This is a genomic window from Streptomyces sp. NPDC020917, assembly GCF_044333795.1.
Taxonomy (GTDB): Bacteria; Actinomycetota; Actinomycetes; order Streptomycetales; family Streptomycetaceae; genus Actinacidiphila.
On sequence record NZ_JBIRRR010000001.1, the window covers coordinates 1 to 461,373 of the forward strand.

Annotated in this window: 379 protein-coding genes, 10 tRNA genes, 1 other RNA gene and 5 pseudogenes (1 of these 395 only partly in view); 218 read left to right on the forward strand and 177 right to left on the reverse strand. The window is 73.2% G+C overall.

What is annotated here, in order from left to right:
* The 4 genes and pseudogenes from ACH4TG_RS00005 to rhaI all read right to left on the reverse strand — a co-directional run.
* A pseudogene (locus ACH4TG_RS00005) lies at positions 1-92 on the reverse strand ((Fe-S)-binding protein); the annotation flags it as partial.
* 126 nt (positions 93-218) lie between these two features.
* Positions 219-1,712 carry a rhamnulokinase family protein gene (locus tag ACH4TG_RS00010; protein WP_398239155.1) on the reverse strand — a complete coding sequence of 498 codons (1,494 nt, stop codon included), beginning with the start codon at positions 1,710-1,712 and terminating at the stop codon, positions 219-221.
* Positions 1,713-1,857: 145 nt separating this feature from the next.
* Positions 1,858-3,903: a bifunctional aldolase/short-chain dehydrogenase gene (locus ACH4TG_RS00015; protein WP_398239157.1), complete on the reverse strand. Its 2,046-nt coding sequence runs from the start codon at positions 3,901-3,903 to the stop codon at positions 1,858-1,860.
* Positions 3,904-4,109: 206 nt separating this feature from the next.
* Positions 4,110-5,276, reverse strand: coding sequence for an L-rhamnose isomerase (rhaI, locus tag ACH4TG_RS00020; protein ID WP_398239159.1), 1,167 nt, complete (start codon positions 5,274-5,276; stop codon positions 4,110-4,112).
* A 311-nt stretch (positions 5,277-5,587) separates the two neighbouring features.
* On the opposite strand from rhaI, the gene ACH4TG_RS00025 reads away from it, so the two are divergent.
* From ACH4TG_RS00025 to ACH4TG_RS00050, 6 genes are all read left to right on the forward strand, one after another.
* Complete coding sequence (locus ACH4TG_RS00025) at positions 5,588-7,108, forward strand: sugar ABC transporter ATP-binding protein (protein ID WP_398239161.1); 1,521 nt, start codon at positions 5,588-5,590, stop codon at positions 7,106-7,108.
* A 55-nt stretch (positions 7,109-7,163) separates the two neighbouring features.
* Entirely contained in the window at positions 7,164-8,216 is a 1,053-nt protein-coding gene (locus ACH4TG_RS00030; RefSeq protein ID WP_398239163.1) for an ABC transporter permease, read from the forward strand.
* Positions 8,209-9,360 carry an ABC transporter permease gene (locus ACH4TG_RS00035; protein ID WP_398239165.1) on the forward strand — a complete coding sequence of 384 codons (1,152 nt, stop codon included), beginning with the start codon at positions 8,209-8,211 and terminating at the stop codon, positions 9,358-9,360. Before ACH4TG_RS00030 ends, ACH4TG_RS00035 begins: the two co-directional genes overlap by 8 nt.
* Positions 9,361-9,451: 91 nt before the next feature.
* Positions 9,452-10,546, forward strand: coding sequence for a rhamnose ABC transporter substrate-binding protein (gene rhaS / locus ACH4TG_RS00040; RefSeq protein WP_398239167.1), 1,095 nt, complete (start codon positions 9,452-9,454; stop codon positions 10,544-10,546).
* A gap of 108 nt (positions 10,547-10,654) precedes the next feature.
* Positions 10,655-10,975, forward strand: a complete 321-nt coding sequence (locus ACH4TG_RS00045) for an L-rhamnose mutarotase (protein WP_398240425.1) — start codon at positions 10,655-10,657, stop codon at positions 10,973-10,975.
* A gap of 99 nt (positions 10,976-11,074) precedes the next feature.
* A complete protein-coding gene (locus ACH4TG_RS00050; protein WP_398239169.1) occupies positions 11,075-12,094 on the forward strand; it encodes a LacI family DNA-binding transcriptional regulator in 1,020 nt (339 codons plus the stop codon).
* A gap of 22 nt (positions 12,095-12,116) precedes the next feature.
* Here ACH4TG_RS00050 and ACH4TG_RS00055 read toward each other — a convergent pair whose 3' ends face one another.
* Positions 12,117-12,527: a hypothetical protein gene (locus ACH4TG_RS00055; RefSeq protein ID WP_398239171.1), complete on the reverse strand. Its 411-nt coding sequence runs from the start codon at positions 12,525-12,527 to the stop codon at positions 12,117-12,119.
* Positions 12,528-12,952: 425 nt separating this feature from the next.
* Positions 12,953-13,025, reverse strand: a tRNA-Arg gene (locus ACH4TG_RS00060).
* 337 nt (positions 13,026-13,362) lie between these two features.
* On the opposite strand from ACH4TG_RS00060, the gene ACH4TG_RS00065 reads away from it, so the two are divergent.
* The 7 genes from ACH4TG_RS00065 (at position 13,363) to ACH4TG_RS00095 (ending at position 22,068) form a co-directional block, all read left to right on the forward strand.
* Positions 13,363-15,006 (forward strand): dynamin family protein, encoded by a 1,644-nt coding sequence (locus ACH4TG_RS00065; protein WP_398239172.1) that lies wholly within the window; start codon positions 13,363-13,365, stop codon positions 15,004-15,006.
* On the forward strand, positions 15,003-16,868 hold the full coding sequence (locus ACH4TG_RS00070) for a dynamin family protein (RefSeq protein ID WP_398239174.1): 1,866 nt from the start codon (positions 15,003-15,005) through the stop codon (positions 16,866-16,868). The genes ACH4TG_RS00065 and ACH4TG_RS00070 overlap by 4 nt, the downstream gene beginning before the upstream one ends.
* A gap of 125 nt (positions 16,869-16,993) precedes the next feature.
* On the forward strand, positions 16,994-17,419 hold the full coding sequence (locus ACH4TG_RS00075; protein ID WP_398239175.1) for a single-stranded DNA-binding protein: 426 nt from the start codon (positions 16,994-16,996) through the stop codon (positions 17,417-17,419).
* Between the two features lie 244 nt (positions 17,420-17,663).
* On the forward strand, positions 17,664-19,061 hold the full coding sequence (locus ACH4TG_RS00080; RefSeq protein WP_398239177.1) for an LAETG motif-containing sortase-dependent surface protein: 1,398 nt from the start codon (positions 17,664-17,666) through the stop codon (positions 19,059-19,061).
* Positions 19,062-19,253: 192 nt separating this feature from the next.
* A complete protein-coding gene (gene ettA, locus ACH4TG_RS00085; protein ID WP_398239179.1) occupies positions 19,254-20,918 on the forward strand; it encodes an energy-dependent translational throttle protein EttA in 1,665 nt (554 codons plus the stop codon).
* Positions 20,918-21,343: an acyl-CoA thioesterase gene (locus ACH4TG_RS00090; protein WP_398239181.1), complete on the forward strand. Its 426-nt coding sequence runs from the start codon at positions 20,918-20,920 to the stop codon at positions 21,341-21,343. The genes ettA and ACH4TG_RS00090 overlap by 1 nt, the downstream gene beginning before the upstream one ends.
* The gene (locus ACH4TG_RS00095) at positions 21,340-22,068 is read left to right on the forward strand and encodes a hypothetical protein (RefSeq protein WP_398239182.1); all 729 of its coding nucleotides are present in this window, start codon (positions 21,340-21,342) and stop codon (positions 22,066-22,068) included. Before ACH4TG_RS00090 ends, ACH4TG_RS00095 begins: the two co-directional genes overlap by 4 nt.
* Positions 22,069-22,089: 21 nt before the next feature.
* On the opposite strand, the gene ACH4TG_RS00100 is transcribed toward ACH4TG_RS00095, so the two are convergent.
* The 4 genes from ACH4TG_RS00100 to ACH4TG_RS00115 all read right to left on the reverse strand — a co-directional run bounded on the left by ACH4TG_RS00100 (position 22,090) and on the right by ACH4TG_RS00115 (position 30,038).
* Entirely contained in the window at positions 22,090-23,202 is a 1,113-nt protein-coding gene (locus tag ACH4TG_RS00100) for an ABC transporter ATP-binding protein (RefSeq protein WP_398239184.1), read from the reverse strand.
* Complete coding sequence (locus ACH4TG_RS00105) at positions 23,199-26,090, reverse strand: FtsX-like permease family protein (protein ID WP_398239186.1); 2,892 nt, start codon at positions 26,088-26,090, stop codon at positions 23,199-23,201. Before ACH4TG_RS00105 ends, ACH4TG_RS00100 begins: the two co-directional genes overlap by 4 nt.
* 1 nt (position 26,091) lies before the next feature.
* Entirely contained in the window at positions 26,092-29,475 is a 3,384-nt protein-coding gene (locus ACH4TG_RS00110; RefSeq protein ID WP_398239188.1) for an FtsX-like permease family protein, read from the reverse strand.
* 158 nt (positions 29,476-29,633) lie between these two features.
* Complete coding sequence (locus tag ACH4TG_RS00115; protein ID WP_398239190.1) at positions 29,634-30,038, reverse strand: globin; 405 nt, start codon at positions 30,036-30,038, stop codon at positions 29,634-29,636.
* Positions 30,039-30,111: 73 nt separating this feature from the next.
* On the opposite strand from ACH4TG_RS00115, the gene ACH4TG_RS00120 reads away from it, so the two are divergent.
* Positions 30,112-31,008: a methyltransferase domain-containing protein gene (locus ACH4TG_RS00120; RefSeq protein ID WP_398239192.1), complete on the forward strand. Its 897-nt coding sequence runs from the start codon at positions 30,112-30,114 to the stop codon at positions 31,006-31,008.
* 24 nt (positions 31,009-31,032) lie between these two features.
* Here ACH4TG_RS00120 and ACH4TG_RS00125 read toward each other — a convergent pair whose 3' ends face one another.
* Both ACH4TG_RS00125 and ACH4TG_RS00130 read right to left on the reverse strand, forming a co-directional pair.
* A complete protein-coding gene (locus tag ACH4TG_RS00125) occupies positions 31,033-31,734 on the reverse strand; it encodes an N-acyl homoserine lactonase family protein (protein WP_398239194.1) in 702 nt (233 codons plus the stop codon).
* Between the two features lie 43 nt (positions 31,735-31,777).
* Positions 31,778-32,452: an FHA domain-containing protein gene (locus ACH4TG_RS00130; protein WP_398239196.1), complete on the reverse strand. Its 675-nt coding sequence runs from the start codon at positions 32,450-32,452 to the stop codon at positions 31,778-31,780.
* 181 nt (positions 32,453-32,633) lie between these two features.
* Here ACH4TG_RS00130 and ACH4TG_RS00135 point away from each other — a divergent pair, with 181 nt between their 5' ends.
* Positions 32,634-32,768 carry a hypothetical protein gene (locus ACH4TG_RS00135; RefSeq protein ID WP_398239198.1) on the forward strand — a complete coding sequence of 45 codons (135 nt, stop codon included), beginning with the start codon at positions 32,634-32,636 and terminating at the stop codon, positions 32,766-32,768.
* Between the two features lie 168 nt (positions 32,769-32,936).
* On the opposite strand, the gene ACH4TG_RS00140 is transcribed toward ACH4TG_RS00135, so the two are convergent.
* From ACH4TG_RS00140 to ACH4TG_RS00200, 13 genes are all read right to left on the reverse strand, one after another.
* Positions 32,937-34,265: a VWA domain-containing protein gene (locus tag ACH4TG_RS00140; RefSeq protein ID WP_398239200.1), complete on the reverse strand. Its 1,329-nt coding sequence runs from the start codon at positions 34,263-34,265 to the stop codon at positions 32,937-32,939.
* A gap of 159 nt (positions 34,266-34,424) precedes the next feature.
* Positions 34,425-35,831 (reverse strand): PP2C family serine/threonine-protein phosphatase, encoded by a 1,407-nt coding sequence (locus tag ACH4TG_RS00145; protein WP_398239202.1) that lies wholly within the window; start codon positions 35,829-35,831, stop codon positions 34,425-34,427.
* 3 nt (positions 35,832-35,834) lie between these two features.
* Positions 35,835-38,474, reverse strand: a complete 2,640-nt coding sequence (locus ACH4TG_RS00150) for a tetratricopeptide repeat protein (protein ID WP_398239204.1) — start codon at positions 38,472-38,474, stop codon at positions 35,835-35,837.
* Between the two features lie 111 nt (positions 38,475-38,585).
* Positions 38,586-39,875 (reverse strand): hypothetical protein, encoded by a 1,290-nt coding sequence (locus ACH4TG_RS00155; RefSeq protein WP_398239206.1) that lies wholly within the window; start codon positions 39,873-39,875, stop codon positions 38,586-38,588.
* A 66-nt stretch (positions 39,876-39,941) separates the two neighbouring features.
* On the reverse strand, positions 39,942-40,961 hold the full coding sequence (locus ACH4TG_RS00160) for a glutamate ABC transporter substrate-binding protein (protein ID WP_398239207.1): 1,020 nt from the start codon (positions 40,959-40,961) through the stop codon (positions 39,942-39,944).
* 35 nt (positions 40,962-40,996) lie between these two features.
* Positions 40,997-42,304 (reverse strand): hypothetical protein, encoded by a 1,308-nt coding sequence (locus ACH4TG_RS00165; RefSeq protein ID WP_398239209.1) that lies wholly within the window; start codon positions 42,302-42,304, stop codon positions 40,997-40,999.
* 542 nt (positions 42,305-42,846) lie between these two features.
* Complete coding sequence (locus tag ACH4TG_RS00170; RefSeq protein ID WP_398239211.1) at positions 42,847-43,881, reverse strand: N-acetylglucosamine kinase; 1,035 nt, start codon at positions 43,879-43,881, stop codon at positions 42,847-42,849.
* Entirely contained in the window at positions 43,878-45,161 is a 1,284-nt protein-coding gene (locus ACH4TG_RS00175; protein ID WP_398239213.1) for a 6-phospho-beta-glucosidase, read from the reverse strand. Before ACH4TG_RS00175 ends, ACH4TG_RS00170 begins: the two co-directional genes overlap by 4 nt.
* Positions 45,158-46,066, reverse strand: coding sequence for a carbohydrate ABC transporter permease (locus tag ACH4TG_RS00180; protein WP_398239215.1), 909 nt, complete (start codon positions 46,064-46,066; stop codon positions 45,158-45,160). The genes ACH4TG_RS00175 and ACH4TG_RS00180 overlap by 4 nt, the downstream gene beginning before the upstream one ends.
* 96 nt (positions 46,067-46,162) lie before the next feature.
* Positions 46,163-47,113, reverse strand: a complete 951-nt coding sequence (locus tag ACH4TG_RS00185; RefSeq protein ID WP_398239217.1) for a carbohydrate ABC transporter permease — start codon at positions 47,111-47,113, stop codon at positions 46,163-46,165.
* Positions 47,113-48,444 carry an ABC transporter substrate-binding protein gene (locus tag ACH4TG_RS00190; protein WP_398239219.1) on the reverse strand — a complete coding sequence of 444 codons (1,332 nt, stop codon included), beginning with the start codon at positions 48,442-48,444 and terminating at the stop codon, positions 47,113-47,115. Before ACH4TG_RS00190 ends, ACH4TG_RS00185 begins: the two co-directional genes overlap by 1 nt.
* Positions 48,445-48,564: 120 nt before the next feature.
* Positions 48,565-49,815, reverse strand: coding sequence for an ROK family protein (locus tag ACH4TG_RS00195; protein ID WP_398239221.1), 1,251 nt, complete (start codon positions 49,813-49,815; stop codon positions 48,565-48,567).
* Positions 49,816-50,030: 215 nt separating this feature from the next.
* Complete coding sequence (locus tag ACH4TG_RS00200) at positions 50,031-51,104, reverse strand: mechanosensitive ion channel family protein (RefSeq protein WP_398239222.1); 1,074 nt, start codon at positions 51,102-51,104, stop codon at positions 50,031-50,033.
* Between the two features lie 300 nt (positions 51,105-51,404).
* On the opposite strand from ACH4TG_RS00200, the gene ACH4TG_RS00205 reads away from it, so the two are divergent.
* Entirely contained in the window at positions 51,405-51,941 is a 537-nt protein-coding gene (locus ACH4TG_RS00205) for an HNH endonuclease (protein ID WP_398239224.1), read from the forward strand.
* Between the two features lie 278 nt (positions 51,942-52,219).
* Here the strand turns inward: ACH4TG_RS00205 and ACH4TG_RS00210 are convergent, their stop codons facing one another.
* Together ACH4TG_RS00210 and ACH4TG_RS00215 are read right to left on the reverse strand one after the other, a co-directional pair.
* Positions 52,220-52,927 (reverse strand): hypothetical protein, encoded by a 708-nt coding sequence (locus tag ACH4TG_RS00210; RefSeq protein ID WP_398239226.1) that lies wholly within the window; start codon positions 52,925-52,927, stop codon positions 52,220-52,222.
* A 341-nt stretch (positions 52,928-53,268) separates the two neighbouring features.
* A complete protein-coding gene (locus ACH4TG_RS00215; RefSeq protein ID WP_398239228.1) occupies positions 53,269-53,922 on the reverse strand; it encodes a hypothetical protein in 654 nt (217 codons plus the stop codon).
* Between the two features lie 426 nt (positions 53,923-54,348).
* Between ACH4TG_RS00215 and ACH4TG_RS00220 the strand changes: the two genes are divergently transcribed.
* From ACH4TG_RS00220 to ACH4TG_RS00230, 3 genes are all read left to right on the forward strand, one after another.
* The gene (locus tag ACH4TG_RS00220) at positions 54,349-54,642 is read left to right on the forward strand and encodes a hypothetical protein (RefSeq protein WP_398239230.1); all 294 of its coding nucleotides are present in this window, start codon (positions 54,349-54,351) and stop codon (positions 54,640-54,642) included.
* A 21-nt stretch (positions 54,643-54,663) separates the two neighbouring features.
* Entirely contained in the window at positions 54,664-56,580 is a 1,917-nt protein-coding gene (locus tag ACH4TG_RS00225; RefSeq protein WP_398239232.1) for an alpha/beta hydrolase, read from the forward strand.
* 96 nt (positions 56,581-56,676) lie between these two features.
* Positions 56,677-57,099 (forward strand): hypothetical protein, encoded by a 423-nt coding sequence (locus ACH4TG_RS00230; protein WP_398239233.1) that lies wholly within the window; start codon positions 56,677-56,679, stop codon positions 57,097-57,099.
* Between the two features lie 104 nt (positions 57,100-57,203).
* On the opposite strand, the gene ACH4TG_RS00235 is transcribed toward ACH4TG_RS00230, so the two are convergent.
* Positions 57,204-60,815 (reverse strand): beta-N-acetylglucosaminidase domain-containing protein, encoded by a 3,612-nt coding sequence (locus ACH4TG_RS00235; RefSeq protein WP_398239235.1) that lies wholly within the window; start codon positions 60,813-60,815, stop codon positions 57,204-57,206.
* A gap of 222 nt (positions 60,816-61,037) precedes the next feature.
* On the opposite strand from ACH4TG_RS00235, the gene pepN (ACH4TG_RS00240) reads away from it, so the two are divergent.
* Positions 61,038-63,602 carry an aminopeptidase N gene (pepN, locus tag ACH4TG_RS00240; RefSeq protein ID WP_398239236.1) on the forward strand — a complete coding sequence of 855 codons (2,565 nt, stop codon included), beginning with the start codon at positions 61,038-61,040 and terminating at the stop codon, positions 63,600-63,602.
* A gap of 60 nt (positions 63,603-63,662) precedes the next feature.
* Here pepN (ACH4TG_RS00240) and ACH4TG_RS00245 read toward each other — a convergent pair whose 3' ends face one another.
* The gene (locus ACH4TG_RS00245; protein WP_398239238.1) at positions 63,663-64,490 is read right to left on the reverse strand and encodes a TIGR03619 family F420-dependent LLM class oxidoreductase; all 828 of its coding nucleotides are present in this window, start codon (positions 64,488-64,490) and stop codon (positions 63,663-63,665) included.
* 188 nt (positions 64,491-64,678) lie between these two features.
* On the opposite strand from ACH4TG_RS00245, the gene ACH4TG_RS00250 reads away from it, so the two are divergent.
* The 3 genes from ACH4TG_RS00250 (at position 64,679) to ACH4TG_RS00260 (ending at position 69,141) form a co-directional block, all read left to right on the forward strand.
* On the forward strand, positions 64,679-65,242 hold the full coding sequence (locus ACH4TG_RS00250; protein WP_398239240.1) for a GNAT family N-acetyltransferase: 564 nt from the start codon (positions 64,679-64,681) through the stop codon (positions 65,240-65,242).
* Between the two features lie 728 nt (positions 65,243-65,970).
* A complete protein-coding gene (locus ACH4TG_RS00255; RefSeq protein WP_398239242.1) occupies positions 65,971-67,398 on the forward strand; it encodes an alkaline phosphatase family protein in 1,428 nt (475 codons plus the stop codon).
* Positions 67,399-67,539: 141 nt separating this feature from the next.
* A complete protein-coding gene (locus ACH4TG_RS00260) occupies positions 67,540-69,141 on the forward strand; it encodes an MFS transporter (RefSeq protein ID WP_398239244.1) in 1,602 nt (533 codons plus the stop codon).
* On the opposite strand, the gene ACH4TG_RS00265 is transcribed toward ACH4TG_RS00260, so the two are convergent.
* Both ACH4TG_RS00265 and ACH4TG_RS00270 read right to left on the reverse strand, forming a co-directional pair.
* Positions 69,050-70,024, reverse strand: coding sequence for an EamA family transporter (locus ACH4TG_RS00265; protein WP_398239245.1), 975 nt, complete (start codon positions 70,022-70,024; stop codon positions 69,050-69,052). The genes ACH4TG_RS00260 and ACH4TG_RS00265 overlap by 92 nt on opposite strands.
* A 93-nt stretch (positions 70,025-70,117) precedes the next feature.
* Positions 70,118-71,479, reverse strand: coding sequence for an MFS transporter (locus ACH4TG_RS00270; RefSeq protein ID WP_398239247.1), 1,362 nt, complete (start codon positions 71,477-71,479; stop codon positions 70,118-70,120).
* 110 nt (positions 71,480-71,589) lie between these two features.
* Between ACH4TG_RS00270 and ACH4TG_RS00275 the strand changes: the two genes are divergently transcribed.
* Positions 71,590-72,138, forward strand: coding sequence for a MarR family winged helix-turn-helix transcriptional regulator (locus ACH4TG_RS00275; RefSeq protein ID WP_398239249.1), 549 nt, complete (start codon positions 71,590-71,592; stop codon positions 72,136-72,138).
* A gap of 41 nt (positions 72,139-72,179) precedes the next feature.
* Here ACH4TG_RS00275 and ACH4TG_RS00280 read toward each other — a convergent pair whose 3' ends face one another.
* Both ACH4TG_RS00280 and malQ read right to left on the reverse strand, forming a co-directional pair.
* A complete protein-coding gene (locus ACH4TG_RS00280) occupies positions 72,180-72,422 on the reverse strand; it encodes a hypothetical protein (RefSeq protein WP_398239251.1) in 243 nt (80 codons plus the stop codon).
* Positions 72,423-72,568: 146 nt separating this feature from the next.
* On the reverse strand, positions 72,569-74,650 hold the full coding sequence (gene malQ / locus ACH4TG_RS00285) for a 4-alpha-glucanotransferase (protein WP_398239253.1): 2,082 nt from the start codon (positions 74,648-74,650) through the stop codon (positions 72,569-72,571).
* Between the two features lie 201 nt (positions 74,651-74,851).
* Here malQ and ACH4TG_RS00290 point away from each other — a divergent pair, with 201 nt between their 5' ends.
* Together ACH4TG_RS00290 and ACH4TG_RS00295 are read left to right on the forward strand one after the other, a co-directional pair.
* Positions 74,852-75,667 (forward strand): ABC transporter ATP-binding protein, encoded by an 816-nt coding sequence (locus ACH4TG_RS00290; protein ID WP_398239255.1) that lies wholly within the window; start codon positions 74,852-74,854, stop codon positions 75,665-75,667.
* Entirely contained in the window at positions 75,664-78,156 is a 2,493-nt protein-coding gene (locus tag ACH4TG_RS00295; RefSeq protein WP_398239257.1) for an FtsX-like permease family protein, read from the forward strand. The genes ACH4TG_RS00290 and ACH4TG_RS00295 overlap by 4 nt, the downstream gene beginning before the upstream one ends.
* A gap of 128 nt (positions 78,157-78,284) precedes the next feature.
* On the opposite strand, the gene ACH4TG_RS00300 is transcribed toward ACH4TG_RS00295, so the two are convergent.
* The 3 genes from ACH4TG_RS00300 to pepN (ACH4TG_RS00310) all read right to left on the reverse strand — a co-directional run bounded on the left by ACH4TG_RS00300 (position 78,285) and on the right by pepN (ACH4TG_RS00310) (position 85,726).
* A complete protein-coding gene (locus tag ACH4TG_RS00300) occupies positions 78,285-81,632 on the reverse strand; it encodes a S8 family serine peptidase (protein WP_398239259.1) in 3,348 nt (1,115 codons plus the stop codon).
* Between the two features lie 207 nt (positions 81,633-81,839).
* Positions 81,840-82,922 (reverse strand): hypothetical protein, encoded by a 1,083-nt coding sequence (locus ACH4TG_RS00305; protein WP_398239261.1) that lies wholly within the window; start codon positions 82,920-82,922, stop codon positions 81,840-81,842.
* A gap of 209 nt (positions 82,923-83,131) precedes the next feature.
* Positions 83,132-85,726, reverse strand: coding sequence for an aminopeptidase N (gene pepN / locus ACH4TG_RS00310; protein ID WP_398239262.1), 2,595 nt, complete (start codon positions 85,724-85,726; stop codon positions 83,132-83,134).
* A gap of 151 nt (positions 85,727-85,877) precedes the next feature.
* On the opposite strand from pepN (ACH4TG_RS00310), the gene ACH4TG_RS00315 reads away from it, so the two are divergent.
* The 5 genes from ACH4TG_RS00315 to ACH4TG_RS00335 all read left to right on the forward strand — a co-directional run bounded on the left by ACH4TG_RS00315 (position 85,878) and on the right by ACH4TG_RS00335 (position 89,308).
* Positions 85,878-86,519 (forward strand): DsbA family protein, encoded by a 642-nt coding sequence (locus ACH4TG_RS00315; protein WP_398239264.1) that lies wholly within the window; start codon positions 85,878-85,880, stop codon positions 86,517-86,519.
* 81 nt (positions 86,520-86,600) lie between these two features.
* Entirely contained in the window at positions 86,601-86,987 is a 387-nt protein-coding gene (locus tag ACH4TG_RS00320; RefSeq protein WP_398239266.1) for a VOC family protein, read from the forward strand.
* Between the two features lie 279 nt (positions 86,988-87,266).
* Positions 87,267-87,857 carry a biotin transporter BioY gene (locus tag ACH4TG_RS00325; RefSeq protein ID WP_398239268.1) on the forward strand — a complete coding sequence of 197 codons (591 nt, stop codon included), beginning with the start codon at positions 87,267-87,269 and terminating at the stop codon, positions 87,855-87,857.
* 143 nt (positions 87,858-88,000) lie between these two features.
* Positions 88,001-88,489 carry a ribose-5-phosphate isomerase gene (locus ACH4TG_RS00330; protein WP_398239270.1) on the forward strand — a complete coding sequence of 163 codons (489 nt, stop codon included), beginning with the start codon at positions 88,001-88,003 and terminating at the stop codon, positions 88,487-88,489.
* A 6-nt stretch (positions 88,490-88,495) separates the two neighbouring features.
* Positions 88,496-89,308 (forward strand): Fpg/Nei family DNA glycosylase, encoded by an 813-nt coding sequence (locus tag ACH4TG_RS00335; protein ID WP_398239272.1) that lies wholly within the window; start codon positions 88,496-88,498, stop codon positions 89,306-89,308.
* A 67-nt stretch (positions 89,309-89,375) separates the two neighbouring features.
* Here the strand turns inward: ACH4TG_RS00335 and ACH4TG_RS00340 are convergent, their stop codons facing one another.
* Both ACH4TG_RS00340 and ACH4TG_RS00345 read right to left on the reverse strand, forming a co-directional pair.
* Entirely contained in the window at positions 89,376-90,860 is a 1,485-nt protein-coding gene (locus ACH4TG_RS00340; RefSeq protein WP_398239274.1) for an MFS transporter, read from the reverse strand.
* A gap of 104 nt (positions 90,861-90,964) precedes the next feature.
* Entirely contained in the window at positions 90,965-92,197 is a 1,233-nt protein-coding gene (locus tag ACH4TG_RS00345; RefSeq protein WP_398239275.1) for a GNAT family N-acetyltransferase, read from the reverse strand.
* A 164-nt stretch (positions 92,198-92,361) separates the two neighbouring features.
* Here ACH4TG_RS00345 and ACH4TG_RS00350 point away from each other — a divergent pair, with 164 nt between their 5' ends.
* Both ACH4TG_RS00350 and ACH4TG_RS00355 read left to right on the forward strand, forming a co-directional pair.
* Complete coding sequence (locus ACH4TG_RS00350; protein WP_398239277.1) at positions 92,362-93,504, forward strand: PP2C family protein-serine/threonine phosphatase; 1,143 nt, start codon at positions 92,362-92,364, stop codon at positions 93,502-93,504.
* A gap of 149 nt (positions 93,505-93,653) precedes the next feature.
* Entirely contained in the window at positions 93,654-93,848 is a 195-nt protein-coding gene (locus tag ACH4TG_RS00355) for a hypothetical protein (RefSeq protein WP_326449269.1), read from the forward strand.
* Here ACH4TG_RS00355 and ACH4TG_RS00360 read toward each other — a convergent pair.
* Complete coding sequence (locus ACH4TG_RS00360) at positions 93,813-94,844, reverse strand: asparaginase domain-containing protein (RefSeq protein ID WP_398239279.1); 1,032 nt, start codon at positions 94,842-94,844, stop codon at positions 93,813-93,815. The two genes, ACH4TG_RS00355 and ACH4TG_RS00360, sit on opposite strands and share 36 nt — an antisense overlap.
* Positions 94,845-95,013: 169 nt before the next feature.
* On the opposite strand from ACH4TG_RS00360, the gene ACH4TG_RS00365 reads away from it, so the two are divergent.
* Positions 95,014-95,466 (forward strand): Lrp/AsnC family transcriptional regulator, encoded by a 453-nt coding sequence (locus ACH4TG_RS00365; RefSeq protein ID WP_398239281.1) that lies wholly within the window; start codon positions 95,014-95,016, stop codon positions 95,464-95,466.
* Positions 95,467-95,560: 94 nt separating this feature from the next.
* Here ACH4TG_RS00365 and ACH4TG_RS00370 read toward each other — a convergent pair.
* Positions 95,561-95,634, reverse strand: a tRNA-Gly gene (locus ACH4TG_RS00370).
* 111 nt (positions 95,635-95,745) lie between these two features.
* Between ACH4TG_RS00370 and ACH4TG_RS00375 the strand changes: the two genes are divergently transcribed.
* The 5 genes from ACH4TG_RS00375 to clpX all read left to right on the forward strand — a co-directional run bounded on the left by ACH4TG_RS00375 (position 95,746) and on the right by clpX (position 100,603).
* A tRNA-Pro gene (locus ACH4TG_RS00375) sits at positions 95,746-95,822 on the forward strand.
* A gap of 174 nt (positions 95,823-95,996) precedes the next feature.
* On the forward strand, positions 95,997-97,415 hold the full coding sequence (gene tig / locus ACH4TG_RS00380; RefSeq protein WP_398239283.1) for a trigger factor: 1,419 nt from the start codon (positions 95,997-95,999) through the stop codon (positions 97,413-97,415).
* 303 nt (positions 97,416-97,718) lie between these two features.
* Positions 97,719-98,339: an ATP-dependent Clp protease proteolytic subunit gene (locus ACH4TG_RS00385; RefSeq protein WP_398240427.1), complete on the forward strand. Its 621-nt coding sequence runs from the start codon at positions 97,719-97,721 to the stop codon at positions 98,337-98,339.
* Between the two features lie 69 nt (positions 98,340-98,408).
* Positions 98,409-99,101 carry an ATP-dependent Clp protease proteolytic subunit gene (locus ACH4TG_RS00390; RefSeq protein WP_398239285.1) on the forward strand — a complete coding sequence of 231 codons (693 nt, stop codon included), beginning with the start codon at positions 98,409-98,411 and terminating at the stop codon, positions 99,099-99,101.
* A gap of 218 nt (positions 99,102-99,319) precedes the next feature.
* Positions 99,320-100,603 (forward strand): ATP-dependent Clp protease ATP-binding subunit ClpX, encoded by a 1,284-nt coding sequence (clpX, locus tag ACH4TG_RS00395; RefSeq protein ID WP_398239286.1) that lies wholly within the window; start codon positions 99,320-99,322, stop codon positions 100,601-100,603.
* 75 nt (positions 100,604-100,678) lie between these two features.
* Here the strand turns inward: clpX and ACH4TG_RS00400 are convergent, their stop codons facing one another.
* Entirely contained in the window at positions 100,679-101,650 is a 972-nt protein-coding gene (locus ACH4TG_RS00400; RefSeq protein ID WP_398239287.1) for a hypothetical protein, read from the reverse strand.
* Positions 101,651-101,767: 117 nt separating this feature from the next.
* Here ACH4TG_RS00400 and ACH4TG_RS00405 point away from each other — a divergent pair, with 117 nt between their 5' ends.
* From ACH4TG_RS00405 to obgE, 21 genes and pseudogenes are all read left to right on the forward strand, one after another.
* Entirely contained in the window at positions 101,768-104,401 is a 2,634-nt protein-coding gene (locus ACH4TG_RS00405) for a valine--tRNA ligase (RefSeq protein WP_398239289.1), read from the forward strand.
* Positions 104,402-104,500: 99 nt separating this feature from the next.
* Positions 104,501-106,033: a bifunctional folylpolyglutamate synthase/dihydrofolate synthase gene (locus ACH4TG_RS00410; protein ID WP_398239291.1), complete on the forward strand. Its 1,533-nt coding sequence runs from the start codon at positions 104,501-104,503 to the stop codon at positions 106,031-106,033.
* A 25-nt stretch (positions 106,034-106,058) separates the two neighbouring features.
* Positions 106,059-106,394, forward strand: a complete 336-nt coding sequence (locus tag ACH4TG_RS00415) for a DUF4233 domain-containing protein (protein WP_398239293.1) — start codon at positions 106,059-106,061, stop codon at positions 106,392-106,394.
* 52 nt (positions 106,395-106,446) lie between these two features.
* A complete protein-coding gene (ndk, locus tag ACH4TG_RS00420) occupies positions 106,447-106,860 on the forward strand; it encodes a nucleoside-diphosphate kinase (RefSeq protein WP_398239295.1) in 414 nt (137 codons plus the stop codon).
* 234 nt (positions 106,861-107,094) lie between these two features.
* Positions 107,095-108,117: a rod shape-determining protein gene (locus ACH4TG_RS00425; RefSeq protein ID WP_398240429.1), complete on the forward strand. Its 1,023-nt coding sequence runs from the start codon at positions 107,095-107,097 to the stop codon at positions 108,115-108,117.
* Between the two features lie 110 nt (positions 108,118-108,227).
* Positions 108,228-109,247: a rod shape-determining protein MreC gene (mreC, locus tag ACH4TG_RS00430; protein ID WP_398239297.1), complete on the forward strand. Its 1,020-nt coding sequence runs from the start codon at positions 108,228-108,230 to the stop codon at positions 109,245-109,247.
* Positions 109,248-109,250: 3 nt separating this feature from the next.
* The gene (gene mreD / locus ACH4TG_RS00435; RefSeq protein ID WP_398239299.1) at positions 109,251-109,904 is read left to right on the forward strand and encodes a rod shape-determining protein MreD; all 654 of its coding nucleotides are present in this window, start codon (positions 109,251-109,253) and stop codon (positions 109,902-109,904) included.
* Positions 109,905-109,968: 64 nt separating this feature from the next.
* Positions 109,969-112,209: a penicillin-binding protein 2 gene (gene mrdA, locus ACH4TG_RS00440; protein WP_398239301.1), complete on the forward strand. Its 2,241-nt coding sequence runs from the start codon at positions 109,969-109,971 to the stop codon at positions 112,207-112,209.
* Positions 112,206-113,402, forward strand: coding sequence for a rod shape-determining protein RodA (gene rodA, locus ACH4TG_RS00445; protein ID WP_398239303.1), 1,197 nt, complete (start codon positions 112,206-112,208; stop codon positions 113,400-113,402). The genes mrdA and rodA overlap by 4 nt, the downstream gene beginning before the upstream one ends.
* Positions 113,403-113,460: 58 nt before the next feature.
* On the forward strand, positions 113,461-114,957 hold the full coding sequence (locus ACH4TG_RS00450) for a CHAD domain-containing protein (RefSeq protein ID WP_398239304.1): 1,497 nt from the start codon (positions 113,461-113,463) through the stop codon (positions 114,955-114,957).
* Between the two features lie 121 nt (positions 114,958-115,078).
* On the forward strand, positions 115,079-117,001 hold the full coding sequence (locus ACH4TG_RS00455) for a TIGR03960 family B12-binding radical SAM protein (protein ID WP_398239305.1): 1,923 nt from the start codon (positions 115,079-115,081) through the stop codon (positions 116,999-117,001).
* A gap of 35 nt (positions 117,002-117,036) precedes the next feature.
* Positions 117,037-117,591, forward strand: a pseudogene (locus ACH4TG_RS00460) (GNAT family N-acetyltransferase).
* Positions 117,592-117,681: 90 nt separating this feature from the next.
* Entirely contained in the window at positions 117,682-118,392 is a 711-nt protein-coding gene (locus ACH4TG_RS00465; RefSeq protein WP_398239307.1) for a carboxypeptidase-like regulatory domain-containing protein, read from the forward strand.
* Between the two features lie 111 nt (positions 118,393-118,503).
* Positions 118,504-118,923, forward strand: a complete 420-nt coding sequence (locus tag ACH4TG_RS00470; protein WP_398239309.1) for a hypothetical protein — start codon at positions 118,504-118,506, stop codon at positions 118,921-118,923.
* Positions 118,924-119,035: 112 nt separating this feature from the next.
* On the forward strand, positions 119,036-119,581 hold the full coding sequence (locus tag ACH4TG_RS00475; protein ID WP_398239310.1) for a GNAT family N-acetyltransferase: 546 nt from the start codon (positions 119,036-119,038) through the stop codon (positions 119,579-119,581).
* 10 nt (positions 119,582-119,591) lie between these two features.
* Complete coding sequence (locus ACH4TG_RS00480) at positions 119,592-120,752, forward strand: hypothetical protein (protein WP_398239312.1); 1,161 nt, start codon at positions 119,592-119,594, stop codon at positions 120,750-120,752.
* A gap of 207 nt (positions 120,753-120,959) precedes the next feature.
* On the forward strand, positions 120,960-121,748 hold the full coding sequence (locus tag ACH4TG_RS00485) for a TIGR03936 family radical SAM-associated protein (RefSeq protein WP_398239314.1): 789 nt from the start codon (positions 120,960-120,962) through the stop codon (positions 121,746-121,748).
* A gap of 217 nt (positions 121,749-121,965) precedes the next feature.
* Entirely contained in the window at positions 121,966-126,249 is a 4,284-nt protein-coding gene (locus tag ACH4TG_RS00490; protein ID WP_398239316.1) for a ribonuclease E/G, read from the forward strand.
* Positions 126,250-126,505: 256 nt separating this feature from the next.
* Positions 126,506-126,826 (forward strand): 50S ribosomal protein L21, encoded by a 321-nt coding sequence (gene rplU, locus ACH4TG_RS00495; RefSeq protein WP_328913539.1) that lies wholly within the window; start codon positions 126,506-126,508, stop codon positions 126,824-126,826.
* Between the two features lie 14 nt (positions 126,827-126,840).
* On the forward strand, positions 126,841-127,095 hold the full coding sequence (gene rpmA / locus ACH4TG_RS00500) for a 50S ribosomal protein L27 (protein ID WP_398239318.1): 255 nt from the start codon (positions 126,841-126,843) through the stop codon (positions 127,093-127,095).
* A gap of 137 nt (positions 127,096-127,232) precedes the next feature.
* Positions 127,233-128,675 carry a GTPase ObgE gene (gene obgE / locus ACH4TG_RS00505; RefSeq protein WP_398239320.1) on the forward strand — a complete coding sequence of 481 codons (1,443 nt, stop codon included), beginning with the start codon at positions 127,233-127,235 and terminating at the stop codon, positions 128,673-128,675.
* A gap of 70 nt (positions 128,676-128,745) precedes the next feature.
* Here the strand turns inward: obgE and ACH4TG_RS00510 are convergent, their stop codons facing one another.
* Complete coding sequence (locus ACH4TG_RS00510; protein WP_398239321.1) at positions 128,746-129,216, reverse strand: GtrA family protein; 471 nt, start codon at positions 129,214-129,216, stop codon at positions 128,746-128,748.
* Positions 129,213-130,199, reverse strand: a complete 987-nt coding sequence (locus ACH4TG_RS00515; RefSeq protein ID WP_398239323.1) for a glycosyltransferase family 2 protein — start codon at positions 130,197-130,199, stop codon at positions 129,213-129,215. The genes ACH4TG_RS00510 and ACH4TG_RS00515 overlap by 4 nt, the downstream gene beginning before the upstream one ends.
* A gap of 287 nt (positions 130,200-130,486) precedes the next feature.
* On the opposite strand from ACH4TG_RS00515, the gene ACH4TG_RS00520 reads away from it, so the two are divergent.
* From ACH4TG_RS00520 to ACH4TG_RS00530, 3 genes are all read left to right on the forward strand, one after another.
* Positions 130,487-132,100 (forward strand): glycosyltransferase, encoded by a 1,614-nt coding sequence (locus ACH4TG_RS00520; RefSeq protein WP_398239325.1) that lies wholly within the window; start codon positions 130,487-130,489, stop codon positions 132,098-132,100.
* Between the two features lie 118 nt (positions 132,101-132,218).
* Complete coding sequence (locus ACH4TG_RS00525; protein ID WP_398239327.1) at positions 132,219-135,092, forward strand: CDP-glycerol glycerophosphotransferase family protein; 2,874 nt, start codon at positions 132,219-132,221, stop codon at positions 135,090-135,092.
* Positions 135,089-136,231 carry a glycosyltransferase gene (locus tag ACH4TG_RS00530; protein WP_398239329.1) on the forward strand — a complete coding sequence of 381 codons (1,143 nt, stop codon included), beginning with the start codon at positions 135,089-135,091 and terminating at the stop codon, positions 136,229-136,231. Before ACH4TG_RS00525 ends, ACH4TG_RS00530 begins: the two co-directional genes overlap by 4 nt.
* Here ACH4TG_RS00530 and ACH4TG_RS00535 read toward each other — a convergent pair.
* Together ACH4TG_RS00535 and ACH4TG_RS00540 are read right to left on the reverse strand one after the other, a co-directional pair.
* The gene (locus ACH4TG_RS00535) at positions 136,165-138,771 is read right to left on the reverse strand and encodes a YfhO family protein (RefSeq protein ID WP_398239331.1); all 2,607 of its coding nucleotides are present in this window, start codon (positions 138,769-138,771) and stop codon (positions 136,165-136,167) included. The genes ACH4TG_RS00530 and ACH4TG_RS00535 overlap by 67 nt on opposite strands.
* A gap of 2 nt (positions 138,772-138,773) precedes the next feature.
* Positions 138,774-140,957 carry a PIG-L family deacetylase gene (locus ACH4TG_RS00540; RefSeq protein ID WP_398239333.1) on the reverse strand — a complete coding sequence of 728 codons (2,184 nt, stop codon included), beginning with the start codon at positions 140,955-140,957 and terminating at the stop codon, positions 138,774-138,776.
* Between the two features lie 323 nt (positions 140,958-141,280).
* On the opposite strand from ACH4TG_RS00540, the gene galE reads away from it, so the two are divergent.
* From galE to ACH4TG_RS00570, 6 genes are all read left to right on the forward strand, one after another.
* Positions 141,281-142,261, forward strand: a complete 981-nt coding sequence (gene galE, locus ACH4TG_RS00545) for a UDP-glucose 4-epimerase GalE (protein ID WP_398239335.1) — start codon at positions 141,281-141,283, stop codon at positions 142,259-142,261.
* Positions 142,262-142,513: 252 nt separating this feature from the next.
* Positions 142,514-143,623, forward strand: a complete 1,110-nt coding sequence (gene proB, locus ACH4TG_RS00550) for a glutamate 5-kinase (protein WP_398240430.1) — start codon at positions 142,514-142,516, stop codon at positions 143,621-143,623.
* A 266-nt stretch (positions 143,624-143,889) separates the two neighbouring features.
* Positions 143,890-144,339: a hypothetical protein gene (locus ACH4TG_RS00555; protein WP_398239337.1), complete on the forward strand. Its 450-nt coding sequence runs from the start codon at positions 143,890-143,892 to the stop codon at positions 144,337-144,339.
* A gap of 43 nt (positions 144,340-144,382) precedes the next feature.
* Positions 144,383-145,669, forward strand: coding sequence for a glutamate-5-semialdehyde dehydrogenase (locus ACH4TG_RS00560; RefSeq protein ID WP_398239339.1), 1,287 nt, complete (start codon positions 144,383-144,385; stop codon positions 145,667-145,669).
* Positions 145,670-145,733: 64 nt separating this feature from the next.
* Positions 145,734-146,156, forward strand: a complete 423-nt coding sequence (locus tag ACH4TG_RS00565; protein ID WP_398239341.1) for a hypothetical protein — start codon at positions 145,734-145,736, stop codon at positions 146,154-146,156.
* 64 nt (positions 146,157-146,220) lie between these two features.
* Positions 146,221-147,462 (forward strand): hypothetical protein, encoded by a 1,242-nt coding sequence (locus ACH4TG_RS00570; RefSeq protein ID WP_398239343.1) that lies wholly within the window; start codon positions 146,221-146,223, stop codon positions 147,460-147,462.
* Here the strand turns inward: ACH4TG_RS00570 and ACH4TG_RS00575 are convergent.
* Positions 147,386-148,495, reverse strand: coding sequence for a M48 family metallopeptidase (locus tag ACH4TG_RS00575; protein WP_398239345.1), 1,110 nt, complete (start codon positions 148,493-148,495; stop codon positions 147,386-147,388). The genes ACH4TG_RS00570 and ACH4TG_RS00575 overlap by 77 nt on opposite strands.
* Before the next feature lie 138 nt (positions 148,496-148,633).
* Between ACH4TG_RS00575 and ACH4TG_RS00580 the strand changes: the two genes are divergently transcribed.
* The 6 genes from ACH4TG_RS00580 (at position 148,634) to ACH4TG_RS00605 (ending at position 152,597) form a co-directional block, all read left to right on the forward strand.
* Entirely contained in the window at positions 148,634-148,786 is a 153-nt protein-coding gene (locus ACH4TG_RS00580; protein ID WP_398239346.1) for a hypothetical protein, read from the forward strand.
* A 1-nt stretch (position 148,787) separates the two neighbouring features.
* On the forward strand, positions 148,788-149,390 hold the full coding sequence (gene nadD / locus ACH4TG_RS00585) for a nicotinate-nucleotide adenylyltransferase (RefSeq protein WP_398239348.1): 603 nt from the start codon (positions 148,788-148,790) through the stop codon (positions 149,388-149,390).
* A 30-nt stretch (positions 149,391-149,420) separates the two neighbouring features.
* Entirely contained in the window at positions 149,421-151,208 is a 1,788-nt protein-coding gene (locus ACH4TG_RS00590; RefSeq protein ID WP_398239350.1) for a LytR C-terminal domain-containing protein, read from the forward strand.
* 117 nt (positions 151,209-151,325) lie between these two features.
* Positions 151,326-151,769 carry a ribosome silencing factor gene (rsfS, locus tag ACH4TG_RS00595; protein ID WP_398239352.1) on the forward strand — a complete coding sequence of 148 codons (444 nt, stop codon included), beginning with the start codon at positions 151,326-151,328 and terminating at the stop codon, positions 151,767-151,769.
* Positions 151,766-152,419, forward strand: a complete 654-nt coding sequence (locus tag ACH4TG_RS00600) for a histidine phosphatase family protein (RefSeq protein ID WP_398240432.1) — start codon at positions 151,766-151,768, stop codon at positions 152,417-152,419. The genes rsfS and ACH4TG_RS00600 overlap by 4 nt, the downstream gene beginning before the upstream one ends.
* A gap of 105 nt (positions 152,420-152,524) precedes the next feature.
* Positions 152,525-152,597 (forward strand) — tRNA-Ala (locus tag ACH4TG_RS00605).
* A 96-nt stretch (positions 152,598-152,693) separates the two neighbouring features.
* Here the strand turns inward: ACH4TG_RS00605 and ACH4TG_RS00610 are convergent.
* A complete protein-coding gene (locus ACH4TG_RS00610; protein WP_398239354.1) occupies positions 152,694-153,659 on the reverse strand; it encodes a helix-turn-helix transcriptional regulator in 966 nt (321 codons plus the stop codon).
* A 102-nt stretch (positions 153,660-153,761) separates the two neighbouring features.
* Here ACH4TG_RS00610 and ACH4TG_RS00615 point away from each other — a divergent pair, with 102 nt between their 5' ends.
* Positions 153,762-155,231, forward strand: a complete 1,470-nt coding sequence (locus ACH4TG_RS00615; RefSeq protein ID WP_398239356.1) for an MFS transporter — start codon at positions 153,762-153,764, stop codon at positions 155,229-155,231.
* Positions 155,232-155,277: 46 nt separating this feature from the next.
* On the opposite strand, the gene ACH4TG_RS00620 is transcribed toward ACH4TG_RS00615, so the two are convergent.
* Both ACH4TG_RS00620 and ACH4TG_RS00625 read right to left on the reverse strand, forming a co-directional pair.
* Positions 155,278-156,348: an alkene reductase gene (locus ACH4TG_RS00620; RefSeq protein ID WP_398239358.1), complete on the reverse strand. Its 1,071-nt coding sequence runs from the start codon at positions 156,346-156,348 to the stop codon at positions 155,278-155,280.
* 108 nt (positions 156,349-156,456) lie between these two features.
* Positions 156,457-157,716, reverse strand: a complete 1,260-nt coding sequence (locus tag ACH4TG_RS00625) for a glycosyltransferase 87 family protein (RefSeq protein WP_398239359.1) — start codon at positions 157,714-157,716, stop codon at positions 156,457-156,459.
* Between the two features lie 129 nt (positions 157,717-157,845).
* On the opposite strand from ACH4TG_RS00625, the gene ACH4TG_RS00630 reads away from it, so the two are divergent.
* From ACH4TG_RS00630 to ACH4TG_RS00695, 14 genes and pseudogenes are all read left to right on the forward strand, one after another.
* Positions 157,846-157,918 (forward strand) — tRNA-Ala (locus ACH4TG_RS00630).
* Between the two features lie 455 nt (positions 157,919-158,373).
* Positions 158,374-160,314 (forward strand): protease pro-enzyme activation domain-containing protein, encoded by a 1,941-nt coding sequence (locus ACH4TG_RS00635; RefSeq protein WP_398239361.1) that lies wholly within the window; start codon positions 158,374-158,376, stop codon positions 160,312-160,314.
* A 244-nt stretch (positions 160,315-160,558) separates the two neighbouring features.
* Positions 160,559-163,441 (forward strand): leucine--tRNA ligase, encoded by a 2,883-nt coding sequence (leuS, locus tag ACH4TG_RS00640; RefSeq protein ID WP_398239363.1) that lies wholly within the window; start codon positions 160,559-160,561, stop codon positions 163,439-163,441.
* 188 nt (positions 163,442-163,629) lie between these two features.
* Positions 163,630-164,238 carry a hypothetical protein gene (locus ACH4TG_RS00645; RefSeq protein WP_398239365.1) on the forward strand — a complete coding sequence of 203 codons (609 nt, stop codon included), beginning with the start codon at positions 163,630-163,632 and terminating at the stop codon, positions 164,236-164,238.
* Positions 164,239-164,494: 256 nt separating this feature from the next.
* Positions 164,495-165,340, forward strand: a complete 846-nt coding sequence (locus ACH4TG_RS00650; protein ID WP_398239366.1) for a DegV family protein — start codon at positions 164,495-164,497, stop codon at positions 165,338-165,340.
* Positions 165,341-165,490: 150 nt separating this feature from the next.
* Complete coding sequence (locus ACH4TG_RS00655; protein WP_398239368.1) at positions 165,491-166,372, forward strand: helix-hairpin-helix domain-containing protein; 882 nt, start codon at positions 165,491-165,493, stop codon at positions 166,370-166,372.
* A gap of 1,256 nt (positions 166,373-167,628) precedes the next feature.
* A pseudogene (locus ACH4TG_RS00660) lies at positions 167,629-168,084 on the forward strand (ComEC/Rec2 family competence protein); the annotation flags it as partial.
* A gap of 65 nt (positions 168,085-168,149) precedes the next feature.
* On the forward strand, positions 168,150-169,667 hold the full coding sequence (locus ACH4TG_RS00665; protein ID WP_398239369.1) for a recombinase family protein: 1,518 nt from the start codon (positions 168,150-168,152) through the stop codon (positions 169,665-169,667).
* The gene (locus ACH4TG_RS00670; RefSeq protein ID WP_398239371.1) at positions 169,664-170,365 is read left to right on the forward strand and encodes a hypothetical protein; all 702 of its coding nucleotides are present in this window, start codon (positions 169,664-169,666) and stop codon (positions 170,363-170,365) included. Before ACH4TG_RS00665 ends, ACH4TG_RS00670 begins: the two co-directional genes overlap by 4 nt.
* A gap of 1,236 nt (positions 170,366-171,601) precedes the next feature.
* A complete protein-coding gene (locus tag ACH4TG_RS00675; protein ID WP_398239373.1) occupies positions 171,602-172,144 on the forward strand; it encodes a hypothetical protein in 543 nt (180 codons plus the stop codon).
* Positions 172,145-172,455: 311 nt separating this feature from the next.
* Positions 172,456-172,713 carry a hypothetical protein gene (locus ACH4TG_RS00680; protein WP_398239375.1) on the forward strand — a complete coding sequence of 86 codons (258 nt, stop codon included), beginning with the start codon at positions 172,456-172,458 and terminating at the stop codon, positions 172,711-172,713.
* 407 nt (positions 172,714-173,120) lie between these two features.
* Complete coding sequence (locus ACH4TG_RS00685; protein ID WP_398239376.1) at positions 173,121-174,470, forward strand: phage major capsid protein; 1,350 nt, start codon at positions 173,121-173,123, stop codon at positions 174,468-174,470.
* An 85-nt stretch (positions 174,471-174,555) separates the two neighbouring features.
* Positions 174,556-174,906: an HNH endonuclease gene (locus ACH4TG_RS00690; RefSeq protein ID WP_398240433.1), complete on the forward strand. Its 351-nt coding sequence runs from the start codon at positions 174,556-174,558 to the stop codon at positions 174,904-174,906.
* 162 nt (positions 174,907-175,068) lie between these two features.
* Positions 175,069-175,425, forward strand: a complete 357-nt coding sequence (locus ACH4TG_RS00695; RefSeq protein ID WP_398239377.1) for a hypothetical protein — start codon at positions 175,069-175,071, stop codon at positions 175,423-175,425.
* Between the two features lie 1,273 nt (positions 175,426-176,698).
* On the opposite strand, the gene ACH4TG_RS00700 is transcribed toward ACH4TG_RS00695, so the two are convergent.
* The gene (locus ACH4TG_RS00700) at positions 176,699-176,980 is read right to left on the reverse strand and encodes a hypothetical protein (protein ID WP_398239378.1); all 282 of its coding nucleotides are present in this window, start codon (positions 176,978-176,980) and stop codon (positions 176,699-176,701) included.
* Positions 176,981-177,128: 148 nt separating this feature from the next.
* Between ACH4TG_RS00700 and ACH4TG_RS00705 the strand changes: the two genes are divergently transcribed.
* From ACH4TG_RS00705 to ACH4TG_RS00720, 4 genes and pseudogenes are all read left to right on the forward strand, one after another.
* Positions 177,129-177,350, forward strand: a complete 222-nt coding sequence (locus ACH4TG_RS00705) for a GntR family transcriptional regulator (protein ID WP_398239379.1) — start codon at positions 177,129-177,131, stop codon at positions 177,348-177,350.
* 40 nt (positions 177,351-177,390) lie between these two features.
* Positions 177,391-178,728 (forward strand): annotated as a pseudogene (locus ACH4TG_RS00710) (ComEC/Rec2 family competence protein); the annotation flags it as partial.
* A gap of 58 nt (positions 178,729-178,786) precedes the next feature.
* Positions 178,787-179,404: a helix-turn-helix domain-containing protein gene (locus tag ACH4TG_RS00715; protein ID WP_398239380.1), complete on the forward strand. Its 618-nt coding sequence runs from the start codon at positions 178,787-178,789 to the stop codon at positions 179,402-179,404.
* Positions 179,401-180,759 carry an MFS transporter gene (locus tag ACH4TG_RS00720; RefSeq protein WP_398239381.1) on the forward strand — a complete coding sequence of 453 codons (1,359 nt, stop codon included), beginning with the start codon at positions 179,401-179,403 and terminating at the stop codon, positions 180,757-180,759. The genes ACH4TG_RS00715 and ACH4TG_RS00720 overlap by 4 nt, the downstream gene beginning before the upstream one ends.
* Positions 180,760-180,793: 34 nt before the next feature.
* On the opposite strand, the gene ACH4TG_RS00725 is transcribed toward ACH4TG_RS00720, so the two are convergent.
* Entirely contained in the window at positions 180,794-181,033 is a 240-nt protein-coding gene (locus ACH4TG_RS00725) for a hypothetical protein (RefSeq protein ID WP_398239383.1), read from the reverse strand.
* A gap of 54 nt (positions 181,034-181,087) precedes the next feature.
* On the opposite strand from ACH4TG_RS00725, the gene holA reads away from it, so the two are divergent.
* The gene (gene holA / locus ACH4TG_RS00730) at positions 181,088-182,074 is read left to right on the forward strand and encodes a DNA polymerase III subunit delta (RefSeq protein WP_398239385.1); all 987 of its coding nucleotides are present in this window, start codon (positions 181,088-181,090) and stop codon (positions 182,072-182,074) included.
* A 253-nt stretch (positions 182,075-182,327) separates the two neighbouring features.
* On the opposite strand, the gene rpsT is transcribed toward holA, so the two are convergent.
* Positions 182,328-182,594, reverse strand: coding sequence for a 30S ribosomal protein S20 (gene rpsT, locus ACH4TG_RS00735; RefSeq protein WP_398239387.1), 267 nt, complete (start codon positions 182,592-182,594; stop codon positions 182,328-182,330).
* 207 nt (positions 182,595-182,801) lie between these two features.
* On the opposite strand from rpsT, the gene lepA reads away from it, so the two are divergent.
* From lepA to hemW, 4 genes are all read left to right on the forward strand, one after another.
* Positions 182,802-184,685, forward strand: a complete 1,884-nt coding sequence (gene lepA, locus ACH4TG_RS00740; RefSeq protein ID WP_398239389.1) for a translation elongation factor 4 — start codon at positions 182,802-182,804, stop codon at positions 184,683-184,685.
* Positions 184,686-184,811: 126 nt separating this feature from the next.
* Positions 184,812-186,695 carry an AMP-dependent synthetase/ligase gene (locus tag ACH4TG_RS00745; protein ID WP_398239391.1) on the forward strand — a complete coding sequence of 628 codons (1,884 nt, stop codon included), beginning with the start codon at positions 184,812-184,814 and terminating at the stop codon, positions 186,693-186,695.
* Positions 186,696-186,889: 194 nt separating this feature from the next.
* Positions 186,890-188,671 (forward strand): SpoIIE family protein phosphatase, encoded by a 1,782-nt coding sequence (locus ACH4TG_RS00750; protein ID WP_398239393.1) that lies wholly within the window; start codon positions 186,890-186,892, stop codon positions 188,669-188,671.
* 486 nt (positions 188,672-189,157) lie between these two features.
* Positions 189,158-190,390 (forward strand): radical SAM family heme chaperone HemW, encoded by a 1,233-nt coding sequence (gene hemW, locus ACH4TG_RS00755; protein WP_398239394.1) that lies wholly within the window; start codon positions 189,158-189,160, stop codon positions 190,388-190,390.
* An 88-nt stretch (positions 190,391-190,478) separates the two neighbouring features.
* Here the strand turns inward: hemW and ACH4TG_RS00760 are convergent, their stop codons facing one another.
* Both ACH4TG_RS00760 and ACH4TG_RS00765 read right to left on the reverse strand, forming a co-directional pair.
* On the reverse strand, positions 190,479-191,306 hold the full coding sequence (locus ACH4TG_RS00760; protein ID WP_398239396.1) for a DUF3097 domain-containing protein: 828 nt from the start codon (positions 191,304-191,306) through the stop codon (positions 190,479-190,481).
* Positions 191,307-191,327: 21 nt separating this feature from the next.
* Positions 191,328-192,083, reverse strand: a complete 756-nt coding sequence (locus ACH4TG_RS00765; RefSeq protein ID WP_398239398.1) for an MBL fold metallo-hydrolase — start codon at positions 192,081-192,083, stop codon at positions 191,328-191,330.
* Between the two features lie 184 nt (positions 192,084-192,267).
* Here ACH4TG_RS00765 and hrcA point away from each other — a divergent pair, with 184 nt between their 5' ends.
* From hrcA to ACH4TG_RS00790, 5 genes are all read left to right on the forward strand, one after another.
* Entirely contained in the window at positions 192,268-193,284 is a 1,017-nt protein-coding gene (gene hrcA / locus ACH4TG_RS00770; RefSeq protein ID WP_398239400.1) for a heat-inducible transcriptional repressor HrcA, read from the forward strand.
* Positions 193,285-194,415, forward strand: coding sequence for a molecular chaperone DnaJ (gene dnaJ, locus ACH4TG_RS00775; RefSeq protein WP_398239401.1), 1,131 nt, complete (start codon positions 193,285-193,287; stop codon positions 194,413-194,415). It begins immediately after the preceding gene.
* Between the two features lie 392 nt (positions 194,416-194,807).
* On the forward strand, positions 194,808-195,869 hold the full coding sequence (locus tag ACH4TG_RS00780; protein ID WP_398239402.1) for a nitronate monooxygenase: 1,062 nt from the start codon (positions 194,808-194,810) through the stop codon (positions 195,867-195,869).
* On the forward strand, positions 195,866-196,609 hold the full coding sequence (locus ACH4TG_RS00785) for a 16S rRNA (uracil(1498)-N(3))-methyltransferase (RefSeq protein WP_398239404.1): 744 nt from the start codon (positions 195,866-195,868) through the stop codon (positions 196,607-196,609). The genes ACH4TG_RS00780 and ACH4TG_RS00785 overlap by 4 nt, the downstream gene beginning before the upstream one ends.
* The gene (locus ACH4TG_RS00790; protein WP_398239406.1) at positions 196,606-197,127 is read left to right on the forward strand and encodes an NUDIX domain-containing protein; all 522 of its coding nucleotides are present in this window, start codon (positions 196,606-196,608) and stop codon (positions 197,125-197,127) included. The genes ACH4TG_RS00785 and ACH4TG_RS00790 overlap by 4 nt, the downstream gene beginning before the upstream one ends.
* A 115-nt stretch (positions 197,128-197,242) precedes the next feature.
* On the opposite strand, the gene ACH4TG_RS00795 is transcribed toward ACH4TG_RS00790, so the two are convergent.
* Positions 197,243-197,467, reverse strand: coding sequence for a hypothetical protein (locus ACH4TG_RS00795; RefSeq protein ID WP_398239408.1), 225 nt, complete (start codon positions 197,465-197,467; stop codon positions 197,243-197,245).
* Between the two features lie 95 nt (positions 197,468-197,562).
* Here ACH4TG_RS00795 and ACH4TG_RS00800 point away from each other — a divergent pair, with 95 nt between their 5' ends.
* From ACH4TG_RS00800 to ACH4TG_RS00815, 4 genes are all read left to right on the forward strand, one after another.
* The gene (locus ACH4TG_RS00800) at positions 197,563-197,952 is read left to right on the forward strand and encodes a hypothetical protein (RefSeq protein WP_398239410.1); all 390 of its coding nucleotides are present in this window, start codon (positions 197,563-197,565) and stop codon (positions 197,950-197,952) included.
* 19 nt (positions 197,953-197,971) lie between these two features.
* Positions 197,972-201,274: a S41 family peptidase gene (locus tag ACH4TG_RS00805; RefSeq protein ID WP_398239412.1), complete on the forward strand. Its 3,303-nt coding sequence runs from the start codon at positions 197,972-197,974 to the stop codon at positions 201,272-201,274.
* 119 nt (positions 201,275-201,393) lie between these two features.
* A complete protein-coding gene (locus tag ACH4TG_RS00810; protein WP_398239414.1) occupies positions 201,394-201,750 on the forward strand; it encodes a histidine triad nucleotide-binding protein in 357 nt (118 codons plus the stop codon).
* 19 nt (positions 201,751-201,769) lie between these two features.
* Entirely contained in the window at positions 201,770-202,675 is a 906-nt protein-coding gene (locus tag ACH4TG_RS00815) for a ribonuclease Z (protein ID WP_398239415.1), read from the forward strand.
* A gap of 66 nt (positions 202,676-202,741) precedes the next feature.
* Here ACH4TG_RS00815 and ACH4TG_RS00820 read toward each other — a convergent pair whose 3' ends face one another.
* Positions 202,742-203,521 carry an HAD family acid phosphatase gene (locus ACH4TG_RS00820; protein WP_398239417.1) on the reverse strand — a complete coding sequence of 260 codons (780 nt, stop codon included), beginning with the start codon at positions 203,519-203,521 and terminating at the stop codon, positions 202,742-202,744.
* A 155-nt stretch (positions 203,522-203,676) separates the two neighbouring features.
* Positions 203,677-204,993 carry a 6-phospho-beta-glucosidase gene (locus tag ACH4TG_RS00825; protein ID WP_398239419.1) on the reverse strand — a complete coding sequence of 439 codons (1,317 nt, stop codon included), beginning with the start codon at positions 204,991-204,993 and terminating at the stop codon, positions 203,677-203,679.
* Positions 204,994-205,226: 233 nt separating this feature from the next.
* Here ACH4TG_RS00825 and ACH4TG_RS00830 point away from each other — a divergent pair, with 233 nt between their 5' ends.
* From ACH4TG_RS00830 to ACH4TG_RS00845, 4 genes are all read left to right on the forward strand, one after another.
* On the forward strand, positions 205,227-206,345 hold the full coding sequence (locus ACH4TG_RS00830) for a carbohydrate kinase family protein (RefSeq protein ID WP_398239420.1): 1,119 nt from the start codon (positions 205,227-205,229) through the stop codon (positions 206,343-206,345).
* A 104-nt stretch (positions 206,346-206,449) separates the two neighbouring features.
* Positions 206,450-207,493 (forward strand): PhoH family protein, encoded by a 1,044-nt coding sequence (locus ACH4TG_RS00835; protein ID WP_398239422.1) that lies wholly within the window; start codon positions 206,450-206,452, stop codon positions 207,491-207,493.
* Between the two features lie 13 nt (positions 207,494-207,506).
* Entirely contained in the window at positions 207,507-208,001 is a 495-nt protein-coding gene (gene ybeY, locus ACH4TG_RS00840) for an rRNA maturation RNase YbeY (RefSeq protein ID WP_398239424.1), read from the forward strand.
* A 46-nt stretch (positions 208,002-208,047) separates the two neighbouring features.
* Positions 208,048-209,340 (forward strand): hemolysin family protein, encoded by a 1,293-nt coding sequence (locus ACH4TG_RS00845; protein ID WP_398239426.1) that lies wholly within the window; start codon positions 208,048-208,050, stop codon positions 209,338-209,340.
* A 215-nt stretch (positions 209,341-209,555) separates the two neighbouring features.
* Here the strand turns inward: ACH4TG_RS00845 and ACH4TG_RS00850 are convergent, their stop codons facing one another.
* Positions 209,556-210,473, reverse strand: coding sequence for a LysR substrate-binding domain-containing protein (locus ACH4TG_RS00850; RefSeq protein WP_398239428.1), 918 nt, complete (start codon positions 210,471-210,473; stop codon positions 209,556-209,558).
* 134 nt (positions 210,474-210,607) lie between these two features.
* On the opposite strand from ACH4TG_RS00850, the gene ACH4TG_RS00855 reads away from it, so the two are divergent.
* Entirely contained in the window at positions 210,608-210,961 is a 354-nt protein-coding gene (locus ACH4TG_RS00855; RefSeq protein WP_398239430.1) for a YybH family protein, read from the forward strand.
* 2 nt (positions 210,962-210,963) lie between these two features.
* On the opposite strand, the gene ACH4TG_RS00860 is transcribed toward ACH4TG_RS00855, so the two are convergent.
* Complete coding sequence (locus tag ACH4TG_RS00860; RefSeq protein WP_398239432.1) at positions 210,964-211,158, reverse strand: hypothetical protein; 195 nt, start codon at positions 211,156-211,158, stop codon at positions 210,964-210,966.
* Positions 211,159-211,287: 129 nt separating this feature from the next.
* Here ACH4TG_RS00860 and ACH4TG_RS00865 point away from each other — a divergent pair, with 129 nt between their 5' ends.
* Entirely contained in the window at positions 211,288-211,632 is a 345-nt protein-coding gene (locus ACH4TG_RS00865; protein WP_398239434.1) for a cytidine deaminase, read from the forward strand.
* Between the two features lie 67 nt (positions 211,633-211,699).
* Here ACH4TG_RS00865 and ACH4TG_RS00870 read toward each other — a convergent pair whose 3' ends face one another.
* Both ACH4TG_RS00870 and ACH4TG_RS00875 read right to left on the reverse strand, forming a co-directional pair.
* The gene (locus tag ACH4TG_RS00870) at positions 211,700-212,038 is read right to left on the reverse strand and encodes a P-II family nitrogen regulator (RefSeq protein ID WP_222961863.1); all 339 of its coding nucleotides are present in this window, start codon (positions 212,036-212,038) and stop codon (positions 211,700-211,702) included.
* Positions 212,035-213,375, reverse strand: a complete 1,341-nt coding sequence (locus ACH4TG_RS00875; protein ID WP_398240435.1) for an ammonium transporter — start codon at positions 213,373-213,375, stop codon at positions 212,035-212,037. Before ACH4TG_RS00875 ends, ACH4TG_RS00870 begins: the two co-directional genes overlap by 4 nt.
* A gap of 253 nt (positions 213,376-213,628) precedes the next feature.
* Here ACH4TG_RS00875 and era point away from each other — a divergent pair, with 253 nt between their 5' ends.
* Positions 213,629-214,585 carry a GTPase Era gene (gene era, locus ACH4TG_RS00880; protein ID WP_398239436.1) on the forward strand — a complete coding sequence of 319 codons (957 nt, stop codon included), beginning with the start codon at positions 213,629-213,631 and terminating at the stop codon, positions 214,583-214,585.
* A gap of 84 nt (positions 214,586-214,669) precedes the next feature.
* Here the strand turns inward: era and ACH4TG_RS00885 are convergent, their stop codons facing one another.
* A complete protein-coding gene (locus tag ACH4TG_RS00885) occupies positions 214,670-215,812 on the reverse strand; it encodes an Lrp/AsnC family transcriptional regulator (RefSeq protein ID WP_398239438.1) in 1,143 nt (380 codons plus the stop codon).
* Positions 215,813-215,942: 130 nt separating this feature from the next.
* Here ACH4TG_RS00885 and ACH4TG_RS00890 point away from each other — a divergent pair, with 130 nt between their 5' ends.
* Positions 215,943-217,361, forward strand: coding sequence for an MFS transporter (locus ACH4TG_RS00890; RefSeq protein ID WP_398239440.1), 1,419 nt, complete (start codon positions 215,943-215,945; stop codon positions 217,359-217,361).
* Positions 217,362-217,550: 189 nt separating this feature from the next.
* Here the strand turns inward: ACH4TG_RS00890 and ACH4TG_RS00895 are convergent, their stop codons facing one another.
* The 4 genes from ACH4TG_RS00895 to ACH4TG_RS00910 form a co-directional block, all read right to left on the reverse strand.
* Positions 217,551-218,066, reverse strand: a complete 516-nt coding sequence (locus ACH4TG_RS00895) for a peptidase inhibitor family I36 protein (RefSeq protein ID WP_398239442.1) — start codon at positions 218,064-218,066, stop codon at positions 217,551-217,553.
* Between the two features lie 436 nt (positions 218,067-218,502).
* Complete coding sequence (locus tag ACH4TG_RS00900; RefSeq protein WP_398239444.1) at positions 218,503-219,117, reverse strand: hypothetical protein; 615 nt, start codon at positions 219,115-219,117, stop codon at positions 218,503-218,505.
* A 469-nt stretch (positions 219,118-219,586) separates the two neighbouring features.
* Entirely contained in the window at positions 219,587-220,204 is a 618-nt protein-coding gene (locus ACH4TG_RS00905; protein ID WP_398239446.1) for a DUF6879 family protein, read from the reverse strand.
* A gap of 42 nt (positions 220,205-220,246) precedes the next feature.
* Positions 220,247-220,426, reverse strand: coding sequence for a hypothetical protein (locus ACH4TG_RS00910; protein WP_398239448.1), 180 nt, complete (start codon positions 220,424-220,426; stop codon positions 220,247-220,249).
* A gap of 201 nt (positions 220,427-220,627) precedes the next feature.
* Here ACH4TG_RS00910 and ACH4TG_RS00915 point away from each other — a divergent pair, with 201 nt between their 5' ends.
* Entirely contained in the window at positions 220,628-221,023 is a 396-nt protein-coding gene (locus ACH4TG_RS00915) for a hypothetical protein (RefSeq protein WP_398239450.1), read from the forward strand.
* Between the two features lie 9 nt (positions 221,024-221,032).
* Here the strand turns inward: ACH4TG_RS00915 and ACH4TG_RS00920 are convergent, their stop codons facing one another.
* A complete protein-coding gene (locus ACH4TG_RS00920; protein WP_398239452.1) occupies positions 221,033-221,239 on the reverse strand; it encodes a DUF397 domain-containing protein in 207 nt (68 codons plus the stop codon).
* Positions 221,236-222,090 carry a helix-turn-helix domain-containing protein gene (locus tag ACH4TG_RS00925; RefSeq protein WP_398239453.1) on the reverse strand — a complete coding sequence of 285 codons (855 nt, stop codon included), beginning with the start codon at positions 222,088-222,090 and terminating at the stop codon, positions 221,236-221,238. Before ACH4TG_RS00925 ends, ACH4TG_RS00920 begins: the two co-directional genes overlap by 4 nt.
* A gap of 136 nt (positions 222,091-222,226) precedes the next feature.
* Here ACH4TG_RS00925 and ACH4TG_RS00930 point away from each other — a divergent pair, with 136 nt between their 5' ends.
* On the forward strand, positions 222,227-222,661 hold the full coding sequence (locus ACH4TG_RS00930; RefSeq protein WP_398239454.1) for an ATP-binding protein: 435 nt from the start codon (positions 222,227-222,229) through the stop codon (positions 222,659-222,661).
* Positions 222,662-222,721: 60 nt separating this feature from the next.
* Here the strand turns inward: ACH4TG_RS00930 and ACH4TG_RS00935 are convergent, their stop codons facing one another.
* Complete coding sequence (locus tag ACH4TG_RS00935; protein WP_398239456.1) at positions 222,722-224,983, reverse strand: serine/threonine-protein kinase; 2,262 nt, start codon at positions 224,981-224,983, stop codon at positions 222,722-222,724.
* A 989-nt stretch (positions 224,984-225,972) separates the two neighbouring features.
* Here ACH4TG_RS00935 and ACH4TG_RS00940 point away from each other — a divergent pair.
* A complete protein-coding gene (locus tag ACH4TG_RS00940; protein ID WP_398239458.1) occupies positions 225,973-226,836 on the forward strand; it encodes a DUF2797 domain-containing protein in 864 nt (287 codons plus the stop codon).
* Positions 226,837-226,965: 129 nt separating this feature from the next.
* On the opposite strand, the gene ACH4TG_RS00945 is transcribed toward ACH4TG_RS00940, so the two are convergent.
* Positions 226,966-228,531 (reverse strand): alpha/beta hydrolase family protein, encoded by a 1,566-nt coding sequence (locus ACH4TG_RS00945; protein WP_398239460.1) that lies wholly within the window; start codon positions 228,529-228,531, stop codon positions 226,966-226,968.
* 136 nt (positions 228,532-228,667) lie between these two features.
* On the opposite strand from ACH4TG_RS00945, the gene ACH4TG_RS00950 reads away from it, so the two are divergent.
* Positions 228,668-229,666, forward strand: coding sequence for a MerR family transcriptional regulator (locus ACH4TG_RS00950; RefSeq protein ID WP_398240437.1), 999 nt, complete (start codon positions 228,668-228,670; stop codon positions 229,664-229,666).
* 490 nt (positions 229,667-230,156) lie between these two features.
* Positions 230,157-231,254 (forward strand): hypothetical protein, encoded by a 1,098-nt coding sequence (locus tag ACH4TG_RS00955; protein ID WP_398239461.1) that lies wholly within the window; start codon positions 230,157-230,159, stop codon positions 231,252-231,254.
* A gap of 15 nt (positions 231,255-231,269) precedes the next feature.
* On the opposite strand, the gene ACH4TG_RS00960 is transcribed toward ACH4TG_RS00955, so the two are convergent.
* Entirely contained in the window at positions 231,270-231,530 is a 261-nt protein-coding gene (locus ACH4TG_RS00960) for a protealysin inhibitor emfourin (RefSeq protein WP_398239463.1), read from the reverse strand.
* A gap of 7 nt (positions 231,531-231,537) precedes the next feature.
* Complete coding sequence (locus tag ACH4TG_RS00965) at positions 231,538-232,659, reverse strand: M4 family metallopeptidase (protein ID WP_398239465.1); 1,122 nt, start codon at positions 232,657-232,659, stop codon at positions 231,538-231,540.
* Between the two features lie 311 nt (positions 232,660-232,970).
* Here ACH4TG_RS00965 and leuA point away from each other — a divergent pair, with 311 nt between their 5' ends.
* The 7 genes from leuA to ACH4TG_RS01000 all read left to right on the forward strand — a co-directional run bounded on the left by leuA (position 232,971) and on the right by ACH4TG_RS01000 (position 242,213).
* Positions 232,971-234,734, forward strand: a complete 1,764-nt coding sequence (gene leuA, locus ACH4TG_RS00970; protein WP_398239466.1) for a 2-isopropylmalate synthase — start codon at positions 232,971-232,973, stop codon at positions 234,732-234,734.
* Between the two features lie 262 nt (positions 234,735-234,996).
* Positions 234,997-235,704, forward strand: coding sequence for a TerB family tellurite resistance protein (locus ACH4TG_RS00975; RefSeq protein ID WP_398239468.1), 708 nt, complete (start codon positions 234,997-234,999; stop codon positions 235,702-235,704).
* A gap of 158 nt (positions 235,705-235,862) precedes the next feature.
* Entirely contained in the window at positions 235,863-238,013 is a 2,151-nt protein-coding gene (locus tag ACH4TG_RS00980) for an MMPL family transporter (RefSeq protein ID WP_398239470.1), read from the forward strand.
* Positions 238,014-238,320: 307 nt separating this feature from the next.
* The gene (locus tag ACH4TG_RS00985; RefSeq protein WP_398239472.1) at positions 238,321-239,817 is read left to right on the forward strand and encodes a sensor histidine kinase; all 1,497 of its coding nucleotides are present in this window, start codon (positions 238,321-238,323) and stop codon (positions 239,815-239,817) included.
* On the forward strand, positions 239,814-240,518 hold the full coding sequence (locus ACH4TG_RS00990) for a response regulator (protein ID WP_398239474.1): 705 nt from the start codon (positions 239,814-239,816) through the stop codon (positions 240,516-240,518). The genes ACH4TG_RS00985 and ACH4TG_RS00990 overlap by 4 nt, the downstream gene beginning before the upstream one ends.
* A 72-nt stretch (positions 240,519-240,590) precedes the next feature.
* The gene (gene recO / locus ACH4TG_RS00995; protein ID WP_398239476.1) at positions 240,591-241,337 is read left to right on the forward strand and encodes a DNA repair protein RecO; all 747 of its coding nucleotides are present in this window, start codon (positions 240,591-240,593) and stop codon (positions 241,335-241,337) included.
* 27 nt (positions 241,338-241,364) lie between these two features.
* Positions 241,365-242,213, forward strand: coding sequence for an isoprenyl transferase (locus ACH4TG_RS01000; RefSeq protein ID WP_398239477.1), 849 nt, complete (start codon positions 241,365-241,367; stop codon positions 242,211-242,213).
* Positions 242,214-242,215: 2 nt separating this feature from the next.
* On the opposite strand, the gene ACH4TG_RS01005 is transcribed toward ACH4TG_RS01000, so the two are convergent.
* Positions 242,216-242,635 (reverse strand): Fur family transcriptional regulator, encoded by a 420-nt coding sequence (locus tag ACH4TG_RS01005; RefSeq protein ID WP_398239479.1) that lies wholly within the window; start codon positions 242,633-242,635, stop codon positions 242,216-242,218.
* A gap of 228 nt (positions 242,636-242,863) precedes the next feature.
* On the opposite strand from ACH4TG_RS01005, the gene ACH4TG_RS01010 reads away from it, so the two are divergent.
* On the forward strand, positions 242,864-244,246 hold the full coding sequence (locus ACH4TG_RS01010; protein WP_398239481.1) for a glycine--tRNA ligase: 1,383 nt from the start codon (positions 242,864-242,866) through the stop codon (positions 244,244-244,246).
* A 335-nt stretch (positions 244,247-244,581) separates the two neighbouring features.
* On the opposite strand, the gene ACH4TG_RS01015 is transcribed toward ACH4TG_RS01010, so the two are convergent.
* The 3 genes from ACH4TG_RS01015 to ACH4TG_RS01025 all read right to left on the reverse strand — a co-directional run bounded on the left by ACH4TG_RS01015 (position 244,582) and on the right by ACH4TG_RS01025 (position 248,098).
* Complete coding sequence (locus ACH4TG_RS01015; RefSeq protein ID WP_398239483.1) at positions 244,582-245,055, reverse strand: hypothetical protein; 474 nt, start codon at positions 245,053-245,055, stop codon at positions 244,582-244,584.
* A gap of 433 nt (positions 245,056-245,488) precedes the next feature.
* Positions 245,489-246,490: an aldo/keto reductase gene (locus tag ACH4TG_RS01020; protein ID WP_398239485.1), complete on the reverse strand. Its 1,002-nt coding sequence runs from the start codon at positions 246,488-246,490 to the stop codon at positions 245,489-245,491.
* Between the two features lie 150 nt (positions 246,491-246,640).
* Positions 246,641-248,098 carry an MFS transporter gene (locus tag ACH4TG_RS01025; RefSeq protein ID WP_398239487.1) on the reverse strand — a complete coding sequence of 486 codons (1,458 nt, stop codon included), beginning with the start codon at positions 248,096-248,098 and terminating at the stop codon, positions 246,641-246,643.
* 125 nt (positions 248,099-248,223) lie between these two features.
* On the opposite strand from ACH4TG_RS01025, the gene ACH4TG_RS01030 reads away from it, so the two are divergent.
* Positions 248,224-249,165, forward strand: a complete 942-nt coding sequence (locus ACH4TG_RS01030) for a helix-turn-helix transcriptional regulator (protein ID WP_398239488.1) — start codon at positions 248,224-248,226, stop codon at positions 249,163-249,165.
* 47 nt (positions 249,166-249,212) lie between these two features.
* Here ACH4TG_RS01030 and ACH4TG_RS01035 read toward each other — a convergent pair whose 3' ends face one another.
* Positions 249,213-249,740 carry a MarR family winged helix-turn-helix transcriptional regulator gene (locus ACH4TG_RS01035; RefSeq protein ID WP_398239490.1) on the reverse strand — a complete coding sequence of 176 codons (528 nt, stop codon included), beginning with the start codon at positions 249,738-249,740 and terminating at the stop codon, positions 249,213-249,215.
* Positions 249,737-251,167, reverse strand: a complete 1,431-nt coding sequence (locus ACH4TG_RS01040; RefSeq protein ID WP_398239492.1) for an MFS transporter — start codon at positions 251,165-251,167, stop codon at positions 249,737-249,739. Before ACH4TG_RS01040 ends, ACH4TG_RS01035 begins: the two co-directional genes overlap by 4 nt.
* Positions 251,168-251,283: 116 nt before the next feature.
* On the opposite strand from ACH4TG_RS01040, the gene dusB reads away from it, so the two are divergent.
* From dusB to ACH4TG_RS01055, 3 genes are all read left to right on the forward strand, one after another.
* A complete protein-coding gene (gene dusB / locus ACH4TG_RS01045) occupies positions 251,284-252,465 on the forward strand; it encodes a tRNA dihydrouridine synthase DusB (protein ID WP_398239494.1) in 1,182 nt (393 codons plus the stop codon).
* 490 nt (positions 252,466-252,955) lie between these two features.
* The gene (gene ppdK, locus ACH4TG_RS01050; protein WP_398239496.1) at positions 252,956-255,694 is read left to right on the forward strand and encodes a pyruvate, phosphate dikinase; all 2,739 of its coding nucleotides are present in this window, start codon (positions 252,956-252,958) and stop codon (positions 255,692-255,694) included.
* A gap of 284 nt (positions 255,695-255,978) precedes the next feature.
* Entirely contained in the window at positions 255,979-256,167 is a 189-nt protein-coding gene (locus ACH4TG_RS01055; protein ID WP_398239497.1) for a hypothetical protein, read from the forward strand.
* A gap of 210 nt (positions 256,168-256,377) precedes the next feature.
* Here ACH4TG_RS01055 and ACH4TG_RS01060 read toward each other — a convergent pair whose 3' ends face one another.
* The 3 genes from ACH4TG_RS01060 to ACH4TG_RS01070 form a co-directional block, all read right to left on the reverse strand.
* On the reverse strand, positions 256,378-256,650 hold the full coding sequence (locus ACH4TG_RS01060) for a hypothetical protein (protein ID WP_398239499.1): 273 nt from the start codon (positions 256,648-256,650) through the stop codon (positions 256,378-256,380).
* A gap of 99 nt (positions 256,651-256,749) precedes the next feature.
* Complete coding sequence (locus ACH4TG_RS01065; RefSeq protein ID WP_398239501.1) at positions 256,750-257,937, reverse strand: helix-turn-helix domain-containing protein; 1,188 nt, start codon at positions 257,935-257,937, stop codon at positions 256,750-256,752.
* Between the two features lie 135 nt (positions 257,938-258,072).
* Positions 258,073-258,717: a PhzF family phenazine biosynthesis protein gene (locus ACH4TG_RS01070; protein WP_398239502.1), complete on the reverse strand. Its 645-nt coding sequence runs from the start codon at positions 258,715-258,717 to the stop codon at positions 258,073-258,075.
* A gap of 146 nt (positions 258,718-258,863) precedes the next feature.
* On the opposite strand from ACH4TG_RS01070, the gene ACH4TG_RS01075 reads away from it, so the two are divergent.
* Positions 258,864-259,925, forward strand: a complete 1,062-nt coding sequence (locus ACH4TG_RS01075) for a LacI family DNA-binding transcriptional regulator (protein WP_398239504.1) — start codon at positions 258,864-258,866, stop codon at positions 259,923-259,925.
* A 287-nt stretch (positions 259,926-260,212) separates the two neighbouring features.
* Positions 260,213-261,646 carry an endo-1,4-beta-xylanase gene (locus tag ACH4TG_RS01080; RefSeq protein ID WP_398239506.1) on the forward strand — a complete coding sequence of 478 codons (1,434 nt, stop codon included), beginning with the start codon at positions 260,213-260,215 and terminating at the stop codon, positions 261,644-261,646.
* A 67-nt stretch (positions 261,647-261,713) separates the two neighbouring features.
* Here the strand turns inward: ACH4TG_RS01080 and nirD are convergent, their stop codons facing one another.
* The 3 genes from nirD to ACH4TG_RS01095 all read right to left on the reverse strand — a co-directional run bounded on the left by nirD (position 261,714) and on the right by ACH4TG_RS01095 (position 266,151).
* Positions 261,714-262,091: a nitrite reductase small subunit NirD gene (nirD, locus tag ACH4TG_RS01085; protein WP_398239508.1), complete on the reverse strand. Its 378-nt coding sequence runs from the start codon at positions 262,089-262,091 to the stop codon at positions 261,714-261,716.
* Positions 262,088-264,625 (reverse strand): nitrite reductase large subunit NirB, encoded by a 2,538-nt coding sequence (gene nirB / locus ACH4TG_RS01090; RefSeq protein WP_398240439.1) that lies wholly within the window; start codon positions 264,623-264,625, stop codon positions 262,088-262,090. The genes nirD and nirB overlap by 4 nt, the downstream gene beginning before the upstream one ends.
* 125 nt (positions 264,626-264,750) lie before the next feature.
* On the reverse strand, positions 264,751-266,151 hold the full coding sequence (locus ACH4TG_RS01095) for an NAD(P)/FAD-dependent oxidoreductase (protein ID WP_398239510.1): 1,401 nt from the start codon (positions 266,149-266,151) through the stop codon (positions 264,751-264,753).
* A gap of 191 nt (positions 266,152-266,342) precedes the next feature.
* Here ACH4TG_RS01095 and ACH4TG_RS01100 point away from each other — a divergent pair, with 191 nt between their 5' ends.
* The 4 genes from ACH4TG_RS01100 to ACH4TG_RS01115 all read left to right on the forward strand — a co-directional run bounded on the left by ACH4TG_RS01100 (position 266,343) and on the right by ACH4TG_RS01115 (position 269,872).
* Positions 266,343-267,011 (forward strand): cysteine hydrolase family protein, encoded by a 669-nt coding sequence (locus ACH4TG_RS01100; RefSeq protein WP_398239512.1) that lies wholly within the window; start codon positions 266,343-266,345, stop codon positions 267,009-267,011.
* A complete protein-coding gene (locus ACH4TG_RS01105; protein ID WP_398239514.1) occupies positions 267,008-267,919 on the forward strand; it encodes a GlxA family transcriptional regulator in 912 nt (303 codons plus the stop codon). The genes ACH4TG_RS01100 and ACH4TG_RS01105 overlap by 4 nt, the downstream gene beginning before the upstream one ends.
* 836 nt (positions 267,920-268,755) lie before the next feature.
* Positions 268,756-269,388, forward strand: coding sequence for a GntR family transcriptional regulator (locus tag ACH4TG_RS01110; protein ID WP_398239516.1), 633 nt, complete (start codon positions 268,756-268,758; stop codon positions 269,386-269,388).
* Position 269,389: 1 nt separating this feature from the next.
* Complete coding sequence (locus ACH4TG_RS01115) at positions 269,390-269,872, forward strand: OsmC family protein (protein ID WP_398239517.1); 483 nt, start codon at positions 269,390-269,392, stop codon at positions 269,870-269,872.
* Between the two features lie 3 nt (positions 269,873-269,875).
* On the opposite strand, the gene ACH4TG_RS01120 is transcribed toward ACH4TG_RS01115, so the two are convergent.
* From ACH4TG_RS01120 to ACH4TG_RS01130, 3 genes are all read right to left on the reverse strand, one after another.
* A complete protein-coding gene (locus tag ACH4TG_RS01120) occupies positions 269,876-270,511 on the reverse strand; it encodes a hypothetical protein (RefSeq protein ID WP_398239519.1) in 636 nt (211 codons plus the stop codon).
* Between the two features lie 671 nt (positions 270,512-271,182).
* Positions 271,183-273,372: a molybdopterin oxidoreductase family protein gene (locus tag ACH4TG_RS01125; RefSeq protein ID WP_398239520.1), complete on the reverse strand. Its 2,190-nt coding sequence runs from the start codon at positions 273,370-273,372 to the stop codon at positions 271,183-271,185.
* 67 nt (positions 273,373-273,439) lie between these two features.
* On the reverse strand, positions 273,440-274,165 hold the full coding sequence (locus tag ACH4TG_RS01130; protein ID WP_398239522.1) for a vancomycin high temperature exclusion protein: 726 nt from the start codon (positions 274,163-274,165) through the stop codon (positions 273,440-273,442).
* Between the two features lie 406 nt (positions 274,166-274,571).
* On the opposite strand from ACH4TG_RS01130, the gene ACH4TG_RS01135 reads away from it, so the two are divergent.
* The 5 genes from ACH4TG_RS01135 to ACH4TG_RS01155 all read left to right on the forward strand — a co-directional run bounded on the left by ACH4TG_RS01135 (position 274,572) and on the right by ACH4TG_RS01155 (position 279,632).
* Complete coding sequence (locus ACH4TG_RS01135) at positions 274,572-275,015, forward strand: gamma-glutamylcyclotransferase (protein WP_398239524.1); 444 nt, start codon at positions 274,572-274,574, stop codon at positions 275,013-275,015.
* Positions 275,016-275,170: 155 nt separating this feature from the next.
* The gene (locus ACH4TG_RS01140; protein ID WP_398239526.1) at positions 275,171-276,163 is read left to right on the forward strand and encodes a sirohydrochlorin chelatase; all 993 of its coding nucleotides are present in this window, start codon (positions 275,171-275,173) and stop codon (positions 276,161-276,163) included.
* A gap of 181 nt (positions 276,164-276,344) precedes the next feature.
* The gene (locus ACH4TG_RS01145; RefSeq protein ID WP_398239527.1) at positions 276,345-277,685 is read left to right on the forward strand and encodes a deoxyguanosinetriphosphate triphosphohydrolase; all 1,341 of its coding nucleotides are present in this window, start codon (positions 276,345-276,347) and stop codon (positions 277,683-277,685) included.
* A 223-nt stretch (positions 277,686-277,908) separates the two neighbouring features.
* Entirely contained in the window at positions 277,909-279,171 is a 1,263-nt protein-coding gene (locus ACH4TG_RS01150; RefSeq protein ID WP_398239529.1) for an NAD(P)/FAD-dependent oxidoreductase, read from the forward strand.
* A 17-nt stretch (positions 279,172-279,188) separates the two neighbouring features.
* On the forward strand, positions 279,189-279,632 hold the full coding sequence (locus ACH4TG_RS01155; protein ID WP_398239531.1) for a GNAT family N-acetyltransferase: 444 nt from the start codon (positions 279,189-279,191) through the stop codon (positions 279,630-279,632).
* A 118-nt stretch (positions 279,633-279,750) separates the two neighbouring features.
* Here ACH4TG_RS01155 and ACH4TG_RS01160 read toward each other — a convergent pair whose 3' ends face one another.
* Positions 279,751-281,685, reverse strand: coding sequence for a glycoside hydrolase family 9 protein (locus ACH4TG_RS01160; protein WP_398239532.1), 1,935 nt, complete (start codon positions 281,683-281,685; stop codon positions 279,751-279,753).
* Positions 281,686-281,807: 122 nt separating this feature from the next.
* Between ACH4TG_RS01160 and dnaG the strand changes: the two genes are divergently transcribed.
* Positions 281,808-283,721, forward strand: coding sequence for a DNA primase (dnaG, locus tag ACH4TG_RS01165; protein ID WP_398239534.1), 1,914 nt, complete (start codon positions 281,808-281,810; stop codon positions 283,719-283,721).
* A gap of 498 nt (positions 283,722-284,219) precedes the next feature.
* A complete protein-coding gene (locus ACH4TG_RS01170) occupies positions 284,220-285,374 on the forward strand; it encodes an RNA polymerase sigma factor (protein ID WP_398239535.1) in 1,155 nt (384 codons plus the stop codon).
* Between the two features lie 75 nt (positions 285,375-285,449).
* Here ACH4TG_RS01170 and ACH4TG_RS01175 read toward each other — a convergent pair whose 3' ends face one another.
* Positions 285,450-286,130: a response regulator gene (locus ACH4TG_RS01175; protein WP_398239537.1), complete on the reverse strand. Its 681-nt coding sequence runs from the start codon at positions 286,128-286,130 to the stop codon at positions 285,450-285,452.
* The gene (locus ACH4TG_RS01180) at positions 286,127-287,764 is read right to left on the reverse strand and encodes an ATP-binding protein (protein WP_398239539.1); all 1,638 of its coding nucleotides are present in this window, start codon (positions 287,762-287,764) and stop codon (positions 286,127-286,129) included. The genes ACH4TG_RS01175 and ACH4TG_RS01180 overlap by 4 nt, the downstream gene beginning before the upstream one ends.
* Before the next feature lie 235 nt (positions 287,765-287,999).
* Between ACH4TG_RS01180 and ACH4TG_RS01185 the strand changes: the two genes are divergently transcribed.
* Entirely contained in the window at positions 288,000-289,442 is a 1,443-nt protein-coding gene (locus tag ACH4TG_RS01185) for a cation:dicarboxylate symporter family transporter (protein WP_398239541.1), read from the forward strand.
* Between the two features lie 122 nt (positions 289,443-289,564).
* Here ACH4TG_RS01185 and ACH4TG_RS01190 read toward each other — a convergent pair whose 3' ends face one another.
* From ACH4TG_RS01190 to ACH4TG_RS01210, 5 genes are all read right to left on the reverse strand, one after another.
* On the reverse strand, positions 289,565-291,382 hold the full coding sequence (locus tag ACH4TG_RS01190) for a phosphatidylglycerol lysyltransferase domain-containing protein (RefSeq protein WP_398239543.1): 1,818 nt from the start codon (positions 291,380-291,382) through the stop codon (positions 289,565-289,567).
* 136 nt (positions 291,383-291,518) lie between these two features.
* Positions 291,519-293,435, reverse strand: a complete 1,917-nt coding sequence (locus tag ACH4TG_RS01195) for an ABC transporter ATP-binding protein (RefSeq protein WP_398240441.1) — start codon at positions 293,433-293,435, stop codon at positions 291,519-291,521.
* A gap of 47 nt (positions 293,436-293,482) precedes the next feature.
* The gene (locus ACH4TG_RS01200; protein ID WP_398239545.1) at positions 293,483-295,219 is read right to left on the reverse strand and encodes an ABC transporter ATP-binding protein; all 1,737 of its coding nucleotides are present in this window, start codon (positions 295,217-295,219) and stop codon (positions 293,483-293,485) included.
* 324 nt (positions 295,220-295,543) lie between these two features.
* Positions 295,544-296,995: an FGGY family carbohydrate kinase gene (locus ACH4TG_RS01205; RefSeq protein ID WP_398239547.1), complete on the reverse strand. Its 1,452-nt coding sequence runs from the start codon at positions 296,993-296,995 to the stop codon at positions 295,544-295,546.
* 20 nt (positions 296,996-297,015) lie between these two features.
* On the reverse strand, positions 297,016-297,312 hold the full coding sequence (locus tag ACH4TG_RS01210; protein ID WP_398239549.1) for a YtxH domain-containing protein: 297 nt from the start codon (positions 297,310-297,312) through the stop codon (positions 297,016-297,018).
* A gap of 176 nt (positions 297,313-297,488) precedes the next feature.
* Here ACH4TG_RS01210 and ACH4TG_RS01215 point away from each other — a divergent pair.
* The 3 genes from ACH4TG_RS01215 (at position 297,489) to ACH4TG_RS01225 (ending at position 297,923) form a co-directional block, all read left to right on the forward strand.
* A tRNA-Asn gene (locus ACH4TG_RS01215) sits at positions 297,489-297,561 on the forward strand.
* 5 nt (positions 297,562-297,566) lie between these two features.
* Positions 297,567-297,639: transfer RNA gene (locus ACH4TG_RS01220), tRNA-Asn, on the forward strand.
* A 210-nt stretch (positions 297,640-297,849) separates the two neighbouring features.
* Positions 297,850-297,923, forward strand: a tRNA-Ile gene (locus ACH4TG_RS01225).
* A 208-nt stretch (positions 297,924-298,131) separates the two neighbouring features.
* Here the strand turns inward: ACH4TG_RS01225 and ACH4TG_RS01230 are convergent.
* Positions 298,132-299,082, reverse strand: a complete 951-nt coding sequence (locus ACH4TG_RS01230) for an esterase/lipase family protein (RefSeq protein ID WP_398239550.1) — start codon at positions 299,080-299,082, stop codon at positions 298,132-298,134.
* A 400-nt stretch (positions 299,083-299,482) separates the two neighbouring features.
* Here ACH4TG_RS01230 and ACH4TG_RS01235 point away from each other — a divergent pair, with 400 nt between their 5' ends.
* Both ACH4TG_RS01235 and ACH4TG_RS01240 read left to right on the forward strand, forming a co-directional pair.
* The gene (locus ACH4TG_RS01235; protein ID WP_398239552.1) at positions 299,483-300,652 is read left to right on the forward strand and encodes a helix-turn-helix domain-containing protein; all 1,170 of its coding nucleotides are present in this window, start codon (positions 299,483-299,485) and stop codon (positions 300,650-300,652) included.
* A 265-nt stretch (positions 300,653-300,917) separates the two neighbouring features.
* A complete protein-coding gene (locus ACH4TG_RS01240) occupies positions 300,918-301,574 on the forward strand; it encodes a hypothetical protein (RefSeq protein WP_398239554.1) in 657 nt (218 codons plus the stop codon).
* A 111-nt stretch (positions 301,575-301,685) separates the two neighbouring features.
* On the opposite strand, the gene ACH4TG_RS01245 is transcribed toward ACH4TG_RS01240, so the two are convergent.
* A complete protein-coding gene (locus tag ACH4TG_RS01245; RefSeq protein ID WP_398239556.1) occupies positions 301,686-302,150 on the reverse strand; it encodes a MarR family winged helix-turn-helix transcriptional regulator in 465 nt (154 codons plus the stop codon).
* A gap of 151 nt (positions 302,151-302,301) precedes the next feature.
* Here ACH4TG_RS01245 and ACH4TG_RS01250 point away from each other — a divergent pair, with 151 nt between their 5' ends.
* Positions 302,302-303,309: an NADP-dependent oxidoreductase gene (locus tag ACH4TG_RS01250; protein ID WP_398239557.1), complete on the forward strand. Its 1,008-nt coding sequence runs from the start codon at positions 302,302-302,304 to the stop codon at positions 303,307-303,309.
* An 89-nt stretch (positions 303,310-303,398) separates the two neighbouring features.
* Positions 303,399-303,827: an organic hydroperoxide resistance protein gene (locus tag ACH4TG_RS01255; protein WP_398239559.1), complete on the forward strand. Its 429-nt coding sequence runs from the start codon at positions 303,399-303,401 to the stop codon at positions 303,825-303,827.
* Positions 303,828-303,929: 102 nt separating this feature from the next.
* On the opposite strand, the gene ACH4TG_RS01260 is transcribed toward ACH4TG_RS01255, so the two are convergent.
* Positions 303,930-304,574, reverse strand: a complete 645-nt coding sequence (locus tag ACH4TG_RS01260) for a TetR family transcriptional regulator (protein ID WP_398239561.1) — start codon at positions 304,572-304,574, stop codon at positions 303,930-303,932.
* Between the two features lie 101 nt (positions 304,575-304,675).
* On the opposite strand from ACH4TG_RS01260, the gene ACH4TG_RS01265 reads away from it, so the two are divergent.
* Positions 304,676-307,402 (forward strand): glycoside hydrolase family 3 C-terminal domain-containing protein, encoded by a 2,727-nt coding sequence (locus tag ACH4TG_RS01265; protein ID WP_398239563.1) that lies wholly within the window; start codon positions 304,676-304,678, stop codon positions 307,400-307,402.
* A 19-nt stretch (positions 307,403-307,421) separates the two neighbouring features.
* Here ACH4TG_RS01265 and ACH4TG_RS01270 read toward each other — a convergent pair whose 3' ends face one another.
* The gene (locus ACH4TG_RS01270; RefSeq protein ID WP_398239564.1) at positions 307,422-308,351 is read right to left on the reverse strand and encodes an SGNH/GDSL hydrolase family protein; all 930 of its coding nucleotides are present in this window, start codon (positions 308,349-308,351) and stop codon (positions 307,422-307,424) included.
* Between the two features lie 269 nt (positions 308,352-308,620).
* On the opposite strand from ACH4TG_RS01270, the gene ACH4TG_RS01275 reads away from it, so the two are divergent.
* Positions 308,621-309,115, forward strand: coding sequence for a DUF3145 domain-containing protein (locus tag ACH4TG_RS01275; protein WP_398239566.1), 495 nt, complete (start codon positions 308,621-308,623; stop codon positions 309,113-309,115).
* A 19-nt stretch (positions 309,116-309,134) separates the two neighbouring features.
* Positions 309,135-310,064 carry an NAD(P)-dependent oxidoreductase gene (locus ACH4TG_RS01280; protein ID WP_398239568.1) on the forward strand — a complete coding sequence of 310 codons (930 nt, stop codon included), beginning with the start codon at positions 309,135-309,137 and terminating at the stop codon, positions 310,062-310,064.
* Positions 310,065-310,097: 33 nt separating this feature from the next.
* Here ACH4TG_RS01280 and ACH4TG_RS01285 read toward each other — a convergent pair whose 3' ends face one another.
* A complete protein-coding gene (locus ACH4TG_RS01285; protein ID WP_398239570.1) occupies positions 310,098-310,706 on the reverse strand; it encodes a TetR/AcrR family transcriptional regulator in 609 nt (202 codons plus the stop codon).
* Positions 310,707-310,794: 88 nt separating this feature from the next.
* Between ACH4TG_RS01285 and ACH4TG_RS01290 the strand changes: the two genes are divergently transcribed.
* On the forward strand, positions 310,795-311,736 hold the full coding sequence (locus ACH4TG_RS01290; protein ID WP_398239572.1) for a beta-ketoacyl-ACP synthase III: 942 nt from the start codon (positions 310,795-310,797) through the stop codon (positions 311,734-311,736).
* A gap of 88 nt (positions 311,737-311,824) precedes the next feature.
* On the opposite strand, the gene fabF is transcribed toward ACH4TG_RS01290, so the two are convergent.
* The 5 genes from fabF to ACH4TG_RS01315 form a co-directional block, all read right to left on the reverse strand.
* Positions 311,825-313,093: a beta-ketoacyl-ACP synthase II gene (gene fabF, locus ACH4TG_RS01295; RefSeq protein ID WP_398239573.1), complete on the reverse strand. Its 1,269-nt coding sequence runs from the start codon at positions 313,091-313,093 to the stop codon at positions 311,825-311,827.
* A gap of 93 nt (positions 313,094-313,186) precedes the next feature.
* Positions 313,187-313,432, reverse strand: a complete 246-nt coding sequence (locus ACH4TG_RS01300; protein ID WP_069464013.1) for an acyl carrier protein — start codon at positions 313,430-313,432, stop codon at positions 313,187-313,189.
* Between the two features lie 65 nt (positions 313,433-313,497).
* Complete coding sequence (locus ACH4TG_RS01305) at positions 313,498-314,532, reverse strand: ketoacyl-ACP synthase III (RefSeq protein ID WP_398239576.1); 1,035 nt, start codon at positions 314,530-314,532, stop codon at positions 313,498-313,500.
* Between the two features lie 14 nt (positions 314,533-314,546).
* A complete protein-coding gene (locus ACH4TG_RS01310; RefSeq protein ID WP_398239578.1) occupies positions 314,547-315,476 on the reverse strand; it encodes an ACP S-malonyltransferase in 930 nt (309 codons plus the stop codon).
* A gap of 89 nt (positions 315,477-315,565) precedes the next feature.
* Positions 315,566-316,777, reverse strand: coding sequence for a PucR family transcriptional regulator (locus ACH4TG_RS01315; RefSeq protein ID WP_398239579.1), 1,212 nt, complete (start codon positions 316,775-316,777; stop codon positions 315,566-315,568).
* Between the two features lie 382 nt (positions 316,778-317,159).
* On the opposite strand from ACH4TG_RS01315, the gene ACH4TG_RS01320 reads away from it, so the two are divergent.
* Positions 317,160-317,879, forward strand: a complete 720-nt coding sequence (locus tag ACH4TG_RS01320; protein WP_398239581.1) for a pirin family protein — start codon at positions 317,160-317,162, stop codon at positions 317,877-317,879.
* Positions 317,880-317,910: 31 nt separating this feature from the next.
* On the opposite strand, the gene ACH4TG_RS01325 is transcribed toward ACH4TG_RS01320, so the two are convergent.
* Positions 317,911-318,726: a serine hydrolase domain-containing protein gene (locus tag ACH4TG_RS01325; RefSeq protein WP_398239583.1), complete on the reverse strand. Its 816-nt coding sequence runs from the start codon at positions 318,724-318,726 to the stop codon at positions 317,911-317,913.
* Between the two features lie 105 nt (positions 318,727-318,831).
* Between ACH4TG_RS01325 and ACH4TG_RS01330 the strand changes: the two genes are divergently transcribed.
* The gene (locus ACH4TG_RS01330) at positions 318,832-319,320 is read left to right on the forward strand and encodes a MerR family transcriptional regulator (protein ID WP_398239585.1); all 489 of its coding nucleotides are present in this window, start codon (positions 318,832-318,834) and stop codon (positions 319,318-319,320) included.
* Positions 319,320-320,333 (forward strand): aldo/keto reductase, encoded by a 1,014-nt coding sequence (locus ACH4TG_RS01335; RefSeq protein ID WP_398239587.1) that lies wholly within the window; start codon positions 319,320-319,322, stop codon positions 320,331-320,333. Before ACH4TG_RS01330 ends, ACH4TG_RS01335 begins: the two co-directional genes overlap by 1 nt.
* A gap of 109 nt (positions 320,334-320,442) precedes the next feature.
* Here the strand turns inward: ACH4TG_RS01335 and ACH4TG_RS01340 are convergent, their stop codons facing one another.
* The 4 genes from ACH4TG_RS01340 to aceE form a co-directional block, all read right to left on the reverse strand.
* Positions 320,443-321,186: a DUF4429 domain-containing protein gene (locus tag ACH4TG_RS01340; RefSeq protein ID WP_398239588.1), complete on the reverse strand. Its 744-nt coding sequence runs from the start codon at positions 321,184-321,186 to the stop codon at positions 320,443-320,445.
* 45 nt (positions 321,187-321,231) lie between these two features.
* Positions 321,232-321,618: an MmcQ/YjbR family DNA-binding protein gene (locus ACH4TG_RS01345; protein ID WP_398239590.1), complete on the reverse strand. Its 387-nt coding sequence runs from the start codon at positions 321,616-321,618 to the stop codon at positions 321,232-321,234.
* Positions 321,619-321,691: 73 nt separating this feature from the next.
* Positions 321,692-322,810 carry an alpha/beta hydrolase gene (locus ACH4TG_RS01350; protein ID WP_398240443.1) on the reverse strand — a complete coding sequence of 373 codons (1,119 nt, stop codon included), beginning with the start codon at positions 322,808-322,810 and terminating at the stop codon, positions 321,692-321,694.
* 326 nt (positions 322,811-323,136) lie between these two features.
* The gene (gene aceE / locus ACH4TG_RS01355) at positions 323,137-325,884 is read right to left on the reverse strand and encodes a pyruvate dehydrogenase (acetyl-transferring), homodimeric type (protein WP_398239592.1); all 2,748 of its coding nucleotides are present in this window, start codon (positions 325,882-325,884) and stop codon (positions 323,137-323,139) included.
* 409 nt (positions 325,885-326,293) lie between these two features.
* On the opposite strand from aceE, the gene ACH4TG_RS01360 reads away from it, so the two are divergent.
* From ACH4TG_RS01360 to ACH4TG_RS01385, 6 genes are all read left to right on the forward strand, one after another.
* Complete coding sequence (locus ACH4TG_RS01360) at positions 326,294-326,737, forward strand: DUF3052 domain-containing protein (protein ID WP_398239593.1); 444 nt, start codon at positions 326,294-326,296, stop codon at positions 326,735-326,737.
* Positions 326,738-326,899: 162 nt separating this feature from the next.
* Positions 326,900-327,358, forward strand: coding sequence for a peroxiredoxin (locus ACH4TG_RS01365; protein WP_398239594.1), 459 nt, complete (start codon positions 326,900-326,902; stop codon positions 327,356-327,358).
* A 108-nt stretch (positions 327,359-327,466) separates the two neighbouring features.
* Positions 327,467-328,042 (forward strand): TerD family protein, encoded by a 576-nt coding sequence (locus tag ACH4TG_RS01370; protein ID WP_398239595.1) that lies wholly within the window; start codon positions 327,467-327,469, stop codon positions 328,040-328,042.
* 47 nt (positions 328,043-328,089) lie between these two features.
* Complete coding sequence (locus tag ACH4TG_RS01375) at positions 328,090-328,665, forward strand: TerD family protein (protein WP_398239596.1); 576 nt, start codon at positions 328,090-328,092, stop codon at positions 328,663-328,665.
* A 61-nt stretch (positions 328,666-328,726) separates the two neighbouring features.
* Positions 328,727-329,893, forward strand: a complete 1,167-nt coding sequence (locus ACH4TG_RS01380; RefSeq protein ID WP_398239597.1) for a DUF475 domain-containing protein — start codon at positions 328,727-328,729, stop codon at positions 329,891-329,893.
* A gap of 75 nt (positions 329,894-329,968) precedes the next feature.
* Positions 329,969-330,700 (forward strand): Tellurium resistance, encoded by a 732-nt coding sequence (locus tag ACH4TG_RS01385; protein ID WP_398239598.1) that lies wholly within the window; start codon positions 329,969-329,971, stop codon positions 330,698-330,700.
* Between the two features lie 220 nt (positions 330,701-330,920).
* Here ACH4TG_RS01385 and ACH4TG_RS01390 read toward each other — a convergent pair whose 3' ends face one another.
* Positions 330,921-331,895, reverse strand: coding sequence for a TerD family protein (locus ACH4TG_RS01390; protein ID WP_398239599.1), 975 nt, complete (start codon positions 331,893-331,895; stop codon positions 330,921-330,923).
* Positions 331,896-332,077: 182 nt separating this feature from the next.
* On the opposite strand from ACH4TG_RS01390, the gene ACH4TG_RS01395 reads away from it, so the two are divergent.
* From ACH4TG_RS01395 to ACH4TG_RS01405, 3 genes are read left to right on the forward strand one after another with little or no spacing between them, the layout of a single operon-like run.
* Entirely contained in the window at positions 332,078-333,250 is a 1,173-nt protein-coding gene (locus ACH4TG_RS01395) for an HpcH/HpaI aldolase/citrate lyase family protein (RefSeq protein WP_398239600.1), read from the forward strand.
* Between the two features lie 44 nt (positions 333,251-333,294).
* A complete protein-coding gene (locus ACH4TG_RS01400) occupies positions 333,295-335,784 on the forward strand; it encodes a phosphoribosyltransferase (protein WP_398239601.1) in 2,490 nt (829 codons plus the stop codon).
* Positions 335,781-336,629, forward strand: coding sequence for an HAD family hydrolase (locus ACH4TG_RS01405; RefSeq protein WP_398239602.1), 849 nt, complete (start codon positions 335,781-335,783; stop codon positions 336,627-336,629). Before ACH4TG_RS01400 ends, ACH4TG_RS01405 begins: the two co-directional genes overlap by 4 nt.
* Positions 336,630-336,743: 114 nt before the next feature.
* Here the strand turns inward: ACH4TG_RS01405 and ACH4TG_RS01410 are convergent, their stop codons facing one another.
* Complete coding sequence (locus tag ACH4TG_RS01410) at positions 336,744-337,379, reverse strand: nucleoside/nucleotide kinase family protein (RefSeq protein WP_398239604.1); 636 nt, start codon at positions 337,377-337,379, stop codon at positions 336,744-336,746.
* Positions 337,380-337,488: 109 nt separating this feature from the next.
* On the opposite strand from ACH4TG_RS01410, the gene ACH4TG_RS01415 reads away from it, so the two are divergent.
* On the forward strand, positions 337,489-338,148 hold the full coding sequence (locus tag ACH4TG_RS01415; RefSeq protein WP_398239605.1) for an O-methyltransferase: 660 nt from the start codon (positions 337,489-337,491) through the stop codon (positions 338,146-338,148).
* Between the two features lie 135 nt (positions 338,149-338,283).
* Positions 338,284-338,505 carry a zinc ribbon domain-containing protein gene (locus tag ACH4TG_RS01420; protein ID WP_398239607.1) on the forward strand — a complete coding sequence of 74 codons (222 nt, stop codon included), beginning with the start codon at positions 338,284-338,286 and terminating at the stop codon, positions 338,503-338,505.
* A gap of 93 nt (positions 338,506-338,598) precedes the next feature.
* Here the strand turns inward: ACH4TG_RS01420 and ACH4TG_RS01425 are convergent, their stop codons facing one another.
* Positions 338,599-339,840 carry a hypothetical protein gene (locus ACH4TG_RS01425; protein WP_398239609.1) on the reverse strand — a complete coding sequence of 414 codons (1,242 nt, stop codon included), beginning with the start codon at positions 339,838-339,840 and terminating at the stop codon, positions 338,599-338,601.
* Positions 339,841-339,959: 119 nt separating this feature from the next.
* On the opposite strand from ACH4TG_RS01425, the gene ACH4TG_RS01430 reads away from it, so the two are divergent.
* Together ACH4TG_RS01430 and ACH4TG_RS01435 are read left to right on the forward strand one after the other, a co-directional pair.
* Positions 339,960-340,031 (forward strand) — tRNA-Val (locus tag ACH4TG_RS01430).
* Positions 340,032-340,189: 158 nt separating this feature from the next.
* On the forward strand, positions 340,190-340,510 hold the full coding sequence (locus tag ACH4TG_RS01435; RefSeq protein ID WP_398239611.1) for a hypothetical protein: 321 nt from the start codon (positions 340,190-340,192) through the stop codon (positions 340,508-340,510).
* Positions 340,511-340,602: 92 nt separating this feature from the next.
* On the opposite strand, the gene ACH4TG_RS01440 is transcribed toward ACH4TG_RS01435, so the two are convergent.
* Entirely contained in the window at positions 340,603-342,255 is a 1,653-nt protein-coding gene (locus ACH4TG_RS01440) for a TROVE domain-containing protein (RefSeq protein WP_398239613.1), read from the reverse strand.
* Between the two features lie 101 nt (positions 342,256-342,356).
* Positions 342,357-342,437: transfer RNA gene (locus ACH4TG_RS01445), tRNA-OTHER, on the reverse strand.
* A 376-nt stretch (positions 342,438-342,813) separates the two neighbouring features.
* Between ACH4TG_RS01445 and ACH4TG_RS01450 the strand changes: the two genes are divergently transcribed.
* Entirely contained in the window at positions 342,814-343,434 is a 621-nt protein-coding gene (locus tag ACH4TG_RS01450; protein WP_398239615.1) for a hypothetical protein, read from the forward strand.
* Positions 343,435-344,076: 642 nt separating this feature from the next.
* Here the strand turns inward: ACH4TG_RS01450 and ACH4TG_RS01455 are convergent.
* Positions 344,077-344,475, reverse strand: coding sequence for a hypothetical protein (locus ACH4TG_RS01455; RefSeq protein WP_398239617.1), 399 nt, complete (start codon positions 344,473-344,475; stop codon positions 344,077-344,079).
* A gap of 102 nt (positions 344,476-344,577) precedes the next feature.
* Between ACH4TG_RS01455 and ACH4TG_RS01460 the strand changes: the two genes are divergently transcribed.
* Complete coding sequence (locus ACH4TG_RS01460; RefSeq protein WP_398239619.1) at positions 344,578-345,327, forward strand: hypothetical protein; 750 nt, start codon at positions 344,578-344,580, stop codon at positions 345,325-345,327.
* Positions 345,328-345,577: 250 nt separating this feature from the next.
* Here ACH4TG_RS01460 and ACH4TG_RS01465 read toward each other — a convergent pair whose 3' ends face one another.
* A complete protein-coding gene (locus ACH4TG_RS01465) occupies positions 345,578-346,999 on the reverse strand; it encodes a family 2B encapsulin nanocompartment shell protein (protein WP_398239621.1) in 1,422 nt (473 codons plus the stop codon).
* A gap of 179 nt (positions 347,000-347,178) precedes the next feature.
* The gene (locus tag ACH4TG_RS01470; RefSeq protein WP_398239622.1) at positions 347,179-347,859 is read right to left on the reverse strand and encodes a DedA family protein; all 681 of its coding nucleotides are present in this window, start codon (positions 347,857-347,859) and stop codon (positions 347,179-347,181) included.
* A 292-nt stretch (positions 347,860-348,151) separates the two neighbouring features.
* On the opposite strand from ACH4TG_RS01470, the gene ACH4TG_RS01475 reads away from it, so the two are divergent.
* On the forward strand, positions 348,152-348,979 hold the full coding sequence (locus ACH4TG_RS01475; protein WP_398239624.1) for an ABC transporter permease: 828 nt from the start codon (positions 348,152-348,154) through the stop codon (positions 348,977-348,979).
* A 194-nt stretch (positions 348,980-349,173) separates the two neighbouring features.
* Positions 349,174-349,755 carry a TMEM165/GDT1 family protein gene (locus ACH4TG_RS01480; RefSeq protein WP_398239625.1) on the forward strand — a complete coding sequence of 194 codons (582 nt, stop codon included), beginning with the start codon at positions 349,174-349,176 and terminating at the stop codon, positions 349,753-349,755.
* Between the two features lie 288 nt (positions 349,756-350,043).
* On the opposite strand, the gene ACH4TG_RS01485 is transcribed toward ACH4TG_RS01480, so the two are convergent.
* The 3 genes from ACH4TG_RS01485 to ACH4TG_RS01495 all read right to left on the reverse strand — a co-directional run bounded on the left by ACH4TG_RS01485 (position 350,044) and on the right by ACH4TG_RS01495 (position 352,533).
* Positions 350,044-350,697, reverse strand: coding sequence for an HAD-IA family hydrolase (locus tag ACH4TG_RS01485; protein WP_398239626.1), 654 nt, complete (start codon positions 350,695-350,697; stop codon positions 350,044-350,046).
* 187 nt (positions 350,698-350,884) lie between these two features.
* Entirely contained in the window at positions 350,885-351,400 is a 516-nt protein-coding gene (locus ACH4TG_RS01490) for a hypothetical protein (protein WP_398239628.1), read from the reverse strand.
* 53 nt (positions 351,401-351,453) lie between these two features.
* Complete coding sequence (locus ACH4TG_RS01495; protein WP_398239629.1) at positions 351,454-352,533, reverse strand: peptidoglycan-binding protein; 1,080 nt, start codon at positions 352,531-352,533, stop codon at positions 351,454-351,456.
* 197 nt (positions 352,534-352,730) lie between these two features.
* On the opposite strand from ACH4TG_RS01495, the gene ACH4TG_RS01500 reads away from it, so the two are divergent.
* Entirely contained in the window at positions 352,731-354,806 is a 2,076-nt protein-coding gene (locus ACH4TG_RS01500; RefSeq protein ID WP_398239631.1) for a DHA2 family efflux MFS transporter permease subunit, read from the forward strand.
* Between the two features lie 70 nt (positions 354,807-354,876).
* Here the strand turns inward: ACH4TG_RS01500 and ACH4TG_RS01505 are convergent, their stop codons facing one another.
* The 8 genes from ACH4TG_RS01505 to ACH4TG_RS01540 form a co-directional block, all read right to left on the reverse strand.
* Positions 354,877-355,773, reverse strand: coding sequence for an ECF transporter S component (locus tag ACH4TG_RS01505; protein WP_398239633.1), 897 nt, complete (start codon positions 355,771-355,773; stop codon positions 354,877-354,879).
* Positions 355,770-357,416, reverse strand: coding sequence for an ABC transporter ATP-binding protein (locus tag ACH4TG_RS01510; RefSeq protein WP_398239635.1), 1,647 nt, complete (start codon positions 357,414-357,416; stop codon positions 355,770-355,772). The genes ACH4TG_RS01505 and ACH4TG_RS01510 overlap by 4 nt, the downstream gene beginning before the upstream one ends.
* Positions 357,413-358,552 carry a CbiQ family ECF transporter T component gene (locus ACH4TG_RS01515; RefSeq protein ID WP_398240444.1) on the reverse strand — a complete coding sequence of 380 codons (1,140 nt, stop codon included), beginning with the start codon at positions 358,550-358,552 and terminating at the stop codon, positions 357,413-357,415. Before ACH4TG_RS01515 ends, ACH4TG_RS01510 begins: the two co-directional genes overlap by 4 nt.
* 248 nt (positions 358,553-358,800) lie before the next feature.
* The gene (locus tag ACH4TG_RS01520; RefSeq protein ID WP_398239637.1) at positions 358,801-359,511 is read right to left on the reverse strand and encodes an SCO2322 family protein; all 711 of its coding nucleotides are present in this window, start codon (positions 359,509-359,511) and stop codon (positions 358,801-358,803) included.
* Positions 359,511-360,758 carry a prenyltransferase/squalene oxidase repeat-containing protein gene (locus ACH4TG_RS01525; RefSeq protein ID WP_398239639.1) on the reverse strand — a complete coding sequence of 416 codons (1,248 nt, stop codon included), beginning with the start codon at positions 360,756-360,758 and terminating at the stop codon, positions 359,511-359,513. Before ACH4TG_RS01525 ends, ACH4TG_RS01520 begins: the two co-directional genes overlap by 1 nt.
* A 63-nt stretch (positions 360,759-360,821) precedes the next feature.
* Positions 360,822-361,025 carry a DUF397 domain-containing protein gene (locus ACH4TG_RS01530; RefSeq protein WP_398239641.1) on the reverse strand — a complete coding sequence of 68 codons (204 nt, stop codon included), beginning with the start codon at positions 361,023-361,025 and terminating at the stop codon, positions 360,822-360,824.
* Between the two features lie 12 nt (positions 361,026-361,037).
* On the reverse strand, positions 361,038-361,892 hold the full coding sequence (locus tag ACH4TG_RS01535) for a helix-turn-helix domain-containing protein (protein WP_398239643.1): 855 nt from the start codon (positions 361,890-361,892) through the stop codon (positions 361,038-361,040).
* A 382-nt stretch (positions 361,893-362,274) separates the two neighbouring features.
* On the reverse strand, positions 362,275-362,874 hold the full coding sequence (locus tag ACH4TG_RS01540) for a TetR family transcriptional regulator (RefSeq protein WP_398239645.1): 600 nt from the start codon (positions 362,872-362,874) through the stop codon (positions 362,275-362,277).
* A 279-nt stretch (positions 362,875-363,153) separates the two neighbouring features.
* On the opposite strand from ACH4TG_RS01540, the gene ACH4TG_RS01545 reads away from it, so the two are divergent.
* From ACH4TG_RS01545 to ACH4TG_RS01555, 3 genes are read left to right on the forward strand one after another with little or no spacing between them, the layout of a single operon-like run.
* Positions 363,154-364,722, forward strand: a complete 1,569-nt coding sequence (locus ACH4TG_RS01545; protein ID WP_398239647.1) for a glycosyltransferase family 4 protein — start codon at positions 363,154-363,156, stop codon at positions 364,720-364,722.
* A complete protein-coding gene (locus ACH4TG_RS01550) occupies positions 364,722-365,483 on the forward strand; it encodes a class I SAM-dependent methyltransferase (RefSeq protein ID WP_398239649.1) in 762 nt (253 codons plus the stop codon). The genes ACH4TG_RS01545 and ACH4TG_RS01550 overlap by 1 nt, the downstream gene beginning before the upstream one ends.
* Entirely contained in the window at positions 365,480-366,577 is a 1,098-nt protein-coding gene (locus ACH4TG_RS01555) for a prenyltransferase (protein ID WP_398239650.1), read from the forward strand. Before ACH4TG_RS01550 ends, ACH4TG_RS01555 begins: the two co-directional genes overlap by 4 nt.
* Positions 366,578-366,611: 34 nt before the next feature.
* Here ACH4TG_RS01555 and ACH4TG_RS01560 read toward each other — a convergent pair whose 3' ends face one another.
* Positions 366,612-366,896, reverse strand: a complete 285-nt coding sequence (locus ACH4TG_RS01560; RefSeq protein WP_398239652.1) for a hypothetical protein — start codon at positions 366,894-366,896, stop codon at positions 366,612-366,614.
* 102 nt (positions 366,897-366,998) lie between these two features.
* Between ACH4TG_RS01560 and ACH4TG_RS01565 the strand changes: the two genes are divergently transcribed.
* Both ACH4TG_RS01565 and ACH4TG_RS01570 read left to right on the forward strand, forming a co-directional pair.
* Positions 366,999-367,820, forward strand: coding sequence for a maleylpyruvate isomerase N-terminal domain-containing protein (locus ACH4TG_RS01565; protein ID WP_398239654.1), 822 nt, complete (start codon positions 366,999-367,001; stop codon positions 367,818-367,820).
* 183 nt (positions 367,821-368,003) lie between these two features.
* Positions 368,004-368,573 carry a hypothetical protein gene (locus tag ACH4TG_RS01570; RefSeq protein ID WP_398239656.1) on the forward strand — a complete coding sequence of 190 codons (570 nt, stop codon included), beginning with the start codon at positions 368,004-368,006 and terminating at the stop codon, positions 368,571-368,573.
* Between the two features lie 104 nt (positions 368,574-368,677).
* Here the strand turns inward: ACH4TG_RS01570 and ACH4TG_RS01575 are convergent, their stop codons facing one another.
* The 3 genes from ACH4TG_RS01575 to ACH4TG_RS01585 all read right to left on the reverse strand — a co-directional run bounded on the left by ACH4TG_RS01575 (position 368,678) and on the right by ACH4TG_RS01585 (position 371,320).
* On the reverse strand, positions 368,678-369,523 hold the full coding sequence (locus tag ACH4TG_RS01575) for a hypothetical protein (RefSeq protein ID WP_398239658.1): 846 nt from the start codon (positions 369,521-369,523) through the stop codon (positions 368,678-368,680).
* Positions 369,524-369,613: 90 nt separating this feature from the next.
* The gene (locus tag ACH4TG_RS01580) at positions 369,614-370,597 is read right to left on the reverse strand and encodes an N-acetylmuramoyl-L-alanine amidase (protein ID WP_398239659.1); all 984 of its coding nucleotides are present in this window, start codon (positions 370,595-370,597) and stop codon (positions 369,614-369,616) included.
* A 75-nt stretch (positions 370,598-370,672) separates the two neighbouring features.
* A complete protein-coding gene (locus ACH4TG_RS01585) occupies positions 370,673-371,320 on the reverse strand; it encodes a class I SAM-dependent methyltransferase (RefSeq protein ID WP_398239661.1) in 648 nt (215 codons plus the stop codon).
* Positions 371,321-371,416: 96 nt separating this feature from the next.
* On the opposite strand from ACH4TG_RS01585, the gene ACH4TG_RS01590 reads away from it, so the two are divergent.
* Positions 371,417-372,874, forward strand: coding sequence for an MFS transporter (locus ACH4TG_RS01590; RefSeq protein ID WP_398239663.1), 1,458 nt, complete (start codon positions 371,417-371,419; stop codon positions 372,872-372,874).
* 123 nt (positions 372,875-372,997) lie between these two features.
* Here ACH4TG_RS01590 and ACH4TG_RS01595 read toward each other — a convergent pair whose 3' ends face one another.
* The 6 genes from ACH4TG_RS01595 to ACH4TG_RS01620 all read right to left on the reverse strand — a co-directional run bounded on the left by ACH4TG_RS01595 (position 372,998) and on the right by ACH4TG_RS01620 (position 379,572).
* Positions 372,998-373,723 (reverse strand): response regulator, encoded by a 726-nt coding sequence (locus ACH4TG_RS01595; RefSeq protein ID WP_398239665.1) that lies wholly within the window; start codon positions 373,721-373,723, stop codon positions 372,998-373,000.
* 49 nt (positions 373,724-373,772) lie between these two features.
* On the reverse strand, positions 373,773-374,984 hold the full coding sequence (locus ACH4TG_RS01600) for a sensor histidine kinase (protein WP_398239667.1): 1,212 nt from the start codon (positions 374,982-374,984) through the stop codon (positions 373,773-373,775).
* A 92-nt stretch (positions 374,985-375,076) separates the two neighbouring features.
* Positions 375,077-375,898, reverse strand: coding sequence for an ABC transporter permease (locus ACH4TG_RS01605; RefSeq protein WP_398239671.1), 822 nt, complete (start codon positions 375,896-375,898; stop codon positions 375,077-375,079).
* Complete coding sequence (locus tag ACH4TG_RS01610) at positions 375,895-376,851, reverse strand: ATP-binding cassette domain-containing protein (protein ID WP_398239673.1); 957 nt, start codon at positions 376,849-376,851, stop codon at positions 375,895-375,897. The genes ACH4TG_RS01605 and ACH4TG_RS01610 overlap by 4 nt, the downstream gene beginning before the upstream one ends.
* 625 nt (positions 376,852-377,476) lie before the next feature.
* Positions 377,477-377,617 (reverse strand): hypothetical protein, encoded by a 141-nt coding sequence (locus ACH4TG_RS01615; RefSeq protein ID WP_398239675.1) that lies wholly within the window; start codon positions 377,615-377,617, stop codon positions 377,477-377,479.
* Between the two features lie 317 nt (positions 377,618-377,934).
* Positions 377,935-379,572 carry a hypothetical protein gene (locus ACH4TG_RS01620; protein ID WP_398239677.1) on the reverse strand — a complete coding sequence of 546 codons (1,638 nt, stop codon included), beginning with the start codon at positions 379,570-379,572 and terminating at the stop codon, positions 377,935-377,937.
* 271 nt (positions 379,573-379,843) lie between these two features.
* Between ACH4TG_RS01620 and ACH4TG_RS01625 the strand changes: the two genes are divergently transcribed.
* The 3 genes and pseudogenes from ACH4TG_RS01625 to ACH4TG_RS01635 form a co-directional block, all read left to right on the forward strand.
* Positions 379,844-380,767 carry a Nif3-like dinuclear metal center hexameric protein gene (locus tag ACH4TG_RS01625; protein ID WP_398239679.1) on the forward strand — a complete coding sequence of 308 codons (924 nt, stop codon included), beginning with the start codon at positions 379,844-379,846 and terminating at the stop codon, positions 380,765-380,767.
* Positions 380,764-381,507 (forward strand): zinc ribbon domain-containing protein, encoded by a 744-nt coding sequence (locus ACH4TG_RS01630; protein WP_398240446.1) that lies wholly within the window; start codon positions 380,764-380,766, stop codon positions 381,505-381,507. Before ACH4TG_RS01625 ends, ACH4TG_RS01630 begins: the two co-directional genes overlap by 4 nt.
* Positions 381,508-381,595: 88 nt before the next feature.
* Positions 381,596-382,204: pseudogene (locus ACH4TG_RS01635) on the forward strand (histidine phosphatase family protein); the annotation flags it as partial.
* Here ACH4TG_RS01635 and eda read toward each other — a convergent pair.
* The gene (gene eda / locus ACH4TG_RS01640; protein ID WP_398239681.1) at positions 382,194-382,814 is read right to left on the reverse strand and encodes a bifunctional 4-hydroxy-2-oxoglutarate aldolase/2-dehydro-3-deoxy-phosphogluconate aldolase; all 621 of its coding nucleotides are present in this window, start codon (positions 382,812-382,814) and stop codon (positions 382,194-382,196) included. The pseudogene ACH4TG_RS01635 and the gene eda overlap by 11 nt on opposite strands.
* A 417-nt stretch (positions 382,815-383,231) precedes the next feature.
* The gene (yaaA, locus tag ACH4TG_RS01645) at positions 383,232-384,017 is read right to left on the reverse strand and encodes a peroxide stress protein YaaA (protein ID WP_398239683.1); all 786 of its coding nucleotides are present in this window, start codon (positions 384,015-384,017) and stop codon (positions 383,232-383,234) included.
* A 212-nt stretch (positions 384,018-384,229) separates the two neighbouring features.
* On the opposite strand from yaaA, the gene rnpB reads away from it, so the two are divergent.
* Together rnpB and ACH4TG_RS01655 are read left to right on the forward strand one after the other, a co-directional pair.
* An RNA gene (gene rnpB / locus ACH4TG_RS01650) (RNase P RNA component class A) lies at positions 384,230-384,631 on the forward strand.
* A 342-nt stretch (positions 384,632-384,973) separates the two neighbouring features.
* Entirely contained in the window at positions 384,974-385,609 is a 636-nt protein-coding gene (locus tag ACH4TG_RS01655; protein WP_398239685.1) for a class I SAM-dependent methyltransferase, read from the forward strand.
* A gap of 118 nt (positions 385,610-385,727) precedes the next feature.
* Here the strand turns inward: ACH4TG_RS01655 and ACH4TG_RS01660 are convergent, their stop codons facing one another.
* On the reverse strand, positions 385,728-386,999 hold the full coding sequence (locus ACH4TG_RS01660) for a PP2C family protein-serine/threonine phosphatase (protein ID WP_398239686.1): 1,272 nt from the start codon (positions 386,997-386,999) through the stop codon (positions 385,728-385,730).
* A gap of 178 nt (positions 387,000-387,177) precedes the next feature.
* Here ACH4TG_RS01660 and ACH4TG_RS01665 point away from each other — a divergent pair, with 178 nt between their 5' ends.
* The 3 genes from ACH4TG_RS01665 to ACH4TG_RS01675 all read left to right on the forward strand — a co-directional run bounded on the left by ACH4TG_RS01665 (position 387,178) and on the right by ACH4TG_RS01675 (position 392,048).
* A complete protein-coding gene (locus ACH4TG_RS01665) occupies positions 387,178-388,827 on the forward strand; it encodes a glycoside hydrolase family 43 protein (protein WP_398239688.1) in 1,650 nt (549 codons plus the stop codon).
* A gap of 438 nt (positions 388,828-389,265) precedes the next feature.
* A complete protein-coding gene (locus ACH4TG_RS01670) occupies positions 389,266-391,344 on the forward strand; it encodes a glycosyl hydrolase family 18 protein (RefSeq protein ID WP_398239689.1) in 2,079 nt (692 codons plus the stop codon).
* Between the two features lie 185 nt (positions 391,345-391,529).
* Positions 391,530-392,048, forward strand: a complete 519-nt coding sequence (locus tag ACH4TG_RS01675; RefSeq protein ID WP_398239691.1) for a sigma factor-like helix-turn-helix DNA-binding protein — start codon at positions 391,530-391,532, stop codon at positions 392,046-392,048.
* Between the two features lie 58 nt (positions 392,049-392,106).
* Here ACH4TG_RS01675 and ACH4TG_RS01680 read toward each other — a convergent pair whose 3' ends face one another.
* Positions 392,107-393,312 (reverse strand): cysteine desulfurase-like protein, encoded by a 1,206-nt coding sequence (locus ACH4TG_RS01680; protein ID WP_398239693.1) that lies wholly within the window; start codon positions 393,310-393,312, stop codon positions 392,107-392,109.
* Positions 393,313-393,455: 143 nt separating this feature from the next.
* On the opposite strand from ACH4TG_RS01680, the gene ACH4TG_RS01685 reads away from it, so the two are divergent.
* Positions 393,456-394,586, forward strand: coding sequence for an endo-1,4-beta-xylanase (locus ACH4TG_RS01685; protein WP_398239694.1), 1,131 nt, complete (start codon positions 393,456-393,458; stop codon positions 394,584-394,586).
* 387 nt (positions 394,587-394,973) lie between these two features.
* Positions 394,974-395,936, forward strand: coding sequence for a threo-3-hydroxy-L-aspartate ammonia-lyase (locus ACH4TG_RS01690; protein WP_398239696.1), 963 nt, complete (start codon positions 394,974-394,976; stop codon positions 395,934-395,936).
* A gap of 48 nt (positions 395,937-395,984) precedes the next feature.
* Here the strand turns inward: ACH4TG_RS01690 and ACH4TG_RS01695 are convergent, their stop codons facing one another.
* The 5 genes from ACH4TG_RS01695 to ACH4TG_RS01715 all read right to left on the reverse strand — a co-directional run bounded on the left by ACH4TG_RS01695 (position 395,985) and on the right by ACH4TG_RS01715 (position 403,849).
* The gene (locus ACH4TG_RS01695) at positions 395,985-398,963 is read right to left on the reverse strand and encodes an NHLP bacteriocin export ABC transporter permease/ATPase subunit (RefSeq protein WP_398239698.1); all 2,979 of its coding nucleotides are present in this window, start codon (positions 398,961-398,963) and stop codon (positions 395,985-395,987) included.
* A 1-nt stretch (position 398,964) separates the two neighbouring features.
* The gene (locus ACH4TG_RS01700) at positions 398,965-401,226 is read right to left on the reverse strand and encodes an NHLP family bacteriocin export ABC transporter peptidase/permease/ATPase subunit (protein ID WP_398239700.1); all 2,262 of its coding nucleotides are present in this window, start codon (positions 401,224-401,226) and stop codon (positions 398,965-398,967) included.
* Positions 401,223-402,020 (reverse strand): hypothetical protein, encoded by a 798-nt coding sequence (locus ACH4TG_RS01705; RefSeq protein ID WP_398239702.1) that lies wholly within the window; start codon positions 402,018-402,020, stop codon positions 401,223-401,225. The genes ACH4TG_RS01700 and ACH4TG_RS01705 overlap by 4 nt, the downstream gene beginning before the upstream one ends.
* Positions 402,021-402,156: 136 nt before the next feature.
* Entirely contained in the window at positions 402,157-402,381 is a 225-nt protein-coding gene (locus tag ACH4TG_RS01710; protein WP_398239704.1) for a type A2 lantipeptide, read from the reverse strand.
* A gap of 619 nt (positions 402,382-403,000) precedes the next feature.
* A complete protein-coding gene (locus ACH4TG_RS01715; protein ID WP_398239706.1) occupies positions 403,001-403,849 on the reverse strand; it encodes a PhzF family phenazine biosynthesis protein in 849 nt (282 codons plus the stop codon).
* Positions 403,850-404,050: 201 nt separating this feature from the next.
* On the opposite strand from ACH4TG_RS01715, the gene ACH4TG_RS01720 reads away from it, so the two are divergent.
* Complete coding sequence (locus ACH4TG_RS01720) at positions 404,051-404,362, forward strand: 4a-hydroxytetrahydrobiopterin dehydratase (RefSeq protein WP_398239708.1); 312 nt, start codon at positions 404,051-404,053, stop codon at positions 404,360-404,362.
* 96 nt (positions 404,363-404,458) lie between these two features.
* Here ACH4TG_RS01720 and ACH4TG_RS01725 read toward each other — a convergent pair whose 3' ends face one another.
* On the reverse strand, positions 404,459-405,469 hold the full coding sequence (locus tag ACH4TG_RS01725) for a Gfo/Idh/MocA family protein (RefSeq protein WP_398239710.1): 1,011 nt from the start codon (positions 405,467-405,469) through the stop codon (positions 404,459-404,461).
* 72 nt (positions 405,470-405,541) lie between these two features.
* Between ACH4TG_RS01725 and ACH4TG_RS01730 the strand changes: the two genes are divergently transcribed.
* Genes ACH4TG_RS01730 through ACH4TG_RS01740 form a run of 3 tightly spaced genes read left to right on the forward strand, consistent with a single transcriptional unit; the run spans position 405,542 to position 408,192 of the window.
* On the forward strand, positions 405,542-406,897 hold the full coding sequence (locus ACH4TG_RS01730; protein WP_398239712.1) for a multidrug effflux MFS transporter: 1,356 nt from the start codon (positions 405,542-405,544) through the stop codon (positions 406,895-406,897).
* Between the two features lie 43 nt (positions 406,898-406,940).
* A complete protein-coding gene (locus ACH4TG_RS01735; protein WP_398239714.1) occupies positions 406,941-407,138 on the forward strand; it encodes a hypothetical protein in 198 nt (65 codons plus the stop codon).
* Complete coding sequence (locus tag ACH4TG_RS01740) at positions 407,104-408,192, forward strand: serine hydrolase domain-containing protein (RefSeq protein ID WP_398239715.1); 1,089 nt, start codon at positions 407,104-407,106, stop codon at positions 408,190-408,192. Before ACH4TG_RS01735 ends, ACH4TG_RS01740 begins: the two co-directional genes overlap by 35 nt.
* Here the strand turns inward: ACH4TG_RS01740 and ACH4TG_RS01745 are convergent.
* The 3 genes from ACH4TG_RS01745 to ACH4TG_RS01755 form a co-directional block, all read right to left on the reverse strand.
* Complete coding sequence (locus ACH4TG_RS01745) at positions 408,189-408,785, reverse strand: DUF2269 domain-containing protein (protein ID WP_398239716.1); 597 nt, start codon at positions 408,783-408,785, stop codon at positions 408,189-408,191. The genes ACH4TG_RS01740 and ACH4TG_RS01745 overlap by 4 nt on opposite strands.
* Before the next feature lie 158 nt (positions 408,786-408,943).
* On the reverse strand, positions 408,944-410,155 hold the full coding sequence (locus ACH4TG_RS01750; RefSeq protein WP_398239718.1) for a hypothetical protein: 1,212 nt from the start codon (positions 410,153-410,155) through the stop codon (positions 408,944-408,946).
* Complete coding sequence (locus ACH4TG_RS01755; protein ID WP_398239720.1) at positions 410,155-410,925, reverse strand: polysaccharide deacetylase family protein; 771 nt, start codon at positions 410,923-410,925, stop codon at positions 410,155-410,157. The genes ACH4TG_RS01750 and ACH4TG_RS01755 overlap by 1 nt, the downstream gene beginning before the upstream one ends.
* Positions 410,926-411,057: 132 nt before the next feature.
* Between ACH4TG_RS01755 and ACH4TG_RS01760 the strand changes: the two genes are divergently transcribed.
* Positions 411,058-412,839: a glycosyltransferase gene (locus ACH4TG_RS01760; protein ID WP_398239722.1), complete on the forward strand. Its 1,782-nt coding sequence runs from the start codon at positions 411,058-411,060 to the stop codon at positions 412,837-412,839.
* Positions 412,840-413,135: 296 nt separating this feature from the next.
* On the opposite strand, the gene ACH4TG_RS01765 is transcribed toward ACH4TG_RS01760, so the two are convergent.
* Together ACH4TG_RS01765 and ACH4TG_RS01770 are read right to left on the reverse strand one after the other, a co-directional pair.
* On the reverse strand, positions 413,136-413,615 hold the full coding sequence (locus tag ACH4TG_RS01765; RefSeq protein ID WP_398239724.1) for a VOC family protein: 480 nt from the start codon (positions 413,613-413,615) through the stop codon (positions 413,136-413,138).
* A gap of 113 nt (positions 413,616-413,728) precedes the next feature.
* The gene (locus ACH4TG_RS01770) at positions 413,729-415,090 is read right to left on the reverse strand and encodes a sugar transferase (RefSeq protein ID WP_398240448.1); all 1,362 of its coding nucleotides are present in this window, start codon (positions 415,088-415,090) and stop codon (positions 413,729-413,731) included.
* Between the two features lie 450 nt (positions 415,091-415,540).
* On the opposite strand from ACH4TG_RS01770, the gene ACH4TG_RS01775 reads away from it, so the two are divergent.
* A complete protein-coding gene (locus ACH4TG_RS01775; RefSeq protein ID WP_398239726.1) occupies positions 415,541-416,551 on the forward strand; it encodes a small ribosomal subunit Rsm22 family protein in 1,011 nt (336 codons plus the stop codon).
* A gap of 39 nt (positions 416,552-416,590) precedes the next feature.
* On the opposite strand, the gene corA is transcribed toward ACH4TG_RS01775, so the two are convergent.
* From corA to ddaH, 3 genes are read right to left on the reverse strand one after another with little or no spacing between them, the layout of a single operon-like run.
* Positions 416,591-417,787 (reverse strand): magnesium/cobalt transporter CorA, encoded by a 1,197-nt coding sequence (gene corA / locus ACH4TG_RS01780; protein WP_398239728.1) that lies wholly within the window; start codon positions 417,785-417,787, stop codon positions 416,591-416,593.
* Entirely contained in the window at positions 417,784-419,331 is a 1,548-nt protein-coding gene (locus ACH4TG_RS01785; protein ID WP_398239730.1) for a phytoene desaturase family protein, read from the reverse strand. The genes corA and ACH4TG_RS01785 overlap by 4 nt, the downstream gene beginning before the upstream one ends.
* A gap of 9 nt (positions 419,332-419,340) precedes the next feature.
* Positions 419,341-420,162 (reverse strand): dimethylargininase, encoded by an 822-nt coding sequence (gene ddaH, locus ACH4TG_RS01790; protein ID WP_398239732.1) that lies wholly within the window; start codon positions 420,160-420,162, stop codon positions 419,341-419,343.
* Positions 420,163-420,581: 419 nt separating this feature from the next.
* On the opposite strand from ddaH, the gene ACH4TG_RS01795 reads away from it, so the two are divergent.
* Entirely contained in the window at positions 420,582-421,346 is a 765-nt protein-coding gene (locus tag ACH4TG_RS01795) for a bifunctional DNA primase/polymerase (protein WP_398239733.1), read from the forward strand.
* Between the two features lie 9 nt (positions 421,347-421,355).
* Here the strand turns inward: ACH4TG_RS01795 and ACH4TG_RS01800 are convergent, their stop codons facing one another.
* Complete coding sequence (locus ACH4TG_RS01800; RefSeq protein WP_398239735.1) at positions 421,356-422,342, reverse strand: hypothetical protein; 987 nt, start codon at positions 422,340-422,342, stop codon at positions 421,356-421,358.
* Positions 422,343-422,426: 84 nt separating this feature from the next.
* Positions 422,427-423,284 carry a type I methionyl aminopeptidase gene (map, locus tag ACH4TG_RS01805; protein WP_398239736.1) on the reverse strand — a complete coding sequence of 286 codons (858 nt, stop codon included), beginning with the start codon at positions 423,282-423,284 and terminating at the stop codon, positions 422,427-422,429.
* Between the two features lie 70 nt (positions 423,285-423,354).
* On the opposite strand from map, the gene ACH4TG_RS01810 reads away from it, so the two are divergent.
* Entirely contained in the window at positions 423,355-423,549 is a 195-nt protein-coding gene (locus tag ACH4TG_RS01810) for a hypothetical protein (protein ID WP_398239738.1), read from the forward strand.
* A 331-nt stretch (positions 423,550-423,880) separates the two neighbouring features.
* Here ACH4TG_RS01810 and ACH4TG_RS01815 read toward each other — a convergent pair whose 3' ends face one another.
* Complete coding sequence (locus ACH4TG_RS01815; RefSeq protein ID WP_398239740.1) at positions 423,881-425,179, reverse strand: MFS transporter; 1,299 nt, start codon at positions 425,177-425,179, stop codon at positions 423,881-423,883.
* A gap of 214 nt (positions 425,180-425,393) precedes the next feature.
* Entirely contained in the window at positions 425,394-425,963 is a 570-nt protein-coding gene (locus tag ACH4TG_RS01820; RefSeq protein ID WP_398239741.1) for a hypothetical protein, read from the reverse strand.
* An 80-nt stretch (positions 425,964-426,043) separates the two neighbouring features.
* On the opposite strand from ACH4TG_RS01820, the gene npdG reads away from it, so the two are divergent.
* Together npdG and ACH4TG_RS01830 are read left to right on the forward strand one after the other, a co-directional pair.
* Positions 426,044-426,769: an NADPH-dependent F420 reductase gene (gene npdG, locus ACH4TG_RS01825; protein ID WP_398239743.1), complete on the forward strand. Its 726-nt coding sequence runs from the start codon at positions 426,044-426,046 to the stop codon at positions 426,767-426,769.
* 110 nt (positions 426,770-426,879) lie between these two features.
* Entirely contained in the window at positions 426,880-427,059 is a 180-nt protein-coding gene (locus tag ACH4TG_RS01830; RefSeq protein WP_398239744.1) for a hypothetical protein, read from the forward strand.
* Positions 427,060-427,112: 53 nt separating this feature from the next.
* On the opposite strand, the gene ACH4TG_RS01835 is transcribed toward ACH4TG_RS01830, so the two are convergent.
* Positions 427,113-427,895: a site-2 protease family protein gene (locus tag ACH4TG_RS01835; RefSeq protein ID WP_398239746.1), complete on the reverse strand. Its 783-nt coding sequence runs from the start codon at positions 427,893-427,895 to the stop codon at positions 427,113-427,115.
* Between the two features lie 359 nt (positions 427,896-428,254).
* On the opposite strand from ACH4TG_RS01835, the gene ACH4TG_RS01840 reads away from it, so the two are divergent.
* Positions 428,255-431,758, forward strand: a complete 3,504-nt coding sequence (locus ACH4TG_RS01840) for a BTAD domain-containing putative transcriptional regulator (protein ID WP_398239748.1) — start codon at positions 428,255-428,257, stop codon at positions 431,756-431,758.
* 18 nt (positions 431,759-431,776) lie between these two features.
* On the opposite strand, the gene ACH4TG_RS01845 is transcribed toward ACH4TG_RS01840, so the two are convergent.
* The 5 genes from ACH4TG_RS01845 to panB all read right to left on the reverse strand — a co-directional run bounded on the left by ACH4TG_RS01845 (position 431,777) and on the right by panB (position 436,441).
* Entirely contained in the window at positions 431,777-432,607 is an 831-nt protein-coding gene (locus ACH4TG_RS01845) for an ABC transporter permease (protein WP_398239750.1), read from the reverse strand.
* On the reverse strand, positions 432,604-433,680 hold the full coding sequence (locus tag ACH4TG_RS01850; protein ID WP_398239752.1) for an ATP-binding cassette domain-containing protein: 1,077 nt from the start codon (positions 433,678-433,680) through the stop codon (positions 432,604-432,606). Before ACH4TG_RS01850 ends, ACH4TG_RS01845 begins: the two co-directional genes overlap by 4 nt.
* Before the next feature lie 165 nt (positions 433,681-433,845).
* On the reverse strand, positions 433,846-434,535 hold the full coding sequence (locus ACH4TG_RS01855) for an anti-sigma factor family protein (RefSeq protein WP_398239754.1): 690 nt from the start codon (positions 434,533-434,535) through the stop codon (positions 433,846-433,848).
* Positions 434,532-435,104, reverse strand: coding sequence for a sigma-70 family RNA polymerase sigma factor (locus ACH4TG_RS01860; RefSeq protein WP_398240450.1), 573 nt, complete (start codon positions 435,102-435,104; stop codon positions 434,532-434,534). The genes ACH4TG_RS01855 and ACH4TG_RS01860 overlap by 4 nt, the downstream gene beginning before the upstream one ends.
* Before the next feature lie 458 nt (positions 435,105-435,562).
* Positions 435,563-436,441 carry a 3-methyl-2-oxobutanoate hydroxymethyltransferase gene (gene panB / locus ACH4TG_RS01865; protein WP_398239756.1) on the reverse strand — a complete coding sequence of 293 codons (879 nt, stop codon included), beginning with the start codon at positions 436,439-436,441 and terminating at the stop codon, positions 435,563-435,565.
* 261 nt (positions 436,442-436,702) lie between these two features.
* Between panB and ACH4TG_RS01870 the strand changes: the two genes are divergently transcribed.
* From ACH4TG_RS01870 to ACH4TG_RS01880, 3 genes are all read left to right on the forward strand, one after another.
* Positions 436,703-438,304, forward strand: a complete 1,602-nt coding sequence (locus ACH4TG_RS01870; RefSeq protein WP_398239758.1) for an MFS transporter — start codon at positions 436,703-436,705, stop codon at positions 438,302-438,304.
* A 19-nt stretch (positions 438,305-438,323) separates the two neighbouring features.
* Positions 438,324-438,971, forward strand: a complete 648-nt coding sequence (locus ACH4TG_RS01875; RefSeq protein WP_398239760.1) for a TetR/AcrR family transcriptional regulator — start codon at positions 438,324-438,326, stop codon at positions 438,969-438,971.
* Between the two features lie 282 nt (positions 438,972-439,253).
* Positions 439,254-440,174, forward strand: coding sequence for an endonuclease/exonuclease/phosphatase family protein (locus ACH4TG_RS01880; protein WP_398240452.1), 921 nt, complete (start codon positions 439,254-439,256; stop codon positions 440,172-440,174).
* Between the two features lie 91 nt (positions 440,175-440,265).
* On the opposite strand, the gene ACH4TG_RS01885 is transcribed toward ACH4TG_RS01880, so the two are convergent.
* From ACH4TG_RS01885 to ACH4TG_RS01895, 3 genes are all read right to left on the reverse strand, one after another.
* Complete coding sequence (locus ACH4TG_RS01885; protein WP_398239762.1) at positions 440,266-442,029, reverse strand: NAD+ synthase; 1,764 nt, start codon at positions 442,027-442,029, stop codon at positions 440,266-440,268.
* A gap of 82 nt (positions 442,030-442,111) precedes the next feature.
* Positions 442,112-442,501: a hypothetical protein gene (locus tag ACH4TG_RS01890; RefSeq protein WP_398239764.1), complete on the reverse strand. Its 390-nt coding sequence runs from the start codon at positions 442,499-442,501 to the stop codon at positions 442,112-442,114.
* Positions 442,498-443,313, reverse strand: coding sequence for a class I SAM-dependent methyltransferase (locus ACH4TG_RS01895; RefSeq protein ID WP_398239766.1), 816 nt, complete (start codon positions 443,311-443,313; stop codon positions 442,498-442,500). The genes ACH4TG_RS01890 and ACH4TG_RS01895 overlap by 4 nt, the downstream gene beginning before the upstream one ends.
* Before the next feature lie 56 nt (positions 443,314-443,369).
* Here ACH4TG_RS01895 and ACH4TG_RS01900 point away from each other — a divergent pair, with 56 nt between their 5' ends.
* The 3 genes from ACH4TG_RS01900 (at position 443,370) to ACH4TG_RS01910 (ending at position 445,690) form a co-directional block, all read left to right on the forward strand.
* Positions 443,370-444,098, forward strand: coding sequence for a GntR family transcriptional regulator (locus ACH4TG_RS01900; protein ID WP_398239768.1), 729 nt, complete (start codon positions 443,370-443,372; stop codon positions 444,096-444,098).
* Positions 444,099-444,257: 159 nt separating this feature from the next.
* Positions 444,258-444,698: an ATP-binding protein gene (locus tag ACH4TG_RS01905; protein ID WP_398239770.1), complete on the forward strand. Its 441-nt coding sequence runs from the start codon at positions 444,258-444,260 to the stop codon at positions 444,696-444,698.
* A gap of 35 nt (positions 444,699-444,733) precedes the next feature.
* Complete coding sequence (locus ACH4TG_RS01910; RefSeq protein WP_398239772.1) at positions 444,734-445,690, forward strand: SDR family oxidoreductase; 957 nt, start codon at positions 444,734-444,736, stop codon at positions 445,688-445,690.
* Here the strand turns inward: ACH4TG_RS01910 and ACH4TG_RS01915 are convergent.
* The 7 genes from ACH4TG_RS01915 to ACH4TG_RS01945 all read right to left on the reverse strand — a co-directional run bounded on the left by ACH4TG_RS01915 (position 445,681) and on the right by ACH4TG_RS01945 (position 455,214).
* On the reverse strand, positions 445,681-446,826 hold the full coding sequence (locus ACH4TG_RS01915) for a helix-turn-helix transcriptional regulator (RefSeq protein ID WP_398239774.1): 1,146 nt from the start codon (positions 446,824-446,826) through the stop codon (positions 445,681-445,683). The genes ACH4TG_RS01910 and ACH4TG_RS01915 overlap by 10 nt on opposite strands.
* A 216-nt stretch (positions 446,827-447,042) precedes the next feature.
* A complete protein-coding gene (locus ACH4TG_RS01920; RefSeq protein WP_398239776.1) occupies positions 447,043-448,683 on the reverse strand; it encodes a glycoside hydrolase family 13 protein in 1,641 nt (546 codons plus the stop codon).
* A gap of 140 nt (positions 448,684-448,823) precedes the next feature.
* Positions 448,824-449,717, reverse strand: a complete 894-nt coding sequence (locus tag ACH4TG_RS01925) for a carbohydrate ABC transporter permease (protein WP_398239777.1) — start codon at positions 449,715-449,717, stop codon at positions 448,824-448,826.
* A 20-nt stretch (positions 449,718-449,737) separates the two neighbouring features.
* Positions 449,738-450,688 (reverse strand): carbohydrate ABC transporter permease, encoded by a 951-nt coding sequence (locus tag ACH4TG_RS01930; protein ID WP_398239779.1) that lies wholly within the window; start codon positions 450,686-450,688, stop codon positions 449,738-449,740.
* A 93-nt stretch (positions 450,689-450,781) separates the two neighbouring features.
* On the reverse strand, positions 450,782-452,182 hold the full coding sequence (locus ACH4TG_RS01935) for an ABC transporter substrate-binding protein (RefSeq protein WP_398239780.1): 1,401 nt from the start codon (positions 452,180-452,182) through the stop codon (positions 450,782-450,784).
* Between the two features lie 312 nt (positions 452,183-452,494).
* Positions 452,495-453,520 carry a LacI family DNA-binding transcriptional regulator gene (locus ACH4TG_RS01940; RefSeq protein WP_398239782.1) on the reverse strand — a complete coding sequence of 342 codons (1,026 nt, stop codon included), beginning with the start codon at positions 453,518-453,520 and terminating at the stop codon, positions 452,495-452,497.
* 458 nt (positions 453,521-453,978) lie between these two features.
* Positions 453,979-455,214: a helix-turn-helix domain-containing protein gene (locus tag ACH4TG_RS01945; protein WP_398240454.1), complete on the reverse strand. Its 1,236-nt coding sequence runs from the start codon at positions 455,212-455,214 to the stop codon at positions 453,979-453,981.
* 520 nt (positions 455,215-455,734) lie between these two features.
* On the opposite strand from ACH4TG_RS01945, the gene ACH4TG_RS01950 reads away from it, so the two are divergent.
* The 6 genes from ACH4TG_RS01950 to ACH4TG_RS01975 form a co-directional block, all read left to right on the forward strand.
* Positions 455,735-456,370 (forward strand): hypothetical protein, encoded by a 636-nt coding sequence (locus tag ACH4TG_RS01950; RefSeq protein WP_398239784.1) that lies wholly within the window; start codon positions 455,735-455,737, stop codon positions 456,368-456,370.
* A 369-nt stretch (positions 456,371-456,739) separates the two neighbouring features.
* A complete protein-coding gene (locus ACH4TG_RS01955; protein WP_398239786.1) occupies positions 456,740-458,392 on the forward strand; it encodes a DUF6801 domain-containing protein in 1,653 nt (550 codons plus the stop codon).
* A gap of 70 nt (positions 458,393-458,462) precedes the next feature.
* Entirely contained in the window at positions 458,463-459,443 is a 981-nt protein-coding gene (locus tag ACH4TG_RS01960) for an ABC transporter ATP-binding protein (RefSeq protein ID WP_398239787.1), read from the forward strand.
* Entirely contained in the window at positions 459,440-460,258 is an 819-nt protein-coding gene (locus ACH4TG_RS01965) for an MlaE family ABC transporter permease (protein WP_398239789.1), read from the forward strand. Before ACH4TG_RS01960 ends, ACH4TG_RS01965 begins: the two co-directional genes overlap by 4 nt.
* A 3-nt stretch (positions 460,259-460,261) precedes the next feature.
* A complete protein-coding gene (locus ACH4TG_RS01970; protein WP_398239791.1) occupies positions 460,262-461,137 on the forward strand; it encodes an MlaE family ABC transporter permease in 876 nt (291 codons plus the stop codon).
* Positions 461,134-461,373 carry the start of an MCE family protein gene (locus ACH4TG_RS01975; protein WP_398239793.1) on the forward strand. The gene runs 1,023 nt beyond the window's last position, so the window shows 240 of its 1,263 coding nt (coding positions 1-240); it begins with the start codon at positions 461,134-461,136; its stop codon lies off the right edge, out of view. Before ACH4TG_RS01970 ends, ACH4TG_RS01975 begins: the two co-directional genes overlap by 4 nt.

Below are 461,373 nucleotides of genomic sequence, written 5' to 3' on the forward strand. Positions count from 1 at the left end.
ACGCCCAGGCGTTCCAGCAGCCGCACGACCGCCTGCCCGGTCCGCGCGAACGCCACATCATTCACACACGTCAGAAACAGGGCTACCCGCATCGCGGCTCCAGAGGCGGTCTCGGCGGTCGGTGTGTCGGTGTCGGTGTGTTGTTTCGGTGGGAGGAGAGGCCTACGAGGGGGGCGTCCGGCGGGGGAGCGGGTTGCGGCCTTCCCGCGTGCGGGCGTTCACTCGGCGCCGAGGCGGGCGGCCGCGGCGTCCCAGGCCGGTGCGTCGCCGAGGTTCGGTGCGTAGCGGCGCAGTTGCTGGGTGCGGGCGACCAGGGCCCGCATGTCGGTGAGGTCGCCCGCGACGCCGTGCGCGCGTGCCTGGACCAGGACGTTCCCGAGGGCGGTGGCCTCGGTGGGGCCGGCGATCACCGGAAGTCCGGTGGCGTCGGCGGTGAGCTGGCACAGCAGCGCGTTGCGGCTGCCGCCGCCCACCAGGTGGACGTGGGTGATCTCGCGGTCCGCGAGCGCCGCGGCGCGGCGCAGCGTCCGGCGGTGGGCCAGCGCGAGGCTCTCCAGGATGCAGCGCACCATCGCGCCCGGGCTTTCGGGGGCGGGCTGCCCGGTGCGTGCGCAGTGGGCGGCGAGGGTGGCGGGCATGTCCTGGGGGGCCAGGAACTCCGGGGCGTCCGGATCGACCAGCGCGGCGAACGGCCGGGATCGCGCCGCCTCGTCGAGCAGCGTGCCCAGCTCCGTCGCCAGCCCGCGGTCCGCCCAGATCCGGCGGCACTCCTCCAGCAGCCACATGCCCATGATGTTGCGCAGGTAGCGGAAGGTGCCGTCGACGCCCCGCTCGTTGGTGAAGTTGGCGGTGCGCGAGGCGTCGCTGAGCACCGGCGCGTCCAGTTCCAGGCCGGCCAGCGACCAGGTGCCGCAGGAGATGTACGCGGAGCCGGGCTCGGTCGCGGGCACGGCGACCACGGCGGAGGCGGTGTCGTGGGAGGCGACGGCGGTGACGGGGGTGGCCTCGGGCAGGCCCGTCCATCCGGCGGCGTACGGCAGCAGTGTGCCGGCGGCCGTGCCCGGCGCGCGCAGGGCGGGCAGCAGCGCCGGCTCGAGGCCGATGCGCGCGGCCAGTTCGGGTGACCACATGCCGGTGTGCGCGTCGAGCAGCCCGGTGGTGGACGCGTTGGTGATCTCGGCGCCGACGTCGCCGGTCAGCCAGTACGTGATCAGGTCGGGGACCAGCAGCAGGGTGCGGGCCGCCGCCAGTTGGGCCGAGCCCTGCGCGGCGGCCAGCTGGAAGACGGTGTTGAAGGGAAGGTGCTGCAGGCCGTTGGCCCGGTAGAGCTGCTGGGCGCCGACGGCGTCCCGCACCTTCTCCGCGACGCCGGCGGTCCGGCTGTCGCGGTAGTGGTGGGGGAGTCCGAGCAGCGTGCCGTCCGCGTCGAGCAGGCCGTAGTCGACCGCCCAGGTGTCGACGCCGACCGAGGCGATCGGGACGCCGGATCCCGCCGCCGCCCGCAGGCCCGTCAGCACGCCCTGGAACAGGCCCGGCAGGTTCCAGTGGAGCCCGGTCGGCAGGCGGACGGGCGTGTTGGGGAAGCGGTGCAGCTCGCTCAGCTCCAACCGGTCCCGGCCGACCCGGCCGAGGATCACGCGGCCGCTGGTCGCGCCCAGGTCCGCCGCGGCGAAGGCGGACACGGCGGCGGAGGAGGGGGCGGTGGTCGTCACGGTGGCTTCCTCGGCGGTACGGCGCAGGAACGTTCGCGCGGGGCGTGGGGGGCGTTGAGGTGGGAGGGGGACTCGTGCGGAGGGGCGTCCGGGCGCCGCCGGCCGGCGTGGTGCGCGGCGGCGGCGCCCGGAGCGGCCCGGGTGGTCAGCGCAGGAAGGCGGCGGCGACGCCCGCGTCGACCGGGATGTGCAGCCCGGTGGTGTGGGTGAGGTCGCCGCCGGCCAGTGCGAACACGGCGTTGGCGACGTGCTCGGGCAGCACCTCGCGCTTGAGGAGGGTGCGCTGGGCGTAGAACTCGCCGAGCTTCTCCTCGGGCACGCCGTAGACGGCGGCGCGCTTGGCGCCCCAGCCGCCGGCGAAGATCCCGGAGCCGCGGACGACGCCGTCAGGGTTGACGCCGTTGACGCGGATGCCGTGCTCGCCGAGTTCCGCGGCCAGCAGCCGCACCTGGTGGGCCTGGTCGGCCTTGGTGGCGGAGTACGCGATGTTGTTGGGGCCGGCGAACACCGCGTTCTTCGAGGCGATGTAGACGATGTCGCCGCCCAGGCCCTGCTCGGTCATCACCCGGGCGGCCTCCCGCGCCACGAGGAACGAGCCGCGGGCCATGATGGCGTGCTGCAGGTCCCAGTCCTTGGCGGTGGTCTCCAGCAGCGGCTTGGAGATGGAGATGCCGGCGTTGTTCACCACGAGGTCGACCCCGCCGAACGCCAGCACGGCCGCCGCGAACGCCGCGGTGATCTGCTCCTCGTCGGTGACGTCGACGGTCACGGCCACGGCCTTGTCCGGGCCGCCGAGTTCGTCCGCGACGGCCGCGGCGTTCTCCGCGTCCAGGTCCGCGACGACCACGCAGGCGCCTTCCGCGGCCAGGCGGTGCGCGATGGCCTTGCCGATGCCCGAGCCGGCGCCGGTCACCAGCGCGATGCGGGTGGCCAGCGGCTTGGGCTTGGGCATGCGCCGCAGCTTGGCCTCCTCCAGCTCCCAGTACTCGATGCGGAACTTCTCCGACTCCTCGATCGGCCGGTAGGAGGAGACGGCCTCGGCGCCGCGCATCACGTTGATCGCGTTGACGTAGAACTCGCCCGCCACGCGCGCGGTCTGCTTGTCCTTGCCGTAGGAGAACATGCCCACGCCGGGGATCAGGATGATGGCGGGGTCCGCACCGCGCATCGCGGGCGAGTCGGGCGCGGCGTGCCGCTCGTAGTAGGCGGCGTACTCGGTGCGGTACTGCGCGTGCAGTTCCTTCAGCCGGTCGGCGACCTCCTGGATCGGGGCGGCCGGCGGCAGGTCCAGGACCAGCGGCCGCACCTTGGTGCGCAGGAAGTGGTCGGGACAGGACGTGCCGAGCGCGGCCAGCCGCGGGTGCTCGGCGCGCGACAGGAAGTCCAGGACCACGTCGGAGTCGGTGAAGTGGCCGACCTGCGGGCGGTCGGCGGACGCCAGGGAGCGCAGCAGCGGGGCCAGTTCGGCGGCGCGTACCAGGCGCTCGCCCGCGGGCAGCGCCTGGAAGCCGTCCAGGACCGGGCCGAAGGGCTCGGCCTTGCCGCGGCGGGCCAGGAACTCCTCGGCGGTGCGGATGATGTGCAGCGAGTTGCGCTCGCACTCCTCGGAGGTGGCACCCCAGGCGGTGATGCCGTGCCCGCCCAGGACGCAGCCGATCGCCTTGGGGTTGGCCTCCTTGACCGCGGCGATGTCCAGGCCGAGCTGGAAGCCGGGGCGGCGCCAGGGCACCCAGACCACCGTGTCGCTGAAGCACTCCTTGGTCAGCGCCTCGCCGTCGGCGGCGCAGGCCAGCGCGATGCCCGAGTCGGGGTGCAGATGGTCGACATGGGCGGCGTCGACCAGCCCGTGCATGGCGGTGTCGATCGACGGGGCCGCGCCGCCCTTGCCGTGCAGGCAGTAGTCGAACGCGGCGACCATCTCGTCCTCCCGCTCCACGCCCGGGTAGACATCCACCAGGGCGCGCAGCCGGTCCAGGCGCAGCACCGCCAGGCCCGGCTCGGTCAGGGTGCCCAGGTCACCGCCCGAGCCCTTGACCCACATCAGCTCGGTGCCGGCGCCGGTGACCGGGTCGGGCGCGGTGCCCTTGGCGGAGGTGTTGCCGCCGGCGTAGTTGGTGTTGCGCGGGTCGGATCCCAGCCGGTTCGAACGCGCCAGCAGCGCGGCGACCTCGGGGGTGGTGGCGGAAGCCATGGAGACTGATCCTTCGCTGTACGGGGGCGGGTGCGGGTGCGGTGCGGGTGTGCCTGTCACACGCGGAACGGGCGGTGCCGTGCGGATGCGGTGTTCGCGCGGGTGCTGCGGTGTGCGGGAGACGCGGGCCGCGCAGGCGGTGCGGACGCCACCGACTGCGCGGATGCCACCGACTGCGCGGGCGACGCGCGCGCGGTGGCGCAGCCTCAGGCGCCCCAGCCGGCCTGCTCGCCGCCGACCCGGTCGGCGACTATGCGCTCGGCCCAGCCGTTGGTGCGGTAGGCGCGGATCGGGTCGGGGGCCAGCCCCTGCTCCTCACGCACCTCGGCGAGCAGCGGCCGGACATCGGTGTTGTAGGCGTCCATCAGCACCGCGTTGGCCTCCAGCACGTCACCGGCCTGCTGCGCGGCGCGCAGCGCGGCGGTGTCGACCAGCAGCGCCTTGGCGGTGGCCTCCTGGACGTTCATCACCGAGCGGATGATCGCGGGGATCTTCGCCTCGATGTTGTGGCACTGGTCGAGCATGAACGCCACGCCCGTCTCCGGCGCCAGGCCGCGGTTCTTGGCCACCTCGTGCATGATCCGGAACAGCTGGAACGGGTCCGCCGCGCCGACCATCAGGTCGTCGTCGGCGTAGAAGCGGGAGTTGAAGTCGAACCCGCCGAGCTTCCCCTCGCGCAGCAGCAGCGCCACGATGAACTCGATGTTGGTGCCCGGCGCGTGGTGCCCGGTGTCCACGACGACCTGCGCCTTCGGACCCAGCTTGAGGCAGTGCGCGTACGCCGTTCCCCAGTCCGGCACGTCCGTGGTGTAGAAGGACGGCTCGAACAGCTTGTACTCCAGCAGCATCCGCTGGCCCTCGCCGAGGCGCTCGTAGACCGCGGTCAGCGCCTCCGCGAGCCGGTCCTGGCGGGTGGTGACGTCGTCCTGGCCCGGGTAGTTGGTGCCGTCGGCGAACCACAGCTTCAGGTCCCGCGAGCCGGTCGCGTCCATGATGTCGACGCACTCCAGCAGGTGCGCCAGGGCCTTGGCCCGTACCGCGGGGTCCGGGTGGCAGACCGACCCCAGCTTGTAGTCGTCGTCCTGGAACACGTTGGTGTTGATCGCACCGAGCTCCAGCCCGCGGTCCCCGGCGTGCGCGGCGAGCGCCGCGTAGTCGTCGACGCGGTCCCAGGGGATGTGCAGTGCGACCACGGGTGCCACTCCCGTCGCCGCCTGGACCTGAGCGGCGTCGTCCAGCTTCTCGTACGGATTCCTCGGCACACCCGGTTGCGCGAACACCTTGAAGCGCGTTCCCGAGTTGCCGTACGCCCACGAAGGGGTCTCGATCCGCTGGGACTTCAGCGCCGCCTTCACGGCCGACAGATCAGTCATGGCAACCTCTGTGAATCGTTTCATTTGGCCGCAACCCTAGGGGCCGCGTTTCGCCCTGTCAATGCGTCGGGGAGGTCTCCCCGGGGTGCAGCGTACGCCGTTATTGAATCGTGTCATAGAGGTTGAACGGCTTGCTCGTTGGCACTTCTGCTGGCGGGCACAAAGGCTTCACCATGGCTGAGTCGGCAGCGAGAGCGACTGCAACTCTTGACGCCCCGATCGTGCGGGGCTAACGTCCCGGCAACTCCATTGAAACATTTCACCTCGTGGGCCCAGCCAATGGTCCAGAACCGGGAGACCCAGGAGACACCATGACCGACCCCGAACCGGAACGGACTCCGGTCCTCGCCCTGGAAGGGGTGAGCAAGTCCTTCGGTGCGGTAAGGGCGTTGCGCGATGTGTCGCTGCGCCTGTACGCCGGTGAGGCGCACGCCCTGGCGGGGGAGAACGGCGCCGGCAAGTCGACCTTGATCAAGGCGCTGGCCGGAGTGCACCGGCCGGACTCCGGCACGGTGCTGCTCGACGGCGCCCCCGTGGTCTTCCACGGTCCGGCCGACGCCCGGGACGCCGGCGTGGCCGTCATCTACCAGGAACCGACGCTGTTCCCCGACCTTTCCGTGGCCGAGAACATCTTCGTCGGCCGCCAGCCCCGCCGGTCCTTCGGCCGGGTCGACCACCGGGCCGTGAAGGAGGCGACCGCCGCGCTGTTCACCCGGCTCGGCGTGGACCTCGACCCCGACCAGCCCGCGCGCGGCCTGTCGATCGCCGACCAGCAGCTGGTCGAGATCGCCAAGGCGCTGTCCTTCGACGCCCGTGTGCTGATCATGGACGAGCCGACCGCCGCCCTGACCGGCAGCGAGGTGGCGCGGCTGTTCGGCGTCGTGCGCGCGCTGCGCGAGGGCGGCGCGGCCGTGCTCTTCATCTCGCACCGGCTGGAGGAGGTCTTCGCCCTCTGCCAGCAGGTCACCACCCTGCGGGACGGGGCACTCATCGCCTCCGAGCCCGTCGACGGGCTCACCGAGGACGATCTGGTGCGCCGCATGGTCGGCCGCGACCTCGACGAGCTGTACCCCAAGCAGGACGCCGAAGTGGGCGAGGTCGCGCTCAGCGTGCGGCGGCTCACCCGCGAGGGCGTGTTCACCGATGTGTCCTTCGAGGTCCGGCGCGGCGAGATCGTGGGCCTGGCCGGGCTGGTCGGAGCCGGCCGCAGCGAGGTCGCCCGGGCGGTGTTCGGCGTGGACCGCTGGGACGCCGGCGAGGTCGAGATCGAGGGCAAGCCGCTGAAGGCCGGTGCGCCGAGCCTGGCGATGGCCGCGGGCCTGGCCCTGGTCCCCGAGGACCGGCGCGCCCAGGGCCTGGTGATGGACATGTCCATCGAACGCAACATCAACCTCACGGGCCTGCGCACCAGCACCCGCGCCGGGCTGATGGACCGCGGCGCCGAGCGCAGCCGGGCCGTGGACTGGGCGGTGCGCCTGCAGGTGAAGTACGCCCGGCTGGCCGACCTGGTCGGCACCCTGTCCGGCGGCAACCAGCAGAAGGTCGTCCTGGCCAAGTGGCTCGCCACCGGACCCAGGGTGCTGATCGTCGACGAGCCCACCCGCGGCATCGACGTCGGCACCAAGGCCGAGGTGCACCGGCTGCTGTCCCAACTGGCCGCCGACGGCCTCGCCGTCCTGATGATCTCCTCCGACCTGCCGGAGATCCTCGGCATGGCCGACCGCGTCCTGGTGATGCACGAGGGCCGGCTCACCGCGGAGATCGCCCGGGCGGACGCCACCGAGGAGTCGGTGATGGCGGCGGCCACCGGACGCGGAAGGAACGCGGCATGACCACCACGATCACCGGGCCCCCGGCCGCGGCCGCGCGGTGCGCGAGGAGGAGCGCATGACCATGACCGCAGAACCCACGCCCGCGACCGCACCGAAGGCGCCGTCCACCACCGGTGTGCTGGACCGGGTGCTGAAGGTCCGCGAACTGGCCATCGCCGCCGTGCTGGTGGTGATGCTGACGGCCACCCAGCTGGACAACAGCGCCTTCCTGTCGCAGCAGGGCATCAAGGACCTGCTGCTCAACGCCACCATCCTGGTGCTCGTCGCGGTCGGCCAGGCCGTCGTGGTCATCACCCGCAACGTCGACCTGTCCGTCGGCTCGATCCTCGGCATCACCGCGTTCGCGGCCGGCGACGTGCTCAACGGCGGCGGCAACCCGGTGCTCGCCGTACTGCTCGCCATCGCCCTCGGCGCCGGCTTCGGCGTCGTCAACGGCCTGCTGGTGAGCCTCGGCCAGGTGCCGGCGCTGGTCGTCACCCTCGGCACCCTCTACATCATCCGCGGCCTGGACTCGATCTGGATCGGCTCCCGGCAGATCACCGCGGCCGACCTGCCCTCGGGCTTCACGTCCTTCGGCCACGACGGTCTCGGCGTCGTCCCCTATCTGGCGCTGCTGACCGCGGTGGTGCTCGTCATCGCCGCCTACTACCTGCGCAGTTACCGCAGCGGGCGCGACCTGTACGCGCTGGGCTCCAGCCCGGAGGCCGCCCGGCTGGCCGGTGTGCAGGTCCGCAAGCGGATCCTCGCCGCGTACGTCACCTGCGGCGCGCTGGCGGGACTCGCCGGGGCCCTGTACCTCGCCCGGTTCGGCAACGTCGACTCCGGAACCGGCAGCGGCTACGAACTCACCGTCGTCAGCGCCGTCGTGGTCGGCGGTGTCGCCTTCACCGGCGGCTCGGGAAGCGTGTACGGCGCGGCCCTCGGTGCGCTGCTCCTGACCTCCATCAACAGCGTCCTGCCCTCGATCGGCGTCAGCTCGGTGTGGGTGCAGGCCATCGACGGCATCCTGCTGCTGCTCGCCATCGCCGTCGACCGCGTGGTGGCCCTGCGAGTGGCCTCACTGCTCCGCAAGCGGGCCGCACAGACAAGGAGTGCCCACCATGCCTGAATCCCCCCGCGAGACGGTCACGTCGCAGTCCGGGACGGGCAAGTCCGGGGCGGCCGAGCCCGGGACGGGCACGTCCGGGACCGGTGGGCCGCGGTCCGGGACGGGGAAGCCGGCAGCCGGCGCTCCGGCCCCCGCCCGCGCCTGGGCCAGGGACGCGCTCCGCTGGGACACCGTGGTGGGCGCCCTGCTGGTCGTCCTCCTGCTGTGCTCCTTCTCCTTCGTGGACAACTTCGGCAACGCGCTGAACCTGTCCTTCCTGATCGGCAACACCCTGCCGATCGCGATGATCGCGCTCCCGATGACGATGCTCGTCGTCTCCGGAGAGATCGACCTGTCGGTGGGATCCACCGCGGGCCTGGCCGGCGCGGTCATGGGCAGGCTCTGGAACCAGGGCATGTCCATCGAGATGATCATCCCGCTGTGCATCCTGCTCGGGGTGGCGTGCGGTCTGGTCAACGGCCTGCTGGTCACCCGGCTGGGACTGCCCTCGCTGGCCGTCACCATCGGAACCCTGGCCGCCTACCGCGGGATCGCGCAGATCGTGCTTGGCTCCAACTCGGTCACCGACTTCCCGCAGCAGTACCTGACCTTCGCCTCCGACCGCATCGGCGGGACGTTCATCCCGCAGGCCGCGATCCCCTGGGCGGTCCTGCTGATCATCGCCGTGGTGGTGCTCCACGCCACCCCCGTCGGACGGTCGCTGTTCGCGGTCGGCGCCTCCCAGGAGGCGGCCCGCTTCGCCGGCATCCGCGTCAAGCGGGTCAAGCTGTCGATGTTCGTCGCCACAGGCACGGTCTCCGCGCTCACCGGCGTCTTCTGGGCCCTGCACTACGCCAGTGCCCGCTACGACAACGCCACCGGACTCGAACTGTCCGTCATCGCGGCCGTGCTCCTCGGCGGCATCGACTTCGACGGCGGCAAGGGCACCCTCGGCGGCGCGATCGCCGGCGTCTTCCTGCTCGGCGCCCTGCAGAACGTGATGAGCCTGGTCAACGTCTCCGCCCAGTCCCAGACCCTGATCACCGGAATCCTGCTGGTGATCTCGGTACTGGCTCCGCGGGTCGCCCGCCAGGTCGGCCGGGCCCGCGCCCGCCGCAAGGCGGCCACCGCCCCGCCACCCGCGGCCCTGGCCGCCACCGGCTGAACCCCTCCAACCCGCCCACACCCTCATGGCAATTCTCCGCACCCCTGTCACCAGGTCACCTGCCGCGGTGCGGCAGCGAAAGGAAACCGGCATGTCCTTCAGAACCGCCCCCGCCCGTCGTGCCGCGGCCGCGGTCGTCGCCGCCACCGCCCTCGCCCTGACCGTCGCCGCGTGCGGCGGGACCACCAAGAAGTCGACCGACAACGCGGCCAGCTCCAGCGGCCCCAAGTCCTCGGCGTCCGCGAACCCCAGCGCGGCCACCAAGAAGGGCCTGACGATCGCCTACCTGCCCAAGCAGGTCAACAACCCGTACTTCACCATCTCCGACAACGGCGGCAAGAAGGCCGTCGAGGCGCTCGGCGAGAAGTACAAGGAGGTCGGCACCAGCAGCGGCACCGACACCGCCGGCCAGGTCTCCTACGTCAACACCCTGACGCAGCAGCAGGTCAACGCGATCGCGGTGTCCGCGCAGGACCCGGGCGCGCTGTGCACGGCCCTCAACCAGGCCCGCAAGAACGGCGTCAAGGTCGTCACGTACGACTCCGACACCAACGCCACCTGCCGCGACCTGTTCATCTCCCAGGCCAGCGCCGAGGACCTCGGCCGCACCGAGGTGCAGCTGATGGCCAAGCAGATCGGCGGCAAGGGCCAGATAGCGATCCTCTCGGCGGCCCAGACGGCCACCAACCAGAACACCTGGATCGGCTTCATGAAGGACGAGCTGAAGAAGCCGGAGTACAAGGACGTCCAGCTCGTCAAGGTCGCCTACGGCAACGACGACGCCCAGACGTCGTTCCAGCAGACCCAGGGCCTGCTGCAGCAGTACCCGAACCTGAAGGGGATCATCTCCCCGACCACGGTCGGCATCAAGGCCGCCGCCCAGTACCTGAGCGGCTCCAAGTACAAGGGCAAGGTCCAGCTCACCGGCCTCGGCACGCCCAACGACATGCGCGCCTACGTCAACAACGGCACGGTGCAGGCGTTCGAGCTGTGGGACCCGGCCAAGCTCGGCGCCCTCGCCGGCTACGCCGCCGTCGCCCTGGCCTCCGGCCAGATCACCGGCGCCTCCGGCGAGACCTTCACCGCCGGCGACCTCGGCTCGTTCACCGTCGGCCAGGACAGCACCGTGGTCCTGGGCAAGCCGACCGTGTTCGACAAGAACAACATCGGCCAGTTCAACTTCTGAGCCGCACCCGCCCGAGCCGGCCGGACCACCCGCCCGAGGTGGTCCGGCCGGCCCGGCACCCGCGGCCCAGGCGGCGGGAAGAGCACCATGAAAGGGAGTGAGCCCGCCGTGCAGCGCGTCTGCTTCGTACTGAAGGTCCGTCAGGACCGCCTCGAGGAGTACCGGGAGCGGCATCGCGAGGTGTGGCCGTCGATGCGTGCGGCCCTTACCGAGACCGGCTGGCACAACTACTCCCTGTTCCTGCGGGAGGACGGCCTCCTGATCGGCTACCTGGAGACCGACGACTTCGAGCAGGCCCGTGCCGCCATGGACGCCACCGAGGTCAACGCGCGCTGGCAGGCGGAGATGGGCGACCTCTTCGAGGAACTGGACGGGACGGCCCCGGACGCGGCCATGGCGCCGCTCCCCGAGGTGTTCCACCTGCCCTGACGTGCATGAATCGATTCATGGTGGGTGCGGGATCGGCCTGTGCCCTGTGATTGAATAAGGGTTTCAATGGAGCCGGCCGGCAGCGGCCGGAACGGAGCGGTGGAGTCCATGGTTGGGATCAAGGACGTCGCACGGCAGGCCGGTGTGTCGGTCGGAACCGTGTCCAACGTGATCAACCGGCCCGACCTGGTGTCCGAGGAGACCAGGACCCGTGTGCAGTCGGTGATCACCAAGCTGGGCTACATCCGCAGCGAGTCCGCTCGGCAGCTGCGGGCGGGCGCCAGCAGGATCGTCGCCCTGCTCGTCCTGGACATGGGCAACCCCTTCTTCGTCGACGTTGCCAAGGGCGCCGAACGCGCCGCCCGCCAGGCCGGCCTCGGCGTCATGGTCTGCAACAGCGCGCAGAGCACCAGCGAGGAGGTCGAGTACCTCTCGCTCTTCGCCGAGCAGCGGGTGCGGGGCGTGCTGGTCACCCCTGCCGACCCCACCGGCCACAGCCTGGACGGCCTGCGGCGGCAGCGCATCCCGTACGTCCTGGTCGACCGGGTCTCCGCGGACGCCGCCGCCTGCTCGGTCTCCGTCGACGACGTCGCCGGCGGCCGGCTCGCCGCCCACCATCTGATCGCCGCCGGCCACACCTCGCTGGTCTACGTCGGCGGCCCGCGCGACCTCCCCCAGGTCCGGGACCGGCGGGCCGGCGCCCTGGCCGCGCTGGAGGAGGCGGGGCTGCCCGCCGAGGCGCTGACCGAGATCTCCGCCGAGCGGCTGGACGTGTCCGCCGGCCGGGACGCCGGCGCGCGGCTGCTGGGCCTGGCGCCCCGCCCCACCGCCGTCTTCTGCGCCAACGACCTGCTCGCCCTCGGCGTCCTTCAGGCGGTGTTCGCCGCCCGCATCAGCGTCCCCGAGCAGATGGCCATCGTCGGGTACGACGACATCGAGTTCGCCGCGGCCGCCGCCGTCCCCCTCACCTCGGTGCGGCAGCCCGCCGTCGCGATGGGCCGGCTCGCCGCGGAGATGCTCATGGAGGAGACCTCGGGCGACGCCGAGGGCCACGAGCACCGCCAGGTGGTGCTGCAGCCCGAACTCGTGGTCCGCGGCTCCAGCCTCACCCCGCACTGACCGGCCGGCCACCGGCCCGGGCTCACGACGTGCTGTGCGACTCCGCGTGGCGGCGGACGGAGTGCAGCATGCGGCGCACCGCGACGGGGTGGGCGCCGGAGCTGATGACCATCTGCCGGTAGAGGAACCCCAGGACGCCGGGGAACTCCCCGTACGAGCGGGCGGCCAGGACCGTGCCCTCCGGCTCTGCGGACATCGCGAACACCAGCACGTAGCGCGCGAAGTGGTGGTGGCCGGCGAGCCGCACGTGCTCCTCGGACACCGACTCGGCGACCGCGAAACCGGGCACTGTCGCCCCCTGCTGGAGCGGCTCTCCCGTGGCCCGCTGCGGCTGCGCGCCCAGCAGTCGGGCCAGGGCCGAGGAGCCGGTGATGTTCTGCTGCGCGATCTGCCGGGTGAGCGAGCGCCATACGACGTCGACCGGAGCGGCCACGACGATCCGGTGCTCGTCGATGAACGGCGGTGCGCCGTCGGGGGATTGAGCGTCCGAGGGCGATCCGGGACCCGCGGGACGCGAGGACCGGTGCGATGACGGGGTGCTTGTCGGGTGGAGCGCTCTGCGGGGCAATGGACTCTCTCCCTCCAGCCGTTGGCGGTGTCGTCCTTGCCTGACGAAAAGCCTACGCCGGTGCCCGGAGGGGGTGTACGGCGGTGCCGGTGTCCCCTCGCGGGGTTGGATGCCGGGGATGTCCTGGACCCGCCGGGGAACGGCTGGATTCAGCCATTGACGAACGCGGGCGATGCTGCGTGGCCGGATCCGCCGCGTACTCACGCGGTTCCTACGCGGTACTCGCTAGGGTGCTGCTGACCTGCAGCTGCGGAGGGGGGACCGACGCCACGGGGCGGAACCGGTGTGGGTGCCCCCGGCAGGACTCGAACCTGCGGCCAAGCGCTTAGAAGGCGCCTGCTCTATCCGCTGAGCTACGGGGGCCGGACAGTGGCCGCGGCTGTCTCCGCCCCTCGGTGGTTCCGTGACCTCGTATCGGGGTCAAGGATAGGGCGTCGTATGCCTGCTGCCGGGCGCTTCACCCGCGTGACACCTTGTGGAGGTTCGGTGAAGCGGTCCGATAATCGCAGCCAGGGCCAAAAGGTGCACCGCTTTTGACGGCTCGAAATCCTGCTGTTGTGCACTCGTTATGCCGGTGGCTCATTCTGTCTCCTGCCTCCCGTACGTCACATGGGGAAGTCCAGCGGGCCGAATAGGGCAAATTGCCACGAATACGCTTCAAATGTTCCGCGTGGTGCGGCATTCTGCCATTGTGGTGATCTTGGACGTTCGGCCTGAACTGATCGACGCGCTGTCCGCTCTGCGTGATCGAGTCGACGCCGCACGCTTCCCCTTCCCACTGCCCGGTGCGGCCAGAGCCCGGCGGACCCGCCTGGAGCTGCTGACCCAGCTCGACGACTACCTCGTACCCCGGCTCAAAGCCCCGGAAGCGCCGCTGCTGGCGGTCGTGGGGGGATCCACCGGAGCCGGGAAGTCCACGCTCGTGAACTCGATCGTGGGGCGCCGCGTCAGTGCCTCGGGGGTGCTGCGGCCCACCACCCGCACGCCTGTCCTGGTGTGCCATCCCGAGGACCGCGCCTGGTTCGCGGACCCCCGGGTGCTGCCCCGGCTCACCCGCACCTGGTCCGTGCGCCAGCGCTCCCGAGCCGACGAGGACGGGCCCGAGCGCGCCGAGGCGGAGCGCGCCGCCGGCCGGGGCGAGGGGCGTCAGTCGGAGCTGCGGCTGGAGACCGACGACTCGCTGCCCCGGGGCCTCGCCCTCCTCGACGCACCCGACATCGACTCCCTCGTCACCCGCAACCGGGAACTGGCCGCCGAACTCATCTGCGCCGCCGACATCTGGATCCTGGTCACCACCTCCGCGCGCTACGCCGACGCCGTGCCCTGGCACCTGCTGCGCACCGCCCGGGACAACGACGTCACCCTCGCCACCGTCCTCGACCGCGTCCCGCACCAGATCGCCGACGACATCGGCGGCCACTACGCGGCGCTCCTGGCCAAGGCCGGCCTCGGAGACGTGCCCCGGTTCACCGTCCCCGAACTCCCCGAATCGGCCGGCGGTGGCGGGCTCCTGCCGCAGACCACCGTCGCCCCGCTGCGCGCCTGGTTGGCGCACTGCGCCGACGACCCCGCCGCCCGGCAGCAGGCCGCTCGCCGGACCGCCGTCGGAACCCTGGACTCGATGCGCAGCCGCATCCCGTCGCTCGCGGCCGCCTCCGCGGCCCAGCACGCCGCCGCGGTGCGCCTGGCCAGGACCGCCGAGGAGGCCTACCGGCAGGCCGAGGTCCGGATCGAGACCGCGATCTCCGCGGGCTCGCCCCTGGCCGGCGAAGCTCTGGCCAACTGGCGGGGCTACCCGACCTGCGGGCCCGAGGCGCTGCAGCGCGCCCTCACCGAGGAACTCGCCGCCCTGCTGCGGACCGAGACCGATGCGGCCGACGAGCAGATCGCCGACACATGGCGGCGCGATCCTGCCGGCGCCGCCCTGCTCGACGGGGCCGGAACCCGCCCCGACCGTGACCGGGTGGCCGTCGCCGCCCGCATCGACAAGGGCGTACGGCGCTGGCGGAAGTCCCTCACCGAACTCGCCTACGGGGCGGTCCGCGTGCTGCGGGCCGCCGACCGGCCGCCCGCCGACCCCGAGGACGTCACCGCCCTGCTGGCCTGCACGCTGCTCGGCGGCCGGGCCGGAGGAGCGGCGGGCGAGCAGCTCGCCGAGACGGTGGGCGCGCAGTCCGCCCTGGCGCTGCGCGACGCCGGACGGGACCGCCTCGAGGCGGCCCTGGCCGCGTTGCTGCGCGGCGAGCGCGAGCGGCGGCTGGCGCCGGTGGACCGCAACGACGTCACCGCCGCCCAGCAGTCCGCGCTGATCGCGACCCTGTCCGTACTGCAGAAGGAGAGGTGACCGGGTTGGCCACCACCCGACCGTCCCAGACCGCACCCACCGCGCCGCCCTCCACCGCGCGCCCGGGTGTGCCCGCCAGCCGCTCCGCCGACCCGCTGGCCGCGCGGGTCGACGCACTCGGGGAACTGCTCGGCCTGTCCAGGACCCGGATCAGCCCAGACGCGCTCGCCGAGTCGAGCGAGCTGCTGGCCCGCATGGGGGAGCGGCGCAGGCTCTCCCCCCACCACACCGTGGTGGCGCTGGCCGGGGCCACCGGCAGCGGCAAGTCCAGCCTCTTCAACGCGCTGGCCGGGCAGGACCTGTCCCGCACCGGGGCACGGCGTCCGACCACCGCGCGACCGGTCGCCTGCGCCTGGGGACCCGAGCAGGCGACGGGCCTCATGGAGCGGCTGGGCGTCGCCCCGCAGGACCGGCACACCGGCCGGGACCTTCCGGAGGCCGCGGCTCCCGGCGGGGCGGTGGGCGCCTCTTCCGGCGCTGCACACTGTTCAGTTGGCGACGGCACCGAGGCCGGTGAGGGCCACGGCGACGCCAAGGAGCGAAGCCTCGAAGGGCTGGTGCTCGTCGACCTCCCGGATCACGACTCCGCCGCCACCGAGCACCGCGAGCAGGTGGACCGCCTGCTGCGGCTGGTGGACGTCGTCGTCTGGGTGCTCGACCCCGAGAAGTACGCCGACGCCGCACTGCACGAGCGCTACCTGCGGCCCCTGGCGGGGCACGCCGATGTCACCGTGCTGGTGCTCAACCAGGTCGACCGGTTGCCCGGCGACTCGGCCGATCTGGTCCTCGACGACCTGCGGCGGCTGCTCGACGAGGACGGTCTCGCGGTCGGCGAGCACGGAGAGGCCGGAGCCGTCGTGCTCGCCGCCTCCGCCCTCACCGGGCAGGGCCTGCCGGACCTGCGCGCAGCGCTCGCCCAGATCACTGCCGAGCGCGCCGCGTCGGGGCGGCGGCTGGCAGCGGACATGGACCGCGCGGCGAGCAGCCTCCAGCCGCTCTACGTCGGCGAGGGCGGCGCCGGGCTCACCGATCCGGCACGCGAGGAGTTCATCGACCGGCTCGGCGATGCGGTGGGCGCCTCGGGAGCCGGTCAGTCGGCGGAAAAGGACTGGGGACGTGCCGCTCGGGACGCGTGCGGCACACCGTGGGGTCGGTTGGTCGGTGAACGGACCGGTCCCGGCGGCCGTTCCCGAATCGGCCGGAAAACGACTGGTTCACACGTTCGAGTGATCGCACGGCAGTCCGCAGGGCCGTCCGCCCCCCGCGCCGCCGGCGGACCGCAGCCGCGGCGGCCCCGAGCGGCCGCCGGTCCCCGATCGTCCAGGTCGGCGGTGGACGAAGCCGTGCGCGGACTGGTCGCCGACGCGGCCCGCGGGCTGCCCGCGCCGTGGGCTCAGGCGGTGCGGGATGCGGCGCGGCGCGGCGGCGAGGAGCTGCCGGAGGTACTCGACGCGGCCGTCGAGCGGGCCCGGCCGAGCAGGCTCGAGCGGCCGGGCTGGTGGTCGGCGGCCGCCGGCGTGCAGTGGCTGCTGATGGCGCTCGCGCTGACCGGCGCGGTCTGCCTGACCGCGGTGCTCACCGGCTCGCTCGGCTGGGTGTGGTGGCTGCCGCTGGTGATGATCGCCGCCGGCGCCCTCGGCGGTCCGCTGGTCTCGGCGGTCTGCCGGTTCGCGGCGCGCGGTCCCGCCCGGCGGTACGGGCAGGCCGCCGAACGCCGGTTGCGGGACGCGGCGGCGGACTGCGGCCGGGCGCGGGTGCTCGAACCGGTGGCGGCCGAATTGATGCGGTACCGCGAGGTCCGCGAGCAGTACGCCGTCGTCGCCGGCGCGGCGCCGGCTCCACGGCGTCACTCACACGGGTGACGAAGTTATCCACAGAGCGCCGGTTATCCACAGATTCATTCTGGTTTCGCAGCGGCGGCCGGAATTCGAGCACGATGTCCTCAACGCGATCCGCACAGGAGCGCGATTGATGAAGGAGGACAGCGATGAACGAAACCCTGGTCACCGTCGTGGGAAATGTCGCGACCGAGCCGGAGACGCAGGTGACGGCGACCGGTGTGAGTGTCACGCGGTTCCGCCTTGCGACCACCACGCGCCGCTACGACGCGGAGCGCGGTGCCTGGACCGACGGCCCCACGAGCTTCTACACCGTGCGCGCGTGGCGCGCGCTCGCGGGCAACATCAAGGAGTCGGTCTGCCTGGGTGAACCGCTGGTCGTCCAGGGCAGGTTGAGGGTCCGCGACGAGGAGGTGGACGGGCGGCGCTTCGTGTGCGCGGAGATCGACGCCCAGTCCCTCGGCCACGATCTGTCGCGCGGCGTCGCCCGGTTCACCCGGGCGAACTCCAATCTCCCGGCGCCACGGCCCCAGTCGAACGCCCCGGCCCCTCCCGAGCCCGCCGCCGTCCCCTGATTCCTCGTGCGCTCGCCGCAGGCGCGAATTCCGGCCGGAGCTGATTCGCGGACTTATCGACAATTCCCGGAATCATGCACGCCCGGGATAACGATTGGGATTCGAAAACGTGCTCAGTCGTCACTCGAAGGTGTCAGTGTGACGGGTGATTCCTAGGATTTCGACGTTCGCAGGCGCGGGGGACCACAACTGCAGGCGAGACCACCCTCGAATCGACCACGAGTCTCGCTCGGAGGGGAAACACATGTTCAAGACCACCAGGCGGAGCGCTGCCCGCCTCGCGGCAGCCGGCGTCACCGCCGGTCTGCTCGCGGCGGGCGCGCTCGCCACGGCCGGCGCGGCGTTCGCCGACGATGTCACCCCGTCCTCCAGCGGGGCTACCGCGGTGCTCAAGGGCCTCGAGCCCGGCAAGTACGACCGCGCCGTCGTCGACGGGAACACCTCGCACTCGGTGTACGCGGGGCTCTTCCAGATGACCGTGCCCGGCGGCGGGACCATCGAGACCTACTGCATCGACTTCAACCACCACACCGAGGACCACGCCACCTACAACGAGGTGGCCTGGGGCGACTCGACGCTCCGGGGCAACCCGAACGCGGGCAAGATCGCCTGGATCCTCAACAACTCGTACCCCAAGGTGGACACGGCCGCGCTGGCCGCCACGCTCAAGGCGGGCGGTATCAACCTCGACCACCCGCTCACCGGCGCCCTCGCCGCGGCCGGCACCCAGGTGGCGATCTGGCACCTGTCCGACCCCGGCGTCAAGGTTCAGGCGGCGGACAGCGACGCCAAGGCGCTGTCGGACTACCTCGATGCGCACGCCCAGACGCTGGACGAGCCCAAGCCGTCCCTGAGCCTGGAGCCGGCCGCGGTGTCGGGCAAGTCCGGGGACCGCATCGGCCCGATCACCGTGCACACCACCGCCGACTCGGTGGACCTGTCCCTCGGGCAGGGCGTGCCGGAGGGCGTGAAGATCGTCGACGAGTCCGGGAAGGCCGTCACCACGGCGAAGAACGGCTCGAAGCTGTATTTCCAGATCCCCGCGGGGACCGATGACGGCACGACCACCGTCACCGTCGCGGCGACCACCGAGATCGCCGTCGGCCGCGCCTTCTCCGCCACGGACAAGTCCAGCCAGTCGCAGATCCTCGCCGGCTCGGACAAGACCACGGTGACCGCCGCGGCGAGCCTGTCCTGGGCGAAGAAGGGCCCGATACCGGCCCTGTCGGCCAAGGTCGTGTGCGCGGACCACGGCGTGGACGTCACCGCCTCCAACCAGGGTGACGAGGACTTCACCTTCCAGCTGGCGGGCCAGAACTACACCGTCGCCCCGGGGAAGTCGAAGACGATCACGGTTCCGGTAGCCGAGGACCAGAAGTACAAGATCGACATCAAGCTGCCGAACGGCACGGTGAAGACGTTCGAGGGCGTGCTGGACTGCACGACCGCGACCACCACCTCGCCGAGCACGCCGACCGCGGCGCCCAGCCAGGCGCCCCAGGGCGGCACCGGCACCAACCTCGCCGAGACCGGCAGCAGCAGCGCCACGCCGGTGATCGCGGGTGTGGCCGTGGCTCTGGTGGTCCTGGGCGGCGGCGCGGTGTTCTTCGTCCGCCGCAAGAAGGGCTCCGCGTCCCACTGAGTGAGGGCTGAACAGTCCCCGCCGCCCCCGGGCCGGGTGCGTGTGCCCGGCCCGGGGCGGCGGGCGCGGCGGCCTCGCGGGCCGGCCGGTACCCATTCGCCCCCATGGGTGGACGGCTGGCAAGATGGGGTGTATCTGCCCTCACGCGGCGGAGCCGCACATTGGCCCTTCTCGATTGCCGGACGGTTTCTCTTGGCTGAGTACATCTACACGATGCGCAAGACGCGCAAGGCGCACGGCGACAAGGTCATCCTGGATGACGTGACGCTGAGCTTCCTGCCCGGCGCGAAGATCGGTGTGGTCGGCCCCAACGGCGCCGGTAAGTCCACCGTCCTCAAGATCATGGCGGGCCTGGAGCAGCCGTCGAACGGCGACGCGTTCCTGTCGCCGGGGTACAGCGTCGGGATGCTTCTGCAGGAGCCGCCGCTGGACGAGTCCAAGACCGTGCTCGAGAACGTGCAGGACGGCGTCGCGGACACCAAGGCCAAGCTGGACCGGTTCAACGAGATCGCCGAGCTGATGGCGACCGACTACTCCGACGAGCTGCTGGACGAGATGGGCAAGCTCCAGGAGCAGCTGGACCACGCCAACGCGTGGGACCTGGACGCGCAGCTGGAGCAGGCCATGGACGCGCTGGGCTGCCCGCCCGGCGACTGGCCGGTCACCAACCTGTCCGGTGGAGAGAAGCGCCGGGTCGCGCTGTGCAAGCTGCTGCTGGAGGCGCCGGACCTGCTGCTGCTCGACGAGCCGACCAACCACCTGGACGCCGAGTCCGTGCAGTGGCTGGAGCAGCACCTGGCGAAGTACCCCGGCACCGTCGTCGCGGTGACCCACGACCGGTACTTCCTGGACAACGTGGCGCAGTGGATCCTCGAGCTGGACCGCGGCCGGGCGATCCCCTACGAGGGCAACTACTCCACCTACCTGGAGAACAAGGCGTCCCGCCTGAAGGTCGAGGGCCAGAAGGACGCCAAGCGGCAGAAGCGCCTCAAGGAGGAGCTGGAGTGGGTCCGCTCCAACGCCAAGGGGCGGCAGGCCAAGTCGAAGGCGCGACTGGCCCGCTATGAGGAGATGGCCGCCGAGGCCGACAAGATGCGGAAGCTGGACTTCGAGGAGATCCAGATCCCGCCGGGCCCGCGCCTGGGCTCGGTCGTCATCGAGGTCGACCACCTGACGAAGGCGTTCGGCGAGAAGGTGCTGATCGACGACCTGTCGTTCACGCTGCCGCGCAACGGCATCGTGGGTGTCATCGGCCCCAACGGCGCCGGCAAGACCACGCTGTTCAAGATGCTGCAGGGCCTGGAGCAGCCTGACTCCGGCTCGATCAAGGTCGGCGAGACGGTCAAGATCTCCTACGTGGACCAGAGCCGCTCCAACATCGACCCGAAGAAGACGCTGTGGGCCGTGGTCTCGGACGAGCTGGACTACATCAACGTGGGCCAGGTCGAGATGCCGTCGCGGGCTTACGTGTCGGCGTTCGGCTTCAAGGGGCCGGACCAGCAGAAGCCGGCCGGGGTGCTCTCCGGCGGTGAGCGCAACCGGCTCAACCTGGCGCTGACCCTCAAGCAGGGCGGCAACCTGCTGCTGCTCGACGAGCCGACCAACGACCTAGACGTCGAGACGCTGTCCTCGCTGGAGAACGCGCTGCTGGAGTTCCCGGGTGCGGCCGTGGTCGTCTCCCACGACCGGTGGTTCCTGGACCGGGTGGCCACGCACATCCTCGCGTACGAGGGCGAGTCCAAGTGGTTCTGGTTCGAGGGCAACTTCGAGTCGTACGAGAAGAACAAGGTCGAGCGGCTCGGCCCGGACGCCGCCCGGCCGCACCGCGCGACCTACCGGAAGCTGACCCGCGGCTGATGGCACGCCACATCTTCCGGTGCCCGCTGCGCTGGGCGGACATGGACGCCTTCGGGCACGTCAACAACGTGGCCTTCCTCCGCTATCTGGAGGAGGCGCGGATCGACTTCATGTTCCGCCTGGCGCCGGGGGAGGGGAGCGCGTCGTTCACCGGCGGCTCGGTGGTGGCCCGGCACGAGATCGACTACCTGCGGCCGCTGGTCCACCGGCACGAGCCGGTGGTCGTCGAGACGTGGGTGACCGACATCAGCGCGGCGTCCATGACCGTGCGGTACGAGGTCAAGGACGAGGACGTGCTGTACGCGCGGGCGTCCACGGTCGTGGTGCCGTACAACCTGGCCAAGAAGCAGCCGCGGCGCATCACGCAGGAAGAGCGGGCGTTCCTGGAGAAGTACCGGGACGACGAGGGGACCGTGGCCGCATGACCGTGCGGCTCGGTCTGTCGGGCGACGCCGGCGCGATCCGGGCGGGGGAGGCGGAACTCGCCGCCTTCCTCGGCCGGCTCGTGCGGTGGGACAAGACCGCGGCGGTACGGCTGCGGTCGGACGCGGGAGAGCCGGCCCTGGGAGTGTTCGGGCAGCCGCCGTTCGGCGGCGTGCTCGCGGTCAAGAGCGTCGCACTCGGCGGTCCCGCGGTGGCGGCGCCGGTCGACGCGACGGTGTCGGCCGGGGAGTTGCTGGAGGCGCTGGCCGGGGCCGCGCAGAGCGGGGAGTTCACCGTCCCCGCGTCGGTCACCGGCCCCGCCTGGGCAGGGCTGCTGCCGCCGCGCGGCGGCTGGCACCGGGAAGCCGTGCTGGAGCCCGACCTGGTGCGGGAGGCGGCGGCACGTACCGTCGCGGAGTTCCGGACCCGCACCGAGGCGCTCGTGCCCGAGCAGCGCACGCGCGCCGAGATGGACGCGCTGGCCGAGGAGTTGTGGACCAGGCCGCTGGCCGGGCCCGTACGCGGGGTGACGCTCCGCCTGGTGCACGCCGCCCACGCCCTCGGCTTCCTGCAGCCGGGCGCCGGGGCAGGAGCGGGCGACGAGCAGCTCGCGGTACTGACCGCGGGGCCCTGGATGCGGCTGCGCACCGGCTACGGCTCGGTGGCGATGCGCAGCGCGTCGGCGGCGTCCGGGCTGACCGTCTCCCCAAGGCCCGCTTCCGTCTGAGCGGGCCCGGCCCGGCCGCGGTCAGTCCTGCGGCTCCCGCGGCTCCGGCGGCTCCGGCGCCTTGGCCTCGCTGGGACGGTCGGGCCACACCCCGATGTGGTCGGTCTCCAGCTCCAGCAGCACGCGGGAGCGGATGTCGAGGGCGTCGGTGTAGTCGCGCGGCAGCTGCAGCCGCCCCGCGCGGTCGACGGTGGCGTACTCCCGGGCCACCACGGACTCCTGGCCGTGCTCGTCGACCTCGGTGTGCCGGACGACCTCGGATGCGGTCCGGCCGTCGCGGATGGCGACCGTGCGGCGCACCGCGTCGGCGACGGCGTGGTCGTGGGTGACGACCACGACCGTGGTGCCGAGTTCCTCGTTGGCCGTGCGGAACGAGGCGAAGACCTGCTCGGCGGTCACCGAGTCCAGCTCGCCGGTGGGCTCGTCGGCGAGGATCACCGAGGGGTTGTTCGCCAGGGCCACGGCGATCGCCGCGCGCTGCTGCTCACCGCCGGACATCTGCCCGGGGTGCCGGTCGTGGCAGTAGCCGACACCGAGCATGTCCAGCAGCTCGGTGGCGCGAGCGGCCCGCTGCCGCTTGGCGCGGAACCCCCCGCGGCTGCCGGCGAGCTGCATGGGCAGGACGACGTTCTGCGCCGCGGTGAGGTAGGGGAGCAGGTTGCGGGCCGTCTGCTGCCACACGAAGCCGACGACCTCGCGCCGGTAGCGCAGCCGGGAGCCCGCGTCCATGGACAGCAGGTCGTAGCCGCCGACCGAGGCCGCGCCCGCGGTGGGGACGTCCAGCCCGGCGAGGATGTTGAGCAGCGTGGACTTCCCGCTGCCCGACGCCCCGACCAGGGCCATCAGTTCGCCCTTGCCGACGAGCAGGTCGAGGCCCTGAAGGGCCTGCACCTCGACGCCGTCCGCGGTGAAGATGCGCACCAGCCGGTCGCAGGTGATCAGCGCGTCCTCGCCGTACGCGGGCCGCTCCCGGCGCGCGGCGACCTCCCGTTCCAGCTCCGCCAGGCTCCGCACACCGCCGTTGCGCTCGCTGTTCGCGGCGCCGGCACCGTCCGTGCCCCCGGTCCCGCCGCCCGCGGCGGCCGCCTCGTCCGTATCCTGCCGCACCGTGTCCTCGCCAACCTCGCCGCTCATGCCCGGTCCCCCGCTCTCAGTTCCTGACTCTCTCTGCGCCGCCCGCTCACCCATGCCTGCGCCAGCAGCACCACGCAGGCCAGCACCACCAGCCCGACCGAGGGCAGGGCCAGGGACCACAGGTCGGCGTGCAGGCCGAGCCCGAAGTCGACCGGGGCCAGGGCCTTCGACCCGGTCCCGAAGGTCAGCGCCCGCAGGTCGACGCCCGGGCCCAGCAGCGGTATCACCGCGAGCCCGACCAGGACACCGCCGATCGCGGCCAGCAGCGCCTGCGGCAGCATCTCCAGCAGCACCAGCCGCCGCGACTGGCGCTTCGTCATGCCCATCGTGCGCAGCCGGGCCAGCAGCATCGCCCGCTGCGGCGCCGCCTGCAGCAGGGACAGCAGCAGCGCCAGCGCGCTGTACAGCGCTCCGGCCGCCACCGCCCACAGGTAGATGGTGCGGGCGCCGTGCTGGAGCGCGCTGTCGGTCATGGCGGCCCGCTGCTCGCTGCGGGTCAGCACCGTCACATAGGAGGTGCTTCGCTTGGCCGTCCTGTGCAGCGCCGCGGCGTCGATCTGCTTGCCGGGCGCGGCCATCGCGAGCAGCGTGGTCGGGCCCAGGTACTGCCGGTAGGCGGCCATCTCCGGGTGGGTGGTGGCCAGTTGGTCGGACGACACGATGACGAAGTTGTCGCCGGGCGCGGCCGGGGTCGTGGACAGCGAGGCGGCGCCGCGCACCTCGATCTCGCCGACACCGGCGCTGATGGACGCGGTGTCGTGGCCCAGGGCCTTGGCCACGTCCGTCGACAGCACCGCGGGCAGCGGCTGCCCCTTGCGCCAGTGGCCGAACACCGAGGCCGGGAACGCGGGCAGCCCGATCTCCCGGGTCAGCGCCGCGTAGTCGGCCGGGGTGACGATCACCAGCGAGTACGGCATGGGGAATTCCGTGGACGGCCCGTTGGGCTCGACCCGCGCCGTCACGACATGCCCGACGCCCGGCACCTTCCGCACCTCGCCCGGGAGTTGCTGGGCCAGCGAGGTGTCGGCGTCGATCCGGGCGTCGGCGCCGACCGTGGCGGTCGCCGCGCGGTCCCGCCCGTGGTCGATGCCGGCGAGCACCGAACCGCCGAACGACGCGACGGTCAGGGACACCAGCAGGGCCAGCAGCGGCAGTTGGTTGGTCGCCGGGGTGCGCCCCGCCCGCGCCAGGCCGAGGTGGGTGACCGCGCCGGTCAGCCGTGAGGCCGGGCGGGCCAGCAGCCGCAGCGGCAGCGGGTAGACCCGCAGCAGCACGAGCGCCGCGGCCACCGCGACCAGCACCGGCGCGGCGGCCAGGAACGGGTCGGTGCCGTTGCCGGTGCCGCGCTGCCGCAGGGCCGCCACCGCACCCAGCACCAGGACGGCGACGGTCAGTTCGAGGACCAGCCGGCGACGCGAGGGACGGGCCGCGGCCACGTCCTCCCGGGCCGCGGGGCGTGGCCGGCGTACCGCCCAGGCGCCCCGCAGCGGCAGCGCCACCATGGCGATGACCGTGACCAGCGCGCCCAGGTACACCGACGAGGTCCAGCGCTCGGTCGGCAGCACCAGCAGCGCCAGCACGGTCCCGACGATCCCGCCGGGCACCGCGGCGGCCACGGTCTCACCGCCCAGCCGCCGCACGATGCCGCGCAGCGACCCGCCGCGCGAGCGCAGCAGGGAGATCTCGGCCCGCCGCCGCTCGGCGGCCAGGCCGCCGGCCATCAGCAGCACCGCGAACGCCGTCGTGCCGACGCCGACGGCGGCGATCAGCACCAGCGGCGAGGCGGCCTTGCGTTCGGCGGCGAAGTCGTCGAGCAGCGTGCCGATGTTGCCCTCGATGTGGGCGGCACTCGCGGTCTCCGTCTGCAGCGCGACCGCGACCGGCCCGCTGTCGAAGGACGCCAGCTCGCGCTGCAGCGCCGGGACCTGGTGGGCGGTCAGCGCCCCGACGTCCAGCGGGTGGTGCCAGTACAGGTCGACGTTCAGGCCGAGCGCCGGGATGGCCGGCACCGCGGAGATGTCCACCAGCATGGTGAAGTGCCAGTAGGTCTTGGGCTCGTCGCCGGGCGGGGTGGGCGGCAGCGAGACCTGGGGGGCCTGAAGATCGCCGTCCTCGTTCCAGTAGGCGGCGGTCGGGTCGCGCGGCGTGACGATGCCGACGACGGTCACCGCGACCGGGGTCGGCGCGTTGCCGTTCAGGTGCACGACCTGGCCGACCTTGATGTGCAGCACCTGCGCGGTCTTCTGGGTGACCACGCCCTCGATCGACTGCCCCTTGGGCGACCGCTCCTCCTGCGGCAGCCGTCCGGAGACGATCCGCACGTGGTCCTCCAGGCTGTGCTGCCAGACCAGGGAAGCGGCCGGCAGATGCTCGGAGGTGCGCGGGATCTGAGGGTCGGGGACGTCGGCCTCCTTGGTCTGCCGCATGCCGACCACGGCCTGGCCCTTCTGGAGCCGCAGCGGTGGCTTGGCGAGCTTCTGGAAGACGTCCTCGACCAGTTCCATGCGGGTGAGCGTCGGGTCGTTGCCCCCGGGGCCCGGGGTGGGGGACCAGGAGTCCATCACGCTCACGCCGCGCTGGTGCACCGGCGCGCTCTGCACGTCCCGGCGCAGCGCGGTGTCCTCGTAGCGGTCGACGGCCCTCGGCAGGGCCGCCGCCAGGAACGCGGTCACCAGCACCAGCAGGCAGGTGGCGACCGCCGCGGACGGGCCCGACCGCAGCCTGACCCGCACCCAGTCCAGCCCGTCCCGCTCGCCGCGCTCCGGTCCGGCCGCCAGCTCCTCCTGGGCCGCCCGCTCCGGCGAGGCGCCCGCCTCGGGGCCCGTGCCCGCCTCCGGGCCCGTGCCCTTCTCCGGGCCGCCCCGCTCGGCCTTCTGCTCGTCCGCCATCTCAGTCCTCCCCCTGGCGCCGCAGCGCCGACGCCGGATCACCGCGCCGCAGCGCCGTGGCCAGCACGACCAGCAGCGGCACCACCAGCACCACCGCGAGCAACTCGGCCAGCGGCCCGACCGGCATCGACACCCGCAGGTCCGGCACCGGCCGGGTGGCCTGCGTGGTCAGCACGATCAGCGGCGTCACCAGCCGCGTCAGCAACGCCCCCAGCACTACGCCGACGACCAGCGAGATGAGCACCAGGAGTCCCTGCTCCGCGGCGATCATCCGGGCCAGCTTCCGGCGCGGCGCACCCAGCGCCCGCAGCACCGCGAACTCGCCGTTGCGCTCGCGGATCGCGCCCACCGACGCGACGGCGAAGCCGACCGCGGCGAGCACGGCCGCCGCGACCACCGCCGCCGGCAGCGCCGACTGCGGGCCCGCGCCCAGCGGGTCGGCCCGCAGCTCATCCGCGGATTCGTCCCGCACCAGCACGGTGTCGACGTCGGTGCGCTTGCGCAGCGCCGCGGCGACGTTCGCGGTCTGCCCCGGCTTGGTGGCCACCCACCACTCGGAGGGCGTCAGCGGGCGGGCGTTCTTCGCCAGCAGCACCTGGTCGAGGGCCCGCAGGTCCAGCAGCAGCGCACCCGCGTCCTTGGCCTGCGCGACGGTGTCGGCGGTAGTGCCGGCCGTCGGGGACTCGGAGTACGTGGGGTCGTCCCCCGTACTGGGCATGCCCTTGACCGAGGCGCTGATCTTCACGGGCATCTCGATGCCGTTGAGCAGCACGTTCACCCGGTCTCCGACCTTCGCGCCGACCGCCTTGAGATAGGAGTCGGTGGCGATGCCGGCCAGCACCGGCGCGGGGCCGGGGCGGGCCCGCATCCGCAGGGTGATGCCCGGGCCCTGCCCGTAGCCCTCCGGCGTGAAGGTCATCGAGCCCGTGGTGTAGGTCACCGAGGCCAGCGCCGGGCCACCGAGCCTCGGGTCGGTGGCCGTGGGGTTCGTCACGCCCGGCAGGCTGTTGTTGCTGTCGTCGTCGTAGGTCGTGTTCGACGTCCAGACCGAGCCCGCCGGTACCCGGAGCGGCTTGGTGCTGCCGCTCCGGTCGGTGACCTGGGCGTCGGAGATGATCAGCACGCCGTCGTCGACCTGCTGGGGGACGGTGTAGGTCACGTCGAAGCCGGTGATCCGCAGCGGCCCGGCCGGGGCGCCGTTGCTGCCTGCCTGGGCGGCCAGGGACATGACCAGCTTGTGCGGCATCCCGTCGGCCGGCACGTCGCCGGCCGAGACCGGGTAGACGACGCCCCAGGGGTCGGTCAGGTTGGCCACGACGTGGTCGGGCTCCGCGGTCGGGTCGGGTCGGCCGTCGGCCGTCCCCGTGACCTTCAGCGTCGCGGTGAAGGTGATGTCCCGCGTGGTGCCCGGCACGGTCAGGCCGCCGGTGTCCTTGTCGGTGCCGGCCCACAGCGGCTTCATCAGGTCCGCGGTCCGGCGGCCGCCGGTCAGGTCGGAGCGGAACCGCATCGCCTCGCCCGCCGCCCGGGTGTCGATGGCCAGGGCGGTGGCGTGCCGCTGCTCGGTGAGCAGCAGGTCCTGCCGGGTCGCGGGGGCGGCCGCGGTGATGCCGGGTGTGGAGGCGTAGATGCCGGCCTGCCCGAACGGCGGGGTCGTCATGCCGGTGACCCGGATGTCGGAGCCGACCGCGAAGTCGGCCTGGTCGTGCTGCGAGCGGTCCCAGCTGGCGCCCTGCCCGATCGCGAACATGCCCATCGCGACGGCCAGCACCAGCAGCAGCGCGGCGCCCGCGCCGCGGCGGGGCCGCCGGGCGAGCTGCCAGCCGGCCAGGGCCAGCGCGAGGCCGCGGCCGCGGGCGGCCCGCCGCTCGCCGAGCTTGGCGGCCACCGGCAGCAGCCGCAGCACCAGCACGGTGCCGGCCAGCAGGCACAGCGCGGGCGCGGCGACCAGCACCGGGTCGATGCCGAGGCCGCCGGCGTTGGTCGCGCTGAGCGTGCCGCTGCCCGAGGCCCTGCGCTGGAGCTGCCAGAACGCGATGCCCGCGATCAGCAGCAGGGCAAGATCGCCGCCGGCCTGCACGGCCCCCGGGACGGCGCCGCGGCGGAAGCGCGCCGCGCGCTGCACAGCGAACGAGCCGCCGGACCGCAGCGCCGGCACCACCACGGCGAAGGCGCAGGCCAGGGCGGCGATCACGGCGACCAGCCAGGCCGAGGCGCCGCCGGTGCTGCCCAGGCTCACACCGGTGCGGGCCATCGCCCCGGTCCCGGCCAGCAGGTGGGTGACCGGGCCGGCGAGCAGCGGGGCGATGACGGCCGCGGGCACCGCCAGCAGCAGCGCCTCGATCGTCGCGAGCCGCCCCACCCGGGAGCGGGAGCCGCCGCGGGCCCGCAGCAGTGACGTTTCCCCCGTGCGCTCCTCGGCGAGGAGCTGGGCGACCAGCAGCAGCGCGAAGCCGGCCAGGATGACCAGCTGAAGCGCGCCGATCAGGAGTGTGGAGCGGGTCACCAGCATGCTGCGGCGCAGCGCGTCGAGCAGGTCGGGCAGCGAGCTCTGGGCCTGGGCCTGGGAGGTGGTCTTCCCGTTCTTCAGGTCCTCCAGAGTCTGGTTCACCGACTTCTCGAGGGCGTTCATCCGGGAGGCGGACGCCTGGCGGAAGTCGCCTGCGGCCTGCCAGGCCATCGCGGCCGACGCGACCCGCCCGGAGGTGAAGGTGGCCTCGTCCACCACCATCGGCCCGTAGGTGGTGAAGGCGACGGTGTGCACCCCGCGCCCGTTCAGCGGGTCGAGCTGCCAGTACGGGGAGGTGCTGTCGGCCGGGTGGTAGACACCGGTGACGTGGATCCGCAGCGGCGGCCCGCCGAGCCGGTCGGTCAGCGTGAGCGTCCGGCCGGGCGTGGTCTTGAGCGCCTCGGCGGCGGCCTGCGGGACGGCGACGTCGACCACGCCGGCGCCCTTGGCCGCGGGAGCCGGCCAGGAACCGGAGACCAGAGTCATGCGCGACCGGTCGAAGGTGGCCAGCAGCGTCAGGTCGGGGTCGCTGCTCTTGGGGGCGCCCGCCGGCCGCAGTGAGAACGGCAGCCCGTACGGTCCGGACTGCGTGCTGCGGTACACCTGGGCGGGCAGGTCCCCGAAGGATCCGGTGAGTTCCTTGTGCACGGCCTCGTCCAGCGGGCCGGGCGAGGTGCCGGAGACGTCCGCGCGGACGTCGACGGTGGCCCTGTCGGCCGCCTGGTGCTGCAGCGTCCGGCGCAGTGCGGCGTCCCCGATGGCGCCGGTGAACGCCGTGAAGGTGGCCAGCACGCACGTGGTGAGCACCACGGTCAGCGCGGCGGCTGCCAGCAGCAGCCGGTGTGCGCGGACGCGCAGCAGTACAAAACCCGTCACCAGCAATCCCCCCGTTCTGTTGCTGAGCGGATGCTCTCAAAACGGGGCGCGGTGTTGAACCATGGCGGAGATTGTCGCAATGCGATCGTGACCGACCGCATGCCGGACACTGCGCCCGCGGACCGGCCCGGAGCCGGCCGCGGGCGTCAAGTCGCAGGTCAGCCGGGTGTATTCACCATGGAGGCGGCTGCATACACTAGGTAGTCCCAGAGTTGCTGTTCGTGTGCGGGGTCCAGCTCCAGCTCGTCGACGGCCGTCCGCATGTGCCGCAGCCATGCGTCGTGAGCGGCTCTGTCCACCTGGAACGGCGCGTGGCGCATGCGGAGCCTCGGATGGCCGCGCCGGTCGCTGTAGGTGCGCGGGCCTCCCCAGTACTGCATCAGGAACAGCCGCAGCCGCTCCTCGGCCGGGCCCAGGTCCTCCTCCGGGTACATCGCCCGCAGTTCGGGGTCCTCCGCAACGCCCTGGTAGAAGCGGTGCACCAGCCGGCGGAAGGTCTCCTCCCCGCCCACCAGCTCGTAGAACGTCTGCTGCTGCAGCGTGCCGTGCGGGATCTCATTCACCTCCCTATCGTCGCAGACGCGCCGACCGAGGACCCGGGTCGTACGACCTCTGCCGCGGGCGCAGGATGGAAGCATGGCAGGGGCTGCGTACGAGGTCGGCTACGACGACCGCTACCGGGTGGCGGCGAGGGCGCTGCGGGCACGGATGGTGCGCCGCATCGTCGCGGGCGGCGGGCTGGTCGACCCGGCCTGGCGTGCGGCGTTCGCCGACGTGCCGCGGCACGTGTTCGTGCTCGGCTACGGCCTGGACGAGCTGCCCGGCGACGACCGCGACCCGCGGCGCAGGCTGCGCCGCCTCGCCTCGGCCTACGCGGACCGGCCCATCGCCACCCACGTGGTCGGCGGCGAGCTGGTGTCCTCCAGCAGCCAGCCGTCGCTCATGGCGCTGATGTGCGAGGCCCTGGACGTGGTGGACGGCCACCGGGTGCTGGAGATCGGCGCGGGCACCGGCTACAACGCGGCGCTGATCGCGCACCGCCTGGGACCGGACGCGGTCACCACCATCGACATCGACGAGGAGATCACCGCGGCCGCCCGCACGCACCTCGACGCGTACGGGACGCCCGCCGCGCGCTCGGTCGTCGTCGTCACCGGCGACGGCGCGCTCGGGCACGCCGCCCGGGCCCCCTACGACCGGATCATGGCCACCTGCGCGCTGCCGGTGATCCCGGAGGCGTGGCTGGAGCAGTGCCGTCCTGGCGGGCTGATCCTCGCGCCGATCGCGACCGGCCTGGTCGCGCTCACCGTGCACGGGCCGGGGCGGGCCGAGGGGCGCTTCCTGCACACCCCGGCGTTCTTCGTGGCGCTGCGCGGCGCGGCCGCGGGCAGCGCGCACCGCCGGCTGGGCGACGAGCTGTTCGGCGGCTGGCACCCGGACCGCAGCCGGTACGGGATGAGCGTGGACGGCGCCCGGCAGTGGCTGTGGCTGGACGATCCCCACGGCCCGGACACCTGGGGCGTCAGCGCCTGACCCGCGCGGTCACGGGCAGGAGGGTCAGCCGGTCGGCTCCCACACCGACGCGTCGTGCGCGAAGAGCACCCGCCGGGGGTCGAACTCCAGCAGCCGCCGCGGCCATCCGTCGGGCTCGGGCAGCGGTGGCCGCGCGCCCTCGCCGACGGCGACGGCCGCCAGCCGGGACGCGGCGAAGTCCGAGGCCGAGGCGTGCGTCTGCCCGGCGAGGATCACCGTGCCGTCCGGCCGCCGCACCACCAGCGACTGGTGGCCCGCGGTGTGGCCCGGGGTCGGCACGACCCACAGCCCCGGCCGGATCTCCGCCTCGCCGGACAGCTCCTCGTACGTCGCGCCGGGGAAGTCCACCAGGTGCTCGGGGGTGTGCTCGCCGCCGCGCACCAGGGCCATCTCGGCGGACTGCACCAGGATCGGGGTGCCGGCGAACAGCGCGTTGCCCCCGATGTGGTCGAAGTGCAGATGGCAGTTGACGACCACGGACACCTCCGCCGGCGTCACGCCGGCCGCCGCCATCGCCTCCCGCAACGGCCGCCGGTACGGGCGGTAGTGCGCGTCGGTCTCCGCGTCGGCGGTGCCGATGCCGGTGTCGAACATCAGCAACTCGCCGTCGTGGCGCACCAGGTAGGCCAGCGCTGGCTCCACCCGCGGCGCGCCGTCGGCCGTCTCGGCACCCGGGCGGACGAACCAGCCCAGGTCCAGGCGGCGCACCGCCGACAGCTCTGCCATGGCTGACCTCCTCGTGACGTGCGGGAGCGGGGCGCGGCCCGCGTCAGGCGCGGCGCAGGGTGATGGTGGTCCAGGCGCCCACGTGCACCCGGTCGCCCTCCTCCAGCGGTACGGGCGTATAGGGGCGGATCGGATCCTCGGCCAGGTTGACGGTGGTGCCGTTGGTGGAGTCCTGGTCCACCACGGACCAGGCGCCGTCGGGCTGCTGCACCAGCACCGCGTGCTTGTGCGAGACCCCCGGGTCCTCCGGGGCCCTGGCCAGGTCGATGTCCGGCGCCTCGCCGGTGCTGTGCCGGCGGCGGCCGATGGTGATCTGGTTGCCGGTCAGCGGCAGTTGCACCTCGGGCGAGAACGCGGGGAAGTACAGGCCCTGGGCGTCCGGCCCGCTGCGGGCCATCATCGTCGTGAAGTACTCGCGGTCCGCGGCGACGACCGCCACCCAGGCGGTGGCGCGGTCCGGCTGCGACGGCACCACCGTCGGCACCGACGACGGCGGCGCGGTCACCGAGGTGGCCTCGGAGGACCCCGCGGAGTCGGGGGCCGGCGAGGGCGCCGGCACCGGCGACGACGGCGGGTCGAGCAGGAAGTCGCCCGAGCCCGAGGCGAGCGTCAGCGACTCCGAAGGCACCGGCTCCGCGGGCCGGTTGATCTGCGACGGCCGCGACCGCTGCGACTCGTACCGCTGGTAGGGCGGATAGCCCGGCGCGGTCGGTGGCACGCCGGTCGGTGGCACGCCGGGCCCCGGCACCCCGGCCTCGGGAAATCCCGGCTCGGGGAAGCCCGGTCCCGGCCCCGGTCCCGGCGCGGGGACCGGGTGCGGCCCGACCGGCGCCGGCCCGGAGCGGCCGCCGAAGTGGTACCGGCACTCCTCGCAGAAGAGCGCGGCGCCCTCACGCGGCGTGCCGCAGTGCGGGCACAGCTCCGCCGCGGCCGTCGGCTCCGACGCGAACCCGGGCGGGGAAGGCGACGACGGCGGCGCCGATGCGGGCGACGCCGACGACGAGGAGTACGACGACGGCGGGTGTGAACCGTGACTCGACGCGGACGATGCGGGCGGCGGTGTCATCCGCATCCCGCAGACCTCGCACCAGTCGTCGGTCCCCGACTGGTGTCCGTTCGGACAGATCGGCATGGCTCCGGCTCCCCTCCGCCCCCCGGGGGGCGGATCCACAGGTCGTGCGCGAGCACTATGTACCCGTCTGCTATTTCTTCACGCGCACGGTCTTCGTCGACCGCGTCTCCAACGTCATCTCGTCGGCGTCGGCAACCCTGGCCTTCAGCCGCACAGTACCGCTCGCCGCGTCGACCACGTCCACGACCCTGGCCAGCAGTTTGGCGGTGTCCTCGTTGCCGGACGCGCTGGCCAGCTGTACCGCGCGGCCCAGTTTGGCGGTCGCGCTGTCCAGGTCGCCGGCCTTGCGCGCCTCCAGTCCCTGCTGGATCACCTGGGCCAGTTCGGCCTGGCCGGTGTAGTGCGCGACCTGCGGACTGATCCGGGTCGAGGCGGCCATGTCGTCGGTCCACACCGCCCGCACCAGGCCCTGGCTCAGCACCTCCGGCGAGCCGCCGGGCTGCGGCAGCACGAGCGAGAGCCGCGCCGCCAGCATCTCCTGGCCGATGCCGGCCGGATGCACCCGTACGCACACGTGGTAGTCGCGGGACTCGTCGCCCCACGACCCGGTCGGGTAGTCGCCGGTACGCGGGTTGGCCTCGGTGCGGCGGGCGGTGAGGTCCTCGACGGTGGGCGCCACCTGCTTGACGAACGCGATCTCCGCGCCCTGCGGGGTCCACAGGCGCAGGGCGACGTCCGCGACCTCCTTGCCCATGGCGTTCTCCATCATCGCCTGGAAGTCGGCGGCCAGGCCCTCCGGATCGGCGACGATGTCCACCGAGCCGAGCATCGCCGAGGCGATCCCGGTCAGCTCCTTGACCTCCCAGTCGGTGCCGACGCCGCGCGCGTCGCAGGTGAACCGGCCGGCGCAGGCGGTCAGTGCCGCCTGCAACTCCTCAGGCTTCTCATGCTCGTTGCGGCCGTCGGTGAGCAGGATGCCGTGCCGGATCGCCACGTCGCCGGTGGCCAGCAGCCGATCGGCGAGCTTCAGCCAGGTGCCGATGGCCGTGCCGCCGCCCGCGGTGAGCTTGCGCAGCGCCTGCTTGGCCTGCGCGCGGGTGGCCGCGTCCGCTATGGCCAGACCGCCGTTGGCCGGATACACCTCCCTGGCCTGGTGCGTGCCGGCCACGACTGCGAAGGCGACGCCGTCGCGCAGCGTGTCGATCGCGACGGCGGTGGCGTCCCGCGCGTTGCGCATCTTCGTCGGCGGGTACTCCATCGAACCCGAGCAGTCGACCATGAGGACCACGCCCGCGCTGGGCCCGGACGTGCCGTCCAGCGGCCGGCCTCCCGAGGTGCCGCCGCCGGTGGCGGTGACCGTCACGATCGCGTTGACCTCGCGACCCCCCTCGGGCAGGAACTCGTTCTGGTAGATGTCGAAGGAGAACTGCGGCACATTCGACTTGGAAATACTCGGCATCGTCAATCCCTGCGCTCGTGAAGCTCGTTGCCTGACCTGACCTGCCCTGACCCGCGCCGGTTCCGCGGTTCCGCGGCGTGCTCCGGCGCGTTTCCCGGCGCCCGCCGGGCACGGCGCACCGCCCCCGGCCGGCCCTCCCCCCCGGCTTCTCCTCGTCGGTCAGGCGGAGGGGGATCCTGCCCGTGACACGGCTGCCGGGAACGGCAGCACGGCGACCGTTACGTTGTCGTGGCCGCCGCCGTCCAGCGCCAGGCCCAGCAGGGCACGGGCGGTGGCCAGCGGCCGGGAGCGGGCGTCGGCGGGCACGGCCTCGGCCATCTCCGCTGCGGACTCCGCGTAGTTCCACAGCCCGTCGGTGCACACCACGATGACCCCGGACCCGTCCGGCTGGAACGCGGCGACGTGCGGATCGACCTCCACCGCGTCCGCGCCGAGCCAGCCGGTGATGGCGTGCGCCCGCTCGTCCGCGTACGCCTCGGCCTCCGACATCAGTCCGGCGGAGACCATCCGGGCGGCCCACGAGTCGTCCTCGGTGAGCCGCGCGGCCGGCTGGGTGCGGTCGTCGGGGATCCAGTACGCCCGGCTGTCGCCGATCCAGCCGACGGTGAACACCGGCCCGGTCAGCACCGCGCTCACGCAGGTGCAGGCCGGGGCGTTGCGGTGTGCCCGGGCCTCGGGGACCGGCTCCTCGTCGGCGAGCGCGGTCACCGCGTCGAACGCGGCCATCAGCGCGCCGCGCATCGCGTCCTCCGCGCTCGCGCCGCGCTCCAGCGACCCCAGCAGCGACTCGCTGCCCGCGGCCGACGCGGCCGCCGAGGCGTCGTCGGGCCGGTACGCGGTGGACACGCCGTCGCACACGACGGCCGAGACGGCCTTGGTGCCGTCCGGCAGCGAGGCGGCCGCGACCGCGAACGCGTCCTCGTTGCGGTGGTGGCGCAGCCCCCGGTCGCTGACCGCGGCGACGCCCTCCAGCTCCTTCTCCTGGTGGTCGCGCTGGCGCGGCTGGGCGTGCCCGCAGTGCTCGCAGTAGCCGTCGTCGTCCACGCCGCCGACGCCGCACGCCACGCACATCGGGCCGGTCCCGGCCGCGGCGGCCGGTTCCTCCTCGCGCGGGTCGGACAACCGGGAGGGCATGCCGAGGACCAGGGTGTCGCTGCCGCCGGAGGCGCCGTCACCGGAGTCCCCGCCGCTCTCCCGGCTCTCCTCGTCGCCGTCCTGACCCGCGGCCTCACCGGGCCGGGCGGCCGGCTCCGGGGGAGCGGCGGCGGGCGGCGCGATCCGGAAGGCATCGGCGGAGGCATCGTCGGACCCGGCGGTGTCCGTTGCGCCGGACGGCGCATCGGGGGCGGACCGCGCGCCGGGGGCGGCGCCCGGCGGTCCGTCGCCCGCCCGCTGCGCTCCCACCGGAGGGGCGGCCGGGGCCGCGGCGGTTGACGGCGCGGCCGTGACGTCATGGCCGCAGTGGCCGCAGAAGCGGTCCTCGGCCTCGAGGGGTTCGGCGCACACCGGGCAGGCCGCGGGAATCGCGGGAGCCTCGGAGGGAGCCGACTCGGGCAGTGGTGGCATGTGTTACACCCAGGTCCTGGGGCGGAAGCGGTTGGCGCGCTCCACCAGTTCGATCCTCGCACCGTCCTGGCGGGCGAGCCGGGCCAGCACCCGGTACGAGCGCTCCAGGCCGAACCGCAGGCCGCGCTCGCTGAGTTCGGCGCCGAGCACGCCGTGGCCTCCTCCCGACGGTACGCCCGCGAGGGCGCCCGCGGGTGCGCCGACACGGCCGGCCAGCACCCAGTCCAGCGCGCTGCCCAGCACCTCGGTCGCCAGCTGCTCGCGGCGGTCGGTGTCCAGACCCTGCCGCTGCAGCGCCTCCACCTGCCCGGCGGCCGCCTGCAGATCGGCCAGCAGCGCCTCCTGGGGCGACCGGTCCCGCAATCGGGATCTGATCGCGGCGACCCGGGCGGCGGTGAAGTGGATCGACGACTCGGGCACCGACTCCAGGGTGCGCACGGCGCGTTCCCGGTCGCCGGACTTCAGCAGGACGCGGGCGAGCCCGAACGCGGCGCTGACGTAGCTCTGGTCGGTCGTCCACACCAGCCGGTAGTACTCGGCGGCGTTGTCCAACTGGCCCAGCACCTCCGCGCACACGCCCAGCGCCAGCTTCGGCGCGGGCTCGCCGGGGAAGGCGTCGTAGACCGCGTCGAAGCTCAGCGCGGCCGTCCCGTGGTCGCCGGTGCACAGCGCGGTGAGGCCGCGGTGCCACACCATCCGCCAGTCGTCGCCGTTGTGCCCGGCCTCGTCGGTGAGGGCCTGAAGGACCTGCCGGGCGCCCCCGGAGTCACCGAGTTCCAGGCGGGCGCGCAGCTCGCGCAGCCGCTTCTCGGTCGACTCGGCGGGGGCCGACGCGAGGGCCGCGACCAGTTCGGCCGGCGCGGTCGCCGAAAGCCCGGCGAGGAAGCCCGCGTTGGGGTCGCCGGGGTCGACGTGCGGGACCGGCAGGGCCAGCACGGCCGCGGTCGGGTCGAGGCGGGAGACCGCGGGCCCGCTCCGGCGCGGACCCGGGACGGCGGGCATACCGCCCTGCGCGGGCACCATCTGCGGGGCGGGGCCGAACCCCGGCGGCGCCGCGGGCGCGGGCAGTGCGGCCGGCGCGGTCGCGCCACCCGCCTTGTCGCGCTTGCGGGCCGCCTTCTCCAGGGCACGGTCGGCGCCCAGCACCGAGGTGTCGCCGAGCATCGGCTTGACCAACTCGGTGTCGACCACGCGCAGTTCCGGCCCGAACAAGGTGGACAGCGCCGGCCGCGGCACGCCGGTCTCCAGCGCCACCACCTCGCGCAGCACCCCGAGGAGCTGGTCCGACATCTCCTGTGCGGACGCGAACCGATTGCCCGGGTCGGGGTCCGTCGCCCGCACCAGCAGGCGGTAGAAGGACTCGTACCGGGAGAACACCTCGATGTTCGCCGGGTCGGGCAGGCTGTCCGCGAACACGTTCGTGTAGCCCTGGAAGTCGAACGTCAGGACGGCCAGGGTGCGGGCGACGGTGTAGATGTCGGAGGCCACCGACGGCCCCACCTCGGCGACTTCGGGCGCCTGGTAGCCGACGGTGCCGTAGATCGCCGACTCCGTGTCGTCCATCCGCCGCACCGCGCCCATGTCGATGAGCTCCAGGCGGTCCTCGGTCTGGATCGCGTTGTCGACCTTGAAGTCGCAGTACAGCAGGTTGCGGCTGTGCAGGTAGCCGAGGGCGTCGAGGGCCTCGATGGCGAAGGCGATGGCCTGCGCGACGGGCAGCGGCTCGCGCCGGCCGTCGGGCGTGCGCCGCTCGTTGGCGATCTCCTTGAGCGACTTGCCGCCGACGTACGCCATCACGATGTAGCCGTCGAGGGTGCCGGTGCGCTGGTCGAGGTGCTCGACGAAGTTGTAGATGCGGACGATGTTGGGGTGCTCTATCTCGGCGAGGAACCGTCGTTCGGAGACCGCCGCGGCCAGCGCGTCCTCGTCCCCGGTGTCGAGCAGGCCCTTGAGCACCACCCAGCGGTCGGAGACCGCGCGGTCGATGGCCAGGTAGATCCAGCCGAGCCCGCCGTGCGCCAGGCAGCCCACCACGTGGTACTGCCCGTGCACCACGTCGCCGGGCCGCAGCTTGGGCGTGAAGGAGTACGGGTGGCCGCACTTGGTGCAGTAGCCCTCGGTGCGGCCCGGCCGGTCGCCGCGGCTGCGCCCGACCGGGGCGCCGCAGTCGCTCTTGCTGCAGAACCGCTTGCGCTCGGGCACCTCGGGGTTCGCCATCACGGCGGAGGCGGGGTCCGGGCGCGGGATGGGCGGCACGGCCACCAGGCCCGCGCCGAGCTTGCCGCGCGAGGGGCCGCTGCCGCTCCTGCTGCTGCGCACGGACACCGAAGGACCGCTGCCGTTGCCGGTCATGGCCTGCGAGAGCCGGCCGGACACCGAGCGCTTGGACGCCTGGGAGGTGGATCTGGACGAGCGCGAGGAGCGGCTGGACGACGAGCGGCCCGAGTCCCCGCCCGAACGGGCCGCGGGGACCGGCGCCGGAGCCGGCGCCGGAGCCGGGGCGGGCGGGCGGCCGCTGCCGGCGCCCGCGGCCGTCCGCGCGGCGGCGGGCAGCGGCGCGAGGCCGCAGGTGTCGCAGTACAGCTCGCCCCCGCCCACGTCCTCCAAGGTCCCGTCGCACCCGGGCCGTTGGCACTTGCTCACGGTCTCCCCCTCAACCTTCCCCTGACATACGGCAACGGCTTCACTGGATTCGACGGTCTCCGGGGATCCGGCGGTTCCTGCGGTCCGGTACCCGGACCGAAGTGCCGGCGGTCACCCGGGCCCCCGGCGGTCGCTGGGGGTGCGCGGCGTGCCGAGGTCGGCCACCGCCTGCTGGTAGCGCTGCACCGCCCGCTCGGCAGCGGCCAGGTCGCACGGCGCGCTCCACAGCAGGCGGCGCGCCTGGTCGTACCGCTCGATCAGCAAGGGGTCCTCGGCCATCTGGAGCCGCGCCACCTTCGCCCGGTAGGCGTCGAGGCGGCCGCGCAGCTCCGCGCGGACCGCCAGCGGGGCGGTCACCGCGGTCAGCGAGTCGCGGGCGCGCAGCAGTTCGTCGTCGGCGTGCCCCTCCAGGCTGTCCAGCAGCGGCGACAGCCGGTGCCACTGCGCGGTCCTGGCGAACTCCTCGGCACCGGCGAGCTGTTCGTGCAGCGCCGAGGCGGGGCCGCTGACCGCGGGCACGTCCGACGCGAGGATCTTGGAGAGCACCTCGACGCGGGCGGCCCGCGCCTCGGTGAGGGTCCGGTCGGCCCGCGACATCACGTCGCGCAGCCGCTTGAGCCGGTGCTCGGCGTCGTCGCGGACGTGCAGCACCGCCTCGACCTCGCGGCGGATGTCCTCCAGGCGCCGCCCGGCCTGGTCGTAGCGGGCCGTGTCCGGCCGGCCGGGGGGCGGCTGGGCCTGCCAGAAGGCCAGCGGGTCGGAGACGCTCTGCGCCCGCAGCGCGGTCAACTCGCCCGCGAGGTGCTCCAGTTCGTCGCCGGACGGGTGGGTGCCCGGGCGGACCCCGACCGAGTGCGCCAGCGAGCGCACCCGCTGGGTCTCCGCGGCCAGCAGGTCGATCCTGGCCGGCAGCGCCGACCACACCGAGTCGGCGGCGGCCACCGTCTCCATCGCCTGGTCGTACCAGCCGTTCATCCGCCGCAGCAGCTCGTCCAGGCTGAGCTGCTCGGTGAGCCGGGCCGGGCCGGTCAGCGAGCGGGCCGCGTCCGGCACCGCGGCGCCGGTGACCGTGACCCCGTCACCGCGCAACAGCTCGGTCAGCCGGGTGAGTTCGGTCTGGGTGGGCCAGCGGCGGCGGGCCCGCAGGGTGCGGGCGTCCTCCAGCGCGGCGGTGTACGCCTCGAAGTGGGTCCACAGCGCGGAGATCGCGGCGTCGGTCTCCGCCCACCGCTCCTTGGTCAGGCCGGTGAGTTCCGCGCCCTCCAGCAGCCTGCGGCCCGAGTGGTCCTGCAGGGCCAGCAGGGACGTCTCGACCGCCTCGTGCTCGGCGTCGAGCCGCGCCAGGGCGCGGTCCACGTCCTCCCGGCTCATCACCGGCCCGGATGGTCCAGCGACCGCCATCGCACCCTCTTTCGTCACGTCCGTCGTCTCCCGGCGCCCGTCACCGCACTCCGGTCACTGCCCCGGTCACTGCCGGTACTTCGGGGCCGGCGGCCCGGTGATGTCCGGCAGGTCCTTGGCGAGCCAGTGCTGGTACGCCAGCATCCACTTGCTCTGCGCACCGCCGGCCTCGTACGCCTCCAGCACGGCGTTGACCTTGCGTACCAGGTCGGGCTCACCGGGCTTCATGGCCACACCGTACGGCTCGTGGGTGACCGGGGTGCCGACCAGGTGCACGGACGGGTCCTGTGCGGCCTGCCCCGCGGCCAGCGCGTTGTCGGTGAACACCGCGTCGACCAGGCCCAGTTGCAATCTGACCAGGCAGTCGAGCTGGTTGTCCACGTACACCGGCGTGGAGCCGTGCGGATCGGCTTTGAGTGTGGACTGGCCGGTCGAGCCGTTGGCGGTGCAGACCTTCTTGCCCGTGAGTGAGCTGTCGAAGCCGGTGATCGAGGAGGTGCGGGGCGCGAGGATCTGCTGACCCGCCTCGAAGTACGGTGCGGAGAAGACCACCGGCTTCTTCTTGTCGTTGATCCGCTCGCAGTTGATGGTCACGGTACGCACGACCATGTCGACCGAGCCGTCGTCGATCCGGTCGAAGCGCTTGTCGGTGGGCACCGTCTTGAACTGCACGGTGGCGTTCTTCTTGCCGATGATCGCATCGGCCAGTTCGTGCACGAGCGCGATGTCGAAACCGGCGAACTGGCCGGTCGCCGGGTCGCGGAACCCCCACAGGTAGCTGTTCTGGTCCACGCCGACCACCAGCCGCTGCCGGTTCCTGATCTTCTCCACCGTCGGCCCGTCGGTGGGGCCGGTCGACGGGTCCAGGCTCTGGTCGTCGCAGCTGCCCTGCTCCTGGTCGGGCGCCGAGGCGTACTGCGCGCGGACGACCGGCGTCCCGGCGCTGCGGGTGACCGGTGCCCGGTCGCCCAGCGGCGTGAGCGTGCCGGCGACCGCCAGCGTGCACACCGCCGCCATCGCCGCGACGCCGCCCCAGCCGCGCCGCCCCCACAGTCTGCGGCCCCTCAGGTGTCCCCAGTCGCTCACCGCACGCCTCCCGCCCGGTCCTCCCGGCACCCCGCTCACCGGTACTCCGCCAGCCGGCGCCCGATGCCCAGCAGCGCACCCGCCGCCGCCAGGACGGCGAGCACCGCCGCCCCGTACGGCAGCAGCGCCATTGCGGACCTGCCGTTGTCCGCGGCCGCCCTGAACTCGTCCTGCTCCACCTGCACGGCCGCGGCCAGGCTGGTGTCCACGGCGTTGAAGCACTCCGCGGTCGTGGCGGTGACCGCCGTCCCGCCGCTGTCCTTGCCGCCGATGACGTCGGCGACGGCCGTGGCGTAGTCGCCGTTGTCATCCTTGGCGCGTTCGGCGGTGTGCCGCTCCCGCCAGGTCTTCATGCTCGTGATCGCCTGCTGCACCGGGGTGCGCCCCTTCGCGGTGTCGGCCAGCGCCAGGGCCTGGGCGAGCTCGCCGCCGTCCCCCGCCGCCTGCGTGCCCGCCAGTTTGTCCATGCCGTCGCTGAAGCTCTGCTCGTAGGCGGCCCCCGAACCCCGGGCCACCAGCGTCAGGTTCTCGTTGCCGCGGGCCTGGAGCACGTCGATCCGGGCGTTGTTGAGGACCTGCATCGAGCGGGCGCCGTGCGCGTAGGAGTCCGACAGCTCGCTGCGGGCCACGCTGTGCCCCGCCACCAGCCACAGCAGTGCCACCGCGCAGGCCGTGCTGGCGGCCAGCATGCCGCGGTTGAACACCCGGTTGGTGCGGCGGTAGTGGCGACGCTGCGCCCACACCAGCGCGACCAGGGCGGCGGCGCCCAGCACCCAGGCCACCCACGGCAGCGCCTTGGCGTCCGTGTAGTCGGCGTTCAGGCGGTCGGTCTCGGCCTGGTAGAGCTTGTCGGCGGCGTCCAGCAGGCCGCCCTTCTGCTGCATCTGCTGGTCGGCGAACCGCAGGTAGGCGCCACCGAGCGGCAGGCCCTGCAGGCCGTCCGCCTGGGCGGTCGCCACCAGCTTGGTGTAGTAGGGCAGTTGCCGGTTGAGCGCGGTGATCTGCTCGTTCGCCTCCGCCGAGCCGTCGCTGCTGGCGGCGGCCTGGGTGATCAGTTCCGCGGCCTTGCGGATGTCGGCGTTGTAGCGGTCGGTGGCCGTCCGCGGCTCCTGACCGCCGGCGAGGAAGCCGCCGGCCACCGTGGCGTCGGCGTCGGCCAGGGAGCGGTAGATCTCGGCCGCGCTGTTGCTCAACGGGCCGCTGTGGTGCAGGACATGATCGGTCGCGGTGGCCCGCTCGCTGATCTGCCAGGCGGTCGCGGCGCCGAACGCCAGGACCAGGACCGCCAGGACGGCCCCGATGATCCGCAACCTGCCCGGTTCGGTGCCCGCCGACGCCCGCATCCGCAGCACGGTCTCCGCCCAGGCAGGCCGGCGCCGCGGGGCGCCCGGGCCTCCCGGTGCTCCGGCAGCCTGACTCCCGCCCCGTGTCGGCGACTGCGTGTGCGTCACACACCCTCCCCCTGCATCTTTCGCGCGTCCGCCAGCAGTATGGCCGCCACCGGCCGCCCACCTCCAGCGCCTTGGGTTTTCGGTCTCTCGCCTCCGGGGTCTCGAACCCGGTGTCCGTCGGTCGTTCGTACGCGCCCGCTCCGCTCGCCGTGCGCGTTCTCCCGGTGGACACCGGCAGCCCCTTCGGCTCGATGCCGAGTGGTGGAACCTCCCCCGTCCCTGCCCACCCTCACCTGCCCACACGCCGCTGGGCTGCCGGGCGGTTCCGGTGACGGCCCCGGAGACGGCCGGACCCGGCTGCCGCGGGACGGCGCCGCGCCCGGCCGCCGGAAACGTTACCGGTGGGTCGGGAGGGGAGCCGGCGGGTGGCAACCGGGTCGGTGCGGGCCCGGGGGGAGGGGCCCGGCGGGCCGGTCCTGGGGGGACCGGCCCGGTCAGGCGTAGTGGGCGCGCAGCGCGGCGTGCGCCTCGGCGGGGGCGCCCACGTGGTCCAGCCCGAGGAGCGCGGCCCCCAGCACCGGCGGCGCGGTCACCACGTGCGCCCGGGCCTTGGGGGCGCGGGCGGTGAGCCGCTCGTCGAGCGCGTCCATCAGGTACGCGTTGCCGGCTGCCATCACCCCGCCGCCGAGCACCACGTCGGCCTCCTCGTCCAGCAGCCCGAGCCGGCCGAGGGCCACCGCGGCGAGGGCCACGATCTCGTCCGCCTGCCGGTCCAGGATCGACCGGGCCACCGGGTCGCCCGCGTCGGACGTGGCGAACAGCACCGGCGTCAGCTCGTACCGGGCCTGCGCCGGTATCCGCTCCAGGTGCAGCGCCTCGATCAGCGCGTACATCGAGTCCAGGCCGAAGTGCGCGGGCAGCGTCGTCGCCAGGGCGGTCGGGCCGCCGCGGCCGTCCTCGGCGCGGGCGGCGTACCACAGCGCCTCCTCGGCCAGCCCCGAACCGCCGCCCCAGTCACCGGAGATCTTCCCGATCGCGGGGAAGCGGGCGGTGCGCCCGTCCGGCAGCATCCCGACGCAGTTGATGCCGGCGCCGCAGACCACCGCCACGCCCTGCGGCCGGTCCACGCCCGCCCGCAGGATCGCGAAGGTGTCGTTGGCCACCCGGGTGCTGCGCGCCCAGCCGCGGGCGTGCACCGCGGCCTCCAACTGCTGCTCCTCGACCGGAAGGTCGGCATTGGCCAGGCACGCCGAGGTGTGCTCGACGAGCGGCGCCCCGGCAGCCGCCCCGCCGGGCAGGCCGGCGTCGGCCACCGCGCGCTCCACGATCTCCGCGACGACCCCGACGGCCGTCTCGACGCCGACGATCGGGGGCTGGAACCCGCCGCCGCGGGCGGTGCCGAGCACCGTCCCGTCGGCGGCGACGATCGCCACGTCGGTCTTGCTGTTGCCCGCGTCGACGGCCAGCACGCCGCCGGGGACGAGCGGCCCGGGAGTGGCCCCGGGCAGCGGGTCCCGGGGAACGGTCACGCCCACGCCAGGTGCTCCCGGTTGTGCGCGATGAGCCGGTCGGTGAGGCCCTCCGCGTACGTGTACTGGCCCACCAGCGGGTGCGAGAGCAGCGCGGTGAACACCGCGTTCCGCCCCGCCGCGGCCGTGGCGGACCCGTCCAGCAGCGCGGCCCGCAGCGCCAGGTCCTCGTACGCCGTCACGTTCGCGATCAGGCCGGCGTACAGCGGCTCCAGGGCGGGGACGGGCAGCGGCGTGGCGCCGCCGGCGTCCACCACGGCGGGCACCTCGATGACCGCGTCGTCCGCGAGGAACGGCAGCGTGCCGTTGTTGAGGGTGTTGACCACCTGCACGTCTCCGGTGCCGCGCAGCAGCGAGGAGGCGAGGGCCACGGCGGCCTCGGAGTAGTAGGCACCGCCGCGCTTGGCCAGCAGCGCCGGCTTCTCGTCCAGCGCCGGGTCGCCGTACATCTCCAGCAACTGCTTCTCCATCGCGGCCACTTCGGCGGCGCGCGACGGCTTGGTGCCCAGCTCGCGCACCACCTCGTCGTGCGCGTAGTAGTAGCGCAGGTAGTACGACGGCACGACCCCGAGCCGGTCGACGATCTCCGGCGGCATGTGCAGGTCGCTCGCGATGGACGCACCGTGCTCGGCCAGCAGCTTGGGCAGCACGTCGGCGCCGTCCGGGCCGCCGAGCCGCACCGCGCGCTCCCACGTCAGGTGGTTGAGGCCCACGTGGTCCAGGTGCACCTGGTCGGGTGTGACGTCCAGCAGCGCGGCGAACTTGCGCTGGAAGCCGATCGCCACGTTGCACAGGCCGACGGCCCGGTGCCCGGCCTGCAGCAGCGCCCGGGTGACGATGCCCACCGGGTTGGTGAAGTCGATGATCCACGCCTGCGGCGCGACCCGGCGGACCCGCTCGGCGATGTCCAGCACCACCGGCACCGTGCGCAGCGCCTTGGCCAGGCCGCCCGCGCCGGTGGTCTCCTGCCCGATGCAGCCGCACTCCAGCGGCCAGGTCTCGTCCTGGTTGCGGGCGGCCTGGCCGCCGACGCGCAGCTGCAGCAGCACCGCGTCCGCGCCCTCGACCCCGGCCTCCAGGTCGGCGGTCGTCACGATCCGGCCCGGGTGGCCCTGCTTGGCGAAGATCCGCCGTGCCAGGCCGCCCACCAGCTCCAGACGGTCGGCCGCCGGGTCGACGAGCGCCAGCTCCTCGATCGGCAGCGTGTCGCGCAACCGCGCGAAACCGTCGATGAGTTCGGGTGTGTACGTGGACCCGCCGCCCACGACTGCCAGTTTCATCCCTTGACTCCCGTCAGGGTCACGCCTTCGATGAAGGCCTTTTGTGCGAAGAAGAACACCATGATCACCGGTGCCATCACGAGGACGGTGGCGGCCATGGTCAGATTCCAGTTGGTGTGGTGTGCGCCCTTGAACGACTCCAGTCCGTAACTCAGGGTCCATGCAGCGGGGTTGGAGCTGGCGTAGATCTGCGGCCCGAAGTAGTCGTTCCAGCAGTAGAAGAACTGGAACAGGGCGACCGCGGCGATGGCCGGCTTGATCATCGGCAGGATGACGGTGAGCAGCGTGCGCAGCTCGCCGCAGCCGTCGACCTTGGCCGCCTCGGTGTACTCCTTGGGGATGGTCAGCAGGAACTGGCGCAGCAGGAAGATGGTGAACGCGTCGCCGAAGGCCATCGGGATGATCAGCGGCCACAGGGTGCCGTCCATGTGCATCTGCTTGGCCCAGAACAGGTACATCGGGATGATGATCACCTGCGGGGGCAGCATCATCGTCGAGATCACCAGCATCATGATCACGTTGCGCCCGCGGAAGCGGAACTTCGCCAGCGCGTAGGCCACCGGCAGCGACGACACGAGCGTCAGCAGCGTGCCGCCGACCGCGTACAGCAGGGTGTTGCGCCACCAGGTCAGGAAGCCCGGGGTGTTCCACACCGTGCCGAAGTTGGACCACTGCCAGGTGTGCGGCCACAGGTCCCTGGTCAGCGCCTGGTTGTCGCTCATCACCGCGGTGAGGAAGACGAACACGAACGGCAGGACGAAGAAGGCGGCGGCCGCGATGCCGAGGGCGTGCACCGCGATCCAGTGCAGGGTGCGGCGGCGCTGCGCCGCCCGCCGGGCCCGCGCGTCCACGCTGGTGCCGGTGCCCCGGACGGGGACGTTGCGGTCAAGTGTTGCCTGGGTCATGGACGTTCAGTCCTCCCCTCTCGTCTTCCGGTGTTCCTGCTCGCTGTTCGCGCCGGCCGCCGCGTTCCCCGGCCGGCCGCTCCAAGACCTCATGCGTCAGTCCTCCGCCGACAGGAAGCCGCTGCGGCGGCGCATCAACAGGGCGGTGAACGCCATCGAGAGGGCGAACAGGACCAGGGCGATGACGCAGGCGGAGCCGTAGTCGAAGCGCTGGAAGCCGAGGTTGTAGACCAGTTGGGGCAGGGTCAGGGTCGACTTGTCCGGGTAGCCGGGCTCGAACTGCTGGCCCGAGTTGCCGATGATCCCGGAGGCGACCTTCCCCGCCACCAGCGGCTGCGTGTAGTACTGCATGGTCTGGATGACCCCGGTGACCACCGCGAACATCACGATCGGCGAGATGTTCGGCAGCGTGACGTACCGGAACCGGGCCCAGGAGCCCGCGCCGTCCAGCTCGGCGGCCTCGTACTGCTCCTTGGGCACGTCGAGCAGCGCGGCCATGAAGATCACCATCAGGTCGCCGATGCCCCACACGGCCAGGATCGTCAGCGCCGGCTTGGACCAGTGCGGGTCGGTGAACCACCCGGGGGTCGGCACGCCGATCCCGCCCAGGATGTGGTTGACCGGCCCGGTACCGGGGTTGAGCAGGAAGACGAACGCCATGGTCGCGGCCACCGGCGGCGCCAGGTACGGCAGGTAGAAGGCGGTGCGGAAGAACCCCGCGCCGGTCTTGATCTTGGTGATGAGCATGCCGACGCCCAGACCGAAGACGACCCGCAGCGTCACCATCACCACGACCAGCCACAGCGTGTTGCGCAGCGCCGGCCAGAACAGCGGGTACTGGGTGAAGACGTACGACCAGTTCTTGCCGCCCGTCCACGTCGGGTCGTTGAACCCGGTGTAGTGCATGAACGAGAAGTAGACGGTGGAGACCAGCGGGTAGGCGAAGAAGACGCCGAACCCGATGATCCACGGCGACAGGAACGCCAGGTTGCGCAGCGCGGCCTTGCGGCGCTTGGCCCGCAGCAGCGGGTGGACGGTGGCACTCATCACTTGGCCTGCGCGATGTCCTTGTCGACCTGCGAGTCGACGCCCCGCAGACCAGCCTGCAGGTCCTTGGCCTTGCCGGACTCGTACGCGTAGCCGAAGTCCTGCAGGGTCAGCTGGTAGGCGCCGCCGTTGATGCTCGCCGGGGTGGTGGTGCTGTCCGGGTTCTGCGCGATGTCGATGAAGGTGCGGAAGCCCGGGTCGGCGTCCAGCTTGGGCGACTTGAGGGCGGCCATCGTCGACGGCACGTTGTGGATGGCGTTGGCGAAGGACACCACCGCGTCGGTGTCGGTGGCCATGAACTTCACCAGCTCCCACGCGGCGTTCTTCTTCGTCGAGGTGTTGGCGATGCCGACGATCGTGCCCGACAGGTAGCCCTTGCCGTAGGTGGCCGCTTGGTCGTCGGGGACCGGGAACGGCGCCACGCCGAGGTCGTTCATGCCGGCGTCCTTGGCCATGCCCAGCCGCCACTCGCCGTCGATGCCCATCGCCACCTGGCCGGTCTGCAGCGGGTTCTTGGCGCCGAACTCGTCACCGAAGGTGGAGCGGAACTTCTCCAGCTTGTCGAACCCGCCGAGCGCCTTGACCATCTGCTGCTGCCAGGTGAACATCGCCGCGAACCCGGGGTCCTTGGCCACCTGGGACTTGCCGTCGGCGTCGAAGTACTTCACGCCCCACTGCGCGGCCATGTGCATCGGGGTCGACTCGTAGCCGTGGAAGTCGGGCATGTAGCCGAGCTGGGAGTACGAGTCGCCGCTGGACCTGGTCAGCTTGACGGCGTCCCGCTGGAACTCCGAGAGGGTCTTCGGCGGGGCGGTGATGCCGGCCGCCGCGAACGCCTTCTTGTTGTAGTAGAGCCCGTAGGCGTCGCCGAGCAGCGGCAGCGCGCAGCGCTTGCCCTGGAACTGGGTGTACTCCTGCATCGGCTTGGGGAAGGTGGTCGCCGGGTCGATCTTGTCCCGGGACAGGAACGGCGCCAGGTCAGCGAACGCCCCCGAGGAGCAGAACTGCCCGACGTTGTCCGTGGTGAACGACGAGACGACGTCCGGGGCCTTGTCGCCGCCGGCCCGCAGCGCCTGGTTGATCTTGTCGTCGGTGATGTTGCCCTGGACCTTGACGTGGATGTTGGGGTGCGCCTTCTCGAAGCGGGCGACGTTGTCGTTGATCGCCTTCAGCTCGTTGGGGGCGCTCCAGCCGTGCCAGAACGTGATGGTGACGTCCTTGCTGGCGTCGTCGTTCGCCGACGAGGTGCTCTGCCCCGTACACGCGCTGGCGAGCAGGGATATCGCGGCGGTGGCCGCCACGGCGGCGGCTGCCTTGGTCAGACGGGACACTGCTCTCAACCTCCGGGGTACGAGGGGGTGCGCGGGTAGGCGGTGCCGACGGAACGGCGGGCAGGAGGTGCCGTTCCGCTCGGTGGCGGGCTGCGGTCTGCGGGGGCGTACGGGGGCGGGTCAGCGCGAGGTGTCGAACACCTCGTCGCGGGTGGTGGCGAGCGCGCTTTCCAGCGCACCGGTCAGTACGGGGTGCATCTCGACGGCGCCCAGCACCAACCGGGGCCGGGGCACGGCGAGTTCGGCCAGTTCGGACTGGATCAGGGCGCGCAGCGGCTCGCCGCCGGCGACGGTCACGTTGCCGGCCAGCACGATCAGCTCGGGGTCCAGCAGCGAGACGATCGAGGCCAGGCCGACCGCGTGCCCGGTGGCGCAGCGGGCCAGCAGTTCGAGGTACGCGGCGCGGTCGCCGCCGTCCTGCTCCGCGCCGTCGTGCTCCGCGCCTTCCTGGTGGACCGCGGCGGCCCGGCAGAGCAGCGCGGTCGCGGCGTCCGGCTGGCTGCCCGCGGGCACCTCGATGCCCAGCTCGCGGGCGATGCGCAGCACGGCGTTGCAGCCGGCCAGCTCCTGGAAGCCGCCGTTGTTGGCCTTGGTGACGTTGCGGACCAGCGGGGTGCCGGGCACCGGCAGGAAGCCGACCTCGCCGGCGCCGCCGGTCCAGCCGCGGTGCAGCCGGCCGCCGAGGACGATCGCGGCACCCAGGCCCTCCTCGTTCCACAGCATGACGAAGTCGTCGTGCCCGCGGGCGGCGCCGATGCGCTGCTCGGCGACCGCGGCCAGGTTCACGTCGTTGTCGTACTCCAGCGGCATCGGCAGGGCGGCGGCCAGCTCGTCCAGCAGCGCGGGGGAGTGCCAGCCGGGCAGGTGGCTGGCGTAGCGCAGGCGGCCGGTGCTCGGGTCGAAGGCGCCCGGGGTGCCGATGACGATCCGGTGCAGGTCGGTCCGGGCGAGCCCGGCGGCCTTCACCGCGCCGTCCACCGCCTGGACGACGTGCTCGACGGCGCTGCCGGCCTTGCGGTGCGGGGTGGGCAGCCGGAACGAGCCGACGGTGCGGCCGGTGATGTCCGCGACCGCGGCCCTGATCCGCTCGGTGTTGACGTCCAGGCCGGCGACGTGGGCGGCGGCCGGGTTCACCGAGTAGAGCTGGGCGTTGGGGCCGGGCCGGCCCGCGGTGGTGCCGGTCGCCAGGACCAGGCCGGCGGCCTCCAGCCGGGCCAGCAGCTGGGACGCGGTGGGCTTCGACAGGCCGGTGAGCTTGCCGATCCGGGTCCGGGAGAGCGTGCCGTGCTCCAGCAGGAGGTCGAGTGCGGCGCGGTCGTTCATGGCGCGCAGTACGCGCGGCGTTCCAGGGGTGCCAGCCATGCGCGCCATCCTCCCTCAGTTCACTGTTAGGAAACTTTCCTATTGGCGAAAGTCAAGGTAGGCCCGCTGTCAGCGGAGCGTCAAGGGGGATCGGCGGTCCCTCGCCCAAGTCGTTACCAATCACGGCACGGGCCGGGACCGGCAGGCATGCGGACGGCCCCCGGCAGCACAAGCGTGCCAGGGGCCGTGCGGGAGGAACAGAGGGCGTGCGCAGGCGCCGGGCGTCAGTCCCGGTCGGGGCCGTCGGAACCCGCCTGCGGCGGGACGGCGGGGGCGGCGGGCCCGGACTGCCCGGCCGGGGACTGGGCCGCCTGGGTCTGGGCCGGGGTCCGGCCGGCGGCCTCCGCGCCGGAGGACGCCCCGGCCGCCGGCGACTCGGCCGGCTCCGCGGGGGCCGACGGCTCCACGGTCGCGTCGACCACGGCCGCGGCACCGCCGACGGTCTCCACGCCCGCCCGGTCGAAGGCGTTCTTGATCCGCCAGCGCAGCTCGCGGCCGACCGCGGCCGCCTGCCCCGGCATGGTCTTGGCCTGCGCCCGGACCACCACCGAGTCCGAGGCCACCGACTCCAGGCCGAGCAGCTTCACCGGCTCCCAGAGCCGCTCGTCCCAGGGGTCCTCCTTGGCCATGGCCTCGGCCGTCGCGGTGATCAGCCCCTCGACCCGCCGCAGGTCCTCGTGCGCGGCCACCTGGACGTCCACCACGGCCGTCGCCCAGCCCTGGCTCAGGTTGCCGATCCGCTTGACCTCGCCGTTGCGGACGTACCAGATCTCGCCGCCGTCGCCGCGCAGCTTCGTCACCCGCAGCCCCACCTCGACCACGGTGCCCGAGGCCACGCCCGCGTCGATCACGTCGCCGACGCCGTACTGGTCCTCCAGGATCATGAAGACGCCGGACAGGAAGTCGGTGACCAGGTTCTTCGCGCCGAAACCGATCGCCACGCCCGCCACACCGGCGCTGGCCAGCAGCGGTGCCAGGTCGATCTTCAGCACCGACAGCACCGACAGGGCCGCGGTGCCCAGGATCAGGAACGACGCGACGCTGCGCAGCACCGAGCCGATCGCCTCGCTGCGCTGGCGGCGCCGCTCGGCGTTGACCAGCAGCCCGCCCAGCGTGGTGTTGGCGGCGGCCTCCGCCCCCCGGTTCATCCGGTCGATGAGCCGGCTGATCGTACGCCGCACCAGGGTCCGCAGCACCACCGCGATCACCACGATCAGCACGATGCGCAGTCCGGCGTTCAGCCAGCCGGCCCAGTTGTCGTCCACCCAGCTGCTCGCCTGGGCGGCGCTGCGGGGCATGGCGTCGAGGGGTGCGGCCGGACGAGGAGTCGGCGAGGACACGTTCGGGAACCTCCGTCGGGGATCGAAGCCTCCAATCTAGCCGCCGACCGATGCCGTCTCGTTGCGCTGTTCGAGGGGCGGAACCGCCTGGAGCAGGGGAGTAAAGGAGTGTGAGCCGGCATTGAAGAAGGGGAGTGTGGTCCAAAACACCCTCGGTCCGTTACCCGGGCATGGTGGCGCGGCGGCCCGCCTTCCGGAGAGACTGAGACAGATCGTCCCGGCGCGAGCCACGCGTCGCCGGCGTTAAAGGAGGCATCCGTGCCGCATGTCCTGGTCCTGAACGCCTCGTACGAGCCACTCGGTGTCGTACCGCTGAGGCGCGCGCTCGTCCTCGTGCTCAACAACAAGGCTGTGTGCCTGGAGGAATCCGGCGCGTACCTGCACAGCGAGACCCAGGCGCTGCCCGCGCCGAGTGTCGTGAAACTCACCAAATTCGTGCGAGTCCCCTTTCGGGGCACCGTGCCGCTCACCCGGCGAGCCCTCTTCGCCCGGGACGGCGGCAAGTGCGCGTACTGCGGAGCCGCCGCCACCAGCGTCGACCACGTCATCCCGCGCAGCCGCGGCGGTCAGCACGCCTGGGACAACGTGGTGGCCGCCTGCAGACGCTGCAACCACGTCAAGGCGGACCGCCACGTCGCCGAACTCGGCTGGCGGCTGCGCCATCAACCCGCCCCGCCCACCGGCCTGGCCTGGCGGATCATCGGGACCGGACATAGGGACCCGCGCTGGCTGCCATACCTGCAGCCTTTCGGCGCGGACGACGCCCTGGCCCGGATCGACGGCATATCAGCCTGAGATCCGGGCTTCAGCTTTTTCCGCCCCTCCCCTGGCCCGCACCCCCGCGGGCCAGGGATCCCTTTTCCCTGGCCGGGGGCGCCGGCTTCCCCTGGCCACCGGGACTGTGCGCCTCCTGTGCAGCCAACACTGCTTCGGACTGTGGCGGGGGGCCAGATCCACCACGGAGTCACCGGTGTCCACGATCGGCCCACCCCATCCGCTGCCACCGAGCGGCCGATGGCGGGCAGGACTGATCGACCAGTGGAGTGGGGGATGCGGGTCATGGTGCCCAGAGGTCAGCGGTTCACGGTCTGGTATTCGCGTACGTAGGCGTCCTGCGGGGTTCCGAAGCTTCCGTCCGGCAGGGCGACGGGTGTGGGGTGGCCGGTGCCGGTCCAGGTGATCTTCCAGGTGACCGTGGCTTTGAGCTGGTACGGGCCCCGGTTCTGGGTGGAGCGCAGATAAGTGACCCCGCAGGGCGGGTTGTTGCCGTCATCGCCGGTGGCGTAGGGCGTCCCGACGTTCCCGTGGGCGTCCATCGGGCAGTCACCCGAGGCCGGGAAGAGGGTGGCGTCCTGCGTGCCGGGGTCGATGTGCAGCCCGATGGGGGTGGCCGTGGTCGTGGCCTCGATGCCCAGCACCGGCACGGAGGCCCGCACGGAGACCGGATGGAACGTCGTCCGGTCCATCCACACCCACGTGGGTACGTTCACGATCTGCGTGCCGGCGGGGTTGAAGTTCGCCGTGCCCTGCGGGATGCGGATCTGGGCGTAGGCGAGTTCGGCGAGGATCTCGGGCGTGACCGCGTTCTTGACGGGCGGCGGCGGGGCTCCCTTGTCGACCCAGAACGGCGGCTCGGTGCAGTCGTCGGCGCCGGGATCGGCCAGGCGGTTCTTGTCGTAGAAGGCCGTCCACCAGTAGCCCTTGCCCTGTTTGGCGAGGTTGAAATCGGTGTACGGGTGGCCCTTGATGTAGCGGTTCCTGATCGACTCGGCGTCTTCCATGCCCGTGTGATTCGGGCTCCGGTCGTACCCGAGAAAGTCCCGAGCGGCGCCCTCCGCGTCGTATTTGGGGGCGTACCAGCACGCGGGTGGCGTCCAGTTTGATGACGGCGTGACTGCGCCGGTCTCTCGTCCCTTGCCGTTCTTGGTTAAGTCGAGCTGGACACCAGCCAGGGCTGAGATCTTTCCATCGCCGGCGTTCCCCTGGGTCTTCGGAGGCGGATCGGCCGGTGCCTGGTTGCCGAATCCACCCAACCCGCCACCGCTGGTGGGAGTGGCCGAGCTGGGTTCAATCGTCAGAACGGAGACAGCTCCGAACGCAGCCGCAGCGACGAGTAACCGCTTCACGGCTTGCATGCCTTCGCTCCTCGCTGCGAGACCAAGTTGACCGTCTGCCAGACGCCGTCCGGGCTCTTTTCGAGAGTGGTGTTGTACAGAACGTAGCTGGCGGTGTTCGAAGGCGAGCGATCGATCTTGTTCGTCTTACGCGACTTCGGGTACGCCTTGCTCTCGTCGGAGCAGTAGAGGACAGCGGCCGAACCGTCATTGCGGAGGGTGACCTTGCGGTCGAACCATCGGATCGTTCCGGTCCAGGTCGCGGCGCCGTCCACCCAGCCTTGGACGAACGTGGCAGCAGAGCCCAGCGCCAAGCCCTTGCTGTAGAACGCCATGGCGGAGGTATGGGCGTTGCCCTGGATGATCGCCGAGTAGATGGAATCCACCATCTGTTCGTTGTCGGCGAGTACGGCGTCCTTTTTGGGGTCGCCTGTGTGCTGGTCCTCGAAGACGTTCTTCGCATCGGGTGGGAACGTGATCACCGGTCGCTGAACGCCCGCCGTCGCGCTCGCCGAAGGCGAGGCGCTCGTCGTCGTGGTGGCGGCTGACTGCGTCGACGTGATCTTGTCCGACGACTTGTCTCCGCCGCCCCCGCCGCACGCGGTGAGCAGGATGAGTGCTGCAGCGGTCAGGGCAGCAGCCGGCACCGTGCTTCGTGTCACGGGAGAGTCCCCCTGTGTGGCTCTGGCGTCATTGTGAGCCGCGACGCCACTAGCGATGTGTTAGTGAATCATCACTCTATGCGTTGCTGGTGGGGCGTTGGAAGCGTGTTTGCCCAACCGCGACTGGAGTCACACAAGGCGTCCCCATGAGGAAGTTCCTGTGACCTGCGCCCGGGTGGCTCGCCCACGTGCAGGAGCGTGGGTCCGGCGCTCAGAGTGACGGGCCTGCTGCACGTGGCCGACCTGACCGCGAAGTTGGCGCGCCCGAACGGGATGACGCAGCGTCATATCACGTCAATGCAGAGCCGGTTGAACGGAGTGGGCGGATCTCTCGCCTGGGGGCGGGCGGGCGGCTAGGGTCGGGGGCCACGGTCCGCAGGGCCGGTTGCCGGGAGTGGGAGACGGACGCGGGACGGGGGCGGCGGCGTGGGCGATCTGGTGGTCACCGAGGCCGACATGCAGGCGCTCGGCAGTGCCCTCGCGACGGCGCTCAGTGATCTCGAGGCACTTCAGGGCGCCCTGCGGCGGATGGACGTCGACTGCGTCGGCGCGGTACCGCTGATCGATGCGGAGAAGACGTTCACCAGCACCCGGCGCGGCGATCTGACCGCGCTCGGCTCGGCCGTCGCCGAGCACCGGCACGAGGTCGCGCAGGTCGCGCCGACCATGCGCACCACGGACCACCGCGTGGCGAGCCACGCGCAGCATCAGGCGCACTGACGGAGACCGGGGGAGATCGCCATGGGTGCCTCGTCCTACCCGACGCTGGGCTTCGACCCCTGCCCCGGCGACCCCGACGCGGTGGCCTCGCTCGCCGCCCGCTGGCAGGACGCGGCGCTGCTGTCCACCGAGGCGGCGCTGCGGCTCGACGGCACCGACGACGTGCAGGCGCGGTGGCGGGGTGATGCCGCGGAGGCGTTCCGGTCGGGGCTCGGCGCCCAGCGCGTCATGCTCGGCAAGCTCCGCGCCTCCTACGAGCACAACGCGGACGTGCTGACCAGGTGGGCCGGCCGGCTCAAGGACTTCCAGGCCGAGGCCGCCGCGCTGGAGCACCAGGCCGCCGGACTCGACGAGCAGCGCCGCCGCCCCGCGCCCGGGACATCCGACCCCGCCGGCACTCCCGGCAGCCCCGGCACCCCTGCCACTCCCGGCGCCCCTGCCGCCCCCGGCACAGCCGACCTCCAGTCGCGCATCTCCGGAATCCACACCCAGGCAGGCCAGTTACAGGAGCGCTACCTGGAAGCGGCCCGCGCACTGGCCCGCGAGGTGGACGGCCTGCTGCACCTGCCGGCCGGCGACAGCGGCTGGTACGGCCGGGGCGTCGACACCGCGCACGCCTCCTCGCTGCTGGCGGCGCAGGCCGGCCGCAAGGGCGGCCCGATGCCCGTCGACCCCGCGCTGCGCGCCCTGTGGTGGAAGGGCCTGAGCCCCGACGAGCAGGCCGCCGTGGCCGCCGACTACTCCGATGCAGGCATCGACGTGACCCTCGGCCTGCCCGCCGACGTGGCCGACCAGCTGAACCGGCTGCGGCTGAAGGCGGAGGTGGCGCAGCCGGACTGCCCGCAGCGGCTGAAGCGGCTGTGGGAGGTGGTGTCGGACCCCACCAGGCCGCAGGCCTACCTGCTCGGCTTCGACAACCTGGGCAGCGGCCACGTCGCGGTGTCCTACGGCAACCCGGACCTGGCCGCCAATACCGCCGTCTACGTGCCCGGTACGGGGGCGAACCTCGACGGCGCCCCGGGTGACCTCAACCGCGCGCTCACCCTCTACAACGCGGCGAACCGCCGGCAGCCCGGCTCCACCGCGTCGATCTACTGGCTCGGCTACGACGCCCCGACGTGGAGCGTCCCCGGGCCCGCCTCGCAGAGCTTCGCCGACGCGGGCGCGCCCAGGCTCGCCGCGTTCGTCAACTCCCTTGGCGCGAACCACCAGGGCCAGGTGCACCTGACGGTGATCGGCCACAGCTACGGCTCCACGCTCGTCGGCGACGCGTTCGCCCACGCCGGGATGAAGGCCGACGACGTGATCTTCGTCGGCTCGCCGGGCGTCACCGTCGACAGGGCCGCGCAGTTGGGCCTCGATCCGAGCCATGTGTGGGCCAGCAAGGCGAAGTTCGACCCCGTGCCGCAGATCGCCGTGCCGCTGAACCCGCTGGACTGGCTCGACGACCACAGCGACCGGTTCGGCAACGACCCGACGTCGTCGGCGTTCGGCGGCCGCACCTTCGACTCCGGCGACGGCAGTTCGGTGGCGCACGCCCACAGCGAGTACTGGGACCAGGGTCCTTCGCTGGACAACATGACCCGCATCGTGACCGGCCGCAGCGGCGAGGTCACCGCGATGCCGCACGAGGACAAGGTCGGCGCCCTGCCGAACCTCGCGGACCTGGCCGTCCCGTCCGCCGCCGTCCCGGACATCGGCGGCGCGGCCCTGCAGAACCTCGGCCACCAGGTGGGGGGACACTGGGGACGGCCGCTGGAGGACGCCGGCGACTCCCTGCACGCCTTCGGGCAGGCCCAGAACGACCTGCTGGGCGCCGGCGGCAACCTCCTGCACGGTGACGTCGACGGCGCCGTGCACGGCGTGCAGGACATCGGCGCCGACCTGAAGGACAGTGGAGAGAACGCCCTCAGGGCCGTGTCCGAACTCTTCGAGTGAATGGGACAGATGAGTCGACGTGAACACACGGCGAAAGGCGCCGCGGCCGCTGCCCTCGTGGCACTGGCGGCGGCCGGCTGCTCAGGAGGCCTCACGGTGAACGCCGGCAACGTCTCGCCCGACTCGGTGGAGCGGAAGGCGCACACGCTCACCCAGCAGACGCTGGACGCGATCCGGCCGGCGATCGGCGCCGCCGCGCACACCGGCGCCGACCGCGGCCGGTGGGAGGCGTGCACCACCGAGACGCCCGGCCAGCACCGATTCCAGTACACCTACACGGTGGACGTGGCGGTCTCCGAGAGCGCGTCCGCCGCCGTCATGACGGCCGCCCGGGCCCACTTCACCACGATGGGCTACCTGCTGGACCCCTCCGACGGGTCCGGCCGGCGCGCCGGGGCGACCCTCCCCAAGTCGACGTGGACGGTCCGCCTCGGCGTGAAGGACAGCGCGACGACCGTCATCGAGACCGGCTCGGACTGCGTGTTCACCACCCACGATCCGCACACCGGCGCCGACTAGCCTCGACAGCGGGGGCGGAAAGGCCCGGCGGCGGCCGGGCACTGCCTCACACCGGCACCGCCCCACGCCCGCACCGGGCCCCCGCGCAACAACAGCGCCCGCGGTCAGCCCGTCACCGCGTACGCCTGCATCGCGTACAGCGAATACCCGTACTTCGTGGCCCGTTTGACGCCCTGCATCCGCAGGAAGCGGGTGCCGGTCGCGCTGCCGTCGAGCCACACCTCCTCGCGCCCGCCGGCGCCGTCGGCGACGGCCGCCGCGGTCTGCCAGGTCACGCCGTCCGCGGAGGTCTGGATCTCGTACGAGGCGGCGTACGCGTCCTGCCAGTCGAGGACCACGCGCCCGATCCGGGCCGGGGCCGGCAGCCGGACCTCCACCCACGCGCCGTCCTCGGCGGGCGACGACCAGCGGGTGGCCGGGTCGCCGTCGGTCACGGCCTTGGCCGGGAAGTCCGGGGTCTCGTCGCCCGAGGAGAACGCGGTACCGCTGCGCAGCAGGTCGGGGCCGCCGGTCGGGGCGTGCGCCCGCACCGTGACCTGCCGTTCGACGGTACGGCCGCCGACCGTGAAGCGGACCGGCACGATGTAGGAGCCGGGCGCGGTGCCGGGGGCGACGGCGATCCGCAGCGGCACGGCGGCCGAAGCGCCGCGGCGCAGCACCCGGGGGGCGGGTGCGGTCACCGTGATGCCGGCCGGCGCCGTGCCAGGGGTGACCGTCGCCTTGAGATCGCGCGGCAGCCGGGGGGCGACGGTCGCGGTGACGGTGACGGCCGGGCCGCCGGCCGACGCGTCCACGTCGGTGCCGCCGGTGGTGACCCGCGGCGCCTCCGCGAACCAGGGCACGACCTCACGCACCCCCGCGGCGTCCGACAGCCGCACCGCGTCGGCCGTGACGCCCGCGGGCAGTTCGGTCCAGCCGTCGGAGGCGAGATCGCCGATGCGGCGCCACTCGCCGCCGCCCGCGCCGGGCACGTGCACCTCGACGGAGACCGGGGGCGGGGGCGTCGGCCTGCCGTCGCTGACCTCGACGGGCGGGACGGCCGCGTCCGGCGGTCCGGCGGGGAAGCGGTCGCCGGTGGCGGGCCGCTGCCGCGGGACGCCGGGCTGCGCGGCCACCGTGACGGTGTCGAGCAGCCGTGCGCCCGCGAAGTGCACGGTCAGCGGGCCGGCGTCGGCCGCGCTGGCCAGGTCCCCGTCGACGGCGGCCCGCGCGTTCGGCCCGCCGTCGGCGGTCAGGGCCGCCGAGCCGCTGACGGTCACCGCGAACTCCCGTACCGTCACCGGCCCGTCCTGCGCCGCGGTGGCCCGCAGCCGGACCTCGCGGGCGCGGGTGCCGGCGGGCAGGGTCGCGGTGATCACCGACCGGTCGTGGTACGTGCCGATCTTCCGCCAGCCCGTGCCGTCGTCCCCGGCGACCTCCAGGACGGCGTCGTGCAGGAAGTCGTCGGAGCCGCTGCCGTCGCCCATGGTGATGCGCACGCCGCTGACCGGCCGGGCGGACCCCAGGTCCACGCCGAAGGCGTCGTCGGGCTGCGGCGGGGCGCTGGAGGACCAGGCGGTGGACTCCTTGCCGTCGACCATCGCCGACGGGTCGGTGCCGCGCCCGGAGGCCATCGTGGTGGTCCCGGTCCGGCCGTCGGCGCGCAGCCCGAGCCACGCGTCGCCGTCGTCGACGGCCCGGTCCAGGAAGGCGTCGAGGACTCCGCCGCCGACCTGCGCCGCGGCGCCCTGGGCGGTCAGCGAGGAGCGGACGGTGTCGAGGTCCCGGCGCGCCTGCCAGGCGCGGGCGCCGTCGCCGCCGGCCTGGGTGACCAGCATGTCCACGGCCTGCTCGCCGGCGGTGCCGTACTGCGCCAGCCGGTCGAGCCAGGGCCGCACCTCGTCGCCGAACGTCCCGCCGGCCAGTGGCGCGAGCGTGGCGGGCGCGGTGCGCATCACGGTGAAGGCGGACCGCAGGCTCTGCGCGGCGGTACGCAGCGCGGCGGGATCGGCCGGGGCGGCGTCCAGTGCCGTCCAGAACTGCCGTACCAGCGGCTGGAGATACGCGGACTCCGTGCCGTCCTGGCTGCCGGCGCCGCCGCTGCTCTGCGCGGTGCCGTCCGTGCTCCTGGCGCCGCCCGCGGCGCCGGTGCTCCCGGTGGTGCCCGTGCCCCCGCTGCTGCTGCCGCCGCCCGCCGCTTGCGCGTCGCCGCCGTTCAGCACCGACGACTGCTCGTTGCCGGCGAGCGCGCCGAGGGCCGCACGCGCCTTCGGGTCGGGGCCGGCCAGGTCGTCGATCGCTGCCTGCCAGGACGCGCGGGGATCGTAGGCGGTCGGATTCCAGGCGAAGTCGGCCGCGGTGAACAGCGGGATGCGGGAGGCGGCCGGCTGCTGCATCGCGCTGGCCAGCACGCCGTCGGAGACGGTCGCGACGGCGGGCTCCCGGCCGGTGTAGGGGCCGAGGAACAGGCGCTCGGGCGCGAAGTCGTTGACGGGGTAGTTGTCGACGGTGAGCAGGGGATGCCGCAACGCGGCCTTGGCGCCCGCCACTTGCTCCCCGGTGATCTGCCGGGGCAGCACGCCGACACCCGTCCACGCGACGTCGATCCCCTCGGCGAGCGCGCCCGCCAGCGCGGTCCGGTAGGGGGTGGTGCCGTCCTGGTAGAACTCGGTGGGCAGCAGGGACAGTTCGGGTGCCGCGGCACCGTACGCCGCCCGCAGGTGGTCCGCGACGGCGTTGGCCACCTGGGCCTGCGCGCGGGCGGCGGCGCCGGGGCCCGAGCCGAACCGCGCCGCGTCCCGGCCGCAGTGCCACTCGCTGTAACTGACGTCCTGGAACTGGAGTTGGAACGCCCGGACGCCCAGCGCCCACATCGCGTCCAGCTTGCGCTCCAGGGCGCGCTGGTCGTCCGGCGAGCTGAAGCACATCGCCTGGCCGGGGGCCACCGCCCAGGCGACGGTGACGTGGTCCTGCGCGGCCCTGGCGGTCAGCTCCCTGAAGTCCGCGCGCTGCGGCGCCGGATAGGGCTCGCGCCACTGCGCCTGGCGGTAGGGGTCGTCACCGGGCGCGTACAGGTAGCGGTTCTGCTTGGTACGGGCCATGAAGTCGAGTTGGGCCAGCCGCTGCGCCTGCGTCCAGGGCACGCCGTAGAAGCTCTCCGCGGTGCCGCGCACGGGTGCGGCCGGCCAGTCCCGCACGACCACGGGGCTGAAACCGCGGTCGCCGTGCCGGGTGGCGGCGAGCTGACGCAGCGTCTGGGCGGCGTGGAACAGGCCGTCGGCGCCGGTGCCGTCGAACGCGACGGTGCGGCCGCTGACCGCCAGCCGGTACCCGCCGTCGGGCATGTCACCGGCGTCGGGGGCGCGCAGCGTGCGCAGCGGGTCCTGAGCCGTGCTCCCGGCGTAGACGGTCAGCCCGGGGCCCGCGTTCCGGGCCCTGACGATGCTGCGGGCCCCGGCGGCGCGCAGCGCGTCCTGCACGACCTCCAGGGCGGACGGGTCGGCGTCCGTGCCCGCGACGAGCGTGACCTCATCGGTCACCCGGGCGAAGTCGCCCTGGACGGTGAGGCTTTGCGGCCTGGGCCAGACGGCCGGCGCGTCCCCGGTGTGCTCGGTGCCGACGGTGCCCTGTCTGCCGGCCGTGTCGTGCGCCGGCTGCGCGGCGAGCGCGGGGGCCTGCCCGAGCCAGCCTCCGACCACGGTGGCCACGACCGCGACAGCGGAACTCCTTCGGAGCACGGTTCCCTCCGGGTGTCGCCTCACCCACGCATCGGCATCGGACCGCGAGCCCATCACCCCCGCCCCCCGCCTGTCAACGCGCTCGCCGCGGGTCCTGCCTCCCGCTTCGGTCCGACCGGCGCGTCGCGGCGGCACGCGCCGGGTTGTCCACAGGGCATCCGCGGCGCGGAGGCGTGGCGTGCGAGGATGGCCGTCTCACCTAGCGAGAAGGAGTGGGCCACCGTGGCTGGAACGAACCTCACGCGTGAGGAGGCGCAGGAGCGGGCGCGCCTGCTCTCCGTGGACGCGTATGCGATCGAGCTGGACCTCAGCGGTGCCCAGGACGGCGGCACGTTCCGTTCCGTGACCACCGTGACCTTCGAGGCACGTGAGGCGGGGTCCACCTTCATCGACCTGATCGCGCCCACCGTGCGCGAGGTGGTGCTGAACGGCACGGCGCTGGACCCGGCGGAGGTCTTCGAGGACTCCCGGATCGCCCTGCGCGACCTGCCGGCCGGCCGCAGCGAGCTGCGGGTCGTCGCCGACTGCGCCTACACCAACACCGGCGAGGGCCTGCACCGCTTCGTCGACCCGGTGGACAAGCAGGCGTACCTGTACACGCAGTTCGAGGTGGCCGACGCCCGCCGGGTGTTCGCCAGCTTCGAGCAGCCCGACCTGAAGGGCACCTTCGCCTTCACCGTCAAGGCGCCCGAGGGCTGGGCGGTGATCTCCAACTCGCCGACGCCGGAGCCGACCGCGGACGGCGTGTGGGTCTTCGAGCCCACCCCGCGCATCTCCACGTACATCACCGCGCTGATCGCCGGCCCCTACACCGCGGTGCACAGCATCTGGGAGGGCGACGGCCGCAGCGTGCCGCTGGGCATCTACTGCCGGCCCTCGCTGGCCGAGCACCTGGACGCCGACGAGATCTTCGCCGTCACCCGCCAGGGCTTCGACTGGTTCGAGGAGAAGTTCGACTACGCCTACCCGTTCGCCAAGTACGACCAGCTGTTCGTGCCGGAGTTCAACGCCGGCGCGATGGAGAACGCCGGGGCGGTGACGATCCGCGACCAGTACGTGTTCCGCTCCAAGGTGACCGACGCCGCCTACGAGGTGCGGGCCGAGACGATCCTGCACGAGCTGGCCCACATGTGGTTCGGCGACCTGGTCACCATGGAGTGGTGGAACGACCTGTGGCTGAACGAGTCGTTCGCCACCTACACCTCCATCGCCTGCCAGGCGCACGCGCCCGGCTCCAAGTGGCCGCACGCCTGGACCAGCTTCGCCAACTCCATGAAGACGTGGGCGTACCGGCAGGACCAGCTGCCGTCCACCCACCCGATCATGGCGGAGATCAACGACCTGGCCGACGTCCTGGTCAACTTCGACGGCATCACCTACGCCAAGGGCGCCTCGGTGCTCAAGCAGCTGGTGGCCTACGTCGGGATGGACGAGTTCTTCGCCGGCGTGCAGGCGTACTTCAAGCGGCACGCCTGGGGCAACACCCGGCTCAGCGACCTGCTCGGCGCGCTGGAGGAGACCTCGGGCCGCGACCTGAAGACCTGGTCGAAGGCGTGGCTGGAGACCGCCGGCATCAACGTGCTGCGGCCCGAGATCACCGTCGACGCCGACGGCGTGCTGACCTCCTTCGCGGTCCGCCAGGAGGCCCCCGCGCTGCCGGCCGGCGCCAAGGGCCAGGCCGTGCTGCGCCCGCACCGCATCGCGATCGGCGCCTACGACCTCCAGGACGGCCGCCTGGTCCGCACCCGGCGGGTCGAGCTGGACGTCGACGGCGAGCTGACGTCCGTGCCGGAGCTGACCGGCGTCCGCCGCCCGGCCGTGATCCTGCTCAACGACGACGACCTGTCGTACGCCAAGGTCCGGATGGACGAGCAGTCGCTGGCCACGGTCCGCGACCACCTCGGCGACTTCACCGAGTCGCTGCCGCGCGCCCTGGTGTGGGCGTCGGCCTGGGACATGACGCGGGACGGCGAACTGGCCACCCACGACTACCTGGAGCTGGTGCTGCACGGCATCGGCAAGGAGAGCGACATCGGCGTCGTGCAGTCCCTGCACCGCCAGGTCAAGCTCGCCCTCGACCTGTACGCGGACCCGGCCCGCCGGGAGGCGGCGCTGACCCGCTGGACCGAGGCGGCCCTGGAGCACCTGACGGCCGCCGCGCCCGGCAGCGACCACCAGCTCGCCTGGGCCCGCGCGTTCGCGGCCTCCGCCCGCACCCCGGAGCAGCTGGACGTGCTGCAGGGGCTGCTCGACGGCAGCCGCACCTTCGAGGGCCTGCAGATCGACACCGACCTGCGCTGGGCGCTGCTCGCCCGGCTCGCCGCGACCGGCCGCGCCGGCGAGGACGCCATCGACGCCGAGCTGGTGCGCGACCCCACCTCGGCCGGCGAGGAGCACGCGGCGGCCGTGCGGGCGGCCAGGCCGACCGCCGAGAACAAGGCCGAGGTGTGGGCCTCGGTCGTGGAGAACGACAAGCTGCCCAACGCCGTGCAGGAGGCGGTGATCGGCGGGTTCGTCCAGGCCGACCAGCGCGAGCTGCTCGCCCCCTACACCGAGCGGTACTTCGCCGCGCTCAAGGACGTGTGGGAGTCGCGCAGCCACGAGATGGCCCAGCAGATCGTGGTCGGCCTCTACCCCTCCCTGCACGTCTCGCAGGCCACCCTCGACGCCACCGACGCGTGGCTGGCCGAGCAGGACCCGGTCCCCGCCCTGCGGCGCCTGGTCACCGAGGCCCGGGCGGGCGTGGAGCGCGCCCTCAAGGCCCAGGCCGTGGACGCCCGGGCGTAGGGACCCGCGTTCCGGGGGCGGTGGTGTCGCGCCGCCGCCCCCGGAACGGCCCGCCTGAGTTCAGCCGAGGCCGGGCGTGAGCCCGGTCGCCTCGGCGAGAGCCGTCATGCGGGAGTCGAAGCCGTCGGGATCGCCGAACCAGACGGCGAGCTGGTCGGCTCCGGCGGCGGCCCAGGCGGCCACCTCCTCGGCCACGTCGGCGACCGGCCGGCCCGGGTCGTCCCAGCCGATGCGGGCACCGACCTCCAGCGGACGCTCGGTGAGGCCGCGCAGCTCCGCGACATGGGCGGCGAACTCCTCGGGTGCCATCGGCAGCGACTGCCACACGTCGGCGAAGCGCGCGGCCCGCCGCAGAGCCGGCTTGGACACCCCGCCCGTCAGGATCTTCAGGCCGGGACCGGGTGCGGGCCCGAACACGCCCGTGGTGAAGCCGAACCGCTCGCCCTTGAAGGGCCCCTGGCCGGCCGTGAACAGGTGCCGCAGCAGCCGCAGCGCCTCGTCCGTCCGCCCGCCGCGGTCCGCGAAGTCCGCGCCGACCGCGGCGAACTCGGTCGCGTCCCAGCCGATGCCGACACCGAGCGTGAACCGGCCGCCGGACAGCTCGTCGAGGGTCGCCGCCTGCTTCGCCACCACGAACGGATTGCGCAGCGCCAGCAGCAGCACCGACGTCCCCAGCCGGACCCGCTCGGTGACGGCGGCGATGTACGACAGTGTCACCAGGGGCTCGTAGAGGCCTCCGTATGTGCCGCCGTACGGCTCCGGCGGCAGCAGGTGGTCCGGCAGGTACACCCCCTGGTAGCCGAGGTGCTCGGCCCGGCGCGCCAGGGCCACGGCGCGGGCCGCACCGGTGCCGGGCTGCTCGGAGGGGAGTACGACGTGCAGTTCCATGGAAGTCCTTCCGTACCGGGCGGATGCCGGTTCCGCGGCGCCGGACGCCAGGCGCTGGGCCTGCGCGCGGCCGCGTACCCGTCCCGGGTCAACGGGGAAGGCGACGGCGGGTGTTCCCGGGGGACGCAGGGCGGGCGCGTTGCGGCAGGACGGGTCCGGCGGACGCGGACGGATGCCAGGATGCCCGGGTGACCGACACCGAGGTGCGCCTGCGCACCGCTCACACCGCCGACCTCGCCGCCGCGGAGCTGACCGCGATCCGCGTTCTCCTCGACGCCGCGTTCGCCGGCCACCCGGACGGCGCGTTCACCGACGCGGACTGGGACCACACCCTCGGCGGCATCCACGTCATGGCCTGGGAGGGCGATGCGCTGATCGGGCACGCCAGCGTCGTCCAGCGCCGCCTCCTGCACGGCGGCCGGGCCCTGCGCACCGGGTACGTCGAGGCCGTCGCGGTGCGAGCGGACCGCCGCCGCCGCGGCCACGGCGGCGCCCTGATGTCCGTGGCCGAGCGCTACATCCGCGGTGCCTACGAACTGGGCGCACTGGGCGCCGCGGAGGAAGCCGTGCCCTTCTACGCGGGCCGCGGCTGGCAGCGCTGGCAGGGCCCCACCTCCGCGCTCACCCCGTACGCCGGCGTGGTCCCCACCCCCGACGAGGACGGCTTCATCTACGTCCTCCCCCTCGCCCCCACCCCGCTGGACCCCACCGCCCCGCTGACCTGCGACTGGCGCGACGGCGACGTCTGGTAGCCCCTCGAAGCCCCCGCCGGGGCGCCACGCCTGACACCTTGCCGGCGCTTGCCGAGGCCGCTCGCAGGCTCGGCCCGGGCGCCATCCGGGGCGCGCCGGATGGCGCGCTGATGCCTGCGGAGTATCGCGCCGGGGCGGGGCGCACCACGTCGGGTGTCGCGCCGGGCAGATTCCGCGCGTGCGGAGGACCGCGCGGGGGCGGCCCGCACCCCGTCGGGCGTCGCGCGCGACAGGGTTCGGCGCGTGGCCGGCCCCGCCGCCGGGATGGGGCGGATGCCGTGGCACCGGGGAGCGCTTTGACGTCTGCCGGACGCCTCGCGGGGCCGGGCGGTGCGCCGGGCAGCGTTTCGGTGCGTGCCGAGCGCCGGGCCGGGTGGGCCCGCACCGTTTTCGGGCGACGCAAACGGAAAGCAGGGAGCGCCACCTGGTGCGCCACCTGGCGCCAATCGGGTGATCCGACTTGTCAGGTGATCCGGTCCGGTGATCATCCCGGCGTGCCTGCGGGGTGACCCGGACCGGCCGGGTGATGGTGAGGCCGACCGCTCCTGCTCGTTGGCCACGTGTCCACCGCCTCCACCACCCCCCATCACCCGACTCCACCGCACCGCGCGGACCTCCCCGAACCGTCCATGGCGCCGCGTCACCACCGACGCGTCCCGCACCGGCAGTCCCCGGCTCAACGTTCAGCGTCCGGCGCTCGAAGGCCCACCGCTCCAGGGAGGAACGACATGGCCGAGTTGACACGACGCCGGCTGCTCGGAACGGCGGCCGGTGCCCTCGGCGGCGCCGCCGCGCTCTCGCTCCTGCCGCCCAGCGTGCGGAAGGCGGTCGGGGCCGGGGCGCCCGCCGACGGCTCGATCGGCGACATCCGGCACGTGGTCCTGCTGATGCAGGAGAACCGCTCCTTCGACCACTACTTCGGCACGCTCTCCGGAGTGCGCGGCTTCGGCGACCCGGACGCGCTCACCTTGTCCACCGGCCGCTCGGTGTTCCACCAGCCCGACTCCGTCAACCCCGACGGCTACCTGCTCCCCTTCCACCTGGACACCCGGACCACCAGCGCCCAGGCCATCCCCTCCACCAGCCACGCCTGGTCGGTCCAGCACCGGGCGTGGAACAACGGCAGGATGGACCAGTGGCTGCCCGCCCACCGCGCCGCGGACGGCGCCAACGGCCCGTACGTGATGGGGTACTACACGCGCGACGACATCCCGTTCCAGTTCGCGCTCGCCGAGACCTTCACCGTCTGCGACAACTACTTCTGCTCGGTGCTGGGCCCGACCTGGCCCAACCGCCTGTACTGGATGACCGGGACGATCGACCCGGGCGGCGGGCTGGGCGGCCCGATCATCTCCAACAGCGCGCCCAAGCCGTACCGCTGGACTACCTACGCCGAGCGGCTGGAGGCGGCCGGCGTGAGCTGGAAGGTGTACCAGCAGGCCGACGACTACGGCTGCAACGTCCTCGAGTACTTCGGCGCGTTCACCGACGCCGATCCGGGCTCCGCGCTCTACGAGAAGGGCGTACGGCCGCAGCCGGAGGGCACGTTCGAGGAGGACGCGCGCAACGACCGCCTGCCGACGGTGTCGTGGATCATCCCGACCAGCACCGACTCCGAGCACCCGGACTACCTGCCCGCGGCCGGCGCGGACTTCGTGGCCCGCAAGCTGGAGGCCATCGCGTCCAACCCGGACGTGTGGGCGAAGACCGCGTTCATCCTCAACTACGACGAGAACGACGGCCTGTTCGACCACGTCGTGCCGCCCACACCGCTGGACGGCACGGTCGACGAGTTCGTGCAGGGCCTGCCGATCGGCGCCGGGTTCCGGGTGCCGGCGATCGTCGTCTCGCCGTGGACGGTCGGCGGCTGGGTGGCGACCGAGGCGTTCGACCACACCTCGCCGCTGCGGTTCCTGGAGGCCGTCACCGGAGTGCCCGAGCCCAACGTCTCCGAGTGGCGGCGGCAGACCTTCGGCGACATGACCTCGGTGTTCCGGTTCGCCGACGCGCACGACCGGCCGCCGCGGCTGCCCGCCGGCACCGCCGAGCAGCTCGCGCAGGCCGAGGTGGACGTGGCGCGGCTGCCCAAACCGGTCTTCCCGGGCGCCGAGCAGAGCGTCCCGCAGCAGGAGCAGGGCCGCCGCCCGCAGGTGTGAGGCCCGGCGGGCACCGGTCCCTTCACCAGGGCCGCCGGAAATCCGGTGGGCCCCAGCCCCGCGCCCTCGCTAGTGTCGTGCCCTTCGGCCCGCGGGCGGCCCCCGCCGCACGGGGGAGACGGCGAGGGCGGAGGCACGGGCATGGCGCCGGCGGGCGGGACCGGACGGGGCGAGCGGACCGGGTGGACCGGAGGACCCCTCGTCGGGCGCGTCCTACGCCTCGGCCGCCCTGGCCGCTCCGGTCGTACCGGCCGCCTCCCAGCTCCCCGCGAGCCCGGGACCGTCCCCGGCCCCGACAACAACCGCGGCAACCGCAGCAAAGGAAGCAAGGGCCGCAGGCCCGGCCTCGGCCGGCCGTTCACCACCCTGTGGGCGGCCAACTCCGTCTCCACGCTCGGCGACGGCGTGGTGGAGACGGCGGCGCCGCTGCTGGTGGCCTCGGTGTCCGACGACCCGGTGCTCGTCGGCTTCGCGGCCCTCGTCGGCCAGCTCCCATGGCTGCTGTTCTCGCTCCTCAGCGGCGCGGTCGTGGACCGGCTCGACAAGCGGCGGCTGATCGTGGCGGTCGACGTGCTGCGCGGTGCGGTCACCGCCCTGCTGGCGGCGGCGGTGGCGAGCGGGCACGCCACGATCCCGGTGATCTACGGGTGCGCCTTCCTGCTCGGCACCGCGGAGACGCTCGCCCAGAACGCCGCGTCGAGCCTGGTGCCCGCGGTGGTGCCGTCCGCGCTGCTGCCGCAGGCCAACGCCCGGCTGCACGGCTCGTTCTTCGTGCTGAACAAGTTCGCCGGACGGCCGCTCGGCGCCTGGTTGTTCGTCCTGGCCGCCGCGCTGCCCTTCGGCCTGAACGCGGTGTCGTTCCTGGTCTCCGCGGCCCTGATCGCGACGATGCGCGGCCTGCGGCCCGCCCCCGCGGAACAGCCCGCGGACCTGCCCGCAGCCCTGCCCGCGGACCGGCCAGCGGACCTGTCCGCAGCCCTGCCCGCGGACCGACAAGCGGACCTGCCCGCAGCCCTGCCCGCAGACGTGCCCGCGGCGCACCCCGCCCCGCTGCCGCCCGCCGGCCGGAAGAGCGCGGAGACCGGCGGCGTCAGCCGCTCCGTGCGCCGGGACATCGCCGACGGCCTGCGCTGGGTGTGGCACGAGCCCGTGATCCGGATGATGTCGCTGACGCTGTGCCTGATGAACGCCGCCCTCCTCGCCGGGTTCTCGATCATGGTGCTGTACGCCCGTGACCGGCTGGGGCTGGGCGCGGTGGGCTACGGCGTGCTGATGGCGGTGAGCGCGGTCGGCGGGATCGCCGGGGCGCTGGCGGCGCCCGCCCTGCAGTCCCGCTGCTCCGCCTCGCTGCTGCTGCGCGCCGGCCTGGTCATCGAGACCCTCACCCACCTCGGGCTCGCGCTCGCCGGTACGCCGTTGGCGGCGGGCGCGGTGCTCGTCGTGTTCGGTCTGCAGAGTTCGGTGCTGGGGAGCGTCGAGACGACGTACCGGCAGCGCCGCGTGCCGGAGGAGCTGCGGGGGCGGGTGCAGAGCGTGTTCTTCATGTTCGCGATCGGCGGGAACGTGGTGGGCGCGCTGATCGGCGGGCCGCTCGCGCGCTGGCAGGGCGTGACCGCGCCGTTCTGGTGCTCCGCGGCGGCGATGGCGGTGGTCACGGCCGTGGCGTGGCGGCCGTTCGGCCGGAACCTGGACCGGTTGCCGTCCCGCTCGCGGCCGGTGGCCGCGCGGTCCGCGCAGCAGTGACGGCGGTGCGCGGCGCCCGCTGCCCGACCAGCGTGCCGCCCAACGCCATTGCCATGCCGAGCAGTTGCCAGCCGCCGAGCCCCTGGCCGAGGACGACCCAGCCGATCACCGCGGCCGACACCGTGCTCAGGAACGTCAGCAGGCTCACCGATGCGGCCGGCAGCCGCCCGATCCCGCGGAACCACAGGACGTACGCCAGCGCGGTGTTGGCCAGCGCCAGGTAGGCGTACCCCAGCACGTTGCGGCCGTCCAGCGCGGGCGGCAGGCCCTCGGCGAGCAGCGCCACCGGGGCGATCAGCAGGCCGCCCGCGGTGAGCTGCCAGCCGGTGAACGCCAGCGGGCCCACGCCCTCCGGCCGCCCCCAGCGCTTGGTGAGCACCGTGCCCGCGGCCATCGCCGCCGCGCCCACCAGCCCGGCCAGCACGCCCACCGGGTCGAGGCCGGCCCCTGGCCGCAGCACGACCAGGCTCACGCCCAGCGCGCCGACGACGGCGCCGCCGACCGTCCGGGCGCCGGGACGCTGGTGCAGCAGCACGGTCGAGAGCCCGGCGACGATCAGCGGCCCGACCGCGCCGACGACCGCGGCCACCCCGCCCGGCAGCCGGTACGCGGCGAGGAACAGCAGCGGGAAGAACGCGCCGATGTTCAGCGCGCCCAGCACCGCCGCCTTGCCCCACCAGGCGCCGCGCGGGAGCGTGCGGGTCACGGCGACCAGCAGCAGCCCCGCGGGCAGGGCCCGCAGCAGGCCGGCGAGCAGCGGGCGGTCCGGCGGCAGGAACTCGGTGGTGACGACGTAGGTGGAGCCCCAGGCCAGCGGCGCCAGCGCCGTGGTGGCGACGGTGGCGGCGGTGCCGGTCCTGGTGGTGGTGCCGGTGATGGACACGGTGTCCCTCCGTGGAGGTCGGGTTCGAGGGCGGGGGAGCCGGCTGCGAGGCCGGGCTGCGGGGGAGTGGCGGGACGTCCGCCGGGCCGCGGGTCAGACGCGGGCGGGGCGGACCGCGGCGGGCGGTGAGGTGAACACCGGGGCGGGCTGCGCGAGATGGACCGCGTCGGCGGGCAGGCGGCGTTCCAGCGACACCAGCAGCGCCGCCGCGGTCAGCGCCGTGCCGGTGAGGACGAGCCAGGGCAGCCGGGCGTCGGTCGTCTCCAGCAGCGTGAACAGCGAGGGCGCCAGGACGCTCGCCAGCGACCAGGACAGCTGGTACGTCGCCATGTACCGGCCGCGCAGTTCCTCGGGCGCCGCCGCGACGGCCAGCGTGCCCGACGATGGGTTGTGCACCAGTTCGGCCACCGTGTACAGGGCGACCAGCGCGAACAGCACCGCTGGTACCGCCCAGCCCGCGTGCGGCCGTACCGCGGCCAGGAGGGCGAGCCCCGCGAACGCGGTGGCGAACAGCACCGCGCCCAGCGCCGCCGCCCGGGTGCGCCGGGCCCCGCGGCGCCGCACGAACGCGGCGACCGTCACGCCCCCGAGCGCGCACAGCACGGTGTTGACGGTGAACGCCGCACCGGTCAGCGCCTGCGGCTCGCCGAGGGTGCCGCCGATGAACAGCGGGAACAGCACGGCGAGGGCCGAATACCCCAGCGCGGTGAGGAAGTTGGCGCCGGTCAGGCCGAGGAACGCCGTGTCGGACAGCACGACCCGGTAGCCGCCGGGCCGCGCGGCCGCGGTCTTCGCCCCGCCCGCGGCAGCACCACCGGCCGCCCCGGTCCTCCCGGCACCGGCCGCCTCCGCCGCACCCGCCGCGGGCCTGGCCCGCACCCGCCGCATCAGCAGCGCGGCAGCGGTGAAGCTCACCGCGTTGAGCCAGGCGGTCAGGACGAAGCCGCGGTCGCCGCACAGCGCGACGACCAGCGACGCGAGCAGTGCGCCCGCGCCCAGGCCCCCGTTGCGCAGGGCGCGGGCCGCGGCCTGCAGCCGGTCCCGGTCGGCGCCCTGCGCGACCTCGCCGATCCACGCCTGCTGGACCGCGGGGAAGGTCCGGTCGCCGACCGCCGTGCCCAGTGCGACCGCGGCGAACGCGGGCAGCGCGGTGGCGAAGGGGTAGAGGGCGAAGCCGGTGCCGCGCACCCCGTACAGGATCAGCTGCACCCGGCGCGCCCCGTACCGGTCGACCGCGGAGCCGGCCAGCGGCAGCGCGGTCATGGCGACCAGGCCGACGGCCGTGAGGACCGCGCCGACCACCGCGAACGACAGGCCGGTGATGTGGTGGAAGAAGACCAGGCTGAACGGGATGTACATGCCGGAGCCGAGCGAGTCGACGCCCATCGCGGCGAGCATGGCCCGCTCGCCGGGCATCCGGTCGGAGGTGCGGGGGCGGGTGAGGGTGCGGGTCACGGCGTCACGGCTCCCAAAAAGTAGGTCGTTGGTAAGTAGCTTAGCGCTAAGCGACTTACCGTCAAGCAACTTTCTTGCGGCCGAGTGACCGGCTGGCGATACTGGGGGGCATGGCACTGCAGAGCGAGCCCGGCGGCGAGGCGGAGAGCGCGGTCCAGCGCGATGCCGTCGACGCGATCACCGGCCAGTGGAACCGGGAGCGCCCGGATCTCGACACCCTGCCCATGGCGGTGTTCGGCAGGATCTACCGGGTGTCGCGGATCATGGGCGACCGGATGGAGAAGGAGTACCAGCGGTACGGCATCGGGCGCGGCGAGTTCGACGTGCTCGCGACGCTGCGGCGGTCGGGTGCGCCCTACACGCTGTCACCGCGTCAGCTGTCGGCGACGCTGATGCTGACCACCGGGGGCATGACGGGGCGGCTGGACAAGCTGGAGAAGGCCGGGCTGCTGCAACGCTCGCCCGATCCGGGGGACCGGCGCGGTCTGCGGGTCACGCTCACGGAGAAGGGGCTGGACGTCATCGACCAGGCGGTCGGCTCCGGTCTCGCGCTCCAGCAGGCGGCGGTCGACGGACTGGCGCCGGACGAGGCGGACCTGCTCGCCGGGCTGCTGCGCCGCCTGATGGCGGCCGCCGAGGCGAGCGGGCGCACGGGGTGACTCCCCGCGCCCCCGTTGGGGCGCGGGTCACGGGTGAGGGGTCAGCCCTGCTGCTGCTTGCGGGACTTGTCGGTCAGGATCACCAGACCGGCGATGACGCCGAAGAGCACCAGCGGGAGGGCGACGAAGAGGCCCAGGGTCTGGGCGACGTTCAGGCCGGAGCCCGGGTCGTCGCCGTCGTCGTGGGCCAGCGCGAACGCCGGGGTCGACATCAGCAGCGTCAGCGCGGTCGCGGCGGTGATCACGCCGGCGCGCAGGGCCTTCTTGTTGAGCTTCTTGTCCACACCGCCAATGTAGTGAACTCCTCCGCGCCTCGCGCGCCCGGGGGTCCCTTAGTGCGAGCCGCCCGCATCCGCGCCGGTGGGACGCATCCCTGGGACGCACCCGCGGGACGCGTCCCCAGCCCCGCCGGCAGCGCCTTCCGGCAGGGCTACGGGTGCCGGGCGGCGTCCGCGGCCGAGCCGGCCAGGGCCCGCCGCACCTCCTCGGCCAGCCCGTGCAGCCGGGACGACGCGGCGAGTTGCTCCAGCGTCAGCGGGTTCCCGCCCGGGTCGGCGATCGGCAGCCGCCAGTTGGGGTACTCGTCCGACGTCCCGGGCAGGTTCTGCGGGCGCCGGTCGCCGACCCCGTCCGGCAGCCACACGCCGACCATCCGGGCCGGCGTGCGGGCCAGGAACCGGTGGACGGCCTTGACCACGGCCTCCTCCGCCGCGCCCTCCGGCAGCAGCCCCAGCCTGCCCAGCAGCCCGATCCACTCGGCGACCTCGGCGGCGTCGTCCGCCTCCTCCTCGGCCAGCGGCCGGGTCAGCAGGCCGAGCCGGTGCCGCAGCTCGACATGCTCGCCGGTCAGCCGGGCCGCGGTGCTCGGCAGGTCGTGCGTGGTGGCGGTGGCCAGGCACCACTCCCGCCAGGCGGACGGCGGCAGTGGACGCCGGTCGGCGTCCTCGCCGGCGTAGTTGCGCTCGAACCACAGCACGGAGGTGCCGAGGATGCCGCGGTCGGCGAGCTCCTCGCGCACCCCGGGCTCCACGGTGCCCAGGTCCTCGCCGATGACCACCGCGCCCGCCTCGTACGCCTCCAGGGCCAGCAGCCCCAGCATCGCCTCCGCGTCGTACCGCACGTAGGTGCCCTCGGTGGGCGGCCGGCCCTCCGGAACCCACCACAGCCGGAACAGGCCCATGACGTGGTCCATCCGCAGCCCGCCGGCGTGCCGCAGCATCCGGGCGACCAGGTCGCGGTACGGGGCGTAGCCGGTGGCGGCGAGCGCGTCCGGGCGCCAGGGCGGGAGGCCCCAGTCCTGGCCGCGGGAGTTGAAGGCGTCCGGCGGAGCGCCGATCGACATGCCGCCGGCCAGCACGTCCTGCATCGCCCAGGCGTCCGAGCCGCCCGGGTGCACGCCCACCGCCAGGTCGTGCACGATGCCGACCGGCATGCCCGCGTCCCGCGCCGCCCGGTGCGCCGCGGCGAGCTGGGCGTCGGTCAGCCAGGTCAGCCAGCAGTGGAAGTCCACCCGGTCCATGTGGGTGCTGCGCGCCCTGGCCACGTGCGGGGAACGCGGGCCGCGCAGGCCCGCGGGCCAGGAGTGCCAGTCCGGGCCGTGCAGCTCCGCCAGCGCCGACCAGGTGGCGTGGTCGTCCAGCGCCTGCCCCTGCTCGGCCAGGTAGTCGGCGTAGGCGGCGCGGCGGCCGGGGCTCAGCGGCACCGACCGCAGCAGCTCCAGCGCCTCGGCCTTCAGCTCCCACACCGCGTCCCGGTCGATCAGCGCGCCCTTGAGCAGCACGTCCCGGCGCAGCACGGCGGCCTTGCGCAGCAGCCCGTCGACCTGCGCGCGGGCCTCGCGCGGCAGGTAGGCGAACTCCGGCACGTCCTCGATCCGCAGGTACACCGGGTCGGGGAAGCGGCGGGAGGACGGGCGGTACGGCGAGGGGTCGGTGGGCCGGCCCGGGACGCTGGCGTGCAGCGGGTTGATCTGCACGAAGCCCGCGCCCAGGGCGCGCCCGGACCAGGCGGCCAGGTCCGCGAGGTCCCCCAGGTCGCCGCGGCCCCAGGAGCGCGAGGACAGCGTGGAGTACAGCTGGGCCATGAACCCGAACGTGCGGCCCGGCGGCCCCGGCAGCCGGGCCGGGGCGACGATCAGGTCGCCGTGGGCGGTGCGGCCGTCGGGACCGGTGGCCCGCAGCACGTAGCGGCCGGGGGTGCGCGGCGGATCGGCCAGTGCCTCGCCGGACAGCGTCTCCGTCTGCAGCCGGGTGCCGGCGGGCAGGTCGGGCAGGGCCTGTTTCAGGCTGCGCCGGCCGGACCGCAGCACCGTGCACGGCGGCAGCAGGCGGTGCGCCCGGCGCTGCTCGGCCGCCGCCAGCGCGTCCTTGACCGCGCGCCCGGTGCTCGCGTCGATGCCGAGCGCGGCGAGGACCGCGACGACGGTGTCGTCCGGAACGGGAACGTGGGTGTCCGGCGCGGGGCTGTACGTCACGTCCACGCCGTACATGGCGGCAAGCCGGTCCCGGTCCATCGGGCCTCCGTCCTCACAGTCTGTCCGGGAACCCTTCCCGGGGGTGCCTGCCTTCTACCCTTCCTTCGCCTCCTTCCCCGCGTTCCCCGCGCCGGGGGAAGGGGGGGTTCTCCCCACCCCCAGGACGCCAGCGGACGCCATGGCCCGGCCGGGGCGCGCTCCGTAGCGTCGAAGGTGTCGTCGGGAGAGGAGCCCCAGGTCATGGCATCGCGCCGCAGTACGAAGTCCACCGCACACACGGACGCCGACCGCCCATCGCCGTACGCCGTGGAACTGCGCGGCGTGCGCCGCACCTACGGCAGGGGGGACGCGGCCGTGCACGCCCTGCGCGGCGTGGACCTGGCGCTGCCCCGGCGCAGCTTCACCGCGGTGATGGGGCCCTCCGGGTCCGGCAAGAGCACGTTCCTGCAGTGCGCGGCCGGCCTGGACCGGCCCAGCGCGGGCCAGGTCGTGCTCGGCGGCCGGGACATCACCGGGCTGAGCGAGAACCACCTCACCAAGCTCAGGCGCAGCCGTATCGGCTTCGTCTTCCAGTCCTTCAACCTGCTGCCCTCGCTGACGGTCCAGCAGAACGTGCTGCTGCCGCAGCGGCTGGCCGGCGTCCGCCCGGACCGCCGCAGGGCCGCAGAACTGCTGGGCCGGGTGGGCCTGGACGGGCACGGCAGGCGCCGCCCCGGCCAGCTCTCGGGCGGCCAGCAGCAGCGCGTCGCGATCGCCCGCGCCCTCATCACCGACCCGGAGGTGATCTTCGCCGACGAGCCGACCGGCGCGCTGGACACCGGGACTGCCCGGGAGGTGCTGGCGCTGCTGCGGAACGCCGTGGACGCGCTGGGCGCGACCGTCGTGATGGTCACCCACGACCCGGTGGCCGCCTCCTACGCCGACCGCGTGCTGTTCCTCGCCGACGGTTCGCTGGCCGGCGAGCTGGCCGACCCGGAGCCGACCGCCGTCGCCGACCGGATGGTCGCGCTCACCGCGTCCGCCGCGGGACCGGGCAGGCTGGGGGCCGCGGCGTGAACGGCCTCGCCCGCGCCTCGGTCCGGTTCCGGCCCGCCTCCTTCGCCGGCACCTTCATCGCGCTGCTGTTCGCCGCGGCCGTCGTCACCGCCTGCGGCACGATGCTGCAGACCGGGATCACCGCGCACGTCGCGCCCGTGCGGTACGCGCACGTGCCGGTGGTGGCCGCCGCCGACCCGCAGGCGAGGATCACCACCGGGCACGGCGACAACCGCGACACCGAGACCGCGGCGCTCACCGACCAGCCGCGGCTGGACACCGCGCTCGCCCGGACGATCGCCGCCCGGCCGGGTGTGGCCGCGGCCGTCCCCGACGTCGCGTTCCCGGTGCAGTCGGCGCACCTGCCGCCGCTCACCGGCCGCAACTGGGCGGCCCACGCGATCGACGGTGCGAACACCGTGCAGGGGCACGCGCCGCTGGCCGGGGAGGTCGTGCTCGACGCGGCCACCGCGCGGGCGGCCGGCGTGGGCACCGGCGGCACGGTCGCGCTCACCGCGCCCGGCGGCGCGCAGACCTACCGGGTCGCCGGCCTGACCCAGGAGGCCGCGCCCACCGCGTACTTCGCGGACTCCGCGGCCGGCACGCTGTCCGGCCACCCCGGAAAGGCCGACGCCATCGCGGTGTTCGCCCGGCCCGGCGTGCCCACCGACCGGCTCGCCGACCAGACCCGGCAGGCCGTCGGCACGCACGCGAAGGTACGCACCGGCGACGGCCGCGGCGAGGCCGAGCAGCCCCAACTGGCCTCGGCCCGGGAGTTGCTCACCGCGATCGGCGGCTCCTTCGGCGGCATCGCCACCGCCACCGCGGTGTTCGTGGTCATGGGCACCGTCTCCCTCGCGGTCGGCCAGCGCGGCCGGGAGATCGCGCTGCTGCGCGCGGTCGGCGCGACCCCGCGGCAGATCCGGCGCACGGTGGCGACCGAGGCGATGCTGGTGGCGCCGCTGGCCGGCGCGGCCGGCATCCTGCCCGGACTGGCGCTGGCCCGCTGGTGGTTCGACCAGCTCGTCGACAAGGGCGCGGTGCCGCGCGGCGCGCAGCTGTCCGTCGGCTGGATCCCCATGGTGGTCGCGGTCGGCGCCGGCCTGCTCGCCTCGCTGGCGGCCGGCCACCTCGCCGCCCGCCGGCCGTCTCGGGCCCGGCCCAGCCAGGCGCTGGGGGAGGCCGCGGTCGAGCGGCGGCGGCCCGGCGTGATCCGCACGGTGCTCGGTCTCGCCGCGACCGCGGGCGGCTGCGTGCTCGCCTCGGTGGCGGCGCACGAGACCGGGGACGACGCGGCGTCGATCGCGCTCGCCGTGGTGTTCAGCTTCATGGTGGCCGTGGCCCTGCTCGGGCCGGTCGTGGCGTGGCTGGCCGCGGCCGTGCTCGGGCTGCCGCTGCGGGCCGGCGGCGCGCCCGGCGCGCTCGCCGCCGCCAACACCCGCGCCAACGCCCGCAGGCTGGCCTCCGCGATCACCCCGATCGTGCTGGTCACCGCCTTCTGCGGAACCCTGATGTGCATGCAGGGCACCCTCACCCACACCGCGCGCCAGCAGATCAGGGACGGGGTGGTGGCCGACCAGGTGATCGGCTCCGGCGGCGCCGGGCTGCCGGCCGGCACCGCCGACCGGGCGGCGCGGGTGCCCGGCGTCGACACGGCGGTGGGCGTGCTGCGCACCGGAGCGCTGTACCGCGCGAGCGGATCGCTCAACTCCACCACCGTGCTGGGCGTCAGCGGCGACCCGCACCGGCTGACCGCGGTGCTTCAGCCGGGCGTGCGCAGCGGCTCGCTCGGCGACCTGACCGGCGACGGCCGCACGGTCGCGGTCGACTCGCTGCTCGCCGACACCGCCCATGCGAAGGTCGGCGGCTACCTCACGCTGTGGCTCGGCGACGGGACGCAGGTGCGGCCGCGGGTCGTCGCCGTCTACGAACGCGGCCTGGGGCTGGGCGAGTTGATGATGCCGCGGGATGCGGTTGCCGGGCACGCGGGGAGCGCCTACGACAGCCAGGTGCTGGTCCACGACCGGGCCGGGGCGCGCCCCGCTGACGTGCAGCGGGCGCTGGCGCGCCTGGACGTGCCGGGACTGACCGTCACCGACCGCGCCGGCTATCGGGCCCAGACCGACAAGGACCTGGAGCTCAACGCCTGGGCGAACCGGGTGATGGCGATCGTGCTCGGCGGGTTCGCGGCCGTCGCCGCGGCGAACACGCTGGTGATGACGGTGCTCGACCGCCGCCGCGAGGTCGCCCTGCTGCGGCTGACCGGGACGACCCGGCGCCAGGTGCTGGGGATGCTCCGCTGGGAGGCGCTGCTGGTGGCCGTGGCCGGGCTGGTCCTGGGCGGCGCGATCGCCTGGATCACCCTGATCCCCATCGCCCGCGGCACGACCGGCGGTTCGCCCTACGTCCCGCCGGGCACCGTCCTGGCGATCGCCGGCGGCGCCCTCGCCCTGTCCCTGGCCGCGACGGCTCTGCCCGCCCGCGCCCTGCTGTCCCGCCCGGCCCGCTAGCCGCGGTCGGGCAGCGCCCCGGCGGGGTGCCCCGGCCGCGGCCCGGGCACCCCGCCGGAACGTGCAGGCGGGGCGGATGCCCCCTGAGCATCCGCCCCGCCTTCTCCCCGCCGGGAGGACCGGAGAACCTACGAGACAGTCCTGGTGATGAGCACGCTGCCGGTCCCGGCGACCGTGCCGCGCGCGTCCAGGAGCTGGACCTCACCGAAGAGCTGCCGGCCCGCGGGCGCCGCCGAGGCGGCGAGGACCGAGGCCGAGACCTGGCCCTCGGCGCCGTGCGGCAGGTCGAGGACGGTGTTCTCGTCCACCGTCACCGAACCGAGCCCGGACGAGTAGTACACGTCCTTGTACGCGTACGTCGTGGACCCCGCCGGCACCGCGTAGGCGTCCACCTCGAAGGTGTACGTGCCGGCTGCCGGGTTCGCCAGGCGCACCGACTCCTCGGAGCCGCCGCCCGCGGACCGGCCGACGAGCACGCCGTCCCGGTACACGTACAGGTCGAGGTCGGCCGCCGTGTCGGCCGGCGAGCCGATGGACACGTCGAGCCTCGAGACGCCCGCACCGATGGTGACCTGCGTGGTCTGCGTCTCGCCCTGGGCGATGGTCGGCTTCGCGGTCACCGCGGAGCCCAGCGGGCCGCCCTTGAGCTTGCCCTGCAGCCCCGCGAACGCGTTGGAGACCTCCCAGGCCACCGGCGTCGCGGTGCCGACCTTCGCCTCCTCGACCGTCTGCACCGCCGGGTCGAAGGCCGCCCCGAGCACGGTCACCGACAGGCGGTACGGGTTGTCGAGCTGCGGCGAGGTGCGGCGCGCCTCCACCTCGATCTCCCAGACCCCGGGCATCGGGGCGGAGTACGACCGCACGTCGGGCCGGCAGGTGTTGGCCGGGTTGTTGTAGTTCGGGTAGCAGTCGATGGTCTGCGTCGAGTCCATCGGCACGCCGTAGGGGTGCAGCGTGATGAACCGCGTCTGGCTGCCCGCCGCGAGCCCGTCCATGGCGACCTCCAGCGAGGTCGCGCCGGCCGGCACGGTCACGAAGTACGAGCGGGTGACGTCCCGCTGGATCGTTCCGGACCGGGTCAGGGTGTAGCCGGGGGCGGACACCGGGGTGGACACGATCACCGTGGCCGGGATCTGCGTGTCGACACCGCCGGTCAGCGGGTCGTCGACGTTCAGCAGCGCGCTGTGCACGCCGGCCGCATGCGGCTTCGCGGTGATCCGCACGGTGACCGGCACGCCGAGCGGCAGCCGCACGCGCTGGCCGCCCTCGATCGAGAACGTCCCGTCGTTGTGCGCCCAGTCGAGCTTCTGCCACTCCGCGGCGGCCGGGCCCGAGGTACGGGTCACGGTCACGCTGTAGGTGCGCTTCCCGCCGACGGCCAGGCCGCCCTCGCGGTCGTACACGCCGGTGCCGTAGCCGGGGGTCTGCAGGAAGCCGGAGAGCACCGTGTTCACCGGGGCCTTGACGGTGTACGCGTCAGTGGTGCCGCCCTGCCGCAGCAGGTCCCAGGCCGGGCCGACGGCCACCAGTCCGGCGCCCTGGTCGATCGTCTGGAAGCCGGGGATGGCGCGCGCGGTGCTGATCAGCGCGGTGCGCAACTGGGCCGGGGTGACGGTCAGATGGCGGCCCTTGGCGGCCGACAGCAGCAGCGCGGCGGCACCGGTGGCCTGCGGGGAGGCCATCGACGTTCCCTGCAGCATCGCGTAGCCGGGCGGCAGGCCGTAGCCGGCCTCCTTCACCGGCCCGCCGGCCTCCCAGGTGGGGATGGCGTTGATGGAGGCGCCGGGCGCGGTGAGCACCGGGGCGAGCCCGCCGTCCTCGCGCGGGCCGCGGGAGGAGAACGGCAGCAGCGAGTACGGCACGGTCATCTGCGAGCCGTAGTTCGCCGCCCAGGTCTCCTTGGAGATGGACGCGCCGATGCTGAGCACGTGGTCGGCCAGGCCCGGGTCGCCGATGGTGTTGACGCCGGGGCCGTCGTTGCCCGCGGAGATCACCAGCTGGACGCCGTAGGTGTCGATCAGCCGCTTGTAGAGCTGGTCGCGGGCGCTGGCACCGTCGTTGAGGGCGCCCAGGCCGCCGATGGACATGTTGACGACGTCCACGTGGTGGTTGACCACCAGGTCGGTCATGCCCTCGGTCAGCGCGATGTTGGTGCAGCCGCCGGACCACGTGCAGGCCCGCGAGGAGACGATCTTCGCGCCGGGCGCGGCGCCGTTCATCTTCCCGCCGAACAGCCCGTTGGCGCTGGTGATGCCGGCCACGTGCGTGCCGTGCTCGGACTCCACCACGCCGATGTTGACGAAGTCCGCGGTCTTGCCGACCCAGGTCCCGCCGTACGGGTCCATCGGGACGTCCTTGCGGATCTCGATCGTGAACGGGATCGACTCCGAGATCGCGGTGGCCGGGTCGTCGGTGCCGAAGTGACCGATCTGGAAGCCGTCCTTGTACGGCTTCATCGCGGTCTCGTCGGTGAAGTCGCCGTCGTTGTCCAGGTCGACGCGGACGGTGCCGGCGGCCGGGTCGTACAGCACGCCCCACACATCGGTGGTGTCGCCGTCGCGGTTCAGGTCGCCCTGCATGTCGCCGCCCTTGGTGGCGGCCTCGGCGAACGTGCTGAACCGGTAGTCGCCGGCCGGCGCGGTCCAGGTGCGGCCGGCGGCGGTGAACGACGGCCCGGACACCGCGGTGACCATGGCCCGCCAGGTGGCGTCGCCGTCCAGGATCGGGTCGGTCGCGGTGACCCAGTCGACGATCTTGCGCTCGCCGGTGGTGGTCTTCTGCAGCGCCGGGTGGCCGACGTCGACGCCGGAGTCCAGGATGCCGATGGTCACGCCGCGGCCGTCGGCGCCCGGGTGGTCCTTGACGAAGTCCACGGCGCCGGTCTCGAAGGCCGGCTGGTACGGGTTCTTCGCCGGGGTGTGCGCGTCCGGACCGGGGTAGGTCCTGCCCTGCCCGGAGCCGTGGCCGGCCGCCGCCGCGGTGGTGTCCGCCGCGGGCGTCGGGTCGTCGAGCTTGATCTCCTGCTTGAGGTCGATCGCCAGCACCTGCGGCAGCTTCTGCGCCGCGTCGAGCGTCGCGTCGGCCTTGCCGGTCGGCACGGTGGCCCGGACGTAGCCGAGGTCGTCGTACGTCATCCCGACGCTGGCGCCCTGCGCGTGCAGCTTCGAGGTGACCTGCGCGGTCTGGCCGGGCGTGGTGGCGACCATGAACGTGACGTTCTTGTCGCCGTCGGCCTTGGCCTTCTCCAGCAGCTGGGCGTCGGCCGAACCGAGCTTGTCGGCCGCGTCCTTGCCGGGCGCGTCCTGGGCGGGTGTGCCGCCGGCCGGCGTGCCGGCCGCGGTCCCGGAAGCGGCGGCCTGCGGCGCCGGAGCGGCCACCGCGAGCGAGGGCCCGGCGGCCGACAGCGCGGCTACCAGGCCCGCGGCGAGCGCGATGCGGGCCGCACGTCTCTTCCCGGGTATGTGATCGAGTGGCATGGGCATCCCTGTTCGGACGGTCGCGGACTGTTCGAAGTGCGGAGTCGTACGACCGCTCACCTTGATGGAATGGGGTGCCCTTTGGGGAGCGTTGACCTCTACTTGGTGTGGCGTTGACGGGTTTCCGCCACCGCCATCGGGGACGAAGGGGGAGGAGGTCGGGCAAAGGTCCGCCGGGCGCCGCGGTGATGATCCGGGCGAAACGTCTCAGCGGGGGATGACGACCACATACGCCGCGGGTGTCCGGTCCGTGGACGCCATCAGCGCCGTCCTGACGACGGCGGCCTGCTGCTCGGGGCGGGCGGCCAGCCGGGCCGGGGTCAGGGGCACCAGGGTGATGCCGAGCGCCTCCAGCCGCTCCCGCTGCCGCGCGTGCCGGGCCCACGAACTCTCGTCGTGGCCCGCCGAGGCGGCCCGCGCGTCGACCACCACGGCCACCGCCTGGTCCGGCCAGTACGCGTCCACCCCGCCCAGCGGCGGACCGCCGGGCAGCACCAGCTCCACGTTCCACATCGGGTCGGGCAGCTGGTGGCGGCGCACCATGGCGTACAGCCGTTCCTCGCCCATCGTGCGGTCGGCGGCCTCCAGCGCCGGCAGCGCCGCCGCCACCCGGGGCAGGTCGAGCAGCCCGGCCTCCGCCAACTCCCGTACCACCGAGGCCCCGACGCAGTGCCCGGCCAGCACCGCCTCGCCGAGTACGCGCCGGAGGGTGTCGGTCGCGCCGGCGTCCCCGGATCCGGCGGCGCCGGCGAGCGCGCCGACGGCGTCGGCCAGGGCGCGCGGCACCGGGGCGCACGGCAGCCCGCACACGTCCTGGGCGCGCGGCAGTTCGCGGGCGCGGTGCAGCGCGACGCCCCCGGCGTCCCGCAGCCTGCGGTGGCGGGGGACCAGGACGTCGATCCGGCGCAGCCGCGGCAGCGGCGGCACCGCCGAGAAGCCGTGCAGGGCCAGCGCGGCCAGGCCCGTCACCATCGCCTCCCGGCCGCCGCCGACCGGCCCGTGGCCGCCGGGATCGCGCCCGGCGTACAGCAGCGCGGCCTGCACGCGCTCCCGGCTGGTGGGCGGTCCCGGGTGCAACAGGTAGACCTGCGGAAGCAGTTGCTGCCACGGCCCGCCGGGGCGGCAGTGTTCGGCGATCTCCGCGGCGGACAGGCCGTGGTCGCGCAACTGGCCCGCGCCGAGCACCCCGTGCTCGCCGGACGGCAGTGCGGCGGAGGCGGCAGCGGCGGCAGAGGCGCCGGCGGCGGCAGAGGCGGCGGGAATCCCGTGGGTGCGGTGGTTCGCGTTCATGGCCTGAGGGTTGCCCAGGGGCGAACCCGCCGATAACCGCTGTTACAGGCCCGTCGACAAAGCGGGACAACACCGGGCTAAAGCCCACGTGTTCGGATGCCGATGGGCGTACTTCACCCATCAGGGTGAAAGGGCGGTCCCGACCAGCCGGGACCGTCCTTCCCTCGCGCCGCGAACCGCCCCCGGGGACGCCCGGGGACGGGCTCGGATCAGCGCCGTTCGTCACATTCCTGTGCCCGCAGGGCGCGCGCCAGGTCGTCGCGCGCCTCCAGCACCAGCCGGCGCAGCGCCGGGGCGGCCGCCGGGCGCTCGGCGAGCCAGGCGTCGGTGGCCGCCAGGGTCTCCTGACGGTCCTGCAGCGCCGGGAACAGCCCGCGGACCACGGCCATCCCGATCTCGATCGACCGCTCCGCCCACAGGCCCTCGATCGCCGCGAAGTACGGCTGCGCGTAGGGCGCGGTCAGCTCCCGCTGGCCGGGCTGCGCGAAGCCGGCGATGGTCGCCTCCACCAGGGCGTTGGACAGCTTGTCGGACTCCACCACGTCCGCCCAGGCCGCCGCCTTCACCGCCTCCGACGGGCGGGCGGCCAGGCAGCGCACCTCGTGCCGGTGGCCGGACGCGGTGTCGTCCCGGGCGCGCTCCGCCGCGATCACGCCCTCGTCGGCGAGGCCCTCGGCGGTGAGCGTCGCCAGGAACGTCCAGCGCAGCTCCTGGTCGACCTCCAGCCCGTCGATCTTCGCCGAGCCGGCCAGCAGGCCCTGCAGCAGCTGCAGATCGGCCGGTGACGAGGCCACCGCCGCGAAGAACCGGGCCCACGCCAGCTGGTGGCCGCTGCCCGGCTCCGCCTGCCGCAACTCCCGCAGCGCGCCCTCGGCCAGCTCGCGGGCCGCCTCCTCGCGCGCCCGCGGCGCCACGAAGTGCGTCAGCGCCGTGCGCGCCTGCTGGTGCAGCGACTGCAGCACCCCGATGTCGCTCTCGCGTCCTGCGAACCGCAGCACCAGCGCGAGGTAGTCGCGGGCCGGCATCAGCGCGTCCCGGGTCAGGTTCCACACCGCGGCCCAGGACAGCGCACGCGCCAGCGGGTCGGACAGGTCGCCCAGGTGCGAGCGCAGCGTGTCCAGGGACGCCTCGTCGAACCGGATCTTGCAGTACGTCAGGTCGTCGTCGTTGACCAGCACCAGGTCGGGCCGCGGCTGCCCGGCCAGCTCGGCGACGGCCGTCGCCGGGCCGGACACGTCCAGTTCGGCGCGCGCGTAGCGCTCCAGCGCGCCGTCCGGCACCCGCCGGTACAGGCCCACCGCGACCCGGTGCGGCCGCAGTTCGGGCTGCGCGTCCGCCGCGGTCTGCAGCACCGTCAGCTCGGTGATCCGGTCCTGGTCGTCGTACACCACCTGCGGCGTCAGGGAGTTGACCCCCGCGGTCTGCAGCCAGGACCGCGACCACGCCGCCATGTCCCGGCCCGAGGTCTCCACCAGCACCGAGAGCAGGTCGTCGAGCGTGGTGTTGCCGTAGGCGTGCCGCTTGAAGTAGCGCCGCGCGGCCTCCAGGAAGGCGTCCTGCCCCACGTAGGCGACCAGTTGCTTCAAAACGGCGGCGCCCTTGGAGTAGGTGATGCCGTCGAAGTTGAGCTTGGCGTCCTCCAGGTCCCGGATGTCGGCCACCACCGGGTGGGTGGACGGCAGCTGGTCGGCCCGGTACGCCCACGACTTGCGGCGGTTGGCGAACGTGATCCAGCCCTCGGTGTAGCGGGTCGCCCCGACCTGCGAGAAGGCGCCCATGAAGTCGGCGAACGACTCCTTGAGCCACAGGTCGTCCCACCAGCGCATCGTCACCAGGTCGCCGAACCACATGTGCGACATCTCGTGCAGCACCACGTTGGCCCGGTGCTCGTAGGACGCCCGGGTCACCTTCCCGCGGAAGATGAACTCCTCGCGGAAGGTCACACACCCCGGGTTCTCCATCGCGCCCAGGTTGTACTCCGGCACGAACGCCTGGTCGTACTTCCCGAACGGGTACGGGTAGTCGAAGTGGTCGTGGAAGAAGTCCAGGCCCTGCTTGGTGACTTCGAAGATCTCGTCCGCGTCGAAGTGCCGGGCCAGCGAACGGCGGCACAGCGCGCTGAGCGGGATGTCGAGCACGCCCCGGTCCTCGAAGGTGCGCGAGTAGTGGTCGCGCTCCACGTGGTACGGGCCGGCCACCACCGCGGTGATGTACGTGGAGATCGGCTGCGTCGGCTGGAACCGCGAGGTGCTGCCGCCGCCGTCCGCGGGCACCGGGTCGCCGTCCCGCTCGCCGTTGCTGAGCACGGTCCAGCCCTCGGGCGCGGTCACCTGGAAGGTGAACGGGGCCTTCAGGTCGGGCTGCTCGAAGTTGGCGAAGACCCGGCGCGAGTCGGCCGGCTCGTACTGCGTGTAGAGGTAGACCTCGCCGTCCTCCGGGTCCTCGAACCGGTGCAGGCCCTCACCGGTCCTGCTGTACGCGCAGGCGGCGTCGACGACCAGGGTGTTGCGCTCGGCCAGGTCGTCCAGCGCGATGCGGGTGCCGTCGAAGACCGCGGCGGGGTCGAGGTCGCGGCCGTTGAGCCGCACGGAGGTGACGGCGGGCGCCAGCAGGTCCGCGAAGGACGAGGCGCCCGGGGACGAGCACCGGAAGTCGATCACCGTCGTCGACCGGAACGTCCGCGGGCCGGACGGATCGGCCGGCCCCACGGCTGACCGGACGTCCAGCGCCACGTCGTAGCGTTCGACGGACAGGATCGCGGCCCGGTCGCGGGCCTCCTCGCGGCTCAGGTTCTCGCCGGGCACGGGCGGACTCCTTTGTCTCCCTGGGTGGACGTGCTGGATCGCAGCTCTGGGCATCCTCCCATGGGCCCACCTCGGTGGCAGCGGGGAATGCCTCCGCGACGGTCCTCGTTGTCCGTCACAGGGAACCAGCATCCGCATGAGGAGAAACGCCGTGACCACGACCGAAGCCCGGAAGACCCCCGCCGACTTCTGGTTCGACCCGCTCTGCCCCTGGGCCTGGATGACCTCGCGCTGGATGCTGGAGGTGGAGAAGGTCCGGCCGGTCGAGGTCCGCTGGCACGTGATGAGCCTCGCGGTGCTCAACGAGGACAAGCTGGACACCCTCCCCGAGAAGTACGCCACCTTCCTCAAGGAGGCATGGGGCCCGGTCCGCGTGGCCATCGCCGCGCAGGAGCAGCACGGCGACGCGGTGCTCGGCCCGCTCTACACCGCGCTCGGCACCCGCTTCCACAACCAGGGCCTGCCCAAGACCCGCGAGACGCTGGTCGCCGCCCTGGAAGAGGTCGGCCTGCCCGCGGATCTGGCCGACTACGCCGACCGCGACACCTACGACCAGGAGCTGCGCGCCTCCCACAAGGAGGGCATCGACAAGGTCGGCCAGGACGTCGGCACCCCGGTCATCGCGGTGCCCGGCGCGGACGGCGAGCAGATCGCCTTCTTCGGCCCGGTCGTCACCCCGGCGCCGCGCGGTGAGGAGGCCGCGAAGCTGTGGGACGGCACGCTGATGGTGGCCTCCATCCCCGGCTTCTACGAGATCAAGCGGACCCGCACCCAGGGCCCGATCTTCGACTGACCGATCCGACCGATCCGACCCATCCCACTGATCCGACTGATCCCACCGATCCGACCGATCCGACCGGGAGAGCCCGCCGCCATGCCCCACCTCGGCCTGACGGCCCTCGTCGTGCGCGACTACGACGAGGCCATCGCCTACTACACCCGCGCGCTGGGCTTCGAGCTGCGCGAGGACACCCCGCGGGGGGACGGCAGCCGGTGGGTGGTCGTGGCCCCGCCCGGCTCCCGCGAGACCGGCCTGCTGCTGGCCCGCGCGAGCAGCCCCGCGCAGGCCGACCGGATCGGCGACCAGACCGGCGGCCGCGTCGGCCTGTTCCTGAACACCGACGACTTCGACCGCGACTACAAGCGGATGGTCGCCGAGGGCGTGGTGTTCGAGGAGGAGCCGCGCTACGAGCCGTACGGCGCGGTGGTGGTCTTCCAGGACCTCTACGGCAACCGCTGGGACCTCCTCCAACCGGCCTGAGCGCCGGCCCGCCTTGGCGGGATCCGACAGTGTGCCGCGCGTGCCCCGGCGGCCGGTCCGCGCTCGGGCCGGCCATCCGGTGCACCGGGTCCCGACGTGACGCGGCTCACTCCACCTGCTGAAACTCCCTCAACGGCGGAGCGCCGCCGCGAGCTTGACGGTGCACGGAAGTCTCCAAGCCGCTCCACGCCGCTTTGTCGGAGCCTCACGATGATCGGCTCCGGGGTGCTCGGCTAGCGTCACGGTGACCCACCATCCCCGACCTCCCGCGGAGTCCCGATGAGCACCGCAGCACCCGCCGTCCGTCCCGTCCTGGCCGACCTGCTCCCCGCCTCCTCCGCCGCCGGAGCCCGGGTGCGGGACGCCGCGCTGGTCCTGGGCGGCGCCGTCCTCACCGGGCTGGCCGCGCAGCTGTCCGTGCCCGTGCCGGGCTCGCCGGTGCCCGTCACCGGGCAGACGTTCGCCGCGCTGCTGGTCGGCACCGCGCTGGGCGCGCGGCGCGGCGTCGCCTCGCTGGGCCTGTACGCGGCGGCCGGCGTGGCCGGCGTGCCGTGGTTCGCCGAGGGCTCCTCCGGCTGGTCCATGCCGAGCTTCGGCTACATCCTCGGGATGCTGCTGGCGTCGGCCCTCGTCGGATCGCTGGCCCGGCGCGGCGGCGACCGCACGGTGCTGCGCACGGCCGGCGTGATGGTGCTGGGCTCGGCCGTCATCTACGCGGTCGGCGTGCCCTACCTCGCCTGGTCCGCGCACCTGTCCGCCACCCAGGCGGTCGACCTCGGCCTGCGCCCCTACCTGCTCGGCGACGCGCTCAAGGCCGCGCTCGCGATGGCGACCCTGCCCACCGCCTGGCGCCTGGCCCGCCACTCCTGACCGATCGGGGAGGGCCCGGCACCGGCGGGCCTGCGCCCTCGCCGGCGCCCCCCGATACCGGCCCGGAGCCGTCCGCAGCCCCCCGCCGTCCGCGGGCACGCCCCGGAGGGGCGGGGGGTGGGCCCGGATGGGAGACTGACCGCATGCGCGTGTACCTCGGCTCCGATCATGCCGGCTTCGAACTGAAGAACCACCTCGTCGAGTGGCTGACCGCCAACGGCCACGACCCCGTGGACTGCGGCCCGCACATCTACGACGCGGTCGACGACTACCCGCCGTTCTGCCTGCGCGCAGCCGAGCGCACGGCCGCCGACGCCGGCTCCCTCGGCATCGTGATCGGCGGCTCCGGCAACGGCGAGCAGATCGCCGCGAACAAGGTGAAGGGCGTGCGCGCCGCGCTCGCCTGGAGCGAGCAGACCGCCTCGCTGGCCCGCGAGCACAACGACGCCAACGTGCTCAGCATCGGCGGCCGCATGCACAGCCAGGACGAGGCCGTCAAGTTCGTCGAGATCTTCCTGGGCACCCCGTACTCGCACGAGGAGCGCCACCAGCGCCGGATCGACATGCTCACCGCCTACGAGGCCACCGGCGAGCTGCCGCCGATCCCGGCGCACCACCCGCAGCAGGACTGAGGCGGCGTGCCCGAAGGCCACACGATCCACCGGCTGGCCGAGGACTGCCGGCGGCTGCTCGCCGGGTGGCAGGTGCGGGTGAGCAGCCCGCAGGGCAAGTTCGCGGACAGCGCGGCGCTGCTGGACCGCGCCGTGCTGGACGGCGTGGACGCCCACGGCAAGCACCTGTTCCTCGGCTTCGAGCACGCCGGCTGGGTGCACATCCACCTCGGCCTGATCGGCAAGGTCACCTTCGACGGCACGGTCAGCGACACCGTGCGGCTGCGGATCCAGGGCGGCCGGCGCGGCGAGCACACCATGGACCTGCGCGGTCCCGCCGCGTGCGAGCTGATCACCGACCCCGAGAAGCAGGCGATCCACGCCCGCCTCGGCCCCGACCCGCTGCGGCCCGGCGAGGACCCCGAGCCGGCCTGGGCACGGATCTCGCGCTCCCGGGTGCCGGTGGCGGCGCTGCTGATGGACCAGAAGGTGCTGGCCGGGGTCGGCAACGTCTACCGGGCCGAGGTGCTGTTCCGGCACGGCGTGGACCCGTTCCTGCCCGGCAGGGACCTCACCCGCCCGGTCTGGGACGCGATGTGGGCCGACCTGGTGGAGCTGATGCGGGCCGGGGTGCGGGCCAACCGGATCGACACCGTGCGGCCGGAGCACGAGCCCGAGGCGATGGGCCGGCCGCCCCGGCAGGACGACCACGGCGGCGAGGTCTACGTCTACCGGCGGGCCGCGATGCCGTGCCTGGTGTGCGGCACCGAGGTCCGCACCCAGACGCTGGCGGCCCGCAACCTCTTCTGGTGCCCCACCTGCCAGCCCCCGGCGACCTAGGGAGCCGGGGCGCCCGTCCCGTCCGGCCCTCGTCCCGGGCCGCAGCCGCGGCCGGCGCGGGTCGGGCTCAGGCCCGCTCCTTCTCCGACGGCCTCCCGCCGGCCGGCTTCCCGGCCGGCACCTCCGCGTCCGGCTTCCGCGCCTCCGTCCCGGCGGGCGGCTCTGGCGCGGCCGCGCGCCGGCCCGGGATGCCGAGGGCCAGCAGCGAGCCGAGGAACGCGTACCCGGCGACCGCGGCCATCGCCGCGCGGAACCCGCGGCTGAAGTCCTCCGGCGAGGCGTAGCCGCCGCGGGCGGTGAAGACGGCGACGGTGACCGCGACGCCGAACACCCCGCCGAAGATCCGCAGCATCATGAACGCGCCGGACGCCTGGCCGATCTCCTGCGGCCGCACCGCCCCGACGACGGCCTTCTGAGCCGCGGGCATGGCCATCGTCATCCCGGCCCCGCCCACGATCAGGGCCGGCACCAGCGCGGCATAGCTCGTGCCCGGCCCGGCCGCGAACGCGATCCACGCCATGCCGGCGCACTGCACCAGCATCCCGGCCGCGACGAAGGTCCGTTCGCCGAACACGTCGGTCAGCCGGCCGGCGATCGGCGCGCACACCATCAGCGTCGCGGTCCACGGCACGAGGCGCAGCCCGGCGCCGATCGGCCCGCAGCCGTCCACGGTCTGGAAGTACTGCGCGAGGAAGAACAACGTGCCGTACAGCGACGCGAAGAGCAGGAAGTTGGCCGGGTTGGCGGTGGCGAACGCCCGGTGGCGGAAGAACCGCATCGGCAGCATCGGCGCCTGCGCCCGCCGCTCCCAGAGCACGAACGCCGCCATCAGCGCCAGCCCGCCCGCCTCGGCGCCCAGCACCTCGGCGCTGCCCCAGCCCGCCGTGTTGCCCCGCACCAGGCCCCAGACCAGGCCCAGCGCGCCCAGCGTCACCAGCACGACGCCGCCCAGGTCGAAGCGGCCGTTCGGGCCGGTGCTCTCCGCCACCCGCCGGGTGGTCAGCGCGATGGCGGCCACGCCCACGGGCAGGTTCAGCCAGAAGATCCACTGCCAGGCCAGCCCCTCGGCGATGACGCCGCCGATGAACGGGCCGCTGAACGTCGCCAGGCCGGTGAGGCCCATGTAGAGCCCCATCGCCCGGCCGCGCCGCTGCGGCGGGAACGCGGCGCTGATCAGGGTCAGGGACAGCGGCAGCACCATCGCCGCGCCCGCGCCCTGCAGGGCCCGGAACGCGATCAGCGCGCCGACGTCCCGGGACAGGGCGCAGGCCGCGGAGGCCGCGGTGAACACCGCGAGCCCGGTGGTGAACACGCGTCTGCGGCCGAACCGGTCGCCGAGCGCCGCGCCGGTCAGCAGCAGCACCGCGAAGGTCAGGTTGTAGGCGTTGACGGTCCACTCGAGCGTCTCGGGCGACGCCGCCAGGTCCTTCCGGATCGTCGTCAGCGCCGTCGTCACGACCAGGCTGTCCAGGGCCATCATGAAGGACGCCAGCGAGGCGAGCCCCAGGACCCACTTCTGGGTGGACGTCATCCGTCCTCGGTCGGTCTCCACCGTTCTCCTCCGTGTGCAGGGGGTGTCTCGCATGAACAGACACCCCCCGCACCGGAAATCGGGCGGTGGCGGAGGACCGGCCGGTCAGCGGCCTCCGCGAGCCGTCAGAAGCGGTGCGGAAGCCAGGGCTCCGCGTCGCTGCGGAAAGCGGCGGACGCCGCTGCCAGCGCGCCCGGGCGCAGCTCGCGGACCAGGCCGGCGCCGGCCATCGACCGCAGGCTCGGCCCGCCGAGGTAGGCGGCGCCCAACTCCTTCACGGACAGCGAGAGTTCGGCCGCGTCCGTGGTCCGCGCGCAGTCGGCGCCCTTCGGATCGCCGGTCAGCCGCCAACGCCCGCTGTTCCAGGGGCAGAACGCGTCCTCGACCTCCAGCACCACGTCAACCGGCGCCGCGTAGGTGCGGGCCGCCAGCGCCGCCGGCAGGTCCACCAGGCGCAGATGCAGGCCGTCGCGGAAACCCAGGTCGCAGCGGCGGATGTCGGACACCAGCTGCAGGAGCGCGTCGTCCATCGGCCGGTTCCAGAAGGTGATCCGGGACATCAGGTCGACACCGGAGAGGTACCGCCACAGCGCCGCGTAGGTCACCGGATCGAGTGCTTCCAGATCGCGCAGCCTGACGGTGCCGTCCGGTCCGCGGTGGCTCCAGCCCGGCTGGGTGGCGTAGCGGGCGTATCCGCGGACCTCACCGTCCAGTTCGGCCAGCACGCACAGCAGCTCGCCCGCGCCGTCCCGCGCGGACGGGGGGTCGAGCACCGGCTCCTGCTCCCACCCGGGCTGCCGGGCGAGCATGCCGGGGCGCTGCGGCACCCGCTGCGCGTAGATCGCCTCGCACACCTCGACGGCCTCGGCGGGCGGCACCAGGCGGAACCGCACCCGGTCGGTGCCCTCGGGGGCGTGGAAGGAGATCCGGGTGGTGTCCAGGGTGCCGCGCATCTGCCGGCTGGCGATGCCGTAGCCGAACCGCCCGTAGATCCCCGGCTCGGACGCGGTGAGGACGGCGAACGGCTCGCCGCGGTCCCGGAAGTCGTCCAGCTGGTGGCGCATCATCGCCGTCAGCACGCCGCGGCGGCGGTGGGTGGGCTGGACGCTGACCATGGTGACGCCCGGCACGTCCGCGACCGCCCCGCCGGGCAGGGTCATGCGGAACGCGAACGCGCCCGCGGTGCCGACGAGTTCCTCGCCGTCCCAGGCCGCGACCATCCGGTCGAAGTCGACGATCCGGCGCCACAGGGCCCGTTCCTCGACCGGATCGGGCGGGCCGCCGAACCCCCGTTCCAGGCGGTCGAAGAACAGTTCCCACTGGTCGGCGTGCAGTACCCGTACGTCGGTCGTCGTCATGGCCCCTGCCTACCAGGCGCGCCACCGCCCGGCGAACACATTTTCCGATGGGCGCCCCCCGGCCGGTGGTTCCGGCCGCCCCGGCGGGGCCCGCCGGCCCCGGCACAGCTCACAGCCGTTCCGCCCTGCACGGCGGGGCGATCGATGGGTAGGGTCGCCGGGACATGGCAAAGGACGTGGCAAGGGAAGGCATCGGGCTCAGGTGGAGCAGGCGGCTGCACCGGGCCCGGCTCGGCGTGCGCCGGTCCGCCGTGGACTACTTCCGCGGCGACGCCTCGGACTGGGCGGGCCTCGCGGTCGTCGCCCTGACCATCCCGGCCCTCGCCTACACCACGGTCTGGTCGCCCGAGTGGTGCCCGCCCAGCGCGCTGGCGCTGCCGATCCTGGCCGGTGGGCTGCTGCTGCGCCCGGCGAGCCTGCTGCTGCTCTACGCGGCCTCCGCGGTGGCGCTGGTCGCCGAGTCCGCGGCCCTCGGCCCGTACCGCGAGGGGCCGGCGCGGGTCACGCCCGGCACCGTGCTGGTGGTCACCGCGGTGGCGCTGACCGGCCTGATCATCGCCCAGTTCAGGGCGCGGGTGGGCGTGCCCTGGCGGCGCGGCCACACCATGCTCTTCGACCTGCGCGAACGGATCAGGGTGCAGAGCCGGTTGCCGCGGCTGCCGGGCGGCTGGCACGCGGAGATGGCACTGCGGCCGGCCGGCGGGCAGTCCTTCTCCGGCGACTTCGTGGTCGCCACCCGCACGTCCGACGGGCGCGTGCTGGAAGCGGTGCTCACCGACGTCTCCGGCAAGGGCATGGACGCCGCGTCGCGTTCCCTGCTGCTGTCCGGCGCGTTCGGCGGCCTGCTCGGCTCGCTGCCGCCGCACGCCTTCCTCAGCGCCGCCAACGGCTACCTGCTGCGCCAGAACTGGGATGAGGGGTTCGCCACTTCGGTGCACCTGGTGCTGGACCTGGAGACCGGCGACTACGAACTGCTGTCCGCGGGGCACCTGCCCGGCGTCCAACTCCACGCCGGCACCGGCAAGTGGGAGCAGAAAGCCGCCGAGGGCCCGCTGCTCGGCGTCTACGACGGCGCCGAATTCCTGGGCGTCAAGGGCACGTTGCAGTCCGGTGACGTGCTGATGCTGTTCACCGACGGGCTGGTGGAGACCGCCGACCGCGACATCGCCGAGGGCATGGACCGGCTGATGGGGGAGGCGGACCGCTTCGTCGCCACCGGATTCCGGGGCTCCGCCTGGCGGTTGATCGAAGCGGTCGCCAAGGATGTCAACGATGATCGTGCGTTGCTCATGGTGTGCAGGGACTGACGCTCGGGAATGGGACTATGGGTTGCACGGTCGCATTGTGGTCTCCCGGGTCCCTGGGCGATGGCACCATGGAGCGGGCGAGGCGGGGGCAGGGCAGCGGCACGGTCCCCGGACCGGCAAGGAATTACCGATTGAGGAAGTGATCCGCTGTGGTTATCTCCCTGTCCGCCGTGCTGTTGCTGGCGATCGTCCTGGTGGTGATGATCCGGAGCAAGTCCATCAAGGTCGGTCCGGCCATAGTGGCCGCTCTGTTCGGGTTCTTCCTCGCCTCGACGAACATGGCCCCGTCGGTCAACCGGTTCCTGACGTCACTTGCCGACACGATCAACCAGATAAAGATCTGACCTGGCAGCGGGCTGCGGGTCCGCGGACAGCACCTGGCGCAGCGTCTGCTGCGCCTCGTCCGCGGAGGACGCGGCCAGCAGTGCGGCGAGCACCGCGATCCGCGCCTGGCCCGGACGCAGCGTTCCCGTCAACTGGGCGCCGGCGGCGGCCAGATCGACCGCGCCCCCGCCGGTGTACAGGGGGGTCACCGCGCCCGCCGCGACCCGGGTGCTGATCGCGACCAGCACCCCGTCGCGCACCGCGCGCTCCACCGCGGCGGCGACCACCGGATTGGTGTTGCCGGCCCCGGTGCCGACCACCACGACGCCGCGGGCGCCGGCGCCGAGCGCGGCCTCGAACAGCACGGCGTCGCCGTCACTGTGGTGCATCACCACGTCCACGCGCGGCGCGACGGCGTCCCGCGCGGGCAGCGGCAGCGCGGCGGGCCGGGGCCGGTGCGGTCCCCAGGCGACGCGGCCGAACTCCACGCGCCCCAGCGGCAGCCCGTCCGGGTCGCCGAACGCGCGGGCGTCGACGGTGTGCTTCTTGACGGTGCCGCGGGCGGCGAAGACCTGTCCGGCGAAGACGATCACCGCGCCGATGTCCCGGCCGGTGGCTGCGGTCAGCAGCGCGTCGTAGAGGTTGCCCGCCGCGTCGCCGTCCTCGGCGTCCAGCGGCTTCTGGGCGCCGGTGAAGACCACAGGGCGCCGGTCGGCGTGGAAGAGGTCGAGGAGGAACGCGGACTCCTCCAGGGTGTCCGTACCGTGGGTGACGACAACGCCGTCCACCGAGGGGTCGGCCAGCACCTCGTGCACGGCGTGCAGCAGCCGCAGCTGGTGGTCGGTGGTCAGCTGCGAGCTGTTGACCGTGAACAGGTCCACGACCCGCACGTCCACGCCCTCGGGGACCGCCCCCGCGGCGAGGACCTCCTGCCCGGCGGCTTCGGCGGCATAGCCGGCGCCCTGCCACCGGCTGGCGATGGTGCCCCCGGTGCTGATGACCACGACGTGTCGCACGATGCCTTCGCCTCCATCTGTGACGGCCCTGCGGAACGGTGCGCGGAACACGGCGGCACACCGGGAGGCAGCGCGCAGCTGCCTCCAGCACAATGATATGCGCGTAGACCTGTCATATGATTGCGAAGTCTGACCGACACACCCTTGTTTCATGGTAGGAGATGCCACCATGGACGCCATCGACAGAAGTATCTTGCGCGAGCTCCAGGCCGACGGCCGGCTGACCAACCAGGAACTGGCCGCGCGGGTCGGCCTCACCCCCTCGCCCTGCCTGCGGCGGGTGCGCCAGCTGGAGGACGACGGGGTGATCCGGAGCTACCGCGCGGTGGTCGACCCCGGAGCGGTCGGCCGCGGCTTCGAGGTCTTCGCCTCCGTCGAGGTCCGCCGCGACCGCGCCTCGGTCGCCGCCTTCGAGGCCGAGCTGCAGACCATCCCCGACGTGGTCGAGGCCTACCGCCTCTACGGCGCCCCCGGCAGCCTGCTGCGGATCGCCGTGGCCGACTCCGACGCCTACGAGCGCTTCTGGACCGACAAGCTGATCTCGCTGCCCGGCGTCACCGACGTCAACTCCCAGATGATCATGAAGCGCATCAAGTCCCCCCAGGGCGTCCCCGTCGACTGACCCGGCCGACCGGCCCCGCCGCGGCGGGGCGGAGACCCCCGGAAGACAGCGACGGCCCGGGCGGGGTCTCCCCTGCGGCCGGGCCGTGGCGGTGTGGAGCGGGCGACGGGAATCGAACCCGCGTAGCTAGTTTGGAAGACTAGGGCTCTACCATTGAGCTACGCCCGCAGCGCCTGTGATTCTGGCACATCGCATAGTAGCCGGTCGAACCGGTGGAGCGGCGGGTGGAATACCGGCTGCCCACGCGTGCGGGGACATGTACTCTACGTGTCGCACCAGCGGGGTGTGGCGCAGCTTGGTAGCGCGTCCGCTTTGGGAGCGGAAGGCCGTCGGTTCGAATCCGGCCACCCCGACCAGCAGTTCCGGGCAGGAGCGGGGCAGCGGGTACGAGCCGCCGCAGGCGGCCGTACGACCCCGTCCGGCGCGTTTGTGGTACCCGGTAGGATGGGTCGCTGGCGACCGGACGCGCGGCACCGACCGCGCACATCGCATCGCCCCCATCAACGTAAAGCCCCCAAGGAGACCCAACCGTGAAGAGCGCCGTCGAGACTCTGAACCCGACCCGGGTTCGACTCACTGTCGAGGTGCCCTTCGAGGAGCTCAAGCCCAGCCTCGACGCGGCGTACAAGAAGATCAACCAGCAGGTCACGGTGCCGGGCTTCCGCAAGGGCAAGATCCCTGCGCGCGTCATCGACCAGCGGTTCGGCCGTGGCGCGGTCCTCGAAGAGGCGATCAACGACGCGCTGCCGAAGTTCTACACGGAGGCGGTCAACGAGGGTGAGCTGAAGGTCCTCGGCCAGCCCGACGTGGACATCACCGAGTTCAACGACGGCGACGAGCTGAAGTTCACCGCCGAGGTGGACATCCGCCCCTCCATCGAGATCCCGGACTACTCCGGCATCGAGGTCACCGTCGACGCCGTCGAGGTGAGCGACGAGGACGTGGAGAAGTCCCTGGAGCAGCTCCGCGAGCGCTTCGCCTCCACCGCCCCGGTCGAGCGCGCCGCCGCCGACGGCGACGTCGTCGTGGTCGACCTGGAGGCGTCCGTCGACGGCGAGGTGCTGGAGGACGGCATCGCCAAGGGCGTCAGCTACACCATCGGCTCGGGCCAGCTGCTCGACGGCATCGACGAGGCCGTCACCGGCCTGGAGAAGGGTGGCTCCGCCACCTTCACCTCCGAGCTCAAGGGCGGCTCCGCGGCCGGCCGCGAGGCGTCCGTCAAGGTCGACGTCTCCGACGTCCAGGAGCGCGAACTGCCCACGCTGGACGACGACTTCGCCCAGATGGCGTCCGAGTTCGACACTCTGGAGGAGCTGCGCGAGGACAGCCGCAAGCGGCTGGCGCGCATGAAGTCCTACGACCAGGCCACCCAGGCGCAGGAGAAGGTCCTGGACGCCCTGATCGAGCTGGTCGAGGTCCCGATCCCGGAGAAGCTCCTCAAGGACGAGATCGAGACCCGCACGCACAACCTGGAGCACCACCAGTTCCCGTCCCTGGGCCTGACCTGGGACACGTACCTGGAGCGCGAGGGCAAGACCCGCGAGGAGTACGACGCCGAGGTCGAGACCCAGTCCGTCAAGGGCATCAAGACCCAGTTCATCCTCGACGAGCTGGTCACCCTGGAGAAGCTGTCGGTCAACCAGGAGGAGCTCACCGAGCACCTCATGCGCCGCGCCGCCACCTCCGGCATGACCCCCGACCAGTTCGCCCAGGCGGTCGTCGAGGGCGGCCAGGTGCCGATGCTGGTCGGCGAGGTCGCCCGCGGCAAGGCGCTGGCCGTCGTCGTGGAGGCCGCCAAGGTCACCGACACCAACGGCGAGGTCGTCGACCTGGAGGACGAGGAGGACGAGGAGGACGAGACCGGCGAGACGGTCGAGGCCGCCGCGGAGACCTCCGAGGACGCCCCCGCCGCGGACGGCGACGCGGACGACAAGCCCGCCGAGTCCTGACCCGCAGGCACACGTCACGGGCCCGAACACCCACCGGTGTTCGGGCCCGTGCCCGTGGGCCGCGGCCGGCAGCCGGCCGGGCGCACACCGTCCGGCGCACCCACCCTGCGCTATCAGCGAACAGTTCCGCGTAGGGGATTGCTGGGCCCCACCTGCGCGTTAGGGTCCACAAGTAGGAGGGCAGAGGTGCAGCAGCGCGGTGAGCGTGAGTACACCGTGCTGGCCGCGCCCCGGCCCTGACGAAGACCCTGTGACGGTCTGTCTACCGTCCGACAACGAGCAGGTGGATACGTGACGACTCCGATGCCCTCCGCCGCAGGCGACCCGACTCCGTTCGGTGGCCTCGGCGACCAGGTCTACAACCGACTGCTCGGCGAGCGGATCATCTTCCTCGGCCAGGCGGTCGACGACGATATCGCCAACAAGATCACCGCGCAGCTGCTGCTCCTGGCCGCGGACCCCGAGAAGGACATCTTCCTCTACATCAACAGCCCCGGCGGCTCCGTGACCGCCGGCATGGCGATCTACGACACCATGCAGTTCATCAAGAACGACGTGGTGACGATCGCCATGGGCATGGCCGCCTCGATGGGCCAGTTCCTGCTGACCGCGGGCACCCCGGGCAAGCGCTTCGCGCTGCCGAACACCCGCATCCTGATGCACCAGCCCTCGGCGGGCCTGGGCGGTTCCGCCACGGACATCAAGATCCAGGCCGAGCAGCTGCTGCACACCAAGCGCCGCATGGCGGAGCTGATCGCGCAGCACTCCGGCCAGACCTTCGAGCAGATCACCAAGGACTCCGACCGCGACCGCTGGTTCTCCGCCGAGGAGGCCAAGGAGTACGGCCTGCTGGACGGCGTGATGCTCTCCGCCGCGCACGTCCCGGGCGGCGGCGGCACCGGCGCCGGCGGCCCGTCCGCCTGAGCCAGGCACGGCACTCCCGGCCCCAGATCCTCTCGAAGCCCCCCTCACCAGGACGGTGGTCTCAACCCCATGAACCCCTTGAACTTCCCCGGTAGCGGACTGTACGAGCGGCCCGACATGCCCAGGGCCGAGCGTCACGGCGTGTTCGGCGCCGAGGCCCGCTACGTCATCCCGCGCTTCGTCGAGCGCACCTCGCAGGGCGTGCGCGAGTACGACCCGTACGCGAAGCTCTTCGAGGAGCGCGTGATCTTCCTCGGCGTGCAGATCGACGACGCCTCGGCCAACGACGTCATGGCGCAGCTGCTGTGCCTGGAGTCGATGGACCCGGACCGGGACATCTCCGTCTACATCAACAGCCCCGGCGGCTCCTTCACCGCGCTGACCGCGATCTACGACACCATGCAGTTCGTGAAGCCGGACATCCAGACGGTCTGCATGGGCCAGGCGGCCTCCGCCGCCGCGGTCCTGCTGGCGGCCGGCAGCCCCGGCAAGCGGATGGCGCTGCCCAACGCCCGGGTGCTGATCCACCAGCCGTACAGTGAGACCGGCCGCGGCCAGGTGTCCGACCTGGAGATCGCCGCGAACGAGATCATCCGGATGCGGCAGCAGCTGGAGGAGATGCTCGCCAAGCACTCCACCACCCCGATCGAGCAGATCCGCGACGACATCGAGCGCGACAAGATCCTGACCGCCGAGGAGTCGCTCTCCTACGGTCTGATCGACCAGATCGTGTCCACCCGCAAGACGTCCGTCGGCGTCTGAGCAGCGCCCCGGAGGGGCGCCTGATCAGCGGTCGAGGGACGGCTGACCGGCAGTAGAAGGACGGATCGCCGCACCCGGTGTGAGCGGCCTCCCACGGACTCGCACAGCCAGTACGTCCAAGGGGGGCCCACACCGGGGGCGCGGCAAGGTACCGTCGATGAGAGAAGCACCAGGCTCCGTTGAAGGTCGGCGGATCCCAGGCGAAGGGGAAAGACCTCGTGGCACGCATCGGTGACGGCGGAGACCTGCTGAAGTGCTCGTTCTGCGGAAAGAGCCAGAAGCAGGTGAAGAAGCTCATCGCAGGCCCCGGTGTGTACATCTGCGACGAGTGCATCGACCTCTGCAACGAGATCATCGAGGAGGAGCTCGCCGAGTCCTCCGAGGTGCGCTGGGAAGACCTGCCCAAGCCCCGGGAGATCTACGAGTTCCTCGAGGGCTATGTCGTCGGGCAGGAACCGGCCAAGAAGGCCCTGTCCGTGGCGGTGTACAACCACTACAAGCGGGTCCAGGCCGGTGAGGCCGGACGCCCCGGCCACGACGACGCGATCGAGCTGGCCAAGTCCAACATCCTGCTGCTCGGCCCGACCGGCTCCGGCAAGACGCTGCTCGCGCAGACCCTGGCCCGGATGCTCAACGTGCCGTTCGCCATCGCCGACGCCACCGCCCTCACCGAGGCCGGGTACGTCGGCGAGGACGTGGAGAACATCCTCCTCAAGCTGATCCAGGCGGCCGACTACGACGTCAAGAAGGCCGAGACCGGGATCATCTACATCGACGAGATCGACAAGGTCGCCCGCAAGAGCGAGAACCCGTCGATCACCCGCGACGTCTCGGGCGAGGGCGTGCAGCAGGCGCTGCTGAAGATCCTGGAGGGCACCACCGCGTCGGTGCCGCCGCAGGGCGGGCGCAAGCACCCGCACCAGGAGTTCATCCAGATCGACACCACGAACGTGCTGTTCATCGTGGGCGGCGCGTTCGCCGGCCTGGAGAAGATCATCGAGGCCAGGGCCGGCGCCAAGGGCATCGGCTTCGGCGCGACGATCCGCTCCAAGCGCGAACTGGACATGTCCGACCAGTTCTCCGACATCATGCCCGAGGACCTGGTCAAGTTCGGCATGATCCCGGAGTTCATCGGCCGCCTGCCGGTGATCACCAGCGTGCACAACCTCGACCGCGAGGCGCTGCTGCAGATCCTGGTCGAGCCGCGCAACGCGCTGGTGAAGCAGTACCAGAAGCTCTTCGAACTCGACGGCGTGGAGCTGGAGTTCGAGCGCGGCGCGCTGGAGGCCATCGCCGACCAGGCGATCCTGCGGCAGACCGGCGCCCGCGGCCTGCGCGCCATCATGGAGGAGGTGCTGCAGTCGGTGATGTACGAGGTGCCGTCCCGCAAGGACGTCGCCCGCGTGGTGATCTCCGCCGACGTGGTGCACTCCAACGTCAACCCCACGCTGGTTCCGCGCGAGCCGCGGATCGTGGGCAAGGGCGAGCAGAAGAGCGCGTAGCGCTCCCCGCGACACACGAAGGGGCGCCCGGTCCGATCGGACCGGGCGCCCCTTCGTACGTCCGCGGGCGGTGCGTCAGGACAGCGGAACGCGCACGTCCTTGCGGACCTTGGCGGTGAGGTCGGCCGCGTCGGACACCGAGGTGTCGCCGCCGACGCCGGTCATCATGGCGGCCGCGTCGATCGGGATGACGTAGCCGACCGTGCTGTAGTCCGCCCACATGCAGACGGAGGTCGTCAGGGACTTGTTGGTGCTGCCCTGGGTGAACTTCACCTGCTGGCACTCCATGACCGCGTCGTCGGCGCCGGCCGGGTGGACGGTCTGCGTGCTGCCGACCAGCTCCTCCTTGCTGCCGTCGCTCTCGGGCTTGGACGACTGGGCCTTCGCCCGGGCGTCGGCGAACATGGCGTCGACGACCTTCTTCGGGTCCTTGACGGTGCCGTACACGCCGCTGAACTCCAGCAGCTTGCCGGTCAGTTCGGACGAGCCCTTCATGTACCCGGCGGAGACCTTCTGCGCGTTGGTGACGCCGAGGCCCTTCATCCGCTCGATGTCGCTGTCGTCGAAGCCGTCGGAGCTGCTGCCCGCGCTGTCGCTCTTCTTGTACGAGTCGGCCACCGTGTCCGGCGTGATCAGCTTGTACTTCTTGCCGTCGTCCTTGAGTGCGGAACCGCCGCCACCGCCGCCCTTGGTGACGAAGAAGACGCCGACGCCGATCGCGACCAGGGCCACGACCGCGCCGATGATGAGACCGGTCTTCTTGCCGCCGCCCTGCGGGGGAGGGCCCTGCGGGTAGCCGTAGCCGGGCTGCTGCTGGCCGTACGGCGGCGGGACCTGGCCGTAGCCCTGCTGCTGCGGGGGCACCTGGCCGCCGTAGCCCGGCTGCTGCTGCGGGGGCTGCTGGGGGTAGCCGTAGCCCGGCTGCTGCTGGCCGTATCCGCCCGGCTGGGGCTGCGGCTGCCCGTATCCACCGGGCTGCGGCTGACCGTAACCGCCGCCCTGGGGCTGCTGCCCGTAGGGGTTCGGCGGCGGCTGGTTGTAGCTCATGGGTTTCGTCCCCTCCGTTAACGAGAAAGCCCATCCTCGCGCAGGTCTGCGCCGTTGCTCACATCGGGGGCGCAACTGGTTCGTAACAGCCTCGTCCGCCGCCGTAGAATCCCTGGCGTGACCGACAACACTCAGCGCCCCGACAGCGGGCCGACCGACAGCACCCCCGAACTGCCGACCCAGTACACGCCGGCCGAGGTAGAGGGGGAGCTGTACGAGCGCTGGGTAGAGCGGGAGTACTTCGAGGCCGACGCCAAGAGTGACAAGCCTCCGTACACCATCGTCATCCCGCCGCCGAACGTCACCGGTTCACTCCATCTGGGGCACGCCTTCCAGCACACGCTGATGGACGCGCTCACCCGCCGCAAGCGCATGCAGGGCTACGAGGCCCTGTGGCTGCCCGGCATGGACCACGCCGGCATCGCCACCCAGAACAAGGTCGAGCAGCAGCTCGCCGAGGAGGGCAAGTCGCGGCAGGACATCGGCCGCGAGGAGTTCGTCGAGCGCGTGTGGCAGTGGAAGGAGGAGTACGGCGGGAGGATCCTCGGCCAGATGCGCCGCCTCGGCGACGGCGTCGACTGGTCCCGCGAGCGCTTCACCATGGACGAGGGCCTGTCCAACGCCGTCCAGACCATCTTCAAGAAGCTCTACGACGACGGGCTGATCTACCGCGCCGAGCGGATCATCAACTGGTGCCCGCGGTGCCTGACCGCAATCTCCGACATCGAGGTGGACTACCAGGACGACGACGGCGAGCTGGTCTCGCTGAAGTACGGCGAGGGCGACGACACGGTCATCGTGGCGACCACCCGCGCCGAGACGATGCTCGGCGACACCGCGGTCGCCGTCCACCCGGACGACGAGCGCTACCGGCACCTGGTCGGCCGGCGGATCAAGCTGCCGCTCACCGACCGCACCATCCCGGTGGTCGCCGACGCCCACGTCGACCCGGAGTTCGGCACCGGCGCGGTCAAGGTCACCCCGGCCCACGACCCCAACGACTTCGCGATCGGCCAGCGCCACGGCCTGGAGTCGATCACCGTCATGGACGAGCGCGGCATCATCACCGTGCACGGCCCGTTCCAGGGCCTGGACCGCTTCGAGGCACGCAGCGCCATCGTGGGCGCCCTGCACGAGCAGGGCCGGATCGTCGCCGAGAAGCGCCCGTACGTCCACTCGGTCGGCCACTGCTCGCGCTGCAAGACCACCATCGAGCCGCGGCTGTCGCTGCAGTGGTGGGTCAAGGTCGAGCCGCTGGCCCGCGCCGCGGGCGACGCGGTGCGCGACGGCCGCGTCGCCATCCACCCCAAGGAGATGGAGAAGCGGTACTTCGACTGGGTCGACAACATGCACGACTGGTGCATCTCGCGTCAGTTGTGGTGGGGCCACCGCATCCCGGTCTGGTACGGGCCGAACGGCGAGCAGGTGTGCGTCGGCCCGGACGAGCAGCCTCCCACCGGCGAGGGCTGGACCCAGGACTCCGACGTCCTGGACACCTGGTTCTCCTCCGGCCTGTGGCCGTTCTCCACGCTGGGCTGGCCGGACCGCACCGCGGACCTGGAGAAGTTCTATCCGACCGACGTCCTGCTGACCGGCCACGACATCATCTTCTTCTGGGTCGCCCGGATGATGATGTTCGGCCTGTACGCGATGGACGGCGTGGTGCCGTTCCACACCATCGCGCTGACCGGCCTGGTCCGCGACGAGTTCGGCAAGAAGATGTCCAAGTCCAACCCCAACTCGGTGGACCCGCTGGACTGGATGAACGCCTACGGCTCCGACGCCGTCCGCTTCACCCTGGCCACCGGCGCCAACCCGGGCGCGGACGTGCCGATCGGCGAGGACTGGGTCAAGGCGTCCCGCAACTTCGCCAACAAGATCTGGAACGCCACCCGGTTCGCGCTGATGAACGGCGCGAGCGTCGAGGGGCCGCTGCCCTCGGCGGCGCAGATGTCCGCGACCGACCGGTGGATCCTGTCCCGGCTGAACCTGGTGGTCGCCCAGGTCGACGCGTACTACGAGGACTTCCAGTTCGCGAAGCTCAGCGACGCGCTCTACCACTTCGCGTGGGACGAGGTCTTCGACTGGTACGTCGAGCTGTCCAAGACCACCTTCCAGGCCGGCGGCGAGCCGGCCGAGGCCAGCAAGCGGGTGCTGGGCGAGGTGCTGGACGTCACGCTGCGGCTGCTGCATCCGGTGGTCCCGTTCGTCACCGAGACGCTGTGGACGGCGCTCACCGGCCGCGAGTCGGTGGTGATCGCCGAGTGGCCGAAGGACAGCGGCTTCCGCGACGCGGCCGCCGAGGCGGAGATCGCCGAGGTGCGCCGGGTCGTCACCGAGGTCCGCCGGTTCCGGTCCGACCAGGGCCTGCAGCCGGGCCAGCGGGTGCCGGCACGGCTCACCCTGGACGGCACGCTCCTCACGCCGCACGAGACCGCGATCCGGCAGCTGCTGCGCCTGCAGCCCGAAGGCGAGGGCTTCCACCCGACCGCCACCCTGCCGGTGGCCGGCGCGGTCGTCGCGCTCGACCTGTCCGGCACGATCGACGTGGCGGCCGAGCGCAAGCGGCTGACGAAGGACCTGACCGCGGCGGAGAAGGAGAAGGCGGACACGACCAGGAAGCTCGGCAACGACGCGTTCCTGGCCAAGGCGCCCGAGCCGGTCGTCGCCAAGATCCGCGCCCGGCTGGCCACCGCGGAGGCCGACATCGCCCGGATCACCGCGCAGCTCGCCGCGCTGCCGCAGGGCTGAACCGCCGCCCTCGCCCGGTCCGCGGGTCCACCGACCCGCGGACCGGGCCCGGCGAGGGCCAGGCGAAGATCGGGGGCGCCGCTTTCGTAGACTGGACCCGTGAGCAACCCTCCCAGCGACGAGCCCTACGGGCGGCTCGACGACGACGCGTACGACGACGCCGCGGACGACACCCAGGACCAGGGCCCGCGCGAGGTCGACATGGCCGTGATCGAGGCGGGCAGCCGCACCCTGCGCACCGAGGTGACCCCGCCCGCGCCCGAGGACGACGTGCCCGCGCGCCCCGCCGACCCCGAGGTGGACCGCGCGCTGCGCGCGGTGGAGGACGAACTGCTCGGCCGCTGGCCGGAGACCAAGCTCGACCCGTCACTCGACCGGATGACCGCGCTGATGGACATCCTCGGCGACCCGCAGCGCGCCTACCCCTCGATCCACATCACCGGCACCAACGGCAAGACCAGCACCGCGCGGATGATCGAGCGGCTGCTGCTGGCCTTCGAACTGCGCACCGGCCGCTACACCAGCCCGCACGTGCAGTCCGTCACCGAGCGGATCAGCCTGGACGGCCGGCCGATCCCGGCGGAGCGGTTCATCGAGCAGTACCACGACCTGACGCCGTACATCGGCATGGTCGACCAGTCGCAGCCGCACCGCATGTCCTTCTTCGAGGTGCTCACGGGCATGGCGTACGCGGCCTTCGCCGACGCGCCGGTGGACGTGGCCGTCGTCGAGGTCGGCATGGGCGGCTCCTGGGACGCGACCAACGTGGTGGACGGCCAGGTCGCCGTCGTCACCCCGATCGCCCTGGACCACACCGAGCGGCTCGGGAGCACTCCGGGCGAGATCGCCGGGGAGAAGTCCGGGATCATCAAGCAGGGCGCCACCGCCGTCCTCGCCCAGCAGCCCGCGGACGCCGCGCAGGTGCTGCTCAAGCGGGCCGTGGCGGTCGACGCCACGGTGGCCCGCGCGGGCATGGAGTTCGGCGTGCTGCACCGCGAGGTGGCCGTCGGCGGGCAGATGCTGACGCTGCGCGGCCTGGGCGGCGAGTACGAGCAGGTCTTCCTGCCGCTGCACGGCGAGCACCAGGCGCAGAACGCCGCGCTGGCGCTCGCCGCCGTCGAGGCGTTCTTCGGCATCGGCAGCATGCACCAGCGGATCCTGGATCTGGACACCGTGCGCGGCGCGTTCGCCACCGTCACCTCGCCCGGCCGGCTCGAAGTGGTGCGGCACAGCCCGACCGTGGTGCTGGACGCCGCGCACAACCCGGCCGGCGCGCAGGTCACCGCGGCCGCCGTCAGCGAGGTGTTCGGTTTCAGCCATCTGGTGGGCGTGGTCGGCCCCAGCGGCGACAAGGACGTGCGCGGGCTGCTGGAGGCGTTCGAGCCGGTGTTCGCCGAGGTCGTGGTGACCCGCAACTCCACCTCGCGCGCCATGGACGTCGACGAACTGGCCGCGCTGGCCGTCGAGGTGTTCGGCGAGGACCGGGTCCAGGTCGAGACGCGGCTGGACGACGCGCTGGAGGCGGCCATCACCCTCGCGGAGGAGGAGGGCGAGTACTCCGGCGCGGGGGTCCTCGTGACCGGTTCGGTGATCACCGTCGGAGAGGCCCGGCTGCTGCTGGGCCGCAAGTGAATCGTGGAATGAAGGGGCCCTGGGCATGCGGACGCTGTGTGCGAGCACGCTGATCGGCGAGTTCTTGGTCATCGGCTTCGCCGGGCTGGTGGCGATGAAGCACCCGGACCTGACGATGGGCCAGGTGTGGACGGTGTGCGGCATCGCCATGGCGCTGTGCGTGCTGCTGTGCGGCATGCTCAGCCGGCCCGGCGCGCTGGCGGTGGGCTGGGCGCTGCAGATCGGCCTGATCGCGAGCGGGTTCGTGGTCGGTACGATGTTCTTCCTCGGGGTGATCTTCGCCGCCCTGTGGTGGGCGTCGATCCACTACGGCCGCAAGGTCGACGAGATCCGGGCGCGCCCCGCGGCGCCCACGGCGTGAGCCGCGCCTTGTAGGCTCGTCGCACATTCTTTTGAGTATCAGGAGTCGCACCGTGTCCCAGCGCACCCTCGTCCTTCTCAAGCCGGACGCCGTCCGCCGCGGCCTGATCGGCGAGATCCTCGGCCGGATCGAACGCAAGGCGGGCTGGACCATCAGCGCGCTCGAACTGCGCACCCTGGACCGCGGCACGCTGGAGCAGCACTACGCCGAGCACGTCGGACGGCCGTTCTACGAGCCGCTGGTGGAGTTCATGGCGTCCGGGCCCGCGGTCGCGCTGGTCGTCGAGGGCGAGCGGGTCATCGAGGGCGTGCGCGCGCTGGCCGGCCCGACCGACCCGATCGCCGCCGCGCCCGGCTCCATTCGGGGGGATTTCGGCACCATCGTGCGGGAGAACCTGATCCACGCCTCGGACTCCGAGGAGTCGGCCGAGCGCGAGATCAAGATCTTCTTCCCCACCCTGGCCTAAACCCCGGACGAAAGCCGCATCTTGCGGACATGGTCCGCTGATGAGCGGGAACAGGACAACCGGGGCCCCCACGGGAACCAAACACTCCGACACGGCGTCACCATTACTGAGGTCCGCTGTGCGTTCTGATGACAATGGCGTCGGAACCCCGACAGCGCGCCCCCACCGGGCGCGACTACGATGGAACCTCCGCCCACGCTCGGGAAGGCCAGACGTATCCACATGGCGAACAACATGTCGTTCATCGGCCGTGACATGGCTGTCGACCTCGGGACTGCCAACACGCTGGTGTACGTCAGGGGCCGCGGGATCGTCCTGAACGAGCCATCGGTCGTCGCGGTCAACACCAACACCGGTGGCATCCTCGCGGTGGGCGCCGAGGCGAAGAAGATGATCGGCCGCACCCCGGGCAACATCGTCGCCGTGCGGCCCCTGAAGGACGGCGTCATCGCCGACTTCGAGATCACCGAGCGCATGCTGCGCTACTTCATCCTGAAGATCCACCGCCGCCGCTACATGGTCCGCCCGCGCGTGGTCATCTGCGTGCCCTCGGGCATCACCGGAGTGGAGCGCCGCGCGGTCATCGAGGCCGCCACGCAGGCCGGCGCCCGCACGGTGCACATCATCGAGGAGCCGATGGCCGCGGCCATCGGCGCCGGGCTCCCGGTCCACGAGGCCACCGGCAACATGGTGGTGGACATCGGCGGCGGCACCACCGAGGTGGCGGTCATCAGCCTCGGCGGCATCGTCACCGCGCAGTCCATCCGGGTGGCCGGCGACGAGCTGGACAACGCGATCATCCAGCACATCAAGAAGGAGTACAGCCTTCTGCTGGGCGAGCGCACCTCCGAGCAGATCAAGCTCACCATCGGCTCGGCCTTCGCCTCCAAGGGCGAGGAGGAGCACACCGAGATCCGCGGACGCGACCTCGTCAGCGGGCTTCCCAAGACCGTGGTGATCTCCGCAGCGGAGGTCCGCAAGGCCATCGAGGAACCCGTCAACGCGATCGTCGACGCGGTGAAGACCACGCTGGACAAGTGCCCGCCGGAACTGTCCGGCGACATCATGGACCGCGGCATCGTGCTCGCCGGCGGCGGCGCGCTGCTGTCGGGTCTCGACGAGCGGCTGCGCCACGAGACGGGCATGCCGATCCACATCGCCGACACCCCGCTGGACTGCGTGGCGCTCGGCGCCGGCAAGTGTGTCGAGGAGTTCGAGGCGCTCCAGCAGGTCCTCGACGCGGCGCCCCGCAGGTGACACTGCGAAGCGCCGCGCCCAGGACCTGAAGTACCCCGCACAGTAGTTCCGACCGGCCGCGGCCCCTTCAGCGGCGGCGGGTCCGATACGGAAGGCACGGACTGGCGCCCGTGAGGGACACAAAGGAGAGCCGGCTTCTGCTGGTGCTGCTGGTGGTGGTCGCGTTCGCGCTGATCACCGTGGACATCCGGGGCGGTGAGAACTCACCGCTGGACCGGCCGCGGCAGGCCGCGCAGTCCGTGTTCGGGCCGGTGGAGAACTCGGTCGCCAGCGCCGTCAACCCCGTCGGCAACGCCATAGACGCGGTCCGCGACTCCGGGGACCGCAGCTCCACCATCGACCGCCTCAAGAAGGAGAACGAGGCGCTCAAGCAGGAGCTCGGCTCGAAGGACATCACCCGCAACCGGGCCGCGGAGCTGGACCAGTTGCTGAAGACCGCCGGAGCCGGCCAGTACACCATCAAGGGTGCGCAGGTCATCGCCATAGGAGCGGCGCAGAGCTTCTCCTGGACGGTCACCATCGACGCCGGCGGCAACGACGGCATCACCCGCGACATGACCGTCATCAACGGCGACGGTCTGGTCGGCCGGGTCACCACCGTGGGCCCCTCGACGTCCACCGTGCTGCTCGCCAACGACCCGGACTTCACCGTCGGCACGCGGCTCGAAGGCTCCATGGAACTGGGCTTCGCCAGCGGCCAGGGCAACCAGCCGATGCGGGACCAACTGCTCAACGGCAAGGCCGACGTGCACAAGGGCGACCGCCTGGTGACCTTCGGGTCGGAGGCCGGCAAGCCGTTCGTGCCCGGCGTGCCGGTCGGAAGGATCACCGGCATCGAGCCGTCCGGCGGCAACCTCACCAAGACCGTGCTGGTGCAGCCGTTCGTCGGCTTCACCAAGCTGGACATCGTCGGCGTGGTCGTCGTCGGCCCGCGTACCGACCCGCGCGACAGCGTGCTGCCGACGCGGCCCGCGCCGCCGGCCAAGCCCACCCCGGCCAAGCCGTCCAACACGCCCAGCCCGGGCACGACACCCACCACGCCGGGCACCCCCGGCACGCCGACGTCCCCGGGCAACGGGACCGGCACCGCCGGCCGCAACCCGACCCCGACGACCACCAGCGGGGGCTGACCCATGCGCCTCAACCGGATCCTGCTCTCCACCGTCCTGGTGGTCATCGCGATGGTCGTCCAGGTCAGCGTGCTGGCCCGGCTGCACCTGCCCGGCGCGGTCCCCGACCTGCTGCTGCTCACCGTGCTCGGCCTGGCCCTCACCTACGGCCATGTCGGCGGCTGCCTGGTCGGCTTCTTCGCCGGCCTGCTCGCCGACATCGCGCCACCGGCCGACCACGCGGTGGGCCGCTACGCGCTGGTGCTGTCGGTGATCGGCTACGCGGCCGGGCTCGCCAAGCCCGACTCCGGCCAGCTGCGCACCGCGGCCGGCCCGATGCTGGTGGTCATCTGCGCCGCGTTCGGCACCACGCTGCTGTACGCGGGCGTCGGCAGCCTCGTCGGCGACACCGCGGGTGCCCATGTCGGCCTGGGGAAGCTGCTGTTCACCGCCGCGATCTACGACCTGCTGCTGGCGCCGTTCGTCGTCCCCCTGGTGATGGCGCTGGCACGGCACTTCGACCACGACCCGCTGACCGAGGACTCCGCGGGCGGGTTCGGCGGCAGCCGTCCCCGCACGCGCTGGGGCCGGTCGGGGGCCACCGGGCCGCGCGGCATGTTCGGCCGCACCGGCCGCACCGTGAAGATCACCACGCTGGCCAGGGGAGCCCGCAGGTGACCGGCACGACACGCACCGACGGCACGGCCGGGGACGGCACGGCCAGCAGGACCAGGGAGCAGAGTTGAGCAACATCCCGGAGACCGGACGGACCACCCGCGTCACCATCCGGCTCGTGATCCTCCAGATCCTCGTCGTGTCGCTGCTGCTGACCCTCGGCGGCCGCCTGTGGTACCTGCAGATCCGCAACGGCCAGAGCTATGACCAGAAGGCCGCGAGCAACCACATCCAGCAGGTCGTCACCCCCGCCGTGCGCGGCTCGATCCTCGACGACCACGGGGTGCCGCTGGCCGACAACCAGACCCGGCTGGTGGTCTCCGCCAACCGCACCGATCTGCTCAAGCAGGGCGACGGCGGCACGGCCGTCCTGGACCGGCTCGCCGGTGTGCTCGGCATGAAGCCCGTGGACGTCGCCGACAAGGTGCGGCTGTGCGACGCCCACACCCCCAAGCCCTGCTGGAACGGCTCCCCGTACCAGCCCATCCCGATCACCGACGCCGCGACGACCCAGCAGGCGCTGCAGATCATGGAGCGCCGCGAGGACTTCCCCGGCATCACCGCCGAGCCCACCGCGGTCCGCCGCTACCCCGGGCCGGACAAGTCCAACAGCGCCCAGGTACTGGGCTACCTCGGCCCGGTCACCGACGGGGAGGTCGCCGCCTCGGAGAAGTCCGCCAACCCGCTGCTGCGCTCCGACCAGATCGGCCGCTCCGGCCTGGAGAGCGTCTACGACGCGCAACTGCGCGGCACGGCGGGCGTCACCCGCTACCAGGTCGACAACCTGGGCCGGGTCATCGGCAAGGCCGGCGACACCCCGGCGCAGCCCGGCAGCGACCTGGTCACCAGCATCGACGCCCGGGTCCAGGCCGTCACCGAGCAGCAGCTCAACGCCGCCATGGTCGCCGCCCGCGGCACCTTCGACACCGTCACCGGCAAGAACTACAAGGCCGACTCCGGCGCCGCGGTCGTCATGGACAACCACACCGGCCGGATCATCGCCATGGCCAGCCTGCCGGACTACGACCCCAACATGTGGGTCGGCGGCATCTCCGCCAAGGACTACGCGGCGCTCACCGACACCAAGTCGGACTACCCGCTGCTGAACCGTGCCATCCAGGGCCAGTCGGCCCCCGGCTCGACGTTCAAGGTCATCTCCACCTCCGCGGCCATCGCGGCCGGCTACGCCGAGGACGGCAACTACCCCTGCACGTCCTCGATGATGATCGGCAACCGCGAGTTCAAGAACTTCGAGAACGAGAGCTTCGGCGACATCTCGCTGGGCCGCGCCCTGGAGGTCTCCTGCGACACGGTGTTCTACGGCATCGCGTACCAGGAGTGGCAGAAGGACGGCGGCACCAGCCCCAAGCACCCCAAGGACTGGTTCTTCAAGACCGCCCACCAGTTCGGCCTCGGCGCCAAGACCGGCGTCGACCTGCCCGGCGAGGTCAAGGGCCGGGTCCCGGACCGGCAGTGGAAGCAGGACTTCTGGGACGCCAACAAGGCCGACTGGTGCGCCACCGCCAAGAAGCACAAGAACGACCACAACCCGCCGCTGGGCATCGCCATCGCCATCGAGAACTGCCCCGACGGGTACGTGGTGCGCGCCGGTGACTCCGTCAACTACGCCATCGGCCAGGGCGACACGCTCGTCACCCCGGTCCAGATGGCCCGCGTCTACGCGGCGCTGGCCAACGGCGGCACGCTCTACCAGCCGTCCATCGGCAAGGCCGTGATAAGTGCTGACGGCAAGACCGTCACCCCCATCAAGCCCAAGGTGGTCGGCAAGCTGCCCGACTCCAAGTCCACCCTGAAGTACATCGACAAGGCCCTGGCCGGCGTCGTCACCGAGGGCACCGCCGACTGGAAGTTCGGCGGCTGGCCGCAGGCCAAGATCCCGCTGCACGCCAAGACCGGTACCGCCGAGGTCGAGGGCAAGCAGACCACGTCCTGGTTCGACACGTACACCAAGGACTACACGATCGTCATGACGATCTCCCAGGGCGGCACCGGATCCGGCGGCTCCGGCGAGGCCGTGCGCCGCATCTACGAGGCCATGTACGGCATCACGAAGGACAGCAGCCAGATCGACCCGAGCAAGGGCATCATGCCCAAGCCCCTCGACTCGCTGCCCAAGATCTCCCCGGACGGCGGCGTCATCCAGTCCGCGCTGTCGACCCCGGCCCCCGACACCTTCCTGATCCCGAACGCCCCGCAGCAGGCCGGCGGCGGCCCCGTGCCGGCCCTGGCCGCCCTGTCGCCGACCCGCACCGAGAAGCTGCTCTTCGGCAGGAAGTACCGGGCATGAGTGCGCACACCTTCGCGGTCCGCCGGTTCAGCCCGGAGAAGTCGACCTTCGGCAAGCTCTTCGCCCGCGACTCCCTCGTGCGGCGGATGGACTGGATCCTGCTGCTCGCCACGGTGCTGCTGTGCGCCATCGGCACCATGCTGGTGTACTCCGCCACCCGCAACCGCACCGCGCTCACCCACGGCGACCACTACTACTTCCTGATCCGGCACGTCATGAACGCCGGCATCGGGTTCGCGCTGGCCGCCGGAGTGATGGCCATAGGGCACCACCGGATGCGCAGCGTCGTGCCGTTCTTCTACGCGCTGGCCATCCTGGGCATCCTCGCCGTCCTCAGCCCGCTCGGCTCGACCGTCAACGGCGCGCACTCGTGGATCGTGATCGGCGGCGGCTTCTCGCTGCAGCCCTCGGAGTTCGTCAAGGTCGCCATCATCATCGGCATGGCCATGGTGCTGTCCGCACGGGTGGACGCCGGCGACCGCATCCACCCCGACAACCGCACCGTGCTGCAGGCCCTCGGCCTGGCCGTGGTGCCGATCCTGATCATCATGCTGATGCCGGACCTCGGCTCGATCATGGTGCTCGCCGCGATCATCCTCGGCGCGCTGCTCGCCTCCGGCTCCGACAACCGCTGGGTGTTCGGCCTGATGCTCGCCGGCGTCGCCGGCTCGCTCACCGTCTGGAAGCTCGGCATCCTCAGCAAGTACCAGGTCGACCGGTTCGCGGCCTTCGCCAACCCGGCCCTCGACCCCTCCGGCGTCGGATACAACACCAGCCAGGCGCGGATCGCCATCGGATCCGGCGGGCTGCTCGGCAAGGGCCTGTTCCACGGCAGCCAGACCACCGGGCAGTTCGTCCCCGAGCAGCAGACCGACTTCGTCTTCTCCGTCGCCGGAGAGGAACTGGGCTTCGTCGGCGCGGCGTTCATCATCGCGCTGATCGGCGTCATCCTGTGGCGGGCCTGCGCGATCGCCCGCAGCGCCACCGACCTGTACGGCACGATCGTCGCCGCCGGCGTGGTCGCCTGGTTCGCCTTCCAGTCCTTCGAGAACATCGGCATGACGCTCGGCATCATGCCGGTGGCCGGCATCCCCTTGCCCTTCGTGTCCTACGGCGGGTCATCCATGTTCGCCAACTGCATCGCCATAGGGATGCTCCAGTCGGTGCGGATGCACCGGCCGATGTCGGCATAGGCACCTTCCCGGAGCAGGGGCGTTGCCTCGACCCGCCGGGCCCGGTTACGGTCCGAACATGGGCCACCGAGTCGGCGAGACCGAACGGAAGTACGAGACGGCGGCCGGGGCCGAGGTCCCGCGCCCGGTCCTCGTCGGGCTCCCCGACGTCGCCGGCACCCGCACCCTGGACCCCGTCGAACTCGACGCCGTCTACTACGACACCGCCGGGCTCGCCCTGGCCGCGCACCGCATCACCCTGCGCCGCCGCACCGGAGGCGACGACGCCGGCTGGCACCTCAAGCTCCCCTCGTCCGAAGCCGACACCCGCATCGAGGTCCACGCACCCCTCGGCCCCGACGACGACCACCAGCCGCCCGACGACCTGCGCGCCGAGACCGCCGCCCTGACCCGCGGCCGCCCCCTGCACCCCGTCGTCCGGCTCCGCACCACCCGCCGCCGGGTCCTGCTCCTCGACCGCCGCGACCGCACCCTCGCCGAGATCGCGCACGACACCGTGACCGCCGAGACCCCGGACGGCGCCACCACCACCTGGTCCGAGACCGAGGTCGAACTGTACGACGGCGGCCCCGACCTCCTCGACGCCGTCGAGGAACGCCTCGCCGCAGCCGGGTTGCACCGCTCCGCCTCCCCCTCCAAACTCGCCCGGGCCCTCGGCGGCGTCCTCACCCCGCCCCCCGCCGCCCCCGACCTGCCGGCCACCGCGGGCCGCACCGCCACCGCGTACATCCGCGAGCAGCTCACCGCGATCCTCGCCCTCGACCCGGCCGTGCGCCGCGACGAGGAGGACGCAGTCCACCGCATGCGGGTCGCCACCCGCCGCGCCCGGAGCGCCTTCAAGAGCTTCCGCAAGGAACTTGACCGCGCCACCACCGACCCGCTCGGCGACGAACTGAAGTGGCTGGCCGCCGTCCTCGGCACCGCACGCGACCGCGAGGTCCTCACCGAACGGCTCGCCCGCCGGCTCGACGAACTCGACCCCGCGCTCGTCGACGGCAGGCTCCGCCACAGGCTGCTCCACCGCGCACCCGAACACGGGAACGGGACCGCCGCCCCGCCCGAACTGGACGGCGCCCGCTACTTCGCGGTCCTCGACGCCCTGGAAGCACTCCTCGCCGCACCCCCCTACACCCCCGCCGCCGACGCCCCCGCCGCCGAAGCCGCCGAGACCACCCTGCGGCACGACCACGCCCGGCTGCGCCGCCGCATCGAGGCGGCCATCGCCCTGCCACCCGGCCACGACCGGGACGTCGCCCTCCACGAGGCCCGCAAGGACGCCAAACGCGCCCGGTACTCCTCCGAGGCCGCCCAACCCGTCCTCGGCCGCCCCGCCGCCGCCCACGCCTCCCGGATGAAAGGCGTCCAGCAACTCCTCGGCGAGCACCAGGACAGCGTGATGTGCCGCGCCGCCCTCACCGAACTGCGCGCAGGCGCCGTCCGCGCCGGCGAGGACCCCGCACCCTACGACGCCGTCGACCGCAGGGAACGCGAGATCGCCGCCGAGGTGGAAGCCGACCTGCCCCGCGCCTGGCACGAAGCCGACCGCCCCGTGTGACCGGCAGGGGGCGGAACCCGTGACGCGAATCACCCCACCCGCGCTCGGGTACTCTTGAGGGTCATCCTCCCCGAGGCCGACGCGCCCGGGGGCTCCCCGCCCGCTGATGAAAGACGCCGAGATGCCTGTCGAGTCGGTCTTCCCGCGCCTGGAAGCGCTTCTCCCTCACGTCCAGAAGCCCATCCAGTACGTCGGCGGGGAACTGAACTCCACCGTCAAGGACTGGGACTCCACCGACGTGCGGTGGGCCCTGATGTACCCCGACGCCTACGAGGTCGGCCTGCCCAACCAGGGCGTCATGATCCTCTACGAGGTGCTCAACGAGCGCGAGGGCGTCCTCGCCGAGCGCACCTACAGCGTCTGGCCCGACCTGGAGGAGCTGATGCGCACGCACGGCGTCCCCCAGTTCACCGTCGACAGCCACCGCCCGGTCCGCGCCTTCGACGTCTTCGGCCTCAGTTTCTCCACCGAACTCGGCTACACCAACATGCTGGCCGCGCTCGACCTCGCCGGCATCCCCATGGCCGCCGCCGACCGCACCCTGGACGACCCGATCGTGCTGGCCGGCGGGCACGCCGCGTTCAACCCCGAGCCGATCGCCGACTTCATCGACGCCGCCGTCATCGGCGACGGCGAGCAGGCCGTCCTGGAGATGACCGACGTCATCCGCGCCTGGAAGGCCGAGGGCCGCCCCGGCGGCCGCGACGAGGTGCTGCTGCGCCTCGCCCGCACCGGCGGCGTGTACGTCCCGCGCTTCTACGACGTGGAGTACCTGCCCGACGGCCGCATCTCCCGCGTCGTGCCCAACCGCTCCGGCGTGCCGTGGCGGGTCTCCAAGCACACCGTCATGGACCTCGACGAGTGGCCGTACCCCAAGCAGCCGCTCGTCCCGCTCGCCGAGACCGTGCACGAGCGCATGTCGGTGGAGATCTTCCGCGGCTGCACCCGCGGCTGCCGCTTCTGCCAGGCCGGCATGATCACCCGCCCGGTGCGCGAGCGGTCCATCACCGGCATCGGCGAGATGGTCGAGGCGGGCCTGAAGGCCACCGGCTTCGAGGAGGTCGGCCTGCTGTCGCTGTCGTCCGCCGACCACAGCGAGATCGCCGACATCGCCAAGGGCCTCGCCGACCGCTACGAGGACGACAAGATCGGCCTGTCCCTGCCGTCCACCCGGGTCGACGCCTTCAACATCGACCTCGCCGACGAGCTGACCCGCAACGGCCGCCGCTCCGGCCTCACCTTCGCCCCCGAGGGCGGCTCCGAGCGGATCCGCAAGGTCATCAACAAGATGGTCTCCGAAGAGGACCTGATCAGGACCGTCGCCACCGCGTACGGCAACGGCTGGCGCCAGGTGAAGCTCTACTTCATGTGCGGCCTGCCCACCGAGACCGACGAGGACGTGCTGCAGATCGCGGACATGGCCAAGCGGGTCATCCAGAAGGGCCGCGAGGTCACCGGGCAGAACGACATCCGCTGCACTGTGTCCATCGGCGGGTTCGTGCCCAAGCCGCACACCCCGTTCCAGTGGGCCCCGCAGCTCGGCGTCGAGGAGACCGACGCCCGCCTGGAGAAGCTGCGCGACGCCATCCGCGGCGACCGCAAGTACGGCCGCAACATCGGCTTCCGCTACCACGACGGCAAGCCCGGCATCGTCGAGGGCCTGCTCTCCCGCGGCGACCGCCGCGTCGGCGCCGTGATCCGCGCCGTCTACGAGGACGGCGGCCGCTTCGACGGCTGGCGCGAGCACTTCTCCTACGACCGCTGGATGCGCGCCTGCGAGGCCACCCTCCCCGGCCTCGGCGTCGACCTCGCCTGGTACACCACCCGCGAGCGCACCGTCGAGGAGGTGCTCCCCTGGGACCACCTCGACTCCGGCCTCGACAAGGACTGGCTCTGGGACGACTGGCAGGACGCCCTCGACGAGACCGAGGTCGAGGACTGCCGCTGGACGCCGTGCTTCGACTGCGGCGTGTGTCCTCAGATGGACACCCACATTCAAGTCGGGCCCACCGGAAAGAAGTTGCTCCCGCTGACCGTCATCTGAGGGCGCGGTTCGGGGCCTGGGGCAGGTTGCGCGGCGTGACGGGATCCGGAAGTGGTGTACGGCAGCCGGCGCCGATCGAGACGGAGCGGCTGGTGCTCCGGGAGTCCGCGGGCGCGGGACCGGGGGGCGTTCGCGGAGTTGCTCGCCTCGCCGGAGGCGGGGACGTACGTCGGCGGGGCGCGGCCGCGGGAGGAGCTGGAGCGCGGGATCCCGGAGGTGCCCGGGCGGCGGTTCGGGGTTTTCGTAGTCGAGCTGGACGGCCGCGAGGAAGATGCCGGCATGATCACGCTCGACCCGCGCGACGCGGAGCGCCCGGGCCATGTCCGTCCGGACGCCGGTGAGGCCGAGCTCGGGTACATGTTCCTGCCGGAGGCGTGGGGGCGCGGCTACGCCGCGGAGGCGGGTGCGGCGGCACTTGCGTGGTTCGCCGGCGCGCGCCCCGGCGAGCCCGTCGTGCTGTCCACCCAGTCCGCCAACGGCGCCTCGATGCACGTCGCTTCGAAGCTGGGCTTCACCAAGTGGAGCGTTTCGAGGAGTACGGCGCCGAGCAGTGGTTCGGCGTGTGGTCCCCGACGCCGCTCGCCGGCTGACGGCCCTGCCCGGCGACACCGAAGCGAATCTGACGGATGGTCATTTCCGTGCGGCGAGGGGGTCGGTTGAGCGGGCCGGGGAGTCTGGTGGTGCGGGAGGCGTGGGTCGCGGGGGTGCGGCGGCACTTTCCGGGGGAGCCGATGTGGGCGCACGTGGCGTCCTGGGACGAGACACCGGGGTGGGAGCGCTTCGCGGGATCGGTCGTGTTCGACCTGGTGCACCAGTTCATCGTTGCCGGCAGCGGCGGGGCGGCGCTGCTGACGCGGGAGCAGAAGGGGCAGTTCGTCGCGGCCTGCTGGACCGCGCAGGTCCGCTACCACGTCGCCGACCCGAAGCCCGGGCAGGTCGCGGACTGGGGGGAGCGGCCGGTGTGGGAACGGGAGACCTGGGCCGATGTCTTCGAGGCCGTCGAACTCTTCGTGGCACGGCATCCGGATCCCTGGACGCCAATGCGGGTGCCGGTGGTGCGGGCGAGGAGGGCGGCGACGCGCGGCGCGGTCGTGGCGGCGGTGCGGACGCCGGACGGCGAACCGGTGGTCCATTGCCAGGTGAGCCCGCGGGCGCTGACACCGGCGAGGGTGCAGAGCATCGCGTTGTTCAGCGGGCCGAGCGGGCGGGCGACGTGGAGCCTGGAGCCGGGCACGTATGTGCTGGTCGCGCGCGGCAGGAACGACTGGGGAAGGTGGGTGCGCGGGGAGTCGGCGGAGGTGGCGGTGTCGGCGGGGGAGCGCCTCACCGTGGACATCGTGGTCCGCGAGGAGGACGACGGCGGGGATGCCGGGGGTGGGGGCGGGCGGTGAGCGGGGGCTGACGGTCGGGGCGGCACGCGCTCGGCGGCTGCCGAGTGGCGGGGCGGGAGCGGGCGGTCATCCTGGGTGAGGGGCGTTGACGCGAACCGTGAGGAGCCGGTCATGAAGCTGCGCGAAGCCCCGCCCCGGATGGCGACCGGGGCGTTCATCCTGCACTCGGGCCTGCAGAAGCTGAGGGGCGACGACGCCACGGCCGAGATGATCCACGGGATGGCCTGCGGGGCGTATCCGGTGTTCAAGAAGCTCTCGCCGCAGCAGTTCCTGCGCATGCTGTCGATCGGCGAGATCACGACGGGGGCGCTGCTGCTCGCGCCGATCGTGCCGACGGCGCTGGCCGGTGCCGCGCTCACCGGGTTCTCCGGCGCGCTGCTGGGGCTGTACGCGCGCACGCCGGGCATGCGGGAGCCGGGCAGCGTCTTCCCGACCCAGGAGGGCATGGTCCTGGCGAAGGACTCCTGGATGTTCGGCATCGGCCTGGGCCTGCTCGCGGACGCCGCGGCCGAGCGCTGCCCGCAGCACTGACCCGACCCGCACCCGCCCACCGCGGCCCGAGCGGAGAGCAGCCCCACACCGGGGGGCCGCGTCCGGGTGAAATGCGGTGGCCGCGCCGCGGGCACCCGGCCACACTGGAGCGATGCCGGAGCTCATCGACCCGGACACCCGGGTACACGCCTCCTTCCTCGCCGCCATGGACGAGTTCACCGCCGAGGGACGCGGCAGCGCGGACGACGACTCGATGGTCGGCCGGGACATCCGCGACTGGTCCGGTTCCTGGCACACCGCCGACGGCTTCACCCGCTACGTGGCCGCGCTGCGCGCCGAGGGCGACACCGGTGTGCCGCCCGTGCCCGGAAGGGTGCACTGCACCAACCTGTGGTGGGTCGAGGGCGACACGTATCTCGCCCGGATCGCGATCCGGCACAGCCTCACCGACTTCCTGCTCCACTACGGCGGCCACATCGGCTACGACGTGCGCGCCTCGGCGCGGCGCCGCGGGCACGCCACCGCGATGCTGCGTGCGGCGCTGCCCCTCGCGGACGGCCTCGGGATCGAGCAGGCGCTCGTCACCTGCGACACCACCAACATCGCTTCCCGCAAGGTGATCGAGGGCTGCGGCGGCGTGTTCGAGGACGAGCGCGGCGGCAAGCTGCGCTACTGGGTGCCCACTTCCCTCCGCTAGGTTCTGCCGTATGACGTGGGAGGGGGCGCCGCCGGCCGGCGGCGGGGGAGACGGCTGCCTGACGGTCGCGATCCGGATGCCGATCCGCATCCTGGCGGTCGTCGTGGTGCTGCCGGTCCGGCTGGTCTGGGACGCGCTGTGCGCGGCGGGCCGAGGGCTGCGCACCGCGCTCGACTGGCTGTGGCGCCGGCTTCTCCTGCCGCCGCTGCGCGCCCTCGGCCTGGCGCTGGCGTGGCTGGTGAAGGTGCTGCTGGTCGTTCCGGCGGTGGCGTTGTGGCGGTACGTGCTGGCGCCGGTGGGGCGCGCCATCGGGCTGGCCGGACGGGCCGTGGGGCTGGCGCTGGCGTGGCTGGTGAAGGTGCTGCTGGTCGTTCCGGCCGTGGCGCTGTGGAGGTACGTGCTCGCGCCGGCGGGGCGCGGGATCGCCCGGGGCCTGGACGGGCTCGGCGCCGGAGCGGCGTGGCTGGCGCGCGTACTGGTGGCGCTGCCCGCCGGCTGGCTGTGGCGCGCGGTGCTGGTGCCGGTCGCCACGGGGATCGCGATCGCGGTGTCCTTCCTGGTCCGGTGGCTGCTGGTGGCGCCGCTGGTCGCGCTGTGGCGGTACGCGGTGGTGCCGGTGGCGCGCGCCGTCGCATGGCTGCTGGGCGCCCTGTGGCGGGGCCTGGTCCGGCTGGTGCGGGTCCTGCTGGTCGTCCCGGCGGTGTTCGTGTGGCGGCGGGTCGTCGTCCCGGTCGCCCGCGAGGTCGCGGCCGCGATCGGGCACGCCTGGCGGGTGACGGGCTACGTGTCCCGCGCGGTCGGGCGGGGGATCGCCTGGCTGTTCCGGGTGCTGGTGGCGGTTCCCGCCGCGTGGCTGTGGAGCTGGACCGGCGCGCCGCTGGTCCGCGGCGCCCGCGCGGCATGGCGTTTCGTGAAGCGCGAGATCGTGCAGCCGGTGCGCCAGGCCGTGGCCGAGGCCCGGCGCACGGTGCGCACCGCGCTGTTCGGGGCGCCGGCCCGCGACACCCGCGGGCCCGCCGCGCCGCCGGCCTGGCAGGCACCCGGTGCCGCCGGGCCGCCGCTGCCGGCGAAGACCCTCCCGGACGTCCCCCCGCAGACGTCGCCCGAACCGCGCGGTGTCCCGCACCCGCCGGGCGTCCCGCACCCGCCGGGTGACGGCAGCGCGCGGTGAGCCCCGTGGTCGCGGCCGTGAAGGGGTTGTCCACAGGCCGTGACGGCACGGCGCGCACTGGGTGCCGTCCGGCGTAACCTTGGGTGTGCGGTACGAACGGCGTGCCGCACACGTACGCAGCGCACGCGCGCGTATCCCGGACACATCACGAGGGACTGAACGACTCTGGGCAAGCGACAGCCCGAAGGCCCGCCGCCCGCACCCGCGGTGCAGCGCATCCGCCTGCGCTACACCAAGCGCGGCCGCCTCCGGTTCACCAGCCACCGCGACTTCCAGCGCGCCTTCGAGCGGGCCCTGCGCCGCAGCGACGTACCCATGGCCTACTCGGCCGGGTTCACCCCGCACCCGAAGGTGTCGTACGCGGGCGCCGCACCCACCGGCGTCGGCAGCGAAGCGGAGTACCTGGAGATCGCCCTCGCCCAGACCCGTGACCCGGAGCAGCTGAGGCTGCTCCTCGACGCGTCGCTGCCCACCGGGCTGGACGTCATCGAGGCGGTCGAGGCCCACACCTCGGGTCTTGCCGACCGCCTGCAGGCGTCGGTGTGGCAGCTGCGGCTCGACGGCGTCGAGCCCGAGGCGGCCCGGCGGGCCGTCGCGGTGTTCCTCGCCGCCGACAGCGTGGAAGTACAGCGCAACACCAAGAACGGCATCCGCAGCTTCGACTGCCGGGCCGCGGTCACGCGGCTCGAGGTGGTGGACGCGGCCGACGCCGTGGGCGCCGCGGAGGCCAGGGACACGAAGGCCGCCGAATCGGGTGCCGATGCGCCGGACGACCACGCTTGTGCGATACTGCGGCTGGTTGTGCGGCACCTGACACCTGCCGTACGGCCCGACGACGTACTGTCCGGCCTCCATGCGACGGCCGACCTCGCGCCGCCGGTCCCCGCAGCGGTGACCAGGCTGGCGCAGGGGCCGCTCGACGAGGAGTCCGGCACGGTCACCGACCCGCTCGCGCCCGATCGCGACGCCGTGGCGGTGCCTGCCGGTTCCGCCTAGGTACGGCGTCACGCGTCGCCGACGCACCAGGGAGCCACCCGGGTCCGGCGCCGCTGACCACATGAGACTTTCGTCGGTCCGCCGAAGAGGCAGGCCGATGAGCGACACAGTAGCTCCCGTGCGGCGCCCGCGCCCCGGAGGCCGGCCCCGCGATCCAGGCGGCCACCGGCCCCGAACAGGGCGCGGCGCCCGGGAGCATGACGGGAGCAATGCCCGAATGCCCGACCAGACCGATCCGACCACCCCCACTGACGAATCCGCGGCAGAAGCCGCACCGAAGCGCCGCCGCCGCGCCGCTTCCCGTCCCGCGGGCTCGCCCGACGGCGCGGAGGCCGCGGCCCCTGCCGCCGAGGACAGCGCCGCCGACGCCGAGTCCGCCGCCCCCCGCACCCGCCGCCGCGCCACGCGCAAGACCGCCGCGGCCGCGCCGGAAGCCGCCGAGGCCGCACCGGCCACCGAGACCGAGGCCGAGTCGCCCGCTCCCGCGCGCCGCCGCCGCGCCGCCTCCCGCCCCGCGGGTTCGCCCGCCGCCGGGGAGGCCGCTGAGGCCGCGTCCGCCGCCGAGCCCGAGGCCGAGCCCGCAGAGGCCCCGAAGCGCACGCGTCGTCGTGCCGCGTCCCGCCCGGCCGGTTCGCCCGCGGAGACCGAGTCCGAGACCACGCCTGAGGCTGCGCCTGCCGCCGAGGCCGAGCTCGCGGAAGCGCCGAAGCGCACGCGTCGCCGTGCCGCCTCGCGTCCGGCGGGTTCGCCCGCTGCCGCGGAGGCCGCTGAGGCTGCGCCCGCCGCTGAGGCGGAGCCTGCGCCTGCTGCCGAGGCCGAGGCCGAGCCCGCGGAGGCCCCGAAGCGCATGCGTCGTCGCGCCGCCTCGCGTCCGGCGGGTTCGCCCGCTGCCGCGGAGGCCGCTGAGGCTGCGCCCGCCGCTGAGGCGGAGCCTGCGCCTGCTGCCGAGGCCGAGGCCGAGCCCGCGGAGGCCCCGAAGCGCATGCGTCGCCGTGCCGCCTCTCGTCCGGCGGGTTCGCCCGCTGCCGCGGAGACGGAGCCCGAGACCACGCCTGAGCCGGAGGCCGCGCCTGCTGCCGAGGCCGAGGCCGAGCCCGCGGAAGCCCCGAAGCGCACGCGCCGCCGTGCCGCGTCCCGCCCCGCGGGTTCGCCCGCCGCCGCGGAGGAGACCTCCGCCGGCGTGGAGGCGGTGGCCGAGGCCGCCGCCGAGACCGAGGAGGCCCCCGCGCGCACCCGCCGCCGGGCCACCCGCAAGGCCGCCGCGCCCGAGACCGCCCCCGCCGAGACCGCGGCCGAGACGAAGCCCGAGCCCGCGGCCGCCGAGCCCGAGGGCCGCCGCCGCGGCCGCAGGGGCGACGCCGCCGCGACCTTCTCCGCCGGTGACGGCTCGCGCCGTCTGAAGCCCGGCGCGCTCGCGCCCAAGGACGAGTCCGAGGCCGTCGCACCCGCCGCCGCGCAGGCCGGTGCGCCCGCGACGGCGTACACCGGCCAGGCGCTGCGTGACGGCGACGGCTGGAGCGTCGAGGTCGACGACGCCTACGAGATCCGCGGCTACGGCGACACCCTGGAGGAGGCCGCCGCTGAGGCGACCGCCGCCGTCGCCGAGGCCTTCGGGATCCCGGTCGGCACCGTGACCATCGAGGTGCGCACCGAGGAGGCGGAGCCCGCGCCGCGCGGCCGCCGCCGTGCCGTGCGCCCGGCCCTGGCCGTCTTCCAGCAGCCGGTGTTCCAGGCCCCGCAGCAGCAGGCCGCGGCCCCCGCCGAGGCCGAGGAGACCGAGGAAGAAGAGGCGGAGGAGTCCGCCGACCGCACCTCGCGCCGCCGGCGCCGTCGCCGCGGTGGCGCCGAGCAGGCCGCGGTGACCGCCGCCGACGAGCCCGAGGTCGAGTCCGCGGAGGACGCCGAGGCCGGCGAGGAGGAGGGCGAGGCCGCCGCCGAGGGCGAGGAGCGCCCGTCGCGCCGCCGCCGCCGCGGTGGCCGCCGCCGTCGCCGGGGCGAGTCCGCCGAGCACGGGGACGGCGCCGACGAGGACGAGGACGCGCACGCCGAGGACGACGAGGAGGCGGCCGAGGGCGACGAGCACGCCGACGAGCACGACGGCGAGTCCGGGTCCAGCGCCGGCAGCCGCCGTCGCCGGCGCCGCCGCCGCCGCGGTTCCGACGCCTCCGGCGACGAGGGCGCGTCCGACGACCCGGAGCGGACCGTGGTGAAGGTGCGCGAGCCGCGCGCCCGCACCGAGGGCGGCACGGGCGCCGACGAGGTGCAGTCCATCAAGGGCTCCACCCGCCTGGAGGCCAAGAAGCAGCGCCGCCGCGAGGGGCGCGAGCAGGGCCGCCGCCGCGTGCCGATCATCACCGAGGCGGAGTTCCTCGCCCGCCGCGAGGCCGTCGAGCGCGTGATGGTCGTCCGGCAGAACGGCGACCGCACCCAGATCGGCGTGCTCGAGGACAACGTCCTCGTCGAGCACTACGTCAACAAGGAGCAGGCCACCAGCTACGTCGGCAACGTCTACCTGGGCAAGGTCCAGAACGTGCTGCCGTCCATGGAGGCCGCGTTCGTCGACATCGGCAAGGGGCGCAACGCCGTCCTGTACGCCGGCGAGGTCAACTTCGAGGCGCTCGGCCTGTCCGGCGGCCCCCGCCGGATCGAGACGGCGCTCAAGTCCGGCCAGTCCGTGCTGGTCCAGGTCACCAAGGACCCGATCGGCCACAAGGGCGCCCGGCTGACCAGCCAGGTCTCGCTGCCCGGCCGCTACCTGGTCTACGTGCCCGAGGGCTCGATGACCGGCATCAGCCGCAAGCTGCCCGACACCGAGCGGGCCCGGCTGAAGACCATCCTCAAGAAGATCGTCCCCGAGGACGCCGGCGTCATCGTGCGCACCGCCGCCGAGGGCGCCAGCGAGGACGAGCTGCGCCGCGACGTGGCCCGGCTGCAGTCGCAGTGGGAGGAGATCCAGAAGAAGGCGAAGAGCGGTGGCGGCTCCAACGCGCCCTCGCTGCTCTACGGCGAGCCGGACATGACCGTCCGGGTCGTCCGCGACATCTTCAACGAGGACTTCTCCAAGGTCATCGTCAGCGGCGACGAGGCGTGGGGCACCATCCACGACTACGTCGCGAACGTCGCGCCCGACCTCGCCGACCGGCTGTCGCGCTGGACGTCGGAGGTGGACGTCTTCGCGACGTACCGCATCGACGAGCAGCTGCTGAAGGCGCTGGACCGCAAGGTGTGGCTGCCGTCCGGCGGTTCGCTGGTGATCGACAAGACCGAGGCCATGGTCGTCATCGACGTCAACACCGGGAAGTTCACCGGGCAGGGCGGCAACCTCGAGGAGACAGTCACCCGCAACAACCTGGAGGCGGCCGAGGAGATCGTCCGGCAGCTGCGGCTGCGCGACCTCGGCGGCATCGTGGTGATCGACTTCATCGACATGGTGCTGGAGTCCAACCGCGACCTGGTCATGCGGCGGCTGCTGGAGTGCCTGGGCCGGGACCGGACCAAGCACCAGGTGGCCGAGGTGACCTCGCTCGGCCTGGTGCAGATGACCCGCAAGCGGGTCGGCCAGGGCCTGCTGGAGTCCTTCTCCGAGACCTGCGTGCACTGCAACGGCCGCGGCGTCATCGTCCACATGGACCAGGCGACGACCACGGGCGGCGGCGGCAAGCGCAAGCGCCGCGGCGGCCGTGGCGGCGGTGCCGGCGAGCACGACCACGAGCACGTGCACGAGGTCGAGCCGGAGACCGCGCCGCTCACCCCGGAGACCGAGGAACTGCCCGAGCTGGAGCCGATCGAGGTCGGCGAGTCGGAGCTGGTGCCTTCGGTCGGCGACCCGGAGGAGGAGTGGTTCGGCAGCGCCGCCGAGGCGGAGGCCGCGGCGACCGCCTCCACGTCGGCACGCGGCCGCAGCCGGCGCCGGGGCTCGCGCAAGGTCACCGCGCCCGAGGGCGCGCCGGCCGCGGCGAGCACCGAGCCGGAGCCGGCCGTGGTGGTCGTGCCGGTCAGCGAGCCGGTCATCGAGTCCGCCGTGGAGCCGGTGCCGGTGCCCGACGTCGCGGTCTCGACGGAGCCTCCGGCGCGTACGCGTCGCCGTGCCACCCGCAAGGTGACGGCGCCCGCCGGGTCGCCGGAGTCGGCGCAGGAGTCGGTGGTGGTCGTGGCGGCCGAGGCGCCGCAGGCCGAGCCGGTGCCGGTGCCCGAGGTGGCGGTCTCGACGGAGCCTCCGGCGCGTACGCGTCGCCGTGCCACCCGCAAGGTCGCGGCGCCCGCCGGGTCGCCGGAGTCGGCGGAGGAGGCCGTGGTGGTCGTGGCCGCCGAGGCGCCGCACGCCGAGGCCGCGCCGGCCGCGGAGGAGGAGCCGGCCGCCAAGCGGACGGCGCGCAAGACCGCGAAGAAGGCCGCGGCGAAGAAGACCGCCGCCAAGAAGACGGCGAAGAAGACCGCGGCCAAGAAGACCACCGCCAAGAAGGCGGCTGCGGCCAAGAAGTCGGCGGCCGCCGCCGAGTGACCCGGTGCGGTGCGCCCTCCCGGCTCCGGCTCGGGAGGGCGCTCCGCCGGGGTGCGGAGCGTCCTCCCCGCCCGGGAGCGACCGGATTTGACCCTGGTCGAGGCACTCCGTACCCTTGACCTTCGGCGTTTCTGCGCCTTCTCCTGAGCATCTTCCTTCCGAGGGTCCGTCACCGGACCGGCGGGAGAGGCCCCCCGACGCACCACCGGGACGGCTGGCATCAGGGGTCCGAATCGAGCGAGAGAGTGAGTTCCGCGTGTACGCGATCGTGCGTAGCGGTGGCCGCCAGCACAAGGTGGCCGTCGGCGACATCGTCGAGGTTGACAAGATCCCCACGGGCAAGGTGGGCGACGCGGTCGAGCTCTCGACCCTGCTCGTCGTGGACGGCGAGGCCGTCACGAGTGACCCGTGGGTGCTGGCCGGCATCAAGGTCGAGGCCGAGATCGTGGACCACCACAAGGGCCAGAAGATCGACATCCTGCGGTACAAGAACAAGACCGGCTACCGCCGGCGCCAGGGCCACCGCCAGCAGTACACGGCGCTGAAGATCACCGGCATCCCCACGGCTGCGAAGTAAGGGACTGAGGAGAGATGGCACACAAGAAGGGCGCATCGTCCACCCGGAACGGTCGCGACTCCAACGCTCAGCGGCTCGGCGTCAAGCGCTTCGGCGGCCAGGTCGTCAACGCCGGTGAGATCATCGTCCGCCAGCGCGGCACCCACTTCCACCCCGGCTCCGGCGTCGGCATCGGCAAGGACGACACGCTGTTCGCCCTCGCCGCCGGTGCGGTCGAGTTCGGCACGAAGCGCGGCCGTCGCGTCGTGAACATCGTTCCGGCCGCCTGACCCCTCGGGGAGTCAGCGCAGCCGAGTACCTCGAGGGCGGACTTCGCTCCCGGCAACGGGAAGCGGGGCCGCCCTCGGCGTGTTACAACCCGGAGTGAGAGCCGGGGACAACCCGTACGCATCTGGAGGAAGCACCCATGACCACCTTCGTGGACCGCGTCGAGCTGCACGTCGCCGCGGGTAACGGGGGCCACGGCTGCGCCTCCGTGCACCGGGAGAAGTTCAAGCCGCTGGGCGGCCCGGACGGCGGCAACGGCGGCCGGGGCGGGGACGTGATCCTGGTCGTCGACCAGGACGTCACCACGCTCCTGGACTACCACCACAGCCCGCACCGCAAGGCCACCAACGGCAAGCCCGGCGAGGGCGGCAACCGCTCCGGCAAGGACGGCACCGACCTGGTGCTGCCGGTGCCGGACGGCACGGTCGTGCTCGACAAGCACGGCAACGTGCTCGCGGACCTCGTCGGCCAGGGCACCCGCTACGTCGCCGGCCAGGGCGGCCGCGGCGGCCTGGGCAACGCCGCGCTGGCGTCCGCCCGCCGCAAGGCGCCCGGGTTCGCGCTGCTCGGCGAGCCGGGCATCGCCCGGGACATCGTGCTGGAGCTGAAGACCGTCGCCGACGTGGCGCTGGTCGGCTACCCGAGCGCCGGCAAGTCCTCGCTGATCTCGGTGGTCTCGGCCGCGAAGCCGAAGATCGCCGACTACCCGTTCACCACCCTGGTGCCCAACCTGGGCGTGGTGACCGCCGGTTCGACCGTGTACACGATCGCGGACGTGCCCGGGCTGATCCCCGGCGCGAGCGAGGGCCGCGGCCTGGGCCTGGAGTTCCTGCGGCACGTCGAGCGCTGCTCGGTGCTGGTGCACGTCCTGGACACCGCGACGCTGGAGTCGGACCGCGACCCGGCCACCGACCTGGACGTCATCGAGGCCGAGCTGCGCGCGTACGGCGCCGGCCTGGAGAACCGGCCGCGGGTCGTGGTGCTCAACAAGATCGACGTGCCGGACGGCCGCGAACTGGCCGACCTGGTCCGCCCCGACCTCGAGGCCCGCGGCTACCAGGTCTTCGAGGTGTCTGCGGTCTCCCACGAGGGACTGCGGGAACTGTCGTTCGCGCTGGCGAAGATCGTCGCCGAGACCCGGGCGGCCCAGCCGGCTCAGGAGTCCACCCGGATCGTCATCCGCCCGCAGGCGGTCGACGACGCGGGCTTCACCGTCACCCACGAGGGCGAGAGCCTGTACCGGGTGCGCGGCGAGAAGCCGGAACGCTGGGTGCGGCAGACCGACTTCGCCAACGACGAGGCGGTCGGCTACCTCGCCGACCGGCTCAACCGCCTCGGCGTCGAGGACGAGCTGCTCAAGGCCGGTGCCAAGGCCGGCGACGGGGTCGCGATCGGCTCCGACGAGGACGCGGTCGTCTTCGACTGGGAGCCGACCATGGCCGCCGGCGCCGAGATGCTCGGCCGCCGCGGTGAGGACCACCGGCTCGACGCCCCCCGCCCGGCCGTCACCCGCCGCCGCGACAAGCAGGCCGAACGGGACGACGCCGAGCAGGAGTTCCGCGGCTTCGACCCCTTCGCCTGAGCCGCGCCGCCGGTCCGCTGCCCCCCGGTCCGCCGTTGGCGGCCGGCGGGCTTGCGGACCGGCGGGCGGGTCAGCGGCGGGTGCTCGGCGCCAGGTGCGGCGACTGCTCGGCGTCGTCCGCGTCACCCGCCTCCGCGTCCGCCCCGGAGCCACCGGTCCCGCCGCGGGTGAGGATGCGGCGGGAGAGGACGTAGGTGAAGGGGATGGCCGCGGCCGCCGCGATCAGCGGTGCGATCTTGTCGTTCATGTGCACCCACTCCACGAACACGTACACGCCCACGCTGGTGACCACGTAGTTCGTGAGGTTGGTCAGCGGGAACAGCAGGAACTTCCGCCAGGTCGGGCGCGTGCGGTAGGTGAAGAACGTGTTGAGGAAGAACGAGCCGATCATGCTCAGCACGAACGCGACGGTGTACGCCAGGAAGTACGGCATCCAGGGGTGCAGCGTCAGGTAGAACCCGTAGAACGTCCCGGTGTTGACCACGCCGACCAGCGCGAACCGCACGATCTGCAGGATCTGCGGGGAGCGGAGCAGGGTCAACGCATCTCCAGCCGGGACGGCACGGCGTGCTCGGTGGCCTCGACGCCGGCCCCGAAGGAGCGCGGGGTGTTGGTCTCCTTGACCAGGAAGTGCGGTCGCTGCTTCGTCTCGTAGTAGATGCGGCCGATGTACTCGCCGATCAGTCCCAGCATCAGCATCTGCAGTCCGCCCAGGCCCACGATGGCCACGAGCAGGGTGACGTAACCGGGTGCGTCGGGACCCTCGATCATGGCCAGCACCGTGACCACCACGGCGTACAGCGCGGCGATGGCGGCCAGGGCCATGCCGACGTAGATCGCCAGTCGCAGCGGCCGGTTGTTGAACGAGATCAGCCCGTCCATGCCGTAGTTGACCAGCGAGCCGAAGCGCCACTTGGTCTCGCCCGCCTCGCGCGCGGCGTTGCGGTAGTCGAAGGTGACCGTGTCGAAGCCGATCCAGGAGAACAGGCCCTTGGAGAACCGGTTGTACTCCGGCATGGACAGCAGCGCGTCCACCGCCCGCCGCGACAGCATCCGGAAGTCGCCGACGCCGTCGGTGAGTTCGACGTCCACCCACTTGTTGATCACGCGGTAGTACAGCCGGCTTATGGCCGACCGCATGCGCTTGTCGCCCTCGCGGGTGCGGCGGGCGATGATCTGGTCGTGGCCGTCGCGGTGCAGCTCCAGCATCTTGCCGATCAGCTCCGGCGGATGCTGCAGGTCTGCGTCCATGATCACCACGGCGTCGCCGGTGGCCTCCCGCAGACCGGCCAGTATCCCGGCCTCCTTGCCGAAGTTGCGGCTGAACGAGACGTACCGGGTGCTCGCCTCCCGGTTGACCGCGAGAGCCCTGAGCTTGTCCAGGGTGCCGTCCCTGCTGCCGTCGTCCACGTAGCACAGCTCGTAGTCGACGTTCAGGGTGTCCAGGGTCTCGCGAATGCGCGCGTCGAAGCGGTCGATGACCGCTTCTTCGTTGTAGCAGGGAACCACGATCGACAGTCGCATGAAGGTCACTTTCCGCGCAGGTGGCCACGATGGCCGAGTGCTCCGGCGGCGAGGTTAGGAGGCACGGGTGAACGTGCCGAAAACCTCGTTTCGTCTAGGGGGATAACGTTCGATGGCCGTGAGTTGTCCAGAGTGATATACGTCACACTGCCGTAAAAGGTCACGCCTTGGGGTCATCCTGTTGCGGAATGTCCCTCTCCGGGGCGATGGCCAGGCGGGATGACGCGCGGCGACCGCCGGTTATGATCCGAAAGGCGGAGTCGAGAGCTTCCCGGGAATGAGGTCGTATGGCACGCGTCACCGTCGTGGTGATCGTCTACAACGACGCCGACCGGCTGCCGGTCGCGGTGCGCTCGGTGCTGGACCAGAAGCACCGGGACGTCGACGTGGTGATCGTCGACGACCACAGCACGGACGGCAGTTACCAGGTCGCGCAGGAGCTGGCAGGCGCCCATCCGGGCCGGGTCAGCACCTTCCGGCTGCCCGAGAACAGCGGCTCCGGCGGCGAACCGCGCAACCGCGGAATCGCCGAGGCCACCGGCGAGTTCGTGATGTTCCTGGACAGCGACGACGTCCTGGAACCGGACGCCGTCGGGCTGTTGCTGGCCGCGGCCGGCCGGCACGACGCCGACGTGGCCACCGGGGCCTGCCTGCGGGTGGAGCTGCCCGAGGGCCGCACCAGCACCTGGGCGCCGCAGCTGTACGACGTCGAGGCCGGGGCGACGCTGCCCGGCGCCGTTCTGGACGGCATCGGCGCGCACCCGGAGATGCTCTGGGACACCCTGGTCGTCAACAAGCTGTACCGCAGGGACTTCCTCGTCCGCACCGGGCTGCGCTTCCCCAGCGGGCTGCTCTACGAGGACTTCGTGTTCACCGGCCGGCTCTACGCCGCGCGCCCGCGGATGGCGGTCATCGGCGACCCCGTCTACCGGTGGCACGTGCGCCGGGACGCGGCCAGCCTCTCGGTGTCGCTGCACCGCTCGGTGGTGGAGAACTGGCAGGACCGGGTCACCGCGCACGGCATGGTGGTGAGCGACCTGGCCGGGGCCGGACTCGACCGGCTCTCCGAGGACGCGCAGACCAAGTTCCTCGACTACGACCTGCCGATGTACCTGCGGGAACTGCCGCAGCGCAGCACCACCTACCGGGCCGCGTGGTGGCGGATCACCCGCACCCACCTCGCGGGCTTCGCCGCGGACGCGGTGGGCCGCGCCCGCCCGGCTTCCCGCTGGCTGGCCGCCGCGCTGGAGCAGTTGCCCGAGCCGCCGGCCGGACCCGACCTGGGACGGCTGGTGGAACTCGCCGCCGTGCCGCCGCGCCTGGTGCCGCCGTACCAGGGCGACGCCGGTGCGCCGCTGCTGGTGGTGGGGAAGGCGACCGTCCCGCTGGACGGCCTGCCGGAGCTGCCCCCCGAACGGCTGCCGATCGCCGTCGAGGGCACCGTCGCCGTCGGTTCGACCGTGCGGGTCACCCTGCTGGTGCGGGAGCTGTACGGCCGGCTGGGACCGCTCGGGCCCCGCAGCGTGCGGCTGGAGCTGGCCGAGCGGTCGGGACTGCGCCCGCCGATCACCGCCGCCGGCCCGCTGCGGCCGGTCGCCGGCGGCTGGGCGGCCCATGTGACCTTCCCGGCGAGGGAGCTGGCCGCGGCCGGCCGGCTCGCCTCCTGGTCGGTCCGGGCCCGCGTCGAGTACGACGGGGGCGAGGCCACCGAGACCGAGGTGCGGGCGGGGACGGGCCAGCGCACCCGCCGCGACGCGGTCCTGGTGCCTCCCGGCCGGGTACTCCTGGTGCAGACGCACGTCACGCCCCGTAAGGCGCTGCTGTTCCGCGGCGCCGGCGGCATGGACGGGGTGCGCCGGGCGGTGGGTTCCGCACGGCGGCGCCTGATGGCCCGCTGCTGAGGGGGACGCTCCCGCGCGAGCAGGAATTCTTTACTCCGGGTTTCCCTGTCGAACACCGTTCCTAGGGGTTGACAATAGGGAAATTATCCGTAACAGCGCTCTTGTAGGATGGCGCCCGATGAGCGAAAACACTGAACCTGTCGTCAGCGTGGTGGTCATCGTCTACAACGATGCCGGGCGCCTTCCGACCGCCGTGCAGTCCGTTCTGGACCAGACGCTGCGCAGCGTCGAGGTGGTGATCGTCGACGACCACAGCCCTGACCGCAGCTTCGAGGTCGCGCAGCAGCTGGCCGCCGCACACCCCGGACGGGTGCGCGCCTACCAGCTGCCCGAGAACAGCGGCGCCGGCGGTGAGCCCCGCAACCTCGGCATCACCAAGTGCGCCGGCCAGTACGTGATGTTCCTGGACAGCGACGACGTCCTGGAGCGCAACGCCTGCCGCAACATGCTGGAGGCCGCGCAGCGCACCGGCGCCGACATGGTGTCCGGGCTGTGCGTGCGCACCTTCATCGACAGCCGCAACGGCAAGATCGACAAGTGGTACGAGTGGCTGTACCGCAGCACGCGGGTGCTGGAGACGGTCCACGAGCTGCCGGACCTGTTCGTGTTCGACACCCTGTCCACGAACAAGTGCTACCGGCTGGACTTCCTGCGCGACAACGACCTGCGCTTCCCCAAAGGCCTGCTCTACGAGGACCTGCTGTTCGCGGCGCGCGCCTATCTCGCGGCCCGGCGGATCACGCTCATCCCCAACGAGGTCTACTACTGGCACGTCCGGGAGAAGGCCAGCGAGAAGTCGGTCACCAACCGGCGCCACGAACTCACCAACTTCACCGACCGGATCGAGATCCATCGGCGGATCGACGCGCTGCTGCGCGAGGGCGGCCACGACGAGCTGCGGCTCGCCAAGGACGTCAAGTTCCTCAAGCACGACCTGGTCCTGCACCTGCGCGATCTGCCGTTCCGCGACCAGGACTTCCGGCACCGCTTCGCCGAACTCGCCCGCGGCTACATGGCCGGCATGGACGACGCCGCCTACGACGCGCTGCTGCCGATCCACCGCATCTGCGCCTACCTGCTGATGCAGGAGGACTGGACGAACCTGATCACCGCGGTCGACACGCTCATCAACCGCAGCAAGGTCTCCTCCACGCTCACCGAGCGCGACGGCCGCATCTACTGGTGCGCCGAGCACCTGGAGGACCCGCGGGCCCGCGAGATCCTGGACGTCACCGAACTCGGCTACCACACCCACAAAGTCGACGCGATGGTGCTGCGCAACGCCCTCACGTCGTACGACCAGGACGCCAAGGGCGTCCAGCTGTCCGGCCGGATCGTCAACCCGCTGGGCGTCATCCCGCCCGGGGCGAAGCTGAGCGCCGAGCTGGAGTTCAAGGCGCGCCGCAAGTCGCTGCAGCAGTTCACCTTCCCGGTGCGCCGGGTGGAGCACAACGGCGACTTCATCGGCTGGTCCGCGGAGGCCGAACTGGCCAGCCGGCTGCGGCCGCTGGGCTTCATCGACGCGGTGTGGGACGTCCGGCTGGTGCTCAGCGTGGACGGCAGGAAGACCACCACCCGGCTCACCGTCGGAGACACCCCGCTGGAGGAGCGCGAGCGGCTGCGGTCGCGGCCCCGGCTCACCCGGCTGGTGTCCGACACCCTCGTGCCCGAGGTGAGCGCCAAGGGCCACCTGGCGTTCCAGCTGGTCGCCGCAGGCCCGGTCAGCCGGCGCAGCCGCGGTGCCATCGACCAGGCGCTGCGCGGCGCGCCCGGCGCGGTGGCCCGGGCGGGCGTGCGCCGGGTCAAGCAGGTCCGCAAGGACCTGAAGTCCGGCGTGACCAAGATCCGCGCCTACCACGAGGTGTTCCTCAAACTCCCCGTCCGCAAGGGCACGGTGGTCTTCGAGAGCCACCTGGGCAAGCAGTACAGCGACAGCCCGCGCGCGATTTACGAGGAGATGCGCCGCCAGGGCGTGAAGTTCACGCCGATCTGGTCCTACGCCGGCAAGCCCGACGGCTTCCCGCAGGACGCCGAACTCGTCCGCCGCTGGTCCTGGCAGTACCTGCGGGCTCTGGCGCAGGCCGAGTTCTGGGTGGACAACCAGAGCTACCCGGTCAAGCTGGCCAAGCGCCCCGAGACCACGTACATCCAGACCTGGCACGGCTCGGCGCTGAAGAAGATGGGCTTCGACAGCCCGGAGTTCAGGACCAGGACCAAGGACCAGCAGGCCGAGCAGCAGAAGATCCTCGACCGCTTCGACCACTTCCTCGTCCGCACCGAGCACGACGTGCGCACCCTCGTCCCGGCGTTCCGGCTGCCGGAGTCCAAGGTCCTGCGCAGCGGCTACCCGCGCAACGACGCCCTGGTCACCGCCTGGAAGAAGGAGACCGAGGGCGGCGCCCGGGACCGCGGGCCGCTCGCCGAGGAACTCGGCATCCCCGACGACCGCAAGGTGCTGCTGTACGCGCCGACCTTCCGCAGCGGCCCCGACGGCAAGCTGCGGCGCTTCGAACCGCCCTTCGACGTCGAGGAGTTCGCCGACCGGTTCGGCGACCGCTACGTGCTGCTGATGCGCTCGCACTACCTCAACAACGTGGTGCTGCCGCCGTCGGTGCGCGGACGCGTGATCGACGTCAGCGGCCTGCACGACGTGACGCCGCTGTACCTGATGGCCGACGCGCTGATCACCGACTACTCCTCGGTGATGTTCGACTACGCGCTGCTTGACCGGCCGATACTGTTCTTCGCCTACGACCTCGACGAGTACGTCAACAGCCTGCGCGGCACCTACTTCGACCTGGTCAAGCACGCACCGGGTCCGGTGCTGCAGGAGAAGGACGAGCTGTTCACCGCCCTCGACGACCTGGCCGGCACCGACATCGCCTGGGCCGACGCCCGCAAGCGGTTCGTCGCCGAGTTCGGGGAGTACGACCGCGGCGACGCCGCGAGCCGGATCGTCGACACGTTCTTCCGCCGCGGGAGCCAGAAGTGAACCGGGACATCTTCATCGTCTGCAACAGCGTGGACGAACTCGGCGGCATCACCACCTGGTCGCACCAGATGGCCGGGCTGTTCGCCGCCCGCGGCCACCGGGTGCACCTGGTCGGCATCACCCCGTCCACAGTCCGGCACAAGCTCGCCGACGACCTGCCGTACGCGACCACCACGCTGTACGACGTGCACCCGCCGGGGACCTGGAAGCCGCGGACGCTCAAGGACCGGGCCAACCTCAAGGCGCGCCGGGTCCAGCAGCTGCGCCGCCAGGGCATGCAGGAGCAGGCCGACAAGCTGTCCGCGATGTTCCGCGCCGCGCAGGCCGGCGGCATCGTCATCGTCACCCAGGTGTGGGCGATGGAGTGGGTCAACCTCTCCGACACCGCGGGCCTGAAGGTGATCGGCATGAGCCACGAGTCGTTCGAGGCGTGCCGGCAGTCCTCGCGCTTCGCGCGGGTGCAGCGGCACTACGCGAACGTGGACCGCCTGCTGCCGCTGACCGCCGAGGACGCCGACCTGTGGATCCGGCAGGGCATGAACAACGTGGACTTCATGCCCAACCCCCTGCCCTGGGTGCCCGACCGCGTCTCCCCGCGCACCGAGAAGGTCGTCACCACCGTGGCCCGGCTCTCCCAGGAGAAGGGCATCGACATGCTGCTCGACGCCTGGGCGATGGTCGCGCCGCAGCACCCCGGCTGGACGCTGCGCGTCTACGGCGCGGGCGAGGACGAGCAGCTGCTCAAGCAGCAGGCGCACCGGCTCGACATCGACGGCAGCGTGGAGTGGATGGGGCGCACCGGTGACGTCCCCGGCGCGCTCTACGGGGCGTCGGTGTTCGCCCAGCCGTCGCGCGCCGAGGGCTTCCCGCTGACGCTGCTGGAGGCGATGGTCACCGGGCTGCCCTGCGTGGCATTCGACGTCGCCCCCGGCGTCCGGGAGATCATCGACGACGGCGTGGACGGCCTGCTCGCGCAGCCCGGCAACATCCAGGCGTTCGCGCGGCAGCTGGGCGTCCTGATGGGCGACCAGCAGCTGCGCGACACCATGGGACGGCGTGCCGTCGAGAACATTCAGCGGTTCTCGGCGGACGCCATCGTCAAGCGCTGGGAAGACCTCTTCGCCTTCCTGGAGCTCTGAAACCACTCCCTCGCCGGGCGGAACAGCACCCCGAGCAGCACCAGCAGGCCCACCCCGCCGAGCGCCAGGCCCTTGGTCAGGCCCGGCGGGGTGAAGGTGCACGCCACCCGTGACGCCCCGCTGCCGAGCGGCACGCCGAGCAGTCCGCCGTAGGACACCGGGCGGTGCGACCGGCCGCCGTCCACCGAGCAGCTCCAGCCGTCCAGCGCGGTCGTGGTCACCACCGCGAACCCGCGGCTGCCCGCCGGCAGCCGGGCGCTGACCTGGTGGCCGCCGACCTGCACCGAGGTGGCCGCGGCGGCCCGCAGCCCGGCGACCGCGGCGGCCAGCCGGGACTCGCTGAGGCAGCCCACCGCGTGCCGGGGGATCCCCTGCGGGCCGTGCCGGCCGGCGAACGCGACGTCGATCCGGCCGGAGGACGGGGTGGTGCCCAGCCGCATCAGCGGGTAACTGGTCAGCGGCCGCGAGGCGTTGGAGGTCAGCTGCCGGCCCAGGCCGAGCACCCAGCCCTGCAGCCACGGCGCGTACACGTACACCTGGCTGCCCGGGGTGCAGGTGGCGGAGAAGTGCGTCCACGGCCGGCCGGCGCGGGCCTGCGGGACGGTCCACTCCGAGCGGCCGGCGACCGGTGCCGGGCCGGCCGACGGGTGCAGCACGGGCACGTCGTAGACGTGCGCGCCGATCAGCTGCTCCTGGCGCGCGAAGACCGTGTCGCCGGTGCGGGCCGGCAGCGCCGGGCGGACCGTCACCAGGGGCGCGGCGCCGGCGGTCGGCTGCAGGCGGGACCCGTCGGCGGGCAGGTAGGAGCCGACGCTCATGATCGCCCGGCCGACCGGGTCGTCGGGGCTGAGCGTGTGCCGCCCCTCGATGTACCAGCCCATGCCCAGCGACTGCAGCAGCCGGGCCGTGGCGGCCGGGACGTAGCTGCTGTAGTACGCGCCGCCCTGGGCGTCGACCAGCAGCGGGTCGTTGTTGGCGAACCGCTGCCGCCCGGGGTCGGTGCGCGCCGCCGGCCACGTCGAGGCGTTCCTCACCTGCCGGTACTCCGCCGCCGCCTGGGCGTTCATGGTGTCCTTGGGCGCGAACCACGGCCGCTTGTCGCGGATGACCGTCGAGGACCACGCCGCGTGCACCGAGCCGAGCAGGACGCCCACGGCGAGCGCGGCGCCCACTGCCCGGCGGGCCCACGGCGCGTGCCGGCGGCCCCGCACCCGGGCGAGCAGCAGCAGGCAGGCCAGGAAGAACAGGCCGCCGACGAGCACCGCGGGCCAGGTCTGGCCGTGCACCGCGCGCCGGCCGTGCACCAGCAGCACCACCACCGCGAGCAGCCCCGCGCCCGCCAGCAGCGCCCGCGGCTGCGGCCGGGCGGCCAGGCACACCCAGGCGGCCATCACCAGGATCCCGCTGAGCACGAACGCCGCCCGGTACGGGCTGCCGTTGGGGATCGCCAGCCCGTGCCACAGCAGCAGCGTGGGCTTCCACACGAACGACCCCGCCACGACGAAGACCAGCACGTACCAGGCCACGCGTTCGCGGACCGCGACGGCGCGGTGGAACGGCAGCGTGGTGAACAGCAGCAGGACGAGCATCCCCGCGGCGATGTTCGGGGCGTTGAACGGGGCCCGCCCGGCGGGCAGCAGCTGCGCCAGGTAGTCGAGCGGGCCGAACGTCCGGACGTAGGTCGCGGTGGGCGCGGGCTGCGCCGCCCGGGTCGCGGCCAGGCTGACGGTGAGCACCGGCCCGGCGAGCAGGATGCCGGTGCCCGCCATGGCCGCGGCCCGCAGCAGCACCCGGCCCGCAGTGCGCACCCGCGCGGCGGCGACCACCAGCCGGAGCAACAGCACCAGCGCGGCGGCCAGCGTGGCCATGGCGCCGGTGTAGAAGTTGCCGCCCCACACCGCGGCCACCACCAGCACGCCGAGCACGAAGCGCTGCTCGCGCAGGCACCAGTCGGCGGCGATCATCATCAGCGGCAGGCCGACCAGGCCCCACATCCACATCGGGTCCGTCGACGCGTCGTTGACCATCCACGCGCAGAGCGCGTACCCCACCGACAGCAGCGCCCGCAGCCACGGCGAGCCCGGGCGCAGCCGGCCCAGCGCCGCGGTCATGACGGCCGCCGCCAGCCCGGCGCTGAGCAGCGTCACCAGGAAGACCGGGAAGTCCACCATGTGCCGCGGGAACAGGCCGGTCAGCCAGGAGAACGGATTGCACAGGTAGGCGAAGAAGTCGCCGAGGAACGGCGTACCGAACGCGCTGCTCCAGTTGAAGAACAGGTCGCCGGCTCCGGTGCCGTGCTGGAGGTCCCACAGGTGCGCGTGGAACGGCACGAACTGGTTGCCGAGGTCGTTGACGGCCCGCGACCGCGGCCCGAACGGGTACGTCCCGTGCACGGCCATGGCCAGGCAGTACGCCGCCATGGTCAGGACGGCGGAACCCAGCGCGGCCGACAGCTCCGAGGTGCGCACCGGCCGGAGCCGTATCGCCGTCGCCCGGACGAGGCGTGCCGGGGCGGGGGCGGTCACGGGCGCGGAGGTCACGGTCAAGCGGTCCTTCCGGTGGTGTGCGGTACGGGTGACCCGGCGGCGCGGGCCACCGCGGTGGTGCGGCGGACGGTGGGCGCGGCCGGCTCCCAGCGGGTGGCGGTGCCGTCCGGTCCCGCCGCGTCGTAGTCAGCGGTCCACAGCGCCCCGTCGGCGCCGACGGCCAGCGCGACGAGGCGGCCCTGGGCGTCCTGGACCAGCGCTGCGGAGTGCACGTGCAGGGCCGAGCCGCGGGACCACGCTTGCGGTGCCGGGTGCGCGGTGGCGACCGAGACGCTGCCCGCGTCGTTGCGGGCGGCCAGCGCCACCACCGGCGGCGCGGCCTGGGCCGGCCCGGCGTGGACGAGCGCCACCCGGCCGAAGCCGCCGGGTCCGCCCAGGCCCAGCGGCAGCGCGGGCCCGCCCGAGGCGGGCACCTGGGCGAGGGCGATCAGGGCGGTGCGCGGCTCCCGGTAGGCGAGCCGCACCGATCCGTCGTGCATGGCCAGGGCGCTGATCGGGCCGGAGGCGCCGGGCAGCCCGGTCGGCCGCGCGAGCGCGAACGGTCTGCCGCGGCCCGGCGACGTCCAGTGCAGGACGCTGCGCTGCGCGGGCGCGAAGACGTGCACGCGGCCCGCGGCGTCGACCGCCAGCCCCAGGCCGTCCAGTACCCGCACCCCGGACTCGGCGGCCCTGGGCAGCCGCTCCCACGGCGACCAGGCGCCGTGCGGCGACTGGACGCGCACGCTCACCCCGCCGTCCTGGTTGCGCACCGCCAGGTACACCGTGCCGTCCGGCCCGGCGGCCGCTTCGGGGAAGCCCATCTCCATGGACGCCACGCGGTCGGTCTCGCTGGTGCCCAGGCTCGTCCACGCGGTGAACACCGGCCGGCCGTCGGCGGTGGTGCCGCGCTGGACGGCGGTGACCACCTCGCGCCGGTGCACGCCCGCGCCGTGCGGGTCGGGCAGGTGCGTCCTGACCGAGAACAGCTGCAGGGCGCCGTCCGTGCGGGACACCACCGACACCTGGCCCTCCAGGCCGCCGCCGGGCAGCGGCACCGGGCCCGCCCACGGCCCACCGCCGGTCGTCTCGTACCAGACGACGGCCTGGCCGTTGAGCAGCGCGAAGCCGGCGAGCCTGCCGTCGGCGGTGCGGGCCGCCCAGGACGTGGCACCGGGCGCGCGGTAGCGGGTGCTCTGCACCCAGGCGCCGCGCAGCGCCCGGCCGCCCACCTTCAGGTCGCCGCAGCCCGACGGATCGCCGCAACTGCCGTGGTCGGCCCAGCCGTAGACGTCGAGCAGGCGCGCCTTGCGGCGGATGACCGCGGGGTCCAGGTCCCACGGCAGGTGCGCGTTGACGTAGCCCAGGTAGTGCTCGACGGACATCTGCGTGGCTGGCCGGGCCGCCCAGTGCGCGGCGAGCGCCTGCTGGACGAAGTACGTGGCGTGCGTGTGGTCCTGGTGGTCGTAGTAGGCCAGGCCGTGCCCGGGCGCGTAGCCGGGGCGGCCGGTGTGCACCGGGTCGTGCTCCGGGTTGGGGTCCAGGGTGCGCACCACCGTTGGCCGGTACTCGCGCAGTATGGCCTGCAGGCAGGCCACCAGCCTGCTGCGGGTCACCCGCGTGGGCCGCCGTATCGGCGAGTGCGCCGGGGGCAGTTGGGGCAGCGACACCACCGCGTTCTGCCACAGGCCCTTGAGGCTCTGCGCCCGCCAGGCGGCCACCCCGCGGGCCTCGACCAGGGCCAGGAACAGCAGTTGGACGCGCGGCACCGCGCGCAAGGTGTGCAACTCGGCCTGCCAGCCGCTGACCGGGGTGACGAGCCTGACGTCCCACGGGCTGTTCTCGTCGCCGGTGGCCATCACCGCGTGGGCCCGCCGCAGTCCGTTGATCCGGGCGCGGGCGAAACCCGGCCGGTCGGGCTTGGCGAACCGGGCCCGCGGGTCGTGCGGGCGGAAGTTGCGGCCGTCGGCCTCGCCGCCGGTCAGACACACCGTCACCACCGTGTGGCCGGCGGCGATCTCCTGCTCCTGGTCCGGGTTCATGAAGTACAACCCGTCATCAGGGTGCGCAACGAACTGCACCACCGTGACCGTCCGTTCCTCCGTGCCCGCCGGCAGCTGCAGGCCCTGTCCGGCCGCCGGAGCGGCCTGTCCGGCCGGGCGGTGTGCGCCGCCGCTGCCGCTCCACGAGTGGAGAGCGGCCACGGCGGCCCCAGATATCCCGGCGACTCCTGCGGCGAGAACCCCCCGCCGGGCCATCCTGCGAGAGGACGGCCCCCCATGCCGCGACGACATGCTGTCATGACCTCCGATAAGGCGCATCCCTCGTCGTTCATGACATCTGCTGCCATCAGCGGACGTTCTCCGACGTGAGAGGCGTCGACCGTTCACGGGCGACTTCCGGCCTGTTTGACGGACATTCACCCGGACGCGTTGTCCGCGACCGGGTCATGGTTCGGTAACGACCGTCACCCCCGTCCCTGCAGGCACCCCGCGGGGGCCGCCGGGGCGGTGGCTAGACTGGCCGGATGACCTGGATGATCACCGGCGGCGCCGGATACATCGGCTCGCACGTCGTGAAGGCGCTCGTCGACAGCGGACACCGGGTCGTCGTGTTCGACGACCTGAGCACCGGCGACCCCGCGCGGCTGCCCGACGGCGTGGCGCTGGAGCGCGGGACCGTGCTCGACCGCGCCGCGCTGGACCGGGTCATGCGCGAGCACGGCGTCGAGGGCGTGGTGCACATCGCGGCCAAGAAGCAGGTCGGCGAGTCCGTCGAGCGCCCGCTCTGGTACTACCGGGAGAACGTCGAGGGCCTGCGCACCGTGCTGGAGGCGGCCGCCGAGGCCGGGGTGCGGCGCTTCCTCTTCTCCTCCTCTGCCGCCGTGTACGGCATGCCGGACGTGGACTTGGTCACCGAGCAGACGCCGTGCGAGCCGATGAGCCCCTACGGCGAGACCAAGCTCGCCGGGGAGTGGCTGGTCGCCGCGACCGGCGGCGCCCACGGCATGGCCACCGCGTGCCTGCGCTACTTCAACGTGGCCGGCGCCGCCAGCCCCGAACTCGGCGACCCCGGTGTCTTCAACCTGGTCCCGATGGTCTTCCAGCGGCTCTCCGAGGGGAAGCGCCCGCTGATCTTCGGCACGGACTACCCGACCCCCGACGGCACCTGTGTGCGCGACTACATCCACGTCGAGGACGTGGCCGCCGCCCATGTGGCCGCCGCCCGCCGGCTCACCGAGGACCCGCAGGCCCGGCTGGTGCTGAACATCGGCCGCGGGGAGGGCGTCTCGGTGGCCGAGATGGTCACGCTGATCGCCGAGGTTTCCGGTCACACTGATCTCGAACCCGAGGTGGCGCCGCGCCGCCCCGGCGACCCGGCCAGGGTGGTCGCCTCCGCCGAGGCGATCACCAAGGAACTGGACTGGACGGCGCAGCACGACGTCCGCTCGATGGTGGCCTCCGCCTGGGCCGGCTGGCAGCTCCGGCACCCCGCCACCGAGGGCTGACGCCCGAGCTCGCGCGGTGGGCGGCCGAGGTACGAGGCCGCCCGCGGAGCGAGTAAGCAGGAGGACCGAGCGAATAAGGGTGCGGGCTGACGCCCGAGCTCGCGCGGTGGGCGGCCGAGGTACGAGGCCGCCCGCGGAGCGGGTGAGCAGGAAGACCGAGCGGATACGGGTGCGGGCTGCCCCCGAGCACGGCCCGGGCGGGACGACCGAGACACGAGGACGGCGCAGGTGACACCGGCGGCACGGCAGGACGTGGCGGAGGCCCGCAGGGTCGTGGTGAAGGTCGGCTCGTCGTCGCTGACGACGGCGGCCGGCGGGCTCGACGCGGACCGGGTCGACGCCCTGGTGGACGTGCTGGCCAAGGCGCGCGAGGGCCGCGAGATCGTGCTGGTGTCCTCCGGCGCGATCGCCGCCGGCCTGGCACCGCTGGGCCTGGAGCGCCGCCCGCGGGACCTCGCCCGGCAGCAGGCCGCCGCCAGCGTCGGCCAGGGCCTGCTGGTCGCCCGCTACACCGCCTCCTTCGCCCGCTACGGCGTGCGGGTCGGGCAGGTGCTGCTCACCTCCGACGACGTCAGCCGCCGTACCCACTACCGCAACGCGTTCCGCACGCTGGAGCAGCTGCTGGCCATGGGCGCGCTGCCGGTGGTGAACGAGAACGACACGGTCGCCACCGACGAGATCCGGTTCGGCGACAACGACCGGCTCGCCGCGCTCGTCGCGCACCTGGTGCGGGCCGACCTGCTGGTTCTGCTCTCCGACGTGGACGGGCTGTACGACGGTGACCCGCGCACCCCCGGCACCAGCCGGATCGCCGAGGTCACCGGCCCCAAGGACCTGGAGGGCATCTCCATCGGCAGCGCCGGCCGGGCCGGCGTCGGCACCGGCGGCATGGTCACCAAGGTCGAGGCCGCCGGCATCGCCACCGGCGCCGGGGTGCCCGTCGTGCTCACCTCCGCGGTACACGCCGCCGACGCCCTCGCGGGCCGGCCCACCGGCACCTACTTCCACCGCACCGGCAAGCGCTCGGCCGGCCGGCTGCTGTGGCTCGCCCACGCCTCCACGCCGCGCGGCGCGCTGCGCCTGGACGAGGGCGCGGTGCGGGCGGTCACCGAGCGCGGCAGCTCACTGCTGCCGGCCGGACTGACCGCGGTGGAGGGCGAGTTCACCGCCGGCGACCCGGTGGACCTGCTCGACGAGGCCGGCCGGACGATCGCCCGCGGCCTGGTGAACTTCGACGCGCGCGAGCTGCCCCGGCTGCTCGGCCGCTCCACCAAGGAGCTGGCCAAGGAGCTCGGCCCGGCCTACGAGCGCGAGGTCGTCCACCGCGACGACCTGGTCCTGCTGCGGCCCGCGCGACGCTGACCCCGGCCCGGGGGAGCGCCGCCCGCCGCCCGCGGGGGCCGGCCCGCAGAGCCCGCGGCGTCCTGACTCCGGAGTCAGGCGTACTGACCCGCGGGTCAGGACCTGCCGGCCTTCCCGGACCGCGGGGTCCCCTTGGGGGCTTCTTGGGGAAAACCGCCCCGCCGCCCGCGCGAGCCTGGTCAACTTGAGGGTGGATTCGATGCGCAAGGGCCGCCCGCACCGCCAGGCGGACGGTTCCGGGAACGTCACCCGCAGGGAGGCCGCCGGTGAAGCGAGGGCGCCCAGGGCCGTCGTCCAGGGGTACCGCGGAACGCACGCTGGTCAGCGTCGACAGCGGTGAGCAGGCAGCAGGGGAGCGGCGGGAGGAGCCGCCGGCCTCCCGGCTCTGGCATGTCACCCTCAGCGTCTCGGGGCCGCGGGCCCCGCTGCCCGAGGTCCGGCGCGGCCTCGAACAACTCGCCCACGACCATCCGTTCCTGCTGACCAGCCGCTACGCCTCCGACCACGCCGAGATCCGTTACTGGGAGGAGGCCCGCGACCTGCACGACGCCGCCGCCATAGCGCTGCGGCTGTGGGGCGAGCACCGCGCCAGCGCCGGGCTGCCGCCGTGGGAGACGGTCGGCCTGGAGGTCATCGACCGCGAGACCTACCACCAGCGGCTGGCCGAGGGGTACGGGCCCGCACCGGCCGTCCCGGTGGGCGTCCACCCGTTCTGAGCACCCGCGGCACGCTGGTCCGCGCACGCACTACCCTGCAGTCATGGACCTGCCCTCGCCGCTGCCGAAGTCGCCCGTGATGCTCGCCGCCTACCGCGCCCGTGCCGCCGCGGCGGAGCTGGCGCCGCTTCCGCGGGCGGCCAAGGACGACGCGCTCCAGGCCATCGCCGACGCCCTGATCGTCCGCACCCAGGAGATCGTCGCCGCCAACGCCGAGGACATCGCCCGCGCCGAGGAGGCCGGGACCAGCCCGGCGATCATCGACCGGCTGACGCTGACCCGCGAGCGGGTCGCCGCGATCGCCGCCGACGTGCGGCACGTGGCGGGCCTGCCCGACCCGGTCGGCGAGGTGCTGCGCGGCTCCACCCTGCCCAACGGCCTGGACATGCGGCAGGTGCGGGTCCCGCTCGGTGTCGTCGGCATCATCTACGAGGCGCGGCCCAACGTGACGGTGGACGCCGCCGCGCTCTGCCTGAAGTCGGGCAACGCGGTCCTGCTGCGCGGCTCGTCGTCCGCGTACGCCTCCAACACCGCCCTGGTCGGCGTGCTGCGGGACGCGGTCGGCGGCGCCGGCCTGCCGGCCGACGCCGTGCAGCTGGTCCCGGGCGAGGGCCGTGAGTCGGTGACCGAGCTGATGCGGGCCCGCGGCATGGTCGACGTGCTGATCCCGCGCGGCGGCGCCTCCCTGATCCGCACCGTCGTCGAGGGCTCCACGGTCCCGGTGATCGAGACCGGCACCGGCAACTGCCATGTGTACGTGGACGCCGACGCCGACATCGAGATGGCCGTGGAGATCCTGGTCAACTCCAAGGCGCAGCGGCCCAGCGTGTGCAACGCCGCGGAGACGGTGCTGGTGCACCGCGACATCGCCGAGCGGTTCCTGCCGCGGGCCCTGGACGCGCTGGCCGAGGCCGGGGTGACCGTGCACGGCGACACCCGGGTCACGGCCGTCGCCGACGCCTGCGGCACCAAGGCCACCGTGGTCCCGGTCACCGCCGAGGACTGGGAGACCGAGTACCTGTCGTACGACATCGCGGCCGGCGTGGTGGACTCGCTGGACGCGGCGGTGGCGCACATCCGGCTGTGGTCCTCCGGGCACACCGAGGCCATCGTCACGAGCTCGCAGCCCGCCGCCCGCCGGTTCACCCAGCTGGTGGACGCGGCCGCGGTCATGGTCAACGCCTCCACCCGCTTCACCGACGGCGGCCAGTTCGGCTTCGGCGCCGAGATCGGCATCTCCACCCAGAAGCTGCACGCGCGCGGTCCGATGGGCCTGCCGGAGCTGACCTCGACCAAGTACGTGGTCACCGGCGACGGCCACATCCGCTGACGCGGTCCCGGGGCGGCAGGAATTCCCCTGCCCAAACAAGCAACTTCCGCATTACTCTGGACGGATGCCGGACGATGACGAGTTCGCCTCCGTAGTCCTCGACGAAGAATTCGTACGGTCTGCTCTGTTCCACGAGCCCACGGCCAGGGAACGGATGCTCGCCGTCGCCGATGGTCCCGCGCTACCGCCCGGCAGGCCCGGACGGCACCGAAGCGAGTCCCGCGCCGTCCCCGAACTGGACGGCGATCCGCTCTCGGAGTCCGACGAGCTCTACGCCGCCGGGCACCCCTACCGTGGCAGCTCCACCCGCTGGCACCGGCCGGTCGCCTGGGCGATGGCCGTGCTGATGGGCATCGGGGTGGTCGCCCTGACCTTCGCGGCGGTCTACCGCGGTGCGGGCGGCGGCCGTCAGCACTCGGTGCCCCATCCCACGACCCCGGTGGGCAGGCAGAGCATGCCGCCGGTGGTCACCACTCCGCTGCCCTGATCTCGCGTCAAGTTGACCGGTACCGAGGCGTTTAATCGCGTGCTCAGAGACTTAACCTTGTGATATGAGCGGGCCTGGAGACCCTCCCGAAGGCGTCCCCGAGGGGGCGCCCGGAGGCGACGACGAGTACCGATCCGTCGTGTTCGACGAGTCGTTCGTGCGGGCTGCCCGGATCCAGGAGTACTCCGCCAGCGAGCGGCTGGACGGCACGGCCAGGTCCGTGCGGGTCCGCCACGTGCTGCCGCGGTCGCTGGCCCGGCAGGCCGTCGCGCTGCTGATGCTCCTCGTGCTGGCCTTCGGCTTCGCGATCTACATGGGGGTGCGCCACCCGTACAAGGCCCCGGCGGGGGACAGCAACCCGCAGCTGCGGGTCACCCTGATCCCGCTGGTGCCGACCGGCACGGTGGCCGCGGTCCCGGTCTCCGCCCCCTTCGCCGGGAGCGCCGCCGCGACCTACCGCTCCGGCCCCGGCGCGATCAACGCGCCCGCGGCCGAGCGCGTCGGCGACTTCGCGGAGAGCGAGGTCTACGCGGCGTACCAGACCGCGGTGGAGTACCTCACCGCCTCGGCCATCGACCCGCGCGCGGTCACCGGCGGCGATGTCGGGACCGTCCGCAACCTGCTGGACCCGGCGCAGCTGGACCAGTTCGAGGCGAGCGTCACCCGTCCGACCGCCGACGGAAGCCAGGAGGCCACCGGCTGGCTGGTGCGCTTCGACCCGGCCGAGCATCTGCAACTGGTCGGCGGCGCCGACGGCGTGCGGGTCAAGGGCCAGATGTTCCCGCCGCAGACCAGCAACGACATGCTGGAGATCAGCACCGACCACACCTTCGTCTACGCGCTGCGCGGCCCGGGCAGCCCCGACATGCCGATCTCGCTGTTCACCGTCCGCCGCCAGCTGCAGTTCCGGTTCACCCACCGGGACCTGGAGCAGGATCACCTCCAGGTGACCGCGGCCGAGGTCGCGGCGGGACCGCTGTCCTGCGGCAACGGCGTGGAGAGCTACTTCCGCCCGATACTGGCCGGCGGCCAGGCCACCGGCCGGATCAACGGCGTCAACCCGTTCGACCAGAACCCGGTGACCGCGGTCTGCGCCCCGCTGGGCAGCGACGGCGCCCCGCCGTCCGGCACGCCCACGACGAGCGGGCCGGCGGTCACCGCGACCGCCGGACCGACGGTCACCGCGAGCACTGGGCCGACGGGCGGCACCGCCGCCGGGACGCCGGGCGCTACGCCGGGTCGGGCTCAGGCGACGGGCCTGACCCCTCCTCCCCGGACGCCGCAGGCTTCCCACCCGGCCCTGTGAACCGGTCGCGGAGCTTGCCGCCGAGGTCGCCGGCCCCGTTGGACAGATCCCTTATCAGGCCCATCAGCGGGTCCTTGCTCTGCTTCACCGTGTCGGCGTAGTGGGCCGCGGACTCCTTGAAGGCGTCCGAGACCCGGGTGTCGCTGTCCTCGGTGCGCCGCGGGTAGTGGCCGTCCATCATCCGCTGGTAGTCCCGGGAGCCCGCCCACTTGCGCAGCTCGGCGGCGCGCACCGTGGTGAACGGGTGGCTGCGCGGCAGCACGTTGAGGATCTTCAGCACCGAGTCGCGCAGGTCGCCCGCCGACTCGTACTCGTCGGCCTGCTTGAGGAAGGCGTCGACGTTCATCTCGTGCAGGTGGTTGCCGCCGGCGATCTTCATCAGGCCGCGCATCGAGGCCTGCAGGTCCTGACCGACCAGCAGGCCCGCCCGGTCCGCGGACAGCTCGGACTTGCGGAACCACTCGCGGAGCGCGGTCACCAGGGCCAGCACCGCCAGGTTGCCCAGAGGGATCCAGGCGACGCGCAGCGCCAGGTTGGTGAGGAACAGCAGGATCGTGCGGTAGACCGCGTGCCCCGACAGGGCGTGCCCGACCTCGTGGCCGACGACCGCCCGCATCTCCTCCTCGTCGAGCAACTCGACCAGGCCGGTGGTCACCACGATGATCGGCTCGTCCATGCCGATGCACATCGCGTTCGGCTTCGGGTCCTGGGTGACGTACATCAGCGGGACCTTCTCCAGGTCCAGGATGTAACAGGCGTCCCTCAGCATCGCGTTGAGATGGGCGAACTGCTCGTCGCTGACCCGGACGGAGTCCGAGAGGAACAGCAGCCGCAGGCTGCGCTCGGGCAGCAGACCGCTCAACGCCTTGAAGACGGTGTCGAATCCGGTCAGCTTGCGCAGTGCGACCAGGGCGGATCGGTCCGCCGGGTGCTCGTACGCCCGTGACGAGATGTCGGGGAACCGCCGGCGGGTGCGCCCCGGAAGCTTCTCCGTGCTCACCCGCTGCTCGTTCGGATCGTTCGGCTCGGACATACTGGCCCAACCCCCTGATAGCCAACCGGTACATAGTCTGGACGCGCGGAGCCAGCGCGAAGTTCCCCCGGCACCGCCCGTACGATGTGCCGAAGAGTGTCACCCGCCCGTCCCCGAGTCCGCAAAGGGTCGCCGAACATGTCGAACGTCGCAGCCACCGCCCTGACCCCCCTCACCACGCTCGCCGAGGGCGGTAACCACAACAGCCTGAGCCCCTACCTGACGGGCTTCGGCGCGCTGGGGGCCCTGCTGATCCTGCTGTGGATCACCACGCGTTTCAACCGCGACTAGCATGCCGCCGGCAAAGCAGCGCATCGGTGTGATGGGCGGCACCTTCGACCCCATCCACCACGGGCACCTGGTGGCCGCGAGCGAGGTCGCGAACCTCTTCCACCTCGACGAGGTGGTGTTCGTGCCCACCGGGCAGCCCTGGCAGAAGGACGACCGCACGGTGTCCGCCGCCGAGGACCGGTACCTGATGACGGTGATCGCCACCGCGTCCAATCCGCAGTTCTCGGTGAGCCGCAGCGACATCGACCGCGGCGGCAAGACCTACACCATCGACACCCTCAGGGACCTGCGCGCGGAGCACCCTGAGGCGGATCTCTTCTTCATCACCGGCGCCGACGCGCTGGCGCAGATCTTCTCCTGGCGGAACGCCGGGGAACTGTTCTCCCTGGCACATTTCATCGGCGTGACACGTCCAGGGCATACGCTGTCGGACCCGGGCTTCCCCGAGGGTGGAGTGTCCCTCGTGGAGGTACCGGCGCTGGCGATCTCCTCGACCGACTGCCGCCAGCGGGTGGCCAAGGGGGATCCGGTCTGGTACTTGGTTCCGGACGGTGTGGTGCGTTACATCGACAAACGCGCGCTCTACCGGGAGACAACCGGGTAGCGGCGGACGAAACACACGAAGGGGTTCCTCGTGAACGACGCAAACCCTCACTGGCAACGAGCCGAGGGCGGTCCCGACGAGAGAGACCCTTACGCGCGAGAGCGGTACTACCGGCAGGCACCCTACGGTTACGACGAGTACGGCCGTCCCCTCCAGGCGCCTCCCCAGCAGCAGACCTATGCCGACCCGTACTACCCCGACCCCTCGCAGACCTCGCACGGCGGCCAGCAGGGCTGGATCCCGCAGCAGCCGCAGCGGCCGTACTACGAGCAGAACCCCCAGCAGCAGGGCTACGACACCGGCGCGCACCAGGTGTACGACACCGGTCAGCACGCGGTGTACGACACCGGTCAGCAGCAGGCGTACGACACCGGCGCGCACCCCGTCTACGAGACCGGTCAGCAGCCGGTCTACGACACCGGTCAGCACGCGGTGTACGACACCGGCCAGCAGCCGGTCTACGACACCGGTCAGCACGCGGTGTACGACACCGGCACGCACCAGGTGCCGTTCGAGCAGGCCCCGGCCGCGCCGCCGATGGGCCCCGATCCCTACCACACCGGCCAGTTCTCCTTCGTCGAAGAGGAGTCGGACGACTCCGAGGAGGTCATCGACTGGCTGAAGTTCTCGGAGTCGCGGACCGAGCGGCGCGAGGAGGCCAAGCGGCGCAGCCACAACCGCAAGAGGGGTGTGGTGCTCCTGCTGGTGCTCGCCCTCCTCGGCGGCGCCGGCTACCTGTGGAAGGCCGGGAAGATCCCGGGCCTGAACAAGACCGGGACCGCCGCGGCCGCGCCCGGCGGCGCCCAGAAGCGCGACGTCATCGTGGTCCACCTGCTGCCGGTCAACGGCGGCCCCAGCGACACCGCGCTGCTCGTCGACAACACCACCAAGGGGCGCGGCACGACCGTGCTGATCCCCAACTCCCTGGAGCTGACCGGCGACGACGGCTCGGCCACCACCCTGGACAAGTCCGTCGCGGACGGCGTCGGGCCGACCAGGGACTCGCTGAACTCGCTGCTCGGCACCGACATCAAGGGCAGCTGGCGGCTGGACTCGCCGTACCTGGAGCTGCTGGTGGACTCCCTCGGCGACGTGTACGTCGACACCAACGCCGCCGTGAAGGGCACCGGCAAGGACAGCGGCCGCACGCTGGTCCAGAAGGGCAAGCAGACCGAGCTGACCGGGCAGGCCGCTGTGGCGTACGCCACGTACAAGGGCCCCGGCGAGTCCCAGACCGACCAGCTCAGCCGGTTCGGGCAGGTCATGCAGGCGGTGCTGAAGAAGATGCCCAGCGACGCCGCGGACGCCACCAAGACCATCCAGGGGCTCGCGCAGATCCTCGACCCCTCGCTGTCCGACAAGGAGCTGGGCGCCTCGCTCGCGGGCCTCGCCGACCTGGCCAAGACCGGCGCCTACGACACCGCGGTGCTGCCGGTCCAGAAGAACGGCTCGCTCAGCACCCAGGCGACCGACAGCGTGGTCAAGGACGTGCTCGGCGGCACGGTCAAGCAGTCCACCGGCAGCTCGGCGCAGCCCCGCGTGCTGGTCAAGGACGCCACCGGCACCTCCAAGAACGGCTCGATGGCGCAGGCCGCGATCGTCAACGGCGGCACCTACGCCTACGTGCCCGGCGGCAAGGCGAGCAGCACCGAGTCCACGTCGCAGGTGCTGTACGCCGACCCGGCCAGGCTCGCCGCGGCCAAGGACGTGGCCTCCACGCTGGGGCTGCCGGCCGGTGCGGTGAAGAAGGGCACGGTGCCGTCGAACGCGGACATCGTGGTGGTGCTCGGCAGGGACTACAAGCCCACGGCGAACTAGCCGCGGGCCCCCGGCCCGGGCAGCCGGGCCGGGGGCCCGGGCCGGAAACCGGTCGGGGACTGTCGGAGGGTCGTGAGACCCTTGAATTGACGAGTCCCCGACTGGAAAGCCTCACCTGTGACCGCGACCGACCGTTCCATCGAGCTGACCCGCGCCGCCGCCCAGGCGGCCGCCGACAAGCTCGCGCACGACATCATCGCCTACGACGTCAGCGACGTGCTCTCCATCACCGACACGTTCCTGGTCGCCTCGGCACCCAACGACCGGCAGGTCAGGGCCATCGTCGACGCGATCGAGGAGAGCCTGCTCAAGGAGCTGGGCGCGAAGCCGGTACGGCGCGAGGGCGAGCGGGACGGCCGCTGGGTGCTGCTGGACTACGTCGACATCGTGGTCCACGTGCAGCACTCCGAGGAGCGGGTGTTCTACGCGCTGGAGCGCCTCTGGAAGGACTGCCCGGAGATCGAGCTGCCCGCCGACGCGGTGGCCACCCGCGGCAAGGCCGCCGCCCACGCCCAGGCGACCGCGGCGGCCGAGGCCGAGGCAGAGGGAGAACTGCGCTGAGCGCCGGCCGGCCCGGGCGGGGCCGCCGCATCGTCCTGTGGCGGCACGGCCAGACCCAGTGGAACCTGGAGCAGCGCTTCCAGGGCACCACGGACATCACGCTGACCGAGACCGGCCTCGCCCAGGCACGGCGCGCCGCCCGGCTGCTGGCCGCGCTCAGCCCCGCCGCGATCATCTCCTCCGACCTGAGCCGCGCCGCGCACACCGCGGCCGAGCTGGCCGCGCTCACCGGCCTGCCGGTCACGCACGACGAGGGCCTGCGGGAGACCTACGCGGGCGTCTGGCAGGGCCTGACGCACACCGAGATCAACGAGCGCTACGGCGACCAGTACGCCGCCTGGAAGCGCGGCGAGCCGGTCCGCCGCGGCGGCGGCGAGCTGGAGACCGAGGTCGCCGACCGGGCGGCCCCGGTGGTGCAGGCGGCGGTGGACAAGCTGGCCGACGACGGCGTGCTGGTGGTGGTCTCCCACGGCGGCACCATCCGCACCACCATCGGCCGGCTCATCGGCCTGGACCCGGTCAGCTGGGAGTCCCTCGGCGGCCTGTCGAACTGCTGCTGGTCGGTGCTCGGCGAGGGCGTCCGCGGCTGGCGGCTGACCGAGCACAACGCCGGCACGCTGCCCGAGCCGGTGCTCGGCGACGACGCCTGACCGGCCCGGAAGGGCGCGCCGCGACCGGCCGGGCGAATCCGATTTCGTTTCCGGTCCGTGCACCGGCTATGCTTCTTCCCGTCGCCCGGCAAACGGGACCGGCGCGGGGCTGTAGCTCAGTTGGTAGAGCGCTTGCATGGCATGCAAGAGGTCCGGGGTTCAATTCCCCGTAGCTCCACAATCACGAAGGCGGGACCTGTCCACGGATGGGTCCCGCCTTCTTTTCCGTCTCCTGCCGGCGGACGTCGCTGCCCCGCGGGGGCCGGCGGGCCGGTCAGCGGGCCGGCTGCGGTGCCGGGGCCTGTGCGGGCGCCGGGGACCCGGCGGTCCGCTCGGCCTTCCCGGCCTTGTCGGCGAGGGCCACCGACAGCGGGCGGCCGTGCACCGTGCAGCCGACGACCGGGTCGGCCATCGCCCGCAGCCGCTCGATCTGGGCCCGGTCCTCGTCCGCGACCGGCGTGTACACCACGATGCGGTGCTCGGCCATCCCGTCGATGCTCAGCGAGTTCGACGCCATGTTGATCAGGCCCACCGTGGCGTGCCGGTAGACCTTCACCCGGCTCCCCGGGGCGGCCACGTCCCCGCTCGCCCACAGCTGGGCGAACCGCGGGCTCTCCTCGACCAGCATCGCCACGAACCGCTCCCAGGCCGGCTCGCCCACATGGCGGCCGTAGGAGCGGCGCAGCTGGGCCACCATCCACGGCAGCTCCTCGCGGCTGTTCACGAACGTCGAGCAGCAGTCGGGGATGGTGAAGAGCTTGTACAGCACGTTGCGTTCGCGCCGCGGCACCAGGCTGGTCATCGGCCACAGCAGGCGGTACGTGTCGTTCGTCGCCTGCACGTCGTACCGCGCGTTGTAGACGCCGGCCGGCAGCGGGTCCAGGGCGTCCAGGATCCCCTGCACCTCCTTGCCGACGACCTCCTCGTCGGACGCCGGCTCGCGCACGAAGGGGATCCCGGCCAGCTGGTACAGGTGCTCGCGCTCGGTGGTGTCGAACTGCAGCACCCGCGCCACCGCGTCCAGCACCTGGACGCTGGCGTTGATCGGTCGGCCCTGCTCCAGCCACGTGTACCAGGTCACCCCGACCCCGGCGAGCTGCGCCACCTCCTCGCGGCGCAGGCCGGGCGTGCGGCGCCGCAGCCCCGGCGGCATGCCGACGTCCGCCGGGGTGATCCGTGCCCGGCGGCTGCGCAGGAACGCCGCCAGCTCGGTCCTTCGCTGTATCCGGGAGGGGGCCATGCCCCCTATCGTCACCGGGCGCCGGAGCCGCTGCCAGGTGCTGGCAGTACCAGGATCGGTGGGCTCTCGTTACCGGTACCCGGCCGCCCGCAGGCTGGCCGCATGACGAACACCGCACTGACCGGAGCAGCGTCCCCCCGCGGCGCCACCGCCCCCGCAGGACCCGGCACCGCGGGCCGGCCGGCGCCGCGCCCCGGACTGCTGCTCGCCATCATCCTCTCGGGCCAGTTCATGGCCCTGCTGGACGTCTTCATCGTCAACGTCGCCGCCCCGACCATCCGTACCGACCTGCACGCCTCGGGCGCCGGCCTGCAACTGGTGATCGCCGGCTACACCATCGCGTACGCGGTGCTCCTGATCACCGGGGCGCGGCTGGGCGACCTGCTGGGCCACCGGCGGCTGTTCCTCGCCGGGCTCGCGCTGTTCACCGCGTCCTCGCTGGCGTGCGGGCTCGCCCAGCACACCGGCGAGCTGATCGGCTTCCGGTTCGCCCAGGGCACCGGCTCGGCGCTGATGATCCCGCAGGTGCTGAGCCTGCTGCAGATCACCTTCGTCGGCGAGGCCAGGACCCGGGCGATGAGCGTCTACTCGGCGGTGCTGGCCTCGGGCGCGGCGCTCGGCCAGTCGCTGGGCGGCGTCCTGGTGAGCGCCGACCTGTTCGGCACCGGCTGGCGGCCGGTGTTCCTGGTCAACGTGCCGATCGGCCTGCTGATGCTGGCGGTGGCCCCCCGGGTGCTGCCCGCCGACACCCGCAGCGCCCCGGAGCGGCGCCGCGGCCTGGACCTGCCGGGTCTGCTGGTGCTGGCCGCGGCGGTGACGCTGTTCACGGTGCCGCTGGTGCTCGGCCAGGAAGAGGGCTGGCCGGTGTGGGGCTGGGTGTGTTTGGGCCTGAGCGCGCTGCTGTTCGCGGCGTTCACCGTGCTGGAGACCCGGCTGGCCCGCCGCGGCGGCGCCCCGCTGGTGTCCGGCCGGGTGCTGCGGACTCCGGGCATGGCCCGGTTCGTCACCGTGATCGTGCTGACCATGGCGGTCAACGCCGGCTTCCTGTTCGCCGTCGCCCTGCACCTGCAGTCCGGGATCGGTTTCAGCGCGCTGCGCACCGGGCTGACGTTCGCCACCTGCGCGGTCACCTTCGGCGGCGTCGGCCTCACCTGGCGGCGGCTGCCCGCGGCGTGGCGGCCGTGGCTGGGCGTGACGGGCCTCGCGGTGGCCGCCGTCTCGCTGGCCGGCCTGGGCCTGGCGCTGCGCGGCGGCGGTGACGGCGGGGCCTGGCTGTACGTCACGCTGCTCACCCTCGGCGCGGGCCTCGGCCTCTCCTTCAGCCCGAGCTTCACGCTGGCGCTGGTCACCGTCGCCCCGCAGGACGCCGCCGACGCCAGCGGGCTGCTGACCACGGTGGCCCAGCTCGGCCAGCTCGTCGGCGTCGCAGCCCTCGGCAGCCTCTACCTGAACCAGCTGCACGGCCCGGGGGCGCACGCCTCGGCCCACTCCTTCGGCGTGACCTCGGTGGTCCTGGTGGCGGTCTGCGCGGCGGGCGCGCTGTTCACCGGGATCCGGCGGCGTACGGCCTGACCGAGGGTGCGGGCGGGCGCCCGGCCCTGACCGGCGCCCGCGCGCGCTACCCGTCTAGCGCGGGGTAGTCGGTGTAGCCCCGCTCGCCGCCGCCGTAGAAGGTGGCCCGGTCGGGGGTGTTGAACGGCCCGCCCGCCCGCAGCCGGCGCGGCAGGTCGGGGTTGGCCAGGAACAGCGCGCCGTAGGACACCAGGTCGGCGGTGCCGTCCTCGACCAGGGCCAGCTCCGGCAGCCCCGACGGGCGGCCCGCCGTGCGGGCGTTGAGGATCAGCACCCCGCCGAACCGCTTGCGCAGCTCGAGGGTCAGGGCGCGGTCCCCGGTCTCCACGAGGTGCAGGTAGGCCGGGGCGACGGACTCCAGGCCGCGCAGCAGCGCCAGGTAGGTGGCCTCGGGCTCGGGCTCGTCGATGTCGCCGAGGCTGTTGCCGGGGGACAGCCGCAGCCCGGTGCGGTGCGCGCCGATCGCGTCGGCGACGGCGCCGACCACCTCCACGGCGAAGCGGGCGCGGGACTCGGGGCCGCCGCCCCAGGCGTCGGTGCGGGTGTTGGAGTTGGGCGCCAGGAACTGGTGGAGCAGGTAGCCGTTGGCGCCGTGCACCTCCACCCCGTCGAAGCCGGCCCGCACCGCGTTGCGGGCGGCGCGGGCGTGGTCCTTGACGGTCCGCCGGATGCCGTCCTCGTCCAGCGGCTCGGGCACCACGTACTTCCGGGGGCCGTCCGCGGTGTGGACCTGGCCGCGGGCGGCCACCGGGGAGGCGCCGACCGGCCGCAGGCCGCCGGGCAGCAGCGACGGGTGGCCGATCCGGCCGGTGTGCATCAGCTGCGCGAAGATCCGGCCGCCCGCGGCGTGCACCGCGTCGGTGACCGCGCGCCAGCCGGCGACCTGCTCGTCGCTGTGCAGTCCCGGGGTGTCGGGGTAGCCCTGGCCGACGACGGAGGGCTGGACGCCCTCGGTGACGATCAGCCCGGCCGAGGCGCGCTGGGCGTAGTACGCGGCGGTGGCGGGCGTCGGGCTCAGGCCCGGACCGAACGCCCGGCTGCGGGTCATCGGCGCCATGGCGATCCGGTTCGGCAGCCGGAGGCCGGCCAGGTCGATGGGGTCGAACGCGGTGGTCACGGCGGTCTCCAGGCTCGTCCGGCGGCCGGCCGGCCGGGGTCCGCGAACGGCCCGGCGACCGTGGTGCGGCCACCGTAACCCGGCAACCCCGCCTGGATTGTTGAGAGTTCATGAACTCCGCAGGGCCCGTGCCGACGCATGGTCCGCGGCGTCCTTGCCGCCGGGCGGGAGGCGCAGCGCCCGCAGGGCCATGACCCCGGCCAGCGCCAGGAAGCCCACGGCGACCAGCGGGTAGGCCGCGGACACCAGCATCTCCCCGGGGTTCTGGTGCATCTCCGGCTGGTCGTTGTTGTTGCCGTGCGGCACGTACCAGACCATGTAGCTGCTGAACACCACCAGGGCGGCCACCGCCGCCCCTCCCAGGCGCCGGTCGCGGCGGCGCAGCGCCTCGGACGCGAGCAGCACCACCATCGGCTCGGCCCACACCCAGTGGTGCGTCCAGGACACCGGGCTGACCAGCAGCGCCGTCACCCCGACCGCCACCACCGACCAGGCGCCCGCGGGCGGCATCCGGTCCCCGGCCTTGGTCGCGACCAGCGCGACCGCCAGGCCCAGCGCGCCCACCACCAGCGCGGCGAGCACCCAGGCCGCGCCCGGGGTGCCGGTGTGCTCGATCCGCGCGACGATCCCGCGCACCGACTGGTTGGCGGTGATCTCGCCGGCGCCCGGCCTGTCCGGGGTGAAGACCACGTGCGTCCAGTAGTTGCGCGAGTCGTGGGGCAGCGCGAGCACCCCGACGAGCACGGTGACGGCGAACGTGGCGGTGGCCACCAGGGCCCGGCGCAGGTGGACGATGCGGTCGCCGGGCACCAGCACGGCCGCCGCCACGAGGAAGACCACGAACAGACCGGAGGTGAGCTTGAGCCCGGCGGCGATCCCGATGCCGACGCCCGCCCAGCGGTTGCCGGAGCGCCGGGTGAGGTCCCACAGCACCAGCACGATCACCAGCAGGTTCACCTGGCCGTAGCGCAGCGTCGCCCACACCGGCTCGCACCACACCGACAGCGCGGCGACCAGTATCACCGCGGGCACCCGGGCCGGCCGGGCCACCAGGCGCAGCGACAGGGCGGCCAGCGCGACGACGAGCGCCAGGTTGGCGGCCATCACCGCGGTACGCATGGTGTCCGTGGCCACCCACGTCAACGGGACGAAGAGCAGTCCGGCGAACGGCGGATAGGTCATCGGCAGCCGCGCGGTGCCCAGTCGCATCGCGTAGAGGTCGCCGCCGGTGCGCACGGTCCAGCCGGCGGCCCGGTAGACCATCACGTCGACCATCGAGACGTGGGCCGCCCGCTGCGCCATCCAGACGGCGGCGAACGACACCGCGCACCCCAGCACCGCCCAGGCAGCCAGTCGTCGATCGCCCACGCGTGCGACTCCTCACAACACGGAACCCCGAGGTCGGAGGCCCCTGGCACCCGGGGAATCGATTTGGCGAAGCAGGCCCGGGGCCGTGTAATGTATCCCGAGTCGCCGGGCCTTCCGCCCGGTACACGCGGGGCTATAGCTCAGTTGGTAGAGCGCTTGCATGGCATGCAAGAGGTCCGGGGTTCGAATCCCCGTAGCTCCACGGGTGAGAGGGCGAGACGTGTCCGCGGAATGCGCGGACGGGTCCCGCCCTCTCCTTTTGCCCCGTTTCGCCTCGCGCGGACGGCTCCGCGACCCGCGCCCCGGCCGACGCGACGCCCGCGCCACTCCGGCAGCGCGCCTCCGCACCCCTCCGGCGCCGCCTCGATGATGACGGTGCGGCAGCCGACGGACCGTCATGAGCCGTCCGCGGGAAGCTGATCACCGCCGGGCGCGGCCCTCTGTCCGGTCACGGGACCCGCTGCTAGCCTGCGGGCCGCTGTGCAACGGGATCTGACGGTTCCTTGACCTTCTCTTGGGACAATCATATCCCTGGCATGAACTGATCAGCGAAAGAGTATCGCTCTGCGGTGCCGGCCGTACGCATAGCGGCCATCGCTGCGACGCATGAGCGACTCCACCGCACCAAGCGACAACTCGCTTCGTAATGGGGGTTCCATGAGATTTGAGCGCAGAAGAACGCGGGCCGGACTGGCGGCTGCGGCGGCGTTGCCCCTGGTCGCCGGCGCGCTCGCGCTCGGCGCCCAGTCCGCGACGGCCGACCAGCCCGGCGGACGCCAGACCCTGAGCGGCACCAAGCCGGCCTGGGCCACCGCCCACGCCGACAAGGGCGCCACGGCCGACTCCAGCCGGCTGACCCTGCGGGTCTACCTCGCCGGCCGGGACGCCAAGGGCCTGGCCGCCTACGCGCAGGCCGTGTCCGACCCGAAGTCCTCGCTGTACGCCCACTACCTGACCGCCGGTCAGGCCCAGGCGCGGTTCGGTGCCACCCAGGCACAGGTCGCCGCCGTCACGGCGTGGCTGAAGTCCTCCGGACTGAAGGTCACCGCGGCGAACCAGCACTACCTCACCGTCACCGGTGACGTGGCTGCCGCGGAGAAGGCGTTCGGCACCCAGCTGCACAACTACACCACCGGCGGCAAGACGTACCACGCCCCGGCGACCACGGCCTCCGCGCCGGCGTCGCTGAACGGCGCGGTGCTCACCGTCAGCGGCCTGGACAACGCGCCGAAGAAGTCCCGCCACGACGACACGCTGCCGCCTCCCGGCGCCGCCTTCGTCAACGCCGGCCCGTTCTCGTCGTACTACGGCTCGAACACCAACCGCAGCCTGCCGTCGGCGTTCGGCAACCAGGCGCCGTACGCGATCAAGGGCTACACCGGCGAGCAGCTGCGTGCCGCCTACGGCGCGGGCTCGTACACCGGCAAGGGCGTCACGGTGGCCATCACCGACGCCTACGCCTCGCCGACCATCGCCGGCGACGCGGCCACCTACGCCGCCCGCAACGGCGACAAGGCGTACAAGAAGGGCCAGCTGACCCAGGTCCTGCCCTCGGACTACAACTCGACCGAGGACTGCGACGCGTCCGGCTGGTACGGCGAGGAGACGCTCGACGTCGAGGCCGTGCACGCGGTCGCGCCGGACGCGAACATCGTGTACGTCGCCGGGGCCTCCTGCAACGACAGCGACCTGCTCGACGCGCTCACCAAGATCGTCGACCACCACCTCGCCTCGATCGTCTCCAACTCCTGGGGCGACATCGAGGAGAACGAGACGCCGGACGTCGCGGCCGCCTACGACCAGGTCTTCATGACCGGCGCCGTCCAGGGCATCGGCTTCTACTTCTCCTCCGGTGACGCGGGCGACAACGTGGCCTCGTCCGGGACGAAGCAGGTCGACACCCCCGGGAACTCCCCGTGGGCGACCTCCGTCGGCGGCACCTCGCTGGCGGTCGGCAAGCACGACAAGTACGAGTTCGAGACCGGCTGGGGAACCCAGCGCGGCGCGCTCTCGGCGGACGGCAAGAGCTGGCAGACCCCGGTGTACACCTCCGGCGCCGGCGGCGGCACCAGCAAGCTGTACGGGCAGCCGTTCTACCAGCGCGGCATCGTGCCGGACGCGCTCGCCCGCGCCAACGGCGGCAGCGCCCGGCAGCGCGTCGAGCCGGACATCGCGGCCGTCGCCGACCCGAACACCGGCTTCCTGGTCGGCCAGACCCAGACGTTCCTCGACGGCTCGGTGAAGTACGGCGAGTACCGCATCGGCGGCACCTCGCTGGCCGCGCCGGTCATCGCGGGCATCCAGGCGCTGACCCAGCAGGCCCGCTTCGGGATCCCGATCGGCTTCGCCAACCCGCTGATCTACTCGCAGTACGGCACGTCCGCCTACCACGACGTGACCGACCACCCGTACGGGCAGCAGACGCTGTCCGAGGTCCGGGTGGACTTCGCCAACGGTGAGAACGCGGACGACGGCACCATCACGTCGCTGCGCGTGCTCGGCCGCGACGCGTCGTTGGCCGCCACCCGCGGTTACGACGACGTCACCGGCGTCGGCACGCCCACGAGCCACTACGTGGACGCGTTCCGCCGCCGCTGAGGCGACGGCAGGCACAGCGGGGCCCGCACCGGAGGGCGAACCTCGGTGCGGGCCCCGCGCCCGCTGCGGTAACCTGAGCCCATGCGAGCTGTGAGCCTCCTGCTTAGCGAGCCGCGCTGACCACGAACCACGTCAGTGCGGCACCCCTCCTGCGTGAGGGGCTTTTTTGTTTCCGCAGCAGGCACAGACGGGCAGCAGGCTCCCCGGCCGCAGCCGTCACGACTTCGATGGAGTACCGAGGACGATGAGCGAGACCACCCCGGCCGCCGAGACGGCTGCGCCCCACCGCTACACGGCCGAGCTGGCCGCCGAGATCGAGGGCCGCTGGCAGGACTACTGGGACGAGCACGGCACCTTCGCCGCCCCCAACCCGAGCGGCGAGCTGGACGGCGAGCCCGAGCTGGCCGCCCGGCCCAAGAAGTACATCATGGACATGTTCCCGTACCCCTCGGGTGCGGGACTGCACGTCGGCCACCCGCTGGGCTACATCGCCACCGACATCTTCGCCCGGTACCAGCGGATGACCGGCCACAACGTGCTGCACACCCTGGGCTTCGACGCCTTCGGCCTGCCCGCGGAGCAGTACGCCGTGCAGACCGGCACCCACCCCCGGGTGTCCACCGAGGCCAACATCGTCACCATGCGCAAGCAGCTGCGCCGGCTGGGCCTGGGCCACGACCGCCGCCGCTCCTTCGCCACGATCGACCCGGCCTACTACCGCTGGACCCAGTGGATCTTCCTGCAGATCTACAACTCCTGGTACGACGAGGCCGCCGACCGCGCCCGGCCGATCGCCGAGCTGGAGGCCCAGTTCGCCGACGGCACGCGCAGCACCCCCGACGGCCGGCCCTGGGCCGAGCTGACCGGCCCCGAGCGGGCCGACGTCCTGGGCGGCCACCGCCTGGCCTACGCCGCGGAGTCCCCGGTCAACTGGTGCCCCGGCCTGGGCACCGTGCTGGCCAACGAGGAGGTCACCGCCGAGGGCCGCTCGGAGCGCGGCAACTTCCCCGTCTTCAAGGCCAGCCTGCGGCAGTGGATGATGCGCATCACCGCCTACGCCGACCGGCTGCTGACCGACCTGGACGTGCTGGACTGGCCCGAGGCGATCAAGCTGCAGCAGCGCAACTGGATCGGCCGCAGCGAGGGCGCCCGCGTCGACTTCCCGGTCCACGAGGCGTCCGGCAGCCACGCCGAGCACGGCATCACCATCTTCACCACCCGCCAGGACACCCTGTTCGGCGCCACGTACATGGTGCTGGCGCCCGAGCACGAGCTGGTCGAGTCGATCGTCCCCGAGGCGTGGCCGGAGGGCACCCACCAGGTGTGGACCGGCGGGCACGCCACGCCCACCGAGGCGGTCGCCGCCTACCGCAAGCAGGCCGCGTCCAAGTCCGACGTGGAGCGGCAGGCCGAGGCCAAGGACAAGACCGGCGTGTTCACCGGCGCCTTCGCCGTCAACCCGGTCAGCGGCGAGCCCGTCCCGGTCTTCATCGCCGACTACGTGCTGATGGGCTACGGCACCGGCGCGATCATGGCCGTGCCCGCGCACGACTCGCGCGACTTCGCCTTCGCCCGCGCTTTCGAGCTGCCGATGCGCTGCGTGGTCGAGCCCACCGACGGCCGCGGCACCGACCCGGCCGAGTGGGACGACGCGTTCTCCTCCTACGACGCCAGGATCGTCAACTCCACTGGCGCCGACATCTCCCTGGACGGCCTGACCGTGACCGAGGCCAAGGCCGCGATCACCACCTGGCTGGCCGAGCGCGGCATCGGCGAGGGCACCGTCAACTACCGCCTGCGCGACTGGCTGTTCAGCCGCCAGCGGTACTGGGGCGAGCCCTTCCCGATTGTCTACGACGAGGAGGGCACCGCCCACGCGCTGCCGGACTCGATGCTGCCCGTCGAGCTGCCCGAGGTCGACGACTACAGCCCGCGCACCTTCGACCCCGACGACGCGGACACCTCCCCGGAGACCCCGCTGTCGCGCAACCAGGAATGGGTCACCGTCGACCTGGACCTGGGCGATGGCGTGCGCACCTACCGGCGCGAGACCAACACCATGCCCAACTGGGCCGGCTCCTGCTGGTACGAGCTGCGCTACCTGGACCCGCACAACTCCGAGCAGCTGGTCTCGCCCGAGGCCGAGGCCTACTGGATGGGCCCGCGCGCGGGCCAGCCGGCCGGCGGCGTCGACCTGTACGTCGGCGGCGCCGAGCACGCCGTGCTGCACCTGCTGTACGCCCGGTTCTGGCACAAGGTGCTGTTCGACCTGGGCCACATCTCGTCCTTCGAGCCGTTCCACAAGCTGTTCAACCAGGGCATGATCCAGGCGTTCGTCTACCGCGACGCCCGCGGCATCGCGGTGCCCGCCGCCGAGGTCGAGGAGCGCGACGGCCGGTACTTCCACCAGGGCGAGCCGGTGACGCGGCTGCAGGGCAAGATGGGCAAGTCGCTGAAGAACGCCGTCACGCCCGACGAGATCTGCGCCGAGTACGGCGCCGACACGCTGCGGCTGTACGAGATGGCGATGGGCCCGCTGGACGTCTCGCGCCCATGGGACCCCCGCGCGGTCGTCGGCCAGTACCGGCTGCTGCAGCGGCTGTGGCGCAACGTCGTCGACGAGACGACCGGCGAGGTCACGGTGGTCGACGCCGAGCCCGACGAGGCGACGCTGCGGGCCCTGCACAAGGCCATCGACGGCGTCTCCGGCGACATGGCGGGCCTGCGCTTCAACACCGCCATCGCCAAGATCACCGAGCTGAACAACCACCTGACCAAGACCGGCGGGCCGGTGCCGCGCGGCATCGCCGAGCCGCTGGTGCTGATGATCGCCCCGCTGGCGCCGCACGTCGCCGAGGAGCTGTGGGCCCGGCTGGGCCACACCGGCTCGCTGGCGCACGAGCCCTTCCCGGTCGCCGACCCGGCGCTGGCCCAGGACGAGGCCGTGGTGTGCGTCGTCCAGATCAAGGGCAAGGTCAAGGCCCGGCTGGAGGTGCCGCCGGCCATCTCCGACGCCGAGCTGGAGGCCGCCGCCCTGGCCGACCCCGCGGTGGTCGCGGCCCTGGACGGGGCGCCGGTGCGGAAGGTCATCGTGCGGGCGCCGAAGCTGGTGAACATCGTCATCTGACCGCGGGGAGCAGCGACGCGCCCAACGGCGCGGCCGCGCCGCAGGTCAGCGTTCCCCTAGGGGGCGCGCAGGGCAGGTTCGGGGATCCGCCGGATCCCGGGACCTGCCCTTTCCCGTTACCGTGGAAGGCGGGTCATCAATCGGCCCCCGCGGGCGTGCCGCGGCACGCTGGATGGGAGGAGCGACCGGTGGAGACCGTAGGGATCATCGCCTTCCTGTTCTTTCTGATCTTCGCGACGCTGGCGACCGTGGCGACGGTCCGCACTGTGCGTGCGGTCAAGCGCCAGGTCGTCAAGGGCACCGCCCAGGCCCGGAGGGTCGTCGAGGACAACCGGATCAGAGCCCGCCGCTACACCGTGCCCGGCACCGGCGGGGAGCTTGCCCGGCTCCGGCTGGAGCTGCGCACCTCCCTCGACAGCACCTACCGCGCTTTGGAGTCCGGCCGCGCCGCCGACGCCTCGCTCTCCGAGGCAGCGGCCCTACTCGCCCGCCTGGACGGCCACGCCCGCGAGCTGGACGCCGAACTCAAGTCGCTGGAGCGCGAACCCGACCGCGGCCGGATCGCCGAACGCCTCCCGCAGCTCGCCGAACGCACCCATCGGATCACCCACTCCGCGGACACCCTGCGGTGGGCCGCCCAGGACCGCGCCCGCCACTTCGCCGACGACGACCTGGCCGCCCTCGGCCGCGACATCGCCACGGAGGCCGGCGCCCTGCGCCACTGGGAGAAGGCGGAGGAGAAGCCGGAGAAGCCGGACCGGTGGGGGCAGCCCCGGCTGGGCACGTCGGGGGAGTGAGGGACCCTGCGGGGTGCGGGCCTGCCGGGGTGCGGGCCGCTGGGTCGTGCGGGCCAGGAGGATGCCGTGTGGCGGGGCGCGGTGCGGCGGACGCGGCGCAGAAACGGTTCGCCTGGCGCGCGGCGTGACGGAGCGGAACCGCTCCGTGGCGAACGCCCGGACGGGGAGCCCCTGGAGAGGGCACTGCCGCACGCCGCTTGCGCTGCGTAGCGGAGCCCAACTGTCCTCGCGTCCTGTGCCCCGGTAATCTCCGGGCATGCCCCCGCACGTCGCCATCGTCACGGACTCCACCGCGTATCTGGGCCAGGAGGCCCTCACGAGGTACGGCATCGCGGTGGTCCCGCTCACCGTGGTGATCGGCGACGAGGCCTTCGAGGAGGGCACCGAGATCTCCGCGCCGGCCGTGGCGCGGGCCCTTCAGCGGCGCGAACCCGTCACGACCTCCCGCCCGGCGCCCGCCGAGTTCGCGGCGGCGTACGCGGCGGCCGCCGCCTCCGGCGCCGACGCGATCGTCTCGCTGCACCTGTCCGCCGACTTCTCCGGGACGTACGACGCGGCGCGGGTGGCCGCCAAGGACGCACCGGTGCCGGTGCAGGTGGTCGACACCGGCATGGTCGCGATGGCCCTCGGGTACACCGTGCTGGCCGCGGCCGGGGCGGCGGAGGGCGGTGCGACCCCCGACGAGGTGGTGGCCGCGGCCGAGAAGCGCGCCGCCGACACCTCCGCCTACTTCTACGTGGACACCCTCGACTACCTGCGGCGCGGCGGACGGATCGGCGCGGCCCAGGCGCTGCTGGGATCCGCGCTCGCCGTGAAGCCGCTGCTGCGGCTGGCCGACGGCCGCATCGGGCTGCTGGAGAAGGTGCGGACCGCCTCGAAGGCGATCAGCCGCCTGGAGGAGATCGTGGTCGAGCGGGCCGGCACCCGCCGCGTCGCGCTGGCCGTGCACCACCTGGCCGCCGCGGACCGCGCGGCGGTGCTCGCGGACCGGCTGCGCGAGCGGGTGCCGGGGCTGGACGGGCTGGTGGTCAGCGAGGTGGGCGCGGTGATCGGCGCGCACGCCGGGCCGGGGCTGCTCGGGGTCGTGGTCTCGCCGCACTAGGGGCTGTGCGGGCGGCCCGGCGGCCGGTCTCAGGGGCCGGGGCGGTGGCCGTCACCCACACGAGTGCCGGAGTTTTCCACAAGTGGCTGGTTGTCCACAGAAAACAACCAAGATCATCTTTGGTTCGTGGTCCGGTCCAGCATCGGGTGCATGAACGGACAGAGCGTCATCGACCGGCGTGACAGGACGACTTCAGGGCATCGGCAGGGGCTGGACCGCGCCGCACTGACGCGGGAGCGCGCGGCCGCGCTGTTCGGGCGGCCGCGGCTCGCGGGGGAGGGGCCACCCGGCCCGGCCGGGGGCGAGTATGCCGGGTTCGCGCGGGCCGAACCAGGGCGGGCCGAACCTGGGCCGGCAGAGCCGCGGTTGGCCGAACCGCTGCCCGGGGTGCCGGTGTTCGGGGAGGGGCCGGTCGGCCGGCTGCGGGCATGGCTGTTCGTGCGGTGCGGGCTGGAGTTCAGGACCGTGGTGGCGCTGGCGGTGGTGCTGGTGGTCGCCGTCGGCCTCGCCGTCCAGCACTACTGGGCGGGCCGGCCGCACGCCGTGCGGGTCCCCCCGCCCGCTCCGACAGCGGCCCTGCCCCGGCTTGCCACGCCCCGGCCGGCCGCGCCACCCCAGCTCACCGTCGACGTCGCCGGCAAGGTCGCCAAGCCGGGCCTGCGGCTGCTGCCCAAGGGCTCACGCGTCGCGGACGCCCTCACCGCCGCGGGCGGGCCGCTGCCCGGCGCGGACACCACCACGCTCAACCTGGCCCGCCCCCTCACCGACGGCGAGCAGATCCTGGTCGGCATCCCCGCTCCCGCCGCAGCCGCCGCCCCCGGTGACCCGGCCGCCGCCGCCACCCCGCTCAGCCTCAACTCCGCCACCCCCGCCCAACTCGACGCCCTCCCAGGCGTGGGCCCCGTCCTCGCCCAGCACATCATCGACTTCCGCACCCAGCACGGCGGCTTCACCTCCCTCCAGCAGCTCCACCAGATCCCCGGCATCGGCCCCCGCAAATTCACCACCCTCCAGCCCCTGGTCCACCCATGACTCCCCCTTACGGCGCGCCCCGGCCGGCCGTGGGTGCGTTAGGCACTCAGCCGGAGCCCGAGCCCTCGGGGAGCCCCGGCCCCCACGGCGGGTCGTCCCGCGACGGCGGAGGCGGGGCAGGCGCGGGGGAGCCCACCCGCGGCTCGCGGACTCCGGCCGGGGCGGCCCGCACCAGGGGCGCCGGGAACGGCGCGCCGCCCAGCCACGATGGCGAACGCGGGGCAGGCGCGGGGGAGCCCACTGGCGGCTCGCGGACTCCGGACGGGGCCGCACCCCGCAGGGGCGCGGGGAACGGCGCGCCCGGCCACGATGGCGGGTCGTCCCGGCACGGTGAATCTTGGGCAGGCGCGGGGGTGCCCACTGGCGGCTCGCGGGCTCAGGACGGGGCGGCCCCCACCAGGGGCGTGGGGAACTGCGCGCCCGGCCAGAACGGTGGGTCGTCCCGCCACGGCGAAATCGGGGCAGGTGCGGGGGAGCCCCCGCCGGGGTCGCCTCACTTGGACAGGGCTGGGCCCAGCAGGCCCGCGCCCAGCCAGGACGGCAGGTCGTCCCGTCACGGCGAAGCCCGCGCACTCGCCGGGGACCCCGGCGGAACGGCAACCCTTTTGCGGAGGTCAGCGCCGAGCGACCGAGCCGCGGTCCACGCGAAAGCCGCCTCGCCGCTGGGTGCGGCGGACCCGCGTCAGGAGGGCCCGCCCGACCTCCGCATGGTCGGCCCCGCCCTGGCGGCCTGGGCGGCCGCCGCCCTCACCCCGTCGACGGGCCCCGGCCGGGCCCTCGGGGTGGTCGCTGCCGCGCTGGCGATCTTCCTGGGGCTGGGTCTGGTCCGTCGCAGGCCCGGACTGGCGCTGGCCGCCGTCGCCTCCGCCCTGTGCGCGGCAGCAGCCGTGGCGAGCACGGTGCTGGCCGCCGCCGACCTCCACCGCGGCCCGATCCCCGGGCTGGCGAAGGCCAGAGCCACCGCCGAGGTGACGTTGCGGGTGACCGGCGACCCGTTCCGGGCGCGCGCCGCACCGGGCACGGTGGTCGTCCCGGCCGTCGCCGAGGAGGTGGCCGCACCCGGCGCGGACGCGGGTGACACCGCCCGAGGGACCGGGGTCACCCGCGTCCGCACACCGGTGGTGGTGATGGCCGGCGCCTCCGCCGAGCAGTGGCTGCGGCTGATCCCGTCGACGCGGGTGAGGCTCACGGCCCGGCTCGCCCCACCGGATGTGCTGCGCGCGCTGGGCCCACCCCGCGTCGTCACCGGCGCGAGCATGCCGCAGCGGACCGCCGCCGCGCTGCGCGCCGGGCTGCGCGAGGCCGCCGCGCCGCTGCCCGCGGACGCCCGGGCGCTGCTCCCGGGGCTGGTGGTCGGCGACACCTCGGCGATCCCCGCGGACCTGACGGCCGCGTTCAAGGCCACGGACCTGTCGCACCTGACGGCCGTGTCGGGCGCGAACCTGACGATCGTGCTGTGCCTGCTCATCGGCCCGCCTGGTCTCGCGATCCGGGCCGAACGCCGTGGCGCAGCAGCGAAGTTGGGGATCCCGTTGCGCTGGACGGCGTGGGCGGGAGGCGCCCTGACGGTGGCCTTCGTGCTGGTGTGCCGGCCGAGTCCGAGCGTGCTGCGGTCCGCGGTGTGCGGCCTGATCACGCTGCTGGCCATCGGCACGGGCCGGCGCCGCTCGCTGCTGCCCGCGCTGGCGACGGCCGTCCTGCTGCTGGTGCTCCACGAACCGGACATAGCACAACCGACACCCTGGCAACGGGGTATCTTCCCTGGTAGGAGGGTCGCATGGGCAGTCCAGAAGTTGACCTGTTGGTCCGCAAGAGCAAGGTGGTTCGCGAAGGAGAGCACGCGCTATCGCTGCGTGCCCAAGAGGATCGCGGACGCCGCTGGGCCGACGAAAACGGCTACACGGTGCGCAAGGTCTGGCGCGAAAACCTCAGCGCGTACAGCGACATCGAACGGCCGAAGTACGACGCCGCGATGAAGGCAGTTCTCGACGGAGAAGTTCCCGCGCTGTGGTGCTTCGCTCTCGACCGATTCACCCGCAAGGGGATCGAAGCTATCGGGCCGATTCTTGGGCGCGCCCGTGTCGTCTTCGACTACGAAGGACTAGACAGCGCGAATGAGCGCGATAGGCGCTGGATCATTCAGCGGGCCGAAGATGCGCGAGAGTTCTCCCAGCGGCTCAGCCACAACATCAACGTGACGAAGTCGAGGCAGCGCAGCGAGGGACGTTGGCTTGGGCGTCCGCCGTTTGGGCTCACAGCGGACCCGAAGACGCGCAAGCTCGCACCCGACACAGTTCGCGTCAAGGGAAAGGACTACTCGCCGTGGGACGTTGTCTGTCGAATCTTCGCCGCTGTGGCTGGTGGTCTCGCTGCACGCGCACTTGCCCGGCAACTCAACAGCGAGGGAAAAAAGAGCGCGACCGGGAAAGACTGGCGCGCTGACGCAATCCGCCTCATCATTATCCACCCCGTGTACGAGGGGTATATGACGGCTTCTCCAGTCGGCAGAGTCGCAGTTCGCGTCACAGACGATCGCGGGAACTTCGTTCGCTGCGTTGAGGACGACGTGTTGCCACAGATGATTCCCGCTGAACTAGCGGAGCGCGCACGGCGGGTTCTCAGCGGACACCAGATCATCGAAAACGCTCCGCGACCGGGGCGCGCAACTCACTGGCTTACGGGGCGGCTTCGCTGTGTCTCGTGTAAGCGCACCATGACCGTCGTTGGGAAGTCCTACACCTGTCAGACGCACACGCACGGCGGGGTGTGTGACAGCCCGGCAATTGCCAGCAGGGAAGCCCTTGAGCGGTATTTGTCCCACCGTTGGCTAGCGAAAGTGGGCAACGCCGACCCAGAAGACCCGTTGATGGCCGTCGTCGCGGAACGCTGGACAGCACTCACACGGCCTGCCGAGACTGCCGAAGTGGCGGAGGCACGTGCAGCGTTGAAAGCCGCCGAGAAGGCGCTAGAAGCGTTCCACGCAGACGATCGGGCAGGCTTTTACACCGGACGGAGCGCCAAGTATCGGCTACCCGCCAAAGAGCAGGCAGAGACACGCCTTACAGCGGCAGAAGAGCGGCTATCTGCGCTGTCCCCGCAGACCATCGACATTACGTTTCTGCTGGAAGATCGCGCGCCCGACTTCTGGGAGAACTCAGACGACGCGTTGAAGCGTGACCTCTTCGGCCTGGCGGTTGATGTCGTCTACGTGACAAAGGCTCCGCACAGGGGCGCCAAGTTCGACGGTTTCGCGCGCTGTGACATCAACTGGGCCGACGTGGAGGGGGAGGAATGATCACGCCCGAGATGATCAGCGACGCAAAGAGCGGTAACGCTAACGCCCTTCTCGCTGAGATGGAGCCTCGCATTCAGCGGGCAGTGCGGAAGTTCGGCCCCGACGCCCCCGATCTGGCGCAAGAGGCCCGCGTAGCCGTATGGGAGTCAATTGGCGTACTGCGCAGCGAGGAACCCGCACCGTGCGCCGCCTACCTGGGAATCATCATTGATTCCGCTGTTCGGACAAGCCGGCTCAACGCCCGGGGGGTCGGAATCGGCGTCGCCCACATCTTCAGCCGGGCGCTGGCCCAAAGCGAAGGGGACGTAGACGCAGCTTTCGAGCTTTCGCAGCGTAAGGACGTGTTCGGCGAAAAGCGACTGTCGCGTAATGCCGCAGAGGACGCCCGGGAGGCTTGGCGCTGGACCACAAGCCTTGATACGCCGTTCGGCGAAAGGGAATCGACGCTGTACGACGTTCTTCCGATGGGCGCCCACCGGGAAACGCCCGAAAATCAACATGCAATCGAGCAGGTCAAGAGAACGCTGCTGAACCTCGGCCCATCCAAGCGCAAAATCCTCATCCTGGCCTATGGACTGGGCGGGAACGCTCCCCTCAGCGATGAAGAAATCGCCCAGCGGATGGGTACCAGGGTTCGGACCGTACAGAACGAGCGAGCGCGGGCGAAGCGACAGTTCGCTATGTACTTCCGGCCCTAGGCGCTACACGCTACAGCGAAGGGGATCGGCGGGCACACCGCTGGTCCCCTTTTGCATGGGCGGAGCCCCTGTACGGGCCTCTGCGGGGCTTGGACCCTAGTCCCGATGCCTGGGGTGTCAGCGCGGGCACCACAGGCGCTCAGGCGGGCACACAGGGCGTTCGCCCCTCAGCGGCAGTGCGCGGCGGGCAGGTGTGACAAATTTTCTGACACTTACCCATTGCTCTTATACGTGTAAGCGCTAAGGGGCAGTGTCAACATTTTTGACACACGGGAATTGTCCCAGGTCAGACGGGGTTTTCGGTCCGTGGCCGCGCCAATGTATGCCAAAAATGGGCTACGCGATCACGTGACCTGGGCCACATTCGCTACTTTCCGTGCCAGCGCGACAGCGGAATGGAACCTGTCGAGCGCCCACCTCAAGGTGAATCGGAGGGGTGATGAGCGACGGGCGCTAGGGGCAGTACAGCGACGGACAGCGCCCACCCCACTGTAAGTACAGAAGTAACAGCGCCCAACCCTATTCGCTGGGTGAGGGGCGCATGTCGCACTTACTGAAGTTAGTGGCGGGGGTTAACCCGCTGGCACGTCCGGCGCCGGGCTCCAAACCATGGCGCTGATGATCACCATTCTTGCGCGGGGCAACCCGCCTACGCGCATTGGGCCGCATCGGCCGAGCTTGAGCAGAGTAGTACCCAGGACTGGAGCCCCTTGGGTACTGCAACGCTCGCTCGGTCGGTGCGGCCCTTTTTCGTTTTCCGAAAGGGCTCCAACCCATGTCATATCAAGCTGCCCATGCCGCTGTCCGCCAGCTTTACGGGCCAGCCACAGAGCACGCATGTACACACTGCTACGCGACCGCCTCCGACTGGGCCTATGACCACCGCGACCCGAACGAGCAGCGGGGCAAAGACGGTCCGTATAGCACCGACCCTAGGCACTACACAGCCTTGTGCCGCTCTTGCCACTCCCGCTTTGATTGTGGGGCGGCAACGCGTGAGGCGATTGAAGCGGCCCGTGCCCGCTGGACGGCCGAAGAGCTTTACCACATGGAATCTCTTCGCTTCTACGCCCGTGCCCGCCGGCTTGGTACCCAAGAGCCCCGGATCCGCTATTCCGATCCAGACCGGTGCACCATTTGTGGCAGCGCTCTTGAGCGAAAGCTGCGTGGCCGAAAGCGCCATTTCTGCGGCAAGCGATGCGGCCATACCTCGTGGCGTGAGCGTCGGGGGCAGCGATGATGGATGTCCTTGCCGAACTGACGCAGTTTTGCGGCGCTGACGGCTTCAGCGTCCGTGGAGCAGCCATTCCAGCATCGCCCCTTGCCGCTGACCGAACCTACGGCCTTGATCCCGCTGTTGACCGTGAGCGCTACGCCAGAATTCCCGGCGGCTACCGGTTGCGAGGGTTCTACCCCGATCCGATGGATAACCCGGGGACGAAGCCGGGGCGTTCCGCCGACATTGTCGGGCCGCTTGGCATTCAGCCCGTGGTGAGCAACTACACCGAGGCGCAACGGGCTAGCGCCATTACAGCGATGTTGGAGCGCTACGCGTCTGCGGACGAAGTCCTCTACGACGGCCCGAATGGCCGACTTGAGCGCCATGGGCCATTGCACGTGATGGTGCGCAACTGCCGGAACTGTGGCCAAAACTACACCCGCTGGCGCTTTGCATCTCAACGCAGGAAATGGGGCTGGTCGTGCTCCGCTGAATGCCAGCGAGATGCCAAGCGGCGCGCCGACCGGGAGCGAATTCGGGCAAAGCGAGGAAAGGACTAGACCAATTCCCCATCACCCAGACGATGTCGATCTGGTTCACGACTGGTTCTCTAATCGGACCACCCGCAGCGAGAAAGGCCGGGGCGCCCCGCTGCCCACAGTCCTAAACGTGTGCCGGGGCTGGTGTAGGGCTAACCACGGTTCCGTGCCGCAATCGGCAGTAATTGAGGCGTACATAGCCGCCGCAGGCTTCACCGTGGACGACAGCGGACACATTAGCGGCCTGGCGCTGCGACCGAAGCAAACGCCAAAAATGGCGGTTGCCCCCACCCACAGAAAGGGCGGCACTAGCCGTGCCTACACCCAATGATGTGCGCGTTCAGCGCACCTATCCCGACCCCAATGCGCCCGAGGTACCGCCACGACTGAATAAGCGGGTCGATTCTCTCGTCAAGGAAATGCTGACGCTCGTTGAGCGCGACGGACCTATGCCCGATGGTCAGCCACACCCCCTGTTGCCCTATATCACTGCGCTGGTTGGCGCTGGGGCTGAGCTGCGGCGGTTTGGCCTTGAGCGTAGCCGCAACTACACCGAGCAGCGAAAGGAGGCGCGAAGCGCCAATGACTGATGAGCAGGTAGAGACCCTGGTCGAACTACTGGTTGACCGAGGGTATTGCAACGAGACGGAGGCCCGTGCGGTGGCCGCTGAGGTTGCCCCGCGTGCGAACACCGGCAATTCCGCCCGGGCTGCCGTCCATGCCGCTGGAAAGTGGGAGCGACGTTGAGTAAGCGAGACATCATCAATGATCTTGTGCCCCGTCTCGACGCTGCCCGCGCAGAGATCGATGAATTCACCTCACTCCGCGCTGTCCGCAAGCTCGATTCAGCGGAAGAGCGTAGTTGGCGCCGTGCAACAGAGCTTGCGCTAGCCCTTGAGGACCGAATCAGTGAGCTTGAGGCGGAGATTTCCGCCGATGTGGCTGCTGCGGAGCTTCAGCGAAAGTACGCGCCCCCGAAGGGATGGTTTGTGTCTCAGTGAGCTACACGATTGAGGAACTTAAGCAATTCCGCCGGGATGCGTCCGACGTAGTCGTCCGGCTGGCCGAAACCGCAATACGCGAACGTCGGCGTCACACTCCCGCTGAGGCAAGCGAACAGCGCAGGGCCGAAGACGATGTAAAGGCGTATGACGACCAAATCGCGAGGCTGCGCCGTGCGGCTATCGCAGACAACACCGAAGTAAGGAACAACATGACCGGATACACTCCCCGCGCTGTCGTCACCCGTGATGAGGCCATTTACCGACCGGATCAGCGGCGTAGCTGGCTGCGTGATGTCGGTCTGGCCACAAAGAACAACCCGGAGGCAATTGAGGCGCTCCGGCGGAACAATCAGATTGCCGCCGACGATGCCCGTGCGGCTGGTGTCAGCGAGAAGCGGGCCATTTCCACTACCGATGGAGCCGGCGGCGAGTTTGTTCCTCCACTGTGGGCCACTGACCAGTGGATTGCGAAGGCGCGTCCGCGTCGTGTATTCGCTGATCTGATTGGCGCCGACGACCTTCCGCCCGGTACCGACACCATCAACATCCCGAAGGTGAATCAGGGCACGGCCGTTGCCATTCAGGGAACCCAGAACACCGCGATCAATGTCCAGGACATGACGACTACCTCAGTGTCCGCCCCGGTCGTCACGGTCGCTGGCGGGCAGGTTCTGTCCCTTCAGCTCGTTGAGCAGTCTCCGATCAATGTGGATGCCCTCATCCTGGGGGATCTTTCTGCCGACTACGCGAAGCAGCTCAATACCCTGCTGTGGAGCGGTTCGGGCACTGGTGGAAACCCGATGGGTGTGCTGACGCTCAGCGGGACGAACAGTGTTGCGTGGACGGGCACTGCGCTTACCGGCACCAATTCGCTCTACACGGCGATTGCCTCCGCTGCGGGCAAGATCATGACCTCTCGGTTCGAAGCGCCCAGCGCGATCTTTATGCACCCGCGACGCTTTGTCTGGATGCTCGCACAGCAGGACACCGGTGGTCGCCCGGTTATCGTGCCCAGCGTGAATGGCCCGACCAATGCCGCTGGTGTTCTCGGTCAGCTCAATGCACAGGGTCCGGTGGGGTCCATTCTCGGTCTTGACATCTACCTCGATGCGACTATCCCGGTGAATGCCGGGGCGGGCACGAATGAGGACCGGATCATCGTTTGCAACACCGATGACCTGGAACTGTGGGAGTCCCACGTTCGGCTCGAAGCCTTTCAGCAGACCTATGCCAGCCAGCTTTCGACGTTCGTCCGCTGCTACAACTATGCCGCCTTCCAGCCTGCCCGGTATCCCGAGTCGATCTCGGTTATCAGCGGCACGGGCCTGGACCAGGTTATCTAAGGGCTGACGCCTGTAGTAGTCACGGTGGGCCGCAGTAGGTTTCACAGCCTCGCTGCCCACCGTGGCCGCCAGAGAGGCAGTACGTATGTCTAACAGGCGTCAACGTCCTTGCTTGGGTTGTGCCCGGCTCACTCGTAATCCGTCTCGCTGCGACAACTGCACGGCTATTGCCGAGAGACAGCGGAGCCAGCGGCGAGGCAAGACCACAGCGCGTGGCTACGGCTATGCGTGGCAGCACTTGCGTGCGAGGCTCATTGCTGAGCACGTGGCGATACACGGGCAATGGTGTCCGGGGTTCGAGCGAGAGGCGCACACAGCGGAGCGGCTGAGTGTTGACCACATTGTTCCGCGCACTGCTGGTGGTACCGACGACAGGGAGAACTTGCAAGTTCTCTGTCTGAGCTGCAACAGCAGGAAGCGTGATCGGACTGTTTAGCCACAGCTACCGCCCGCATTCCCGCTGGCTATCTCGGTGACGCAGCGTGCATACCCCGGGGTAGTGCAATCTTCCGGCGCATGGGCGTTCTAGATCCAGGCCCCGTGGCTGTGCACGAAAACTAACCCGTGAAACGAACGAAAAGTGAGGTTGGCCGCTGAAATGGCTACCGAGAGCTACGACGAACAGGTTTCGCGCCTCGGTGAGAGCGCCCGGGGCATCTGGCAGCGAGTGACCGAAGACTACGAACTAGCACCGCATGAGCTGCGTTTGCTGCTGGAAGTCTGCCGTTGCGCCGACACGCTTGACGCACTGGCCGCCGACATTGAAGAGCGCGGCGTGATGCTCGAACGCAAGGTCAACCCCGCTGTAGTCGAGTCCCGCCAGATGTCCATCGCGTTCGCACGGCTGGTAAGCGCGCTTGCCCTGCCGGAACTCGATGAAGACGCCGCACCGAAGTATGTACGAACGGGGACCCGGGGTCCGTACAGGCTCATTGGAGGGGCTAAGAATGGCTAAGGCGCGAGGCACACAACGGAATGCCGATCTTCTGACGCGTACGGAGTCCTGGTGGCGGGAGATCCGCCCATATGGCCATTTCGCGGAGCGCTATGCGCAACTGCCCATGTTCGGGGTTGCCCCGCTGTTCCACGGTGACCACTTGTCAGCGGCGGAGCTTCGCCTTCTCGCTGAAGTAGCCGCCGGCAAGGCCGAGTCCCCGCATATCGACCAGGAACGGGCCGTTCGTCTGCTGGCGGGATTGCCCGTAAACAACGAGTAGTTAGGACGCTTTAGATGAGCGCATTTATCAATGGAGCGGCAACCGTAACCACCACTGCTGCGGTGCTGTGCACTGTCAGCGCCCCCTCTGCCGGAATCGTCGTGACCAACCAGGGGACCGATGATGTGTACCTGGGCGGTCCTGGTGTGGTCCCGAAGCAGGGTATTCGGGTGGCCGCTGGCGCCACCGTAACGGTCCCATTCGCGTACTCACTCGACGCTGACTTGTACGCGGTCGCTGCTTCTGCTTCGTCCGCTGTTTCCTGGCTCAAGTCTCACTAGGGCCCCTGCCCGCTGATCACGGGTAGGACGGATCGGCGCTCCCTTGCTGCCCTTCCTCCCAGCGGGGTTGAGTGCCGGTCCACTTACTTAGGAGGAATATTTGAGATCGCGAGACTGGCTAGGCGCACTCGCGCTTGTCGCTGCGCTGGTTGCAACCGCATCCGCCGAGTATGGGTTAGCCCGTGCCTCTGGCTTCGGTGCAATCGTCGCCGGATGCGTCCCGGGTGCACTGGATGTGTACGCACTCCGCGCATTCGCCGTGAAGCGCGATGTACCCGCCGTTGTAGTTGCGTTGATCGCCACCAATGCAGCGGCGCATCTGGTTGCATCCGGTGCGTTGCCCGCATCCGCCCCGCTGACTATTGCGGTTTCGGCTATCGCCCCGCTGGTTCTATGGCGCGTCAAGTCCCTGGGGGCCGCACCAACACCCCTGAGTGCCCCTCAGGAGGCTGCGGACGCCCCGGAGATAGTCCCGGAGGCTCCACCCGCTGTAGAGCCGCCTACGGAGCCCACAGGGACGCAGTCCGCGCCGGATGCAGACCCGCTGATTGCAACTGCACGCCAGATGCAGCGAGATGCGGGCAGGATTCCGACGCTGCGTGCACTCCAAACGGAGTTGCGTGTTGGCCAGCAGCGCGCCCAACGCATCCGGGCTGTACTCGCAGCCTAGATGCACTAAGCCCCGTACTGCCTACTTGGCGGTACGGGGCTCGTTGCATTTCTGGGGGTGTCAGCCGCTCAGCCGCTGCCCCCGGGATTCGGAGATAGTCAGCACGTCACGAAGGCTTGCCCTGAGTTGGCGGACCACGAAGCGCATTTCAAACAGATCGGCGTCAGCCATTTCGGGACGCCCTGACAGGTTGAGCACGTGTTCAGCGTTGGCAGTCAGGTCCGCTTCCACCTGATCAGCAATGCGGGACAGGGGACTGTCACCCTCTTGACCCGTTACGAGGTATGTGGGCTTGCCTTCCGCTGATGACCACGGAAGCAGCCGGGCGGTAGTGTCGCTCATGGGTCGACTCCAATCCAGTCGATCAAGCCCCTTGGTTCGCCGTTCGCGCGGTGTCCAGGGGGCGTCTTGCTGTCCAGGGTCGGTATACCCCGGTACACCGAAGCGTACTCCGGATGCGCGGTATGCGGCAGTGCGCTGAAGTGTGCCCATGGACATCGATCGGACTCGGGCCATGTGGCCTCAGATTGCCGCCGAGATCATCCGGCGGATTCGCGAAGGCGAGTACGCGTCCGGCGCCAAGGTCCCCAGTGTTGTGCAACTCGCTGACGAATTCGACGTGGCCAACAGCACCGCGCAACGGGCCATGGAGGCTGTCCGGGCCGAGGGGCTGACGCGCAGCGAGCAGGGCATGGGGACGTTCGTCCTCTAAACCCGCTGGTCAGGGTTGGTGCAAGGGTGTATGCTCTGCTATGGCCCGGTCCTACGGGTTCGTCCTGTCCGTGCTGGCCGCCGGCTCGCTGCTGACGTTGGCGCCGGGATGGACGACCGCGCTGATCGCGCACGGGGTGCCGCCGCACCTCGCGGCGGGTCTCGCGGCGGCGGGTGCCGCGCAGGCGGTGTGCGGTCCGGTGCTGGTGCTGCTGACGTCGCCCGTCAGCCTGGTCGGCGTACCGTGCAACCTGCTCGCGGAGCCGGCCGTCGGCGCCGCCACCGTGCTCGGTTTCGCCACGCTGGCGGTGCACCCGTTCGTGCCGTCGGCGGCCGGCGCCCTGGCCTGGCTCGCGGGCTGGCCGGCCGGGTGGATCGCGGCGGTCGCGCGGCACGCCGCAGCCCTGCCCGGTGCGCAGGTCGGGTGGCCGGGCGGACCGGCGGGGGGCCTGCTGCTCGTGCTGGTCACGGTCGCCGCGGTGGGATGCGGCCGCCCGTTGCTGCGCCGCCCGTGGCTGTGCACGGCGTGCGTGCTCCTGCTGCTGTTCGCGCTGCTGCGCCCGGTGCCGCTGCCGATGCCGCGGCCGGAGGGGGCGTGGCCGCCGGCGGGCTGGCGGTTCGCGATGTGCGACGTCGGCCAGGGGGACGCCCTGGCCCTCGCCACCGGTCCCGGCAGCGCGGTCGTCGTGGACACCGGACCCGACCCGGCGCCGGCCGACCGCTGCCTGCGTGCGCTGCGGGTGACCACGATCCCGCTGCTGATCCTGACCCACTTCCACGCCGACCACGTGGACGGCCTGCCCGGGGTGCTGCGGGGCCGGCGGGTGGGGGCGATCGAGACGAGCGTGCTGGACGCGCCTGCCGGGGCGGCCGCGCAGGTGCGCAAAGAGGCGGCGGCCGCCCACGTACCGGAGTTGCGGGCTCAGGTGGGGGAGGAGCGGCGGGTCGGGCCGGTGGAGTGGCGGGTGCTGTGGCCGCCGCCGGCGCCCGACGAACTGCCGGACGACAACCCGAACGACGCCAGCGTGGCGCTGCTGGTCCGCACCGGGGGACTGACGCTGCTGCTGATGGGCGACCTGGAGCCGTCCGCGCAGGAGGAGTTGCTCGCGGAGGTGCCGGACCTGCCCCGGGTGGGCGTGCTCAAGGTCGCGCACCACGGATCAGCGCACCAGGACCCGGCCCTGTTCGCCCGGGTCCGCCCGCGGCTGGCCCTGATCTCGGTGGGCGCGGGCAACAGCTACGGCCACCCGAGCCCCCGCACCGTCGCGACGCTGCGGGCACTGGGCGCGGTGGTGCTGCGCACCGACACGGACGGCCCGGTGGCAGTGGCCGGGGACAGCCCCGGCGACCTGCGCGCGGTCACCGGGAAGGGGGGCTAAAGACTTCTTTCTATAGGAACCCTTGTAAGCATCTCTTTGTAAAGATACCTTTAGATACATGCCGGAGGAGAAGCACATGGAAGCGAAGGTCGAGCTCACCGATCCCCGCGCGCTGCGCGCGTACGCGCATCCGACGCGGATGACGCTGGCCGGGCTGCTGCGGCGCGAGGGGCCGCTCACCGCGACCCGGGCCGCGGAACTCACCGGCGAGTCCGTGGCGAGCTGCTCGTACCACCTGCGGATCCTGGCCAAGTACGGGCTGGTGGAGGAGGCCGATCCGGGCGGCCCGGGCCGGGAGAAGCCGTGGCGGGCCACCGCCCAGTACACCAACTGGCCCGGCTACTCCGAGGATCCCGCGGTCGCCGAGGCCGCCGACGCGCTCACGCTGGCCGTCGCGGAGAACCAGTTCGCGCGGATGACGCGGGCCCTGGAGATGCGCCGGCAGCTGCCTCGCGAGTGGCAGGAGGCCGAGCGCTACACCGACGTGACGCTGTACCTCACCGCTGAGGAGCTGACCGGCCTCGGGGAGCGGATCGACGCCCTGGTGGCCGAGTACGCCGACCGCAGCACCGACCCGTCGCTGCGGCCCGAGGGAAGCCGCCGTGTGCCGTACCTGCAGATCGCCTACGTCGCCCCCGATCCCGACCCGCCGGCGCCCGCCGGGGAGGACCGGTGAGCGCGGCCGGCGCGCTGCGGGCCGTCTCCCGCCGGGCCCCGGCTCTGCTGCACGACCGGCAGTTCCGGCGCTACTGGACCGGGCAGAGCGTGTCGTTCCTGGGCGACGAGATCACCTTCCTCGCGCTCCCGCTGGCCGCCGTGCTCGTGCTGCACGCCGACGCGGCGCAGATGGGCTGGCTGTCCATGGCCGGGCTGATGCCCGCGCTGCTGTTCTCAATGGCGGCCGGTGCCTGGGCGGACGGCCGGGGCGACCGCCGATCGATCATGATCGCCGCCGATCTCGGGCGGGCCGCCCTGATGGTGTCGGTCCCGCTCGTGTACGCCTTCGGCGGGCTCACCCTGTTCCAGCTCTACGCGGTCGCCTTCGCGATCGGCACGCTCGCGGTGGTCTTCGACGTCTGCAACGCCACGCTGTTCGTCTCGCTGGTCAAGCCCGAGCAGTACGTCGAGGGCAACTCGCTGGGCAACGGCAGCCGGGCGTTCTCGTTCGTCGCCGGGCCGAGCGCGGGCGGGCTGCTCGTGCAGGTGCTCGCGGCGCCGGTCGCGCTGCTCGTCGACGGCCTCTCCTACCTGGTCTCGGCCGCCACGCTGAGCCGGATATCCCCCGAGGAGCCGCCCGCCGCGGTGCCGGAGAAGGGCCACTTCTCCGCCGGACTGCGCTTCATCGGCCGCAATCCGGTGCTGCGCGCCCTGGTGGCCTCGGCGGCCACGGTGAACTTCTTCAACTTCATCTTCCACACCCTCGTCGTCCTCTACGCCGTCAAGGCGCTCGGGCTGAGCGCCGGCACGCTGGGCGCGGTGGTCGGCGCCGGCGCGGTGGGCGGGGTCCTGGGCGCGGTGCTGACCGGGCGGATCGTGCGCCGCATAGGCATAGGGCCGGCGGTCGTGCTCGGCACCTTCGGCTTCCCCGCGCCGCTCGTGCTGGTGCCGCTGGCCGGCGGGCCCAAGGCGGCGGTGCTCGCCCTGCTCTTCACCTCGGAGTTCCTGTCCGGGTTCGGGCTGATGCTGCTCGACATCGGCAGCGGCTCGATCCAGGCCGCGGTCGTGCCCAACGAGCTGCGGTCCCGGGTCTCGGGCGCGTTCCGCACGGTGAACTACGGCATGCGGCCGCTCGGTGCGCTGCTCGGCGGCCTGCTCGGCACCGCGATCGGGCTGCGGCCCACCTTGTGGATCGCCACCGTCGGCGGCGCGCTGAGCCTGCTGTGGCTGCTCCCCTCGCCGGTGCCGAGGATGCGCCGGCTGCCGGACAAGGCCGTTCTGGCGGACCGTGCGGGCGCCGCCGCCGAGGCGGCCCAGCGCGAGGCGGACGCGCAGCCCGAGGCGGACGCCCAGCCCGAGGGCGCCAGGCCGTGACGCGCGCCGGCCGGACGGCCCGGTGCCGGCGGCGCTACTCCAGCCACCCCTCGAAGTCCGCGGCCACCGCGTCCAGCTCCGCGGTGTCGAGCGCTCCCTCCGGGACCTCGACAACGACCAGCCACTGGGCGTCCTCCGCGTCGTCCTCGCCCGCGAGCGAGTCCCGGACCAGGCGCGGCTCGGCCGGCAGCGGGTAGCGGGAGGCCAGCAGCTCGGCCACCTCCTCCGCGGCGTCGCGGTCGGGCAGGACGAGGACATGGGTCTCAGCGCTCACCCCGGCATTGTCCCCGGGCGGCGTTGTCGGCGGCGCATGGGATGCTGGTCCGCGATGGCCAGGAAGACCGCACCCGACGACGTCCTCGCTCCGCTCACCCTCGCCGTGGGCCAGGAGGAGCTGCTGCTCGACCGCGCCGTGCGCGAGGTGGTGGTGGCCGCCCGCGCCGCCGACCCGGACACCGACGTGCGCGACCTGACCTCCGACGCCCTGCAGCCCGGCACCCTCGCCGAGCTGACCAGCCCGTCGCTGTTCGCCGAGCGCAAGGTGATCGTCGTCAGGAACGCCCAGGACCTGTCCGCGGACACCGTCAAGGAGGTCAAGGGCTACGTCGCGGCGCCCATCGAGGAGGTCGTCCTGGTGCTGCTGCACGCCGGCGGCGCCAAGGGCAAGGCGCTGCTGGACGCGGCACGCAAGGCCGGCGCCCGCGAGGTCGCCTGTCCGAAGATGACCAAGCCCGCCGACCGGCTGGCGTTCGTCCGCGCCGAGTTCCGCGGCCTGGGCCGGTCGGTGACACCGGAGGCCGCGCAGGCACTGGTCGACGCGCTCGGCAGCGATCTGCGGGAACTGGCCGGCGCCTGCGCTCAGCTGGTCGCCGACACCGACGGCACCATCGACGTCGCCGTGGTCGGCCGCTACTACACCGGCCGGGCCGAGGCCACCGGCTTCGAGGTCGCGGACCTGGCGGTCACCGGCCGCGCCGCCGAGGCGTTGGAGCGGCTGCGCTGGGCGCTGTCCGTGGGCCAGCCGCTGCCCGGCATCACCTTCGCGCTCGCCTCGGGCGTGCGCGCCATCGGCAAGCTCGCCTCCGCCCCGCGCGGCGCCAATCCCGGGCAGCTCGCCCGCGACCTCGGCATGCCGCCGTGGAAGATCGACCGCGTCCGGCAGCAGATGCGCACCTGGAGCGCGGACGGGGTCTCCGTCGCGCTGCGCGCGGTCGCCGAGGCGGACGCCGCGGTCAAGGGCGGCAGCGCCGATCCCGCCTACGCCCTGGAGAAGGCGGTCGTCACCATCGCCCGCGCCGCCCGCTCCCGCGGCTAGCGAAGCCGCCCCCGGCCCCGCCGCGGGGACCGCCACCACCACGGCAGAAACACCACCGCCCGCCCGGGAATCCCGGGCGGGCGGTGTGACGTGCTTCGCTCAAGCTCCTGTGGTCCTCCCCGCCGCAGCCACGTGGCGAACGTCCGCGTGCGGTGGGTCGATCCCGGCGATGCCGGTCCGGGCGGTAGAGGGGCCGCTGATTCCGGTTTCCGGCGGTGCCGCAGACCGCTGGTTCACAAGGTGCAGAGGATGATCAGCCCTCGATCGAGGAGACCGACTGGGCCAGCGCCGACTTCTTGTTGGCGGCCTGGTTCTTGTGGATGACGCCCTTGCTCACGGCCTTGTCGAGCTTGCGGGCGGCGGAGCGGGCGGCAGCGTTCGCCTTCTCCGCGTCACCGGCGGCCACGGCCTCGCGGGTACGGCGGATCGCCGTCTTCAGCTCGGACTTGACGGCCTTGTTGCGCTGGCGCGCCTTCTCGTTGGTCTTGTTGCGCTTGATCTGGGACTTGATGTTCGCCACGAAAGAGCCTTCTCAGGTTCGTCTGCCGTGCGGCAGATGCTCCGGTTACCGATCGGTGAGCGTCTCGGGTAGAGGGCACGAGACGCAGCGGCCCAGGCTACCAGCAGGCCGTCATCGCTCCCAAACCGGAGCAGGCCCCGGCTCATGGGACTATGGACAGCAACGTACAGGTAGCAACGTAACGTGTCTCAAGAAAATGGACCCTGCGTGCCCGCGATCCCTTCCCATGTGCCGCACAACGTGCCGCAGCCGAGCCGTACCGACCCGGCGCTGATCCGCAATTTCTGCATCATCGCCCACATCGACCACGGCAAGTCGACGCTGGCCGACCGGATGCTGCAGCTCACCGGCGTCGTCGACCAGCGGCAGATGCGCGCCCAATACCTCGACCGCATGGACATCGAGCGGGAGCGGGGCATCACGATCAAGTCCCAGGCCGTCCGGTTGCCGTGGGCTCCGACCGCCGGGGACGAGGCGGGCCGCACCCATATCCTCAACATGATCGACACCCCGGGCCACGTCGACTTCACCTACGAGGTGTCCCGCTCGCTCGCCGCGTGCGAGGGCACCGTCCTGCTGGTGGACGCGGCCCAGGGCATCGAGGCGCAGACGCTGGCCAACCTCTATCTGGCGATGGAGAACGACCTGACCATCGTCCCGGTGCTGAACAAGATCGACCTGCCGGCCGCCCAGCCGGAGAAGTTCGCCGAGGAGCTCGCCAACCTCATCGGCTGCGACCCGGACGACGTGCTGCGGGTCTCCGCGAAGACCGGCGTCGGCGTGGACGCGCTACTGGACCGGGTGGTGCGCGACGTGCCGGCCCCGGTCGGCGTCAAGGACGCCCCCGCCCGCGCGATGATCTTCGACTCGGTCTACGACTCCTACCGCGGTGTCGTCACCTACGTCCGGGTCATCGACGGCCAGCTCAACCGGCGCGAGCGGATCCGGATGATGTCCACCGGCGCCACCCACGAGCTGCTGGAGATCGGCACCAACTCGCCCGAGATGCTCCCGGCCGACGGCCTGGGCGTCGGCGAGGTCGGCTACCTGATCACCGGCGTGAAGGACGTCCGGCAGTCCAGGGTCGGTGACACCATCACCAGCCAGCAGGCCGGCGCCACCGAGCCGCTGGGCGGCTACAAGGACCCCAAGCCGATGGTGTTCTCCGGCCTGTACCCGCTGGACGGCTCGGACTACCCGGAGCTGCGCGAGGCGCTGGACAAGCTGCAGCTCAACGACGCGGCGCTGGTCTACGAGCCGGAGACGTCCGCGGCCCTGGGCTTCGGCTTCCGCTGCGGCTTCCTCGGCCTGCTGCACCTGGACGTGATCCGGGAGCGCCTGGAGCGCGAGTTCGGCCTCGACCTGATCGCCACCGCGCCCAACGTGGTCTACCGGGTGATCATGGAGGACGGCACCGAGCACGTCGTCACCAACCCCAGCGAGTTCCCCGAGGGCAAGCTCGCCGAGGTGTACGAACCGGTGGTGCGCGCCACCGTGCTGGCGCCCACCGAGTTCATCGGCGCGATCATGGAGTTGTGCCAGAACCGGCGCGGCTCGCTGCTGGGCATGGACTACCTGTCCGAGGACCGCGTCGAGATCCGCTACACCCTCCCGCTGGCCGAGATCGTCTTCGACTTCTTCGACCAGCTGAAGTCCAAGACCCGCGGCTACGCCTCGCTGGACTACGAGCCCACCGGCGAGCAGAGCGCCGACCTGGTGAAGGTCGACATCCTGCTGCACGGCGACAAGGTCGACGCGTTCTCCGCGATCACCCACAAGGACAAGGCGTACGCCTACGGCGTCCGGCTGGTGGCCAAGTTGCGGGAACTGATCCCGCGGCAGAACTTCGAAGTACCGATCCAGGCGGCCATCGGCTCCCGGGTCATCGCCCGCGAGACGGTGCGCGCCATCCGCAAGGACGTGCTCGCCAAGTGCTACGGCGGCGACATCTCCCGCAAGCGCAAGCTGCTGGAGAAGCAGAAGGAGGGCAAGAAGCGGATGAAGATGGTCGGCAGCGTCGAGGTGCCCCAGGAGGCCTTCATCGCGGTGCTCTCCACGGACGAGGGCGGGGACGGCAAAGCCAAGAAGTGAAGAGTGCTTCACGATTACAAACCACCGGCGTCGCCCTCTTACGCGCTGGCCGTCGGCGCTCTACCCTGATCCGACCGATTAGGTTACTGGTGAGTTAAGAAGGCCCTGAGCGGCCCGGAGGTAGTCGTGACCGACACACAGACGTTGCTGGAGAACCGGCCGCCCTCCGTGGCCACGCTCTTCCTGGAGCGCGTCGCCGCCACCCCGGACGCCGAGGCGTACCGGTACCCGGTCCCGGCGGAGAGCGGTCAGGGTCCCGACGGCTGGAACTCCCTCACCTGGGACCAGGCCGCCGGCCGCGTGTACGCGATCGCGGCCGGCCTGATGGACCTGGGCGTGCGGCCCGAGGAGCGGGTCGCGATCGCCTCCAACACCAGCGTCGACTGGATCCTGGCGGACCTCGGCGTGCTGTGCGCGGGCGCGGCCACCACCACGGTCTACCCCAGCACCAACGCCGACGAGACCGCGTTCATCCTGGCCGACTCCGGCAGCCGGGTGCTCATCGCCGAGGACGCCGGCCAGCTCGCCAAGGCCCGGGCGCGCCGCGCCGAGCTGCCGGAACTGGCCCATGTGGTGGTGATCGACCCGGCCGGCGCCGCGGACACCGAGGGCGACGGCTGGGTGCTGTCGCTGGAGGAGCTGGAGAAGCGCGGCGCCGCCTACCTGGAGGCGCACCCGTCGGCGGTCACCGACGCGGTCGCCCGCATCACCAAGGACCAGCTCGCCACCCTGATCTACACCTCCGGCACCACCGGCCGCCCCAAGGGCGTCCGGCTGCCGCACGACGCCTGGGCCTACATGGCCCGCGCGATCCAGTCGATCGACCTCATCCACGAGGACGACGTCCAGTACCTGTGGCTGCCGCTCGCGCACGTCTTCGGCAAGGTGCTCACCGCCGGGCACATCACCGTCGGCCACGTCACCGCGGTCGACGGGCGGGTCGACAAGATCATCGAGAACCTGCCGGTCGTCCAGCCCACCTACATGGCGGCCGTGCCGCGGATCTTCGAGAAGGTCTACAACGGCGTGGCGGCCAAGGCCCGGGCCGGCGGCGCCGCCAAGTACAAGATCTTCCAGTGGGCCGCCGAGGTCGCCCGCGAGTACGCCAAGACCACCCAGAACAGCATGCGGCTCACCGGCACGCCGACCGCGCCAGTGGGGCTGCGGGCCAAGCACGCGCTCGCCGACAAGCTCGTCTACGCCAAGCTGCGCGAGGCGTTCGGCGGCCGGCTGCGGGCCTGCGTGTCCGGCTCGGCGGCCCTCGCCCCGGAGATCGGCTACTTCTTCTCCGGCGCCGGCATCCACATCCTGGAGGGCTACGGCCTGACCGAGTCCAGCGCGGCGAGCTTCGTCAACCCGGGCGAGTCCTACCGCACCGGCACCGTCGGCAAGGCGCTGCCCGGCCTGGAGGTGCGGATCGCCGAGGACGGCGAGATCCTGCTGCGCGGCCCCGGCATCATGCAGGGCTACCACGGCCTGCCGGAGAAGACGTCCGAGGTCCTGGAGCCGGACGGCTGGTTCCACACCGGCGACATCGGCGAGCTCTCGCCCGACGGCTTCCTGAAGATCACCGACCGCAAGAAGGACCTGATCAAGACCTCCGGCGGCAAGTACATCGCGCCCGCGGAGGTCGAGGGCCAGTTCAAGGCGGTCTGCCCGTTCGTCAGCAACGTGCTGGTCGTCGGCGGCGGCCGCAACTTCTGCACCGCCCTGCTCGCGCTCGACGAGCCGACGATCCTCGGCTGGGCGCGGGAGAACGGCCTGGAGGCCCGCGAGTACGCCGACATCGTCGCCACCGAGCAGGTCCGCGAGCTGATCCAGGGATACGTGGACCAGCTCAACGAGGGCCTGCAGCGCTGGCAGCAGGTCCGCCAGTTCCGGCTGCTGCCGCGCGACCTCGACGTCGAGCACGGCGACCTGACGCCCAGCCTGAAGCTGAAGCGGCCCGTGGTGGAGCGGGAGTTCGCGCCGCTCATCGAGGAGATGTACGCGGGGTCCCGCGAGGCGTGACCGGGGCCGCCGAAGCCGGCTCGTTCCCGCGAGGCGGCTTGCGGGCGTCTTCGGGGCGTCCTGGGGGCGCCGCGCGGGCGGAGGGTAGTCGATGAACGGCCCGGGCAGGGGCGAACCCGCCGGAAGGGGGCACGAAGGAGGGAGTCGCCCGCCGGCTCGCGCCCCGGACTGCGCTCCGGTGCCAGGCTGGGCACGTGAGCCCCACCGCAGCGGTGGCCCGAGCGCACGGCCGGGCCACCGGCACCAGCCTCCCCGGTAACGAGCTCGCCGCCGGCGCGGCCCGCAGATTCCTGCGTGCCGCGCTCGCGGAGTGGGCCGATCCCTACTTCGCCGACCGCGTCATGGACGACGGCACGCTGCTGGTCAGCGAGCTGGTCACCAACGCGGTGGTGCACGCCGGCACCGCCGTCGAACTCGTCTGCCGGCTGGACCCGGCCGAGTCGGCGCTGGTGCTGGAGGTCACCGACCGGCACCCCGCACGGGCGCTGCGCGGCGACCGCGCGGCGGGTGACCCCGGGCCCGGCCCCCACGCGTCCGCCGACCTCGCGCACGATCTCGCGCACGACCGGGCCGAGGGCGGACGCGGGCTGTACCTGGTCGCCACGCTCGCCGACACCTGGGGCGTGACCTACCGGCGCGACCGCAAGACCGTGTGGTGCAGGATCGCGCTGACCGGCGAGCCCGAGCCCGAGGCCCGCATCCCCGCGCAACTGCTGGCGCCCAGCCTGCCGAGTCTGCCGCGGCGCGCCGACCCGGACTGGGCGGGCCGCGGCCCGCTGTCGTTCCTGGCCGAGGCGTCCGACCTGCTCGCCGGCCAGCTCGACGAGGACAACGTCGCCTCGCTCGCCACCCAGCTGCTGGTGCCGCGGCTCGCCGACTGGTGCGCGGTCTGGCTCCACCCGGGCGGCAACCGCCCGCGCCTGGCCCATGTCTGGCACAGTGCGGAGCACCACATCGACGGCCTGCGGGCGGCACTCGAGAAGGCGCCGCCCGCGCCCAGCGACCGGCCGGGCGCCCAGCCCTACCCGTGGCCGCGCGACGCCGGGGCCGCCCTCGCCGTGCCGCTCATCGCCACCGGCCGCTGCCACGGCACCCTGCTGCTCGGCGCCGCCGCCTCGCGCGGCGGTCTGCCCGACGGCGCGCTCGGCCTCATCGAGGACTTCGCCCGCCGCGTCGCCCTCGCGCTCGGCACCGCCCGCCAGTACGCGCGCCAGGCCATGATCAGCACCGTGCTCCAGCGCGGCCTGCTGCCGCCCGCCACCGGCCGCATCCCCGGCGTCGAGCACGCGGTCGTCTACGAGCCGACCGGCGGCGACTGGGTCGGCGGCGACTTCTACGACCTGTTCCCGGCCGGCGACGGCCGCTGGTGCTTCGCGCTCGGCGACGTGTGCGGGAGCGGCCCGGAGGCCGCGTCGCTCGCCGGGATCGCCCGCCCCGTGCTGCGGCTGCTGGCGCGCGAGGGGTACGGGGTCTCCGACGTGCTGGACCGGCTCAACAAGGCGCTCGCCGACGAGGCGGCCACCGCGCTGCTCGCCGAGACCGCGGCGTGGGACGGGCAGGCGCGGTTCCTGTCCCTCCTGTACGGGGAGATCACGCCGGGCGCGCCCGGACGCGGCGCCCAGGTCACGCTCGCCTCGGCCGGCCACCCGCTCCCGCTGCTCCTCGCCCCCGACGGCACGGTGCGGCCTGCGGCCACGCCGCAGATGCTGCTCGGCATCTCCGACGACGCGCGGTACGCGAGCGAGAGCTTTGCGCTGGCGCCGGGCGACACGCTGCTGTGCGTGACCGACGGGGTCACCGAGCGCCGCCATGCCGGGCGGCAGTTCGACGACGACGACGGGCTCGCGGCGGCTCTCCGCGGCTGCACGGGGTTGCCTGCGGCAGGCGTTGCGGAGCGCCTCCGCGAGGCTGTGCACGACTTCGACGAGACGCCGCCCGCCGACGACCTCGCCCTCCTCGTCCTCCAGGCCCTCTGATTCTCGCCCTCCGGGCCGCGGTTCGCCGTGACCGGGTTGCCTCCACCCTTCTCCGGGCCGGGCCCTCGCCTGGGTTCACCCTGCGGTGTGCGGCACGCCGTCCAGGGCGCCCTGGGACTGGTTCACCCTGCGATGTGCGGCAACCCCCGAGGGGCGCGGGGAACTGCGCGCTCAGCCACGACGGTGCCGCGCGCTTGCACGGCGAGGTGCGCCCCGCAAGGGGCGCGAGGAACTGCGCGAGCAACCGGCCACCGGCCGGTGGTCCGGAGCGGACCGATCTGCCCCTTCGGGACGGTGGCCGGGCGCGGCGCCGCGCTGGCTGGTCGCGCAGTTCCCCGCGCCCCTGCGGGGCACGTCCTGCCCCGTGGGGCGGCCGGTGCGTGTTGGGGGGACGGCTCGCCGTTGTCGGGGGGCCCTCAGGCGGGGCGGCGGGGCCGATGGGCCGAGGGGGGAAGGGGGGCCGGCCCGGTGGCGGATACTGGGGGTATGCCATCTGCTCTCCCCGAAGGGGAACCCGTGCCGGCGGACGGCGCGCTGCCGGGCCACGCCCTGGACGGGGCGGGCGACCGACCCCTCGGCTTCTACCTGCACGTGCCGTACTGCGCCACCCGCTGCGGGTACTGCGATTTCAACACGTACACGGCCAGCGAGCTGCGCGGCTCCGGCGGCGCGCTGGCCTCGCGCGAGAACTACGCGGACGTGCTGGTCGACGAGGTGCGGCTGGCCCGCAAGGTGCTCGGGGACGACCCGCGGCCGGTCGAGACCGTGTTCGTCGGCGGCGGCACCCCCACGCTGCTGCCCGCCGCCGACCTGGGCCGGATGCTCGCGGCGATCCGCGAGGAGTTCGGGCTGGCGCCGGGCGCCGAGGTGACCACGGAGGCCAACCCGGAGTCCGTCGACCCGGCGTACCTGGCAGGGCTGCGGACCGCCGGCTTCACCCGCGTCTCGTTCGGGATGCAGAGCGCCCGGCAGCACGTCCTGAAGGTGCTGGACCGCACGCACACCCCGGGCCGTCCCGAGGCGTGCGTGGCCGAGGCCCGCGCGGCCGGCTTCGACCACGTCAACCTGGACCTGATCTACGGGACGCCGGGGGAGTCCGACGAGGACTGGCTGGCCTCGCTGGACGCCGCGATCGCGGCCGGGCCCGACCACGTGTCGGCGTACGCGCTGATCGTGGAGGAGGGCACCCGGCTGGCCCGGCAGATCCGCCGCGGCGAGATCCCGATGACCGACGACGACGTGCACGCCGACCGCTACCTGCTGGCCGAGGAGCGGCTCGCCGCCGCCGGCTACTCCTGGTACGAGGTCTCCAACTGGGCCACCACCGAGGCGGGCCGCTGCCGCCACAACGAGCTGTACTGGACCGGCGCCGACTGGTGGGGCGCGGGGCCCGGGGCGCACAGCCACGTCGGCGGCGTGCGCTGGTGGAACGTCAAGCACCCGGGCGCCTACGCGCAGGCGCTCGCCGAGGGCCGCACGCCCGGCGCGGGGCGCGAGGTGCTGGGCGACGAGGACCGGCGGGTGGAGCGCATCCTGCTGGAGCTGCGGCTCTCCGAGGGCTGCCCGCTGGACCTGCTGGCCGAGCAGGGCGCCGCGGCCGCGGCCCGCGCGGTCGGCGACGGACTGCTCGAACCCGGCCCCTACGCCGAGGGCCGCGCCGTCCTCACCCTGCGCGGCCGCCTGCTGGCCGACGCCGTCGTCAGGGACCTGGTGGACTGACAGGCCGGCCAGGGGCTGCCGCACGGGGCCGGGCCAAGGTTTCACGCGCGCCCGGCAGCCGCCCCTGCGCCGCCCCGCCGGCCGGGGCTCAGGCCGGATCCGTCACGAAGTCGATGAGGTGCTCCACCGCCCCCAGCAGCTCCGGCTGGAGGTCCCGGTAGGAGGACACCGACGCCAGGATCCGCTGCCACGCCTCGCCGGTGGTCATCTGCCAGCCAAGGGCCCGGCACACCCCCGTCTTCCAGTCCTCGCCGCGCGGCACCCGCGGCCATTCCGGGATGCCGACGGAGGCGGGCTTGACCGCCCCCCACACGTCGATGAACGGGTGCCCGACGACGAGCACGTCCGGGCCGGTGACGGACGCGGCGATCCGCGACTCCTTCGAGCCCAGCACCAGGTGGTCGACGAGCACGCCGAGCCGCGCGCCGGGCGCGGGCGCGAACGCCGAGACGATCGCCGGCAGGTCGTCCACGCCCTCCAGGTACTCCACGACGACGCCCTCGACCCGCAGGTCGTGGCCCCACACCCGCTCCACCAGCTCCGCGTCGTGGCGGCCCTCGACGTAGATCCGGCCCGCGCGGGCCACCCGCGCCTTCGCGTCGGTCACCGCGATCGAACCGGACGCCGACAGCAGCGGGCCGCGCGGCCGGGGCGCGGCCTGGGGGCGCACCAGGGTGACGGTCCGGCCGTCGATCAGGAAGCCGCCCGGCGTCATCGGGAAGACCCGGTGCTTGCCGAACCGGTCCTCCAGGGTGACCGTGAGGCCCTCCGCGGTCTTCTCCACGCGGACCACCGCGCCGCAGAAGCCGGTGGCGGCCTCCTCGACGACCAGGTCCGCGTCCGCCGGGACCTCGGGCGGCGGCGCGGCCTTCTTCCACGGCGGCGTCAGATCGGGGTCGTAACTCCTGCTGCGCATGGGGGAGATCGTAGCCAGGCGTCAGCCGCCGGAGGCGAAGCGCTCGGCGAGGATGTCGCGCTGCGCCCGCACGAAGCGCGCGTCGACGACCGCGCCGTGGCCCGGCACGTAGCGGGCCGTCTCGCCGCCGAGGGCGAGCAGCGCGTCCAGGGTGGCCGCCCACTTTCCCGTGACGGCGTCGTCGCCGGCCTGCGGATCGCCGGACTCCTCGACGAGGTCGCCGCAGAACACCACCGCGGGATCGCTCGCGGTCGCCCCCGGCACGTGCACCACCAGGTCGTGGCCGGTGTGGCCGGGCCCCGGGTGCACCAGCCGCACCGGGCGGTCGCCGAGGTCCAGCGCCAGTTCGCCCAGCACCGGCCGGTCCGGGCGCACCAGCGACCGCACGGCCTCCGCCGTCTCGATCGGGTCGGCGCCGTACTCCGCCGCGGTCACCGGCATCCGCAGCTGCTCGCGGCGCAGGTACGCGTCCAGCGACTGCTCCCCGTACACCTGGGCGCCGGGGAACTCGGCGGTGCCCAGGACGTGGTCGAAATGGCCGTGGGTGAGGGCCACATGGGTGACCTCGCGGCCGGTCAGCGCCTCGACCTGCCCACGCAGCTCGGCGCCCTCGCGCAGGCTGGAGCCGGTGTCCACCAGCAGCACCCCGTCGGCGCCGACGACCAGGCCGATCGTCACGTCGAGAAAGGGCAGCCGGCGGCGCGCCACCCCGGGCGCGAGCTGCTCCCAGACCGAGCCCCCGGTGTCCGGCTCCTCCGCGTTCCGCTCAGAATCCACAGGGCGACGCTATCGCCGCGGGCCGCCGCCGCGCGCATCCGACAGGGCCCGTCGGCGGCCGGATCGACCGGCGCTCTTGCCGAGCCCTTGCCGCCTCGCCGTACACTGGCTGCGGGAAAGCTGGCACTCGAAACGGCGGAGTGCCAGGCAGGGCGGGTAGGGCCGTGACGGCTGGAGGTGCGCGATGCTGAGCGAACGCAGACTCGAAGTGCTGCGCGCCATCGTTCAGGACTACGTCGGCACCGAGGAACCGGTCGGTTCCAAGGCGCTCACCGAGCGCCACCGGCTCGGAGTCTCCCCGGCCACCGTCCGCAACGACATGGCGGTGCTGGAGGACGAGGGCTACATCGCCCAGCCCCACACCAGCGCGGGCCGGATCCCGACCGACAAGGGGTACCGGCTCTTCGTCGACAAGCTCGCCGGGGTCAAGCCGCTGTCGGGCGCGGAGCGCCGGGCGATCCAGAACTTCCTTGACGGCGCCGTCGACCTCGACGACGTGGTGGCCCGCACGGTGCGGCTGCTCGCGCAGCTCACCCGCCAGGTCGCCGTCGTGCAGTACCCGTCGCTGACCCGCTCGTCGGTGCGGCACGTGGAACTGCTGCCGCTGGCGCCGGCCCGGATCATGCTGGTGCTCATCACCGACACCGGCCGGGTCGAGCAGCGGCTGATCGACTGCCCGGCGCCGGTCGGCGAGACCGTCCTGGCGGACCTGCGGGCCCGGCTGAACAGCCGGGTCGTCGGGCGCCGCTTCACGGACGTGCCGCCGCTGGTGCAGGACCTGCCGGACAGCTTCGAGGCCGACGACCGGCCCGCGGTCGCCGGCGTGCTCGCCACCCTCCTCGAGACCCTCGTCGAGGAGAAGGAGGAGCGCATCATGCTCGGCGGGGCGGCCAACCTGACCCGCTTCAACCATGACTTCCCGCTGACGATCCGCCCGGTCCTCGAGGCGCTCGAGGAGCAGATGGTGCTCCTGAAGCTGCTCGGCGAGGCCAAGGACTCCACCATGACGGTCCGGATCGGGCATGAGAATTTTCACGAGGGCCTCAATTCCACCTCCGTGGTGGCGGTCGGCTACGGTTCGGGCGACGAGGCAGTCGCCAAACTCGGCGTGGTCGGACCGACCCGCATGGACTACCCCGGAACGATGGGAGCGGTACGCGCAGTGGCACGTTACGTCGGACAGATCCTGGCGGAGTCGTAAGTGGCCACGGACTACTACGCCGTACTCGGCGTTCGCCGCGACGCAGGACCGGACGAGATCAAGAAGGCGTTCCGGCGCCTCGCCCGCGAACTGCACCCGGACGTGAATCCGGACCCGAAGACGCAGGAGCGGTTCAAGGAGATCAACGCCGCCTACGAGGTGCTCTCGGACCCGCAGAAGAAGCAGGTCTACGACCTCGGCGGGGACCCGCTGTCCGCCGCGGGCGGCGGCGCGGGCGGCTTCGGCGCCGGCTTCGGCAACTTCAGCGACATCATGGACGCCTTCTTCGGGCAGTCCCAGCAGCGCGGGCCGCGGTCGCGGACCCGGCGCGGCCAGGACGCCATGATCCGGCTGGAGATCGAGCTGGACGAGGCCGCGTTCGGCACTACCAAGGACATCCAGGTCGACACCGCGGTCACCTGCGGCACCTGCAACGGCGAGGGGGCGGCGCCGGGCACCTCGGCGCAGACCTGCGACATGTGCCGCGGACGCGGCGAGGTGTCCCAGGTCACCCGGTCCTTCCTGGGCCAGGTCATGACGTCGCGGCCGTGCCCGCAGTGCCAGGGGTTCGGCACGGTCGTGCCGACGCCGTGCCCGGAGTGCGCCGGTGACGGCCGCGTGCGGTCGCGCCGCACGCTGACCGTGAAGATCCCCGCGGGCGTCGACAACGGCACCCGGATCCAGCTCGCCGGCGAGGGCGAGGTCGGCCCCGGCGGCGGCCCGGCCGGCGACCTCTACGTGGAGATCCGCGAGGTCCCGCACCCGGTGTTCCAGCGGCGCGGGGACGACCTGCACTGCACGGTGACGATCCCGATGACGGCGGCGGCGCTGGGCACCAAGTGCCCGCTGGAGACGCTCGACGGTCTCGAGGAGATCGACGTCAGGCCCGGCACCCAGTCCGGGCAGTCGATCCCGCTGCACCAGCGGGGCGTCACGCACCTGCGGGGCGGCGGCCGCGGCGACCTCGTCGTCCACGTCGAGGTGGTCACGCCCACCAAGCTCGATCCCGACCAGGAGGACCTGCTGCGGCGCCTCGCCAAGGCCCGCGGCGAGGAGCGGCCCACCGGCCAGTTCGCGCCCGGCCAGCAGGGGCTGTTCTCGCGCCTCAAGGACGCCTTCAACGGCCGCTAGCGCGGCCTCCTCCGTCTCCCGCACCCGGGAGTCCTGCCCCCGCCCGAGCGGGCCTCCCCGGCCCACCCGCCGGTGGTGGGCTGCGCGCGCCGTTCCTCGCGCCCCTGGCGGGGTGCACGCGGTGGACAAGGGCACCCATCAGGGGCGCGGGGAACTGCGCGACAAGCCACGGTGGGGGTGCGGGTGGTCACCGGGCGGGTGGGGCTGTTGCTGTCGTTTCCGGGCCACCGGCCGGTGGCGGGTTGCGCGCGCCGTTCCTCGCGCCCCTCAGGAGTGCCCCTGTTCATGGGGGTGCGGCCCGTGAGGGGCCGCCCGGTCCGCAGGGTGCGGATCGAGGGGGGCGGGGGCTCCCCGTGGGAGGGCCCTAGGGGGAGCCGTGGGAGCATGACGGCATGTCGGTGAGCGATCTCTCCTCCTTCTCGGCGTACCCGATCGTCCAGGCCCCGATGGCCGGGGGCGGGTCCAATCCGCGGCTGGCCGCGGCCGTGGGTGCGGCCGGCGGCCTCGGGTTCCTCGCGGCCGGGTACAAGACCTCGGAGGCGATGTACGAGGAGATCCGCCAGCTGCGCGATCTGACCTCGCAGCCCTTCGGCGTCAACCTGTTCATGCCGCAGCCCGCGACCGCGGACCGCTCGGCGGTGGCCGTGTACGCCGAGCAGCTGTCCGGCGAGGCCGCCTGGTACGACACGGCGCTGGGCGACCCGGACGTCGGCGGCGACGACGCCTACGACGCGAAGGTCGCGGTGCTCCTCGAGGACCCCGTGCCGATGGTGAGCTTCACCTTCGGCTGCCCGGACCGCGCGGTGCTGGACGCCTTCGCGAAGGCCGGCACGTACACGGTGGTCACCGTCACCTCGCCGGCCGAGGCGCTGGCCGCGGAGTGGGCCGGCGCCGACGCGCTGTGCGTGCAGGGCGTGGAGGCCGGCGGCCACCAGGGCACGCACCGCGACGACCCGCAGACGGACCACTCGGGCCTCGGCCTGCTCACCCTCGTCCCGCAGGTGCGCGAGGCCGTGCACCTGCCGCTGATCGCCGCGGGCGGCCTGATGCGCGGCAGCCAGATCGCCGCGGTGCTGGCCGCGGGCGCGGACGCGGCGGCGCTGGGCACCGCCTTCCTGATCACCCCGGAGTCCGGCGCCAGCCCCGTGCACAAGCGGGCGCTCACCGACCCGGTGTTCGCCCGCACCGAGCTGACCCGGGCCTTCTCCGGGCGGCCGGCCCGCGGCCTGGTCAACCGCTTCATGCGCGAGCACGGCGCGTACGCCCCGCCCGGCTACCCGCAGATCCACTTCCTGACGTCGCCGCTGCGCAAGGCCGCCGCCGCCGCGGGCGACGCGCAGGGCATGTCGCTGTGGGCGGGCCAAGGGCACCGCCTGGCACGGGAGTTGTCGGCCGGCGCGCTCGTCGAGACGCTCGCCGCCGAGCTCCAGGCCGCCGGGGAGGCGCGGGTATGACGGCCCCGGTCTTCCTCGTCGCACCCGCCGTGCTCGACGGCGCGCCCGCCCGGCTGACGCTGGACGGCCCGGAGGGGCGGCACGCGGTGTCGGTGCGGCGGCTGACGCCCGGCGAGGAGGTCGTGCTGACCGACGGCGAGGGCCGCGGCGCCTACGGCACGGTGGCCTCGGTGGAGGGCAAGGACGTCCTGCACGTCGACGTCGCCGAGCGGCGCACCGAGGCGCCGCCGGCCGCCCGGATCACGGTGGTGCAGGCCCTGCCCAAGGGCGACCGCGGCGAGCTGGCCGTGGAGACGATGACCGAGGCCGGGGTCGACGCGGTCGTGCCGTGGGCCGCGGCGCGCTGCGTGACCCAGTGGCGGGGGGAGCGCGGCGCCAAGTCGCTGGCCAAGTGGCGTTCCACGGCGCGGGAGGCGGCCAAGCAGTCCCGGCGGCTGCGCTTCCCCGAGGTGTCCGAGCCGATGACGACCCGCCAGGTGGCCGAGCTGCTCGGCGGCGCGGACTTCGCCGGGGTGCTGCACGAGGAGGGCGCGGCGCCGCTGGCCGCCGCCCCGCTGCCGGCCGCGGGCTCGCTCGTGCTCGTCGTCGGCCCCGAGGGCGGCGTCTCGCCCGAGGAGATCGCCCTGTTCGGGGCGGCCGGCGCGCCGCCGTACCGGCTGGGCCCGACGGTGCTGCGCACGTCCACCGCGGGCGTGGCGGCGACGGCGCTGCTGCTCACCCGCACCGGCCGCTGGTCGTGAGCGCCGGGCAGGCCGGACCGCACGAGCACCCCGGGCCCGGCGGCCTGCCGGGGCGCAACGTCGCGCCCGGCTCGATAACGCTGCTGGTCGCCTCGGTGATCGTGCACGACGCGGCGCGCGACCGGATCGTGCTGCTGCGGCGCGGACCCGGCAGCAGCTTCGGCACCGGCCTGTGGGACCTGCCGACCGGCAAGTGCGAGCCGGGAGAGCCGGTGACGGCCACCGCGGTCCGTGAACTGCGCGAGGAGACGGGGCTGGTGGTCGCCCCCGAGGCGCTGACCCTGGTCCACGTCCTGCACGCCGGAGCCGGCACGGGCACGCCGAACGGTTACCTCACCGTGGTGTTCGCGGCCGGCGCGTGGACGGGCGAGCCGGAGAACCGCGAGCCGGCCAAGCACGACCACGTCGGCTGGGCGCAACTCGACTCCCTGCCCGAGGAGTTCGTGCCGAGCACGGAACGGATCCTGCGGGGCTGGCGGGCCGGCCTGCTGGGCCCGACGCTGCACCGCTGGGACTGAGCCCGCCAACGCGCGTGCCCGCAGCGGCAGATGGCCTCGCGCCGCCCGCACCGATGCGCCGCCGCGCTGCCCGCACCGATGCGCCGCCGCGCCGACACCGTCAAGTGCCCCCGCTTCACACGGGCTTGGACGCGAACAGCTCCAGATGGCCGCACGCCGGGCAGCGGAACGCCTCGATCTGCCAGCGCTGCCGGCCCATCCGCTTGGCGCCGCCGAAGAAGCCGCGCTCCAAGTGGCCCGCGATCCACCGGGCGTAGCCGCGCGATCCCTCGCCCGAGTCCTCGACGAACCCCGGTTCCAGGCCGATGGTGTCGCACTGGCCGCACGTGATCGTCTCCACGCCCAGAGTCTAGGTGCGCCGCCGCCCGACCCGTAGGGGCAGCATCGACCCTTCGGGGGATGGACCGGGCCCGACTGGGGCGGGAACGTGGGGGGATGGGACGAAAGGGGAAGGTCTGGCTGGCCGGAGTCGCGTGCGCGGCCGCCGCCGCGGTCGTCACGGGGTGCGACCCCGCCGACGGCCTGGGGGAGAGCGCCGTGTCCGTCACCACCGACCAACTGGCCACACACGCGCTGAAACACGACCACGTCAAGGTGCAGTGGCTCTCGTGCAGCGCCTCCACCGGCAAGAAGTCGGCGAAGGTGGACTGCCTGGGGCGCACCGAAGACCAGCAGAAGATCACCGTGAAGGGCACGGTCACCGAGCAGTTGGACGACACCTGCGTGCGCGGGCGGCTCGTCGCGGTCGTCGGCGGCAGGACCGTCTTCGACGTGACCGGGCTCGGCACCTGCACGCATCGCACCGGCAGTTCGGCGACGCGTTGATCGAAGTTAGGGTGGCCGGGTGACCAACCAGCCGGCGCAGTCCGCGCAGTCTCCGCAGCCGCATCACGCGGCCCCGCAGCCGTCGTACCTCAGGAACCCGCATCCGTACGGCGACGCGATCGCCTTCACGGCCGAGGACGACGTGTGGCTGGCGCCGCTGGACGGCGGCCGGGCCTGGCGCGTCAGCGCGGACAACATGCCGGTCGGGCGGCCCAGGATCAGCCCGGACGGCGCGCTGATCGCCTGGACCTCCACGCGCGACGGCGCCCCCGAGGTGCATCTGGCGCCGCTCGCAGGCGGGCCGTCGACCCGGCTGACGTACTGGGGCAACGCCCGTACCGCGGTGCGCGGTTGGACCCCGGGCGGCGACCTGGTGGTGGTCAGCACCGAGGGCCAGCCGTCGCTGCGCAGGACCTGGGCGCGCCGGCTGCCGCTGGACGGCGGACCGGCCGAACTGCTGCCGTACGGGCCGGTCGGCGACGTGGCGTACGGGCCGGACGGCGCGGTGCTGCTGCAGAGCGCGACGATGAGCCGGGAGGCCGCGTACTGGAAGGGCTACCGCGGCGGGACCGCGGGCAAGCTGTGGCTGGACCCGGACGGCGGCGGGGAGTTCCACCGGGTGCACGCCGGCCTCGACGGCAACCTCGAATGCCCGATGTGGGTGGGCGGGAGGATCGCGTTCCTGTCCGACCACGAGGGGCAGGGCGCGCTGTACTCCAGCCTCCCCGACGGGTCCGACCTGCGCCGCCACACCCCGCTGGACACCGGCTTCTACGCCCGGCAGGCCGCCACCGACGGCCACCGCGTCGCCTACGCCGGCGGGGGCCGCATCCATCTGCTCGACGACCTGGACGGCGCCGGGCCGCGCCTGCTGGAGGTCCGCCTCGGCGGGCAGCGCACCGACCTCCAACCGCACCCGGTGCGCGCCGCCCACCACCTCGGCGACGCCCGGCCCGACCACACCGGCCGCGGCAGCGCCGTGGAGATCCGCGGCACCACCCACTGGATCACCCACCGCGGCGGCCCGGCCCGCGCGCTGGCCGCGCAGCCCGGCGTGCGCACCCGCCACCCGCGGGTCTTCCAGCAGGGCAGCGAGCAGCACGTGGTGTGGGTCACCGACGCCGAGGGCGACGACGCGCTGGAGATCGCCCCGGCCACCGGCCTGCCCGCGGGCACCGCCCCGCGGCGGCTGGCCGCCGGGCGGCTCGGCCGGGTGCACGAGATCGAGGTCTCGCCCGACGGCCACCGGATCGCGGTCGCCGGCCACGACGGCCGGGTGCTGCTGGTGGAGGCGCAGACCGGCGAGGTCCGCGAGGTCGTGGCGGGCGATGCGGGGGACGCCTCGGGCCTGGCCTTCTCGCCCGACTCCGGCTGGCTGGCGTGGTCCCACCCCGGCCCCGGCTCGTTGCGGCAGATCAAGCTCGCCGCCACCTCCGACCTGACGGTCGTCGACGCGACGCCGCTGCGCTTCCAGGACTTCGCGCCCGCCTTCACCGCGGACGGCAAGCACCTGGCGTTCCTTTCCGAGCGGGCCTTCGACCCGGTCTACGACGCCCACGTCTTCGACCTGTCGTTCCCCAACGCCTGCCGCCCGTACCTGGTGACGCTCGCCGCGGCCACCCCGTCCCCGTTCGGCCCGCAGCGGCACGGCCGCCCCTACGAGGAGGACGACACCCCCGGCGACGGGGACGGCGGCTCCCCGCAGGGCGAGGACAAGGACCGCGGCGACGGGGACGGCGGCACCGAGCGGCCGCAGCCCACGGTGGTCGACGCGGACGGGCTCGCCGACCGCATCGTGCCGTTCCCGGTCGAGGCCGGCCGGTACTCGGGGCTGCGGGCGGCCAAGGGCGGCGTGCTCTGGCTGCGCCACCCGCTGCTCGGCGTGCTCGGCGCGGCGCTGGCCGGGCCCGAGGCGCAGCCGCCCGGCACCCTGCTGGAACGCTACGACCTGGCGCAGCTGCGGCTGGAGGAGATCGCCGACGACGCCGACGACTTCGCGGTCACCGGCGACGGCACCAAGGTGCTGGTCGCCGGCGACGGCCGGCTGCGGATCACCCCGTCGGACAGCAAGGCCGACTCCGGTGACGACTCCGACGGCACGGTCACCGTCGACCTGAGCCGGATCCGGGTCACGGTGCGGCCGGCCGACGAGTGGCGCCAGATGTTCCACGAGACCCATCGGCTGATGCGGGACAACTTCTGGCGGGCCGACATGGACGGCCGCGACTGGGACGCCAGCGCCGACCGCTACCGCCCGCTGCTGGACGCGGTGGCCACCCACGACGACCTGGTGGACGTGCTGTGGGAGCTGCACGGCGACCTGCGCACCTCGCACGCCTACGTCAGCCCGCCCGGCGGCTACCGCGACCCGCTGCACCGCCAGGGCCTGCTCGGCGCGGACATCTCCCGTGCCGATGAAGGGAGTTGGCGGATCGACCGGGTGCTGCCCGGCGAGTCCTCCGACCCGCAGGCCCGTTCGCCGCTGGCCGCGCCGGGCGCGGCGGTCCGCGCCGGCGACACGCTGCTCGCGGTCGACGGCCACCCGGTGGACCCGGTGACCGGGCCGGGGCCGCTGCTCGTCGGCACCGCGGGCAAGCCCGTGGAGCTGACGATCGGCCCGGCGGACGGCGGCCCGGCCCGGCACGTGGTGGTCGTGCCGCTCGCCGACGAGGAGCAACTGCGGTACCACGACTGGGTGGCCGGCCGGCGGGCCCGGGTGCACGAGGCGTCCGGCGGCCGGCTCGGCTACCTGCACGTCCCGGACATGGTCGGCAGCGGATGGGCGCAGCTGCACCGCGACCTGCGGGTCGAGGTGGCCCGCGAGGGCCTGGTGGTGGACGTGCGGGAGAACCGCGGCGGGCACACCTCGCAGCTCGTCGTGGAGAAGCTGGCCCGCCGCATCATCGGCTGGGACGTGCCGCGGCACGGCCTGCCCTTCAGCTACCCGCAGGACGCGCCGCGCGGCCCGATCGTCGCGATCGCCAACGAGTTCTCCGGATCGGACGGCGACATCGTCACCGCGGCGGTGCGGGCGCTGGGGATCGGTCCTGTGGTGGGCACCCGCACCTGGGGCGGGGTCATCGGGATCGACAGCCGCTACGGGCTGGTCGACGGGACCGGGGTCACCCAGCCGAAGTACGCGATGTGGGTGGAGGGGCACGGCTGGGGCATGGAGAACCGCGGCGTCGACCCCGACGTGGAGGTGGTGACGGCCCCGCAGGACTGGGCCCGCGGCCACGACCCCCAGCTGGACCGGGCCGTCGCGCTGGCCCTGGAGGCGCTGGAGCGGACACCGGCCAAGCAGCCCCCGTCCCTTCCCTGACCGCAGGCCGCACGGGGGCGCGGGAGACGATCACCCGCGCCTCCGGTCGGCCTTCCCGCGCCCCGGAACCGGTAGCATCGGCGCCGCACCCGTACGCCAGAACCCGAGGGGAAGCCGACATGGCGGGAGAACCGCAGGACGACTGCCTGTTCTGCAAGATCGTGAAGGGCGAGATCCCCGCCACGGTCGTCCGGGAGACCGCGACCACGGTCGCCTTCCGCGACATCAACCCGCAGGCCCCCACCCACGTCCTGGTCATCCCGCGCGTGCACTACAAGGACGCGGCCACGCTGGCCGCCGCCGACCCCGAGGTGACCGCGGACGTGCTGCGCGAGGCCGGCGAGGTCGCCGCGCAGGAGAAGGTGGACGGCACCGGCTACCGGATCGTCTTCAACACCGGCCCGGGCGCGGGCCAGACGGTCTTCCACGCGCACGCCCACGTGCTGGGCGGCCGCGACCTCCAGCGGCTGGTCTGACCGGGCGGCGCCGGCCACCGTGAGCGCGCGCGAACTCGTCGTCCTCGGCACCGCCAGCCAGGTCCCCACCCGTCAGCGCAACCAGAATGGCTACGTGCTGCGCTGGGACGGCGAGGGCATCCTCTTCGACCCGGGCGAGGGCAGCCAGCGGCAGATGCTGCACGCCGGGGTGTCGGCGCACGACCTGACCCGGATCTGCGTGACGCACTTCCACGGCGACCACTCGCTGGGACTGGCCGGCGTCATCCAGCGGATCAACCTCGACCGGGTGCCGCACCCGGTCGTCGTGCACTACCCGGCCAGCGGGCAGCGGTACTTCGAGCGGCTGCGCCGCGCGACCGCCTACCACGAGACCGCGGAGCTGCGGCAGGAGCCGGTCTCCGACGACGGCCGGCTGGCGGTGACGCCCGCCTTCACGCTGTCCGCGGCCCGCCTGTCGCACCCCGTCGAGTCCTACGGCTACCGGCTGACCGAACCCGACAGCCGCCGCCTGCTGCCCGAGGAGCTCGCCGCGCGCGGCATCGCCGGGCCCGACGTCGGGCTGCTCCAGCGCCAGGGCTCGCTGCGCGGGGTGACGCTTGAGGAGGTCAGCGCGCCGCGCCGCGGCCAGCGGTTCGCGTTCGTGATGGACACCCGGCTGTGCGACGCGGTGCACGCGCTCGCCGCGGACTGCGACCTGCTGGTGGTGGAGTCCACCTTCCTCGACGAGGACGCCCATCTGGCCGTCGAGCACGGTCATCTGACGGCGCGCCAGGCGGGTGCGGTGGCCCGCGCGGCGGGGGTGCGGCACCTGGTGCTCACCCACTTCTCGCAGCGCTACACCGACGCGTCGCTGTTCGCCGCCGAGGCCCGCGCGGCCGGCTTCGAGGGGCAGCTCACCGTCGCCGAGGACCTCATGCGGGTCCCGTTCCCCAAGCGCCGCTGACGTCCGTCCCCGACCGCCCGGGCGGCGAAGGCCGCCGCGGCGCCCGGGGACGGGACGCGCCCCGTACTACGGCAGGTAGTACATCGGGTTCGGCAGCTTGTAGGACTTCTCCGCGTGGCCGCCGGACAGGTCGCTGTACTGGTCGCCGAAGTTGGCGACGATCGTGTAGCCCAGCGACTCGATGTGCGCCCGGGTGCCCGACTTGTAGTCGATCGTCGTGCAGGTCGAGCCGCACGGCAGGTAGGCGGGCGGGTTGGCGGCGTTCTTCAGGTACAGGTGGGCGGTGTCGGCGGGCGCCTTGTAGCCGACCGCGGTCAGGTTGCGGACGGTGTCGGCCCGCTGGGCCTCGGGGCGGCCGGTGATCCAGAACACCGTGTAGCCCTGGTCCGCGGCCCAGTTGGTGAGGGCGTCCATGCCGAAGACCGGCGCCATGTTCTTGTTGTCCAGGTACGCCTGGTTGCTGGCCGAGGAGTAGTTGAAGCCCACCTCCAGCTCGTAGTTGTAGGTCAGCAGGGACGTGTCGTCGACGTCCAGGACGATGGCCGGCTTCGCGACGTGCTTGTCCGCGTGCTCGAGGTAGGACTTGGCCTTGGACTCGATGTCGGCGACCTGCTGGGCGTAGTTGCTGGTGGACGAGGCGAAGTGCTCGCCCGAGGCGTCGACCGTGTCGCCGTAGTAGGCCTTGATGTCCGAGACCACGTTGGTGAGGTTGGGGATCTCCTTGTCGCTGCGCGGCGCCGAGTTCTCCGCGGAGGCCGCACCCACGCCGTAGAAGGTGGCGCCCAGCGCGACCGCGGCGGTGGTCAGCGCCAGGGAGCGGCGGGCGGACAGGCGTGCACGGGGCATGGTGGTGCTCCTTTGATGCTCGTTGGTGCGGCGCAACTTAGACCCCTCGATCTCGGCAGGTCAAGGGGTGTCTACGCGCGTTGGGCAGGACTGACGCACCGTCAGTTCTTTACCATCCTTTTTCCTTACGGGTTAACCCGCAGTTCAGGACGTGTTCACCAACCGGACGCCGTCAGGATCCGGTCCGCCGCGGCCGCGGAGTCCACCAGCGGATGCAGGGCGAGTGCCCGCAGCGCGGCGGCCCGCGAACCCGTCGCGGCCGCCTCGATCGCCGCGCGCTCCACCGCCTTCAGTGCCAGCATCAGTCCCGCCTGGTGCGCGTCGGGCGGCGCGACCGGCACCGGCCGGGCCCCGAACGCACCGACCTGGCACGGCACTTCGACGACCGCCTCGGGATCGAGGAACGGCACCGCGCCGCCGCCCGGCACGTTGAGCACCAGCGTCGTCCGCTCGTCCCGGGCGATCGCCCGCATCAGCGCCAGCGCCACCCGGTCGTACCCGCCGCCGTCCAGGTCGTGCGGGTCCCGCTCCCAACCGCCGGTCGCCGCGCGGTTCTCCGCCATGTACGTCTCCTCGCGCTCCCGGCGGGTCGCCTCCCACAGCGTGTACGCGGCGGCCGGCGCGTCGTCGGCCCCGGCGTAGAACACCTCCTGCCGGTCCGCCAGGAACTCCCCGCGGGTCGCCTGCGCCGAGCGCACCGCGTCCAGCGCCTCGCGCGCGAAGTAGTAGTAGTGCAGGTACTCGTTGGGCAGCGAGCCCAGCGCGGCCAGCCACCGCGGCCCGAACAGCCGCCCCTCCTCGAACCCGCTCAGGGCCACCGGGTCGGCCAGCAGCCCCGGCAGCAGGTTCGGACCGTCCGGAGCCGCGAACATCCCCCGCAGCCAGCCCAGATGGTTCAGTCCCACGTAGTCGAACGAGAAGCCCGGCGCGTCCGGGTCCGCACCCGCCGCCCGCGCGGCCCGCCGCACCAGGCCCACCGGCGAGTCGCAGATCCCGATCACCCGCGGGCCCAGCACCCGCGCCATCGCCTCCGTCACCATGCCTGCCGGATTGGTGAAGTTGACCACCCACGCCGACGGCGCGACCGCCCGCACCCGCTCGGCGATCCGCACCGCCACCGGCAGCGTCCGCAGCCCGTACAGCACCCCGCCCGCGCCGACCGTCTCCTGCCCGAGCACCCCCTCGGCCAGCGGCACCCGTTCGTCGCGCACCCGGCCGGCCGTGCCGCCCACCCGGATCGCCGAGAACACGAAGTCCGCGCCGCGCAGCGCCTCGTCCAGGCCGGCCGCCACCCGGACCGCGGGCCCGCGGCCGCCCGGCAGCGGCATCGACGCCAGCACCGAGGCCACCACCCGCAGCCGCCGCTCGTCGGTGTCGTACAGCACCACCTCGTCGACCGTCGGATCGCCGGCCAGTGCCCGGTAGACCAGCGGCACGCGGAAGCCGCCGCCACCCAGAACCGTGAGCCTCATCGCACTCCGTTCCCGATCCGTTCGCCGTCCGTTCCGGAGCCGTTCCCGGCCGTCCGGACCTCTTCCCCGCCCGTTCACCGGCCGTTCCGCCACAATTCCGGGCCCGCTCGCCGTCCGCACCCCGTCCGTTCGGGATCCCTTCCCCGCCCGTTCCCGGCCCGTTCGCGGTCCGCGGCCGATCCGGAGCCCGAGGTTCCTGGGCACTGTCGGCGCCGTCAGGCACAGTGTGAACCATGGACGACCAGCCCGTTCTCGACCCGCTGGGGGCGCTGCGCGCCCCCGGGGACCCGGTGGCCGACGTCTACCTGACCGGCACCGTCTTCCTCGACATCATCTTCACCGGCCTGGACAGCGCGCCCGTGCGGGGCACCGAGTCCTGGGCCCGCGGCATGGGCTCCAGCCCCGGCGGCATCGCCAACATGGCCACCGCGCTGGCCCGCCTCGGCCTACACACCACCCTCGCCGCGGCCTTCGGGGACGACGTGTACGGCGACTACTGCTGGGACAGCCTGGAGAGCGGCGAGGGCATCGACCTCGGCCCCTCCCGGCGGATCCCCGGCTGGCACTCCCCGGTGACCGTCTCGATGGCCTACGAGGGCGAGCGCACCATGGTCAGCCACGGCCACCGGGCGCCGCCGCCCGAGGACGCCGTCCCCGCCTGCCCGGTGCCCGCCCGCGCCGCCGTCGCCTCCCTCGGCCACCGCGGCGAGGCCGGCGAGAGCGACGAGGCGTGGATCGCCCGCGCCGCCGCCACCGGCACCAAGGTCTTCGCCGACGTCGGCTGGGACGACACCGGCCGCTGGGACCGCGCCGACCTGGCGGGCCTGCGGCACTGCGCCGCCTTCCTGCCGAACGCCGAGGAGGCCATGCGCTACACCCGCACCTCCAGCCCGCGCGAGGCCGCCCGCCGGCTCGCCGACCTGGTCCCGCTCGCGGTCGTCACGCTCGGCGCCGAGGGCGCCTGCGCGGTGGACTCCGCGACCGGCGAGACCGCGGAGGTGCCCGCGCTGCTGGTCGAGGCGCTGGACCCGACCGGCGCCGGCGACGTGTTCGTGGCCGGCTTCGTCACCGGCACCCTCGCCGGCTGGCCGCTCGCCGACCGGCTGGCCTTCGCCTCGCTGTCCGCGGCGCTGTCGGTGCAGGAGTTCGGCGGCTCGCTGTCCGCGCCCGGCTGGACCGAGATCGCCGGCTGGTGGGAGCAGGTCAAGGCGCTCGCCGGGCAGCCCCGGGCGGACGCCGAGGCGCTGCGCCGGTACGCCTTCCTGGACGCGCTGCTGCCCGCCGCGCTGCGCCGCGGGCCGCTGCGCCGGGCCGTGCCGACCATCGGCTTCCGCCCGGCGTCCGCCGGCTAAACCCCTCGGCGGCGGACGCCTCACGTCGTACGCTGGGAACCTCAGGAGATCCTGGGAACACTCGACCAGCAGAAGGCGGGATGAGCAGGCCCTAGCGCCGGCCCATGACTCAGACACCGACAAAGCACCAGCCGCAGCCGCCGGAGCAGGCGCGTGCCCACTTCGTCGTACCGGCCAAGCACCCCATGGTGACCGTCCTGGGATCCGGAGACGCCCTTCTGCGCGTGATCGAGAAGGCGTTCCCGGCCGTCGACATCCACGTGCGGGGCAACGAGATCAGCGCCGTCGGCGAGGCCTCCGAGGTGGCCCTGGTCCAGCGGCTCTTCGACGAGATGATGCTGGTCCTGCGGACCGGGCAGCCGATGACCGAGGACGCGGTGGAGCGCTCCATCGCGATGCTGCGGGCCAACGGCACCGCCGCCGCGGAGGGCACCGAGACCCCGGCCCAGGTGCTGACGCAGAACATCCTGTCCAACCGCGGCCGCACCATCCGCCCCAAGACGCTCAACCAGAAGCGGTACGTCGACGCGATCGACAAGCACACGATCGTCTTCGGCATCGGCCCGGCCGGTACCGGCAAGACCTATCTGGCGATGGCCAAGGCGGTCCAGGCGCTGCAGTCCAAGCAGGTCAACCGGATCATCCTGACCCGCCCCGCGGTCGAGGCCGGCGAGCGGCTCGGCTTCCTGCCCGGCACCCTGTACGAGAAGATCGACCCGTACCTGCGGCCGCTGTACGACGCCCTGCACGACATGATCGACCCCGACTCCATCCCGCGCCTGATGGCCGCCGGCACCATCGAGGTGGCCCCGCTGGCCTACATGCGCGGACGGACGCTCAATGACGCGTTCATCATCCTCGACGAGGCGCAGAACACCAGCGCCGAGCAGATGAAGATGTTCCTCACGCGGCTCGGCTTCGACTCCAAGATCGTCGTCACCGGCGACATCACGCAGGTCGACCTGCCGGGCGGCACCAAGAGCGGGCTGCGGCAGGTGCAGGACATCCTCGACGGCGTGGACGACGTCCACTTCTCGCGGCTCACCAGCACCGACGTCGTACGCCATAAGCTGGTCGGACGCATCGTGGACGCCTACGAGCGGTTCGACAACGCCAACGGCGCCGCGCAGAGACCGCACGGAAAGTAACCGACCAACAACCATGGCGATCGACGTCAACAACGAGTCCGGCTGGGATATCGACGAGCAGGCGGTGCTCGATGCCGCCCGCTACGCCCTGCACCGCATGCGGATCCACCCGCTCTCCGAACTCTCGGTGATCGTGGTGGACTCCGCGGCGATGGAGCAGCTGCACCTGCAGTGGATGGACCTGCCGGGACCCACGGACGTGATGTCCTTCCCGATGGACGAGCTGCGGCCCGGCAAGGAGGACGAGGAGTCCCCGCAGGGCCTGCTCGGCGACATCGTGCTGTGCCCCGAGGTGGCCAGGAAGCAGGGCGAGGAGGCGCCGACCAAGCACTCCATGGACGAGGAGCTCCAGCTGCTCACCGTCCACGGCGTCCTCCACCTGCTCGGCTACGACCACGAGGAGCCGGACGAGAAGGCCGAGATGTTCGGCCTGCAGAAGGCGATCCTGGACGACTGGCGGGCCGAGCGCGGCCTGCAGGGCCCCTCGCCGGCGCCCACCACCCACTGAGCGGCGGGATCGGCGAGGCAGGGAAGACCGGGAAGAAGCAGCACTCATGATCGTCTCTGCCGTCCTGCTGGTGATCGTCGCGTGGCTGGCCGCATGCGCCGAGGCCGGCATCGCCCGCATCTCGCGGTTCCGCGCCGAGGACGCGGTGCGCTCCGGCCGCCGCGGCGCCGCGAACCTGCTCGCGGTCGCCTCCGACCCGACCCGGTACCTCAACGTGGCGCTGCTGGTCAGGGTCGCCTGCGAGACCGCGGCCGCCGTGCTCATCACCGTCGTGTGCGACCGGCACTTCCAGCAGACCTGGCAGGTGCTGGCGGTGGCCATCGGCGTGATGGTGCTGGTGTCGTACGTGGCCGTGGGCGTCTCCCCGCGCACCATCGGCCGCCAGCACCCGCTGAACACCGCGACCGCCGCCTCGTACGTGCTGCTGCCGCTGGCCCGGGTGATGGGCCCGGTGCCGGGGCTGCTGATCCTGCTCGGCAACGCACTCACGCCGGGCAAGGGCTTCAAACGCGGCCCGTTCGCGAGCGAGGCCGAACTGCGCGCCCTGGTGGACCTCGCCGAGTCCGAGTCGCTGATCGAGGACGAGGAGCGCCGGATGGTGCACTCGGTCTTCGAACTGGGCGACACCATCGTGCGCGAGGTGATGGTGCCGCGCACCGAACTGGTCATGATCGAGCGGTTCAAGACGGTGCGTCAGGCGATGACGCTGGCGCTGCGCAGCGGCTTCTCGCGGATCCCGGTCACCGGGGAGAGCGAGGACGACGTCGTCGGCTTCGTCTACCTCAAGGACCTGGCCCGCCGGGTGCACATCAACCGCGACGCGGAGTCGGACGCGGTGACGTCGGTGATGCGCCCGGCCTCCTTCGTGCCGGACACCAAGAACGCCGGTGACCTGCTGCGCGAGATGCAGCAGGAGCGCAACCACGTGGCCGTGGTGATCGACGAGTACGGCGGCACCGCGGGCATCGTCACCATCGAGGACATCCTGGAGGAGATCGTCGGCGAGATCACCGACGAGTACGACCGGGAGACGCCGCCGGTGGAGGAGTTGGGCGGCGGGCGCTACCGCGTCACCGCGCGGCTGGACATCGGGGACCTCGGCGAGCTGTACGGGGTGCTGCTGGACGACGACGACGTGGAGACGGTCGGCGGGCTGCTGGCGAAGTCGCTGGGGCGGGTGCCGATCCCCGGGGCGACCGCGGTCGTCCCGCTCCCGGAGGGCGCGTCGGGGGAGCGCGGCGTCTCGGCGCTGCGCCTCACCGCGGAGACGCAGGCAGGGCGGCGCAACCGGATCGGCACCGTCCTCGTCGAGCCGGTGCCGGAGCCCGCGCCGGCCTGACCGCCGCGGCGGGGCCCGTCCGGGTGCCGGGCCCCGAGCGTCTGAGCTAGTTGCTGCGGATCGCGAAGATCACGCCGATCACGAAGATCACCGCGATGATCGAGTACCAGATGACGTCCTGCTGGGCGTCACCGGTCAGAGCGAGCTGCACGGAATCGCTGCGCACGGGGGCAACTCCTCTCGGGGGCCGAGCGTCTTCCCCCGTCATACCCGTGTCAGGGGCGGTCACGCGCCTCCGACCGGGTGACGCCGTCGCCGGCGAGGAAGGCGCGGGCGTGCCGGGTGAAGGCGCGGGCGGCCGGCGAGGCCGCCCCGACGCGCCATGCCAGGACGAGGCGGGAGCGGAGCGCGGGCCGGGTCACGGTGAGCGCGTGCAGGCCCGGCCGGGAGGCGGCCAGCGCCGCCGGCAGCAGGGCGACGCCGAGGCCCTGCTCGGCCAGCAGGGCCAGCACCTCGGGGTTGCCGGCCTCGAAGGCGACGCGCGGCCGGAACCCCGCGGCGGCGCACCCCGCGTCGACCGCGGTGCGGATGCCCGTCCCCGGCGGCAGCACGATCAGCGGCCGCCCCTCCAGCGTCCGCAGCCGCACCGACGCCCGCCCGGCCAGTTCGTCCCCGTGGGCCACCGCGGCGACCAGCGCGGCGTCGATCACCGTCTGCGTGCCGATGCCGTCGGGTGCCCGGCCGGCGAGCCCGGCGAACGCCAGGTCGTAGCGCCCGTCCTGGACGCCGTTCAGCAGCCGGTCCGAGGTGTCCTCGCCGAGGGTGATCTCGACGCCGGGGTGCCGGTCGTGGAATCCGGCGAGCAGCCCGGGCAGGTTCATGTCGGTGCCCAGCGAGGTGACGGTGCCGATCGCCACCCGCCCGCGCAGCAGCCCGGTCAGCTCCTGCACCGCCAGCCGGGCGCCGGCCACCGCCTCCAGCGCGGCCCGCGCGTACGGCAGCACCGCCTCGCCCGCCTCGGTGAGCCGCACGGTGCGCCCCGAACGGTCGAACAGCGGCTGCCCCAGCTCCCGTTCGAGCTGTCTGATCTGCGCGCTGACGCCCGGCTGGGCGACGTGCAGGGCGGTCGCGGCGCGGGTGAACCCGCCCTCGTCGGCCACCGCCACCAGGTACTCCAGCTGGCGCAGTTCCATAAGCATTCATGCTAGTACGCAGAAGATCCAGATCTTGGACTTATGGAGGGCGCGGCACGACGATGGAAGGCGGAAGCAAGGAAGCGCGCAAGGGCACAGGCGCACAGGCGCAGAAGTCGCACCAGGAGGCCGCCATGACGGAGAACCGCGAACGGGCCACGCACCCCGAGGACATCGCCCGGCTGTTCGTGGCACGGGTCAACTCCGGTGATCTGGAAGGGATCCTGGAGCTGTTCGAGCCGGACGCGGTGGTGGCCTACCCGGTCGACCGGCCCTCGCAGGGCACCGCCGCGCTGCGCGAGCTGTATGCCGGACTGCTGGCCGTCAAGCCGGTGTTCCCGGTCGAGGAGCCGCTGCCCACGCTCATCAGCGGGGACCTGGCCCTGACGTCGACCAAGCCGCAGGACGGCACCGGCGGCCGGGTGCAGGTCTGCCGCCGCCAGCCGGACGGCAGCTGGCGGCGGGTGCTCGACCGGCCCGAGTCGTGACCTCAGATGGAGAACTGGCCGAGCATGCCGAGGAGGTTGGCGCTCGCCGCGTGGATCGACCCGGACAGGCTGGTGTCCGACAGGTAGAAGCCGAAAGCTCCGCAGGCCACCGCATGGCTGACCTTGAGAGCGCCCTTGCGGCTCAGGAAGAAGGTGATCAGGGCGAGCGCGATCACCAGGGGCATATGCAGCAGCATGACACATCACCTCAAACCGGGACACTGCTCACCTCAGGCTAGGGTGGGTTGGCGCTGCGCGCATCTCCGGTCACACGGTGTGACAACGGTGAGGAAGGGGGGCCCGCGCCGGGCCGTATGATCGCGCCTATGAGCGACGAGAACCCCGAAGACCGCAAGCTCATCACGCTGGCCAGGTCCGCCCGCGCCCGCAACGGCGTGCCGGAGGGCGCGGCCGTGCGCGACGAGACCGGCCGGACCTACGTCGCCGGGACCGTGGCCCTGGAGTCGCTGCGGCTCACCGCACTGCAGACCGCCGTCGCCATGGCCGTGGCCAGCGGTGCGCGCTCGCTGGAGGCGGCCGCGGTCGTCACCGGAGCCGAGACCCCGGCCGAGGCGGACCGCGCGGCCGTGCGCGACCTCGGCGGCCCGGCGACCCCGCTCATCCTCGCCGCCCCGGACGGCACGGTCGTCACCACCGTCACCGCGGGCTGAGCCACCGTCACCACCCGGGCGCCGTCCGCGCCCGCATCCCGGGCCACCCTCACCGGGCGGCCGGGGCTCAGACGGCGTCGGGGCCGCGCTCCCCGGTCCGCACGCGGACGGCGGTGTCCACCGGCACCGCCCACACCTTGCCGTCGCCGATCTTCCCGGTCCTGGCCGCGGCCACCACCGCGTCGATCACCGCGTCCGCCTCGGCGTCCTCGACCAGCACCTCGATCCGCGCCTTGGGCACCAGGTCCACCCGGTACTCCGCGCCCCGGTAGACCTCGGTGTGCCCGCGCTGCCTGCCGTACCCGCTCGCCTCGGTGACAGTCAGGCCCTGCACGCCCATCTCCTGCAGCGCCGTCTTCACGTCGTCCAGCTTGTAGGGCTTGATGACGGCGGTGACCAGCTTCATCCCTGGGGGCTCCTGTCCTGGGCGAACGGGGTGCGGGGCACGCCGGCCGCGGACGCGGGGTGCAGCAGACCGTGGGACGTGCCGTGCGTGAGTACGCCGTGATCGTAGGCGGTCTCCGCGTGTACGGTGAGGTCGAGTCCGGTCCGCTCCTCGTCCTCGCTCGCCCGGAAGCCCATCAGCCGGTCGATGGCCTTGCCGATGCCGTACGTCGTCGCGAACGCGTACACCCCGACCGCCGCCACGGCCACCGCCTGGCGGCCGAGCTGGCCGAGCCCGCCGCCGTACAGCAGGCCCTCCCGGCCGCCGGTCATCGCGGACGTCGCCAGCAGGCCGATCAGCAGCGTGCCGACGATCCCGCCCATGAGGTGCACGCCGACCACGTCCAGCGAATCGTCCACGCCCCAGCGGAACTTCCAGCTCACCGCGTACGAGCAGAGCACCCCCGCGGTCAGGCCGACGACGACCGCGCCCAGCAGGTCGACGCTGCCGCACGACGGGGTGATCGCCACCAGGCCGGCGACCGAGCCGGAGGCGGCGCCCAGCGTGGTGGCGTGCCCGTCCCTGCGCTTCTCCACCGCCAGCCAGCCCAGCAGGCCCGCGCACCCCGCGGCCTGGGTGTTGAGGAACGCGGCGGCGGCCAGCCCGTTCGCGCCCAGCGCGGAACCGGCGTTGAAGCCGAACCAGCCGAACCACAGCAGGCCCGCGCCGAGCAGCACCAGCGGCAGGTTGTGCGGCCGCATCGCGTCCTTGCGGAAGCCCAACCGCGGGCCGAGCACCAGCGCCAGCGCCAGGCCGGAGGCGCCCGAGCAGACCTCGACGACGGTGCCGCCGGCGAAGTCCAGCGCGTGCAGTTTCGCGGAGATCCACCCGCCGGTGCCGAACACCCAGTGCGCCACAGGGACGTATACGGCCAGCGTCCACACCAGCACGAAGACCACCCACGCGCCGAACCGGGCCCGGTCCGCGACCGCGCCGCTGATCAGCGCGGCGGTGATGATCGCGAACGAGAGCTGGAACGCGGCGAACAGCATCGTGGGCACGTGCCCGGTGGCGTCCGCGGGTCCGATGCCGTGCATCCCCAGGTGCGACAGGTTGCCGATCAGGCCCAGACCGCCCGCGTCGTGGTCGAAGGCCAGCGCGTAGCCGGCGAGCAGCCACACCACGGTGACCAGCGCGATCGACACGAAGCTCATCATGAGCATGTTCAGGACGCTCTTGCTGCGCACCATGCCGCCGTAGAACAGCGCCAGGCCGGGGGTCATCAGGAGGACGAGCGCGGTGGCGGCGAGCAGCCACGCGGTGTCGCCCGCGTCGACGGCGGACGGGCCGGCGGACAGCAGCACGAGGGATCCCTTCGGTCGGCGGCGGCGCGGGCGGGCCTGCGTGACGAGCGTCGGGCGTGCGCGTTACCGCACGTGTGCGGGCGTGTTTCCGCCGTGTTTCGTGTTGCCGGGGCGTTTCCGGCGGTTCACCGCCGGTCCGCCGCACCTGCTCGCCGCGGCCTCCCGCCGCCTTCCGGGCCGCCGCCGCGTGCGCGCGCCCGACCGCCCGCCGCCGGGGCGTCCGCGGCGGCCTCCCGCGTCAGGGAGAATGAACCCCATGAGCGCTCGTACCCCCGCCACCCCTGGATCCCCGACCCACCGGTCCGGGTTCGCCTGCTTCGTCGGCCGGCCCAACGCCGGCAAGTCCACCCTCACGAACGCTCTGGTCGGGCAGAAGGTGGCGATCACCTCCAACCGGCCGCAGACCACCCGGCACACGGTGCGCGGCATCGTCCACCGGCCCGACGCGCAGCTGGTCCTGGTCGACACCCCCGGCCTGCACAAGCCCCGCACCCTGCTGGGCGAGCGGCTCAACGACGTGGTGCGCACCACCTGGGCCGAGGTCGACGTGATCGGGTTCTGCCTGCCCGCCGACCAGAAGCTCGGCCCCGGCGACACGTTCATCGCCCGCGAGCTGGCCGGCATCAAGAAGACCCCCAAGGTGGCGATCGTCACCAAGACCGACCTGGTGGACGCCCAGCAGCTCGCCGCGCAGCTCATCGCGGTCGACAAGCTCGGCCGCGACCTCGGCTTCGAGTGGGCCGAGATCGTGCCGGTCTCCGCCGTCGCCGGCGACCAGGTGGGGCTGCTGGCCGACCTGCTGGTGCCGCTGCTGCCCGAGGGCCCGACGCTGTACGCCGAGGGCGACCTCACCGACGAGCCGGAACAGGTCATGGTCGCCGAGCTGATCCGCGAGGCCGCCCTGGAGGGCGTGCGGGACGAGCTGCCGCACTCCATCGCCGTCGTCGTCGAGGAGATGGTCCCCCGCGAGGGCCGCCCGGCCGACCGGCCGCTGCTCGACGTCCACGCCAACCTCTACATCGAGCGGCCCAGCCAGAAGGGCATCATCATCGGCCCCAAGGGCGCCCGCCTGAAGGAGGTCGGCACCAAGTCCCGCCACCAGATCGAGGCGCTGCTGGGCACGCCGGTCTTCCTCGACCTGCACGTGAAGGTGGCCAAGGACTGGCAGCGCGACCCCAAGCAGCTGCGGCGCCTCGGCTTCTGACCGGCCCGCCCCCGAGCGCCCCGCATCCTGCCGTCCGGACCGGCCGCCGTGCCTTCCGCCGGTGCGCCGCGCGCGGTCACGCGGTCAGCAGGGGGAGCGGGTGCGCTGGGCGTCGTAGAGGGGGCCGGGGCCCTTGAGCATGCGGTGGATGGGCGCGGTCTCGGTGCGGCGGATGCCGGGAAGCCGGGCGACCGGGCCCGTCAGGTAGCGGTAGAGCGCCGCGGGATTGCGGCAGTTGACCGCGGCGTAGACGTTCGAGGAGCCGGTGGTCGCCGAGGCGAAGGCCACCTCCTCGTGCTCGGCCAGCGCCGCGCCGACCTCGGCGAGCCGGGCCGGCTCGACCTCCAGCCACAGCGCGGTGCGCAGCGCCTTGGCGTGCGTGTCGCCGTCGAAGGCCAGGTCGTAGTAGAGCGCGCCGGCGGCCCGCAGTTCGGACAGCCGGCGGCGCACCGTGGACGGTGACCAGCCCGTGGCGGTGGCGAGTTCGGCCACCGGCGTGCGGCCGTCCTCCGCCAGCGCCTCCATCAGCCGGCGGTCCGCCGGGCCCAGCGGGAACGGCTCGGCGGCCTCCGCCAGGCGCCGCCTCGGTGCGTCGGGCGGCGTCAGCGCGGCCACCTGCGCCGCGCCGAGCGGCCCGTTGCGGCTGACCGGGCTCAGGTCCTGGCCGAAGAAGACGTGCACCAGGGCGTGCGCGGCCACCTGCAGCACCCGCGGGGTCCGCGGCAGCTTCTGCAGCAGCAGCTCGTCCTGGCCCGGCCGCTCGGGCTGGATCAGGCAGAAGATCTCGGTGCCGCCGGAGATCAGCGACACCCAGCGGGTGTCCTTGCGGCGGGCCAGCGCCTCGCTCACCGAGGCCGCGGCGTCGGGGGCGCAGCGCACCCGGACGAACCACGGGGTCACCCCGATCCGCAGCGGATCGACCAGGCCCAGCACCCGCAGCACCCCCGAGCCGCGCAGCCGCCCGTAGCGCCGGGCGACCGTCTGGTCCGAGACGCCCAGCACCTCCGCGATCCGGCTGAACGCGGCCCGCCCGTCGATCTGCAGGGCGTGCACGATCCGGCGGTCGAGGTCGTCGAGGTCGCTCAGCGGTTCCCACGCGGTGGCGATGGGGTCGGCGGCGGCTGCTTCGGAGCCGGCGGGGTCGGCCGCGTCGGCGGCACCGGCGGTGTCTGCGGCACCGGCGGTGTGGCGAGTCCCGCCGGCGGGGGATTCCGTGTCGGATTCCATCTCTCCACGCTAGCCGATGTCGGATTCCGCCGTGAGTGGTGCAGTGGCTGGGGATTCCGTGCGTCCGGCCGGATCGTGGAGCCACCGGCACCCCGCCGGACCGAAGCACTGGGAAACGGAGTTCCACACCATGCGCAAGTGGCTGCCCCTCGTGGCGATCTGCCTGGGCGCCTTCATCCTGCTGGTCGACGTGACCATCGTGAACGTCGCCCTGCCGCGGATGGCCGACGACCTGCACGCCTCCTTCTCCTCCCTGCAGTGGGTCATCGACGTCTACGCCCTGGCGCTGGCGGCCCTCCTGATGGTCACCGGGTCGCTCGCCGACCTGTTCGGCCACCGCCGGCTCTACACCGCCGGCCTGTCGCTGTTCGCGCTCGCCTCGCTGGCCTGCGCCCTCGCGCCGAACGCCGCGGTGCTCATCGCCGCGCGCGGCGTGCAGGGAGCGGGCGGCGCCGCGATGTTCGCCACCTCCGCGGCCCTGGTGGCCGCCACGTACCACGGGCGGGACCGCGGCGTGGCGTTCGGCGTGTGGGGCGCGGTCAACGGCGCCGCGGCGGCGGCGGGACCGATCATGGGCGGGCTGCTCACCGAAGGCTTCGGCTGGCAGGCGATCTTCCTCGTCAACCTGCCCATCGCGGTCGCCGCGGTGGCCCTGACGTTGCGGGTGCTGCCCGCCGGCGCGCGCGGCGCCGGCCGGCTCGACGTGCCCGGCGCGGTCGTCTTCACCCTGGCCGCCGCCGCGCTGACGTACGCGCTCATCCGCGGCGGCGAGCACGGCTGGGGCGACGGCCTGACGGTGACCGCCTTCGCCGTCGCGGGTGCCGCGGCGGTGGCGTTCGTGCCGGTGGAGCTGCGGGCGCCGCACCCGATGCTCGACCTGGCGCTGCTGCGCCGCCCGGCGTTCGCCGGGCTGCTCACCGGCGCGCTCCTCTACCAACTGGCGGCGTTCAGCGGCCTGGTCTTCCTCTCGCTGTGGCTGCAGAACGTCCTCGGGCTCAGCCCGGTCCGCAGCGGCCTGGCGCTGATGCCGCTGGCGGGTACCGCCTTCGTGGTGGCGGCGGCCGCGGGGCGGCACATGCACAAGGTCGCGCCGCGCGTGCCGATCGGTGCGGGCCTGCTGCTCATCGCGGCCGGCTGCCTGATGCTGGGGACGTCGGTGCACGCCGGGTCCGGGCAGTCCGCGCTGTTCGCCGGGCTCGCGGTGGCCGGGGCGGGCGTCGGGCTCGCCACTCCCGTGCTGGTCTCCGCGGCCGTCGACGCGGTCCCGCCCGCCCGGGCGGGCATGGCCGGCGCGGCCGTCAACACCTTCCGCCAGCTCGGCCTGACGCTCGGCATCGCGCTGCTCGGCGCGGTCTTCAGCGGCCGGCTGCGGTCCGCCCCGTCCCTGCGGGCCGGCTACGCCGCGGGCATCGACCGGGTCTTCCTGCTCAGCGCGGCCGCGGGCCTGATCGGCGGCCTCGCCGTCCTCCTCACCGTCCGCCCGGCCCGCGCCGAGCCCGAGGCCCACGAGCCGGCCGCCCCCCGCCCCAGCGCGACGGCCTCCCGCTGACGCCCTGCCCGGGCCGTCCTCCTCACCGTCCGCGCCGCCCGCGCCGAGCCCGAGGCCCACGAGCCGGCCGCCCCCCGCCCCAGCGCGACGGCCTCCCGCTGACGCCCTGCCTCGCCGGCCACGGATCCCTCAGCCGTGGCCGGCCAGGCTCTGCTCGACGAGGGCGCGGAGGGCGTGGGCGCCCGGGCTTCAGCAGACGCGGACTGTGTCGATCTTGTCGTTGGCGTTGCCGCCGTCCGCGGACGAGTCCTTGGACAGGTCGCGCAGGTAGTGCCCGGCGTTCAGCACGATCACCAAGTGGCCGTTGTTGTAGAACCGCGACTGGACGCCGCCGGTCTGGCTGTTGTCGATCGAGGACACCCGGTTGGTCCAGTTCCTGCCGTCCGGCGCGATGTAGTTGGCCAGGTTCTGAGAGCCGCAGGCGTAGAACTTGATCTCGTAGCCGCCGAAGTTGCTGTTCTGGAACATGCACAGCCATCCGTTCGCGCACCCGCTCGGCCCGCTGGCAGGCTGCATCACCACACCCTTCTCCAGCTCCACGGAGTCGGTGCCGATCTGTATGGAGCCCGGGTTGTGGGCGAGGATCGCCGCGACCTTGCGCGCGACCTGGGCCTGATCGGCGGAGGCCGAGGCGGCGTGGGAAACCGGCACGGTGGCGAGCGACAGCGCCGCGACGGCGCCGGCAACGGTGATGGCGTACTTCATGACCCCTCCTGGATGCGGTGATACGGAACCTGCGCGCGGACACGGCCGCGTGCGCGCCGATGTGGAACACCGGGCCCGGGTTTCGTGCACCGTTTCTCCCCCTCGGTGATGCGCCCGGACCCGGCGTGAACCGGCCTTCTCCGGCGACGGCCGCCCTTGAACAACCGGTTCGAGCCATGCGGCCGACCCATCGGATCCCCGGATCGCGCTGGTTGCCGCCGGCCTCACGGTGCGACGACGGTAAACCGCGGTCCCGACCGGGAGCCGCCAGAACGTGCCGGCTCGCTCGCCACTTCGTGCCCGGACGCTGCGCGCTGTGCGACGCGGGTCAGCTCAGCCGTGGGCTCATCGCCCGCTGCGGCCGGACTCCCGCAGAGACGCGGCGCCTTGGCCGGGGGCCGGCGCCCCTCATGCTGACGGGCCGGCGTCGGATCCCTCAGCCGTGGCCGGCGAGGCTCTGCTCGACGAGGGCGCGGAGGGCGTGGGCGCGGGGGTCGGTGAAGGGGGTGAGGTGGGTGAGGGCCTCGGTCCGGTGGGTCCGGGCTGCGGCCGGGTCGCCGGCGTCCGTCGCTTCGGCCAACTGGTGAAGTTCCACGGCCAGTTCCCAGGTGTCACGCAGTTCGCGGTGCACGGCGGCCGCCTGGCGGTGGAAGGCGGCGGCCTCCTCGGGCCGCTCCGTCGCCGCGTAGGTGCGGCCGGTGCCGCGCCAGGTCAGTGCTTCCCGGCTCCGATCGCCCAGCCGGCGGTGCAGCATCGCCGAGCGCTGGTACTTCTGTTCGTCGTCCTGGGGGCGGTAGTCGCTGGTCACCGCCCGCAGCAGCGCGACGGCCTCCGCTTCGGGAAGAGTGCCGAGCGTCAGCCGACGGGCCCCGTCGCGTATGGCAAGGCCGGCCAGGCGGTCGCGGCTAGTGACGATGACGAGGCTGCCCCCGCTCCCGGGGAGCAGCGGCCGTACCTGGCTCGCCGTGGCGGCGTTGTCGAGCAGGATCAGGACACGGCGGTCGGCGAGCAGCGAGCGGCGAGCGGTACAGGGCCGCCGCGTCACCGGCATTGGGCGGAACATCCGCCATCGGCACGCCCAGGGCCCCGAGGAATCCGCCTACGGCTTGCTGGGCGCTGACCGGTTCCCCCGGGTCGTACCCGCGGTGGTTGACGAACAACTGCCCATCGGGGAAGCGGTCCTTGACCTGGTGGGCCCAGTGCAGGACGAGGGAGGTCTTTCCCGCGCCCGCCGTGCCGGCGACCACGTGCACCGAAACTGACAGGTGCCCGCCGTCCTCGTCGGTGAGGATCGCGTCGAGCCGACCGAGTTCGTCGGTGCGGTTGACGAACGCGCTTATGTCGGCTGGCAGTTGCCGGGGAGTCGGGCTGGAGGCCGCGGTGGGGGAGCCGTGGTGGAAGTGGATGTCCCCGTGCACGCTTCCGGCCTGCACGACGTCACGGGACTGGCCCGAAAGGTCGTTGCGGGAGTCCCGCGGGCGGCCGTCGCCTCCCGCCGGACCGTCGACGCTCGCCACGGCTCAGGCCGCCGGAGGCGGAGGCAGGTGGGCGACCGCACGGTCGAAGTACGACTGGATGTCCTCGGCGGCCTCGTAGGCCGCGGCGATGAACTCGGCCCAGGAGCGGACGATCGAAGGGTCGGAGTAGCGGAGGGCGCCCTCGAAGGCGCCGGAGGCGTCGTACACGACCCGGTACAGCGTGCGGTCGTCCAGGACGACGATCTCCGGCAGCGGGCCACGAACCTCCGCCACGGCCAACGCCTCGGCGGGCAGCACACGGATGCGGTGGCCGCACTGGGCCCGCTGGTGCAGCGAGTGCAACTCCCACTGCAGGTAAGGGGTCAGCGGTTCCTCGACGATGCGGACACGGTGGAACCGTGAGCCGCGGCGGTCCGCGTCCTCGGCGGCCTTGCGCAGGGAGTCGGCGCGGTCTTCCATGAGGCGCAACGCTTCGTCCCAGTCGCCTTGGCCCAGGGCCTCCCAACTCGGATTGCCTGGCTCCTCGAAATGCTGAAGGCGTTCGAGCTTCCACGAGTTGCCGTTGCGGATCGCGGAGTTGCGGGCCCGGAAGTCCCCGGTGTATGCGTCGTCGAGCCACTCGCCCTGACCGGGAAGAAGGTCCGGAGGGAGTTCAGGCATCGGGGATGTCCGCCTTCGCCGCACGGAGCATGTTGCCCGGGATCACCACGAGTCGCTCGTCCAAGCCGACGTCACACCTTCTGGGAGTCCCTTGGCGTAGGCAGCGGTGAGGTCCCGGCCTATGACGGCGATGTCGCCGTTGCTCAACTGCCAGATGTCCGGGCACTTGTCGTCGGTGGACGAGTTGCCGAGCTCCGCGGCGGACTTGCCTAACCGACGCACGAACACGGCAGAGGATCAGGTGCCCACCCATCGGCCACGGCCGCCTCCAAGGTCATCGACGTCACGGACGGTATTCCACCATGCTACCGAACGTGGCATTCAGTGAACGTCCGGAACCGGCCATTGCTGCTCCGCGGGCAGCCTTCGAGGCATCGGCGCGGGCCGGTGCGGGCATGGGCCGGAGCAGGAGGAGGGGGCGGCATGGAGCCGGTGTCGGCGGCGCTGCTGGTCGCGGTGGCGGGTGGGGCGGGGACCGCGGCGGGGGAGCAAGTGTGGCGCGCGCTGCGAGAGTTGGTGCGGCGGCCGTTCCGGCGCGGGGAGGACGGCCCGGGGGCCGACGAGGTGGCCGCGCTCGCCGAGGCCCCGGACGAGGCCGCACGCGCCGAACGCCTGGCGGTCGTGCTGGCCGCTCGGGCCGCCGAAGACGCCGTGTTCGCAAGGGCGTTGGGGATGTGGTGCGCCGCGGCCCAGGCGGCGGTGGGTGGTGGTGCGGGCGAGGTCCGCAACACCGTCAGCGGTGGCACCCAGGACGCGGTCGTGCAGGCGCGGGACATCCGCGGCGGCGTGCACTTCGGCGCGCCGCCGCACCATCCCTGAGCCGCACCCCTATATCTGCTCGGCCGCCGTCGCCGCGTAGTCGAGGAACGCGGTCCAGGCCGCGGGCGAGAAGGCGAGCTGCGGGCCGTCCGGGTCCTTGGAGTCCCGGACGTGCACGGTGCCGGGAGTGGACGCGACCTCGACGCAGTTGGGTTCCTCGTTGCTGCTGTAGCTGCTTTTGAACCAGTGCAGTTCGGCGGAGGGCTTGGCCGTCATGTCTCTCCCAGGACCTTCTCGATGTGTGCCAGCGACTCCCGTGGTGTGAGAGCCTGCGCGCGGATGATGCCATACCTGGCCTGCAGCGTCCTGATCTCGTTGCGATCCGAGATCAGGCGCACGTAACTCTGTACGGCGACGTGGCCCACTGTCGGCCCGTGCTTGGGTTCAAGCAACGTGATTTCGCCGCCCATTCCCGCGTGGTCCTCCAGGCTCGTCGGCATCACCTGGATCTCCACGTTCCTCAAGGCGCCGAGTTCCAGCAAGCGTTGGAGTTGGCCGCGCAACACGATCCTGCCTCCGAGCGGGCGCGTCAGCGTCACCTCCTCCAGGACGAAGCTGAGGATCGGGGCAGGCCACCGTTTGAAGATCTCCAGGCGGGCCATTCGCGCAGCGACGTACCGCTCGATCGTCTCGTCATCCAGTAGCGGGCGGCGCATCCGGTAGAGCGCCTCCGTGTACTCCTGCGTCTGGAGCAGGCCAGGGATGTTGTGCGTGCCGTACGCATTTACGGCGACGGACTCCGCCTCCAGTCTGGTCAGATCCCGCACACCCTTGGGGTAGCGGGCCCGCTCCACGTCCACCTTGAAAGTGGCGAGCATCCCGCCCGCGCCCAGAGCCTCGTCCGCCGCGTCGAGGAACTCGGGTTTGGGGGAGCGGCGGCCGCGCTCCACGGAGGAGACCTGCTCCTCGCTGTAGCCGATCCGAGCGCCGAGTTCGGCCTGGGTCAACCCCGCGCGTTCGCGCCAGAGTTTGATCTGGCGGCCGACCGTCTTGAGGATGTCGTCGCCGCCCTCCTCCCAGTCCCGCTCCTCCGCGTTGCCGCCCGTTTGCCCTGCTCCGGTCGCCATGGACCCACCTCCACCCGATCGCGTGCACGTGGTGCGGCCGTCAGACCGGACGCAGCCGTGCGGGACCCGTACAGGTCACTCCCCGTACCGGCATCACTACTTTTCAGCCTAGGTACGGCCCGACACGCTCTGTCACGTGAACAGTGAAATCTCCACCCGACCTAAAGACTTCAATTCTTTCCGGCTGCCGGCGACCCGGCACTCGGCACGGCTCGGCCGCCATCTGGCGATCCGTCAGCTCGCCGCGTGGGGGCACCCGCACGACAGCGACGCGGCCGAGTCCGTCGCCGCGATCGTGGCCGAACTGGCCGCCAACGCGGCCACCCACGGGCGGGTGGCCGGGCGGGCGTTCGAGCTGACCCTGGCCCTCGGCGACGGCCTGGTGCGGATCGAGGTCAGCGACACCCGGGGGGAGGTGCGGCCACCGGAGCCCGGCAGCATCGAAACGCCCGCCGCCGACGCCGAGTCGGGCCGCGGCCTGCTCCTCGTCCAGGCCCTCGCCAAGGAGTGGGGTGTGGCCCCGCGCGACGTCGGCAAGACGGTGTGGGCCGAAGTGGCGTTATCCGGCTGACGGTTCAGCCGGACAAGCGCGCACCTGGCCGGGAGTTCATCGGGGTGAGAGCCCGGGGCGTCAGCTGTGGAAGATGGTGGTGCAGAGCAGGGCCGCGCCGCCGTCGACGAGCCAGGCCCAGTAGCGGGTGCGGTCGCTCTGGCTCTGCACGCAGTTGTTGGCGTTGGCGCCGGGCGGGGCCTGGTAGACACCGCTGATCCACATGACCTGGTTGTACGGCACCGGGACGCGCGTCGCATGGCAGTCGACGGCGGTCAGCGCCCCGATGGAGATGGTGTCGCCGGACTGCTTGCCGAGCACGCAGTAGTGCTTGATGAAGATCCGCGACAGGCACAGCTTGGTGCTGTCGCCCGAGCCGGAGGTGTACGACCACCAGGTCTGGCCCTGGCCGCTCGGGCACACGCTGCTCGACGTGCTGGTGACGCGCAGCAGGCCGGCGTAGCCGGTGCTGCCGCAGGACACGGGCTGCGGCGGCACGTCGGTGCTCCAGTCGACCTTGGTGCCGCCGCGGCCGGTGTCGTAGACCGGCAGGCAGTCGCCGGTGGAGACGGCCTTGAACGCGTCCTCGGTCGGATCGGGCGCGGGTGTCGTGGTCGGCGGATCGGTGTCGGGGGCCACCCCGCCCGAGGAACTGCTGTCGCTGCCCGAGGAACTGCCGCCGTCGGAGGACGTGGAGCTCGCAGCCGTGCCGCCGCTGCTGCTGCTGCCGCCGCTGCTGGCACTGCCCCCGCTGCTGTCGGACAGGGTGTCGCCCGAGGAGCCGCCCGAGCTGTCGGAGCTGTCCGAGGGGCTGTAGCTGGGCGTGTTGGACCAGCTGCTGGACGCGCCGCTGGTCGTGCCCGAAGAGCTGTCGGACTTCTGCCACGGGTGCCAGATGAGCAGCGCGACGACCAGCACGGCGGCGAGGACCAGGCCGCCGCCCGACGAACTCCCGCTCCCGGGACGGTTGGTGGAGGTGGAGGAGGCCGCCTGCCTGCTGGTCTGGGTGGTCGCCGACGCGTTGGCCGCCGCCCGCCGCCGCGCCTCCTCCCGTTCCTGCCGTTCCTGGCGCTCGCGTCGTTCCCGTCGCTCCCGGCGTTCGCGATCGGCGGCCGCGCGGCGCCGGCGTTCGGCCTCGGCGGCTTCCGCCGCGGCCGCTGCCTGTGCCGCCGCCTCCGCTTCGGCCTGCGCGGCCCGTGCCGCGGCCGCGTCCTCCGCGGCGCGCGCCGCCGCGTCCGCGGCGGCCCTGGCCTGCCGTGCGGCCTCCGCCGCCTCGCGCAGCTCCCGTTCCCGCTTCTCGCGGGCCTCGGCGGCCAGCCGTTCGCGTTCCTCGCGGGCCGCCCGCTCCTCCGAGTCGATACGGGTGGGCAGCGGTGGGGGCAGCGGCCGGCTCACCTCGTCGGTCATCGCGTGCACGGCGCCCTGGTCCCGGCCGAGGGCCCGGCCGTGCGCCTCGTACGCGTCGATCAGCGCCGTCCACCGCACGGGCAGGCGGCCGCTGGGGCCGGCGCCGACCGGCGCCGGTTCCGCGGCCTCCACGAACTGCACCAGCAGGTCGCCGAGTTCGGGGCGCAGCCGCGGATCGATGGCCAGGCACGGGCGGATCAGCGGTTCGAGTTCCTTGGGCAGGCCGGCCAGGTCGAGGCGGCCGGCCTGGACGCGGGCCAGCCGCTGGAGCGGGCCGTCGTCCATCAGCGGGTACGGGGCGCGGCCCACCGCGAGGTGGAACAGGGTGGCGCCGAGCGAGAAGACGTCGGACGCCGGGGTGGAGTGCTCGCCGTGCGCCTGCTCGGGCGAGGTGTAGTCGATGGTGCCCAGCGTCAGGGAGGTGGTCGTCTTGTCGAAGGCGTGCGAGATGCCGAAGTCGATGAGCAGGGGGCCGGTCAGCGGCAGCAGGATGTTCTGCGGCTTCACGTCGCGGTGGACGACGCCCTTGCCGTGCAGGGCCAGCAGGGCCTGGGCGGCGCCGGCCGCGATCCACGGAAGCTTCGGTGCGGGCAGCGGGCCGGACTCGCGCACCAGGTCGCCGAGCGACGGCGCGGGGACGTACTCGATCGCCATCCACGGCCGCTCGGCGCGGGCGTCGGAGTCCAGCACCCGGGCGGTGTAGGAGCTGTCGACCCGCTGCGCCAGCTCCATCTCGCGGGCGAACCGCTTGCGGTCGGGTTCGTTGACCTCGCCCTCGGCGAGCAGCGTCTTCACGGCCACGAGCGGGCCGTCGGACGTGGACCGGGCCAGGTAGATCCGGCCCATGCCGCCCGTGGTGAGCCGCCACAGCAGCCGGTACGGCCCGAGCCGCTTCGGATCGTCCTCGCCGAGCGGCCTGATCCCGATCCCTGACATCCCCCGTGCCCTCCCGTTCCCCCGCTTTGCCGCGTCCCGCGGACGTCGCCGTCAACTGGTGCCGAAGGCGAGGGAGTTGAGTGTGCTGTCTTTGAGGCTGACACGGCAACTGGAGGGGTTCGGTTGCAGGGTTCGGCTTTTGGGAGGGCGGACGGGGGTGGGCGCTTGCCGCTTGCCGCTTGCTGCTTGCCGCTTGGGCTTGGGCTCGGGCGTGGCTTGCCCCGCCGGGGGGACGGCTCCCCGCCGGGGGTGGGCGCCTGGCGGCGGGCGGCGGGGTTCTGGTTGGTGCTGGTGCCCGCGGGGTGCGTTGCCGGGTGCGGCGCCGTTGTGGTTGGTCGCGCAGTTCCCCGCGCCCCTGCGGCGTGCGGGGTGCCCGGTGGGGTGGTTTGCCGTCTGCGGCAGCGTTGTGGCTGGGCGCGGAGTTCCCCGCGCTCCTTCGGTTTCCGGGGTGCCCGCGGGGTGCGTTGCCGGGTGCGGCGCCGTTGTGGTTGGTCGCGCAGTTCCCCGCGCCCCTTCGGTTTCCGGGGTGCCCGGTGGGGTGGTTTGCCGTCTGCGGCAGCGTTGTGGCTGGGCGCGGAGTTCCCCGCGCTCCTTCGGTTTCCGGGGTGCCTGGTGGGGGTGTTTGCCGGGTGCGGCGCCGTTGTGGTTGGTCGCGCAGTTCCTCGCGCCCCTGCGGCGTGCGGGGTGCCTGGTGGGGTGGTTTGCCGTCTGCGGCGGCGTTGTGGCTGGGCGCGGAGTTCCCCGCGCTCCTGGGGCATCGCCCCTGCGGGGCGGGGGCGGGGTGCCCCTGGGGGTGCGTTCCCGTCTGAGGGTTCGCTGGGGTTGGTCGCGCAGGTCCTCGCGCCCCTTCGGCGACCGGGGTGCCCCGTGGGGTGGCTGGGTGTGGGGTGGGGGTGTCGGACCCGGGGGGTAGCGTCGGGAGGATGGACGGGCGAGGGCAGGCGGGGTGGCGGGCTGCGGGCATGGGGTGGCCCGGCGGGGAGGCCGTCATGGAGTGGATGCACATGGGAGCCGTTCCGGGGCGAGGGCGGACGAGCGGGCTCGGGCTGGGGGCGGATCTGGGGTTCCGGGTCGGCGACGACCGGCAGTGCCTGGGGGTGTGGCGGGCCGGCCGGCGGGTGCGGTGCCCGCAGGACCAGGCGCTGGCGCCGGAGGCGAAGTCCGGGTTGTGCGCGGCCTGCACCGCGCTCGACCGTTCCAGTTCCATCGCGGCCGACACCCGGCCCGACGACCCGCGGCCCTTCGCGGTGTACCTGGCCCACCACGGCACGACCGTGAAGGTCGGCATCACGGCGGTGGAGCGCGGCATCGCGCGACTGCGCGAACAGGGCGCGCTGGCCTCGCTGTTCCTGTCCTCGGGCACCCTGATGTCGGCGCGCCGCAGCGAGCACCTGCTCGGCGCCGCCCTCGGGCTGCCCGACCGGGTGTCCACCACGCGCAAGCGGGATGCGCGGCTGCGGCCCGGCACCGCGGACGGCCGCGCCGGCGAGCTGGACGCCCTCGCCGTCCGCGTCCGGGACCTGCCCGACTGGCCGCCGTCCGGCCAGCAGCCGCGTGAACCCCAGGTCAGCGACCACGCGGCGACGTACGGCCTGCCCGCGGACGGCATCCACCCGCGGGCCGCGATCGCCCCCCTGGCCCCCGGCACCACCGTCGCCGCGCGGATCGCCTGCCGCGTCGGCACCGACCTCTACCTCACCGCCCTCGACGCACCCGACGTCGCCCCCGTCCTCCTCGACACCCGCCTCCTGTCCGGCTGGACCCTCCACCCGACCCCGCCCGGCACCCCGTCCACGGCTCCCCTCATCCCCCTCGCGCCCCGCCAACAACACGACGTGGAACCGCTGTTCTGATGTTCTGAGCTTCACGGCCATGGGCGGCCGCGCGGTGACCGACGTCGACGGGTGGAGGACGTTCGGTCCTCCGCGGGCGCGGCGTGGGTTGGGCCGTGTCGGTCTGGCGTCGGCCGGCGAGGCGTCACCTCACGGACGTTCCCGGGCTCGGGCGGGGGCGTTGAGGTGGTGGAGGACGGAGGTCATGGCCTGGTGGACGGCGGCGCGGGTCTCGGGGGTGTGGTCGAGGGTTTCGAAGCCGTGGTGGGCCTGGGGGAGGTCGATCAGGTCGAGGGTGGCGGAGCAGTCCTCGGCCGCGGCGAGGAAGGCGTCGACGGTCGCGGCGATCTCCGGGTGTTCGAGGCCGGCGCGGGTCAGGACCAGGGGGAGCGGGCCGGCCGAGGGGAGAGCACGGACCGGGTGGAAACGGGTGCTGTCCAGGCCCCAGTTCGGCAGCGGCGCCAGGATGGGGTAGGTCAGGGCGACGCAGCGCAGCCACGGCGGGGGCGCGGCCAGCCAGTCCGCGCAGAGCACGCCGCCCGCGGACAGGAACCACAGCGCGATCCGGTCGCCGTCGACCCGTGGGTCGGCCCGCGCCAGGTCGACGGCCGCGGCGACGTCCTCGGCGGCCCGGCCGAGGGAGGACAGGTCCTGGAACCGGTGGTCCAGCGTCACCCCGACCGCGCCGAGCGAGGCCGCGTACCGGGCGTAGCCGAGGAAGGTCGGCGAGTCCCGCGGCGTGGGCCGCCGGTCCGCCGGGAGCGGGCCGCCGTGCACGAAGACGACGGCGGGCCGCGGTTCCGCCGCGTCCGGCAGATGGAGGTCCACCCGCCCCATCCGCTCGCGCGGGCACTCCGCCACGTCCAGCAGGAACGTCCGCGCCGGCATCGCGGTGCCGTTTCCTGTTCCGGCCCCCTCCGGCAGCGTGAGCCGCTGCCCGCCCCCGGCCGCCGCCTCGACGAGCACCGCGGCCAGCTCGTCCGGGCAAGACAGCATCGGCCAGTGCCCGGTCGCGAGGTCGAAGAACCGCACGTCGCGCTCGGCCAGCGCCAGGATCCGCGGATCGCCCATGCCGGCCAGCAGCTCGACCAGCCCGACGCTCGTCCCGTTCGCCGTGCACAGCAGCCCGGTCGACGGCAGCCCGGCCGCCGCCCCGGTCAGCCGCAGCGGCTGCGTCAGGGTGGCCGCCGGCTGCGGCACGGCCCGCTCCACCAGCAGCGCCGCGTCCTCGGCGGGGACGCCCGCCAGGCTTCCCCACCGGTGCAGGGCGCCCGGCGCGGGCGGCGCCACCACCTGACCGCCGCCCGGCGCCGACTCCTGCGGCGACTTGTGCAGCGACTCCTGAAGGGCCTGGTCGGGGACGAGGGCGAGCGGCGGGTCGCCGTCCTGGGGATTGCCGGCGTCGAGGTACACGACGCGCGCCACACGGCCGGGGTCGCGGTCGGCCGCGCCGAGCGCCGGGTGGATGCCGTAGCCGTGGCCGACCAGGACCACCTGGGCGGCGGGCGCGTGTGCGGCGACCGCGGCGACCGCGTCCCGCACCTCGCCGATGTGCGTCTCCAGGTCCGCGCCGGGCGCCGCGGACAGTTCCACGGGGTGGGCGACGGCCCCCGACTCCCGCAGCCGTTCGGCCAGGGCGCCCCACACCCAGGCACCGGTGTGGATCTCCGGGACCAGCACGAAGGCCGTCGGGGCCGCCGTTGTCGATGACGTCATGAGCGTCTCCTCGCACGCGGTGCCTCCGCGGACCGGCCGCCTCGGCCGTCCGCGCTCGCCGGTACCGTAGGAACTCCCCTTGAGGGAGGTTCAAGCCGTGGCCGCTGACGGGACGAACGACAGCACGAACGACCGCCTGAACGAGCGCAGGGGCGCGCGTACGCGCGAGAGCACGTGGAGCATCGGCGAACTCGCCGCGCAGGCCGGCGTGACCGTCAAGACGGTGCGCTTCTACTCGGACCTGGGCCTGCTCCCCGAGACGGCGCGCAGCGCGGGCGGCCACCGGCGGTACGGGCCCGAGGCGCTCGACCGGCTGACGATGATCCGCGCGCTGCGGGCCCTGGACCTGCCGGTCCCCGAGGTGCGGCGCGTCCTGGAGCGGGGGGACGGGACGCCGGGCGCCGGCCCGGCAGGCGGGTGGGACGACGGCGCGCCGGGCGGCGGTCTGGACAGCGCGCTGGAGGACGCGGTCGCGCGGCGCCTCGGCGAGGTGGGGTCCCAACTGGCCGCCCTGCGCTGGCGGGAGGCGGCCCTCCAACTGCTGCACGAGTGCCCGGCGGGCGAGCGCGCGGAACGGCTGCGGCTGGTCGCGGCCGTGTCCGCGCCGCCCAGCACCGCGGTGATCGCCCGCTTCTGGCGGCGCTGGCTGCCGCCGCGGCTCCCGTCGCCGGTGGTGTCGCTCGTCCTGGAGCGGTCGGTGCCGCAGATCCCGGCGGATCCGACGCCCGGGCAGGTGCTGGCGTTCGCCCGCCTGAACGCGATGACGCAGGGGGAGTGCACCGACGCGGACCGCGGGCAGCCCGCGGCCCACCGGCCCGGCCAGGGATTCCGGCCGGCCGTGCTCTACGGCGGGCTCGACGAGGCGTACGGGCTGGCTGCGCCGCACGTGCGGGCGGGGCGGGCGCCGCACCCCGGCGAGGCGCTCGACTGCTTCGTCGCCGCGTACGCCTCGGCCGGCGGGGTGCCGGACACGGCGGCGTTCCGGCGGCGGCTCGGGCCGGTCCTCGCGGCGGACCCGCGGATCGACCGCTACTGGGAGCTGGTCGCGGAGTTGTCGCCTCCGGCGCATACGACGCCGGGGGCGGCGCACGGCTGGCTTCTCGCTGCGCTCGGCTCTGTGGACGAGGTTGCTTGAGGCTCTGCGAGGGCTCGCCCTTGTGGGCTCGGGTTGCGCCGGCTTCCGGGCGGGCTCGCCCTTGTGGGCTCGGGTTGCGCTGGGGTCTCGCTGCGGGTGGGTTGTGGCTTGTCGCGCAGTTCCCCGCGCCCCTGGGTGGGTGCCCCTTGGGGGCGGTGGGTTGGTGCGGGTGCGTTGTGGTTGGGCGCGCAGTTCCCCGCGCCCCTGAGGAGGTGCCCCGGTTTGGCGGTGGGTTGCTTCCGGTGGGTTGTGGCTTGTCGCGCAGTTCCCCGCGCCCCTGGGTGGGTGCCCCTTGGGGGCGGTGGGTTGCTTCCGGTGGGTTGTGGTTGGGCGCGCGGTTCGTCGTGCCCCTGGGGTGGGTGGCCAGGGGGTGTCTGTGGGTGGGGGGCACATGTGGGGGGTGGTGGGGGTGGGGGTGGGGGACATCGCGGGGTGGGGTGGGGGGATTTACGCTGCCCGGGCGCGGGGCCGACGGAGGGTGGAGGCGGCGATGGGCATGGGCAGCGGGTCGGGTGGAGGGGCGTCCCGGAGATGGTGGGGGGCGGGGGCGGCCGCGCTGGCCGCCGTCGTGGCGGTGCTGGCGCCGGGCAGCGCACAGGCCGCACCGGCCGCACCTGCTTCCGCGGCGGCGCCCGCGGCGACCCTGTACACGGTGCCGCCCACGCCGGGCGCGCTGAGCCGGCACACCATCTCGGGGGTCTACGTCGCCGGGGTGTCCTCGGGCGGCTACATGGCGGGCCAGCTCCAAGTGGCCTACTCCCGCACGATCAAGGGCACCGCCGTTTTCGGAGCCGGCCCCTACTACTGCGCGCAGAACAACGCCGCCCAGGCGCTCTACGGGTGCGGCGACACCCTGTACCCGGACCACCTGGCCACGCTGGAGGCCGACGCCTCGCTGTGGTCGGCGTACGGCTGGACCGATCCGGTGGGCAACCTGTCAGGGCGGCCGGTGTACGTCTTCCACGGCGGCAACGACACCACGGTGAAGGCGCCGGTAAGCGACGACGGGGTGGCGTTCTACCGGCACTTCGGCGCGAACGTGACGTACGACAACGGCTCGCAGGCCGGCCACGGCTGGGTCACCCCGTACGGCACCTCGGACTGCACCGCCACCGCCTCGCCGTTCCTCGACAACTGCGGCACCGACCCGCAGAACGCCCTGCTGCGCACCCTGTTCGGTTCGGTCGCCGCGCCGGCTGCCGGCCCGCTCAGCGGGACCCTGGTCGCGTTCGGCCAGGACGGATACGCGGTGAACGGCTGGGCGAACGGCCTGAGCATGGACTCCACCGGCTTCGCCTACGTCCCCGCCGCGTGCACGCCCGGCCAGGCGTGCCGGCTGATGGTCGCGCTGCACGGCTGCGCGCAGGACTACAGCGACGTCGGCACCGCGTTCGTGGACCGCGCCAACCTCGACCAGTACGCCGACACCAACCACATGATCGTGCTGTACCCGCAGGCGATGCCGAGCGCCGCCAACCCGTACGGCTGCTGGGACTGGTGGGGCTACCTGGGGGGGACCGACTACCCGATCAAGGGCGGCGCCCAGATCGAGACCCTCATGAACATGGTCCACGCGCTGGGCGGTTGACGCCGCACGGCCGGCTCAGGCCCCCTCGTCGAGCAGCACTTCGATCAACTCCCGCTGCGCCTGCGTGAGCTGGGGGTCGGCGCAGTGGACCGTCCGGGAGTCGACGGTGATGTCGTAGCTGTAGCCGTCGGGGACGGGGGCCTGCGGGTAGCCGGGGGCCAGGGCCGCCTCGGCCAGCGCGTGGAGGTGGCCCGCGTCCGGCCGGCCGGTCGTGTCGATCGCGGCACGGCGGCTGATGCCGGCCAGGCCGCCGGAGCGGACCACCTCGATGCGCATCGGCTGCTCACGCCTCCTGGGTCTGCTCGCCCGGCTGCTGGCGGGGCACACCGCTGGTGCCCGCGGTGCCGCCGGCCGGGGTGACACCGACCTCCTGCCAGGCCGCGGCGACCGCCCGGGACTGCTCCCCTTCACCGTAGCGCGCGGTCGCCGCGGCGACCGTGGCCGCCGCGAAGTCCGCGAACTGGGCGTGCGCGGACAGCGATCCGCCGGTCAGCGTGTCGTACCAGACCTGTCCCGCCTGCTCCCAGGCGTGGCCGCCGAGGGCCGCCGCGGCCAGGTAGAACGCCCGGTTGGGGATGCCCGAGTTGATGTGGACGCCGCCGTTGTCCTGCGAGGTGGAGACGTAGCCGCTCATCGAGCCGGGCTGCGGGTCCTTGCCGAGGTTCGGGTCGTCGTAGGCGGTGCCCGGCGCCTTCATCGAGCGCAGCGCGTGGCCGTGCACCGAAGGGGCGAGCAGGCCGGCGCCGATCAGCCAGTCGGCCTGCTCGGCGGTCTGGCCGAGGGTGTACTGCTTGATCAGGCTGCCGAAGACGTCCGAGACGGACTCGTTGAGCGCGCCGGACTGGCCGAAGTAGTCGAGGTTGGCGCTGTACTGGGTGACGCCGTGGGTGAGTTCGTGGCCGATGACGTCCACCGGGATGGTGAAGTCCAGGAAGATCCGGCCGTCACCGTCGCCGAACACCATCTGCTCGCCGTTCCAGAAGGCGTTGTTGTAGTCCTTCAGGTAGTGGACGCTGGCGACCAGCGGCAGCCCCTGCCCGTCGACCGACCGGCGGCCGTACGCCTTCAGGTACGTCTCGAAGGTCGCCCCCAGGCCGTCGTAGGCCCGGTTGACGCTCGCGTCCTTCGACACCTTCGCGCCCTCGGTGCGGACGGTCGGCCCGGGCAGCGTGTCCTTGTGCTTCGCGTCGTGGATGGTGCGCTGCGGCGTGTCCGACCCGGCGGACGGCGGGCCGGCGGCGAGGTCGGCCCCGGTGGGGCCGATCACGGTGGTCAGCCGCCGGCGCGTGCGTTCGCGCGCGTCGTGCTCCAGGGTGCGGCGCGCGGCCTGGGACAGCGCGGCGTCACCGGAGCGGGCGAGGGTGTCGAGGACGTGCGGCGGCACGATCGTGCAGAAAACTCCCATGCGCGCAATGTGGCACTTTCCCTACGCACTGTCACGAGCTGGCGTCAAGATCCACGAAAAGGAGGGAATGATCACTGTTCGCGTGGACGGGCCCGGTTGATCCGGCTGTCTTGCATACTGAGAGGACACCCGCATCGGCTGGGTGATCGCACGGCGAGCGGCTATGGTCGGACCCATCATGCGTTTCGGGCTGCTTCTCCTTAGCTGCCGCGGCGAGGGCCTGTAGTCGTAGGCCGACCCCCTCCCCGCGGAGTTCGGCGTTTCCAGCCGTCGGCCGTCCCCAAGCGGACCCCCGAGGAGCCAGAGCCCCCATGACCACCCCGAACCGTGTCGGTCGCGCCACGCCCATCACCGCCGCGACCGTGCGCCAGCGCCCCACCGCGATGCCGATCCACAAGTACGGCCGGTACGAGCAGGTGGACATCCCCGACCGCACCTGGCCGAACGCCCGGATCACCCAGGCCCCCCGGTGGCTGTCGACCGACCTGCGGGACGGCAACCAGGCGCTGATCGACCCGATGTCGCCGGCCCGCAAGCGGGAGATGTTCGACCTGCTGGTGCGCATGGGCTACAAGGAGATCGAGGTCGGCTTCCCGTCGTCCGGCCAGACCGACTTCGACTTCGTCCGCTCCATCATCGAGCAGGACGCGATCCCCGAGGACGTGACGATCTCCGTCCTGACGCAGGCCCGCGAGGAGCTGATCGAGCGGACCGTGGAGTCGCTGCGCGGCGCGCGGCGGGCCACCGTGCACCTGTACAACGCCACCGCCCCGGTCTTCCGCCGGGTGGTCTTCCGCGGCAGCCGCGACCAGGTGAAGCAGATCGCGGTGGACGGCACCCGGCTGGTGATGGAGTACGCCGACAAGATCCTCGACGACGAGACGGTCTTCGGCTACCAGTACAGCCCGGAGATCTTCACCGACACCGAGCTGGACTTCGCCCTGGAGGTCTGCGAGGGCGTGATGGACGTCTGGCAGCCCGAGGAGGGCCGCGAGATCATCCTCAACCTGCCCGCCACGGTGGAGCGTTCCACGCCCTCCACGCACGCCGACCGGTTCGAGTGGATGTCCCGCAACCTGTCGCGGCGGGAGTACGTGTGCCTGTCGGTGCACCCGCACAACGACCGCGGCACCGCGGTGGCCGCCGCCGAGCTGGCGATCATGGCCGGTGCGGACCGGATCGAGGGCTGCCTGTTCGGCCAGGGCGAGCGCACCGGCAACGTCGACCTGGTCACCCTGGGCATGAACCTGTTCAGCCAGGGCGTGGACCCGCAGATCGACTTCTCGGAGATCGACGAGATCCGTCGCACCGCCGAGTACTGCAACCAGATGGAGGTCCACCCGCGCCACCCCTACGCGGGCGACCTGGTCTACACCGCCTTCTCCGGCTCCCACCAGGACGCCATCAAGAAGGGCTTCGAGGCGATGGAGGCCGACGCGGCCGCCGCCGGTAAGACCGTCGACGAGATCGAGTGGGCGGTGCCGTACCTGCCCATCGACCCCAAGGACGTGGGCCGCTCCTACGAGGCCGTGATCCGCGTCAACTCGCAGTCCGGCAAGGGCGGCATCGCCTACGTGCTGAAGAACGACCACAAGCTGGACCTGCCGCGCCGGATGCAGATCGAGTTCTCCCGGATCATCCAGGCCAAGACCGACACCGAGGGCGGCGAGGTCACGCCCGCGCAGATCTGGTCGGTGTTCCAGGACGAGTACCTGCCCACCCCGGAGAACCCGTGGGGCCGGATCACGCTGCGCTCGGCGCAGGCGTCGACGTCCAGCGACGGCACCGACGCGCTCACGGTCGAGGCCGTGGTGGACGGCGCGGAGACCACCCTGACCGGTACCGGCAACGGACCGATCTCGGCGTTCTTCGACGCGCTGGCCGCTGTCGGCGTGGACGCCCGGCTGCTGGACTACTCCGAGCACACGCTGAGCGAGGGCGCGTCCGCGCAGGCCGCCTCCTACATCGAGTGCGCCATCGACGGACGGGTGCTGTGGGGCATCGGCATCGACCCCAACACCACCCGCGCCTCCCTGAAGGCGGTCGTCTCCGCCGTCAACCGCGCGTTCCGCTGATCCCCCTCCAGCGGCGCTGATCCTCCCGGCCGCCGCGTTCCCGGTGCAGGCAGGCACGGGCGAGGACCGGCCGGCAAGCGGCGGGCCCGCGCCCCGCGATTGCCGCCCGATCCGGCGAATTGCCCCCGTACGCGGTACTGACCAGGTGCCAGATGTGTGGCTAACATCACGGCTGTACGGCACCGTTGCCGGGGCGTTTCGCGCGCGTGCGGCCACAGGCAGGGTGCGTACCGGGACGAAGCCGGCCGGAGGGTGCAGCGTGATGAAGCTGGGGCTGTGTATCTGGGGAGTGCGCACCGCATGGCGCACCGAGGACGACGGCGAGTTCTACTGCCCCGACTGCGGCGGCGACCGCGCCTACCACCGCAGAACCGGCACCCGCAGGCTGACCGTGCTCAACGTGCCGCTGCTCACCCGCGGCCCGGCCGGCACCGTCATCGAGTGCACCGCCTGCCACCGGCAGTTCGGCGCCGAGGTGCTGCTGCGGCCCACCACTACCCGCTTCTCCGCGATGCTCAGGGACGCGGTGCACACCATCGCCCTCGCCGTGCTCACCGCCGGCGGCGCGTCCGGGCGGGCGGCCCGCGAGGCCGCGGTCGGCGCGGTCCGCTCGGCAGGGTTCAGCGACTGCACCGAGGACCAGCTGCTCGGGCTGCTCGCGGCGATCGTCGCCGACGAGGGCCGGTTCCGCCGCTCCGAGGAGCTGGGCCCCGACTCGTTCGCCGAGGCCGTCGACGGCTGCGGCAGCTGGCTGTCCATCGAGCTGCACGAGGCCCTCGAACCGCTGGCCGACCACCTGCTCACCCAGGGCCGCGAGCGGGTCCTGCTGCAGGGCGCGCACATCGCCCTCGCCGACGGCCCCTACCTGCCCGCCGAGCGCGAGGTGCTGGAGGCCATCGGCCGCTGCCTGTCGCTGCACACCGACGAGATCGACCGGCTCCTGACCGCCGCCGCGGCCACCGCTTCCTGACCCGCGGCAGGTCCGGCCCCGCTACTCCCCGGGGATTACCCCGCACCCGGTGAGCCCCCCGGAGTAGCGCGCTTCTCGGCCGTCCGCGCGACGCGAACGCCCCGCGCGCGACGGGACGCTGGTGGACATCCCACCAGCCGATCCCGAGGAGCCCAGCGATGCGGGCCGAGCCGACCTCCGCACCCTCCCCGACCCCACCCACCCCGCCGACGCCCCTTTCGGCAGGCACCGGACGCACCCGCCGCGCCCTGCCCTGGGCGGTGATCGCCCTGTGGATCGTCGTCCTCGCCGTCTCCGGCGTGTTCGCCGGGAAGCTCAGCGGGGTCAAGCACGACGACGCCGTCGACTACCTGCCGGCCAGCGCCCAGTCGACCCAGGTCGCCAGGATCCAGCAGGCGATGCCGGGCGGCGGCTCCACCGACCTGGTGCTGGTCTACCGCCGCGCGGGCGGGCTGACCGCGGCCGACCGCGCCGCCGTGCAGCAGCAGACCGACGCGCTGCGCGCCGCCTTCCCCGTCGTGGGCGCGGCCCCGCACACCGTCACCGCCGCCGACGGCCGCACCGCGATGGTGCCGGTCGCCATCGCGCAGAACGCGGGCAAACCCGAGGACGTCGTCAAGAAGGTCCGCACGCAGCTCGCGGACGGCCGGCCGGACGGCCTGACCGTGCTCGTCGGCGGGCCCGGCGGCGCCCAGGCCGACGCCAGGGAGGTGTTCGGCAGCGTCGACGGCCCGCTGCTGATGGCCACCGCGGGCGTCGTCGCCCTGCTGCTGATCCTCACCTACCGCAGCCCGTTCCTGTGGCTGGTGCCGCTGGGCGTCGTCGGCGTCGCCGCGGGCACGTCGATGGCCGTCGCCTACGGGCTCGTCGAGGGCTTCGGGCTGACCGTCTCCAGCATGAGCTCGTCCGTGATGACCGTGCTCATCTTCGGCGCCGGCACCGACTACGCGCTGCTGCTCATCTCCCGGTACCGCGACGAACTGCGGCACACCGCCGATCCGTACCAGGCGATGGCCACGGCGCTGCGCCGGGTGGGACCCGCCGTGCTCACCTCGGCGGCGACCGTCGTCGCCGGGCTGCTGTGCCTGCTCGCCGCCGACCTCAACAGCAGCAGCGGCCTGGGCCCGGCGGGCGCCGTCGGCATCGTGTGCGCGCTCGCCGCGATGACCACGCTGCTGCCCGCCGTGCTGGTGCTGCTCGGCCGCCGGGTGTTCTGGCCGCTGATCCCCGCGTACGGGGCCGAGCCGCGCACCGGGCGCGGGCTGTACCGCAGGATCGGCGAACTCGTCACCCGGCGGCCCGTGGTGGTGCTGGTCGCGTCCATGGCGGCGGTCGGCGCCCTCGCCCTGGGCATCGGCAACCTGCCCGGCTCGCTGCGCCAGGACGACACGTTCACCAGCACGCCCGACTCGGTCGCCGCGGGCCGGATCCTGCAGAACGCGTTCCCCGACCACAGCACCCAGGCGGTCACCGTCGTGGTGCCCACCGCGAAGGCCGCGGCGGCCGAGACCGCGGTACGCGGCACCGCGGGCGTCGCGAGCACCGCGCCGGGCCGGACCGGCGGCGGATGGAGCGAGATCTCCGTCTACCCGGCGGCCGCACCGGACAGCCCCGCGGAGCACGACACCATCCGCCGGCTGCGGGCCGCCACCGCCCCCGAGCACGGGCTGGTCGGCGGGACCAGCGCGCAGCGGCTGGACACCGCGACCACCTCGTCGCGCGACCGGAACCTCGTGGTCCCGCTGGTGATCGGCGCGGTGTTCCTGCTGCTGGCCGCGCTGCTGCGCAGCCTGATTGCGCCGCTGCTGCTGACCGCGGCGACGGTCGCGGTCTGGGGCGCCGCGCTCGGCATCGGCGGGCTGCTGTTCGGGCCCGTCCTGGGCCTGAAGGGCATGGACCCGGGACTGCCGCTGCTCACCTTCGTCTTCCTGGTCGCGCTCGGCGTGGACTACGGCATCTTCCTGATGCACCGGATGCGGGAGGAGACGGTACGCGGGGCCGAGCCGCGGAAGGCCATCGTCACGTCGCTGGACGCCACCGGCGGGGTGATCGCGTCCGCGGGCATCGTGCTCGCGGCGACGTTCAGCGTCCTGACGTCGATGCCGCTGGTGATGATGGTCGAGATGGGGTCGGTGATCGCGCTCGGCGTGCTGCTGGACACGTTCGTCGTCAGGACGTTCCTGGTGCCCGGGGCTGCGGCGCTGCTGGGGCGGCGGGTGTGGTGGGCACCCTGGAAGGCCGGGCGGCGCGGGGTCGATGGCTCTGCGCCTGCCGTGGAGGTGGAACCCGTGCGGGTCGGCTCCCGCTGAGGCGGGGGTTCGGGGTGCGGGGCCCCGCGGGGCGGCGGAAGTCGGGGTGCGGCCCCGTGGGCGGCGGGAGTTCGGGGTGCGACTTGTGCGTGGGGCGCCCCCGGCCGCGGGGGTGCGGGGATCGTCGGCGGGCGGCCGCCGGGGGGAGTGCGGCGGGCTGCGCCCGCCGGGGGTTCCCACCCGCACCACCCGTGCGGGTTTCGTCGTCGGGTGCGGGTGGCCCCCGTGGGGGTACGGAAATCGTCGGCGGCTGCCGGTCTTGGGAGAGGGGGTGAGGGAAAGGGTGGGTGTCGCGCAGGATGGGGGCGTGCTGGTGCATCGGGTGGGGCGGCGCGGGCCGCGGGTGGGGCGCGGGGACCTGGCGGTCGCCGGGCTGGTGCTGGCGATCCAGGTGCCGCTGGCGCTGCTGCTGCCGCAGGCGTCCGGGAGCCACCGGCCGAACCTGGTGGGGTGGCTGCTCCTGGTGGCCAGTGCCGTCGTCCTGGTGTGGCGGCGGCGCGCCCCGATGTGGTGCCTGGCCGGGATGGTCCTGGCCGTGGGGCCGTACCACTACCTGCAGAACATCCAGCAGGCGCCGATCCTCTCCAGCATGGTCGCGCTGTTCGCCCTGGCCGTCGCCGGGCCGCCGCGCCGCACGTTCGTCATCGTGCCGACCGTCGTCCTCACCATGGCCGCGGTGATGTCGGCCATCGACAAGCCCAACGCCGGCCCCGAGATGCTCAAGAGCGCGGGCTGGGTTTTCGCGGTGGCCATCGCGGGCGAGGGCCTGCGGCTGCACCGCAACTACGTGGCCGCGATCAAGGAGCGCGCCGAGCGGGCCGAACGCACCCGCGAGGAGGAGGCCGCCCGCCGGGTCGCGGAGGAGCGGCTGCGGATCGCCCGCGACCTGCACGACCTGCTCGCCCACAGCATCACCCTGATCGGCGTCCAGACGTCCGTGGCCGCGCACATCCTGGTCGCGGACCCGGAACGGCTGGACCGCACCGCCGTCGCCGCCGCGCTGGACGCCATCGCCGAGACCTGCCGCGAGGCCCGCGCCGAACTGCGCACCACGCTGCGGGTGCTGCGCGCCGACGGGGACGGACCGCTGCCGGACCTCGCCGGCATCCCGTCCCTCACGCAGGCCGCCGAGGTCGCCGGCGCCCGCGTGGACCTGACCCTCGACCTCGGCGCGGAACCGGTGCCGCCTGCGGTCGGCGCGGCCGCCTACCGGATCGTGCAGGAGTCGCTGACGAACGCGCTGCGGCACGCGGGCGGCGCGGAGCCGCTCATCACCGTCCGGGTCAGCCGGGTCGGCCCGGGCCTGCGCCTGGAGGTCACCGACGACGGGTGCCGGTCCGGTCGGGTGCCCGCGCAGCGCCCGGACGGCGCCGGGAAGGACGCCCCGCGGCCCGAGGGCGCCCGAACTCCGGCCGCCCGGCCCGACGGCCCGCCGGCCGGCGCCGCGGCGCCGCAGGGCGCACGTACCGACGGCGCCCTGCCCGACGGCAGCCGCGGCGACGCCACCCGCGACGGCAACCGGGCCGACGGCCCCGGCATCGGCTTCGGGATCGCGGGGATGCGCGAGCGCGCCCGCAGCGTCGGCGGCACCCTCACCGCGGGACCCCGCCGGGACGGCCCCGGGTTCGCCGTCACCGCGGACCTGCCGTTCACGGCCGATCGCGCCGCCGCCGCGCCCGCCACACCCGCACCCGCAGTACCCGCGGCACCCGCCGCCACGGAACCCGCGGCGGCCGGGCCCCCGGCCGCCGGCGCCGTGCCGTCCCTCCCCGCCGACCCCGAGACCCACGGAGAACCGCGATGACCTCGACGCCGCAGCCGATCCGGGTGCTGCTCGCCGACGACCAGACGCTGGTGCGGGCCGCGTTCGCGATGCTCGTGGAGTCCGCGCGCGACATGGAGGTGGTCGGGCAGGCGGGCAACGGGCTGGAGGCCATCGCGCTGGCCCGCACCGAGCGCGCCGACGTGATCGTGATGGACGTCCGGATGCCCGAGCTGGACGGCATCGAGGCCACCCGCAGGATCGCCGCGGACGACGACCTGGCCGGCGTCCGCATCCTGGTGCTGACCACCTACGACGACGACGAGAACGTGCTGGCGGCGCTGCGCGCGGGCGCGTCCGGCTTCCTGGTGAAGGACACCCGGCCCGCGGAGCTGCTGGACGCCATCCGCACCGTGGCGGCCGGCGACGCGCTGCTCTCGCCCGGCCCCACCGCCCGGCTGATCGCCCGGGTGCTGCGGCTGCCCGACCGGCCGCCGTCCGGTGCCCCCGCCCCGGCCGGACTGGCCTGCCTGTCCGAGCGGGAGCGCGAGGTGCTGACGATGGTGGCCCGCGGCCTGAACAACGCCGAGACCGGCGAGGCACTGGGCCTGAGCCCGCTCACCGCCAAGACCCACGTCAGCCGGATCATGGGCAAGCTCGGCGCCCGCGACCGGGCCCAACTGGTCATCGCCGCCTACGAGTCGGGGCTGGTGGAGCCGAGCACGGACCGCCGGCCCCGCTGATCGGGCGCCCCCGGCCCCCTCGATCCGGCGCCCCGGCCCTCGCGACCGCCGCGGTACGCGAGAATGGACCGCATGAGCCTGTTCCGCGACGACGGCATCGTGCTGCGCACCCAGAAGCTGGGTGAGGCGGACCGGATCATCACGCTGCTCACCCGGCGCAACGGCCGGGTGCGGGCGGTGGCCCGGGGCGTGCGCCGCACCAAGTCGAAGTTCGGGGCGCGGCTGGAGCCGTTCAGCCATGTCGACGTGCAGTTCTTCGCACGCGGCGGGGACCTGGTCGGCCGCGGGCTCCCGCTGTGCACGCAGGGCGAGACCATCGCGCCGTACGGCAGCGGCATCGTCTGCGACTACGAGCGGTACACCGCGGGCACCGCGATGCTGGAGACCGCCGAGCGGTTCACCGACCACGAGGGCGAGCCGGCCGTGCAGCAGTACCTGCTGCTGGTCGGCGGGCTGCGCACGCTGGCGGCCGGCGCGCACGAGCCGCGGCTGGTGCTGGACGCCTTCCTGCTGCGCTCGCTCGCCGTCAACGGCTACGCGCCCAGCTTCGACGACTGCGCGAAGTGCGGAATGGCCGGCCCGAACCGGTTCTTTTCGGTCGGCGCGGGAGGAGTCGTCTGCGGTGACTGCCGGGTGCCCGGAAGCGTCGTACCCTCCAGGGAGGCACTGGAGCTGCTCGGCGCGCTGCTGGGCGGCGACTGGGAGACCGCGGACGCCTGCGAGCCGCGCCACTGCCGCGAGGGCAGCGGGCTGGTCGCGGCCTACCTGCAGTGGCACCTGGAACGCGGACTGCGCTCGCTGCGGTTCGTCGAGAAGTAGTCCATACCCGTCAGGAGAAGCTCGACCATGGCACGTCGCGGGATTCTGGCCCGTACCCGACCCTCGTACCGGACGCCCGACCCGCACCCCTCCGGCGCGCGACCGCCCAAGATCCCCGGCGAGCTGGTGCCCAAGCACGTCGCCGTCGTCATGGACGGCAACGGGCGCTGGGCCAAGGAGCGCGGGCTGCCCCGCACCGAGGGCCACAAGGTCGGCGAGGGCGTCGTGCTCGACGTGCTCAAGGGCTGCTTGGAGATCGGGGTGAAGAACCTGTCGCTGTACGCGTTCTCCACCGAGAACTGGAAGCGCTCGCCGGACGAGGTGCGCTTCCTGATGAACTTCAACCGGGACGTCATCCGCCGCCGCCGCGACGAGATGAACGAGCTGGGCATCCGCATCCGCTGGGTCGGCCGGATGCCGAAGATGTGGAAGTCCGTGGTCCAGGAGCTCCAGGTCGCCCAGGAGCAGACCGTGGACAACGACGCGATGACCCTGTACTTCTGCGTGAACTACGGCGGCCGGGCCGAGATCGCCGACGCCGCGCAGGCCATCGCGCGCGACGTGGCGAACGGCCGGCTCGACCCGTCGAAGGTCAACGAGAAGACGTTCGCGAAGTACCTGTACTACCCGGACATGCCGGATGTCGACCTGTTCCTGCGGCCCAGCGGCGAGCAGCGCACCTCCAACTACCTGATCTGGCAGAGCAGTTACGCCGAGATGGTGTTCCAGGACGTGCTGTGGCCGGACTTCGACCGGCGCGACCTGTGGCGGGCCTGCCTGGAGTACGCCCGGCGGGACCGCCGCTTCGGCGGCGCGCTCCCGAACGCCGAGGAAGCGGCGGCGGAGGCGGCCGAAGCCGCCCGGCGGGCCGGCTGAGGCTACCGCTGGGCGGGCGCCGCGCAGTCCGCGCAGGTCCCGAAGATCTCCACGGTGTGCGCCACGTCGACGAAGCCGTTCTCCGCGGCGACCGCGTCCGCCCAGCTCTCGACGGCCGGCCCCGCCACCTCGACGGCCTTGCCGCACGCGCGGCAGACCAGATGGTGGTGGTGGCCGCCGCCCGAGCAGCGGCGGTAGACCGACTCGCCCTCGCCGGTGCGCAGCACGTCGATCTCACCCGCGTCGGCCAGCGACTGCAGGGTGCGGTAGACCGTCGTCAGCCCGACGGAGTCACCGCGGTGCTTGAGAATGTCGTGCAGGTCCTGGGCGCTGCGGAACTCGTCGACCTCGTCGAGGGCGGCCGCGACCGCCGCCCGCTGCCGCGTGGAACGGCCGGCCACGGAATGCTTGGCGGTGCTCACCGTGATCTCCTCATGGTTGTCATTGTGCCAGGGGTGCGGGCCCGATCCGAGCGCCTGCACCGGCTCGGGGAGCCGGTCCCCGGGCGCGGGACCGACCCACCCTGATGTACATGATAGTCGTTTTCATTTCTTCTCTTCCTTGCTGATGGCGGAACGGATTTGATAAGCGCCCCGCACCCGCCGGTAATCTGGGACAACTGACCGCTTCGTCGTACTGAAGAGAGCACCGTGGCCGCCGACAAGATCGACACCATCGTCAGCCTGAGCAAGCGCCGTGGCTTCGTATTCCCGAGCAGCGAGATCTACGGCGGCTCCAAGGCCGCCTGGGACTACGGCCCGCTCGGCGTGGAGCTCAAGGAGAACATCAAGCGCCAGTGGTGGCGTGCCATGGTCACCTCGCGCGACGACGTGGTGGGCATCGACTCGTCGGTGATCCTCGCCCCCGAGGTGTGGGTCGCCTCCGGCCACGTGGCGACCTTCTCCGACCCGCTCACCGAGTGCACCTCCTGCCACAAGCGCTTCCGCGCCGACCACCTGGAGGAGGCGTACGAGGCCAAGCACGGCCGGCCGCCGGCCAACGGCCTCGCCGACATCAACTGCCCGAACTGCGGCACCAAGGGCGCCTTCACCGAGCCCAAGCAGTTCTCCGGCATGCTGCAGACCCACCTCGGCCCGACCCAGGACGCCGGCTCCGCGGCCTACCTGCGGCCCGAGACCGCCCAGGGCATCTTCGTGAACTTCGCCCAGGTGCAGACCACCTCCCGCAAGAAGCCGCCGTTCGGCATCGCCCAGATGGGCAAGTCGTTCCGCAACGAGATCACGCCCGGCAACTTCATCTTCCGGACCCGCGAGTTCGAGCAGATGGAGATGGAGTTCTTCGTCAAGCCGGGCGAGGACGAGAAGTGGCACGAGTACTGGATGCAGGAGCGCTGGAACTGGTACACGGACCTCGGCCTGCGCGAGGAGAACATCCGCTGGTACGAGCACGCCGCGGAGAAGCGCTCGCACTACTCCAAGCGGACCGTGGACATCGAGTACCGCTTCAACTTCGGCGGCCAGGAGTTCAGCGAGCTGGAGGGCCTCGCCAACCGCACGGACTTCGACCTGTCCTCGCACGCCAAGGCGTCCGGCCAGGACCTGTCCTACTTCGACCAGGAGGCCGGCGAGCGCTGGTTCCCGTACGTCATCGAGCCGGCGGCCGGCGTCAACCGCGCCATGCTCGCCTTCATGCTCGACGCGTACAACGAGGACGAGGCGCCGAACGCCAAGGGCGTGCTGGAGAAGCGCACCGTGATGCGGCTCGACCCGCGGCTGGCCCCGGTCAAGGTGGCCGTGCTGCCGCTGTCCCGCAACCCGGAGCTGTCGCCGAAGGCCAAGGGCCTGGCCGCCGCGCTGCGCTCGCACTGGAACATCGAGTTCGACGACGCCGGTGCGATCGGCCGTCGCTACCGCCGCCAGGACGAGATCGGCACGCCGTTCTGCGTCACCGTCGACTTCGACACCCTCGAGGACAACGCGGTCACCGTCCGCGAGCGGGACTCCATGAAGCAGGAGCGCGTGTCGCTGGACCAGGTCGAGGGCTACCTCGGCTCCCGGCTGCTCGGCTGCTAGCCGCACCCCACGGCATCACCGGAGCCCGGCGGGGGTCACCCTGCCGGGCTCCGTCGCATCCGGCGCGCCCCGCTGTCCGCACGACGGGGTGCGCCCCGTCAGGGGCGCGGGGAACTGCGCGCTCAGCCAGCGCGGCGCCGCACTCCGCCACCGTCCCGAAGGGGCGGTTCGGTCCGTCCCGGACCACCTGCCGGTGGCCGGTTGCTCGCGCAGTTCCCCGCGCCCCTTGGGGGTGCGACTCGCCGTCGCAAAAGCCCGCCACCGGCGTGGCTGGGCGCGCAGTTCCCCGCGCCCCTGCGGGGCGACCCGCCGTCGCAAGGGCGCGCCAGCGTGCATCAGGGCTGGTCGCCGCGGGAAGCGGTGGAGCGGACGGCGAGGACCGCGCAGACGGCGGCCAGGGGGAGTTCCGCGGTGCCGGCCATGACGAGGGCGACGGTGAGATCGCCGCCGGTGGACGTCGCGACGTCGAACCACGCGTCGACCACCAGCAGCATCGCGGTGGCAGCGCCGGCCGCGACCCGCAGCGGGTGCCGGCGCAGGGCGAGCAGCCCGGTGGTGATCAGACCGGCCGCCTCCATCGCGTCCAGGCCCACCCAGGCCGCCATCCAGTGCGGGGCGGTCGCCGTGGCCGGCAGCGTCAGCGCCAGCACCACGAGCCACGGCACGAGGGCGGTGCCGCAGGCGACGAGGGCGTAGGCGGGCCAGCGCCGCGGACGCTCGCGCGCCCGCATCCCGGATGGTGCGTCGTGGAACACCGGCAGCTCGATCACTTCCGCCACGTGCGGCGCGGACACGTCGCCGACAGACATCGCCCATCTCCTTCCGGTCCCCGCCATGAGGGGACAACGCCCGGCTGCCGTCGACTCTTCCGCCCCCGGGGTGTGAGCGCAGTAACGCGCGATGCCGGTTTGGGGTGCAGACAACTGCACCCCAGAGCCGCGGAGTACGCCCCGCGGTCGGCCCGCGCCTGGCGGGAGACCGCGTACCTGCGGTCCGCGCACGCTGTGGGTGGTGGGGGCGGCGGTGACCGACGTGGTGGTGGCGCTGCTGTGCGGGAGCCAGGCGTGGGCGTCGTCAACCGGCATGCGCAGACGCGGACGTACTCGCTGCCGCACCCGGTGCGGACGGTGGAGGTGTGCGGGGTCGGCGGACCCCGGCGCGTCCGGTGTGCTGAACCTGTCCGCCGGCTCGGGCAGGGTCAGCGCCCCCTGCGCGTGAGCCGGCGGCCGGTCCCGCGGGCGTTCAGCGCTCGCTGTCCAGGTGGGCCATCTGCCCGGCGTCGTAGCGGGTGCCGGACACCGCGCCGGCCGGCACCGCCTCCTCGACGGCGGCCAGGTCCGCTTCGTCCAGGGTGACGTCGAGCGCCCCGAGTGACTCGGCGAGCCGGTCCCTGCGGCGGGCGCCGATCAGCGGCACGATGTCCTCGCCGCGGGACAGCACCCAGGCGATGGCCGCCTGCGCGACCGTGACGCCCCGGCCGTCCGCGACCTTGCGCAGGGCGTCGACCAGAGCCAGGTTGCGGTCCAGGTTGTCACCGGAGAAGCGGGGGTTGCGGCTGCGGAAGTCACCGGCTTCTGTGCTGCGTTCACGCGTCCAGTGGCCGCTGAGCAGCCCCCGGGACAGCACCCCGTACGCGGTGACGCCGATGCCCAGCTCGCGTGCGGTGGGCAGGATCTCGTCCTCGATGCCGCGGGAGAACAGGCTGTACTCGATCTGCAGGTCGCTGATCGGGGCGGCGGACGCGGCGCGGCGCAGGGTGTCCGCGCCGACCTCGGACAGCCCGATGTGGCGGACCCGCCCGGCCTGTACCTCCTCGGCGATCGCGCCCACGGTCTCCTCGATCGGCACGGCGGGGTCGACCCGGGCGATCCGGTAGACGTCGACGTGGTCGGTGCCGAGCCGGTTGAGGGAGTAGGCGAGGAACGTCTTCACCGCGGCGGGCCGGCCGTCGTAGCCGTACCAGGCGCCCTCGGCGTCGCGCAGGGCGCCGAACTTGACGCTGATCGCGACCTGGTCGCGGCTGCCGGGACGGGCACGCAGCGCGTCGCGGACGAGCAGCTCGTTCAGGCCCATGGCGTAGAAGTCGCCGGTGTCCAGCAGGGTGACGCCGGCGTCCAGCGCGGCGTGGATGGTGGCGATCGACTCGGCGTCGTCGGCCGCGCCGTACACCGCCGACATGCCCATGCAGCCCAGGCCGATCGCCGAGACGGACGGTCCGGTCCTGCCGAGGGTTCGGGTGCGCATCGAGGTCTCCTTCTCGCGGGGGCACGGCGTTTTTCACCCTCGCACACGGGCCTGTGGATATCCGCGAACGCCGGGCGCACGCCGCCTCCTTCGCGTCGTCGCCCGGCGTCCGTCACGTCACGCTGCCGCCCGCCGCGGCCACCGTGGCCGTCACTTCACGTCGCGCGGCAGCCGCAGCGTCAGCGCGGTGGTCAGCACGACCGCACCGAGCTGGGCGAGCAGCGCCCACACCAGGGCGTCGCGCACCCCCACCGACGAGGACAGCGTCAGGAAGAGCGTGCCGAGCGTCGCCACGCCGAGCGCCAGGCTCGACTGCTGGGTGGTGGCCATCGCGCCGCCGCCCACACCGGCCTGCGCCGGGGGCACCTCGCTGAGCACGATCCGGAAGATCACCGGCAGCACGAAGCCCTGGCCGAAGCCGGCGAGCGCCATGCCCGGCGCCAGCGCCCAGATGCCCAGGTGCGGCCAGCCCCAGAAGAACGTCCCGGCCAGCACCAGCAGGCCCACGCCCTGGATCGCCGAACCGCCGGTCACCGTCCCGCGGCCGAACCGCGCGACCGCCCGCGGGCCCAGCAGCGACGCGGCGAAGAACGCCGCGCACAGCGGGACCAGGGCCGCGCCGGCGGCCAGCGCACCGAAGTGCAGGCCGTCCTGCATGGCCACCGCGAGCACGAACATGAAGCCGCCGAAGCCCAGGCAGAACGGGACGATCAGCAGCAGGCCGCTGCGGACGCTGTGCAGGCGCAGCAGCGACGGCGGCAGCAGCGGGTTGCCGCCGGTGCGCTCGCCGCGCATCTCCACCGCGACGAACGCCGCGGCCAGCAGCGGCGAGACCGCCAGCAGCAGCCACGACCACAGCGGCCAGCCGGCCGCGCGGCCCTCGGTGAGGGGAAGCAGCAGGGTGATCAGCGTCGCGCCGAGCAGCAGGGTGCCGGGCCGGTCGATGCGGGCCGGGTGCGGCGAGCGCGTCTCGGGCACCGCCTTGAGGGCGAGCACCAGCGCCACCGCGGCGACCGGCACGTTCACCAGGAAGATCGCACGCCAGCCGCTGCCGGCGATGTCGGCCGAGACCAGCAGGCCGCCGAGCACCTGGCCGACGACGCTGGCCACGCCCGCGGTCGCGCCGTAGTAGCTGAGCGCCTTGCCGCGGCGGCTGCCGGAGGTGGCCGCCTGGATGGTGGCCAGCGCCTGCGGCAGCAGCAGCGCGGAGGCCGCGCCCTGGGCGACGCGCGCGCCCACCAGGGTCCAGGCGTTGGGGGCGATGCCGCAGGCCAGCGAGGTCAGGGCGAAGGCCGCCAGGCCCCACAGGAAGAGGGTCCTGCGGCCGAACATGTCGCCCAGCCGGCCGCCGAGCACCAGCAGGACGGCATACGCGACGCCGTAGCCGGCGACGACCATCTCCAGCACCGCGGGGCCGGCGTTCAGATCGCGGTCGATGGTGGGCAGGGCGACGTTGACGATGAAGAAGTCGACCATCGGCAGGGCGGCGCCCAGCAGGACGGTCAGCAGCCCGAGGGCGCCGAGGGCCGGGGCGGCGGGGGACGGGCTCGTCCGGGCGGGGGCGCCGATGCGGGTCACGCGGGGCAGCACCTGAGCCCGGGACGTCATGGTCTGTTCCATTCGGTCGTTCACCTGGTCCACACTGGTCTCTATCTCAGGGGGGTACCAGAGAGCGTTTATCCAGGTATAGGGACCACCTGGCAACCGGCTGCCGGATGCCGCACCCTGGGAACATGAGCGGGAACACCAGTGTTTTGCCCCCCACCGCGGCCGCGCCGAGCAGCAGGCGTTCCGGCGCCGCCACCGACGCCCCCGCGGACGTGCCGGCCGGCGCGGCAGCCGAGAGCCGCCGCCGCGAGCTGGCGTCGTTCCTGCGCAGCCGCCGCGAGCGGATCTCGCCCGACCAGGTGGGCCTGCCGCCCGGGCGCCGCCGCCGCACCCCGGGGCTGCGCCGCGAGGAGGTCGCGCAGCTCGCCGCGGTCGGCGTGACCTGGTACACGTGGCTGGAGCAGGCGCGCGAGATCCAGGTGTCCGGGCAGGTCGCCGACGCGATCGCCCGCGCCCTGATGCTCGACACCATCGAGCGCCAGCACCTGTTCACCCTCGCCGGCACCCCCGACCCGCACCCGCACCTGGACTGCCCGGGCATGTCGCCGTCGGTGCGCGCGATGCTGGACCAGCTGGAGCCGCTGCCGGCCGCGGTCGTCAACAGCCGCTACGACATCGTCGCGTACAACCGCACCTACGGCCGGCTGGTCAGCGACCTCGACGCGCTGGAGCCCGCGGACCGGAACCTGATGTGGCTGGCCTTCACCGACCCGCAGTGGCGGGAGCGGATGGTCGACCGCGAGGAGAACATCCGGCTGATGGCGGCGAAGTTCCGCGCGTCGATGGCGCAGCACCTGGCGGAGCCGGCCTGGAAGGCGCTGCTCAAGCGGCTCCAGCAGGCGTCGCCCGACTTCTGCGAGATGTGGGAGCGGCACGAGGTGCTGCAGCCCGACAGCCACATCAAGCGCTACCTCAACCCCGAAGTGGGGCTGCTGGCCTTCGACTTCACCCACCTGTGGCTCGGGCCGCAGGCGGGCCCGCGGCTCGTCACCTACACCCCGGTGGACGACACCACGCGCGAGCGGCTCGCCCGCCTGCACGCCCTGGTGTCGGCCGACGCCTGCTGAACGGGGCAGATCTGTGACGCCCCCCGGTACCAGGGCCGGCCGCGGCGTCAGTCGTCGACGACGAGAGCGGACGTGATGCGGTCCAGCGCGGCCAGGTCCTCGGCCGGGAGGCCGAGCAGCGCCGGGGGAGGGGTGCTCAGGATCGCGTCGGCCCGGGCGGCGGCGGCCGCGCCCTCCGCGGTGACCGTGACGATCTTGCTGCGCCGGTCCGTGGGATCGGGATTGCGCTCCACCAGGCCGCGCTTGACCAGGTCGTCCACGACCAGTGTGAGGTAGGGCCGGTCGGTGCCCAGCACCGAGGCCAGCTCGCTCATCCGGGAGGGCCGCAGGGCGATCCGCCGCAGCGCCTTGGCCCGGAAGAAGCTCATGCCGAGCGCGTCCGCGGTCTCCTTGCGGCGCTCGTTCTGCTCCAGCACCAGCGCGCGCAGCCGGCGCCACACGCGCTCCGCCGGATCCCGTTCCCGCAGTGCGTCCGCCGGCCTGACGTCCGCCGGCCTGACGTCCGCCGGCCTGACGTCCGCCGGTCCGGCGTCCGGCTGCCGGACGTCCGCCGTGTCCCCCGTCGTCTTCGTCATGATGTGCCCACGGTAGCGCGGGGCTCCGCCGCGCGGTCGGCCTCCGGGACCATGAGCGCGGTCGCCGTCCGCTCGGCCGTGCCGCGCGCCCAGCGCCCGGTGGTGAGCACGCCGAGGACCAGCACGGCCAGCCCGCAGCCGGTGATGATCCACCACGCGCCCTCGTGCATGCCGGCGGCCAGCGCCGCGCCCAGCACGGCCACGCCCAGCGACTGGCCGACCTGCCGGCTGGTGGAGGCGACGGCGGCGGCCACGCCGGCCTGGGAGCGCGGCATGCCGGACACCGCGGTGTTGGTGATCGGTGCGTTGACCAGGCCGAAGCCGATGCCGAACAGCACGTACGAGGTGAACAGCAGCGCGTTGGAGGACTGCGCGTCCAGCGCGGCGAACAGCACGCCGCTGGCGGTCATCGCGGCGCCGGCGAGCACCAGGGGCAGCCGCGGCCCGCGGTTGCCGACCAGCCGCCCGGACAGCGGCGCGAAGACCAGGCACATCAGGGCCATCGGCACCATGTACAGGCCGGCGTCGAGGGCGGACAGGCCGCGCTGGTTCTGGAGGTAGAGGGTGTTGAGGAAGAGGAACCCGCCGAGCGCGGCGAAGGCGCTGACCGCGATCACGGTGGCGCCGCTGAACGGCGCGCTGGCGAAGAACCGGGTGTCGATCAGCGGGTCGCGCCGGCGCGGCTCGTACACCACCAGTCCCACCACGGCCAGGGCCGCCACCACGAAGCAGCCGATGATCGGGGCCGAGGCCCAGCCGGCGTCCGAGCCCTCGATGATGCCGTAGGTGAGGGTGCCGAGCAGCGCGATGACCAGCAGCTGCCCGACCGGGTCCACCCGGCGGGCGCGCGGCGCCCGGGACTCGGGCACGAAGCGGGCGGTGAGCAGCAGGGCGGCCAGGCCCACCGGCAGGTTGATCCAGAAGATCGACCGCCAGCCGACCGACTCCACCAGCGCGCCACCGACGATCGGACCGGCCGCCATGCTGATCCCGACGACGCCGCCCCACACGCCGATCGCCCGCGCCCGCTCGCGCGGGTCGGAGAAGGTGTTGGTGATGATCGACATCGCCACCGGGTTGAGCATCGAGCCGCCGACGGCCTGCACCATCCGGAAGGTGATCAGCCAGCCGAGCCCGGGCGCGAGGCTGCACAGCAGCGATCCGGCGGTGAAGAGCACCAGGCCGGTCTGGAAGACCCGCTTGCGCCCGATCCGGTCGGCGGTGGAGCCGGAGAGCAGCAGCAGGGAGGCGATCACCACCAGGTAGGCGTCGATCGTCCACTGGAGTCCGGAGACGCTCGCGTGGAAGTCCCGCTGCATCGACGGGAGCGCCACGTTGAGGATCGTGTTGTCCAGACTCACGATCAGCAGGCTCATACAGCAGATGCCGAGGACGAGGAGGCGCCGCCGGTAGGTCAGGTCAGGCATGGAGTGCTGTTCCCAAGGTCGTGCTGGTGGTTCATTTGCTTGTACGCGTGTAATCATTTCGATCGTACAACCAATACGTGGGCCCACCACCCATCCCGTACGGGACAATGGGGCGCATGACCGTTGACGCCACCCTGAGCCGCCCCGCCGCCCAGGGGACCCTCCGGATCGGCCCCCACACGGTGTGGCCGCCGGTGGTCCTCGCCCCCATGGCGGGCATCACCAACGCGCCCTTCCGCACGCTGTGCCGGGAGTTCTCCGGCGGCAAGGGCCTGTTCGTCAGCGAGATGATCACCACCCGCGCGCTGGTCGAGCGCAACGAGAAGACCATGCAGCTGATCCACTTCGACGCGACCGAGACGCCGCGCTCGATCCAGCTGTACGGCGTCGACCCGGTGACCGTCGGCAAGGCCGTCCGGATGATCGTGGACGAGGACCTCGCCGACCACATCGACCTCAACTTCGGCTGCCCGGTGCCCAAGGTGACCCGCAAGGGCGGCGGCTCGGCACTGCCGTACAAGCGCAACCTGCTGCGGTCGATCCTGCGCGAGGCGGTCGGCAACGCGGGCCGGCTGCCGGTCACCATCAAGATGCGCAAAGGCATCGACGACGACCACCTGACGTACCTGGACGCCGGCCGGATCGCGGTGGACGAGGGCGTCACCGCCATGGCGCTGCACGGCCGCACCGCCGCCCAGCACTACGGCGGCACCGCGGACTGGGACGCCATCGCCCGGCTCAAGGAGCACGTCCCGGAGATCCCGGTGCTCGGCAACGGCGACATCTGGTGCGCCGAGGACGCGGTGCGGATGATGCGCGAGACCGGCTGCGACGGCGTCGTCGTCGGCCGCGGCTGCCTGGGCCGGCCATGGCTGTTCGGCGACCTGGTGGCCGTCTTCGAGAACGGCGCGGGCGGGCAGGGCGCTTCGGGCCCGGCGGCCCCCCGGTTCGGGCAGGTCGCGGCCGTGATGCGGCGGCACGCCGAGCTGCTCGGGCAGTGGCTGGGCGACGAGTCGCGGGGCGTCGTGGACTTCCGCAAGCACGTGCCCTGGTACACCAAGGGCTTCTCGGTCGGCTCCGAGCTGCGCCGGGCGCTGGCCACCTCGTCCTCGCTGGCCGAGCTGGACGAGCACCTGGGCAAGCTGGACCACGACCAGCCGTGGCCGGCGCACGCCGACGGCCCGCGCGGCCGCACCGCGCCCGGCAAGCGGGTCGTGCTGCCGGACGGCTGGCTGGACGATCCGTACGCGTGCGCCGTGCTGGGCGAGGACGCGGAGGCGGACACCTCCGGCGGGTGACGCCCGGCGCGCCGGTTCCTCCGGTGCACCGCTTCCTCCGGTGCGCCGCTCCCTGTGGTGTGCGCCAGCCGATGGTGCCGGTGTGCCGGTCGAGGCGATCTGCGTAGATTCGCTACGTCCGCGATATGAGACGGGCCCTCCGGGTGGCACGTGATTCATGCCACGCCTGATCGTGCTTGCGCTCAAATGAGCGCACATGTGAGCCGTTCGCCTCTCGAATGCGTGCGGTGCGTCACGACGGCCGCTGACTCCATCGGGCGGCCTCATGCTCACCGAGGGTGAGGGAATCGGGTCCCTCTTTTCGCTCAGCGCCGTCATCCGTTCGAGTTGTGAACGCGGCCCGGTTGCCGTCGGTCGGCCCGCTGACTTTCGATCTGTCGGCAGACGGGCGGTTACACCCGTGTGTCGTGCTGATGGACGTACTGCGGAGCCTTCGAGATGGGTACGCTCCCCGCCGTCAGGGCAACCAGCACGCGAGGAGTCGAGGCCCGTGCCGTCGCGACCGAAGCAGCAGAAGTTCGTCTACGACTTCACTGAGGGCAACAAGGACCTGAAGGACCTGCTGGGCGGGAAGGGTGCGAACCTCGCCGAGATGACCAACCTCGGGCTGCCCGTCCCGCCCGGGTTCACCATCACCACTGAGGCGTGCAAGGAGTACCTGGAGTCGGGCAGCGCGCCGGCCGCCCTGGGCGACGAGGTGAGTGCGCACCTCGACGCCCTGGAGCAGCGGATGGGCAAGAAGCTCGGCCAGGCCGACAACCCCCTTCTGGTGTCGGTGCGTTCGGGCGCGAAGTTCTCCATGCCCGGCATGATGGACACCGTCCTGAACATCGGCCTGTCCGACGAGTCCGTGCAGGGCCTGGCCGCGCAGCTGGGCGACGAGCGGTTCGCCTGGGACTCCTACCGCCGCCTGCTCCAGATGTTCGGCAAGACCGTGCTCGGCGTCGACGGTGACCTGTTCGAGGAGGCGCTGGAGGACGCCAAGCGGGCCAAGGGCGCCGACAGCGACCTCGACCTGGACGCGGCCGACCTGCGCCGGCTCGTCGACGACTTCAAGGCGATCGTCGCCAAGGAGGCCGGCCGGGACTTCCCGCAGGAGCCGCGCGAGCAGATGGACCTCGCGGTCCGCGCGGTCTTCGACTCCTGGAACACCGAGCGCGCCAAGCTCTACCGCCGCCAGGAGCGCATCCCCGGCGACCTCGGCACCGCCGTCAACATCTGCTCGATGGTCTTCGGCAACCTCGGCCCCGACTCCGGCACCGGCGTCGCCTTCACCCGCGACCCGGCCAGCGGCCAGCAGGGCGTCTACGGCGACTACCTGCAGAACGCCCAGGGCGAGGACGTCGTCGCCGGCATCCGCAACACCGTGCCGCTCGCCGAGCTGGAGCGGATCGACAAGACGTCGTACGACCGGCTGCTGAGCATCATGGAGACGCTGGAGACCCACTACCGGGACCTGTGCGACATCGAGTTCACCATCGAGCGCGGCCAGTTGTGGATGCTGCAGACCCGGGTCGGCAAGCGGACCGCGGCCGCCGCGTTCCGGATCGCCACCCAGCTCGTCGACCAGGGCCTGATCGACGAGGCCGAGGCGCTGCGCCGGGTCAACGGCGCGCAGCTCGCCCAGCTGATGTTCCCGCGGTTCGACCACGAGGCCACCGACAGCGGCCAGGTCAAGCGGATCGGCTGGGGCATCGCCGCCTCGCCCGGCGCCGCGGTCGGCAAGGCGGTCTTCGACTCGTACACCGCCGTCAAGTGGTCGCGGTCCGGCGAGAAGGTCATCCTGATCCGCCGCGAGACCAACCCCGACGACCTCAACGGCATGATCGCGGCCGAGGGCATCCTCACCTCCCGCGGCGGCAAGACCTCGCACGCCGCGGTGGTCGCCCGCGGCATGGGCAAGACCTGTGTGTGCGGCGCGGAGGAGCTGGAGGTCGACACCAAGGCCCGCCGGCTCACCGCCACCGGGCCCGACGGCAAGCCCGTGGTGATAGAGGAGGGCGACCTCGTCTCCATCGACGGCTCGTCCGGCAAGGTGTACCTCGGCGAGGTCCCGGTGGTGCCGTCCCCGGTCGTCGAGTACTTCGAGGGCCGGATGCACGCCGGCGCCGAGGAGGCCGACGAGCTGGTGCGCGCCGTGCACCGGATCATGGCCTACGCCGACCGGGTCCGCCGGCTGCGGGTGCGGGCCAACGCCGACAACGCCGAGGACGCCATGCGGGCGCGGCGGTTCGGCGCCCAGGGCATCGGGCTGTGCCGCACCGAGCACATGTTCCTCGGCGAGCGCCGGGAAATGGTCGAGCGGCTCATCCTGGCCGACACCGACGCCGAGCGGGACGAGGCGCTGGGCGCGCTGCTGCCGCTGCAGAAGGCCGACTTCATCGAGCTGTTCGAGGCGATGGACGGACTGCCGGTCACGGTACGGCTGCTGGACCCGCCGCTGCACGAGTTCCTGCCCGACATCACCGAGCTGTCGGTGCGGGTCGCGCTCGCCGAGGCCCGCAAGGACGCCAACGAGAACGACCTGCGGCTGCTCCAGGCCGTGCACAAGCTGCACGAGGCGAACCCGATGCTGGGACTGCGCGGGGTGCGCCTCGGCCTGGTCATCCCGGGCCTGTTCGCCATGCAGGTGCGGGCGATCGCCGAGGCGGCGGCGCACCGCATGGCCGCCAAGGGCGACCCGCGGCCGGAGATCATGATCCCGCTGGTCGGCACCGTGCAGGAGCTGGAGATCGTCCGCGACGAGGCCGACCAGGTCATCGCCGAGGTGGAGGCCGCCACCGGCGCCCGGCTGCGGCTGGCCATCGGCACGATGATCGAGCTGCCCAGGGCCGCGCTGACCGCCGCGCAGATCGCGGAGGCGGCGGAGTTCTTCTCCTTCGGCACTAACGACCTGACCCAGACGGTGTGGGGCTTCTCCCGCGACGACGTCGAGGCGTCGTTCTTCACGGCCTACCTGGAGAAGGGCATCTTCGGGGTCTCGCCCTTCGAGACCATCGACAGGGACGGCGTGGGCTCACTGGTCCGCGCGGCTGCCGCAGACGGCCGGGCGACCCGCCCCGACCTCAAGCTCGGCGTCTGCGGCGAGCACGGCGGCGACCCGGAGTCCGTCCACTTCTTCCACGAGGTGGGCCTGGACTACGTGTCCTGCTCGCCGTTCCGTATCCCGGTCGCCCGCCTCGAGGCGGGCCGCGCCGCTGCCCGGTCCGCCCCCGCGGACACCCGTTGACGTCCCACCCCTCATGACGCCCACCACCGAACGCGGCCCCCGCGGCCGCCCGACGACCACCTGACCGGGCCGGGGCCCGGCCCGCCGACGGAGGCCCTTGCCCTGGGGCCAACCCTCACCGACCGGCGGCAGGACCCCGACCCTCCACCGCCGGGGGCGGCGTTTCGTGCGGAGACGCCGCCCCCGGCCTTTGCTTTCGGGGTATGCGGCCCGGGATGATCAGGCCGCGGACGTTGATCAGTGTGGTGCTCGGAGGTGTTCCCTTCCGTTGCCGGAACAGGGTGGTGCCCGGCCGGTCCGCCGCGGGGGACGGCGAACCGGCCGAGCTGAGCACCCTCACCGGCCGCGGTTCGACGGTCGGCCGGCGAGAGGGTCATCGGGCTGCCCGCTGGTACGCGCTCCACATGCGCTTTCCGGTGCTGCACCTGTCCTCGGCGGCGGCGGACCGGCACGCCGCGCAGTCCCGTGCGTGAGCCAGCCACGCCTCATAACGGCGCTGCATCCGGGATCCCGGGTACTGGCCTGCGGCCCGCTGCGTCATCACGGTTGCCGTTCGCGGGGCCGGGGTCATCGGCCCTGCGAGGAGTACAGGGCGGCCAGGAGCGCGCCGGCCGCGGCCGAGGCGGCGACCAGTGCCGCCAGCCACAGGGCGCCCGCGTGCCGGCCGAGCAGCCGCAGTGCTTTCACCGGGCGGGCCACGGGCGCGCGAGATGAACGCGCTGCGGGCCCAAGGCCGGGCCGAGGGCGGTGAGCAGCCGACGGGCGTCCGCAATCGGCAGTGGCGGGACCACCACGCGGTGTGCACCGGTGGCGTCCTGACGGGCCGACAGGGGTGTCAGCACGGTGTCGGGGATGCCGAGGGCGAGCAGTGCGTCATGCAGGGCGCGGGCGGACTCGTGGGCCTCGCGCCAGGGGTCGCGTGCGCCCGTCGCTGCACTCGTGGTCGTCTCGGCCATGGCAGTCTCCCGTCGGTGATCGGCTCATCACCGACGGTAGGGAGCCTGGATGCCTGCCTCAATGGCACTTTGACGGGCCGTCAGGCGGAAGTGCCACCGCTACAGCGGCAGGCCCGTCGCATCCGCGAGCACCCGCATCCGCGGTGTCAGGGTGCGCCTGCGGGCGATGACCTGGCCGAGGATGTCGCGGGCGTACTGCTGGTGGGGGAGCCATTGCGGGGCGGCCTGCCAGACGGCCTCGATCGTGTCGACGGCCTCCGCGTACTGCCGCAGCCGCACCCTGGCGCTCGCCTGGTCCAGCCGGTTGCGGTTGAGGTTGTTGCTGGTCGGCCGCATACCCGTCCACGAGATCGACGCCGACAGGCGCAGCACCTCGTCGGGCCGATCACTGATCATGGCGTGCTCGGCCTCCTTGAGCTGCACCGTGCGCGCGTCGTAGGCCCGCAGAAAACCGCCCGGAACCTGGCGTGGTCCGATCGCCGCCGCGGCCGACCCGGCCAGCCGCAGAAGACCCGCGGCGTCGTCGGGGCAGCCGTCCCTGTCCGCGGCGGCGGCCCCCCGCAGCAGTAGCCATCCCCAGGCGCCGAGCTCGGCCGGCGTCGCCCGTGACATGCGCGGCTCGATCCGGTCCGCCCACTCCTGCGCGAGCCGCGCGGCCGCCTCGATCCGTCCGCGGCGCAGCAGCAGCCAGCAGCGCGTGCTCACGGCCTCGGCGGCGTCGAGATCATCGGCGGCACCGGCGAGTGCCCGGTTGAGGGCGCCCTCCGCCGCGTCGAACTGGCGCGTCTGCACGAGCATCCACCCGGCGAGCCCGAGTAAGCCGGCGTGCACACGGCGGCCGGCCGGCTCGTCCGCGATGGCCGCGGCGTCGCGCAGCAGCACTGGCAGTACTCCGGCGAGTTCGGCCAGCCGGTCGCCGGCGGCGAGCGGCATGGCGGCGGCGACGGCCGCGCGCACCCCGGCCACGGTGGGGGCTTCACCGGAGGGAGCCGGCGTCGGGGCGTCGAGCGCGGCGCGCACGGGCGCCCAGTGATCCACCACGGCGGGTGCGGCGCCGGGGGTCTCGCGGGTGCCGAGGATCCGGGTGGTGGGTACGTGCAGGGCGACGGCCAGGGCGCGGACGGTCTCGACCCGCGGCGTTCCGTAGTCGTCCTGCTCCATCTTCCGGATCGCGGACGCGGAGACGCCCGACCGGGCCGCCAGGTCCTTCTGCGACAAGCCGCGCCGCTTGCGGATCTCGCGCAGCCGTCCTGCGAGGGTGCCGCTGCTGTCGGCGGGTTGAGGCATGCGCTGCCACCTCCGTCTCGACCTCGACATCCGAAACGGTACAGGGGGCGGGTGACCGCCGAGGGGGCGTTGCGGCCCGCGCATCCGGTGATCAGCTCCGGAGGGGGACGTCCCAAGTCGCCTCGATGGCCGGCGTCAGGCCCGGGAGACGTGGCCGCCGATGGAGACGGTGCCGGCGGGGGTGGGGCGGGTGTGGATGAGGGAGGCGGCGCCCTGGTGGATGGTGAGGGGGCGGCCCAGGCGGGCGGTGAGGACGGTGGCGGCGGCGCCGGTGGCCTCGTCCTCCACGATGCCGTCGCCCCGGCGGGGGAAGCCGCGGGCGCGGACCCGGCCCGCGGGCTCGTCGGACCAGGCCCAGGCGTAGAGCCAGCCCTCGCCGGGCGGCGGCGCCGGCAGGGCGTCCACCGCGGCGGGGGAGTCGTACTGCTCGGTGATCCGGCCCGGCGCCCACTCCGCGCGGCCGCGGATCCAGACCAGGCCCTCGTCGTCCGTCCACGCCGGCACCTCGCCGGCCGGCGGCCGCAGCACGTCCACCCCGAGCAGCCAGGCCACGCCGACCAAGGGGTGGCCGGCGAAGGGCAGTTCCACGCTCGGGGTGAAGATCTGCACCCGTCCGCGCACCGCGTCGTCGACGAAGACCGTCTCGCTGTAGCCGAGTTCGGCGGCCAGCGGCTGCCGCCGGGCCGGCGGCACCGACCCGCCGTCGCGAACGACGCCCAGCAGGTTGCCCCCGGCGCCGCCGGGCCCGGTGAACACGCGCAGCACCTCGACTTCGCTCATGCGGCGATTCAACCATCCCGCTTCCGGCGCCCAAGATGACCCGAATGTTTCGAGAAGGTTGCCGATTGAAGGAAAGAGGCTGATGGCGACGCTCCGGGCCTTCCCGGCATCGGACAGAACCGGCCGCTCGGGCTACGATCGCAGGCATGAGTGCCCCCAGCGTCCAGCAGCCCCGCGATGACCAGCCGGGACCCCCGACCGACGGTACGGCCACGCTCGCCGAGATCGCCCGGGCGGCCGGAGTGTCGGCGCCGACTGTTTCGAAGGTCCTCAACGGCCGCGGCGACGTCGCCCCCTCCACCCGCAGCAGGGTCGAGGAGCTGCTCCGCGCCCACGGCTACCAGCGGCGCCGCGGCAGCGTGCAGCCCGCGCCCCTGTTCGACCTGGTCTTCCACGAGCTGGAGAGCTCCTGGGCGATGGAGGTCATCAGGGGAGTGGAGAACGTGGCCCGGCAGGAGGGCCTCAGCGTGGTGCTCTCGGAGTCCGCGGGCCGGCTCAGCCCGGGCCAGACGTGGGTCGACGGGGTGCTCGCCCGCCGGCCGACCGGCGTGATCCTCGTACTGTCCGGGCTCGACCCGGCGCAGCGCGGCCAACTCACCAGTCGCGACATACCGTTCGTCGTCCTGGACCCGGCAGGCGACCCCGGCGAGGACGTGCCCGCGATCGGCGCGACCAACTGGCAGGGCGGCCTGGCCGCCACCCGGCATCTGCTCGAACTGGGCCACCGCAGGATCGGCGTGATCGGCGGCCCGGCGGGCATCATGTGCAGCCGGGCCCGCATCGACGGCTACCGGGCGGCGCTCGAGACGGCCGGTGTCGCCTACGACCCCGCCCTGGTGATCAACGGCGACTTCCACCACGAGGCCGGCTACACCAAGGGCCTGGAACTGCTGCGGCTGCCCGACCGCCCCACCGCGGTCTTCACCGGCAACGACCTTCAGGCGCTTGGCCTTTACGAGGCGGCCCGGGAGCTGGGCCTGCGCATCCCGCACGACCTGAGCGTGGTCGGCTTCGACGACCTGCCGCTGGCCCGCTGGATCAGCCCGCCGCTGACCACGGTGCGCCAGCCACTGACGGAGATGGCCGAGGCCGCCGCCCAGCTGGTGCTCGACATCAGCCGCGGCAACCAGCCGAGCACGCTGCGGGTGGACCTGGCGACCCGGCTCGTCGAGCGGGCCAGCAGCGCGCCGCCGCCGCAGGGGGCCTGACCCCCCGGGCCGCCGGGCCGCGTCCCAGCCCACCGGCCACCGGCCCTGCCCCGCCCGGGCGGCGCGATGTCCGTGACGACCCCCGTTTGTGGGAGCGCTCCCGCGCGCTGACCTGCGGCTCCTGTTCAAACTGTTGACGGCCCCGGGGTGCGGACATACAGTCTCGCCGCTGATCGGAATCCACCCCGAAACGTTCGTTCTCCCTTTCTCGACGGACCCGCGTGCTCACCGGTCGGGCCCGGCGAACTGCCTGATCCAATCCCCCACTTGGAGAGAGGTACTCCCCGATGTTCTCGAAGCGCACCCTGAGATCCGCCCTCGGCGGATCCGGCGTCGCCCTGCTGGCCGCCGCGGCGGCGGTGGTCTCGCTCACCATCCCGGCCGCGCACGCCGCGGGCACGCCGCTGCGGGACCTGGCCGAGGCCAAGGGCGTCTACATGGGCACCGCCCTGATGCAGAACGAACTCACCGGGACCTCCGGCTCCATCGCCGGCGCCCAGTTCGACTCCGTGACCCCCGGCAACGAGATGAAGTGGGCCTCGGTCGAGCCGAACCGCGGCACCTACAACTGGGGCCCCGCCGACCAGATCGTCAGCTTCGCCCAGGCCAACACCATGCAGGTCCGCGGGCACAACCTGGTCTGGCACAGCCAGCTGCCCAACTGGCTGACCTCGGGCAGCTTCAGCAACAGCGATCTGCACGACATCATGATCAAGCACGTCACCGACGAGGTCACGCACTTCAAGGGCAAGGTCGTGCACTGGGACGTCGTCAACGAGCCGTTCAACGAGGACGGCACCTTCCGGTCCGACCTCTGGTACAACCAGCTCGGCTCGTCCTACATCGCCGACGCCCTGACCGCGGCGCACGCCGCCGACCCCGGCGCGAAGCTGTACGTGAACGACTACAACATCGAGGGCGAGAACGCCAAGAGCAACGCGATGTACAACCTGGTCAAGTCGCTGAAGGCGCAGGGCGTGCCGATCGACGGCGTCGGCTTCCAGGCGCACTTCATCCTCGGCCAGGTGCCCTCCGACTTCAAGGCGAACCTGCAGCGCTTCGCCGACCTCGGCGTGGACGTCGCGGTCACCGAGCTGGACGTGCGCATGCAACTGCCGGCCGACGCGACGAAGCTGCAGCAGCAGGCGAACGACTACACCTCGGTGATGAACGACTGCCTGGGCGTCTCGCGCTGCGTGGGCGTCACGGTGTGGGGCTTCAACGACGCCACCTCGTGGGTGCCCGGTACCTTCTCCGGCTACGGCGCGGCGACCCCTTACGACGAGAACTTCCAGCCCAAGCCGGCCTACACGGCGATCCAGACCGCGCTCGGCGGCACCACCACGACCCCGCCGACCACCCCGCCGACGACGCCTCCCACCACGCCGCCCGGCGGCGGATCCGGCTGCGCGGTCAGCTACGGCGTCAACCAGTGGAACACCGGCTTCACCGCCAACATCACGGTGACCAACGGCGGTTCCTCGGCGATCAACGGCTGGACGCTGAAGTGGACGCAGTCCTCGGGCACCCAGACCGTCACCCAGGCGTGGAACGCCACGGTGACCAAGAGCGGCACCGGCTACACCGCGACGAACCTGTCGTACAACGCCGCCATCCCCGCGAACGGTTCGGCGAGCTTCGGCTTCAACGCCGACTGGTCGGGCGCCAACCCCGCGCCCACCGGCTTCACCCTCAACGGTGCTGCCTGCACGACCAGTTGACGCAGGCCCCTTCTCACGCGCCTGCCGGGACATCGGAGGGGGTGTTCCGGCAGGCGCCGCCGTGCGGTCAGGTGAGGCGCAACGGGTAGCAGGCGACCGCCGCCCCGTCGTCGTCCAGGCACCGCCCGTCCTCCAGGGCGAACCGCTGCTTCAGCAGCGGCGAGGCGACGTAGGGGCGCCCGCCGGCCGAACCCAGCAGGCCGTGGCACAGCACGCCGGCACCGGTGAACGGGTCCACGTTGCCGATGGCGTACAGCCGGCCGGTGCTGTCCTTGAACACCGCGGCCTGCGCGCCGTCCGGCAGCAGTACGGCCACCCCGCGGCCCGCCTCCAGGTCGCCGGTCGCGCAGACCGCGAACCAGCCGCCGGACGTGAGGAGTTCGACGGTCCCGGTGCCGGCCGGGGCGAGGGCGGGCGGGGCGGACGTGCCGGCGAGGAGGGTCATGCGATCACCGTTTCTGTGCGGGCGACCGGCAGCAGGTCCGGCCGGATCTGGTCGCGTTCGGGAACGAAGCGGACGGTCGGGTCGGGCGTGCCGGGCGCGTTGACGAAGGACACGAACCGGCGCAGCCGCTCGGGGTCGTTGACGGTGTCGGCCCACTCGTCGCGGTATCCGGCGACGTGCGCGGCCATCAGCGCCTCCAGCTCGTCGCAGATGCCCAGGCTGTCGTGGACGACCACGTCGCGGACGTGCGCGAGGCCGCCGGGGATCCGCTCCAGCCACACGCTGGTGCGCTCCAGGCGGTCCGCGGTGCGGATGTAGAACATCAGGAACCGGTCGATGAGCCGGACCAGTTCGGCGTCGGACATGTCCTGGGCGAGCAGGTCGCCGTGGCGCGGGGTGGCCCCGCCGTTGCCGCCGACGTACAGGTTCCAGCCGCCGGCGGTGGCGATCACCCCGAAGTCCTTGCTCTGCGCCTCGGCGCACTCCCGGGCGCAGCCGGACACCGCCGACTTCAGCTTGTGCGGCGCGCGCAGCCCGCGGTACCGCAACTCCAGGTCGATGGCCATCCGCACGCTGTCCTGCACGCCGTACCGGCACCAGGTCGAGCCCACGCAGGACTTCACCGTGCGCAGCGCCTTGCCGTACGCGTGCCCCGACTCGAAGCCGGCGTCCACCAGCCGGGTCCAGATCAGCGGCAGTTGCTCCACCCGGGCGCCGAACAGGTCGATCCGCTGGCCGCCGGTGATCTTGGTGTAGAGGCCGAAGTCGCGGGCCACCTCGCCGATCACGATCAGCTTCTCCGGGGTGATCTCCCCGCCGGGGATCCGCGGCACGATCGAGTACGAGCCGTTCTTCTGCATGTTCGCCAGGAAGTGGTCGTTGGTGTCCTGCAGCGCCGCCTGCTCGCCGTCCAGCACGTGCACGCTCGCGCCGATCGCCGGCGCCAGCGACGCCAGGATCGAGGCGATCGCGGGCTTGCACACCTCGCAGCCCTCGCCGTCGCGCGCCTCCGGCCGGCCGTGGCCGTCGAGCAGGGCGCGGTACGAGGTCAGCCGCAACGTCCGCACGATCTCGTACAGTTCGGCGCGGGTGTGGGCGAAGCAGGGGCACAGGCCCTTGTCGACCTCGATGCCGCCGGCCTCCAGCTCCGCGTCGACCAGCTGCCCCAGCACCTTCACGCAACTACCGCAGCCCGTACCGGCCTTGGTGCACTTCTTCACCTCGGGCACGCTCGTGCACGCGTGGTCGGTGACGGCGCCGCGGATGGACCCCTTGGTGACGTTGTGGCAGCTGCAGATCACCGCGTCGTCGGGCAGCGCGGAGGGGCCCAGCGCGACCGGCGCGCCGGCACCGGCCGGCAGCACCAGGTGCTCGGGGGCGACCGGCGGCACCGTGCCGGTCAGCGGGCGCAGCACCCCGTACGACTCGACGTCGCCGACCAGGACGCCGCCGAGCAGCGTGCCGTCGGAGCCGACCACCAGCTTGCGGTACACGCCGGCCCGCGAGTCGGAGTACAGCACGTCCAGGGCCCCGTCCGCGGTGCCGTGCGCGTCACCGAAGCTCGCCACGTCCACGCCCAGCAGCTTGAGCTTGGTGGAGGTGTCCGCGCCCGTGAAACCGGCGGCCTGCGCCGCGGGTTCCGCGATGGCCCGGGCGGCGGTCTCGGCCATCTCGTTGCCCGGCGCCACCAGCCCGTACACCCGTCCGTCGGCGGCCAGCGCGCACTCGCCGATCGCGAACACCGCCGGGTCGGAGGTGCGGCACGAGGCGTCGACGACGATCCCGCCGCGCTCCCCGACGGCCAGCCCGCAGGCACGGGCCAGGTCGTCCCGGGGCCGCACCCCGGCCGAGAACACCACCATGTCGGTGGGCAGCCGGGAGCCGTCGGACAGCGCCATGCCGGAGACCCGGCCGGTGGCGTCCGCGGTGACCTCCTGGGTGCCGACGCCGGTGTGCACGGTCACGCCGAGGCCCTCGACGGACCTCCGCAGCGCCGCGCCGCCGCCCTCGTCGACCTGCACCGGCATCAGCCGGGGCGCGAACTCCACGACGTGCGTGTCCAGTCCGAGGCCCTTGAGCGCGCCTGCCGCCTCCAGCCCGAGCAGGCCGCCGCCGACCACGGCGCCGGTCGTCGCGCCCTTGGCGTACGCCTCGATCGCCAGCACGTCCTCGATCGTGCGGTAGACGAAGCAGCCCTCCGCGTCCCTGCCCGGCACCGGCGGCACGAACGGATACGAGCCGGTGGCCAGCACCAGGGTGTCGTAGGACACCCGCAGTCCCGAACGGGCCGTCACCGTACGGGAGTCGCGGTCGACGGCCACCGCGGGGTCGCCGACGTGCACCTCGACGCCGTGCCGCGCCATGAAGCCCCGTTCGACCAGCGACAGCGACTCCGGGCTCGCGCTCTCGGAGAAGTACGAGGTCAGGTGCACCCGGTCGTACGCCAGGCGCGGCTCCTCGCACAGCACGACGACCCGGGACCGCTCGGTCACCCCGTGCTCCGCCAGGGCCTCCAGGAAGCGGTGGCCGACCATGCCGTGGCCGACCAGCACGAGCGTCGGCCGGCCGTCGCGGCCGGCGTCGTCCTCCCGGGGCGCGCGGGCCGCGTGCCCGGCGGGATCGGCAGCGGTGCGGGTGGCGGGGGTTGGCGTCGTCATGCTCAGAGACCTCCGTCGTGGGTGAGCAGGTGGATCAACGGGGCGGCGGGCAGCGGCTCGTCGCCCTCCCAGGTGCGGGCGACCGCGCCGACCGCGGCCAGGTCGCCGAGGAGGATGCCGCCGACCAGCCGGTCGCCGCGGACCACGACCTTGCGGTACGCGCCGCGGGTGGCGTCGGCGAGCTCCAGCACGTCGTCGCCGGCGGCCGGGACCGGGTCGCCGAAGGCGGCCAGGTCGAACGGGCCGAGCCCGGCGCCGGCAGCGGACCGCGGCGCGGCGGCGTCCACCGTCGCGCTCCCGGCAGGGGTCTCGCCGCGGGGCCCGGCGGCGGCCGGGCGGCCGCCCAGCGTCAGGCGGGTCAGCGCCCGGGTGCCGCGGTAGCGGGGGGCCGCGGGGGGCTGCGGCTCGTCGCCGTGGCCGGTGAGGGCGCCGGCGGCACCGGGCAGGGCGCCCGGCTCGGTCCCGGGGCCGCCGGCCTCGGCGGCCAGCACCCGGGCCAGGACGTCGGCCTGGTCGCGCGCGGCACCGGCCAGACCGTGGACGACGCCGTCGTGCTGGGCGCAGTCGCCGATCGCGAAGACCGCCGGGTCGCTGGTGCACAGCCGGTCGTCGACCACGATCCCCCGGTCCACAGCGATCCCGGCGGCGAGCGCCAGCGCGGTCCGCGGCCGCACCCCGCACGCCAGCACCACCACGTCGGTCTCCAGGCAGTAGCCGTCGGCCAGTTCGACCGCGCGCACCCGCCGGCCGGCCGGGCCGTCGTGCGGCTGGACGCGGACCCCGCGCACCCGGCACCCGGTGTGCACCTCCACGCCCTGCCCCTCCAGATGGCGTTGCAGCAACCGGGCCGCAGGCGCGTCGAGATGGCGTTCCATGAGGTGCTCGGCCTGCTGCGCCAGCACGACCTGCGCCCCGCGTGCGGCGAGCGCCTGCGCCGCTGACACCCCCAGCAGTCCGCCGCCCACCACCACGGCGCGGGTGCCCTCGCCGGCCGCCCCGGACAGCGCCAGGCAGTCGTCGAGGGTGCGGAACGCGTGCACGCCGGACGGCAGTTCGCGGTAGGAGGTGGTGAACAGGCCGCGCAGCGGCGGCAGTACGGGGTTCGAGCCGGTCGCCAGGACCAGCCGGTCGTAGCCCAGCTCGTGCCCGTCGGCGCACACCACCCGACGGCCGGCCCGGTCCAGCGCGACCGCCCGGCGGGGCGGGCCGGTCACGGCGCCGCCGTCCGGCAGGGCGATCAGCTCCGGGCCGTACCGGCCGGCCAGCACCTCGGCGAGCAGCACGCGGTTGTACGGCGGGTGCGGCTCCTCGCCGACCACCGTGACCCGCACCCCCGCGCACGGCGCGAGCTGCTGAGCGAGCCGCGCGCCCGCCATCCCGCCGCCGATCACCACGATGTCCATGCCCACGAGGGTGCGGGGCCGCTGTTACCCGGCCGGATCTGCGCCGTTTCCCGGGCGCAACGCTGCGCTCATCGCCGCACGGCGCGCGGTGTGAGCGTGTGCGAGGGGCCCGCCACGGGTGACCGGATCGTTCCGCATCGGGACACGATCATGTCTACCCTCGGAGGGTGCAGCCGAGCCAGGATCGGTCCATGACCACGACATCCGCGACATCCGCGACCGCCGCGACCTCCGCGTCGACCGCCGCCCAGCCGGCCGCCGGCGAGGAGACCGGGGCGGCCACCGCGCTGCTCGTCATCGACGTCCAGGAGTCCTTCCGGCAGCGGGAGAGCTGGCAGGCCGCCTCCGACCCCGAGGTGGCCGTCCAGGTCGCCAGGCTGGTCGACTTCGCCCGCGCCCGGGGGCACCTGGTGGTGTGGGTGCTGCACAGCGAGCCCGGCAGCGGCACCGTCTTCGACCCGGCGAACGGCCACGTCCGGTACATCGCCCCGCTCGCGCCCGCCGCCGGCGAGCCGCAGCTCACCAAGACGTCCCACAACGCGTTCACCACCACCAACCTGCAGCAGATCCTCACCGAGCGCGGCATCCGCTCGCTGATCACCTGCGGCATCCGCACCGAGCAGTGCGTGGAGACCACCACCCGGCTGGCCTCCGACCTCGGGTACCGGGTGACGTTCGTCGCGGACGCGACCGCCACCGAGCCGATCTCCCACCCCGACGCGCCGGCCGGCCGGCCGCTGGCGGAGGTGCTGGCCGACCCCGGGACGCTGCTGCCCGCCGACATCATCGCGCGCACCCGGTACGCGCTGGCCGGCCGCTTTGCCACCGTCACCACCGTCAAGGAGCTGACCGGATCGTGACCCACGTCGTCTTCCTGCTCGTCCCGCGGCTGCACCTGCTGGACCTGGCGGGGCCCGCCCAGGTGTTCTCCACCGCGGCGGACCACGGGCTCGGCTACACGCTGTCGTACGTGGCCGAGCAGGAGGACGTGCCCACCGCGCAGGGCCTGCCGCTGCGGGCGGAGGTGACGTGGCCGCGGCTGGGGTCCGAGGACCTCGTGGTGGTGCCCGGCTGGCGTGCGCACTCGCTGCGCGACACCGGGCCGATGTCCGCCGCCACCCTTGAGCGGCTGCGGGCGCACCACGCGGCGGGCGGCACCGTCGCCAGTGTCTGCGCGGGCGCGGACGCCCTCGGCCGGGCCGGGCTGCTCGACGGCCGCCGCTGCACCACCCACCACGACGTGCAGGACGAACTCGCCCACCGCTACCCGAAGGCCACGGTGGTGCGCGACGTGCTCTACGTGGTGGACGGCACGGTGGTCACCTCGGCGGGCATCGCCAGCGGCATCGACCTCGCGCTCCATCTGCTGGCGGTGCGGCACGGGCCGGGCGCCGCGGCGCGCGTCGCCCGGGAGATGGTGGTGTACGCGCGGCGCAACGGGGACGAGCGGCAGGCGAGCGCGATGATGCGGCATCGCGGGCACGTCAGCGATGCGGTGCATCGGGCTCAGGACGTCATCGACGCGCGGTTCGCCGAGCGGTTGGCGCTTGCGGAGTTGGCCACCGGCGCGGGCTTGAGTGAGCGGACGCTCACGCGGCGGTTCGCCGCGGCGACGGGGCTCACGCCGTTGCGGTACCAGCAGGAGTTGCGGGTGGAGCGGGCGGAGCATCTGCTGGCGCACGGGGCGACCGCGGAGGCGGCTGCGCGGGCGGTCGGGTTCCAGGACGGGCGGATGCTGCGGCGGCTTCGGGCCCGAGCTTCTGGGTAGTGCTCGCGGCTGGGTTGCCCTCGTCCCAGGGCGCCGCGTCGGCTCCCGGGCTGCCTCGCGCTGCGCGCTGCCGTCTGCTGGTCTCGTCGTGGCTTGTCGCGCAGTTCCTCGCGCCCCTTGCGGTGCACCTTCGGTGGGTGGGGTCGGGGCCGCCACGGGAGTATCTCCTCGGAACTGTGCGCGCGGCTTTGTCCATCGGCTTGCCCGGGCGCATGCACAGTTCCTGCGGGGACACTCCCGCACCGTCCCCTCCCGGGCCGGCCCCCGTCTGCGGGAGGAATGGGTCCGGGGGTCACCCATAGGGGCGCGGGGAACTCCGCGCCCAGCCAACCCGCCCCCCCACGCACCGGGCACCCGGCAACGGTGGCCCGGGGGCACCCCGAACCCCCGCCCCGGAGGGGCGATGCTCCCAGGAGCGCGGGGAACGCCGCGCCCAGCCACAACGAACCGTTGCGACGGCAACGCGCCCCCGGGGGCTGCCCGGTTGCCGCAGGGGCGCGGGGAACTGCGCGACCAGCCAACCCGCCCCCCCCACGCGCCGGGCACCCGGCAACGGCGGCCCGGGGGCACCCCCGATGCCCGCCCCGGAGGGGCGATGCTCCAGGAGCGCGGGGAACTCCGCGCCCAGCCACGATGCACGTCGCAGACGGCAAAGCACCTCCGGGGGCTGCCCGGTCGCCGTAGGGGCGGGGGGAACTGCGCGACAAACCACGACGGCGTCGCACCCGGCAGAGCAGCTCCGGGGCAGCCCGGTCGACGTTCAGGGGTGCGGGGAGGTGAGGGGGAGCTAGTTGCATACATTGCATGCAATGCGTGCAGAGACGTAGGGTGGCCGCGTGCAGCAAACGGAGAGCGCGCGGGCGAAACTGCGGGACCTGATCGTGGCGGGCGCCTACGCCCCCGGTCAGCGGCTGACGGAGACCGAAATCGCCGACGCGTTGGCGATGAGCCGCACACCCGTACGCGAAGCCTTCCGCGCACTGATCGCGGACGGCCTGGTGCGGTCCGCCGGCCGCGGCGTCCAGGTCGTGGCGCTGGACACAGCGGCACTGCGCCACGCCTACCAGGTGCGGGCCGCCCTGGAGGCGCTGACCGCGGAGCTGGCCGCCACACGCCACGCGCAGGGCCGGATCGCGCCGGCCGACCTCGCCGCCCTCGTCGAGGACGCCGAGCAGGCCGAAGCGACCACGCTGGCCGGCGACTTCGCGGCAGCCGTCACGCACAACCGCCGCTTCCACACGCGGATCGCGGCCCTGGCCGCCAACCCGGTCGCGGCGGCGGCCCTGGACCGGTTGTGGGACCAGATCGTGGTGTCCACCCGCGCGTCCCTGGACCCGCGCGGCCGGCCCGCACACGTCAACGTCCAGCACCGCGAGCTGCTGGCCGCCATCCGCGAGGGCCGGGCGGCGGACGCCGCCGCCGCGGCCCGCGCACACGTCATGGACACCCTCGGGGAAGGAAGCGACTGACATGCCGTCTGCCAGGCAGCACACGTACGAGACCGAGGTCGTCTGGACCGGCAACCTCGGCACGGGCACGGACTCCTACCGCTCGTACCGCAGGACGCACGAGGTGTCGGCCGCAGGGCTGCCCCCGCTCGCCGGCTCCGCCGACCCGCACTTCCGCGGGGATGCCGACCGCTGGAACCCCGAGCAGCTGCTGCTGGCCGCGCTCGCCCAGTGCCACATGCTGTCGTACCTTCACGTGTGCGCGGTCGGCGGTGTCGTGGTGACCGCCTACACCGACCACGCGACCGGCACGATGGAGGAGACCGGCGACGGCGGCGGGCACTTCACCCGGGCGCTGCTGCGCCCGCAGGTCGAGGTGGCCTCGCCCGAGATGGCCGACAAGGCCCGCTCCCTGCACGCGGACGCCCACCGGCTGTGCTTCATCGCGAACTCGGTGAACTTCCCCGTGAACCACGAGGCTTCGGTGACGGTCGCGGGCGCCTGACGGTCAACTCGCCGCGGGCGGCGGCTCGTCGTCGAACCCGGCCCTCAGCGTGCGGTACGCCGCCGACGGGCCGTCGGCCAGGAACTCGTCCTCCGGCCACAACTCGACCGCGCGGGCGGCCGCCTGCCGGATCAACGCGCCGTCCAGCTCGGCCCGGCTCTCCGGGGCGCCCGCGTCCGGCCACACCGCGACGAACGTCACCGGCCCCTCGGGCGGCAGCGGCGAGGCGAAGAAGTCGGTGTCCCAGGTGCGGTCGCTGCCGCCGCCCCCGTGCTCGGTCAGCCGCAACGTCCGCTCGTCGGGATCGCGGCGGGCGGCGACGACACCGGCGATGCCCCCACCCGTGGCGGCCCGGCGCCCGTCCGCGTACTCCAGTCCGAAGCGCAGTCCGCCGGGTCCCGAGCGGCGCCGCGCTCCATGGAACGGGTCCATGGGGGCGTCGAGTTCACCGGCGATCGGGCGCGAGCTCCCGAGCCGCCGCACCGCCCGCACGGTGAAGGCGAAGCCATTCGGGTACGCGAGCAGGTTGCCGACCCATACGGCCGCATCCCCTGCCCTGACCAGCACGGTGTCCCACCCCACGGACGAGGGCAGCGTCGCCTCCAGCTTCTGCCATGCCGGCCGCGGCGGTAACTCCACCCTCCCCGGAGCGGGTTCCTCCGGAAATCCCTCAAAGAACCCCATCCCCCGACTCTCCCATCCCCCGGCCCGCTGTGCCTCCCCCTGACGCCAACCGGGCCGTCCCCCAGGGTGCGTCCCCGTCCACGGTCCGCCGTGCCTCGTCCCGCACTTCCCCGCGCCCCTGCGGGATCTGGGGTGTCCCTTGGGCGTCGTTGCCGTCGGAACGGTTCGTTGTGGCCGGTCGCGGAGTTCCCCGCGCTCCTGGAGCATCGCCCCTCCGGGGCGGGGGTCTGGGGTGCCCCCGGGGGTGCGTTGCCGGGTGCGGACCGGCGGTGGCGCAGTTCCCCGCGCCCCCATGGGTGACCGCCGTCCCCATTCCTCCCGCAGACGGGGGACGGCCCGGGAGGGGACGGTGCGGGAGTGTCCCCGCAGGAACTGTGCATCCACCCGGCCCACTTCACGGAAGAAGCCGCACGCACAGTTCCGAGGAGACACTCCCGTGGCGGCCCCGACCCCACCCACCGAAGGTGCACCGAAAGGGGCGCGGGGTCCCCCAGCGCTTCGCCTGGGAGGTACCCCCAGCGCGACCAGCCGAGACGCCGCGGCAGGCGGCAAAGCACCCCGCGGGGCACCCCGGGAGCCGAGACCCGGGCAGGGGTCCAGACGTGGCCGGGGAAGGCGACGCCAGGTCAACCCGTGGGGCCAACCCGCCCCAACCGCACCGCGCAGACCTTGAACTCCGGCATCCGGGAAGCGGGATCGAGCGCGGGGTTGGTCAGGGTGTTGGCTCGCCCCTCTCCCGGCCAATGAAAAGGCATGAACACCGTGTCGGGGCGGATCGACGGGGAGATGCGGGCCGGCGCCACGGCCCGCCCGCGGCGGCTGGTCACCTCGACCGGCTCGCCCTCGGCCACCCCCAGCCGGGCGGCCAAGCGCGGGTGCAGCTGGACGAAGGGGCCGGGTTCGGCCGCGTTCAGCTCGCGCACCCGTCGGGTCTGCGCACCCGACTGGTACTGGGCCAGCACCCGCCCGGTCGTCAGGTAGTACGGGTACTCCGGGGACGGCTCCTCCGCGGAGGGCCGGTGCTGCACGGGCGTGAACCTGGCCCGCCCGTCGGGCGTCGCGTAGCGGTCGAGGAACAGCCGCGGGGTGCCCGGCGCGTCCGGGCCGGCGCACGGCCAGAACACCCCGTCCTCCGCGGCGATCCGGCCGTAGCTGATGCCGGAGTAGTCGGCCGGGCCGCCCGCCGAGGCGCGCCGCAGCTCGGCGAAGACCTCCTCGGGGTCCGCGGGGAAGCCCCGCGCCACCCCCAGCCGCCGGGCCAGCTCCGCCAGCACCTGGAGGTCCGAGCGGACGCCGGAAGGCGGGTCGACCGCCCGGCGCCGCAGGAGCACCCGCCCCTCCAGGTTCGTCGTCGTGCCGGTCTCCTCCGCCCACTGCGTGACCGGCAGCACCACGTCGGCGAGCGCCGCGGTCTCGGACAGCACCACGTCGCACACCGCGAGGAAGTCCAGGGCCTCGATGCGTGCGGCGACGTGCGCGGCCCGCGGCGCCGACACCACCGGGTTGGAGCCCATCAGCAGCAGGCCCCTGACGTCGCGCCCGAGCGCGTCCAGCAACTCGTACGCGCTGCGGCCGGGCCCCGGCAGGTCGTCCGGGTCCACGCCCCACACGCCGGCGACGTGCGCCCGGGCCGCCGGGTCGTCCAGCTTGCGGTAGCCGGGCAACTGGTCGGCCTTCTGGCCGTGTTCGCGGCCGCCCTGGCCGTTGCCCTGACCGGTCAGGCAGCCGTAGCCGGACAGCGGCCGGCCCGAACGGCCGGTCGCCAGGCACAGGTTGATCCAGGCGCTCACCGTGTCGGTGCCCTTGGCCTGCTGCTCCGGCCCCCGCGCCGTGAGCACCATGGACGCCGGGGCGTCGCAGAACAGCGCGACGGCCTTGCGCAGTTGGGGAACCGGCACCCCGGTGATCCGCTCCACCAGCTCCGGCCAGTGCGCCATCACCCCCGGCAGCGTCTCCCGCCAGCCGCTGGTGCGCCGCGCGACGAACTCCTCGTCCACCCGGCCCTCGGCCACCACCAGGTGCAACAGGCCCAGCGCGAGCGCCAGATCGGTGCCCGGCCGCGGCTGCAGGTGCAGGTCCGCCTGCTCGGCGGTGCGCGTCCTGCGCGGGTCGACGACGATCAACGTGCCGCCGTTCTCCCGCAGTTCGGTCAGGTACCGCAGGGCCGGCGGCATGGTGTCGGCGAGGTTGGAGCCGACGAGGATCACACAGCCGGTGCGGGCCACGTCGGCGAGCGGGAACGGCAGCCCGCGGTCCAGCCCGAAGGCCCGCTGGTGCGCGACCGCGGCGGACGACATGCAGAACCGGCCGTTGTAGTCGATCTGCGAGGTGCGCAGCACCACCCGGGCGAACTTGCCCAGCGCGTACGCCTTCTCGTTGGTCAGCCCGCCGCCGCCGAACACGCCCACCGCGTCCCGGCCGTGCGCGGTCGCGACCCGCCGCAGCCCGTCCGCGACCCGGTCCAGCGCCTCGTCCCAGCCCGCCGGGCGCAGCACGCCGTCCGCGTCGCGCACGAGCGGGTTCGTCAACCGGGCCGCGGGCGCCAGGAGTTCGGCAGCGGTGCGGCCCTTGCCGCACAGCGCGCCCCGGTTCACCGGGAACTCCGGCCGCTCCAGCACCTCGGCCACCGCGCCCCCTTCACCGGCAGGGCCGCCGGCACGGCCTCCCGCACCCCCGCCGGCACCGCCCGCCGCACGCACCCGCATCCCGCACTGCAGCGCGCAGTACGGGCAGTGCGTGTCCACGGCCCCGAGGGACGCGCGAGCGGCGGGGACGGCGGGGTCCGCGGTCGGGCCGGCGGCGGCAGGAGCGCTCATGCGCCCAGCCTGCGGGCGCGGTGTTTCACGCCGCCCTCCCACCGGTTACGCGGCGGGCACGCCCCCCTCAGCGCCGCCCGTCCGCCGCTGTGAGGGCCTGCGCCACGCCGTTCTCGTGCGGCCCGAGGAACCGCGGATCGGGCTTCGCGGCGATGTCCAGCACCGCCTTGCCCGCGGCGAGCACCTCCCGCGCCCCGCCGGCCAGCCACGTCAGGTCGTGCTTCTCGTCGACGCCGACGCCGTACGCGTCGATCCCCGCGGCCCGGCACAGGGCCAGTGCCCGGCGGATGTGGAACCCCTGGCTGACCAGCACCGCGTGGTCCACCCCGAAGATCCGGCGGGCCCTGCTGCACGAGTCCCAGGTGTCGAAGCCGGCGTCGTCCACGACGATCCGGTCCCGCGGCACGCCGTGCGCCGTGAGGTAGGTGCGCATGGCGCCCGGCTCGTCGTACGACGTACGGCTGTTGTCGCCGGTGACCAGCAGCACCCGGACCTTGCCGGCCGCGTACAGCCGGGCCGCCGCGTCCAGCCGGTGCGCCAGGTACGGGGACGGCCGCCCCTGCCACAGGCCCGCGCCGAACACCACGGCCACCGGCTCGGACGGCACGTCCGCCTCCGTGCGCACCCGAGGATCGCCGGCCAGCCGCACCCAGGTGACGGGCAGCAGCGCCAGCACCGCGACCGCCATGGCCAGTTGGACGGCGCGGCGCCGGCCCCGCCGGGTCCGCGGCAGATGCAGGCGGCCGCGCAGCCGGGAGACCGCAGCGCGGTCGAGCCACCGGGGACGTCGCACGGGGACCGCCTTTCAACGTGCCGGGAGGGAAGGAACCTGCCCTGCTGATCGACGCGGCGCGCCGGGCGCGCGGTTGCGCCGGACGCGTGCCCGCGCCCGGCGCGACCGCCGCAGGCGGGTACCGGCCGGATCAGGCGCCCTGGTCGCGGCGGCGCCTCGCGACGACGCCCAGACCGGCGCCGGCCACGATCAACTGGGGTGGCCGGTCACCGCGTCGTGGGTGAAGCGCCACGGCCGTGTAAGGGAGATGTGGAGCCGCGTTCACCGGGGCCACAGGGGCGAGGCGGGACCGGGCGGCACGCCGCGGAGGGTGCCGCGCCGCCCCCTCCGCGGCGCGGAACCCGCGCGGTGCATCACAGTAGGAGGGACCTCTGACAGTCCCCAAGTACGCTCCCTGGAGGCCCGAGTGACCGAGCGTCACCTGCCGTTCTTCGTCTACGGCACGCTGCGTGCCGGCCAGCGCAACCACGGGCTGCTGCGCGGCAGGACCGCGGCGTGGACGCCCGCCACGCTGCGCGGGGCGCTGCTGTTCCACGGCCCCGGCTACCCGTTCGCCGTGGACGACCCGGCGGGCGCGGCGGTCGTCCACGGCGACCTGGTGGACATCCCCGCCGAGCACTACGCCCGGGTGCTGGCCGACCTGGACCTGCTGGAGTCCTACGTCCCCGGCGACCCCGGCAGCCTCTACGACCGGGTGGTCCGCGACGTGCACACCGACCTGGGCGTCCGACCCGCCTGGGTCTACCTCGCGCCCGCACGCCGCGCCGCCGGCCTCGTGGCCGCGGCCCGCCCCATCCCCACCGGCCGCTGGCCCGCCGACGGCCCCGGCCCCCGGACACCCCGGTCCTGACGGCGGGCCGACCGGGCTTCGACGGCCCGTCCCGCAAGAGGCCGCCCTCCAGGCGTCCCGGCCTCACGCGCCGGCGGCGCCCGGGGTGAGGCGCCGGAAAGGAGTCCTTACGCCGGGGCAACCGCGGGGCAACACCGGCACCCCAGCATCGGAGCATGGCCGAGCCGACCGCGCACACGCCCCCGTACCCGGCGGGCTGCGCGAACCCCGCGGACCTGATGGTCCAGGTGTCGCAGCAGCTCACCCGCTCCCTCGTCCGCCTCGCCGAGGGCCCGCCGCGCCCGCCGCTGCCCCCGCGGACCCCGAGGCCCCCGCTGCCCGCGCGGACCCCGGCGGCGCCGGAGACACCGTGCCCGTCCCGCCCCCCGCTGGTGGCCGTCGCGCACGGCAGCCGCGACCCGCGGGCGCTGCGCACCGTGCAGGCCCTGCTGGAACGGATCCGGGCCCTGCGCCCCGGCCTCGACGTGCGCCTCGGGCACATCGAGCTGAACGAGCCCCTGCTCGCCGGCACCCTCGCCCTGCTGGCCGGCGGCCTCGCCGCCCCCGAGGGGCACGCGATCCCAGCACCCGTATCCCCGGAGGCGCCCGCCGTACTCGTCCCGCTGCTCCTCGGCCGCGGCCACCACGTCAAGCACGACCTGCCCGCCGCGCTGGCCGCCGCTCCGCGGGTCCGCGGTGTCGTCGCGGACCCGCTCGGCCCGCACCCGCTGCTCGCCGAGGCGCTGCACGTCCGGCTGGTGGAGGCCGGCTGGGGCCGCCCGTTGCCGGGCGAGGCCGTGGTGCTGGCCGCCGCCGGGTCGCGCGACCCCGACTCGGCCGCGGACACCGCCGCCACCGCCGCGCTGCTGTCGGCCCGCCTCGGCGGCGTGCCGGTCGTGCCGGCGTTCGCCTCCGCCGCGTCGCCGACCGTGCCCGAGGCCCTCGCCGCGCTCGCCGCCCGCGGCGTGCGCCGGGTGGCCGTCGCCGCCTGCTTCACCGCGCCCGGCCGGTTCGCCGCGCAGACCGCGGCGGCCGCACCGTGGATCGCCGCGGCGCCGCTCGGCGCGCAGGACGCCATGGCCCGGCTGGTGCTGCACCGCTACGACCGTGCGGCCGCCTCCCTGGCCGCCGGGCCCGCGCGCCCTCTCGCGGCCGCCACCCGGAACTGACGCGTGGGAGGACCGGACCGGACCTGAGTGGCGGCGCCCGCCCTCTCGCGGCCGCCACCCGGAACTGACGCGGAGGAGGACCGGACCGGACCCGAGTAGCGTCCCCACCGTCGGCGGGAGGGGCACGGACACCGCCGTCGCCGCAAGCGCACCGTCGGCGCGGCCGGTTACCGTCGTGCGTATGGACCAGAACCACGCCGTGGACCCCGTGGACCCGTACCCGGCGGTGGAGCCGTACCCGTCGCCGCACGGCGACGGGTACGGCCCCTACCAGGGCGACGACCTGGAGCGCTTCGTGCCCGAGCCGGACAAGCGGCCGGGGCGCACCGCCTTCCAGCGCGACCGCGCCCGGGTGCTGCACTCCGCGGCGCTGCGCAGGCTGGCCGGCAAGACCCAGGTCGTCGATCCGGGCGTGGCGGGCACGGCGGTCACCGACACCAGCCCGCGCACCCGGTTGACGCACTCGCTGGAGTGCGCGCAGGTGGGGCGGGAGCTGGGCGCGGCCCTGGGCTGCGACCCCGACCTGGTGGAGACCGCCTGCCTGGCCCACGACCTGGGGCACCCGCCGTTCGGCCACAACGGGGAGATGGTGCTGGCGGAGTTCGCGGCCGGCTGCGGCGGCTTCGAGGGCAACGCGCAGAGCCTGCGGCTGCTCACCCGCATCGAGCCGAAACGGTTCGCCTCCCCGCAGGTGAGCGTCGGCCTCAACCTGACCAGGGCCGCGCTGGACGCCGCCACCAAGTACCCGTGGCCGCGCGGCGGCCACCCGGACGACCCGGACAGCCCGAAGTTCGGGGTGTACCAGGACGACCTGCCGGTCTTCCGCTGGATGCGGATCGGCGCGCCGACCGGCCGCCGCTGCTTCGAGGCGCAGGTCATGGACTGGGCGGACGACGTGGCGTACTCCGTCCACGATGTCGAGGACGGGCTGCAGGCCGGGCACATCGACCCGCGGGCGCTCACCTCCGCGGACGACCGCGCGGAGGTCTTCGCGTGCGCCGCCGACCGGTACGCGCCCGCCGGCGCCGCGCCGGACGAACTCGCCGAGGCGCTGGACCGGCTGCTCGCCCAGCCTTGGTGGCCGCGGCGGTACGACGGCTCCGCGCTGGACCAGGCCGGTCTGAAGGACGCCGCCTCGCAGCTCATCGGCCGGTTCTGCCTGGCCGCGGAGGGGGCGACGCGGGAGCGCTACGGCAGCGCCCGGCTGACCCGGTACGCGGCGGAGCTGGTCGTGCCGCGCGAGCAGCGGCTGGAGTGCGCGGTGCTCAAGGCGGTCGCCGACCGGTACGTGATGCAGCGGGCCGCGCAGGCGCGCCGCCGCGCCGAGCAGCGGATCGTCATCGCCGAGCTGGCCGCGGCGCTGCTGGAACGGGCCCCGGAAGGGCTCGACCCGCAGTTCCGCGCGGTGTTCGAGGGCGCGGCGGGCGACGCCGAGCGGTGCAGGGCGGTCGTCGACCAGATCGCCTCCCTGACGGACGCGGCGGCCACGGCGCTGCACGCGCGCCTCACCGGCCCGCACTGAGGGCGGACCGGGCGCCGGGCGTCCCGGCGGCGAGGAGTCCCCGGCGCCGGGCGTCCCGGCGGCGAGGAGTCCCCGGTGCCGGGCGTCCCGGCGGCGGGCGGTCCCCGGGCGCCGCGGGGGAGCGGGAAGGGCGCGGACAGGCGAAAACGGCGCGGCGCTCTTCCGGTGGCGGGCGCCGTGCGGGACGCTCAAGGCACCCAATGACCCGCCGGGGAGGCACACTGTGGTGGACGCGCACCAGACCTTCGTGATCATCGGAGCAGGGCTGGCCGGGGCGAAAGCCGCCGAGACGCTGCGCTCCGAGGGATTCACCGGCCGGGTGATACTGATCGGCGACGAGCGCGACCACCCCTACGAACGCCCACCCCTGTCCAAGGGCTTCCTGACCGGCGGCGCCGAGCGCGACTCCGTCTTCGTCCAGCAGACCGCCTGGTACGCCGAGCACGACATCGAACTCCACCTCGGCCAGCCGGTGGTGCACCTGGACCGGGTCGCCCGCACCGTGCGCCTGGGCGACGGCACCACCCTGCAGTACGACAAGCTGCTGCTGGCCACCGGTTCCGAGCCGCGCCGCCTCGACATCCCCGGCACCGACCTGGTCGGCGTGCACCACCTGCGCAGGCTCGCCCACGCCGAGCGCCTCAAGAACGTCCTGACCAGCCTGGGACGGGAGAACGGCCACCTGGTCATCGCCGGCGCCGGCTGGATCGGCCTGGAGGTCGCGGCCGCGGCGCGCGGCTACGGCGCCGAGGTGACCGTGGTCGAGCCGGAGCCGACGCCGCTGCACGGCGTGCTGGGCCCCGAGCTGGGCGAGGTGTTCGCCGACCTGCACGCCGAGCACGGCGTGCGCTTCCGGTTCGGCTCCCGGCTCACCGGGATCACCGGCCAGGACGGCGTGGTGCTGTCGGTGCTCACCGACGACGGCGAGGAGCACCCGGCCCACGACGTGCTGGCCGCGATCGGCGCCGCGCCGCGCACCGCGCTCGCCGAGACCGCCGGGCTGACGATGGCCGGCCGCGAGCAGGGCGGCGGCATCGCGGTGGACGCCTCGCTGCGCACCTCCGACCCCGACATCTTCGCCGCGGGCGACGTCGCCAACGCCGAGCACCCGCTGCTGGGCACCCGGCTGCGGGTGGAGCACTGGGCGAACGCGCTGAACGGCGGGCCGGCCGCGGCCCGCGCGATGCTGGGCCGCCCGGTGTCGTACGACCGGATCCCGTACTTCTTCTCCGACCAGTACGACCTGGGCATGGAGTACTCCGGCCACGCCGCGCCGGGCACCTACGACCAGGTGGTGGCCCGCGGCGACGTGGGCAAGCGGCAGTTCATCGCGTTCTGGCTGCGCGAGGGGCGGGTGCTGGCCGGGATGAACGTCAACGTGTGGGACGTCACCGACCCGATCCAGCAGCTGATCCGGTCCGGCCGGCAGGTGGACCCCGACGCGCTGTCCGACCCGAGCGTGCCGCTAACCTCCTTCCTGGACTGACCAGGAAGGATCCGCCCATGCGTACCGCCGTCGTGCCCCTGGACGAGATATTCGCGCTGCGCTGGGCGGTGCTGCGCACCGGGATGCCGCGCGCGTCCGCCGAGTACCCGGAGGACGCGCGCGGCGACGTCTTCCACGTCGCCGCGTACGACGACGAGGGCGCGGTGCGCGGCTGCGTCACCTTCTTCCCCGACCCGGTCCCGGGCGAGGAAGCGCTCGCCTACCGCTTCCGCGGGATGGGCAGCGCGCCGCAGGTCCGCGGCCGCGGTTTCGGCGCGGCGGCGCTGCTGGCCGGGCTGCGCGAGTGCGCCGCCCGCGGCGCGGAGCTGGCCTGGTGCAACGGCCGCACCTCGGCCGCCGGCTTCTACGAGCACTTCGGGTTCACCCGGGTCGGCGCGGAGTTCGTGCTGTCGCCGAGCGGCCCGCACCACATGTTCGTCACCAAGGACCTGGACCGCTAGCTGTATTGGCCCGCGGCCCGCGGCCCCGGCCCCCGGCCCCGGCCCCCGGCCCCGGAGGGCCGGGGCCGGGGGCCGCCGGGGGTGATCGCCGCCCGGCGGCCGCCGCGTCCCGTCCCGGTCAGCTGGAGAGGGAGATCGCCAGCAGTCCCGAGGCGTCCATGTCCAGCGCAGGCTCCGAGCTCTGCCAGGAGCGCACGTCGTCGGCGTACCGGCTGCCGTGCCCGGTGAAGGCGGCGTACGGGTCGCCGCTCGCCGGGCAGGTGCGCATCCCGTCGAGGTAGTCGCCGAGCCCGCCGGTGAACTGGCCCGAGCCGTTGGGCCCGTTGACGATCGCCCCGACCTCCAGCGGCGCGGAGCCGTCCAGGCTGCCCGCGAGGTTGCCGAGCTGGCCCGCGGTGCACTTCGGGAAGCTCGCGCCCTCCCCGACCATGAAGGACGTGCCCCAGGCGTTGGCGCCGAGCAGCCAGTCGAGCTGCTGCACGCCGAACCGGTTGGCACCGGTGTCGCCGGTGACGTTCCGGTACAGCCGCACGGTCGCGGCGAGTCCCATCGTGTGGGAGTCCGCGTCGAAGTCGTCGTAGACCGCGCCCGCGTGGAAGGGGTCGGCCTTGGCCCGGGCCTGCCCGGTGGCGATCTGCCCCTTCACGTACCCGATCAGGTCGTCGTAGCCGACGGCGAGGCCGGACGGGCTGCCCGCCGCCCGGATCGCGCGGGCCAGGTCCAGGTCGGCGAGCGCGCTGGTGTCGTACATGTTGAGGGTGTCCGCGTCCGCCTCGCTCTGGTGCCCCTTGGCCCAGGTGGCGGCCTGGGACAGCCAGGTCCCGGCCCGGGAGTCGCCCAACTTCTGAGCGGCCAGGGCCAGTTCGGCGCCGCCGAAGGTAAGGTCGTCCTTCCAGGTGGTCTCCGGGTAGTACGCGTACGGGACGGTGGTCACCAGGGTGCCGGGCCTGGTGTCCGCCAGCCCGTAGATCTGCGCCGCGGTGTCGAGGTACGCCTTGGCCCTGGCGGTGTCGGTCGCCGCGTACCGCTGGGCGGCCAGGGCGAAGTCGGCGGCGAGCCGGCCGGCCTGGTTGGGGCTGACCTTCGCGCCGGGCGCGCCGGCCCGGAAGACCGGCCGGTTCTTCAGGAACGGGTGGGCGGAGTCGGTGTCGTCCTGCTCCGGCAGCCGCCACACGTCGTGGTCGCCGACGACGCTGCCGCTGTCCGTCCCGGACCCGAGGCCGACCTGGATGTAGAGCGTCTTCGTCGTCCCGTCCCACATCCTGCCCAGCCAGTCCAGGCCGTGCTGGGCCTCCGCGCCGAGTGCCGCGGGCGCGCTCGCGCCCTTCTCGCGGGCGGCGATCTCCAGGGCGGCGACGGCGTAGGACGTGGTCTCGGTGAACTTCAGGTAGTCGCCGGCGTCGAACCAGCCGCCGGAGACGTCCACGGTGCCGCCGATCCGGGTGGGGGCGGACGCGATGGTGTCGCCGTCGCTGGAGGTGAACGACGGCCAGGCGTAGACGGTGGCCCTGGTGTCGTTGAGGTGCGACGGCTTGCGGCCCAGCTGCCCGGGGACGGTGTCCGCGCCGTCGCGCTGGGCCTGGAAGAAGGCGGTGGCGTCCGCCGCGGGCTTGCTGAACACCGCGGAGGCGCTGCCGATGGTGAAGGTGGTGGACGTGCCGCTGGCCGCGCCGCTGACCACCAGGTGGTAGCGGCCGCCGGTCTTCACCGAGGTGAAGTCGATCAGGTAGACCGCGGGGTAGGCGGAGTTCCAGCTGCCCAGGCTGGTGCCGGTGGTGCCGGACGCGGCGGTGGCGCCCGCGCTGTCCAGCAGCTTCCAGGAGGCACCCGTGACGGCCGCCTTGGTGAGCAGGAAGGCCTCCTTGGCGCCGGAGCCGGTGTAGCCGATCTGGTTGACCCGGACCAGGCCGGTGGTGGCGGCCTGCGCGGTGCCTGTACCGCCGGCCAGGGCCACGGCCGCCAGCACCGCGGTCGTGGTGAGGCCGGTGACGGCGGCCCTGGCGAGTGCCGTGCCGCGGCGGGGTCCCGAGGTGCGGGTGCTGCTGGAGGACATGCGGCTGCGTCTCCTCGCATCGAGGTTAGGAAACGTTCCTAACGAATGACGGAACGCTAGTCCTGTGATCATGCTCCGGTCAATGTCCCGGACGCCGCCGGACCGGGTCGTAGAATTCCTGCGTGGCCGGCAGGATCAGGGACGAGGACGTGAAAGCGGTACGGGACGCTGTCCCGATCGACGCTGTCGTCTCCGAGTACCTGCAACTGCGCAACGCCGGCGGCGGCAACCTCAAGGGCCTCTGCCCCTTCCACGACGAGAAGTCCCCGTCCTTCCAGGTCAGCCCGTCCAAGGGCCTCTTCCACTGCTTCGGCTGCGGCGAGGGCGGCGACACCCTGGCGTTCGTGATGAAGCTCGACCACCTGTCCTTCACCGAGGCGGTCGAGCGGCTGGCCGGCCAGGCCGGGATCACCCTCCGGTACGAAGAGGGCAGCCACATCCCCGGCCGCCAGCAGGGCGAGCGGATCCGGCTGGTCGAGGCGCACAAGGCGGCCGCGCAGTTCTACCTCGAGCAACTCGGCGGCGCCGAGGCCGAGATCGGCCGGGTGTTCCTGGCCCAGCGCGGCTTCGACCGTTCGGCGGCCGAGCACTTCGGCGTCGGCTACGCGCCGGCCGGCTGGGACCACCTGGTGCGGTACCTGCGCGGCAAGGGGTTCTCCGACAAGGAGCTCATCCTCGCCGGACTGGCCTCCGAGAGCCGCCGCGGCGGCGCCATCGACCGGTTCCGCGGCCGGCTGATCTGGCCGATCCGGGACATCACCGGCGAGGTGGTCGGGTTCGGCGCGCGCAAGCTGCGCGACGACGACAACGGCCCGAAGTACCTCAACACCGCGGAGACCCCGCTCTACCGCAAGTCGCAGGTGCTGTACGGCATCGACCTGGCGAAGAAGGAGATCGCCAGGACCGGCCGCGCGGTCGTCGTCGAGGGCTACACCGACGTGATGGCCTGCCATCTGGCCGGCGTGACCACCGCCATCGCCACCTGCGGCACCTCGTTCGGCGGCGACCACATCAAGATCCTGCGCCGGCTGCTGATGGACAACGCCGGCGCGGAGGTGGTGTTCACCTTCGACGGCGACGAGGCCGGGCAGAAGGCGGCGCTGCGGGCGTTCGAGGACGACCAGAAGTTCGCCGCCGAGACGTCGATCGCGATCACCCCGGGCGGCATGGACCCGTGCGAGCTGCGGCTGGCCGAGGGCGACGCGGCCGTGCAGCGGCTGATCGACGGGCGCACCCCGCTGTTCGCGTTCGCGCTGCGCTCGATCGTCGGCCGCTACAACCTGGACACCGACGAGGGCCGGGTGGCCGCGGTGGACGCCGCCGTGCCGGTGGTCGCGGCGATCAAGAACCAGGCGCTGCGCGACCGTTACGCGATCCGGCTGATCGGCATGGCCGGCATCGCCAGCCAGTCCGAGGAGCAGTCGATCATCCGCCGGGTGCGGGCGCTGTCCCGGGCCCGCGCGGCCGGCGCGCCCGCCCCTGCCGAGCGCTCGCGCCCGGACCGCGGCGCGTACGGGCAGCAGCCCGCCGCGCCCCCGCAAGCGCGCGGCCCGCGGCTGGACCTGCGCAGCCCCGCGCACCGGGTGGAGCGCGAGCTGCTCAAGCTCGCCCTGCAGTACCCGCAGCTGGTCTCGCCGGCCTTCGACGCCTACGGCGAGGACGAGTTCACCGGCCCGCCCTACGTCGCGGTGCGCCGGGCGATCGCCGCGGCCGGCGGGGTGGAGCTGGCCGGGCAGGACTACCTGGCGCGGGTGCGCGAGCTGGCGCCCGACGACGCGGTGCGCATGATGGTCACCGAACTGGCCGTGGAGCCGGTGATGCACAAGGTCCCGGAGATCTACGCGGGCCAGGTGCTGGTCGACGTCCGGATGAACGCGGTGAAGCGGCGGGTCGCCCAGGTGCAGGCGTCCATCGCCCGCCTGGCCGCCCAGGGCGTACCCGGCGACGCCCCCGAAGCCAGCTCGGCGCAGGGCGAGTTGTGGGCGCTCCAGCAGTACGGGCAGCGGCTGCGGGTACAGGGCGCGGCCGGTCTGTAGCACCGTCCGCAGGAGCCAGCGGGCCGGGCGCCGCCTCGGGGGCGCGGGGAACTGCGCGCTCAGCCGGGACAGTTGCCGCACTCGGCGATGCGCCTCGGGGGCACCCCCGGAGATCCGGCGGGGGCGGGTGCAGCCCCAGGGGCGCGGGGAACTGCGTGCTCGGCCGGGACAGTTGCCGCGCCCGGCAACGTGCCTCGGGGGCACCCCGGAGATCCGACGGGGCGGGTGCCCTCAGAGGGGCGCGGGGAACTGCGCGCTCAGCCGGGACAGTTGCCGCACCCGGCGACGTGCCTCGGGGGCACCCCGGAGATCCGACCCGGAGGGACGATTGCGCAGGCCGGGGTAGCGATGCGAACGCGAAGCGTCACGAAAAGCGAAAAAGCCGCCGCACGACCCTCGTAGCGGGGCTGTGTCGTGGGCCACACTGGGTGACGGCCCCGGAGGCCGTCAGGAGCCCTTCGAGAGCCCAACGTCGCGCTCACCGCGGAGGTCGCTTCCGTGCAGACGCAAACGCAGACCCCGATCCTTCCCGAACTCCCGCTGTTCCCCGGGGCGTCCGAGCCGCCCTCCGGGCCTGCCGAGGACGGGCCGCCGGGCCTGGCGCGGGTGCCGGAGCAGCGCGGCCCCGAGGACCCGGCGCAGGGCGGGCCCGACGAGGCCGGGTTCGAGCCGGACCCGCCAGAACCCGAACCGGCACCGGTGGCCGACGAGGAGCGGCGGCGGCCGCGCGAGGAGGCGGTCGGCCCGTCCGCCGACCTGTTCCGCCAGTACCTGCGCGAGATCGGCCGCATCCCGCTGCTGACGGCGGCCGAGGAGGTGGACCTGGCCCGCAAGGTGGAGGCCGGGCTGTTCGCCGAGGAGCGGCTCGCCGCGTTCCCCGAACTCGACTCGCAGCTCGCCTCCGACCTGGACCGGCTGGTGGTCATCGGCCGGATGGCCAAGCGCCGGCTCATCGAGGCGAACCTGCGGCTGGTGGTCTCGGTGGCGAAACGATACATCGGACGCGGCCTGACCATGCTCGACCTGGTCCAGGAGGGCAACCTGGGCCTGATCCGCGCGGTGGAGAAGTTCGACTACGCCCGCGGCTACAAGTTCTCCACCTACGCGACCTGGTGGATCCGCCAGGCGATGTCGCGGGCCCTGGCCGACCAGGCCCGCACCATCCGCGTGCCGGTGCACGTCGTCGAGCTGATCAACCGCGTGGTGCGGGTGCAGCGGCGGCTGCTGCAGGAGCGCGGCTACGAGCCCAGCACCGAGGAGGTCGCGGTCCAGCTCGACCTGACCGAGGAGCGGGTCTGCGAGGTGCTGCGGCTGGCGCAGGAACCGGTGTCGCTGCACGCCCCGGTCGGCGAGGAGGAGGACGTCGCGCTCGGCGACCTGATCGAGGACGGGGACGCCGCCTCGCCGGTGGAGTCGGCCGCGTTCCTGCTGCTGCGCGAGCACCTGGAGGCGGTGCTGTCCACCCTGGGCGAGCGGGAGCGCAAGGTGGTGCAGCTGCGCTACGGGCTGGTCGACGGCCGCCCGCGCACCCTGGAGGAGATCGGCCGCATCTTCGGCGTCACCCGCGAGCGGATCCGCCAGATCGAGTCCAAGACCCTCGGCAAGCTCCGCGACCACGCCTTCGCCGACCAGTTGCGCGGCTACCTCGACTGACCGCCCCGGCCCGTTCCGCCGGGCCGGGCGTCCCGCTCGCTCCGTTGAGCGGGGGCCGTGCGGCCGGGCGTCCGGTCAGCCCTGCGCGGACCAGCGGTAGCACAGCTCCGGGCGGCCCACCTGCCCGTACTGCGGGGTGCGCACCGCACGTTCGGTGTCCACCAGGTGCTCCAGGTAGCGGCGGGCGGTGATCCGCGAGACGCCCGCGTCCCGGGCCGCCGCCGTCGCCGTCAGGCCCTCCGCCGCGGCCGCGCGCAGGGCCGCGGTCACCGCCGCGAGCGTCGGGGCGCTCAGGCCCTTGGGCAGCGCCGCGCCCTCCGGGCTGCGCAGCGCGGACAGCGCCCGGTCCACCTCGTCCTGGCCGGACGCCTCGCCGCCGGACAGCTCGCTGCGGTACCGGGACCACCGCTCCAGCCGGTCACGCAGCGAGGGGAAGGTGAACGGCTTCAGCAGGTACTGCACCACGCCCATCGACACCGCCTGCCGGACCACCTCCAGGTCGCGCGCCGAGGTCACCGCGATGACGTCGGCGGTCAGCCCGGCCGCCCGCATCCGGCCGACCATCCGCAGCCCGTGGCCGTCGGGCAGGTGCAGATCGAGCAGCACCAGGTCCACCGGGCGCCGCTCCATCAGCCGCAGCGCGGCCGTGGCGGTGGCGACCACGCCCGCCACCTCGAACCCCGGCACCCGCTCCACGTACATCCGGTGGGCGTCGGCCGCCACCGGATCGTCCTCCACCACCAGCACCCGGATCACGCGTGCGCCTCCTGCCCGGCCGGCCGCAGTGGCAGCCGCACCGTGAACTCGGCGCCGCCGGCGCCGGCCCTGCGCAGCTCCACCGTGCCGCCGCCGCGCCGGGCCGCCTGCTCCACCAGGGCCAGGCCCAGGCCGCGGCCCTCGCTCTTGGTGGTCCAGCCGCGGCGGAAGACCTCGCTGATCGTCTCCGGGTCGACGCCCCGGCCCGAGTCGGCGACCCGGAGCAGCAGTTCGCCGTCCTGCGCGCGGGCTGTCACGGTCACCGCGGGCCGCGGCCGGCCGGGGCCCGAGCCCTCGATCGCCGCGTCGACCGCGTTGTCCAGCAGGTTGCCGAGCACGGTGACCAGGTCGCGGGCGGCGAGCCCCGGCGGCAGCACCCCGTCGTCGATCCGGCTGTCCCCGGTCACGGTCAGCTCCACCCCGCGCTCGTGCGCCTCCGCCGCCTTGCCCAGCAGCAGCGCGGCCAGCACCGGTTCCGCCACGGCCGTGACGACCTGGTCGGTGAGCGCCTGGGCCAGTTGAAGTTCGGCGGTGGCGAAGTCCACCGCCTCCTCGGTGCGGCCCAGTTCGATCAGCGACACCACGGTGTGCAGCCGGTTGGACGCCTCGTGCGCCTGCGAGCGCAGCGCCTCGGCGAAGCCGCGCACCGAGTCCAGCTCCCCGGTCAGCGCCTGCAGATCGGTGCGGTCCCGCAGGGTGACCACGGTGCCGCGGTGCTCCCCGCCGTGCACCGGCGAGGTGTTGACGACCACCACCCGCTCGGCGGTCAGGTGCACCTCGTCGACCCGCGGCTCGGAGGACAGCAGCGCGCCGGTCAGCGACGGCGGCAGCCCCAGGTCCGCGCAGGACCGGCCCACCACGTCCCCGGTCAGGCCCAGCAGGTCGCGGGCCGCGTCGTTGCACAGCACCACCCGGCGGGCGGAGTCCAGCAGCACCAGGCCCTCGCGCAGCGCGTGCAGCGTCGCCTGGTGGTAGTCGTACATCCCGCTGAGCCCGGCCGCGGTCATGCCGTGGGTGTGCCGGCGCAGCCGCCGGTTGACCACGTACGTGCCCAGGCCGCCGAGCGCCAGCGCCGCGGAGGCGACGGTGAGCAGCACGGCGAGCTGCCCGCGGACCTGGCGGCTGATCCGCCCGACCTCGATGCCGACGCTCACCAGCCCGACGATCCGCGTCCCGTCCCGGATCGGCGTGACCACCCGCACCGACGGGCCGAGGGTGCCGGTGTAGGTCTCGGTGAAGGTCTGGCCGCGCAGCGCGGGGGCGATGTGCCCGAGGAAGGGCTGGCCGATCAGGGTGGGGTCGGGGTGGGTCCAGCGGATGCCGTGCGGGTCCATGATCGTCACGAAGTCCACGCCGGCGTCCTCGACCACCTGCCGGGCGTAGGGCTGCAGCGCAGGCGACGGGTCGGGGGACACCGCCGCGCGCCGCACCTGAGGGGAGTCGGCGATCGCCATCGCGGTCGAGACCACCCGGTGGCGTGCCGCGTCCTCCGCCCGGCCGCGGGTGTCGACGTAGGCGAGCACCGCGCACCCCGCGACCACGGCGGCCACGATCACGACCTGCATCGCGAAGAGCTGGCCGGCCAGGCTGCGCGGTCGGGACGGGCTGCGGCGAGCGCGTATCGGGCGGAGCATGCCCACCAGTGTGCACACCGCCGCGGGCGGGTCCGAGAGCCGATACGTGACAAGGCGGGCAGGGCCCGCAGGTCCGGGCCCGCGCCGGAGGGCGTACCAGTGCGGCACGGGACAGCGCGCGTCCGCGAACTCAATGAACGCAAACGTGACCTGGCTCACGTCGTGCGCGCATAGTCACCGGGACCTGTCCACGTCCGGGCGCCAGGGACGGCGCCCGGCCCACCGAGGGAGCCGCATGCCCGCCCAGCCAGCCCCGGTCCGTTCGGCGGCGGGGGCCGCCGGTCCGAGCCGCCGCCGTGGAGCCACCCACGACCTCTACCTGGCCGTGATCGTCGCCGCCGTCGCGGGCGCGGTCCTGGGGCTCGTCGCCCCGGACACCGCCACCAGCCTCAAACCGCTCGGCACCGGATTCGTCAACCTGATCAAGATGATGATCTCGCCGGTGATCTTCTGCACCCTGGTGCTGGGCATCGGCTCGGTCCGCAACGCCACGAAGGTCGGCCGGGTCGGCGGCCTCGCCCTCGGCTACTTCGTCGTCATGTCGTTCGTCGCGCTGGGCATCGGCCTGGCCGTCGGCAACATCCTGCACCCCGGCAGCGGCCTGCACCTGACCAAGGCGCTCGCCGGAGCCGGCCATGCCCAGGCGGCCAACGCCCCCGCCGAGGGCGTGGACTTCGTGCTCGGCATCATCCCCACCAGCTTCGTCTCGGCGTTCACCGAGGGGCAGGTGCTGCAGACGCTGCTGGTCGCGCTGCTCACCGGCTTCGCGCTGCAGGCCATGGGCCCGGCCGGCGCGCCGGTGCTGCGCGGCATCGGGCACCTGCAGAAGCTGGTGTTCAAGGTGCTGTCCATGATCATGTGGGCGGCGCCGCTCGGTGCCTTCGGCGCGCTCGCCGCGGTCGTCGGCTCGGCCGGCGTGGACGCGCTGAAGGCGCTGGCCACGATCATGCTCGGCTTCTACGCGTCCTGCCTGCTCTTCGTGGTCGTGGTGCTGGGGCTGGTGCTGCGGCTGTGCACCGGCGTCAGCCTCTTCGCGCTGCTGCGCTACCTGGCACGGGAGTTCCTGCTGATCGTGTCGACCTCGTCGTCGGAGTCCGCACTGCCGCTGCTGATGGCCAAGATGGAGCACCTCGGGGTCAGCCGCCCGGTGGTCGGCATCACCGTGCCGACGGGCTACTCCTTCAACCTCGACGGCACGATGATCTACCTGACCATGGCCTCGCTGTTCATCGCCGACGCGACGCACATCCCGCTGGGCTTCGGCGAGCAGGTGTCGCTGCTGCTGTTCATGATGATCGCCTCCAAGGGCGCGGCCGGGGTGTCCGGTTCGGGCCTGGCGTCGCTGGCCACCGGACTGCAGTCGCACAAGCCGGTCCTGGTCGACGGCATCGGCCTGATCGTCGGCATCGACCGCTTCATGAGCGAGGCCCGCGCCGTCACCAACTTCGCCGGCAACGCGGTCGCCACGGTCCTGATCGGGACCTGGACCGGCGAGTTCGACCGGGCCCGGGCCGCCGAGGTGCTCGCCGGCCGGCTCCCGTTCGACGACGCGGTCCTCGCCGACGCGGACGCGGCCGGCGAGCAGGCGGACCCGGGGAAGGAGCCGGCACCCGAGCCGGCGTCCCCGGGCCCGTCCGAAGCGGAGCCCGCCCTGCCCGCGCAGCCGGCGGCCGGCTGACCCGTCGGGGCGTCACCTCACCGGATCCGGTGGGGCCCGTCGCGACAGCGGCTCCCAACGGCGGCCGGCCCGTTCCCCCCGGGGGAACGGGCCGGCCGCCGTACGGGTGGCGGGACTTCGCGTCACGCCCCGCGGCGCAGCCTCGCCAGCGGACGGGGGGCGACGATGAAGCCCTCGGCGCGGGCGCTCGCCAGACCGATCCGCGGCAGGTGCGCGCTCTTGGCGAACAGCAGGAACCGCGGCTCCCAGATGGGCCGGTACTTCGCGTTCGCCCGGTACAGCGACTCCAGCTGCCACCAGCGCGAGAAGAACATCAGCGCGGACCGCCACATCCGCAGCACCGGCCCGGCGCCGAGCCGGGCGCCGTCCTCGAACACCGAGCGGAACATGGCGAAGTTCAGCGACAGCCGCTCCACCCCGACCTCGCGGGACCGCTCGATCAGGTCCAGGACCATGAATTCCATCAGGCCGTTCTCGCTGTCGCGGTCGCGGCGCATCAGGTCCAGCGACAGGCCCTCCCCGCCCCACGGCACGAAGCTGAGCAGGGCGCGCAGCTCGCCGTCCGCGTCACGGCACTCGATCATCACGCAGGCGCCGTCCGCCGGGTCGCCGAGCCGGCCCAGCGCCATGGAGAAGCCGCGCTCGGTCTGGCCGTCCCGCCAGCGGTCGGCCGCCTCGATCAGCGCCGCCATCTCGTCGCCGGGGATGTCGCGGTGCCGCCGGATGCGGGTGGTGTAGCCGGCGCGCCGGACCCGGTTGTACGCCTGGCGCACCCCGCGCATCGCCCGGCCGTCCAGGCTGAACTCCTCGGTCTCCACGATCGCCTCGTCGCCCAGCTCCAGGGCGTCCAGGCCGTGCCGGGCGTAGACGGTGCCGCCCTCCTCGCTGGCGCCCATCACCGCGGGGATCCAGGCGTGGTCGCGGGCCGTCGCCAGCCAGGCGTCGATCGCGCCCGGCCACGCCTCGACGTCGCCGATCGGGTCGCCGGCGGCCAGCGCCACCCCGCCGACCACGCGGTAGGTCACGGCGGCCTTGCCGCTGGGGGAGAACACCACCGACTTGTCGCGGCGCAGCGCGAAGTAGCCCAGCGAGTCCCGGCAGCCGTGCCGCTCCAGCAGCACCCGCAGCCGGTCCTCGTCGTCCCGGCTCTGCCACTCCTGGCCGCGCGGCGAGCGGAACAGCGCGTAGAGCACGGCCAGCAGCAGCACCAGGCCCGCGAGGTTGATGCCCGCGTTGACCAGCGGGTTGACGTGCAGATTGGGGGCGATGTCGTCGTCACGGCTCAGCGTGGCCAGCCGCAGCGCCACGTACCAGACGCGGTCCCCGACGCTCGCGCCGTCCGGGCCGACTGCGGTCACCAGCGTGGTGCCCACCAGCACCGACAGCAGCGCGCCCACGCCGAGCACGGCCAGCGCCAGCTGCGGGTTGGTGCGGTCGCCCTTGCCGAAGAACTCCCGCCGGCCCAGCGCGGCGAACACCAGCACGGTCAGGGTGATCGCGGTGGAGACCCAGTTGAACGGGTGCCGGCGCAGGTCGTCGTAGCACAGCGCCCACACCGACAGCACCGCGTACCCGCCGCACAGCACCATGAACACCAGCCACGCCATGCGCTTGTGGCGGGCCAGCACGACGGACATGAACGCCGCTGCCGCCGCCGAGCCGAAGCCCGCGAAGAGCATGAACGGAGTGAACAGCTCGCCGGTGTTGTGGTGCGAGATCTCGTGGCGGACGCTCAGGGACACCGCCGTGGCCAGGTTGAGCAGCGCGATCACCCGCAGGTACCAGATCGGCACCCGGGCGCTGCGCCGTGACAGCGCGCCCCCGCCGCGCACGCACTTCCCCGCGGGCCCCTGCGGGTGCGGGGCCGACGAGGTGGCGGCGGTGCCGTGTGCGGTGGCCTGGCCCGTGGCGCGCGGGGGCGCGCTGACGGCACTGCTCATGTTGTTCGCCTCCCGGGCGACAGCCCTGAATCGTTCCCGGAGCCCTGACCGCCCGAACGGGAACGAGGGCACAGGCTACCAACGCCCTGCGCCCCCGCAACCCCGCGCGGCAGGCTGTTCATCTGCCGTCCCCGGATCAGTCGACCTCGGCCACCGCTTGGGCGAACTGAGCCGCGTACAGCCGGGCGTAGGCGCCCTCGGCGGCCAGCAGCTCGTCGTGTGTGCCCTGTTCGACGATCGACCCGGACTCCATGACCAGGATGACGTCGGCGTCGCGGATCGTCGACAGCCGGTGCGCGATGACGAAGCTGGTCCGCCCGTGGCTGAGCTTGGCCATGGCCCGCTGGATCAGCACCTCGGTCCTGGTGTCCACCGAGCTGGTCGCCTCGTCCAGGACCAGGATCACCGGGTCGGACAGGAACGCCCGGGCGATGGTGATCAGCTGCTTCTCGCCGGCGCTGACCCCGGTGCCCTCGTCGTCGATCACCGTGTCGTAGCCGTCGGGCAGGGTGCGGATGAAGCGGTCCGCGTGCGCGGCCCGGGCCGCCGCCTCGATCTGCTCCCGGGTGGCCTTCGTGCTGCCGTACCCGATGTTGTCGGCGATGGTCCCGCCGAACAGCCAGGTGTCCTGCAGCACCATGCCGATCGCCGAGCGCAGCTCCTCGCGGGACATCGTCGCGACGTCGGTGCCGTCCAGGGTGATCCGGCCGCCGTCCACCTCGTAGAACCGCATCAGCAGGTTCACCAGGGTGGTCTTGCCCGCACCGGTCGGGCCGACGATGGCGACCGTGTTGCCCGGCTCGACGGCCAGCGACAGGCCCTCGATGAGCGGCTTCTCCGGCTGGTAGCGGAAGCTGACGTCCTCCAGCGCCACCCGGCCGTGCAGTTCCAGCGGCCGGGCCGGCTTCGCCGGGTCCGCCGACTGCTCGCCTGCGTCGAGCAGTTCGAAGACCCGCTCGGCCGAGGCGACTCCGGACTGGATGAGGTTGGACATGCTGGCGACCTGCGTCAGCGGCTGGCTGAACTGCCGCGAGTACTGGATGAACGCCTGCACGTCGCCGATCGACAGCGCGCCGGACGCCACCCGCAGACCGCCGACCACCGCGATCAGCACGTACTGCAGGTTGCCGATGAACATCATCAGCGGCTGGATGGTGCCGGAGATGAACTGGGCGCGGAACCCGGACTTGAACAGCTCCTCGTTCTCCTGCTGGAAGGTCTCCGCGGACTCCTTGGCCCGGCCGAACACCTTCACCAGGGAGTGCCCGGTGTACATCTCCTCGATGTGCGCGTTGAGCGTGCCCGTGGTCTTCCACTGCTGCACGAACTGCGGCTGCGCCCGCTTGCCGACCCGGGTCGCCACCACCAGCGTCAGCGGCACGGTCACCAGCGCGACCACCGCCAGCAGCCAGGAGATCCAGAACATCATGGCCAGCACGCCGACGATGGTCAGCACCGAGTTGATCAGCTGACCCATGGTCTGCTGCATCGTCTGGCCGATGTTGTCGATGTCGTTGGTGGCGCGGCTGAGCACCTCGCCGCGCGGCTGCTGGTCGAAGTACGACAGCGGCAGCCGGGACAGCTTGTCCTCGACGTCCTTGCGCAGCCGGTACACGGCGCGGTTGATGACCTTCGTCGCGGTGCGCATCTGCAGCACGCTCAGCAGCGCGGCCACCAGGTACACGGCGAGCGCCAGCAGCAGCACCCGGCCGATGGCGCCGAAGTCCATGCCCTGGCCGGGGGTGAAGTGGATGCCCGACAGCATGTCGGCGACCCCGCCCTTGCCGTGCTCCCGCAGGTAGTCCAGCGCCTGCTCCTTGGAGGTGCCGTGCATCTGCCGGCCGATCACGCCCGCGAAGATCAGGTCGGTGGCGTGGCCGAGGATGCGCGGGCCGGTCACGGTCAGCGCCACGCTGAGGGTGCCCAGCGCCAGCACCGTGTACATCAGGGCGCGGTCCGGGCGCATCAGGCCGACGAGCCGCTTCAGCGACCCCTTGAAGTCCATCGACCGCTCGATCGGACCGCCGCCCATGAAGCGTGCCGGGCCGCCCATCGGCGCCGGTCCGCGGCGCGCCGCGGCCTTCTTCGGGTCCCCGCTGCTCATGCGGCGGCCTCCTGCTCGGTCAGCTGGGACAGGACGATCTCCCGGTAGGTCTCGTTGGCCGCCATCAGCTCGGCGTGGGTGCCGCTGCCGACGACCCGGCCCTCGTCCAGGACCACGATCCGGTCGGCGTCGCGGATGGTCGACACCCGCTGGGCGACGATCACCACGGTCGCGTCTGCGGTCTCCTGGGCCAGCGCGCGGCGCAGCGCCGCGTCGGTGGCGTAGTCCAGCGCGGAGAAGGAGTCGTCGAACAGGTAGATCTCCGGGCGGCGCACCAGCACCCGGGCGATGGCCAGACGCTGCCGCTGGCCGCCGGAGACGTTGCTGCCGCCCTGCGCGATGGGCGCGTCGAGGCCGCCCTCCAGCTTCTCCACGAACTCCTTGGCCTGCGCCACCTCCAGCGCGTGCCACAACTCCTCCTCGGTGGCGTCGGGCTTGCCGTACCGCAGGTTGGAGGCCACCGTGCCGGAGAACAGGTACGGCTTCTGCGGCACCAGGCCCACCGTCTCGGCGAGCAGCGCCGGATCGAGGTCGACGACGTCCTCGCCGTCGATCAGCACCTGGCCGCCGGTCGCGTCGTACAGCCGCGGGACCAGCCCGAGGAGCGTGGACTTGCCGCTGCCGGTGGACCCGATCACCGCGGTCGTCTCGCCCGGCCGGGCGAGCAGGTCGATGCCGCGCAGCACCGCCGCCTCCGCGCCCGGGTAGGCGAAGTCCACGCTGAACAGCTCCAGTTCGCCGTGCCGCTGCAGCTCGGTGACCGGCGTGGCCGGCGGGACGACGCTGGAGTCGGTGGACAGCACCTCCTGGATGCGCTCGGCGCACACCTCGGCGCGCGGCACCATCATGAACATGAAGGTGGCCATCATCACCGACATCAGGATCTGCATCAGATAGCTGAGGAACGCGGTCAGCGCACCGACCTGCATCCCGCCGCTGTCGATGCGGTGCGCGCCGAACCAGAGCACCGCCACGCTGGAGGTGTTCACGATGGCCATGACGGTCGGGAACATCAGCGCCATCAGCCGGCCGGTGGCCAGCGACACCGCGGTCACCTCGTCGTTGGCCTCGCCGAACCGCTCCTGCTCGTAGCCGTCCTTGACGAAGGCGCGGATCACCCGGATCCCGGTGATCTGCTCGCGCAGCACCCGGTTGACGGTGTCGACCCGCTTCTGCATCGTGCGGAACAGCGGCCGCATCTTCCGCACGATCAGGCTGACCGCGATGCCCAGCACCGGGACCACGGCCAGCAGCAGCGAGGACAGCGGCACGTCCTGGCCCAGCGCCATGATGATGCCGCCGACGCACATGATCGGCGCCGAGACCATCAGCGTGAAGGTCATCAGCACCAGCATCTGCACCTGCTGGACGTCGTTGGTGGTGCGGGTGATCAGCGAGGGGGCGCCGAAGTGGCCGACTTCGCGGGCCGAGAAGCTCTGCACCCGGTCGAAGACCGACGCGCGGATGTCGCGGCCGACGGCCATGGCGGTCCTCGCGCCGAAGTAGACCGCGCCGATCGAGCACAGCACCTGGGCGACCGTCACCCCGATCATGGTGGCGCCCATGCCCAGGATGTAGCCGGTGTCGCCCTTGACGACGCCGTTGTCGATGATGTCGGCGTTGAGGGTCGGCAGGAAGAGGGCCGCGATCGTCGACACGAGCTGCAGCACCACGAGCAGCCCGATGGGGCGTTTGTACGGTCCGAGGTGGGACCGCAGGAGTCGGATCAGCACACTGGTTACCTCGGTGTCGGGCGGCGAGCCAGTTCGGGCGTGGACGCTGGCATCCCGGAAGGACGCACCCGGCCCGGACGGGGTTGAGCCGGGGGGTGCGCGAGGACAGCCCGCCGTATCGGCCGGCGGGCAACCCTATCTTCCGTTACCGGGGCGACGCATGGGATTTTCCCGGCACGACTTGACGCAACGCTGACCGAACGCGGCGCGCCCAGGCCGGCCCGCGTGTCGTTCCTCACAGCCGGCCCGCACGTCCGCGTGTCGCCCCTCACAGGGGCCGGCAGTTCCGCGTGCCCGTGACTCCGGCGCGCCCGGTCCCCGGCGTCAGGCGTGCAGCGTGTCGAACGCCCCCGGGTGGGTGTTCTCGCGGACCGCCCGGTACTGCTGGCGCACCGCCGAGCCGACCGCCGCCTCGTCCCCCGGGTCCAGCAGCCGGGCCGCGGCCTGCTGCCACTGCGGCGGCTCGTGCTGCGGCTGCGACCCCAGCATCGTGCCCAGCGACCACGCCGCCTGCCGGGCCGCGCCCAGCGCCGCGTACTCCGCGGCCGGCGGGACCACCACGAGGGTGTTGAACAGCGCCGGCGCGATGGCCTGCACCGCGGGCAGTTCGGCCGCCGCCCCCAGCAGGAACACCCGGTGCACCTGCACGCCCTTGGTGCGCAGCACGTCCAGCGCGTCCGCCAGCCCGCACAGCATGCCCTCGAACGCCGCCCGCGCCAGGTGCTCCGGCTTCATCGAGTCGCGCCGCAGCCCGGCCAGGGTGCCGGCGGTGTGCGGCAGGTCCGGCGTCCGCTCGCCCTCCAGATAGGGGAGCAGCACCAGCCCGTACGAGCCCGGCGTCGACTTCAGCGCCAGCTCGGAGAGCCCGGCGAGGTCGGTGCCCAGCAGGTCCGCGGTGCCGCGCAGCGCCCGGACCGCGTTGCGCACCTGGAGCAGCGGCAGGTGCCGGCCGGTGGCGTCGGCGTACCCGGTGATCGTCCCGGTGGGGTCCTTGAGCGCCTCGTGGTGCACCGCGAAGACGCTGCCGGCCGTGCCCAGCGAGACCACCGCGTCGCCCGGGCCGAGCCCGAGCCCCAGCGCGGCGGCCATGGTGTCGCCGGTGCCGGCCGAGATCAGCAGGCCCTCCGGGGTCTGCCCGGCGGGCTCCGCGGGGGCCAGCACGTCGGGCAGCTGGACCTGGTGGCCGAGCGCCAGCTCGACGAGGTCGGGGCGGTACTCGCCGGTCGCCGCCGACCAGTACCCGGTGCCGGAGGCGTCGCCGCGGTCGGTGGTGCGCCGGGCGGGCTGGCCCAGCAGCTGCCAGACCAGCCAGTCGTGGGGGAGCAGCACCTGGGCGACGCGCTTGGCCGCGGCCGGCTCGTGCTGGGCCAGCCAGCGCAGCTTGGCCACCGGGTACGCGGCCTGCGGGACGGCGCCGACCGCCTCCGCCCAGCCGCTGGGCCCGCCCAGCTCCTCGGCGAGGTCGGCGGCCTGCACCTGGGCGCGCTGGTCACCGCGCAGCAGTGCGGGCCGGACGGTGACCCCGCCGGCGTCCAGGGCGAGCAGCCCCTGCTGCTGCCCGGCGATGCCGATGGCCTGGACACCCTCCAGCACCCCGCCGGAGGCCGCCTCGCCGAGCGAGAGCAGCCACGCCTGCGGGTCGATCTCGGTCGGCTTCCCGCCGTCCTCCAGCGGATGCGGCGCCTGGCCCTGCCGGACCACCGCCCCGGTCTCGCTGTCGCACACCACGATCGTGGTGTGCGTGGTCGAGCTCTCTATACCGGCGACTTTCCCCATGCCGCCGATGATGCCGTATCTCAGGTGTTGGAAGTGCCCCAGTCGTCCTCCGGCGCGCTGCCGTTGCGCAGCGAGCGCACCTTCTGCGCGAGGGAGTCGGGGAGGTGGTCGCCGACGGTCGCGGAGACCTTGTCCGCGGTCTTGGCGGCGGCCTGCCGTCCCTGCAGCACCGCGGCCTCGGCGGTGTTGCGCACGGCGGGGTTCTGGGCGAGCTTCTGCGCCTGGGCGCGCAGCTGCTCGTACCGCTCGCGCCCGGCGCGTGCGCCGAGCACGTAGCCGATCGCGGCTCCGGTGATGAACGTCAGCCGGTACAGCATGGCTCCACCCTTCTTCGTCCCTCGGGGCTGTTCGGCGCCTACCCTGCGCACCCGGGTGGCAACCCCGGGGCAAGTGGTTGGCGGAGCACCCCCCCACTTGCGCTAATGTATGTGTCGCACCGAGAGCGCGCCCTCCGGGACCATCCCGGCGGGTGCATTCGGCGCACGCAGAGCGATCCTCCGTAGCTCAATTGGCAGAGCAGCCGGCTGTTAACCGGCAGGTTACTGGTTCGAGTCCAGTCGGGGGAGCTCGGTCCTCCGTAGCTCAATTGGCAGAGCAGCCGGCTGTTAACCGGCAGGTTACTGGTTCGAGTCCAGTCGGGGGAGCGCTGGAAACGGGACCCCCACCGGGGTCCTTTTTCATGTGCGGTCCCGGGGGGTTCGCGGGTGCGTCACCGGTTCCCGTGGTTTTCCCGGCCGCCGGGAACCAGGCGACCGCGCCGGCGAGTCCACCTGATGGCGTGTCTGTGACCCGTGCGGGCGACACATCGTATGAGCAGCTATGCTGCGGCAGACGATGCGCGCGGCGCGCCGTACGGGGCGGTAGCTCAGCCGGTTAGAGCAGCGGACTCATAATCCGCCGGTCGTGGGTTCGAGTCCCACCCGCCCCACTGTGCACTCCCGTTCGGTGTTCGCCGGGGTCCCCGGCGCGAACGGCCGCGATGATGCCACGCATGGCGGAGCCCCCGGCTTTTCGATGGCCGGGGGCTCCGAACTTTTCGCGTGCCGGCGCGGCGCCGCGGGTTCGGCCGTTCGGGGTCTCCTCGCCCTGGCGCCGCGGCGGGGCCGCGGGGACCCGGCGGAGCCGGCCGGACCGGGTCAGCCCACGAGGGGTCCGGTGACCGGCAGCACCACCTGGCACGGGACGGGCCGCGGGTGCGCCGGGTCCAGCGCGTTGAGCACGTCGGTCAGCGCGATCGGGTCGTAGGCGATCTCCAGGTGGTCGCTGGCGTCCAGCGGGCACTGGTCCTGCACGGTGATGTTCGTGACGTTCGGCGCCGCCGGCAGGAACGCGTTGGTGTACGGAGTGACCACCTCGTCCCCGGTCGTGGTGATGACGGTGTAGCCGACGCCCGGCACGGTCTCGCCGCCGGCGTTGAGCCCGGTCAGGAAGTCCGAGCCGATCTCCTGCTCCACGCAGGCCGCGCAGGCCGGGCCGACCACGAACTGGTTCGCCGGTTCCAGCAGGCCCAGCTGGCGGCCGAACTCGGTGATCCCGTCGAGCGTCGTGCCGTTGTTGCTGGGCGACAGCGCCACCAGCCGGTCGGTCTTCGCCGCGCCGCCCAGGTACTTCAGGTAGTAGCGCGGCATCATGCCGCCCTGGGAGTGGCCGACCAGGTCGACCTTGGCGCTGCCGGTGGCGGCCAGCACCTGGTCCACGAACGACGACAGCCTGGCCGCGCCGGACTCGATCGGCCCGGTGCCCTGGATCGGCGAACCGGCGGACGGGCCGCCGTAGCTGAACGCGAAGACGCAGTAGCCGTTGTTCGCCAGCAGCGGCGAGGCGCCGCCCCAGTTGTCCCTCTGGTTCTCGAAGGTGCCGTGCACCAGCACCACCGGGTACGGGTGGGCCGAACTCGGCCGGCACGACGAGTCGTTCGCGCCCGGCGGGGCGACGGTCGGCAGCAGGAAGCCGCCGATGAAGCCGCTGCTGAAGTGGTAGTCGACCGGCAGCGGCCAGGGGGCCGCGGACGCGCCCTGGGTGACACCCAGGGCGAGCCCGAGCGCCGCCGCGGCCGCCGCGGCTATGCGGAGAAAGGTCCGTTTCATGCTCCGGTACCGTCCCTTGCGCTGGAAATGGCGGAAGAATTCCGGGCAGTGAGCGGCGCGATGCTAGGAAGTGCGCGGAGGGCGGTCAACGGGGGTTTCCGCGTCCGGGAAAAGCCCGTCGGAAGATGCCAGGAACCGCGTCGCGGGCAAAGGCGGAACTGTCACCCGCAAGACAGGAATCCACCGGACGAGCCCCGGCGCGGGCAGGGTCCGGGCAGGGGCGCGAGCCGGGCGCAGGCGGGGTCCGGGCGGCGCCGAATCCTGTGGCGACGGGGGTCCGGGCCGGGTGCAGACCCAGGAGCCCGTCGCTGTCCGAACTCTTGACTCACCAGTAACATCGCCGCATACTCGCGGCGTGGAGGGTCCCTGGTCGCGAATGCCGGCGCGTTTCGCCGCGGAAGTGCGAAAGGAGCGGTCCTCTCTCGCCGCCGAGATCATCACCGAGATTCGGCGCCATGTCCCGGATTTCTCCCGGCCGCTCGCCGGGCAATTCGGCGCGGGAATCCAGCAGGGCGTGGAGACCGCGCTCGAGCAATTCGCCGACCTGCTGGAGGGCGCCGGGGAGGGCGCGCTCGGCGAGGAGCGGCTGCGGGTCCACCGGGCCCTGGGCCGGGGCGAGTTCGCCGAGGGCCGCAGTCTGGACGCGCTGCAGGCCGCGTACCGCGTCGGCGCCCGGGTAGCCTGGCGGCGCTACGCGCGCGTCGCCCGCGGCACCGGGCTCGGCGCCGACCGCATGGTGCTGCTCGCCGAGGCGATCTTCGCGCACATCGACGAGCTGGCCGCCGCGGCCGTGGCCGGCTACGCCGCGGCCCGTGCCGACGAGGCCGGCACCTTCGGCCGCCGCCGTCACCAGCTGCTGGACCTGATGGTGTCCGGCGCCGCGCCCGGTGCGGTCCGCGACGCCGCCCGCCTCGCGGACTGGCCGCTGCCCCCCGACGTCGCCTGCGTGGCACTCGGCGCCGCCGCCGCGCCGCCCGCGCGCACCCTGGCCGCCGCGCTGCGCCTGCCGGACCTGGTGCTGGCCGACCTCGACGGGCCGGAGTCCTGCCTGGTGGTGCCGGAGCCCGCGCTCTACCTCAGGGACGGCCAGGTGCAGCGGGTCATGCAGGGCAGGGGAGCGGTGATCGGCCCGGCGGTGCCGCCGGACGCCGCCGCGCACTCGCTGCGCTGGGCCCGGGCGATCCGCGCCTGCCTGCCGCAGCCGCACGGCGGGCGCGCGCCCGTGGACTGCGAGCGGTGCCTGCCCGAACTGCTGCTGCTCGGCGACCCGGCCCTGGTCGCGCTGATCGCCGACCGCCGGTTGAGCCCGCTCGCCGACCTCACCCCCAAGCGCGGCGAGCGGCTGGCCGCCACCCTGCTGGCGTGGCTGCAGACCAACCGCGGCAGCGCGCCCGACGTCGCCGCGCGGCTCGGCATCCACCCGCAGACCGCGCGGCAGCGCCTGCACCAGGTGCAGCGGCTGTTCGGCCCGGCGCTCGCCGACCCCGACGCCCGCTTCGAGCTGGAAGTGGCGCTGCGCAGCCGGCTGATGGCCAGCGCGTTCGGCGCCGCCCCGCGCCTGGGAGCGTGAGGCGGCGCGGGGCGCGCCCGGTACCGCGCCCGCCACGGCACGCCGGCGGGCGCACGTCGAACGGCGTGCGGGAGCGCATCGGGCGAGGGGGCGTCAGGAGGGTGCGCGGGGCCGCGGGGGTGGCCGTCCCGCTGCCCCGGGCCGTTCGCCGGAGCGGTGCCGTCACGCACCGCGACGGCCCCGGGGGAGTTTCCCGGCAAAGCCGGGGGAAGCGGGTGTCCAGGGTTACGCCTGGGGCAAGCGTTCCCCTAAGGTCCATCCCGCCATGGATTACTGCTACGCGTGCCGGCGCCACCTCAACGGCGCGTACTCCTGCCCGGGTTGCGGGACGCCCGCAGACGAGCTCACGCTGCCGGCGGTCACCGACACCGCGACGCTGCCCCCGGTCGTCCCTGACGGGAACGGCGACGGCGCCCCCGGCTCGGGCCGGGCGGCGCGGCGGGCCGAGGGGCGGCGCTCGGCCGCCCGCTCGGCGAAGCGCGGCCGGCAGCGGGTGGCCGTCTACGGTGTCGGCGCGGTCGCGGTGGTGGGCGCGCTGACGATGTTCTCCATGGCGGCGCTCTCCGGCGGCTCCGGTGGCGCCGCGGATCCGGGCGTGGGCGTCAACCCCGTGCTGCCCGGCGCCTCTTCGGGCGCGCCGTCGCCCGACGACGCGGGCCTGCTCCCGTCGTCTTCCAGCGGCACTCCCAGCCACGGCAGGACCGCGTCGCCGTCCGGTTCGGCGTCGCCGTCGGACTCCACGAGCCCGACGGCCGGCGCCACCACGCCGCACACGTCGGCGCCGCCGCGCACCACCACGACCGCGCCGACCACCGCGCCCACCACGAAGGCGCCGACGCCCACCGCGACCGGGACGCACCCCACCTCCCCGCCGACGCCGACCAAGACGCCGTGCAAGAAGGTGCTGTGGTGGTGCCAGTGATGCGCCGCTGACCGTCCGGCGTGCCCCGAGGCGGCGACCGGCGGCGGTCGCGGGGGATCGACCGGCCGCGGGGGTTCAGCCGGGGGCTTCGGTCCAGCCGGTCGCGGCGGTCTAGCCGGCCGCCGGGGGCGCCGGGTCCGGCGCGGCGCCGGCGTCGTCGCCCAGCATCCGCCGGAGCAGGTCGCGCAGGGTCGTGCGATCACCGACGGACAGGGCGGCGAGCGGCTCGCGGGCGAAGTCCAGCGAGGACCGCAGCCGCGCGGCGGTGTCCCGGCCGTGCTCCGTGGCCGCGGCCAGCTTGACCCGGCGGTCGGCCGGGTCCGCGCGCCGCTCGGCGAGCCCCTGCGCCTCCAGCCGGTCCACGATGCCGGTCACGTTCGACGGCTCGCACTTCAGCCGCTGGGCGATCTGCCGCATCGGCATCGGCCCGGTGGACAGCAGGGCCAGGACCCTGGCCTGCGCGCCGGTCAGCCGGTGCACGGCGGCTGCCGCGTCGTACTCCTGGTAGTACCGCGCCACGATCGTGCCGATCAGGTCGACGACCTCGGCGGTCAGCGGGTCCATGCGGCGTGTCATGGGTCCAGGGTAGCCGTTTGCTTGACAAGGTGAAACATCAAGGACCATCGTTAATTAAGAACCTAAATCTTTGCCATGGTGAACTGCTTCTCCTCGGCGCCCGCGCGCCGGGCCGCGAGCGGTGGCGCCACGGCGGAAGGAGCCCACCCGCATGCCCATGAGCCGCGAATGGCACCTGGTCGCCCGCCCCCAGGGCTGGCCGGTCCCCGAGGACTTCGCCCTGGTCTCGACGGACGTCCCCGAGCCGGGCCCGGGCCAGGTCCTGGTCCGGAACCTGTTCCTTTCGGTGGACCCGTACATGCGCGGGCGGATGAACGACGCCAAGTCGTACGCGCCGCCGTACGCGCTGGGCGAGCCCATGCTGGGCGGCGCGGTGGGCGTGGTGGTGGCGTCGGCGGCCGACGGGATCGCGGTCGGCGACCACCTGCTGCACGGGCTCGGCTGGCGCGAGTACGCGCTGGTGGACGCCGCGCGCACGGTCGCCGTGGACCGGCGGGCGGCACCCCTGCCGGCCTACCTCGGCGTGCTCGGCATGACCGGCCTCACCGCGTACGCCGGACTGCTGCGTGTCGCCGGCTTCACCGAGGGGGAGAGCGTCTTCGTCTCGGGTGCCGCGGGCGCGGTCGGCAGCCAGGCCGGCCAGATCGCCCGGCTCAAGGGCGCCGCGCGTGTCGTCGGCAGCGCGGGATCCGACGAGAAGGCCGCGCTGCTCGTCGACGAGTACGGCTTCGACGCCGCCTTCAACTACCGCAAGGGGCCGGTGGCCGAGCAGCTGCGCGCGGCCGCGCCCGACGGCATCGACGTCTACTTCGACAACGTCGGCGGCGAGCACCTCGAGGCGGCGATCGGCGCGCTGAACGTGCACGGCAGGGCCGCGCTGTGCGGCGCGATCAGCCAGTACAACGCCACCGAGCCGCCGCCCGGGCCGCGCAACCTCGGCCTGCTCATCGGCAAGCGGATCACCCTCAGCGGCTTCCTGGTCGGCGACCACCAGGACCTGCGGCCGGAGTTCGTGCGCGAGGTGGGCGGCTGGCTGCGGGACGGCCGGCTCCAGTACCGCGAGACCGTCGTCACGGGAATCGACCGGGCGCTGGACGCGTTCCTCGGACTGCTGCGCGGCGACAACACCGGCAAGATGATCGTCGCCCTCCCGGAGTGAGAGCGACGGCGGGCGGGGTCGATACCGTCACCGCCTTTCAACAAAATGTTGACGGCGCGACTTTTCCGCCCGATCAGGAGGACCCGCTCATGACCATCCAGTCCGTCGACGTCCTGTACACCGCCGTCGCCACCGCGGAGAACGGCCGTGACGGCCGGGTCGCCAGCGACGACGGCAAGCTGGACGTCGTCGTCAACCCGCCCAAGGAGCTCGGCGGCAGCGGCGCCGGCACCAACCCCGAGCAGCTCTTCGCCGCCGGGTACAGCGCCTGCTTCCAGAGCGCGCTGGGTGTCGTGGCCCGCCGCGAGGGCGCCGACATCTCCGGCTCCCGGGTGACCGCGCGCGTCGGCCTCGGCAAGACCGCGGAGGGCGGCTTCGGACTCACCGTCGAACTCGCCGTCTCCATCCCGGGTGTGGACGCCGCCACCGCCCAGGACCTGGTCGAGAAGGCCCACCAGGTTTGCCCCTACTCCAACGCGACGCGCGGCAACATCGCGGTGGAACTGACCGTCGTCTGACGGGATCCGCCCGGCTCCCGTGCCGAAATCCGGCTCGCCGGCGCCCGGTTGCGCCCTGCTGGGGCGTGGGGGCCGCACATGGCGTCGTAAGGACCGTGCTCCCTAGGGAGCACGGTCCTTACCCGTCGGTGCGGCCCCAGCCGTCGGCCCGGTGTCGGCGGGGGAGTCCGGCGGCGGTGCCAGCAGCGCGAGGAAGTCACGGAAGGCGGCGGGCATGTCGACCGCCTCGGGGTCGAGCAGCCACTGCACCTGCAGCCCGTCGACGACGGCCGCCAGCAGCGTCGCCGCCCGCTCGGGCGACAGCCCGCCGGGCAGCCGGTCGCCGTACTCCGCCCGCAGCGCCTCGGCGCCGCCGCCGCGCACCGCGGCGTACCGGTCCCTGAAGTACTCCTGCGCCGGGTGCCCCTCGGTGACGCTGTCGCCGGCCAGCACGGTGAACGCCTGGACGATGCCGGGCCGTGTCGCGTTGTACTCGACGAGGTGGGCCACCACCTCCAGCGGCCAGGCGCGGCCGTGCAGCGCCGCCGAGGCCATGTCCCACTGGTCGCGCGCCTCCAGGACGGCCACCAGCAGCGCCTCCTTGGTGGGGAAGTAGTGCATGAGCCCCTGCTGGGTCAGCCCCACCCGCTCCGCCACCGCCGCCAAGGTCGCGCCGCGGTAGCCGCGTTCGGCGATCACCTCGGTCGCGGCCTGGATGATCTCCGCCCGCCGTTCGCCGCGCTCGCCCCTGGCTCTGGTCACCGCCATCAGCCCCTTCCCCTGGAGGTCGAGCCTACAAGATGACAAGACGGTAACTATCCCTACCGGCTGACAGGCAACCAGGCCCGGGCGGGCGCAGGATGGCCGCCATGACACCTGAGACGGCGCGGAACGCGGTGCGGCACCCGGTCAACACCCCCGCCCAGGAGGAGGATCGGGCCCCCGCGCAGGGGAGCGGCCGGCAGGCGTCCGGCGGTCCCGGCCGGGAAGCGGTCCGCCGCCGCGAGGAGGCCGTCGAGGCGGCGCTGGCCGCGCTCGACCTCGACGCGAAGACGCGCCTGCTGGCCGGCCAGGACATGTGGACGCTGCCCGCGCTCGGCGAGATCGGGCTCGGCTCGCTGGTGATGTCCGACGGGCCGATCGGCGTCCGCGGCCGCCGCTGGACCGGCGTCGACCCGTCCACCGCCCTGCCCAGCCCCACCGCGCTCGCCGCCACCTGGGACCCCGACCTGGCCCGCCGCGCCGGCCGGCTGCTCGCCCAGGAGGCGCACCGCAAGGGCGTCCACGTGCTGCTCGCCCCGACCGTCAACCTGCACCGCAGCCCGCTGGGCGGACGGCACTTCGAGGCGTACAGCGAGGATCCGTACCTCACCGGCGCGATCGGCACCGGCTATGTGCGCGGCGTGCAGGACGGCGGCGTCGGTGTCACGGTCAAGCACTTCGTCGGCAACGACGCGGAGACCGACCGCTTCACCGTCGACAACCGCATCCCCGAACGGGCCCTGCGGGAGCTGTACCTGGCGCCGTTCGAGGCGATCGTCGCCGGGGCGCGGCCGTGGGGCGTGATGGCCGCCTACAACGCCGTCGACGGGACCTCGATGACCGAGCACGACGCCCTGGTGAACGGCGTGCTGCGCGGCGAGTGGGGGTTCGACGGGGTCGTGGTCTCCGACTGGTTCGCGGCCCGCAGTACCGCCGGTGCCCTGCGCGGCGGCCTGGACCTGGCGATGCCCGGCCCGCTGACCGTCTACGGCCCGGCCCTCGCGGCGGCGGTACGGGCCGGCGAGGTCGAGGAGGCGCTGGTCGACGCCGCGGTGCGGCGGGTGCTGCGGCTCGCCGCGCGGGCCGGGCTGCTGTCCGGCACCCCGGCCGCCGTCGCGGTCGCGGACCGGCCCGCCGGAATCGACGGCGACGCGCTGGCCCGCGAGATCGCCGCCACCGCCTGCGTGCTGCTGCGCAACGAGGTGCGCGGCGGCGCGCCGGTCCTCCCGCTCGACCCGATCGCGCCGGGCGGCGAGAGCACTGGATCCACCGGGCCCGATGCGGCTCGCGGGATCGCGCTGATCGGGACCGCGGCCCGCGACGCGCGCATTCTCGGCGGCGGTTCGGCGCAGGTCTTCCCCGAACACGTCGTCTCGCCGCTCGACGGGCTGCGCGCCGCGTTGCCGCCGGACGTCCCGCTGACCTGGGCGGCCGGCGCCGACCCGAGCGAGGAACTGGCCGCCGCCGCAGCGGGGTTCACCCTGAGCGCGATCGTCCGCGACGCCACCGGGCGGGAGTTGGGCGGCGAGCCGCTCCCGGGCGGGCAGTTGCTGTGGCTCGGCGACCTGCCCGAGGGCGTGGCCTACGAGGAGCTGCACACCGTCGAGATGCGCGGACGGTTCGTGCCGCGGGTGAGCGGCGAGCACCGCTTCGGCACCCGCGGCCTGGGCAACTTCCGGCTCACCGTGGACGGCATCGTGCTCTTCGACGGTGTGCAGGCGGATGACAACGCCGACCCGTTCGAGGCGTTCTTCGGCACCCCCACGGAGCGCGGCGCCGTCCACCTGGCCGCCGGGCGGGCGGTCGACGTCAGCCTCGCCCACACCCCGCCCAAGGAGCTGGAACTGCCGGTGCAGGCCGTCGGGTTCTCGCTGCTGCACGGCGAACCGGAAAGGGACCCGGAGGAGTTGCTGGACGAGGCGGTGGCAGCGGCGCGCGCCGCGCACACCGCGGTGGTGGTGGTCGCCACCACCGAGCGCGTGGAGTCCGAGGGCTTCGACCGGACCGGACTGGGGCTGCCGGGCCGGCAGGACGAGCTGGTCGCCCGGGTCGCCGCGGCCAACCCGCGCACCGTGGTGGTGGTCAACTCCGGTGCTCCGGTGGAGATGCCGTGGCGCGAGGACGTGGCGGCGGTGCTGCTCGCCTGGTTCCCCGGGCAGGAGGCCGGGGCGGCGTTGGCGGACGTCCTGCTCGGCGCACGCGAGCCCGGCGGGCGGCTGCCCACCACCTGGCCGGCCCGCCTGGCCGACGCCCCGGTGTCCCGCGTCACCCCGCAGGACGGACAACTGGTCTACGAGGAGGGGCTGTTCATTGGCTACCGGGCCTGGGACCGGGTACCGGCCGCCCCCGCGTACCCGTTCGGCCACGGCCTCGGCTACACCACCTGGACCTACGACTCGCTGACCCTGGAGCCCGGTTCGGCGCAGGACGGCACCCTCGCGCAGGCCGTGGTCCGGCTGCGCAACACCGGCGCCCGGCACGGGCGCGAGGTCGTGCAGCTGTATCTGCGGCCGGAGGCGCCCGGTGCGAACGGGACGGGCGGGGACGGGGCGGGCGTGAAGGCGACGGGGGCAGGCGGGGGCGGCAGCGCTGCCGGCGTGGAGCGGCCGCGGCGCTGGCTGGCCGCGTTCGCCGCGGTCGAGGCGGAGGCCGGCGCGACCGCGGAGGTGCGGCTGGCGATCCCGGTGCGGGCCGCGCAGTACTGGGAGGCGGCGAGCGGGACGGCCGGCCCCGAGGCGGCCGGCTGGCGGCTGCTGCCGGGCGGCTACGCGGTGGACGCCGCGCACTGTCTGACCGACGTCCGGCTCACCGCGCCGCTGACCGTCCGTGGCTGACGCGGCTCCGCCGGCAGCCTCAGAGGCCGGTCGACGTGGCGACCCCGGCCAGGATCCGGGCCAGCTCGGCCTGGCCGTCCTGGTTGGGGTGGAACCAGTCCCACTTGCTCAGCTGGCCGGTGCCGAACGGGTAGCGGAAGACCGCGCCCCCGTCGAACCGGCAGCGGTCGTAGCGCTGGCACACCTGGGCGAGCACGGTGTTGTAGGAGATCACCCGGTTGCGCACCTCGGTCCGCCGGGCCTGCGCGTCCGCGCCCTGGGAGTCGGAGTCCTTGAGCATCGTCGGGCACAGCCCCAGCTTCCACAGCTCGCGGGCCAGCACGTTGCCGCGGCCCACCGACCACAGGTGCTCCAGGTCGGGGATGCTGGCGACCAGGACCTGGGTGCCCGGCAGCACCCGGTGCAGGTAGGCCATGGTGCCGTTGAAGGCGGTGCGGAAGTCGGCGACCGGCGTCATGGCGGCGGTGTCGCGGGCGCAGGCGTCGTTGGCGCCGATGAGCACCGTCACCATCGCCGGCTTGTGCGCGGCGGCGGCCCGGGCCTGCGCCGGCAGGTCGGCGACCCGGGCACCGGACTGGGCCAGGTTCCAGCTGCGCGGGCCGGCCGAGAGCCGGGCGCTGAGGCTGTTCACCCCGTCCTTGGTCCCGGTCGCCCACGACACCTCGGGGCAGTCCGCGAGCGGGTCGCAGGCGTCGAAGCCGCGGGTGATGGAGTCGCCGAGGGACGCCACCGAGGCCGGGTGCACGTTCCAGGGCCGTTCGGGTTGTTTCGGTTGCGCGGGCTGCTTCGGCGCGCCCTGCGCCTCGGTCCCCGCGGAATGCGAGATCTGTGCGGTGGGCGACACCTGCCCGGCCCTTCCGCGGTCGGCGGCCGAGCCGCCCACGCCGCATCCGCCCAGCAGAAGCGCGGTGACGGCAAGGGCCAGGCCGCGGCGCGGCAGCATGCGCATCGGGGTGCTCCCCTCCGACGAGTGGGTGATATCGGGTACGAGCCCGACCGTACGTCACTCCCTCCAGGACGCCGCACGGTAGCTTTTTCCCTGACGCCCGAAGGGAACTGACAGGAGGTCGGAGCTTATCGGGTGTCAGAAGTGATTCTTGTCCTGATTGTGATGAATAGTGCACAATGTCGCAGAACGTCTCATGGTGTCCCGGGTTCTGCCGGTTCGTGTGTGAGGCCGCTGGGGAAGGCGAACCTCGTCCCACACTGGAGGTACCGGTGACGACACGTGGTGTTCTGTACGTGCATGCCGCACCGCGCGCGCTGTGCCCGCACGTCGAGTGGGCCGTCGCGGGCGTCCTCGGCGTGCGCGTGAGCCTCGACTGGATCCGGCAGCCGGCCGCTCCAGGGACCTGGCGTGCCGAGTTCTCCTGGCAGGGCGAACCCGGTACCGCCTCCAAGCTGGCCTCCGCGCTGCGCGGCTGGCATCTGCTGCGCTTCGAGGTGACGGCGGAGCCGTGCGCCACGGCCGAGGGCGAGCGCTACAGCGCCACCCCCGAGCTGGGCATCTTCCATGCCGTCATCGGCATGCACGGCGACATCCTGATCCCGGAGGACCGGCTGCGCGCCGCCATGCAGCGGGCCGGCCGGGGCGAGGCGGACCTGGAGGGCGAGCTGTCGCGGCTGCTGGGCAAGCCGTGGGACGACGAGCTCGAACCGTTCCGGTACGCCGGCGAGGGCGCGCCGGTGCGCTGGCTCCACCAGGTGGTCTGACCGGGCATAGCCTGCCGGTATGTCCACTGACTTCTCCGGCTCCTCAGGTCCTCTGTCCGTCGCGGTCCTCGGCACCGGCATCATGGGCGCCGGCATGGCCCGCAACCTTGCCGCGGCCGGGCACGAGGTGCGTGCCTGGAACCGCACCGTCGACCGCGCCCGGCCCCTCGCCGAGGACGGCATCCGGGTCCTCGCCGACCCCGAGGCCGCCGTCCGCGGCGCCGACGCGGTGATCACCATGCTGCTCGACGGCACCGCCGTCCTCGACGTCATGCACCGTGCCGCGCGCGGGCTGAAGGAGGGCGCGGTGTGGGTGCAGAGCAGCACCGTCGGCCCCACCGCCCAGGGCGAGCTGGCCGCGCTGGCCCGCGAGCACGGCCTGCTCTTCCTGGACGCACCCGTGCTGGGCACCCGTCAGGCCGCCGAGTCCGGCAAGCTGACCGTGCTGGCCGCGGGCCCCGACGCCGCCCGCCCGGTCGCCGAGCCCCTCTTCCAGGCGATCGCCGCCACCACCCTCTGGCTCGGCCAGGACGGCACCGAGGGCGCCGCCAGCAGCCTGAAACTGGTGCTCAACAGCTGGGTCCTGGCGGTCACCAACGCCACCGCGGAGACCATGGCGCTCGCCCGCGGCCTCGGCGTCGACCCGGACCGGTTCTTCGAGGCGATCGACGGCGGCCCGCTCGACCTGCCCTATCTGCGCGCCAAGGCGGCGGCCATCCGCGCCGCCGACTACACGCCCAACTTCTCGGTGGAGGGCGCCTGGAAGGACCTGCGGCTGATCGTGGCCGCGGCCGAGCGCAACGGCGTGCGGCTGGACCTCGCGGAGGCCGGGGCGGAGCGCTTCCGCCGCGCCTCTGAGCAGGGCCACGGCGGTGACGACATGGCGGCGTCGTACTTCGCGAGCTTCCCGGAGAAGGACGCCGCGGACACGGCCGCCGCGTCGGACTGACACGGGCGCCGCGTCGGACTGACCCGGGCGCCCTCAGCCGCCGAGCAGCCGGGCGACCGCGCGGCGGGTGCGGTCGGGGGCGGTGCGGTCCCCGAAGAGCTGCACGGCGTGGTTGAGGCTCAGATAGACCCCGTTCAGCTCGAACGCCAGCTGCTCGGGATCGGTGGCGGCCGGCAGCTCGCCGGCCGCCACCGCCGTCCTGATGTCGGCCAGCAGGCGGTGCTGCCAGGTCCGGTGCAGCCGCGCCACCGCGTCCCGCACCGGGCCGGGGCCGCGCGCGTCGAACTCCACCGCCGAGGTGGTGAACAGGCAGCCGCCGGGGAAGGTGTCCCGCTCGCGGTCCAGATACGTGGCCCACGCCTCGCACACCGCGCGCAGCCGCGCCAGGCCCGGCGGCAGGTCGCGGGCCGGCTCCCACACCGCGCGGGAGAACACCGCGGACGCCCGCCGCAGCGCGGCCAGTTGCAGCTCCTCCTTGGTGCCGAAGTGGCCGAGCAGGCCGGACTTGCTCATGCCCAGCTCCCCGGCCAGCCGGCCGATGGTGAGACCTTCCAGGCCCTCCACGGACGCCATCGCGACGCTGCGCTCGATGATCCGCTCGCGGGTGCGGCGCGCCTCGGCGGCGGACTTCCGGGGACTCATGGGGCCATGGTAGCGACCGCACCCCCTTTAGAGTCCGACCGATCGGTCGCTATAGTCGCGGCACGACCATCCGACTGAGGAGACCGCCGTGCCCGACACCGCCATCGCCGCCCTCGGCCACTACCAGCCCGAGCGCGTCCTCACCAACGACGACCTGGCCGCGCTGGTCGACACCAGCGACGCGTGGATCCGGCAGCGCACCGGCATCGCCACCCGGCGGATCGCCGCGGAGGGGGAGTCGGTGACCGACATGGCCGCGGCGGCCGGCGGCAAGGCGCTGGCCGCCGCGGGGCTGCGGCCCGACGAGATCGGGCTGCTGGTCGTCGCCACGTCCAGCGCCCAGGACCGCTGCCCGAGCATCGCCGCGCAGACCGCCGCCCGGCTGGGCGTGCCCGCGGCCGCCACGTTCGACCTCAACAACGCCTGCGCCGGGTTCACCACGGCGCTGGCCGTCGCCGACCACTCGGTGCGGGCCGGCGCCGCCGGGCACGCCCTGGTGATCGGCGCGGAGAAGATGTCCGACCTCACCGACTGGACCGACCGCAGCACCTGCGTGCTGCTCGGCGACGGCGCGGGCGCGGCGGTGGTCTCGCCGTCCGACCGCGCCGGGATCGGCCCGGTCGTCTGGGGCACCGACCCCGGCAGGGCCGACGCGGTGCGGCTGGCCGGCGCCTGGCACCCGCGGTTCGCCCAGGAGGGCCAGACCGTCTTCCGCTGGGCCACCACGGCGCTCGCGCCGCTCGCCGAGGAGGCGTGCCGCAGGGCCGGGCTCGCGCCCGCCGACCTCGGCGGGATCGTCACCCACCAGGCGAACCTGCGGATCATCGAGGCGGTCGTCGCCCGGCTCGGCGCCGAGCGGGCCGTGATCGCCCGCGACGTGGTGGAGTCCGGCAACACCTCGGCGGCGAGCGTGCCGCTCGCCTACTCCAAGCTCGTCGAGCGCGGCGACCTGCCCTCCGGCGAGCCGGTGCTGCTCCTCGGCTTCGGCGGCGGACTGTCCTGGGCCGCCCAGGTCACCACCTGCCCCTGAACACCCCCGGACGCACCGGCGCCCTGCCGGTGGCACGCCCCGCGAGGGGCGCCACCCGCAGGGCGCGGGGGTGTGAACCGTCGGACCGTCAGGCGGACGGGGTGCGCAGGGCCAGCACCACGTTGTGGCCGCCGAAACCGAAGGAGTTGTTCAGCGCGGCGATCGTGCCCGCGGGCAGCGGCCGGGCCTCGCCGTGGACGATGTCCGCGTCGACCTCGGGGTCCTGGTGGTCCAGGTTGATCGTGGGCGGCGCGATCCGGTGGTGCAGCGCCAGCACCGTCGCCACCGTCTCGATGCCGCCGGCACCGCCGAGCAGGTGGCCGGACATGGACTTCGTCGCGGACACCGCCATGTGGTCCACGTCGTCGCCGAAGACGTTCCGCAGCGCCTTGACCTCCGCGACGTCGCCCTGCGGGGTGGACGTCGCGTGCGCGTTGACGTGCACGATCTCGGCCGGCTTGAGGTCCGTGCCGTCCATGAGGTGCTGCAGCGCCGCCGCGATACCGCGGCCGGTCGGCTCGGGCTGGGTGATGTGGTGCGCGTCCGCCGAGATGCCCTGGCCGACGGCCTCCACGTAGACCCGGGCGCCACGTGCGGCCGCGTGCTCCGCGGACTCCAGCACGATCACGCCGGCGCCCTCGCCCAGCACGAAGCCGTTGCGGTCGCGATCGTAGGGCCGGGACGCGCCCTGCGGGTCGTCGTTGTTCTTGGACATCGCCATCATGTTGCCGAACGCGACGATGGGCAGCGGGTGGATCGCCGCCTCGGTGCCGCCGGCCACCACCACGTCGGCGCGGCCGGTGCGGATCATCTCGATCGCGTACCCGATGGCCTCGGCACCGGACGCGCAGGCGCTGACCGGGGTGTGCACACCGGCCCGGGCGTTGACGTCGATGCCGACGTTCGCCGCCGGGCTGTTGGGCATGAGCATGGGCACGGTGTGCGGGGACACCTTGCGCACACCCTGCTTGTTGAGGACGTCGTACTGGTCGAGCAGGGTCGTCACGCCGCCGATGCCGGAGGCGATGACCGCGCCCAGCCGGTCGGGGTCGACGGCCGGGTCCTCGCCGGCCTTGGCCGTGAAGCCGGCGTCCGCCCACGCCTCACGGGCCGCGATCAGCGCGAACTGGGCGCTGCGGTCCAGCTTGCGGGCGAGCGGGCGGGGCAGTACCTCACCGGGCTCGACCGCGATCTGCGCCGCGATGCGCACCGGCAGTTCGGCTGCCCACTCCTGCGCGAGCGGCGTCACACCGGAACGCCCGGCGAGCAGCGCCTCCCAGGTCGACGCGCTGTCGCCACCCAGCGGTGTGGTTGCTCCGATACCGGTGACGACCACAGTGCGATTGGTCGGGCTCACAGGAATTGTCTCTCCACGTCTAGAAGGGCGGGCGACAGGCGCGTCGTCCGGAGGTCGGTCCCGGTCCGGGACCGGAGTCGGCTCGGGGCGGGGTCAGCCCTGGGCCTTGAGGATGTAGTCGACCGCGTCGCCGACCGTCTTGAGGTTCTTCACGTCGTCGTCCGGGATCTTCACGCCGAACTGCTCCTCGGCGGCCACGACGACCTCGACCATGGACAGCGAGTCGACGTCCAGGTCGTCGGTGAAGGACTTGTCCAGCTGGACGTCCTCGGTCGGGATACCGGCGATCTCGTTCACGATGTCGGCGAGACCGGCGACGATCTCTTCCTTGGTGGCCATGACGGCGCTCCTTGATGTGTAACCGATGGTGCGGCGGGCGGGACTGCGGCGCCGCGGGGATGTGCCTAGGGGAGAGTAACGACAGTTGCCGCGTAGACCAGACCCGCCCCGAAGCCGATGACCAGCGCGGTGTCCCCGCTCTTGGCCTCGCCGGTGGCGAGCAGCCGCTCCATCGCCAGCGGGATCGAGGCGGCCGACGTGTTGCCGGTGGTCTCGATGTCCCGGGCGACCGCGACGTGGTCGGGCAGCTTCAGCGCCTTGATCATCGAGTCGATGATCCGCATGTTCGCCTGGTGCGGGATGAACGCGTCGAGCTGGTCGGCGGTGATCCCGGCGGCGTCCAGCGCCTGCTGGGCCACCTTGGCCATCTCGAACACGGCCCAGCGGAAGACGGCCTGGCCCTCCTGGGTGATCGCGGGGAACTTGACCTTGCCGGTGGAGTCGAGCGGCAGCTGCTCCACGTCGCCGATCCGGAACCGGTCCCACGGCACGGTCTGCTTGATCGTTTCCGCCTTGTCACCCTCGGAGCCCCACACCGTCGGGCCTATGGCAGGCACGGTCGAGGGGCCGACGATGACCGCGCCGGCGCCGTCGCCGAACAGGAAGGCCGTCGCGCGGTCCTCCTTGTCGGTGAGGTCGCTCAGCCGCTCCACGCCGATCACCAGGACGTTCGTCGCGGTGCCCTCGACGACCATGCTCTTGGCCAGCGTGAGGCCGTAGGTGAAGCCGGCGCAGCCCGCCGAGATGTCGAACGCGGCCGGCTTGCCGGCGCCGATCCGGTGGGCGATCTCGGTGGCGATCGCGGGGGTCTGCTTGAAGTGCGAGACGGTCGCGACGATCACGGCGTCGATGTCGGCGGCGGAGATCCCGGCGTCGGCGATGGCCTTGCCGCCGGCCTCCAGCGACATCTCGGCGACGGTCTCCTCCGGGCCGGCCCAGTGCCGGCTGGCGATGCCGGACCGGGACCTGATCCACTCGTCGCTGGAGTCGATGTGCTCCAGGATCACCTCGTTGGGCACCACCCGGCTCGGGCGGTAGCCGCCCACGCCGAGGATCCGCGCGTACGGCGCGCCCTTGCTGGGGCTGATCTTCGCTGTCATCTCTGCGCGGACTCCTATTCCGCCGGGGCCCCCGCCGAACCGCCGAGTTCGGCGATCAGCGCGCGGGCCGCCTCCAGGTCGTCAGGCTTCTTCAGCGCGAGGGTGCGCACACCCGGCAGCGCCCGCTTGGCCAGGCCGACCAGCGTGCCGCCCGGGGACACCTCGATGATGCCGGTGACGCCGTGCTCCTTGAACGTCTCCATGCACAGGTCCCAGCGGACCGGGTTGGAGACCTGGGCGACCAGCCGGCGGACGATCTCGGCGCCGTCGGCCACCGGCTGCCCGTCGGCGTTGGAGACGTACGGCAGCTTCGGGTCGGCGACCGCCAGCGTCGGCGCCAGCGTCTCCAGGGTGGACACCGCGGGGGCCATGTGGACGGTGTGGAACGCGCCGGCCACCTGCAGCGGGCGCACCCGGGCGCCCTCGGGACCGTTCGCGGTCAGCTCGGCGAGCTGCCCGGCGGTTCCGGCGGCCACGATCTGGCCGGCGCCGTTGATGTTGGCGGGGGTCAGGCCCAGCGACTCCAGGTGCGCGACCACCGTGTCCGGGTCGCCGCCGAGCGCCGCGGACATGCCGGTCTCGGTGACCGCGGCCGCCTCGGCCATGGCCCGGCCGCGGGCCGCCACGAACGTCATCGCGTCGGCGTCGGTCAGCACGCCGGCCAGCACGGCGGCGGTGATCTCACCGACGCTGTGGCCGGCCACCAGGTCGGGCGTGGCGTCCAGGGCCGCGGCGGACAGCAGTCCGGCGGCCACCAGCAGCGGCTGGGCGACCTTGGTGTCGCGGATCTCGTCCGCGTCGGCCTTGGTGCCGAAGTGGGCCAGGTCGAGGCCTGCGGCCTCCGACCAGGCGGCCAACCGGTCGGCGGCGCCGGGCAGTTCGAGCCAGGGGGCGAGGAAGCCGGGCGTCTGGGCGCCCTGGCCGGGAGCTACGAGTACGAGCACACTCACACTCTCTCTCGCCGGAAGGGCTGATCGCCCGTGAGGACAGGGACCAAGAACTGTCGGGTGATTTGTGGGTGTCGGACAAAGAGTCAGCGCGCGGGGTCCGCATCCGACAGCCGGCCCAGGATGAGCGCGATGCGCAGGGTGAATGCGGAGCGTACATCGGAAGGGGACCACCCGGTGACATCAGTCACACGTCGGAGCCGGTAGCGCACGGTGTTGGGGTGCACGAAGAGCATCCTGGCGGCGCCCTCCAGGGACGACGCCTGCTCCAGGTAGACACTCAGCGTCTCCAGCAGCGCGGAGCCCGCTTCCTCCAGCGGCCTGTAGATCTCCTCCACCAGCTGATCGCGGGCGAACCGGTCGCCGGCCATCGCGCGCTCGGGCAGCAGATCGTCGGAGAGCACCGGGCGCGGCGCGTCCGGCCAGGCCGCGCACGCCTTCAGGCCAGCCGCCGCGGCCTGCGCGGAGCGCGTCGCGGACAGCAGGTCGCCGACCACCGGGCCGGCCACCACGGGGCCGGGGGCGAACGGGCCGATCAGCGCCTTCGCCACCTTGATCGGATCGTCGTCGCCGCCGGCGATGACCACCAGGCGCTCGCCGAGCACCCCGGTCAGCACCTGCAGTTTCGCGTGCCGCGAGGCCCGGCGGATCGCCTCGACGGTCAGCTCGCTGTCGCCGTTGGGCGCGGTGCCCAGCACCACCACGATCTTGTCGGGGGAGTTCCAGCCCAGCGCGGCGGCGCGGGACAGCACGCCCTCGTCGGCCTCGCCGGACAGCACCGCGTTGACCACCAGCGACTCCAGGCGCGCGTCCCAGGCGCCGCGGGCCTCGGCGGCCTGGGCGTACACCTGCGCGGTGGCGAACGCAATCTCGCGGGCGTACACCAGCAGCGCCTCGCGCAGCACCGCCTCGTCGCCGGGGGCGGCGACCTCGTCGATGGCCGCCTCCATGACCTCGATGGTGGTGCGGACCATCTCGACGGTCTGGCGCAGCGAGATCGCCCGGGTCAGCTCGCGCGGGGCGGTGCCGAACACGTCCGTGCTGATCGCCTGCGGCGCCTCGGGGTGGCGGAACCACTCGGTGAAGGCGGCGATACCGGCCTGGGCGACCAGGCCGATCCACGAGCGGTTCTCCGGCGGCATCGCCCGGTACCAGGGCAGTTGCTCGTCCATCCGCGCGATGGCGTGCGCGGCCAGGCGGCCGGCCGACTTCTCCAGCCGCCGCAATGTGGCGGAGTGGTCGGAATGGTCCTCGTGGGACCGGTCGGCGGGTCCTTGCGTCTGCGAAGCGTCTGGCACGTACCCAAGCCTGCCTTATCGCCTCCGGCGCGGGGCTTCGGGTACCACTTTCCGTCGTACTTCGCCAGGGGCCCACGGCGGTGGGGGGCGCGTTCTTCCCGGCTCACCGGGGCCGTCCGGTCCGTCCCGGACCACCGGGCGGTGGGGGCTGGGCGCGCGGTTCCTGGCGCCCCTGCGGGGCTCGGGCTGCCCCGTGCGGGGGCGTTGCCGTGCACCGGCGCGGTGGGGGCTGGGCGCGCGGTTCCTGGCGCCCCTGCGGGGGTGCGTCTGCCCCGTGCGGGGGCGTTGCCGTCCACGGGGCCGGTGGGGGCTGGTCGCGCGGTTCGTCGTGCTCCTGGCGGGGCTCGGGCTGGGGCGGGGGTACGGGGGATAGGTTGGAGGGGTGATCGAAGTGTGGGCGGGGGCGGGGCGGTATCGGGGTGGGGAGGCGGACGCGGGTGTGGAGTCGTGGCACGCGTTCTCGTTCGGCGTGCACTACGACCCGGACAACGTGGGGTTCGGACTCCTCATGGCCTGCAACGAGGAACTGCTCGCGCCCGGAGCCGGGTTCGACGAGCATCCGCACAGCGACACCGAGATCGTCACGTGGGTGCTGGACGGCACCCTCGAGCACCGGGACGACCACGGCACCGCCGCCCTGCTCGGCGCCGGCGACCTGCAGCGGCTGAGCGCGGGCGGCGGGGTGCGGCACACCGAGCGCAACGCCGGCACCCGGCCGCTGCGCTTCCTGCAGATGTGGCTGCGGCCCGACTCGACCGGCGGGCCGCCGGAGTACACCGCGGTGACCGCGCCCGTCCCGCAGGGGCCCGGTCTGCGACTGCTGGCCTCCGGTGCCCCGGACGACTGCCCGGCGGTGCGGCTGCGGCAGCCCGCCGCCGCCCTGTACGCGTCCCGTCCCGACGGGCCCGACGCCTGCGGCCTGCCGGCGGCCGCCTACCGCTACGTGCACGTGGTCCGCGGCTCGGTCCACCTCGACCACCCGGACGGCGAGGCGCTGCTCTGCCCCGGCGACGCCGCGCGGATCACCGGCCAGGCGGCCGTGGAGGCCCGCACCGACGGCCCGGCCGAGTACCTGGTGTGGGCCATGAACCCGCTGCTCTGACGCCGCCGGGGGAGCGCCTCAAGTCCCCGCGTCAGCCACGCAGTTCGGCCAGCACCGCGTCGGTCAGCCGCGGCCACAGCGGCAGCGCCCACTCCCCGAAGTCCCGGTCGGTGAGCAGCACGCACGCCGCCCCCGCCGCCGGGTCCACCCACAGGAACGTGCCGGACTGGCCGAAGTGCCCGAACGTCGCCGGCGAGGAGTGCGCGCCGGTCCAGTGCGGGGACTTGCCGTCGCGGATCTCGAAGCCGAGGCCCCAGTCGTTGGGGTTCTGGTGGCCGTAGCCGGGGAGCACGCCCTTGAGCCCGGGGAAGGCCACGGACGTGGCCGCGGCCACCGTCGACGGGTGCAGCAGCCGGGGTGCCTGGAGCTCCGCGGCGAACCGCGCGAGGTCGCCCGCGGTCGAGACGCCGTCGGCGGCCGGCGAGCCGGGCAGCGAGGTGCCGGCCATGCCCAGCGGCTCCAGCACCGCCTGCCGCAGGTACTCGGCGAACGGCATGTCCGCGGCCTTGGCGACCGTGTCGCCGAGCACCTCGAACCCGGCGTTGGAGTACAGCCGCCGGGTGCCGGGCGGGGCCATCACCTTGTGCTCGTCGAAGGCGAGCCCGGACGCGTGCGCCAGCAGGTGCCGTACGGTCGAGCCCTCAGGACCCGCCGGGTCGTCCAGCTCGAAGACGCCCTCCTCGTAGGCCACCAGCACCGCGTAGGCCGCCAGCGGCTTGGTCACCGACGCCAGCCGGAACGGGCGGTCCACCGGCCCGTGGGTGCCGGCCACCGTCCCGTCCTGCCGCACCACGGCCGCCGCCGCGTTCGCCACCGGCCACTGCGCGATCATCCCCAGGCTCTCCATGCAACGGAGCCTAAGGCTCCGCCCGGGTGGTGCCGTGCGGAGGTCCCCGGAAAGCCCCGGGCAGCGCTTGCCTGGAGTGCACTCCAAGGTCTTAGCGTGGTGGGCATGACGGTCGTGCAGGTGGCGAAGAACAGCCGACGGGACGGACGGGCCGGATCCACGGGTCCGGCGATCCGCGAGGAGATCGACGACGGGCACCCGCGGCCCGACGGCCAGGACAGGTACACCATCAGCGAGGTCGCGGACCTCACCGGCCTGAGCGCCCACACCCTGCGCTGGTACGAGCGGATCGGGCTGATGCCGCACGTCGACCGCTCCCACACCGGGCAGCGGCGGTTCACCAACCGGGACCTGGACTGGCTGGACCTGGTCGGCAAGCTGCGGCTGACCGGCATGCCGGTCGCCGACATGGTGCGCTACGCCGAACTCGTCCGCGAGGGCGACCACACCTTCCCGCAGCGGCAGGCCCTGCTGGAGTCGACCCGCACGGACGTCCTGCAGCGGATCGCCGAACTCCAGGACACGGTGACCGTGCTGGACCACAAGATCAGTACGTACGCGGGTGCGCGCTGCACCCCGGAGAGGACCGCGTGATGACCTCCCAGAACCGCATCGGTACCGCCCGGCTCGGCGAGAACGGCCCGCTGGTCGGCATCCAGGGCCTGGGCTGCATGGGCATGAGCGACTTCTACGGCCCCACCGACGAGACCGCGGCCCGGGAGACCCTGGAGACCGCGCTGGGCGCCGGGGTGACCCTCTTCGACACCGCCGACATGTACGGGATGGGCCGCAACGAGGAGTTCCTCGCGCCGTTCCTGAAGGCCCACTGCGACGAGGTCGTGCTCGCCACCAAGTTCGCCATCCACCGCACCCCGGACGGCGGCCGGGAGATCCGCAACGACCCCGCCCACATCCGGCGAGCGGTCGAGGACAGCCTGCGGCGCCTGGGCATCGACACCATCGACCTGTACTACATGCACCGCCGCGACCCGCGGGTGCCGCTGAGCGAGTCGGTCGGTGCGATGGCCGAGCTGGTCGCCGCGGGCAAGGTGCGGCAGCTGGGCCTGTCGGAGGTGACCGGCGCCGAGCTGCGCGAGGCGCACGCCGTGCACCCGATCGCCGCCGTCCAGTCCGAGTGGTCGCTGTTCAGCCGGGACGTCGAGGTGTCGGTGGTGGGCGCCGCGGCCGAGCTGGGCGTGACCGTCGTGCCGTACTCGCCGCTGGGCCGCGGCTTCCTCACCGGCGCGTTCCAGGACGCCTCCGCGGAGCTGGGCGCCGACGACTTCCGGCGCAGCCAGCCGCGCTTCACCGGCGAGAACGCCCGGCACAACGCCAACCTGCTGGACCCGGTCCGCAAGGCCGCCAAGGCGCACGACGCCACCCTCGGGCAGATCGCCCTGGCCTGGGTGCAGCAGCGCGCCGAGGTGCACGGCCTGCCGGTGGTCCCGATCCCGGGCACCCGCAAGCCCTCCCGGGTGCTGGAGAACACCGCGGCCACGCACATCACGCTGACCGACCTCGAACTGGAGTGGCTGGAGCCGATCGCCGGCGCGGTCGCCGGCGACCGCTACGCCGACATGGCCGGTACCTCGCCCTCCCGCGAGTAGGCGGGCAGCCGCAGGGTGCCGCGCGCGGCCGGGGGTCCGCCCCCGGCCGCCGCACGTACCCCCGTCCCGCACGCGCGCACGAGCCGGGCCGGGCCCGCCCCGGTCCGGATCAGGCGCGCGTGCGGGCGGCGCGGATCGCGGCCAGTACGGCCGCGGCGAACGGCAGCGACTCGTGCACCAGGCCGTAGCCCAGGCCGAACACCACCGCGGCCGGGTCCTGGTCGGCCTCGCCCGGAGGCTGGACCGCGGCAGGAGTGCCGGCCCCGTCGTTGAAGCGGCGCAGCAGCCGCAGATGGCCGTGCAGCAGCTCGGGCGAGCGCCAGTCGACCCCGCTCAGCTCCTCGACCGGGAAGACCTGGTCGCCGGCCTTCCACTTGGCGGACGACGCGCCGGTCCAGAACCAGCGGAAGGCCACCGTCCGGCCGTCGAAGAAGGCCTTGGCGTCGTACGCCTTGAACGAGCGCGGCGCGGGCGGCGCCTCCACCAGGAACCGGCCGGGCGGCTCCGTGGTGTCCTGCGCGGCGATCGCGGCCCGCAACTCGTCGCGGTAGTACTCGGCGAGGGTGCGGTGCTGGTCGGGCAGCACCAGCCGGTACGGGTCGGCGGCCTCCTTCAGCTGGCCGCCGGCGGCCTCGATCAGCGGGTCGGCGCCGTGCCTCGGCACCGCGCGCAGCACCGCCGTGCCGCGCCGCCCGTCGAGCAGTTCCACGTCCTGCAGCGCGGCGTGCGGGATCCGCCGCTCACCGAGCGCCTGCAGCAGTCGCGGGCCGCGCACACCCCGTGTGTACCGGATGACGACCGCGTCGGGCTCGAATTCCCACGCGGCGTTGCTCCCGGCCAGTACGTCACCCATAAGGGTCAGCCTATGACCGCGCGCGCTCGCCGCACCCGGCTCGCGCTACGCGCGTCGCTGCCTTTTCTGCACGTCCCCCACTTGCGCCTCACGCGTCTCGTCGAACGCCTTCACCGCACGTTTGGGTGCCGTTCGCCGCCACGCCTCGGTGAGCAGCTCGCCGAGCTCCTCCGGGTCCGCCGTCGCCAGCGCGACCCGCACCCAGCCGAACCGGCCGACGTACGGCGCGGCCGAGAACGTCTCCGGCGCGGCGGCCATCAGCTCGCTCTGGTCCTCCAGCGACGCCTTGAGCGAGACATGGGCCGACTCCGGCGCGCCCATCGCGAAGATCTTCTCGCCGACCCGGAAGGTGTGCTCGCTGCCCCAGGTGATCCGCTCGTGCGCCTGCGGCAGGGCGAGCGCGAGCCCCGCGAACTCCTCGAAGGTCACCATGCCGGCCAGCCTAGGACGAGGGTCCGACAGCGCGCAGGACCGACCGCGGCGGGGCCCGGGTGTCCCCGCGCCGTCACAGCCCCGCGGTGCAGCCGGTGCCGTCCTTGCAGGCCACCGCCTGGTAGTCGCCGAGGGCGATCTCGGCGAAGTTGGCCAGGCTGGCGGTGCCCGGGGCGAAGTACCCGGGGTGGCCGCTCGCGCCGGCCGCGCTGATCACCCGGGCGCCGAACGAGCCCGACACCGGGTCCGCGCCGTGGCCGAGCCCGGCGAACTCCACGTGCGGGACGTCGCTGATCCAGTCGCCGTCGTCCCTGGCCGCCCACACGTGCGCGGTGGTGTGCAGGTCCGCGGCGCGCCGGACGCGCATGCCGGGGCTGCCGAACACGGTGATGTCGTCGATCCGGCCGCGTGGCAGGTCGGGTGCGGCCACCCCGCACAGCACCGAGCCGTACGAGTGGCAGAACAGCGACACCTCGGCCTGCCGGGGCAGCGCCCCGACCAGCGCGTTCAGCCGCACCGCGCCGCGCTCGGCGAGCGTGCCGGTGGAGGCGTCCAGTCCCACCCCGGACGGGGTGGTGTAGTCGGCCCAGGCGATCACCGCGGTCTTGGCGCCCGGTACGTCGCTCTGCTCGGCGTCGTACAGCGCCTGGGCCATGCCGACGGGCGCCGCGTACGGCTTGGTGCTGCGCTCGAAGGTGAGCATGTCGGTGTCGACGCCGGGCACCACGACGGCGATCCGGGCGGCGGTTGACAGGTTGCCGAAGACCTCGGCGACCCGGCCGGCCCCGGTCGGGTCGAAGGAGAGGATCTGGCGCTGCCCGTCGAGCAGCGAGGCGTAGCGGTGCGAGAGGCGCCCGGCGACCTGGCGGCCGGCGGGGGTGAGCTTGTCGCTGACCGAGCGGGCCGCCTCGGCGGCCCGGAACCGGGCGAGCGAGAGCCGGTTGGCGCGGTAGCGCAGGGCCAGCGGCGCGCCGTTGAGATTGCCGACCACCAGCGGGTAGCGCCGGGCCAGGCTGCGGCTCTGGGCGGCGGTCAGCGAGGCGAAGAAGCGGGCGATGGTGGCCGGCGCCGCGTCCGGGCTGGGGAGCCTGCGGTGGCCGATGGTGCCGTGCACCCACGACGACAGGGCGGCCGCCCGCGCACTGGTCACGGTGTGCGGGCGGATCGCCGTCCATCCGGTGGTGCCCAGCATGACGAAGACGACCGCCAGGGCCAGCAGGGCGCGGATGGAGGTAGGGCTCAGTCGCGCGTAGAGAAGGGTCACTCGACGATGCCTCGCGAAATCGTCCCGCCGGAAGCGGGGCGGCGGCTGGGGGAGATCCACAGGGGGATCACGGACGGAACCGCCGTCGGTGACAGCTGCTCGTCTCCCCACACTAGACAACACAGGGGTGCCCTCGGTTGCTTATCGTGACCGGCATCACGTTTCACAAAGGAATATCTCGGCAAAGCCGGGGCCCGGTGCCGGGCACGCCACAGGGGCCCCGGACACGTCCGGAGCCCCTGTGGAAGGTGCGGTCAGGCGTCGCCGCCGGCCGCTCCCGGATCGGCCGCGGCCACGTCCAGCAGCTGGTACCGGTCGACGGCCTGCTTGAGCACCGAGCGGTCGACCCTGCCGTCGCGGGACAGCTCGGTCAGCACCGCCAGCACGATCGACTGCGCGTCGATGTGGAAGAAGCGGCGTGCCGCCCCGCGCGTGTCGGCGAAGCCGAAGCCGTCGGCGCCGAGCGAGGTGTACCGGCCCGGCACCCAGCGGGCGATCTGGTCCGGCACCGAGCGCATCCAGTCGGAGACGGCCACGAACGGGCCCTCCGCGCCGGTGAGCTTGCGCGTCACGTACGGGACGGCCTGCTCCTCCTCCGGGTGCAGCAGGTTGTGCTCCTCGACCGCGACGGCCTCGCGCCGCAGCTCGTTCCAGGAGGTCGCCGACCACACGTCGGCCCGCACGCCCCAGTCCTCGGCGAGGATGCGCTGCGCCTCCATCGCCCACGGCACCGCCACGCCGGACGCCATGATCTGGGCCGGGACGGTGCCCGCCTGGCCCGCGCTGATCCGGTGGATGCCCTTGAGGATGCCCTCGACGTCCACGTCGGCCGGCTCGGCCGGGTGCTGGATCGGCTCGTTGTAGACGGTCAGGTAGTAGAAGACGTCCTCGCCCGCCTTGCCGTCCTGGGTCTCGCCGTACATCCGGCGCAGGCCGTCCTGCACGATGTACGCGATCTCGTAGCCGTACGCCGGGTCGTAGGCGACGCAGGCCGGGTTGGTGGAGGCCAGCAGCTGCGAGTGGCCGTCCGCATGCTGCAGGCCCTCGCCGGTCAGCGTGGTGCGGCCCGCGGTGGCGCCGAGCACGAAGCCGCGCGCCAGCTGGTCGGCCATCTGCCAGAACTGGTCGCCGGTGCGCTGGAAGCCGAACATCGAGTAGAAGACGTACACCGGGATCAGCGGCTCGCCGTGCGTGGCGTACGCCGAGCCCGCGGCGATCAGCGAGGCGGTGCAGCCGGCCTCGGAGATGCCGTCGTGCAGCATCTGGCCGGTCGGCGACTCCTTGTAGGCCAGCAGCAGCTCGCGGTCCACCGACTCGTACTGCTGACCCAGCGGGTTGTAGATCTTCGCGCTCGGGAAGAACGCGTCCATGCCGAAGGTGCGGTACTCGTCGGGGGCGATCAGCACGAAGCGCTTGCCGATCTCCTTGTCCCGCATCAGGTCCTTCAGCACCCGGACGAACGCCATGGTCGTGGCGATCGACTGGGCGCCCGAGCCCTTCTTCGCGGCCGCGTAGGTCTTGTCCTCCGGCAGCGGCAGGGGCTTGGCGCGGACCACGCGGGTGGGCACGTAGCCGCCGCACGCCTTGCGGTGGTCGTGCATGTACTGGATCTCTTCGGAGTCCCGGCCCGGGTGGTAGTAGGGCGGGTAGCCCTGGTCGAGCCGCTCGTCGGTGATCGGCAGGTGCAGCCGGTCGCGGAAGCGCTTGAGGTCGTCGACCGTCAGCTTCTTCATCTGGTGGGTCGCGTTGCGGCCCTCGAAGTTCGGGCCCAGCGTCCAGCCCTTGATGGTCTGGGCGAGGATGACGGTCGGCTGGCCCTTGTGCGCCATCGCCGCGGTGTAGGCCGCGAAGATCTTGCGGTGGTCGTGGCCACCGCGGCCCAGGTGCAGGATCTGGTCGTCGGTGAGGTTCTCGACCATCTTGCGCAGCCGCTGGTCGTCGCCGAAGAAGTGCTCGCGGATGTAGGAGCCGGTCTCGGTGGCGTACGTCTGGAACTGGCCGTCCGGCGTGATGTTCATCTTGTTCACCAGCAGGCCGTCGCGGTCCTGGGCGAGCAGCGGGTCCCAGGTGCGGTCCCAGACCAGCTTGATGACGTTCCAGCCGGCGCCGCGGAACTGCGACTCCAGCTCCTGGATGATCTTGCCGTTGCCGCGCACCGGGCCGTCGAGCCGCTGCAGGTTGCAGTTGACGACGAAGGTCAGGTTGTCCAGGCCCTCGCGGGCGGCGATGGACAGCTGGCCGAGCGACTCCGGCTCGTCCATCTCGCCGTCGCCCAGGAACGCCCAGACGTGCGAGGCGGAGGTGTCCGCGATGCCGCGGGCCTCCATGTAGCGGTTCATCCGCGCCTGGTAGATCGCGCCCAGCGGGCCCAGGCCCATGGACACGGTCGGGAACTCCCAGAAGTCCGGCATCGACCGCGGGTGCGGGTAGCTGGACAGGCCGTTCGGCGCCTTGGAGTGCTCCTGCCGGAAGCCGTCGAGCTGCGCCTCGGAGAGCCGGTCGAGCAGGAATGCGCGGGCGTAGATGCCGGGGGAGGCGTGGCCCTGGAAGAAGACCTGGTCACCGCCGCGGCCGTCGTCCTTGCCGCGGAAGAAGTGGTTGAAGCCCACGTCGTACAGGGAGGCCGAGGAGGCGAAGGTGGCGATGTGGCCGCCGACGCCGATGCCCGGGCGCTGCGCGCGGGAGACCATCACCGCGGCGTTCCACCGCGTGGCGTTCAGGATCCGGCGCTCGATCTCCTCGTTGCCGGGGAAGAACGGCTCGTCCCTGGTGGCGATGGTGTTGACGTAGTCGGTGCTGCGCATCTCGGGCACCGCGACGCGCTTCTCGCGGGCGCGCTCGATGAGGCGGAGCATCAGGTAACGGGCCCGCTCCCGGCCGCGCTCGTCGATGGCCGCGTCGAGCGAGTCGAGCCATTCCGCCGTCTCCTCGGGATCGAAATCCGGGACCTGGCTGGGAAGGCCGCCAATGATGATCGGGTTGCGATCGGATCCGGAAGCCACGCTGTTCCTTCACTGCTCGTTGAATTTTCGGTGCTCTGCTGGGTCGCGCCGCCTCCATCGTGTACCGCGTGGTTGGATACGTCATCTCTACTGAGCGGTAACGGTGGGCCGGCGGACGGCCTGCGGCGGGAGGGCGTGCGGTCGCCCGCGGCCAAACCCGAACTCTACGCCCAGTCGGACGTACGACCGACGCGTGCCGCCAATCACCCGCAACACCGGCAAACCGGAGTGATGTGCGTCACCATGGAGGGTGCGGGTTGCGGGGAAGACGGTCGAATCATCACCGTTTCGGCGGTCTCGTACGCCGGGTACTTGCGCGATCCGCCGCGCCCGTGTGGACTACCGCCAATAAGCCCGCACCGGAGCGGGCACACAGAGGACAGACAGTCCCCATGACAGGAGGCAAAGCGTGAGCGCGACCGCGGACCACGCGGAGGAGCGGACCAACCCGGCGAGCCGGCTTGGTTTCGAGCCCGGACAGGTGGTCCAGGAGCTCGGGTACGACGAGGATTGCGACCAGGAGCTCCGCGAGGCTATCGAGGAGCTCACGGGCGAGGAGCTCGTCGACGAGGACTACGACGACGTGCCCGACGCCGTCCTGCTGTGGTTCCGCGACGAGGAGGACGGCGACCTCACGGACGCGCTCGTCGACGCCACGTCGACGGTCGACCCCGGCGCCCCGATCTGGCTCATGACCCCGAAGACCGGCCGTGACGGGCATGTCGAGCCCAGCGAGATCGGCGAGGCGGCGCAGACCGCGGGTCTGGCCCAGACCAGCAGCGTGAACGCGGCGAAGGACTGGACCGGCAGCCGCCTGGTCACGCCCAAGGCCGTCCGGGCCGGCAAGCGGTAACGCTGCCGCTCGCAGCCCGCACCGAAGGGTTCGCCCGGGTGAGAGTGCGCCCGGGCCTGCCGGTGTGCGGCCGGCCGCCGCGGGTGTCCGCGGTCCGCCGCCGGCTGCCGCCCCGGCCGCGTCCCGGCGGCGGGCTGCCCCACGGAAAGAGCTGACTTCCCCATGCCCCTCGCCGAAGGCGCCGCCGCCCCGGACTTCGCGCTGCCCGACCAGCACGGCCGGACCGTGAGCCTGGCCGGGTTCGCCGGCGCCAAGCACCTCGTGCTGATGTTCTTCCCGTTCGCCTTCACCAGCGTCTGCACCGGCGAGCTGCGGGCGCTGCAGGCGGAGTTGCCGGCGTTCCAGAACGACGACGTCCAGCTGCTCGCCGTCTCCTGCGACTCCATGCACGCGCTGCGGGCGTTCGCCGACGCCCAGGAGCTGGACTTCCCGCTGCTGTCGGACTTCTGGCCGCATGGAACCGCCTCCCGGGCCTACGGAGTCTTCGCCGAGGACAAGGGCTGCGCGGTGCGCGGCACCTTCGTCATCGACAAGCACGGAACGGTCCGCTGGACCGTGGTCAACGGCCTGCCCGAAGCCCGCGACCTTCGCGACTACGCCAAGGCCCTCGAAGCCCTGTAGCCGGAGGGAACCGGTCACTAAGCTCAGCACGTTGATCCATGCAGGCGGCGTGCTCCGGCGCGCCGTGGACGGTACACGCTGTACACAGCTCGATCGGACGGAGGACTCGTGGGAGTCAGCCTCAGCAAGGGTGGCAACGTCTCGCTGACCAAGGAGGCGCCGAACCTCACGGCGGTCGTCGTGGGCCTGGGCTGGGACGCCCGGACCACCACGGGATCGGACTTCGACCTGGACGCGAGCGCGCTGCTCACGAACGACCAGGGCAAGGTCCTCTCCGACCAGCACTTCGTGTTCTTCAACAACCTCCGCAGCCCCGACGGCTCGGTGGAGCACACCGGCGACAACCTCACCGGTGAGGGCGAGGGCGACGACGAGGTGATCAACGTCAACCTGGCCGGGGTGCCGGCCTCGGTCGCCAAGATCGTCTTCCCGGTCTCCATCTACGACGCCGAGACCCGCCAACAGAGCTTCGGCCAGGTCCGCAACGCCTACATCCGCGTCGTCAACGCGGCCGACAACCGGGAACTGGCCCGCTACGACCTGACCGAGGACGCCTCGACGGAGACCGCGATGGTCTTCGGCGAGCTGTACCGGCACGGCACCGAGTGGAAGTTCCGCGCCATCGGTCAGGGGTACGCGTCGGGACTGCGCGGCATCGCGCAGGACTTCGGCGTGAACGTCTGACCGGCTGAGGGCAGCCCAGAACCGCGATACGGGGAGGAACGAACACGATGGGCGTCACGCTCGCCAAGGGAGGCAATGTCTCCCTCTCCAAGGCCGCGCCGAATCTCACCCAGGTGCAGATCGGCCTGGGCTGGAGAGCCCGCTCGACCACCGGCGCCGACTTCGACCTGGACGCCAGCGCCCTGCTGTGCGGGAACGGCCGGGTGCTGGGGGACGAGTACTTCGTCTTCTACAACAATCTCAAGAGCCCCGAGGGTGCCGTCGAGCACACCGGCGACGACCTGGTCGGCGGCTCCGGTGGCGACGACGAGACGATCCTGGTCGACCTGGCCAAGGTGCCGGCCTCGGTCGACAAGATCGTCTTCCCGGTCTCGATCTACGACGCCGACGCCCGCGTGCAGACGTTCGGGCAGGTCAGCGACGCGTACATCCGGGTGATCAACCAGTCCGACGGCGCCGAGCTGGCCCGCTACGACCTGACCGAGGACGCCTCGACGGAGACCGCGATGATCTTCGGCGAGCTCTACCGCTACAGCGGCGAGTGGAAGTTCCGGGCCGTAGGACAGGGGTACGCCTCCGGACTGCGCGGGATCGCCCTAGACTTCGGGGTCAACGTTTCGTAAAGCCGCGTACCGCGCGGGGGACCTCGTGGTCACAGGTCACAAGGGATTGGGTGGGAAGCACGTGCTCCTCAGAACATTCGGCTGGTCGTTCGGCATCACTGTCGCCGGCCTGGCCCTGGCCACTTACGTCTGGGGGGCGAAGGGGCTCGCGATCGTCGCGATCCTGTCGGTCCTTGAGATCTCGCTGTCCTTCGACAACGCCGTGATCAACGCGGGCATCCTGCGGAAGATGAACGCCTTCTGGCAGAAGATGTTCCTGACGGTGGGCGTGCTGATCGCCGTCTTCGGCATGCGGCTGGTCTTCCCGATCATCATCGTGGCGATCACCGCGAAGCTCAGTCCCTGGGAAGCGGTCAGGGTCGCGATCAACGACCACAACCGCTACGAGGCGCTGGTCACCAACGCCCACCCGGCGATCGCCGCCTTCGGCGGTATGTTCCTGCTGATGATCTTCCTCGACTTCATCTTCGAGGAGCGCGAGATCACCTGGCTGAGCTGGCTGGAGAAGCCGCTGGCCAAGCTCGGCAAGCTGGACATGCTCTCCGTGGTGATCGCCATGGTCCTGCTGGTCGTCTTCGCCACCACGGTGGCCACCGGGGTCCCGCTGCACGGCGGCCACGGCACCGTCGACAAGGGCGAGACCGTCCTGCTGGCCGGCGTCGCCGGCCTCATCACCTACCTGGTCGTCGGCGGCATCTCCGGCTACTTCGAGGAGCGCCTCGAGGACGAGGAGGACGACGACGAGGACGGCGACGGCGCGGACGAGCCGGAGGCCGCGGTGGCGGCGTCCAACGGCGCCGGCACCCTGCGCGCCGTGGGCCTGGCCGGCAAGGCCGCGTTCTTCATGTTCCTGTACCTGGAGGTCATCGACGCGTCGTTCTCCTTCGACGGCGTCGTCGGCGCGTTCGCGATCAGCAACAACATCTTCCAGATCGCGCTGGGTCTCGGCATCGGCGCGATGTACATCCGGTCGCTGACCGTCTTCCTGGTCCGCAAGGGCACCCTGGACGACTACGTGTACCTGGAGCACGGCGCGCACTACGCGATCGGCGCGCTGGCGCTGATCCTGCTGTTCACCATCAAGTACGAGGTGAGCGAGATCGTCACCGGCCTGATCGGCGTTGTCCTGATCGCGGCGTCCTACTGGTCCTCGGTGGTACGCAACCGCCGGCTCGGGGCAGAATCCGAGCAGGCGGACGACAAGGCGGAGGTGCCGTCCGGGGTGTGACCCGGCCGAGTACCCCCGGCTGCCCCCGCCACCCGGCGGGGGCAGCCGCATGTCGAGGGAAGGTGGAGGGGCCAGATGCCCTGGTGGAGCTTTTTGCGGCCGAGCGGGGCCCAGCAGTTCGACATCGTCAACGCGCACTCCGTGGAACTCACCAGGCGGCATCCCGAGTTGTCGCTGACCAAGCACGGCGGCGCGGTCGGCAACATGCGGGTCAACCTGTCCTGGCAGATGCGCACCTCGGACACCGGTGGCTGGAACACCGACCGCGGCAGCTTCCTCCGCCGCCAGCTGGAGATCTTCAAGCCGCGGGTGGTGCAGGCGGCGGGCCCGGCCATGGTCAACGTCGACCTGGACCTGGCCTGCATGTACGAACTGGCCGACGGCAGCAAGGGCGTGGTGCAGCCGCTCGGCGAGTTCCACGGTGACCTCGACGCCCCGCCGTGGATCCAGATGAGCGGCGACGACCGGTTCGGCGGCACCTCCGGCGAGACGATCTACATCAACTTCGACAAGCGCGACGAGTTCAAGCGGCTGCTGGTGTTCGTCTACATCTACGACGGCACACCCGCCTTCGACCGCACCCACGCCAAGGTGGAGATCTTCCCCGGTTCCGGCCCGCGGATCGAGATCCCGCTCAATGAGCGGGAGCCGCAGGCGCGTTCGTGCGCCGTGGTGCTGATCGAGAACCGCAAGGGCGAGATGATCGTCCACCGCGAGGTGAAGTACGTCTACGGCTTCCAGGCCGAGATCGACCGGCTCTACGGCTGGGGACTGCAATGGGGCCGCGGCTACAAGTCCAAGGTGTGAACCCCCGGGAGGCCCTCGCACCGCCGCACGGGGAGGCGGGTTCCCGCCGCCTTCCTGGGAGATCGCAAGGTGGGACGAGGCGATGGCGCTGGTCCGGCTGGAGCCGACCGGTGGCTACACCTTCCGGCAGGTCATCAGGCCCTGATCCGGGCCGCGCCCGCCGAGGGGCGTCCTGGGCCGCGCCGGGGGCGCCTCCCCCGGTTCGGTGCTTTGAGCGCTTTCAGCGCTGGGGCTGGAACTGCGGGCCCTGCGGGGGCAGCGCGAAGCCGCCGTCGCCGTTCGCCGACACCGCCGGAGGGACGGCGGGCGGGGCGAGGGGCGGGGGTACGGCCGGGCCGGCCGGCTGCCCGGCCGCGACGGGCTGCGGGTAGCCGTAGGCGGGGTAGCCGGGCTGCGGCTGCTGGTGGACCGGCGGCTGCTGGTGGACCTGCGGCGGCGCGGCCGGCGGCGCGCTCATCGGCTGCGGGTAGCCGTACGCGGGCTGGGCCGGCACGTGCGCGGGGGAGGGGGCCTGCAGCGGGTAGCCGTAGGCGCTGGTCGGTGCGGGCTCGGCCGCCGGTATCCGCGGTTGCGGGGTGCCCAGCGGCGTGGTGGGCACCGAGGCCGGGCGCACCGGGGCGGCCGGGGCCTGCCCGGTGGCGGCGGGCTCCCCGTCGTCCACCGCGACACCGTACTGCGTGGCGAGGCCGACGAGCCCCGAGGCGTAGCCTTGGGCGAGGGCGCGGAACTTCCATCCGGTGCCCTTGCGGTACACCTCGCCGCAGATCAGCGCGGTCTCGGCGCCGGTGTCCGGGACCACCTCGAAGCTGACGACCGGTGCGGCGTGCTGCGGGCCCGCGGTGTCGTACAGGGTCAGGCTGAGGTCGCGCACCGTGCGGAACGGCCCGCCGTCGCAGGACGCGGCGATCACCACCCGGTCCACGCCGGCGTCCAGCGCCGCCAGGTCGACCTCGACGGTGTCGGTGAGGCCCTCGGGGACCCGCTTCTTCGGCAGGTGGCGGGCCAGGCCCGAGGGGTGGCGGGGCTCGTTGTAGAAGACGAAGTCGGCGTCGGTGCGGACCCGTCCGTCCGGGCCGAGCAGCAGCACGGAGGCGTCGACATCGGGCGCTCCGGGGCCGGGGGTCCAGTGCAGCACCGCGCGCACCCCGGTCACGTCCAGCGGGGTGTTCGAACCCTTCACCATCGCGTGCGTCATACCGGTCATCCTGCCCTTCCGGTGGGGCACGCCACAACGCCGGGTCCGGCGGGGAGGGACGGTCACCGGGTGGACCCGCCACGGTTACCTGTTTTTCACACACGCAGGGAACGGGTATCCCATGCTCGCACGTACGATAATCGGCCAGATGTTGTCAGGTTCTTCATCCTGAAAGGGGGCATATGCGACACTTCGGACACCTGGCGGGTGACCTCAGGAGCGAACTCTTCCACCGTGAGCCCCAGGAATTCACCGCGGACTCCGCTGCCCGCACGCTCGCGGTCGCGCTCGGCGCCACCCTGTACAGCCCCGCGACCCGGCCCCGCCTCGCCGACGACATCGTCAAGCAGGCCTCCCGCGGCGTGGTGTCCATGGTGCTGTGCCTGGAGGACTCCATCGACGACCGGGACGTCGTCGCAGGTGAGGCCAACCTCGTCCAGCAGTTCGCGGAGCTGGCCGCACGCCCCGGCGGAGCCGCCGCGCTCCCGCTGCTGTTCATCCGGGTGCGCACCCCCGGCCAGATCACCGACCTGGTGAACCGGCTCGGCGACACCGTCGCCCTGCTGTCCGGATTCGTGCTGCCCAAGTTCACCGAGGAGACCGGCGTCCCGTTCCTGGAGGCCCTCACCCAGGCCGAGAACGCCTGCGGCAGGCGGCTGTTCGCCATGCCGGTCCTGGAGTCGCCGCAGCTCCTCCACCTGGAGAGCCGGAGCGAGACGCTCTACGGGATATCCCGCACCGTCGACAAGTACCGCGACCGCGTGCTCGCCCTGCGACTGGGCGTGACCGACTTCTGCTCCTCCTACGGGCTGCGCCGGGCCCCCGAGATGACCGCCTACGACGTGCAGATCGTCGCCTCGGTCATCGCCGACGTGGTCAACGTCTTCGGCCGCGCCGACGGCAGCGGGTTCACCGTGACCGGCCCGGTCTGGGAGTACTTCCGGCACCACGAGCGCATGTTCAAGCCCCAGCTGCGGCTGAGCCCCTTCCGGCCCGAGGCCGAGGACCTGCGGGACCGGCTGATCGCCCGCGACATGGACGGCCTGCTGCGCGAGATCGAACTCGACCGCGCCAACGGCCTCCAGGGCAAGACCTGCATCCACCCCACGCACGTGCCCGTCGTGCACGCGCTGAACGTGGTCACGCACGAGGAGTACTGCGACGCCGCCGACATCCTCCACGAGGACCGCAGCGGCGGTGGCGTGCTGCGCAGCTCCTACACCAACAAGATGAACGAGGTGAAGCCGCACCGCGCCTGGGCCGAGCGCACGCTCCGCCGCGCCGAGGTCTTCGGCGTCGCCCGCGAGGACATCGGATTCGTCGAACTGCTCGCGGCCAGCCTGCCGCAGGCGTGACCGGCCGACGACCGTACGGAACCACCCCGAAGGAATCACCGCTGATGGCAACGAACACGCCCTGGACCGGCCAGTGGGTCGCCGACCGGCTGGGCGTCGCGCTCCGCGGCGACGGCGTCACCGACCTGCTGGGCCTGGCGCTGCGCCGCAACCCCAAGCGGGCCCACCTGCTGGTCTCCCACGTGCTCGGCAAGCACGTCCCGCAGCGCCCGCACGTCGTCTACGGCCACGCCCACGCCCTCGGGCGGCGGGTGCGCGCGCTGCTCGACGAGGACCGCGACGGCGGGCGCGGCGGCGCGGACGGCACCGTGGTCCTCGGCTACGCCGAGACCGCGACGGGCCTGGGCCACGCCGTCGCCGACGGCATCGGCGGCGTGCCCTACCTGCACTCCACCCGCCGCGCCGTGCCCGGGGTGACGCCCGGCGGCGGCTTCGAGGAGGAGCACAGCCACGCCACCGGGCACCTGCTGCTGCCCGAGGACCCGGCGCTGCTCGCCGGATCCGGCCCGCTCGTCCTGGTCGACGACGAGTTCTCCACCGGGCGGACCATCCTCAACACCATCTCCGACCTGCACGCCCGGCATCCGCGATCCCGCTACGTGGTCGTCGCGCTCACCGACATGCGCGGCGACGCCGACCGCGCCGCGCTCGCCGCCTTCGCCGGGCGCCTCGGCACCAGGATCGACGTCGTCGCCCTCGCCGAGGGCGCCGTGACGCTGCCGCCCGGCGTCCTGGAGAAGGGCCAGGCGCTCGTGGCCGAGCACGAGAGGGCCGCGGCGGCCGGAACGCCCGCCGGACTCCTCACCGGCCAGCCGGGGCCGCCCGACGCGCTTGTGCGGCGCGTCGGCCTCGGCTGGCCCGCCGGGCTGCCCGACGGCGGCCGGCACGGCTTCCTGCCCGCGCACCGCACGCGCCTGGAGGCCGCCCTGCCCGCCATGGCGGGCCGCCTCGCCGCCGCCCTGCCGCCCGGCGCCCGCCGCGTCCTGGTCCTCGGCAACGAGGAGCTGATGTACGCCCCGCTCCGCCTCGCCCAGGCACTGGAGGACGCCCTGACCGCGGACGCGGCCGGCGCCGCGGGCCCGGCGCAGGTGCGGTACTCCACGACCACCCGCTCGCCGGTGCTGGCCGTCGACGACCCCGGCTACGCGATCCGCAGCCGGCTCGTGTTCCCCGCGCACGACGACCCCGACGACGGCGGCTCCGCGGAGCGCTACGCCTACAACGTCGCCGGCGCCGGGTTCGACGCCGTGGTGTGCGTGGTGGACTCCGCGGGCGACACGGCCGCACTCCACCAGGACGGCGGGCTGCTCGCCCGTCTCGCCGCGCACACTCCGGCGGTCCTGCTCGCCGTCGTACCGACCTACCGACCCGAACCAGAGGGGCACCACCCGAGCATGAGCGAGCCGCTGCGCGGACCCGACTTCTCCTCCTACGCGCCCGAGGAGGTGGGCTGGCTGCTGAAGGACCTGTCCGGCGTGGAGCTGGAGGCGCCCACCGAGGAGCGCGAGGAGGCCATCCAGAGCGGCGGCGCGCACTACGCCGAGTCGCTGCCGGTGGAGTACCAGCCCACCGCCGAGTACCAGCAGCTGTTCCGCTCCGCGCTGGACGCGTCCGCGGCCCGGATCGCCCGCGCGGTCGGCGCGGTCACCGAACTCGTCCTCGCCGAGCGCGGCCCGGACGCCGTGCTGGTCTCGCTGGCCAGGGCCGGCACCCCGGTCGGCGTGCTGATGCGCCGCTGGGCCCGCCACGCCCACGGCCTGGACCTGCCGCACTACGCGGTGTCGATCGTCCGCGGCCGCGGCATCGACCGCAACGCGCTGCGCTGGCTCGCCGCCCACCACGACGCGGCCGACGCGGTGTTCGTCGACGGCTGGACCGGAAAGGGCGCCATCACCCGCGAACTGGCCGACGCCGTGGCCGAGTTCGACGGCTTCAACCCGGACATCGCGGTCCTCGCCGACCCCGGCGGCTGCGTGTCCACCTACGGCACCCGCGACGACTTCCTGATCCCCTCCGCGTGCCTGAACTCCACCGTCTCCGGCCTGATCTCGCGGACCGTGCTGCGCGACGGCCTGATCGGGCCCGACGACTTCCACGGCGCGAAGTTCTACCGCGACCTGCGCGACGCCGACGTCTCGGGCCTCTTCCTCGACACCGTGGCAGCCGCCTTCGACCTGGTCGGGGACGCGGTCGCCGAGGACGTCAAGTCGCTGCGCTCGCAGGACCGTCTCCCGACCTGGGCGGGCTGGGCCGCGGTCGAGCGGATCAGCGAGGAGTACGGGATCGGCGATGTCAACCTGGTCAAGCCCGGCGTCGGGGAGACCACCCGGGTGCTGCTGCGCCGCGTGCCCTGGAAGGTGCTGGCGCAGCGCGGCGCGGGCGCCGACCTGGACCACGTCCGGCTGCTCGCCGAGCAGCGCGGCGTGCCGGTCGAGGAGGTCGACGGCCTGCCGTACTCGTGCGTCGGCCTGATCCACCCGCGCTACACCCGCGGCGCCACCGGCACCGACGGCCGGGCGGTGAGCGCCCGATGAGCCGCCACGCCTTCCCGCCGAACGCCCGCACCCTGGTCGCCAGCGACCTGGACCGGACCCTGATCTACTCCACCGCCGCCCTGGCGCTGTCCATGGCCGACGAGCACGCCCCGCGGCTGCTGTGCGTGGAGGTCCACGAGAGCCGGCCGCTGTCGTACATGACCGAGTCCGCGAGCCGGCTGCTGGCCGAACTCGCCGACACCGTACGGTTCGTGCCCACCACCACCCGCACCCGCAAGCAGTACCGCCGGATCAGCCTGCCCGGCCGCGCACCGCGGTACGCGATATGCGCCAACGGCGGCCACCTGCTGGTGGACGGCCGCACCGACCACGACTGGAACGCCGAGATGCGCCGCCGCCTCGCCGACGGCTCCGCGCCGCTGGACGAGGTCGTCGCGCACCTGGCGGCCGTGTCCGACCCCGAGTGGCGGCGCAAGGAGCGGGTCGCCGAGGACCTGTTCGCGTACCTCGTGGTGGACCGCGAGAAGCTGCCGGTCGGATGGGTCAAGGAACTCGCCGAGTGGGCCGAGCCGCGCGGCTGGACGGTGTCCCTGCAGGGACGGAAGATCTACGCCGTGCCCAAGCCGCTGCGCAAGAGCGCCGCGCTCGCCGAGGTGGTCCGCCGCACCGGTGTCGAGCAGGTGCTCGCCGCCGGCGACTCACTGCTCGACGTCGACCTGCTGACGGCCGCGGACATGGGCTGGACGCCGGGCCACGGTGAACTCGCCGACACCGGCTGGACCGCCCCGCACGTCACCGCGCTCGGCTCGGTCGGCGTCGCGGCCGGGGAGGAGATCCTGCGGCGGATGCTGGTGCGGGTCTCCGGGGAGGGCGCGGCGGCCTGACGGCGGCGCCGGGGCGCCGCGTCGTGCCGGGGCGAGCGGTACCGGCGGCGTGGGCGATGCGCGCCCGGTCGCGTCAAAGGGCGGGGTGTGCGCGGGTGTGCGTGCCGCGTCCCGTCAGAGGGTCTGGCCCGGCACCACGATCCGGTGCGCCCGTTCCCGGCCGCGCTCCACCCGGCGGGCGTTGGGCCGTTCGCTGGCCGCGATGAAGGCCCGCGCCTCGGACTCGGTGCGCCCGCCGCGCACATGGCGGCGCAGCAGCCGACGCTCCCGCACCTGCCGGGGCGTGTCGACGTACCACAACTGGTCGAGCAGGCTGCGCACCTGGTCCCAGCCGGCACCGTCGTCCGCCAGGTAGTTCCCCTCGGTCACCACCAGCCGCGTCTGCGGCGGCACCACCAGCCCGGCCGCCACCGGCTCGTCCAACCGCCGGTCGAAGTCCGGTGCGTACACCGGCCGTTGGGGAGGTTCCTCGCGCAACCGGCGCAGCAGACCGACGTATCCGTCGACGTCGAAGGTCTCCGGCGCGCCCTTGCGCCCGCGCAGCCCCAGCCGGTCCAACTGGGCGTTGGACAGGTGGAATCCGTCCATCGGCACGTACGCCGCGGTGTCCGCGCCCAGCCGCTCGTTGACGCCGGACACCAGCCGCCGGGCCAGCGTCGACTTCCCGGCCGCCGGCGCGCCCGCCAGACCCAGGACGGCCCGGCGGCCCGGAACGCCGGGCACGAGGGCGACCACGTCATCGACGAGCATCTCGTCAGCCTAGGCTGGGACGCACCGAAGATCCATGCCGGGTTCCCGGCCCGGGTCCGGGATCTTCCGCACATGCGCGGGCCGCCGCCACGAACCACGGGAGCGAACGGTGTACGAGACCAAGAACCCCCAGCTCACGCCGGAGCTGTACCAGTACGTCCTGGACCACAACCCGCCGCTGGACCCCGTGCAGCGCGAGCTGGTGACGACCACGCACGAGCAGCTCGCCGACGTCGCGGGCCTGCAGACCGCGGAGGAGCAGGCGCCCCTGCTGTCCTTCCTGGTCGCACTGGTCGGCGCGCGGCAGGTGGTGGAGGTCGGCACGTTCACCGGCTTCTCCACCCTGGCCATGGCCAGGGCGCTGCCCGCCGACGGCCGGGTGATCGCCTGCGACGTCTCCGAGGAGTGGACGGCTGTCGGCCGTGCGGCCTGGGAGAAGGCCGGCGTTGCGGACCGCATCGACCTGCGGATCGCCCCGGCGATCGACACGCTGCGGGCACTGCCCGAGGGGCCGTGGATCGACCTGGTGTTCCTGGACGCCGACAAGGGCGGCTACATCGACTACTGGGAGGAGCTGGTGCCGCGGCTGCGGCCGGGCGGCCTGCTGGTCGTCGACAACACCCTGTACCACGGCGAGGTCGTGGACCCGGCCGCGGGCGGCGGCGCGGCCGCGATCCGAGCGTTCAACGAGCGGGTGGCCGCGGACGACCGGGTCGACCATGTGCTGCTCACCGTCGCGGACGGGCTGACGCTGGCGCGCAGGCGCTGAGGGCGGTCCGGGTGCTTCTCGTGTGCCTCTCGCGTGCTTCTCGCGTGCCGCGCGCGTGCTGCGTTCGACAGGCGCCCGCTGCGGGGCTGTGGACGGTCGCGCCCGTTCCGGGCCGGCGTCCTCTAATCTGAGCGCATGCCTCGCTACGAGTACCGCTGCCGGACCTGCGGCGCGACCTTCGAACTGCGCCGCCCGATGTCGCAGGCCAACGCGCCGACGCCCTGCCCGAAGGGCCACGACGACACGGTGAAGCTGCTGTCCACGGTCTCCGTCGGCGGCGCCGCGTCCGCCTCCGCACCGGCCCCCGCGGCCGGTGGCGGTGGCGGCGGCTGCTGCGGTGGCGGTTGCTGCAGCTGATCCGCGGGTCCGCCGGTCCGTGCGTGCCCGGGTGGAGCCTTCCGGCGCCGCCCGGGCGGCGTGCCGCGGGTGCCGGCCCCCGCGGGGCCGGCGTCAGCGGTGCTGGGCGCGTTCCTCGCGGATGTTGGCCACGACGCGGTTGGCGGTCTCGCGGACCGCGGCGGTCTCGGTCAGAAAGGCCCAGTAGTCCGGGTGCCGGCCCTCCAGGCCGGCCAGGGCGCGGTCCAGACGGGCCACCGCCTCGTCCAGCGGGCGGGCGTGCCGCGGCTCGGGCGTCGACCGCCCCTGCATCGCCAGGCGCTGCGCGTCCCTGATCACGAACCGCGTCTTCTCCACCTCGGCCTTCGGGTCCTTGCTGACCTCGTTCAGCCGCCGCAGCCGGTCGCCGGCCGCGCCCACCGCGCCGTCCACGTCGTCCATGAGCGTGCGTACCGTCGCCAGCCGGGCCTGCGCGTCGGCCCAGCGCTGCTCGGTACGCGCCTTCCGCGCCTCGGCCAGCGCCGTCTCCGCCTGCCGGACCGCCTGCTCGGCCTGCTCCGGAACGTGCTGCAGGTCCTGCCAGCAGGCCGCAGAGAAGCGGCGCCGCAGCTCGCTCAGCACCGGCGCCACGCCATCCGCCCGGGTCCCGAGCGCCTGCACCCTCGTCCGCAGGGACACCAGCCGCTTGTCGATCTCCTGGGCCTGCTGCGGCAGCCGCTCGGCCTCGGCCCTGACGGCCTCCGCGGTGCGGCGCATCTCGTCGGCGCGCCGGACCGTGTCCTGCACGCCGTGCTTGCTCGCGCCCTCGTTCAGCTTGGTCAGCTCGGGTGAGAGCGCCGCGAGCCGGGCGGCCAGGTCGTCGGCCTTCAGGCCGGCCGCGCGGACCGCGTCCAGGGCGTTGCTGGCGGCCAGCAGCGACTGCTTGGCGCGCTCCCTGGCCGGGGCGAGCCGGGCCAGCTGGTTCTCGGCCTTGCCCAGCAGCGGGGCCAGGCCCGACTGGAAGCGCTCCAGCTCGCGCAGCACGTTGACCAGCTCGTCCTTGGCGCGGGTCAGCTCGGACTTGGCCCGGGCGGCCGCCGCGTGGTCCAGCTCGTCGCGGTCGATGTCATGGGCGTCGACGGTGGCGATGTACGCCCCGCTGACCTGGTCGATCCGCTCGCCCAGACTCCGGAACGAGGCCAGCGCGCGGCGCGCCTCGGGGGAGTCGTCCACCGCGGAGATGGTCTCGATGGAGATCTCCAGGTCACGCTGCGCCGTGTCCAGCTCGTAGAACGCCTGGGCCGCGGCGTCCTTGGCCTCCTGCGCCTCCGCACGCAGATTGTCGCCGCGCCGCCACCACGAACGTGCCGTCGTCACAGTGACTCTCTCTCCCCGCGCTCCGCGCCGCCGCTCCCGCCGTCCCGTCCATCCTCCCACCCCCGGCACGGTTGCTGACCAGCCCCCGCGGCAAGGTAACCTGTGTCGTCGCGTGGCCTGGGCGTGTAGCTCAGCGGTAGAGCGCCGCCCTTACAAGGCGGATGTCGGCGGTTCGAAACCGTCCACGCCCACGCTTGTCGGAGCCCCGGAAACTGAACCCTTCCGGGGCTCTGCTGTGTGCCCCCCGACGCTCCGGGTGCCGGTGCTCGCCGGCAGGGCGACCTGCCGAGCACTGCGACCGGGCCGACATCCGCCGGGTGGGCCGCCGGGCGTGGCAGGCTCACTCGCCATGGCGTTCATCAAAGGCATCAACGAGTTCTCCGCGGCGCCGGCCGGGTGGCAGGCCGCCCTCGCCATGGGGAACAGCACCGAGATCGTCCTCGTGCCCATCGTCGGCTGGGCCAGGGTGACGGGAGTGCCACCGGCGGTCGAGGGGTCTCCCATCGATGCCGTGGTGCTCTTCGACAAGGCGGGCGCCCCGCTCATCCAGTGCCTCGGCCAGATCCTGGGGGACTGGGACGACGGCTCCGCCGTCCACCAGATCCTGCCCCCGGGCGCCGAGGTCCGTGCGGTACCGGACGGGTGGACCGTGCGGACCTACGCCGGCTGACCCCGACACCTCAGCCCCGCAGCCCCTCCTTCCCGGCCGCACCGACCGCCCCGCCACCGGACGGTGACGGGGCGGAGGAACGCCGGGGGCGGCTACTCCCAGGGCCAGCGCGCGTCGCGTCCGGCCTCCAGGAGCGGCACCATGCGGAACCCGGCGTCGGTCAGGCCGCCGAAGGCGTGGCGGTTGCGGCCGCCGGACGGTGCGTGCCCGGCCTGGTAGCCGGCCAGGTTCCACGTGTACATCGGCACCGCCTCGGGGACCGACTCCGACACCTCGCGGGCGTCGCTGCCGGCCTGCTCGTCGGTGACGACGACGACGCGGTCGTGGCCCTGGTACTCCTTGCGGAGTGCCGCGGCGGTGTCGGTTCCGCCGCCGAGGAACCAGCCGCCGTCCTTCCACGCCCGCACGTCCCCGAGGACCGAGCCGCCCCGAGCGAGCGGGAACCTCTTCGTCTTCGCCCCCGGGGCGTCCTTCACGTAGTACTGGGCGCTGGAGAACGACACCACGTCCGCGGTCGCGCACCGGCGGCCCAGGGCGATGCCGAAGAGGGCGGCCGCGTCCCAGCGGCGCAGCGTGCCGTCCCTGGAGAAGGCGTCGTTCATCGACGAGGACGTGTCCACCAGGATCAGCGTGCGGCCGCCGATCGCCGGGACGTTCGCCAGCGACGCGCTGAGCGCCTTCTCCAGGGCGTGGCCCCAGCGCAGCGACGGTGCGGCGTTGAACGCCGAGTAGAACCGCATCGGCAGCTGCCGCGACCGGCCGACCTGGACGGGGTCGGCGAGGTGCGCGGCGACCCGCGCGGCGACGTCGTCGGAGACCCCCGCCTCGTCGAAGTTCCGCAGGTTCCGCAGTCGTGCCATGTAGCCCATGGACGGGATGACGGCCTCCCAGGCCGCGGCGTCCATCGGCCCCTGCAGCCACCCTGCCAGCGCCTCCCAGGTCATCCCCGCGCGTGCGAGGACGTCCGCGGCGTCCGGACGGCGCAGCAGCTCGCGGCGCTCCTCGGCCGGCCACTTCGCCAGCTCCGCGCGGGAGTTCAGCTGCCGCAGCGACTCCGGGATCTCGTTGGCACGGCCGTGGCGGCGGTCGAGGGCATGCCGGAAGAGGTCGCCCTGCCACGGCGCGGCCGGCGCCGGGTGCGCCAGCTCCAGGACGTCGCCGAACCGGAACGCGGCCGCACCGGTGTCGTACTTCAGCAGCGCCCGCTCGTCGTACAGCCGGCCGACCGCGTCCTCGATGCCCCGCTTGACCGGCTTCGGTATCCGGCGCCCGTACCGGGAGGTCCAGTACGCCAGCAGTTCCCCCGGCTCGTCCGCGCGCTGCAGCACCGAGCCGACCACGCGCCGGTTCCAGCCGCCCGAAGTCCCGTTCCCGGCCTGCGCGTGAGGGGAGAGGTCACCCGAAGCCGCCGCGTCCAGGCGGGCCTTCACGAACTCGGCCGCGCCGACGACGGCCGCGGTGCGCAGGGAGCCCGGGCCGCGCAGCCACGCCAGCAGGCCGGCCGTCCACGCCGGGTCCTCGACGGCGAGCTGCCGCACGAGGCCGGTGAACCGGTCGTCGCGCCGTCCGCCGGACTCGTAAAAGGTGTCCGTCCCGACGAAGTTGGCGACGGTGAGCAGGAACAGCTCGGAGCGCGGGTCGCGCAGGTACCCCGCGCCGCCCTGGTGGGTGGTGGTCGTCCCGCCGGTCGACCGGACCGGCGAAGAGGCGGCCGGCTTGGCCGCCTTGGTGTTGAACCTGGCCATGAAAGAGCCCCTCACTGTGGAGGGGAAGCGCGGCAGGGGAATGCCCGAGATCAAGTCGATGGCGGGGATCAACGCTCTGGGCCGCTGAGCTACACCGCCTCTCGGCGGGCCGGGATTCGAACCCGGGTCTTTCTCTTTGCAGGAGAAGTATCCGTCATCCGCGCACCGGGCACCCGATGCCGTGCCTCCCGAGATCAAGTCGGCCGCGGTTGTGCAGGGTTCGATCCCTGCCCACCGAAGTGGTTCTGCCAAAAGAAGTAACCGTGGCCTGCGCACCGGGAGGTGCTTACGTTCTGCGGCCAGCCTATCCGCCGTCCCCGGCCGCGCCACCGAATTACCTTTCCTGACCCGCCAGTTGAGGGCGTTCCCCGGCTTTCCCGTCGCCCGCGCGATCTCCCGCGCCCTTTTCCGGACCGCCGCGGCAGGCGCCGGTCCCGTACGTGCGCCGTGCGGGGCAGCCCGCCAACCAGCCGAGTATCACAGCTCCATCACGACGTGCACACAACACCTCCACAACTGCCATCATCCCGATCCAGACACATGACCACAGGGGGGACTATGTCCAACGAACAGCGAAACACCCCGACTTGGGCGCAACAGCCCCAGCCGCAGCCTCAGCTCGCGCCCCAGCCCGCGCCACACTGGGGCCGGCAGCCCACCGGCCCGCAGTGGGCCCCGCCGCAGCCGCCGAGGAAGAGCAAGGCGCTGAAGATCATCCTGGGCGCCATCGGCGGCATCATCGCCGTCAGCGTCATCGCCAGCCTCGCCGGCGGCGGCAAGAACAACACCGACGACACCGCGGACAGGGCTTCGGCCAGGACGACCACCGCACCGGCCAAGTCCGAGGCGCCGAAGGCCACGAAAGCCGCTGCGCCCGCAAAGGCTTCGGCTGCGCCGAAGCCGAAGGTCGTCCTCGCCGAGTCCGGCCACGGCATCAAGAACACCGTGCGCTTCACCGTCCACGGCGACTGGGACCTGCGCTATACGTACAACTGCTCCAGCTTCGGGTACCAGGGCAACTTCATCGTCACCGGCATGGGCGGAGACTTCCCCGACGTCATGGTCAATGAGATGGGCATGAAAGGCTCGGACGTCACGCACCAGCACGACGGGGGAACGATCTACCTGCAGGTCGACTCGGAGTGCAACTGGACCGTGAAGGCCACCGACCTCCCCTGACCCCTTCCGCCTCGCCCCGCCGGCCGACGAGTTGGCGGGGCGCCGTCATGGGCTACGCCGGCGCCATCTGCCCCGGCCCCCCGGAGCGCGGGGGCGCGGGGGCGCAGAAGGCGCGGGAGGGGAGTGCATCATGAGGTTGTTTAGCGTACGAATCCCCCAATAGGGGGAATGGCGCGCGGGGTTCGGGCGCGTCGGGGCGGGGGCTCCTGACCATGAGCCGGTGAGCACTTCGTGGGGGAAGCGCGTGCCGTTGTGGGCCGCGCTGATCTTCGTCATATTCGCGACGGGAAGTTGGGGGCTCGGGGGGCCGGCCGCGGCCGATTCCGGCGGAGGGCACGGCGATCCCGCCGTTCACGCCGGCACCGGACGCGGCCACGACCCGGACCCCGGCCCCGGACGTCAACCGGATCCCGAGCCCGGCCGCAGCCCCGGCACGGACCCGCGCCCCGACCACGGCCCAGGCCGCGATCCCGGTGATCCACCCGGTCACGACCCCGGTCACGACCCCGGTCACGACCCGGGCCATGACCCCGGACAGCAGCCGGGCCACGACCCGGGCCACCCGGGCCATGACCCGGATCCGGCCCCGGGCCGCCAGCACGGCTGCCACTGGCCCTGGGACCCGCTGGGCCGGCGCTGCCATCACCACCACCACCGGCCCTGCCCGACACCGACACCCACCCCGACCCCGACACCGACACCCACCCCGACCCCGACCCCGACGCCGACCCTGCCCGCGCCGCCCTCGCCGAGCCCGCGGCCGACCCCGTCACCCGTTCCCACACCCACCCCGACACCCACCCCGACTCCGAAGCCGACCCCGGCTCCGCCGCGGAAACCGGTACCGAAGCCCGCCGTCCCGGTCCCGGTCCCGGTGCGCACACCGCCCGCACCGCCACCGCCCCGGCCCGCGCCGAGCCCGCGGCCGAGTCCCACCGTCACCACGACGCCCGCGCCCGTGCCCGCCGCCGTGCACTGGCCGGCGCGCCGGCCGACCTCGGTCAGGCCGCCGCGGCGGGTCCACCGGCCGCTGACGACCACGATCCTGCTGACCGCCGTGCCGGCGCTGCTCGTGGTGGCCGTCCTGCGTCCGGGCTCCGGGTCGTACCGAAGGAACCACTAGCAGATGAGGGGGAGTTGGCAATGACGCAGTGGGTTGCCCTGCTGATCGCGATGGTGGCGGTGTGCGCCGTCGTGCTCAGCGTCGTCGTCCTGCGGCAGCGCAGGATCAGCGAGGACGACGATCCGTCGGAGACGCCGGACGTCATCGAGTACATGGTCATGATGATCGGCGTGGTGTACGCCATCGTCCTGGGGCTGGCGATCGCCGGCGTGTGGGAAGGGCAGGGGGGCGCGCAGGCGGACGTGGTGGCGGAGGCGCAGGCCCTGCACGAGGTGAAGGAGCGGGTGCAGGTGTACCCCGCGGACGTCCGCGACCGGGTGCGGTCGGACGTGGACGCCTACGTCAGGTACGTGACCGGCACGGAGTGGCCGTACATGCGCGACCACGGCGACCTGTCCCCCGAGGGGACCGTGCTGCTGGACCAGGTCCGCACCGACGTCACGCAGTTCGACCCCAAGTCCGACCTGGCCGCGCAGGCGTACCAGCCGGTGGTGGACGCGGTCGCGGCCGCCGACCAGGCCCGCGTCTCGCGCGGGCAGAGCGCGGGCGCGACCATGCCGGGGATGGTGTGGTTCGGCCTCATCAGCGGCGGCCTGGTCACCGTGGGACTGATCTTCACCCTGCAGATCCGCAGGTCGGCACGGGAGTTGCTGCTCGCGGGGCTGTTCAGCGCGCTGATCGCCTTCCTGCTGTTCCTCATCTGGGACCTGGACGCGCCATTCGGCAGCGGCCTGACGGTCTCCTCGGACGCCCTCCGCGCGATCCTCTGAGGACGCTGGGAGGACGCGGACGACGCCGCGGACGACGCCGCGAACGACGGTGCGGGCGACGCCGCGGACGACGCCGCGGACGAGGACGCCACCGGGAATGACCGCCCGGCAACGCCCCACCCGCAACGCCCCACCGGGGCACGCGCAACGACAGAGCGGCCCCCCTGCCGGGCGAACGGCAGGGGGGCCGCCTCGTGTCGGGCCCGCCGGGCGGCCCGCGGCGGACCAACGCCGCGGGCCGCCGTGCCGGCTACCGCCAGTGCGACACGTTCACGTTCTCCAGCACGCCCAGCGCGTCGGGGACCAGGACCGCCGCCGAGAAGTACGTGCTGACCAGGTAGTTGATGACGGCCTTCTCGTCGATGCCCATGAAGCGGACGTTGAGGCCCGGCTCGTACTCGTCGGGCAGGCCGGTCTGGTTGAGGCCGATCACGCCCTGGTTGTCCTCGCCGGTACGGATGGCGATGATCGAGCTGGTCCGCTCCGGGCTGACCGGGATCTTGTTGCAGCTGAGGATCGGGACGCCGCGCCAGGCCGGGACGGTCGAGCCGTGCACCTCCACCGAGTCCGGGTACAGCCCGGCCCGGCTCCACTCGCGGCCGATCGCCGCGATGGTCTTCGGGTTCGCCAGCAGGTAGCGGGTGCCGCGGCGCCGGCTGATCAGCTCGTCCAGGTCGTCCGGCAGCGGCGGTCCGGCGTGCGGCTGGATCCGCTGGTCGTACTCGGCGTTGTGCAGCAGCCCGAAGTCCGGGTTGTTGATCAGCTCGTGCTCCTGGCGCTCGCGCAACGCCTCGACGGTGAGCTTGAGTTGCTGCTCGGTCTGGTTCATCGGCTCGTTGTAGAGGTCGGCGACCCGGCTGTGGACGCGGAGCACGGTCTGCGCGACGCTCAGCTCGTACTCGCGCGGCCTGACCTCGTAGTCGACGTAGGTGGCCGGCAGCGACGGCTCTCCCGAGTGGCCGGACGCCAGCTCGATCTCCGCCTCGCCCTTCCGGTTGGCGCGCTGCCGGGGCAGCGACCGGTGGGCCTCCAGATGCTCGCGCAGCGGGTCGGAGACGCCGAGCAGGGACGTCAGCGCGCTGCGCGGCAGCGCCAGGACCGTGGTGGCGGTCGCCGCCTTGGCGGTGAACTGCCAGCTGGCGTCGTCGCTCAGCAGCGCCTGCTCGCCGAAGTAGCCGCCGTCGGCGATGACGCCGAGCCGGGTCTGCTCGCCGTACGACCCCTCGCCGAGCTTCTCGATCTTGCCGTGGGCGACGAGGTACACCGTGTCGGCCGGGCGGCCGGCCTCCGCGATGACCTCGCCCGCGTCGATCTCGCGCTGCACGAAGCGGTCGGCCAGCGCGGTCAGCGCGCCGACGTCGTCGAACGTGCGCAGCGCCGCGATCTCGCCGAGCTCCTGCGGGATGACCCGGACCTCCGAGCCCGTCTTCACGAACGTCACGCGGCCGTCGCCGACCGCGTAGCTCAGACGGCGGTTGACCCGGTAGGTGCCGGCGCTGACCTGTACCCAGGGCAGCACTTTCAGCAGCCAGCGGGACGAGATCCCCGCCATCTGGGGAGCGGACTTGGTGGTGGTCGCCAGATTCCGCGCGGCGGCGGTGTCGAGACTCGTCCGTGGCTGGGTGCTGTCAGGAGTGCCGTGTGCGGTGTCCTGGCCCGCATCAACCGACATGGGCTGTCCTTCCCGTAAGAGGGTGATACGGCCCTGATTGTTTCCGTGACGCAGGGTGGTTGCTATTGCCGGATCGAGTGAGAATACTTCCCGCACTTCCGGGTCACCGGGCGCGGGGGAACGGGCCCGGGTGCGCCGGGGAGGCGGCGCGCGGTGCGCGGCCGCAGGTCAGCGGAGGTTCAGAGGGCTTCGACGATCGAGCCGCGGTCGGGCTGCTGGCCCTGGTTGGGCAGCGCCAGCTCGACGGCGGCATAGGCCGCAGCGATGGCGAGTCGGCGCTCGCGGCGGAAGACGTACGCCGCGAACGCGCCGGCGCCCACGAGTGCGCCGAAGGACATCGCGGTGCCGAACCAGCTCGCCCCGAGCCACTTGCCGCCTATCCAGCCCAGGCCGACGCTGTACGTCGCCCAGCACACCCCCGCCAGCGCGGACCAGGGCAGGAACTCCTTGGGGCGGCGCCGGGCCGCGCCCGCGCCCAGGCTCACCACGCTGCGGCCGGCGGGCGCGAAGCGCGCCAGCACCACGAGTGCGCCCCCGCCTCCGGTCAGCACCTGGCCGAGCCGCTCGTGCGCGGACGCCAGCCGGCGGGAGTTCGCCATCCGGCGGTGGAACCACTCGCCGCCGCGGAACGCCAGCCGGTAGGCCAGCAGGTCGCCGAGGCAGGACGCGGTGGCCGCGCAGGCCAGCAGTGCGAACACGTCGAGCAGGTCGTCGCCCGCGCCGGAGGAGCCGGCGGTGGCCGCGCTGATCACCAGCACACCGCTGGGGAGGACCGGGACGAAGACGTCGAGCAGCACGGACAGGGACACCACGGCGTAGATCCACGGCCAGTCGAAGAGCGAGCCCATGCCTTGCAGCACTTCGCCTCCTCGTCCTCTCCGGTACCGGCCCGGGTCGCGTCCTGGTCGTGAGTGTCCTGGTCCTGCGAGTGCGTTGCGTAGCGGTGGATCCGGTGCTTCCGTCCGGTCGAGCGGCGGTTGCGCCTGCGTAACGGATCTTCAATCACCGTCAGCCGTACAGCGTACGCCAGTACTGCCGCCTGGTTCCCTCGGGCCCACGTGACGTACTCCACCATCACGGCGTCATCACAGAGGGTCTACATCTGCCCGCCCTGTAGTAGGGAGTGTTCCCCGCAGGACCTAGAGTGACGCCGTGACTTCCGCGCCCGTGCTGTCGGCGTCGTCGCTGCTCCCGGTGGACCGCACCCTCGGCGTCGTCCTGGTGGTGCTGCTCGTCGCCGCGGCGGGCATCGCGGCGTACGCCCGGCTCGCGGACGAGGACGAGCGCTACTCGCGCGGTATCGCCCTGGCCGGTGTACGGGCCGCGGTGCAGCTCGCCGCGGTGTCGGCCCTCATCGGCTGGGTGGTCAAGCACCAGGCGGCCCTGCTGGCCTTCGTGGCCCTGATGTACGGCGTCGCGTCCCGGACCGCGGGCCGGCGCATCACCAGGAACGCCACATGGCGCTGGGCGGCCGTCCCGGTGGGCGCCGGCGCCCTGCCGGTCGTGGCGCTGCTGGTGCTGACCGGACTGCTGCCGATCGACGGCATCGCGCTGATCCCGGTCGCCGGCATCCTCATCGGCGGCGGCCTCACCGCGACCGTGCTCGGCGGCCGCCGGGCCCTGGAGGAGCTGGCCGGCCGGGCCGGCGAGGTGGAGGCCGCGATGGCCCTGGGCTTCACCGACCGGGAGGCCCGGATGGAGATCGCCCGGCCCGCCGCCTCCGGCGCCCTCGTCCCCGGGCTCGACCAGACCAGGACGGTGGGGCTGGTCACCCTGCCCGGCGCGTTCGTCGGCATGCTGCTGGGCGGTGCGAGCCCGGTGACGGCCGGTGCCGTGCAGCTCTTCGTGCTGATCGCGCTGCTGGCGGTGCAGGCGGTTTCGGTCGCCGTGGTCCTGGAACTCGTCGCCCGCGGCCTGATCACCCGCGCCGTGCCCGCCCCGGCGGGTGCCGTAGACTTGCCGGCAGCAGAAGGGGAGTAGCTCTTCGCCGGACCGTCGACACACTGCCAGGACCGTTCCCCCGGGGACGAACCCGGCCGGCGCCCGGAGGCGGCACACCGCGTGTGCCCGCCAGCGAGACCTTCGGCCGCAGTGTTCACGCTGCCGTGCCGAAGCGACCCCGAAAACGCGAGGTTCTCCGGTGCGGCCGCCCGACCGAACGAGGATCCGCTTCCGTGTTCAGCTTCACCGTCATCGCCGTCGTGTTCGGCGTGATCTTCCTTGCCGAACTGCCCGACAAGACCGCGCTCGCCTCGCTGATGCTGGGCACCCGCTACCGCGCCTCGTACGTCTTCGCCGGGGTCGCCGCGGCGTTCGCGGTCCACGTGGCCCTGGCCATCGCCGCCGGCAGCCTGCTCACCCTTCTCCCGCACCGCTGGGTGCAGGGCGTGGTGGGCCTGCTGTTCCTGGGCGGCGCGGCCGTGCTGCTGCTGTCCAAGGGCGAGGACGAGGAAGAGGTCAAGGCGCCCGCGGACCAGAGCTTCTGGAAGGTGTCAGGGGCGGGCTTCATGCTGATCCTGGTCGCCGAGTTCGGCGACCTCACGCAGATCATGACCGCCAACCTGGCCGCCCGCTACAGCGATCCGGTCTCGGTCGCGATCGGCGCGGTGCTCGCCCTGTGGGCGGTCGGCGCCCTCGGCATCTTCGGCGGGCAGATGCTGATGAAGCGGGTGCCGCTGCGGCTCATCACCCGGATCGCGGCCTGCGTGATGATCGTCCTGGCGGCCTTCAGCATCTACGAGGCAGTGGTTGGCTAGCCCGGACCCGTCCACCTGACGAGCTACGTCCACGCCGGTGTAGGCATCGAGCCAAAGGGCCCGCCGGTGTCTAGAGGGAGAACGCGCGCAGTGAGCGACGAAGGAGCGAGCGAGCACGATCGACCGGCAGACACCGGGTTTAAGGGCCCGGCGGCGAGAGGCCGGCAAAAAAGGGCCAGGACGTTCACTTTTCGAGCTACCCGCACCGAGCACGTTCAGCCCCGGGGGCGTTCTGAGTGGGCGGTCTTGCCCGTTTTGCGGCGGCCGCGCCGGAGCCCCTTCCCGCGGTCAGCTGAGGGTGATGAGGAGGCCGCCCTGGGGGGCCTTCGTGATGTGGACGGACTCGAGGGAGTCGACGTGGGCGGTGGGGGCGTGGGCCGCGGCGCGGGGGCCGACGCCCACCACGCGCATCCCGGCGGCCTTGGCGGCCGCGATGCCCACCTCGGCGTCCTCGAAGACCAGGCAGTCCTCGGGGGCGAAGCCCAGTTCCGCGGCGCCCTTGAGGAAGCCCTCGGGGTCCGGCTTGCTGGCGCTGACGCGCTCGGCGGTCACCAGGACCGGCGGCAGCGCCAGTCCGGACGCGGTCATCCGGGTCCTGGCCAGCTCCTCGCTGGCCGAGGTCACCAGGGCGTGCGGGCGGTTCGCCAGCCCGGCCAGGAACGCGGGGGCGCCGGCGACCGGCACGACACCGTCGGTGTCGGCGGTCTCCTCGGCGAGCATCAGCGCGTTCTCCGCGTAGTTCTCCTCCATCGGCCGGTCCGGGAGCAGGGCGGCCATCGTGGCGTGCCCCTGCCGGCCGTGCACGACCTTCAGCACCGCCTCGGCCTCGAGCCCGTGGCGCGCCGCCCAGCGGCGCCAGCACCGCTCGACCACCGCGTCGCTGTTGACGAGGGTCCCGTCCATGTCGAGCAGAAGGGCTTGGGCGAGCAAGGGGGTGGCCATCTGCCTGTTCCTCCGGGCGGGTGCGGACGTACTCAGTGGTTCCGCCCGCCGGTCAGGGCAGATGCGGGCGGAACCACTTTGTTTCCACACGGTACAAAACATTTGGCCGGAGCGCCAGTCGCAGAGGTCGCCGGTGCGGGCACGGCCGTCCGGCGGCGGGGGCCGGTGAGGCGGCAGAGGGGCCGGTTCAGGACGGGTGCGGGGCGACGTACTGGAACAGGCCCCAGGTGAAGTGCGCGACGAAACCCTGGCCGCCGCCGGGATCGGTGAGGCCGACGCGTGCACGGGTCGGGGCGTCGCCGACCATCGGCACGGCGGAGGGGAAGGCGCGCAGCACCTCCTCCACCGTGCAGCCCCACGGGGGCAGTTGACCGGGGGAGTCGAGCCGCGGCCCCGGATCGCCGGGCTGCCGGACGAGCCACTCGTTCCACACCGCGCCCCCGGGCGCGACCAGGATCTCGAACCGCAGGGTGGGCCACAGCGGGACCGGCCACAGCAGCGCCCGGCACGCCAGGTCGCCGACCTGCCGCCGCACCTCGTACTCGGGCCGCCCCAGCGAGGTGAGGTAGCGCATCTCGCCGCGCGGGAAGGTGCGCGAGTGCACCCGCGATTGCCACCGCTTGTGCGCCTCGCGCAACTCCGTGTGGTCGACGCCCAGCGTCCTGAGCGCGTCGTCGACCAGCTCCGGGCGGTGGTCGGCCATCCGCCGCAGCAGGACGAGCTGGAAATCGTCGATGCCGAACCGGTTCGTGATGCTCAGCGCCCCGAGGTCTGCCGTTCCAGAGCGGCCCGGGTGTTCGGGCCGTAGACACCATCATGGCTGCCGTCGGGCGCGTCGCTCACCCAGTACCAGACCTGGAAGGTCGCGACGGCGTGCTGCACCTGCTTGTCGAAGACGCCGTCGATGCGTCCGTGGTAGGCCCACACCTCGGCCAGCCGGCGCTGCAGGTCCTCGACCGCGGGCCCGGAGTCGCCGAGTTGCAGGACCTGCGCGGACGCGGGCGCGGCGGGCTGTCCGGAGGCCGGCGGCGACGCGGAGGCGGGCGGGGCCGGGGTGCCGGCGGCCGTCGGGGCGATGGTGCCGGCGGCGCTCGCCGGCGCCTGCGGGGAGCCGGCGGCCGAGGCCGGCGAGGCCGGGGCCGAGGTCGACGGCGTGGCGGCCCGGGCGGGCGTCCTGGTCCGGCTGGCCTCCTGCCCCGCGGGTGCGACCTTGGCGGTGGCCGGCCCGGCGTCGGGCGGCAGCGTCACGTCGGGAACGGTGGCGGAGGTGAGGTCCGGCAGCGCGTGGCCGGTCGCGCCCTGCTCGTTGATGACCTGCCCGGTGACGGCGACGGCGCCCGCGGCGAGCGCCGACGCGGCGACGGCCGCGGCGGCGACGACGACGCCGCGCCTGCGCCTGCGGTGGCGGCCCCGGCGGGCCTCCGCGGCGGCCTCGTCGTCCTCCGGCCCTTCCGGGTCCTCCAGGGCGGCCGGATCGTCGTCCGCGTACTCGTAGCCGGCGTACGCCTCGGGGAACAGGCCGAGATCGCCGGGCGCGGGCCCGTCGCCCTCCGCGGGGCCGTGAACGGGCCGCACGGTGCTCTCGCCCGCGTCGCCGGGCTCGCCGACGTAGGGGCGCAGGCGCAGCGGGTGGAAGCCCTCGGTCGCGGCGAAGGCCGCCGCGCGCTGGGCGGAGCGCTCCGCGGCGCGGTGTACGCCGGCCTCCCCGGCTTCTCCCGCTTCTCCGGCTTCTCCGGCTTCCGGGGAAGCCGTCTCCTGGTCCTGGGCGGGCGCGAACGGCGCCGCGGCCGGCTCCTGGGCCGGAGCGATCGGCTCGTCCGGGTGCTGCGGCGCCACTGGGTCCCCTCCCGCGTCGTGCACATGTTCGTCGGATCAGGGGCGATTATGCCGATCCCTCTTGCCCCGTGCAGCATCACCCCACACGTCCCGGCGGGCACCACAGGCCATAGCAGGGCAAACGGTGGGAACATGGAGAGTCGATTGTCGACAACGGACCGAGCTGACCGTCGGGGGAAGACGGGAGGAGTCGTTCCATGGCCCAGGACACCAGCACGGCCGCGGGCCCCGCGGCGGACGCACCCGGCGGGCACCACGACCGGCGGTCGGTCCGCATCGCGATCGGCGCCCTCGCGCTCGGGCTGCTGCTGGCGGCGCTCGACCAGACGATCGTGTCCACCGCGCTGCCGACCATCGTCAGCGACCTCGGCGGCATCAACCACCTGTCGTGGGTGGTCACCGCCTACCTGCTGGCCTCGACCGCGGCGACGCCGCTGTGGGGCAAGCTCGGCGACATGTACGGCCGCAAACGGCTGTACCAGACGGTCATCGTCATCTTCCTGATCGGCTCCGCGCTGTGCGGAGTGGCCCAGAACATGGGCGAGTTGATCGCGTTCCGGGCACTGCAGGGCCTGGGCGGCGGCGGGTTGATCGTGCTGTCGATGGCGATCGTGGGCGACATCGTGCCGCCCCGCGACCGCGGCCGCTACCAGGGCGTGTTCGGCGCGGTGTTCGGCGCGAGCAGCGTGCTCGGGCCGCTGCTGGGCGGGGTGTTCACCGAACAGCTCTCCTGGCGCTGGGTGTTCTACATCAACCTGCCGATCGGCGTGATCGCGCTCGCGGTGATCGCCGCCGTGCTGCACATCCCGGCCCGGCGCACCACGCACCGCATCGACTACCTCGGCATGGCGATCGTCGCGGGGGCGGCCACCAGCCTGGTCCTGGTCACCTCGCTGGGCGGCACCACCTGGGCCTGGGGCTCGCCCGGCATCATCGCGCTGGCGGTCCTGGGCGTGCTGCTCATCGCCGCGTTCGTCGTCGTCGAGCGGCGGGCGGAGGAACCGGTGCTGCCGCCGGCGCTGTTCCGCAACCGGACGTTCGTGCTCTGCTCGGTGATCTCGTTCGTCGTCGGCTTCGCGATGTTCGGCGCGCTGACGTTCCTGCCGACGTTCCTGCAGGTGGTGCACGGGTACTCGCCGACGATGTCCGGGGTGCACATGATCCCGCTGGTGATCGGGATGCTGGTGTCGTCCACCGGGTCCGGGCAGATCGTCAGCCGCACCGGCCACTACCGGGTCTTCCCGATCCTGGGCACCGGGATCACGGCGGTCGGGCTCCTGCTGCTGCACCAGCTCGACGAGTCCACGTCGACCTGGCTGATGAGCCTGTACTTCCTGGTGTTCGGGCTCGGCCTGGGCCTGGTGATGCAGGTGCTGGTGCTGGCCGTGCAGAACTCCGTCGGCTACCAGGACCTGGGCGCGGCCACCTCCGGCGCGACGTTCTTCCGTTCCATCGGCGCGTCCTTCGGGGTGTCGGTGTTCGGCACCGTCTTCGCCAACCAGCTGCAGCACAGACTCTCCGACGCGCTGCGCGGCGTACCCCTGCCGCCCGGCTTCGCCCCCTCCAGCCTGCAGGGCGACCCCACGGCCGTCGCCCACCTGCCCCCGGTGATCAAGACACCGGTGGTGCACGCCTATTCGCAGGCGATCACCACGGTGTTCCTGTGGGCGGTGCCGGTGGCGGTCGCCGCGTTCGTCGTCGCCTGGTTCCTGCGCGAGCAGCCGCTGCGCGGCACCGTCACCGTGCCCGACGCCAGCGAGACGTACGGCACCAACCCGGTGGAGCGGTCCTCGCTCGACGAGATTGCCCGCTGCCTGTCGCTGCTCGGCAGCAGGGAGGCGCGCCGCGACCTCTACACCCGGATCACCCGGCTGTCCGGCGAGGACATCCATCCGGCCACCAGCTGGCTGGTGCTCAAGCTCGCCCGCGAGGGCGAGGACGATCCGGTGGAGCTGGCCCGCCGCACCACCGTGCCCGCCGAGGTCATCGAGAAGGCCGCGGTCGAGGTGGAGACCCGCGGCTTCGCGGTCAGGTCCGGCAACCCGCTGGTCCTCACCGAGTCCGGCCAGGCCCTCGCCCTGCGGCTGGTCAGCGCACGCCGCACGGTGCTGGCCGACCTGCTCGGCGACTACGACCCGGCCACGCACTCCGAGCTGGCCGCGCTGGTCAGCAGGCTCAGCACGGAACTGTGCGGCGGCGACACCGACCGTCCGGAGGGCCGCGAGCACCGGGCGCGCGGCGGCGCCACCGCCGGCGGCCACGCCTCGGCCTGACGCACATCGGCCTGACCGGCCCCGGCCCGGCGGCCGTGCGGCCGGGCACGGGCGCCCGCGGCGCGTGCGGTCAGGGCTCCTCGGCCGGCGGCGGGGCGAAGGTTGCCGGGGCGGCGAAGGCCGCGCGGCGGGTGGCCCGGCGCAGGGCGCGCAGGATCGGCGGGCCGAGGGTGAAGGAGAGGACGGCGGTCAGGGCGGCGCGTGGCAGGTCCCAGCCCATCGACGTGGTCAGGCAGTAGGTGGTGAAGCGGGCCAGGTTGGTGGCCAGCGCGGCGTGCGGGTCGTAGGCGATGCCGGAGGCGAGGCCGCCGATGTAGGGCCAGCCCTGCAGGTTCATCACCGTGCCGTACGCCACCGCGGACACGGCGCCGTAGCCGGCGAGCAGGGCGAGTTCGGCCCGGCCGCGCAGGGTGTGCGGGCCCGGCAGCAGGCCCGCGCCCATCGTCACCCAGCCCATGGCGAGCATCTGGAACGGCATCCACGGCCCGACTCCGCCGGTGAGCAGCGCGGACGCGAACATCGTCAGGGAACCGAGGGTGAAGCCGAAGCCGGGACCGAGGACCCGGCCGGACAGCACCATGAGGAAGAACATCGGCTCGATACCGGCCGTGCCCGCGCCGAGCGGGCGCAGCGCGGCGCCGGCCGCGGCGAGCATGCCGAGCATCGCGACGGCCTTGGCGTCCATCCCGGTGTCGGCGACGGTCGCGATCACGACCGCGACGAGCAGCGGCAGCAGCGCCGCGAACAGCCAGGGCGCGTCGGTGCTGTGGGCCGCCACCGCCGAGCCGTGCGCGGCGAGCAGCGGCCAGCAGAACGCTGCCGCGCCGATCAGCGAGACGAGCGCCAGGGCCGCGGTGGACCGCGCCCCCAGCCGTACCGGGCGCGCCTGCCCGCCCGCGCCCGTCGCGCCGGCGGTAGCGGTGGTACCGGTGGTGCCGGTGGTGCCGGTTGCGGCCGGACGCCTCACGAGGCGGCCTCCAGGGCCCGGGCCACCTGGCCCACGGTCAGCCAGGGCGCCGGGGCCAGGATCTTGGCGACCTGCGGGGCGAACGCGGGGGAGGAGAGCACCACTTCGGCGGCCGGGCCGTCGGCCACCACCTCGCCGTCGGCGAGGATGACGACGCGGTCCGCCAGGTCGGCGGCGAGTTCGACGTCGTGGGTGGCCAGGACGATGGCGTGCCCGGCCGCGGCCAGCCCCCGCAGGTGCGCCACCAGGCGGGACTTGGCGGCGTAGTCCAGGCCGCGGGTCGGCTCGTCGAGCAGCAGCACGGGCGGCCGGGCGGTGAGCACGACGGCCAGGGCCAGGGCGAGCCGCTGGCCCTCGGACAGGTCGCGCGGGTGCGCGTCGTCCGGCACACCCGGCAGCAGCCCGGCGACCAGCGCCCGGCAACTGCCCGGCGCCGCGCCCGCATCGCGGTCCGCGGCCGTGCACTCGGCGGCGACGGTGTCGGCGTACAGCAGGTCCCGCGGCTCCTGCGGCACCAGGCCGACCCGGCGCACCAGTTCGGCCGGCCGGGTGCGGTGCGGTACCGCGCCGCCCGCCTCGACGGTGCCGGCGGCCGGCGTGTGCAGGCCCACCAGCGTGGACAGCAGCGTCGACTTGCCGGCGCCGTTGCGTCCCATCAGCGCGACGGTCTCGCCGGCCCGCACGGTCAGGTCCACCCCGCGCAGCACCTCGGCGCGGCCCCTGCGCACCGCCAACCGCTCGGCGCGGACCAGGGGTTCGGGGCCGGAGGCGGGGCCGGCCGGATCGGCGGCGGTGCCCTGCGGGGCAGCGGCGGCCGGCGGGGTGCAGGCCGCCAGGCGCTCGCGCAGCGCGCCCGCGCGGCGCCGCGCGTCGCGCACCGACAGCGGCAGCGGCGACCAGCCGGCGAGCCGCCCGAGGCCGACGACCGGCGGGTGGACCGGCGAGACCGCCATCATCTCGGCGGGCGTCCCGATGACCGGCGGCTCGCCCGGCGCGGACAGCAGCACGACCTGGTCGGCGTACTGCACCACCCGCTCCAGCCGATGCTCGGCCATCAGCACCGTGGTGCCGAGGTCGTGCACCAGCCGCTGCAGCACGGCCAGCACCTCCTCGGCCGCGCCGGGGTCCAGCGCCGACGTCGGCTCGTCCAGCACCAGCACCCTGGGGTGGACGGTCAGCACGGAGCCGATCGCCACGCGCTGCTGCTGGCCGCCGGACAGCGACGCGATCGGCCGGTCGCGCAGGTCGGCCAGGCCCAGCAGATCCAGGGTCTCCTCGACCCGCCGCCGCATCGTGTCCGGCGCGACGCCCAACGACTCCATGCCGTAGGCGAGTTCGTCCTCCACCGTGTCGGTGACGAAGTGCGACAGCGGATCCTGACCCACCGTGCCGACCACGTCGGCGAGTTCGCGCGGGCGGTGGGTGCGGGTGTCGCGTCCCGCGACGGTCACCCGGCCGCGCAGCAGCCCGCCGGTGAAGTGCGGCACCAGGCCGCTCACCGCACCCAGCAGCGTCGACTTGCCCACCCCGGAGGGACCGACCACCAGGCACAACTCGCCCTCGGGGATGTCGAGTCCGACACCGCGGACGGCCGGCTCCGCGGCGCCCTCGTAGGTCACCGTCACGTCCTCGAAGCGGATCACCGCACGGCCTCCTTCGCGGGCGCGGACGATGCGGGCCCGGACGCCGGGCCGGGCCGTTCCGGACCGGACGACGCACGCGCGGGGGACACCGGTGCCGGCGCGGGCGCGACGAACGCCGGGAGCAGGCCGAGCAGCAGTCCGGCCGCCGGCCACAGCGGAAGCGCGGGCGCGGTCAGCGGGAACGCGGGCGGATCGAGCGCGGCCGGATCGTAGCCGGTGGCGGCGATCATCAGACCCGCGACGGCCGCGCCCGACCCGGCGACCAGCCAGGCGCGGGCGCCCCAGCGGTCCGGGCGGTAGCGGGTGCGCACGGAGCGGCGCCCGCCCAGCCGCAGCCCGGCCATCGCGGCGGCCAGACCGATGAGCAGCACCGGCAGGCCGTAGCGGCCGCCGCTCGCGGACAGCAGCGCGTACGTGCCCGCACACACGCCGAGCAGGCCGCCCAGCGTCAGGGCGGCGGTGGCGCGCCGCACACCGGCCGGCACCTGCGCGGTGCGGCCGTAGCCGCGCGCGTCCATCGCGGCGGCCAGCGCCACCGAGCGCTCCAACGCGCCCTCCAGCACCGGCAGTCCGACCTGCAGCAGGGCGCGCACCCCGCGGTCCTCCCGACCCCTGAGCCGGCGCGCGGCGCGCAACCGGGCGACGTCGGCGACGAGATGGGGGGCGAACGTCATCGCCACGACCACGGCGACCCCCGCCTCGTACAGCGCGCCCGGCAGCGACTTGAGCAGGCGCGCGGGGTTGGCGAGCGCGTTGGCGGCGCCCACGCAGACCAGCAGCGTCGCCAGTTTCATGCCGTCGCGCAGCGCGAACACCAGGCCCTCGGCGGTGACCCGGCCGCCGATGCGGACGCCCTGCGCCCAGTGCGGCAGCGGCACTTCGGGCAGCGTCAGCACCACGTGGGTGCCGGGGATCGGCGAGCCGAGCACCACCGCGAACACCACGCGGATGGCGAGCACGGCCAGCCCCAGCCGCAGGAACGCGCCGTAGGAGCGGGCCCACGGCGCGTCGGTGCGGCGGGCGGCCACCACGTAGCCGGCCACCGCCACGACCAGGGCGAGCAGCAGCACGTTCGTGGTCCGCGAGGCCGCGGTGGCCATCCCCAGCGCCCACACCCACCACGCCCCGGCGTGCATCGCGTTCCCCCGACCGGCCCGCGGCGCCCGCCACTTCGCGAGCCACCGGACCCGGCCGCCGGCGTCCCCGTCCCGCAGCGACCCGCCGACTCCCGCGCGGGGCACGGCGGATCCTGTTCCGGAAGCGGCTGCGGGCGCCCTGGTCCCAGCGGGTCCGGCAGCGTCGGCGCCCGGCTGCGGACGGTCGTCGGACCCGGGCCCGGACGCGCGTTCGGGCTCGGGGGGCGTGGCGGGGGAGGGGACGCCGGTCATGGGCGGGGCTTGCGGCGGCGGGCCTGCCAGACGGCGGCTCCGCCGACGACGGCGACCGCGGCGATGCCCGCGTAGAGGCCGGCGGACGGGCCGCCGTGGTGGGAGGACGGGCCCGCTGCGGTGGTGGAGCTGCCGGAGGTGGCCGCGGCGGTGGCGGAAGTGGTGGAGCCGTCCGTGGGGGCCTTGCCGCCGGACACCGTCTCGCCGCAGCCGGAGCGCGGGTAGCCGGCGATGGCGCACAGGATGCCGGAGGAGTCGTAGCGCAGGGGGCGGGCGACGGCCGCCACGGCGTCGGCGGAGGAGGCGTCGGCGGGTATGCGGGCGCACGCGGTGCGCGGGGCCGGCGGGGTCTCGCCGCCGGGGGCGTCCGCGGCCGTGCCCGGGTCGATCACCAGGGCCACCCGCTTGCTGCCCTTGGCGGCCGGCGTGCCCGCGCAGATCGTCGCGAAGTCGGCGGCACCGCGCGGCTGCAGGGCCGTGGCGGCGGCGTCGCGGCTCACCGCGAACCGCCAGCCCTCGACGTCGCCGTCGGCGGGCGTGTGCATGGCCGGGCCGGTCTGCGCGTACGTCCAAGTGCCCCCGGAACGCAGCCAGTAGGACCAGTAGCGGTACCCGGTGGCCTGCGCGGGCGCGGCGGCCGCCAGCAGCACGGCGAACGCGGCGGCCGTCGCCGCCGCGAGCACCGCGGCCGGGGTGCGCCGCCGCATCAGCCCTGCCGCCGCTTGCGCGAGCTGAGCAGGATGCCGAAGCCGATGCTGGCGACGAAGATGACGCCGACGATCAGCCAGGTGCCCAGCGACGAGCCGCTGCTGGACTTCTTGTGCTGCTCCTGCGTGGCCGTCGGCGTAGGGCTCGGCTTCGCCGACTCAGGCGCGGGCCCGAGGTTGGTGAGCTGCTGGACCAGGTTCGCGCCGCCGGCGCTCTTCGGGTCGGCGCCGGTCGCCTCGGCGGCGAGGATCAGCTGGGCGAGGGCGGCGGGGTTTCCGTGCGCCCAGGTCGCGGAGTTGGCGGCCAGCCAGGTGTACGCGGACGTGGCCGCGCTCCGCTGGCCGCCGGCCGCCAGCGCCACCACCGCGTCTGCGGTGGTGCCGTAGTCGGGGGTCGGCTTGTCCGCGCCGGGGGTGAGCGCGGTCAGGTGCCCGCCGCCCGCGGTGAGCTGCGCGGCCAGCCACGCCGCGCCCGCCAGGCCGGACGCCTTGGGGGCCAGCACGGTGTACGGGTCCGCGCCGGTCGCCGCACCCGTGCACGCGGGGGCGTCCGCGGTCACGTCGGAGCCGGCCGGGCGGACCACGAAGCCGGCGCCCTGCGACGCGCGCACCGCGTCCGCCGTCGCCTTGGCGTTGACCGCCTTCTTGCCGTTCATCGGGTACGTGAACGCGCCGCGGTCGGCGGCCTTGGCGGCGCAGCCGGACTGGAAGCCGCGCAGCGCGTCGTAGGGGCTCTTGCCGCCGGCGGTCCTGACGTCCTGCGGTGCGGTGCCGGTGGCGGCGAACGCGCCGAGCACGACCGCGGTGGAGTCCGGGTCGGACGGTCCGCCGGGGTTGTACGACCAGCCGCCGTCGGCGTTCTGCACCTTCTTCAGCCACGCGGTGGCCTTGCCGACGGCCGCGTCCTGGCCGCCGAGCGCGGTCAGCGCCTGGACGGCGATGCCGGTGGCGTTGGTGTCCTCCGCCTTTGGCGCGCACGGGGTCGCGGTGTTCGCGCGGTACGACGGGAAGCCGCCGTCCGCGCACTGCTGGCCGGTCAGCCACCCGGTGGCGGACGCGGCCGGGACCACGCCGGCGGTGTGCAGGGCGAGCAGCGCGTAGGACTGCCGCCACACGCCGTCGTACGTCGGGTCGCCGGACCCGTACAGCCCGGTCGGGGGCGCGGCGGCGAGCGCCGCGGGCGCCGTCAGTGCGGTGAGGGCGGTGGCGGCGGCCAGGACGGTCGCGGCGCGGCGGCGCAGGGGCATGGGGGTGCAGACCTTTCCGGGGACGGGGAGGGCCTCACCATAACGTGCGGGACGCGCCGGCCCTCAGGCGCGGGGCGTCCTGGGCCCGCCCGTACCGACCTTGATGACCTGCAGGAAGCGGGCCAGGTCCTGGCGGGTCGTGGTGAGGACCACCGTCGGGTCGTCGCTCTCCCTGAGGAGAACCGCGCCCCCGCTTGCGGTCAGCTCGACGCACTCGCCCTGCTCCTGCGAGTACGTGGACTTCTGCCAAATCAGGGGCGCGGTCATGGCCAGTGCCTTTCAGAGGTCTCGGGAGATGCTGTGGATGAGGTCGCGGGACCGGGAGCGGTCGAGGGCCACCGCGGCGAGGGTGTCGTACAGGACCCGGTAGTTGGCCAGGTGCGGAGCGGCGTGCAGGAAGCTGATGCCGTGCGCGGAGTCGATCTGGACGGTGTCCAGGGCCCGCACCGTGCCGCTCGCGTAGAGCATGGCGTGCCCGGAGCCGATGTGGCCGTCGGCGGCGAACGGGATGACCCGGACGCTGACGTGCGGCAGGTGGCTCAGCTCCTGGATGTGCTCCAGCTGGGCGCGCGCCACCTTGCCGCCGCCGAACCGCATGCGCAGCGCGGCCTCGTGGACCAGGGCCTCGTACGGGGGCGCGGCGTCCCGGTAGAGCACGCCGGAGCGTTCCAGGCGCTGTGCCACCCGGGCCTCCAGCTCGTTCTCCGGCAGCGGCGGGATGGCGTAGCCGAAGACGGTCCTGGTGTAGTCCTCGGTCTGGAAGACCCCGGGGATGTGCGTGATCTGTATGGTCCGCAGATGGACCGCGTGGTGCTCCAGTTCGGCGACGTCGAGCAGGGCGGCGGGGACCACGCCCCGGTAGGCCTCCCACCACCCCTTGCGACCCTGCCCGTTGGCCATCGTGACCAGGGCGTCGATGAGGTCGGTGTCCCCGCACTCGTAGAAGGCGGCGAGACGCCTTAAACGCTCCTCGCTGACACCGAGGCGGCCCGCCTCGATGTGACTCACCTTCGCCGGGTCGGTGCCGAGCAGCCGCGCGGTGTCCCGTGCGGTGATCCCGGCGGCCTCCCGCATTTTCCGCAGCTCCGCACCGAGGCGCTCCTGGCGGGCGGTTGCGGTGCTTCTGAGCGGCATGGTGTCCCTTCTTGATGCTGTTCATGAGTGTGCCGTTCCGCATCCGCGGGGTCCAGATCGTTTCTGGAAATTTCGGAGACAAGGTTGCAGTGGTGCATTATTGCCCCATAACGGATCCCCGCCTGTGCGTTGTGACACAGTCAACTCCCTTGCACAGTAAGGGTGTTGAGCGGGTCCGACAGCCACGGGTGCAGGGCGTGCGAGATGGGGCGCACGGGTACGGGTGAGCGCTGGTGTGCAGGATGAGACGGCCGGAAGTGATCACGGCCATGGCGGCCCGTTCGGTTCCGGACCGGGGCGGACGCGTTCCGCGGGCGCCGCGAGCGGGCTCCGGTTCGCCGCCGGCGGGGGTCCGGGCGGGGGGTTCGGCGGGGCCGCTGGGTCAGGCGGGGTGGTCGAGCAGCCCGCACGCGGTGCGGATGTCCTCGGTGACCTGGGCGACGGTGGCCCGGCCCGACAGCCAGGTGACCAGTGCCGCGTGCCAGGTGTGCTCGATCACCCGGACGACCGACTCGCGGCCCGGTCCCGGAGCCGCGTCGGGCCCCATCGCGTCGACGATGATCGTGGTCGTCAGCCGCGAGACGGTGTCGACCTCGGCGCTCACCGAGCGGTCGGCGAAGATCAGCGCGCGGACCATCGCGTCGGCCAGCAGCGGTTCGCGCTGCAGCGCCCGGAAGGCCCGCAGCAGGGTCTCCGCGACCCGCTCCGAGGGCGCGGTCGCGGCCGGCGGGCGCTTGCGCAGCGCCTCGTGCAGCTGGCCGAGCTGGTCCTCCATCGTGGCCACCAGCAGGTGGATCTTCGACGGGAAGTAGCGGTACAGGGTGCCCAGCGCCACCTCGGAGGACTCGGCGACCTCGCGCATCTGCACCGCGTCGAACCCGCCGCCGCAGGCGAGCCGGGTGCTGGCGTCCAGGATCCGGCGGCGGCGGGCCTCCTGCCGCTCGGTCAGCGGAAGGGGGGACGGCTTGGGGTCCGTGCTCATGTGTCCCATCGCCTGCCGTCCGTCCGCTGTCGTTCGCCGTCGCTCACCGTCGTGCACCCGCTGTGGGCGCGCGTCGCGCGGCCGGCCGCCGCGCGCCCCCCGGCCTGCCCGTGCGTGCATGATGGCAGGCGGGCGCCGTGGTGGGGATCACCCGGTGCGCGGCACCCCCGGGCTGCGCGGCCGGGTAGATTCGCCTTCTGTACCCTCGAGTCTGAAACTTGTTCTAGATTAGCGCGACCGGTTACGCTCCGGCTCAATCGCAGGGAGAAGGGGGCCGGAGTGACCTCTCAGGCCAGGCCGCTACGGATCGCGCTGCTCACCTACAAGGGCAACCCCTTCTGCGGCGGCCAGGGCGTGTACGTCCGCCACCTGTCCCGGGAGCTCGCCGCGCTCGGCCACCGCGTCGAGGTGATCGGCGCACAGCCCTACCCCGTGCTGGACGCGGTCGGCGAGGGCGTCACCCTGACCGAGTTGCCCAGCCTGGACCTCTACCGCCAGCCGGACCCGTTCCGCACCCCCGCGCGCGGGGAGTACCGCGACTGGATCGACGCGCTGGAGGTCGGCACGATGTGGACCGGCGGCTTCCCCGAGCCGCTGACCTTCAGCCTGCGGGCCCGCCGCCATCTGGCCGCCCGCCGCGGCGACTTCGACGTGGTCCACGACAACCAGACGCTCGGCTACGGCCTGCTCGGCCTCGGCCTGCCGCTGGTCACCACCATCCACCACCCGATCACCGTGGACCGCCGGCTGGACCTGGCCGCCGCGCAGGACTGGCGCCGCCGGGCGTCGGTCCGCCGCTGGTACGGCTTCACCCGCATGCAGAAGCGGGTCGCCCGCCGGCTGCCGTCGGTGCTCACCGTCTCCGGCTCCTCCAAGGCCGAGATCGTCGAGGACCTCGGCGTGCGGCCCGAACGCGTCCACACCGTGCCGATCGGCGCCGACGCCCGGCTGTTCGCGCCCGACCCCGCGGTTCCCGAGGTGCCCGGCCGGATCGTCACCACCTCCAGCGCCGACGTGCCGCTCAAGGGCCTGGTCTTCCTCGTCGAGGCGCTGGCCAAGCTGCGCGCCCAGCGACCCGAGGCGCACCTGGTGGTCGTCGGCAAGCGCCCGGAGAAGGGGCCGGTCGCCCGGGCCATCGAGGACTTCGGGCTCGCGGACGCCGTCGACTTCGTCAAGGGCATCTCCGACGAGGAACTGGTCGACCTGCTGCGCAGCGCCGAGGTGGCCTGCGTCCCGTCGCTGTACGAGGGCTTCTCGCTGCCCGCCGCCGAGGCCATGGCGACCGGCACCGCCCTGGTCGCCACCACCGGCGGCGCGATCCCGGAGGTCGCCGGGCCGGACGGCGAGACCTGCCTGGCGGTCCCGCCGGGCGACGCGGGAGCGCTGGCGCTGGCCCTCGACCGCGTCCTGGCCGAGCCCGGCCTGCGCCGCCGCCTCGCGGCCGCGGGCCGCGCCCGGGTCCTCGCCCGGTTCACCTGGGCCCGCGCGGCCGCGGCGACCGCGGACCTCTACCACGAGGCCATCGAGGCCCAGGACGCGCGCCACCAGGGACGCAGGGCGCCCCGCGACACGCCCGGACACGGCCGTCCCGGCGCCGCCCTCCCGCAGGAGCTGTCCGTTCCCTCCCCGGAACCCCGGCTGGAAGGCGCCCCCAGGACCGCCGGCCGGGGGCCGGTCGCGCACGCGGGGAGCACCCCCGGGCGCGGCTCCGGGGGATCCCTCACCGGGAAGCTCGCGCCCGAGCGCACCGGCACGGCCACGGGGACCCTCACCGAAACGCCCGAGGCGGACCGCGGCCCGCACAGGCTGAGCCAGACCGCCAACCCGCCCGGAACGGGGAACAGCTGATGTTGACCGTGGACTTCACCCGCTTCCCGCTCGCCGCAGGCGACCGGGTGCTGGACCTCGGCTGCGGTGCCGGCCGGCACGCCTTCGAGTGCTACCGGCGCGGCGCGCACGTCGTCGCGCTCGACCGCAACGGCGAGGTGATCCGCGAGGTCGCCCGGTGGTTCGCCGCGATGAAGGAGGCGGGGGAGGCGCCCGAGGGCTCCTCGGCCGTCGCCATGGAGGGCGACGCGCTCCACCTGCCCTTCCCCGACGAGAGCTTCGACGTCGTCATCATCTCCGAGGTGATGGAGCACATCCCCGACGACAAGGGCGTGCTCGCCGAGATGGTCCGGGTGCTGCGGCCCGGCGGCCGGATCGCGGTGACCGTGCCCCGCTTCGGCCCGGAGAAGATCTGCTGGGCACTGTCCGACGCCTACCACGAGGTCGAGGGCGGCCACATCCGCATCTACAAGGCCGACGAACTCCTGGAGCGGATGCGCGAGGCGGGCCTGAAGCCCTACGGCACGCACCACGCCCACGGCCTGCACGCGCCCTACTGGTGGATCAAGTGCGCGGTCGGCGTGGACAACGACTCCGCGCTGCCGGTGAAGCTGTACCACAAGCTGCTGGTCTGGGACATCATGAAGAAGCCGCTGGCGACCCGGGTCGCCGAGCAGGCCCTCAACCCGCTGATCGGCAAGAGCTTCGTGGCGTACGCGACCAAGCCCCATCTGCCGCGCGTGGCGGGGGTCGACGGGCCGGCCGCGGACGCCGCCGCGTGACCGCTGCCGGCCGCGGGCAGGGCAGCACCGAACGGCTCGTCCTGCCCGGCGTGCTCACCGCCGAGCAGGCCGCCGAGACCGCGGCGGGCATCGCCGCGATCCAGCGCAGCGACGGCGCCATCCCCTGGTTCACCGGCCACCACCTCGACCCGTGGGACCACATCGAGGCCGCGATGGCGCTGGACGCGGCGGGCGAGCACGACCGGGCCGGGGCCGCCTACGCCTGGCTGGCCCGGCACCAGAACCCCGACGGATCCTGGTACGCCGCCTACCAGGACGGCGACCCGCACCACCCCACCGACCTGGCCCGCGAGTCCAACTTCTGCGCCTACGTGGCGGTCGGCGTCTGGCACCACTACCTGTCCACCGGCGACGACGCGTTCATCGAGCGGATGTGGACCTGCGTGCGCGCCGCCGTGGAGTTCGTGCTCGCCCTGCAGCAGCCCGGCGGGCAGATCGGCTGGAAGCGCGAGGCCGACGGCAGCCCGGTGGCCGACGCGCTGCTGACCGGCTGCGCGTCGGTGCACCAGGCGCTGCGCTGCGCGCTCGCCATCGCCGAGCACCGCGAAGAGCCTCAGCCGGACTGGGAGTTGGCCACCGGCGCGCTGGGCCACGCGATCCGCCGGCACCCCGAGCGGTTCCTCGACAAGAGCCGCTACTCGATGGACTGGTACTACCCGGTGCTGTCCGGGACGCTGCGCGGCCCGCGGGCCGACGCGCGCATCGAGGAGGGCTGGGAGCGCTTCGTGGTGCCCGGCCTGGGCGTGCGCTGCGTGGTGCCCAACCCGTGGGTGACCGGCGGGGAGAGCGCGGAACTCGCCCTGGCGCTGTGGGCGGTGGGCCAGTCCGACCGCGCGGTGCGGATCCTCGCCGACATCCAGCACCTGCGGGCCGACGACGGCCTGTACTGGACCGGGTACGTCTTCGACGACGACGCCGTCTGGCCGGTCGAGCGCACCGCGTGGACCGCGGGGGCGCTGCTGCTGGCGGTGGCCGCACTCGGGGGGGACGAGGCGACCACCGCGGTCTTCGGGGCCGAGCGGCTGCCGGCCGGGCTGGCGCCGGCCTGCTGCGGCCCCCGGCCCGCGGTCTGATCCCGGGCGGAGGCCGCTGCCGGCCGGCCGGGGGTCAGGCGTTGATGCGGCGGGCGACCAGATGGGCGACGCCCGAGTAGATCACCGCGGGCAGGCCGTAGTTGAGCACGGTGCGCCACTTGGCGTTGTCCGGTGTGAACAGGTCCCTCGACCACCCCGCGAGCCAGTCGGCCGCATGGTGGACGCCCCTGACGAGGTCGTTCGCCCGGTTGGCGTCCAGGACGAAGAACAGGATCCACAGGATCAGGATCAGTGCAGCGATGTCTGCGGCGAGGAGGATGATCGCCGCGGCGGGGTTGCCGCCATATCGTCTGGCCATGCCAAACGCCTTGCCCGGCTAGGGTGGTTGAAACTTCTTTCGAATCCTCCGGGCCGCGCCGCACGGCGGGCCCGGGCCGCACACACCGGAGTTCGCCTGCCCATGCCACCACTGGACCACGAGCGGTACTGCGCCGCGATCGCCACCGAGACGACCCTGCTGCGCGCGACGCTGCGCGGCGCCGACCTCGACCGGCAGGTGCCCACCTGCCCGGACTGGACACTGCGTCAGCTCGCCGTGCACGTCGGCCAGGCGCACCGCTGGGCCGGCGAGATGGTGCGCGCCCGCGCGGTCGACGAGCTCACCGAGGACGACGAGCACATCCCCGGCTTCACCCCGCGGCCCGGCGACGACGTCCTCGACGGCTGGCTCGCCGAGGGCGCCGAGGTCCTGGTCGCGGCGTTGCGCGAGGCCGGGCCCGAGCAGCCGGTGTGGACCTGGCACGGGCCGCACCGTGCCGCGTTCTGGGCGCGGCGCATGGCGGTGGAGACCTTGGTGCACCGCGCCGACGCGGCCCTGGGTGCCGAGCGCCCCTACACCGCGGACGCGGACCTCGCCGCCGACGGGCTCGACGAGTGGCTGGACCTGGTCACCGACCCCGAGCAGGTCGCGGGGGACCCGGAGCTGCACGAACTGCTCGGCACCGGCCAGACGCTCCACCTGCACGCCACCGACGTGCCGGGCGCCGAGTGGCTGATCGTGCGCGGGCCCGAGCGCATCGAGGTGCGCCGCGACCACGCCAAGGCCGACGTCGCCCTGCGGGCCTCGCTCACCGACCTGCTGCTGGCCTTCCAGCGCCGCCTCCCGCTCGACAGCGAGCGCCTGGAGATCCTCGGCGACCGCGCCCTGCTCGACCACTGGCTGGAGCGCACCCGCTTCGGCACCCCCGAGGAGGACGAGGAGGAGCCGCCCGCGGCCGGCTGATCCGCGCACCCGGGCCGCGCATCCGGGCCGCGCCCCCTGCCGGGCCGCAGGGCCCCCACAGCGCGCCGCACGGGGTGCGCCACCCTGCCGCAGGGGCGCTGACCTGCGGTGATCACGTCGAATGGCGAGAGGGGGCCACCCGGGTGATTCTTGTGGGACGCGCCGAGAACCCGGAGGTGGGACGTGACCACCGGAATCCCGATCCGCAGAGCCTGCGTGGTCCTGCTGCTCGCCGTCGCGCTGCTGGTGGTGCCGGTCTCCGCCGGGCATGCCGCGTCCGCGCCGTCGGCGGCCTCCCCGAGCCCGAGTCCCACCAGCACGGCGGAGAAGCAGAAGCTCGCCAAGACCCGCTTCGTCCTCAACGCGGGCCTCGCGGCGGGCGCCACCTACCAGTGGATCGTCAAGCCCGCGAAGGCGGGGAAGTTCAAGAAGGGCGCGTCCGGCCGCAAGCTCACCTTCGTCAAGGCCGGCCTCGCGGGGGCGTTCGCCTACAACCGGCTCAAGGCCGCGTCCGACAACGCCAAGGGCGACCCGACGCTGAGCAGGATGATGGCCCCGGTCACCGCGGGCATCGCCTCGCTCAAGGCACTGCCGTCCAAGCTCCGCGGCGGTGACAACGTCGATGCGGCGGTGAGCAGTTACGACGACGTGATCAACAAGGTCAAGGACGCCGGCAAGAACGCCGGCGCCGACGTCACGGACAAGGTCCCCTCCCTCTCCGACCTCAAGTCCGGTGCGAACAGCACGGGTTGAGCCCGACGCACGCTGCCCGGGCGGCTCCCGGAACGGCCGACGGCCGGTGCTGCCTCGCCGAGGGGCGGGGCGGCACCGGCCGTCGGCCGTGCTTGCGCGCGGGATCAGCCGCGCTGGATGCCGCTGCTGTCCTGCAGGACGCCGCGACGGCCGTCCTGGGTCTGGGCGATGAGCGACTGGCCGCGCTGCTCCACGGCCAGGTACCAGGTACCCGGGGTGAGTTCGGCGATCTGGCCGCCGGCGCCGTCCTCGGAGTACAGCGGACGCGGCACCGGAACCGCGAACCAGAACGCGGTGAAGTCCGCCGCGGGGGCCGCGGGGGCCGCCTGCTGCGGGGCGCCGCCGCCGAACGGCGCGGCCTGGTGGCCGCCCTGGGCGTACGCCGGGTCGACGGACTGCGCGCCGCCGGGGTAGCCGTAGCCGGCCTGCGGCGGGGTGACGCCGTAGGGCTGGCCCTGCGGGCCCGCACCGTAGGGCTGCTGCGCCGGCTTGGGGGCGCCCATCAGCGGGGCCTGCAGCGCCGGCAGCCGGTCGGCGAGCACGGCCGCGGCCGCCATCGCGAGCCCGAAGATCAGCGTCAGCCAAGCCCCCGCGCCCTTGCTGACACCCGAGTTCGCGTCGCCCTGGCCGACGTCCGGAACGGCGTTCGAGAACGCCGACCACAGCGCCGCCCAGCCGACGATGACCGCCAGCGCGGTGCTCCACTGCTGGAGCGACAGACCGACGATCTTCTTCTCGGCGGGCTGGTTGCGGGCCACGAACGCGGCCGCGGCCGACGCCAGGGCACCGAGGGTCACGACCGGCAGCAGCGGGAACAGGGCCGGGCTCCACGAGCTGACCGACTTGTCGGTGTGGTCGATGGAGAAGAACGGCAGGAACGAGGCGATCAGAAGCAGCACCGCTGCTCCGATCACCGCGCCGTCTCCTCGGGTCAGGGAGCGGATGTTCACGTCAGGTCCTGTCCTTTGTCAGTTCGGTTCGTTCGTATCGGACGTTGTTCAGGCACCGGGCGGTTCCAAAACGGTGCCCCATGCTACGGGTCAGCCCCGTCCTCCTGCGGCCTGCTCGACGAACGCGGTCAGGCCGTCGGCGATGCCCTGGGCAGCGTGCTGCCGCCACGAAGGGTCCGTCAACGCTTTCGCGTCGTGGGCATTGCGCATGTTTCCGCACTCGATGAACACCTTCGGCACCCGGGACAGGTTGAGCCCGCCCAGATCGCTGCGGACCGTCAACCCGGTACCGCCGCCGAGGTAGTCGGCGTAGTGCTCACCGGTCGCCGCGGCGAACTTCGACCGCAGCGTGGTCGCCAGGCGGTACGAAGGGGCCGCGATCGCACGGGTGTCGGCGATGCCCGCGGCCAGCGACTTGGGCGCGATCACGTGGAAGCCGGAGCCGGTGGCCGGGCCGCCGTCGGCGTGGATGGACAGGGCCGCGTCGGCGTGCGCCGCGTTGCCGATCCTGGCCCGCTCGTCCACGCACGGCCCGTACGCGCGGTCGCCGTCGTAGGTGAGCACGACCTTGGCGCCGCGCGCCTCCAGGAGGGCCCGCACCCGGTGGGCCACGTCCATGGTGTAGGTCGCCTCGGGGTAACCGGCGTTGGTCTCCGTCCCCGTGGTGTCGCACTCCTTGCGGGCGTTGCCGACGTCCACGAGGCGGTTGATCTCGGCGGTGTGCCGTGCGTTGCCCGGGTTGTGGCCCGGGTCGAGCACGATCACCTTGCCCTTGAGCGGAAGCCGTGCGGCGGCGGACGGCGCGGGGCGCGACGTCACCGCGGCGCCGCTGGGCGGAAGGTGCCGGCCGGGCGTCGAGGACGCCGAGGACGGCGAGGAACCGGAGGGGCCGGGGGACGCGCTGGTGCTCGGCGTCCCCGTCAGACCGGGCAGCGACGCGGCGTCGCCGTCACCGCTGGAGCCGCGTATCCAGTCGAAGCCCGCCAGGCCGGCCACGCACACCGCCACGGCCACGGCGACCGCGACGAGCAGCGGTCTGCCCCGGCCGCCCCCGCGTGACTCGTTGCTGAACACGCCCGCGACTCTAGCGGCCCCGCACGCCGCCTCGCACGGCCCGGGTCCGGTTCGTCCCGGTGCGCGACCCGACCGCTACCGTGCGAGGTCGCCCGGTTCGCGCCGCAGCACCCGCAGCGAGCCGGTGACCGACTGCTCGCTGAACACCCCGGAGGCCAGCGCCCGCCGGTAGACGCGGTACGGCGCCTGCCCGCCGTCGGCGGGGTCCGGGAACACGTCGTGGACGACCAGCAGCCCGCCCTCGGCGATCAGCGGCGCCCAGCCCTCGTAGTCGGCGTTCGCGTGCTCGTCGGTGTGCCCGCCGTCGATGAACACCAGGGCGAGCGGCTGCCGCCACAGCCGCGCGACCTGCGGGGACCGGCCGACGACCGCGACGACGTGCTCCTCGAGACCGGCCGCGTGCAGGGTCCTGCGGAACTCCGGCAGGGTGTCCATCCGGCCGGTGACCGGGTCGACCAGCGAGGCGTCGTGGTACTCCCAGCCCGGCTGCTGCTCCTCGCTGCCCCGGTGGTGGTCGACGGTGACGACGACCGTGCCCGCGCTCCGCGCCGCGTCCGCCAGCAGGATGGTGGAGCGGCCGCAGTACGTGCCGACCTCCAGCAGCGGCAGCCCGGGGACGGCCGGACCCGCCGTGGCCTCCTTGGCCGCGGCGTGCAGCGCCAGACCCTCGTCGAGCGGCATGAACCCCTTGGCGGCCTCGAACGCCGCGAGCACGTCGGTCATGGCCCCACCCTAGGGTCAGGGTCCGGCCCGGCCGGACCCAGGTCGTAGGTCGAAATCCCGATGCCCGGACGGCGCCGGCACGGCAGCATGGGCCGCATGACTGGACTCGTCGGGCAGCGCGAACGGACCGGCCTCGGGGGCAGGACCGGCCCGCCGGCCTGGGCGGTGCTGCTCGTGGTGTGCGCCGGCCAGTTCCTCGTCGTCCTCGACGTCTCCGTGGTCAACGTGGCCCTGCCGTCGATGCGCACCGCCCTCGGCCTCGGGCAGACCGGGCAGCAGTGGGTGGTCAACGCCTACGCGCTGACCTTCGCCGGGTTCATGCTGCTCGGCGGGCGCGCGGCCGACCTGTTCGGGCGCAAGCGGATCTTCCTCACCGGGCTGGCCCTGTTCACCGCGGCGAGCCTGGCCGGCGGGCTGGCCCGCGACCCGTGGATGCTCATCACCGCACGCGCCGTGCAGGGACTGGGCTCCGCGGTGCTGGCGCCCACCACGCTGTCCATCCTCACCACCTCCTTCCCCGAGGGCGCCGAGCGGACCCGGGCGATCGGCACCTGGACCGCGGTCGGCGCGGGCGGCGGCGCCGCCGGCGGCCTGGTCGGCGGGCTGCTCACCGACTACCTGTCGTGGCGCTGGGTGCTGCTGGTGAACGTGCCGGTCGGCGCGCTGGTGCTGGCCGGGGCCTTCCTGTGGATCACCGAGAGCCGCGGGGCCGCCGGCCGGCGGCTGGACGTGCCCGGCGCGGTGCTGGTGACCGGCGGCGTCGCCGCCCTGGCCTACGGCATCGCCGAGAGCGAGTCGCACGGCTGGACGTCGGTGGACTCCGCGCTGCCGCTCGCCGCCGGCGCCGCGCTGCTCGCCGCCTTCGTCACCGTCGAGGCCCGCACCGCCCAGCCCCTCATGCCGCTGCGGCTGTTCCGGATCCGCTCGGTGTCCGCGGGCAACGCCGTGCTGCTGGCCGGCGGTGCCGCGATGTTCTCCACCTGGTACTTCCTCTCCCTCTACATGCAGAACGTGCTGCACTACTCGCCGGTGCGGACCGGCGTGGCCTTCCTGCCGCACACCGCGGCCATCGTCGTCGGCTCCAAGCTCGCGCCACGGCTGATGAGCCTGGTCGACGCGCGGCTGGTCAGCGCGGCGGGCGGCGCGATGGCCGCGGGCGGCCTCGCCTGGCAGAGCCACCTGGGCGTGCACAGCGGCTACCTGGCCACGATCGCGCTGCCCGGCGCGCTGACCATGCTGGGCGCGGGCCTGCTGATGACCCCGGTCGCCGCGGCCGCCACCTCCGGCGTGGCGATGGGCGAGCAGGGCCTGGTGTCCGGACTCCTGAACACCTCACGGCAGTTGGGCGGCGCGCTGGGCCTGACGATCCTGGCCACCGCCGCGGTCGACCGCACCCGCTCGCGCGCTTCCGGCGGCGACTCGGCGGCCCAGGCGCTCACCTCCGGCTACGGACTGGCCTTCGCCCTCGGGGCCGTGTTCCTCGCGGCCGCCGCGGTCCTGGTCGCGCTGCTGCCCGCTCCCGCGCCCAAGCCGGCGTCCGCACCCGCGCGTTAGGGGCGGCGCCGGGCTGGACGGCTGCCGTGCGGGACGGGTGCCGTGCGGGGCTGGTCACCGCGCCGGGCCGTTCACCGGGCTGGACCGGCTCCCGGCACCGGACCACCCACCTGCGGGCGCGCGCTACAGCCAGCCGTTCTGCCGCGCTGCGCGCACCGCCTCCATGCGGTTGCGGGTCGACGTCTTGCCGATCGCCGACGACAGGTAGTTGCGGACGGTGGACTCCGACAGGAAGAGCCGGGTCGCGATGTCCGCGACGGTCGCCCCGTCGGCCGCCGCGTTCAGCACGTCCTGCTCGCGCGCGGTCAGCGGGCTCGGGCCGGCGCTCAGCGCCGCCGCGGCCAGCGCGGGGTCGATCACCCGCTCGCCCCGCAGCACCTTGCGGATCGCCACCGCCAGTTCCTCGACCGGCCCGTCCTTCACCAGGAACCCGGCGGCGCCCGCCTCCATCGCCCGCCGCAGGTAGCCGGGCCGGCCGAACGTCGTCAGGATCAGCACCCGGCACGCCGGCAGCCGCTCCCGCAGCTCCGCGGCCGCGTCCAGCCCGCTGCGGCCCGGCAGTTCGATGTCCAGCAGCGCGATGTCCGGGCGCACCGCGAGCGCCTCGGCGACGATCCGGTCGCCCGCCGCGACCTGGGCCACCACCTCGATGTCGTCCTCGAGACCGAGCAGCAGGGCCAGCGCGCCGCGCATCATCCCCTGGTCCTCCGCCAGCAGCACGCGGATGCGCCCCTGCGCGGCCCCCTCACCCGCCGCTGCCCTTTCGCCGTGCGCCGCGCCCTCGTCCCGCTCGGCCCGCGCCGTCCCGGACGAGGTCGAGCGGGGTCCGGACTCCTCGGCGTCGGTCATGGCCACAGCGTAACCACCACCCTCTCCCCGCGCGGCCGCCTCTCGTGCCTCACCGGGCCGCCTCGTCCTCGACGGGAAGGACGGCCGTGACGCGGAAGCCCCCGCCCTGTGCGGGGCCGTGGGTCAGGCTGCCGCCGGCCGCGGCCAGGCGTTCGGTGAGACCCCGCAGGCCCGTACCGACCCGGGTGCGCACCGCGGTGCCGCCGGCGGCCGCGCGCCGGGCGGCCGCGGCGGGCGAGCCGTTGTCGGAGATCTCCAGATGGGCCCGGCCGTCGCTGGTGCGCAGCTCGATCGTGGTCCTGGTGGCACCGCTGTGCCGGACCACGTTGGTGACGCCCTCGCGGACCACCCAGCCCAGCAGCGCCTCGGTGTGCGGGGGCAGCGGCGGGCCCGACTCCTTGACCACGACCTCGACGTCCGCGGCGGCCAGCGCCGATCGGGCCCGGTCCAGCTCCGTCGACAGACTGCCCTCCCGGTAGCCGGTGACCGCCTCGCGGATCTCGGTCAGCGCCTGCCGCCCGACGCCCTCGATGTCGGCGACCTGCACCAGCGCCGCGTCCATGTTGCGCGGCGCCAGCCGGCGGGCCGCCTCGGCCTTCACCACGATCACCGACAGGGTGTGCCCGAGCAGGTCGTGCAGGTCGCGGGAGAACCGCAGCCGCTCCTGCGCCACGGCCGACCGCGCCAGCTCCTGCCGGGTCTCCCGCAACTGCTTCACCGCGTGGAACAACGTGATGATCACCGACACCACCAGCCCGGACAGGAACGTGCCGTAGGCCAGGCTCGTGGTGCCCCAGAAGCCCTCATGGTGCAGCGACGCCGTCACCCCGGCCGTCGCGCTCAACGGCATCAGCATCAGGCCCAGTTGGCGGCGGTTGCGGGACACGCTGCCCACGCACAGCGAGACCAGGACGAACAGGAGCACGAAGTTCCCGCCGTAGACCAGCGCCAGCGGCAGCATGACCGCGGCCAGCGCGGCCAGCAGCCGGAACGGGACCGGCCCGGTACGCCACCGGTCGTGGAAGGCGGTGCGGATGGTGGCCATGTACAGCACGCAGAACACCACGAGGCCGCTGCCGGCCACCCACGGGTGCGCGACGTCCCCCTTGAGGATGTCGGCGGCCGGGCCGATCACCATCAGCAGCCACGGGACCAGCGCCCCGCCGTCCGGCCCCTTGATGTGCTCGATCTCCTCGTCGAAGGACCGTTCCTTCCACCACCAGTCCCTGCGGCGGCACGCCTCGTCGTCCTTCAGCAGCATCGCGGTCGTCCCCGTCCCCGTCGGATGCTCCGCCGTCCGGTACGGCGCAGCCGTCGGCGCCGGCGAGGTGCTCCGGGCATGCGGCCACGCCATCACGCGGTGCGCGCCCCCCGCCGGTACGCCAGCACAGCGTAACCGGCGAACAGCAGCAGCCAACCCCCCAGGACGGCCATCGTTCCCAGGCCGGGACCGCGGTGGTCCAGCACGCTCCACCCCAGGTCACCGAAGCGGCGGGTGGGCGTCCACCGGGAGACGGCGGCCAGCCAGCGGGGGAAGGCGTCCACCGGGATCCACAGCCCGCCGATCACGGACAGTCCCATCATCGAGGCCATGCTCGCCACCCCGGTGGTCTGCGGGGTCAGGCCGTAGCCGTTGCCCAGACCGAGCAGGGTGAACGGGATCGTGCCGAGCCACAGCAGGCCGCCGGTCGCCGCCCACTGCCAGGCGTCGAGCCGCACCCCGTTGACGGCGGCGCCCGCGCCGAGCACCGCGACCAGCGCGGGCAGCACGGTCACCGACGCGGTCAGCGCCCGGCCCGCCACCACCTGCAGCGGGGTCAGCGGCGTGACCCGCAACTGCCGCAGCCAGCCGCGGCCCTTGTCGTCGGCGACACCGGTGCCGATGCCCAGCGACGCGCCCAGCGCACCGTAGGCGGCCATGCCGACCATCGCGTGCCGCGCGTAGTCCGCCTGGTCGGCGGCGTTGTCATTGACCCCGAGGTTCGTGAAGAGCAGGTACATCGCGAGCGGCATCGCGACCGAGGTGATGACGTAGCCCGCGTCCCGCAGCGTGCGGCGCACCTCCAGCCGGACGTAGGGGAGGAGAGGCGCCAGGGAGGCTCGGGGCGCCGGTACGGCGCGCGTGGGAAGCGGCAGCGGTTCCGACGGTTCCAGCGGTGCCAGAGGGCGGTTCATCGCACGGTCTCCTTCGTGTGGCGCCTGCTCGACGATGCCGCGGGGCCGGGATGTGACGGGGGGCCGGACCGGGCGGTGAGGGAGAGGAACGCGTCCTCCAGGCTGGCCGGCGCCACCTCCAGGCGGCGCACCCGGCCGGCCGCGGCGAGCGCGAGCACGGTCGCGTCGGAGTCGCCGGTCCGCAGCAGGGCACGGTCGCCGTGCACCTCCACGCCGGTCACGCCCGGCAGCGCGCGCAGGCCCTCGGTGCCCCGGCCCTGGAGGTCGAACGACACCAGCGTCCCCCCGACCGCCTGCCTGATCAGGTCGCCCGAGCCGTCCGCGACGATCCTGCCCCGGTCGATCACCACGATCCGGTCGGCGTTCTCGTCCGCCTCCTCCAGGTAGTGCGTGGAGAACAGCACGGTGTTGCCGCGGGCCGCGTAGCCGCGCATCGAGTGCCAGAACGTGCGGCGCGCCGCCACGTCCAGCGCCGCGGTCGGCTCGTCCAGCACGATCAGCCACGGATTGCCCGCCACGGCCAGCGCGAAGCGCAGCCGCTGCGTCTGGCCACCGGACAGCCGGTCCACCCGGCGCCGGCCCAACTCGGCGATACCGGCCAGCTCCAGGGCCTCGTCGGCGGGCATCGGCTGCGGGTACGCGGCGGCGACGAACGCCACCAGCTCGCGCACCGTCACCCGCGGGATCGGATGCCCGTCCTGCAGCATCGCCCCGACCCGCCCGGCCCGCACCGCCAGCGCGGGCGGCCCGCCGAACAACTCCACCTCGCCGACGTCCGGCCGGTCGAGGCCCAGCAGCAGACCGATGGTCGTCGACTTGCCCGCACCATTACGGCCGAGCAGCGCCAGGGTCTCCCCCCGCGCGATCTCCAGGTCCACCCCGGCCACGGCTTCCACCGCACCGAACTTCTTCTGCACCGCCGTGAACCGCACGGCAGGGGACGTATTCGCCATGCCCCGAAGCTAGGTGCGGGGCCAGCGGGCCCGGCAGAGGCGAATGTACGGGGTGGGGGAGGACAAATGTCATCCCTTTTTTTGCCGCGCCCTCGCCTCCGGGCCCTTAGACCCGGTGTCTGCCGGTCGATCGTGCTCGCCCCCCTCGTACCTCGGGGGCCTGCGCGCGTTCTCCCTCTAGACACCGGCGGGCCCTTCGGCTCGGTCGCTACAAAAACGGGTGAGGCAGGACGCTTCGGATGTTCCCCGGGTTCGCTGTCTGGGTGACCCTGGACCAGCTGTCTGGGGTGCCCCATAGGCCCGCACCAATGCTCCCGGTTGCCCCGGTGTAGGCATCGAGCCAAAGGGCCCGCCGGTGTCTAGAGGGAGAACGCGCGCAGTGAGCGACGAAGGAGCGAGCGAGCACGATCGACCGGCAGACACCGGACTTAAGGGCCCGGCGGCGAGAGGCCGGCAAAAAAGGGGCCAGGACGTTCACTTTTCGAGCTACCCGCACCGATCACGTTCAGCCGAATCGTTCACTTTTCGAGCTACCCGCACCGATCACGTCCAGCTGATCCGTTCACCTTGCGAGCTACGCCCGCCCCTCACGTCCAGCCGATCCGTCGCGTACGCCAGACTCCGGCTAACCGCCCTCCGCGGTGCGGCGGTGGCGGCCCGCGGGGGGGCGGGGGGTGTCGGCGCGGGTGGTGTCCTCGGGGGAGGGGTGGCCGCGGTGGCGGCCGGCTGGCTCGGGCGCGTGGTCGGTCGGCTTGGCGTCGGACATGGTGTGTGATCTCCCCGTGGTCCCCGTCGAACTGCGCACCGCTGTGCGCCGGAAGCGCGCAAAAAGGGTGAACCCGGCAGAAGGAGGCGCCAGTTGGCGGCCGTCACGGGCCGAACCCGGGTGCGCGGCTGCTGGTGAGTCTACTGAGGGCACGGGCGCGGCGATCACTGGGGCGTCCCGGCGTGTCGCGGGAAGGCCGAGCGGGCGGCGTGCCGGGCGGGCCGGCGGCGCCGGTGTGACGACCCGCACGACGAGCCCGGCCGGCGTCGTCCGCGGGTCGGAGGGGGAGACCCGCGGCGGGATCGAGTGCGGCAGGCTCATGCCGTGCTCCTCGAGGCCGACGCGGCCAGCGGCGCCTGCTGCAGCGGCAGCACCGCGGCGGACCGCCGCACCGGCTTGGGCCGTCCCGGTTCCCGCACCACGCGCGGCACCACGGCCGCCGGGGCCGCGGGCTCCACCGGCGGCGTGTCGTACCGCATCAACCCGGGCTCGGGCGCGGCGTACGGCAGCCGCAGGTCCGTGCCCGGGAGCCACAGGCCCGCGCCGGACAGCCAGCCGGCCGGTGCCGCGCGCCAGTGCACGCGCCGCTCGCCGGGACGCCACAGCGCCAGCGACTCCGCCCCGCCGGGCGCCTCCGCGCGCAGCGCGACCACCACCGACTCGGGCGACAGGATCTGCCCCGGCTGCGCCGCCACCGGGCCGAACTGCAGGCCCGGCACGCACAGCGCGTCGGGGAACCGCACCGGCCGGGCGCTGCCCAGCACGCCCCAGCCGAGCCGGGACTCGCCGGCCGCGTCGCTGCGGAGCAGGAGCAGGCCGCTGTCCGGCTCGGCCAGCACCAGCCGGTCGTCGCTGTCGTCGGTGAGCTGCAGCAGCGGGCTGACGGTGCCGGTGTGCAGGTCCGCGGCGACTGCCTTGGCCCGGCCGTCCAGCTCGCAGTCGAGCGCCAGCAGCCGTCCCGCGCGGTCCAGCCACACCCCGCCCGTGCACCGGCCCGGCACCGTCATCACCGGTACCGGCGCCGCCTCCCCGGTGCCGAGCACCTGCCACACCGTGCTGGCGCCGCCGGTGCACGCCAGGACGAAGGCGGTGCCGGGAACGGGCGACGGCGGCAGCAGCCGCACCTCGTCGGCGGTCAGCGAACCCAGCGGCAGCTCGCCGGTGGCCGGGCCGGTGGGGGAGAGCAGCACCGCGTCGTAGCGGTCGGCGACCCGGCGCAGCACCAGCACCCGGCCGTCGGGCAGCGGCGCCACCGGCGTTCCGGGCTCCTCCGGCTGCGCACCGGGCAGCGGCACGGAGTACGTCTCGGGACCGCCGAGCGTCCACCGCTCGGCGAACCAGCCGCCGTCCGCCTCGGCGAGGCAGGCCGCGTACGAGCCGTCGCAGGTCAGCGTCATCCCGTTCCTGCGCAGCACCTCACGCGTCGCCGCCGGCTCCCCGGGCCGGTCCGGCCCGCAGGGCCCGCCCGAAGGATCCGCGTCCCCGGTCGGCAGCCCCGCCAGACGGACGGAGCCGGGCCGGGACGCCGAACCCGGCAGGTACGCGGACTCCGGCCGGTCGGCCACCCGCGGCAGGTGCGCGGCCAGGGCGAGCGGCAGACCGGCGGACGTGAGCGCCGGCAGGCCCGTGAGCGGGGTCGGCGGATCCGCGGCCGGGACGGAGGAAACGGAGGAAGAGGAAGCGGCCTCGGCCGCGACGGGGGCCGCACTCCCGTGGCGCTGCGGTTCGGCCCCCGCGGCTCGTTCCCCTCCGGAGGGTGCGTCCTCGCCGTCCCTGTTCTCCGGCTGCGCTTTCTCGGGGCCGGCCGTCCTCGCGGAAGCGGCGGTGCCCTCCTCCGGTACGTACGCGGCCGGAGCGTCCGTGCCCGCGGCACCCGCCCCCTCGGCCGTGGCCGCCGGGCCCTCGCCGGGCAGGGTCGCGGCGTCCGCCCCCGCGGTCTTCGCACTGGCATTCATGGCAGTCGTCCACCTCCGGCACGAGACCGTAGTTTTCGTACTTCCGGACGATCAACGCGAGTGCGGGCGGTTCACACGTAAGGGTGTCGGTTGCGGTGATTCCGCTTCGCTGGAGGGGCGGTTGTGCTGACGTGTGCCGGGTGCGGCGACCCGTTCGCCGTCGTCGCGCGGCCGCGTCGCCGGCAGGTCGCGGCCCCGGCGGGAGCCGGTGCGGGGAGCGGTCCCGCCGTCGTTTCCCGGCGCCCCCGGCAGGCCAGGTAACCTTCCTTCCGTGCCCACTGTCTCCGACGTCATCGCTGCTCTCGACGCCCTGTGGCCCCCGGAGCTCGCCGAGTCCTGGGACGCCGTGGGCCTGGTCTGCGGCGACCCGGCGGCCGAGGTCTCCCGCGTGCTGTTCGCCGTCGACCCGGTGCCCGAGGTCGCCGACGAGGCGGTGCGCATCGGAGCGGACCTGCTCGTCACCCACCACCCCCTCTACCTGCGCGGGACCACGACCGTCGCGCCGGTGGGCCCGGCCGGCTTCAAGGGCCGGGTCGTGCACCGGCTGATCCGCAACGACGTCGCGCTGCTCGTCGCGCACACCAACGCCGACCGCGCCGACCCCGGCGTCTCGGACGCCCTGGCCGCCGCCGTCGACCTGCGGGTGACCGGCCCGCTGGTGCCCGATCCGGCGGACCCCGCGGCACGCCGCGGCCTGGGCCGGATCTGCGAGCTGGACGCCCCGATGACCCTCGCCGAGTTCGCCGCCCGCGCCGCGCACGGCCTGCCGCGCACCGCCGCGGGCCTGCGGGTCGCCGGCGACCCGGACGCGCGGGTGCGCACCGTCGCGGTGTGCGGCGGTTCCGGTGACAGCCTGTTCGCCGAGGTGCGGGCGGCCGGCGTCGACGTCTTCCTCACCGCCGACCTGCGGCACCACCCGGCGTCCGAGGCCCTGCTGGCGGGCCGGCCGGCCCTGGTCGACGCCGCCCACTGGGCCACCGAGTGGCCCTGGTGCGAGCAGGCCGCCGGGCAGCTCGACGAGATCTCCGACCGCCACGGGTGGGCGCTGCGCACCCATGTCTCGCGCACGGTCACCGACCCGTGGACCGTGCACGCGCCGTCTACCTCGCCGGCCGGCCATCCGGCGCCCGACGGCACCCCTTCTCCCGGCGCCTCGCGCGCCCCTTCACCTAGCAGCCCAGGAGCCCCCCGCTGAACGCCGCGCCCGCCGACCAGATCCGGCTTCTCGAAGTCCAGGCCCTCGACTCGCGCATCGCGCAGCTGGACCACAAGCGCAAGAACCTGCCCGAGCACGCCGAGCTGGAGCGGCTCGGCGCCGACCTGGCCCAGCTGCGCGACCTGCTGGTCGCCGCAAGGACCGAGGACGGCGACACCGCCCGCGAGCAGACCAAGGCCGAGCAGGACGTCGACCAGGTGCGGCAGCGTTCCGTCCGCGACCAGCAGCGGCTGGACTCCGGGGTGGTCACCTCCCCGAAGGACCTGGAGAACCTGCAGCGCGAGATCGCCTCGCTCGCCAAGCGGCAGTCCGACCTGGAGGACGTGGTCCTGGAGGTCATGGAGCGCCGCGAGGCCGCGCAGGCCCGCGCCGCCGAACTCGCCGAGCGCGTCGCGTCGGTGGAGGCGAAGGTCGCCGAGGCCGAGCAGCGCAAGTCGGCCGAGCTGGAGGGCATCGACGCGGAGGGCTTCACGGTCGCCAAGGAGCGGGAGTCCCTCGCCGAGGCCGTCCCCGCCGACCTGCTGAAGCTCTACGACAAGCTGCGCGCCCAGCAGGGCGGCGTCGGCGCGGCCCGGCTCTACCAGAAGCGCTGCGAGGGCTGCCGCCTTGAGCTCAACATCACCGAGCTGAACGAGCTGCGCGCCGCGCCCGCCGACACGGTCGTGCGCTGCGAGAACTGCCGCAGGATCCTGGTGCGGACGGCCGATTCGGGCCTGTGAGTCGGTGGCGCACGTGACCTCGCCGGCTGCCGCGCGGGCCGATGCCGTCGACCCGGATCCGGCCCAGGACCCGGACGCGGCCACGGTGCTGATGCTGCTGCGGCACGGCGAGAGCACGCTGACCGCGCAGAAGCGGTTCTCCGGGAGCGGCGGGAGCGATCCCGCGCTCTCGGAGCACGGCCGGTGGCAGGCCGGGCGCGCCGCGGCCGAACTGGCCGTGCGCGGCGGCGTCCAGGACGTCGTCAGCTCGCCGCTCGCCCGCTGCCGGCAGACCGCGCAGGCCGCCGCCGACCGGCTCGGGCTCGGCGTCACCGTCGAACCCGGCCTGCGGGAAACGGACTTCGGCGCGTGGGAGGGGCTCACCTTCGCGGAGATCCGCGAGCGCTACCCGGCCGGGATGGACGCCTGGTTCGCCTCGGCGGACGCCGCGCCGCCCGGCGGGGAGAGCTTCACCGCGGTGGCCGCGCGGGTGGCGGCCGCGCGCGACGCCCTGCTCGACCGGTACCGCGGCCGCACGGTGCTCGTCGTCAGCCATGTCACGCCGATCACCACGCTCGTCCGGCTCGCGCTGGAGGCACCCGCCGAGGCGCTGTTCCGGATGGTGGTCGGACCGGCGTCGCTGTCCGAGGTGGCGTACTACACGGACGGCAACGCGTCCGTGCGGCAGCTCAACTCGACGGCCCACCTCAGGCCGTGATGGCGGCCGCCTTGCGTGCCAGGGCGGTGACCTGGCCCCAGTCACGGTCCTGCAGCGCGGACTTCGGCAGCATCCATGTGCCGCCCACGCAGCCGACGTTGGGCAGTGCCAGGTAGTCGGGCGCGCGGTCGGCGTCGATGCCGCCGGTCGGGCAGAAGCGGGCCTGCGGCAGCGGGGAGGCGAGCGACCGCAGGTACGCGGTGCCGCCGGCCGCCTCGGCCGGGAAGAACTTCATGTCGGTGACGCCGCGTTCGAGCAGGCCCAGCGCTTCGGAGGCGGTGGACACGCCCGGCAGGAACGGCAGCCCCGAGCCGCGCATGGCGTCCAGGAGGCGGTCCGTCCAGCCCGGGCTGACCAGGAATCGCGCGCCGGCCGCCTTCGCCTCGGCCACGTGGTCCGGCGTCAGCAGCGTGCCCGCGCCCACCACGGCGTCCGGCACGGCCTCGGCGATCGTCCGGATCGCCTCCAGGGCCGCGGGGGTCCGCAGCGTCACCTCGATCGCCGTCAGCCCCCCGGCGACCAGCGCTTCCGCCAGCGGCACCGCATCCTCGACGTCCTCCAGGACGACCACCGGCACGACAGCGGGCACCAACCCGAACACGGAACTCATGCGCGCATCCTTACGCCTCCCCGCCACCCCCTGCAACGCCCGTTGCATCCTCCGCAACGCCCCACCCTCCACGCCGGAACCCCACCCACCCTCCACGGGCCGGCGACGATCCCTCGCGGGGCAGGCGGGTTGCCGTGGGGGCGCACCCACGGGCCGTGGGCCGGGGACGGCCCTGGCGGGGCAGGCGGGTTGCCGTACAGGGGCGCGGGGAACTGCGCGCTCAGCCATCCACGCACCGTGGGCCGGGGACGGCCCCTGGCGGGGCAGGCGGGTTGCCGTACAGGGGCGCGGGGAACTGCGCGCTCAGCCATCCACGGGCCGTGGGCCGGGCGGCGAGGCCCCCGCGGGGCAGAAGGGTTGCCGCAGGGCAACGCGGGACGACGGCACCGTCGTGGCAGAAAGGCTCGCGCCAGCGACTCAGTGGAGCTCGTGGACGAGCACGTCCAGCCTCCCCTCCCCAGCCGAGTGCTCAACGGTAAAGCCCAGCTCGCGCAGAGCACCGGCCAGAGAATCCGGGGTGCGGGGCCGCGCCCCGGACGTCAGCAGCGCCCTGACCAGCCGCCCCTTCGTCGCCTTGTTGAAGTGGCTGACCACCGTCCGCTTCTCCACCCCGTCCACGACGGCAACCTGGAGCACCCGCACCGTGGCCGTCCGCCGCGCCACCTCACCCCGCGGCTTCCACGCCGCCGCGTACGCGGACGAGCGCAGGTCCAGCACCAGCCCGCCGCCGGCGGCCTCCGGCATCACCCGGTCCATGTGCGGCTTCCAGTACGCGGCGAGCCCGCCGGCCCCCGGCAGCCGTACCGCCATCGAGCAGCGGTACGCCGGGATGCGGTCGCCGAGCCGCACCGCACCCCACAGCCCGGAGAAGACCAGCAGCGACTGCTGCGCGCGGCGCCGCGCCGCGGTGTCCAGGGTCGCCAGGTCCAGCGCGTCGTAGAGCACGCCGCTGTACAGCCGCCCGGCCGGCATCGCGGGCGCGGTCCGCAGCGCCGCGTTCTTCGCGACCTCGCCGCGCAGCCCGGGGCTGAGCCCGAGCACCTCGGCGGCCTTGTCCTCGTCGGACCGGCACAGCTCGACCAGCTCGTCCAGGACGGCCGCCCGCGCCTCGGTCAGCCCGGGCAGCGACAGCCCGGCGAGGTCGACGGGACGGCCGCGGCCGGCGGTGGCCTTCCCCTCGGACGGCGGCAACAGGACGAGCACGGGACATCTCCCTCGTACGGACTCCACAACCCGCAGCAGCCTACGGCCCCGCCCTACGCTCGCCGTATGCCCCGCCGCCACCTGCACGCCTCCGCCGCCGGCTGCGGGTGCGGCTGACCGCCGCCGACCCGGGCCCGGCGAAGGTCCTGTTCGCACCGGCGGACCGTGTGCGGCCGGCCCCCGGCGAGCCACTACGATGGGGGCACGGCAGACGAGCCGGGCGGACGGCCGCGTGGAGCCCCCAGGGGCTTCCCGAGGAACGTCCGGGCTCCACAGGGCAGGGTGGTGGCTAACGGCCACCCGGGGTGACCCGCGGGACAGTGCCACAGAAAACAGACCGCCGGGGACCTCGGTCCCCGGTAAGGGTGAAACGGTGGTGTAAGAGACCACCAGCGTCCAGGGTGACCTGGACGGCTCGGTAAACCCCACCTGGAGCAAGGTCAAGAGGGACCGTAGGACTACGGCCCCGCGCGGACGTTCGAGGGCTGCCCGCCCGAGTCCGCGGGTAGACCGCACGAGGCTGCCGGCAACGGCAGCCCTAGATGGATGGCCGTCTCCCGGCCGGCCGCGAGGCCGCCCGGTGACAGAACCCGGCGTACAGCCCGACTCGTCTGCCGCCTCCCCCCTCCGGGGCGTTCAGCTGTCATCTCCGCGCTGCTCCGGGGCGGACGGAGCGCCCTGCGGATCGGGACCCCGGCGGATGCTGTTCCGAAGTTCCGCCAGGCGCCGACGAGCTCGGTGACCTTCGCGAGTACGTCGCGCAGCTGACCCGGTACGAGAAGGACCACGCCGCATCCGGCCAGGACATAGAGCGTGATGCTGTCCCAGTCCATGAGACCCGCTCCCTGCGAGAACCCTGCCGTCTCCCGGCAGGACGCGGTCCAGCCAGTCGATGTCGGCACCGCCAGGGGGGAAAAGGGATCGAGGCGGGCGGGGCGGGTGGCTAGGGTGCGGGCGTGGACGGTGGCGCGGGGGATCCCAGGGAGACGGTGCGGCGGGGGTATGACGCCGTGTCGGCGCGGTACGACGAGGCGTACGGGGGCGAGGGGAAGTACCGCGGCTGGCTGGGGGAGTTGACGGGGTGCGTACCCGCGGGCGGGGCCGTGCTCGACCTGGGGTGCGGCAGCGGGATCCCGGTGGCGCGCACCCTGGACGCCGCCGGATACCGCGTCACCGGCGCCGACATCAGCGACGTGCAGGTCCGCCGGGCCCGGGAGCACGCGCCCGGCGCGCACTTCGTCCGCGCCGACATCACCGACGGCGCCTTCACGCCCGGCGCCCCCGGCTCCTTCGACGCGGTGGTGTGCCTGTACGCCCTGATCCACCTCCCGCTGGACGCACAGCCGCCGCTGCTGCGCAGGATCGCCGGCTGGCTGCGGCCCGGCGGCTGGTTCCTGGCCACCACCGGGTACCGGGCGTGGACCGGGACCGACGAGGACTGGCTCGGCGGCGGCGCCCCGATGTGGTGGAGCCACGCCGACGCGGCCACCAACCGCCGCTGGATCACCGAGGCCGGCCTGACCGTCGTCCGCGAGGAGTTCGTCCCCGAGGGGAAGGGCGGACACGCCCTCTTCTGGGCCCGGCGCGACTGAACGCGCCGCCCGTCCCTGGCAGCATCGGAACACCACCCGCGCCGGAGGAGGGAGCCACCCGCAACGCCTGCCCGATCGAGCCGCGGGCGCCGGGCGCGGGTGGTGCCGCAGCCGGGGATCAGAGCCGGATGACCACCAGCGCGGTGTCGTCGGTGGCGCCGCCGGGCGGGAGCAGGTCGAAGAGGAGGGCGTCCGCGAGGGCCTCGGGGTCGGTGAGGCGATGGCCCGTCAGCGTGGCGGCGAGCCGGGCCAGGCCCACGTCGATGTCCTCGCGGCGGCGTTCGACCAGGCCGTCGGTGTACAGGACCAGGGTGTCGCCCTCCCTGAAGGCGGTGCTGGCCTCGGGGCGGGTGGTGTGCTCGGGGCGCGCGCCCAGCGGAGGATCGGTGGCCTGGTCGAGGAACTCCACGGCGCCGTCGCCGTGCAGCAGGGCGGGCGGCGGATGGCCGGCGCTGCTGTAGGTGACGGTACGGGCGACCCAGTCGATGCAGGCCGTCACGACGGTGCTGGACTCCGCGCCGTCCACCGACCGCGCGTACAGGCCGAGGACCTCCAGGGCCTGGGCGGGGCCTTCCGACACCCGCGAGGCGGCGCTGAGGGCACTGCGCAACTGGCCCATGACGCCCGCCGCGCTCAGCCCGTGGCCGACGACGTCGCCCACGGCCACCACCGTGCGCTCGGCGGGCAGTTCCACCAGGTCGTACCAGTCGCCGCAGACGTTCAGCGCGCCGGTCGCGGGACGGTAGCGGACCGCCGAACGGTGGTGGCCCATCGGGCGCGGCGCGGGCAGCATCGCGTCCTGAAGGGCGAGCGCGACCTCGCGCTCGCGGGCGTGGGCGCTGCGCAGCCGCTCGTTGACCTCCTGCAACTCGCGCGCCCTGGTGTACAGCTCGGCCTCCAGCACACTGGTCCGCCCGCCGGAGCCGCTCGTCGTGCTCGCCCCGCCGCCGGCGGCGGCGGACCGGCCGCGGGCGCGGATCAGTTCGGTGACCTCCTCCACGCGGTGCAGCAGCAGCACCACATGGCCGTCCTCGTCCAGCACCGGCGCGTTGATCGGGCTCCAGTACCGCTTCTCCCACTGGCCGGGCCGCTCCAGGGACTCCACGTCGTAGCGCTGGAGCGCCATGGTGTCGCGCTCGCCGGTCGCCGCGACCCGGCGCAGCGACGCCTCCAGGTTGCGCATCCCGGTCGCGCCCGGGTCGTTGGGGTTGTCGGGGAAGACGTCGAACAGGTGGCGTCCGACCAGGTTCTCGCGGGACCGGCCGGACAGGCGCGCGAAGTCGCGGTTCACGTCCGCGTACACCAGTTCGGGGGTGAGAAGCGCCACCATCACGGGCAGCGATTGGAACACTTCCCGGAAGTCGATCCGCGGTGTCTGTGGTGGTGTCATCTGCGCACCATACGAACGCCGCGGTGCTTCCGGCCGCGTGTCGCCCGACGGGCCGCGCCGGATCACACGTGCGGGGCAGTGCCCGGGTGCCGGACGGGAGCCTTGACCTCGGACGGACGGGTACCTAGAGTCGCGTTCGCATTCGGTCGGATGGTCGAAACTTTCGGAGGCGCGCGGCGTGCGGACATACGACAATCCGGTCATCGGGGGCTTCCATCCGGACCCGAGCGTGTGCCGGGTCGGCGAGGACTACTACCTGGCCTGCTCCAGCTTCGAGTACTTCCCGGGCGTGCCGCTCTTCCACAGCCGCGACCTGGTCCACTGGCGGCAGATCGGCAACGTGCTGGACCGGCCGGAGCAGCTGGACCTGCCGGCCGACGTGCCCGCGTCCGGCGGCGTCTACGCCCCGACGCTCCGTCACCACGACGGGCTGTTCTACCTGATCACCACCAGTGTCCTCGCCAAGGGCACCTTCATCGTCACCAGCGAGCGCCCCGAGGGCCCCTGGTCGGACCCGGTCCGGCTGGACCTTCCCGGCATCGACCCGGACCTGGCCTGGGACGAGGACGGCTCGTGCTGGTGCGCGGTCTCCGGGGTCCAGGTGGCGCGGATCGACCCGCTGGCCGGCCGGGTGCTGGAAGGCCCGATGCCGGTGTGGTCGGGCACCGGCCTGCAGTATCCCGAGGCGCCGCACCTGTACCGGATCGGCGACTGGTGGTACCTGATGATCGCCGAGGGCGGCACCGCCGAGGGGCACGGTGTCTCCCTCGCCCGCGGCCGCTCCCCGCGCGGCCCCTTCACCCCCGGCCCCGGCAACCCGTTCCTGACCCATCGCAGCACCGACCTGCCCATCCAGTGCACCGGCCATGGCGACCTCGTCCAGGCCCCGGACGGCAGCTGGTGGATGGTGCTCCTCGGCACCCGCCCGCGCGGCAACTTCCCGGAGTTCCACGTCCTGGGCCGGGAGACGTTCCTGACGCCGGTCAGCTGGGTGGACGGCTGGCTGCAGGCCGGACCGGTGCGCGCGTCGCACCCGGCCCCCGCCGTCTGGCGGCCGTTCCCGCCCGAGCCGGTCCGCGACGACTTCGACGCGAAGCAGCCGTCGCCGGTGTGGATCTCGCCGCGCACCCGCCCCGACGGCTCCTGGTCGCTGACCGAGCGGCCGGGCTGGCTGACCCTGCACGCCACGGGCCCGTCGCTGGACCGCCCCGGCCACACCTTCTTCGGCCGGCGCCAGCAGCATCCGGAGTGCTCGGTGTCGGTGCGCATCGACCCCGGCGCCGCGCGCGCGGGGCTTTCGGTGCGGATGGACGAGGCGCACCACTACGACCTGGAGGTGGGCGCGGGCGCGGTCGAGGTGTTCGCCCGCATCGGGCCGCTGTGCCAGCGGGTGGCCCGGCACCCGGTCCCGCCGGGGCCGCTGACCCTGACCGTGGACGTGCGCACGACCGGGCTGCTGCCGCCGTCGGTGACCGACGCCGCGCACCCCGCGGACGGCCCGGCCGGCGTCGGCGCCAACGGTCCCGACGTGATCGTGTTCTCGGTCGGGGACACGGCGGACGGCGGCGCGGCGGTCGACGGCGCGGCGGACGGCGGCGACGCGGTCGGCAGCGCGGCCGGCGGTGCGGACGGCGAGGGCGGCGCGCGCGGGGAGGGCGCCGCGGAGAGGGGGCCGGTGGAGATCGCCCGGCTCGACGGCCGCTATCTGTCCACCCAGGTCGCCACCGGCTTCACCGGTCGCGTGATCGGTATGTACGTCACCGAGGGCAGCGCGGCCTTCGACTGGTTCGACTACCGGCCGGGGGCCGCCGCCGCGGGACGGGAGTAGGCCGGCCGCGCGGAGCCGCACGTCACCGCACGCCCCCGGGCTCCGGGGCCGCGGTGGCGTGCTCCCGTGCGCCCGGGAATTGGTCCAGTCCGTTCTCGGGTTGGTCTAGTCCAAAGCCTTGACCGGGTCAGAAGGCACCAGTACATCTGGACTTGCATCAGATGTCGTGTCTATGCCACACCGTCACCGGTCGCCCCGCCCGGCCCGTCGTCGGCCCGCGCGCCCGGCCCGGCATGCCCGCGGGCATGCCCACCCCCCACCACGTCCGGGGCCCGCGCGTCCGGTCCCGGACCCGCACCCGGTACGGGAAGCCCTGCACCGGTCTCCCACCCGGCACCCCGGCGCCGCACTCCGGCACGGGAACCACCGCACCTGCACCTGCTGCCCCCCAACCGGACGGGACGCCGATCGACGTCCTGCCCCGACCAGGAGGATGCCATGCGCTTAGCAGTCCCCTCGATCAGACCCTCGCTGACAAGTCTCGTCGCCGTCATCGGCCTGCTCGTCGGAGCCCTGGCGGTGTTCGGCAACGGCGCGAGCGCGCACGCCTCGCCCTCCGCCGCCAAGGCCGCGGCGGCGCAGCCCGCGGCCACCAGCGGCGGCGTGAAGGTCGCCTACTACGACCAGTGGAGCATCTACCAGAACGCCTTCTACCCCAAGGCGCTGGACACCGAAGGTCTCGCGGGCAAACTCGACTACCTGCTCTACGACTTCGAGAACATCGACCCGGCCAACCTGACCTGCTTCGAGGCCACGAAGGCCACCGACCCGGACCCGGGCGGGGAGAACGACCCCAGCGCCGGTGACGGCGCCGAGGACCAGTTCGCCGACTACCAGAAGACGTTCGACGGCAGCATCAGCGTCGACGGCACCAGCGACACCTGGAACCAGCCGATCGCCGGCAACTTCCACCAGCTGCAGGAGTTGAAGGCCAAGCACCCGAACCTGAAGATCCTGCTCTCGCTGGGCGGTTGGACGTACTCCAAGTACTTCTCCGACGTGGCGGCCACCGCCGCCTCGCGGCAGAAGTTCGTGTCGTCGTGCATCGACATGTTCATCAAGGGCAACATCCCGGCCTCCGGCGGCTACGGCGGTGCCGGAACGGCGAAGGGCATCTTCGACGGCTTCGACATCGACTGGGAGTACCCGGGCTCGTCCGCCGGCCACCTCGGCAACCACTACAGCGCCGCGGACACCGCCAACTTCACCTCCCTGCTGGCCGAGTTCCGCAGCGAGCTGAACACCCAGGGCACCGCCGACGGCAAGCACTACGCCCTGACCGCGGCGCTGCCCGGCGGCCAGGACAAGATCGCCAAGGTGCAGACCGACCAGATCGGCCAGTACCTGGACTTCGGCGACGTCATGACCTACGACATGCACGGCGCGTGGGACGCCACCGGGCCGACCAACTTCCAGGACCCGCTGTACCCGTCGGCGAGCGACCCGTCCGGCACCATCCCGCCGGGCAGCGAGAAGTACGTCATCGACTCGGTGATCAAGGCGTACACCCAGGGCGACTCGGCCTACGGCATCCCAGGCGGCTTCCCGGCGAGCAAGGTCAACCTCGGCATCCCGTTCTACTACCGGGGCTGGACCGGGGTGCCCGCCGGGAGCAACCACGGGCTCTACCAGTCGGCCACCGGGCCGTCGGCGGGGCACACGCTGAGCGGCAACGTGCCGGGTGTGGCCATGTACAAGGAGCTGACCGGCGTCGTCGACAACCCCTCGGACACCTTCTGGGACCCGACGACCCAGTCCGCGTGGTTCTACGACGGCACCAACTTCTACGGCGGTGAGTCGCCCCAGTCCATCCAGGCCCGGGCCGACTACATCCACTGCAACGCCCTCGGCGGGGCGATGATGTTCTCGCTGTACGACCTCGATCCGCAGGCCACGCTCTTCAACGACGTGGTCAACGACGTCAACGGCAGCGCGGGCAGCTGCTCCGGCGGTGGCGGCACCACCGGCGGGACGACGACCGGCGGAACGACCACGGGTGGCACGACGACGGGCGGGACCACCACCGGCGGTACGACGACCGGTGGCACCACCACGGGCGGGACGACGACCGGCGGGACCACCACCGGAGGCGGCACCACCGGCGGGTCCGGCGGCGGGGGAGCCGTGGTCAACGGCGACTTCGAGACCGGCAGCCTGTCCCCGTGGACCTGCACCGGCAGTACGGGCGCCGTCGTCTCCTCGCCGGTGCACGGCGGCAGCCACGCCCTGGCCGGCGCCGCCTCCAGCAGCGACGACGCCCAGTGCTCGCAAGAGATCACCGTGCAGCCCGGGCACACCTACACCCTGTCCGGCTACGTCGACGGCAGTTACGTCTACATCGGCGTCACCGGCAGCGGCACCAGCGACACCAGCACCTGGACGCCCGGCACCTCGGGCGCGTACTCCCAGCTGAAGACCAGCTTCACCACCGGCTCCGGCACCACCTCCGTGACCATCTGGGTCCACGGCTGGTACGGCCAGGGCACCTACTACGCGGACGACATCAGCGTCGCCTGACCGTCCGCGCGCGCCTCGCACGAGCGGGCCGGCGGCCGCCTCCGGGCGACCGCCGGCCCGCGGCGTGCGCGATAGGCAGTGCCTATGGCATCGATGGGTTCTGGGTGTTGGACATCACATCGGCAGGCGCGGGACAATGACGATCGATCATCGATCGAATCGGGTCGATGGGTGGGGAGATCGAGATGAGCACGATGGTCCGGCCGTTCCCCGGGGTCGCCGGCTCCGGCGAGGAGCGCTTCGAGCAGGAGGTGCTCGTGCACCTCGACCGCGTCTACGCCGGGGCCCGCCAGCTGGCCCCGGACCGGGCCGCCGCCGAGGCCCTCGTGCAGCGCACCTTCGACCGCGCCTACCTCGACTTCCACTGGGCGCGCCCCTCGGGCAGCGTGCGCGCCTGGCTCTACGGTCACCTGGTCGGCGCCTGGTTCGAGCAGGACCTGCGCGGCCACGCCCGGCGCCGGCCGGCCGCCGGGCGCCCGCACTCGGCGGACGAGGTGGTGGGCGGCGCGATGGACGCCCTCGCCCCGATCGTGCGGATCACCCTGTACCTGGCCGACGCCGAGGGGCTGTCCAAGACGGAGATAGCCCGCATCACCGAGGTGCCCGCCGGGATCGTGGAGACCCGGCTCCAGCGGGCGCACGCGCACCTGGCCGACCGGCTCGGCGACTGGCTCCAGCAGACCCGCCCGCGGCCCGCCGCCTGACCCCCGGCCGGGCCCAACGGCCCGGCGCCGCACGGCGCCCGGCCCCGAGCCCGCCCGCCTACCGGGCCAGCTCCCGGACCCCGGCCAGCAGCCGGTCCACGTCGGCGGCGTCGTTGTACGGCGCGATCCCGGCCCGCACCGCGCCGGCCGCGCCCAGTCCCAGGCGCTCGGCCGCCTCGATCGCGTAGAAGCTGCCGGCCGGGGCGTTGACCCCGAGCGCCCCCAGGTGCTCGTAGACCGCCTGCGGCGAGTGGCCGGCCACCGAGAACAGCGCGGTCGGGGTGCGCGGCGCCGGAGCCGGATGAACGGTCACCCCGCGAATCGCCGCCAGCCCGTCCAGCAGGCCGGCGAACAGCGCCTCCTCGTGCGCCTCGACCTGCCGCATCGAGGCGGTGATCCGGTCGCGCCGGGACGGTCCCCCGGCGCCGCCGAGGTCCGCCACGAAGTCCACCGCGGCGGTGGTGCCGGCCAGCAACTCGTAGGGCAGCGTGCCGAGTTCGAACCGCTCGGGGATCGCGTCGGTGGACGGCCGCAGCTTGTCCGGGCGCACCTGCTCCAGCAGGCCGGGGCGGGGGGCGGCGAGCAGCCCGTGGTGCGGGCCGAAGAACTTGTACGGCGAGCAGGCGTAGTAGTCCGCGCCGAGGGCGGGCAGCGAGACGGCGGCATGCGGCGTCAGGTGCACCCCGTCGACGTAGACCGCCGCGCCCACCGCGTGCGCCGCCTCCGCGATCGCCGCGACGTCCGGCCGGGTGCCCAGCAGGTTGGAGGCGGCGGTCACCGCCACCAGGCGGGTGCGCGGGGACAGCACCGCCGCCACGGCGTCCACCGGGAGCGCGCCGGTGGCCGGGTCGAACTCGGCCCAGCGGACGGTCGCGCCCGCGCTCGCGGCGGCGGAGACCCAGGGGCGGATGTTGGCGTCGTGGTCGAGCCGGGTGACCACCACCTCGTCGCCGGCGCGCCACTGCCGGGCGAGCGCGCGGGCCATGTCGTAGGTGGCCTGCGTCATGGAGCGGGCGAACACCACGCACTCCGGCGGGCAGTCCAGCAGGTCGGCGACGGCGGCGCGGGCGCCGGTCACCACCGCGTCGGCGCGGCGCTCGCCGGCGGTGACGCTGCCCCGGTTGGCGAGGCCGCCGACCAGGGTGCCGGCCACCGCGTCGGCCACCTGGCGGGGTACCAGGGAGCCGCCCGGACCGTCGAAGTGGGCCACGTTCAGGGCCAGTGCGGGGAAGTCGCGGCGGACGCGGACGACATCGAGGGCCATGGACCCATCATGCCCATCCGTGCGCGAAGTGTTGACCCCGCCCGGCCCAGGCCCTAAGTTGCGTCCGCAAGTTGCGGAACCCACTTCGAAACTTTCGGCTGTGCATGCCCGGGGCCACCCCCGCGTGCCTGAAAGGACCAACCATGTACAAGGTGACGCGCACCGCCGGTGTGGGCGCGGCGGCCGCCGGGCTCCTCCTGGCCGCCGCCTCCGTCGTCTTCGTGTCGGCCGACGCCAGCGCCGGGACCCCTGCCCACGCCGACGCCGAGCCGGGCGCCGCCTCCTCCGCAGGCAAGGCGCCGACGGCGAGTCAGACCCTGCGCCAGCTCGCGCAGAAGGCGGGGATCCGCATCGGCACCGCGGTGAACTCCGACGCGCTGGCGAACGAGGCCCCGTACACGCAGAAGGTCGCCACCGAGTTCAGCTCGGTGACGCCGGAGAACGTCATGAAGTGGGACACGATCGAACCCGCCCGCGGGACCTACGACTTCACCCAGGGCGACCAGCTGGTCGCCTTCGCCCAGGCGCACGGCCAGCTGGTGCGCGGCCACAACCTGCTGTGGCACAACCAGCTGCCGTCGTGGCTGACCGGCGGCGACTTCGGCGCGGCCGAGCTGCGGGACATCCTGCACCAGCACATCACCGCCGAGGTCTCGCACTTCAAGGGCAGGATCTGGCAGTGGGACGTGGTCAACGAGGCGTTCAACGACGACGGCACCCTGCGCGACGACCTGTGGCTGCAGAAGCTCGGCCCCGGCTACATCGCCGACGCGTTCCGCTGGGCCCACGAGGCCGACCCCAAGGCCGCGCTGTACATCAACGACTACAACATCGAGGGCGTCAACGCGAAGAGCACCGCCCTCTACGACCTGGTCGCGCAGCTGCGCAAGCAGGGCGTGCCCGTGCAGGGCGTCGGCATCCAGGGCCACCTGGACGTCAAGTACCCGGCGCCGCACGACATCGCCGGCAACATGGCCCGCTTCGACAAGCTCGGCGTGCAGACCGCCATCACCGAGGCCGACGTGCGGATCACGCTGCCGGCCGGCGCGACCGACGTCGAGGCGCAGAACGAGGCGTACCAGACGCTGATGGAGGGCTGCCTGCTCACCAGGAACTGCACCGACTTCACGGTGTGGGGCTTCACCGACAAGTACTCCTGGGTGCCGGGGGTGTTCACCGGCGAGGGCCAGGCGAACATCTACGACGAGAACTACCAGCCCAAGTCGGCCTACACCGCGCTCAGCCAGGACCTGAAGCTCGCCGGGGGACGCTGAGCCCCCGGCCCGGTACCCGCCGGGATCCGCCGGCGTGCGGAGGGTGCTGCCGCGAAAATCATGGCGTTCTCAGGAACCGGAGGGAACTGAGTCACGTCCCCGTGCGCCTATTGAGTAGGCGAAGGAGGAGGTTGACCCATGTCCTGTCCCAACGAGAACTGCCGCAAGGGCGGCTGCAGCACCGACCCCCGACCGTCCCGCCCGGCCCCGGCGCCGGGCCGCAGATGACGCACGCAGCAAGGCCCGGTGCCGTCCGGGCGTGACGGGCGGCACCGGACCGCGGGCCCGGCGCACGGGTGCCGCCCGAGGGGCCGCCGGGGACTGCGACACTGGGAGCGCAGCCGCCCCGACCGCGGCCCGGCACCCAGCGAACCGGGAGAGCAGCCGATGCCCGAGCTTCCCAGCTACGACGACGTGCGGGCCGCGGCCGCCCGCATCGAGGGCCGGGCCCACCGCACGCCGGTGCTGCGGTCCCGGCTCGTCGACGAACAGACCGGCGCCCAGGTGCTGTTCAAGTGCGAGAACCTCCAGCGGATGGGCGCCTTCAAGTTCCGCGGCGCCTACAACGCCCTCGCCCGCTTCTCCGCCGAGCAGCGCCGGGCCGGCGTCGTCGCCTACTCCTCGGGCAACCACGCCCAGGCCGTGGCGCTCGCCGCGCGGCTGCTGGGGATCCCCGCCACCATCGTCATGCCCCTCGACGCGCCCGCCGCCAAGGTCGCGGCCACCAAGGGCTACGGCGGGGACGTCGTCACCTACGACCGCTACACCGAGGACCGCGAGGCGATCGGCCGCGCCCTGGCCGCCGAGCGCGGGCTCACCCTGGTCCCGCCCTACGACCACGCCGACGTGATCGCCGGCCAGGGCACCGCCGCCAAGGAGCTGTTCGAGGACGAGGGCCCGCTCGACGCCCTGTTCGTCCCGCTGGGCGGCGGCGGGCTGCTGTCGGGCACCGCGCTCACCGCCGCCGCGCTCGCCCCCGGCTGCCGGCTGGTCGGCGTGGAGCCGGAGGCCGGCGACGACGCCCGCCGGTCGCTGCGCGAGGACCGGATCGTCCACATCGACACCCCGCGCACCATCGCCGACGGTGCCCAGACCCAGCACCTGGGCGAGCTGACGTTCGCGGTGCTGCGGCGCGCGCGGCCGGACGTGGTGACCGCGACCGACGCCGAACTCGTCGACGCGATGCGGGTGTTCGCGACCTACCTCAAGCTCGTCGTGGAGCCCACCGGATGCCTCGGCCTGGCCGCGGTCCGCCGGATGCGCGAGGAGCTGCGCGGGCAGCGGGTCGGCGTGATCGTCAGCGGCGGCAACGTCGACCCCGCCCGCCTCGCCGCCCTCCTGGCCGGCTAGGCCGGGGCGCCGGACCCGGTCCGGCGGTCCAGCGGCCCGGCGGCCCGGTCAGCGGAGCTGCCGGCGGACCAGCTCGTGGAACAACCCGCCCTGTTCGGCGAGCAGTTCGGCGGGCGGACCCTGCTGCACGATCCGGCCGCCGGCCATCACCAGCACCCGGTCGGCGTCCATGATCGTGGACAGGCGGTGGGCGATCATCACCCGCGTGGTGTTGAGCGCCTTGGTGCTGTCGATGACCGTGCGCTGGGTGCCGTTGTCCAACGCGCTGGTCGCCTCGTCGAGGAAGAGGATGCGCGGGCGGCGAATCAGCGCCTGCGCGATCATGAGCCGCTGCCGCTGCCCGCCGGAGACCGCGCCGCCGCCGTCGGAGATCACGGTGTGCATGCCCATCGGCATCGCCTTGATGTCCTCGGCCAGGCCCGCCAGCGCGGCCGCCTGCCACGCCTCCTCCAGCGTGTAGACCTCGGCGCCGCAGATGCACTCCAGGATCGAGCCGGTGAACGGCTGCGCGTTCTGCAGCACCACCCCGCACTGCCGGCGCACCGCGGCCTGGTCCAGCGCCGCCAGGTCCTGGCCGTCGTACAGCACGCTGCCGCCGGCCGGGGGGTCGAAGCCGATGAGCAGCCGCAGCAGCGTCGACTTGCCGCAGCCGCTCGCCCCCACCACCGCCACGAACTCGCCGGGCCGCACCGTGAACGAGACGTCGTCCAGCACCAGCGGGCCGTCGTCGGAGTAGCGGAACGACAGGCCCCGGGCCTCGATCGCGCCGGACAGCACTCCGGGCTGCGCGCTGGCGGCGGGCACCTCGGGCGCCGCGTCCAGCACCGGCCGCAACTGCTCGATCATCGGCAGCACGGACACCGCGGAGACCAGCGCGCCGGTGAGCTGGGTGGCGGAGGTCAGCATCATGGTGGCCGCCGAGCTGAACGTCAGGAAGCCGCTCGCCGACAGGCTGCCGCGGGCCGGGCCGGCCAGCAGCATGAACAGCAGCAGCGTGCAGAGCGGCAGGTACACCGCGTTGAACACGGTGGTGACGTTCCTGATCCGGCCGACCCGCTGCTGCAGGTCGCGGCTGCGCGCGAAGTCGGTCGCCCAGGCCGCGTAGGCGAAGTTCTCGGCGGCGGCCACCCGCAGCTTCGGCAGGCCGCGCAGCGTCTGGAACGACTGGTTGGCGAGCTTGTTGTTCAGCTCCACCAGGCGGCGCTGCCAGCGCAGTTGCCACAGCCCGGTGGCCAGGAAAACCGAGCCGACCACCGCCAGCATGCCCAGCGCCGCCAGCGCCAGGGGCACGCTGAACCAGATCAGCAGCACGAGGTTGACCAGCGCGACGGTGCCGGACTGCACGGTCACCGCGGTGGTGCCCGACAGCATCCGGCGGATCGCCGACACCCCCATGGCCGCGCTGGCCAGTTCACCGGTGGAGCGCTGGGCGAAGAAGCGGGTCGGCAGCCGCAGCAGCCGGTCCCACACCGCCGGCTGCAGGCCCGCCTCGATCCGGCCCTCCAGGCGCAGCAGCGCGGTGTTCTGCAGCAGCATGAAAGCGGCGGACACCAGCGTGGTGGCCACGATCGCCAGCCCCGCCTGCATGATCAGCCCGTTCTCCGCCCGCGGCACGTACGACCCGAGGATCTTGCCGGTGGCGATCGGCACCAGGGCGCCCAGGCCCACCGCGATCAGGCTGCCGGCCACCAGCCGGCCCACGTCGGGACTGCTGCCGCGCATCCCGAAGCGCATCAACTGCCGTGCGGACACCGGTTCTTCCGGCAGCGGCCGGTAGAACATCACCGCCCCGGCGGCGAATCCGGCGGCGTTCGCGTCGTCGATCCGGGTGCGGCGCCCGCTGCCCGGCTCCACCGCCTCGTAGCCGCCGCGCCGCCACAGCAGCGCCACCGGCGCCCCGCTCGCGGCGCGCGCGCCGAGCAGCGGGCCGGTGTCCTGCCGCCACCAGCGGCCGTCGAGCGCGACCTCCCGGGTGCGGAACCCCGACACCAGCGCGATCCGCTCGACCGGGGACGTCCGGCCGGGCGCGGCGGACGCGCCGGAACCCGCGGCGACCTCGGCACCGTCGCCGCCCGCCGGCTCCCGCACCGCGATCCCGGCCGCCTCCGCGACCAGCCGGCAGGCGGCGAGCACCGCGTCCCCGCCGGCCGCGCCCGGCCCGGACCCGCCGTCGGCGGCCGAACCGTCCAGGGACGCCAGCAGCGTCTGGTGCGCCTGGCTGCCGGCCGCCTCGCCGGCCTTCACACCGGCCGCGGCCCGCTCCTCGTGGGCCTGCTCCAGCCGCTCGATCCAGCGGCCCAGCGCGGTCAGCAGCCGCGCCTGCTGGTTGACCATGCGCTGCCACATGGCGCCGCCGATCAGCAGCTGCCCGTCGGCCTCCGCGCCGAACTCGGCGCCGTAGCGGACCGTGCCCGGGTCCACCGGCATCCACTGGATGTCGTCGTCCGGCGAGCCGTCGCCGGCGGCCGGGCGGCCGTCCACCCGCGCCTCGAACAGCAGCCGCAGCCCGCGGCCGACGCCCTGCGCGAACGCCGACTCCAGCGGGCTGAGCCGCGGCACCCCGCCGCCGTACGCCCACGCCTCGCCGTAGCCGCCGCCGTACCCGTCGGCACCGCCGTAGCCCTGCGCGTCCTGGTACCAGCCCTGCCCGTACCCGCCCTGGCCGCCGTAGGTGTCGTCCACGCCGTAGCCGGGCTGCGGCGCGGCCAGTTCCCGCAGCGGGATCCGGCGCACCGCGCAGCCCTCCAGCGGCCGGCTGACCAGGGTGTACTGCGGTCCCTCGACCGGGCCCATCAGCAGCGTGCCGGGCTCCAGCCGGCCGAGGAAGTGCCACTGGCCCTGCGCGGCGGCGTCCACCGCGAACAGGTCCATCGCGCCCTCGACCACCAGCCACAGCACGTGCGGGCCCTCCAGCGGCAGGCTGCGCACGCCCGCGCAGTCCACCGCGTGCCCGAGGCCGCCCATCGCGCCGATCACCAGGTCGCCGGGGCCGGGCGCCTGGGGGAGCGGGTCGTGCACCGACGTCATGTCAGCGCTCCCTGACCAGCTCGGCGTACGGCCCGCCGGCCGCGCTCAGCTCCTCGTGGCGCCCGCGCTCGACCACCGTGCCGCGCTCCAGCACCACGATCTCGTCGCTGTCGCGGACCGTGCTCAGCCGGTGGGCGATGACCACGCAGGCGCAGCCGCGGCGCCGCAGGTTGTCGATGATCAGCCGCTCGGTCTCCGCGTCCAGGGCGCTGGTCACCTCGTCGAGCACCAGCACGCTCGGCCGGCGGACCAGCGCGCGGGCGATCTCCAGCCGCTGCCGCTGCCCGCCGGAGAAGTTCCGCCCGTCCTGCTCGACCCGGCTGCGGATCCCGCCGGGCCGGCGGGCCACCACGTCGTCCACGGCGGCGTCCCGCAGCGCCTCCAGCACCGCCTCGTCGCCGATCGACGGGTCCCACAGCGCCACGTTGTCGCGCACCGTGCCCTCGAAGAGGAAGACGTCCTGGTCGACGAAGGACACCGAGGCGGCCAGCGCGCTCTGCGGGATGTCCTCCAGCCGCTGCCCGTCGATCCTGATCACGCCCTCCCACGGCCGGTACAGTCCCGAGATCAGCCGGGACACGGTGGACTTGCCGCTGCCCGAGCCGCCGACGAGCGCCACCTGCTGGCCGGGGCCGACCCGCAGCGAGAAGCCGTTCAGCAGCGGCTGGTCCAGCGGGCTGTAGCCGAACGTGACGTTCTCCAGCGTCACATGGCCGGTCAGCCGGCGGCCCGCGGTGGCCGGCCCGGCGCCGGACGCGGCGCCGCGGCGCCCGCGGGCGTACCGCGCGTCCACCGGGAAGCTCTCCACGTCCTTGAGCCGGGTCACGTCGGCCGCGAAGTCCTGCACCCGGCCGGCCACCCCGTTGAGCCGGGTGACGGGCGCGGTGAAGCTGGTCACCAGGGCCTGGAAGGCCACCAGCAGGCCGACCGAGATCCGGCCCTCGGCCGCCCGCTGCCCGCCGATCAGCAGGATCAGCGCGCTGTTGAGGGCGGCGAGGGTGGGGGCGACCACGGCCAGCGCGGCGCTGGGCACCCCGAGCCGCTGCTGGCCGTCCAGCGTCGCCGCGTGCTGCCCGGCCCAGCGGCGGAAGTAGCCGCTCTCGCCGCCGGTGGCCTTCATCGTCTCGATCAACTGCAGCCCGCTGTAAGCGGTGTTGGTCAACTTCGCGGAGTCCGCCCGGAGTTTGTGGGTGCCGGTGGCGCGGATGCGGACCACCACCCGCATCGCCACCACGTTCAGCAGCGCCACCAGCACGCCGAGCAGCGTCAGTTGCGGGTCGTACGTCCACAGCAGCACCGCGTACAGCAGCACCACCACCGCGTCCACGCCGGCCGCGGCCAGGTCGCGGGCCAGCGTCTCGGCGACCGTGTCGTTGGACTGCAGCCGCTGCACCAGGTCGGCGGGGTTGCGCTGGGCGAAGAACTGCACCGGCAGCCGCAGCAGGTGCCGCATGAAGCGGGCACTGGTCAGCGTCGAGGAGATGGTCCGGCCGCGCAGCAGGTTCGCCTGCTGCACCGCGGTGAGCACCGCGGTGAGCGCGACCAGTACCGCCATCGAGGCGAACAGCGTGGGCAGCAGGGACCGCTGGCCGCCGATCAGGAACCGGTCGATGTAGGTGCGGCTGAGCGCCGGCACCGCGGCCCCGGTGACGACCAGCAGGAAGCTCGCCACCATTGCGGCGAGCAGCGTGCCGGTCGTGCCGCGCAGCCGGGCCGGCAGCGCCCGCAGGATGCCGGGCTTGCGGCCGCCCCCGCGGAACCCCTCGTCCGGCTCGAAGGTCAGCACCACCCCGGTGAAGCTGCTGTCGAAGTCCTCGGTGCGCACGAAACGGCGGCCGCGCGCCGGGTCGTTGATGTGCACGCCCTGCCGGCCGATGCGGCCCGACATGCCCTCGTAGACGACGTAGTGGTTGAACTCCCAGAACAGGATGGCCGGTGCGGGCACCTGGGCGAGGGCGGCCGGCTCCATCTGCATGCCCTTGGCCCGGAGGCCGTGGCTGCGGGCGGCCTTGAGCAGGTTGCTCGCGCGCGAGCCGTCGCGGGACACCCCGCAGGCGATCCGCAGCTGCTCCAGCGGAACGAACCTGCCGAAGTGGCCGAGGACCATCGCCAGCGACGCGGCGCCGCACTCCACGGCCTCCATCTGCAGCACCGAGGGGGTGCGCACCCGGCGCGGCCGGCGGCCCCGCGGCGCCCCCGCCGCCTCGGGGCGGTGGCGGCCGCTGCGCGAGGGGGCGGGGGCGGGGCTGTGCCGCGGGCTCACGGCAGCAGCCAGTCGAGCGGGCGCTGCGAGGCCAGCCGGAGCGAGGCCCCGACCGGCGTCAGGGACACCAGCGGGGACGACGGCCCGCCGCCCTTGGACCAGCGGTAGCCGGACGCGTTCGTGGACGAGGAGTCCAGCCGTACCAGCACCGGCACCGGAGCGCCCTTGGCGGCGAACTGCCCGGCCATGGCGCCGTCGCCGAGGAACGTGGAGATCTGCTGCCGGGTCTGCGGCTGCCCGATGCCGGCCACCTTGCCGCGCAGCACCCCGTAACGGCCGGGCACCGAGGGCACGGTGAGGTCGACGGCGGCGCCCATCGGCACCCTGGCGGTGCTGCCGGACACGTAGAGCATGGCCACCAGCGGCTCGCCGGCCCGGCCCTGCCGCTGCACCGTGGCCACGGTCGCGCCGGTGGCGATCACCGCGCCGATGGCGGCGGTCAGCGTGACCACCTCGCCGGCGGCGACGGTGTGCACCGACTCCACGCCGGTCGCGGTGCGTACGTCCAGCAGCGGGGCGCCGGCCGGCAGGGTGTCCCCGGGCTTGGCGCGCACCTGCACCACCTGCCCGGCGACCGGGCTCTGCAGCACGTAGCTGCCCTCGGTGCGGGTGAGCACGCCGGCCGCGGTCAGCTTGTCGGTCACCGTGCCGGTCACCGCCCACACGCCGGCGGCGGCCAGGACGGCGACCGAGACGGCGAGCGCGAGCCAGCCCTGCGGCCGTGCCAGGCGCACCGGCAGGTCGAGCTCGTCCGGCGACCGCAGCCTGTCGAGCGCCTTCTGGCGGAACTCCACCGACCACTTCCTTCACGTGCGGGCGGCGCGGGGCGGCCGCCGGGCGTCCGGCGGGTGCCGGACGCGGAGTGCGGGGACACCGCATGGACCCCGGGCCGTGTCGGCCCCGGGGTCCATGCGTGAGCTGAGGTGGAGCTCAGAGACCGGCGATACCCGTCACACCGGTGAGGGTGCCGGCGGCACCGGTGACCAGGCCGACGACCTCGCCGACCGGCAGGGCCGGCAGGGCGGACGTGGCGGTGGAGAGCAGGCTGTCCAGACCGTCGACCTGGACGCCACCGGAGACGCTCAGGCCACCCGACACGTTGTCCAGCTCGCTGTCGGAAATCTCGCGGGTCTCCACCTGGGGCGTGTTGCGCATGACTGCGTTTTCCCTTCGTTTCACTGGAAATTCCTCAAGAGATCCGGCCGCCCGATATCAGGTACAGGACAGGCCGAATTTCAACGGTCGTGCGACACCCCGGGATCCGGAATGCGTATCGGCAACTCCCGCTTGGCGCTTGATGTAAGCACGTGATGCGCCGCCCGGCCAGCCGAACTCCGGCCGGGTACTGCGGAAACGGTTCGCTGGCAGGGGAGGCGGCCACCGGACGGGAACGAGTTCTTCACATGGTCCACCAATTCGTACCGTGCACGACGCCGTGCCGCCGGTTTCCCTCGAACACGCCTGCGCACATGTGCGGTTGGACCGCAACTGAGACGCCGGAACCCGCCGGAAGCTGTGCAGCTTCTGTATCCGTGATGTGCGGTCGGGCGAATACCGGTATGGGTGGCGCCAGTTCGCCAGACAGTGCGCATGATCGGGGCATGTGCGGTGATGTCGGACATCGCGGCGGAACAGGGGTGCACCGCCCGTATGTGCGAACGTCCCGCCCGTGTCCGGGCCCGCACGCACGGCGGCGGCCGCCCCTGGAGGGCGGCCGCCGCGAGGGCCTGGCGGGCCGTCGGGCCGCCGGGCGGGACGTGCGTCGGGCGAGGGGTCAGACGATGGGCACCGCCTCGCCGGTCACCCGCACCCGCGGGTCGCCGGGCCGCAGTTCGACGGTGAGCACGCCCGGCCGGCCCATGTCGTCGCCCTGGTGCAGGGTCAGCAGGGACGGGGCCGGGCCGAGGCTGCGCAGGTACGCGCCGAAGGCCAGCGCGGCCGCGCCGGTCGCCGGGTCCTCGACCACGCCGCCGACCGGGAACGGGTCGCGCACGTGGTAGACCTCGGGGCTCTCGCGCCAGACCAGCTGCAGCGTCGTCAGGTCCTGCGCGAGCATCAGGGCGGTCAGCCGGTCCATGGGGTAGTCCAGCGCGGCCAGCCGGGCCCGGGTGGCCGCGGCCAGCACCAGGTGCCGGGCACCGGCGTAGGCGATCCGCGGCGGCAGGTCCGGGTCCAGCTCGTCCGGCGCCCAGCCCAGGGTGGCCAGCGCCTCCGCCAGCACCTCGTCGGGCACCTCGTCCACGTGCGGCTCCACGCTGGTCAGGGTCGCGGCCGGGACGCCGTCCGGTCCCGCGGCCACGGCCACCACCACCTCGCCGGCCGGCGTGCGGAAGAGCAGATCGCCGGGGCCGAGGCGCTCGGCGACCGCGACCGCGGTGGCGACGGTGGCGTGGCCGCAGAACGGTACCTCGGCCTTGGGGCTGAAGTACCGCACGTCCACGGTGCGTTCGTGCCGGGCCACCACGAACGCCGTCTCCGAGTACCCGACCTCCGCGGCGACCGCCAGCATCCCCGCGTCGTCGAGCGCGCTCGCGTCCAGCACCACCCCGGCCGGGTTGCCGCCCGCCGGATCGTGGGAGAACGCCGTGTAGCGCAGGACCTCGGGTCCAGGTGAAGTCGTCATGGCGGGCAGCCTATGTGCCCCCGGGCCGCGCCGGCGGGTCGTCCGTGGCACAGCGCAGCGGGCGGTGCCAGCATGGAACGTGGGGGCCGCCGCACGGCGGGCACGATGCCGCCGCGCGCATCGCCGGCACGTGCGCAGATCCGTGCGCACCGCCCGCACGCCCTGCACGTCCTGTCCGCCGCTGCCGCACGGAGGCGCCCGATGCCGTACGCCGAACCGCTGTCCCGCAAGGAGATCGAGGACCGCCTCGCCGAGCTGCCCGGCTGGGAGCTGTCCGAGGACGGTACGGCGCTGGCCCGTACGTACCGCCTCGACCACCTGCCCGCGGCGATCCTCCTGCTGCACATCGCCGGCATCCAGGCGGAGCTGAACCACCACGCGGACCTGACGCTCGGGTACAACACGCTCGCGGTGTCGCTCACCACCCACGCCGCCGGCGCGCAGCTCACCGCGAAGGACTTCGACCTCGCCACCCGCATCCAGGCCGCGGCGGAGGCCCACCAGGCGGCCTGACCGCCGGGACCGGCCCGCCCCGCGAACGGGCGGCACCGTCCGGGACCGCCATGACCGGTCCCGGACAGTTCCCGCGTGCCTGCTCGCGCGGTCGCCTCAGCGGTCGGCCGCGTACCCGACCCCGATGCGCTCGCGCACCCGGTCCAGCGTGCGCATGACGGCGAGCGAGCCGTCCAGCGGCACCAGCGGGGACTCCGTCTCGCCGGCCCGCAGGGCCCGCATCACCTCGGCGGCCTCGTGCCGCATCGTGCCGCGGTCGTGGTCCTGGTGGACGTCGGCGAGCCGCACGGTCAGCGGCTCGTGGCCCGGCCGGTGCACGGTGAACGCCTCCGCGTGGAAGAACCCGTCGGCGATCTCTATGCGCCCGGCGGAGCCGGAGATCGCCGCCGGCGCGCCCAGGTCGGAGACGAACGAGCAGGAGAGCGTGGCCACGGCGCCGCTGTCCCAGCCCAGCACCATCCCGGTGGTCTCGTCCACGCCCTCGGGCGTCAGGTGCGCCCACGCCTGGACCGCGTCCGGTTCGCCCAGCAGCAGGTGCGCGAAGGACACCGGGTAGACGCCGAGGTCGAGCAGCGCGCCGCCGCCCTGCTCGGGGTCGCGCATCCGGTGCGCGGGCGCGAAGTCCGCGGCGAAGCCGAAGTGCGCGGAGACCGTCCGCACCTGCCCGATGACGCCGTCCGCGATCATCGTGGCCATGTGCCGGACCAGCGGGTTGCAGTACGTCCACATGGCCTCCATGAGGAACAGGTCGCGCCCGCGCGCCAGGTCGACCAGCTCGCGGGCCTCCCGCTCGTTGAGGGTGAACGCCTTCTCGCACAGCACCGCGCGTCCGGCCGCCAGGCACAGCCCGGCCGCGGCGCGGTGCGCGGAGTGCGGGGTGGCCACGTACACCACGTCGACACCGTCGTCCGCGGCCAGCTCCGCCCAGCTGCCGTAGGCCCGGGGGATGCCGTAGCGCCCGGCGAACTCCTTCGCGGCGGCCGTGCTGCGCGAGCCGACCGCCACCACCTCGGCGTCGGGCAGCGTGAGCAGCGCCTCGGTGAAGGTGGCGGCGATCCCGCCCGTCGCCAGAATGCCCCAGCGGATCTTCGGTGTGTCCTGGCCCATGACCTGTCCTCGCATCCCGTTCAAGGTGGTTCCCGCGGACTGAAAGAATAGGCAACGCTTCAACTACCTCGGATGGAGAGTGCCACCGTGCAGGACGCAGGGCCCAGACACCCCGCGCAGACGTCCCCCCTACCCGTCGCCCCCGTTGCCGCCCCTCCTGTACCCGGCACCCCCGCCGGGCCCGCTGCTGCCGCAGGCGTCGCGGCGGACCTCGCGGCCCGGCGCCGCACCGGCTGGCTCGTCACCCTCGTCCTCGCCGGACTCACCGCGCTGCCGCCGCTGTCCATGGACATGTACCTGCCGGCGCTGCCGCAGGTCACCGACGCGCTGCACGCCCCGGCTGCCACCGTCCAGCTCACCCTGACCGGCTGCCTGGCGGGCCTGGCCCTCGGCCAGCTGGTCGCCGGCCCGCTCAGCGACCGGTGGGGGCGCCGGCGCCCGCTGCTGGCCGGCATGGCGGTCTACGTGCTCGCCACCGCCTTCTGCGCCTTCGCACCCTCCGCCGACCTGCTCATCGCCGTGCGGGTGGTGCAGGGACTGGCCGGCGCCGCCGGCATCGTCATCGCCCGCGCCGTGGTCCGCGACCTGTACGACGGCGTGGCCATGGCCCGCTTCTACGCCACCCTCCAGCTCATCTCCGGCGTCGCGCCGATCGTCGCCCCGCTGCTCGGCGGCCAGATCCTGCGGGTCACCGACTGGCGCGGGGTGTTCGTGGTGTGCGCCGTGATCGGCGTGCTGCTCACCGCCCTGGCCTGGCGCCGGCTGCACGAGACGCTGCCGCCCGAGGACCGGCACTCCGGCGGCATGGCCGAGACCTTCGGGGCGATGCGGCGGCTGCTGGCCGACCGGGTGTTCACCGGGTACGTGGTGGCCGGCAGCTTCGCCTTCGCGGCGCTGTTCACCTACGTCTCCGCGTCGTCCTTCGTCGTCCAGGACGTCTACGGCGCCTCGGTGCAGACCTTCAGCCTGCTGTTCGGCCTGAACTCGGTCGGCATCGTCGCCGTCGGCCAGCTCAACGGCAAGGTGCTGGTCGGCCGGGTCGACATGGACCGGGTGCTGGCCGTGGGCCTTGCGCTGATCGGCGCCGCCTCCGTCGCCCTGGTGCTGCTGACCACCGGCGTGTTCGGGCGGGCCACGCTGCCGGAGGTCGCCGCCGCGCTGTTCGTGCTCATGGCGTCCATGGGCCTGGTGCTGCCCACCACCAACACCCAGGCCCTGCTGCGCACCAAGCGCTCCGCCGGCTCGGCGTCCGCGCTCATCGGCACCTCCTCGTTCCTGGTCGGCGCGGCGATCTCCCCGCTGGCCTCCGTGGCCGGCTCCGGCACCGCGGTTCCGATGGCGATCACGCAGCTGACCTGCGTCGTCGTGGCCATCGCGGCCTTCGTCGGGCTCTGCCTGCGGGGGCGGCGTACGGTGGAGGGACCGTAGGGCCCAGGCCGCCGACTCGGGCCCTGTCCCTCAGGAGGAAGCGATGTCCGACGTTCCGGACGAACGCACCTGGGCGTTCAAGACCGCTGACAGCTCGCTGCACACGGGATCCGAGCACACTGTGGACCCGGAGGACCTGGTGATGGCCTCCGGCCGGGACTGCACCCCGGAACTCATCGAGAAGGCCCGCAAGGCACTGGAGGAACATGGCCCCGCCGCTGTCGAGAGGTACCTGCCCTGACGCGGGCCTCGACACCGACGAGCTGAACCGGATCGTCCCCGAGCTGACCGGCGCGCTGCGCCCGGCGCCCGACCACCCGTGGTGTGCGGGCGCCGTCGTCCTGGCCGGGCGCGGGCACATGGTCGCGCTGCACGAGGCGATCGGCTCGGCGGTCCGCTACACCGCGTACGACGAGCGCGCCGACCGGGGCGTCGAGCTGCCGGCGGACGGCCGGGTGCCGATGCGCCCCGACACGCTCTTCGACCTCGCTTCGCTGACCAAGCTCTTCACGTCCGTGGTCGCCGCCCGGCTGCTCGACCTGGACGCCCCCGCCGCCTCCTACGTGCCCGGCTTCGCCGAGGCCGGCAAGGCGGCCGTCACCGTGCGCCAGCTGCTCGACCACACCTCGGGGCTGCGCCCGGAACTGCCCTTCTACGACGAGGCCACGCCCGAGGGCCGGGCCAGGATGCTGTGGCGGGAGGCGCCGCTGCACGCGCCCGGCACCCTGCGGGTCTACTCCGACCTCAACCTGATCGCCGTCCAGCAGTGCCTGGAGGCTGCCACCGGACGCCCGCTCGACGCCCTGGTCCACGAGCACGTCACCGGCCCCCTCGGCATGGCCGACACCCGCTTCAACCCGCCGCGGGACCTGCTGCCGCGGATCGCCGCGACCGAGGACCAGCGCCGGCCGTGGGGCAAACTCGACCGCGGCATGGTGCACGGCACCGTGCACGACGAGAACGCCTTCGCGATGGGCGGCGTCAGCGGGCACGCGGGCATGTTCTCCACCGCCTGGGACCTGGCGCTGCTGTGCCGGGCCCTGCTCGACGCCGGCGGGCCGTGGCCCGGCTTCGAGGTCGACCAGCCCTGGTTCATGGGGGAGCTGGCGGGCGGCGGGGCCGCGGGCCACACCGGGTTCACCGGGACGAGCCTGGTCATCGACCCGGTGAGCGACGCGTTCCTGGTGCTGCTCACCAACTCCGTCCACCCGACGAGGACATGGCGGGACGGCAGCGCACCGCGGGCCGCCGCGGCGACCTCACTGGCCCGCGCCGTACGGGCGGCCCGCGCCTAGCCGGCCGGCCCGGACGGGCCGGCGGGAAGGGCCGGGCCCGGGCGGCGCACCGTGCCGAAGGGCTTGACGTACGACAGCACGACGGTCGCGACCAGCACGCAGCAGGCCGCGCCCGAGTCGCGGACCAGCCCGGTGGCACCGGCGACGGGGCGGCCGGCGAGCGACGCCGAGGCGGCCGTGCCCAGGCCCGGAACCAGCACGAGCGCGGCCAGGACGGTGCCGCCGGCCGTCAGTGCGAGGCTGATCGCCACCCACCAGTGGCGCAGCAGACCCCAGGGCGTGAGCAGGCCGAGCGCGACCCCGCCGGCCAGGGCCAGCACCGCCAGCGGCAGGAGCAGCAGCTCGCCGATCAGGTGGGCGGCCGGGTAGACGGTGACGGGGTCGCTGCCCAGCCGCCCGGCCGCGGTCAGGGCCAGCACGGAGGCGTCGCTGCCCAGCAGCCCGACCGAGACCGCCACATGTGCGGCCTTCAGCGCCTTGCGCCACCCCGGCGGCAGCCGCCTGCCGCGACGGCCGGAGCGGCGCGCCTGATGCGGGGGCGCCGTCCCGGTGGCGGGGGCGAAGGAGGCGGGGTTCGGCGGCACGGCGTCCACGGTCTCGGGTCCTCGGGGTCGGGTGTGCGCCCTGCCGGGGGCCGGGCGTTCGCCTCCGATCATGGACCCCGATGGTGCGGACATCGTCGTCCCCGGGGCGGCACACCGCCTACTCCGCGGGAAGTACCGCGGGCGTTGCGGCGGCCCCGGCAGCGGGACTAGCGGAAGATTCCCGTGTGGCCGAGCGAGTAGCGGCCGGGCTGCGGGTAGACGCACATGCCGTGCGGGCCCGCGCCCACCGGGATCTTCGCCAGCGTCTTCCCGTTGGTGGTGTCGAGCGCGTACACCTCGCCGTCGTAGCGGCCGGACAGCCACAGCACCTTGCCGTCCGCCGAGACCCCGCCCATGTCCGGGCTGCCGCCGCCCTCGATGTGCCACTTGCCCGCCAGCTTGCCCGTGCGGAAGTCCAGCAGCGACACCGAGCCCTCGCCGCGGTTCGAGATGTACATGGTGCGCGAGTCCCGGGACACGTAGAGGCCGTGCGCGCCGGCGCCGGTCGGCAGCAGCCGCGGCGTGGAGAACGTGTCGCCGTCCATCACCCACACCCCGTTGGCGACCATGTCGGCGATGTACCAGGTCCTGCCGTCCGGGGAGATCTTGACGTCCTGCGGCATCGCCCCGTCGAGCGGCAGCTTCTGCTGGCCGATCACCTCCATCTTCTCGGTGTCGACCTTCAGCAGTTCGCCGGAGAACTCGCAGGAGACGATGAAGTACCGGCCGTCGGGGGAGAAGTCGGCGTGGTTCACGCCGTAGCAGCTCACCGGCACCGTCTTCTTGATGGCCATGGTGTGCGCGTCGCGGAACACCAGCTGGCGGTCGAGTGAGGCCATCACCACCGCGTACCTGCCGTTCGGCGTGAAGTACAGGTTGTACGGGTCGTGCACCGGCACCGGCGCGCCGACCTTCCCGGTGGCCGGGTCGATCGGGGTGAGGCTGTTGCCGACGTCGTTGTTGACCCACAGCGTCTTCAGGTCCCAGGACGGCACCACGTGCTGCGGCTGCTCGCCGACCGGGATGGTGCGGACCACCTTGTACGTCTTCGGGTCGATCACCGTCACCGTGTTGGACTCGGTGTTCGGCACGTACACCAGCTGCGGGAAGCCGCGCACCACCGGGGACAGGGCGCCCGGACGGTCGGCGGCGTAGACGTCGTTCGGATCGAGCAGCGGCGGCATGCCCGGAAGTCCGGTGACCGCCGCCTCCAGCGGGTGTGCCACGTTCCGCTCGTTGACGGCCGGCTTCCTCGCGGCGGTCCCGGACTGCGGATGCGGGTTCGCGTGGCCGCAGGCCACCGCCAGCGCGGCGACGGCGGTGGCGAGGACGGCCGAGGTCAGGGGACGCAGGGCACGGCGGGACGTTGACGTGCGCATCAGCTCAGCAGCTCCGTGGTCGTGACCGCACGCAGACCGCGGCGGTGCAGGTCGTCGAGGATCCCGGGCAGCGCGGACACGGTGCCGCTGTGCCCGAAGTGCAGGGAGACCACCGAGCCGTTGCGGGCCTGGGCGGCCACCGCGGCCCTGACCCGGTCAGGGCCCGGGTCGGTGTAGTCGACCGGGTCCACGTCGTACGACAGCAGGTGCGGGTAGCCGGCCTGCTGGGCCAGGCGCACCACCAGCGGCGTGGTCAGCCGGCCCTGCGAGGGCCGGAACCAGCGGCCCTGGGACCCCGTCAGCTTCCGCAGCCGCTCGGCGCACCCGGTGATCTCCGCGGTGGCCTGCGCGGCGTCCATCGCGCCGATGTCGCCGTGGTTCTGCGTGTGGTTGCCCAGCTCGTGGCCGCCGTCCAGCACGCGGCGGGCCAGCTGCGGGTACGCGTCCAGCCAGCTGCCCACCGCGAGCACGGTGAGCCGGGCGCCGGCCTTCTCCGCCTCCGTCAGCAAGGCGGTGGCCAGGGCGGGTTCGCCCTGGCCGTGGAAGGTGAGGGCCACCATCGGGCGGTCGCGGGGGCCGTGCTCCACCTGGTCGGGCAGCGCGCGGCCGGCGCCCTGCGCGGGCGCCGGTCCGGTGGCGGTGCCGGATTCCCCGGCGGCTGCGGGGGACGTGCCGGCGGTGGAGGAGCGGCCGCCGGGCGCGCACCCGGCGAGCAGCGCCCCCGAGGCGGTCACCTGGAGGAGGTCGCGGCGTGAGATCGGCTTGGACATCGCCGATCACTTTAGGATGTTTTGTCCTATCTATCGGACTGACTCGACCCGGCGTCCCGCGGATGGCCCGTACGGCTGAACGCTAGGGTGTCGCCTGTTCGACGGGGGAGTCAGGGGAGAGGGGAAGGCTCAGTGGCCGAAACCGGTGTGCGCCGCCTGCTGCTGGTCACCACCAACTACGCGCCGGAACCGGCCGGTACGAGCCGCTACGCGACGCAGATCGCGGAGCACTGGGCGGCCGGCGGGGCCGAGGTCCACGTGCTGACCGGCATGCCGCACTACCCGGCCTGGCGGCTGGACCCGGCGTACGCGGGCAAGCGGCACGCCGAGGAGGAGCGCGGCGGGGTGCGGGTGCACCGGCACGGGCATGTGGTGCCGGCCCGTCAGACCGCCCTGCGGCGCGCGATGTTCGAGGTGTCGCTGCTGCGCGGCGGGCTGTCCGCGGCGCCGCGGATCGAGGGGCTCGACCGGATCGACGCGGTCGCCGCGCAGATGCCGAGCCTGGCCGCGGGCGTGGTCGGGGCGCGGCTCGCGGCACGCTACGGCGTGCCGTTCGTGCCCGTCGTGCGGAACCTGCTCGGGGCGCGGGCGGCGGGCGCCCGCGCCGTCGAACGGCAGGTGCTGCGGCGGGCCGCGGTGGTGGGCGCCTCCCACGAGACGCTGGTGGCCGAGGTCGCCGCGCTCGGCGTGCCGCAGGAGCGGATACGGCTGGTGCCGAACTGGGCGCTGAGCCCGCAGGCGTCGCGCCCGCGCGAGCAGATGCGGGCGATGCTCGGATGGCGTCCCACGCAGACCGTGCTGCTGCACTGCGGCGACCCCGGCGACGGGCACGGCCTCGACCTGCTGGTCCAGGCCGCCAGGACCGACCCCACCCTGCGGGTGGTGGTGATGGGCGACGCGACGCGGCGCGAGCGGCTGCGGGCGACGGCCGGCGGGCTGCCGCCGAACCTGGACATCGCGCCGCTGCCGGACGAGGCCGAACTCCCCGACATGCTGGCCGCCGCGGACGTGCTCGCGGTCACCGATCCGGGTGTGCCGGCTGAGCTCACGTCCTGCTTCGCCGCGGGGCGGCCGATCGTGGCCGCCGTGCCCGGGAGCAGCGGCACCGCCCGTGAACTCGCCCGCGCCGGCGCGGGCGTCGTGGTCCCGCCGGGCGCGCCCGGCCCCCTGCTCGCGGCGACCCGCACTCTTGCCGCCGACCCCACGCCCGGTACCGGTGGCCCCGCCTACGCCGCCACCCACCTCACCCGCGAGGCGGGCCTGGCGGGCATCGACTCCCTCCTCGCCGCCGCCCTGACCCACGGCCCTTCGGCCCCGCCTTCTGCGCTGCCCGCGGCTGGAGATGTCCCGCCGAAGCCTTCTGCGCTGCCCGCGGCTGGTGGGGTGGAGGTGCCGCCCCTTCCCTCTGCGCCTCCGGCGCTGGTCGAGGTGGAGGGGGAGGTGGCGGAGTCGTCCGCCGTGGACGAGGCGGAGGTGCCGCCGATGCCGTCTGCGCCTCCGGCGCTGGTCGAGGTGGAGGAGGCGGAGGTGCCGCCGATGCCGTCTGCGCCTCCGGCGTTGGTCGAGGTGGAGGAGGAGTCGGCGGAGTCGTCCGCCGTGGACGAGGCGGAGGTGCCGCCGATGCCGTCTGCGCCTCCGGCGCTGGTCGAGGTGGAGGAGGCGGAGGTGCCGCCGATGCCGTCTGCGCCTCCGGCGTTGGTCGAGGTGGAGGAGGAGTCGGCGGAGTCGTCCGGCGCGGACGAGGCCGAGGTTCCGCCGAAGCCGGAGGAGTTGCCTGCGGCTGCGGAGGAACTGGCCGAGGACGGGGGCGGGGTGGACGTTCCCCCGATGCCCGAGGGTCCGCCTGCGGCGGGCGAGGGCGTCGACGACGCGGAGGCCAAGAAGGAGGACGGGCTGGCGCCCCCCGGACGCTGACGCCGCGCCGCCCCGCCTTCACTCGACGGTGTGGGGCAACCTTCAGGGGCGCGGGGTCCCCAGAGCTGCGCCTGGGAGGTGCCCCCGGCGCGCTCAGCCGGGCGCTGGCTGGTGGTCCGGAGCGGACGGGGTTGCCCCTTCGCGGCGGTGGCGGTCTGCGGCGCCGGTGTGGGCTGGTCGCGCCGTTCCTCGCGCCCCTTCGGGGGCTCCCCCGAAGGTCTGGGGGCCGGTCACCGGGCGGTGGTCCGGGGTGGGCGGGGCTGCCCCCCAGGGGGCCCGGGGGCCGGGGAGAAGGGTCAGGTGGAGTGGGCGGATCGGAGGGTGGGGATGTCGAGCTTCTTCATCTGGTACATCGCCCGGGCCGTGGCCGCGGCCCTGGAGGGGGCGGGGTCGGCGAGCCAGTCGAAGAGGATGGCGGGGACGACCTGCCAGGAGACGCCGAACCGGTCCTTGAGCCAGCCGCACTGGACCTCCTGGCCGCCGTTCTCGGTGAGCCGGGCCCAGTAGTAGTCGACCTCCTCCTGGTCGGCGCAGTGGATCTGGAACGAGACGGCCTCGTTGATGGTGAACTCGGGGCCGCCGTTGACGGCGACGAAGTTCTGGCCGTTGACCGTGAACTCGACGCCCAGGACCGACCCGGGCTCGCCCGGGCCGGCCTCGGTGAAGCGGCTGACCCGGCCGCGCTGCCCGTCCTTGAAGACGGACAGGTAGAAGTCCGCCGCCTCCTCGGCCTGCCCGTCGAACCACAGGCACGTGGTGAATCCGCCGGTCGTCATCGTGAGGCCTCCGCTCGCTCGGTCGTCCGTGGTGCGCCGCACCCGTGGTTCACGCTGCACCCATGGAGACCGTCCCGCCCGCGGAAACTCATCGGCCGCCGCCGCACGGCGCCCTAGTACGCCCCCCGCCCGTCGACGACGGCCCGCACGGTGCGGGCCATCACGTCCACGTCGCCGGTCAGCGACCAGTTGTCCACGTACCTCAGGTCGAGAGCCACCGTCTCGTCCCACGACAGGTCGCTGCGGCCGCTGACCTGCCACAGCCCGGTGATGCCGGGTTTGACGGCCAGGCGGCGCAGCTCCACCTCGTCGTAGCGGGCCACCTCGTCGGGCAGCGGCGGGCGCGGGCCGACCAGGGACATGTCGCCGCGCAGGACATTGACCAGCTGCGGCAGTTCGTCCAGGGAGCAGCGGCGCAGCAGCCGGCCGACCGGGGTGACCCGCGGGTCGCGCCGCATCTTGAACATCAGGCCGTCGTTCTCGTTGGCGCCGAGGTGCTCCAGCTCGGCCCTGCGCGCCTCCGCGTCCGCGACCATCGTGCGGAACTTCCACATGGTGAACGGCGTGCAGTTCTGCCCGTGGCGGGTCTGCCGGTGGAAGACCGGGCCCGGCGAGGTCGCCTTGATGGCCAGCGCCACCGCCCCGAACAGCGGTGCCAGCAGCAGCAGTCCGAGCGCCGCGCCGGTGCGGTCCAGCGCCGACTTCAGCCCGACCTGCAGGCCGCGCCGCAGCGGCGGGGCGATGTGCAGCATGGTGAGCCCGGCCGGCGCGTCCACCTGGACCCGCCGCACCGCCACGTCCACGACGCCGGAGAGCACCGCCAGCGGCAGCCCCGCGTCGTGCAGCGCCCACGACAGCCGCCGGATCCGCTCGGCGGTCAGCCGCGGCCCGGGGGCCACGAGGACCAGCTCGGCGTCCTGCTCGCGGGCGGCGCGCAGCACGGCCGCGGCGTCCTCGGCCAGCCCCGCCGGGGCGACCGGACCGAGCCGCGCCGCGACCGGCACCCCGCACTGCAGCCGGGCGTTGCCGACCGGCACCACGCCGACCACCACGTAGGCGTGCTCGGTGCGGGCCGCCAGATGGCCGACCACATGGTCGGCGGTGCTGGGCTCGCCGATCACCAGCACCCGGCTGACCGACCGCGCGGCCTTGCGGGCCGCGATCAGATGGTGGTGGGTGCCCTTGCGCCCGGCCAGGGTGACCAGCGGGGCCGCGGCGAGCGCGGCCAGCGCCAGCACCGGCCGGACGATCTCCCCGAACGCGGTCCGCAGCACGGCCAGCACCCCGAGCAGCACCAGCCAGTCGCCGAAGACGGAGAGCACTCCGCCGCCCTCGCCGAGGACGTCCGCCGCGTACCGCCCGCGCAGCGCGCGGACCGCGGACCAGCCGCCGGCGGCGACCACCGCGCAGGCCAGCGGGTGCGGTTGCCCGGCGTTCCGCAGCACCAGCAGGATCGGCAGGGCGACGCCCAGCATGTCCACGGCCAGCGCGAGCGGCAGGTACCACGCCGGCTTGTCCCCGTATCTGCTGTGCGCCCGGTGCACGCTGTGGCGGGGGCGCAGCGCCCCGGGCACACCAAGGGCACCGGTCCGTACCGATGCCCTGGTCCTGATGGTTCGCGGGGTGGTGCCCCGCGCCGGTCTCGGCTCGCTCTCGACCGGTATCACCCGAATGTCCGGGTTCGTTCCGATACGCCGCATGGACCCCCCTGGCACATCGCGACCGAGTGGGCGGCCCCAGTACTTCCCCAAGCACTGGCGTCGTCCAGGTACGGGGGAACGCTAGGCCAACCGGGTGGGTGCGCGCTGCGGATTGCACATATTCGCGCCGTTATTTCGACCGAGTTGGCCCCGCTATGGCGCAGACGGCAGCACGCAGTGTAAGGGGCTCGTTACAGGTGTGCCGGACCCTTACAGTTGGGGCTTGTGTCCACCGTGCACCTCCCCGCCGACCTGCAGGACGCCCTCACCGAGCGGCTCCAGGCCACTGCCCCCAGCCGGGCCTCCGCACAGGTCGACCGGCTCATCGAGAACTACCGGGGGACGACCCCGACCGCCGCGCCGATCCTGCGGGACGCGGCCGACGCCGCCGCCTACGCCGCGTACCGGATGCCCGCCACCTACGCGGCGGTGCGCTCCGCGCTGGGCGCGTTCCGCGCGCAGGCCGGCGACTGGGCGCCGGGCAGCCATCTCGACCTCGGCGGCGGGACCGGCGCGGCCACCTGGGCGGTCGCCGACGCGTGGCCGGGCGGCAGCCACCGCAGCACCGTCCTCGACTGGTCGCAGGCCGCCCTGTCCCTCGGCCGCGAGCTGGCCCGGGACGCCGACGAGCCGGCCGTGCGCGCCACCGAGTGGACCCGCGCCCCGCTCGGCGGCGCCCCCGCGCTGCCCCCGTCCGACCTGGTCACCGTCTCCTACGTGATCGGCGAGCTCACGCCCGCCGACCGCGCCGCGCTGCTGGACGCGGCCGTCGCCGCGGCCCGCGGGGCGCTGGTCGTCGCCGAGCCGGGCACGCCCGACGGCTACCGGCGGATCATCGAGGCCCGCGACCGGCTGATCGCGGCCGGCCTGACCGTGCTCGCCCCGTGCCCGCACGACGGCACCTGCCCGATCTCCGGCACCGACTGGTGCCACTTCGCGGCCCGGGTGCCGCGCACCTCGCTGCACCGCCAGATCAAGGGCGGCACCCTAGCGTACGAGGACGAGAAGTTCAGCTATGTGGCCGCCGTCCGCCCGGACGCCGTGCCCGGCGCCCCCGCCGCCGGCCGCGTGGTCCGGCACCCGCAGATCCGCAAGGGCCAGGTCCTGCTCGACCTGTGCACCCGCGACGACGGCCTGGCCAGGACCACCGTCACCAAGCGGCACGGCCCCGCGTACCGTGCGGCCCGCGACACCACCTGGGGCGAGGTGTTCCCCCCTGAGCAGGCGTCACTCTGAAGTGACGCCACTTCGAAGGGGCGCCGCTCGCAAGGCGGTTCACAGCCATCCGTAGCGGCGGAACGCGCGGTAGCAGAGGGCGGACAGGGTGGCGGTGACGCCGACCATCAGCGGGTAGCCGAAGGTCCAGCCGAGTTCCGGCATGTGGTGGAAGTTCATGCCGTAGAAGCCGGCGATCATCGTCGGGATCGCCATGATCGCCGCTGCCGCGCTGATCCGGCGCATGTCGACGTTCTGCTGCACGGCAAGTTGGCTGAGATTGGCCGCCAGCAGGCCGTCCACCAGCTCGCTGTACGACACCAGGCGCTCCCTGACGTGGGACAGGTGGTCGGCCACGTCCCGGAAGTAGCGGGCGATCTCGGTGCTGACCAGCGTGTCGGGGTCCTCGCTGAGCCGCTGCAGCGGGCGGGCCAGCGGCACCACCGCGTGCTTGAACTGGATGAGTTCGCGCTTGAGCTGGTAGATCCGCTCGGCGTCGTCCTCGTGGGTGGAGGAGAAGACGTCGGACTCCATCGCGTCCACGTCGAACTCGACCGCGTCGGCCACGTCCAGGTAGTCGTCCACCACCTGGTCGGTGATGGCGTGCAGCACCGCCGCCGGGCCGTGCCGCAGCAGCTCGGGGTGCGCCTCCAGCCGGCGCCGGACCCGGGCCAGGCCCGGCGCGCTGCCGTGCCGCACCACGACCACGAAGTCCTCGCCGAGGAAGATCATCACCTCGCCGGTGTCGACCACCTCACTCGTCGCGGTGAGCTTCTCGTGCTCCACGAACACGATCGTCTTCAGCACCAGGAACAGCGAGTCGCCGTACCGCTCCAGCTTCGGCCGCTGGTGGGCGTGCACCGCGTCCTCGACGGCCAGCGAGTGCAGTCCGAACGCCTCGGCGATCTCCGCCAGGTGCTCGGCCTCCGGCTCGTGCAGCCCTATCCAGACGAAGCCGCCCTTCCTCCTGGCCTCGGCCAGTGCCTCGCGCGGCGGCAGCGACGCGATCCGGCAGCCGTCGTCGTACACCGCGCAGTCCACGACCACGTCGGCGGTGCAGCGGGGCTGGTCCGTGGCCCGGGCCGGGTCACCGAGGCTGTGCCACTTGCCTTCCCGCCGCCACTGCCGGCCGATCCGGCGCCGGCCGCTCTCCACCGCGGGCTGCCCGCCCCCGGCGTCGGGGTGCCCGCCGTCCGCCGCGGGCCGGGTCCCGCCGGACTGCTTCTGCCTGCCGGGCCTGGTGGGCCTGTGCGTCATCGTGCCTTCTCCAGTACGGCCATCGCCGCGTTGTGTCCGGGGACCGCGCTGACCCCTCCGCCGCGGACCGCGCCCGCGCCGCAGAGGAAGACGTTCGCGTCGGCCGTTCCGACGCCCCAGCGGCCCGTGGTGTCCGTCACGTCGCCGGGCTCGGCGAACGGCCACGACAGGTCGCGGTGGAAGATGTGGCCGCCGGGCAGGCCCACCTCGCGTTCGAGGTCCTGCGGCGACTTGGCCTCCAGGCAGGGCCGGCCCTCCGCGTCGGTGGCCAGGCAGTCCGCGAGCGGTTCGGCCAGCACCGCGTCGAGCTGCGCGAGAGTGGCCCGCAGCAGCTCCTCCTTGACCGCGGCCGGGTCGCTCGCGAACAGCCGCGCGGGCGCGTGCAGCCCGAACAGCGTCAGGGTGTGCACGCCCTGCCCGGCCAGCTCGGGGGAGAGGATCGACGGGTCGGTGAGGCTGTGGCAGTAGATCTCCGACGGCGGCGCGTCCGGCACCCGCCCGGCGGCGGCCTGCTCGTACGCGGTCTGCAACTGCCGGTAGGACTCGGCGATGTGGAAGGTGCCGGCGAACGCCTCCCGCGGGTCCACGGCGGTGTCGCGCAGCCGCGGCAGCCGGCGCAGCAGCATGTTGACCTTCAGCTGGGCGCCCTCGGGCTTGTCCGGCAGCGGCCGGCCGAGCAGCCCGGCGAGCGCGTACGGGGAGGCGTTGACCAGGACGTCCGTCGCGCCGACGGTACGGCCGTCGGCCAGTGTGACCTCCGCGGTCACGCCGTCGGTGGCGATGCCGGTCACCTCGGCGCCGGTGGCGATCTCCGCGCCGGCCGCGCGGGCCGCCGCGGCGAGGGCGTCGGTGAACGCGCCCATCCCGCCGATCGGCACGTCCCAGTCGCCGGTGCCGCCGCCGATCACGTGGTAGAGGAAGCAGCGGTTCTGCCGCAGCGACGGGTCGTGGGCGTGGGTGAACGTGCCGATCAGCGCGTCGGTGAGGACGACCCCGCGGACCGTGTCGTCGTCGAACGCCGCCTCGACGGTCTCGCCCAGCGGCCGCTCGAACAGCGCCTCCCAGGCGGCCGGGTCGTCGATCCTGCGCTGGAGTTCGGCCCGCGTCGGCAGCGGCTCGGTGAGGGTCGGGAAGACCCGCTCGGCCACGCGCCCGGTCATCGCGTAGAACCGCTGCCAGGCCGTGAAGTCCCGGTCGGAGCCGGTCAGCCGGACGAACTGCTCCCGGGTGCGGCCGGCGTCCTCCGCGTCCACCAGCAGCCCCGTACCGCCGCTCGGGGTGTAGGAGGAGATCCGGCGGCGGCGCACCGCGAACCGCAGCCCCAGGTCGTCCACGACCTTCCTGGGCAGCAGGCTCACCAGGTACGAGTAGCGCGACAGCCGCGCGTCCACGCCGGTGAACGCGCGGGTGGACACGGCGGCGCCGCCGGTGGCCGGGAGCCGCTCCAGCAGCAGGACCCGGCGGCCCGCCCGGGCGAGATACGCGGCGGCGACCAGTCCGTTGTGGCCGCCGCCGACGATCACGGCGTCGTACGAAGCATGCATGCGCGCACCTTACGGGGTGGCGGGACGCAGCTCCATCGTGCAGCACTTGACGCTGCCGCCGGCCTTGTGCAGCTCGGACAGGTCGACCGGGACCGGCTCGAAGCCGCGGTCCCGCAGCGGGGCGTGCAGGCCCTTGGCCGCCCGGGGGAGCAGCACGTTGCGCCCGTCGCTGACCGCGTTCAGGCCGAGCACGGCCGCGTCGTCGGCGGTGGCCAGCAGCGCGCCGGGGAACAGCCGCGACAGCACGGCGCGGCTGCCGGGGGTGAACGCCCCGGGGAAGTACATGATCTCGTCCCGCGCGTCGTCCAGGACGGCCAGCGCGGTGTCCAGATGGTAGTAGCGCGGATCGGTCAGCTCCAGGCTGATCACCGGGCGGCCGAAGTACTCCTGGGCCTCGTCGTGCGCCAGCGGGCTGCTGCGGAAGCCCTGCCCGGCCAGGATCCACGAGGACGTGACGGCGAAGTCGCCCTCGGCCTCGTTGACGTGCTCCGGCTCCCGGACGTCGGTGAACCCGTGGGCGCGGAACCACGCGAGGTGCGCCGGGGCCTCCGCGGCCCGCTCCGGGTTGGCGAACCGGGCCCCGAGCACCCGGCCGTCCACCACGGTGGCGCCGTTCGCCGCGAAGACCATGTCCGGCAGGCCGGGCTCGGGGCCGAGGATCTCGACGGTGTGACCGAGCGCACGGTACCGGTCGCGCAGGTCCTCCCACTGGAAGAGGGCGAGCGCGGGATCCACCGGCTTGGTGGGGTCCATCCACGGGTTGATCGCGTACGTGACGCGGAAGTGGGCCGGTGGGCACATCAGGTAGCGGCGGGGTGTCGCGGTACGCAAAGGAGGCTCCTCGAGGGGTGGTTGAGTGCCGGATGCCTCCCGGCGGGATGGTGGTCCGCCGGGAGTCTTACGAACGCGTACCGCGATTGTGCGCCTCCGGTGCCCGTTTCCGCACCGACCTGCGCGGGTCCGTGACGCGGTGCTTCCGACCGGCCCGCCCGGCCGGTGCGGCCGGCCGCCGTCCCGGCGGCCCCGCGCGGCTGCCCGCGGCGGTCGCGGGCGGTGTCAGCGCTGGTCACGGGTGGTGTCGAGGGGTCAGGGCGAGGGCCGGCGAGCCGGGTTGCCGACGGCATGTCGGGAAGAGTTGCCCCGGAAGACTTCCACCCCGAGTGGGCGTTCATTCCTCTCAAGAGGGAGGATGTCCTCCACCACCCGCGTACCGTGTACCGCAACGGGCCGGGGGCGACGGAAGGAGCTCGATGGCAGGCAAGAACAGGGTGTCCGGCTGGCTGCGACGCCGTACGGACCGCGCATCAGGTTCTGCCCGCCCGGCCTGGGACTCCCGCCCCTCCCGCTCCTCCAGAGGAGCGCGGCCCGACACCCCCGATCCGCAGCGCGACGCGCTGGTCTCCGCTGCCGCCGAGGCCGGCTTCCCGGTCGCCCCCGCGGCCCACCCGGAGGGCTTCGGCTGCTCCTGCGACCGGATCGGCTGTCCGATGCCCGGCCTGCACCCGGTGTCGATGGCCTGGCACACCCAGGCGAGCACCGACCCCCAGCGGGTCGGCCAGTGGCTGGCCAAGGACCCGCTGGCGAACTTCGTCACCGCCACCGGCGTCAGCCACGACGTGCTCGACGTGCCGTCCGAGGCCGGCCGCCTCGCGCTGGAGCGGCTCACCGCCGACAGCGCCACCTTCGGCCCGGTCGCCGCCCTCGGCGAGGACCGCCTGCTGTTCTTCACCGCCACCCGCGGCACCCCCGCCGACGAGGACGAGTGGTGGCCCTGCGCGCTCGACTCGCACCCCGAGACGGCCGACGAGCGCCCCGGTGTCCGCTGGCACTGCCGCGGCAGCTACGTGCTGCTGCCGCCGTCCCGGCTCGCCTCGGGGCAGAGCGTGGACTGGCTGCCCGGCCACGGTCCCGACCTGCCGCTGCCCGACCCGCTGCCGGTCCTCGACGTGCTCACCGACGCGTGCGCGCAGTTCGGCTACGAGCCGGAGGCCGAGCCGATGGCCTGGGGCCGCTGAGCCCCGCCCCTACTCGCCGGCCGCGGACACCAGCCCCACCAGCCGGCTGACGAACACCACCTGGCCCGAGCCGCCGCCGGACCCGGACCCGGACTTCGGGACGGTCACCAGTTCCTGCGCGACATGGGACAGCGTCACCGACGTCTTCGGGGTGCCGGTCATCAGGGCCCGGGTGTCCGGGTCGATCGCCAGGTCGTAGCCCGCGCGGTACGTGGACTTCGACTGGTGGCGGGTGCCGAAGAACACCAGCGCGCCGCCGTCCTTCGTGCGCAGCGCCACCGGCGCGAAGTCGCCCTGGTCCGCGGGCTGGTCGGCGTACTGCGTCACGGAGTTGGGGGTCCTCGCCTGGTCCTGTCGGGTGGTCCGCAGCTGCGAGGTGGCCGCGCCCTTCGCGAACGCGTCGGCGCCGGTGCCGTCCTGGAGGTAACCGGTGTACGCGGTGCCCAACTTCCCCGGCGGCAGCAGGAGATCACCGCCGGTGAGGGGCAACGGCTCGACGTGGCCGCCCTGGTCGGTGGCCAGCGCAGGCAGGCTGTCCGCGGTGGTCACCGCGAGGAACGCCGCGCGCCACGGCTCGCTCGCCGCGCCGCGGCGGAACAGCAGCAGCCAACGGGTGCCGTCGGCACCGCGGTTGGTGGCGGTGTCGGCGACGAAGAACTTCGGCCAGCCGACCTGCTTCGGGATCCAGAACGTGGAGTCGGAGAACTTCAGCGCCGAGAACTGCGGGTTCCCGCCAGGGTTGTTGGCGTGCTTGGCGCGCACCCCCGCACCGTCTATCGCGCCCAGCGGGCCGGACTCTATCTGCCCGAGCAGCTGCGGATTCCAGGTCTTGGTCGCCTGGTTGTCCACGGCCGCGAAGTTCGCCAGCACCTTGGCCGCCTCGGCCGGGGCCACCGACGGGATGTCGGCGCGCTCGCCGTGCACGGTCATGCACCCGGCCAGTGGCAGCACGAGGGCGAGGGCGGCGGCCCCCAGGGCCAGCCTGCGGCGGATCATGGCGCGTCGGCTCCTTCGTGCCCGAGGGCGTGCCGGTCGAATCGGCGCCACCCTATCGGTCGCCGCGGCTCGCGCGAGCGCCCGTCACGGCAGGGTGAGTACCTCGGCGCCGTCCGCGGTGACCACCAGGGTGTGCTCGAACTGGGCAGTGCGCCTGCGGTCCTTGGTGACGACCGTCCATCCGTCGTCCCACATGTCGTACTCGAACGTGCCCAGGGTGAGCATCGGTTCGATGGTGAACGTCATGCCGGGGCGCATCACCGTCGTCGCCCGTGGGTCGTCGTAGTGCGGGATGATCAGCCCGGAGTGGAACGAGGTGTTGATCCCGTGCCCGGTGAAGTCGCGGACCACGCCGTAGCCGAAGCGCTTGGCGTAGGACTCGATGACCCGGCCGATGACGTTGATCTGCCGGCCCGGCCGTACCGCCTTGATCGCCCGGGTCAGCGACTCGCGGGTGCGCTCCACCAGCAGCCGCGACTCCTCGTCCACGTCGCCCACCAGGTACGTGGCGTTGCAGTCGCCGTGCACGCCGTGGATGTACGCGGTCACGTCCAGGTTCACGATGTCGCCGTCGCGCAGCACGGTGGAGTCCGGAATGCCGTGGCAGATGACCTCGTTGAGCGAGGTGCAGATGGACTTGGGGAAGCCGCGGTAGCCGAGGTCCGACGGATAGGCCTGGTGGTCGACCATGTACGCGTGCGCGATGCGGTCCAGCTCGTCGGTGGTCACGCCCGGCGCGATCGCCGCGGCCGCCGCCTCCATGGCCTGCGCCGCGATCCGCGACGCCACGCGCATCTTCTGGACGGTCTCCTCGTCCTGCACCTCCGGCCCGGTGTAGGGCGCGGGGCCCGGCCGTCCGACGTACTCGGGGCGCGGGATCGAGGCGGGCACCTGGCGGGTGGGGGAGAGCCTGCCGGGGACGAGGAGCGACTGACCAGACATGCCGACGAGTGTATCGGCGGCGGATCGGGCACGATGGAGCTTGGGTGCGGGCGCAGAACGGAGGACGGAGATGGCGGTGTTCAAGGCGAGCAAGCCGGCCGGAAAGCCGGGCGAGTGGTACTACTGCCTCAAGCACAAGAAGGTCGAGGAAGGCCCGGAGTGCCCCGCGAAGAACCGCTTCGGCCCCTACGCGACGAAGGGGGAGGCGGAGCACGCGATGGAGCGGGTCGCCGAGCGCAACGAGGAGTGGGACTCCCAGGACTAGCTCTCCTGGTGGTCCGGCCCCGGACCACCTCCCCCGGGCGCTCCACCTCCCCCTGACCCCCGCCTCTCCCTGCCTGTGGCCTGTCCGCCGCGCCGGCCTGCCTCCACCTTGCGGTGCGGCTCAGCCCCACGGCACTGCGCGAGCAACCGGCCACCGGCCGGTGGTCCGGAGCGGACCGAACTGCCCCTTCGGGGCGGTGGCGACCTGCGGCCCGCAGCCGGGCTGGTCGCGCAGTTCCCCGCGCCCCTTCGGGGCTCGTCCTGCCCCGTCAGGGGACGTCGCCGTCGCACGGCCGTCGGTGGTTGCTCGCGCACTCCCTGCGCCGCGGGCGTCAGAGGGGCACCCTCTCGGCGGGTGTCGGGGCCGCGGGTTTGGGGGGTGCCTGGTAGGCGAGGAGTTTGGGGAGGGTGGCGGCGAGGAGGGCCACCGCGCCGACGCAGGCGACACCGCCGGACCACAGGGACGTCCGCGCCGAGGTGACCGCGGCGACGCCGCCCGAGCGGACCTGGCCCAGCGTCGGCCCGACGGAGTACGAGAGCAGCTCGATCCCGGCGAGCCGCCCCCGCAGCTCGTCGGGAATCGTCTCGTTCCACATCGTCGAGCGCCCGATGCCGCTCACCATGTCGAACCCGCCGGCCACCGCCAGGAAGACCAGCACGACCCACACCTGCCCGGTCCACCCCGCGCAGGCGGTCGCGAGCCCCCAGCCGGCCGCGGCCAGCACGACCATCAGGCCGTGGCGCCGGATCCGCGACGTCCACCCGCTGGTGAGGCTCACCAGCAGCGAGCCGACGGAGCCGGCCGCGTACATCAGGCCGAGCGACCACCGCGCGTGCAGGCCGTCCGCGAGGAACGGCAGGATCGCGGCCGGGTAGGCCAGCAGCATCGCCGCCAGGTCGATCGCGTACGTCCCCAGCAGCTCCTTGCGGTGCCAGGCGTACCGCGCGCCCTCCGCGATGCCCCGCAGCGACGGCGGCTGCGCGTCGTGCGCGGCGGGGGACGGGCGCAGGCCCAGGCCCAGCAGGGTGGAGACGGCGAAGGTCACGGCGTCCGCGCCGTACGCCCAGCCCAGGCCGGCGTACGCGATCACGACGCCGGCGACGGCGGGCCCGGCGATCGCCCCGACCTGCCAGCGCAGCGCGTTGAGCGCGGCCGCCGCGGCAAGCTGGTCGCGCGGGACGATGCGCGGCACGATCGAGTCCAGTGCCGGCCGCTGGAGACCGGTCAGCGCGCTGGAGACGGCGGCGGCCACGTACAGCGGCCACACCAGCGGGTGCGGCAGCAGCGTGTTGAGCAGCAGCGCCCCCACCAGCAGGCCCTGCGCGGCCTCCGTGGCGACGATCAGCACCCGCCGGTCCAGCGCGTCCGCGAGGGCGCCGCCGTACAGGCCGAAGACGATCAGCGGCACCAGCTCGACCGCGCCGATCGCGCCGACCGCAGCGGCCGAGCCGGTCAGGTCCTTCAGCTGCACCGGCAGCGCGACGAACGTCAGAAAGCTGCCGAAGTTCGTGATGACGCCGGAGATCCACATCAGCCGGAAGTCGCGCGAGGTGCGCCACGGCGCGAGGTCCGGCAGCAGCGCGGACCGCCGCCGCTTGCGCGGCGCCGCGTCGTCGGCATTCGGGGGCATGGTCCCGCATGCTGTCCGCGCCCCGAGGGCGAGGGCAAAGCATTTTCCGCCCCCGCGGGCCCCGCGGGGATCGGCGCCCGGGAGTCGCGCCCCTGCCCCGCGCGAGCCGCACGCCCGGCGGCCCCGCACCGTCACGGCCCACGGGGCCCGGCCTGCCCTCGTCCGCGTGTGCCCGTCAGCCGGAGTGCGGCCGGAGACGCCGAGTCCCCGGGAGCTACCAGCGCCGCGGCGGGGAGAAGAGGCGGTCGGTGAGGCGCGGGCGGGGACGGCGGGTCGCGGCGGCGCCCGCGGCGACCAGGTGCTGGACGGTGTCCAGCGGCAGCAGCGGGTCGGCGGGGACGTCGAGGGCGTCGTGGGCCAGCCCGCGCAGATCGGGCGTTCCGCTGGCGTCGACGGCGAGGAGCGTCGCCCCGTCGCGCCGCGCCGCGGAGAGGCGTTCCAGGAACGTCCCGCCGAGCGGCCCCGGAGCCACCACCAGCAGCGTGTCCGAGCGGCCGGCCGCCGCGAGCCGGCCGAGGCCGACGGACAGGTGCGGCCGCGCCCCGGCCGGCACCCGGTGCCGCACCAGCGTCGGCGCGAGTTCCGGCACGCCGCTCCAGGCCGCCTCCTCGTCCAGGTGCGCCGCCAGGTGCCACGGCTCGTACGCGGCCGTGCCCACCAGCAGCAGCCCGCCGCCGCGCCGCCGGACGGTTCTGCGCAGCGCCCCGCCGAACGCCCGCGTGGCCCGCGGCCACTCGGTCCCCGCCAGAGCCTCCCGCAGCAGCGCGACCCGTAGAGCGTCCATGCCCGGGCATCCTGCCCGCACGGGGTGATCCGCGCCACCGAACAGCGCCCGAACACCCCGGACCTGGAAGGATCGGCGGCATGACGAACCCTGAGAACGGCAACACCGGCACCCCGGCACCCGCGAAGGCCCCCGCCAAGGACCCGTGGCAGCTGCCGGACGTGTCCGGGCTGGTGGTGGGCGTGCTCGGCGGCACCGGCGACCAGGGCCGCGGCCTGGCCTACCGGCTCGCCAGGGCGGGCCAGAAGGTGGTCATCGGGTCCCGCAGCGCCGAGCGCGCGCAGGCCGCCGCGGACGACCTCGGCCACGGCGTCGAGGGCGCGGACAACGCCGCCTGTGCCCGCCGCAGCGACATCGTGATCGTCGCCGTGCCGTGGGAGGGCCACGCCAAGACGCTGGAGGCGCTGCGCGAGGACCTGGCGGGCAAGCTTGTGGTGGACTGCGTCAACCCGCTCGGCTTCGACAAGCAGGGCGCGTACGCGCTCACCCCGGAGGAGGGCAGCGCCGCCCAGCAGGCCGCGGCCCTGCTGCCGGACTCCCGGGTCACCGCCGCCTTCCACCACCTGTCCGCGGTGCTGCTGCAGAACCCCGAGGTCGAGGAGATCGACACCGACGTGATGGTGCTCGGCGAGGCCCGCGCCGACACCGACCTGGTGCAGGCGCTCGCCGCCCGCATCCCGGGCATGCGCGGCGTCTTCGCCGGCCGGCTGCGCAACGCGCACCAGGTCGAGTCGCTGGTGGCCAACCTGATCTCGGTCAACCGCCGCTACAAGGCGCACGCCGGGCTGCGCGTCACCGACGTCTGAGATCCGCCGTCCGGCCCCGGGCGGGCCGACCGCCGACCGGCGGGCCCGGGGCATGGGGGACAATGGCCTGACCGCACGACCCGCCCGAACGACCGCAGGAGCCGTCCGCCATGCCCCGCCTCGCCCTCTACGCCCTGCTGGCCTGCCTGCTGGCTGTCGCCGCCGCGGTGGTGTCCTTCGTGAACGGCAGCTGGCTGGGCGTGGTGTGGCTGCTCTTCGCCGGCGTCACCAGCAACATGTGGTGGTACTACCGCCGGAAGGCGAAGGCCGAGGCCCGGAGCGAGGGCTAGGGTCTGCCGGACCAGGACCCTTCCCGGGACGGCCGACCCGTGCCGCCCGCCGCTCAGCGCTTCCAGAACTGGAACAGCGCGTACCCGTACTCCGCGTACCGCGGGTCCACCTTGAGCCAGCTCAGCACGTGGTAGATCCCCTCGAAGAAGCGGTCGTTGACCGCCTGGATGTACAGCACGCCGAAGACCGCGATCAGGCCGAACGGCGCGTACGGCGCCACCTGCCGCTTGACGTTCTCCGACAGCCACGGCTCGACGATGCCGTAGCCGTCCAGGCCCGGCACCGGCAGCAGGTTCAGCACCGCCGCGGAGACCTGGAGCAGCGCCAGGAAGCCCAGGCCCGCCATGAACTCCGGCGGCCAGGAGTCCGCCTTGCCCATCATGAACGGCAGCGCCAGCACGACCGCGCACAGCACGTTGGTGAGCGGTCCTGCCGCCGAGATCAGGCTGTGCCGCACCCGGCCGCGGATCCGGCCGCGCTCGATGTAGACCGCGCCGCCCGGCAGTCCGATGCCGCCGGCGATCACGAACAGCACCGGCAGCAGGACGGACAGCACCGCGTTCGCGTACTTCAGCGGGTTCAGCGTCAGATAGCCCTTGGCGCCGATCGACAGGTCGCCGCTGTGCAGGGCGGTCCGCGCGTGCGCGTACTCGTGCAGGCACAGCGACACGACCCAGCCGGAGACCACGAACAGGAAGACCGCGAAGCCGCGGTCGGAGGCGTAGTGCGTCCATACCGCCCAGCCGGAGACGGCCATCACCGCGGCGATGCCGATGAAGACCGGGCTGACCCTGCTGTCGCTGCCGCGCGCGCGGCGGATCGGGGTGACGCTCATGGGGACGGTTACTCCTGGCGGGCGCGTACGGATTCGGCCGGGGCGGGCCCTGCCTGTGCCGGGGCCGCCCCGATCATGCCATCCGGGGCGGCCCCGGCACAGGCGGTGCCGGGAGAACGCGTGGTGAGCGCCGGGGGTTCCGCGCGCGCCGCGCACCGGATTCCGCTTCGCGGGGCGCCGCCCGGGGCCGCCCGGTCCCGGACGCCGTCCTACCGGGCGCGGGTGCGATCCGTCCGGTTCCGGACACGGCCCCTCCCGGCGTCCGGCGCGCCGCGGACCGGCCGGGTGCGGCGCCCTGCCCGCACCAGGTGCGGCTTACCCGGGCGCGGCCGGGGCGTGCGCTCCGTAACAATGGGCACGTGCGATATGCGATCCTCGGCACCACCCAGGCCCTGCGCGACGACGGTACGACCTCGGCGCTGGCCGGCGGCCGGCTGCGCGCGCTGCTGACGGCGCTCGCGCTGCGGCCGGGTCGGGTGGTCGGTGCGGAGGCGCTCATCGACGAGGTGTGGGACGGCGATCCGCCGGCCGGCGCGACCGGCGCGCTGCAGGCCCTCGTCGGGCGGCTGCGGCGGGCGCTGGGCCATGACGCGGTGCGCTCGGTCGACGGCGGCTACCGGCTGGCCGCGGCCCGCGACGACATCGACCTGTACCGGTTCGAGCGGCTCGCCGAGGAGGGCGCGCGGGCGCTCGCCGACGGCGACCCGGTGAAGGCGGCCGGCCTGCTGGGGGACGCCCTCGCGCTGTGGCGCGGCCCCGCGCTCGCCGACCTCCCGGACCGGGCGACCGCGGCGGTGCGCATCGAGGCGCTGCGGGTGGACACCCTGCGGCAGCGGCTGACCGCCGAGCTCGCCCTCGGCCGCGCCGACCGGATCCTGCCGGAACTCGCCGAACTCGCCGCCGCGCACCCGCTGGACGAGCCGCTGCGGGCCCTGCACATCCGGGCGCTGCGGGCCGCCGGCCGCACCGCGGACGCGCTCGCCGCGTACGAGGCGGTGCGCCGGGACCTGGCCGACCAGCTGGGCACCGACCCCAGCGTGGAGCTGCGCCTGCTGCACGCCGAACTCCTCAACCCCGGCCCGCTGCCCGGGCTTTCGACCGCCCCGGCGGCCGTCGCGGCGGCGCCGGCGCCAACCGTTCCGGTGCCGGCCGCCGTGTCCGCGGGCTCCGCCGCGCCGCACGCCGTCGGCAACGCCCGCGCGCGGCTGACCAGTTTCGTCGGCCGCGAGTCGGATCTCGGCGCGGTGCGCGGCGACCTGGAGCGGGCCCGGCTGGTGACCATCACCGGCCCGGGCGGCACCGGCAAGACCCGGCTGTCGCAGGAGGTCGGCGACCTGCTGGCGGACCACTGGTCCGACGGCGTGTGGTACGCGGAACTGGCGCCGGTCAGCGACCCGTTGACCCTGCCGGAGGCGGTGGTCAGCGCCCTCGGGCTGCGCGAGACGCTGCTGCGCGCCGGGTCCGCGACCGAGACCGCGATGGTGGTCGAGACCAAGAACAAGGACGCGCTGCAGCAGCTCGCCGACCACTGCGCCGGCCGCAGCCTGCTGCTCGTCCTGGACAACTGCGAGCACGTCATCGACGCGGCCGCGTCCCTCGCCGAGCAGCTGCTGGCCGCCTGCCCCGGTGTGAACGTCCTCGCCACCAGCCGTGAACCGCTGGGCGTGCCCGGCGAGTTGGTGCGCCCGCTGGACCCGCTGCCCGATCCCACCGCGCTCAGGCTGCTGGCCGACCGGGGCGCCGCCGCCCGGCCCGGCTTCTCCGTGGAGGACGACGCCGCGGCCTGCGCCGAGCTGTGCCGGCGCCTCGACGGGCTGCCGCTGGCCATCGAACTGGCCGCGGCCCGGCTGCGCAGCATGTCGCCGCGCCAGCTCGCCGACCGACTCGACGACCGGTTCCGGCTGCTCACCGGCGGCAGCCGCACCCTGCTGCCGCGCCAGCAGACGCTGCGGGCCGTCGTCGACTGGTCCTGGGACCTGCTGGACCCGGTGGAGCGGGTGGTGCTGCGCCGCCTCGCGGTGTTCCGCGGCGGCTGGACGCTGGAGGCCGCCGAGGCGGTGTGCGCGGACCCGGCGCCCGGGGACGGCCCGGACGCCGGCCCCGTCCCGAGCGCCCGGGCCGGCGAGGACCGGGGCGGCCCGATCGACGCCCTCGACGTGGCGGCGCTGCTCGCCTCCCTCGTCGACAAGTCGCTGGTGCTCGCCGACGTCGCCGGGGACGGCGCCCGCTACCGGATGCTGGAGACGATCTCGGAGTACGCCGGCGAGCGGCTGGACGCCTCGGGGGATCGGACCGCGGTCGAGGGCCGGCACATCGCGGTCTTCCGGGAGTTCGCCCGCTGCGCCGACAAGCAGCTGCGCGGGCGGGACCAACTCCCCTGGTTCGAACGGCTGGAGAGGGAGCACGAGAACCTGCGGGCCGCCCTGCGCCGGGCGGTCGCGGCCGGCGACGAGCAGCAGGCGCTGGTCCTGGTGATGAGCTGCGCGTGGTTCTGGGAGGTGCGCAACTACCAGTCGGAGCGCCGGCACTGGCCCGCGGCCGTCGCCGCGCTCGGCCCCGACCCGTTCGACGATCCGCCGCTGCTCGAACCGGTCCCGCTGGGTCCGCTGGACGCGCCGCTGCCGCTGGAGGGCGAGCGGCTGGCCGAGGCCCGCCGCTGGGTGCGCATCATCGACCTGACGTCCGACGAGCACGAGAACGAGTGGTGGAACGACCCGCAACTCGCCAGGATCGGCGCCCACATGATCGCGGCCTACCCGCCGCACCTGCCGCAGTCCGCCCGGACCCCGGGCATCTTCCGGCCGTACGGAGCGTTCTTCTCCGGCGACTTCGACGGGCTGTACGCCCTGGTGGACGAGACCATCGACGCCTGCCGGCGGCACGGCAGGGACTGGGAGCTGGCGTTCTCCCTGCAGTTGCGGGCCAAGGTGAACAACGACGATCGCGAGCGGGCGGCCACCGCGGTCCGGGACGTCCTGGAGAGCCGGGAGGTGTTCGAGCGGCTCGGTGACGAATGGGGCGTGGCCGAGACGCTGTCCGCCGAGGCCGAGGGCGCGGGCAGCACCGGTGACTACGCCCGCGCGGTGCAGTGCTGCCGGGAGGGCATCGTCCTGGCCCGCAAGATCGGTTCGCGGCAGCACGTGTCCGTGCTGACCGTCCGTCTCGGCGAGGCGCTGATCAACGACGGCCAGGGCGAGGAGGGCATGCGGCTGCTGCGGGAGGGCGTCGCCGAGGCCGAGCGGTTCGGCGCGGTGAACGACGGCGCCGCGTTCTACGGCAAGATGCTGCTGGCGATGGCGCTGTGCCACGGGGGCCGGAACGCCGAGGCGCTCGCCCTGATCGAGGAGACCATGCACAGCAGCGTCCTCCGTACCCAGCCCGGCTTCATCTCCGGGATCCTGGCGGGCGTCAAGGGCTATCTGATCGGCCGGCTCGGCCGGCCCGCCGAGGGCCTGCGGATGCTCGGCGACGGCATCGCCGTCCTCGCCGACCATCCGCTGGCCAACGTGATCACCCCGCGCGTCGGGATGCTGCTGGCGCCCGGCGCGATCGAACTGCTGGCGCTGCTCGCGGAGTCCGGGACCGGGTCGCCGATGGAGTCCGGGACCGTGGCCGCGGCCGGCAGCGAGGGCGGCCGGCTGAACGACCTGGGCCGGCGCCGGGCCCGGCGCGCCGTCACCCTGGCCTGCGCCCACGAGCGGCTGCGCCCGCAGACGGTCCCGCCGGCCGAGGCGCGGCTGCTGGCCGAGGTGCTCGACGGGCTGCGCGAGAAGCTGGGCGGGCAGGAGTACGAGGCCGCGTACGCCGAGGGCGACGGCCTGTCGGTGGACGAGGCCGTCGCCCTCATGCGCGACGTGGACTGACCGGGGAATCGGGCCGGTTCAGGTCTTCTTGCGGAACCGCGCCACCGCCAGCGGCGCGGTGACCAGCGTGATGCCGGCCGACCAGGCGAGGGTCATCCACACCGAGTGCGCGACCGCACCGCCGTTGACCAACGCGCGGGCCGCGTCCGCCAGATTGGACAGCGGGTTGACCTTGGTGAAGTTCTCCAGCCAGCCCGGCATCGTGGTGGGCTTGGCGAAGATCGAACTGCCGAACTGCAACGGCATCAGGACCAGCATCGCGACCCCCTGGACCGCCTGGGCCGTCCGCATGGTCAGCCCGAGCAGGATGAAGATCCACATGAGCGAGGCACCGAAGACGGCCGACAGGCCGATGGCCGCCAGCAGGTGCATGACGTCGGTGTGGATGGTCAGGCCCAGGGCGAAGCCCATGCCCAGCAGGATCGCGATGGCGATCAGCATCCGTCCGACCTCGACGACGATCTTGGCGATCAGCACCGAGGACCGCGCGATGGGCATCGTGCGGAACCGGTCCATGACCCCCTTCTTGAAGTCGTCGTTGATCCCGGTCCCCACCGCCATGGAGATGTTCATGCCCATCATGGCCATCAGGCCGGGGATCACGTAGTTGACGTACTCCTGCTGGTGGCCCTTGCCGGAGACCGCGCCGCCGAAGACGTACACGAACAGCAGGGTGAAGATCACCGGCATCAGCAGGGCGTCGAACATCGACTCCGGGTCCTGCTTGATCTGGAGCATGTTGCGGCGCGCCAGGGCGCCGATGTGCCGCAGGTTGGCCCGCAGGCCGATCCTGCCCTCGCCGGCCGCGGCCGGCTTCGCGACGGGAACCGTCGCGGTGGCCGCGCTCATACCGTCACCTCCACGTTGGTGTCGTCGTGCTGGTCGTCGTGCTGGACGGGCCCGGCGCCGTGCGCGGTACCGGCGGCCTCCGCCTCGCCGGTCCCGCTGTCGGCCGGCTTGCCGGTGATGGCCAGGAACACCTCGTCCAGGCTGGGCAGATGGGTGTCGATGTGGGCGATGCCGAAGCCGCGCGCGGCCACCAGGCCGACCACCGCGGTCAGTTGCTCGTCGGTGAGGATCGGCACGCTCACCAGGCCCTCCGCCGGGTCGGCGGTGGCGCCGGCGATGCCGTCCAGGCCCGCCTCGCCGATCGCGGCGGCCATCGGGCCGGCCTGCTCCGGGTCGGTCGGCCGGATCTGCAGGGTGCGCCCGCCCACCCGGGACTTCAGCTCGGCCACCTTGCCGTTGGCGATCACCCGGCCGCGGTCGATGACCGTCAGCTCGTGCGCGAGCTGCTCGGCCTCCTCCATGTACTGGGTGGTGAGCAGCACGGTCGCGCCGTCGGCGACCATCCGCTGCACCTCCTCCCACACCTCGTTGCGGGTGCGGGGGTCCAGGCCGGTGGTCGGCTCGTCCAGGTAGAGCACCGCGGGGCGGCCGATCATGCTGGCCGCGAGGTCCAGGCGGCGGCGCATGCCGCCGGAGTACTGCATCGCCGGGCGCTTGGCGGCCTCGGTCAGAGAGAAGCGCTCCAGCAGGTCGTCGGCGCGGCCCCAGGCGTCCTTGCGGGACAGGTCCAGCAGCCGGCCGATCATGTAGAGGTTCTCCCGGCCGGACAGCTTCTCGTCCACCGAGGCGTACTGCCCGGTCAGGCCGATCACCCGGCGCAGCTGGCGGGGCTGGGTGAGCACGTCGTAGCCGGCGACCCGGGCGGTGCCCGCGTCGGGCTGGACGAGCGTGGAGAGCACCCGCACCAGAGTGGTCTTGCCGGCGCCGTTCGGGCCGAGCACGCCGAGCACCGTGCCCTGGCGCACCTCGAGGTCCACCCCGTCGAGGGCCTTGGTCTGGCCGTAGTGCTTGACCAGCCCGCGCACCTCGACCGCGGCGGTCCCGCCGTTGTCAGTCAGTCGTCGCGTTGTCATGGCATCCACGATGACGGCGCCCGCCGACAGCGCACCGACATGCCGCCGACAAGGCTGTGACCTGCGCGTATAGGCGCCCTGTCGGTGCTGCGGCGGCCCGTTTCGGCAGGCGTGTCGGCGGGGCGTGCCGGCAGGCGTGCCGGCCGGGCGGCCGGTCGCGGCCCGCTACGCGGCGGCCGGCACCGCCACCAGCACCGCGCCCTGCTGGGTGCGGACCTCCCAGGAGCTGATCTCGCCGCGGTGCAGGCCGGTCGCGCCGTGCACGGTCAGCGGGGTGGGCTGCGCGCCGGTGCCGTAGCCGGCGTCCGGCACCGACCAGGTGGCGACGGTCTGGGCGCCGCCGTCACGGCCGACCGCGACGAGACTGCAGGTCAGCGGGCCGTGGACGCCGGTGAGCCGCAGGTCGACAGCCGTGCCCCAGCCCTTGTCGGCGACCCCCACGACCGCCGACGCTCCGGTTGCCGGATTGCTCGCGGAGACCCGGTCGGCGGCGAACGACGGCGCCGCGGCGGGCGAGCCGCCCCCGCCCTCGGTGGCCAGCACCGCGACCGCGGGGCCCCCGGCGACCAGGACCGCGGCGGCCGCGACCGCCACCAGCCGCCGCTTCCGGCGCCTCCTGCGCTCGCCGGCGACCTGCGCGAGCAGCCGGTCCAGCAGGGCGTCCCCGCTTGGCGGCGCGGCGAACGCGACACCGTCCTGCCGGACCTCCTCCAGGACCGGCAGCACCCCGCTCAGCTCGTCCAGCGCCTCGCCGCACTCCTCGCACCCGGCCAGGTGGTCCTCGAACGCCGCCATCTCCGCGTCGTCCAGGGCCCCGAGCAGATAGGCGCCCACGTCCACGTGCGGGGTCGTCATGAGGTGGTCACCCCTCTCTCCTCCAGCGCGTTCCGCAGGGCGCGCAGCGCGTAGAACACCCGGGACCGGACCGTGCCCGCCGGCAGCCCGAGCTCCTCGGCCGCCTCGTTGACGGTACGGCCGCGGAAGTACGTCTCCACCAGCGCCTCCCGGTGCGCCGCCGACAGGTCCTGCAGGGCGTCCGAGATCGTCATCAGCCGCAGTGAGCGGTCGAGTTCGTCGCGGGCCGGCAGCTGCTCCAGGGCGGCGGGAGAGGTCTCCTGCGGGCGGGCCTGGCGGCTGCGGTGGCCGTCGATCACGATCCGCCGGGCGACCGTCACCAGCCAGGGGCGCAGCGAGCGGGCCGCGGGGTCCAGCCGGGAGGCGCTCTTCCAGGCGCGCAGCAGCGTCTCCTGCACCACGTCCTCGGCGAGGTAGCGGTCGCCGGCCACCAGTTTGAGCACGTAGGCGAAGAGCGCACCGGCGTGCTCCCGGTACAGCGCCCGCATCAGCTCCTCCTCCGGCACCGGTTCTGCCGGTCCGGGGGAGCCGGAGGGGGGAGGTCCGTCCACGGCGGCATCCTGCCGCAGCCGCCGCGCCGGGTCGAGGTCGCGTATCGCCGTTCGAGACGCCGCAGGTCCGGCGGGCTCGGCCACCACGGGCTCAGGCCCCGGCCGGAACGCGGCCGCGGCAGGCGGGCGGCCGGGCGCCGGCGGACACGGGGCGGCCGCCGCCCGGTGCGGGGCGGCAGGAGGCCGGGACGGCCGGGACGGCGGTCGGGCGGTGCGCGGGCAGGGCGGTCATGGCGGCTTCCCGTTCGTGCGGTGGTCGCCGCCGCGGCGGCGCTCACCGACAGATACGCACCGCACGCCCGGATGTCTCACCATCCGCGGTGAAGGATCCGGAATCCGGACGGCCGCACGGGTGCGGGGAGACCGCGGGAACCGGGCCCGGTCGGACCGGGCCCGGTCCGGTGGGCGGTCAGCCCCGCCGGACGCCCGGGCGAGCAGGACGCTCACGCGCGCGGGGCGTCCGGCCGGGCGGAGCCTCAGTGGAAGGTGTGCTCCTCGGCGGGGAACGCCCCGCCGACGACCTCACCGGCGAACGCCTTCGCGGCGTCCCCGAGGGTCTGCCGCAGGTTCGCGTACTGCTTGGTGAAGCGCGGCACCTTCCCGCTGGTCATCCCCGCCATGTCGGTCCACACCAGGACCTGCGCGTCGGTGTCGGGGCCGGCGCCGATGCCGACGGTCGGGATGTGCAGCGAACGGGTGACCTCGGCCGCGACCTCGGCCGGGACCAGCTCCAGGACCACGGCGAAGGCGCCGGCCTCCTGGGCGGCCTTGGCGTCGCGGACCAGCCGGTGGGCGGCCTCGTCGCCGCGGCCCTGGACGCGGTAGCCCAGGGTGTTCACGGACTGCGGGGTCAGCCCCAGGTGGGACATCACCGGGATGCCGGCCTGGACCAGCGCCTCGGTCTGGGCGAGCGAACGCTCGCCGCCCTCCAGCTTGACCGCCCCGACCCCGGCCTCCTTGACCAGCCGGGTGGCGCTGCGCAGCGCCTGGACGGGGCCCTCCTGGTACGAGCCGAAGGTCAGGTCGCCGACGATCAGCGCCCGGCTGGTGCCGCGGACCACCGCGGCCGACAGCATCGCCATGTGGTCCATGGTGACCGGGACCGTGGTGTCGAAGCCGAGGTGACAGTTGCCCATCGAGTCCCCGACCAGCAGCACCGGGATCCCGGCCTCGTCGAAGACCGACGCGGTCATCGCGTCGTACGCGGTGAGCATCGGCCACTTCTCGCCGCGCTCCTTGGCGGCGGCCAGGTCGTGGACGGTGACCCTGCGGTTGCGGGTGCCGCCGTACAGCGCCTTGGGGCTCTCGCCCCGGTCGCCGTTCGACGGTTTCCGGGCAGCCTGAAGTTCCGTCATGGTGACGAGCTCCTTCACGTCATCTCGAGGCGCCCTGACGGCGTCCCCGGACCACTTCCATGCTGGCACGGGTGGCCGGGTCCCGAAAGAGCAGGGGGGCGAGACGGGGGGCACAGCGCTCCTGGCGTGCGGGGACGCGGCCGCGTGCTCCGCCGTTCGGGGATCCGGGCGGCGGCGGCGCGCCGGGACGGCCGCGCAGGCTTTACCCGAGCTTTGCGATACGAGACGGGTCCGTATCGTAAATCGGCTACGCTGGCGGGTATGGCAGCGACATCCGCGACACCGATAGCGACCGTGCCCGAGGCGATCCATCGCCGGCGCTGGGCGATCCTCGCCGTACTGCTGTTCAGCCTCCTCGTGGTGGTGCTGGACAACTCGATCCTCAACGTGGCGATGAAGACCATCGCCCAGCCGTCCCCGAAGGGCCTGGGAGCCACCCAGAGCCAGCTGGAGTGGGCGATCAACTCCTACACGCTGGTCTTCGCGGGGCTGCTGTTCACCGCGGGCCTTCTCGGCGACCGCCTCGGCCGCAAGAAGGTGCTGCTGTTCGGCATGGTCGTCTTCGGCGCCGGTTCCGCGCTCTCGGCGTTCGCCGGCTCGGCGGGTGAACTGATCACCTACCGCGGGGTGATGGGCCTGGGCGGCGCCTTCATCATGCCGGCCACCCTGGCCATCATCATGAACGTCTTCGAGCGCCACGAGCAGCCGCGGGCCATCGGCATCTGGGCCGGCGTCGTGGGCCTGGCGATCGCGATCGGCCCGATCACCGGCGGCCTGCTGCTCCAGCACTTCTGGTGGGGCTCGGTCTTCCTGGTCAACGTGCCGATCGTGATCGCCGGCCTGGTCGCGATGTTCCTGATCGTGCCCGACTCCAAGGACCCGCGGCCGGGACGCCTCGACCCGGTCGGCGTGCTGACCTCCATCGCCGGCCTCGTCCTGCTGATCTACGGCATCATCAAGGGCGGCCAGTACGGCGACTTCACCCGTCCCGAGGTGTGGGCCACGGTCCTGGCCGGCCTCGTCGTGATCGGCGGCTTCGTCTGGTACGAGGCGCGCATCGACCACCCGGCCCTGGACGTCGGCTACTTCAAGAAGCGGCAGTTCTCCGCCTCGGTGGCGGCGATCGGCCTGGTCTTCTTCGCGCTCATGGGCGTGACGTTCTTCATCGTCTTCTACACCCAGTCCGTGCGCGGCTACAGCGCCCTGCAGTCCGGTCTGCTGCTGCTCCCGCTGGCCGCCGCGCAGATGGTGTTCGCCCCGCGGGCCCGGCTGCTCGTCGACCGGTTCGGCGCGCGCGTGGTGTGCACCGCCGGCATGGCCCTGACCGGTCTGTCCTTCCTCGGCTTCCTGATGCTCGGCCAGTCCACCCCGATCTGGGTGCTGGAGGTGCTGTTCTTCCTGATGGGCACCGCCATGGCGCACGTGATGCCGCCGGCCACGGTCATGATCATGTCGTCGCTGCCCCGGGAGAAGGCGGGTTCCGGTTCCGCGGTGAACAACACCTTCCGCCAGGTCGGCGGCGCCCTGGGCGTGGCCGTGCTGGGCTCCCTGATGTCGACGCTCTACCGCAACGGCATCAAGGACCACCTGGGCACCGTGCCGGCGCCCGCGCGGCACTCCGCCGCCGAGTCGATCGAGGCTACGCTGGGGGTCGCGGAGAAGATGGGCCCCCGGGGCCAGGCCCTGGTCCAGCCGGCGAACGACGCGTTCCTGCACGCGATGCACATCACGGCCGCCGCCTCCGCGGGCGTCGCGCTGTTCGGCGCGCTGGTCGCGCTGGTGTTCCTGCCGGCCAAGGAGGCCCCGGCCGCCGCCCCCGGCGGTGGTTCCGAGGAGCTGGAGATGGCGGGTGCGAAGCAGTGACGACGGTGGGTGCCCAGCGGTGACCACGAAGGATCCGGACACCGCGGCCGAGCCCGCGCGCCCCTGCGCCACGCGCCGCGGGCGGCCGCGGGACGCCGCGGTCGACGGCGCCGTCACCGACGCCGTGCTCCGGCTGGTGGGGGAGGGCGCCAACCTCGCCGAGCTGACGATGGAGGGCATCGCCCGCGCCGCCGGCGTCGGCAAGGCCACCGTCTACCGGCGCTGGCCGAACAAGGACGCCCTGCTCCTCGACGTCGTCGCGGTGATCGACGCCGTGCCGCCGGCCGACGGGGCCGGCGGCACCGGCGACTTCCGCGACGACCTGATCGCCGCCGTCGACTACATCCGGCGGCGCGGCCTGGCCAAGCGCGAGTCGGCGCTGATGCGGTCGATGCTGGCGCAGGTGCAGAGCAACTCCGTGCTGTGGCGCCGCTACCACGACACGGTCATCGCGGCCCGCCGCCAGATGATGGTGGACCTGCTGGAGCGCGGCATCGCCTCCGGCCACATCCGCAAGGAGCTGGGCGCCGACCTGGAGTTGCTGGCCGACCTGGTGTCCGGCCCGGTGCTGGCCAGGGCCACCCTGCGCCCCGAGGCGCCGCTGCCCGACGACCTGGCAGAACGCGTCGTCGACACGCTGCTGGAAGGGATGCAGCCGCGCGACTGAGCGGTCACCGGCCCCGCCCGGCGTTGTGTGCCCGTCCTGTCACAGTCCCACCCGAACGCACCACACCGCGGAACCCGCCGCCCCCCGCCACCCGTCGCTCTTCATGACGACCCCGTAGGGTCGGCAGAGCACCCGGCACGGCAGCGAGGTTCATCGATGACCCAGGCGCACAGCAGCACGGACGCAACCGAGGACGACGGCACCACGCCGTACCCCGGGGCCGCGGCCGGGGTGCGCGGCCGGTTCACGGCGGGATTCCTGCGGTGGTGGCGGCCGCGGGGCATGTGGCGGCGCGGGACGGTCACCGCGGCGGTCGCCGTCCTCCTGGCGTTCCTGCTGTTCCTGCACGCCGACGTGCCCAACCGGATAGGGAACCTCGGCAGCCTGCTGGAGACGTTCCTGCCGTGGCTGGGCCTGGTGGTGCCGGTGCTGCTCGCCGTGGCGGTGGTCCGCCGGTCGGCGACCGCGCTGATCGCGGTGCTGCTGCCGGCCGTGGTGTGGCTCAACCTGTTCGGCGGGCTGATCGGCAGCAAGTCCAAGCCGGGCGGCGACCTGACGGTGCTCACCCACAACGTCAACGCCGGCAACCCCGATCCCGACGGCACCGCCCGCGACCTGATCGCCGCCCGCGCCGACATCGTGGCGCTGGAGGAGCTGCCGGACAGCCAGCAGGCCCGGTACGCGCGGGACCTGGCCGCCGCGTACCCGTACCACTCGCTGCAGGGCACGGTCGGCCTGTGGAGCAAGTACCCGATGCACGGCGTGCGTCCGGTGGACATCAAGATGGGCTGGACCCGGGCGATGCGGGCCGCGGTGACCACCCCGCACGGCCAGGTGGCCGTGTACGTGGCCCATCTCCCGTCGGTGCGGGTCAAGTTCGACGCCGGCTTCACAGCGGGCCAGCGGGACCAGGCCGCCGAGGCGCTCGGCCAGGCCATAGCGTCCGAGCCGCTGAACAGCGTGGTGCTGCTCGGCGACCTCAACGGCACGATGAACGACCGGGCGCTGGCGTCCGTCACCTCGCAGATGCGGTCCACGCAGGGCGCGGCGGGGAACGGCTTCGGGTTCAGCTGGCCGGCGTCGTTCCCCATGGCCAGGATCGACCAGATCCTGGTCAGGGGCGTCGACCCGCGGTCGTCGTGGACCCTGCCGAAGACGGGCAGCGACCACCTTCCGGTCGCCGCCCGCCTCCAACTGCCGTGACGCGTCCGGCACTCGGCGCTCGATCGCGCGCCGGGGCGGGTGCGGCGCGCCCGCCGGGACCGGTGCGACGCAGCCGTCCTACCCGGCCGCCCTACGCGGGGTGCTCGCCCTCGCGCCAGCGGTTGGTGATCGGCAGCCGCCGGTCCTTGCCGAAGCCCTTCGCCGAGATCTTCGTGCCCGGCGGGTACTGGCGGCGCTTGTACTCGGCGCTGTCGGTGAGCTTGAGGATCCGCGTCACCAGCTCCGCCGGGTAGCCGGCCGCGATGATCTCCTCGCGGCCCTGGTCCCGGTCGACGTACAGCTCCAGCACGCGGTCCAGCATGTCGTAGTCGGGCAGCGAGTCGGTGTCGACCTGTCCCGGGCGCAGTTCGGCGCTCGGCGGCTTGGCGATGGAGTTCTCCGGGATCGGCGGGACCTCGCCGTGGGCCTCGGCGTCGGCGTTGCGCCAGCGGGCCAGCCGGAAGACCGTCGTCTTGTAGACGTCCTTGATCGGGCCGTAGGCGCCCACCGAGTCGCCGTACAGGGTGGAGTAACCCACCGCCAGCTCGCTCTTGTTGCCGGGCGCGAGCACGATGTGGCCCTCCTGGTTGGAGATGGCCATCAGCGTCACGCCGCGCAGCCGGGACTGCAGGTTCTCCTCGGCCAGGCCGGTGAGCCCCAGCGACCCCATGTACGCGTCGAACATCGGGGCGATCGGCACGGTGCGCAGGTGCAGGCCGGTGCGGCGGGCGAGTTCGGCCGCGTCGCCCTTGGAGTGGTCCGAGGAGTACGCGGACGGCATCGACACGCCGAACACGTTCTCCGCGCCCACCGCGTCGCAGGCGATCGCGGCGACCAGCGCGGAGTCGATACCGCCGGACAGGCCGATCAGCACCGAGCGGAAGCCGTTCTTCGCGACGTAGGCGCGCAGGCCGGTGACCAGCGCGGCGTACACCTCGGCGTCGTCGCTCAGGTGCTCGGTCTCGGTGCCGGTGAACTCCGGGGTGTACGGCGCGACCGGCTCGGCCGACAGCGTCACATGGCGGATCTCCAGGCCGTCGTCCACCCGCCCCGACGGCACGGCGTCCGGTGCGGCCGGCAGGTCGAGGTCCAGCAGCACGCACTGCTCGACGAACTGCGGGGCCCGCGCGATGACGTCGCCGCGCTCGGAGACCACGATGGTGTCGCCGTCGAAGACCAGCTCGTCCTGGCCGCCGACCATCGCCAGGTACGCCAGCGTGCAGCCGGCCTCCTGCGCGCGCTTGCGGCACAGCTCCAGGCGGGTGTCGTCCTTGTCGCGCTCGTACGGGGAGGCGTTGACGGACAGCAGCAGCCCGGCGCCGGCCGAGCGGGCGGCCGGCACGCGGCCGCCGTCCTGCCACAGGTCCTCGCAGATGGCCAGGGCCACGTCCACGCCGCGGACCCGGACCACCGGCATGGTGTCGCCGGGCACGAAGTAGCGGAACTCGTCGAAGACGCCGTAGTTGGGGAGGTGGTGCTTGGCGAAGCGCAGCGCGACGCGGCCGCCGTGCAGCACCGCCGCGCAGTTCTGCGGGGCGCCGGCCGGCTGCCCGTACTTCGGCTGGGCGTTCTCGCTGCGGCCGAGGTAGCCGACGACGACCGGCAGGTCGCCGAGGCCCTCCTCGTCGAGCCGGCGGGCCAGGTCCACGAGGGCGGCCCGGCTGGCCTCCACGAAGGAGGACCGCAGCGCGAGGTCCTCCACCGGGTAGCCGGTGAGCATCATCTCCGGGAACGCCACGAGGTGCGCTCCCTGTGCCGCGGCATGCCGGGCCCAGCGCAGCACGGCCTCCGCGTTCCCGTCGATGTCGCCGACAGTCGAGTCGATCTGGTTCAGGGCGATCCGTAGTTGAGGCACGCCCCCAGTGTAATCGTCACTCCGACGCGATGTCGCTGTCGCAACGGTCACACGACGGTCCGGCTCCGCCGGGGAGCGGCCGTCAGGACGCGGACGGGACGTGGCGCGCCGCGGTGTGTCGCGCCAACGTGCGAAGCCTTGCGAAGTAGGCCGCGCAGTACTCGTCCTCGATCAGAGGTACGACCTTGTCGAGGCCGGCGACGCAGGCCCAGAGGATGGCTATGTCATCGGCGTCCAGTCCACCGGCGAGTTCTCTGATGACGACTCCGGCGACGTCGGCGTCCACGAGGACCAGCTCCACGCCCGCGATGTTCACACCGCGGAAGCCCGGCGGATAGGGGGCGTGCCGGTGCTCCTCCCACAGCTCGATGAGCCGCCTCCCGGGTGCGGTGCGAGGGCCCGGCGGCGTCATGGGCAGGGAAGAACCGACGGGCGGCCGCTGGTGCGGGTCGGCAAGGTCCGCCGTCGTCATGCCGTGGCCGTGGCGAGCATGTGGGAGCTCGCCGCGAGGAGGTCCGGGTACGGGTCTGCCAGGCGGGCGGCGGTCAGGGCGGCCTGGAACATGGGGGAGTCCAGTAGCGGGGTGCCGGTGTGCTGCTCCGCGGCCTTGAGGAGGGACCACGCCGGGCCTTCGATGCCGTGCACCGCGACGTCGTGGAGTCCGGCCGCCGCCATCTCCTCGGCCAGGCCCTCGGCGGTGTGGAAATAGGCGGCGGTGAAGCCCTTGCGCCCGGGCTCGTGGCGGCCGGTCACCAGGATGTCGGCGACCGCTTCCCGCACCGGTTCGCGGGTCAGGAAGGTGGTGGCGGTGTGCTCGAAGAGCGACGCGTAACGGCCGATCGCCGCTGCCGCCACGAGACCGCCCGGCTTCACCACGCGCCGGGCCTCGGCCAACGCCCGGTCCCGGTCGGCCCGTTCCAGCAGGTGGTAGAGCGGGCCCAGCAGCAGGACGACGTCGTACGAGTCCGTCTCGGCCCGCAACTCCCTTGCGTCGCCCGTCTCGGCGGTGCACCCCGTGGCCGCGGCCTGCTCGACGTGGCGGGCCACCGGATCCACCAGGTGCACGCGGTGGCCGTCGGCGACCAGCCAGGCCGCGTGAACGCCAGGGCCGCCGCCGACGTCCAGGACGTCGGCAGGCGCGGCGGGCAGCGCCGCGCGCAGGATCTCCTGGGTGCGGACCAGTTCGAGCCCCCCGTCGGCCGTCGTGGTCAGCCGGGCGGACTCGTCGAAGGTCTCGGTGTAGAACTCGATGATCTCAGGCGCCACTTGGGGTGAGAGGGTCATGCGAGCGATGCTCTACCCTGACCGGTCAACCTGTCCACCGAGTGAAAGCGCGACTCATGCCGAAACTCAAGTACGAGCAGATCGCCGACTCTCTGCGGAACCGGATCGCCGAGGGGGAGTTCGGTTCCGGGGCGTTGCTCCCCTCCGGGCGGGACCTCTGCGAGCAGTGGGGTGTTTCGCGCGCCACCGTGATCAAGGCCATGGAGGTCCTGCGGGGCGACGGTCTCGTCGCGGCCCGGCACGGACAGGGTTTCCGTGTCGTGGAGACACCGCTGGCGAGGCCGGCGGGGCGGCGCCTGGCCGGTTCCCCGCGGACGCGCGGTGGCCGCCCCTTCCGGCGGCTCGGCGCCCCGGCCCGTGAGGTCCCGCCGGAGGGGGTCTCGGCGGCTCTCGGCCAGGCGGCGGGTGCGCCCGCGCTGCGGCGGGACCGCATGGTGCTCTCCGCGGAAGGGTCGCCGTTCTCGCTGGTCAGCGCCTGGTTCCCGGCCGATGTGGCGGATCGGGCGCCGCGTCTTGCGCAGCGCGGACCGATCGCCGAGGGCACGACGCACTACGTTGCCAGGGAGACCGGGCGCAGTCCCGCCCGGGGCCGGGACGTCACGACGGTACGAACCGCCACCGCGCGGGAGGCCCGGAGCCTGGAGCGCTCGGACCCGCTGACCGTGGTGGTCGTCCTGCATACCGCGTACGACGCGGCGGACGCTCCGCTGGTCGTGGAGGAGGGTGTGACGCCCGCCGATCTCTGGGAGTTGGTCGACGACTACCCGATGGGGGAAGGGAACTGACGATCGCTTGACTGGACCGGTCAACCGGTCCAATCTCTAGGGGTGCGGTAACAGCCGTACCCCCGGCTGTCGTTGAGCCGGTGTGATCACTTCGAGTGCGCCCGTGGTCCCTTCGGCATGCCCGCGCGCGGACGCTCTCTGTCATGAGAGGTGCTGTCGGTGACCTTTGACGCCCAGGCCCCCGCTGCGGGCTTACCGGTCGTGGTGCGGCGGCTGTTCGAGGCCGAGCCGCAGTCGGTCCACGCTGCACGGGAGTTCGCGGCGGCGGCCCTGGACTGCTGGGGGCCGCTGAGCCGGACCGAGGACGTGCGGCTGTGCGTGTCGGAGCTGGCGTCGAACGCCCTGACCCACGGCACGAGCCGGGACCACTGCTTCCTGGTCGTCCTCGACCACGACGGCACCCGCGTGCGGGTCGAGGTCCACGACAGCCGTGGGCGCGACGAGGGGGCGGAGCCGAAGGTGCGGCGGCCCGGGGAGGGCGAGACCCGGGGGCGGGGGCTGCTCATCGTGGACGCGGTGGCGGACCGCTGGGGGGTCGAGGCGCGCGAGCCGCTGGGGAAAGTCGTGTGGGCGGAATTCGGGGGCGCGCGGGAAAGGTGACAGAAGGTGTCGTGATGGGGCGGCATCGTCGAGGGATGGACAACGACAGCAAGCAGCAGGACGCAGGACGCGACGGGGCGCTCAAGGGGCGGGTCGCGGTGGTGGCGGGGGCCACCCGGGGGGCCGGGCGGGCGCTCGCGGTGGAGCTGGGGCGCTCGGGAGCGCTGGTGTACGTGACCGGGCGGACCACGAGGGAGCGGGCCAGCGAGGTCGGGCGGACCGAGACGATCGAGGAGACGGCGGAGCTGGTGACGGCCGCCGGCGGCACCGGGATCGCCGTGCCCACCGACCACCTCGACGAGGAGCAGGTGCGCGCGCTCGTCGCGCGGATCGACCGCGAGCAGGGGCGGATCGATATCCTCGTCAACGACCTGTGGGGCGGCGAGCACCTGCTCGTCGACTCCGTCTTCGGCAAGAAGAGCTGGGAGACGCCGCTCGCCTCCGGCCTGCGGATCCTCGAACTGGGCGTGCGCTCGCACGTGATCACCGCGGCCCTGGCGCTGCCGCTGCTGATCCGCTCGGACGCGCCGCTGCTGGTGGAGGTCACCGACGGCACCGCCGCCTCGAACCGCCGCTACCGCGAGAACCTCTACTACGACCTCGCGAAGAACGCCCCGATCCGGATGGCGTTCGGCCTGGGCGAGGAGCTGGCGGAGTACGGCGGCACGGCGGTCGCGGTGACGCCGGGGTTCCTGCGCTCGGAGCAGATGCTCGCCCACTTCGGCGTCACCGAGGACAACTGGCGCGACGCGGTCGCCCGCGAACCGGACTTCGCCATCGCCGAGTCCCCGTACTACCTCGCCCGCGGAGTCGCCGCGCTCGCCGCCGATCCCGAGCGTGCGGCCCGCTGGAACCGCGGGTCCGCCTCCAGCACGGACCTCGCCCGGGCGTACGGCGTCACCGACCTGGACGGCAGCCGGCCGGACGCCTGGGGCTACATCGAGGACGTCCGGTACAACGGGATGGACCGCACGGCGGACGACTACCGCTGACCACCGGGGTCGCCGGACTCCGCCGAGTCCGGCGGCCCGTCCCCGTACAGCCCGGCCAGGCGCACCGCGTGCGCCCGGAACCGCGCGCGCAGGCCCGCGGGAGCCAGCACCTCCGCGTCCGCGCCCAGCCCGACCAGCTGCGCGAAGGCGACCTCCTCGGACTCCACCGGCAGGTCCAGAGTGACCCGCCCGGCGGCGTCCGGCGCGGTCGCGGAGGCCAGCGCCTTGCCGGCCCCGGCCGGGTCCGCCACGGCCGGCAGCCGGTCCAGGCCGGACCTGGTCAGCCGCACGGTCACCGTCGTGCGCAGCAGCGTGCGGGCGAACGCCGCGGAGTGCGCCTGCCAGTGGGCGGACAGGTCGAATGACGGGTCGCGGACGAACGGTTCGCCGGCGCCCGGCGCGGCGGACAGGGCGGTGACGCGGTCGACCCGGTAGGTGCGCCAGCCCCCGCTCGCGCGTCCGTTCCCGTCTCCCTTCCCGCCTTCGTTCCCGCTTTCGTTCGCGCCCTCGTTCCCGCCTCCGTCCCCGGCGCGCTCCGCGCCCGAGGTGCCGTCCGGGACACGGCCGACGACGTACCAGACGCCCGCCTTGAGGACGAGCCCGTACGGCTCCAGCCGCCGGGTCACCGCGCGGGCCGCGGTGCCGTCCCGCGCGGGCCGCGCGTAGGTCAGCTCGACGGTGCGGTCGGCCCAGACGGCGCGGGCGAGTTCGGGCAGCAGCTCCGGTGCGGACGGCTCCCGGAACCACGCCGGCGCGTCCAGGTGGAAGCGCCGCGCCGACGACTCGGCCGCCGCGCGCAGCGACGGCAGCAGGGTGGCCGACAGCTTCAGCCGCGCGGTGTCCGCCGCGTCCGACAGCCCGAGGTCCCGCAGGGCCGCGGGCAGCCCGGACAGGTAGAGGGTCTCCGCCTCCGTGGGGTGCAGGGTGGTGAGCCGGGTCCGGTAGCCCGGCGCCAGGCGGTAGCCGCCCGCCCGGCCGCGGTCGGCCCGGATCGGCACCCCCGCCTCCTGCAGCGCCTGCGCGTCCCGGATCACCGTCCGCTCGGACACCTCCAGCTCACGGGCGAGAGCGGACGCGGTGAGGCCGGGACTCGACTGCACGAGAAGCGCCATACGGATCAGACGGGCGGCACGCATGCCCCCAGCATCGCGAACCCCGCGACCCTTCGCCGCCCCACCCCCGGCCCGTGGGCGACGGACAACCCCCGGCCCGCGCGACGAAGATAAGACCGCGGGCAGGACGCCACCCCGCGCAGAACCCGGCCACCCCGCGCGCCGAAGCGCGCGGCCGGTCACCCCCCGGTCGCGCGCTCCTCCCCGTCGCCCGTCTCGCGCAGCGCGCCGCGCAGGACCTCAGCCTCTGAGCCAGACCGCCGTGTCCGACGGCAACCGGCCGTCGTCGGTCAGCTCGCCGGAGACGAGCAGGACGGCGGTGTGCGCCGGGAGTTCCGCGGGGGACGCACCCAGGTTCACCACGCAGACGAAGTCGCCGTCGCGGCGGAACGCGAGCACCTCGGGGGAGCTGTCGAGCCAGCTCATCGGGCCGTCGCCGAGGCCGGCCTCGGCGGCCCGCAGCCGCAGCGCCGCCCGGTAGAGGGACAGCATCGAGGCGGGGTCGGCGGCCTGGACCTCGGCGGTGCGCTCCGCCCAGTCCGCCGGCTGCGGAAGCCACGGCGCCGCGGCGCCCTCGGGGCTGAACCCGAAGGGCGCGGCGCTGCCGGACCACGGCAGCGGCACCCGGCAGCCGTCCCGCCCGGGGTTGGTGCCGGCGGAGCGCAGGTACATCGGGTCCTGGAGCTTGTCCAGCGGGATGTCCTCGGCCTCGGGCAGGCCCAGCTCCTCGCCCTGGTAGAGGTAGACGGAGCCGGGCAGTGCGAGCGTCAGCAGGGCGGCGGCGCGCGCCCGCCGGGTGCCGAGCGCCAGGTCGGTCGGGATGCCGAAGGCCTTCGTCGCGAAGTCGAAGCCGGTGTCCGCGCGTCCGTAGCGGGTCACCGTCCGCGTGACGTCGTGGTTGCACAGCACCCAGGTCGCCGGCGCGCTCACCGGCGCGTGCGCGGCAAGCGTCACGTCGATGGAGGTCCGCAGGCGGTCGCGCTCCCAAGGGCAGGCGAGGAAGTCGAAGTTGAAGGCCGTGTGCATCTCGTCGGGCCGCAGGTAGCGCGCGAAGCGCTCGGCGTCCGGCAGCCACACCTCGCCGACCAGGATGCGCGCGCCCGGGTAGGAGTCGGCGATCCGCCGCCAGCCGCGGTAGATGCCGTGCAGCTCGTCCCGGTCGATGTACGGGTGCGGGGCCGCGGGGTCGGCGGTGAGGTCCGGCAGGGCCGGGTCCTTCCAGACCATCGCGGCGGAGTCGATGCGCACGCCGCCGGCGCCGCGGTCGAACCAGAAGCGCAGGATGTCCTCGTGCTCGGCGCGCACGTCGGGGTGGTTCCAGTTGAGGTCCGGCTGCTCGGAGTCGAAGAGGTTCAGGAACCAGTCGCCGGGGGTGCCGTCGGGGTCCGTGGTCCTGGTCCAGGCGGGGCCGCCGAACTGCGACGGCCAGTTGTTGGGCGGCAGTTCACCGTGCTCGCCGCGTCCCGGCCGGAACCAGAACCGGTCGCGGGCCGGGCTGCCGGGGCCCGCGGCCAGCGCCTCGCGGAACCAGGGGTGCGCGGCGGAGATGTGGTTCGGCACCACGTCGATGACGGTCCTGATGCCCAGCGCCAGGGCCTCCGAGATCAGCTTCTCGGCCTCGGCGAGGGTCCCGAACACCGGCTCGACGTCCCGGTAGTCGGCGACGTCGTAGCCGCCGTCGGCCATCGGCGACGGGTACCACGGGCAGAACCACAGCGCGTTGACGCCCAGCTCGGCCAGGTACGGCAGGCGGGACCGCACCCCGGCGAGGTCGCCGGTCCCGTCGCCGTTGCTGTCGGCGAAGCTCCGCGGGTAGATCTGGTAGATGACCGCGCCGCGCCACCAGTTCTCGTCGGCCTCGGGCTGAGGGGTGTCTGCCACGTCAACGTCCTTTCGGGCAGGTGGGACCCCGCCGCCGGCCCCGGATGGCGGGGAAAATCGGTAGGAAGGACCGGCGGCGGAGTGCTGTGGGGTGGTGCGTTACGTGAGGCGTGCGGGCCGGCGCAGGAACGGCGCGGGGATCAGCCCTTGAGGCTGCCCGCGGTCAGGCCGGACATGATGTTGCGCTGGAAGAGCAGGAAGATCAGCAGGGTCGGCACCGCGGAGATGGCGAGCGCGGCGATGAGCACGTTCTCCGGTACGCCCTGCGACAGCGAGCGGATGCCGATGTTGATGGGCTGCTTCTGCGGGTCGGGCTCGACCAGCATCGGCCAGAGGAAGTCCTTCCAGACGTTCACCACGGCGAAGATCGAGACCACGCCCAGGATCGGCCGCGACATCGGCAGCACGATCGACCACAGGGTGCGCAGCGGGCTGGCACCGTCGATCGCGGCGGCGTGCATCAGGTCCTCGGGGATGGAGTCGAAGAACCGCTTGAGCAGGAAGATGTTGAAGCCGTTGGCGACGGTGGGCAGCCAGATCGCCCACGGGGTGCCGATCAGGTTGACGTGCAGCACCGGCAGGTCCAGCACCGTCATGTACTGCGGGACGATCAGCACGGTCGCCGGGATCATCAGGGTGGCGAGCATCGCGCCGAGGATCACCTTGCCCAGCACGGGCCGCAGCTTGGAGATGGCGTAGGCGGCGGCCACGTCGAAGACCAGTTGGAAGGCGAGCGCGCCGAACGCGTAGTACAGCGTGTTGAACAGCAGCCGGGCGAGCTTCAACTGGCTCCACGCCGTGTGGTAGTTGGACGCCTTAGGGTGGTGCGGGAAGAACGTCGGCGGGTTCGCCACCACTTCGGACGCGGACTTGAAGCCGCCGGTCGCCATCCAGTACAGCGGTCCGAGGAAGACCAGCGTGAAGACGACGAGGACGAAGGCCAGCACGATCCGGTAGACCAGCTTCCCCCTGGGCCGGTTGAGCGTGGCCGGGGATATCAGGGTCCGGTTCTGCGGAGTGAAAGACGCTGCCATGATCTGTTTCCCTTCCTTCCTCAGTCGCTGTTCCGGTTCAGGCGCGCGTACACGCCGGAGAACGCGGCGAGTACGAGCAGCAGGAAGAGACCCAGTGCCGCGGCACTTCCGAAGTTGTTGTAGCTGAAGGCGTACTGGTAGACCATGTAGACCACGGTCATGGTGGAGTTCTGCGGACCGTTTCCGCCGGTGAGCAGATAGACGTTGGTGAATTCCTGCATGGTCGCCACGATCTGCAGGAGCAGCATCATCGACAGCACCAGCCGGGTCTGCGGGATGGTGACGTGCCAGATCTTGCTCCACAGGCCGGCGCCGTCCAGGTCGGCGGCCTCGTACAGCTCACCGGGGATGTTCTGCAGCGCCGCCAGGTAGATCAGCGTGGCGCTGCCCATGTTCATCCAGGTGGCCGCGATGACCACCGAGATCATCGCGGTGTGGGACGAGTCCAGCCATTGCGAGGTCGGCAGGTGGAACGCCTTCAGCACATGGTTGAAGAGCCCGTAGTCGGGATTGTAGAAGTACTTGAAGAGCAGTACGCCGGCGACCGGCGGGAGCATCACCGGCAGGTACACCAGAATGCGCAGATAAGCCTGCGCGTGCCGCAGTTCGTTGAGCACGATGGCGACCACGAACGGCACCACGAAACCGATCACCAGCGCGTAGAGCGTGAACTGCGCGGTGTTCTTCCACGCGGTCCAGAAATACGGGTCGTGGTACACGCGGTCGAGGTTCCTGAATCCCACCCAGGAGGTGACGCCGCGCTTCTTCTCCTGGAAGCTCATGATGAACTCGCGGACCATCGGGTACCACGAGAACATCAGGAAGCAGAGCACCGCTCCGATGAGGAACCCGTGCGCCTGGAGGTTCTGCCGCAGTTTGCGGCCGCGCCCGGTGCCGGTCGGCCGGCCGGCGGTCCGCGGCCGCCCGGCGTGGGCCTTGGTGGTGTGCTCGGGGACGGTCGTCGCCGCCATGGGTGCTCCTCGACTGGGGAGAAGATGTGCTGTGCGGTCCGGGGCCGCGCGCGGGGGCCGGTCGGCGACCGGCCCCCGCGCGGGGCAGTGCTGTTACTGGCTGGCTGCCAGCAGCGAGTTGACCTGCGTCTCGGCGGTCGAGAGCAGCTTGGAGATGTCCGCGTTCTTGTTGGTCAGCACACCGGACATCACGGTGTCGAGCACGGTGTAGATCTTCTGGGCGTTCGGCGGCTCGGGGAGCACCGGCACCTGCGCGTCCACGTAGGTCTTGAAGTTGTCGACCGGCACGGTGGCGCTGGCGGTCTTCGTCTCGGTGTCCTTGGCCTTGGAGGCGCCGGTGAAGAAGAAGGGCTGCGGCAGGCCGACGGGCAGGCCGTCCGCCTTGTTCCGCGGGTAGTTGAACTGGCCCTTCTCCAGGGTCAGGTACTTGAAGTTGATCCAGGCGATGCCGGCCTTGATCTGGTCGGGCGTGGCCGACTTCTTGAACATGTAGTCGGCGCCGCCGAACAGCGCGGTCTTGCCGCCGGGGATCGGCGCCATGCCGATGTCGTCGAACTTGGCCTTGTACTGCTGGACGACCAGCGGGATGTCGTCGGGAGCGCCGACGTACATGCCGATCTTGCCGGTGCCCATGGCCTTCTGGACGTCGCCCCACTGCAGACCCGGGGTGGCCGGCATGGACTTGTCGGTCCAGCGCATGTCGTGCAGCGTCTGCAGCACGCCCTTGGTCTGGTCGTCGTTGAACGCGGCCTTCTGGCCGCTGTCGTCGACGGCCTTGCTGCCCACGCCGTACATCTCCGACACCAGGTGCCAACCGCCCTGGTTGCCGGCGCTGTTGTCCATGTAGCCGTTGATGCCCTTGCTGCCCAGCTTGTCCTGGATCACCTTGGCGTCCTGGCGGACCTCGTCCCAGGTGGTCGGCGGCTTGTTGGGGTCGAGGCCGGCGTCCTGGAAGATCTTCCGGTTGTAGATCAGGCCCATCTGGTAGTTGGACGTGGGCAGGCCGTACAACTTGCCGCTGTCCTTGAGGACGTTGAGGACGCCGGGGTCGATGTCCTTCAGGTTCGGGACCGTCTTGTCGTTGACGTACGCGCTGATGTCCGCCGCCTGGCCGGCGTCGAGCACCTGCTGCAGGTCCGTCATGTAGGTGTAGAAGGCGTCCGTCTCACTGCCGGCCTGCAGCATGGCGGTGAACTTGGCCGGGTCCTCGCACGGGAACGCGTCCTTGCTCTTGACCGTGACGTTCGGGTACTGCTTGTTGAACTCCGCGACGTCGTCGATCCACTGCTTGCGCTCGGCCGCCTTGGTCGTCGGCGGCTCGCAGTCGACGGAGATCGAGACCTTGGTCTTCGGGTCCAAGGGGGTTCCGGCGTCGGAGCTGGCCGCCTTGCTCCCCGTGTTGTCCTTCTTGCTGTCGGAGCACGCGGCACCGGTCAAACCGATCCCCGCGACCAGGGCGACTGCCACAAGTCTGCGGTAGCCGATTCTGCTCATGTCTCAACCCTTCCCCTGAACCACTGCGCGTCGTTGGACTGCGATCTGGGACCCCCGCGGCATGTGATGCACATGATGTCCGGCGTCGGTGTGCGCCGCCGTCCCGGGTTGGCTCAACGTACTGAACCCGATAGATGTCCGCAAGATGTCGCGTGAATTTCGCAAAGACACGACTCGGTTACGACGTGCGCAGCGGGCTTCCCTGCAGCGTGCAAGGCGGCCGGGACCCGGGGAAACGCAACGGCGCCGGGGTCGGGAACCTGTGTCCCGATCCCGGCGCCGCTGCCGGTCGACGGCCGCCGAAGCTGTTCGTCAGGCGTTCGTGCGCGCCTCCGGGTGCGGGATGCGGGCCGGGTGCGGAGCTGGTCCGGTGGAGCCGCGGACCACCAACTCCGGCTCGAAGAACAGCTCGTCGTGGTCCACCTTGGCGCCGCTGATCTCGCCGGCCAGCAGGTCCACGGCGGCCCGGCCCATCGCCTCGATGGGCTGCCGCACGGTGGTCAGCGGCGGCTCGGTGCAGTTCATCAGTGACGAGTCGTCGTATCCGATCACCGACACGTCCTCGGGTACCGACAGTCGGCGGCGGCGCGCGGCCCTGATCGTGCCCAGTGCCAGCAGGTCGGAGGCGCAGATGAAGGCCGTGATGCCGCGGGCCAGCAGCCGGCTCGCCGCGGCCTGGCCGCCCTCCAGGGTGAACAGCGCGTGCTCGACGGTCACCGACGGGTCGACCCGGCGGGCCGCGGCCAGCTTGCGCCGCGACGGCACGTGGTCCGGCGGGCCCAGGACCAGCGCGATCCGCTGGTGGCCCAGCGAGATCAGGTGGTTCATGGCCTGCTCGACCGCCACCGCGTCGTCGCAGCTGACCCGCGGGAAGTCCAGGTGGTCGATCGCCGCGTTCATCAGCACGGTCGGCAGGTTGCGCTCGGCCAGCCGCGCGTAGTGGTCGTGCGGGGACTCGGCCTGGGCGTACAGGCCGCCGAAGAAGACCACGCCCGACACGTGCTGCTGCAGCAGGAGTTCGACGTAGTCGGCCTCGGAGACCCCGCCGGCGGTCTGGGTGCACAGCACCGGCGTGAAGCCCTGCTGGGCCAGCGCGCCGCCGACGACCTCGGCGAAGGCGGGGAAGATCGGGTTCTGCAGCTCGGGCATGACCATGCCGACCAGCCGGGCGCGCTCGCCGCGCAGCTGGGTGGGCCGTTCGTATCCGAGCACGTCAAGGGCGGTGAGGACCGCGGCCCGGGTGGCGTCGGAGACGCCCGGCTTCCCGTTCAGCACCCGGCTGACGGTGGCCTCGCTCACCCCGACCTTCTTTGCCACCTCGGCAAGTCGTCGTGTCATGGCGTCGATTCTAGTACAGACACCGCAAGATTCTTGCGCCCAATTTGCGGGATCTCTGCAAGCCGTCCCGAAATTACGGGATCCCCTCGCCCAATTGCCCCCTGGCCGCCCCGCCGGATCCCCCAGCTTGCAAGCCCCGCACCCCGCCCACCCCACCCACCCCCGCCCCCCATGACACCCCTTGCAAGCCGGTTTCGCCGCCTGCGTGGACCCTCGGGCGCCCCTGTACTACCTGTCTGGGGTGCCCCATGGGCCCGCACCAATGCTCCCGGGGACGCCGGCGTAGGCATCGAGCCAAAGGGCCCGCCGGTGTCTAGAGGGTGGGGGTACCTCCCAGGCGAAGCTCTGGGGAGCGCGCAGTGAGCGCAGCGAGCGAGCACGATCGACCGGCAGACACCGGGCTTAAGGGCCCGGCGGCGAGAGGCCGGCAAAAAGGGCCAGGACGTCCACCCTGCCAGCTACGGCAACCGGTCACGTCCAGCTGCTGCGTTGACCTCCCCATGCTCCCGCAGGTACAGCGCCCGCAGGGCGATCTCGGTGGCGAAGCGGTCGTCGGGGTCGTTGAGGCGTTCGCCGAAGGCGCGGTCCAGGATGCGCAGGCGGTAGCGGACGGTCTGCGGGTGCACGCCGAGCAGGTCGGCGACCTGGGCGGCGGTGCCGCGGGTGGTGAGCCAGATCCGCAGGGTGTCGATGAGCCGGGTGCGCTGCGTGGCCGTCAACCCGACGAGCGGGCCGAGGTACTTGCGGGTGAGCTGGTCCACCAGCGCGGGATCGCCCAGCAGCCACAGCGGCAGCAGGTGGTCCTCGCTCAGCGCGACGCCGTTGTCCTCGATCACTCCGGACTCGGAGAGCGCCAGGGTGTGCCGGGCCCAGCGCAGCGAGTCCGCCGCCTCGCCGAGCGGCACTGTCAGCCCGACCGCCGCCCGGTTGCCGGCCAGCGCCGCGGTCAGACAGGCGCGGCGGTCGGCGGTGAAGGGGCCGGGCACCAGTAAGTGCGGCTCGGGGTCGGCGAGGTCGGCGAGCACGTCCCGGTCGAGCAGTGCCCGCGACGGGTGGGCCTCGGGGCCCAGTGCCACCAGCGTCACCTCGTCCGGCAGCGGCCAGGCGGAGTGCTCGGCGAGTTCGGCGAGGGCGCTGCGGGCGACCGCGGCGCCGCCGAGGATGCGGCGCAGCAGCCGCCGGCGCCGGTTGTCCGGTTCCTCGCCGAGCTCGGCGAGCGCCTGCTCGTAGCCCTCGCGGGAGAGTTCGGCCAGGTCGCCCATGTAGGCGAAGAGGGCGTCGGCGAAGGTGAGCATGAACGACGCGGAGAGGTTGTAGCGGCGGCCGACGGTGCGCACCCTGCGCAGCGCGACCTGGCAGCCGATCCGGTACGCGGCCTGGAGCGAGTCCAGGCTCCGGCCCTCGTACGCCTCGAACCGGCCGAACTGGCGGCACAGGTCGTCGCGCAGGGCGCTGGTGGCGGTCGGGGCGGCCACCCGGTCGACGAAAGCGGCGATGCTCTGCTCGATACCGAATTTGATCACCCGGCCGTTGGGGCCGTCCAGCAGCACCCCGTATTCGGGGATCGCCGCGACGATTTCAGCCGCCATCTCTTTTAAAAGACCGGGCAGTTCGGGTCGCATGACCGCGGCGAACTCCCGTGGAATCGGACCCATCGGTTCCGCTTGTTCCGGGGTCTGCCGCATTACGGCCATCCCCTCCCCCTTCCCGGACGCGGCATTGCGTCGGTGACGTTGCTGCAACATAGACCACGCGAGCACGGAGCGCAGCACCCCGGACACGGAAACGTTGTCTCAGGCATCTGATCAGCGCATGCCTGGCGGTGCGTGGGGGGAGGTGTTCCCGGTGTCGCCGCTGCTGCGGCCGCTGCCGGGCTCGCGGGACCGGGTCGGCACCGTGGCGCAGACCGTACCGCGACGGGCGGGGCGCGGGTAGCGGGAACCGTCCCGGAGCGGGATCTTGCGCACCTTCTTACAAAAACGCCCGGGCGGCTGTTGCCGCGGTGACAAAGAATTACCCGGCAGTAGGGTCCGGTACAGAATCTTGGCGCGGATTATTGCGCCCCTGGGTTACCCGTGCGTAACGTCCAGCTCCGCAAGGGCAACCGACCGGATTCGGTACCCACGTTCCAGGTAGTGAGCCGCAGCCGAATTCCCGCCCCAGCAGCGGGGATCCGGTTTATCGAGCACGTCAACTCCCAGGAAGGACCAGCCCGTGCGCAAGCTCTCTCCCCTCACCAAGAGCGGACTCTTCACCGGCTCCGCGATTGTCGCCGCCCTCGTCCTCGCCGCAGGAACCGCCAACGCGTCCGGTTCGTGGACCGTGACCGGCGGCGGCAGCTTCAGCGCCACGTCGACCAACTCGACGCTCACCGACCCCAGCACCGGCACCCAGCTCAAGTGCACGACGTCGACGGCGAACGGCGGCGCCGACAACGCCGTCGGCCGCGACGGCAACCAGATCGCCCACATCGACAGCATCACGTGGGCCAGCTGCTCGGGTCCGCTGGGCATCAGTTTCAACGTCACCGCGAAGAACCTGCCGTGGTACCTCAACGCCGTCAGCTACTCGGCACCGATCGTGACCGGAACGCTCACCGGCGTCGAGGCGTCCATCGGAGGGTTCGGCTGCACCGCCGACTTCGGTGGCGCGGGCGGCGCCGGCACGCCGGCCACGCTCGACGTCCAGTACAACAACACCACCCACACGCTGACGGTGCTCGGCACCGGCGACCTGACCACCTACAACGTGTCGGGCACGTGCCTCGGCCTGCTCAACAACAACGACGTGGTCTCGTACAAGGGCGACTACCCGCTGAGCCCGGCCACGCTGAACATCGTCCCCAGCTGATCGCTCGCTGAGCGCGGACGGCACATCGCATGCCGGCAGGGACCCCGACTCCGTGACCCGGAGCCGGGGTCCCTGCCCCAAGAAGGGGGCATCCATGCGACGTCGAGACGCCCCGGACGTTCAGTCAGCCGTAGGTGAGCGTCCGGAGGCGGGCGCGCTCAACCCGGGGACAACACTGCCCTCGCCCCGGGGACCGGTTACTCACTGGACGACAAAATTCCGCTTTCCCCTTGTCGGCCGGTGACAAGAAATACCCCCTCGGTGAACCCGGTGAATCTCTCCGTGTTCGATCACTTGTCTGAGCTTATTACCCGCACGTAATGTCCTGGCGCCGAGCCTGCCTTGAGGAGTTCGATGATGAGGGGTGGCGTGAGATCGCGTCGATCGGTGCGGCTCGCGGCCGTGGGTACGGCCGCGCTGGTGGCGGGGGTACTGCCGGGGACGAACTCCGCGGCGAGCGGGGGGCAGGGGGAGTTGTCGCTCTCCTACGCCTGCCAATTCGCTTCGGGCGAGCAGGACGTGACCGTCGCATTCAGCGAGCAGTTCCCGCAGACCGCGGAGGTCGGAAAGCCCATCGTGCCGGGTGACCTGACGATGGCCGTCACCGTTCCGCGCGCCGGCGTCACCGCGATACTGCCCGCGGACACCGCGTCGGTAGCCGCCAGCGGGGATCTCAAGACCCGTGTGTCGCAGGGGAGTTCCTCCGTCGACACCGACTGGTCCGGCCTCGAGGCCCAGGACACCTCGGTGGCCGGCACCGACGACCTGGTGCTGACCCTCAGCGGCAAGGTGCCGGGCGTCACGGTCAGCGCCGCCGGCGATGTCGGCTTCTCCATGGGCCAGTTGGCGCTGACCCTGCACCCGCAGCCGGCGGCCGGCGGAACGCCGACGTCACCGGATCCCGGAGCGTCGACGGCGGACACCACCGCACCGGACGCGACCGCGGCCACCGCCGCCACGGACCTCACCGGCACCTGCACACCCGACGCCACCCAGGACGCCACGCTGGCGACCGTCCACGTGCCGGGCGCGCCGGGACTGCCGGCCCCCGGCGGGTCGGGACCGTCGACCGGTACCGGGCACGGGGGGCAGGTCGCCGGACGCGCCCCCACCGGAACCGCCACCGCCACCGGCTCGGGACCGGGCAATCCGGCCGCGGCCGGGACGAGCGGGACGTCCGGCGGCAGCATCGTCCCGCAGGACGAGCCGATCCACTCCGGACTGACCACCTGCGGCAAGGTGCCGATCGCCCCGCTCGACCCGAAGCGGCTGCCGCCGGTCAACGCCGGCGCGGTCGTCCTTCCGCTGCCCGGCATGCCGCCGTTCCCGCCGGTGTCGCAGTGCGGTTTCGCGGTGGGCTTCTCGAACGTCAACAAGCTCAAGGGCGCGATGATCGTCAACGACCCGCACGCCAAGCCGGTGATGGCGGAGATCAACTCCGGCCAGCGCAAGGTGCTCGACTGGGCCCACCAGTACATCGAGGTCGACTCGATCATCGCCCTGACGCTGCCGCCGTCCCACTCCACCTTCCTCACCTACGGCTTCATGCCCACCACCGCGGACGTGGAGTTCGTGCCGCGCGGGGTGTTCACCGTGGTGCAGGTCGGCGACGACTTCTTCAACCAGCCGATCCTCACCACCATCGGCGGCTACCAGGACATCCGGATCCACAACGTGAAGATCAACGGCACGCCGCTGGACGTCGGCCCGAACTGCCACACCGCCACCCCCGTGGACGTCGTCATGCACGGACGCAAGGACGGCCAGCTCCCGGACAACGACGGCAAGCCGGACTACGACATCAAGGACGGCGGTCCGCTGACCGACGACAACCTGGTGATCCCGCCGTTCACCGGCTGTGCCTCGCACGGCGAGGACCTCGACGCGCTGTTCACCTCCGCGCTGTCCGGTCCGGGCAACTCGCTCAACATGTCGCAGGGCCACCTGTGCGACCCGGTCCAACTGCCCGTGTCGTGCCAGCCCGAGATCCAGATCCCCCCGCTCCCGCAGCGCAAGAAGTAACCCGAAGACATTCAGCGCGGGAAGCACACCGCCGCACCCGCCATCCACCCTCAACCCACCGGGAGGTGCAATGGGAATCGAAGTGATCGTCGAAGGTCTGACGAAGTCCTTTGGCAAGCAGACCGTCTGGCAGGATGTGACGCTCACTCTGCCGCCCGGCGAGGTCAGCGTGATGCTGGGGCCCTCGGGGACCGGCAAGACGGTGTTCCTGAAGTCGATCATCGGGCTGCTCAAGCCCGAGCGCGGCCGGGTGCTCGTCGGCGGCGTCGACATGGTCAACAGCCCCGAGCGGGACGTCTACGAGGCCCGCAAGATGTTCGGCCTGATGTTCCAGGACGGCGCGCTGTTCGGCTCGATGAACCTGTTCGACAACATCGCCTTCCCCTTGCGCGAGCACACCCGCAAGAAGGAGTCGGAGATCCGCCGGATCGTCATGGAGCGGATCGACATGGTCGGCCTGCTCGGCGCCGAGGGCAAGCTGCCCGGCGAGATCTCCGGCGGCATGCGCAAGCGGGCCGGGCTGGCCCGGGCACTGGTGCTCGACCCGCAGATCATCCTGTGCGACGAGCCCGACTCGGGCCTGGACCCGGTCCGCACCTCCTACATCTCGCAGCTGCTGATCGACCTCAACGCGCAGATCGACGCGACGATGCTGATCGTCACCCACAACCTCGACATCGCCTCGACGGTGCCCGACAACATGGGCATGCTCTTCCGCCGCGAACTCGTCGCGTTCGGGCCCCGCGAGCTGCTGCTGACCAGCGACGAGCCGGTCGTCCGGCAGTTCCTCAGCGGCCGGCGGGTCGGCCCGATCGGGATGTCGGAGGAGAAGGACGAGGCGACCATAGCCCTGGAGCAGCTCAACGGCGACGCCGTCGGTTCCGGTGAACCGCCCCGCATCGTCCCGCAGTTGCAGCCCAGCCCCGGGCTGCCGCCGCGGCAGGCGGTGCAGCGGCGCAAGGCGCGGGTGCTGTCGATGTGGGAGACGCTGCCGGTGTCCGCCCGCGAGGCGATCAAGGCCGGGCTCACCCCGCAGGGGGAGCCGGCATGACCGCACCCGTCCGCCCGGCGCCCGGCGTGCGCGCGCCGCGCCGCGGCTTCCCCGGCAGCGGGGCGCTGCGCGAGACCGGCCAGTTGATGACGCTCGCCGCGACCACCGTCCGGGACACCTTCCGCCGGCCGTTCCAGGTGCGCGAACTCATCGAGCAGTTCTGGTTCGTGGCCAGCGTGACGATCCTGCCCGCGGCCCTGGTGTCGATCCCGTTCGGCGCGGTGATCGCGCTGCAGGTCGGATCGCTGACGCAGCAGCTGGGCGCCCAGTCGTTCACCGGCGGCGCGAGCGTGCTGGCCGTCATCCAGCAGGCCAGCCCGCTGATCGTGGCGCTGCTCATCGCGGGCGCCGGCGGCAGCGCGATCTGCGCCGACCTCGGGTCGCGGAAGATCCGCGAGGAGCTGGACGCGATGGAGGTGATGGGCGTCTCGCCGGTGCAGCGGCTGATCGTGCCGCGGGTGCTCGCCACCATGCTCGTCGCGCTGTTCCTCAACGGCCTGGTGTCGGTGGTCGGCACCGCGGGCGGCTACTTCTTCAACGTGGTGATGCAGCACGGCACGCCCGGCGCGTACCTGTCCAGCTTCTCCGCGCTCGCCCAGCTCCCCGACCTGTACATCAGCGAGATCAAGGCGCTGATCTTCGGGTTCATCGCCGGCATCGTCGCCGCCTACCGCGGGCTGCACCCCAAGGGCGGGCCCAAGGGCGTCGGCGACGCGGTCAACCAGTCCGTCGTCATCACCTTCCTGCTGCTGTTCTTCGTGAACGTCGTGCTGACCGCGATCTACCTGCAGCTCGTCCCGCAGAAGGGAGCCTGAGCGATGGCACTGCTGGACAAGGACGCGCCGCGGTCCGAACCGCCGCCACCACCCCCGCGCGGCGCGCCCGGCGGCACCCGCTGGCTGCGCTGGCTCGACGAGACCGGCGACCACTTCATCTTCCACATCACCGCCGTGCTGTGGATCCCGCGCACCCTGCGCCGCTATCTGAAAGAGGTGCAGCGGCTGCTCGCCGAGGTGGCGTTCGGCAGCGGGGGCCTGGGCGTCATCGGCGGCACCGTCGGCGTGATGATCGGCATGACGCTGGCCACCGGCACCGTCGTCGGCCTGCAGGGCTACGCGGCGATGAACGAGCTGGGCACCACCGCGTTCACCGGCTTCATCTCCGCGTACTTCAACACCCGCGAGATCGCCCCGCTCGTCGCCGGACTCGCCCTGTCCGCCACCGTCGGCGCGGGCTTCACCGCCCAGCTCGGCGCGATGCGGATCAACGAGGAGGTCGACGCGCTGGAGGGCATGGGCGTGCGCAGCATGCCCTACCTGGTCACCACCCGGATCATCGCCGGCGTCGTCGCCATCATCCCGCTGTACGGCATCGGCCTGCTCAGCAGCTACGCCGCCTCCCGGCTGGTGACGGTGTGGGTCAACGGGCAGTCGTCCGGCACCTACGACCACTACTTCAACCAGTTCCTGTCACCGGCCGACGTGCTGCTGTCCACACTGAAGGTGCTGATCTTCAGCATCGTGGTGATCCTGGCGCACTGCTACTACGGCTACACCGCCAAGGGCGGCCCGGCCGGGGTGGGCATCGCGGTGGGCCGCTCGGTGCGCAACGCCATCGTGATCATCGCGCTCACCGACTTCTTCCTCAGCCTGGCGATCTGGGGCGCCACGACGACGGTGCGGGTGGCGGGATGACGGCCACCGACACCCGGCCGCTGGCCCCGCCGCCGCTGCGCCGCCCCCGCCGCATCACCACCGCGGGCCGCCGTACCGCCGGCATCGTCTTCCTGCTCGTGCCGGCCCTGCTGGCCTGGCTCGCCGTGGCCGTCTACGACAAGGCGTTCACCGACGAGGCCACCGTCACCGTGGAGACCGGCAGCACCGGCAACGAGATGCACCAGGGCGCCGACGTGAAGATGCGCGGCGTCGTC

Coding starts and splice junctions, on each gene's coding strand:
- ACH4TG_RS01735 (WP_398239714.1), top strand. CDS start 406,941: ATGTCCGACGTTCCGGACGAACGCACCTGGGCGTTCAAGACCGCTGAC.
- ACH4TG_RS01000 (WP_398239477.1), top strand. CDS start 241,365: ATGGCACGTCGCGGGATTCTGGCCCGTACCCGACCCTCGTACCGGACG.
- ACH4TG_RS01410 (WP_398239604.1), bottom strand. CDS start 337,379: ATGCTCGTCGATGACGTGGTCGCCCTCGTGCCCGGCGTTCCGGGCCGC.
- ACH4TG_RS01730 (WP_398239712.1), top strand. CDS start 405,542: ATGGAGAGTGCCACCGTGCAGGACGCAGGGCCCAGACACCCCGCGCAG.
- ACH4TG_RS00415 (WP_398239293.1), top strand. CDS start 106,059: ATGCGGACGCTGTGTGCGAGCACGCTGATCGGCGAGTTCTTGGTCATC.
- ACH4TG_RS01325 (WP_398239583.1), bottom strand. CDS start 318,726: ATGGAGAGCCTGGGGATGATCGCGCAGTGGCCGGTGGCGAACGCGGCG.
- ACH4TG_RS01075 (WP_398239504.1), top strand. CDS start 258,864: ATGAGTGCCCCCAGCGTCCAGCAGCCCCGCGATGACCAGCCGGGACCC.
- ACH4TG_RS00705 (WP_398239379.1), top strand. CDS start 177,129: ATGGACATCGATCGGACTCGGGCCATGTGGCCTCAGATTGCCGCCGAG.
- ACH4TG_RS01345 (WP_398239590.1), bottom strand. CDS start 321,618: ATGGTGACCTTCGAGGAGTTCGCGGGGCTCGCGCTCGCCCTGCCGCAG.
- ACH4TG_RS00830 (WP_398239420.1), top strand. CDS start 205,227: ATGGACGACCAGCCCGTTCTCGACCCGCTGGGGGCGCTGCGCGCCCCC.
- ACH4TG_RS00715 (WP_398239380.1), top strand. CDS start 178,787: ATGCCGGAGGAGAAGCACATGGAAGCGAAGGTCGAGCTCACCGATCCC.
- ACH4TG_RS01600 (WP_398239667.1), bottom strand. CDS start 374,984: ATGCTGCTGAAGGACGACGAGGCGTGCCGCCGCAGGGACTGGTGGTGG.
- ACH4TG_RS00245 (WP_398239238.1), bottom strand. CDS start 64,490: ATGGAACTGCACGTCGTACTCCCCTCCGAGCAGCCCGGCACCGGTGCG.
- ACH4TG_RS01755 (WP_398239720.1), bottom strand. CDS start 410,925: ATGTCCAAGCCGATCTCACGCCGCGACCTCCTCCAGGTGACCGCCTCG.
- ACH4TG_RS00255 (WP_398239242.1), top strand. CDS start 65,971: ATGGCCGAGTTGACACGACGCCGGCTGCTCGGAACGGCGGCCGGTGCC.
- dusB (WP_398239494.1), top strand. CDS start 251,284: ATGACCGTTGACGCCACCCTGAGCCGCCCCGCCGCCCAGGGGACCCTC.
- ACH4TG_RS00125 (WP_398239194.1), bottom strand. CDS start 31,734: ATGGCAGAGCTGTCGGCGGTGCGCCGCCTGGACCTGGGCTGGTTCGTC.
- ACH4TG_RS00515 (WP_398239323.1), bottom strand. CDS start 130,199: ATGCGACTGTCGATCGTGGTTCCCTGCTACAACGAAGAAGCGGTCATC.
- ACH4TG_RS00610 (WP_398239354.1), bottom strand. CDS start 153,659: ATGGCCCCCTCCCGGATACAGCGAAGGACCGAGCTGGCGGCGTTCCTG.
- ACH4TG_RS00100 (WP_398239184.1), bottom strand. CDS start 23,202: ATGAGCGGCGAGGTTGGCGAGGACACGGTGCGGCAGGATACGGACGAG.
- ACH4TG_RS01610 (WP_398239673.1), bottom strand. CDS start 376,851: ATGGCGAATACGTCCCCTGCCGTGCGGTTCACGGCGGTGCAGAAGAAG.
- ACH4TG_RS01280 (WP_398239568.1), top strand. CDS start 309,135: ATGTCCACTGACTTCTCCGGCTCCTCAGGTCCTCTGTCCGTCGCGGTC.
- ACH4TG_RS01935 (WP_398239780.1), bottom strand. CDS start 452,182: ATGAGCAGAATCGGCTACCGCAGACTTGTGGCAGTCGCCCTGGTCGCG.
- ACH4TG_RS00890 (WP_398239440.1), top strand. CDS start 215,943: ATGCGCAAGTGGCTGCCCCTCGTGGCGATCTGCCTGGGCGCCTTCATC.
- ACH4TG_RS00960 (WP_398239463.1), bottom strand. CDS start 231,530: ATGCGCATCGAGGTGGTCCGCTCCGGCGGCCTGGCCGGCATCAGCCGC.
- ACH4TG_RS00480 (WP_398239312.1), top strand. CDS start 119,592: ATGACGTGGGAGGGGGCGCCGCCGGCCGGCGGCGGGGGAGACGGCTGC.
- ACH4TG_RS00670 (WP_398239371.1), top strand. CDS start 169,664: ATGATCACGCCCGAGATGATCAGCGACGCAAAGAGCGGTAACGCTAAC.
- ACH4TG_RS01250 (WP_398239557.1), top strand. CDS start 302,302: ATGCCCATGAGCCGCGAATGGCACCTGGTCGCCCGCCCCCAGGGCTGG.
- ACH4TG_RS00945 (WP_398239460.1), bottom strand. CDS start 228,531: ATGACGTCATCGACAACGGCGGCCCCGACGGCCTTCGTGCTGGTCCCG.
- ACH4TG_RS01300 (WP_069464013.1), bottom strand. CDS start 313,432: ATGGCCACCAAGGAAGAGATCGTCGCCGGTCTCGCCGACATCGTGAAC.
- ACH4TG_RS01915 (WP_398239774.1), bottom strand. CDS start 446,826: ATGCGTGCCGCCCGTCTGATCCGTATGGCGCTTCTCGTGCAGTCGAGT.
- ACH4TG_RS00820 (WP_398239417.1), bottom strand. CDS start 203,521: ATGCCCCGTGCACGCCTGTCCGCCCGCCGCTCCCTGGCGCTGACCACC.
- ACH4TG_RS01880 (WP_398240452.1), top strand. CDS start 439,254: ATGTGGCGGCGCGGGACGGTCACCGCGGCGGTCGCCGTCCTCCTGGCG.
- ACH4TG_RS01890 (WP_398239764.1), bottom strand. CDS start 442,501: ATGACGACGGCGGACCTTGCCGACCCGCACCAGCGGCCGCCCGTCGGT.
- ACH4TG_RS00760 (WP_398239396.1), bottom strand. CDS start 191,306: ATGCGCAGCAGGAGTTACGACCCCGATCTGACGCCGCCGTGGAAGAAG.
- ACH4TG_RS01260 (WP_398239561.1), bottom strand. CDS start 304,574: ATGGCGGTGACCAGAGCCAGGGGCGAGCGCGGCGAACGGCGGGCGGAG.
- ACH4TG_RS01870 (WP_398239758.1), top strand. CDS start 436,703: ATGGCAGCGACATCCGCGACACCGATAGCGACCGTGCCCGAGGCGATC.
- ACH4TG_RS01810 (WP_398239738.1), top strand. CDS start 423,355: ATGGCGGTGTTCAAGGCGAGCAAGCCGGCCGGAAAGCCGGGCGAGTGG.
- malQ (WP_398239253.1), bottom strand. CDS start 74,650: ATGGACCGGGACCGGCTTGCCGCCATGTACGGCGTGGACGTGACGTAC.
- rhaI (WP_398239159.1), bottom strand. CDS start 5,276: ATGACTGATCTGTCGGCCGTGAAGGCGGCGCTGAAGTCCCAGCGGATC.
- ACH4TG_RS01060 (WP_398239499.1), bottom strand. CDS start 256,650: ATGGCCGAGACGACCACGAGTGCAGCGACGGGCGCACGCGACCCCTGG.
- ACH4TG_RS00980 (WP_398239470.1), top strand. CDS start 235,863: ATGCGGGCCGAGCCGACCTCCGCACCCTCCCCGACCCCACCCACCCCG.
- npdG (WP_398239743.1), top strand. CDS start 426,044: ATGACGAACCCTGAGAACGGCAACACCGGCACCCCGGCACCCGCGAAG.
- ACH4TG_RS01945 (WP_398240454.1), bottom strand. CDS start 455,214: ATGGCCGTAATGCGGCAGACCCCGGAACAAGCGGAACCGATGGGTCCG.
- ACH4TG_RS00850 (WP_398239428.1), bottom strand. CDS start 210,473: ATGGAACTGCGCCAGCTGGAGTACCTGGTGGCGGTGGCCGACGAGGGC.
- ACH4TG_RS00935 (WP_398239456.1), bottom strand. CDS start 224,983: ATGTCAGGGATCGGGATCAGGCCGCTCGGCGAGGACGATCCGAAGCGG.
- ACH4TG_RS01245 (WP_398239556.1), bottom strand. CDS start 302,150: ATGACACGCCGCATGGACCCGCTGACCGCCGAGGTCGTCGACCTGATC.
- ACH4TG_RS00330 (WP_398239270.1), top strand. CDS start 88,001: ATGCGCGTGTACCTCGGCTCCGATCATGCCGGCTTCGAACTGAAGAAC.
- ACH4TG_RS00570 (WP_398239343.1), top strand. CDS start 146,221: ATGAGCGGGCCTGGAGACCCTCCCGAAGGCGTCCCCGAGGGGGCGCCC.
- ACH4TG_RS00990 (WP_398239474.1), top strand. CDS start 239,814: ATGACCTCGACGCCGCAGCCGATCCGGGTGCTGCTCGCCGACGACCAG.
- ACH4TG_RS01520 (WP_398239637.1), bottom strand. CDS start 359,511: ATGCGGCGGCGCACCCCGGCCGCGGTGCTCGCGGCGGCGACGGCCGCC.
- ACH4TG_RS00575 (WP_398239345.1), bottom strand. CDS start 148,495: ATGTCCGAGCCGAACGATCCGAACGAGCAGCGGGTGAGCACGGAGAAG.
- ACH4TG_RS00895 (WP_398239442.1), bottom strand. CDS start 218,066: ATGAAGTACGCCATCACCGTTGCCGGCGCCGTCGCGGCGCTGTCGCTC.
- ACH4TG_RS01620 (WP_398239677.1), bottom strand. CDS start 379,572: ATGAATGCCAGTGCGAAGACCGCGGGGGCGGACGCCGCGACCCTGCCC.
- ACH4TG_RS00490 (WP_398239316.1), top strand. CDS start 121,966: ATGCCCGACCAGACCGATCCGACCACCCCCACTGACGAATCCGCGGCA.
- ACH4TG_RS01375 (WP_398239596.1), top strand. CDS start 328,090: ATGGGCGTCACGCTCGCCAAGGGAGGCAATGTCTCCCTCTCCAAGGCC.
- ACH4TG_RS01785 (WP_398239730.1), bottom strand. CDS start 419,331: ATGCATGCTTCGTACGACGCCGTGATCGTCGGCGGCGGCCACAACGGA.
- ybeY (WP_398239424.1), top strand. CDS start 207,507: ATGGCGATCGACGTCAACAACGAGTCCGGCTGGGATATCGACGAGCAG.
- ACH4TG_RS01125 (WP_398239520.1), bottom strand. CDS start 273,372: ATGAGCGCTCCTGCCGCCGCCGGCCCGACCGCGGACCCCGCCGTCCCC.
- ACH4TG_RS01435 (WP_398239611.1), top strand. CDS start 340,190: ATGGCGTTCATCAAAGGCATCAACGAGTTCTCCGCGGCGCCGGCCGGG.
- ACH4TG_RS00525 (WP_398239327.1), top strand. CDS start 132,219: ATGAGCGAAAACACTGAACCTGTCGTCAGCGTGGTGGTCATCGTCTAC.
- nadD (WP_398239348.1), top strand. CDS start 148,788: ATGCCGCCGGCAAAGCAGCGCATCGGTGTGATGGGCGGCACCTTCGAC.
- era (WP_398239436.1), top strand. CDS start 213,629: ATGAACCCCATGAGCGCTCGTACCCCCGCCACCCCTGGATCCCCGACC.
- obgE (WP_398239320.1), top strand. CDS start 127,233: ATGACCACCTTCGTGGACCGCGTCGAGCTGCACGTCGCCGCGGGTAAC.
- ACH4TG_RS01070 (WP_398239502.1), bottom strand. CDS start 258,717: ATGAGCGAAGTCGAGGTGCTGCGCGTGTTCACCGGGCCCGGCGGCGCC.
- ACH4TG_RS01145 (WP_398239527.1), top strand. CDS start 276,345: ATGGACCAGAACCACGCCGTGGACCCCGTGGACCCGTACCCGGCGGTG.
- ACH4TG_RS00145 (WP_398239202.1), bottom strand. CDS start 35,831: ATGCCACCACTGCCCGAGTCGGCTCCCTCCGAGGCTCCCGCGATTCCC.
- ACH4TG_RS01285 (WP_398239570.1), bottom strand. CDS start 310,706: ATGAGTCCCCGGAAGTCCGCCGCCGAGGCGCGCCGCACCCGCGAGCGG.
- ACH4TG_RS01535 (WP_398239643.1), bottom strand. CDS start 361,892: ATGCCGCTCAGAAGCACCGCAACCGCCCGCCAGGAGCGCCTCGGTGCG.
- ACH4TG_RS01095 (WP_398239510.1), bottom strand. CDS start 266,151: ATGGACATCGTGGTGATCGGCGGCGGGATGGCGGGCGCGCGGCTCGCT.
- ACH4TG_RS01335 (WP_398239587.1), top strand. CDS start 319,320: ATGACCTCCCAGAACCGCATCGGTACCGCCCGGCTCGGCGAGAACGGC.
- ACH4TG_RS00155 (WP_398239206.1), bottom strand. CDS start 39,875: ATGGCGGTCGCTGGACCATCCGGGCCGGTGATGAGCCGGGAGGACGTG.
- ACH4TG_RS01230 (WP_398239550.1), bottom strand. CDS start 299,082: ATGAAACGGACCTTTCTCCGCATAGCCGCGGCGGCCGCGGCGGCGCTC.
- ACH4TG_RS01670 (WP_398239689.1), top strand. CDS start 389,266: ATGCGCTTAGCAGTCCCCTCGATCAGACCCTCGCTGACAAGTCTCGTC.
- mreD (WP_398239299.1), top strand. CDS start 109,251: ATGCGCCTCAACCGGATCCTGCTCTCCACCGTCCTGGTGGTCATCGCG.
- ACH4TG_RS01030 (WP_398239488.1), top strand. CDS start 248,224: ATGAGCGGGAACACCAGTGTTTTGCCCCCCACCGCGGCCGCGCCGAGC.
- ACH4TG_RS01115 (WP_398239517.1), top strand. CDS start 269,390: ATGCCGTCTGCCAGGCAGCACACGTACGAGACCGAGGTCGTCTGGACC.
- ACH4TG_RS01675 (WP_398239691.1), top strand. CDS start 391,530: ATGAGCACGATGGTCCGGCCGTTCCCCGGGGTCGCCGGCTCCGGCGAG.
- ACH4TG_RS01035 (WP_398239490.1), bottom strand. CDS start 249,740: ATGACGAAGACGACGGGGGACACGGCGGACGTCCGGCAGCCGGACGCC.
- ACH4TG_RS01465 (WP_398239621.1), bottom strand. CDS start 346,999: ATGTCGGTTGATGCGGGCCAGGACACCGCACACGGCACTCCTGACAGC.
- ACH4TG_RS00925 (WP_398239453.1), bottom strand. CDS start 222,090: ATGGCGACCGGAGCAGGGCAAACGGGCGGCAACGCGGAGGAGCGGGAC.
- ACH4TG_RS01550 (WP_398239649.1), top strand. CDS start 364,722: ATGTTGACCGTGGACTTCACCCGCTTCCCGCTCGCCGCAGGCGACCGG.
- ACH4TG_RS01560 (WP_398239652.1), bottom strand. CDS start 366,896: ATGGCCAGACGATATGGCGGCAACCCCGCCGCGGCGATCATCCTCCTC.
- ACH4TG_RS01080 (WP_398239506.1), top strand. CDS start 260,213: ATGTTCTCGAAGCGCACCCTGAGATCCGCCCTCGGCGGATCCGGCGTC.
- ACH4TG_RS00835 (WP_398239422.1), top strand. CDS start 206,450: ATGACTCAGACACCGACAAAGCACCAGCCGCAGCCGCCGGAGCAGGCG.
- hemW (WP_398239394.1), top strand. CDS start 189,158: ATGCCATCTGCTCTCCCCGAAGGGGAACCCGTGCCGGCGGACGGCGCG.
- ACH4TG_RS00365 (WP_398239281.1), top strand. CDS start 95,014: ATGGACGCCATCGACAGAAGTATCTTGCGCGAGCTCCAGGCCGACGGC.
- ACH4TG_RS01040 (WP_398239492.1), bottom strand. CDS start 251,167: ATGCCTGACCTGACCTACCGGCGGCGCCTCCTCGTCCTCGGCATCTGC.
- leuS (WP_398239363.1), top strand. CDS start 160,559: ATGAGCGAGACCACCCCGGCCGCCGAGACGGCTGCGCCCCACCGCTAC.
- ACH4TG_RS01025 (WP_398239487.1), bottom strand. CDS start 248,098: ATGACGTCCCGGGCTCAGGTGCTGCCCCGCGTGACCCGCATCGGCGCC.
- ACH4TG_RS00140 (WP_398239200.1), bottom strand. CDS start 34,265: ATGCCGAGTATTTCCAAGTCGAATGTGCCGCAGTTCTCCTTCGACATC.
- ACH4TG_RS01900 (WP_398239768.1), top strand. CDS start 443,370: ATGCCGAAACTCAAGTACGAGCAGATCGCCGACTCTCTGCGGAACCGG.
- ACH4TG_RS01400 (WP_398239601.1), top strand. CDS start 333,295: ATGGCAACGAACACGCCCTGGACCGGCCAGTGGGTCGCCGACCGGCTG.
- ACH4TG_RS01385 (WP_398239598.1), top strand. CDS start 329,969: ATGCCCTGGTGGAGCTTTTTGCGGCCGAGCGGGGCCCAGCAGTTCGAC.
- ACH4TG_RS00780 (WP_398239402.1), top strand. CDS start 194,808: ATGTCGGTGAGCGATCTCTCCTCCTTCTCGGCGTACCCGATCGTCCAG.
- ACH4TG_RS01195 (WP_398240441.1), bottom strand. CDS start 293,435: ATGGGCGGCCCGGCACGCTTCATGGGCGGCGGTCCGATCGAGCGGTCG.
- ACH4TG_RS01850 (WP_398239752.1), bottom strand. CDS start 433,680: ATGACAACGCGACGACTGACTGACAACGGCGGGACCGCCGCGGTCGAG.
- ACH4TG_RS00105 (WP_398239186.1), bottom strand. CDS start 26,090: ATGGCGGACGAGCAGAAGGCCGAGCGGGGCGGCCCGGAGAAGGGCACG.
- ACH4TG_RS00035 (WP_398239165.1), top strand. CDS start 8,209: ATGCCTGAATCCCCCCGCGAGACGGTCACGTCGCAGTCCGGGACGGGC.
- ACH4TG_RS01485 (WP_398239626.1), bottom strand. CDS start 350,697: ATGGCCACCCCCTTGCTCGCCCAAGCCCTTCTGCTCGACATGGACGGG.
- ACH4TG_RS01830 (WP_398239744.1), top strand. CDS start 426,880: ATGCCCCGCCTCGCCCTCTACGCCCTGCTGGCCTGCCTGCTGGCTGTC.
- ACH4TG_RS01240 (WP_398239554.1), top strand. CDS start 300,918: ATGGATTACTGCTACGCGTGCCGGCGCCACCTCAACGGCGCGTACTCC.
- ACH4TG_RS00940 (WP_398239458.1), top strand. CDS start 225,973: ATGGAGTGGATGCACATGGGAGCCGTTCCGGGGCGAGGGCGGACGAGC.
- ACH4TG_RS00785 (WP_398239404.1), top strand. CDS start 195,866: ATGACGGCCCCGGTCTTCCTCGTCGCACCCGCCGTGCTCGACGGCGCG.
- ACH4TG_RS00095 (WP_398239182.1), top strand. CDS start 21,340: ATGACCGTGCGGCTCGGTCTGTCGGGCGACGCCGGCGCGATCCGGGCG.
- ACH4TG_RS00825 (WP_398239419.1), bottom strand. CDS start 204,993: ATGAGGCTCACGGTTCTGGGTGGCGGCGGCTTCCGCGTGCCGCTGGTC.
- ACH4TG_RS00975 (WP_398239468.1), top strand. CDS start 234,997: ATGAAGCTGGGGCTGTGTATCTGGGGAGTGCGCACCGCATGGCGCACC.
- nirD (WP_398239508.1), bottom strand. CDS start 262,091: ATGACCCTCCTCGCCGGCACGTCCGCCCCGCCCGCCCTCGCCCCGGCC.
- ACH4TG_RS00650 (WP_398239366.1), top strand. CDS start 164,495: ATGCCCCCGCACGTCGCCATCGTCACGGACTCCACCGCGTATCTGGGC.
- ACH4TG_RS00320 (WP_398239266.1), top strand. CDS start 86,601: ATGCCCCACCTCGGCCTGACGGCCCTCGTCGTGCGCGACTACGACGAG.
- ACH4TG_RS01530 (WP_398239641.1), bottom strand. CDS start 361,025: ATGACCGCGCCCCTGATTTGGCAGAAGTCCACGTACTCGCAGGAGCAG.
- ACH4TG_RS01395 (WP_398239600.1), top strand. CDS start 332,078: ATGCGACACTTCGGACACCTGGCGGGTGACCTCAGGAGCGAACTCTTC.
- ACH4TG_RS00080 (WP_398239177.1), top strand. CDS start 17,664: ATGTTCAAGACCACCAGGCGGAGCGCTGCCCGCCTCGCGGCAGCCGGC.
- ACH4TG_RS00180 (WP_398239215.1), bottom strand. CDS start 46,066: ATGACCCAGGCAACACTTGACCGCAACGTCCCCGTCCGGGGCACCGGC.
- ACH4TG_RS00565 (WP_398239341.1), top strand. CDS start 145,734: ATGCCGGACGATGACGAGTTCGCCTCCGTAGTCCTCGACGAAGAATTC.
- ACH4TG_RS00845 (WP_398239426.1), top strand. CDS start 208,048: ATGATCGTCTCTGCCGTCCTGCTGGTGATCGTCGCGTGGCTGGCCGCA.
- ACH4TG_RS00470 (WP_398239309.1), top strand. CDS start 118,504: ATGAAGCTGCGCGAAGCCCCGCCCCGGATGGCGACCGGGGCGTTCATC.
- ACH4TG_RS00455 (WP_398239305.1), top strand. CDS start 115,079: ATGCCTGTCGAGTCGGTCTTCCCGCGCCTGGAAGCGCTTCTCCCTCAC.
- ACH4TG_RS01515 (WP_398240444.1), bottom strand. CDS start 358,552: ATGCACGCCGGGGCGTGGTGGGTGTGGGCGCTGGGGATGGCCACCGCG.
- ACH4TG_RS01815 (WP_398239740.1), bottom strand. CDS start 425,179: ATGCCCCCGAATGCCGACGACGCGGCGCCGCGCAAGCGGCGGCGGTCC.
- ACH4TG_RS00390 (WP_398239285.1), top strand. CDS start 98,409: ATGAACCCCTTGAACTTCCCCGGTAGCGGACTGTACGAGCGGCCCGAC.
- ACH4TG_RS00860 (WP_398239432.1), bottom strand. CDS start 211,158: ATGCTGCTGCATATGCCCCTGGTGATCGCGCTCGCCCTGATCACCTTC.
- ACH4TG_RS01565 (WP_398239654.1), top strand. CDS start 366,999: ATGCCACCACTGGACCACGAGCGGTACTGCGCCGCGATCGCCACCGAG.
- ACH4TG_RS00965 (WP_398239465.1), bottom strand. CDS start 232,659: ATGGGAGTTTTCTGCACGATCGTGCCGCCGCACGTCCTCGACACCCTC.
- ACH4TG_RS00865 (WP_398239434.1), top strand. CDS start 211,288: ATGAGCGACGAGAACCCCGAAGACCGCAAGCTCATCACGCTGGCCAGG.
- ACH4TG_RS01330 (WP_398239585.1), top strand. CDS start 318,832: ATGACGGTCGTGCAGGTGGCGAAGAACAGCCGACGGGACGGACGGGCC.
- ACH4TG_RS01340 (WP_398239588.1), bottom strand. CDS start 321,186: ATGGGTGACGTACTGGCCGGGAGCAACGCCGCGTGGGAATTCGAGCCC.
- ACH4TG_RS01965 (WP_398239789.1), top strand. CDS start 459,440: ATGACCGCACCCGTCCGCCCGGCGCCCGGCGTGCGCGCGCCGCGCCGC.
- ACH4TG_RS01540 (WP_398239645.1), bottom strand. CDS start 362,874: ATGAGCACGGACCCCAAGCCGTCCCCCCTTCCGCTGACCGAGCGGCAG.
- ACH4TG_RS01155 (WP_398239531.1), top strand. CDS start 279,189: ATGCGTACCGCCGTCGTGCCCCTGGACGAGATATTCGCGCTGCGCTGG.
- ACH4TG_RS00275 (WP_398239249.1), top strand. CDS start 71,590: ATGGCACTGCAGAGCGAGCCCGGCGGCGAGGCGGAGAGCGCGGTCCAG.
- ACH4TG_RS00030 (WP_398239163.1), top strand. CDS start 7,164: ATGACCATGACCGCAGAACCCACGCCCGCGACCGCACCGAAGGCGCCG.
- ACH4TG_RS00300 (WP_398239259.1), bottom strand. CDS start 81,632: ATGCCACTCGATCACATACCCGGGAAGAGACGTGCGGCCCGCATCGCG.
- ACH4TG_RS00305 (WP_398239261.1), bottom strand. CDS start 82,922: ATGAACGCGAACCACCGCACCCACGGGATTCCCGCCGCCTCTGCCGCC.
- ACH4TG_RS01845 (WP_398239750.1), bottom strand. CDS start 432,607: ATGAGCGCGGCCACCGCGACGGTTCCCGTCGCGAAGCCGGCCGCGGCC.
- ACH4TG_RS00350 (WP_398239277.1), top strand. CDS start 92,362: ATGGCAAAGGACGTGGCAAGGGAAGGCATCGGGCTCAGGTGGAGCAGG.
- ACH4TG_RS01740 (WP_398239715.1), top strand. CDS start 407,104: ATGGCCCCGCCGCTGTCGAGAGGTACCTGCCCTGACGCGGGCCTCGAC.
- ACH4TG_RS01765 (WP_398239724.1), bottom strand. CDS start 413,615: ATGACGACCGGCGGATTCACCACGTGCCTGTGGTTCGACGGGCAGGCC.
- ACH4TG_RS00260 (WP_398239244.1), top strand. CDS start 67,540: ATGGCGCCGGCGGGCGGGACCGGACGGGGCGAGCGGACCGGGTGGACC.
- galE (WP_398239335.1), top strand. CDS start 141,281: ATGACCTGGATGATCACCGGCGGCGCCGGATACATCGGCTCGCACGTC.
- eda (WP_398239681.1), bottom strand. CDS start 382,814: ATGAGTTCCGTGTTCGGGTTGGTGCCCGCTGTCGTGCCGGTGGTCGTC.
- ACH4TG_RS01160 (WP_398239532.1), bottom strand. CDS start 281,685: ATGTCCTCCAGCAGCACCCGCACCTCGGGACCCCGCCGCGGCACGGCA.
- ACH4TG_RS01100 (WP_398239512.1), top strand. CDS start 266,343: ATGACCACGACATCCGCGACATCCGCGACCGCCGCGACCTCCGCGTCG.
- ACH4TG_RS00580 (WP_398239346.1), top strand. CDS start 148,634: ATGTCGAACGTCGCAGCCACCGCCCTGACCCCCCTCACCACGCTCGCC.
- ACH4TG_RS01190 (WP_398239543.1), bottom strand. CDS start 291,382: ATGAGCAGTGCCGTCAGCGCGCCCCCGCGCGCCACGGGCCAGGCCACC.
- ACH4TG_RS01660 (WP_398239686.1), bottom strand. CDS start 386,999: ATGACACCACCACAGACACCGCGGATCGACTTCCGGGAAGTGTTCCAA.
- ACH4TG_RS00810 (WP_398239414.1), top strand. CDS start 201,394: ATGGCGGGAGAACCGCAGGACGACTGCCTGTTCTGCAAGATCGTGAAG.
- ACH4TG_RS00665 (WP_398239369.1), top strand. CDS start 168,150: ATGGGCAGTCCAGAAGTTGACCTGTTGGTCCGCAAGAGCAAGGTGGTT.
- ACH4TG_RS00905 (WP_398239446.1), bottom strand. CDS start 220,204: ATGCCTGAACTCCCTCCGGACCTTCTTCCCGGTCAGGGCGAGTGGCTC.
- ACH4TG_RS00425 (WP_398240429.1), top strand. CDS start 107,095: ATGTCGTTCATCGGCCGTGACATGGCTGTCGACCTCGGGACTGCCAAC.
- ACH4TG_RS00120 (WP_398239192.1), top strand. CDS start 30,112: ATGGCAGGGGCTGCGTACGAGGTCGGCTACGACGACCGCTACCGGGTG.
- ACH4TG_RS01585 (WP_398239661.1), bottom strand. CDS start 371,320: ATGACCGACGTGCTCGCGGCGTTCGAGGCCGCCAAGGGGTTCATGCCG.
- ACH4TG_RS01800 (WP_398239735.1), bottom strand. CDS start 422,342: ATGATCCGCCGCAGGCTGGCCCTGGGGGCCGCCGCCCTCGCCCTCGTG.
- ACH4TG_RS01180 (WP_398239539.1), bottom strand. CDS start 287,764: ATGCTCCGCCCGATACGCGCTCGCCGCAGCCCGTCCCGACCGCGCAGC.
- ACH4TG_RS01210 (WP_398239549.1), bottom strand. CDS start 297,312: ATGCTGTACCGGCTGACGTTCATCACCGGAGCCGCGATCGGCTACGTG.
- ACH4TG_RS01390 (WP_398239599.1), bottom strand. CDS start 331,895: ATGACGCACGCGATGGTGAAGGGTTCGAACACCCCGCTGGACGTGACC.
- ACH4TG_RS01255 (WP_398239559.1), top strand. CDS start 303,399: ATGACCATCCAGTCCGTCGACGTCCTGTACACCGCCGTCGCCACCGCG.
- ACH4TG_RS01405 (WP_398239602.1), top strand. CDS start 335,781: ATGAGCCGCCACGCCTTCCCGCCGAACGCCCGCACCCTGGTCGCCAGC.
- ACH4TG_RS00450 (WP_398239304.1), top strand. CDS start 113,461: ATGGGCCACCGAGTCGGCGAGACCGAACGGAAGTACGAGACGGCGGCC.
- ACH4TG_RS01140 (WP_398239526.1), top strand. CDS start 275,171: ATGGCCGAGCCGACCGCGCACACGCCCCCGTACCCGGCGGGCTGCGCG.
- ACH4TG_RS01590 (WP_398239663.1), top strand. CDS start 371,417: ATGACTGGACTCGTCGGGCAGCGCGAACGGACCGGCCTCGGGGGCAGG.
- ACH4TG_RS01710 (WP_398239704.1), bottom strand. CDS start 402,381: ATGCGCAACACGCCCCAGGTGGAGACCCGCGAGATTTCCGACAGCGAG.
- ACH4TG_RS01685 (WP_398239694.1), top strand. CDS start 393,456: ATGTACAAGGTGACGCGCACCGCCGGTGTGGGCGCGGCGGCCGCCGGG.
- ACH4TG_RS00560 (WP_398239339.1), top strand. CDS start 144,383: ATGGACCTGCCCTCGCCGCTGCCGAAGTCGCCCGTGATGCTCGCCGCC.
- ACH4TG_RS00690 (WP_398240433.1), top strand. CDS start 174,556: ATGTCTAACAGGCGTCAACGTCCTTGCTTGGGTTGTGCCCGGCTCACT.
- ACH4TG_RS01350 (WP_398240443.1), bottom strand. CDS start 322,810: ATGCTGGGCACCACCGGATGGACGGCGATCCGCCCGCACACCGTGACC.
- ACH4TG_RS00475 (WP_398239310.1), top strand. CDS start 119,036: ATGCCGGAGCTCATCGACCCGGACACCCGGGTACACGCCTCCTTCCTC.
- ACH4TG_RS01270 (WP_398239564.1), bottom strand. CDS start 308,351: ATGCGCATGCTGCCGCGCCGCGGCCTGGCCCTTGCCGTCACCGCGCTT.
- ACH4TG_RS00900 (WP_398239444.1), bottom strand. CDS start 219,117: ATGCCGGTGACGCGGCGGCCCTGTACCGCTCGCCGCTCGCTGCTCGCC.
- ACH4TG_RS01855 (WP_398239754.1), bottom strand. CDS start 434,535: ATGACGACCCCGCACGTGGACGTGGGCGCCTATCTGCTCGGGGCCCTG.
- ACH4TG_RS00920 (WP_398239452.1), bottom strand. CDS start 221,239: ATGACGGCCAAGCCCTCCGCCGAACTGCACTGGTTCAAAAGCAGCTAC.
- ACH4TG_RS01725 (WP_398239710.1), bottom strand. CDS start 405,469: ATGGGCCAGGACACACCGAAGATCCGCTGGGGCATTCTGGCGACGGGC.
- ACH4TG_RS01460 (WP_398239619.1), top strand. CDS start 344,578: ATGACGCAGTGGGTTGCCCTGCTGATCGCGATGGTGGCGGTGTGCGCC.
- hrcA (WP_398239400.1), top strand. CDS start 192,268: ATGCTGAGCGAACGCAGACTCGAAGTGCTGCGCGCCATCGTTCAGGAC.
- recO (WP_398239476.1), top strand. CDS start 240,591: ATGAGCCTGTTCCGCGACGACGGCATCGTGCTGCGCACCCAGAAGCTG.
- holA (WP_398239385.1), top strand. CDS start 181,088: ATGGCCAGGAAGACCGCACCCGACGACGTCCTCGCTCCGCTCACCCTC.
- ACH4TG_RS01065 (WP_398239501.1), bottom strand. CDS start 257,937: ATGCCTCAACCCGCCGACAGCAGCGGCACCCTCGCAGGACGGCTGCGC.
- ACH4TG_RS00655 (WP_398239368.1), top strand. CDS start 165,491: ATGAACGGACAGAGCGTCATCGACCGGCGTGACAGGACGACTTCAGGG.
- ACH4TG_RS00185 (WP_398239217.1), bottom strand. CDS start 47,113: ATGAGTGCCACCGTCCACCCGCTGCTGCGGGCCAAGCGCCGCAAGGCC.
- ACH4TG_RS00675 (WP_398239373.1), top strand. CDS start 171,602: ATGATGGATGTCCTTGCCGAACTGACGCAGTTTTGCGGCGCTGACGGC.
- ACH4TG_RS01615 (WP_398239675.1), bottom strand. CDS start 377,617: ATGTCCGACGCCAAGCCGACCGACCACGCGCCCGAGCCAGCCGGCCGC.
- ACH4TG_RS01305 (WP_398239576.1), bottom strand. CDS start 314,532: ATGACAGCGAAGATCAGCCCCAGCAAGGGCGCGCCGTACGCGCGGATC.
- ACH4TG_RS01720 (WP_398239708.1), top strand. CDS start 404,051: ATGCCGTACGCCGAACCGCTGTCCCGCAAGGAGATCGAGGACCGCCTC.
- ACH4TG_RS01185 (WP_398239541.1), top strand. CDS start 288,000: ATGCCCGCCCAGCCAGCCCCGGTCCGTTCGGCGGCGGGGGCCGCCGGT.
- ACH4TG_RS01910 (WP_398239772.1), top strand. CDS start 444,734: ATGGACAACGACAGCAAGCAGCAGGACGCAGGACGCGACGGGGCGCTC.
- rhaS (WP_398239167.1), top strand. CDS start 9,452: ATGTCCTTCAGAACCGCCCCCGCCCGTCGTGCCGCGGCCGCGGTCGTC.
- ACH4TG_RS00290 (WP_398239255.1), top strand. CDS start 74,852: ATGGCATCGCGCCGCAGTACGAAGTCCACCGCACACACGGACGCCGAC.
- ACH4TG_RS00400 (WP_398239287.1), bottom strand. CDS start 101,650: ATGAGCTACAACCAGCCGCCGCCGAACCCCTACGGGCAGCAGCCCCAG.
- ACH4TG_RS00210 (WP_398239226.1), bottom strand. CDS start 52,927: ATGGAAGACGCCGAGTCGATCAGGAACCGCTACATCAAGGGCCACCCG.
- ACH4TG_RS01420 (WP_398239607.1), top strand. CDS start 338,284: ATGCCTCGCTACGAGTACCGCTGCCGGACCTGCGGCGCGACCTTCGAA.
- ACH4TG_RS01680 (WP_398239693.1), bottom strand. CDS start 393,312: ATGGCCCTCGATGTCGTCCGCGTCCGCCGCGACTTCCCCGCACTGGCC.
- ACH4TG_RS00695 (WP_398239377.1), top strand. CDS start 175,069: ATGGCTACCGAGAGCTACGACGAACAGGTTTCGCGCCTCGGTGAGAGC.
- ACH4TG_RS01525 (WP_398239639.1), bottom strand. CDS start 360,758: ATGCCCCTGCGCCGCCGCGCCGCGACCGTCCTGGCCGCCGCCACCGCC.
- ACH4TG_RS00870 (WP_222961863.1), bottom strand. CDS start 212,038: ATGAAGCTGGTCACCGCCGTCATCAAGCCCTACAAGCTGGACGACGTG.
- rpmA (WP_398239318.1), top strand. CDS start 126,841: ATGGCACACAAGAAGGGCGCATCGTCCACCCGGAACGGTCGCGACTCC.
- ACH4TG_RS00385 (WP_398240427.1), top strand. CDS start 97,719: ATGCCCTCCGCCGCAGGCGACCCGACTCCGTTCGGTGGCCTCGGCGAC.
- ACH4TG_RS00615 (WP_398239356.1), top strand. CDS start 153,762: ATGACGAACACCGCACTGACCGGAGCAGCGTCCCCCCGCGGCGCCACC.
- ACH4TG_RS00955 (WP_398239461.1), top strand. CDS start 230,157: ATGGGCATGGGCAGCGGGTCGGGTGGAGGGGCGTCCCGGAGATGGTGG.
- ACH4TG_RS01440 (WP_398239613.1), bottom strand. CDS start 342,255: ATGGCCAGGTTCAACACCAAGGCGGCCAAGCCGGCCGCCTCTTCGCCG.
- ACH4TG_RS01820 (WP_398239741.1), bottom strand. CDS start 425,963: ATGGACGCTCTACGGGTCGCGCTGCTGCGGGAGGCTCTGGCGGGGACC.
- ACH4TG_RS01265 (WP_398239563.1), top strand. CDS start 304,676: ATGACACCTGAGACGGCGCGGAACGCGGTGCGGCACCCGGTCAACACC.
- ACH4TG_RS00175 (WP_398239213.1), bottom strand. CDS start 45,161: ATGAAACTGGCAGTCGTGGGCGGCGGGTCCACGTACACACCCGAACTC.
- ACH4TG_RS01365 (WP_398239594.1), top strand. CDS start 326,900: ATGCCCCTCGCCGAAGGCGCCGCCGCCCCGGACTTCGCGCTGCCCGAC.
- ACH4TG_RS01450 (WP_398239615.1), top strand. CDS start 342,814: ATGTCCAACGAACAGCGAAACACCCCGACTTGGGCGCAACAGCCCCAG.
- ACH4TG_RS01695 (WP_398239698.1), bottom strand. CDS start 398,963: ATGACGTCGGTGCACGACCCGCTCCCCCAGGCGCCCGGCCCCGGCGAC.
- ACH4TG_RS00700 (WP_398239378.1), bottom strand. CDS start 176,980: ATGAGCGACACTACCGCCCGGCTGCTTCCGTGGTCATCAGCGGAAGGC.
- rodA (WP_398239303.1), top strand. CDS start 112,206: ATGAGTGCGCACACCTTCGCGGTCCGCCGGTTCAGCCCGGAGAAGTCG.
- ACH4TG_RS00025 (WP_398239161.1), top strand. CDS start 5,588: ATGACCGACCCCGAACCGGAACGGACTCCGGTCCTCGCCCTGGAAGGG.
- corA (WP_398239728.1), bottom strand. CDS start 417,787: ATGACGCACAGGCCCACCAGGCCCGGCAGGCAGAAGCAGTCCGGCGGG.
- ACH4TG_RS01795 (WP_398239733.1), top strand. CDS start 420,582: ATGGCAGGCAAGAACAGGGTGTCCGGCTGGCTGCGACGCCGTACGGAC.
- ACH4TG_RS00090 (WP_398239181.1), top strand. CDS start 20,918: ATGGCACGCCACATCTTCCGGTGCCCGCTGCGCTGGGCGGACATGGAC.
- ACH4TG_RS01930 (WP_398239779.1), bottom strand. CDS start 450,688: ATGGCGGCGACGACCGTCCCCGAGCACACCACCAAGGCCCACGCCGGG.
- leuA (WP_398239466.1), top strand. CDS start 232,971: ATGACCACCCCGAACCGTGTCGGTCGCGCCACGCCCATCACCGCCGCG.
- ACH4TG_RS01770 (WP_398240448.1), bottom strand. CDS start 415,090: ATGCTGGGCGTCGCCCTGCCGATCCTGCTGGTGCTGCGGAACGCCGGG.
- ACH4TG_RS01750 (WP_398239718.1), bottom strand. CDS start 410,155: ATGCGCACGTCAACGTCCCGCCGTGCCCTGCGTCCCCTGACCTCGGCC.
- ACH4TG_RS00195 (WP_398239221.1), bottom strand. CDS start 49,815: ATGGCGCGCATGGCTGGCACCCCTGGAACGCCGCGCGTACTGCGCGCC.
- ACH4TG_RS00200 (WP_398239222.1), bottom strand. CDS start 51,104: ATGCCCCGCAGCGCCGCCCAGGCGAGCAGCTGGGTGGACGACAACTGG.
- nirB (WP_398240439.1), bottom strand. CDS start 264,625: ATGGTCGGCCACCGCTTCCTGGAGGCCCTGGCGGAGCACGGGGTGACC.
- ACH4TG_RS00915 (WP_398239450.1), top strand. CDS start 220,628: ATGGAGCCGGTGTCGGCGGCGCTGCTGGTCGCGGTGGCGGGTGGGGCG.
- ACH4TG_RS00520 (WP_398239325.1), top strand. CDS start 130,487: ATGGCACGCGTCACCGTCGTGGTGATCGTCTACAACGACGCCGACCGG.
- ACH4TG_RS00015 (WP_398239157.1), bottom strand. CDS start 3,903: ATGGCTTCCGCCACCACCCCCGAGGTCGCCGCGCTGCTGGCGCGTTCG.
- ACH4TG_RS01205 (WP_398239547.1), bottom strand. CDS start 296,995: ATGGGGAAAGTCGCCGGTATAGAGAGCTCGACCACGCACACCACGATC.
- ACH4TG_RS01715 (WP_398239706.1), bottom strand. CDS start 403,849: ATGACGACTTCACCTGGACCCGAGGTCCTGCGCTACACGGCGTTCTCC.
- ACH4TG_RS01960 (WP_398239787.1), top strand. CDS start 458,463: ATGGGAATCGAAGTGATCGTCGAAGGTCTGACGAAGTCCTTTGGCAAG.
- ACH4TG_RS00325 (WP_398239268.1), top strand. CDS start 87,267: ATGAGCACCGCAGCACCCGCCGTCCGTCCCGTCCTGGCCGACCTGCTC.
- ACH4TG_RS00885 (WP_398239438.1), bottom strand. CDS start 215,812: ATGGAATCCGACACGGAATCCCCCGCCGGCGGGACTCGCCACACCGCC.
- ACH4TG_RS00165 (WP_398239209.1), bottom strand. CDS start 42,304: ATGCGGGCGTCGGCGGGCACCGAACCGGGCAGGTTGCGGATCATCGGG.
- panB (WP_398239756.1), bottom strand. CDS start 436,441: ATGACGGAACTTCAGGCTGCCCGGAAACCGTCGAACGGCGACCGGGGC.
- ACH4TG_RS00855 (WP_398239430.1), top strand. CDS start 210,608: ATGACGGAGAACCGCGAACGGGCCACGCACCCCGAGGACATCGCCCGG.
- ACH4TG_RS01605 (WP_398239671.1), bottom strand. CDS start 375,898: ATGAACCGCCCTCTGGCACCGCTGGAACCGTCGGAACCGCTGCCGCTT.
- ACH4TG_RS01020 (WP_398239485.1), bottom strand. CDS start 246,490: ATGCGCACCCGAACCCTCGGCAGGACCGGACCGTCCGTCTCGGCGATC.
- ACH4TG_RS01015 (WP_398239483.1), bottom strand. CDS start 245,055: ATGTCTGTCGGCGACGTGTCCGCGCCGCACGTGGCGGAAGTGATCGAG.
- ACH4TG_RS00345 (WP_398239275.1), bottom strand. CDS start 92,197: ATGACGACGACCGACGTACGGGTACTGCACGCCGACCAGTGGGAACTG.
- ACH4TG_RS01925 (WP_398239777.1), bottom strand. CDS start 449,717: ATGGCAGCGTCTTTCACTCCGCAGAACCGGACCCTGATATCCCCGGCC.
- ACH4TG_RS01595 (WP_398239665.1), bottom strand. CDS start 373,723: ATGACCGACGCCGAGGAGTCCGGACCCCGCTCGACCTCGTCCGGGACG.
- ACH4TG_RS00075 (WP_398239175.1), top strand. CDS start 16,994: ATGAACGAAACCCTGGTCACCGTCGTGGGAAATGTCGCGACCGAGCCG.
- ACH4TG_RS01490 (WP_398239628.1), bottom strand. CDS start 351,400: ATGGCCGACCACCGCCCGGAGCTGGTCGACGACGCGCTCAGGACGCTG.
- ACH4TG_RS01835 (WP_398239746.1), bottom strand. CDS start 427,895: ATGAGCGTCACCCCGATCCGCCGCGCGCGCGGCAGCGACAGCAGGGTC.
- ACH4TG_RS01895 (WP_398239766.1), bottom strand. CDS start 443,313: ATGACCCTCTCACCCCAAGTGGCGCCTGAGATCATCGAGTTCTACACC.
- ACH4TG_RS00635 (WP_398239361.1), top strand. CDS start 158,374: ATGAGATTTGAGCGCAGAAGAACGCGGGCCGGACTGGCGGCTGCGGCG.
- ACH4TG_RS01970 (WP_398239791.1), top strand. CDS start 460,262: ATGGCACTGCTGGACAAGGACGCGCCGCGGTCCGAACCGCCGCCACCA.
- ACH4TG_RS01940 (WP_398239782.1), bottom strand. CDS start 453,520: ATGACACGACGACTTGCCGAGGTGGCAAAGAAGGTCGGGGTGAGCGAG.
- ACH4TG_RS00225 (WP_398239232.1), top strand. CDS start 54,664: ATGGGTGCCTCGTCCTACCCGACGCTGGGCTTCGACCCCTGCCCCGGC.
- ACH4TG_RS01500 (WP_398239631.1), top strand. CDS start 352,731: ATGGCCCAGGACACCAGCACGGCCGCGGGCCCCGCGGCGGACGCACCC.
- ACH4TG_RS00800 (WP_398239410.1), top strand. CDS start 197,563: ATGGGACGAAAGGGGAAGGTCTGGCTGGCCGGAGTCGCGTGCGCGGCC.
- ACH4TG_RS01690 (WP_398239696.1), top strand. CDS start 394,974: ATGCCCGAGCTTCCCAGCTACGACGACGTGCGGGCCGCGGCCGCCCGC.
- map (WP_398239736.1), bottom strand. CDS start 423,284: ATGTCTGGTCAGTCGCTCCTCGTCCCCGGCAGGCTCTCCCCCACCCGC.